Raw genomic sequence first — 453,991 nt, 5'->3', positions numbered from 1 at the left:
AGCGCCATCTCGGCCATCGACATCGCCGTGCATGACCTCGCCGCCCGGCTGGCCGGAGTCCCCCTCGTCCAATATCTCGGCGGCGCGCACGATACAGTTCCCGCGTACGGTAGTGGCGGCTTCACCGACTACACCGACCAGGAACTGACCGAGCAACTGAGTTCCTGGGCCGAGCATGGCCTGCGGGCCGTGAAAATGAAGGTCGGATCCGATCCCGGGGACGACCCGCGCCGCGTCGCCCTCGCACGGGACACCATCGGCCCGCACGTGGAATTGTTCGTGGACGCGAACGGCGCGTACGAGCGCAAACAGGCACTCCACCTCGCTAACAGATTCGCGGACCTCGGCGTCACATGGTTCGAAGAGCCGGTGTCAAGCGACGACCGTGCCGGTCTCACCCTGCTGCGCGACCGTATGCCCGCACCGCTCCGGCTGGCCGCCGGCGAGTACGCGTACACCCCGGCCGACTTCCGCGACCTCATCACCGACGACTGCGTCGACGTGCTGCAAGCAGACGCGACCCGCTGTGGCATCACCGGGTTCCGCATCGCCGCCTCACTCGCCCGAGCGCACGACATCCCCCTCAGCGCACACACCGCTCCCGCCTTACATGCCTCTGTAGCCGCCGCGTTTGACGGAACGATCAACGTGGAGTACTTCCACGACCACGCGCGCATCGCCGGCACCTTCTTCGACGGTGTCCCCGGGTTGCGTAACGGCGATCTGGTACCGGACCGCTCATCTCCCGGGCACGGACTCGAGCTCAAAGAGGCGGACGCCCGGCCGTATCGGGTTGCCTCCTTCACTCGCGTAACGGATAGCTTCGCCACGGCGACAGCGCCCGCTCGGATACACAACAATTAGGAGGGATGCAATGACATATCGGCTGGTTCGGCTTCCCAGCGGCCGAGAAGTAGGGATGACTGGCCTCGGCGACCCGGCCGGTGAGCGCCTGGCGGTCCTTCTCCACCCGACCCCGGGCGCGTCGGGTTTCGACCCCGCACCAGAGCTAACGGCACGTTCCGGCATACACCTGCTGACATTCGAACGCCCCGGCTACGGCGCCACCGAACAGGACATCACCACCGTCAGCGGCTGGGTGGACGATCTCGCCGGTTACTTGCGGGAGGCGGAGGCGGGCGCACGAGAATCGACGCGCACTACCTACGGTGGAATCGGTGTTGTTGGGTGGAGGGAGGGAGGAATCTACGCGGCCGCGCTAGCTGCCAGGCATCCGCACCTGGTGAGGCGGTTGGTATTGGTGGGAGCGCCTGCGCCATCACGCGCGGTCAACGGTGCCTCCTGGCAGCGTGAACTCACGACGCGAGCCGCTCATTACGGGTTGCTCGGGTACCCAGACCGTTTGCAGCGGATGCTTGAGACCGCATTCACTCAAGGAGACGCGGGAACCGTCGCCGACCGTCGCGCTTTCGAGGAGCCGGACCTAGTTGCCCCCCGTGTCCACGTCGAAACCTTGATTCTTTACGGCACGACCGACGCCTACGCAACTGTGCACGACGCACAGTGGTACGCACATGCAGCGCATGAGGCGCGTGTCGAACGCGTCGACGGAGGTGCGGACATCATAGGCAAGCACTGGCAACACGTGATCGATTTTCTCAATTAGTGACTAACGGGACCCAAGGAGGACCTCAGGACGGCCAAGGGCGCCGGCGCGAAAGGATCCGTGTTCCCAGCGCCTCACGTCGTCGAATGCGCCGGGCCTGACTTCGAGTCAGCGCCTGCCCCGGCTGGTAGGTTCGCGCGTAGAGTCTCCGCATGTCCGAAGAAGATCTTGGATCTCACGAATCCCACGCGGAACAGCTCCGCGCTCGTGTTTCGGTGTCAGGGCTGACGAGCCAGGAACTGCGCCTGGCCGCGCTCGGTGCCGCTATCGATGACCGCGACGCTCCCGAACCCTACGGCACGCTGGTTCGCCAGATCATCGCGGACTCCGCACGAGTCAGCGATGGCCAAGTGCTCGCTGTCCGCGAGGCCGCCGGCTCTGACAAGGCCGCATTCGAGGTAATCCTCACGGCCGCGATCGGGGCGGGATTGGCGCGGTGGGACGCGGCGCAGCGCGCGATCACAGAAGCCAAAGATGCGGCTCCCTGAGATCGACCGTGGCGACAGTCTGAGGCATCGGACGCTCATCGGGATGATCTCCCGCGTCTCCGGCATGCGGCTCCCTGATGCCGCGCGGGTCGCGTTCTACCACCAGGATTTCGCCGGCCCCATCCTGGGCGCATGGGTGCAGAAGGCGATGCGCGGGCCCAGTGCGTGGAGTGTGTCTGAGCGGGAATTGATGGCCGCGACTGTCGCGAGTTGGAATGCGTGCCCGTTCTGTGTGGGGGCGCACTCGGCCATTGCTGTCCGCGGCATTAACCAAGCAGTCACAGACGCTGTACTGCGGGACTACCGTTCAGCTCCGATCTCACCCCGGTTCAGGGCCGCGCTGGCATTCATCGAGAAGATAACGCTCACACCGAACGATCTCACCGCCAACGACGCACGAACCGCCCTCGCGGCGGGATTGAACGTCGACGAACTGCGTGACGCGGCCGCCGTGGCCGCCGTGTTCAACATCATCGCTCGCTACGCAAACGCACTCGACTTCGAAATCCCCAGCGGCGCCGAGTTCGACAAAGCCGCGGGCATGCTGTTGCGTCGCGGGTACTCCTGAAGGCCTTTGGGGGCGGACCCAGCCGCAGCCGAACCCGCCCTCCGGGCCGGTGGGCTCAACCTACGTTTAGCGCTCGATGTCATCAAGACTTTGCTGGCCCGGCACGGTTCGTACCTGCTGTTGCGAGCTGAGCATGTGTTCCGAGACCGTGTGCCGCGAGGTAGTGCTTGGCGTCAAGGGCGGCGGAGCAGCCGGTTCCGGCGGTCGATGACGGCTTGCCGGTACCGCCGGTCGACCAGGTCGCCGAGGCGAACACGCCGGGCCGGGGAAGCAGGCGAGGGCGTCAGACCGCTTTTATCGGAGCAATCCCTACCCTGCTGGTTTGACAACTATGTGTCAAACCTCTCGAGCGGAATCAGGGGTGACCTGTGCGGGTGGCAGCCAGCTGGTCACGTCGAGGATCTCGCGGACGGTCTCATCCACTGTGGCGGGATGGGTCACCACCTGGAAGTGGCGGATCCGCTCATGATCTGAGCGGGCATGGTAGACGTCGACCCAGGTGCGTAACGCTGCGGCCAGTTCTTCGGTGGGCTCTCGATCGGACACCCGCTTCTTCAAGATGGCGATGGGGGCAGTCGTCTCGCAAATCATCAGCCGGGCGCCGGGCAGCGCTGCGCGGATGAGTTCGACCTCTTCCTCGTCGTTGAACACCATCGGGATGATCAGTTTGATGTCCGGGACCGCGTCGACGTAGTTCGGCCAGATCGCCCGGAGATTCTCCCGCGGGAACCATCGGCCCGGGTAAGGGTGCACAAGGCTCAGCTCATCCATATCGATGACACCCCACGGCACGTTCGCTGCACCGAGCGCCAAACTGAGCGCCCGAGCGAGGGTGCTCTTCCCGGAGCCCGGAGAGCCATGCAGCACTAACACATCCGCCATAACCAACGATTATTTCGCGGCCGCACAGGGCCCCCGTCGCTTCGGACCGTGCCACTTATGACGCCCCTTGCCGCCCGTGTACTCTCGTCCCAAGCAACGGCCCCAGCCGGTTGCGGCCGGCCGCCCGCTCCCCCCAGTGGGCGGCCTTATCTGTCTCCGCATCGGCCGGAATCACTCTCTAGCCGTTGGCGTAGGGCGGGCTTAGAGTGCCGCCATGAACGCGTTTGGGGTGTTCGTTGCCGTGCTGCTGCACGAGGATTCGAACCGTGACTATGCGGTCGAGCTCCCCCGCAACGAGAATCTCCCTCCCCGCCGGATACTGATTCCAACGGACTTTCTCGGCGCGGCCGCCTTTGACGCGTACGACCTCATAGACGCTTCAGAGTGGCCGTCCCAAGCTGTCTTTTGCCACGTTGAAGTGATCCCCCGAACAGTGCAGGAGGTGGCCGTCACATGCACCCACCGCAATTAACACCGCGTAGCTGGTGCGTAGGTCTCGCAATCCAACGCGCGCAGAGGGTCGGCGCAGTCGGCTGTCGATAACGCAGTGTTCGCCGGGAAGGAGTTCCCTCAGCTCGGCACCCACCTCCATGGTGATCGTCCTGAGGGCTCCCACCGTGAGCTTCATCCCGTTGGCGGAGAGCACTCCGGTCCGTACGAGGATGACCTGTTTCGTCGGACGAGTTCCACGTACTCCTCGATGTCTGTCGCTTCAATCAGTGCTCTCGAGGGGTGAACAGTGGGGCGGTGTAGTCGCCGTTCTGAATGGCTTCGCTCGCGGCCGCGTCCCATGTGCGGGGTCGCGTGGTCGACGTGCGAGCGCCGGGTACGCCGCATGTCGATCGCTACCAGGACGAGGATCGCGAGGGCGAGAACGACCACCCGGAGAGGATCAGCATCCAGTCGGCAGACGGCCGCCACACGCATGTGCCCTCCAAGGTGCCGAAGAACACGGAGAACGGGTTCAGCGGCAGCCCGGGATTCGGGCCGTCGATCTTGGAGCCGGGCGCAACGGCCGCCGGCCAAGTACTTCTGAACGGCGGAAGCGAGAGGCAGGAGGAACCTACAAAGAGCGATCAATAAGGCAGCGAAAACCAGACGGAAGCGAAAAGCGCGACGGAAGGAGGCAAGGAAAGGAGGAAGGCAGGAGACGAGCAGCGATAACGACCGACAAAACGTAATGCACGCAGGCACTTAAGTGGAGAGCGCCCAGCTGAGCACTCTCTTCAGCGCCCGTCGACGACTCCAAAGGCCGATATCTTCGGTTGAGTGTCACCTGTTTTGGCGGGTTCGGGCGCCTCGTCCAGGTCGCTAGCCTCGCTGAGGGGGTGACGCATGGGCAAAGGGTTCGCAGTCGTTGATTTAGAGACGACGGGTCTGTTTCCTACGAAGCATGACCGCATCGTGGAGATCGGAATCGTGTTGGTGTCGCCGGAGGGCGAGATTGAGACCCGGCACGAGACACTGGTGAACCCGAACCGCGACATGGGTCCGCAACATATCCACGGCATCACGGCCGCGGCAGCAGCTCGGGCGCCACTGTTCGAACAGATCGCTCCGAACGTCGCCGACCTCCTGGATGACCGCGTCCCGGTCACACACAATGCATCATTCGACTCGAGGTTCCTCGGCTTTCAAATGGCTCAGGCAGGCCTGCGCGTCGCGGAGCCAGAGCGCTGGCTCTGCACGATGCGGATGAGCGAAAGGGTCTCCGGTTATCGCCGATTGGCTGAATGCTGCACGGCCGTGGGAGTGCAGCTGGCCAGTGCCCACAGCGCTGGCGGAGACGCACTCGCGACGGCGCAGCTCCTCAGCCTGTATATGCGGACCGTGTCGAATCGGCCTTACTGGGACTCCTGGCTTGCTTCGGCTGGACATTACGGTCCGTTCGCGGTCGACCCGACCGTTCGATGGACCGCTCGAACAGAGGCCTTCGAACAGGATCACTCCTTCGTGGACCGGCTCGTGGGCTCGCTCACTGCCACACGTCTCGGAGCGCAGCTCAACGTCGACTATCTCGCCCTCCTCGATCGAGTCCTCCTCGATCGAGTTGTCTCGGTGTCCGAAGCCTCAGCTCTCGAGGCGCTCGCACAGGGGCTCGGGCTCACCCCCGAGGATGTTCGACTCGCCCACCGCGCATACTTCGACGGCCTCGTGGCCACCGCATGGGAGGACGACGTCCTGACCGACGCCGAAGCCGCCGAAATCCGAAGCGTCAGCGAGCTCCTCTCCGTCGACGAAGATGTCGTCGCCAGCTCATTGGCCGCGGCCCCATCCACGCCTGCGCCGTTGTTGACCAGCGGCTTCCGACTCGAACCAGGGGACATCGTCGTCCTGACGGGCGAGATGTCAAAGCCTCGAGAAGCCTGGTCGGAAGTCCTCACCCGACTCGGACTCATCGTGAAGAGCAATGTTGTCAAGAAGACCAAGCTCCTCGTCGCCGCCGACCCCGACTCCCTCTCCGGAAAGGCCAAGACAGCGCGTGAATACGGGGTCACGATCGTCAATGAGGCGGGCCTCGAGAAACTCCTCGATGCGTAGCAACTGCTTGAGTTAGCCGACAGATGGCCAGACTACCGACCGACGTGAAACGCCACATCCACCGCGACACCAACGTCACACTTCCGCGAGTCCGAGACCTGAAACGCGAATCTCTCAGCGTCAGGCTTCAGGTCCAGGCAGAGTGCAACGTCGCGCAGCAGACGACTCATCCAACATCGAGCTCGCACTCGCGGGACTCGTGATCGCATTCCTGGCGCTTTTGGTCGCGCCGACGAGTCCGATACACCTTGAACAAGTTCCCTGGCCGGGCAATCTGCTCACCGGCATTGTGCTCGGAACCTTCGCGGCACTCGCGCTCACACCCTTCGCAGCACACGCGCTTGTAACCCAGGAACGACGCGTGCGAGCTAACGTGTGGTTGGCAGCGTACGCGGAGGAGCCCGGAGCGACAACGCACCTTGCTCGCCGTGGACGCGTACTCCGGCGCAATCAACAAAGAGTGCGCTAGCCCAGGAACCACGCGATCCGCTCGCAAGTCGTGGTCGCCTCGGGAGGCGCTGTCCCGCAGAGGTTTGAGAGCCTTTCCGTCGCCCGATCGTAGCTCCCTCGCAGTGCTCCGCGCCGGGCTTTCGCGGCGTATCCTCAGTCCGCTGCGCTCCCCTCCGGTACTCCACGGTCCCGGCACTCCACACCTTCCGCTCGCTCTCGATCACCCGCCGGAAAGGCACTCAGAACGATCGACCCAATGAGGGAGTGAGCGGGATGCGGGTATTCATCATCGACACCAGCGACATGGATCCGGAACTGCAAGGCGGACTCATCGGCGTGAAAGGGTCCATGAATCCGACCCGTGCTGAGAAGCAGGAGTGCGTGGAGACCGTCAGCCGCTACGTGATGGATGGGTGGGCGATCGCCGCCGACCCGAACACTCCGATCGGATGGCTCGCGGCGCTTACAGCCGAAACGGCGTGCGTCCCCTTCGTCAACCTCAACAGACTCTCTCCAGAGGAGCTCACGCCACAGCCGGCACGCGCCTAATCCATCGACCTCTTATCCGGCCAGACGGCCGGGTCAGTGGTGCGCCGGGTCGATGGCGGGAGCGATTCGCCTGGTCGAGTCGCCGTGGATATCCGACGAGTTATGGATTTGCGCGTCAGAACTGGCTTGGAAACACAACGTGTAGGTGTGAGGGCAATCGTTTCGGACACGGCACCGCGCTGCAGCTGGCTGGCCGGGCGGTCGGGTGGCTCTGTCGTGAGCTGCCGCCGCGGCGAGACGTACGAATCTGCAATCGATGTGCTCGCGAGAACCGTTGCGGGCCGCGAATTCACAGATGAGAGGGCATTGCCCGCTCAAACGCCTGGAAACACGCCAGATCCGGCCATTCACTGTCCGCCGGGGAGGGAGCAACCTCCGGGAGGAATGCGGGTGCGCGCCTCCTGCGCGCCAAAACGCCCGCCGAACCGGAAGTAATAAGTAGAGGAAGTCATTTTCGAAAGGACAAGACTGCCCAGTTTCGAGAAGACCGAGACGAAGTAAGCGGAGGTGAGTGCAGGTGCGAGGTGGAGTAGCCAGATGGAAGCGGGGACAACAATCCCACGGGGTCAAGCAAGCCGTCAACTACGCCTTCAGCGGCGTCTGTGACGCCACCCTCACGGCCAAAACTGCCGACGGAGTGATCGCCGCCGCCGGCTACGCCAATGCGCTCATGACCCGGTACATCGTCGAGAACGGTACGATCCGCGACGATCTCCTCACCCGCGACCAGCTCAAAGCCTGGGTTGACGGACTCGATCCCCTCACCGGGGAGCGCCGCGGACGAGATCTTGAGTCGCCCGTCGCTGACCTGATCTTGGATGCGACGATCAACGCACCGAAGTCGTTCTCGATCGGGGCCATGCTCGACCCTGACCTGGCCGCCGCCTATGAAGACCTGCAAGACCGCCTCCGCGATCGAATCGTGAAGATATGGCAGGCAGAGCTCAACGCGCGCCGTGGCAAAGGTGGCGCCATCCGCGAGGAACTGGCCCGGATCGAGGTCGTCGAACTCCGCCACGAACGCTCCCGCTCCCTGGATCCCCATAAACACCGCCACCTCTGGCTGAACGTGAAGGTCCAAGGCGTGGACGGCAAGTGGTCCAACATCGACACCCGCGTTGCCTTGCGGTTCCAAAACGTGATCAATGCCGAAGGCGACCTCGCCACCCGCACCGACCCGGCCTGGATCCGCGCTCTCGCCACCAAGGGCTTCACGCTCAACGAGGATGGCGAGGTCGCTCAACTGCAGCACTTGGTGCGGCCGCTGTCCAAGCGGTCCGCGCAGATCGAAGCCAATCGGGCCACCCGGATCGCCTGGTGGAAGGAACAGCACCCCGGGCAGGAGCCGTCCCACGATGTGCTGAATCAGATTGACCGGTGGGCGTGGGCTGCCGGCCGGCCGAACAAGCCGGGCGAGCTGGACGAAGCCGACTGGGCCGAGCTTATCCGTCAAGAGCTGAGGTACGCGGACCCGACGATCAGTCAAACACGCTCCCCCGCTCGTCTTGCTGCGGTCTTGATTGACGACCTGGATCTGGAGCTTCTCGCGGCCAGAGCAATCGTTGACGCGGATGCCCGATCGACTGGCACGGGCGGCCGATTCAGCGACATGGACATCCGGGCCGGCGCCATTCGCGCGATCGCGGCCTCTGGGATTCTGGCCGGACGCACTGAGCTTGCCGCAACTGTTGACGCGGTCTCTGAGGCTGCTGCGAGCACTTATACGGTGACGTTGCTGAACGAGCCTGATATGCCGAAGCACGTCAAGCATCGGATGGCCATCGCAACGGTTGTCGTGAAGACCACTCTCGCGAACCGGATCGACGCGATGGCAGCACCCGGAGATGCCGTCCCAACCCGCGAGATCACGGCGATCGCTCACGCGCTCGACCCGGAGCGCGTCCTCGATGGTGACCAGAGCGATGGTGCTGCCGCACTTGCCGGCACAGCCTCGATCGTCTCCGTCACCGGCGCAGCAGGGACGGGTAAGACCACCATGCTCAAGGTCGCCGGAGCCGCGCTTCGCCGGCACGGACACAACATGATCATCGTCGCTCCGACCAAGAAGGCCTCTACAGTCGCCGGGAGGGAAACCAACAGCTCCGCTTCCTCCCTCCACCAGCTCCTCCACGACTACGGATGGCGGTGGACAACGAGCACCTCTGGCAGCACGGAGTGGACGCGACTGCTCCCCGGAGCTATCGACCCAACGACCGGAGCGGAGTATCGAGGCCCGCGAATCGCGATCCGCCCGGGTGACCGGATCGTGGTCGATGAGGCCGGCATGCTCGACCTCGAAGCCGCAAACGCTCTTCTGGACGTCATCGAACGCACGCGAGCAACTATCGCGGTCGTCGGCGACGACTACCAAGCCCTCCCCGTCGGACACTCGGGCGCCATGGCCCTGTTCCGATCCGCAGCCTTCGGCCGGATCGAACTCACGAATATCCATCGGTTCCGTGATCCCGATTGGGCCGACCTCACGTTGCGACTCCGCGACGCCGACGGTGCCGAAGAAGGACAGCGGATCGCAGGCGAGCTAATCGAAAAGGGGCATGTCACGTCCGTCACCACGGAGGGCGACGCCCGGCAGATGATGGTCGACGGATGGTTCGATGCGACCCGACACGGGCAGACGATCGCCCTGGTGACCGCCACCCATGCCGAAGCGCAACAGATCAACGAAAGCATCCAAACTCAGCGCATCGCGTCCGGCGACCTCGCAACTGAACGTCAGGTACTCGCTCAGGCTGATCAGCCGTGCTTTGTGGGCGACGTCGTTCAGACTCGACGCAACGACAGCACTTCCGGGGTGGAGAACCGCCAGACCTGGACCATCAAGGCCATCACCAAAGACCACGTGCTTCTGACTAGCCTCACCGACTCGTCTCACCTGAAGAAGATCACACACGAGTACGCCGGATCCCACCTGCATCTCGCATATGCCAGCACCGTCTACGGAGTCCAAGGGGAAACCACGGAACGATCCATCGTCGGCCCCGGCGTCGACGCTGCCGGCCTCTACGTCGGTCTAACCCGCGGCCGAGGAAGAAACGAAGCCGTCGTCATCGCGGGAACCACCCGCACCGCACTCACCGAGCTGGCCGAGACCATGCAGCGCCAGCCCCGAGAAGAGACGCTCGAGAAGTCCCGGATCGCAGCCCGCCGTGAGCTCACACGAGCGTCCCGCACCGACCCGACACGAGCTTCGACCGCGAGCGAAGCTCCATCGCCTTCCTTGCGCCTCTGACTTGGACGATGGATTAGGCCGTCCTCAGCCCTGAGGCCACGACCGCAAGACCGGGTCGACTCGCGCCTGCCAGGGTTGCGTCGACAGCGTGGTACCAGAGGATCGCCACGCCCAGGGCATCGGCCTGTTGCTGCGCCACCGGTCGAATTCCCCCTCGCACGAAGATCAACGCCTGCCGGCCATCGGAGGTCGCTAGCCTCGCAGCATTCTCCACCGCATCGATATCCAGGTTCCCCCGTCCGTTATCGACCCAGGCGAGGTACCGGGAACTGTAGAGGTCACAGAGTTGGCGGGCGGGATCGTGCGTCGCGACGGTGTCCACCGCGCCCAGGTAGATCATCCATTCGCGGCACAACTCGACCGCTTCATCGGCGGAGACACCGAACGGCCTCGGCGCCGGAGGCTCACGTTCCACCCCACCAGTCTGCCCGACGCCACGGTCACCCTGGGATGAGGTCTACTTTGGCGACGGCGTACCAGGCCGCGTCGGACGGTTCCGCTAGCTTGTTGTGGATTGAAAGAACTCGGCCGCGCAGGGCTCAAGATCTCTTCAGCTTGTCCACAAATTGGGGGTTTACCTTTGCCTAAAGTAACTCGTACGGTTGTGGTAGACGGGGCTTACGCGGAGATCGCCTGTGCGGTGCGTTCAGACGGCACAGTTCCCGCGATGGTCCTCCTCGAGGAGTTGGAGCAAGGAGTATGGAATGATCCCCAGGCCGTCGAACTACCGGACGAACGACAGGTAGACGACCGCATACGTTTACTCGCGTTGATCGAGATGCTCGGAGAAGACGGCGAGATCCCTCGCGACACCATACAGGGCGGGTACAACCGCCTTGGTGATCAAGGAATGTGGGAGTTGAAGGTCGGTGCCATCCGTCTGACCTTTTACGACACGGACGGAGTCGGAGGTTTCGTGCGGAAGCTTGGCACGAAGGAAGACACATGGAACGGGTACTACTGGCAACTTCCCGACGACTTTGACGAGTTCATCCGACTGGGCTTCGCTTTCGGCAAGAGCGAGGCCAAAACGAAGCGCGACGACCTATACGAAGCACACTCAGTAAGAGCAGAGGACCTTGAACATGACACCCCGTGAGTTGAAGCGGCGCAGCATCATCGACAGCGTCGAATCAACCCAAACCGGTCGCCAAGAACTCGCCGCAGCACGGCTTGCCCTTCGAACGGCAGATTTGCTTGCTCGCGCTCGACGGGCGAGCAACTTGACCCAGCGTGAGCTCGCGGATCTTCTTCAGGTCAGCGAGGGCCGAGTATCTCAAGTGCTTTCGGGCGAGACAGACCTCAAGCTCTCCACAATCGCGAGGTACCTTCGCGCAATGGGATACCAAGCGACTATTGACGCTGTGCCCGCTGACCCTGACTTGCCGCCACTTGTTCGAGAGCGACGTTCACGCAGGGTCCCAATGCAACACACGTCTGTCTACGCTGACACCGTTTTGCACAACGGCGAGAACGCGAACAGGATCACGATCGTCCCGGTTGGCGTCCACCCCAACGCGGCCAGTTCAGGACCGTACTCTTTCGTAGGTCACACTGACTACTCAAGCAGCGTTCTCAACGTTGCGAGCGGCCGTATCAACGTGACTCGCGCCCTAGAGGAGAAGTAGTGCGGATTGCAATCGCGGTTCTCGCTGATGCCGCAAACGCTCGCGAAGGCCTTATTAACGTCCTAGCTGCGGGGATCAATCGACTGGCACGTCCTCAGTACCCGGCTCCAATGGCCGCGCAATTGGTGCTGCTGGCAGAGCTTAGTGTTGCAGACGTGGCCGGCTCTGACGGCTTCGAAGTCGACGTAAGGATTCAAGGGCCAGACGGCAGCGAAGTCGCCCGAGCAGAGGCACAAATCGGGTACGACAGCCAAGTGGCCCTGGAATCAGGCAAAGCTGTCCATGTTCCACTTGTTCTGGATCTGTCGAATGCCCTCATGCCCGAACCGGGGACGTACCAGATCTCCGCGCAGTTTGGCTCACTAGGCGGGACCTCCTTCGAGTTCTACATGGAGACAACTCCAGTCGCAGTCGAGGCTGTTGGCGCGTAGTCGGGCACAAAGGCTTCGAGAGCAGCAGCCAATTCGGTGTCACCCGATTCCACCCCCGCGCCGAACGCCGCACCCGCCCGAAAGGGCGGCCCGTGCAGCAGATTTCCGAAAGCGGTGAGTAAACGGTGAGTTTGGCCACAAACCATTGAGCGGGTAGTCTGGGCCGCAGCCCCACTTCCCAGTGTTTATCTGGGATTCCGGGCCGCGCGAGTGTAGTTCAATGGTAGCACTTCAGCTTCCCAAACTGCACTGAAAGCTTGGCTGGTCCCAGGCGATCAGCCCCGTCGCTTCTTGCTAACACGGCTCCTTTCGGTCCTTCTGGCACGGACATGGTGCTCGTCTGTGCGCGGCACTAAGCGCTGATCGTGGACGGGATCGGATGCTCGTGCCCGACCTGTTCACATCGAGCGTCACAGGCGGCCTCGACGCGCAATGCCTCCCAGCCAGGAAAGACTGGGTTTCGGAGTTCGGGCGAAGGTGGTTCGGTCGACCGCGATGAGCCCGAAGGTCGGCTCCCAGTGGCCCCACTCGAAGTTGTCGAGAGCGCTCCAGTGGAGGTAGCCGCGCACGTCGATCCCGTCGTCGACCGCGGTGAGGAGGTGGGTCAGCGCCTCGGTCGTGTAGGCGATCCGGCGCGCGTCGTCGGCAGTGGCGATGCCGTTCTCGGTCACGAGGATGGGGAGGCCCCCCGTCACGTCCCAGGTGTGCCTGATCGCGATGCCGAGCGCATCCGGGCGGTAGGGCGTGCCGACCAGCGTGTTGTCCGGGCTGGGCGGGTTCGGGACGAGGCCGCCGTCATCGACCCCCTGCGTGGAGTAGGCCTGCACGCCGATGAAGTCGTCGCCCCGGGCCGCGTCGAGGAAGACGTCCTCGCGAGTCCAGCGCTCCTCCTTCAGTCGAGACTCGAAGGCGGGATCGGTGGCGTAGAGCGCGAGGTTCGCCACCGTCCAGCCGACCGCCGCGCCGGTGCGCTCGCGCACGATGGCGCGGGCGGCGTGATGCGCTTCGATCAGACGCTGCGTCGCCTCCGGCGTGGGAAGAGGGAGCACGAAGCCGTTCTCGGGCTGAACCGTCGGGGTGTCCATCGGCGGCGCAGCATCGGTGTTGATGGAGGCGGCCATCAGCATCATGAAGGCGAACATGTTCGGCTCGTTGATGGTGCACACCCATTCGACGCCGTCGAGGAAGTCGCAGACGCGTTCGACATAGGCGGTGAAGCGGTCGATGGCCGTGTCGCCGAGCCAGCCGCCCTCCTCGATGAACCAGCGGGGGCTGGAGAAGTGGTGCAGCGTGACGACGGGGGCGAGTCCGAGGCTCAGCGCCGTGTCGATCATGCGCCGGTAGTGCGCGATCTCGGCGAGCGAGAATGCGCCGGGCAGCGGCTCCACGCGCGCCCACTCGATGCCGAACCGGTAGGCGGTCAGCCCCGCTTCGGCGAGCAGGCGCATGTCCTCCTCGTAGCGGTGGTAGCTATCGACGGCGTCGCCGCTGGGGCCGAAGTGCGGCATCCGCTGCTCGTAGACCCACCAGTCGCTGTTGAGGTTGTTGCCTTCGACCTGGTGGGGGGCGGTGGAGGCGCCCCAGAGGAAGCCTGTTGTCGGTTCGGTCGTCATCGCTGTTCCTTCGCGGTCGTGACTCGCAGAGTGGTGGTGAGTGGGATGGTCGAGTCGCCGCCGACGCCCAGGTCGATGAGGGTCGCGTCCTGGACGAAGCCGCGGGTGCCTGCGCTCCAGTAGCGCAGCTCTTCTGGTCCGAGACGGAACGCGAGGGTGCGCTCCTCGCCGGAGCTGAGCGAGATGCGCTGGAAACCCTTGAGTTCGCGGACGGGCCGTGTGGAGGTGCCGTGGCGCTGGTGGATGTAAAGCTGCACCACCTCGTCCGCCGGCCGGTCCGAGGTGTTCCGTACCGTGACCGAGATGGTCGCTGCCTCGCCGATAGCTATCTCCTCGCGGTCCAGCCGTGGCTCGCCGTACTCGAAGGTCGCATACGAGAGTCCGTGGCCGAACGGGTAGAGCGGTGTGCTCTCCTCCTCGAAGTACCGGGCGTGCTGGTTCTCGGGCTGGAAGGTCCGGTTGTGGGCGTAGATCATCGGCACCTGGCCGACGTGACGCGGCCAGGTGAACGGCAGCCGTCCCGCCGGCGAGACATCCCCGAGGAGGACGGACGCGACGGCGTCGCCACCCCGGGTGCCGGGGTACCAGGCCTGCACGATCGCCGGGATGTGCTCGTCCGGCCACCGGAGGTCGAGCGGGCGGCCCGACACCACCACGACAACGACCGGCGTGCCGGTGGCGGCGATCCGCTGCAACTGCTCCAGCTGACGACCCGGCAGGTCGAGCGTGGCGGTGGACGCCTTCTCGCCGGCCTGGTTCTGCCGCTGGCCGACCACCACGATGGCGACATCGGATGCGGCGGCCACGTCGACGGCACGGGCGATCTCGGCATCGTCGTCCCAGTCGGTCGGCGTCGCCACGACCGTGGGGTCGGCCCGATCGAACTCGGACGGGAACAGCCGCTCGGCGATGCCGGCGCCGCGCGCATACGACACGGTGGCGTCACCGAGTCGCGACCGCAGCGCCTCCAGGATGGTGACGGTCTCGTCGGTGACATGGTCGAAGACCCAGGGCCCGAGCAGGTCGCGCTTGCTGTCGGCGAGCTGACCGACGACCGCGACGGAGCCGACCGCTTCCGCGTCCAGCGGCAGGACACCGTCGGCGTTCTTCAGCAGCACGATCGAACGCTCGGCAGCGACGCGCGCCACCTCACGGTGCACGGCGGCGTCGAGCACTGATGCCGCGGCGGCTTCGTCGGCGAAGGGATGCTCGAACAGGCCGAGACGGAACTTCGCCGTGAGCACACGGCGCACTGCGGCGTCGATCGCGTCCTCGGCGACCAGCCCGTCGGCGACGGCGCGGGGCAGGTTCGCGAACGCCGCATCCGACATCGCCATCTCCATGTCGAGTCCGGCAGTGATGGCCCGTGCGGCGGCATCCGTTTGGTCGGCCGCGAAGTGCTGGATCTCGAGCGAGCGCACCGCGCTCGCATCCGAGACGACGAACCCCTCGAACCTGAGCTCGCCGCGCAGCACGTCGGTGAGCAGCCAGCGGTTGGCGGACGCGGGGACGCCGTTGAGGTCCATGTAGGCGCTCATCACGGTGACCGCTCCAGCGTCGAGGGCGGCCTGGAACGGCGGCAGGTAGACGTTCCACAGCTCCGAGTCGGAGACCTCGGCGTCGTCGTAGTCGCGGCCTCCGCGCGCGGCACCGTACCCGGCGAAGTGCTTGGGGCCGGCGAGGATGCGGTCGGCTCCGAGGTCGCCCTGGAAGCCACGGACCTGGGCCGCCGCGACCGCGGCGCCCAGGACCGGGTCTTCTCCCGCCCCTTCCAGGATGCGGCCCCACCTCGGGTCGCGTGCGATGTCCACCATCGGGGCGAAGGTCCAGTGGATGCCTGCGGCTCGGGCTTCGCGGGCGGCGACGGTCTGCGCCTGCTCGATCAGGTCGACATCCCAGCTGGCCGCGAGGGCGACCGGAACGGGCAGGATCGTACGGAGGCCGTGGATGACATCGAACCCGAACAGGAGCGGGATGCCCAGGCGGGTCTTCTCGACGGCCACCCGCTGCAGCCGGTTGATGGTGGCGGGGTCGGTGACGAACAGTGCGGACCCGAGCCGGCCCTCGGCCAGCGCGGCCTCCACTTGCCTTGGCTGGTCAACGAAGGCGCGATGCTCCGGCGGAAGCGAGTCCAGGTCGAAGCCCTCGGGGAGCTCCGGGAGCCCGAAGTAGAAGTATTGGGTCAGCTGCCCCGCCTTCTCCTCCAGTGTGAGCCGGGAGAGCAGGTCCGCGACGCGCTCCTCGACGGGAAGGGCGGGGTCTCTGTAGGGCGGTGTGGTCATGGGTTCCTCGAAGTGGTCGGGGTGTAGTGGATGTCGTGCACGTGGATGCTGCCGGCCAGAGCCTCGACGCCGAACACCCGTCCGGTGAAGCCGCCGGCGACCTCTGTGGAGAGATAGCGGCCGTCGACCGCGCCGAAGACATGCTCGGCGCCGTCGACGACGACGGCGAGCTCGATGAGGTCAGGCTCGAGGGCGACGCCGTGGGGCAAGACCGGTGCGTCGTTTGCGCTGACGCGGAGGGTGGGCACGGTTCCGGCCTTCACGTCGTAGCGACCGAGCGAGTGCTCGACCGGGCCGATGGTCACGGTGGCCTCCACAGTTCTACCGTTGTAGGTCAGTCCGTACCAGTTGCGGTCGTCGATGCGCACGAGCAGCCGCCCGAAGCCGCCCTCCGAGGAAGGCTCGAAGCGGGCGGTCGCCGACCAGGCCAGATCTGTGGCGCGAGACGCGAGCAGTGCGTGACCTCGCCCATCGGCCTCTACGACGATCCCACCCTCGGGTATCACGCTTGTGAACGAGGCGGGGAAGCGCCCGACGCCTAGCCAACGCGGGTGCAGGTCAGCGTCCGTGAAGCTCTCAGCGAATGCGTGCTCGGCCGGGGACTGTGTGAACCGGGACTCGTCCACCACCGGCCAGCCGTCCTCCCAGTCGACACCGACCAGGAACGTCTCGCGGCCGTTGGTGTGGAACCCCGGAGTCTGGCCGCGAGGGCGCACGCCGAGGTGCACGGCGGCCCACGTGCCGTCGGCGAGCTCGACGAGATCCGCGTGGCCGGTGTTCTGAACAGGATGCGCGAGGCTGCGGTGACTGAGGAACGGGTTGTGGGGTGCGCCCTCGAACGGACCGTCGAGCGTACGGGCGCGAGCGATCGTGGCGGCGTGGCCGCGCTCGGTCCCGCCCTCGGCGAGCAGCAGGTACCACCAGTCCCCGATCCGGTAGAGATGCGGACCCTCGGGAAACGCGAGCCCTGTCCCCTGCCACAGCTCTCGCACCGGACCGGCCATGGCACCCGTCGTCGTGTCGACTGGGGCGGAGAGGATCCCGGGCTGCTCAGGGTTCAGCGAGCACCAGCTGACGCGAGCGGTGCCCTCTTCGTCCCAGGCGATGTCCGGGTCAATGCCGATCGCACCGGCCACGTGCACCGGGTCGGACCACGGCCCCGCCGGGTCTTCAGCGTGGATCAGGAAGTGCCCGCGGCCCAGCGGGATCTCGTTGACGTTCGTCCCGATGATCCAGAACCGTCCATCGTGGTGACGGATCGTCGGAGCGAAGATGCCGGCGCTGGGGTACCCGTCGTGCTCCCCGATCTGGCTCGGGCGCGTGAGGGCGTTGCCGACGAGCTTCCAGGTGACGAGGTCGGTGCTCACGTGGATCGGGATACCCGGCAGGTACTCGAAGCTGGAGTTGATGAGGTAGTAGCTGTCGCCCACACGACAGATGGACGGGTCGGGGTAGAAGCCCGGAAGGATGGGTTCCATGGCGCTCATGACAGCTCCTGTGCGGTGACGGCGGCCGGGTTCGTCTCGGCGTTCGTCGAGGTCAGTGTGAGGGATGCGGAGCCGTGGCGGTTCGAGCGGACATGGATGGTGACGTCGCCGGGATCGCCGCAGCCTCGGATGATGGCGAGCGCCCGGCCGCGGAAGGTCGAGCGGACGCCATCCACGAAGGACTCCTCGGTCGAGGGCGCCGCGCTGCCGAGCGCGGCGAGGGTCGCCGGGCCGGAAACGGTCACGACGACGGTGTCGTCGGACCCCGCATCCACGACGCCCGCGTCGTCGGCCAATTCGACCCACACGTATGCCAGGTCGTCCGGGCCGCGAAGCGCACCGGACTCGCCACGCAACCGCAGTCGCGGCGCTCCGGCGGAGGGGAGGCTGCTGCGTCCGATCTCCACGCCGTGGCGGTACGCGACGGCGACCAGGTCCCCGCGCTCGTACGGGGCACGGAATCGTGCAACGTATCCCTTCCGGCTGCCGGCCTTCCGCCGTCCGAGGGAGCGTCCATTGAGCAGGAGTTCCACAGTGTCGGCGGCGGAGTACACCTCGACGTCCGCGATGCCGGTGCGATCGCCCCATGACCAGCTGGAGACGGCGTCCGTTGAGAGCCACGGCGTCTTGTTCGGCCGAAGTCCCGCACGGTCGAGGGGGCGGACGGCGATCCCAGGATCTTCCGTGATGCCCCACACCGCCTGGGCGAGGTGCAGCATCGCGGTCGGTTCGCCGGTTATGTCGAAGACGCCGCAACCGGCGAGGATACCGGGGTACGGTTTCGCGATCCCCCCGGGCTCCGAACCGTAGCTCCAGTAGCCGATGCCGACCTCGCCAAGGTAGTCCCAGCCGGTCCAGCCGAAGTCACCGATCACGCCGGGCACAGAGGTGACGCGCTTCCAGATCGCCGGCAGGTCGCCCGGCATCGACTCGGTCCCGACGATCACGCGGTCGAAGTAGCGGCGCCGAGCACCCGGATAGCCGGCGTAGGCGTAGTTGTAGCCCGCGATGTCGACGACCGAGAAGACGTCCCGCGTGGCCCGGTCGGCGGCGGGAAGGAGGGACGCCAGCACCATGAGCCGGCCGATCCGCGCAGTCAGCTGGTTCGCGGCGGTGCTCGTCGCGGGCTTGCGCTCGGGAGGCGTATCGGCGGCGGGACCCCGCGCGCTCCGGACGGACATCATCGCCAGTAGTGGATTGACGGCGATAGTGGTGGGCCGGGTGGGATCAGCCTCGGTGAAGAACCGCTGCAGCTCCTGAGCCGCTTCGACGCCCCCCGGAGTCGCGGACTCCGCGATCTCGTTCCCGAGGGAGTACAGAATGACCGACGGCCGGTTGCGGTCCTTCGCGACCATCGAGGCCGCATCGGCGCGCCACTGCTCGTGGAATCGCGGCGCCTCATCGTGCGGGGTCTTCCGCCGGAACCAGACGTCCGTCAGCTCGTCCATCACATACAGGCCCAGCGCGTCGCACGCGTCCAGGAAGGCGCGGGAGAGCGGGTTGTGGGCGCTCCGAATCGCGTTGTATCCGGCTTCCTTCAGCAGGCGCGCCCGACGATGCTCCGCCGCAGCGAATGTCGCGGCTCCGAGCGGTCCGTTGTCGTGATGCACCGCGGTGCCGCGCAGCAGCACCGCTTCGCCGTTGACGCGCAGACCACGGTGCGCGTCCACCTCGATAGTGCGGAGGCCGACGCGCTCGTGGCGCTCGTCGATAGTCCTTCCGCCCGAAGCGATGGCCACATGCACGTCGTAGAGGTAAGGGTGTTCGGCAGACCACGGCCGGGCATCGGGGACGGACAGCTCCAACGAGATGCGGGCGTCGGTCACCGGTGCGGTAGTGCGTGCTACGAGCTCACCGTCCGAGGCGAACTCCACGGTGACATCCGCGCCGCCCGGCACGGGTCCCGCGACGTGAACGGCGATGTCGACCGCCGCGTCGATGACTCCGGAACCCGCCTTCGACCGCAGCGCTCGGGTGAGGACACGGATACCGTCGTCCGCGATGGACGTGGCCGCGACCGACTCGAGCCAAACCGGGCGGTAGATGCCCGAGCCCGTGTACCAGCGGCTGTTGGGCACGGCACGGTTGTCCACCTCCACGACGATCTCTGCGGTTTCGCCCGGCGCCACGGCGGAGAGCGAGACGCTGAACTCCCGGTACGGGCTCGCGTTGCGGGCCGTCTCGGTGCCGCCCACCAGCACCCGCGTCTCGCCGTAGACGCCCTCAAACATCAAGCGGTAGGTGCGCTCAGCGGCGTCGGCCGGCGCCGTCCAGGTCGTGCGGTAGAGATAGAGGCCGCCGGCGAAGTATCCGCCGTGTCCGTCCGTTCCCCCATCTGCGGACCGAGGCTCCCCGATCATGGCATCGTGCGGGAGGCGCAGCGGGGTGCCGGTGTCCTGGGCGCCGCGATGGAAAGTCCAGCCGTCGGTGAAGAGCGTCCTCGTCATCAGCGCACGCCCCGTACCTTCCACTGAACGATGATCCCGGCGATGATCGTCAGCGCCGCCGCGACCAAGAACAGTAGGCCGTAGTTCTTCTCGTTGCCGCTGACGCCGATCAGAATCAGCGGTGCGGCGACCAGCGGAGCGACGGCCTGCGCAATCGAGGTGGAGTATCCGTTGATCCCGAGGAAGCGTCCGGCGTCTGTGTCCTTCTCAGGGAGCACGTTGAGCACCAGGGCTTGGTCGACGGAGGAAAACACGCCGAGGGCGAGGCCGGTGAGGCAGGAGCCAGCGATAAGTACCGCGAAGTTGCTCCCACCGAAGGCGAGGGTGATCGCTCCGACGGTGTAGACGATGCCGGAACCAAGGACGAACACCCTGCGGCGGCCCAGCTTGTCGGAGAGGAAGCCGCCGAGCAGCGCACCGGCACCGGTGACCGCAATGCTGATCAGGGAGAGGACGACGATGATGCCGCCGATCTCAGAGACCTGTCCGCTCTGGGTCAGGCGGGAGGCGAAGAACAGCGAGGTGAATGTCGTAGAGAACGTGACGCCAGTCATGAACAGCAGTCGAGCGAGCCAGTTCCAGGCGAAATCGGGGTAACGACGCGGGTTGAAGACCAGGCTCGCGAGCACTTTGCGGGCGCTCAGCGAGTCAGCGAACCGCGCGTCGCGGGTGTCGCGTTCCGACACGAAGAGAAACCAGCACCCGGCGGTGAGGAGGCCGACGGCGCCGGGCACCAGGAAGACCAGGAAGTTATTGCCGATGAAGGCGCTGGCGAGCCCCACGCCGGCGACCGGGGCGACCATCTGGACGAAGCCCGACATACCGGCCACGCGTCCGTACTGCGACTCGGGCAGCCGGTCCGCCTGGGATTGGATGAGCGAGTTCATCGTGCTGCTCCAACCGAACGAGGCTATGACCCATCCGACGAGAAGCACAGGGACGGAAGGAGCGGCCGCAATAACGGCAAGGCCGATCAGACCGACGACGGCACCGCCGAGGGCGAAGGGGCGTCGACGTCCAAAGCGGGAGCGGGTGCGGTCGCTCCACATACCGACGAGCGGTCCTGTGATGGTGTTCACGATGGCGGCTATGCCAATGATGTAGCCCAGCACTTCGACATGCGCAGGATCGAGCTGTTGGATGCGCAGCGAAAGCGACAGGCCGATCGGCGCTACCAGTGCGACGTACGCTCCGAACATCGCCAGCAGCAGGAAGACGATGTACTTGCGCTTCACCGGCGCACGGAATGATCCGGTGGGTGTGTGCTCGGCCTGCGTGTCGGCAGCCAGCGCCTGCTGTGCAGGGGAGGTTGCGCTGCCGGGCGCTGCCGGGGCGTTCGGGTTGTCCGACATGAGGACTCCTTTGTCATTCGGCCGTCTGCGGCCGATTTGTCGATGTGGACGGCAGGTGGTGGGTTACCACGTGATAAGAAGTACAACACAGCGCGTTATCACGTGTCAACAGCGGTCGTTCGTGAGAGAATCTCCCCACAGCACAGATCGAGGGGTATGGAATGACGGCTACCAGCGCGGACGTCGCTCGGCACGCCGGCCTGTCGCGAGCGACAGTGAGCCAGGTCCTCAACGGTCACTCCCACCGATTCGCCCCAGAGACCGCTGAGCGCGTCCTACGTGCGGCGCGGGAACTCGGCTACGAACCGTCGGCGGTCGGGAGGATGCTTCGCAAGGGCTCCAGCGACTTCATCATCGCTCTCGTCCCGAACACCACGTTCGGCGGCAACCTCCAGAACATCTTCGACACGACCACCGAGCTGCTGGCGCAGAAGGGCCTGACCCTCGTACTCCGCCTGTCCACGCAGTCCACCGCATCCCTCGACCGAATCCTCGCCGGCATGCAACCTCGAGCCGTCCTCTCGCTTCAGCCGTTCACCGACGCCGAGCGCGAGGTGCTGACCGAGCGCGGCGTCCCCGGATTCGACACCACGACAGGCGGGAACCTGAACTACCAGATCGGTCGCATCCAGGCCGAGCATCTGGTGGCCCGCGGCTACACGCGCCTCGCGTTCGCCCACCTTCGCGACGCCCGCCAGGATCCGTACGGCGACGACCGTGAGACCGCCGTCGCAGACGTGTGCGAGGAATCCGGCCTCCCTGCCCCGACGGTCGTCGGCCTGGGGATCGATCGAAACGACGCGGCGTCAGCCCTCGACCAGCTCGAGGTCGGATACGGTGTCGCCTGCTACAACGACGACGTCGCCATCACCCTGCTCACGGCGGCCAGGAAGCGTAGCTGGCGGGTGCCCGAGGATCTCGGACTGATCGGCATGGACAACACGCCCTTGTCCCAGGTGACCGATCCTCCACTGACGACCGTGGGGTACGACCTGGCCGCCGTCGCACAGATGAGCATGGCGACCGCCCTCAGCGCTCTGGGTGAGGAAAGCGTTCCATCCGTCTCCGACATCGACCTCCGGGTCATTCCAGGCGAGTCGACCTAGCGGCATCAGCGGAACCATTGTCGAGGCTCGAGCTGCTTGCTCTCGAGAGCGCGCTCGGTCCGCTAGGGAGCCCGGTGTCACGGGGCCCGCTTAGAGCCCGGCCGTAGCGAGCGCGCCAGCAACTCGCCCCGGGTCGTGGCGCGTGTGCCCGCTTGACTACATTTTGACTACAAGCGCCTGAGATTCAATGCGAATCAACGTGATGACAGAGCATTTACTTCCGCGGAAAATCAACGATCTGTCACCGAAACATGCTCTGGGAGATGCCCCAGTTTCGACTGAAAATCGAAAGGTCACCGGATCGACGCCGGTCGGAGCCACCACAGAAAACCCCCGGTCCCTTGCGGAATCCGGGGGTTTTTCGTTGGCGTGAGTGCCGTCGGTTCGGCCACCGTCAACACCGAACGGCACCACGCCTGCGTGCGTCAGTCACCGGCATGCATGGTTCCGCGTCGCCAGACCGCGCGGATGTTGAGCGTGTCACCGATGGTCTCCGTCGGATTTCCGTCAACCAGGAGCAGGTCCGCTCTCATGCCCACGGCGACGCGACCGCGGTCGCTGAGGCCGAAGCGTCTCGCCGGAGTCGAGGTCGCCGCCCTGAGCGCCGCGATCGGTTCGAGGCCGGCGCGCACGAACATCTGGAGTTCGTGGTGAACGCTCGCACCGTGTGCCAACCCGCCGAAGCTGGGGAACGGCACCGAAACATCCGTGCCGACCAAGAGATCGACGCCCGCCGCGTGAAGTGCCAGGACGGACGCGAGCACGGCATCGAGATCGCCCTCGTGGTATCGGTCGAAACTGCCACGTAACGTTGCACGCCACGCGTCATCGATTCGGCGATCCACGCGGGGGTCGGCTGCGAATTCGGCTGCGCTGATTCCCATCATCGATGCGTTCAGTACGACGCAGGGCACGACGAATGCGCCGCTTTCCGCGATGAGGTCGATGATTGCGGGAGTGTGCGGGCGATCCATGAAGAGATGGGCCAGTCCGTCGATGCCGCTCTCGACGGCGGTCTTCGTGGCGTCGATTGTGAGCGCGTGCGCAACGGTGAGCATCCCGAGCCTGTGCGCTTCGGCCACGCCGGCGGCTACGGTCGGAGCCGTGAGCATGGGCAAGCCGGGGTGCCCCTCGACCGAACCATCATCGATCATGAACTTGATGTAGTCGGACCCGGTCTCGACCAACAGAGGAATGGACGCCACCGCCTCCTCCGGGGTGGTGACGAAGGGCATCACGATGGATGCTGCCTCATCGTGGTCGGCCGCGTCGTCAACCGTGCTGCCGTCGTGATCGGGACGGCGGTCACCGAACAGTTCGCTGGGGTGCCCGCCGGGCGGGGTCAGACCGAAACCCGCCGAGCGGACGTCGGCAACCGAATCGTCCTCCGCGATCTCGGTGCGATCACGGTTGGACGCCCCCTGCATCTCGAGCTCCGTCGTCACGCCGAACTGCAACGCCATCGCGAGAGCTGATCTGGACGTGTGGACGTGACTGTCGATGAGCCCGGGCAGGAGCGTCTGTCCTTCAGCATCGATCACCTCTGCGCCAGGCGGGATGTCGCCACCGATGCTGGTGATGAGCGGACCGTCGATGACAACGAGGCGCTCGTCGAGAACCGCCTCGCCGTCGAAGATCCGCGCATTGCTGATAGCGGTGATCATGATGTCTCCTTCGTGTTCGTAGACGCAACTATATGCATTCATGAACATAGTTGCAAGTTGCACACGTTTGCGCCTATTGTGGCTCTATGGCCGCGCTCGAGAAGGACGACGACTCGCTGCTTGACGCCGTCGGCATCGCATTCTCGCGGTTGCGGCGCAGGACCCAGCAAGCCGCGGTCGAGCCGGCTGTGACGCCGAAGGACGGCACTCGGAACCTGGTGATCAACCTGATCGACGAGTCTCATGGCACTATCACGGTCGGGGAAGTCGCCGAGCAACTCGGTGTGAGTCCCTCCGTCGGAAGCAGGATGGTGTCCGACTGCATCGATGAGGGGCTCGTTCGCCGTGTGGCATCCCAAAGCGACGGTCGTCGCGTCTGCCTGACCCTGACCGACGCCGGGGAGGCGATGCGCGAAGTCTTCCGTCGGCAGTACCGCCAAGCATTCGAGCAAATCACCGCAGACTGGGATCCGCACGAGCGAGTCGAGCTCATCCGCCTGCTGCTGAAATACTCCGACTCGACCGACGCACTAACAGGTCATCGCGCCGGGGAAGACGGACGAACTGTTCTCCGGTAGTCGCTCTTCGCGCGAGTGAGTATGAGGTCCATGTCTTTTAGGCCTGCGTGGCGTCACGTGGTAGCGATTAAGTATGAGCCCCAGTTGCCGGGTCCACGTCCTGTGGAGTTATGCGATGGACATGCAGATGTCGTTTGGCGTCTATGAATGCCTTTCGGACGCGCGTTGCGCGTGGGAGGCCATTCGAGCTACGGGCCTGTTTACACACACCGACGGAGCGGTGGTGGCCTTGTCAGACGCTGAACTTGTGGGCGCTTGGACGATCGAGTCTTACGCCCCTGGAGAAGAGCCGCTCGAGATGACGCTTCAACACTGTGAGCGGGAACAGTTATGACGTGCGTTCCCGAGGTGACATCGCGCCCAGTTCTCGGTCACGCCTCAACATCCCGCTCGGAGAGGAGAGCCTGAGCTCATCGTCCTCTCCGCGAACAACTCGGTGGGCCAGCGGAGTCTCCACTGGCCCACCTCATCGTGTTTTCCGGTTACTCCGCAGCGCGGCGTCGTCGGATGATCAGAGCGCCGAATCCGCCGCCGAGCAGAGCCAGTGCCAGGAGCAGCCAGCCGGCGATGTCGCTACCGGTGGAGGCCAGCCCGGGAGCCGGCGGGTCGACGTGGTGGTTGGTGGTGCAGTCCGGGTTCTGATCGGCCGCAGGCACGCAGGCCGCGGTCTTGTCCGGGCTGGTGACGACATTGAGGATCTTCTTGTCCCCGTTGCCGTTCACGGTCACCGAGTAGGTGATCGTGACCACCTGCTTGACTCCGAGATCCCCGCTCCAGGTCAGCCTGTCGCCGTCGCGGACGACGGTGCCTGCCGTGGCCTTCTCGTTTCCGACCCACGATGCGTCATCGAGGACCTTGGAGAGGTCATCGACCACGGTGCCGTGGGTGGGGCCTTCACCGGTCTGGGTGACGGTGACGGTGTAGTCGATGCGGTCTCCGACCTTCACTTCCGTGTTGGTCTTCGGGTTCGACGTCTTCGAGTAGGTGTAGCCACCGTACTTGTGGATCGTTTCGCAGTTCGGCGTACCATCCGGTGCCGGCACGCACACACCGCCTCCGCCTGGTGAGGTGACGGCGTTGCGGATGGTGGTGTCACCACCGCCGACCACGGTCACCGAGTAGGTGATCGTCACCGTCTGGCCGACCCCCAGGTCACCGGTCCAGGTCAGCGAGTTGCCGTCCCGGACGACGGTGCCGGCCGTGGCCTGAGCGTCCTCGTTGTAGGTGGCGTCATCGAGCACACCGCTGAGGTCGTCGACCAGAGAGGCGCCAGGGAACGCGGCCGGCCCGAACTGGGTGGCGGTCACCGTGTAGGTGATGGTGTCACCGATCTTCACGCTCGACGGCGACTTCGGGTTCGACATCTTGGAGTACTCGAAGTCCCCGATCGGGTGCACGGTGCGGCAGTCCGGGTTCTGGTCCGGTGCCGGCACGCAGGTGCCGCCTGGGGACTCGACCTGGTTGTTCACCGTCAGGTTCCCGCTGCCGTGGATGACTTTCACCGAGTAGGTGATCGACACGGTCTGGCCGATCGCGAGGTCGCCATTCCAGGTCAGCGTGTTCCCGGAACGGGTCACGGTGCCGGAGTCGGCCTTCTCGTTGCCGACCCACGTGGAGTCGTCGAGCACGTCGGAGAGGTCATCGGTGACGGTGACATCCTTCTGCTCGACAGCGCCGACCTGGTTCACGTTCACCGTGTAGGTGATGATCTGGCCGACCGTGACCGCCGTCCCGGGAGCCGGGTCGGAGGTCTTCGAGTAGGTGTAGTCACCCACCGGGTGGGTGGTCTCGCAGTCGGACTGCAGCACACATCCCGGGGAGGTCACGACGTTGTCGAGCTTCGAATCTCCGAGCGCGGCCGCGTCCTTCACCGTGACGGAGTAGGTGATCTTCGCCACTCCCCCGACCGGAACCGTCCCCGACCAGTCGATGATGTCGCCGTTCAGCGTCGCCGTGCCGAGATCGGCAGCGAGGTCGTTGTTGTAGGTGGCATCGTCGGTCACACCGGCCAGCGCGTCGTGCAATTCAGCGTCGGCGGGAACCGTGCCCTTCTGCGTGACGGTGATCGTGTAGTTGATCACCTGGCCGGGCTTGACCGTGGAGCCGGAGGCCGGGTCGGACGACTTGACCACGCTGTAGTCCACGACGTCGACGCCAGCCGGGTCGCAGTTGATCGTGGGCGTGATCCCGGAATCGGCGGGGACGTCAGCGGCAGCACAGGCCGTGTTCACGCCCTCACCGCCGGTGGCGACGATCTGGTACTCGTGCGTCTGGGTCGCCCCGGGTGCCAGCGAGTCGATCGTGAAGGAGCCGAGCTGCGGCTGCTTGTCGTCGGAGACGACGATGTTCGTCAGCGTGCCCTGGCCGGTGTTCTCCACCACGATCCGGTACTTGATCGTGTCCCCGACCTTGAACGAGGGGTAGTCATCGACGGTGTTGGCGTCATGCCACGTCCCATCCAGGCCCTGCACGTACTTCTTCAGCGACGCCGAGTAGTAGTTGGCGACCGAGATCGGTGCCGAGGTGCGCATGACCAGTTCGGAGTGCTCAGCACGAGCCTGAGCCCGGTTGACCAGCAGGTCACCGCCCTTGACCCCGTCCGTGGCGATCTTCACCGTGAACTTCTGAGTAGCCCCAGGAGCCAGTGCCGGGCCGACGACGCGGACAGCGGTGGCGTTGGCGGTGAAGGTCGTGCTCCATCCCACACTGTTGCCGGCCGGGTCGCCGGCGGCGCCGTTGGAGGGATCGGCCGGGTCATCCGACAGGGTGGCCGGGTCGGCCGTGGTGTAGTACACCGTCGAGCCTGCGGCCGGGGTGACACCGGTCAGCGCGTAGCTGCCCGAGTAGCTGGTTCCCCGGTCATCGCCGTTGTACGGGAGGATGTCGATCGTGTCCGTGAAGGTCTGAGCCGTCGGATCGAAGGACCGGAGCGTGACCGTCCAGGAACCGTCGCCCTTGCCATCCCCATTGACGTTCGGGATGAAGGGCGTGTCCGCCGCCTTACCGATCGACGTGTAACCATTCGCCGCAACCGTCACCTGAGCCGTGGCCGGCCTGGACGTGGTCCCGGAGACCGTCGCCACTGCGGAGTTCTGCAGCACAGTGCCGGGCGCGACGGTGGGGGCCGCGACAGCCTGGTAGGTCAGCGCGTGCTCGACATTCGTCGTCACACCATCGATCACCCAGGTCAGCACCTGCTGGCCGGACCCGTTTGTCGACACCGCCGGGGCGGGAGTAGCCGACCCCTCGATATACGTCATCCCGACCGGAAGCGTGTCCACGATCTGGTACCCGTCGACCGAAGCCGGAAGGTTAGAGGGCACGTTCGCCGAGTAGGTGAGCGAGAATCCGGCGGCCTGTCCAGGGTTCACCGCCCCACGGTCTGCGGTCTTCTCGATGTACGGCGTCGCAGCGACGATACGTACCAGGTCACGGGCGGCCCCTACCGTGCACGGGTAGCGCAGGCCCGGGGTGGGCGTGGCGCACGAGCCGCTGCCGGTGTTCGACCAGGTGGTGCCGTCCGAAGTGGTGAGCATGAAGTCCCAGATGTCCTGACCGACCGGAACATCGTCCTTGACCACGGAGTGGACCTGCCAGCCGGCGTTGACGACGCCCCACGACTCGGCCTGACCCTGGGTCATGGTCACGCGAACGGCCTTGACCGTACTCGGATCAGCCGGAGGTGTGGTGGCCCACCCTGTCGTCCCGCCACAGTTCGGGAAGGCCTGCGGGTCGTAGGAAGCGCTTGCCGGGTTGACCGTGGGGTCGTTTCCGACGTAGTAGGAGATCACCGAACCCGGCCAAGCCCTCGGCGCGACGATGTCCTTGAACGTGAGGTACTTGGTGTCGATCGGGGCGCACATCCCGATGCCCAGAGTGTCGGCACGGTCGAAGCCGGGCAGCCCGGTCACCAGGCCCTGCTCGATGGTGGTGCCCGGCGAGACGACATAGGTGTTGTCGTAGTTGGTGCCGCCCGACCCGGTGTAAGCCCGGTTCCACGGGTCGGTGAACGTGCCCGGGTAGAACCACGTCTTGCTCACCGAGTTGTTGGACGGGTCGTCCTGAGCGGTGTCCGTACCTGCCGCAGACGTATACGTCGGCGCGGAGGACTGCAGGGTGATCGACCCGGCGGTGGTGGGGACAAGGTGCAGCCAGATCGAGCCGCTCGCCAGGGCAACCTGGTCCGCAGGAAGACCGCCTCCGGTCGAGTCCTTCGTCGCAGGGGTGGCCGGGTTGTAGTTGATGCCCGTCAGGGTCAGACGGAAGGTGTTCGCACTGAGCTTCTGAATGGTGCAGGTAGTGACCGGCTGGACCATCGAGTCCGCCGGGTGGCTTCCTCCCGACCAGGGGTGGCCGTTCGCAACCCCGGTAGTGAAGGGAGTGCAGCCCTGAGCGCCGACCGAGATGCTCGAGAAGGGTCCGCTGGTGGTCAGGTCGTACGTGACCGTCTGCGGGCCATCGGCGCTGCGCTTGTCCTTGCTCAGCGTCCACTCAAGGTCGAGGTCGACCGTCGGGCTCGCCGGGTAGCCCTGCAAGCTGTACGTGCTGGTGGCGACGCCCCAGCGGATGTCCATGCCGAAGGTGTTCTTGATGTCGATCGGCGGAAGGTCGGCGCTGTCACCCTGGATCGTGCCGGTTCCGGTGATCTGTGAACCGGTGTTGCCATCGGCACGGATCGGAGTCTGGATCACATGGGAGGTGCCCTCGTCCTTTGTGCCGAGGTTGCAGATCATGGTCTGCTTGTCGGCAGAGATGCTCGACACTGGGGTGACACCCGTGGTCAGACAGGAAGCCGGGAGTTCCTCGAACGTGCCGTTGGCGATCGTCAGAGTGAAGTTCACATTGTCGACCGGGTCGTTCGCCGGGGCGGCCGCGTCGTCGTTGACGTTCACTCGCCATTCGGCGGTGAGGACATCACCCGACTTCACCGTCGTCGGGGACCCATCTGCCCACTTGGCGGTGATCTCATACACCGGCGCTGCGAGAGCCGGTGCTGCGAAGGACAAGCCGGTCACGGCCAGCAGCACGCCGGAAAGGCCGGCGGTGAAGCGGTGCACCATGACACGGGTCCGCTTCCTGTGCCGCTTCAGACGTCGCCGGCGAGGCGACAGACCCGTGCCGATCTGTGCATCCATTTTGTGCGTCCCCACAGAGACCTCCCCGAATATCCAAAGGGGACAGCGCTCCCCAATTCAGAACTCAGCTAATCGGCCACGACACGCCGATGTCAGGACGAAGAGGGAAAGTCCACCCTGGAACCCGGGAAACTCCATCACTTACTACCCCCAAACGGGGTACGCTCGTGGAGCCGGGCGCAGGACAACCTGGGGGCCCGCGCCCCCCTCGATCGGGTGACACGGGTATGGAGTTGCCCCCTTCTATCGCAGGAAATCTGAGTCGTTGGTAAAGCTGGCAAGCTTGTTCCGGTGAGTGAACGATGACCTCTGACGAGCAGTCCGGAGACGCGAACCCGGCAACGGTCGACCCGCGGGTGCGGCCGTTCGATCTACCGGTGCTCGTAGCGGATACGGCCGCCCGTGACGGCTGGGAAGCGGCGAACTCGGTGATCGAAAGCCACTGGGACGCGTTCGCCAGTGTTGCCCCGAAGTATCTGCTTGCCGCTCTGAAAGCTCTTCCCGGGGAAGCGTTCGTCAACATGCCGAGCCTGAGCGTTGCCGCAAACTATCTGCAGCACGTCGTCATCGACGGGGAGCCGCGCAGATTCTTCCACGACGGCCGGCTCACGCCGAACCCTGACCCGGAAGCTTCAGCCAACCTCGACACCCTCATACTCCTTACAGGCAAAGCCGCCGGCGACCGGACCGCGGGCAGGCTTGAGGAGGCGCGGCGAACCGCGTTGGAGGCCAAAGCGGTCCTGGGCAAGATCTCGTCGGCTGACCGGGGCGAGTTCGTGGGATCGCTCCCCCACCTTCGCTTCCAGTGGGGTCGCACGCTGGACGCCGCCCAAGCATCCGGCGCTCTTGCTGAGTACGAGGAGGCCTACGATCTTGCCCGCCTCACCCGGCAGCCGGTGATAGCCCGCCGCGCCGCCGGCCATATCGCCTGGATGCACGCCGACCGCGGTCGCCTCAATGACGCAGACCTGTGGCTCGCTCGAGCGCAGGCCGAACCGGCGACCAACGGCCGCTACGACGTGATTCTGTTCCTCACCTCAGCCTTGCTCAAGCAGGACAGGCAAGATCCCACTGCACACGTCGACCTCGGCCGGGCGCTCGGCCTCCCCCTCGGTGAGCAATGGGCGGCCGCCCTCTGGGTGTCCGCGCTACTCGCGCACGGCAAACCCGGGGCGTCCTCCGTCGACGCCCGCCTCGAGCGCGAGCTCGAGCGGCACCCCGAAGTACACCTCGGCGGCGCCGACGCCCGCTACGTCAAAGCCGCGCGCGCCCGGCTCGCCCGGGCAAGGCCGCGACTGCGTGACGAGATCGCTCTCATCCCGACCGGGACAGCTCTTGACCCTCTGCTGGAGGCGTCGCATGCGTACTTTGAGGGCCGGTTCACCGATGCTCTCGCCAGCAGCGAAGAAGCCAGGAAACTGACCGCCGCTCCCCGAGTCGAGGCGCCCGCTCTATTGGTGGCATCGGCATCCCATCACGAGCTCGGACACTTCCCCACCGCGGCCGACTCGTTCCGCGCAGCGAACGTGATCATCCAGCAGGAGCGGATCTTCAGCGCGTACACCTTCGTCCCTGCGCGCACCCTCGCCACCATTGCCGAGCAAGCAGGAGAGCCGATCCACGGCAAACCGCTCACCGTCGGCGAGGACATTGCCGTGCCGAAACTGACCAACCGCGAACGCACCGTCCTCGAACTGCTCAGCAGCGGTCTCTCGATCCAACAGATCGCCGCTGAACTCTACATCAGCCCCAACACTCTAAAATCTGCGATGCAGGACCTCTACCGCAAGCTCGGCGTGAACTCCCGCGCAGCCGCGGTCCACTGGGCCAAACAGTCCGACATCTCTTTCAGAACCAAGAACTGAGGCCGGCGTACTCGACGGCCGGCTCTCCGCTCTGGCGCTGGCAGCGAATCCGTGAGCGATCTCTTGCGCGCGAGGCCGATCGCCCGCCCGCCACGCGGTACCGCGGTCAGGCGATGCCGCCGCCGTCGACCACCAGGGCCGCGCCGGTCACGTAAGAGGCCTCGTCGCTGGCCAGCCACACGACGGCCGCGGCGATCTCGCTCGGCTGGCCCATGCGGCTCAGCGGCCGGTCGGCGGCCTCCGCGAGGAACGAGCCTGTTTCCTGGCCGAGCTGGCGGGCCTCGTCGCGCAGCATCCCGGTGTCCACGTCGCCCGGGTTGACGGAGTTCACGCGGATGCCCTGCGGACCGTGGTCGATGGCGAGCGCTCGGGTCATGTTGACGACGGCGCCCTTCGACGCGCAGTACGAGATGGCCTGGCCGCCTCCCTTCAGGCCCCAGCCGCTTCCGGTGTTGATGATGGAGCCCTTGCCCGCCGCCGCCATCAGCGGCACGACGTGCTTGCACATCAGGAAGATGCCGCGCACGTTCACGCCGAACACGCGGTCCCACTCCTCGACCGTCGTCTCCACCGCGGTGGTGCGACGGATGATGCCCGCGTTGTTGAACGTGACATCGATGCCGCCGAAGGCCTTCACGACGGCGGCGACCGCGGCCTCGACCTCCGGCTCGGACGACACATCGGCACCGATGGCGATGGCCTCGCCGCCTGCCGCCCGGATCTCGGCGGCGACGGCCTCCGCCGCTTCCTGCTGCAGGTCGACGACCGCGACTCGTGCGCCCTCGGCGGCGAAGGCGAGGGAGGTGGCGCGACCGATGCCGCCCGCCCCTCCGGTGACGATGGCGGATTTGCCGGCTAGACGCATTCGGATGCTCCTTCGGTGGGGGCCGCCGCGGTCGCGACGGCACTGACAGGGTAGATGCTCGCCGTTGCGGGGCCGGTGACCACGGGGATGTGGCCGGCCAGCCGTGCGTCGAGCGCGGGGTCGCCGGTGTCGACCAGGAGAGGTCGGCCGGCGAGGTCGATCAGCTTCTGCTCGGTGGCGACGACGAGCAGGGGATGCTGCCCCAGCTGCGTCAGCACGCGCGCAGAAAGCTGTTGGTTGCCTCGTCCGAGCAGGAAGCCCTGCCCGCCGATGATGGTGACGACGGCCTGCGCCGGATGCCCGGCGACGGCGGCCAGGGCCTCCTGCTCGGTGACGTCGCGCTCGAGCAGCCGCCCATCCTGGATGACGTCGACGCCGAGCGGACTCGTGTCCAGGCACAGGCGACGGCCGACCTCGCGGGTCGTTCCGCCCGGGCCGAGCAGGTAGCGCACGCCGGGGAGCATGCGGGAGGCGGCGCCGGCGGCGGCGCGCTGAACGGCATCCCGTTCGCTCGCGGGTGTCGCGGCCTTGCGCGCCTGGGTCCGGCCGGCCGCGGCCGGAACCGGGACCAGCGCGAACAGGCGCGGCTCCGGACGGCCGGCGCGCAGCAGGGCCTCGTCGAGGTCGAGGACCTCGGCCTCGCCGGTGGACACGTTGCGACCGGCCTCCCAGTCTGCGACGAGCGCGCCGGCCGCGGCGGCACCGACGGCGAAGCATGCCGAGTACATCTTGACGCCCGCCGGGATACCGAGCACGGGTGTGCCGGCCGCCACGCCCCTGGCGATATCGCGAGCGGTGCCGTCGCCGCCGGCGAAGAGCACGAGCGAGGCGCCCGCCGCGCGGAGCTCCGCCGCGGCCCGGGCCGTGTCGTCGGGGCTGGACGGCGTGGCCGGCGCGTACACGACACGCGGGGTCAGGCCCGCGGCGGCGACGGCGTCCTCCCCCATCGGCCCTGCGGCCGTGAGCACCTCAGCCGCAGGATACGCGGCGGCCAGAACGCGAAGCGCCTCGGTCGCGCGTTCCCCCGCCCGGGCGCGGGAGCCCCGGCGGAGCGCTTCACGCTGCACGTCAAGCCCGTCGCTCCCGGCGAGGCCGGCCGGACCACCGACGCCCGCGAACGGGTTGACCACGAGCCCCAGCGTCACGAGACCAGCACTCCGCGAGCCGGGTGGTGAGTCGCTGCTCCCCTTTCGGCGGAGCGGCGGCAACTCGCCACCGCGCGACGGGTGGTGCGGGAGGTCACGCGGCTTCCTCGTCCGACGCGGAGGCCGCGGCCGTGGCGCCGAAATACTTGCGCTGGTAGGCGCGCCAGGTCACCGCCCAGCGATCGGGGTCGTCGAGGTCGTCGTGGTGGGTGTGGTGCACGGTCTGGTTGTGCGGCGCTGACCGCACGACCTCGGGCTGCTCCCGGGCCTCGCGCGCCACCTCGGCCAGTACGGACGCGTACTCGTCCAGCTCGGCCATCGAGTACGACTCGGTCGGCTCCAGCGTGAACGGCTGCGGCACCACGTACGGGTGGTGGCTGGTCCAGTAGTGCATCCCGAAGTCCGCCGCGCGGATGCCGATCTCTTCCGAACTGATGCCGGTCTCCTCGAACAGTTCCTGCCACGAGTAGCGCACTTGCTCGATGCGGCGGCGTCCTGTCGCATACGGCGCGCTCGCGCCGGGGATCTCCAGGATGCGTTTCATCAGGTAGTTGTTGTTCAGCACGGCGGTCTCGGCGACCGCCCGCAGCCCGGGGGCGCCGAGCGCGCGGATCCACGCGTAGGTGCGGACGATGTTCGGCACGACACCGTAGAACGGCGCGACGGAGCCGATCGACTGCGCCCGGTCGGCGTCGAGCACGTACCGGTCGTCGACCTTCTCGACCACCGGGCCCGGCAGGAAGGGCGCCAGCTCCTCCGACACCGCGTTCGCTCCGGAGCCCGGTCCGCCGCAGCCGTGCGGCGTGCCGAATGTCTTGTGCAGGTTGAAGTGGCACACGTCGAACCCGGCGTCGCGGGCACGGGTGATGCCGAGGATGCCGTTCGCGTTCGCCTGGTCGTACGACGCCAGCGCGCCGACCGAGTGCGCCAGATCCACCCACTCGCGGATGTGCGGGTTGTAGATGCCCGTATCTTCCGGATTCGTGACCATGATGGCCGCGGTGCGCGGCGAGATGGCCGCACGGAGGGCCTCTACGTCCGGGTAGCCGTCGGCGTCGGGGAAGATCGTGATGACCTTGTAGCCGGCCATCTTAGCGGCGGCCGCGTTCGATGGGTGAGAGAAGATCGTCGTGATCACCTCGTCGCGCTGCTCGCCCTCCCCGCGGGAGGCGTGGTACGCGCGGATCATCGAGATGTTGGCCCAGATCGCCTCCGAACCGCCCCCGGTCTGCAGCGATACGCGGCTCATGCCGGAGATCTCGGCGAGCATCCGCTCGGTACGCCAGATGATCTCCAGGACTCCCTGCGCCGACGCTTGGTCCTGCAGCGGGTGCAGCTCGGAGAGGTCGGGCGAGCGGACGATGGTCTCGTTGACCTTCGGCGCGTACTTCATGGTGCAGGTGCCCTGGCCCACGTCGACGTTGAGGTCGGCGCCCAGGTTCTCCTGGCTCAACCGCAGGAAATGCTTGAGCACGCGCATCTGGCCGATCTCGGGCAGCGCGGGCGGCTCGGGGCGGCGCAGGGAGGCGGGCAGCGCGGCGACGACGTCACCGACGGCCGCGCTCAGGCGCTCCTCGGCGCGCGACGGGAGCACGCCACGCTCGCCGGGGGCGTGCAACTCGAACACGATCGGCTCATCCCACCTGGCCTGGTGGAACCGCCGGAGTGCGGGCTTGGGGGCGATCGGCAGACTCACGCGGTCTTCTCCTTGTCAGCGTCCGCGAGCGCCGCGGCGAAGGCGGCGGCGAGCTCGTCGATGTCGGTCTGGGTGTTCTGCTCGGTGACGCACACGAGCAGACGGTCGTCGTCGAGCGCGAGGCCCGGCTCGAAGCCGGCGGCGCGCAGCTGGGTCACCAGCGCGGGCGCGGTGAGCGCGGCGGCCGAGAGGTCGAGCACGAACTCGCGGAAGTGGACGGCGTCATCCGCGTCCAGCACGCCGGGCAGCGCGGTCAGCACCTGCCGGGCGTACGCGGTGCGGGCGAGGAGGGTCTCTCCGAGCTCGACCATGCCCTGCGGTCCCATCAGAGAGAGGTAGACGCCTGCGGCGATGCCCCAGAGGGCCGCGGCCGTTCCCACCCACTCCTTGCCTTCCTCGCGCACAGCGAACGAGGTGCGGTCGTAGGCGACGTCACCGAAGCCGTACTCGCCGGGGACGTCGGTCGAGGCCAGGCCGAACAGCCGGGAGGGCATCTCCATCACGAGCCGCGGGTCGTCGTCGACGGCGATGAAGCCGGCGTGCGCTCCACCGAACCACGGGTGCAGGCCGAGCGACTGGATGTCGCCGTGCACGATGTCCGCGCCGAGGTCCGCGGGCGACGCGATGACACCGAGCGTGATCGGGTCCGTGCCGACCACCAGGAGCGCACCCACGCGGTGCGCCGCGTCCGCAAGCTGCGGGAGACGCGTCTCAAGCGCGCCGTGGAAGCTCGGCGATTCGACCCAGATGGCGGCCGTGTCCGGACCGATGTGCGTGAGTGCCGCATCCAGGTCGGCCTCCCCGCCGACGGTCGGAACGACGATCAGGTCGGCGATCGGGAGCACGTAGTCGCGCACCTTCGACAGCTTGTCCGGATGCGCGTCGCTCACCAGCACGACTCCGCGGCGGCCGGTCGCCCGGGTCGCCATCGCGAGCGAAGTGGAGGCGGCCTGGTAGCCGTCGTAGGTCGGCACGTTGACCACATCGAGGTTGAGCAGCTCGCCCATCAGCGACTGATACTCGAACAGGGCCTGGAAGCGGCCGTGGTCCTCGTACGGCTCGCCCGCGTATGCCGTGAGGAACTCGCTGCGGTTGATGACCTCGTCCACAACGGCGGGAACCGCGTGCAGGTACGTGCCGGCACCCAGGAACAGGCGGCCAGGGTCGGCCGCGCGGTTGCGGCGCAGCAGCCCGCCGACGTGCCGGACGAGGTCCTGCTCGGCGACGAGCGGCTCCGGCAGGTCGAGGTCGCGGCCGAGACGCAGGTCGGCGGGCACGTCGGCGTAGAACTCGTCCACGCTCGCGGCGCCCACCGCGTCCAGCATCGCCTGGCGCGACGCGGGCGCCGTGTTCGGGATGTAGGGGTGGATGAAGGGGTCGGTCATGCTTGCCTCTCGTTCGCGTGCTGTGCAGGATGCTCGATCACGGCGACGCCGAACGCGTCGAGCGGCAGCCCTGTGCCGGCGTCCGCGCCTGTCAGCAGGTCAGTGCCGCCGGGGATGCGCGGCGCGGTACGCGCGTCGCGGCCGTGGTTGAGCACGAAGGTGAAGTCGGTGGTGCCGTCGGTGCGGGTGACGACCTCGAGGGCGGTGTCGGGAGCGCGGGCCGGGAGGTCGGCAGCGGCGAAGACCGCGGAGAGCACCGCGCGCATCCCCTCCTCGTCCAGACCGGCCGCCAGATACCAAGCGGCGCCGCTGCCGAGGGCGCGCCGGGTGAGGGCGGGCATCCCGGCCAGCTCACCGTCGGCGAAGCGGGCCAGCACGTCCGTGCCCTCGTCTGCATCGATCCATTCGCCCCAGATCCGCGTGGAGTGGACCCGGCCGCCGAGTTCCACCGTGCGGTGTCCGCCGTCCGGCACGGGCCACCACTCGTCGACCTCCACACCGAGCAGGTCACGCAGGGGACCCGGCGCCCCGCCCGCGTGGATCTGCTCGCGGTGGTCGACGACGCCGGAGAACGGACCGACGACGAGCTGACCGCCGTCCGCCACGAAGGCGGTGAGCGCCTCCGCCTGCTCTCCGGTCGCCGCGTACAGGTTGGGGACGAGCACCACGCGGTGGTCGCCGAACGGCCCGCCCGCCCGAGCCACATCCACCGGCTGCCCGAGCGCGAACGCGGCGGCGTGCCACGCCCGTGCCTCGGTCAGCCAGTCGAGGCGTTGCGACGGCATCGACTCGGTCTGGGTGACGCCCCACCAGGCGTCCCAGTCGGCGACGAGCGCGACGGATGAGCGCACCCGCGTGCCGCGCACGGACTCCAGCCGCTTCAGCTCGGCACCGAGCGCCTTCGTCTCGCGGAACGTCCTGCTGCGCTCTCCGCGGTGGCCGAGCATCGCGGAGTGGAACTTCTCCGGGCCGAACTTCGCCTGGCGCCACTGGAAGAACATCACGCCGTCGGAACCGTGCGCGACCGCCTGCAGACTGCCGAGGCGCATCTGTCCCGGTGCTTTCGGGACGTTGACCTCCCGCCAGCTGACCGCGCTGGGCGCCTGCTCCAGCAGCAGCCACGGCCTCCCTTCCTTCAGGCTGCGCATCAGCCCGTAGTTGAGGGCGGCGCCGACGTGGGCGAGTGGATCGGCGGGGTCCGGGTAGGCGTCGTCTGTCACCAGATCCTCGGCCGCTGCGAAGTCCCAGTAGTCGAGCTCACGGAACAGGCTCATGAAGTTGGTGGTCACGGCGACCTCCGGCGTGATCTCGCGCAGCACATCCACCTCGGACTGGAACAGCTCGAGCAGGGCGTCGGAGGAGAAACGGTCGAAGTCGACGAGCTCGGCCGGGTTGATCGGACCCGTCGCACTGCGCGGGGGCTCGATCTGGTCGAAGCTCAGGTAGTTCTGGCCCCAGCAGCTGGTGCCCCAGGCCTCGTTGAGACCGGCGATGTCGCCATAGCGGGACTGCAGCCAGCGCCGGAAGTGCCGCGCCGACTCCGGGCACCAACAGCGGGAGACGTGGTCGCCGTACTCGTTGGAGACGTGCCAGAGCGCCAGCGCCGGATGCTCGCGATAGCGATCGGCCAGGGCCCTCGTCAGGCGCAGTGCCGCCTCCCGGAACACCGGGGAACTCGGGCAGTACGACTGCCGCGACCCGAACTCCAGCCGCACACCGGACGCGTTCCACGGCAGGACCTCGGGATGCGCGCGCACCAGCCAGGCGGGCGGCGTCGCCGTCGCCGTGGCCAGGTCGACTTTGATGCCGTTCTGCCAGAGCAGATCGATGATCCGATCGAGGCCCGCGAAGTCCCAGACGCCCGGCTCCGGCTCCAGTAGCGGCCAGGAGAACACTGGGAGCGTGACCAGATTGACGCCCGCCTCGACCATGAGGCGCACATCCTCCGCCCAGACCTCCTCGGGCCACTGGTCGGGGTTGTAGTCGCCGCCGTAGGCGAGTGCGTCGAGTCGGATGGCGCGCGGTGGCCGGATGCTGCGCGGCACGGGGATCGTCATCGGTCTCCTGGATCAGTCGGATTCGGGGGTCGACACGGTTGTCTTCCAGCTCGTGTCGACTGTATTCTGTATACAGTAACGCTATGGCGTTCGCCGCGACGGGTCAACCCCTAAGCTGGCGTGGCCCGGCAGGCTGGAGGGATCCGATATGACGATTGAGCGCAAGAACCTGCGTTCCCAGGTGCGCGAAGAACTGATCGCGCGCATGCGGGCCGGCGAAGTTCGTCCCGGCGAGAGCATCAACGAAGTGCAGCTCGCCGCCGAGCTCGGCGTCAGCCGCACGCCGCTCCGGGAGGCGCTGATCGCGCTCGAGAGCGAAGGCCAGATCGAGAGCGAGAACGGCAAGGGTTTCCGCTTCGTGCCGCTCAGCGCGCAGGAGTTCGAGGAGCTCTGCCCGATCATCGTCACCCTCGAAGGCCTCGGCCTCGACCTGACGCCGGTCGACGAGCTCGCCGTGATCGGCGAGCGTCTTGCGTCGCTCGCCGCGGCCTTCTCCGACGACGTGGCCGAGCACGCGGTCGTCAACCGCAAAGACGACGAGTGGCACAACCTCATGCTGAGCGCCTGCCCCAACCGCAAGCTGCTGGAGCAGATCACGCAGGTGCGCAGCGCCATCCACCGCTACGAGTCCCTTCTGGTCGGAGATGATGTGCTGGTGGAGCGCTCCGCCGAGGAGCACTCGGCGATCGCGCAGCACCTGATCCACCGGGACGTCGCCGCAGCGAAGGCCGCACTCGCCGAGAACTGGACCAACGGCATGCGCCGCCTGCTGGCCGATGCCGGTATCAAGTGGGAACGGCTGAGCTAGCAGCCGCTCCCCCACCCTCGGCAAGCGGGACGAGACCACTCAGCCCTTGACCGCGCCTCCGAGCAGGCCGGAGACGAACTGGCGCTGGAACACCAGGAACAGCAGCAGCAGGGGCAGCGTCGCAAGCAGCGAGCCCAGCATCAGGCCGGAGTAGTCGACGCGGGAGAGGCCGATCATGGTGTTGAGGGCGACCGGGATCGTGTACTTGTCCTCGGTGTTCAACATCAGGAGCGGCCAGATGAAGGCGTTCCACTGGCTGACGAACGTATAGATGAGGAGTGCCGCCAGCTGCGGGCGTGCGACCGGGAGCACGACACGGTAGAAGGTGCGGAGCTCGCCTGCTCCATCGATCCTTGCCGCCTCCACGATCGTGTCGGGGAAGTCGAGGAACGCTTGCCGCATCAGGAAGATCCCGAACGCGTTGGCGAGGAACGGGAGGATCACCGCCTGGTACGTGTCTATCCACCCGGCGCTCGCCATCATCTGGAACAGCGGCACCAGGAGCACCTGCATCGGGATCATCATGGTGCCGAGCACCACCGCGAGCATCACCCCGCGACCCCGGAACCGGAACTTGGCCAGCCCGTAGCCGGCGAGCACGCTGACCGCCGAACTGAACACCGTGTAGATCACGGCGATCAGGACGCTGTTGAGCATCACCTGGGCGAAGCCTGTCTGCTCCTGCAGCCGCCCGAGATTACGCCAGAACTCCCCTCCGGGCAGGATCGGCAACGGCCGCGCGAACAGGTCGGCAGTAGTGTGCGTCGACGCGGTGAGCATCCAGAGGAACGGCACGACGCTGATCACGGCGCCGGCGGCGAGGAGCACGTAAGCGGGGGCGTGGCGGAGAGCGCGCATCACTTCTTCTCCCGGAGCAGACGGAACTGGATGATCGAGATGACGCCGGTGAGCAGCACGAGCACCCAGGCGATGGCGGAGGCGTATCCCGGCTCGAACTGCTGGAAGCCGACCTTGTACAGGTAGAGCACGGGGGTCAGCGTGGCATTGTTGGGGCCGCCCCCGGTGAGGATCACGTTCTCGTCGAACAGCTGAAGCGCGCCGATCGTCGAGGTCACGGTGGTGAACACGATTGCCGGACGCAGCTGCGGGACGACGACACGGGCGAAGGTCGCCCAGCGACCGGCGCCATCGATGCGCGCAGCCTCGTATTGTTCGGCCGGGATGCTCTGCAGGCCCGCGAGCAGGATGACCATGTTGTAGCCGGTCCAGCGCCAGGTGATGGACGCGATGAGCGCGACCCGCGCCCACAGCTCGCTGTCGAGCCAGTCGACCGGCGCGACTCCGACCAGGCCGAGCAGCTGGTTGACCGCGCCGCCGTCCGTCGCCAGCAGCACCCGGAAGACGACGGAGTACGCGACCAGGGTGGTGACGGCGGGCAGGAAGTACAGCAGCCGGAAGCCGGAGCGGAACCGCAGCCAGGTCTGGTTGAGCACGTACGCGAGGCCCAGAGCGACGCCGATCATCACCGGCACCTGGATCACGAGGATGAGAAACGCGTTGCCGAGGCTGGTCGCGACCAGCGGATCCTGGAACAGCCGCAGGTACTGGTCGAGGCCCACCCACCGCAGCTCCCCGCCCCGGGTGCTGAAGAAGCTCTGCCACAGCGAGATGACAAGCGGATACGCGAAGAAGACGGCGAACAGCACGGCGGCGGGGAGCGCGAACCACGCGCCCGGTCGCTGCAGCCTGCGCTGCAGCGACCGGGCGCGGGTGGGCGCCCGTCGCGCCTCCCCACTCCGGGTGACGATGTCTACGGCAGCCATCTCAGCGCGCGATGTCGCGGCCGGTGGCCGTCGCGATCTGCTTCGCTGCATCCTGCAGCGCCGCTCGCGGGTCCTTGCCGCCGAGCACCGAGGCGGACACGGCGGCGCCGACGATGTCGGTGGCCTTCGCGTTGTCGGAGGTATAGGCGATCGGCGGGATCTTCGCCGTCTGGTCGGCGAAGAGCGCGTACACCTTCTGGCCGCCGAAGTACGGGTCCGGTGCGCGGAACAGCTGGTCCTTCAGCGCAGGGAGATACGACGGGAACAGGCCGTCCTTCTTCATCATCGAGACCTGGTTCGCCCTGTCCGCCAGCGCGAACGCGACGAACGACGCCGCGAGCTGCGGGTTCTTGGCCTGGGCCGGGACCGCCAGCTCCGACCCTCCGCTGTTGGAGGTGCGCGCGCTGCCCGCGCTGAACGCGGGCAGCTCCGCGACGCCGTACTTCCCGCTGAGCTCTGGCGCTTCGCCCGTGAGGGTGGCGATCCACCAGACGGCCTCCGGCGTGACAGCCGAGTCACCGTTCTTGGCGCTCGTCACCCGCGCGTCCCAGCCCTTCACGTTCTTCAGCAGGCCTCTGTCGTTGAGCTCCTTCTCGAGGCTCAGGGCGTCGACGGCTTCCGGGGAGGAGACAGTGATGCGTCCCTTGGCGTCGAAGAGGCCCTGCCCCTGCTGCTGGAGGAGCATCTGGAACAGGCCGCCGGTGGAGACATCCGTCGTGACCAGGGTGTGGCCGGTGGCTGCCTTGATGCGCTCGCCCGCCGAGACGAGCTTGTCCCACGTTCCAAGGTCGGCCGGATCGACGCCCGCCGCCTGCAGGTAGTCGGAGCGGTAGAACAGGCCGACCGTTCCGGAGTCCCACGGGACGGCGCGGATAGCGCCCGAGGCATCGACCGACGCCGCCCACTTCGACGGGTCGAAGTCGGCCTTGCGCGAGCCGACGACCGGCGTGAGGTCGGCGAACCCTTTGGGGAACTGGCTGAGGTAGCCGGGGGTGTGGTCGGTCTCCATCGTCACAACGTCCGGCAGCCCGGTTCCGGCCTGGAGGCCGACGGACAGCTTGTCGTATGCGTTGTCGTAGCCGACGTCGACGACCTTCACCGTGGTGCCGGGATGGGACGACTGGTATTGCGTGGCCAGGCGCTTGAGGGCGGTCGCCGCGGCGTCCCAGGACCAGACCGTGATGCTGCCGGACGGCTTCGCGGACGGGTCCAGGGTCGCCTGGGAGCCGCCCGCCGTGCCGGCCATGGCGCAGCCGGTGAGGGCGAGCACGGCGGCCGCGAGGGGCGCGAGGGTGCGCAGACGTTTCATGTGACTCCTTCGTCGATGGAACGGTGGGATAGAACGGGTGGATCAGCCGGACACCGCCACGGCCAGGTCGATGAACAGCGCGGCGGACCACCCGAATGCGGTGGTCGCGGTCTGCGCTTTCCGCCCGGTGGACGGGGTGAAGTATTCGTGTGGGCCGCCTGCGTCGATGACGAGGCGGAGCGTGCGCTCGGCCAGCGCGCGCCCGCGCGCCGGGTGACCGGAGACCGCGAGCCCCTCCACCAGGAGCGCGTTCACGTTGACCCAGACGGGCCCGCGCCACATCCGCTCGTCGGAGAACGACGGGTCGCGGCGTGCGACGGTCGGAACAGGCCACAGGGTCGCGAAGCGGTCCGGGTCGTCGAGGGCGTCGAGGATGCCGGAGACGTGGCCCCCGCGCAGACGTCCGGTGAGCAGGGGCAGCAGCGAGACCGCGGTCTCGGCCTCCACGGGCACACCGGCGCCGGACGAACGGAAGTAGCCGGCATCTTCGTCCCACATCGCCTCCAGCAGCGCGAGCGTCCGGGACGCGCGTTCCGCGTGCCGCGACGCCGCGGCCCCATCCCGGACCTCGCGCGCCCTGGCGGCGAGCAGGTCGTCCTGCAGGATCAGGTACGCAGCCAGGTCGGGCGACGCGACGGGCAACTCGGCGTCGAACACCGGACTGTCGTCGAGGCCGGACGAGTAGGGGTGGCCGTACTCGGGCATCCCGTCGCCGTCGAGGTCCGAATGCGCGAACCACCACTCCTGGCTGCGGGCGACCGTCGCCCACGCGGCATCGAACCACACCGGGTCGTCGACGAAGCCCTCCAGCCGGCGCAGCGCCCACGCGGCCAAAGGCGGCTTGGTGAGTGGGATGGGCGCGGAGGGGTCAGCGATGGACGAGCCTGCGCGGCGCAGGGTGTCGCGGTCGCCGGCCGGGAGGTCGTCGCTGGAGGCGAGGATCCCCTCGTCGTGCACCACGTCCGGCAGCTGGCCATCGGCGGTCGGGAATGCGAAGGCCAGGTCCAACTGCTCCTTCGCGAGCTCCGGGTCGCCATGGCGGAGGCCCGCCGCGATGAAGTACGCGTCCCACTGCCAGAGGCCGACATAGCCGATCTTCGACGGCACGACGGCGCGGGCGCCGCGACCCGGCAGGGAGACGATGTTGGCTCCGAGCACCCACCAGCAGAAGGCGGTCATGTCGGCGAGGTCGTCCCGCACGGCGGGCGTCCGGACGAACCAGTCGTCCCAGATCCGGGCGGTTGCCGCCAACGCGTCGTCGTGGACGATGCGCGGGATGCGCGAGATCCCCGTGGCGGAGATTCGCACTGCGCCCGCGGAAGAGGAGAAGCGCACAGCCCGCTCATCATCGGGAAGCACGATTTCGGCATCCCACTCGCCGCCGTCGCCGCCGAGGCTCAGCGCATCCGGCCCCTCGAACGTCAGCGTCACGCCGGCCGCGCCGAACTCGATGCGGTCGGGACGGACGCCGGAGACGCGTGCGACCGCTCCCTCGGCGTCGAAGACGCGCAGCGTGCGCACGAGCACGCAGTCGTCGAGCGGCTTCTCGTACTCGGCCAGGCGCACGGTCAGGGCCTCCGGCAACCCGTCGCGGTCGCGGAGCACGAGGATGCGCGAGCCGGGGAGCGTGAACGGCGCCGACACCAGGTCGAGGAACCGCGCGGCGCGGGAGGCGGCCGGGATCGCGACGCCCGTCACCGGCCGCCCAGCCCTGAGGCGGCCATGCTGCCGATGATGCGGCGCTGGCCGATGACGAACGCGATCAGCATCGGAATGGTCGCGATGGCCGATGCCGCCATGATCAGCCCGTAGTTAATCGATCCGAATTGGCCGCGGAAGCTCTGCAGCAGCAGCGGCACCGTGAACAGCTCCTGCGAGTTCAGGATGACGAGCGGGAGCAGGAAGTTGTTCCAGGTGCTCAGCGCGACGATGATCGCGAGTGCGCCAAGGCCCGGCCGGAGGTTCGGCAGGATGACGCTCCAGAAGACACGCCAGCGGCCGGCGCCGTCGACGATGGCCGCCTCCTCCAGCTCCTTCGGCAGCGAGAGCACGAACTGGCGCATCAGGAACACCGCGAACGGGTTGGCGAGCGCCGCAGGCACGATCAGCGCCAGATGCGAGTCGACCCAGCCCAGCTTCGCCATGAGGAAGTAGAACGGGATGAGGGTGACCTGCATCGGGATCATCTGCGTCGCGAGGAACAGCACGAACAGCACTCGGCTGCCGCGGAACGGGATGCGCGCGAACGCGTACCCCGCCATGGCCGCGGTGATCAGCGTGCCGACGACGACGAGCACCGCGATGTAGATGGTGTTCGCGTACGCACTGCCGAACGGCACGTCGCTCCAGGCGTCGGCGTAGTTCTGAAGCGTGAACGGCTGCGGCCACAGCCCGAGCGGGTCGTTCAGCAGCTGGGGCAGCGTCTTGAACGACGTGATCAGCATCCACAGGAACGGGAAGACCATGAGCACGCCACCGACGACGAGCGCCGCGTGCAGGACGGCCGTGCGCGTGCGGGTGACTGCGCGACCGGTGCGGGGTGCCTGAGCCCGGGCGGGGGCCGGGGCTGCGGATGCGGGGGCGGTCATGCGGCACCATCCTCGTAGTGAACGAACTTCTTCTGGGCCGTGAACTGGATCGCGGTGATGATCAGCGTGATCAGGAGCAGGATGATCGAGGCCGCACTGGCGGGCCCGAACTGGAACTTCCCGAAGCCGAGATCGTAGATGTGGTAGACGATCGTGCGGGTCGCGTTGTCGGGTCCCGCGTTCGCCGTGAGGATGAACACCGTGTCGAAGGTCTGCAGCGAGCTGATGAAGGCGATGACCGTGGAGAAGAAGATGATCGGCGAAAGCAGCGGCAGCCGGACACGGAAGAACAGGGTGAGGGCGCCCGCGCCGTCGAGCCGCGCCGCCTCGATGACGGACGGCGAGATGTTCTGCAGCCCCGCCAGGAAGATGATGACGTTGAGGCCGACCGACGACCAGATGGTGACGATGCACACGGCGATGAGCGCCAGGTGCGGGTCGCCCAGCCAGTCCGGCGGCGCCACATGGAACACAGTGGCGATGAAGCCGCTGATCACGCCGTCCTTGCGGAAGAGCTGCTGCCAGATCATGGCGACCGCGACCGACGAGGTCACGACTGGCGCGAAGAACAGGACGAGGTAGAGCGTGCGCGTCTTCAGCCGCTCCAGGGCGACAGCCAGGACGACGGCGAGACCCAGACCGATCGGCACGGTGATGAGCGCGATCAGCAGGGTGTTGACGACCGAGCGCCAGAACAGGGGGTCGGCGAACTCGGCCCGGAAGTTGTCGAAGCCGACCCAGCTGAGGTCGTTGAGCCCGTCCCAGTGGGCGAAGGCGAGCACCAGGCTCGCGACGAACGGCACGACGACGAACAGCGTCATGCCGAGCAGCTGCGGCCCGACGAACACATAACCCCAGCGGCGGTCGCGACGCCGCCAGGCGGACTCCTTACGGAGCCCGCCCGGCGTCGCGGGCACAACCTCGGCCTCGGCGGCCACGGCTGCTTCGCCCAGGGGCCGGTCACTCAGTGCAGTCACGGGCACGGCCTCACTTGCCGCCGGTCTTGTCGGCGATCATCTTCGCGACCTCGTTCAGCGTCTCCTTGGCGGTGGACTTGCCCTGATAGAGCGCAAGCATCTTGTCGCTGATATCGGAAGACAGGCCGGGGACGGAGGCCTCGGTCGCGTTGTCCTCGAAGCCGATGTCGCGCATGTCGAGCAGGGTCTGCGCGTGCTGCGGGTAGCCGTCGAGCACGACCTTGTCGGCGCCCTTGATGGACGGGACGGCGTTGCCACCGCCCTGCAGGCGCGCGGTCTGTCCCTGGGACGAGAGGAAGTTGGTCCAGAACTCGAACGCCGCGTCCTTGTTCTTCGTCTTGGCGTTGATGGCCAGGTAGCTCACCGCTACGCCGGTCGGGGCCGCCTTGCCGGACGGGGTCGGCCACGGGGCGACGTCGTAGTCCTGCGGGTCGCCTGCGGCCTTAACGGTGCCGATCGTGTAGCGGCCCTGGACGAAGAAGCCGGCCTTGTGAGTGACGAAGACGCTGTCCGCGCCCGCTCCCTCCGGCAGGGTGTCGGCGACGATGAACGTGCCGTCCTGGAAGTTCTTGGCGAGCACATCCACCGCTTTGACGCTCGTCTGGTCGGTATTGGCGACGAACTTCCCGGAGCCGTCGAATGCTTTTCCGCCCTGAGAAGAGATCCAGCTGTAGTGGGTGCTCCAGTAGTTCCAGAACATCGAGCCGGTGAGGCCCGCCTTGTGCAGCTTCTCGTTCATGTCGAGGAACGCGGCCGTCGTCCACTTGCCCTGGGAAGCGAGCGTCGCCGGGTCCTGCGTGATGCCGGCCTTCTTCAGCGCCACCTTGTCGTACCAGAAGGCGTCCGGGTTGGAGTCATTGGGCGCCGCGTAGTACTCGTCGCCCTTCTTCGTCGCACCGAACAGGCCCTGCGCGAAGTCGGCGGGTTTGGTCTTGCTGGCCGAGGACTCCATCAAGGAGGCCAGCGGCAGCAGAGCCTTCGAGTTGACGAACTGGCCGATCTTGTCGTCGCCGATGTAGAACACGTCGGGAGCGGTGCCCGAGGCCAGCTGTGCGAGCAGCTTGGTGTGATAATCGCCGTAGTCGGCGACGGGCTGGAGGACGACCTTGATGTCCGGGTGCTCCTTCATGAACTTCTGGTCGAAGTCCTTGTAGCGGGTGAGCTCCTCCGGGGTGCCCCAGGTGGACCAGACGACGGTCTTGGTACCGGAACCGCCTCCCGAGCCGGAGCAGGCCGCCATGCTGAGCGCGAGCGCGGCTGCGGCCGTGATAGCCAGGGCCCTTCTCACCGTTGAGTTGACGCGAGACATGAGTACCTCGTTCCTTGAAGTGTCTCTGCTGTGGGTGGGTCTGTATTCTGTATACAGTAGGCAGCCACGGAGTGCAACAGCCTCAGGGACCTGGGCAGAACGAAGCGGGCGGTCGCACGAGATGTGCTTCGCGCCATGGTGCAGCATTCGCGCCCGGCGGGAGAGGGTCGCTGCCCGCCCCGGCGGGATGCGATACCGTTCTGCTCACTGCACGTCGCCGGGGGGAGCGCTGTTCATGTCATCGTCACGTCGTGGTCCGACAGCCGCGTCCGCGCACGGGCGGGCCGAGTCGCTCGTCATGGGAGGAGCCCTCGGCTTCGCCTCCGGCATCATCGGCCTGCTCCCGTGGCTCCTGAAGGGCGGCCGCCTCCCGCTGCAGAACCTCTGGCAGACCGAGACGCCGCCGGACGCCATGCCCTTCGCCATGCTGCCGGTGAGCCAGTACTCCGCCACGACCCTCCTGGTCCTGCTCCTGGTGGGCGGCGTCCTGGCGGGCGGTGTGACCCGACTTCTTCGAGGCACGGGACGGGTGGAGGCGTGGAGCGTCTCCGCAGGACTGCTGCTCCTCCAGCTCGCGGCGCTGCTGCAGGCGTTCCTGGTGATCGCCGACGGACTGGGTATCGGCCGGCCCGGTGTCGACAGCCGCGCCGAGCTGTACTTCGGCGGCATGCTCGCGGGCACGATCGTCTCCGTCCTGCTCGCGCAGGGACTGTTCTGGCTGGTGTCCCGGCGCGCCGTCGGTCCCGCAGCACTGGGCCTGGTGTTGGCGGCGGTTCCTGTCACCTCCTGGATCGTGGGCGCCATCACGGCTTTGGTCGACCCGTACGGCGCTGCGCTCGCGCTCGGTTCGGTCTTCCGCTGGCTGCCCGCGGTCATCGTCGGCGCTGTCCTCGGCTGGTGCGGCGTCATGCCGCTGCGACGCCTCGGTGTGTGGGTCGCGGGACTGGCCGCACTCTGGGTGACGCCCGCCCTGTTCACCGCCGTCTCGAGCGCGCTCGGCATGCGTGTGCTCGACGGCGACCTCCGGGAGATGGCGCAGATCGCCGTCAAGATCTTCCCCGCCGCCCTCGGGATCGGCGTCGGCCCTGTCATCCTGGCGGCGGTTCTGGGCGCGGCCATCGTCCTCGTCCGCTGGGCCGTCGCTCGCGGCGCACGGGGACGTGAGACGCTCGCTCGCCCCGATGCGTGACACCGCAGGGGCCGGGACAGAAGGAGACAGGGTGACCGATCGGGTCGAAACGAGCGACTCGGGAACAGCCGAGAAGGACGGCGCAAGCCTTCAGCGCTTCCTCCGCTCGGCCGGCGCGCCGTTCCGCGCGGCGCTCACCTCGCGACGCGGACGATGGTGGCTGCTCGCGATCGTCACGGCGGCGGGTTGGCTCACCCTGGCGCTCTGGATGGCGTCCGCCGACGACACGGGCGACGACGATGCGCTCTGGGCGATGCTGCTGATCTGCGGCCTCGTCGGTGTCGGACAGCTGCTGGCGCTCCTTCCGCTCGGGACGGACGCGCCGCGGGCGAAGCGCGCCAAGGCCGGCAAGCCCGGCAAGCCCGGCACGTCACGTAAGCGGACCGTGGGCACCTGGCTTCTCCGCTGGTGGCAGGTGCTTGCGCTGGCCGCCGCGCACATCCTCATCGTCACGGCGCTCGCCTTCGCGCTGGTGCAGCCAGAAGAGTACGAGGACAACCGGCTCGGTACCGCGGCCCTCGTGCTGTTCATCGGTACGCTTGGCTGGTTCCTCGTCCCGCTCGTGCTGTTCGTCGCACTCATCGTCATCCTGGTCGTCGTCGGGCTGATCGTGGCCGGAGTCTCCCTGATCGCTTCGGGCTCCCGGGCTAACGGGCTCTCCCCGCTCTCCCGTGCCCGAACTGTGGCTCGCGGAATAGCGATGATCGGCGGCGGGGTGGCGCTCGCCTCCCTGATCACCGCCATCCCGTTCGTCTCGAGCGGCCACGCGGTCGGCAGCTACAAGGGCGCCGCCATCGCCGCCGCGATCGTCCTGCTGCTGCAGGCGATCGGGGTCGTCCCCTCCCCCGATGCGTGGTGGTACGCCATCCTCCGCTTCGGTTACCTGGTCGGCGTAGTGGCGGTGCTGCAGTACGCAGCCTTCCGCTGGTGGGGACCCCGGTTCTGGCGGGAGGGCGAGCAGAACGCGGCTGAGGAGCGGACCTGAGGGCCGACCTCGTGCAGTGCGTCGACTAACCGGCGTCCTGTCACGCGAAAGCGGGGGATCGGGGGTGCGCGCCCGCTGCTAGCATCTCGCCAGAGCATCACTGTGCTCCGTGTAGAAACGATCGGATCCAGCCATGCTCGTGAGCGCATCCACCCGACTTCTGCGTGTCTCCGCCACGGCTGCGGTGACCATCGCCCTGGTGTCGGCTGGGGCGATCGCCCCTGCCGAAGCCTCGACGCCGAGCACGATCAGTGGGTCCGCCTCCGCCCAGAGCGCGCCGGGGGCGAACGTCTCGTTTCTCGTGCGGCTATTGAACAGCACCGGTACGGAGATCAGCGAGGTCTCCGCCGCGGCCGACGGGTCATTCACGTTCGACCAGCTCTCGCCCGGCGATTACAAGATCGAATACGACCACCCGTACGGGGCGATCAATGCTCTGACGCCGTACTGGTCTGGAGCCGGATCGGCCGCTACGGCCCCGGTGGTGCACCTGGCCGCAGGTCAGACACTCGTACTCCCTCGGGTGGCCGTCCCTCCGGGCGCGTCGATCTCCGGCAGCATCGCCCAGACGGATGGCACGGCCGTGGCGAACCCTCGGCTGCGATTGCTGGCAACGAGTGGGACGGCTACGGTCGTGCCCGGCATGCCGAGCGATGACATCCCGGTTGCCCCGGGGGCGTGGACCGTGGCGGGTCTATGGCCGGGGACCTACACCGTCCAAGCGGTCTCCGATTCCGATGTCTTCCCGGTCTTCTGGAAGGACACTTACCAGCAGCCGGATGCGACTCCGATCCCGGTCGGTGCGGGGAAGGCGATCGCCGGCATCGACATCCGCATGCTGCCGAAGGCGTCGATACGCGGCACGGTCACGGGCACCGACGCGAATGGAGTGACCACGACGCTCCGGGGAGCATCGGTCGAACTGACCGACTCCACGCACAACCCGATCAATTGGGCGACCACGGACGACAATGGGAACTACCTCATCCGCGATGTGTTCCCCGGCGATTACACGATCCAATTCGCTGCCACCGGGTTCGGAAGCCAGTACCTCGGCGGCACCGCGTGGCCCTCCCAGCGTCTCACCATCACCGCAGGGCAGGAGGCAGTCGCCAGCGCCGCACTGTCTCCGGATTCGAGCATTTCGGGCACGCTGACCTATCTCGGTAAGCCGCTCCCGGACAAGATGGGTGCAGAAGTCGCCGCCTGGGTGCTCAACCCGGCGACCGGCGCCTACACGTGGGCCGCCGACGAGTTCACCGATGCCTCGGGACACTACGAGGTCGGCGGCCTCTCCGCCGCGACCTACCGTATCGAGTTCCTGCCGATGCCCGGCCTTCCCTTCGCCCAGCAGTATTGGCCAGGTGCACCGACCGCGTCCCAAGCGTCGCCCGTCCCGGTGGCTGCTCAGACCGTCGTCACCGGCATCGACGACGATTTGCGGTCATACACGGCGCTTTCCGTGCCGCACGACTACGCGACCGCCGCCCCGCCGGAGCTCCTCGCCCGCAACGCCTCGGGAGCACTGTTCGCGTACCGGCTCAACGGTCAGGGCAGCTGGAAGAGCCCGGCCGCAGTCCAGGTCGGGAGCGGCTGGAACGGGATGCGCGTCGTCGTCACGCCGGGTGACTTCACCGGCGACCGCAAACCCGACGTCATCGCTGCCGACGCGGGAGGATTGCTGTGGCTCTACCCGGGCAACGGCGCGAACGGATGGGGCGGCCGCTCCCTGATCGGGTCCGGCTGGGGCGGGATGAGGTCGATCCTCGGCGTCGGCGATTTCGACGGCGACGGTAACGCCGACCTTGCCGCGGTCGACGGCACGGGCGGTCTCTGGCTCTACCCGGGCGACGGGCACAGCGGCTTCAAGGCCCGCTCGCTCATCGGAAGCGGCTGGAACAGCATGACGGCGATCATCCCCGTCGGGGATTGGGACGGCGACCGCGAGCCCGATCTGCTCGCGCGGGATGCAGCGGGCAACCTGTGGTGGTACCAGCACTACTGGGGTCCCACCGCGAGGCAGTGGAACCCGCCCCGAAAGATCGGAACCGGCTGGAACATCATGACGTCGATCGTCAGCGTCGGCGACGCGACAGGCGACGGATACAACGACCTGCTCGCCCGTGACAGCACCGGGAACCTCTACGTGTACCCGCGAAAGGGCTTCACCGACTGGGGGTACGCGTACCGGGTCGGCACGGGCTGGAACGTTATGAATTGGTTGGGGTAAAGCGCTGACGGATGTCAACGGCGACGGATACCCGACGAGACCCGATCAGTTGACGGCCGAGGTGAGGCGGGCGACGCCGTCGAGGAAGGTCGCTTTCCCGGGTTCCCGCTTCCACTCCTCGAGGGTGAGCTGGCGGCCGGCATCCCGGTAGGCCTGCTCCACTTCGCGCATGTCGGCGACGAACGACTCGCCGAGGACCAGCAGCGACACCTCCATGTTGAGGCTGAACGAGCGGATGTCCATGTTGGACGATCCGATCACGGCGATGTTGTCGTCGATGGAGAAGTGCTTGGAGTGCAGGATGAACGGCGCCGGGTAGAGGAAGATCTTGACGCCGGCTTCGAGCAGCGCGTCGTAGTAGGAGCGCTGGGCGTGATACACCAGCCCCTGGTCGCCGATCTCCGACACGAAGAGCTGCACTTCGAGCCCTCGCTGACAGGCGGTGGTGATCGCGTAGACCATGGCTTCGTCGGGGACGAAGTACGGCGACGTGAGGATGATCCTCTCGGTGGCGCCGTAGATGAGCGACAGGAAAAGCCGCAGGTTGTTCTCGGTCTGATAGCCCGGGCCCGAGGGCACCACTTGGCAGACCACGGCGTCGGGCGAGGTGTCGACGGGAAGGTCCGACACTCGGACGTGCTCAACGTCGGCCAGGTCCTCGTCCGTCTCGATGAGCCAGTCCGACAGGAATACCGCGTTCACGGAGGCGACGACCGGCCCGGTGAGCCGCGTGACCAGCTCCTGCCATTTGAGCCCGCGCTTGATGTTCTTCTCGGAGTCGTAGTCGCGTGAGATGAGATTCTGCGAGCCCATGAACGCGACCCGGCCGTCGACGACGACGATCTTGCGGTGGTTGCGCAGGTCGGGGCGCTGGTATTTGCCCTTGAACGGCATGACGGGAAGCATCCACGCCCACTTCACGCCGATGCGGTCGAGCTCGGCGAACGTCTCCTTCGAGTGCGCGATCTTCTTCGACGAGACGTGGTCCGCCAGCAGCTTCACCTCAACGCCCCGTGCCACGGCGCGTTCCATGGCCGAGAAGAAGCCGCGGGTGGTGTCATCCCATCCCACGATGAAGAACTCGACATGCACCCACTGCTGCGCACGGTCGATCTCCGACGTCATCGCGTCGATGGAGGTCTGGTAGTCGTCGTAGAGGGTCGCGTTGTTGCCGGGCAGCGCCGGAAGCGCGGTCAGTCGCTCGTTCTGCTGCGCGATCCGCTGAAACCAGCGCGGCCAGTTGCTCTCGTCGGCCACCAGCTTCCCTGCTTTGGCTGCCCTGCCCTTGATGAGGGTGTCGATCCGCGCCTGCTCCTCGCGACGCTTCTTCGGCAGCGTGAAGTTGCCGATCAGCAGGTAGAGCACGATCCCGAAGAAGGGGAACAGGATGATCAGGAGCAGCCACGCCATGGCTGCCGTGGGCTTTCGGTCGCGCGGGATGTAGATCAGCGCCAGCACGATGACCACCAGGTGCACGGCAAGGCTCACGAGCCAGATCAGATTGGCGAGAAGTGAGCCGTCCATGCGAATGCCCGTCTGTTTACAAGGTGGGCATCGATCGCCGACCGTAGCCGACTGAAGCACAGGACGGTGGCCCGCGGCTAGCCACGCCTTCGCGACCATCGGCTGGACCCCTCCCACGCTGTCCGCTATTTGGCCTGCTTGCTGACTCTGAAAACTGTCGGAAGCGCCACCGGCCAGCGAGAACTGACTCAGCGCTCACCTGTGATGCGTCTTATTCTTCGTATCAATTCACGCCGAGCCTTCATGGAGAAGTAGCGTCTTCCAAAGATCGCGGGTGACCCTCTGCAAGCGATGCAGGACCTACCTCCCGAAGGAAGAGCGAATGAGAAAGCACATCGTGATGTGGATGGGTGGTGCCGCGCTTGCCGGTGCCGCAGCGACGGGTTTGATCGGCGCGGCACGGCCCGCGGTCTCGCATCCACCTCAGGCCGGCGCCGTGACGGTGGCTGATGACGTTGAGGGCACGAGTTCAGTCGTGGCGGCCTGCACCGTGATCTTCACGAACACGCCGGATGTCACCGATGTCGAGTCCTTCGCCCCGGCGCAGCAGGCTGCGACCGACGCCACGAAGGCCGGAGCTGCGTGGCGGCCGTTCGCCGATCATCTGGACGCGTATATCGCCCGGTATTCCGCCTTCCGGGACAGCGGCTGGACGGACGGCGATGTCGAGTTCGCTCAAGCACAGGATGCTCTTGCTGCGGACTGCGGCGCCGTGGGGGTCACTGCTGATGAGAAGTAGATCCGAAGCCATCAGCATCCTCGCGTTGTGGCGTGGATGGTGGCGCAGAGAGCGCTCACCGATGAAGGTGCGCCTCGCCATCGCAGGCGTGATCGCCCTCGCGGTGGGCGTCGCCGTCCCGGCAGGGAGTGCGTCTCCCGCCCGGGCAGATGCCGGATGCGGCGCAGCGTGTACCAACGTCTCATCCAACCCCAGTGTTCTTGCGACCGAGCTCATGCAAGCCCGCGGCGCCGGAAAGCTCACCGAGGCCACCATCACGCACGGCAGCATCTTCGACAACGAGATCGGCCGGATCGCGAACGGGAGCATCGGCAACTTCCCGGAGTGCAACATCGACACCCGAGTTCTCCAGACGCTTGTGGTCACCGTGCGGACCTATACAAAAGTCCAGCTCACGGACCTCAGTCGTTGGTGTGCGCACGACGGCAAGAACACGTGCACGAACGCGCATCCGAGCCCGTGGCACTGTAAACGGCCGGCCGTCGCGATCGATTTCGGGGCGATCAACGGGAACAGGCTGGACGGTTCGAATGCACAAACCTACGACCTTCTCCGCTTGCTTAATTCGTTCGAGCCCCCGAACATGCACGTCGGGCAGGTCCAGTGGCGCCATGCCTCGCTACCGTCGCAAGGACTCACGAACCTCAACAACGAATTCAGTGACTCCAACGACCACCTTCACGTCGACTTCGGGCTTGCCGGAAACGGCCAGCTCCGAGTGACCAACTCCGAAGCCGCTCCTGTCGGAGTCTTCGATTCGGCCTCCAGCCCCTCGGCCGGTGCCCTCGCGGTGACGGGATGGGCCTACGACCCGGACGCTCCGGCGGCGTCGATCCAGATCGAGGTTTGGGTCGATGGAACGCGGCTCGCTCTCGTCTCCGCCAACACGCCCCGACCTGACGTCAACGCCGCACGAGGCGTGCCAGGAAACCACGGCTTCAGTACGACGGTGACCACGACTCCTGGCGTTCACCAGGTGCGAATCAACGCTCTCGACTCGACGACAGGTGCAAGACAAGAACTTGGGGTGCGGTCTGTGACCGTCATCGGCGCCGCGATCGCATCCGGGCGGATCTATGGAGCAACTCGATACGACGGAGCTGCTGACGTATCGAAAGCCGCGTTCCCGACCGGCGCCCCCGTGGCGTACATCGTGAGCGCTGCCAGCCCAGTCGATGCCGGCTACACGGGCGCAGTCGCGGCGAAAGCCGGCGGACCGCTGCTTCTCACCGACGCCGGCGCACTTCCCGGAGCGACTCAGAACGAGCTCAAGCGGCTGAACCCACAACGAGTCGTCTTCGTCGGTGGAGTTACAGCCATCCCGGACGCTCGGCTCACGGATGCGAAGGGGATCCTGCCGACCGCCACCGTTTCCCGGGTGAATGGAGCAGACAGGTTCGAGACGGCACGCAATGCGATCCGGTCGACCTTTACGGCCGCTCCTGTCGTCTTCGTCGTCGATTCCAATTCGTGGACCGACGCAATCGCGGCTGGGAACACCGCTGCGTTCAACGGCGAGCCGGTGATGATCGTCAACGGTCCGACAACGACTGTCGATCCCGCAGATGCAACGCTCCTCCGCGATCTCAAGACGGCGACGATACGCGTGGTCGGCGGTCCCAACTCCGTCTCCGACGCCCTCGTGAGCAGGTTTGCCGCAATCGTGCCGAACACAGCGCGGATCTACGGGGCCGACCGATTCGGAACGGCAGAGATCGTCGCCAAGAACACGTACGGGACCGCTTCGACCGCGTACCTGGTTTCTGGGCTGAACTACCCGGATGGACTCACCGCCTCCGGATTCACCGGCAGAGGGAAGTCTCCGCTGCTTCTGGCCCGCCCGGAGTGCGTCCCCCAGAGCACGCTGCAAGCCATCTATGCCATGCGTGTGACAAAGGTGGTCCTCATCGGAGGGCCCGCGGTGCTCGGCACCGACGTGGCGGCGCTCAAACCCTGCGGTTTGTGATGTGAACCGTGGTCGCGGGGACGGTTCTCCGCGACCACGGCTACTCGAGGTTGGCCCGGTCGGCGCCGTCGTACGGCACGTCCGTGTCGTCGCGGCGGTCGTCGTGCTTGTCCGCGCTGTCCTTCACGTGCGCCTTCACGTCGGCGACCGTGTCCTTGACGCTGCCCTTCGCCTGCTCGGCTTTGCCCTTCACCACGCGCGACTCGTCGTCGGTGATCTTGCCGATGACCTCGTCGACCTTGCCCTTCAGCTTGTCGCCGGTCGCGTCGGCCTTGTCCTCGATACCCATGACGACCTCCTCATCGGTCCGCATCCATTGGTGTGTTCCGTCGCACGGTACCCGGGTCGGAACGGGCGGTTAACCGGTCAGAGCGTCGTGTTTCAGCGATGCAGGGGATGGTAGACCCGCCCGCTTCTCGGGCCGACCCTCGGTTCAGGGCCCGGCAGGGCCTCGAGGTTCGTCCCAATGGCCGCCCTGCTCCGGTTCCCCGGTCGCGGCGAGGATGGCCTCCTCGACCAGACGGGAGCTGGACCGACGGCGGTCGACGGCGAAGAGGTAGACGGCGTCCAGGACGCCGAGTGTGTTCGTCAGCAACAGCGCGACGAACCACGGCTTGCTGTCGTTCCTGGCCGCACGCCAGAGGGATGCGCCTTTCCAGGCGATGCTCCAGGCGATCGCTGCAACGAAGAGCGCGCGTCGGGCCGGAGGGATGTCCGGCATTCGCATTTCGAAGGGGCTTCTGTTGTTTCTCATGGGCCCCATTGGACTGCCGTCGCTCTCTGGCTGGCAAGGGGGCGGATGGTACGGCTGGAGGTTACCCGGCGCCCAGGAAGCCCATCAATGACTGCGCCGCCACGACGATGCCGATCACCAGGGCGCACCCTGCGACCGACGCACCGAAGGCGAACAGGCCGCGGCGGGATCGCCTGCCGGCCACCGTCCGCCCATCGAACGACAGGGCGGAGATCTTGTCGATGTTCGGAGCCACCGTCGCCACGAACGGCTCTTGCGGGTCTTCACGCAGCCCGTACGGCAGCGGCCTCCCGGGTCCGTCGGCTCGGAACATCCCGTCCTCGTCCCCGCGCAGCTCGATCATGATTCCCCTCTCACGGCCGGTAGTCGCGATTCCGGCGTTCGTACAATGCGCGCGCTTGCTGGTCTCCCGAGCGCGATCCGTTGAGCGAACCGCCGACGATCATGAGAACAGCCACCACCCGGCGCGCAACGACGCTCACTGCGTGAGCGATTCGCCTCACCACCTGATTGGACTGCGTCGCCATCGTCCATCTCCCCCGATTGAGTCTGACCATACTCGAACAGTTGGGCCGGAGGCGGTACCTCGACCCATCGTCCAGCGCGGTGTCAGACTGTGCGCATGACTGCCCCCGTACTCCTCATCACCGGCTCGTCGTCGGGCATCGGGCTGGCCTCCGCCGTCGCCGCAGCCCGCCGCGGTTTCCGGGTCGTCGCGACGATGCGCGATCCCGCCAAGTCCGGAGCACTTCTGGACGCCTGCCGCGAGGCCGGGGTCGAGCTCGACATCCAGCGCCTGGATGTGACCGATCGGGAGTCCGTCGCGGCCTGTTTCCGGCACATCCGCGACACCTACGGACGCCTCGACGCCCTCCTGAACAACGCGGGAGCTGGGCACGTGGGAACCGTGGAGCTCGAGAGTCTGGAGGAGATCCGGGCGGTGCTGGAGGTCAACTTCTTCGGGGTCGTGGCCGTGACGCAGTCGGCGCTGCCGCTCCTGCGCGAGAGCCAGGGGCGCCTCGTGACCGTGTCCAGCGTCGGCGGAGTGGTCGGCCAGCCGTTCAACGAGGCGTACTGCGCGGCGAAGTTCGCCGTCGAGGGCTTCCTAGAGTCGCTGACGCCTGTCGCCGCGTCGCTCGGGGTGCAGGTCACCATCGTTGAGCCGGGGGCTGTGAGCACGGAGTTCGTCGCGAACGTCGGGCTGGGCGAGACGCCGGCGGCGTTCGGCACACCCTACGAGGATGCGCTCCGCTCCTACCTCGCACGCACGGCGGGGGCGTTCGACCCCGGCGTGGCACAGGCACCGGAGAGCGTCGCCGAGGTGATCGTCGGTGTGCTGGAGGCGGCAGAACCGCCGGCGCGCATCCAGACCTCGGAGAACGCGTCGCGGTTCGCGGGTGTGAAGCTCGCCGACCTCGACGGGTCCCGGGTGCAGGCGGTCACCTCGGGCTGGGTGGCACCGGCAGGCGCGTAGCCGCAGGCGCGCAGCCGCGGACGCGTAGCCGCATGGCGGCGCCCCGGAATCGGGCACCGCCCGAGCCCGGTACTGTTGTGTTGCGTGAGCGAAAGTGTGTGGGCTGCGCGTGCTGGAGACCTTCTGGAGAGGACGGCGTCCGCAGATCCGACTCCCGGAGGCGGCTCCGTGGCAGCCGTGGTCGGCGCCTTCGGCGTCGGACTCCTGACGATGGCCGTCGCCATCACCGCCGACGGCGAGGGGGTCGGGCGACACCGACCGGCACTCGACGGTCTGCGCGACCGGGTCGCTCGTGCAGCGGATGCGGACACGCGCGACTTCGAAGCCGTGATGTCGGCGTACCGGATGCCCGCCGAGGATGACACGGAGCACGATGCGCGCACGAGGGCCATCGAGCAGGCGAGCATCCCCGCGACCGAGGGGCCGCTCGACCTCGCGGCAGGGCTCCTCGACGCGCTCACGCTGTCCCATGAACTGGAGCCCGGCGTGAAGCGGAACGTCGTCAGCGATGTGCTCGCCGGACGGGACGTGATCGCCGGCGCCGCCCGCGCGGCGCTCCGCACCGCCGACATCAACCTCGCCCAGCTCGAACGCCTCTCCTCCCCCGCAGCGCCCGGACTCCGGGCGCGCAGGGACGAGCTGGCGCAGTCCGTGGAGGATGCCGCATGACCGCAACCGTGCTCAACCCGTCTCCGATCGCGAAGGAGTACCTCGAGGAGGTGCGCCGGGACGTCACCGCCCTCGTGGAGGGCGGCCGCCGGCAGCCGCGCATCCTGGGCCTGCTCGGCCAGGAGGAGGGCCCCGCGGCCACCTACGCGCGCTACGCCCGGCGCGGGTGCGAGGCGGCCGGCATCCAACTCGATGTCGAGCACGTCGAGCCGTCGGAGGTCGAAGCGCGCATCGCCGCGGCGAACATCGATCCGGCCATCGACGGAATCTTCCTCTATTACCCGCTGATGGACCGCGCGAACGACCACTGGCTGCGCGAACTCGTCGACCCCCGCAAGGATGTGGAGGGCATGCACTCGTTCTGGGCGCGGCTGCTCTACGAGAACCAGCGGCACGTGGATGCAGGAGGCGAGCTTCGCGCCATCCTCCCGTGCACGCCGTTGGCGATCATCAAGCTCCTGCAGCACGCAGGCCTTCCGACCGAACGGGTCGGTGACGAGCCGCCGCTCGCGCGGATCACCGCCTGCGTCATCAACCGCAGCGAACTGGTCGGCCGGCCGCTCGCGGCGATGCTCGCGAACGACGGCGCGCTCGTGCACTCGCTCGATGTCGACGGGACGATGACGTTCGAGCCCGCGATCGGGCGACGCGCGTTCGACGTCAGGGACTCCGGACTCGATCGCGCCGCAGCCCTCCGGGATGCGGACGTCGTCATCTCCGCGGTGCCGTCACGGGACTTCGAACTGATCCGCGGCGACGAGATCCGCGAGAACGCGATCTGCGTCGACGTCGCCGAGTTCACGAACTTCGACCCGTCCGTGCTGGAGCGCGCGAGCGTCTTCGTGCCGCGGGTCGGGCCGCTGACCGTCGCGATGGCCGCGCGCAACCTGCCACGCCTGCTCCGGCTCCGCGGCGACCAGTCGTAGACCGAGGTCGACGACCGGGCGCTACGGGAACCGCAGTGCGAAGGAGGCTCAGGCGGCCTGGCGCTGGCGCGGAGCGAGGAGGTCGACCAGCTCGTGCTGGCTGCCGCCCGTGCACACGAAGAACGTGAACTCGGCCGGCGATTCCACCGTGATCGTCAGCGCGACGTTGTCCCAGGCGTGGGCCGGCACCTCGAGGAGGCGGCCCATCTCGAAGGATCGTCGCTCCGCATCCCGCGCCGAGCCCTGAACCGTGAAGAACGCGTCGAGGGCGTCATCGTCAGCGGCGTCGGCCAGCCAGCCGATGATCGGCTCGGCCTGCGCGCTCAGCGGGACGACCTGGAACAGCGCGGGCGCCATCCGGTCGAGGGGGGTGTCCACGTCGATCGTGGGAACGGCGGCCGGACCTCCGACGGAGGTGATCGCGATCCAGCGTCCCGGCTTCACCGCCTCGATGGCAGTCAAAAGGGGACCTTGAATAATGGGGTCGATGTTTCGCAGCATGGAAGCTTCGGGTACTTTCCATAAAAAGCGCAAACGTTGATGTGATGACGCACGGGCATCAGCGTCGACGGTATCGGATGATCGGGTTTTCCATCGCCGATTGCTCGACGACGGTGCATCCCCCCATTGGTTCGGGGCCGCTGGGGTTGGTACGACAATACCGTTCTGTCCACCAAAGTGCGGACCCCAACTCGGGGGTCAAAATGGGGGCGTTCAGGTGTCGGCGGGCGCCCCGGGCGCCACGATCGCGGCTTCCAGACGGCGGACGACTTCGAGGTAATCCGCCGTCCAGATGATGCGCACGGCGGTGGCGGTCGGCGTCATGTCACCCGCTTCGCCGAGCACGGCGGCCGCCAGCACGCCGTTGGCGGACGGGTCTGCGCCGGCAGGGCCCGGCAGGTCCTCGCGTGCGACGAGCGCGGTCGTCAGCCCGCTGTACCAGGACACGAGCCGTTCCACCCGGCCGTCGAGGGCCTCCCGAGCGGCGCTCCGGTCGCCGTCGCCGGCTGCCTGCCCGCGCCAGAGCTCCACGATGGCGTCGGCGGCGAGGCGCACGCCGGCGACCCCCGTGATCAGCGCCGACACCTCGGCGAGCGGACGCTGCTTCGACCCGCGCTCGGTCAGGTAGGTGCGGAACGCGTCATCGAGCCGACGGGAGGCCGCAGCGGCCCGCATCGACTGCTGCCTGGGCTCGGGACGGTCGGATGCCGTCTCGTCGCAGCGCGTCATCCCGTAGTCCACCGCGGCGCGCAGGTAGTCGACGCTGGCCAGGTAGGCGTCGCCGATCGCGGAGCGCAGCGACGCCGACGCGCCGCGCGGCCAGAACAGTGCGCCGACGCCCAGGCTCACCGCGCAGCCGAGCGCCACATCCTCGATCCGGATCAGGCCGACGGTCCAGCCGGTCGGCGCGATCACGTTGAACAGCAGGACGATGACGATGGTGAACGCCGCCTGGCCGGCCGCGAACGAGATCGCCGCGGGCGCGACACCGGCGACGAGGATCGCGAGCGGCAGCACCAGCCACAGCACGACAGGATGCGCCCCGATGACGAACAGCGCCGCAGCCCCGACGACCACACCTACCACCGTGCCCACGACACCGCGCAGAGCGGTCTGTCCGGTGCTCAGAGCACTCGACCGGAGCACCGACATCGTGCCCAGCACCACCCAGAAAGAGTGCTGGACGCCGGTGAGCTTCGCCACCAGGACGGCGATCCCGAGGCCGATGCCGCCGCGGATGCTGTTTCGCAGCCACACCGACGTCTTGCCGACGAAGCCGGTGGCCCGCTCGGTCGCGGCGGCGAGCGGGCCGCTCAGTCCGCCCGGCTGCCGACCCAGCATCCGCTGCCACCAGGTCCGGCGTTCCGCGCGGGCGGTGAGGACGATGTTGCCGGCGACGGTCGCCACGGCGTACGCGAGCTCCTGCGCCCGGAAGCCCGGGCCGAGGGCCGCCGCGAACTGCTCGGCGGCGCCGAGGCCGACGAGGCCAGAGGGCATGGGCGCCGGGGCGAGGGTCACGACCTCCACCCTGCTGCGCTCATCGGCGAGACGGCCGAGCGCGGCCTCCACCGCCGCCGGGTCGCCGCCGTGCTGCGCGAGGAGCGCGGCGCCCTCCTCCAGCACATCCGCCGCGGTGGCGCCCAGGCTCCAGGCGGCCGAATCCGCCGCAGACGGAGAGCCCGCCGCGGCGGGAGAGCCCGAGTCCGACGCTGCAGCCGCCCCGCGCCCGTGCCGGAGGAACTGGCCGATCACCGCATCCAGCCAAGTCAGCTCGTCGACCAGCCGGACGACGGTGCGCGCCGGAGCGCTCAGGCCGGTGGGACGGTAGGGCGTTGCGAGGAACACCCGCTGCAGCGCCGCTACGGCGGCATCGCCTCCGGGATCCGCCGCCGCCGGTTCAGCGGACGAGGCAGGGTCGACAGCGGTGCGGAGACGGGCGGCCAGCGCGCGGCACGCCTCCACCGCCGGACCGCGCAGCGGCTCCCGCACAGGCGCGGGCCAGAGCACGGAGATGGCCAGGACGCTGACCACCGTGGCGAGACCCCAGCCGAGCAGCCGCGGACCGATGGATGCGGCCGTGCCGGACAAGGTCACCGGGAGGATGAAGGCGAGCAGGAGGGACGTGGACGCCGACGCGATCACCGAACTGACCGACCCTGCGAAGAGCACACCGAACGCCACGACGGCCATCGCGACCGCCGACAGCCACACCGGCGAGGACGCCAACGTCCCCAGGGTGACGAGCGCGGCTCCTGCCACCGCGAGCGCCAGTTGGGCCTGGATGCGCTCCCTCAGCGGCCCGCTGAAGTCGACGAACAGCAACATGGCGAACGACCCGAAGGCCCCGAACAGCGCGACCTCGGGATTCCGCAGCACCTGGCTGCCGACCAGGAACAGCAATGGCACGACGATCGCCGCGCGTCCGGCCCGGCGCAGGGCGCTGAAACCGGGGTCGTGCCGGCCGAGCCAGGTCACCACCCGCACGCAGCCTCCTCCCCGTGAGCGCGGCATCGCGGGGATCCGACGCCGCGAGGCCCAGAGTACGCACGCCAGACTAGCTGTCCGCGGCCCGGCGCAGGAGGGGCGCTAGCCGGCCGGTCGCGGCTCCCGCTCGGACGCCCCGGTCTGGTTGAACAGGTAGTACAGGCTCAGCGCGGCGGCCGCGAGCAGCATCGCGGGAGCGCTCACCAGCCCGACGAGGGTGATCACCGGGTAGAGCACGGTGCCGGCGCCGAAGCGCAGCATCGAGCGCTTGCGCGCCGCCGCATCCATCTCCCCCGTCGTGACGAGCACAGCCGAGATGCGGCCGTACAGCAGGGTGAACATGACGGCCATCCCGGTCATCGCTCCGCCGTACAGGACGGCGGCGACGCGGATATCCGCTGCATCCCCGTCCGCGAGAGCCCCGGCGAGTGTGGCCGTCGTGAACGGGATGGTCGTGACGAACATGAGGAGCATCAGGTTCCAGAACAGCAGCATCCGGTCCACCACCTCCACCAGACGCACGACCGCGTGATGGTTGACCCAGATCACCCCGATCACCAGGAAGCTGACCACGTAGGCGGCGAACGACGGCCAGGCGGCCAGCAGCCGCGCGAGGAGTCCCCCGGGCTCCCCCGGTTCGACGCGGAGATCGAGGACCAGCAGCGTGATCGCGACCGCGAGGACGCCGTCGCTGAAAGCCTCGAGCCGCGTCTTGGACATCGTGGTCACCCCCTCATCAGCGGTCGAGGACTCCGATCTGCGTCCCGGCCGAGTCGTAGACGTTCAGGGTGTCGCCGTCCGTCCGGGCGCTCGCCGCCTTGCCGAGCCACGCATCCACGCCCTCACACGCCATCTGCGTGGTCGCCAGCTTGCTGAAGGTGATCGCGTTCTTCGACTCGGTCCAGGTGCCGGTCAGCGAGTTGCAGCCGTCGTTGCCGGAGAGCTGGCCGCCGTCCTTCAGATCGAGGGTGGTCCCGGACGGGTGGTCGGAGGTCCAGGTCCCGGTGAAGTTCGAGGGATTGGGCGACGAGCAGCCCGCCAACGCCGCGATCAGGAGGCCACCTGAGGCCATCGCCACCAGTCGACGGGCGGTGCGTCCGCGCCTGTCTGCCGTCATCGCATCCATCGACGACCCCCTCGTCTGCTCGCCGGCCGGACCGTGCTGCGGCCGATCTGGGCCACAGTATGGGCGCGGTCAGGGGATGCGCGCTAGCCCGTCCCTGCGGGGCTCAGGACGCGAGCGCCAGCTGCCGGAACCGGATGACGGACGAGTCTTCCCGTCCGTCCGCACGGTCGTAGGCGGCGCGGATCGGGTTCACCGCGCGGCCGTTGGGGAGCACGACCTCCAGCCCCGCGTCCTCCGGCGCGCCGCGGCGGTGGGCGGTGCGGGACCAGTGGCCGCCGTCCGTCCGCACCAGGATCTCGCCGATCAGGCAGCCCAGGCTCTGCAGCGTGAACTCGTCCCCGACGAAGCCGTCGTCGCCGGCGAGGTCGGTGAACAGACGCTCGACGTAGACCAGGTCCTCGGGGGCGTAGGTCACGGTGTGGCCGTAGATGTCGCGGATCCCGCCCGCCATGGCGCCCGCGAGCAGCGAACCGACAGCGGGGTCGGGCCGCCGCCGGCGCGTCGCTTCGCGAGTGAACGGGAACATGCCACCCACGGTAGGCCCACGCGTCAAGGCCGGGCTCGCCCCACTTCGAGTGGCCCCCGGAGCGGTCACCCCGCATCCCCACGCCGAGCCCGCACGAAGCCGAACGCGACCAGCGCACCGGCGGCGGCGGTGAGCGCGAGGCCGGCCACGGTGACGGCCGTACGGAACTCGCCGGTCTGCTGCGCCGACCACCCCGCGTGTGCGAGGTCACCCACGAACAGCGCGGCCAGGATGGTGCCGGCGACGGCGAGACCGACCCCGGAGGCGACCTCGGAAGCCGTGTCGGTGAGGGCCGCCCCCGTGGTGGTCCTGCTCTCCGGCAGTCCCCGCAGAACGTTGGTCCCGGCCACCACTCCGACCACCCGGATGCCCGCCGCCACGAGCGCGAGCGCGAGGGCGATCCAGACATAGCCGAGCCGGCCCAGCGTGGCGTAGACCGCGAGGCCCGCGACCACGGCGACAGCGCTCATCCCCGCCGCACGTTCGAGCCCCACCTTCCGCACGAAGGGGCCGATCACCGCTCCGCCCGCGATCAGCACGACGACCTGCGGCAGCATCCCGACGGCGGCGAGCGCAGGCGGCCACCCCCAGTCCACCTGGAGTTGCAGAGTGACCAGGTACGCGAGCCCGGCGGTTGCGAGAGAGGCGGCAGCCTTGAACGCCAGCCCGCTTGCGACGAGGGGATGCGCGAGCAGCGCGAGGTCGAGGAGCGGATGACGCGCCGATCGCTCGCGGAGCACGAACAGCACGCCCGACGCCAGCGCGAGGCAGACGACGACCCATGGCTCCCAGGAGAGAGCGCCGGCCTCCACGAACACCGTCGGGGCGATCAGCGCGAGCACGATCGTGACCGTGCCGAGCGCGGCGCCGGCGAAGTCGACCGGGTCGCGGTGGAGTCCGGACGGGTCGTCCGCCGGGATGCCGAAGCGCACGCCGACGATTGCCAGCGCCGCGATCGGTACGTTCACCAGCAGCAGCACCTGCCACGGCGCGACGGCGAGAACGAGGCCTCCGACGGTCGGTCCGATCGCCAGTCCGACCAGTCCGACCGTCGAGATGAGGGTCATCGCTTTCACCCGGAGCTCGTCGGCGGCGAACAACCGGAAGGCGAGGGCCATCGAGCCGGGAGTGGTCATCGCCGCGGCCACGCCCATGGCGACACGGACGGCGATGAGCTCCTCGGCGGTCGTCACGAAAGCCGTCGCAAGGCTCGCGAGCCCCAGCAGCACGAGGCCCACCAGCATCACGCGTCGACGGCCGTACCGGTCGGCGATCGCGCCGAAGGCCAGCATCGACCCGCCGAAGACGACGGCGTACGCACCGGTCACCCACTGCAGTCCCGTCGTCGACGCGTGCAACTCGCGGCCGATGGTCGGCAGCGCGACGTTGAGGATGGAGTTGTCGAGCATCTCGAAGAGGAAGACGGCGGAGAGCCCGGCGAGCGCGATCCACGCCTCCCCCAGGGAAGCCGGGGTGCGGCGCGCGGACGACGCCGTCGGGTCGGGGATGATGGGAGCGGTTCGTTCGGCGGACATGAATGTAGATTATGTCACTAAACTTAGTCGCACAACCCTTACGCGAGAGGGAATCGGGAGAGCATGCCCAGGACAAGTGAACGCGGCGGCCCGGAGACGCGCGCCCGCATCGCCGGGATCGCGTCAGGACTGTTCGTGCAGCACGGGTTCGACGCCGTGACGGTCGCCGATGTCGCCCGCGCAGCCGGCGTCTCCAGCGTCACCGTCTTCAAACACTTCCCCCGAAAAGAGGACCTCTACCTCGACCGCTCCGCCGATGCGGAAGAGCTGCTCCGCGCGGCCGTCCGCGACCGCCCAGACGGGATGGATGTGCTCGACTCGCTGCGGGTGACAGCGCTTCGCCTGCTAGAGGAGCGGCATCCCCTCTCCGGCATCGACGAACGCTCCATCCCCTTCTTCCGCACCGTCGCCGGTTCTCCCGCGCTCACGGCCCGCGCCCGGGAGCTCGGCGCCGAGCTGAGGGGGACGCTCAAAAGCGAGCTCGCGGACGACCCGGCGTTCGAGGGCGATGCCGCGCTGCTCGCCGCCCTCTTCACGGCCGGGTACGAGACCATGCTGGTGCACGCCGCGCGTCGCCTCGTCGCCGGCGATCCCGCGGAATCGCTCGAAGCCGACCAGCGAGCGCGGCTCGATGACCTGTTCGACGTGCTGCGCGGCGGTTTCGGGGCGGCCGGATCGGACAACCGGATCCGTCCACTGCGATAGTAAAGTTTCCCCAGGCCGCTCCGGCGGCCGACTGCACACGGCACGGATGAGGAGGCGCCGGTGGCGAAACGGACGCGGGCGACCGCCACGACGAGCACGCTCGCGCGCGTCAACCAGACGGCGATCATCGAGGCACTGCGCGAATCCGGCGCCCTCTCACGCCAGCAGCTCGGCGTGAAGACCGGCCTCAGCCCTGCCACCATCAACCGGCTCACCGCATCCCTCATCGAGGACGGCCTGGTGGTCGCCGCGGGGCAGGAGCCGTCGACCGGCGGCCGGCCCTCGGTGCTGCTGCGGTACGCCGGGAGTTCGCGCCTCGTCGCGGCGATCCAGCTGCGCGCCGAGACGGTCACCGGCATCCTCGTCGACTTCGACGGCAAGGTCGTCTTCCGGCGGTCGGTCCCCCTGGGGCCGCGGACCGCCGACGAGGGCACGACCGGCGCCGGTGGCGCTGCTGCGCAGCGCGCGCCCGACCAGGACCGCGAACTCCGCAAGGTGTTCCGGCTGTTCGACGACCTCATCGCGACGGCCGACTCGATGGGCACCCCCTGCCTCGCCGTCGGCATCGCCGTGCCCGGTGTCGTTCAGCAGCCGGAAGGCGTGGTCGGCACCATGCCCGAATTCGGCTGGACCGGTGTGCCGTTCGGGACGCTGCTCCGGGAGCGTACGCACCTTCCGGTGGTCGTCGAGAACGACGCCAACGCGCTCGCCTACGGCGAACTGCACACGGGTGCCGGCCGCGGGCTCTCGAGCCTCGTGGCGCTGTTCCTGGAGAACGGGCTCGGCGCCGGCATCGTCGCCAACGGCGAGCTGCACCGAGGCGCCCGGGCGGAGGCCGGGGAGATCGGCTACCTGCTGATGGAACGGTCGTCGCTGGAGCGCTCGTACGACGCGCGCGGCGACCTCGAGGACCGCATCGGCTCGCTCGCGTTGACGCAGCGAGCGCGAGAGCGGGGGATGCCCATCCCGGCTACCGGATCCCTCACGGCGGAGGATGTGTTCGAGCTGGCACGCGACGGCAACCCCGACGCCAAGGAGCTCGCCGACGAGATCCTCGACATGGTGGCGATCGCGGTCGCCGCGCTCGTGATCGTGCTCGATCCGGAGCTCGTCGTCGTCGGCAGCAGCTTCGTCGGCAGCTCCGACACGGTCATCCCCGGTATTCAGGAGCGGCTGCGCGGCCGCATCATCCGCGTCCCCCGCATCGAGCCGGCCACCCATCGTGAGGATGCGGTGCTGCTGGGCGCGGCGGAACTCGCCGCCGCCGAGGTCAACGGCTTCGCCTACCTCGCGTTCTGAGGCACTCATCCCCGCGTGGGGCGGTGCTCTTGACAGGTGCCGCGAGCGGGCTCTAGGTTTGGCGTACTTCTTCTCACTCCGATAGGAAAGAAGAAGCCTTCCCTACAGCGACGCAGAGGAGCAGACGTGATCGTCGGAATCGACATCGGCGGCACCAAGACGCACCTGTGCGTCGAGGACGACGCCGGCGCCGCGCTCCTCGACCGGTCGGTGAAGACCGCCGACTGGCAGCACGGCGGCGACCTCCACGCGGAGGACAACGTGCGCGGCCTCCTCGCCCTGCTCGCTGATGTGCCCGGCGCGGCCACCGCTCCCCTCGTCGTCGGCGCCCACGGCCTCGACAGCGAGGCGCAGACCCTCGCCTTCTCGGAGACCCTCGCGCAACTCCACGACGGCCCCGCCCTCGCGGTCAACGATGTCGAGCTGGTCGGCCCCGCCGCCGGCTTCGACGAAGCGATCGCGGTCATCGCCGGCACCGGCAGCAAGGTCGTCGGCCGCCGCGCTGACGGGACGCTGGTGAGCGCAGGCGGCTACGGCTACATCCTGAACGACCCGGGAAGTGCGCCGGCGCTGGTCCGCGACGCCGTCCGCACCCTCTTCGACGCGGTGGATGAGGACGAGCCGCGCGATGCCCTGGCCGACGCCCTGTACGCGCACTTCGGGGTACACGAGATCGTCGGCCTCTCGAACGCGCTCACGGTGCGGCCCCGGGTCACGGTGTGGGGCGCCGCCGCACCGCTCGTCTTCGCCGCCGCCGAGGCGGGAAGCGCCCGAGCGGCCCGGGTGATCGACGCCGCAGCGGACGAACTCGCGCGCAGCGTCGAACTCGTTTACCGGCGCGGGGCCGCAGGCACCGACGTCGTCTGCGCGGGCGGCGTGATCAGCCACCAGCCGCGGCTCTTCGACGCGCTCGGCGAGCGCCTCCGCGCCCGCGGGCTCACCCACTCCATCCACCTGCTGGACGTCCCGCCGGTACGCGGCGCGCTCGCGCTCGCCCGGCGGCTCACGGAGGCGGCCACCGCTGTCCCCTTCGCACCAACAACACCATCACGGAGGAAGTCATGAGAATCACATCCACCGGGCGCCGCCGCGGGCTCGCGGGCCTCGCGCTCGCGGCGACCGCTGCTCTCGCGCTCAGCGCGTGCAGCGTCACCGGCGCCGGCAGCTCGTCGGGAGGCGAGGGCGACGGCACCGGGACCATCAACGCCCTGTTCATGAAGCAGGCGGGCTACTCGGAGTCGGACGTCAACGCCATGATCAAGTCCTTCGAGGCGAAGAACCCGAAGATCACCGTCAAGCCGACCTTCGTCGCGTACGAGGCGCTGCACGACAAGATCGTCACCTCGGCCCCCGCCGGCACCTACGACGTGGTCCACCTCGACGTGATCTGGCCGGCCGAGTTCGCATCCAAGGGCATCATCACGGATGTGACCAAGCGCTTCCCCGACTCGTGGAAGAGCGACATGCTCGGCGGCGCGCTCTCCAGCGCCGAGTACAAGGGCAAGTACTACGGAGTGCCGTGGGGACCCTCCACGAAGCTGTTCTTCTACAACAAGGACATGCTCGCCAAGGTGGGCGCCTCGGCCGACGACGTGAAGACCTGGGACGGCGTCCTCGCCGTCGCGAAGAAGCTGAAGGATGCGGGCGTCGTGCAGTATCCGATCGCTTGGAGCTGGTCGCAGGCGGAAGCGCTGGTCTGCGACTACGCCGAACTGCTCGGCGCTTACGGTGGACAGTTCACCGACTCCAGCGGCAAGCTCGCCATCAACAAGGGCGCGGGCGTGCAGGCGCTCGAGTTCATGAAGAAGTCGCTGGATGAGGGGCTCACCGACCCGGCGTCGACCACCTTCCTCGAAGACGACACCGACAAGTCCATGGCCTCCGGCAAGACGGCGATGGAGCTGAACTGGGAGTCGACCTTCCGCGACCAGAACGACCCGTCGATCTCGAAGGTCGTCGGCCAGATCGCCGTCACCCCGCCACCGGCGGGACCGAACGGCGACAACCCGGGCGTCAACGGCTCGATGGCCCTCTCCATCGGAGCCAAGTCGAAGCACCAGCTGGCCGCGTGGAAGTTCGTCGAGTACATGACGAGCGAGGCCGTGCAGGACAAGTACGTGAAGAGCTCGATGACGAACTGGAAGTCGAGCTACACCAAGGAGGACATCACCAAGACCAACCCCGAGGTCTTCGCGGCCGCCGGCAAGGCGTACGACTCGATGATCCTGCGGCCGCCGGTTGCGAACTACAACTCGGTCTCGCAGGAGATCCAGGTGGAGCTGCAGAACGCGCTGCTCGGCAAGAAGTCCCCGCAGCAGGCCCTCGACGACGCGGTCAAGGCCGCGAACGAGACCCTCGGATGACCGGCGTGTCGGTCGCCGGAGTCGAGACGGAGCGACGCACCCCCACCACCGAGGGTCGCCGTAACCGCCGCAAGCGCGACAACCAGGGGAGGCTCGCCTTCTGGCTGCTGCTCCCGGCCGCGCTCGCGGTGTTCGGGGTGATCGTCTACCCCATCCTCCGCACCCTCCTCATCTCGTTCTTCGAGGTGAATTCGGCCCTGGCGACCGACACCCCGTTCGTCGGCCTGCAGAACTACGTCGACGTCCTCACCTCGTCCGGGTTCTGGGCGGCGATGGGACGGACGCTGTACTTCACGCTCGTCTCCACCGCCCTGGAGCTGGTCTTCGGCCTGATCGTCGCGGGGCTGCTGAACGCCAAGCTGCGGGCGCGCTGGCTGTTCCGCGCGATCGTCATCATCCCGTGGGCGATCCCCACCATCGTCAACGCGGCGATGTGGAAGGGCATCTTCAACGCGCAGTACGGGTCGCTCAACGCCGCGCTCACGCAACTCGGCATCATCGATCAGTACCAGGCGTGGCTCGGCGACCCGACGCTTGCCCTCAACATGGTGATCATCGCCGATGTGTGGAAGACCACCCCGCTGGTCGCGTTCTTCCTGCTCGCCGGACTCGCGTCCATCCCCACCGAGATGTACGAGGCGGCGAAAGTGGACCGGGCGAGCTGGCCGCGGATCTTCCGCTCGATCGTGCTGCCGATGCTGGTGCCGTCGATCTCGATCGTGCTGGTGCTGCGCACGGTGGAGGCGTTCAAGGTGTTCGACATCATCTACGCGATGACCCGCGGCGGGCCCGTGAACGGCACCCAGACAGTTGCGTACTACGCGTACACGACCGCCTTCTCCGACCAGAACTTCGGCGTCGGGGCTGCGCTGTCGTACATCATCGTGCTGGTCATCCTGGTGCTGACCTTCATCTACCTCCGCATGCTGCGCCGATCCGAGATGAGCCTGCTGTGAAACGGACCACCCGCAACTCGATCCTCATCCACGCGGCCGCGGTGGTCGTCTCGATCATCATCCTGCTGCCGTTCGGGTGGATGGTGGTCGCCAGCGTCACGCCGCAGCGCATCCTCATCTCCACACCGCTGCAGTGGATCCCGGACACGCTCGACTGGAGCCGGTACGAGCTGATCTTCCGCGGCGGCGGAGAGAGCGTCGGGGCGACCTTCCGCGCGGCGCTCGCCAACACCACCATCGTCGCCGTCGGGACCGTCGCCGTCTCGATGGTCGTCGGCATCCTGGGCGCGTACGCGTTCGCGCGGCTGCGGTTCCGCTTCCGTCAGGCGGTGCTCATCCTGTTCCTGGCCACGTACATGCTGCCGCAGATCGCACTGCTGATCCCGCTGTACCTCATCCTGAACTCGCTCGGCCTCCTCGACAGTGTGATCGGCCTCATCATCGTGGACTGCTCGCTGGTCGTGCCGTTCGTGCTGTGGATCCTCAGCAACTACTTCCTGACGATCCCGGAGGAGCTGGAGGAGGCCGCGCGCATCGACGGCGCCACCCGGCTCGGCGCGCTGTTCCGCGTCGTCCTCCCGGCCGCCCGGCCCGGCATCTTCGCGGCCATCATGTTCGCGTTCCTGCTGGCGTGGGACGAGTTCATGTACGCGCTGATCTTCACCTCGTCGAACGCGGCGAAGACGCTGCCGGTCGCGATCAGCGAGTTCGCCGGCCGATACACCACCGACTTCGGCCTCGTCGCGGCGGGCGGCATCCTCGCGGCAATCCCGCCGATCGTCGTCGCCCTGATCTTCCAGCGCTACGTCGTCAGCGGCATGGCCGCGGGCGCCGTCAAAGGCTGACCGACCACCCCTCCCCTCACAGAAGGATCTCCATGGAACCCACAGCCTCATTCGTCGACGCCATGCGCGCTCAGCCCGAGAACCTCGCCCTCGCCCACGAGACGCTGCTGCGCGACCTCGCCGCCGCCTCGCTGCCGCGCTGGGGCGCCGACGACAGCGTCGCGGTCGTCGCGATGGGGGCATCCCTGAACTCGTCGCACACACTGGTCGCCGCTCTCGGGGCCGCCGGTCGGCCGGCCGCCGCCTACGTCGCGTCGGACGTCGCCGACGGGCTGCAGCGGGTGCGCGCCGACCACAGCATCGTCGTCTCCGAGTCGGGTCGCAGCCCCGAGCCGCTCGCGGCAGCGCGCACGCTCGCTGAGGGCACGCGCATCGGACTCAGCAACTTCCCCGCCCAGCCGATCAAGGACGAGGTGGATGCGGTGCTCGGCTTCGGCGGCTTCCCCGACTCCCCCGTGTACACCAGCGGGTTCACCGCGACGATCCTGGCCTACGCGCTGCTGCTCGACCGTGTCGGTGCCCTCGATTCGGGCGCGGAGGGCGCGCGCATCCCGTCGCGGGCCGCCGACGCGCTGCGGGACTACGCCGACGCGGCGGAGACGGTCGGCCGCGTGCTCGCGGCGGCGAAGACCATCGACGTCGTCGGCCGGGGCGGCTCGCTGACCGCGGCGGCCGAGCTCTCGCTCATGGTGCGGGAGGGACTGCGCACGCCGAGTGCGGCGTTCGAGACGTTCCAGTACCTGCACGGGCCGATGGAGGTGCTGTCGGACGACGACGCCCTCGTGATCTTCGGGGACGGGCGCGAGCTCAGCATCCCCTCGTCGGTGCTGGATGCGGGAGTACCGGTCGTGCTCGTGACGGCCGCCGACGAGTCGACGGTCCCGGGAGCCGGCCACGCGAACCTCACGATCGTGCAACTCCCGGCGGGGCTGGGCGTCTTCGAGCGCGCGGTCGTCGAGACCGTGATCGGACAGTTGGCGATCGCCGCGGCCATCGAGCACAAGCCGTATCCGCTGGAGGTGTTCCTGTACCACCAGGACGACACCAAGCTGCCGGTGCGCTAGGCACGCCCGAGATGCCGAGCCTGTTGACGAGACGGCTCAGCGGGAGTCAGATGAAGGCATGATAGCTCTCATTGTGATTCTGCTGGTGATCTGGCTGGTCCTCGCCATCCTCGGCTTCGCCATCAAGGGGCTGCTGTGGCTCGCCATCATCGGCCTGGTGTTCTTCGTGATCACCGCGATCGTCGGCTGGATGAGGAGAGGCGCCAACCGGACCTGATCACTCCTTCGACCGCAGCGGCGGCCGTGCTCGTTTCGAGCGCGGCCGCCGCTGTCGTGTTCGGGGGCACGGAGGGGCGGACAACGCAGACGACCGGCGAGGTCGGTCAGGGCTGCTCTTCGTCGGCGAGCGCGTCCGTCTGCAGGGTGTCGGCGTTCTCCTCGTCGGCCGGGAGCTCCGGAGTGGGATCGAACGCTCCTCCCGAGGGCGCCTGGCCTGCGGCCGTCGGCTGGTCGTGCGCGGGGGTGTCGGACGGTGCGGGGGCGCCCTGCGGAGCGCCCGGCGCCGTGGAGTCGTCGCTGGGGGTCAGTTCGTCGGTCATGGCACCAGTCACGCCCCGACCGGCGGATGTAGCAAGGGGGTCGATGAATCCGATCACCCGCAGCGGTTGGACTTCCCACGGCGTTGGGACGAATGTGGAGACATGGCCTACGTTGCGAACCCCTCCCGCTATGACGACATGATCTACCGCCGCACCGGACGCAGCGGCCTCGACCTGCCCGCGCTGTCCCTGGGCCTCTGGCACAACTTCGGCGACGACCGGCCGTTCGAGACGCAGCGGGCGATCGTGCGGCGGGCGTTCGATCTGGGGATCACCCACTTCGACCTGGCCAACAACTACGGCCCGCCCTACGGCGCCGCCGAGATCAACTTCGGCCGCATCCTCACCGAAGACCTGGCGCCGTACCGCGACGAGATCATCGTGTCGAGCAAGGCCGGCTGGGACATGTGGCCGGGCCCGTACGGCCAGGGAGGCGGCGGCCGCAAGTACATGCTCGCCAGCCTCGACCAGTCGCTGAAGCGCCTCGGCCTCGACTACGTCGACATCTTCTACTCGCACCGGCCCGACCCCTCGACGCCGCTGGAGGAGACCATGCAGGCGCTCGACACCGCGGTCCGCTCAGGAAAGGCGCTCTACGTCGGCATCTCCTCCTACAGCCCGGAGGAGACCAGGCGAGTCGCCGAGATCCTGAAGGACCTCGGCACGCCGCTTCTCATCCATCAGCCGTCGTACTCGATGCTGAACCGCTGGATCGAGACGGAGGGACTGCTCGACACCGTGGACGAGCTCGGCGTCGGCGTCATCGGCTTCACTCCGCTGGCTCAGGGGATGCTGACCGACAAGTACCTCGAGGGCGTGCCCGAGGGGTCGCGGGCCAGCAGGGGCGACTCCTTCGACACCGGCTGGCTCACCGACGGGGCGATCGGGCACCTGCGGGCCCTGAACGACATCGCCGGCGCGCGAGGCCAGACGCTCGCGCAGCTCGCCCTGGCGTGGGCGCTGCGCGACGACCGCGTCACCTCCCTCGTCATCGGAGCGAGCAGCGTCGGCCAGCTGGAGCAGAACGTCGCCGCGCTGGGCGCGACGTCGTTCACGGATGCCGAGCTGGCTGCGATCGACGAGCACGCCGTCGACGCCGGCGTGGACTTGTGGGCCGGCGCCCGGCGCGGCGAGGTGTGAGCGGCCGCGGCTACCACTTCCGCTGACGGCCGTCATCCCCTGCCGCCTTTCGGTGCGCCCGCTTAGCGTTGAGAATGAGCACGCTGGATGTGACGACGGCGCCGCACGGCGCCGGAGTGTTCCCGGCGTGTGTGGGGCGGATCCCGGGCACCCGGCGTGAGCAGCAGGGCTGCCCGGGGTCCGGTTACCCGCCGCCTGTGAGTTTCGGTAGCGCTCGCCCATTCGTAGCCCAGGGTTTGCTGGTTGTCTCGACAGTGTTCCCGTCCGACGTCTAGAAGCTGAGATATGACCGTCCTCGTCGAGCCGGACACCCGAGCCGTCCGGCCGCCGCGCAGGCTCGGGCCGTGGACGATCGCGCTCGCATTCGGGCTGGCGGCGACGGTGCTGTCCGCCGCGTTCAGTTGGGTCCCGTCGCTGTGGGGCGACGAGGCGGCGACCCTCCTGTCGGCGAAACGCCCGGTCGGCAGCCTGCTCGGGATGCTGCTCCACGTGGATGCGGTGCACGGCCTCTACTACCTCGGCATGCACGGGTGGATCCGGTTGGCCGGGGAGAGCGCGTTCGCGCTGCGCCTGCCGAGCGCGCTGGCGGTCGGGGCGACTGTCGCAGCCGTGACGCTGATCGCCGGTCGTCGCGGCGGCAGGCGCGCGGCACTCGTGGCCGGGGTCGTCGCGTGCGTGCTCCCCCGTCTGACCTACGCCGGCGAGGAGGCGCGGTCGTATGCCTTCACCGCTGCCGCGGCCGCGTGGCTCACCCTCCTGCTGCTGTGGCTGATCGACGGAGGCGGCCGGCGGCTGACGCCGGGCGCACGCAGGCTCGCCTGGGTGCTGTACGGCGCGGGGATGGCGCTGACCTCGTACCTCTTTCTCTACACGGCGACACTGATCGTCGCCCATGGAGTCGCGTTGCTGGCCTCGCGGGCGTCGCGGGCGACCGTGCGCTGCTGGGCCCTGGCCTCGGGGGCCGCTGTGCTCACCCTGGTACCGCTCGCGGTTCTCGCCTATCTCGAGCGCAATCAGATCGCGTACCTGGGCGAGACACCGGACGACCCGTCCATCTGGTACTACTTCCTCTGGTTCGGGATGCCGTGGGTCGCCATCGCCGCCTGGGCGCTGATCGGTGTGGCGCTGTGGCCCGTGTGGCGGGCCTGGCGGCTTCGGACATCCCACCCGGTCGCTCCCGGTCCGCGTCCCGTGTCAACCGTGCTGATCGCCTCCACCTGGCTGTTCCTCCCGACGGGCGTGCTGCTGCTGGTCAATGCGGCGTTTCCGCTGTACACCGGCCGGTACTCGACGTTCGCGGCGCCGGCGGCGGCCCTCCTGGTCGCCGAGGGCATCTTGGTGCTCGGGCGGCGCCTCGGCCGCGATCCTCGACGCGTGGTCGGCGCGACCGTCACGGCGACCCTGGTCTTCGTCGCCCTGTGCGCGCCGGTCTACGTGCTGCAGCGGGGGCCCTACGCCAAGAACGACAGCGACTGGGCGGAGGTCAGCGCGGCCATGGCCGCCAATGCGGCTCCGGGCGACGCCGTGGTGTTCGACCAGTCGGCGAAGCCGTCGCAGCGCCCTCGCCTGGCGATGCGCACCTACCCGGCGGGGTTCGCCGGGCTGAAGGATCCGACGCTCCGCGTGCCGTACTACCGCAACGACGGCTGGGCGGACCGCCAGTACTCGGTCGCTCAGGCCGACCATCGCGGACGGTTCGACGGTATCGAGCGGGTCTGGCTGATCGAGTTGGACATCGAGGGCGTCGAAGACACGTGGGGCCTTCGCGACCTGCACACGCTCGGGTTCGCCGAGACGGGACGGCACATCGAGACCCACCGCAGCGACATCATCGAACTCACCCGGTGAGCGGGCTCACCCGGTGAGCGGGCTCAGGCGGCGTCGACCGGCTGGATGAGCTGCGGCCCGTCGTCGCTCGTCTTGAACGGAGCGACCTGGTCGAACTTCAGCGTCTGCGCCTCGGCGACGCCCGCGCGCACGGCTTCGTCGACGAGCGCCTGGTCGCCGACGATCGACGGGTCGATCCAGTGCTGCCACAGCTCCTCGGGCAGGATGACCGGGTTGCGGTCGTGGATGTCGGCGAGAGTCTGCACCGCATCCGAAGTGAGGATGGTCGCCGTCAGGACCCAGCGCTCCGGGTCGTCCTCTCCCTTGCTGTGGTCGCGCCACCACGAGTAGAGGCCTGCGAAACCCATCAGCCGGCCTTCGGGATAGCGGATGAAGTACGGCGTCTTGTGCCCCTTCGGACCCTGCCACTCGTAGTAGCCGCGGGCGAGCACGATCGCGCGGTGCGATTGGACCGGCTTCCGCCAGGTCGACTTCTCGGCGATCTCCTCCGCCCGCGCGTTGAAGGTGGGGAACTTCAGCTTTAAGGTGTCGGACCAGGAGGGCACCAGCGACCAGCGCGCGTGCTCGAACCGGAGTTCGCGGGTCTTCGCCGAGTCGATCAGCACGGGGATGTCGTCGGTCGGCGCGATGTTGTAATCGGCCTCCCAGTCGGCCGTCCACTCCTCGGGCCGACGCCCCGTCGCCTCGACGAATTCGGTGATCTCGGCGTTGACCCTGTCGTCCATCGCGAACCTGCCGCACATGGCCCCAGCATAGGCGCGACGACCGACACGGGCGTTGTCAGCACCTTCGCCGAGCGAAAATGAGCAATTTTCACCCCCGAAAGCGGGTGACGCGAACCTGTGAAAGCGATGTATTCTCACTTTTGTGCATTGGTGAGGAACAGTCACTTTAAGTCTCTCGACCACATCCGATCACACCACCCGATGCAACACCAACCCGACCCGCAGGTGACACCCGTGTACCCGATTCTGCCGCGCCGAGCGCTTCCCGCACTCAACCCCATCCGTTTGGGGAGCGCTCGGCGCGCGCAAAGCCACGGACGTCACCCCCTGAGCGGAGTCGGCGGCGGTGAAGCCGTTCGAGACCACGGTTTCCCCCCAGCCGCCGTCGGCTCCCCGGTGGCCCAGCAGACGGAGGCGGCCGCATGACCGTCATCCGCCCCCGCCTCCACGCACCCGTCGCCCCCGCCGAACTGGCCGGGCTGATCTCGGGACGCACCTGGGCCCGCCTGTACCGCTATCGTCTCCTCGCAACGGACACGGCCATCATCCTGGTGGCCACCATCGGGGCGGTGTTCGTCCGCTTCGGCTTCGACGACGCGGCCGCCCCGACGTCCGGCTTCCACATCGACTACCTCTACCTGTCGCTGCTCATCGCCGCGACCTGGCTGTTCACGCTCTCCGTCTACCACACCCGCGACCCGCGGGTCGTCGGCCTCGGCGTCTCCGAATACCGCCGGGTCGTCTCGGCGAGCGCCATCACGTTCGGCGTCCTCGCCATCTTCTTCCTGGTCGCAAAGGTCGACATCGCCCGCGGCTACTTCATCGTCGCGCTCCCGGTCGGGATGACCGGGGTGCTCTTCTCGCGCTGGCTGTGGCGGCACTGGCTGATTCGCCAGCGCACCTTCGACCACTACCTCTCGCGAGCGCTCGTGGTCGGCCGCTTCGACGACGTCGACTACGTCGTGAACCAGATCCACCAGAATTCGGGAGCGGCCTACAAGGTCGTGGGCGCTGCTCTCGATACCGGGAAGCGCAAGGGGGCGAAGAAGGACGCCGAAATGCGGCGCCACATCGCCGCCCCCGAGCGCGAGATCCCAATCGTCTCCGACCTGTCGGGGGTCGCGGACGCTGCGGCGCGGCTGGGCGCGGACACGGTGATCGTGGCCGGCCGCGCCCTCAGCAGCGGCGACTTCGTCCGCAAGCTGGCCTGGAAGCTCGAAGGCACGGCGACCGAACTGGTGCTCGCCTCGCCGCTGACCGACGTCGCGGGTCCCCGCATCCACTTCCGTCCGGTCGAAGGGCTCCCGCTCATCCACGTGGAGATCCCGCAGTTCGAGGGCGGCAAGCACGTGCTCAAACGGGCCTTCGACTTCTTCGCGTCGGGGCTCGCGCTCCTGATCCTCTCTCCCCTGTTCCTCGCCGTCGCGATCGCCGTGAAGCTCGACGACAACGGGCCGGTCATCTTCGCCCAGGAGCGCGTCGGCCGCAACGGCGAGCGCTTCACGATGTACAAGTTCCGGTCCATGGTCATCGACGCCGAGTCGCGGCTCGCCGCCCTCCGCGAGAACAACGACGGCCAGGGCCTCCTCTTCAAGATGAAGCACGACCCGCGCGTGACCCGCGTCGGTCGGACGCTGCGCAAGTTCTCGCTCGACGAGCTCCCGCAGCTGGTCAACGTCTTCCTCGGCGACATGAGCCTCGTCGGCCCGCGCCCGCCGCTCCCCTCCGAAGTGGAGGTGTACGAGAACCACGTCCACCGTCGCCTGTACATCAAGCCGGGCCTCACCGGCATGTGGCAGGTGAACGGCCGCTCCGACCTCTCATGGGAGGAGAGCGTCCGCCTCGACCTCTACTACGTGGAGAACTGGTCGCTCACCGGCGACCTCGTCATCATGTGGCGCACCGTCAAGGTTCTGACACATCCCGTGGGGGCGTACTGATGCGCCCCCGCCCCACCCCCGGCAACGAACCGCTCCACCAGCACCGCCCCGACCACCCCCTCCCCGACCACCGTCTTCCCGACCACACAGACACCGAGGTTGTCATGCGCACACCACACCGCCCTCGCTCTCGCTCGCTGGGCATCCTGACCGCCGCACTCGTGGGCGCAAGCCTCGTGTTCGGCGGCCTCGCCATTGCACAGCCCGCAGCTGCGGACACGGCGCCACCAGATCCCACCAACCCTGCGACGCCGGTGACCGTCAGCGACGACGTGCTCCCGACGCCGCAGGTCAACGGTGTGGTCTGGGCGCAGACCGTCGTCGGCAACACGGTCTACGTCGCCGGCAAGTTCACCTCCGCCCGCCCGGCAGGGTCGCCGGCAGGCACGAACGAGGTCGCGCGCAACAACCTCCTCGCCTACGACATCACCACGGGCACGCTGCTCCCGTTCGCGCCGAACCTGAACGCGCAGGCGCTCGGGATCACAGCGTCGCCGGACGGCACCCGCGTGTACGTGGTCGGTGACTTCACCTCCATCGACAGCAAGGGCTACTACCGGCTCGCGGCGTTCTCGACGGCGACGAACACCATCGTCAGCTCGTTCAAGCCGATCATGGAGTCGCAGACCCGCGCGGTCGCCGCATCCAACACGGTGGTCTACACCGGCGGCGACGCATCCACCATCAACGGCGTCGCACGCAAGTACGTCGGAGCGGTGAGCGCGACCGACGGCTCGACCCTCAACTGGCAGGCCGACGCGGACGCCGCAGTGGATGCGCTGACGCTGACCAAGGACGGCTCCAAGCTGATCGTCGGCGGCCGCTTCCAGAACATCGGCGGCGTCGCCAACTACGGCCTCGCCGCGGTCGACGCGAACACGGCGGCCATCCTGCCGTTCGCGGCTAACCAGACGGTGCGCAACGCGGGCACGCAGGCCAGCATCACCGCCCTGTACGCCACCAGCGACCGCATCTACGGCTCCGGCTACGTCTTCGGCGCCGGCGGCAACCTCGAGGGCAGCTTCTCGGCCGACCCGAACACGGGCGCGATCAACTGGGTCGAGGACTGCCACGGCGACACCTACTCGATCTACCCGCAGGGCGACAACGGCCCGCTGTACGTCGCCGGCCACCCGCACTACTGCGGCAACATCGGCGGCTTCCCGCAGACCAGCCCGACCTGGACGTTCTACAACTCCATCGCGTTCAGCAAGGCGGCGACCGGGACCATCACCAATGACCCGTACGGCTACTACAACTGGGCGGGCACCCCGTCCCCGTCGCTGCTCGACTGGTTCCCCAAGTGGACCGTCGGCACCTTCACCGGGCAGAGCCAGGCCACCTGGAGCGTCTCCGGCAACTCGAAGTACGTCGTCTACGGCGGCGAGTTCCCGACCGTGAACGGCATTGCGTCGCAGGGCCTCGCCCGGTTCGCGGTTCCGTCCTCCGCCCCCAACAAGGTCGGCCCGCAGGGCATCCCGCTCACCCCCACCGCGGCGTCGTTCAACGCCGGTGAGGTGCGCGTCAGCTTTGCAGCCACCTACGACATGGACAACGGCTACCTGACGTACAAGGTGTACCGCGACGCCGGCACCACGCCGGTGTACCAGACGACGGTGCGTTCCAACTTCTACACGCGGCCGATGCTCGGCTTCACGGACAAGGGCCTCACTCCCGGCAGCCACCCGATCTACCACGTGAAGGTCTTCGACCCGTTCAACAACACCACCTCGCGTGACACCAACGCGGTCACGGTCGCGGCCACCAGCAGCGGCGGACCCTACGCCGACTCGGTCAAGCAGGCGGGCGCAGCCTCCTACTGGCCGCTGGATGAGGCGAGCGGCACCAGCGCGTTCGACCACATCGGCTTCAACGACCTGCAGGAGACCGCGGTCACCCAGGGCGCGGCAGGACCGATCGCCGGAGTCACGGCGAGCACGTTCAACGGCAGCACCAGCCTCGCCGTCACGCCCACCGCGATCACCGGGCCCGACACGTTCACCGTCTCGGCGTGGTTCAACACCACGACCACCAGCGGCGGCAAGATCATCGGCTTCGGCAACGCCAACACCGGCACCTCGGGCAGCTACGACCGTCACGTCTACATGGACAACAACGGACGCATCTACTTCGGTGTCTACCCGGGATCGGTCCAGACGCTGAACAGCGCCGCCGGCCTCAACGACGGGCAGTGGCACCAGATGACCGCCTCCCTCGGCGCGAACGGCATGCGGCTGTACATCGACGGCAAGCAGGTCGGCTCCCGCACCGATGTCACCAGCGGCCAGGGCTACACCGGCTACTGGCGGGTCGGCGGAGACAACATCGGGGGCTGGACCAGCCAGCCGTCGAGCAACTTCTTCTCCGGCAGCATCGGGCAGGTCGCGATCTACCCGACGGTCCTCGACCGCACCACGGTCGTGAACCAGTACGTCGCCTCCGGACGCCCGTCCCCCCTCGCGCCGGCCCCGGCCGACGCCTACGGCGCCGCGGTGTACAACGGCAACCCGGACCTCTTCTGGCGTCTCGACGAGACCAGCGGATCGACGGCGAACAGCGCTGACGCCTACACGAACAACGGCACCTACTCGGGTACCGCGACCACGAAGAACCAGACCGGCGTGCTCCCGGGCACCGCTGACAAGGCGGTCCGGTTCAACACCAACATCAACGGTTCGAGTGGCGGCATCGTCACCAGCAACCAGCAGTTCGCCAACCCGAGCACCTACACGGAGGAGGTCTGGTTCAAGACCTCCACCACCCGAGGCGGCAAGCTGATCGGGTTCGGTGACGCCAAGACCGGCCTGTCGAGCAACTACGACCGTCACGTGTACATGCAGGACGACGGCCGCATCGTGTTCGGCACCTGGACCGGGCAGGCGAACACCATCACCACCCCGAACCCGCTGAACAACAACCAGTGGCACCAGGTGGTGGCCTCCCAGGGCGCCGACGGCATGAAGCTCTACATCGACGGCCAGCTCGTGGGTACCAACCCGCAGACCGGCGCCCAGGCCTACAACGGCTACTGGCGCATCGGCGGCGACAACACCTGGGGTTCCACCGGCCCGTACTTCAGCGGAACGCTGGATGAGGCCGCGGTGTACTCCACGGTGCTGTCGGCTCAGGATGTGGCCAACCACTACAGCCTGGCGACCACCGGCACCCTGCCGAACCAGACCCCGGTCGCCTCGTTCACCCAGAACACCTCGGTGCTCACGGTGAACGTGGACGCCTCGGCCTCCACGGACGGGGACGGCACCATCGCGTCCTACGCCTGGGACTTCGGAGACGGCACGACGGGGACCGGCGCGACCGCATCCCACACCTACGGCGGCACCGGCGTCTACGCCGTGACGCTGACGGTGACGGACAACCAGGGCGCGACGAACGCGACCACCCAGAACGTCGGGGTGACCGCACCGCCTCCGAACCAGCCCCCGGTGGCCGCATTCACCTCGAACGCGACCTTCCTGGATGCTTCGTTCGACGCCTCCGGCTCGTCCGACCCCGACGGCACCATCGCGTCCTACGCCTGGGACTTCGGAGACGGAGCGACGGGGACCGGCGTGACCGCGACCCACAGCTACGCAGCTGCAGGTCCGTACACGGTGAAGCTGACGGTGACCGACGACAAGGGCACCCCGGTGAGCATCACGCACGACATCACCGTGCAGGCTCCGCCGCCGAACCAGGCCCCGGTGGCCGCGTTCACCCCGTCGGTGACCAACCTGTCGGCCTCGTTCGACGGCACGGCCTCCAACGACCCGGACGGCACCATCGCCTCCTACGCCTGGGACTTCGGAGACGGAGCGACGGGAACGGGAGCGACCACGACCCACGCCTACGCCACCGGTGACACGTTCACCGTGACGCTGACCGTGACCGACAACAAGGGTCTGACCACCTCGGTCCAGCACCCGGTCACGACCACCGTCCCGCCGAACCAGTTGCCGACCGCGTCCTTCACGGCCACGGTCACCAACCTGGGAGTCGCAGTCAACGGAGGAGCGTCGTCCGACCCGGACGGCACCATCGCCTCCTACGCCTGGAACTTCGGTGACGGATCCACCGGCACCGGGGCAACGGCGAGCCACACCTACGCGGCGGCCGGTAACTACACGATCACGCTGACGGTGACGGACAACCGCGGCGGCACCGGGACGGCCACCAAGCCCGTCACCGCCACCGCACCGGCACCCAATGCGATCGCGCAGGACGGCTTCGAGCGGACCACCGCGAACGGCTGGGGCACCGCCGACATCGGCGGGGCGTGGACGCTCTCGGGCGGCGCGACCAGCTTCAACACCACCAACGGCCTCGGCCAGCAGGTGGCGGCGGCCGGCGCAACGAAGACGGCGACCCTCAACACGGTCACCTCGACCAGGTCGGATGTGACGGTGACGATCTCCGCGGACAAGGCGGCGACCGGCGGCGGCATCTACTACTCGGCGATCGGCCGCATGGTCGGCTCGGCCGACTACGAGGGCCGGGTCTGGGTGAAGGCGGGAGGCGCCGTGCAGCTCCAGTTGCTGCAGGGCTCCACCAGCCTCACCGCCGCCAACATCGCCGGGCTCACGGTCAACGCGGGTGACCAGCTGAAGGTGCGGGTCCAGGTGTTCGGCACCTCGCCCACCACCGTCCGCGCCAAGGTCTGGCTCGCCAGCGGCACGGAGCCGGCGAACTGGACGCTCAGCGCGACCGACAGCACCGCCGCCCTCCAGGTGGCCGGTACGACAGGCCTGCGGACGTACGTCTCCGGCACGGCGACCGACATCCCGGTCACCACCCGCTGGGACAACTTCGCGGTGGTCCCGGTACCGTGACCCAGGTGCGGAGGTCTCGCCGCACCATCCTCGTGGCGCACCCCGGTTCGGAGCTGTACGGCTCCGACCGGGTGCTCCTCGAGTCGGTGACCGGACTGCTCGACCACGGCTGGGACGTCCTCGTGGCCGTCCCGGCCGATGGCCCCCTCGTCGCCGAACTCCGGCGGCGGGGGGCCCGGGTCGAGCTGTGCGTCACCCCGGTGCTCCGCAAGAGCGTCCTGCGGCCGCGCGGCTTCGCCCGGTTCGCTGCGACGACCGCGCGGGGCATCATCGCAGGCGCCGCCCTGCTGCGCCGCGAACGCCCGGCTGCGGTGTACGTGAACACGGTCACCATCCCCCTGTGGATCGGACTGGCCAGGCTGGCGGGCGTGCCTGTCGTCGCCCACGTGCACGAGGGTGAGGCGACGGCCTCGCGGCTCGTCAAGCGCATCCTCTCGGCCCCGCTGCTGCTCGCGCAGGGCGTCATCGCCAACAGCCGCTTCAGCGTCGGTGTCCTGGAGAGCGCGTTCGCGTCGCTCGGCCGGCGCACCCAGATCGTCTACAACGCCGTCCCCGGACCCGAGAGCCGCAACCCGGCCCGTACGGAGCTCGACGGCGACCTGCGCGTCACCTACGTCGGCCGGCTGTCGCCCCGCAAGGGCGTCGACGTCGCGATCGACGCGATCGCCGAGCTCGAAGCGCGCGGCGTCCCGGCCCGCCTCGACCTAGTCGGCGCGGTCTTCCCCGGCTACGAATGGTACGAGCGCGACCTCCGCGACAAGGTGGAGGCGAAGCGCCTCCAGTCACGGGTGTCCTTCCGCGGGTTCCAGTCCTCGGTGTGGGACTACCTCAGCAAGGGGGATGTCGTGCTCGTCCCCTCGGTCGCCGACGAGCCGTTCGGCAACACGGCGGTGGAAGGCATCCTGAGCGGACGCCCGGTCATCGCGAGCGCCACCAGCGGGCTCCTGGAGGCGACGGACGGGTACCACACGGCCGTCACCGTCGAGCCGGGCGACGTCGCTTCTCTGGCGGACGCGCTCGAGCGCACCATCGCCGACTGGGACACCGCCGCCGCCCTCCTCGAGGAGGACGTGGAGCACGCCCAGCGCAAGCACAGCCCCGAGTCGTACCGGCAGCGCATCGCGGAGATCGTGGGCGGGGTCGCGCGTCGCAGCTGACGCTGCGTCGCACGCTCCGCTGGTGCTCGAGTGGTGACTCGTTGCTGCTTCGCCCGTCGAGTGGCGACATCCTGTCACCTCTCGATCGCTTGACCGACGGGCTCACGACGAAGGAGATCGGTGGCCAGTGCTCCTTCGAATGGCAGTACTGAAGGAGATTCGTCGCGTTCCCGTCCGAGTCTCCTCCGTTGCGAGGCCGTTCGGCGCGTAGGACGCTGCCGACGAGACCGCTCCCTTCCGATCCCGCTGAGTGGTGACTCGTTGCTGCTTCGCCCGTCGAGTGGCGACATCCTGTCACCACTCGATCGCCGCGGGTTCCGCCTCGTCCTGAATACAGGTCGGTCCTGAATACAGGTCGGTCCTGAATACAGGAGGGTGGGATGCGTTTCGGAGGAGATTCGGACGCTAGAGTGACGAATCTCCTTCCGCACCGCGGTTCGTAGGAGATTCGGGAGCCGATCTCCTTCGATGCGGCGCCGGTATTCAGGAGCGGGGGCGCGTCAGGGACGGTCGGGCGCCGCACCGGGCGGGCCGGCGGCGGCGGCCGCCGCCGGCTCCAGCCGCCGGTGCGGCCGGCCGAGCACGAGCAGACGGCTGGAGTCCGGCGCCAACTGCGTGGTCGCCGCAAGGCCCGCGATGAACCACACGAAGATCGAGTACTGGGTGATCAGCGCCACCGTCGCGAACGCCGGGATCTGCGCCACCAGCGCGATCGTCGCGGGCGACGCCTTGCCGCGGATGACGAGCAGGATGCCGAACGCCAGCGCGACGACGACGGCGATCAGCACGATCAGCCCGTTCGTCAGTCCGGTCAGGATGAGCTGGCTGTCGATCGAACGGAAGTTGCCGAAGTACAGCGACCCCGCCGAGTTCTTCTGCGCGGACTGAGCGACCCCCACCAGGTTCATCGTCCCGAACAGGGACGTCAGGTCGCCGCGGTAGTCCGCGCTCTCGGTGGCCTCCGAGCCGGCGTCGTCGAAGACCGCCGACACCAGCGGGAACAGCACGGCGGACACGATGACGACGGCGGTCGTGATCGCGATGCGTGCGCGGCGCGAGATCGCATCCCGCATGAACAGCACCGACAGCGCGACGCCCAGGAGGGCCGAGATCATGCCGATGCGGCTGAAGGTGTAGACGGTGGCCACGACCATGGTCAGCACCATCAGGCAGCGCACCCAGAGCCGGAACGGCGACGCCAGCGTGAGAGGCACGGCCATCGCGAGACTCGCACCGAGGGCGATGGAGTGGCCGAACGCACCCTCCGCGCGCGGAACGCCACCGCGCTCCTGGATGGTTCCCCAGATCGAGTAGAGGGAGTTGCCGGTCTTGAGAAGCACGAACGGGTTCCAGTGCGTCAGGCCTTCGATGATGGCGAGCACAGCGACGATGGTGAAGGTCACGGCGATCGCGCCGTGCACCCACGCCGGGTCGACGCGCAGCGGTGCCACCCGGCCGACGATGTAGCCGGCCACGAAGTAGGTGACCACAATGATCGCGGCGCCCAGCGCGATGCCCGCATTGCCGACGAGGATGGAGCACAGCGCGGCGACGACGACCAGCGTCATCAGCGCGTCCATCCAGCTCAGCCGGAAGCGGCGGATCGGCAGCAGCGCGGCGACCACCAGGAAGGCGGCCGCGGAGGCCGGCGGCAGGTAGTAGTTGCCGTTGAAGCCGATGCCGAAGCCGGCCCAGATCGGCGCGAAGCACAGCACGACGATCCAGGTGGCGACGGCGAGCTTCGGCGAGCGGCGGAGGACCAGGAACCCGAGCGCCGCGACGCCCACCGCCACCGCCAGCAGCAGCATCCGGTCGACGAGGGCGCCGCTCAGGAAGTCCATGAGGGTCAGGATGCGGAGTGCGTGTGGGCCGCGTCGCCCGCAGTACCGGTCTCGTCGGCGCCACTGGTCGCCTTGGCGGCACTGGTCTCTTTGGCCGTACCGGTCGCTTCGGCGCCCTCGGTGCCGGTCGAGGGCTTGTCGCCTTCCGCCGCACCCTTACGCCCTGGAAGCCCGAGCCGCCGCTGCGTCGGCTCGGCGACGTAGTACGCGTTGCGCTCCTTGCCCGCGGCGACGCGGTTGAGCACGATGCCCAGGACGGCCGCTCCCGACTTCTGCAGGGAGTCCACCGTCTGCGCCAGCTGCTGCTTGCGCACCCGGGTGCGGTCGACGACGACGAGCGCGCCGTCGACCTGGCGGGCGAGGATGGACGCGTCGGCGACCGAGCCGAGCGGCGCGGTGTCGATCACGATCACGTCGTACCGCGCGCGCAGCTTCTCCAGCAGGTCGCTCATCGCACGCGACGAGAGCAGCTCGCTCGGGTTGGGCGGGATGGGGCCGGCGGCCAGCACATCCAGGTCGCCCGCGCCCCAGCGCTGCACGACATCCTCGAAGTCCGCTCGGCCGGCGAGCACCGAGGTCAGACCCGCGTTGCCGGGCAGCGTCGTGTATGTCGCGATGGTCGGGCGCCGCAGGTCGGCGTCGATGAGGAGGACGCGCTGGCCTGTCTCGGACAGTGCCAGCGCCAGGTTGGAGGAGATCAGCGACTTGCCCTCGGAGGGGATCGACGACGTGATCACGAACGACCGCGTCGGAGAGCCGAGGGTCACGAACTCCAGGTTGGAGCGCAGCTGCCGGTAGGCCTCCGCGGCGTTGGAGAGCGGTGCGGAGACGAGCACGGGGACGCCGTCCTTGTTGCGCTCGCGCTGGATGGATCCGACCAGCGGGGCCTTCGCGACCTCTGTGGCCGTCTCGGCGTTGTGCACGCCGGTGTCGAAGGTCGCCCGGAGGACGACGATCAGCGCGCCTGCGATGAGCCCGAGCAGCAGACCGGAGAGGACGTTGAGGCGCGTGTTCGGCGACGACGCGAACTTCGGCGGCGACGCATGCTCGATCACGCGGACGGAGACAGTGGCAGCGCCCTGCGCGGTCTTTGGCGCGATCTGCTCCACCGTGCTCGACAGGCTCGCGGCCACCGCGTTCGCGATGTCGGCGGCTTTCTTAGGGTTCGTGTCCGTCACCGCGAGCTCGAGGATGACGGTGTTCTGCGGCGTACTCACCGAGATCGCGTCGGCGAGCTGGCCGGGCGAGATGGACAGGTCGAGCTGGTCGACGACGGGCTTCAGCACCACGGGCGATTCGGCCAGCTGCGCGAAGGACAGCATCTGGTTCTGCGTGTAGGTGGAGCCCTGGCTCAGGTCGTTGGCCGAGCCGCCGAAGTTGAGCGAGAAGTAGAGACCGGAGGTCGCCGTGTAGCTCTTGGTGGCGAGCTGCGACAGCCCGAACCCGAGGAGCGCCCCGGCGATCGTGGCGATGACGACGACGTACCAGAACCGGCGGAACGCCTGCGCGTACTGCTTCGAGTTCATCGTCTCTCCTCGCCGGTCGCCGGAGCGATCACTGGAACACCACGAGCTTTGCGCCCGCCTGATCGCTCAAGGTTACGGTGACCTTCGCATCCTGGTCCGCAGGAACGGTGAAGACGTACACAGCGGTCGTGGATGCGCCCGGCGCAAGTGATCCGGTGAACGGCTTCGCGGCCGGGTCGTTCGCGACAGGCGATGCGGGTGTCGTACCCGAACCGTAGTAGGCGTTCACGCCCGCCGTCGAGACGGGAAATGCGCCGCCGGTGCCGTTGGTGAGGCGCAGCGTCACCTTGACGGCGGGTCCGCTGACCTCGCCAGCGCGCTTCGCGGTGGCGGTGTACGACTCGACCGAGACGACGCTCGCGGTGAGCCCGGACGGCGTCTTGACGTCCTGCTTCACCTCGGCCGTCTGGGCGACGACGCCGCCGAAGCGCGCATCTATCTCGCCGGGTTTCGCCGGAGCAGGAGACGCGGGCGTGTCGGTCGCGCCGGCGGAGGGCGTTGCGCCAGGTGTGGCGCCGGCCGTTCCGCTGTCGCTGGGGTGCGGCAGTTGGGAGGCGGCCGGCTTCAGCGCGTTCGCGACGGGACCGCCGGCCGGGCGGGAGAACGTGTAGACGGACGCGATGACGATCGCGGCGATGATCGCGAGACCGCCGACAGTGGCGAGCGCGACGAGGCCGATGCGCTTGCGCGACCATCCGCTCTTCTTCTCCGGCGTCTCGTCCGGGGTGGGCAGCTTCTGGGTCTGGTCGTCGGATGTCATGGCCGGTCTCCTTCGGAGCGGAGTTCGCGGAACCAGCTGACTGCTGCGGCGAACAGGAAGAGCGTCGTCGCGAGGACGATGAGGGTGTAGAGGACGAGGAAACCGGGCAGCCAGCCCAGCAGGACGAAGGACAGGCACAGCACGCCGTAGTCCATCGGGAGGACGAGCACCGCGCGCATCCAGGACGGTCGCCCGGGGGCGTCGGTGGCGAGGGAGACCCGGCCGTGCTGCCGGCGGAGCTGCTCGGTCAGGATCATGCCGAAGAACAGCACCGACGAGACGATGGTCGAGATCAGCGGGACGATCAGCCACGCGACCGGGGTCGACGAGTGGAGGTAGAAGCCGAGACCGAGCGCCAGCGGCATGCTGACGACCTTGGTGGCATCCACCATGTGGTCGAGCCACTCCCCGGCGGGGCTGCTGCGCCCGGTCAGGCGGGAGAGCTGGCCGTCGGCGCTGTCGAAGGCGTAGCCGACGAGCAGCATGATCGCCACACCGATGCCGAGGATCCACGACGGTGGGAAGACGACGAGCAGGATGAGCGCAGCGAATGTCCACACCGCGCTGATGGCGGTGACGGCGTTGGGCGTGAGTCCGGCACGGAACGCCCACGCGGTGAGGTAGCGCCCGAGCCTCCTGTTGACGAACCGGGAGTACGCCGGCGCGCTGCGGGCGGCAGGCTTCTGGGCGGCGGCGAGCCGTCGCAGCACCGAGCCGTAGGATTCGCGGGCGGTCGCGCCGTCGACGGTGTCGCCGGTCATGACTCCACCGCCTCTCCGGTCAGCCGCGGTCGCTCGGCGCCGATACGCTGCGCGGTGAACGGGCGCCGGGAGCGGACCTGCACGCCGTCGGCGAGGTCTCGGCAGAGGGCTTCGTACTTGTCGGCGACGTCGTCCCAGTCGTAGGCGGCGGCGCGCTGCCGGGTGGCCTCGCGGCGGGCGGGATGCCCGGCCGGGTCGGCCTCGGACCTCTCGATCACACGCGCGGCGTCGTCCTCCGTGGTGAAGTAGCCGCCTGCGGCTCCCAGCACCTCGCGGTTGAAGACCACGTCGTAGGCGAGCGTCGGCGCTCCGGCCCCGATCGCGCGGAGGAGGGACGGGTTGGTGCCGCCGACCGAGTGGCCGTGCAGGTAGCTGAAGGCGTTCGCGTACAACTGGTCGAGCAGGCGCTGGTCCCACACTCCGCCGAGGAAGCGGACGCGGTCGTCGGCGAGCGCGTGCACCTGGGCGGTGTACGCGTCAGCGTAGGGCGCGGAACCGACGACGATGAGCGGACGGGTCGCGCCGCTGCGGCGGTATCCGTCGACGATGGTGTGCACGTGGTTCTCGGGTTCGAAGCGGGCGACCAGCAGGTGGTATCCCTGCGGCCGCAGTCCAAGGCCTTCGAGAAGGTCGGACTCGTCGGCGACCCGCGGAGCGCCGTAGGCGATCAGCCGGGTCTCCGCGTGGAACTCGTCGCGGTAGTAATCGGCGATGCCCTGGGCGTCGGCGATGAGGCCGTCGGACCAGCGCACGGCGGCCGACTCCGCGAGCCGGTAGTAGCGGCGACCGGTGCCCTTCCACTTGTCGCGCTTCCATTCGAGGCCGTCGACGTGAGTGGCGACCGGGATGCGCGCCGCGCGGATCAGCGGGAGGTACGGGGAGTTGGCGGCGTTGAAGACGAGGGCGGCGTCCGTCCGGTGACGCAGCAGGTGCGCGACGGAGAGGCCGGTGTGGCTGAGGGTCTCGAGCGACCGGCGGTGCAGGGCGCCCTTGTGGACGAGTTCCATCCCGCGGTACTCGGCGGGGCGATCACCGTCGTCGGCAGTCGGGCGGCAGTAGACGACGACGCGGTGTCCGCGTTCGGCGAGGCGGGAGCCCACTTCTTCGATGGCCGTCTCGAACCCGCCGTAGCGGGCGGGCACGCCCCGCGTCCCCACCATGGCGATGCTGAGCACATCCCCTGAGCGCTTCCCCCTGGTGTGCATCGGCTTCTCTCGTTCGCGTCGGTCGGTACGGCGATTCCCGACGACGGAAACGGAACCGTGGCAGCGGGCGAGTCTCCGCGTATCTCGGTTTCGGTGTGCACCAGGGTCGGGTCTCTGTTGCCCTCACAGTCTATGACGAGAAATCCTCAATTGTTGCTCCCCTTTTCGGGGGGCGTTCACCGGGATGTGCTGTTTCGCGCGGCCCGGAGACCGTCGCGGACCCCTCGGAACGCCGCCCACAACGGCGCCGGCGAGCGCAGGAACTGGCGCCTCCCGCCCTGCAGCAGCACCTCCCACGCGATCGGCAGCGAGGCACGCCTCCAGCGCTTCACCGCATCCCGGTCGAGGTTTCGGGATGCGAACACCAGCCGGTTGCGGATGTTGAAGTAGTAGTAGGTGCTCGACTTGGCCTCGCCGCTCGACGCATGGCCGTCGCCCTGCGTGCCGCCCTCGGCATGGACCGCCGTCGCCTCGGGCACCACCTCGACGCGTCCGCCGGCGCGGCGTGCCCGGTACGAGAGCTCGACATCCTCCCAGTACAGGAAGTAGCCGTCGCCGAAGCCGTCGATCGCTCGCCACAGCTCCGCGGTGACGAGCAGGCAGGCGCCGCTCAGCCACTGCTCGACGTCGGTCAGCCCCAGCTGCTCGCGCTTGCGGGACGCTGTGATGCGTCCATCCTTCAGGTGCAGGTCCGAGCCGTCGAACCAGACCGTACCGTCGGGGCGCAGGATGCGCGGCGCCAGTAGCGCGAACGGCTCGTCGCCTGCCGTAGCCCGCAGGGTCTCGACGTCGGCCGGTTCGATGGTGGCGTCCGGGTTGAGCAGGAGCAGGTGGGTGGCGCCTTGCGCCAGCGCGCGTTCGGCTCCCGCATTCATCCCGAGCCCGAAGCCGAGGTTACCGTCCGGCTCGACGAGCTCCCAGCCCTCCGCGGCGGAGAGGCGGCGCATCGCCTGACGCTCCTCGTCGGTCGTCCGGTTGTCGACGACGATGGTGCGCGCCCCGTCCAGCCGGCGGGTCAGCGGCGCGAGGTTCTGTTCGAGCAGCCGCGACGAGCCGTAGCCGACGACGATAACGGCGAGCCCGTCGAACGTCATCCTGCTCCCCTCGTCCGGCCGCCCCCGTCCCGGGCGCTGGCGTGAAGCCTATACCTGTGTGAGCATGGTGACTCCGCCACCCGACCCGAGGACCGGTACTCGATGACCGACCAGCGCCTGCCCGTGACGATCGCCGTGCCGACGTTCCACCGTCCCGACGAGCTGCGCGTCCTGCTGCCGATGCTGCGCGCCCAGGCGGACGAAGTGGATGCGACGGGCGCCACGGAGACCTCGGTCCTGGTGATCGACAACGACCCTGGTGCGAGCGGTCGAGTCGCCGCCGAGGAGGCGGGCGTCCGCTACGTCGTCGAGCCGCATCCCGGCATCGCCGCCGCCCGCAACCGTGCGCTCGACGAGAGCGCCGGCTCACGGCTGCTCGCCTTCATCGACGACGACGAGCACCCGCATCCCGGCTGGCTGCACGAGCTGATCCGCGTCTGGCGCATCTCGGAGCCGGCACTGGTCGCAGGCCGCGTCGTCGCCGAGTTCGAGCGTCCGCCCGGCCGGTGGATTGAGGAGGGCCGCTTCTTCGTGCGCCGCTCCCTGCCGACCGGCACCCCGCTGAGCGTCGCCGCCGCCGGCAACCTGCTCCTCGACCTCGACCAGGTGCGCGAGAGCGGTCTGCGGTTCGCGCTCGACCTCGGGCTGAGCGGCGGCGAGGACACCCTGTTCAGCAGGCAGCTCGCCCGCGCCGGCTACCGGATGGTCTGGTGCAACGAGTCCGTGATCACCGACCTCGTCCCGGCCGCGCGCATCAGCCGCCGCTGGGTGCTCCGCCGCGCCTGGAGCCACGGCAACTCGGCCGCCGTCGTCACTGTCCGGCTGGCATCCGGCCCGGTCGGCACCCTGCTCGCGCGGGTCCGCGCCGCGGTCGGGGGTGCCGGTCGCGTCGTGCTCGGCGTCGCCCGCACGGCCGTCGGACTCCTGCTGCGCTCCCCCGGCCATCAGGCTCGCGGCTCCCGTGCGGCGTACCGCGGCGCCGGGATGGTGTGGGCGGCGTTCGGCGGCGTCTACCAGGAGTACGCGCGCCCGACCGACGGGCCTCAGGCGTGAGCGCGAGAGACCGGGCGGTCGCCTTCGTCCGTCGCGTCGGCGGCCCGTTCGGTTCGGTGATGCGCGTCCGCACCGAGGAGCCGGTCGTCGTGGCGACGTTCGATGACGGGCCGTCCTTCCGCACGGCCGGCGTGCTTCAAGCGCTGGCGGATGCCGGAGCGACCGCGACCTTCTTCGTGCTGCTGACGCGGACCCGGCGCGACCCGGGACTCCTCGACGACATCCTGGGGGCGGGTCATGAGGTCGCCCTGCACGGACCCGATCATCGCCGGCTGACGACCGTGCCGCCGGAGACCCTCTCCGGCCGGATGCGCGACTCCCGAGCAGAGCTCGAAGACTTGACGGGGCGGCACATCCGCTGGTTCCGTCCGCCGTACGGCGCTCAGAGCCTCCGCTCCTGGCGCGCCGTGAAGGCAGCCGGGATGGAGCCGGTGCTGTGGGGACCGACCCTCGCCGACTGGCGCGACGCCCCGCATGACGAGCGGATGCGCCTGGCACTGGCCGCGGACCGGGGCGCGATCATCCTCGGCCACGACGGTCACGCCGACGCGGTAGACGGGGTCGACGACGGCCCGGCTCCGCGCCTGGACCACGGCGTCCTGCTGGCCCAGGTGACCGCGGGCTACGCGGCCCGCGGCCTGCGCTTCACTTCACTCGGAGAAGCGGCGGCGAACGGACGGCTCGTCCGGGAGGCGCGCTTCAGGAGCTGATCGGCTCGCGTGCCGCGGCCTGCGCAGCACCGCGACGGCGCCGCACCAGCGCGATCGCCCGCCGGTATGCGGCCTCGTGCTGCGGCCCGGTGTCGGACCACGAGCGGGCGCTCAGGTCCGGGTGCCCGTCGACGCCGGCCGCCCGCTCTACCGCATCCCGGAGCACCTCCGGCGTCAGCTCCGCATAGCGCTGCACCCACTGCTGTCCGACCTCGTCGGCGAGCGCGGCGGTCGTCTCGTTGTCCGGCACGAGCACCGGCCGGTCGAGCGAGAGCGCGGTCAGCACTCCGCCGGAGTTGTGCATGTCGCGGTACGGAAGCACGATCAGCTCGCTACGGCCGACCACGTCGGCGAGTTCCGCATCCTGCAGGAAGGCCAGCTGCACCCGCACCCGCGGATCGTGGTCGGCGAGCTCGCGGACGGTCGCCGCGAGCTCGTCGCTGGACGGCTTGCCCGCGACGGTCAGCCGCAGATCGTCCCCCGGCGTCTGCGCGAAGACCTCGAGCAGCTGCTCCACTCCCTTATACCGGCGGATGAGGCCGAAGTAGCCGAGACGGCCGCGCTCGCGTCCGGGCCTCGGATAGCGGCCGAACCACTCCCGGTAGTCGCCGTGCAGGATCGTCTCATAGGCCGCGTCCGCCGGGAACGGCGTCGTCGGGTTGAGCCGGATGCGCAGTGCCGTCCACCGGTCGAACCAGCGCAGGAGGGCACGCTCGCGGCGGGAGATGCCCTCGGGCAGGTGCAGGTTGTGCACGGTCCGGACGATCGGCGTGCGCGTCAGTCGCAGCTTGAGGAGGAGCACGGCCGTCAGCCCCTGCCGGACCAGGGCCTTCAGCGGGCTCTGCCCCGCGACCAGGATCTCGGGCCAGTGCGCGTGGAACACGTCGTACCGGCCCAGCAGCGCGCGCTTCCAGGAGAACGTGCGCACTTCGAGCCCGGGCGTCGCCGCGAGGGCGTCACGCAGCATCACGATGTACGGGTTGGTCGTGGGCCGTGGATCGGGGAAGGACTGCTGGACGACGATTCGCTCGGGCTCGGTCATGGTGCGACCAACTTTAGGGGCGGTACGCATCCAGAGCCAGCACTCACCCCCAAGACTGGGTGCATTTGTGAGAATGTCTCGTTATTTGACGCCGGGCTCCCTAAACTCGGCTCAAGAGGCCCGACACCCGACTCGACGGCCCCGAGCAGACCCGGAGCGGCCCGTGGCGACTGAAGCGCCAACCCTTCATCACCAGCACGTGCGACTGTACGACCAGGTGCGCAGCGTGCACCTCGAACGCGCGCACGAACTCGACCCCGCGGCCATCGTGTACCGCGTCAAGCGGTACGACTTCGACCCGCAGCTCGCGACCGGGATCGAGCTCGCTCAGGCGGGCACCCTCGGCGCCGCACGACTCGCCCTGCGCAGCCGGATCACCCGCGTCGAGGTGGACGAGCCGCTGTACCTGGACTCCCTCCCCCGCACGGCCGCGATGCTCGCCGCGCTCGGACTGAAGCGCCTCTTCGGAGCCCCGCGCGCCCAGGTCGCGACCTACGCGATCGAGAACCTCGACCCGTTCGCCGCCCGCCCGCCGCGCCTGCGCAGCCGCATCCGTCGCACCCTCGAGCGGATGCTCTCCTCCTACATCTGGCACCGGCTCGACACCGTGGTCTACGGCACTCCGGGCGCCCGCGACCTCTACGGCGAGCGGTTCGCCCGCCGCCCCCGGCGCCAGCTGACGGTCGAAGCGCTGCCCAGCCCGTGCCACTGCGACGAGGGACGGACGGTGCTGCGCGACCCCGACGGCGTCGTCTTCCTCGGCTCGTTCTCGCCGCGCAAGGGCTTCGGCGACGTGCTCGCCGCCTGGCCCGCGATCCGCTCGCGGCGTGAAGGCGCAACGCTGACCCTCATCGGGTCGGGCGGGATGCTGGAGCAGGCGGAGGCCGCCGCAGCGGAGGACCCGTCCATCCGGCTGATCGTCGACCCGCCCCGCGACGTCATCCACACCGAACTGTTGCGCGCGCACGTGCTCGTGCTGCCCTCCCGCCGCGTCGGCGGCTGGCGCGAGCAGATCGGCCTGCCGCTGGTGGAGGCGCTCGCCCACGGCTGCGAGGTGATCACCACCTCCGAGACCGGCATCGCCGAGTTCCTCATCGATGCCGGCCACCTCGTCCTCCCCGGCGACGCCGACGCCGCGCGGATCGCCGACGGGGTGGATGCCGCCCTCGGCCGTCACCGCAGCGCGGCGGACATCCGTTCGGCGCTGCCGCGGGTCGACGGTCGCATCGCCGCCGGCCGCGCGCTCTTCGACGACCGGCCGACCGCATGACCACAATCAAGGCTCCACGCAAGCACGGGATGGTGCGCGCCGTCGGCTCGACGGCCGTCATCAAGGTCGTCGTCATGGGCCTGTCGGGCCTGATCGGCATCGTGAACAGCCGGCTCATCATCCAGAACTTCGGCACCGACGCCTATGCGCAGTACGGCCTGCTGGCCGCACTGCCCGCGCTGCTGCCGTTCGCCGACCTCGGGATCGCGGCGGTCGTCATCAACGCCGTCGCGGGATCCGACAAGCCGGCATCCGACCGCCTGGTGCGGAGCACCATCGTGACGGCGTTCCGCATCCTGCTCACCTCCGCTGCCGCGATCGTCGGCGTCGGCATCGTGATCTCCGTCCTCGGCTGGTGGCCGGTCATCCTGGGCGGCGCCCTGCTGCCCGACGGCGGCAGCCTCGCGGCGTTCCTCTGCCTCGGGACGTTCGCGCTCGTCCTGCCCCTGACGGTCGGCTCGCGCGTGCTCGTCGGCCTCGGCCGCACCAGCATGCAGACCGCCAGCCAGGCGGTCGTCGCTCCAGCGATGTTCCTCGGCCTCGCCACCCTCGTCGCCCTGTCGGCGCCGGCCGGGAGCTTCCTCGCGGTGCTCTCCTACATCGCGAACGGACTGGCGTCGTTCATCTGCCTCCTGCTCGCAGCGCGCATGATCCGCCCGCAGATCGGGAAGGCGCTCCGCGAGGTGCCGTTCCCACGGCGCTATCCCGGAGTCCCGGCCATGGGCGTCGCCTGGCCGATGCTCGTGCAGATGGTCGCGCTCCCGATCGCGATGCAGACCGACCGGCTGCTGCTCAGCCACCTCACCACCGGCACCGAGCTCGCGCAGTACAACCTCGCATCCCAGCTCTTCGGCCTGGTCGTGCAGACGATCGCCGCGGCGGGCATCGCGCTCTGGCCGATCTACGCGAAGGCGCGCTCGGAGTCGCGCATCGAGTCGCCGATGAAGCCGACGCTGTGGTTCCTCGCCGGCGGCCTGGGCCTCGGCCTCGTGCTCGCGGCGATCTCGCCGTACCTCACCCACTTCATCGCGGGCGACCGCTTCACCCTCGACCCGTGGCTGGTCGGCGGGTTCGTCGTGTTCGTCGCCCTGCAGGCCGCGAAGTACCCGGCCGGCATGTACATGACAGACAAGCGCGGGCTCACGTTCCAGGTGTGGCCGATCCTTGCCAGCGTGCCGCTCAACCTCGTGCTGTCGTGGTGGCTGATCGGCGTCATCGGCGCGGGCGGTCCCATCGTCGGCTCCGCCATCAGCGTCGCCCTCTGCCAGGTGATCCCGAACCTCTGGTACGTCACACACGACCTCGGCCGCCGCCGGGCTGAAGTGCCCGGCGACGGCCGAGGGGACGTGCTGTAGAGACGACCGGAGATCCGGTCACCCGGTGATCAGCGAGTGATCACCAGGCGCCGACGTGGACGGATCCGGCCGGCTTGCCGATGAGCGACGCGAGGTCCGCCGGAAGTCCGGTGGCCGCGCCCGTCACCGACGCCAGCAGCTGGGACGGTGCGAGCGACGGTGCGTTCTCGTTGACCGTCGAGTGCGCCTCCTGACCGGTGGCCGCCGTGAACGCCGCGAAGGTCGTGTACACGGCCGGGTCGGCGGCGCCGCGGGACCAGATCACCGCCCAGTTGGGCGAGGATGCGGAGGTGCGGCGGTACACGTTGTAGTCGCTGGACACCTGCAGGCGCTCGGCCGAGTACTGGTGGGAGTAGTCCTCGACGCAGAGCAGGCAGTTGCCCGAGCCACCGGAGATGATGTTGTTCCGGATCGTGGTGGGACCGGTGATCCAGGTCATCGTCGGGTCCGGGAACGCCTGCCGCGGGTCGTGGCCGGCGTCCGACGCGTTGTTCCCGCGCCGCGAGTCCTGGGTGATGTCCAGGTTCCGGGCGTTGTCGCTCAGCGTGTTGTTCCAGACCTTGGCGTTGCTGATGTCATTCAGCTTGATGCCGGCGGAGGTGTTGCGCGACGACACGTTGTCCACGAGGGACGCGTTCGCCGAGATCTCCAGCACGATGCCGTTGCCGGCGTTGCCGATGGAGTCGTTGTGCGAGATGGTCATGCCGTACACGGACTCGTCCATCCACAGGCCGTGCGACTGGTTGCGCACGAACGCACTGTTGCGGACATCGATGATGCGCGACCGGGTGATCTTCACGCCGCCCGAGACGGGCGAGGTGTTGAAGTGCTCCGCGTTGTTCCCCGCGGCCAGCACGTGGTCGAGGGTCAGGTGGTCGGAGCCGTTGGCGTGCACACCGAGCAGACCGTTGCGGGCGGCCGTGACCGAACGCAGCGTGTTGCCGTCGCCGCCGAGCGAGACGCCGGTCGTGGCGTTGTCCGTGAACGCGACGTTCTCGAACAGCGCGCCGCCCTTGTACGCCGTCACCGTGCCCATGTCGGGCACCGAGGGAGCGTAGCGGCGGACGCCGACGCCCTTGAGCGTGAAGCCGGCGGATCCGACGCTGATGGCCTTCTGGAGGTCACTGGCGCGCACCTGCTGGCCGCCCGGGTTGGTGCCGAGCACGAGCTGCTTGGCGCCGGTGTCGTAGAAGAACGTGCCGGCGCGAACCTGCGAACGGCTCGCCACCTGCTGCTGCGCGGCCGAGCCGATCCACACCTGGTCGGGGTGGGCGGCCATCGGGTACGACGAGTTCAGCCACTGCCAGCCCGGGGTGGAGCTGTCGCCCGATCCCCGGTCGTACGTGGGGCTCGAGTCGAAGACGTGGTTCCAGTTGCCGGCGACCCAGGTCGAGCCGCTCTGCGCCCAGCCGCTCACGACGGAGCTGCCGTCGAGGTACGCGGCCTCCTTCGGGTACGACTGGATGGTCAGCTTCTTGTTACCAGGGACCGTCAACGACTCGTGGTAGTTCCCGGCACGGAGCACGATCGTGGCGCCGTTGGGCGCCGCGTCGATCGCGTGCTGGACGGTGCGGAACGGGGCCGATGCGTTGCCGGCCGCGCTATCCGAACCGTTCGGAGCGACCAGGATGGCGCCCGAGGGCACCGGGTACGAGGTCGTGCCGATGGCCGCAGCCCCGGTCGCGAACCGCGTACCGGAGGTGTCGATGCTCGGGTCGCCCGCCGGGGCCGGATCGGTCGGCGTCGGGTCGGTGACCGGCGGCGTCGGCTGAGTCGGCTCTGCCGGCTGGCTCGGCGTCGGGGTCGGCGTCGGCGTGGGCGTCTGCGTCGGCGGCGTCGTGGGGGTCGGCGTCGGGGTCGGCGTCTGGTCGACCGGCTTCAGCGTCGCCGCGGTCAGGGAGTCGAAGGCGACCGGCTCTGCGGCCGTCGACCCGGAGACGTACGACCACGCGGCAAGCGTGCCGGACGCGGTGAGACGCTTCGCGCTGGAGTCGTCGGCGACGGCCTGCCAGTTCGGAGTGCTCTGGCCGTCGAGCCAGGCACGCGCCTGCAGGTGGACGGGGTTGGACCCGGTCGCCTGGAACTCGAGGCGCACGGAGGCGCCCGCCTTCAGGCCGGTCGCGACGCGGATCTCCTTGCCGACCGTTGTCTGGTCGGCGGTGGAGCCGTTGATCCGGAGGATCGTCAGCGTCAGGACGCCGCCCGCGTTCACGCGGACGTTGGCCTGATAATACGAGCCGCCGGAGACGCGGGTCTGGACGCCTGCGAAGAGGCCGTTCCCGCCGGTGGGCAGGCGCGGAATGTCGATCGTCGCCGACGTCGTGACATCGGCGGCCGTGACCGACGGCAGAGCCGCGGTCAGCGAGGTGCCGGGACGCGGAAGCGCCATGCTGCCTGCGCTTCCGGTGGCCGAGAAGGCCGAAGCGCCGGACGTCTTGTAGGCGCCGCCGATCGGCGCGCTGCCCCATCCACTCGCCATGACGCGCGAGAAGTCGTCGGAGACCAGGGGGGTCCCGACAACGTAGTTGGAGGGTGCAGCAGACGCAGTGATCGCCGGCAGGCCGACGACCGCGAGACCGGCGATGGCCAGTGTCGAGGTCGAGGCGACCAGGATGTTGCGGGGTGAGATTCGGGGGGCGGGGGACTTTGCGGTGTTGGTGAGGCGGTGTCTGGCCTTGCGGACCATGGACTGTCTTCCAATACTGATAGTTCGCGAACAGAAAAACACAGAGGTGAGACCAGGCCTTCTGCGCGGATTGGAGAGACGCTAACACGAGGTTCGGCGGAATGGCGAACAAAATCACTGAGTTTACCTCACGTACCTGATCTTCTCCATGGATCCGACACCCCCCATTCGGGTGGCCCAGCGCCTCAGCGGCGAACTCCCGGATGAGGATGTGAGGTTTCCGGGAGAATGGTTCCATGCCCGAATCCGGCCCCTTCCGCATCCTCACCGTGTGCACCGGCAACATCTGCCGTTCACCCGCGATGGAGTTCCTGCTCGCTGACGCGCTCCGTCCCGACAGCCGGTTCGACGTCCGATCCGTCGGCACGCACGCCGAGGTCGGCTGGCCGGTGAACCCCCCGATGGACCTGCTGCTGGAAGAGCGCGGCATCGACGTCGCCGACTTCGCCGCTCGCCAGGCGAACAGAGGGATTCTGGCCGAAGCGGACCTCGTTCTGACGGCCACGCAGCAGCATCTGGCGTGGGTCACCGAGCACGAGCCGCGGGTGGTGCGGCGCGCGTTCACGATGACCGAGTTCGCGGACGCGATCGCCGGCGCACCGGCCGGTCTGGAACTCCGGGAGCTGGTGGCGTGGGCGGCGGCGCATCGGCCCGGGCTGCGGGTCCGCTCGCTCGGCGCAGCGACCCGGCGCGGCTACGACGAAGGCGACATCCTCGACCCGTACGGCCGGGGCAACGCGGCGTATCGCGCTGCGCTCGGTCAGATAGAACCCCTGGTGGGACGCATTGCGCCCCTTCTTTTGGGGGCGTCGCAGGCGGCCTGACAGGCCGCGCCGGGCGGTCCGCACGGCCCCGGAAACCTCGTGGTGACAAATCCTCACTAATCCGACAGAATAGGTGAGGATAACTCAACCCGAGGGGGGAAGCCCGTGACCCGACGTGTCGGCTACGCCGCAGGAGCGTTCGATCTGTTCCATATCGGACACCTGAACATCCTGAAGCACGCCAAGAGCCAGTGCGACTACCTGATCGCGGGCGTCGTCTCCGACGAGATGCTGGAGCTCACCAAGGGCATCAGCCCGGTGATCCCCCTGGCGGAGCGCCTGGAGATCGTGAGCAGCATCGAGTACGTCGACGAGGCGGTCGCCGAGACCGTCCCCGACAAGCTGGACACGTGGCGCGAGCTGCAGTTCGACGTCTTCTTCAAGGGCGACGACTGGCGCGGCACCGAGAAGGGTCTGCGCCTCGAGCGCGAGTTCGCGGCCGTGGGCGTCGAGGTCGTGTACTTCCCGTACACGATGACCACGTCATCCACGCAGCTGCGGAAGGCGCTCGCGGTCCTCGCGGGTTGACCCGCTAGCCGGCCGCACCCTCGGCGAACCGGTCCGTCGCCTCCACCAGCGCATCCAGAATGCCCGGCTCGTCGAACGCGTGCCCCGCATCGGGGATCATGCGCAGCTCCGCCTCCGGGAGCGCCCTGTGGAGGTCCCAGGCCGTCATCGGCGGCGTGCACACGTCGTAGCGACCCTGCACGATGACCGTCGGGATGCCGGCGAGCGTCGGCGCGTCACGGATCAGCTGCCCCTCCTCGAACCAGCCGCCGTTGATGAAGAAGTGGTTCTCGATGCGCGCGAACGCGACCGCGTACTGGCCTTGCGTGAACGTCTCTACCAGGTCGGGGCGCGGGAGCAGCGTGATCGTCGAGGACTCCCAGCGCGACCAGGCCACCGCGGCCGGCTCGTGCACCGCGGGGTCGGGGTCCGTCAGCAGCCGGTGGTACGCCCGCATCAGGTGCGAGCGCTCCTCCGCAGGGACCGGCTCGAGGAACCCCTCCCACAGGTCCGGGAACAGCGCCGCCGCGCCGCCTTCGTAGAACCAGTCGAGCTCCTGCGCCCGGAGCGTGAAGATGCCGCGGAGCACCAGCTCGGTCACCTGCTCCGGATGCGTCTCCGCATACGCGAGCGCCAGCGTGCTGCCCCACGAGCCGCCGAACACCTGCCAGCGCTCCACACCCAGGTGCTCGCGGAGGCGCTCGATGTCCTCCACCAGGTGCCACGTCGTATTCACCGACAGATCGGCGGCCGGCTCGCTGGCGTGCGGGAGGCTCCGGCCGCACATTCGCTGATCGAACAGCACGATGCGGTAGCGCTCGGGATCGAACAGCCGGCGGTGCGCAGGGGCGGTCGCGCCACCCGGGCCGCCGTGCAGGAAGACGACCGGTTTCCCGTCCGGATTGCCGCTGGTCTCCCAGTACAACTGCTGGCCGTCGCCCACATCCAGCATGCCGCTGTCGTAGGGCTCGATCTCGGGATACAGGGTCCGCATGGGTTGAGGCTAGCGTCAGACGGCGCCGGTCATCACAGGCGTGAGCCTTCGACCGAGAACGTGTCGCACGCGCCTGCGCCCTGACGGTACCCGGTCGTGAACCACCGTTGCCGCTGCTCGGCCGATCCGTGCGTCCATCCTTCGGGGTCGACGCGGCCGGTCGATGCCTGCTGGATGCGGTCGTCGCCCACCGCCGCAGCAGCGCTCAAAGCATCCTTGATCTGCGCGTCGGTGATCGGCTCCAGGAACGGCCGCCCGTTCTCGTCGGCGGTCGTTGATGCCGCCCCCGCCCAACTGCCGGCGAAGCAGTCGGCCTGCAGCTCGGTGCGCACGCTGTCGGAGGTCGGACCGGTCTCACGTCCCGAGTGCTGCTCCATGATGCCGCCGATGTTCTGGATGTGGTGCCCCCACTCGTGCGCCACCACGTACATCTCCGCGAGCGGACCGCCGCTCGCGCCAAACCGGGACCGCAGCTCGTCGAAGAAGCCGGTGTCGACGTACAGTGTGCGGTCGGGCGGGCAGTAGAACGGGCCGACCGCGCTGGTCGCCGAACCGCAGGCCGTGCCGGTCTGATCGGTGAACAGCACGAACTCCGGCGACGAGTAGTTTCCGCCGAGCTGTGGGAGCTCCTTCGACCAGTAGGTCTCCAGCGATGCCGCTGCCCCCTGCATCCGGCAGTCGACGCTGGCGTTCGCCTCGGCGCCTGTCTTGCAGTCGACGGCCTGGTCGCCGGTGCCGATCTGCTGGGTGCTGCTGCCCGCGTCCTGTCCTCCGACGAGGCCCGTGAGGTCCACTCCCAGCAACTGGGCGACCAGGAAGATGGCGATGGCGCCGAGCCCCACCCCACCGGTCGCGATTCCTGCGGTGCGGCCGCGGCGGCGCACCCGGCCGCCGCTGATGTCGGCATTCGGATCGAACGTCATGCCGCACACCGTACGCCGCGATCGGGGTGGCCCGCGGGCGGACGGCGCGGTCTAGGCTCGGCGGCGTGAGCGCATCCACCACCCCTGTGAACGTGACTGTGACCGGGGCGGGCGGGCAGATCGGCTACGCGCTGCTCTTCCGCATCGCCTCGGGGCAACTGCTCGGGCGGGACACCCCCGTCCACCTCCGGCTGCTGGAGATCCCCGCCGGCCTGCGGTCGGCCGAGGGCACCGCGCTAGAGCTCGAGGACGGCGCCTACCCGCTGCTCCACGGCATCGACGTGACCGACGACGCCCGCGTCGCGTTCGACGGCGTCAACGTCGCGCTGCTCGTGGGGGCGCGCCCGCGTGGACCGGGGATGGAACGCAGCGATCTGCTGGAGGCCAACGGCGCGATCTTCGGGCCGCAGGGCGAAGCGATCAACGCGGGTGCGGCATCCGATGTGCGCGTGCTCGTCGTGGGCAACCCGGCGAACACCAACGCGCTCATCGCCGCCGCGCACGCGCCCGACGTTCCGCCGCAACGGTTCACCGCGATGACCCGCCTCGACCACAACCGCGCCGTCGCGCAGCTCGCGCGTCACCTGCACGTGCGCGTGCGCTCGATCGACGGGGTCATCGTGTGGGGCAACCACTCGGCCAGCCAGTATCCCGACCTGACGCATGCGACGGTGGATGGGCGCCCGGCCACCGAGCTGGTGGACGAGCGCTGGCTCGCCGAGGAGTACATCCCCCGGGTCGCCAAGCGCGGGGCCGAGGTCATCGAGGTGCGCGGCTCGTCGTCTGCGGCCTCCGCGGCGAGCGCCGCCATCGACCACGTGCACGACTGGGTCACCGGCACCGGGGACCGCTGGACCAGCGCGGGCGTCGTCTCGGACGGCTCGTACGGCGTGCCCGAGGGGCTGGTGTCGTCGTTCCCCGTGCGTTCGGTAGACGGCTCGTGGGCAATCGTGCCGGACCTGCCGATCGACGCGTTCTCGCGCGAGCGCATCGACGCCTCCGTCGCCGAGCTCGTGGCCGAGCGCGACGCCGTCCGCGCCCTGGGCCTGATCTAGCGCCGCCAAGCCAACAGCTCCTGAGTTTTTCGCGCGGAACCGTGCGGAATGCGCGAAAAAGTCAGGAGCTGTTGGCTTGGACGGAGGAGGAAGCGGGCCTAGCGCTTCTTCTGGGACTTCTCCTGCTCGGGGAGGGTGCCGGCGGCGCGCCGCTCCGCGTAGTACGCGCGGGCCTCGGCCTGACGCTCCGCCTCCGCGCCGGACGCGATCTTCGCCCGCACGAGCTCCGGGCCGTAGCCGAACGCATCCACCAGGTCGACGGCGTGCGGACGGATGCGCGTGAGCAGCCGGTCGATGTACGCCTCGACGGCCTGCGCGCGCTGCGGCGAGAGGCGTCCGTTCATCAGGTACCAGGCGAGGTGCTTCTCGATCAGGCCGAAACCGAACAGGTCGCGCAGCCAGGTGAGCACCTGCTTCGTGCCGGCGTCGGGAGCCTGCTCCAGCACATCCGTGAACGCCTCCCACTGCAGCAGCTCGGCGTGGGCCCGTGCGGCCTCGATCAGCTCGTTCTGCTGCGAGTTGAACAGGTCGGCCGCTGCCTTCTTGCCCAGCTTCGAGGCGGGACGGAGGCGACCGGCGATCTGCGCGATCATCGTCGCGACCCGGTCGGTGAGCAGCTCGCGCTGCGTCGCCGGCTCCTGCAGCCAGTTGACCGCGCGTGCGGTCGACCCGAAGTCGCGGACCGTCTGGGCGACACTCCGCAGCCCCGACCCGTGGTACGCCTTCCCGGCCGCCTGGGTGACGACGTACCGGGCGAGGGCGCCCGCGTCCGCCTTGGCGAACTTGCGGCTGTAGTCGGTCAGCAGACGCTTCGCGACCAGCTGCAGCAGCACGTTGTTGTCGCCCTCGAAGGTGACCCAGATGTCGAGGTCCTGACGGAGCGACGTGAGCCGGTTCTCGGTGAGGAAGCCCGAGCCTCCGCACGCCTCGCGCGCCTCCTGCAGCGTGTCGAGCGCGTGCCAGGTGCTGAGCGGCTTGAGCGCCGCCGCGATGGTCTCGAGGTCCTGCCGGTCGGTGTCCGTGTCGGTCCTGCCGCTGAACACGTCGTCGAACTTGCGCAGGAACACCTCGTGGGCGAAGCTCGCCGCGTAGGTGGTGGCGAGCAGGGGCAGCAGCCTGCGCTGGTGCCGCTGGTAGTCGAGGATGACCTCCTCGTCGGTGGGGCTCCCCGCCGTGAACTGCCGGCGCTGGTCCGCGTACGTGATCGCGATCTTCAGGCCGATCTTGGAGGCGATGACCGCGGAGCCGTCGAGCGACACACGACCCTGCACCAGCGTGCCGAGCATCGTGAAGAAGCGGCGGCCGGGGCTCTCGATGGGCGAGGTGTAGGTGCCGTCCTCCGCGACATCCCCGTACTTGTTGAGCAGGTCGGTGCGCGGGATGCGGACGCCGGTGAAGTGCAGGCGGCCGTTGTCGATGCCGTTCAGCCCGCCCTTCTGGCCGTCGTCCTCGCCGCCGATGCCGGGCAGGAAGTCGCCGTTCGCATCCCGAATGGGGACGTAGAAGGCGTGGACGCCGTGGTTCACGTTCTTCGTGATCAGTTGGGCGAAGACGACGGCTGCCGTGGCGTCGACCGCAGCGTTGCCGAGGTAGTCCTTCCAGGCTCCGCGGAACGGAGTGTCGATGACGAACTCCTGCGTCTCCGGGTCGTACGTCGCGGTCGTACCGACGCTCGCGACGTCGGAACCGTGCCCCGTCTCCGTCATGGCGAAAGCGCCGGGGACCTCCAGCGACATGATCCCAGGGAGGTACTTCTGGTGGTGGCGCTCGGTGCCGAGGTGCATCACCGCGGAGCCGAACAGGCCCCACTGCACACCTGACTTGATCTGCACCGAGGGGTCGGCCGCCACCAGCTCCTCGAACGCGGCGATGTTGCCGCCGTTGTCCTCCTGGCCGCCCACCGACTTCGGGAAGGCGCGGTGCACCTGACCGTTGTCCACCAGCAGCTTCAGCTGCTCGAACACACGCGTGCGGTGGTCGGCGACGGACAGCCCCTCCTGCTTCTGCATCTCGGGACGCGAGGAGAGCTCCCGCGAGGCGAGGCGAGCCTCGGCCCAGTCGCCGAGCAGCTGTCGACCGAGGGCCTCCACATCGACACGCGGCGCGGCACCGGTCGGCGGAGTCGGGCGAGTGGATGCGGACGCGGGGGAAGCGGCGGAGGTGGATGCGGGGGTCGCGCTGGGGACGCGTTCGGCAGTGTCGACCATGACCTCTCCTAACGAAAATCGTGGAATGCCGCCACGCTACGTCCCGGCCCTGCGGAACCGGAAAACGTCGGTGCGCCGCCTACAAAGGTCGGGTCGGACGCCCGACCTTCTGTTTGTGGGAACCTCCAAATACGGTGCCGTCGGGCGTGACATCGCGCACAACGCCCGGTTTAGCCGCCGAACGCGAAAAAGCGCCGCCCCGGAGGTCGGGGCGACGCTTTCGGTTCGCTGGTGGCAGCGAGGCAGACGCTAGGCCGCGCGGCGCGAGGTCCGCGGAGCGCGGGTGTCGCGCTGCTGCGGGCGTGGCGGACGCAGCGGGGTGGTCAGGGCCGCGCGCGCGGCCGCCGCTCCGCGCAGCTCGATGACCGCACCGGCGGGCACCTGGGTGTCGCGCTCGACGCGCGCACCGTTGCCGACCATGGCGTTCTCGCCGAGCTTCACACCGCTGCCGATCTTCACGCCACTGCCGACGACGCATCCCGCGCCGACGTGGACGTTCGCGCCGACGAAGGCGCGGTCGCCCACCGTCGCGCGCTTGTCGATCCAGCTTCCGGCGCCGATGTACGCCTCCATGCCGACGCGCGCGTCGGCCTCCACGTACGCGGTCGGCTCGATGTAGGCCGACTCGGCCACTCGCGCGGTCGGCGAGACGAGTCCCCTGCCGTTCGCGTGACGCTTGTACTTGATGACGGCGCCGGTCTCATCCTCGAGCTCTTCGATCATTCGTGCCATCTACCGTTCCTCCTTCGAGATCGCCGCAGTAATCGTTCAATGTCATAACGCCGGGCGGCCGGAAAAGATTCCCTGGTCCCCCGCCGGAACGACGGACGATACGCCGCCGTTGCGCGCCTGCAAAGGGGGCACGGTATTCACGACCGCGGAACCGTCGCCCGCGGCAGATCACCTGCGCGTCGCCCGGCGTTCACCCCCGATTCGCACGAGTGCCGGATGCTGCGGCTGAGCCTCGTCTCGGTGTCCTCTGACAGAGCACCGGCGCATCCACCCGAAGGAGAACACGCTTGCGCATCCACTCGACCGCGCGTCCACGGATCTGGGCGGCCCTCGCGGCCGTCGGCCTGTGCGCCACCGCCGCCCTCGCCGCGGCCGTCCCCGCGACTGCCGCGACCGCCGACGCTGCCGCTGCCACCGCCGCCGTCACCGCGGCCGCCGACCCGTCGATCGTGATCAACGAGGTCGAGTCGAGCGCACCGAACGGCGGCCCGGACTGGGTGGAGCTGAAGAACACCGGCGCCACCGCTGCCGACCTGGCCGGCTGGTCGGTCCTCGACAACGACGACACCCACACGCGTGTTCCGCTACCGGCAGGGTCGATCATCCCCGCCGGTGGATACTTCGTCATCGACGAGAGCACGCTCGGCTTCGGCCTCGGCAGCGGCGACTCCGCCCGCCTGTACGATCCGGCCGCCACGCTCGTCGACACCTACTCGTGGACCTCGCACGCCGCCGTCACGTACGGCCGCTGCCCGGACGGCACCGGCGCGTTCCGCAACACGACCTCCTCCACGCAGGGAGCCGTCAACGACTGCAGCGTTCCGGCCGTCCAGGTGACGATCAACGAGGTGGAGTCGGACGGCGACGCCACCGACTGGATCGAGCTCATCAACAACGGGGGCGCGTCGGCCGACCTCGGCGGGTACATCCTGCGCGACGACAAGGATGCCGACGCGTTCGTCATCCCGGCCGGTACTTCGGTTGCCGCGGGCGGCTACTACACCGCCGATGTCTCGGCCTTGTTCGGGCTGGGGAGCGCCGACCAGGCGCGGCTGTTCGCGCCGGACGGCACCACACTGGTCGACTCCTACGCCTGGACGGCCCACGCGACCGCCACCTACGGCCGGTGCCCGAACGGCACCGGTGCCTTCGCGACCACCAGCGCTCCAACGAAGAACGCGCCGAATGCGTGCCCGGGCGACATCCAGCTGGGGACCTGGCCGGGCGGCACCGACATCCGCACCGTCGACGACGCGAACGTGCTCGGCGGCAACATGAGCGGCCTCTACTACGAGCCCTCCGGCACCGCCGCGACGGGCGTGCTGTGGGCCGTGAAGAACGGGCCGGGGACGCTGTACCGCCTGCTCTGGAACGGCACCGTGTGGACGCCGGACACCGCTAACGGCTGGGCCTCCGGCAAGGCGCTGCACTACACCGACGGGACGGGCGACCCCGACTCCGAGGGCGTCACCATCACGGGCGCCGGTCCGAGCGGCGGGATCTACGTCTCCACCGAGCGCAACAACTCCGCGAACACGGTCAGCCGCCCGGCCATCCTGCGCTTCGACCCCGCACAGCCCGGGACCTCGCTGACGGCTGCGGCCGACTGGAACCTCACCCCGGACCTTCCCGTGGTCGGCCCGAACCTCGGGCTCGAGGCGGTCACCTGGGTTCCCGACGCCTACCTCACCTCCCACGGCTTCGTGGACCAGAAGACGGGCCACGTCTACGACCCCGCCACCTACCCCGGGCACGGCGACGGACTGTTCTTCGCCGGGCTCGAGGCCAACGGGAACGTGTACGCCTACGCGCTCGGCGCATCCGGCTCGTACACCCGCGTCGCGACCATCTCGACCGGAATGCCCGGAGTGATGGACCTGCAGTTCGACCCGGAGCGCCAGGCGATCTGGGCCGTCTGCGACGACACCTGCCACGGACAGCACGAGCTCCTGACCGTCGCGGCCTCGGGCGCGAATGCCGGGACGTTCCAGGTCGCGCAGGCTTTCGCGCGGCCGAGCGGGATGCCCGACTACAACAATGAGGGCTTCGCGCTTGCGCCGCAGGCCGAGTGCGTGAACGGACTGAAGCCCGCGATCTGGGCGGATGACACCGCGGACGGCGGGCACGCGCTGCGCCAGGGGACGGTCGCGTGCACGGTGCTTCCCGGCGGTGGGAATGGTGGCGGCGGCACCGGTGGGGGAGGTAACGGTGGGGGCACCGGTGGCGGGGGTAACGGCGGCGGCGGCAACGGTGGGGGCACCGGTGGGGGCGGCTCGCCGGCGGCGCCGACCGCACAGGTATCGGCGAGTTCGGTCGGGATCGGTGGCAAGGTCACGGTCTCGGCGACCGGGTTCGCCGCCGGCGAGCAGGTGGAGATCTGGCTGCACTCCGACCCCGTCCTACTGGCCGTAGTGACGGCCGGCCCGACGGGCGCGGTGACCGCGACGGTCACCATCCCGTCGACGGTGCCCGCCGGTGCACACGCGCTGGTACTGCTCGGACGGACGTCCGGTGCCACGGTCACGGTCGCCCTCACGGTCACCGCGATCGCGGCCGCGAACGGGGAGACGGCCGGCCTCGCCTCGACGGGATCGGATGTGACCGTGCCGCTGGGTGCCGCGCTCCTCCTCGGAGCGGTCGGCAGCGGCCTCCTCCTGGCACGCGGCGTCGCCCGCCGTCGCTCGGCCTGAGTCCGACCAGGGGCCCGGTCGCCTGTGCGGCCGGGCCCCTTGCCATTTCGGGACGGCCTGCTTGCGTAGGAGAAACGGCTCCACATCTCCGACCCACCGCGGTGCGGATGGAGTTTCGGACGCCGACCCGCCGATTGTCCTTCACTAGCCTCTGAATCGCCGCCCGTCCGTCCGGCCGCCAGCGTCGGAGAAACAGTCCCGAATCTCCTTCGATTGGCAGTGCTGAAGGAGATCCGGGCGGTTCGAGGCCCGAATCTCCTTCGATAGCCGGAGGCCGACAGCAAGGCGGACGCGTCAGACGGCGGCGGTGGCGGAGGCCACGACGCCCAGGAGCGCTTCTCCGTAGGCCTCGCGCTTCTTCGCGCCGATCCCCGAGATGCCGTCGAGGTCGGCGAGCGAAGCCGGACGGGCGGAGGCGACGGCGCGCAGCGTCGCATCGCCGAAGACGATGTACGCGGGGACGCCCTGCTCCCGGGCCTGACCGGCTCGCCAGCTGCGCAGCGCCTCGAAGAGCGGCTGGTCGGCCGCGGCCAGATCGGCCGCCGCCGTGCTGCGCGTCGAGCGCAGACTCCGTTCCGGCCGGTCGGGCTCGCGCCGGAGCACCACCGTCCGGCCGCCCGTGAGCACCTCGGCGCTCGCGGGCGTGATCGTCAGCACGCCGTACTCGCCCTCCGGCTTCAGGAGCTCCTGCGCGATGAGCTGGCGCACCACCCCGCGCCACTGGCTCTCGCTCAGGTCGTCGCCGATGCCCCAGGTCGCAAGCCCGTCGTGGCCGTATTGCTCGACCCTCGGGGTGCGCTTGCCGCGCAGGATGTCGACCAGGTGCCCAGCACCGAACCGCTGATTGCGCTCGCGCTGGAGTCGGACCACCGTCGAGAGCAGCTTCTGTGCCGGAACGGTGCCATCCCAGCTCTCGGGCGGCGTGAGGCAGGTGTCGCAATTGCCGCACGGAGTGGATGCCTGACCGAAGTAGCCGAGCAGGTTGACCCGACGGCACTGGACGGTCTCGCAGAGCGCGAGCATCGCATCCAGGTGCTGCGTCAGACGCCGCCGGTGTGCCAGGTCGCCCGGGGAGTCGTCGATCATCCGCCGCTGCTGCACCACATCCTGCAGGCCATAGGCGAGCCACGCGGTCGACGGCAGACCGTCACGCCCCGCGCGGCCGGTCTCCTGGTAGTAGCCCTCGACCGACTTCGGGAGGTCGATGTGGGCGACGAAGCGCACATCCGGCTTGTCGATGCCCATGCCGAACGCGATGGTGGCGACGACGATCACGCCCTCCTCGCGCAGGAAGCGCGACTGCGTCGCCGCGCGCTGCGTCGCTTCGAGTCCGGCGTGGTACGGGAGCGCCGTGAGACCGCGGGCCGAGAGGAACTCCGCCGTCTTCTCCACCGACGCCCGCGAGAGGGCGTAGACGATTCCGGCGTCGCCCGGGTGCTCGCTGGTGATGAAGTCGAGCAGCTGCTTCCGCGGCTCGGCCTTCGGAACGATCCGGTACTGGATGTTGGGACGATCGAAGTCGGAGACGAAGTGCTCCGCGCCCTCCAACCGCAGCCGCGCAGTGAGCTCGCGGTGGGTCGCCTCCGTCGCGGTCGCCGTGAGCGCAATGCGCGGGACGTCGGGCCAGCGATCGGCCAGCTCGGACAAAGCGAGGTAGTCGGGACGGAAGTCGTGCCCCCATTGCGAGACGCAGTGCGCCTCGTCGATGGCGAAGAGTGCGACGCGCCCGCGCTCCAGGAAGCGCTTCGTCGCCTCCGACGACAGCCGCTCGGGTGCCACGTAGAGGATGTCGAGCTCGCCGCCGAGGTACGCACGCTCTACCGCGCTCCGCGCCGCGCCATCCTGCGTGGAGTTGAGGAACGCGGCGCGCACGCCGACCGCGGTCAGCGCATCCACCTGATCCTGCATCAGGGCGATCAGAGGTGACACGACGACCCCGGTGCCCTCGCGCAGCAGCGACGGGATCTGGTAGCAGAGGCTCTTGCCCGCTCCGGTCGGCATGAGCACGACCGCATCGCCCCCGGCCGCCACCCGCTCGATGACCGCCTGCTGCTGGCCGCGGAATTCGTCGTAGCCGAAGACCGTCTTCAGTGCCTCCGCAGCCGTGCCGAATCGCGCGGGCGTGACCGCAGGCTGTGCGGACGCCATCGGCCGTGCCTGCGCCGTCGAACCCACCGCAGGGCCGGCCGCCCGGGGTGACCCGGCGTACGGGTCGCCGAACTCGGGCAGCGGCGGCTCCTCGTCGAGAGGAGGCGCGTCCCGGTCGTCGGGGATCCAGCCGTCGGTGAAGCTCATTCCTCGATCGTATCGGCGGCCGCTGACCACCGGCCGGACGAGCGCGATCTGTGGATAAACCGCGCACCCGCGACGGCCCCTCCGGTACCATCGCCCACATGCGCCGGCTCATCGTGACAGAGTTCATGACCCTCGACGGCGTCGTCGAGGCGCCCGGCGGCGAGCCCACTCACCGGCACTCCGGCTGGACCATCCCGTTCAGCTCCGACGACCTCCGCGCCTTCAAGTTGAGCGAGGTGCTCGAGGCGGAGTCGCTGCTCCTCGGCCGGCGCACGTACGAGCAGTTCGCCGACGCCTGGCCTCCCCGCGAGGGGGAGTTCGCGGACGCGATGAACGGCATGGCGAAGCACGTCGCCACCTCGCGGCCACGCGAACTCGTCTGGAACGCCACCGCGCTCGAACCGCCCGTGCGCAGTTCTGTGCAGTCGCTGAAAGACGGCGACGGCGGGCCGATCCTCGTCGCGGGCAGCGCCTCCCTCGTCCGTTCGCTACTGGTCTGGGGCCTCGTCGACGAGCTGCGGCTGCTGGTCTACCCGGTGATGATCGGCGGCGGCTTGCGGATCTTCCCCGACGACCGCGAGAAGTGGACGTTCGAGCTCGCCCAACTGACACGGTTCGAGTCAGACGCGGTCCTTCATACGTATCGACTGGCCGGGAGCTGATGCCCGCCGCAGTCCTCGGGCTGCTGGGCGCCGTCGTCTACGGTTCCGCCGACTTCCTCGGCGGGGTGGCCGCCCGGCGCATCGGCCCGCTGCGAACAACGGCGGTCGGCGCGGTCAGCGGCCTTGTCCTTCTGCTCCTCTCCTATCCCCTGGTGGGAGGGGTGTGGTCGGCCGCCGCGCTCGGCTGGGGAGCCCTGTCCGGACTGGTCGGCACGGTGGCCGTCGCGCTCTTGTACGCCTGCCTCGCGATCGGCCCGATGAGCATCCTGTCGCCGCTGACCGCGGTGGTGTCCGCCCTCGTGCCGATGACGTGGGGGCTGCTCGGCGGCGACCGCTTCGGCACGGTCGGCTACCTGGCGCTGGGGCTGGCGCTCGTCGCGGTGGTGCTGGTCGGATTCGTGCCCGAGAAGGGCGCGGTGCGACCGAGCGGGCGTGCGCTGCTGATGGCGGTTGCCGCCGGTGCGATGATCGGCGTCTTCCTGATCGTGCTCGATCAGACTCCCGCCGATTCGGGCGTCGTCCCGCTCCTCGCCAACCGGACCGTGAACGGCGCGGTCATGTGGGCGCTCGTCGGGACGCTGGTCCTGTTGGGACGCCGCCAGGCCCGGGCAGAGGGAGGGATGCGGCTCGACGCGCGCGGGTCAGGGATCGCCGCCGCCGGTGGCGCGCTGGACGCATCGGCCAACCTCATCATCCTGATCGGGCTGCGGCTCGGCGACCTGACCACCATGTCGGTGCTCGTCGCGCTCTACCCGGCCGGCACCATCCTGCTCGCGGCGATCGTGCTGCGGGAGCGGGTCGCACCGGTTCAGTGGGTCGGCCTGGTGCTCGCGGTGCTCGCCGCGGCCCTGCTCGCCGTCAGCTGAGTCGCCCGCCCTCCGCCGCACGCCTGCCGTCGAAGTGCTCGTAGATGCGCGCACACGCGGCGTGTCGGGCGCAACTACGAGCACCTCGACGCGGAGGCGGTCCCGTATTCAGGACGAGCACCTCGGGGGAAAGGGCGGTCCTGTATTCAGGACGGGGACGGCGGCGCGACCTGCGCGACCTGCTCCAGCGCGGGCAGGGCGGCGCGCACCGCCTCAACCTGCTCGGGCGTCAGCTCGCCGAGGACCTCCGCGACCGCGCGGGCGCGGTCCGAGCGCGCCTCGAGCAACAGCTCGGTCCCCGCCTCCGTCCCGGAGACGAACAGCGAGCGGCGATCCTCCGGGTCGGGCATGCGCTCGACGAGGCCCCGGGATTCGAGCTCGGCGACGATCCGCGTGATCGTCGGCGCGGCCGCCACCTCGATGGCGGCGATCTCACTCGGCCGGATCGGCCCGCGGCGGACGATGGTGGAGAGGGCGGACAACTGTCCGTGACTGAGCCCCCCGGTGGACGAGCGGATGCGGCGGTTCAGGCGCCCGACGGCCAGGGCCAGGCGGCCGGGGACATCGTCGTCTCGTCCGGCCGCCGGCCGATCGTCAGCTTCATGCGCGCTGGGCACCGACTTCCTCGCCTTCCTCGCTGGCCTGCCGCTCGGGTGCGGCGGCCTCCTCATGAACATACTTTGCCCCGCCGAGGAACGAGGCAACAGCACCGATGACGCTCATGATGGCGGCGGCGATGAACACGACCACCAACCCGTCGTGGAAGGGACCGGAGATCAGCTGCGGGAAGAACTCCTTGCCCGTCAGCGTGGCCCCGTCGACGTGCGGGGCGGTGAGGATCCCGGTCGGACCGAGGAGGCTCTGGATGGGGTTGTAGCCGAGGAACGCGGCGAACAGACTCCCGACAGGCGGGGTGTTGCCCACCTGCGCCGCGATGTTCGTGGGGACGCCGTGCGAGGTGAGCCCGTTGGTCAGCGCGGACGGCAGCGCGACCGACAGCCCGGCGATCATCAAGGAGAAGAAGATGCCGATCGAGAGCGAGCTCCCGGCGTTGAGCGCGACGCCGGCCATACCGGAGGCGGCTCCGCGTTCGTTCGCGGGCACGCTGTTCATGATCGCCGTGCGGTTCGGCGACGAGAACAGACCGGATCCGATGCCGTTGAGCCCGGTGAGCACCGCGAACTGCCAGTACTCGAAGTTCACCGGGATGAGCAGCAGCCCGATGAAGGTTGCCGCGACGAGCAGCAGGCCGACGGTGGCGAACGCGCGCGAGCCGAATCGGTCGGAGAGCGCCCCTGAGATCGGGCCGGCGATCAGGAAGCCGATCGTGATCGGCAGCATGTAGATGCCGGCCCAGAGCGGCGTGGACTCGTAGCTGTAGCCGTGCAGCGGCAGCCAGATCCCCTGCAGCCAGATGATGAGCATGAACTGGAGGCCGCCGCGCCCGATGGCCGCGAGGAAGCCGGCGAAGATCCCGGAGGAGAACGCCCGGATGCGGAACAGCCGCATGTCGAACATGGGCGACGGCACCCGCTGCTCGACGAAGACGAAGGCGACGAGCAGCAGGATGCCCCCGATGATCGATCCGAGCACCCACGGGTTCCCCCAACCCTGCGAGGAGCCGCCGTAGGGCTGGATGCCGTACGTGATGCCGGTCAGCAGCGCGATCAGGCCGATGCCGAAGGTGGCGTTGCCGAGCCAGTCGATGCGCCCGGGGTTCTTCTGGCCGACCTCGTGCAGCGACTTGATGGACCAGATGGTGCCGATCACGCCGAACGGCACGGAGACGAAGAACACGGCGCGCCAGTCGATCTCGGCGAGGATGCCGCCGAGGATGAGGCCGATGAAGCTTCCCGCGATCGCCGCGACCTGGTTGAGGCCGAGTGCGAAGCCGCGCTTGTTCGCCGGGAACGCATCCGTGAGGATCGCCGTCGAGTTGGCGAACAGCATGGCTCCGCCGACGCCCTGGACGAACCGCCAGACGATCAGCCACAGCGCGCCGGGCCCGCCGCTGAACGGGTCGAGGCACAGCGCGATGGCGGCGAGGGTGAAGATGACGAAACCGAGGTTGTAGATGCGGACGCGGCCGAACTGGTCGCCCATCCGCCCGAACATCACAACGAGCACGGCGGTGACGAGCATGTAGCCCATCAGCATCCACAGCAGGTAGGAGACGTTGCCCGGCTCGAGCGGGTTGAGCTTGACGCCCGTGAAGATGGCGGGCAGGGAGATGATCACGATCGACGAGTTGATCGTCGCCATCAGCATGCCGAGGGTGGTGTTGGAGAGCGCCACCCAGCGGTAGTGCGGGTGGTCTTTGGTGAAGATGCCGGTGCGGGCCACGGGAGTCCTTGTCAGAGTGCGCGCGAGTACGTGGAAATGTAGTTGTTTATATGCGTCAACTATATAACCGCGTCGCGGCTCTTGCACGTGGGCGGCGGCCGCTACGGCCGATCGCGACGCGAGCCGGGTCGCAGCCGACGGAGGGCCAGCACCCCGGCGCCCGCGCACACGGCGACCAGGCCCATCCACCCCCAGCCGCCCACCTGGGAGCCGGTGCCCGCTAGCGGTCCGCCGGCGGCGTCGCCTCCCGCGCCACCTCCCCCGGTCACCGGAGGTGTCGGCCCGGGACCCGGCGCCACAGGAACTGCGGTGACGGTGAGAGAGACGGTCGCGTCTGCGCACAGGTCGGCGGCATTCACCGCGCAGATGCGGTAGGTGAAGGAGTCGGTTCCGGCGAAGCCCGGAGCCGGCACGTAAGTGAACGACCGGCCTGCCAACGTCACCGATCCGTGCGCCGGAGGGGCGACAACGCTTGGAACATCGACCGACCCGGTGTCGTTGGCCGTCACATCCACGGTGACCGCGGTGCCCGCCGACGTCGTCGCCACGTCGTCGACGGCCAGGGGCACGACCTCGACGGTGACGAGGCCCGTCGAGCAGAGTTCGGGGTCGGCCGCGTCGCAGGCGAACACGGAGTACTGGTCACGACCGGCGAAGACGCTCAGCGGCGTATACGTCGTCAGGCCGCTCGCATCCACGGTGGCGGTCCCGCTCCGCGGCGGAATGCCCCTCGCCACCACGAACGGATCCCCTTCGGGGTCGACGATCGACAACCGGTCCTGCACCGGGACGCGGACCGTGGTCCGCATGGTCAGATCCTGGATCACCGGCGGGAGGTTGAGGCGGAGGACCGTGATGGCGACGACGGCGTCGTCGCAGACGGTCGGCGCGGTGGGCGAGCACACCCGGTATCCGAAGGAGTCCGCTCCGAGGAAGCCGGGATCGGGCGTGTACAGAGCGGTCCCTGCGGCGGTGTCCAGCACGACGACGCCGTGGCCCGGGGGCGAGGACGGCGTGCCGACCAGGACGGCGCCCGGTGTGACGTTGTCGGGGACGAGCGGGATCAGGACCGCCTGGTTCTGGAAGGTCTGAGCCGCGGCATCGCTGGCGACCGGGAACACCGTGATCGTGATCGCACCCACATCGCACAACGACGGCGTCCCGTTGTCGCACACCCGGAACGTCGCGACGTCCACGCCGGTGAACGCCGAGCCGCTCCGATACTCGAAGGCGCCGGTCGGCAGCATCCTGAGCCGTCCGCTCGAGGGACCGGACACGACATCGAAGGTCAGGACCTGTCCGGGTTGCGGATCGGAGGCCGTCGCGGTTCCGAGAATGGATGCGCCGGTCACCCCCTGCACGGCGGTGTCGTCGGCGGTCGGTCCGGTGTTCGGCAGGACCACGGGCACGACGACCGTGCTCGCCCGGCTCGACTCGGACGTGCCGTCATTGTTCTCCGGGTCGGGGTCCGGCGTCGTGGAGGTCGCGCTGGCGATGTCCGTGAGCGTGGTGTCCGGGGCCGCGGCGGCGGTTCCGGTCACGGTGAGCGTCTGGCTGGATCCGGCCGCGAGAGTCCCGAGCGTCCAGGTCACCGTCGTGGCTCCCACGACGCCGCCCGCGGACGCGCTCACGCCGACGAGCCCGGGCGGCAGGGCGTCCGTGACCACGACTCCTTCGGCGGATGCGGGGCCGTTGTTGGCGACCGAGATCGCATACGTCAGAACAGAGTTCTCGGCGACCGTCGCCGGACCGGTCTTGCCGACCACGACATCCGCCGACGGCCGCGGCAACGCGCACTCCGGCGCCGGGTAGGAGAGTTCGGTGAACCGGGCGACGTTCCCGCGCACGACGTTGACGACAGTGCCGGTCTGCACGTCGAAGATCTGCCCGGGAGGCGCCGTACTGTCGACCACGATCGGCGAGGCGGCCGAGAGACCGGTGAAGGATCCCTGCACGCTGGTCGATCCACTGAAGCGGTACATCCCGAAGCCGGTGACCTGACCGTCGACGGTGAGGGTCGCGGCGTCGAGCATCCCGGACGCGGACTGGCTCCACGTGCCGTTGTTGCCGAACCGTCCGCCGACCAGCACGAGTCCCTGGTTGCTCGACGACGGCCCGTTGTTGCTCAGGTCGCCGGTCGTGGCCAGGGCGCAGTCGTTCTGCACCACGCCCGAACCGTTGACGATGAGGCTTCCGGCGATCCGGACGATGCCGGTGTTGACCAGTCGCCCGTTCACCGTGGCGGCGCCGTCGACGGTCATCGATCCTGAATTCAGGATGCTGAAGCCGCTGTTCTCGTTCATCACGCCGCCGACGTGCAGCGAGCCCGCGTTGCGCAGCTGGCCGACCGAGGGCGAGAACGACTGGGCGATGTCGAGCGCCCCGCCTGCCGCCACGTCGATCAGTGACGACCCGTTGATGTTCAGCCCCTCGGCGCTGGCCGTCCCTTCGACCGTCATCGCGAATCCCGTCCCCACGGAGACGAACGGGAGCGCGACCTGCGCGCCCGGGGCGATGAGGAGCGCTCCCTCCGCGTTGTTCAGGTACGGCGGCTGAAGGACCGCCCCGGTAGCGACGCAGAGCGTGCCGCCTGCCGGAAGCGCGTCGACACCGCCCAGGAAGGCCCCGCCCGTAAGGAGCACGGTCTCTCCCGGACGGACGGCGATGGTGGAGGAGGTCGGCGTCAGGGTGCGGTCGGGCGATGCGCACAGATCGGCGAACGCTGCAGCCGCGGGGTGCGGGGACGAGGAGAGGATGAGCGTCGCCGAGAGCGCGCAGACGCACGCCGCGAGTGCGGCCAGGTGTCGGAGAGCGCGCTTGTGTGCCGTATCGGCTCCTTCACATCGGCTCCAGTGTGCTCGTCGGCCGACCCGAAGAGAAGAGGGAGCCCAACCGACGCGACGGCGTGTTCGGCGGGACGATGGACTCGATAGATTGCTGATGCGGCTGGAGCGCGCCCGCGCCGGCCGTCCGTCATCCCGAGGAGCCCCCGAATGAATGAAGAGCGTCCGCTGCGCGTATCCGTCGTTCAATTCGAGGCAGCACCCTCCGATCCGGCCGCCAACCTGGACACGGTCCGGCGTCTGGCGTTCGCCGCCGCTGCGGACGGCAGCCGCCTGGTGATCTTCCCCGAGATGTGCCTGCTCGGGTACTGGCACCTGACGAAGCTGCCGGCCGAGGAGCTGCGTCGACTCGCCGAACCCGCCGACGGCCCTCTCGTCACGAGCCTGAGGGAGCTGTCGCAGGAGCTCGGGGTCGGCATCGGGGCCGGCTTCCTCGAATCCGCCGATGGAACGCTCTACAACTCCTACGCGGTCTGTTTCCCGGATGGCGCCACCCACATCCATCGCAAACTGCACGCGTTCGAGCACGAGGCCATCTCCAGCGGCGGGCAGTACACGGTCTTCGACTCCCCGTGGGGCGTGCGGATGGCCATCCTGATCTGCTGGGACAACAACCTCGTCGAGAACGTGCGCGCCACCGCACTGCTCGGGGCCACCGTGCTGATCGCGCCGCATCAGACCGGCGGGACCAACTCGCGCAGCCCGCACGGCATGAAGGTGATCCCCGCCGAGCTGTGGCACAACCGGCACCAGGACCCGGCAGCGCTGGAGGCCGCCGTCAACGGCCCGTCCGGCCGCGAGTGGCTGATGCGCTGGCTGCCGTCGCGCGCGCACGACAACGGGATCTTCGTGCTCTTCGCCAACGGCATCGGCCCCGACGACGACGAGATCCGCACCGGCAATGCCATGATCCTCGACCCGTACGGCCGGATCGTGGCCGAGACGCCCGCGCCGGGCGAAGCGGTGGTGACCGCCGACCTGGACCTCGAGCTGCTGCCCCTCGCCACCGGGAGGCGGTGGCTGCTGGGGCGGCGGCCGGAGCTGTACGGGGTGCTGACTCAGCGTTCGGGACTGGAGCGCGACGCACGCACCGCACGGCACTCCTCGGAGGAGGTGCCGGCATCCTTCCGCGTCGGTCCGCAGCCGGGCGAACCCGACGCGCGCTGACGGCGACAGGACAGGCGCCCGGCCGTTCCGGCGGCGAATACGGCTTTTCCAAAACTTTTGACACCCATCCGGGGGCCGAATTAGCTGGATGACGCAACAAATCCACGAGGACGCCGCAATGCCGCGACGCCCGACGCATACAAAGGAGTAGCAGCGTGTCGATTCGCCTTCGAGCCGGTCTCATCACCAGCGGTCTCATCACCACCGCGGTGATCGGGGCCGGAGCCGTCATCCTCGCCCAGGGAGCCGCCTTCGCGGCTCCGCCCGCAGCCCCGTCCCACCACAGTCCCGCTACGGCGGACTCCCTCCGCGCGCTCGCCTCGCAGTCCGGCCTCCGCATCGGCACCGCCGTCAACACCGACGTTCTTGCGCAGAACAGCGACTACCGGGCGATCGTCGCCTCGCAGTTCTCGACGGTCACGCCGGAGAACGTCATGAAGTGGGAGGTCGTCGAGCCCACGCAGGGCACGTACGACTGGTCGGCGGCCGACAAGCTCGTCGCCTTCGCGCAACAGAACGACCAGCTCGTGCGCGGGCACACGCTGGTCTGGCACAGCCAGCTTCCCGCCTGGCTGACCGCCGCCGCGCCGTCGATGACACCCGACCAGCTGCGCGCGATCCTCAAGAAGCATGTCACCGATGAGGTCAGCCACTTCAAGGGCAAGATCTGGCAGTGGGATGTCGTCAACGAGGCGTTCAACGACGACGGAACCCTGCGCGACAGCATCTGGCTGCAGAAGCTCGGCCCGAGCTACATCGCCGACGCCTTCCGCTGGGCGCACCAGGCCGACCCTCGGGCGCTGCTGTTCTACAACGACTACAACATCGAGTTCACCGGGCCCAAGAGCAACGCGGTCTACCAGCTCGTCCAGGACCTCAAGGCGCAGGGCGTCCCGATCGACGGCGTCGGCTTCCAGACGCACCTGGACACCCAGTACCCGCTGCCGGATCTGCAGAACAACCTCCAGCGGTTCGCGAAGCTGGGGCTGAAGGTGGCGGAGACCGAGGTGGATGTGCGCACCACCCTGCCGGTGACTCCCGTCGAGCAGAACGCGCAGATTGCGGGCTACACCACCACCCTCCAGGCGTGCCTCGCGGTGCGGGCGTGCCTGTCGTACACCGTGTGGGGCGTCGGCGACGCGTACTCGTGGGTGCCCGGCGTCTTCCCCGGTGAGGGCGCGGCGACCATCTACGACGAGAACCTCCAGCCGAAGCCGGAGTACACCGCGGTGCAGCAGACGCTCGCCCTCGGGGCGGGCACGCCCGGGCGCAACAATCCGCGGCGCTGAGCCGGCGCTGAGCCGCCGCACCTGATCGAGGGGCCGTACGACTGCGTTCGTGCGGCCCCTCGTGACGGGCGCGGACATGAACGCACAGGTTGCGCTGCTACGGTTCAGCAGCCGGTACTGTGCCGGCTTCAGGGAAGACGCCTCGTTGACAGAAGGATCCTTCGGATCCGGCCACGATCCCGTCGCCTCCTCTGTGCATACAAGAGGAGCGCCATGTCCGCGTCCGTGAAAGCCGTCGTCTACTGCGAAGGGCTGTTCGGAAGGCTCGATGGGAAGACCGCCAACGGTCTGGTCCGTCATTCCGAGAAGTACGACATCCTGAGCGTCATCGACAGCTCCTGCGCCGGTCAGGACGCGGGGATGGTCCTGGATGGGGTGCCCAACGGCATCCCGGTGCTCGCGAGCCTCGACGACTCCATCGGACGGGCCGGTTTCGTGCCGGACACGCTCATCTTCGGGATGGCCCCCACCGACGGCCTGCTCACCGCCGACCACCGGGCGGTGCTGCTCGACGGCATCGACCGCGGGATGAACCTGGTCAACGGGCTGCACGAGTACCTCAACGACGACGCCGAGTTCGTCGCCGCCGCTCTGGTGGCCGGGGTGACCATCGTCGACGTGCGCCGCCCCAAGGAGATCAAAGACCTGAAGCTGTTCAGCGGCCGTATCTTCGACGTGACGTGCCCGCGGATCGCGGTGCTCGGCACAGACGGATCGGTGGGCAAGCGCACGACAGCGACCCTGCTCACGCAGGCGCTCAACGCGGTCGGGATCCGGGCCGTCATGGTCGGAACCGGCCAGACGTCGCTGATCCAGGGCGCCCGGTACGCGGTCGCGCTGGATGCGACCATCCCGCAGTTCTGCTCCGGCGAGGTGGAGGCGCAGGTCGTCGCCGCGTTCGAGGAGGAGGACCCGGACGTGATCATCGTCGAAGGCCAGGGTGCGCTGAGTCATCCTGCTTACCTGAGCTCCGGCGCCATCCTGCGCGGAAGCCGGCCGGAGGGCGTCATCGTGCAGCACGCACCCGGGCGGGTGATGCTGGGCGACTTCCCGATGATGCCGGTCCCGACCGCGGCCAGCGAGATCGCCCTGATCCAGGCGTTCAGCGACACCCGCGTCATCGGCATCACCATCAACCACGAAGGCCTGACGGCGACCGAGCTCGACGACACCATCGCCGAGCACGAAGCGCAGCTGGGCCTGCCCGTGACCGACCCGCTGACCCGCCCGCAGGAGGAGCTGGTCGACATGGTCCTGCTCGCATTCCCGGAGCTGGGGCTCGGCGCCGGGGCAGCACTGGCTGGTGCCGCCGGGGCGGCCTCGCGCACGCGCTAGGGCCCTCTGTCGGAGGTCGTCGCTACGCTGTGGCCATGGCCGTCGAGGTACTCCCCGCCACCGGTCGTTTCGACGACTTCGCGACGTTCATGGTGCCGCGGAAGCCCGGCGGGGGCGGGTGCGTGTGCATGTCGTACCGCGACTCCCGCCTCGACATGCCCGCACGGATCGAGTACATGCACACGGAGTGCTCGACGCAGCCCGGCCCCGGCGTGCTCGCCTACCGCGACGGCGATGTCGCCGGCTGGTGCTCGGTAGCGCCTAAGTCGACGTACCGGCGGCTGATGAACTCCCGCACCATCCCGCACGTGGATGAGGACCGCGATCCGTGGTCGATCGTCTGCTTCGTGGTGCGCGGCGGCTTCCGCAAGCGCGGCCTGATGCACGATCTTCTGGATGGGGCCGTCGAGCACGCCAGCGCCTCCGGTGCCGCTCTGGTCGAGGGCTACCCCGTCGACACCGCCGGCGAGCGGGTGGATGTGATCAGCGGCTACGTCGGGACCGTCGAGCTGTTCGAGAAGCACGGCTTCTCCCGGGTGCTCGCGACCGACGCGCATTCCGGCGGCCAGGTCCGGTGGCTGATGCGGCGCGAACTGAACGTCTGAACGAGCGGGTCCTTCTCACCCCTCAAGCAGACGCGTGAAGTGGTGCGGGACTCCCGACCACACGGTGGTGACCTCCACAGGCCGGCCCTCCTCGGGCGCCTGGATGATCATCCCGTCGCCCAGGTAAAGGGCGATGTGCTCGTCGTCGTCGAACACCACCAGGTCGCCTGGCTCGGCGTCCGCCTGGTCGATCCTCCGCCCGGCGTCGTCCTGCAGGTGAACAAGGTGGCCGAGCGGGATGCCGACCGCTGCGTACGACACCATGACGAGACCCGAGCAGTCGATGCCCGAGTGGTCCGCCCCATCGAGGACGTACGGATCGCCGAGGTAGCTCAACGCCGTCGCCACGATCCGCTCGCGTGCGCCGCCGGCTGCGAGGGCCGAGACGATCGCACCGGCCGCCCGCTCCCCCGCCGCGCCGCCGTGGCCGGCGACGATCCCGGCGACCGCGGACGCGACCGGGTCGTCACGGTCGATCCGCGCCGCTGCGACGATCGCGGAGACAGTGAGATGCTGCGCGGCCGCATGGCCGGTGGCCGCCGCCGGCACGAGCTCGAGGGGTGCTGCGGACGCCGGCGGGGCCATCGCGATCCCGAGCAGAAGTGCGATCGTCGCGCCGGAGGCTCCGAGTGCCGCTCCACGCCGCCGTCGCCTCCGCGGGACACGTGAGGAGGCGGCGCGCTCGCGCTCCAGTGCCCGCCGTCGTTCGCCGCCTGACATGCAGACCTCGTCTGTCTCGCGACCCGCACCCCATCGCCCGATGCCCGTGCGACCGAAGACGAGCCTAGGGCGGGGACGCCGACGCAGACGGGGAGTCCTCTGTGTCGGCCTGATGCTCCTCTCAGGGACGGCGGATCCGTCCGGCCGACGCCTGCGCGCGGGGCGAGAATGAGGCGCCCGCCCTCGATCCGGAGCCGATCACGCCGCCCCTCGCCGTCTTCCTCACGACCTGGTCGTTCGACCCGGCCGCCGCCGCGCTGTTGCTCGCGGCCGTGGTGCTGTACCTCGGCGGTGTGCTCCGGCTGCGTCGGCGCGGGCACCTCTGGCCGCTCCGGCTGACGGCGGTCTACCTTCTGCTGGGGCTCGGCTCGTACGCCGTGGTCTCGTTCGGGTTCCTGGGCGCCGAGAGCACCGACCTGCGCTGGGCGTTCACCACCCGCATCGCGCTGCTGCTCTTCGTCGTGCCGGCCCTCGTCTCCCTCGGCCGTCCGATCGCTCTGGCACGCGTCGCCCTGAGCGCGGACGGACGTCGCCGCACCGAGCGGGCGATGCGCTCGTGGCCGGTGCGGGCCTTCGGCAACGCCATTGCCGCGCCGGTGATCGCGTGCGCGATCTTCCTGGTGTTCCTCACTCCGGTCGCGGCCATCCTGCGTGACTCGCCCTGGTCCGAGTGGACGATCTCGGTCGTGACCCCGTTGGCCGGCCTGGTGCTCGTGCTGCCGATCGCCGCGCACTCGGTCCTCCGCACGGGCTTCTTCGTCACGGTCGAGTTCCTCCTCGCCTTCGTGGAGCTGCTGCTGGACGCGATCCCGGGCCTGCTCCTGCGACTCAACGACGGCATCCTCGACCATGCGCCCGCGATCACGGCGCGCCTCCCGTTCTGGTTCCCGACGCCTCTGCACGACCAGCACCTCTCCGGCGACCTGCTGTGGTTCATCGCCGAGGTCGCCGACGTGCCTGTCCTCGTCCTCCTCTTCGTGCGGTGGATGCGCGTGGACCGGCGCGAAGGCAAGAGGCTCGACGAGCTGAGCGACGACGAGATGGCCGAGCTCACCCGGCAGCACCTCGGGCAGCGCGGCCCGTAAGCGTGCAGGTCGTTATGCAGGAGCAAGCGAGCCTGTGGCGATTTTCAGAATGACCCCTAGCCACCGAACGCGGATTGTTGGCCAGACTGTGCGCTGTACGAACAACACACGCCTGCTGCTGGGGAGGGCGATCATGGTGCAGGACGACAGCTACATCCACCCGCCTCATCAGCCGCGGGCCCGGGAACACATCGGACTGATCCACTGGAGCCTGACCGAGCAGGGAGAGTGGACGACGCAGATCGTCCGCGGGCAGTTCGTCAGCGGCGATGTGCACACCTGGCGGATCCGCCTCTACGACGACATCGAGCTCGAGTACGACATGGACGCGTGGGCGCACTTCCAGCCGTGACCAGCCGCGGCCAGCGCTCGTTACGCACCATGACGGCCCGCGTGCGGCGCCGGCGGGCTTCGCCCATCCTGGAGCCATGACCAGGCAGATCCGCCTCAACGCGTTCGACATGAACTGCGTCGCCCACCAGTCGTCCGGCATGTGGCGTCACCCGGAGGACCAGGCGTGGCGGTACAAGGACCTCACGTACTGGACGGAGCTGGCGAAGCTCCTCGAGCGCGGTACCTTCGACGGCATCTTCATCGCGGATGTCCTCGGCACCTACGACGTGTACGGCGGCAGCAACGAGGCCGCCATCCGTCACGGCGCCCAGGTTCCGGTCAACGACCCCGTCCTGCTGGTCTCCGCGATGGCGCTGGTGACCGAGAACCTGGGCTTCGGAATCACCGCGGGCACCGCCTACGAGCACCCGTACCCGTTCGCCCGCCGCATGTCGACGCTCGACCACCTCACGAACGGCCGGGTCGGCTGGAACGTCGTCACCGGCTACCTGCCCTCCGCCGCGCGCAACATGGGCCACGACGACCAGCTGCAGCACGACGACCGCTACGACCACGCCGACGAGTACCTCGAGGTGCTCTACAAGCTGTGGGAGGGGTCGTGGGAGGACGACGCGGTCATCCGCGACCGCGAGTCCGGTGTCTTCACGGATCCGTCGAAGGTGCACGAGATCGGCCACCAGGGCAAGCACTTCACCGTTCCGGGCATCCACCTCTCCGAGCCCAGCCCGCAGCGCACCCCCGTGATCTACCAGGCGGGCGCGTCGAAGCGCGGCATCTCCTTCGCGGCCGAGAACGCCGAGGCGATCTTCGTCGCCGCCTCCACCAAGGAGGGCCTGAAGGCGACGGTCGGCAAACTGCGCGACGCGCTGGAGGCGGCAGGACGCGACCGCTATTCGGCACGCATCTATACGCTGCTGACGATCATCACCGACGAGACCAGTGAGAAGGCGCAGGCCAAGTTCGAGGACTTCCTGCAGTACACCAGCGACGAGGGCGCACTCGTGTTCATGTCCGGCTGGATGGGCGTGGACCTGTCGAAGTACGACCTCGACGAGCCCATCGGCAACGTCGAGAGCAACGCCATCCAGTCGGCTGTGGCCAACTTCCAGCTGCCCAACGCGGACGGCGGCGAGTGGACGGTGCGCGACATCGGCAGGAACGGCGCGATCGGCGGCCTCGGGCCGTTCATCGTCGGCTCGGCGGTGGAGATCGCCGACCAGCTGCAGGAGTGGGTGGAGGACACCGACGTGGACGGGTTCAACCTCGCGTACGCCATCACCCCCGGCACGTTCGAGGATGTGGTCGAGTTCGTCATCCCCGAGCTGCGGAAGCGCGGCGCCTACCCGGAGGAGTACGAGACGGGCACCCTGCGCAACAAGTTGCACGGCGCCGGCGACCGCCTTCCCGACACGCACCGGGGCGCCCGGTACAAGGTGGGCGCATCCCGCTGATCGCGTGGCCCTCGGCGTCGTTTTCTAGCCAGGCTAGCGATATGCTGAGCCGGAGACCGGCGAGCGATTCACGCCGGCCGGAATGTGGAAGGCACGGCGAATGACGGACACGGCGACGATCCAGGCTCAGTTGCGCGCCCTTCTGGACGAAGAGCGCGGTCTCGCGGAGCTCTTGGACGGCGCGCCCGGCTGGTATCCGGCCCTGATGCGGCAGCTGGAGCTCGCCATCGGCGACGACCGGATCATCTACCTGGGCGCTGCGTCCGCATCCGCCCTCTCCACGGTCACCCTCCGAGTCGGTGTCTTCACCGACCACACGGTCGTCGCCGCAGAGGTCATCGACGACGGCGAGGCCGCAGCGCAGGTGATCACGCGGGTCGAGAGCCGCGCAGACCTGCTGCGGTTCGAGCTGTCCGGCGGCACCGACAACGACAACGGCGCCGAGACGTCCTGGCCCGGTGGATTCCGCGTCCGCGCGTTCTACCAGTCAGGACTGGTGGTGACCGTCCCAGCGAACGTGGTGGACACCGAGGCCAAGCGCGTCTCCGTCCACGCGGTGCTCGACGGCATCCGCGCAGACCTCCACGCGTCGCCATCGACGGACCCGGTTCCCGACTGAGGCGTGAGCCTCACGGCCGAGGAGGCGCCATGATCTCGTCAGCGATCTACCTGAGCTACCGCGACGCGGCAAGCGCGATCGCGTGGCTGGAGGCGCTCGGCTTCGAGACCCTTCAGCGCCAGGTCGGCCCGGATGGGTCGGTGCTCCATTCCGAACTGCGCTGGGCCGACACGGTCGTCATGCTCTCCTCGTACGACGCGGAGTACCGGATCGCGCCGCTCGTCGGCTCCTCCACCGGCGCCGGCGTCTACCTCGTCACGCAGGACGTCGACGGGATGTACTCCCGTGCCGTCTTCGCGGGCGGCACAGCAGTGCTCCCTCCCACCGACATCGGATGGGGCGGCAGGCGGGCACGCGTGCTCGACCCGGGCGGACGGGAGTGGAGCTTCGGCTCGTACCGTCCTGGCGAACAGTGGATGGCCTCCGACTGACGTCAGAGACCCAACGGAAGGCGCGGATGATGACGAAGACGTATCACGAGACGACCGTCGTGGAGTATGACCGCACGGGTGACGTGGATGTGCTGGAGCGGCGGGTCCGCCCGCTCCGGCCGCCGGGACCGGGCCAGGTCGTGGTCGAGGTGATCTCCACGGGCATCAGCCATATCGACGGTTTCATCCGGACGGGTCGTGAGACGGCGTGGGCGGACGAGGCGTTCCCCCGCGGCTCGGGCAGCGATTTCGCCGGCATCGTCGTGGTGGGCGACCCCGAGGGGCTGTTCCGCCGTGGCACCGAGGTGATCGGGCACGTCCGGAGCGGAGCCCACGCGCGGCATGTCGTCGTCAGCACGGCGGCCATCGTCGTCAAGCCGCCGCACGTGTCCTGGGAGGTCGCCGGCGGCTTGTACCTGGCGGGCGCGACCGCCCTCGACATGCTCGACGAGGTCCGGGTGGGAGCCGGCGACACCATCGTGATCTCTGCTGCGGCGGGCGCCGTCGGGAGTATCGAAGCGCAGGTCGCCAAGCACAGGGGCGCCGGGGTGATCGGAACCTGCGGTGACCGCAACTTCGACTATCTGCGTCAGCTGGGCATCAAGCCGGTCCGTTATGGCGACGGCATCGAGGAGCGCATCCGTGAGCTGGCGCCGGGAGGCGTTTCGGCCATGATCGACAACTTCGGGCAGGACGGCAAGGACCTCGCCGACCGGCTGGGCGTGCCACCGGCCCGCTATCGCTCGAGCGAAGACCGGAGGGACACCGAGCTGCGCCTGCTGCAGGACGACCCCGAATCGGTGGCGCACGGGACCGCGCAGCTTCAGCAGCTCGCGGAGCTGGCGGAGGCGCGGGCGTTCACGCTGCTCATCTCCGGCTTCTACCCGCTCGACGAGATCGCCTACGCCTACGACGACCTGCAGAACCTGCACTCCCGGGGAAAGATCGTGCTGGGGACGCATCCCGTCACCACGTACCGCACGCTCAAGGCGCGGGACGTTCACGAAGCGCAGGCGTGACGCCTGCGACGTCTTCGCTCGAGTCCGACTCGGTCTCCGACGGGCGCCGACCGCCCAGCGACAGGGTCGCGATGAGGCCCACCACGAGGAAGCCCGCCGCCGAGAACGCCGCCCAGCGGGTGCCGTCGCTGAACGCCTCCTTGGCGTCCGCGGCGATTGCTGCGGTGGCGGGATTGTCCTCCAGACCGGCGATGGCTGCCCCGGAACTATCGATCACGGCCGAGACGAGCTGATTCCGCGTGGCCGTCGGCACCCCACGCTCGTCGAGGCTGCTCTGGAAGACGGCGGTGGCGGTTGCGAACAGGACGGTCCCGAGGATGGCGATGCCCAGCGCCGAGCCGATCTGGCGGGCCGTGCTCTGGGTGCCCGAGCCCTGACCGCTCTGCTCGACAGGCACATCCCGGAGCACCACACCGGTGAGCTGCGCCGTCGCGAGCCCCACGCCGAACCCGTACACGAACAGGAACGGCAGAAGGATGCCCCACGGCGTCGTCGAGGAGATGACGAAGCCGAGGCCGGCCACGCCGACGATCTCGGCGGCGAGCCCCACGCGGACGATGGTCACGGGCGGGATCCGGTTGCCGAAGGCCCCCGCGAATCCGCTCGCGACGAAGGAGCCGATCGCGAGCGCCAGGAGGATCAGCCCGGTGTCGAGTGCGCTGTAGCCGAGCACGTTCTGCAGCCAGATGGGCAGCGCCAGGATGATGCCGAACTCTCCGAGCGACACGATCGTCGCAGCGATGTTGCCGTTCCGGAACGACGGGATGCTGAACAGGTCGAGGGCGAGCATCGTGCTCTTCCCGCCCCGGATGCGCGCGCGACCGCGAAGGACGAACAGGATGCCGCCGATGACCGCGACGGCGAAGGCGATCGGCACCGGCGACAGCGCGAACGGCCAGGTCCAGTCGCCGATCGCGGGACGGGTGTCCACCAGCCACCAGCCGTAGGTACGGCCCTCGATCAGCCCGAAGACCAGGCTCGCGCTCGTGATGACCGACAAGAGCGCGCCGATCCAGTCGATGCTTCCGGCATGGCGGGTGTCCCGCGACTCCGTGACGGTGGCGAGGACTCCGATGATGATCAGGATGCCGAGCGGGATGTTGATGCCGAACGCCCAGCGCCAGGAGAAAGCCGTGGTGAGCCAGCCGCCCAGTAGTGGGCCGAGGGCCGTCATCCCGCCGATCGTCGAGCCCCAGACCGCGAAGGCGATCGCGCGCTCCTTGCCGCGGAACGTCGCGTTGATGATCGACAGGGTCGTCGGCAGGATCATGGCTCCGCCGACTCCCTGGACCAGCCGGGCCCCGATGAGGAAGGCGCCCGTCGGAGCCAGCGCGGCCGCGACCGACGCGAGCGTGAAGATCGCGACGCCGACCAGCAGGATGCGCCGGCGGCCGAGCCGGTCCGCCAGCGTCCCGAAGACCAGCAGCAGGGCCGCGAAGACGAGCGTGTACGACTCCTGCACCCACTGCACGCCCGTCGACCCGATCTTCAGTTCCTCGACGATCGACGGGATGGCGACGTTGACGATCGTCGAGTCGACGATGATCAGCGCGACCGCGATGCTGATGAACACCAGCCCGGCCCAACGGGATCGTGCGGTCATGAAAACTCCCTCGCTTAGAAATTAGTCAGCAAGCTTATGGTCAGGTTACGCTATGAGGGTGAGCCGGTCCAGCAGAACCTTTCGACGCGTCCGAACCGCCGCCGTCGCGGTGCTCGTCGTTCTCGGGCTCGTGGTCGTCGGCTTCCTCGCCTGGGCGTCGACGCCGATGATGGGCGACCGGTCCGCCGCGCTCGACGCCTGGCGCGATCCCGCCGTCCGCATCCACGACACGGGTGACGCCGTGGTCATGGAGCCGACCGCAGAGCCGTCCGGCCAGGGCCTCGTCTTCGTGCCCGGCGCACTCGTCGACCCGTATGCGTACCTCTACAAGCTCTCGGGCGTCGTCGCAGACACGGGACTCACCGTGGTCATCACCAAGCCGACGCTCAATCTCGCGTTCTTCGACCAGCGGCCGGTCTCGACCTTCACCGAGCAGGCGCCCGGCGTCACCGAGTGGTACGTCGGCGGTCACTCCCTCGGTGGGGTCCGCGCCTGCCAGCTCGCCCGCGATCCGCACATCAGCGGACTCATCCTGTTCGGCTCCTACTGCGCCGACGACCTCAGCTCGACCGACCTACGCGTGCTCTCGATCGGCGGGAGCCGGGATGGGCTGAGCACTCCCGCGAAGATCGCCGGCGCCAGACACCTGCTTCCGGCGAGCGCACGACTCGTGCAGATCGAGGGGATGAACCACGGCCAGTTCGGAGATTACGGGCCGCAGTCGGGCGACGGTGTCGCGACGATCGATGACCGGACCGCCCGGAGCGAACTGACCGATGCGCTCACCGAGTTCCTGACGGACGGATCGGCGGCCGGCGGCTAGCTGGTAGTGGGTAGTGGGTAGTGGCCGGCGGCTAGCGGCCGGTCGGCGCCCACCGGCCGTCGACGACGCGTCCGGCCCTCAGCTCGGGGAAGTGCGCACCGACACCCTGCACGCGATCCGCGGCGAGGGACCGCCAGAGCTCCTGCCTGCTGCGTTCGGCGAGCGCCGCATCCACGTCGCCCATCGAATGCCAGCCCACCTCCGCCATCTGCTCGGGCGTCGTGATCGCATCTCCGAGAAGGATGAGGCGCTCGCCGTCCGACTCGGCCACCACGGCGAGGTGCCCGGGTGTGTGACCGGGGGAAAGGATGGCGCGGACACCCGACGCGACGTCCGCATCCGCGCGGAGCGGGCGCAGCCGGTCGGTGCCGTCGAGGGCGCGGAAGCCCGAGCGGATGTGCGGGGCCATCTCCCCCGGGCCCTCCACGAAATGCTCCCACTCGGCTGCACCGAACCAGAGGCGTGCGTTCGGGAACATCGGGCGGCCATCCTGGTCGAACAGCCAGCCGACGTGATCCATGTGGAAGTGCGTCACGACCACGTCGGTGATGTCGGTCGGGTGCAGGCCGAGCGCGCGGAGGCCGGTGAGCAGCTGTCCGCCGACGAGGAACATCCCGTCAGGCATCGGGTCGAGCGCTGGACCGAGCCCGGCATCGACGAGGACGACGGAGCCGATCGCTCCGGCCGCCGCGTCGCGGATCACAAAGCATCCGATCGGCAGCCAGGCGGCGCCGTCGCGGTCGAACAGGTCCGGACGGGCGGACGCCTGCACGTGTGGGCCGAAGTAGCCCGGACGGGCGACGAACGCGCCGTCGGAGATCGCATCCACCCGTAGTCCGCCGACTCGCATGGACGCAGCTTACGGGCGGAAACGCAGCCGGCGCGGCCACGCAGCGGATCGCTGCACGGCCGCGCCGGATCGGCGGTGCCTGGCTTACTTGGCCGGGGGCATCAGCACCGAGTCGATGAGGTACACGGTCGCGTTGGCCGTCTTGACGCCGCCGCAGATGACGCTGGCGTCGTTGACCTTCAGCGAGTCGCCGGAGCCGGTGACGGTGAGGTCAGAGCCCTCGACGGTCTTGTGCGTTCCGTCGATATCCGCCGGCGCGATCTGGCCGGGGACCACGTGGTAGGTGAGGACCGAGGTCAGCGTCGCAGCGCCCGCATCCGTCTTCAGGGTCTCGATGGTGGCCGGGTCGATCTTCTTGAAGGCGTCGTCGACCGGGGCGAACACGGTGAAGTCGCCGCCGTTCAGGGTGTCGACCAGGTTCACGTTCGGGTTGAGCTTGCCGGAGACGGCCGCGACCAGGGTCGTGAGGAGGGGGTTGTTGCTGGCGGCGGTGGCCACCGGGTCCTCCGCCATACCGGAGACCGAGCCGGCGCCGTCCGGAACCTGCTTGGCGTAGGCGGCGCAGCCGGGACCGACGAGGTCCGCGGCGGGATCCATCGACTTCGACGCCGACGGGCTGGACGAGCTCATCGACGAACCGGAGTCGGACGACGAGGCGGTGCCCGCGCCGGACGAACAGGCGGTGAGGGCGAGGGCTGCCGCGGCCAGGAGGCCGGCTGCTGCAAGACGAGCGGTGGATCGCATGATTCTCTTCTCCTTCGAGGGATGGTGACGATCGTTCGGCCGCTGCTGGGGCGGTCATGAGGGGTTCGGGCTCGGCGGCGAATCGGATTGGACCAATCCGCGGCGGCCCTCCGCGACGAACTCAGAGACGTGACAGCGAAGAAGAGAATCGGCACGGCCGCCTGGGCGGCGCTCGCGGGCGCCGTCAGTGGCGGAGTCTTCCTGGGTGCGGCGGAACTGGTCGCACTGCTGGTGGCGCGGGAGGCCGGTCCGATCATCGCGGTCGGATCCTTCGTCATCGATATCGTGCCGCGGTGGGCGAAGGAGTTCGCCATCCAGCTGTTCGGGTCGAACGACAAGCTGTTCCTGCTCGCCTCGTTGGGTGCAGCCGTGTTCGTCGCGGCGGCGGTCGCCGGGATGCTGGAACTGTGGCGTCGCTGGGTCGGCGTGGCGCTCTTCGCCGTCGCGGGCATCGCTGCAGTGGTCGCCACCGTGACCCGCACCGGGGCGAGCCCGCTCGCCTTCCTGCCCGCCACGGTGGGGGCGATCGCGGGTGCGGTCGTGCTGCGGCTGCTCATCGTGCGGCTCCGACGGTGGCGCGATGACTCGGTGGAGTCCGCGACAGCGGGGGTCGACCGTCGCCGCTTCCTGGTGCTCACCTCCATCGCCGCGGCCGGGGCTGTGGTCGCCGGCGTCGGTTCGCGGCTCGGCTCGGCGGCCACCTCCTCCATCGCGGCGGTCCGCTCCGCGCTGCGGCTGCCGGCGCCCGCATCCCGCGTCACCGTCCCCGCCGGCGCGGAACTCGACGTCCCGGGTATCAGCCCGCTGTTCACGCCCAACAAGGACTTCTATCGGGTGGACACGGCGCTCACCGTGCCCTCGGTCGACCCCTCCACCTGGCGGCTCACCATCGACGGCATGGTCGAGAAGCGGGTCGAACTCGACTTCCAGGACCTGCTCCGGATGGGCCTCGACGAGTACTCCGTCACGCTCACCTGCGTCTCCAACGAGGTGGGCGGCAACCTCGTCGGCAGCGCACGATGGCTCGGCGTCCCGGTCCGCGACATCCTCGCCCTCGCCCGTCCGCGGCGCGGAGCCGACATGGTGCTCTCCCGCAGCGTCGACGGGTTCACTGCCGGCACGCCGCTCGACGCCCTCACCGACGGCAAGCGTGACGCGATCCTCGCGGTCGGGATGAACGGCGAGCCGCTGCCGCTCGAACACGGCTTCCCGGTGCGGATGGTCGTGCCCGGACTGTACGGGTACGTCTCGGCGACGAAGTGGCTGACGGAGTTGAAGGTCACGACCTTCGCGGCAGATCAGGCGTACTGGACGCCGCGCGGGTACAGCGCGAAGGCGCCGATCAAGCTGTCCAGCCGGATCGACACCCCACGCGTCGACAAGGCGCTCGCGGCGGGTCGCACCATGATCGCGGGGGTCGCCTGGGCGCAGACGGTCGGCATCCGGCGCGTCGAGGTGCAGATCGACGGCGGCGCCTGGCGGGAGGCGAAACTCTCCAAGCCGATCAACGCCGACACCTGGGTGCAGTGGTCCCTCGACTGGGATGCGACACCCGGCACCCACACGCTGGGCGTGCGCGCGACCGACGCCGCCGGGCGGCTGCAGGAGCGGAAGCGCGCGCCGATCGCGCCGGACGGGTCGAGCGGGTGGCAGCAGACGCTGGTGCGGGTCGGCTGATCATCGCCTGCGACATCCACGGGGCTCCCAAGCGCCGCGGGTAGCGTCGATCGCATGACAGGACCGACGCTCGCCCTGCCCGCCCTCGCCGCACCCTCGGCGGCGACCGCCCCGGAGGATCTCGGAGGCATCGCCGGACTCGCGGCCCGCATCATGGTCGCCCTCGGGGAGTTCGGGGTCGGGGTGTGCGCGCTGGCCGAGGTGGTCTTCCCTCCCATCCCGAGCGAGGTGATCCTGCCGTTCGCCGGATTCCTCGCGTTCCAGGGGTCGCTGAACGTCGTGCTCGTCGTGCTCGCGGCGACGCTCGGCAGCTTCGCCGGGGCGGCCATCCTGTACCTGCTCGGTCGCCGTCTCGGCGAGGAGCGCGCCGTTCGGCTGCTCTCGCGGCTGCCGCTGGTGGACGCGGACGACTTCACGAAGTCCGCCGACTGGCTGAAGCGGCACGGGCGCGGCGCCGTGTTCTTCGGGAGGCTCGTCCCGCTGATGCGGAGCGTGATCTCGCTGCCTGCGGGAGCGACGCGGATGCCGTTCGGCCGGTTCGCTCTGTTCACCCTGGCCGGGACACTGCTCTGGAACGCGCTGCTGGTTGGCGCCGGATACGCGCTCGGCACGCAGTACCACGTGGTCGAGCGCTACACCGAGTACCTCGACATCGTCATCTACGTCGGAGTCGGGCTGGTGGTCGGTTGGCTGGTCGTCCGTCGCATCCTGCGGGGGCGAGCGTCCCGGAACGAGCCGGACGCGGAGTCGTGAGCCGCACGCGCGAGCCGGCGACGAGTGCGGGGGGAACGCCCCGACCCACAAGCGAGACGGGGCGCACTCCCCCCGGATGGCGACGCAGAGCGTCGCGGGTGTCCCCGCTTAAAACATACGGACTCACCGGTTTCGTCGCAAGTCCTCGCTAGCGGCCGCCCAAAGCGGCCCCGAGAACCGCCCAGAGGCGGGCGATGTCAGCGGGAAGCGCATCCAACCTCCCCAGCTCGTCGGCGATCAGGTAGGCGCCGAAGAACGTCTGCACCGCGACGACCGCGAGCGCCTGAGCATCCACACCCTCGAGGTGTCGATCCTCCGCCTCCTGAGCCAAGAGCCCGGCGATCACGGCGGCCCAGCGGTCGTACGGGTTGTCCTCGGCCGTCGGCGGCAGCACCGTCTGTGTGAGCTTCATCGCCGCGCGGACGCGGACATCCGCCGCGAACACCGCACCGACCCGCACAGTGATCTCCTCGGCCGCGGCGAGTCCCCGGAGTCCCGACGCGATCACGTCGTCGATGATCACCGGCCAATTGCCGTACTTCTCGGCGACCAGAGCTCGCGCGATGTCCAGCTTCGACCGGAAATGGAAGTACACGGCGCCCTTGGTCGCACCGGTGCGCTCGACGATCCGCTCCAGCCGGGCACCCTCGTAGCCGTGCTCGTCGAACTCCGCCGCCGCGGCGTCGAGAATGGCGAGCCGCGTGCGCTCGGCGCGTTCCTGTCTCGGCATCCGCGTCGCCCGTCTCCCGGAGTGGTGTTGTTGTCACGACGATATCGCGAGCGCCCCCAGCCGGGGCGGAAAGCGGTCATCCGGGCGTCGGGAAACGAACAGGGACTCAGCTCTGCGGCAGCTCCCGCACCTGCGTCGTCCGCTCGCCCGGGTTGTCGCCCGTGTTGACGGTGCCCTGCGGCTCGAACAGCACCGCGAGCACCTCCTCGTCGGCCCGCGGGCAGTGCTCGACCCCGCGCGGCACGACGAAGACGTCGTGCGGACCGAGCTCCACATCCCCGTCGCGCAGCTGGATGGTGAGCCGCCCCTCCAGCACCAGGAAGAGCTCGTCGGTGTCGGGATGCGCGTGCCAGACGAACTCGCCGCGCAGCCGGGCCACCTTCACGTCGTAGTCGTTGATGCTGGTCAGCCGGTGCGGCTGCCACGGCTCGGGGACGAGAGCGAAGGCGGCGTCGAGGTTATGGACGGTGTTCATCGCGCCAGCGTAACGTCGGGGGCCGGTGGTTGTATGGGGTCGTGCTCCTCGATGCGCTCGTGACCACGGCGGAGGCCGTGACGGCCACCCGATCCCGCTTGGCGAAGGTCGACGCGCTCGCCACGCTGCTTGGCAGTCTCGCGCCCGAGGAGATCGCCCCGGCCGTCGGGTTCCTCGTCGGGAAGGCGCGGCAGGGCCGTGTCGGCGTGGGCTGGCGCGGGCTGAGCGGCGCGATGGCCACTCCCGCGTCGGAGCCCTCGCTCACTGTGGACGATCTGGATGCGCTGCTCGACCGGATCGCCGCACTCTCGGGCTCCGGTTCCGCCGGCGAGCGCACCCGTGCGCTGCAGGAGTTCACGGCGCGCGCGACCGCCCGCGAACAGGACTTCGTGGCGCGCGTCCTGCTCGGCGAGATGCGCACCGGCGCCCTCGAGGGCGTGCTGACCGACGCGATCGCCCGGGCGTCCGATCGCACCGGCGAAGCGGTCCGGCGGGCTGCGATGCTGTCCGGCGACCTGGGCGAGACCGCACGGCTCGCCCTCACCGGCTCGGCGGAGGAGCTCGACGCGGTGGGACTCGTGGTGGGGCGCCCCGTGCTGCCGATGCTGGCCGCATCCGCGCCGACCGCGTCCGATGCGCTCGCCACGACGGGCACGGCCTCGGTCGAGTACAAGCTGGACGGCGCGCGCATCCAGGTGCACCGGCACGGCGACGAAGTGCGCGTCTTCACCCGCAACCTCGCCGACATCACCCACCGAGTGCCGGAGGTGGTCGAGGTGCTGCGGCGACTGCCCGTGCGCGATGTGATCCTCGACGGCGAGACGCTGTCGCTCGACGAGGACGGGGCGCCGAGGCCGTTCCAGGAGACGATGTCCCGTTTCGGCGCCGAGGCTGCGCGCGAGGCCGTATTGCATCCGTGGTTCTTCGACGTGCTCCACGTGGATGGGCGCGACCTCCTCGACGAGCCGCTGTCGACGCGGCTGGCCGAGTTGGAGCGCGTCGCCGGCGAGCACCGCATCCCCGGCGAGGTGACCTCCGATCCCGAGGTCGCCGAGCGGGTGTCGCGGGATGCCCTCGCGGCAGGGCAGGAGGGCGTGGTCGTCAAGGCGATCGAGTCGCCCTACGCGGCGGGCCGTCGCGGTTCCAGCTGGATCAAGGTCAAGCCGGTGCACACGTACGACCTCGTCGTGCTCGCGGTCGAGTGGGGATCGGGGCGGCGGCAGGGACTGCTGTCGAATATCCACCTCGGCGCCCGTGATCCCGAAGGTGCGTACGGTGAGCCGGGCGGCTTCGTCATGGTCGGCAAGACCTTCAAGGGCCTCACCGACAAGCTGCTTGCCTGGCAGACCGAGCACTACCAGGAGATCGAGGTGCGGCGCACGGCCGGGACGGTCTGGGTCGCCCCGACTACGGTCGTCGAGATCGCGATCGACGGCGTCCAGCGCTCCAGCCGCTACCCGGGTGGCATCGCGCTGCGCTTCGCCCGGGTGAAGCGCTACCGCGACGACAAGGATCCGGGCGAGGCCGACACGATCGAGACGCTGCGCGGGATGCTGCGGGAGTAGCGCCTCAGCGACGGTCACCGGCCCCGTCGCGTCGGTACGATGACCGCATGACGACCTCCTCGCCCGTATGGGGCATCCTCGGAACGGGCGGTATCGCCGCCGCCATGACGCGCGACCTTCAGCTCGACGGTCACGCCGTCGCCGCCGTCGGATCGCGCACACCGGAGGCCGCGGCGCGGTTCGCGGCTGCACATGGGCTGCCGCGGTCGCACGGCAGCTACGAGGAGCTCGTCGCGGACCCCGACATCGACGTGATCTACGTGGCGACGCCGCATCCGCAGCACGCCCCGAACGCGCTGCTCGCGCTCGCGGCCGGCAAGCACGTGCTCGTCGAGAAGCCGTTCACCATGAACCAGCGAGAGGCGCAGCAGATCGCCGACGCGGCGCAGGCGGGCGGTCTGGTCGCCCTCGAGGCGATGTGGACGCGCTGGCTGCCGCACATGGACCGCCTGCAGGAGATCATCAGCGACGGCACCCTCGGCGAGCTGCGCTCGGTCGTCGCGCACCACGCGCAGCTGACGAACCCCGACCCCGCCGGGCGGATGCTCGACCCGGCCCTGGGCGGCGGCGCCCTGCTCGACCTGGGCATCTACCCGGTGTCGTTCGCCTGGGATGTGCTGGGAGCGCCGAGCGAGGTGCTCGCCCTCTCGACGCCGACCGCGACCGGCGTCGACAGGCAGACGTCCATCCTGCTCGGCTACGACAGCGGCGCCCAGGCGGCCCTGACCACCGAACTGGATGCGGCCGGCGACAACAGCGCCACCATCGTCGGGACGGACGCGCGGGTGGAGCTCGACGCGACCTTCTTCGCGCCCACCTCGTTCCGCGTGGTCGACCCGAAGGGGCACGTCATCGAGACGTACGAGTCCCGCATCGACGGGCGCGGGATGCAGTACCAGGCGCGCGCGATCGAACGCCTCATCGCCGCGGGCGGCGCAGAGGATGTGCGACTGCCGCTGCCGCAGTCGGTCGCGATCATGGGGACGCTGGACACCATCCGGGAGCGCATAGGCCTCGTCTACGAATGACCCTGCCGCCCTTCCCCGGGCGGCGCGCCCGGCGTTAGAGTGCGGCGAGGGCCGCCGCAGGCCCGGCGGGAAGGAGCGTCGACGATGACCGATCTGACCGGGAGGCGCGCGCTGGTCACCGGCGGCGCCAGCGGTATCGGCCTGGCCTGCGCGGAGGCATTCGCCGCGGCCGGCGCGCGGGTCACGATCGCCGACCGCGACGGCGACGGTGCCCGCGCGGTCGCTGCCAGGCTCGGCGGCGACGCGTGGGAGGTCGACCTGTCGAAGACCGCGGAGCTGGCGGACGCCTCGGTCGAGACCGACATCCTGGTCAACAACGCGGGCATCCAGCACGTCAGGGCCATCCCCGAGTTCGAGCCGGAGACCTTCTCGCTCATGCTCCGAATCATGGTGGAGGCGCCGTTCCTCCTCATCCGCGCAGCGCTGCCTGGGATGTACGACCGCGGCTTCGGCCGGATCGTCAACATCTCCAGCGTCCACGGCCTGCGCGCTTCCGAGTTCAAGTCGGCCTACGTCACCGCCAAACACGCCCTCGAGGGGCTCTCGAAGACGACGGCGCTGGAGGGCGGACCGCACGGTGTGACCTCGAACTGCATCAACCCCGGCTACGTGCGCACACCTCTGGTGGAGAAGCAGATCGCCGACCAGGCCCGGCTGCACGGCATCCCGGAGGACGAGGTGGTCGAGAAGGTGATGCTGACCGAGGCATCGATCAAGCGGCTGGTCGAGCCGGCCGAGGTCGCCAGCCTCGCGCTGTGGCTCGCCGGCGACGACGCGGGCATGGTCACCGGCGCGAGTTACACGATGGACGGCGGGTGGAGCGCCCGGTGACGGCCTACGCGCGCGTCACGGCGCCGGTCGATGGCGGCGAGCTGGCTGTCGGCGTCTGGAGTCCCGACGCGGGCGGCACGCCCATCCTGGCCGTGCACGGCATCACCGCCAGCCATCGCGCGTGGCTCCTCGCCGCCGAAGCGCTGGGCGGCACGCGGATCATCGCGCCGGACCTCCGGGGGCGCGGCCGCAGCTCAGGACTCCCGGGGCCGTTCGGACTCGAACAGCACGCCGACGACCTCGAGCGGGTCCTGGATGCGCTGGGCGTTGAGCGCGCGGTCGTCGCCGGACACTCGATGGGCGCGTTCGTCGCCGTTCGGCTCGCTGAGCGGCATCCCGAGCGTGTCGACCGCCTGGTCCTCGTCGACGGCGGACTGCCGATCGCGCCGCCCGTGGGCGTTGCGGCGGAGGACGTACCCGCCGTCGTGCTCGGACCCGCGCTCGAACGGCTCGGGATGCGGTTCTCCTCCCCCGAAGAGTACGAGGCGTTCTGGCGGCGGCATCCCGCGATCGGGCCCTGGTGGAACCCGGCGATCGCGGACTACGTCGCGTACGACCTTGCGGGCGAGGCTCCCGCGCTGCGGTCGAGCGCCGACGCGGAGGCCGTCTCGGTCAACGCCTTGGAGCTGGACGGCTCGGCCGGGTACGCCGACGCGCTGACCGGGCTGGACGTGCCGATCGACTTCCTGCGCGCCCCACGTGGACTGCTGGACGGAGCCGCGCTCTACGAGCCCGCGGTCGTCGCCGAGTGGCGGGAACGGCTGCCCGGGATGCGCACGCACGAAGCGCACGACGTCAACCACTACACGATCGTCATGACCGACGCCGGAGTACGTCAGGTCGTGCCGTTGCTGAAACCGCTCGTCACCGACCCGAAGGAGACACCCGCATGAGTGGAACACTGCTGCCCGGTATCGAGGCCCGCGCCCTCCGCACCTCCCGCTACACCGCCAACGTGCTCGAACGGCCGGCCGAAGGGGAACCGACCCGGACCGTGCTGTTCGTGCACGGCAATGTCTCGTCGTCCCTGTTCTGGCAGCCGCTCATGCTGTCCCTTCCCGCTGGTGTGCGGGCGCTCGCGGTCGACCTCCGCGGCTTCGGCGACAGCGAGACGCTGCCCGTCGACGGCTCGCGCGGGGTGCGCGACTTCTCCGACGACGTCGCCGCCGTCGTGGACGAACTGGGCCTCGGCGCATCCCACATCGTCGGCTGGAGTCTCGGGGGAGGCGTCGTGATGCAGCTGCTGCTCGACCGACCGGACCTGGTCGCGAGCCTGACCCTGGTGTCCACGGTCTCGCCGTACGGCTTCGGCGGCACGGCGGCCGACGGGAGCCTTCTGAATGCGGACGCCTCCGGCACCGGCGGCGGAGGCGCGAACCCCGACTTCGTGGCGCGGCTCGCAGCCGGCGACACGAGCGAGGAGTCGCCGACCTCGCCGCGCGCGGTCTACCGCTCCTCGTATGTCGCCCCCGGTTTCGTCTCCGAGTACGAGGACCTCTGGGTGGAGTCGATGCTCTCCACCGCGACCGGACCGGACAACTACCCCGGAGACGCAGGGCCGTCCGAGCACTGGCCCGGGTTCGGCCCCGGGACGCGCGGCGTCCTGAACACGCTGGCGCCGACGTACTTCAACACGGCCGGGATCGTGGATGCGCCCGCCAAGCCGCCCATCCTCTGGATCCACGGGGCCGTCGACGCGATCGTCGGCGACGCCTCCTTCTTCGACCTCAACCAGCTCGGCGCCGCGGGCGTCATCCCGGGCTGGCCGGGTGAGGAGGTGGCACCGCCGCAGCCGATGCTCGCCCAGACGCGGGAGGTCCTGGCCCGCTACGCCGAGGCGGGCGGAGCGACGCGCGAGGTCGTCTTCGAGGACTGCGGCCACTCCCCGCACATCGAGAAGCCGGACGAGTTCCGCGCCGAGCTGCTCGCCTGGATCAGCTGAGGCCGGCCGAGTTGCGACATCCCGTCGCGACTCGGCGCGGATTCTCGCGATTACTCACGTCTCGGCGGCCGCCGTGGCGAGCGAGCCGCGCGGGAGGCCCAAGACGCCCTCGACGGCACGCGCGAGGACCGGGCCGCGGTCGCCGCCGGCGCCCCAGCGGACGAGGGCCTGGGCATTGAGGCCGTCGATCATCCCGAGCAGCTGCCAGGCCGCCTGCGCCGGGTCGTCGGCGTGGAAGGCGCCGCTGGCCACGCCTTCGTCGACCACCGAGAGGATGAGCGCCTGCCACGCATCCATCTGGTCGCGGACCGCGGAGGCGAGCGCCTCGTTGCGGCGGCCGAGCGCCCATGCCTCCACCCAGACGAGCGTGACGTCGTCCCGCGTGCCGTCGAGCAGCGTGCGCAGCAGGGCCGCGAGGCGCTCAAGCGGGCCGTCGGCCGCGGCGAGGAGGGTGCGCACCTCCTCCAGCTCGGCCGCGACGACCGAAGTGAACGCCGAGGCGACCAGTTCGTCCATCGCCGGGTGGTAGTGGGCGACGAGGGCGGGGGCGACTCCGGCGCGGCCGGCGACGGCGCGCAGCGTGACTGCGGCGAGCCCGTCGGCGAGCGCCACGTCGCGCGCCGCGAGCGCCAGTTCGGCGCGGCGTTCGGCGGGCGGGCGGCGGGCGGCTCTTGACATCGTCCGCCCAGTATAGGTACGTTCGCTCACATATTGATCATTCGATCAACAAACGTCGCCGACCGCGGAGGACACCGATGACCTGGCGCATGCCTGCCGAGACCGCACCCCATGAGCGCACCTGGATGGCGTTCCCGCGAGAGGGACTCACCCTCGGCGACGACGCAGCATCGGCCGAGGAGGCGTACGCCGCCTGGACCGCCGTCGCACACGCCGTCGCCGACTACGAGCCGCTGACGATGGTCGTCGACCCGAGCGAGCGCGAGCGTGCTGCCCGCATGCTGGGCAGCCACATCGAGCAGGTGGAGGCCCCCCTCGACGAATTCTGGATGCGCGACTTCGGCCCGACGTTCGTGGTCGACGACGAGCGCCCCGGCGTCCTGGGCGCGGTCGACTGGACCTTCAACGGCTGGGGCGACCCCGAGTGGGCCGAATGGCAGAAGTCGGCCGAGATCGCCCGCTTCGTCGCCGAGCGGACCGGAGCGGAGCTCATCAGCTCGCTGCTCGTGAACGAGGGCGGCGGCATCCACGTCGACGGCGAGGAGACGGTGCTCCTCACCGAGACCGTGCAGCTCGACCCGCGCCGCAACCGCTACGCCGACAAGGCACGCGTGGAGGCGGAACTCGCGCGCACGATCGGCGCCACCCACGCGGTCTGGCTGCCGCGCGGCCTCACCCGCGACTACGACGACTTCGGCACGAACGGGCACGTCGACATCGTCGCGACCATCCCCTCTCCCGGCACGCTCCTCCTCCACTCGCAGCGAAACCCGGAGCACCCCGATTTCGAGGTCTCGCGCGAACTGCACGCGCTGCTCTCCGAAACGACGGATGCGCGAGGCCGCGCGTGGGAGATCGTCGACCTGCCGGCTCCGGCGACGCTCCACGACGAGGAGGGCTTCGTCGACTGGAGCTACGTCAACCACCTGGTGGTCAACGACGGCATCGTCGCATGCGGTTTCGGCGAGGAGCGAGCGGACGCTGCAGCGACGGAGATACTGGAGGCCGTCTACCCGGGGCGGACGGTGACCATGGTGGATTCGCGGCCGATCTTCGCGCGCGGCGGCGGCATCCACTGCATCACCCAGCAGCAGCCGGCGGTGGAGGCGACAGCGACCGAGGCGACCCGATGACCGTGGATGTCGTCGAAGCATCCATCGCCGACCTCCGGCGAGCGCTGGAGTCCGGAGAGACAACGAGCGAAGAGCTCGTGAACGCCTACCTCGCGCGCATCGATGCCTTCGATGCGGCGGGTCCGCGGCTCAACGCGGTCGTCGTACGCAACCCGGACGCGCTGGCGGACGCCCGCGCCTCCGACGCACGGCGCCGACGGGGTGAGACGCTCGGACCGCTGGACGGCATCCCCTACACCGCCAAGGACAGTTACCTGGCCCGCGGGCTGACCGCTGCGGCCGGGTCCCCCGCGTTCGAGCACCTGGTCGCACAGCGGGACGCCTTCACGATCGAGCGCCTGCGAACGGGCGGGGCCATCCTGCTCGGCCTGACGAACATGCCCCCGATGGCGAACGGCGGCATGCAGCGCGGTGTCTACGGCCGGGCCGAGTCGCCCTACAACGGCGACTACCTGACGGCGGCGTTCGGGTCCGGGTCGTCCAACGGGTCCGGCACCGCGACCGCGGCGAGCTTCGCGGCGTTCGGACTCGGCGAGGAGACGTGGTCGTCGGGGCGAGCCCCCGCATCCAACAACGCCCTCTGTGCGTACACGCCGTCTCGCGGTGTCATCTCTGTGCGCGGCAACTGGCCGCTCGTGCCGACGATGGATGTGGTGGTGCCGCACACGCGCACGATGGCCGACCTGCTCGAGGTGCTCGATGTCATCGTCGCGGACGACCCGGAGACGCGCGGCGACTTCTGGCGCGCCCAGCCGTGGATCCGGCTGCCGCGCGCGTCGGAGGTGCGGCCGGAGTCGTACCCGGCACTCGCCAGCTCGGCGTCGCTGGAGGGCCGCCGGTTCGGTATACCCCGCATGTACATCAACGCCGATCCGGAGGCCGGGACGGCGGAGAACCCGGGGATCGGCGGACCGACCGGCCGGCGCATCGAGACACGCACGTCCGTGATCGCTCTGTGGGAGGCCGCTCGTCGCGACCTGGAGGCGGCCGGCGCCACAGTCATCGAGGTCGACTTCCCCGCGGTGTCGAACTACGAGGGCGACCGCCCGGGGGCTCCGACGATCGCGACGCGGGGGCTCGTCAGCCCCGCCTACCTGCGCCGCGAGATCGTCGACCTGTCGGCCTGGGCGTGGGACGACTTCCTAGCCGCCAACGGCGACCCCGCCCTCAGCACGCTAGCGAAGGTGGACGGCGCCCGCATCTTCCCGCAGCCGGACGGCGCGCTGCCGGACCGCTACGACGGGTTCGAGGACGACATCGCCGACTACCCCGCCTGGGTGCGCGCGCATCCCGGAGCGACGCTCGCGAGCATCCCCGAACTCGAGGAGGGTCTGCGCGGGCTGGAAGAGACGCGCCGCGTCGACCTGGAGGAGTGGATGGACGGGCTCGGCCTCGACGCCGTCGTCTTCCCGGCGGTGGCGGACGTCGGCCCGGCCGACATGGACGTGAACCCGGCCTCGGCGGACCTCGGCTGGCGGAACGGGGTGTGGGTCGCGAACGGCAACCTCGTGCCGCGGCACCTCGGCATCCCGACCGTCACGGTTCCGATGGGGACGATGCACGACATCGGGATGCCCGTCGGCCTCACGTTCGCCGGTCGCGCCTACGACGACACAGCGCTGCTGGCGCTGGCGGCCGCGTTCGAGTCGACGGGTCGCCGCCGCACCGAGCCGCCACGCACGCCGCGCCTCCCCTAGCGCCGCCTCAGCGGGGACCGGCGATGCCGACGGGGGCGCGGATCGTCTCGGGTCGCTGGAGGGACTCGAGCATCGCGGCGGCGAGGTCGGCGCGCGAGACCGTGAATCCGCGCGGCACCGCACCCCCGATCAGCGTGCGATACCGGCCGGTGGCGGGTCCCTCCGTCAGCATCGGCGGGCGGAAGGCCGTCCAGCCGCTGGATGATGCGGCGAGCGCCTCCTCCATGTCGCGGAGGTCGTCGTAGACCGGGCGCAGCATCCGCCCGACGAGCGGCAGCGCGATGCGCCTGCTCACGAAGCTGTCGTCGGCCGGGGGCGGCGCGACCGGCGCCGCGCTGATGACCACGATGCGGCGGGGACGCGCGGCAAGCAGGTGCCGCGTCGCGGGGGCGGCGACCGGTGCATCCTTGCGGCTGCGCGGTCCGATGGCGGAGAGGATCGCGTCGGACCCGTCGATGGCGGTGCTCAGCGCGGCCGTGTCGGCGAGGTCGGGGATCACCGTGACGGAGGCGCGGGGGTCGTGCTCGGACGGACGCCGCAGCACGATCCCGACCTCGTGTCCGCCGTCGAGCCCCTTCTCGACGATGCGCCGGCCGGTTCGACCGCTGGCCCCGAAAACAATGATCTTCATATCGTCATGGTAAGTGATCATCACAGTTACGTGCAATCACTTGCCGGTACAATCTTTCCATGGAGTCGTCCGCACCACGCCCGCTCGAGAGCCGGGCCGCCTTCCTGCTCTCCCAACTCGGGCTTGTCAGCGCGCGGCGTTTCACCGCGGCCCTCGCACCACTCGGCATCACCCCCAACCGCTTCGGCGTGCTGGCCGAGATCGCCCGCGCCGAAGGGCCCACCCAGCAGGAGCTGGCGACCGCCCTCGGCATGCACCGCAACTCGATGGTGGCGATGATCGACGACCTGGAGGAGCGCGGCCTGGTCGAGCGGCATCGCCATCCCGCGGACCGGCGCGCGTACGCCATCCGGCTGACCTCTGCCGCCCGGGAGGTGCTCGATGCAGGAGCGCGGATCGCCGACGAGCAGGAGGATGCGCTGCTGGAGCCGCTCGACCCCGCGGAGCGCGCAGCCCTCGTCGACACCCTCGCGCGGCTGGTCGCCGCCTCGGGCGCGCGCCAGGGCGTGCATCCCGGGGTCGGCAGCCGCCACTGACGCGAGACCGGCACGCGCCGCCGCGTCGAGCGCGCCGACCGGGTCGACCGCGTCCACCGCGTCCACCGCGTCCACCGGACGATGGATGCGGATGGGCCTCCCGGCCGACGCGGCGCCGGCACGGCCCCTGCGAGCGTGGAAGCATGCACGCACACCGCTCGCGCCTCGTCGGCGTCGCCCTGTCCGTCCTGCTCGCGGTCTCGCTCGCGGGCTGCTCCTCCGCCGGCGCGCTCGCTCAGGCCGTCGGAGCGCCGGGCCACGGACCGGGCACCACCCGCAGCAGCACCGGACTGACCGACGACGACGGGTACATCCCGGACGGCACCTCGCTCGCCCTCGACTCCGACCTCCCCGCCGTCACCCGGCTGAATCCCGACCTGCTGTCGGCGCTGCGCGACGCCCAGGACGCGATGGCGGCCGAGGGCGGCGGCTCCGCGATCACGATCGCCGACGGCTGGCGGTCGGAGCGCTACCAGGAGTACCTGTTCGCCCAGGCGATCTCGGAGTATGGCAGCGAAGAGGAGGCGGAGAAGTGGGTGAAGCGCGGCAGCGACTCCGAGCACGTGCGCGGCGGCGCCGTCGACATCGCCGACGCCGGCGCGATGGACTACCTCAACCGGTTCGGCAACGAGTGGGGCCTCTGCCAGGTGTACGCGAACGAGGCGTGGCACTTCGAGCTGCGCACCGATCCGGGCGGAATCTGCCCGCCACAGTCCGCCGACGGCCGCGGCTGATCCCGAATGTCGCAGCCGGCCGGCCCCAGTAAGCTGGGGGCGTGTCCAAGGTTCTGAGCAGTCTGCCCGTCGGTGAACGAGTCGGCATCGCGTTCTCGGGAGGTCTCGACACCTCCTGCGCGGTCGCCTGGATGCGCGAGAAGGGCGCGATCCCCTGCACGTACACCGCCGACATCGGCCAGTACGACGAGCCCGACATCGACGCCGTTCCCGGCCGCGCGCAGGAGTACGGCGCCGAGATCGCCCGGCTGGTGGATGCCAAGCGCGCCCTGGTCGAGGAGGGCCTGATCGCCCTGCAGTGCGGCGCGTTCCACATCCGCTCGGCCGGCAAGACCTACTTCAACACCACCCCCCTCGGCCGCGCCGTCACCGGCGTCATGCTGGTGCGCGCGATGATGGAGGACGGCGTCGAGATCTGGGGCGACGGGTCCACCTACAAGGGCAACGACATCGAGCGGTTCTACCGCTACGGCCTCATCGCCAACCCGCGGCTGCGCATCTACAAGCCGTGGCTCGACTCCGCGTTCGTGGAGGAGCTCGGCGGCCGCACCGAGATGAGCGAGTGGCTCGTCGCGCGCGGCTTCCCGTACCGCGACCCGAGCGAGAAGGCGTACTCGACCGACGCCAACATCTGGGGCGCGACCCATGAGGCGAAGCGGCTCGAAGAGCTGGATGCGGGGCTCGACATCGTCGACCCGATCATGGGCGTCGCCGCCTGGCGTGACGACGTCACGGTGACCCCCGAGACGGTTTCCGTGCGCTTCGACTCGGGTCGTCCGGTCGCGATCAACGGCGTCGAATTCGACGACCCGGTGGCGCTGGTGCTCGAGGCGAACGCGATCGGCGGCCGGCACGGCCTCGGCGCGTCCGACCAGATCGAGAACCGCATCATCGAGGCCAAGAGCCGTGGCATCTACGAGGCGCCGGGCATGGCCCTGCTGCACATCGCCTACGAGCGGCTGCTCAACGCCATCCACAATGAGGACACTGTCGCGAACTACCACAACGAGGGCCGCCGCCTCGGCCGGCTCATGTACGAGGGCCGCTGGCTCGACCCGCAGTCGCTGATGCTGCGCGAGTCGCTGCAGCGCTGGGTCGGGTCCGCGATCACCGGTGAGGTCACCGTTCGCCTGCGCCGCGGCGACGACTACACGATCCTCGACACGACGGGGCCGGCCCTCAGCTACCACCCAGAGAAGCTGTCGATGGAGCGCGTTGGCAACTCCGCGTTCGGCCCCGGCGACCGCATCGGCCAGCTCACCATGCGCAACCTCGACATCGCAGACTCCCGCTCGCGGCTCGAGCAGTACGCCGCGTCCGGCCTCATCGGCGGCCCGACCGGAGCCCTCGTCGGCGAGCTGGAGCCGGGCCACGCCCGGGCGATCCTCGAGGGCGTCGAGCCGGTGGATGCGGAACTCTCCCGCGACATCGACCTCAGCTCCGAGGGCGCCGCGTTCGACTCGGGCACCGACTGACGCCACGGCTCGGCGCGCGGGTCAGGCCGCACGTACGATGAGCTTATGGACAGGCATGCGGCGGAGGCGGACGAGCACCGCCCCGAGAACTGGCCGCTCGGCCGGCTGCTCGGGGCCGCATCCCGCGCCGTCGAGCGCGCCTGGGCGGATGCGCTGGAGCAGCGCGGACTGACGCACGCCGGCCTGATCGTCCTGCACCTCGTAGAACTGGGCTTCACCTCGCAGTCGGACCTGGCACGGATGGCGCAGGTCGAACCGCAGACCATGTCGCGCACCGTCGACCGGCTGGAACGGGAGGGGCTCGTCACCCGCGCCCCGGATCCCGCCGACCGCAGACGGCACGTCCTCGCGATCACCGAGGCCGGGCGTTCCGCGTTCGCCGGTGTGCGTGGGCTCGAGGACGAGGTGTTCCCGGACGTGGAGGATCCGGCCGCGTTGCGGACGGCGCTTCTGCAGATCGTCTCCTCCCGGTCGTGAGCGGCAACCACGTCGTCGCGGTGCTCGTGCTCGGGGGCGCGAAGCCGCTCGACGTCGGCATCCCGGCCCAGGTCTTCTCGAACCGTCCGAGCATGCCGTACGAGGTGCGCGTCTGCGGCGCAGCTCCCGGGCTCGTGACCGGCGGCGACGGCCTGTCGTATCACGTCGCCGAGGGGCTGGAGGCGCTGGCCGAGGCCGACACCGTCTTCGTCCCGGGCTACCGCACGCCGGCCACGACCGACCCGCCCCCGGCGGTGGTGGATGCCCTCCTCGCCGCCCACGACCGCGGCGCGCGCCTGGCCGCGATCTCGACCGGAGCGTTCGCCCTCGCCGCGACCGGCCTGCTCGACGGCAGACGCGCGACGACCCACTGGCACTACACGCGGGCCCTGGCGAAGCGCTACCCGCTGATCCGGGTGGACGAGAACGTGCTCTTCGTGGACGAGGGCGACATCCTCACCTCGGCGGGCGCCGCCTCCGGCATCGATCTGTGCCTGCACCTGGTGCGACGCGACCACGGCGTCGGGCTGTCGAACCACGTGGCGCGGCGCCTGGTGGCGGCGCCCTACCGGAGCGGCGGGCAGGCGCAGTTCGTTCCTCGCAGCGTTCCCGAGCCGCTGGGCGACCTCTTCGCGGACACCCGGGAATGGGCGCTCGCGCATCTCGCCGAGCCGCTGACGCTCGAGACCCTGGCCCGCAACGCGAAGGTATCGGCCCGGACCTTCTCGCGGCGGTTCGTGGAGGACACCGGCTACACACCGATGCAGTGGGTGCTGCGGGCGCGCGTCGACCTCGCTCGTGAACTGCTGGAACGCTCCGACCTCGGCGTCGAGCAGATCGCGGCCAGGGTCGGGCTCGGACGGCGGCCAACCTCCGGCTGCACTTCCAGCGCATCCTGGGCACCTCCCCGACTGAGTACCGGCACACGTTCTCGGCGTAACGGCGGCCCCCAGCGCTGCTGGCGTGATCCTTGCGCTCGGTGTCCCAGCGTCTGGCGTGATCCTTGCCCACCCTGTCGTCCACGCCACTGTCGAGCGGCGACGCGAGCACAGAACATAGATGCGGCACACGAAAGGAACCCCCATGACCCGCATCGCCATCAACGGCTTCGGCCGCATCGGCCGCAACACCCTCCGCGCCCTCCTCGAGCGCGGCTCCGACCTCGAGGTCGTCGCGATCAACGACCTCACCGCCCCGGCCACCCTCGCGCACCTCCTGAAGTACGACAGCTCGCTCGGCCGGCTCGGCCGCAGCGTCGAGGTCGACGGCGACGCGCTCGTGGTCGACGGCCACCGCATCCGCGTGCTCGCCGAACGCGAGCCCGCCGACCTGCCTTGGGCCGAGCTCGGTGTGGATGTCGTGCTCGAGTCCACCGGACGCTTCACCTCGGCAGACGCAGCCCGCGCCCACGTGACCGCCGGCGCGAAGCGTGTCCTGGTCAGCGCCCCCGCCGACGGGGCCGACGTCACGCTCGCCTACGGCGTAAACACCGACGCCTTCGACCCCGCGAACCACGTCATCGTCTCCAACGCGTCGTGCACGACGAACGCCCTCGCACCCCTGGCCGCCGTACTGGACGACCTGGCCGGCATCGAGCACGGGTTCATGACCACGGTCCACGCGTACACGCAGGAGCAGAACCTCCAGGACGGGCCGCACCGCGACCTCCGTCGCGCCCGGGCCGCCGCCGTGAACATCGTCCCGACCACGACCGGCGCCGCCAAGGCTATCGGCCTGGTGCTGCCCCAGCTCGACGGCAAGCTCTCGGGCGACTCCATCCGCGTCCCGGTCCCGGTCGGCTCCATCGTGGAGCTGAACACGACCGTCGAGCGCGAAGTGACCCGCGAGGAGGTGCTCGCCGCCTACCGCACGGCAGCCGACGGTGCGCTGCGTGGCATCCTCGACTACGCCGACGAGCCGCTGGTCTCCAGCGACATCACCGGCCAGCCCGCCTCGTCGATCTTCGACGCCGCCCTCACCCGGGTGGACGGCCGGCACGTCAAGGTCGTGGCCTGGTACGACAACGAGTGGGGCTTCTCCAACCGCGTCGTCGACACGCTGGAGCTGCTCGCCCGCGCGTAGGTCATGGGGCGTCCGTTACTCAGCCCTTGGCACCCGCACCTTGAGGCTCGACGGGTCGACCCACGTGCGGAGGGCGGACGCCCGGCCGAACAGGTCGCCGTCCAGGTCGACCTCCTGGGGGCGGCTCAGCCGCATGACGAACTCGCGGCCCTTGAGGTAGTTCATCGCCCGCACCTCCCGGTCGGCGCCCATCAGGCGCCGGCCGACGGTGGTGCGGCGGAGGACGCCGTTCTCCCAGAAGATCTTGACGGCGATCTGGATCCAGCCGATGAACCCCTCCGGCCGGAGGACCACGATGTCGAACTCGCCGTCGTCCACCGCCGCCTCCGGAAGGAGCAGGATGTTGGCCGGCAGCGAGCCGCAGTTGCCGATGAGGACAGTGTGGGCGCGTACCGAGCGCACGCCCTTCTGGTCCAGCTGGTAGCGGATGCGCAACTCGTTCTTGTCGCGCAGCACCGTTCCGATCGCCTTCACGTAGGCCAGCCATCCGTGACGCGCCTTCAGGTCGTCGTCGGTCGCGGCGATCATCTGGGCGTCGATTCCGACGCCCGCCATCACCAGGTACGAGTGCTTGCGGGCCGGCCCGGTGCCCTCCCGGAGCTCCACAACGCCGACGTCGATGGGGCGGTCCTCCCCGTCGAAGGCGGAGTCGAGCGCGTGGCCCACGTCGTCGAGGGTCAGGTTGAGGTTGCGCGCGAGCAGGTTGCCGGTGCCGGACGGCAGCAGGGCCAGCGGCACCCCGGTGCCCTGCAGCTTCTCGGCGACCGTGCGGACCGTTCCGTCGCCTCCGGCGGCGATCACCACATCCACGCCCTGGGCCAGGGCCTGCTCGGTCTGCCCGGACCCGGGGTCGTCCTCCGTGGTCTCGATCCAGAGCGTCTCCGCCCAGCCGTGCCGCTCCTCCGCGGCTCGCAGCGCTTCACGCAGGGCGGGCTCATCGACCTTCACCGGGTTCACGACGATCGCGGCGGTCCTCGTTTGCTCGGGCATCCCCCGACAGTACCGGCGGACCGGGGGCGGGGGAAGCGGGCTCAGGGCTTGCTTTTGTCCTTCCCGTTGCCCTTGTCCTTGCCCGACCCGGGCACGCCCTTGCCGGGTTTGTCCGCGGGCGGCCCGGGCTTCGTCTTCTCGCCAGGACCCGTCTGCGTGGTCGGCGCCGGCTCAGGGGCAGGGGTGTCGCTCGTCGTATCCGTCGAGGTATCGGCGGGTGCCACCGTCGCGGGAGGCGCGACGACGCTGGGCGTCGGCCGGGGCGTCGTCGGGACCGTCCGCGGCGTCTCTGCGGGCGCGAGCAGGCTTCCGAGCGTGAGCGCGGAGACGACGGCGACGACCGCCCCCGCCACCACGCCGGAGACCACGAGGCCGCGTCGGCGGCCGCGATTGGGGCTGCTGGTGCTGGTGCTGGGGCTGCGGGATGCACCCGCCGTGGGCAGCACCCGCGTCGGCGCGACGTCCTCCTGCGCAGCAGCAGGCGCCTCGGCCGCAGCCAACGGCACCGTCACGTCGTCCACCGCCGGGTCCGGCACCCAACCCGCGAGCTCCGGTGCGAGCTCCCGTGCCATCACCGCGACTTCGAGCGCGGTCGGGCGCAGCTCGGGATCGCGCGAGGTCATGGCCCCGAGGAGGCCGCGCCAGTCCTCCGGGAGGGACAACGGGATGCGCGGGTCCCGCGCGGCGCGTGCCGCCACGGCCTCGACGGCGGTGCCCGGATACTCCCGGACCCCGGTGAGCGTCTCCAGCACGACCAGCCCCAGGGAGTAGATGTCCGCAGCAGGCCCGGGCTCTCCGCCGAAGATCTGCTCGGGGCTGAGGTACCCCGCCGTCCCGATCACGGTGCCGATCGTGGTGATGCGCTCGGACCCCACCAGATGCGCGATGCCGAAGTCCGCCAGCTTCACGACCGGGCGACCGCCGGGGACGCTGGATTCGGAGAGCAGGATGTTGCCCGGCTTCAGATCCCGGTGCACCATCCCGGCGTCATGCACGACCACGAGCGCCTCGGCGATGCCGATCGCCACCTGCAGCACGTCCTCGACCGGCAACGGGCCGAGCTCGAGGCGCGACCGGAGGTCCTCGCCGTCCACCAGCTCCATCACGAGGAAGCTCGGCGTGGTGTCGCCGTCGGCCGCCAGGTGGGCGTCGTGGAGGGCGACCAGGTTGGGATGGCTGAGGCGCGCCAGCATCGTGGCCTCGGAACGCCTGCGGGCGTCGTCGACGGCCGTGCCCGCCGCGAAGACCTTCACCGCGACCTCCCGGTCGAGCCGCCGGTCGAGGGCGCGGAAGACCGTCGCCATGCCGCCGCGCCCCAGACGGTCCTGAAGCTCGTAGCGGTCGAGAAGCACTCGTTCGTCCACCGAGCGAGCATACGCGTCGATTCCGTGGCCGTGAATCCGCCGACAGTCGGGTACACCCCCGTTGCGAACATTCGAGACCAGGGCATGACTGGAGAAGGTGAAGGACGAATCGGAGATCCCGCAGCCGGACACGGCGGTCCTCGAAGCGTTGCAGGTCTATCGAGCCGCCGAAGCCGCCATGCGCAGGCGCACGGGCGCCGCAATGGGAATCGGCGAGAACGACCTGCTGGCCCTCCGCCTCATCCTCGACAACACCGCCGCCGGGCGGACCACCTTCGCCAAGGAGGTGAGCGCATACCTCGGCGTCTCCAGTGCCTCGACGACTCTGCTCGTCGACCGGCTGGTGCGCAGCGGCTTCGTCGAGCGCCGGCAGAGCCGCGCCGACAAGCGCTCCGTCGAGTTGGTCCCGACGCGGGCCGCGCTCGGCGACACCGGTCCTCTGCTGGCCGCCGCACAGGAGCAGCTGGCCGCGGCAACCGCCGAATTGAGCCCGGATGAGGCGGAGACGGTCACCAAATTCCTCGTCAAGATGCGCCAGACGGTCGATCGGATCGCGGCGGAGAGGGCAATTAGGCCGAAACGGACCTCAAGTCAAGGGGATTCCTAGGCATTTGAAGTAGTTGTTGGCTGGAGGGCGTCTAGGAAAGGACACTTCTCCATGAACATCCTGCTCATCATCATCGCCATCATCGCGATCATCCTGCTGCTCACCGGTGGGTTCGTGCAGTCGTTGAACTTCCTGCTGTGGGTGGGAATCATTCTGCTCGTCCTCGCCGTGATCGTCTGGCTGGTGCGACTGCTCACGGGGAGCCGACGGGTCTAGTCGGCCGGCCGAGGAGGCACACATGAGTCTCGGCGCAGGCATTTTCCTGGTCGTGGTGGGCGCGATCCTCGCGTTCGCCCTCAATGTCCAGGTTGCTTGGATCGATCTCCACCTGGTGGGTTACATCCTGATGTTCGCCGGTCTGATCGGCATCATCATCGGGATCGTACTGATCACCCGGCGTCGCACCTCCGTCGCCACCACCCGCACGGCCGTCGATCCTGCGACGGGCGAGCGTGTGACACGACGGACGGGCGAATCGGACGACATCGTCTGACACCATCCCCGTCTTGAACGACAGAAGGCCCCGTGCTTGCGGCACGGGGCCTTCTGTTCGTCTCCGGCAGGATCACTCCATCGTGTCGAGGATCCCGACCAGGTCGTCGAACGTCGTCAGCGGGTTCAGCACGGCGAACCGCGTGTTCGGACGGCCAGCGTGCGAGCTCGGCGTGACGAACGCACGCTGCTCCTCGAGCAGACGGGCCGACCACACGGCGTAGTCCTCCTTCGTCCAGCCCTCGCGCTCGTAGACGACGACGGAGAGCTGCGGCCGGCGCACCAGGCGGAACCCGTCGCGCCGCTCGATCTCCTCGGCGATCTGCTCGGCGAGCCGGATGGAGGCGGTGACCGCGTCGCGATAGGCCGCCGCGCCGTGGGACGCGAGGGAGAACCAGAACGGCAGTCCGCGCGCCCGCCGCGTCAGATGCGCGGCGTAGTCGGACGGGCTCCACTCGTTGCCCTCGGTGAGCGTGTCGAGGTACTCGGCGTGCTGCGTGTGGGCGCGCCGGCCCGCTTCAGGATCGCGGTAGATGAGCGCGCAGGCATCGAACGGCGCGAACAGCCACTTGTGCGGGTCGACGATCACCGAGTCGGCGTGCTCGACGCCCTGGAAGCGGTCGCGCGCGAGCGGCGACAGCATCCCGGCGAGCCCGTAGGCGCCGTCGACGTGCAGCCAGAACGAGAAGTCCGACTTCAGGGCCGCGACGGACGCGATGTCGTCGACGATCCCGAAGTTGGTCGAGCCGCCGGTGACGACGACCGCGAACACGGCATCCCCGTACTCCTCGAGGGCCGGCCGCACCGCCTCCCCCGTCAGCACGCCCGTCTCGCCCGGTGAGACCGCGACCACATCCACATCCATCACCCGGGCGGCGGACGAGACCGAGGAATGCGCTTCGGAGCTGCACACGATCACCCAGCGACCGGACGGGTTGCCCCGCTCGGTGCGCGCGGCATCGCGGGCCGCGACCAGGGCGGACAGGTTGCCGAGCGTCCCGCCCTGCACGAACACGCCGCCCGCCGTCGGCGGCAGCCCGAACTCGGCCGCCAACCACGACAGCACCTGGTTCTCGGCGTAGACGGCGCCCGAGCCCTCGAGCCAGGATCCGCCGTAGACGGCGCTGGCCGAGACCACCAGATCGAACGCCGTCGCGGCCTTCGTCGGGGCCGTGGGGATGAACGAGAGGTAGCGCGGGTGGTCGGTCGTGATGCAGGCGGGCGCGAGCACGTGCTCGAACAGGGCCAGGGCGCGCTCGGCGCCCATGCCGTTCTCTGAGACCGTCTGGCCCGCGAGACGGCGCAGCTCGAACTCCGGCAGCGGCTTGTCGAGCGGCGTGTCCTCGCTGAGGATGCGTCGGCGCGAGTAGTCGAGCACGAGGTCGACGAGTTCGCGGGTCTCCGGCGTCACGGCGTGCATCCGGTCGTGGGACGGGGTGGGCTTCTGGGTCATGGATCCTCCGTCGGACATGCTTTCACAAAGAACTCGCACGAGTTTGACGCCTCACGCACGGAAACTGCGCGTACGCGCGGGAAGTGCCATATTTGTGCGCGCGGCCGCGTGTCGCCGACCGGCCTGCTAGCGTCGAGCGGTGAGCGACACACCCCCCACGGACATCCGCACCGACACCGCTCTCGTCACCCGCATCCTCGCAGAGCAGCATCCCGACCTCCAGGGCGAGCTGCGTCTGGTCTCGGACGGCTGGGACAACCAGCTCTACCGTCTCGGCGACCGCCTCGCGGTGCGCGTGCCGCGACGGGAGGTGGCAGCACACCTCATCGAGCACGAGCAGCGGATGCTGCCGGCGATCGCCGCACGCGTCAGCGTCCGCGTGCCGGTGCCTGTGCGCGTCGGCGCGCCGTCGACCGCCTTCCCGTGGCCGTGGAGTGTGGTCGAGTGGTTCGACGGCATCGACGGCGCCTCGGTCGAGAGTGCCGATCGTGCCGGGCTCGCCGAACCGCTGGCCCGCTTCCTCGGCGAACTGGCGGTGCCCGCCCCGGACGCACCGCGGAACCCGGTCCGCGGCGTCCCCCTGGCGTCCCGCCACGACGTGGTCCAGACGCGCCTTCGTTCGCTGAGCGGCCGGATGGAGGTGGCCGACCTCGAGCAGGCCTGGCGTGAGGCGCTCGACGCGACCCCGTGGGAGGGCGAGCCGCTGCTCCTGCACGGCGACCTGCATCCCGGGAACCTGCTGCTCACGCCGGACGGGGGGCTGTCCGCGGTGGTCGACTTCGGGGATGTGACCTCGGGCGACCCGGCGACTGACCTGGCCACGGGGTGGCTGACCTTCGACGGGGACGCGCGCGAACGCTTCCACGACGCCCTCCCGGTGCGGCCCGACGCCGCGACCTGGCGCCGTGCTCGCGGGTGGGCGGTGGCGATGGCGTCCGCTCTGGCCACGGCGTCGGACGACAACCCGCGCATGGCCGGGCTGGCGCGACACGCACTGGCCCAGCTCCCCGACTGAGCGGGCGCTCTAGAGACCGCGTTCGTGCGTGGTGGCGGTCACCGGCTGCCCGTCCTCATCGATCGCGATGAGACCGGACGAACTCGCCGCGGCAGCCGCGAGGTGCTCGATCCACTCGCGGTCGAGCGTCGGCGGGCGTGACCCGCTGAACCGGAACCGCAGCGGGATGGACGGGTCGATCCAGACGGTCGTCCGGCCGTCACCGTTCTCTGGCGTCTCGCGCCAGCTGAGGGCGAACGACTCCTTGCGACGCAGCTTCGACACGATCACCACTTCCAGGTGCGCGAGGACGCGATCGTCGAAAGAGATCTGTGTGCTGCTGTCGTAGACCATGTATCCCATCGGGCACCTCCAGGATTACCGTACGCCAACGACGCGCAATCGCACCTGGCGATCAGCGGGTCGGCGGAACCGGTCAGGCTCGGCGGTACGTGCCGGCGACGGGGCAGTCGAACGGGTTGCGGGCGGCGAGGCCGACCCGGTTGAGGTAGCGGATGACGATCCCGTACGAGCGGACCAGCGTCGTCTCGGTGTACGGGACGTCGTGGGCGGCGCAGTGCGCCATGGTGAGCTTTCGGGCGCGAGCCAGGTGCGGTCGGGGCATGCTCGGGAAGAGGTGGTGCTCGACCTGGTGGTTCAGGCCGCCCATGAGGAGGTTCATCCACCAGCCGCCGGTGATGTTGCGGGAGGTGCGGACCTGCTTGTCGAGGAAGTCGACGCGCGATCCCTCGGGCAGCTGGGGCATGCCCTTGTGGTTGGGGGCGAACGACGCACCCATGTAGAGGCCGAAGACCGCGAGCTGAACGCCGAGGAACGCGAACCCGACACCGACGGGGAGGAGTAGGAAGATCGCGCCGACGTAGAGGGCGAAGCGGACGAAGATGGCCGTGAGCTCCTTCGCCCGGCCGGGGACCGGCTCCTTGGCGACCAGCGAACGGAGCGAGGTCACGTGGAGGTTGACGCCCTCGAGAAGGAGGAGCGGGAAGAACAGGTAGCCCTGCTTGCGGGTGATCGCGCCGAGGACGCCCGTCGCGCGCGCCGCATCCGCCTCGGTGAACGAGATGGTGTCGCGGGCGATGTCGGGGTCTTTGCCGATGGTGTTCGGGTTGGCGTGGTGACGCGTGTGCTTCGTCATCCACCACTGGTAGCTCATGCCGACCAGCCAGGTCGCGACGAAGCGGCCGGCCCGATCGTTCGCCGGACCGGAGGCGAACACCTGTCGGTGGGAGGCCTCATGGGCCAGGAAGGCGAACTGGGTGAAGATAATGCCCAGGGCCGCTGCGATCAGCAGCGAGAACCAGGAGTCGCCCAGCAGGATGAGGCCGGCGAATGCGCCGACCAAGGCGACGGCGATGCCGACGAACATGGCGATGTAGAAGCCACGGCGGCGCTCGAGCAGCCCTTCGGCCCGGACTTGACCCAGCAGATCGCTGTAGGTGCTCGTCATGGACGGCCGATTGGAGCGGGCTTTGGTGGGCCGGATCGGACCCAGAACAGTTGCGGTCATGCTTCCTCCGCTGTGTCAGACGACTTCCCAGCCGAGGAGTTGAGCATCACGCCCTAGATGATTTGAGCATATGCGCCATTCCTGGGCACCAGCACCGAGGTTGGTGGGCATTGCTCCGATGAGAGGGGGATGCGGGACCGGGATACCCGGTCCCGCATCAGGACCGGTCAGACCGGTCGGATGTTGGATGCCTGGAGGCCCTTCGGGCCGCGGGTCACCTCGTACTCGACCTTCTGATTCTCGGCCAGGTTGCGGAACTCGCCCTGCGACGCGATCTCGCTGAAGTGGGCGAAGACGTCGGCAGTGCCGTCATCCGGGGCGATGAACCCGTAACCCTTCTCCGTGCTGAACCATTTGACGGTACCTGTGGCCATCGTTTTTCTTCCTTCTTATTTGTATTGGAGGCCGCCGGAGCAGCCCCTGTTCGCCGCGCAGACAGCGCGGACGTTGTGGGACGCGACTCGGGTGGACCGGTCGCGGCGTATCGACGGTGAGGGAGTGTCCCTCGCCGGAGGTGTTGACGGCTTCAGATGCCGTACGGAGGGGGTGATATCGATCCTTTCGCGGCGGTGCCGCGGGTACTGGTGCGCTGTGCCAATTCTTCAGCGACGCGCTTTCATCACTCCGGGATCGGGCGCCATCGTCCGACCGGAGTCCCGCCAGACTACAGGACATCTGCCCTTCGTTCAGTTTCCGTGCAGAAATAGTGTCCAGGAGAGAACAAAGGAGTCCGTGGCCGAACCGGCCACGGACTCCTTTGTTCGATCCGGTCAGACCCGGATCACCAGTCGTTGCCGACCCGGATCAGCTTCTTGTTGACGAACTCGTCGGCGCCGAAGCGACCGAGCTCGCGGCCGGAACCGGAGCGCTTCACACCGCCGAACGGCAGCTCGGCGCCGTCGGCGAGGACGACGTTCACGAAGACCATGCCGGCCTCGATGCGGTCGGCGACGCGGGACGCCTGCTCCTTGTCGGTCGTGTAGAGGTACGAGCCGAGCCCGAAGGGGGTGTCGTTGGCGATGCGGACGGCCTCCTCCTCATCCGAGGCGCGGTACACCTGCGCGACCGGCCCGAAGAACTCCTCCTTCGAGGCCGGGTTGTCCGGGGTGACGTCGGTCAGCACCGTGGTGTCGAAGAAGGCGCCGTTGCGGCCGCCGCCACGGACCAAGGTGGCGCCGTTCTCGACGGCCCGCTTCACCTGCTCGTCCAGGTTCTCGGCTGCCTTCAGCGACGAGAGCGGGCCGAGCGCGGAGTCTTCCGCAGTCGGGTCGCTCGCCTCGACCTCGGACAGCTTCGCCGTGAACTTCGCCAGGAACGGCTCGTACAGCTCGTCGATCACGACGAAACGCTTGGCAGCGTTGCAGGACTGACCGCTGTTGTCGAGGCGCGCATCCACGGCGTTCTGCACCGCGGCATCCAGGTCGTCGGTGGAGAGCAGGATGAATGGGTCGGATCCGCCGAGCTCCAGCACGACCTTCTTCAGGTTGCGCCCGGCGATCTCGGCGACCTTCGCGCCGGCCCGCTCCGATCCGGTGAGCGAAACGCCCTGGACGCGCGGGTCGGCGATCACGGTCTCGATCTGCGGATGGCTGGCGTAGATGTTGACGTACGCGCCCTCCGGGAAGCCCGCGTCGAGGAAGATCTGCTGGATGGCGGCCGCCGACTCCGGGCACTGCTCGGCGTGTTTGAGCAGGATGGTGTTGCCGATCACGAGATTGGGCCCGGCGAAGCGGGCGACCTGGTAGTACGGGAAGTTCCACGGCATGATGCCGAGCAGCACGCCGAGCGCAGAGCGGCGGACGACCGCGGAGCCGTCGCCGTCGAGGAGCCGGATCGGCTCGTCCTTGAGGAACTCGTCCGCGTTGTCCGCGTAGTACTCATAGATCGCACCGGCGAAGTCGACCTCGGCGAGCGCCTGCTCGACCGGCTTGCCCATCTCCTGCACGATGATGTCCGCGAGCTGCTGGCGGCGCTCCACGTGGAGTTCGCCGACGCGCCGGATCAGCGCGGCCCGCTCCTGCGCGGTCGTCGAACGCGACCACGTCCGGAAGGCGTTGTCGGCCGAGGCGATCGCGGCCTCCAGGTCGGCATCGCTGATGGTGTCGAAGGTCTTGACCGTCTCGCCGGTGGCGGGATTGGTCACGGCGTAGTTCATGGCGCTCCTCTTCTTCACTGAAACGGGTCTAGCCCACGTTGAGAATACGTCCTCAGTGGCCCGGGTGACTCGCCACACCGTCCAGAGCGACCTCCTGCCCTCGACACGGCGTACAGGGAATTCATCACAAAGCGCCCCTGCCGCACCCGTTGCCTTTATGCGACGGCAGCGTTCAATGGGGACGATGACCGAACCGCACATCCTCATCCTGGGCGCCGGCTTCGCCGGTTTCACGCTCGCTCGCGCGCTGCGCCGCGACGCTGCGGCGGGGCGCGTGCGACTCACGGTGGTCGAGTCGCAGCCGTACCTCACCTACAAGCCGCTGCTGCCCGAGGTGGCCGGCGGCGAGACGCAGCCGCGCGACACCGTCGTGCCCCTGCACCGGCCGCTGAAGAACGCCGAGGTCATCGCCGGCGCGCTCGAATCGGTCGACACCGGCGCGAAGGTCGCCGTCGTCCGGTCCCTCGACGGGAGTGAGCGGCGGGTGCAGTACGACCACGTGGTCTTCGCACTGGGAGCGATCACCAAGACCCTGCCCATCCCTGGGCTCGCCGACAACGCCATCGGGTTCTCCAGCGTCGAAGAGGCCGCCTACCTGCGCGACCACGTGCTGGAACGCATCCGGTTCGCCGCCAGCACGTCGGACGCGGCAGAGCGCAAACGCGCTCTGACCTTCGTGTTCGTCGGTGGCGGCTACACCGGGGTGGAGGCGATCGCCGAACTGCAGCGGCTCGCGAGCAGCGAGATCGCCCGGTACCGCGAGCTCGACGGCGAGCGGATGGAGTGGCTGCTGATCGAGGTCGCCGGCCGGATCGCCGCCGAACTTCCCGAGCAGCTGTCCGCCTGGACCCTCCGCCTCCTCCGCCGCCGCGGCATCCGGGTTCTCCTGAAGACCGAAGTGAAGACCGTCGAGCACGGGGCCGTGGTGCTCAGCAACGGCGAGACGCATCCCGCCGACACCCTCGTCTGGGTCGCGGGGGTCACCCCCAACCCCGTCCTCGACCGGGCGGATGTGCCGCGCGGCCCGAAAGGCCACGTGCAGTGCAACGCTCGCCTGCAGGCGGTCCGCGACGACGGGTCGACCCTCGACGGCGTCTGGGCGCTGGGCGACGATGCACAAGTCCCCGATCTGACGGCCGAGAAGCAGCCGGCGTACTACCCGCCCAACGCGCAGAACGCGATCCGCGAGGCGCGGGTGCTGGCGGAGAACCTCCGCCGGGCGGCGTCCGGACGGGAGCTGATCGAGTACCGTCACCGCACGCTCGGCACGCTCGCCAGCTACGGCGGCATGAAGGGCGCGGCGGTCGTGCGCGGCATCCCGCTGCGTGGCCCAGCGGCCTGGGCGGTGGACAAGGTGTACCACGCGATCGCGCTGCCCAGCCTGTCCCGGCGCTTCCGGCTGGTGCTCGGTTGGGTGGGCAACGGACTCACGCCGAGGGATGCCGCACCCGTCGGCACGGTGCGGGAGCCGCGCGCACGATTCCGGGAAGCCGCAGAAGCGCAGTCGAAGGCAGCAGCACGAGGAGAGTGAGCATGGCGCAGACGGTGAGTGATTTCGTGGTCGGACGCCTCCAGGAGTGGGGCGTCCGACGCGTGTTCGGGTACCCGGGCGACGGCCTCGGGGAATTCGACGGAGCCCTCGGGCGGGCCGAGCGATCCGGCTCGGGGCTGGAGTACATCCGTCCCACCCACGAGGAGGTCGCCGCGCTGATGGCGACTGCGCACGCCAAGTTCACCGGAGAGGTGGGGGTCTGCGCCGCGACCTCGAGCCCGGGCGGCTTCCACATGATGAACGGGCTGTACGACGCCAAAATGGACAACCAGCCGGTCGTCGCCATCGTCGGACAGCAGGGCCTCGACTCCCTCGGTACCTTCAATCAGCAGGAGAGCAACCTCGAGCGCGCGTTCCAGGACGTCGCCGCCTACGTGCAGACGATCGTTTCCCCCGCACAAGCGCAGGCCGTCGTCGACACGGCGTTCCGGACGGCGATCACCCGCCTGCAGCCCTGCGTCATCATCGTCCCGCACGACATCCAGGGCCAGAAGATGGAGGAGCCGACGCCGGCGATGTGGATGTCGCGGTCCAGCGCCGTCGCACCCTCCACGGCGATCGCGCCCCCGCTCGAACAGCTGCAGGCCGCAGCGGACCTGATCAACGCCGGCGAGCGCGTCACCTTCCTGGTCGGCGCCGGGGCCACGGACGCGACCGAGGAGGTGATGGAGGCGGCCCGGTTGACGGGCGCGGGCATCATCACCACCCTTCGGGCGAAGGATGTGGTGTCCTCCGACGTGCCCTTCCACACGCAGCAGGTCGGCCTGCTGGGGTCGCGCCCCAGCTCCCGCCTGATGAAGGAGTGCGACACGCTCGTGCTCCTCGGCACCAATTACCCGTACGGGCAGTTCCTGCCCGACACCGGCCAGGCGCGCGCCGTGCAGATCGACCTACGGCCGGAGCAGCTGGGGATGCGGTATCCCACCGAGGTGAGCATCTGGGCGGACGTGAAGACGGCGCTGGCCGGTCTCATCCCCTTGCTGAAGCAGAAGAACGACCTCACCTGGCAGCAGAAGGCGGTCGACGGGATGCGGGAATGGGAGTCGGAGATGGCCGCCCAGGCCGAGCAGACCTACGACGATGGCGTCAACCCGCGCCGGGTCTTCCACGAGCTCAACAAGCGGCTCCCCGCCAGGGCGGTCGTGACCGCCGACGCGGGCACCACGGCTGACTGGTACGGCCAGCACATCCGGCTCCGTGACGGCATGCTCGGGGACCTCTCCGGGCGGCTCGCGACCATGCTCGCGGCCATGCCGTACGCGGAGGCGGCCAAGTTCGCGTTCCCGGAGCGGACGGTCGTTTGCACCATCGGCGACGGTGCCTTCCAGATGCTCGGCATGAACGAACTCATCACGCTCAAGAAGTACCTGTCACGCTGGGAGGACCCGTCGTTCATCGTCCTGGTGCTCCACAACGACGACCTCACGCAGGTGTCGTGGGAGATGCGCACCGAGGACGGCAACCCGGTGTGGCCGACGGCGCAGGATGTCGAGTCCGTCGACTACGCCGGCTGGGCACGGCTTCTGGGCTTCAACGGCATCACCGTGGAGAAGGACGAGGACGTCGCTGCGGCGTGGGATGCGGCCTTCGCGCACCGCGGAGTGACGCTGATCGACGCGCACACGAGCAAGAACGTGCCTCCCCTGCCGCCGCACATCACGGCGGAGTACGCCAAGAACACGGCGACTGCGCTCCTGAAGGGCGATCCGGAGGCGCTGGGCGTCATCAAGGACTCCGCGACCTCGCTGGTCACCGAGGGCGTCGAGCGCGTAAAGGGGGTGCTGCACCGGGACCACGACGACGATGGGTCGTGATCCCGGCGCCTGGCCTCACCTGCCGTGCTCTGCCTTGGGATAGTTGCCCGAGCGCTGGTGTGTGCTGCGGACCAGCGGCACCTCGCCGTCCCGTTCGGCCCCGATGTAGGTGCCGGACACGTCGGCGCTGGGGCCGAGGCCCTCCCGCTCGGTGTACTGCCCGTGAACGCCGCGCTGTTCGGGAGCCTCCGGGTCGGCTTGCGTGTAGCGGCCTTCGAGTCCGTCGCGTTCGTTCTCCTGGACCATGGTCACCGCCTCCTTGTTTGCGATAGCGCAATTATCTCACCGGTGACCGCGTCGCGCCATGCAGCCCGCAAAGGTTGCACGAACGCAACCGATCTGCGGTAGAAAAGACCTGTGAGCGACGACGAACAGGTGGAGGCGGCCCTCAGCGCGGCGGACGTGCTCATGGGCGTCGCCGCGCGCTCGGTCATGGAGGTCGACGATGTCGTCACGTCGCCGCAGCTCAGGGTCCTGGTCTTCATCGCGACGCGCGGCCCCCGGAACCCGGGCGACATCGCCGTCGAGCTCGGAGTTCACGCTTCGAATGCCACGCGCATCAGCGAGAAGCTGGTGCGGGCGGGTCTCATTGAGCGCAGCGAGGACCCGGCGGACCGGCGTTACGTGATGCTCAGCCTCACCGGGGAGGGTGAGCGGCTGGTCGAGCGGGTGATCGAGCACCGCCGGAAAGCCGTCGCCGCGGTGCTCGCCGCGATTCCCGCCGACGAGCGGGAGGCGGCTGCGCGCGGCTTCGCCGCCTTCGCCGCCGCGGCCGGCGTGGCCCCGACCGAGGACGGCCGCTTCACGCTGCTGCAGCCGCTGGCGCAGCCCGGTTAGGGGCGGGAGCGGTCGAAGCGGGCGCCCTGGGGCTTGGAGCGCTCGGCCGCCAGGCAAAGCAGGAGAAAGCCGCCGATGGACGGGATGAGGCCGAAGAGGAAGAACAGTCCAGAGTGGTTGCCGTCGTGAAGACGCCGCCACATCAGCGCCGCCTGGGGGACGATGGTGCCGACCTCCCAGAGGACGACGAACAGAGCTGGCAGCCAAGACAACGGCCCCGGGGTCGTAGTGCCGTCGTCGTTCACCGTCGCGCCGCCTCCGGTAAGAATGCCGATGACGATCATCCCCCCGCAGAGGACGACGGCATTGAAGAAATACCACCACCAGAACTCACTGCGGCTCGCACGGCCGGTGAAGTCCGCGTACTTCGTGAAGAAGCGCTGAATGGCCTGCGCCGGGGAAGCGCCGTACAGGGGAGCCCACAGCGGGGTGTCGCGGGGTGAAGGGTCAGCCGCGAAGGTAGGCGGGGCGGCCGGGTAGTGCGGAGACGTCACGGGGGTCCTTTCAGGACACGGATTGATTGGGGTGAAGCACGCCTCGTTCAGTGGGCGCGGGTGCGGTGGCCTGCACGCGAGGAGCGTCACTCAACGAGCAGTGCCTGGGTCTGCTGGCGCAATGGACAGCACCGTCACCACCGTCGTCTTGTCACTAGCCGGAAGGGGATCGAAGAGCGCGAAAAGGATGGCTGCCCCCGACAGCGAGGTGCCGACCTAGAGCACGATCTCCGGGAGCGACCCCAGTGCCTTCATTCGAGCCCGCTTCCAACGGAAACCGACAACGCCTCCGGAGACGTCAGCGCAGGATCGTCATCACTCTCGCTCGCATCTCGATAGCCCACGAAGACCAACGCGTACGGCGACGAGTCCTTGTGAACGACGTGGAAGAACGGGGAATTGATTTCTAGGCTGTTTGCTTCCAGGGTCGCCAGAAGTTCCGCGTAGACCCTTTCGGTCTGAGTCTCGAAGTTGCCTCTCACCACACCCGTCAGCAGGGGGAAGACCTCAAAGTAGGAATGGAACCGGAGCCCGTCTTCGGCAGCGAACGTCTCTTCTTGGACGGGCAGGAACATCTCAATATCGACTATCTCGTCCAACGGCACGTTGTTGAGGCTGTAGAACAACGGCCCCTTGGGGCTGTGGCCCTTCGCGGCGATCCTTGCGGCGAAACGGTCGAAGTGCTCACCCATCTCGGTGTAGTGGAACTTCAGCCGAGAACTGACCACGTTCTGATAGGCAAGTCTCTGCCCGAACGACACATCACGGAAAATGGTCTCCATCAGGATTTCTCCGCCTCGACATACAGGTCGAGCATTGTCTCGCCATGGACATCGAGGATCACATGATGGATGTTCCGCACCCTCGACCCGGCCTCAACGACCGCGCTCTGGATCTCTGCGTACGGCACCGGCTCCTCGATATCGCAGTGCCGGTAAAAGAAGTCCGTCTCCACCTCCAGATGCTGGTGGAACTCGAACCCGGTATCGTTTCCGCCGATAAGGTTCACCGGATTGCCCAGAGCGGTCAACATCGTGAACTCCCGCGAATCAGGAAGCCCCCGAAACACCATCGGGGCCGTGGTGTAGTAGCCGTTGTGGACGAGCACCTGCCGGAAGTAGTCCACCGTCTCGTCGATGACCTCGAACAGGCGATCGCCCTCACGCAGGTCTATTCGATAACTCACAACATTGTTCAGGCTCAGCGTGCGGCGCTTCAGCTTCATGGTCCGGGTTCCTCTCACCCTCGTGTTAAAGGTCTTCAACGTGGTTGGCCGCATGGCGAGGCGGACCCTCAGAGGCCCGACTCTTTGAGCTCCAATGAGGCTCCCAGTAGACACGATCCTTCGACTTCAAATAGGCCAGATACGCGAACTCGACCGGAAGACTTGTGGTGACGCACGCGAAGAAAACCAGCAAGGCGACACCGATGGTGTTGGGGAGATATTCACCCAACGTCAGCACGTTCGGCACCAACATCACCACACCAAGGGTGATCCAGAAGGTCTTCGACGTGTTTGATCCGGAAACCGCCACGATGTTCCCTAGTGTGCGACTCTGCGAATGCCCCAGCCGCAACCGGCGTCGCAACAAGAACACGTGCACCGCTGTTGCACCAGCCACCAGCACCACTGTGCTCAAGCCCGTGACGGTAAACAACGTCGCAGAGAATGCCTCGGCTCGCGTTTGAATCAGCGTCGCCATAGGGAGCGCAAGCAAACATACGCTGTAGACAAGCCCTACGGCCATGGCTGCCATGACCGCCGAGAAGAGCACCTGAAACCGGTAGATCAGCTTTTTGAACATTGACAGGATTAGGAATCCAGCACACACCCAGATGACCACCACGTTGGTGTCGCACACAAACGACAAGACCTCATTGCCCTTCAAGCCCGTGAACGGCCTCAACGGGCCAATGTTCACAACGCCCAAAAGAATCGCGATCAGGACTCCCATGATCGGAAGCCTGCCTAGGGATGCTCGTGTAGTGGCTAGGACCACGAAATAGGCGCGGTTCGCCTCAGCAACAGTTTGCTCGGCATTCTCATTCGTCTTCTTTGCCACGATGTCAGTGATACGCCTTCTTGATCGCCTCTTTCGCGGGATCCGCTGCAGCACTCAGACCCCAGCCCACGAGAAACCCGACACCCGCGCCGAGCACCGTACCGAGCGGGGGCAACAGGACCGACCCGACCGCAGCCCCTACGGCTGTCGCCGCCGCTGCGGTTGCAAGGTCGACGCCGGTATCCACTCCGAAGTCTTGCCAATCGTGTTCTTGTACACCGTCGTGGAAGTACTTGTCGGCGTTGGCGCCCACGGTGATCAGCGTGCCCGCGGCGCCGAGTCCCTTGCCCCATCTGCCGAGCTTGGAAGCGTCCTTCCATCCCGCGAAATCCCCCACCGGACTTGCGATCGCCGCCCGCACACCGGCCTTGATCGGATGCTTGTAGGTATTGATTTTGGTATTGGTAGCGTCGGTGAACTCTCTGCCCTTGTCCCACAGGCGGTTGGTCGCCGGCTTGTAGAGGGGGTCATTCCCCAATTTCACCCGGCCATACGGATCGACCGTCAGTTTCCCTCCCGCCAAGAAATCAAGGATTCCTTGCCTCTCGGCGATAGTCCCGACTCCGGCCTTGAGGACACCGGTATACGTGAGCCCGATCTTGGTGTCGTTTAGCTGCTTGAGCAAAGACACGGTGTCGCCCAGGGCAGCTCCGAGCTTGACAAGACTGTCGAGGAAGAGCTGCGAGGTTGCGGAGACGAATTCCTGCAGCGCCTTGATTTTGTCTTCCAGCTCAAGAAGATCCTTCTCTAGTTGCGCCAGCACCATTTCCAACTGGTCGTTCTTCACCTGCAACGCATCGCCAATCCGGGCACTGTCGCGGAGGCATTCGCGGCGCGCGTGTTGTTCGCGATCTGGCGTATGGTCGCGTCCCGCTGAGTTGTCGTCGCCGTGAGCTGCTTCTTCAGCTCGTCCTCTTTGAGCACCCCGTACTGGCTGACCTTGGAGTCCGCCCAGGTGTACTTTTCGAGCTCACCCTGAATGTTGCCGAGTTCGTTCTTCCCAGCCACGATGCACGGGGCAATGATCTGGGCGAACAACGCATCGACCGCCGAGTAGCCCTCCCCAGAGAGCTCTCCCGTGCCCAGGGCGGCGACAAGCCGGTTGGACGCGCTGTGTGCAGCATCGAGCACAGACGAAGCGGTAGCCAGGTTCGCGGTCAGGGCGGCCTTCATGCTGGCCGAGTCACCGGAATCGTAGATCAGTCCCAAGACGCACCAGCTCTCTCGTTCCGCAACCGGTCCAGTTCCGCCTCAGACTCCGACCGGATGCTCTGTGCCGTCTCAGCCAAGGACTCTTCTTGCTCGTAGGCGAGTCGGCCTACATAGCTGTCGAGCTCTTTCCGCGCCGCCAACTGCTTCTGCACGAAGTAGTTGTCCGAGCCGATCGCGATGCTCGCCTCTTCGAACCGGGCCGTGTTCTCCCGCATCACCTGCCGGTAGTCGTCCCACTCCTGCTCCAGCACCCGGATCGTGGACAGATCCTCCGCGACCTGGTCCTCGTGAGCACGGATCTGCCGATCGAGAGCGTGCCGCTGATCCTGTGCGTTCATCGCGCTTCGCACAGAGTCTGCGCGTCCTGGCGGTCGCGCTCCTCGATCTCCGTCGCCAGAGCCGTGACGTTCTTGGCCTGGGCCTTAACTCCGGAAACCAGCCCCGAGATGCACCCCAGAATCCCGTTCGCCACGTGTGCTCCACCCACCATGCCCGCGACGTTGCTCGACCCCAGGCTCACCCGCTGACCTTTCCCGCCAGAGTGGATCGGAGCAAACCCGGACACCGCATCCTGCGCGGCACCACTATTTGATGCGACCTTCACTACTCGTCCCTTCGATATTGCTGGTCAACTAATCTCTGAAGCTCGAAAAAAGGGTCCACACCCGCCGCAAGACCGTCGTCCTCCGGCGCAATCGCTTGCACTTCCGGAATGACAGTGAGCGATCCCTTGAACTGTTGCGCGGACGTTGTCGGACGTCGCCCGTTCTCCATCTGGTCGAGGAGATCCTCTAAGAACGCGGCGTCGGCCGCATCCGTGTACCCCTCGTGGACAACCTCCTGGACCTCCGCGGCGAGAATCGGAAACGTCTCTCTATCAGGCGTTTCACCGTAGGGATGCGGCCCCACCAGATAGCGGGGCACCACCTCGTTCCGGTCACCATCCGGCCGGAATGCTCCTCGCGCGAGCACGACGAAGAGACCAGTAGCGTCCTCGTTGTCCAGCCGGACCATCGAGCCCAAGCCGAGGACTGCGCCTTTCAGTTCGAGAGTCATCGCTCCTCCTCGCTCTCATCGACGGTGGGGATGACGATCTCGGAGAGTTCGTCATCCTTGAGCGAATGCAGCACGTTTTTACCCGGCGGCTGCTTCTTGACTCCGAGTGGCAGATTGTCGACGAAGCGTTGCGTGCCCAAGTCGCCACCGAAAAGGATCTGATCGAGGTTCTCTTTCATCGTGCCGGCCAGGCCGAAATTGCCGTTCACCTTCGAGACCTGATCCAGGACGATCATCTGGACGTTCTCGCCGCCGACACCAAGAAGCTCCGCAACCTGATCGTTAGGGAGCATGAGCTTCTCGAACACATCAGTCATGCCATTGATTACGATGCACCGCCGCGTCTGCGTGCCACCCTCCACCAGGCGCGCGAGGGCTCTCTTCACCGCCTCGACATGACCCTTCAGCGTGGTCTTGCCAATGTACAGAGACGCCGATCCGAGAAACGGCTTCAGCGTGTCATGAGCATCGATCACCACGAGGTCTTCGCGGGCGACCGCATCCAGAAGGCTGCTCATCAAGAAGGGATACATTGCCGCAGCCTGTTTCCCGGTTGCAGGGAAGATTGCGAGCGCCTTTCCGCGGAACAGTTCGAACCTTTCCGGTATAGCGCGGCTCTTGTTCGCACCCAAGAACAGCGTGTTGCGCGTTGCGTCACCGCATACGTAGCCCGCGAAACCTTCCAGCGTCAGCTTCTCTGGCACCATGGGTATCCTGGCCGGCCGGCCACCGGTCCAGGACGCGTCGATCCGCTTGACCTCCGCTTCCACGTTCGCGAGGATCTCCGTGTCGGTCTCGCCTGGGGCGGGCAGATAGAACTGGACCGCCGTCGGCGCGTCGAGCCTGAGCTGGCCCCTTCCCAGGATCTCGGCCTGCATGACCCGTTCACGGCCGAATACCGCGGTCAGATCGGCCTCATCGTTCAGATAGAGGGCGAACTTGGTCGGGATGTTGCTGCTCATGTTCATGCGGATGGAGTTCGCGCGGTTCGCGGTCATCACCAGGTACACACCGAGTGCGGCGCCCTCTCGGAGCAACTGGATGAGCCGGCCGTCGATCTCGTCCCTCCGCTTGTCCTGGGCGAGCGCGTCATAGCCGTCGAGCACGTTCACGATGAGCGGCAGCTCCGCTCCGGTCTTCGCGCTGTACTGGGAGAGTGAGGCGACCCCTGCAGCCCGGAGGAGACTCTTCCGCTCGGCGAGGACAGCGGCGATCCGCTCCAGCATCTTCCGGAACTTCTCCTCCTCTTCGAGCGTGACGATATCGGCCACATGCGGCAGTCCCGCGACCGGCAGCAGACCGTTGTTACCGAGGTCGAGAAGGTGGAACTGCACCTGCTCCGGCGTGCTCTTCCTGGCCAGATTGAGCACGATGGTCTGCAGCAGAGTCGACGCGCCGAAGCCCGGGCTCCCGAAGACCACCGTGTGCGAGGCGTCCTCGATGGTGAAGTGGTAGCTCTCCTGCGCCTGTCGGCTCGGAATGTCCATCAAACCGAGCGGAATACCACTATCCGATCCGACCGCGGGGGTCACGATTCGAGACTCGAGCGGAGGGAGCCAAGGCTTGTCCGGCAGGACCGCGCCCACGTTCTGCGCGATGGCGGCGATGTGGTCGACGACCGCGTCCAGCTCGCTCACCTTCTCCTTGCGGATCTCCTGGGCTGCCTCGTCTCCCGAGAGGTCTTGGGTCCACAGGTCGTACTGACCGAAGTCGTTGATCAGGTAGATCCGCTCGTCGACCGTGTGCTTCTCGGTCTTGGTGGGGTCGTAGTCGGCGCCGGACCACGCGGACTGGAACAGCTCGTAGATCTCGTTGTTGCCGACCTGCAGATACGCCCGGCCCGGCTCGACGATGCTCGCGGCATCCGGCGTCTTGATGATCTCGTTCGAGTCGGAGACGTCGGCGACCTTGAGCGCCAGCTTGAAGCGGCTGTTCGACCAGATCTGATCGTTGACGACACCGCTGGGCTTCTGCGTGGCCAGGATCAAGTGCACGCCGAGGGACCGGCCGATTCGCGCCGTCGAGACCAGCTCCTCCATGAACTCCGGCTGGTTGGCCTTCAGCTCCGCGAACTCGTCGGAGATCAGGAAGAGGTGCGGCATGGGCTTCGACGGATACTTCGCCTTCTCCGCCGGCTCGGCGATGTCCTTCCCGAGCTTGTAGAGACGGGTGTAGCCGTTGATGTGGTTCACATCGAACTGACCGAACAGGCGTTGCCGCTTCTGCAGCTCGGCGCGGATGGACGCCAGCGCTCGGGCAGACGCGGCACCGTCGAGGTTGGTGATCGACCCGAGCAGATGCGGGAGACCGGTGAAGAGGTTCGCCATGCCGCCTCCCTTGAAGTCGATCGGGAGGAAGCCGACGTCCTCCGGTGCGAAGTTCACGGCGAGAGACAGGATGTACGACTGGACGATCTCGGACTTGCCCGAGCCGGTCGTTCCTGCCACCAGGCCGTGGGGGCCGTGCGCCCGCTCGTGCAGGTTCAGGTCGACGAGATCGTCCTTACCGCGAAGCCCGAGCGGGACTGCGAGAGTCTTGGAGGTATCGGCAGCATCCCAGCGCTGCCCGATCTCCAGTTCCTCGACCGCCTTCACGTCATACATCTCCAGGAAGGTCACGGCTGAGGGGATGGCGTTCTTCTCCACCTCCACATGCTGCAGATTCGAGAGCCGACGTAGCGCCTGCTCGAGACCCGCCGGTGCCGCAGAGGGAGTGAAGTCCCGTGCGACGTGCACGCGATCGTCATTGACCACGGTCGCGGCGTTCCGGTTCGCGTACTCGATCAGAGCGGTCACCGTCTCGGGAAGCAGTTTCCGGTCTTCCTTGCACCACACGACCGTCACGCCCAGGTCGCTCATATCCTCCGCGAGGAACTCGTTGATCCCATGTCCGGCGAGATAGGCGTCGTCGAACACCGTGAAGATATAGTGCGGTGCGAAGACGGTCTTCTCGCGTCCTGCCCCCGAGAGAGCCTGGCGGCGCTTGGTGAGAATCTGGGTGAAGCTGGTCAGAATCATGTCGCGCGTCTTGGCGTTGTGCACCAGGCCGCGGACGTTAAGGCCCTGCATCGTGAAGTGGGGAAGGAACCGCCACGGGTACCAGTCGTCTCGGTACGACTTCTCCGGCACCAGCGCGATGAACTCGACGTCACGGTAGGAGTGGAATGCGGCAACTTGGAACAGCAGGTTCGCTGCTGCCGGGCCGACCACATCGTAGCTGCCCACCAGCCCCAGCGTCTGGGCGCGGACGTTGAGCCGGACCGGCGCCTGACGCTGCGTCGCGAATCTCGCGATGAGGTCGGTCACACGACGGGCATCCTCGTCGTCATCCCGTTCACTGATGTCGGAGGTGATGGTGAGGGAGGACGGCGTGTCGCCCGTCCCGAGGGAGACCTCCAGGAAGTCCTTGTTGTTCGGCATTCGCTCGTAAATCCGCGAGTCGTACCGACGCACCATCGCGGCCAGGACAGCCGGAGCAGGCAGCGCGTACTCCCGCACCTGCAGCTCCTTTTCGGAGAGGCGAGCGAGGGTGGCGGCGACACTCAAGAGGTAGCGCTCGTATTCGTCGTGCCGGGTGGCATCCTGCGCCCGCCGTCCACGTCGATCGCCGACGAATTGCGAAAGGGTGAAGGCCGCAGTCACGACACTCATCAGCGCCATGCCCAGCATCATCAGCGGGTTGCGTCCCGAGAGAATGGTGGTTGCGGCCCCGACCGCGACCATGCCCAGAGGCGGGAGCAGCGCCTTCAGGATGCTGTTCTTGTCCGGCTTCTCCGGGGCGCCGATCTTTTCGACTTTGATGGTGTCGGTCGGCACCTCCAGGGTGATCCGCGGGCTGCGCCGATACTCGGGGAAGTCTGGGGGGAACTCGGCGGTCTTCTCCTGCTCAAGGAATGTCGAATAGTCGAAGACGACGTCCTCGGCGAAGGTGGTGACCCTCCACTGCGAAGCGCGCTTCTCCAGCAGATACTCGGGCGTCAGCACGCGGTCGCCCGTTTGGAGGCCATCGATCAGACCGAGCTCCGTGATCCGCTTGTCGTTCAGATAAAGGAAGCCCCCGCCCGGATTCAGCGTCAACCCGTCACCGTGAACGAGGACCATGCTGTCGCCCTTCGTTCTCACGCCAGCGACGGGCGAGCTGCCGAGCACGAAATGCTGGTCGGCGTCGAACAGCATGTGTTTCGTCTGCGCGCGACGCGCATCCACGACGAAGAGGCTTCTGCCGTCGAATTCCTGGCGGCCCTGCGCCAGAGCGCTCCCGTTGACGAAGAGCGTGTCGTTGACGACGCCCAGCGTCAGGTCTTCGTAAACGGCGGACCGATGGTCCTCCGTCAGCGGGAGGGTGGTCAGCCGCTCCGCGAGCACATAGACCGTGAACAGCAGGGCCGCCGGAGCCAGCCGATCATCGACCAGTCGAGGAGACTCCTGTGCGGTGGAGGCGAGGCCGAAAGCGCTGTCCATCACCTGCCCGCTCACTTGGCCACGCCCAGCTGCGCCGTGAGTTCTTCGATCTTCTTGCCGTACTGATCGAGCAGCTCCTGCTTGCGAGCGCCGTCCATCGTGGTGTTCAGCTTGGTCGCCTGGTACAGGTCGGTGTACGCGAGAAGTGTCAGCTGCTCGTCGCCCAGGTTCTGTGCCAGGTTCAGCGCCCGGTCGAGATCACCCCTGGCGAGGTGGATCCAATAGCTCAGGGTGTTGTCATCGGTCTTGGTGGACATGGTGTCGAGCACGGCCTGCTTCTGCTCGCCGGTCAGATCGGTCAGCTTGACCGAGCTCACGGCCAGCACATAGCGAGCGGGCTTCGGGAGCTCGTCCGGGCTGTAGTCCGCAAGAGCGGACAACGTCTGGGCGTAGTCGTCCGTGACGAAGTGAGACTGGGCGGTGATGATCGCATCCTGTCGTGGCTGCGCCTGTGCATATGAGGTGTACGTGAACCACCCGAGCACCGCTGCCGCGACGGCGGTCAGCCCGGCCAGTACCGTCACCATCCGGTACCGCGCCTTCGGCACGGACAGCATCTCGCGTGCCGCTTTGACGGTGGCTGCGGCCAACTCGGCGTCGACGAAAGAAGCGACCTCCTCCGCCGTTGCCAGCTCGGCCAGACCCTGACTGTACGGGTCCCTGAGAACGGCAGACCCATCGACCAGCTTCTCGAACGGAAGGCGGGGGTGGAAGACACTCAGCACGAGTGCCTTGTAGCCCTTCACGAACAGCGCCTCGTCGAACTCCATCGGTGCGAGCATGCCGACGAGCCCGAAATGCGCAAGAGAGACTCCCCCGCCGCTGAGGGAGACGTTGTCGGGGTGCAGGAACGGCACGCGGAATTTGTTCGCGAGACCCCTCACGGACGAAAGCTTCTGCGCCAGCTCCAGCTTTGCGACCCGCGTCTTCGCCTCGAACGAGGCCCGGCGCAGCGTCCGCGAACCCGCGGCGACCGCATAAGTGATCGCCGCCTGGTATTCCTCGGGAGTCTCGTCGTCGATCGACGCATGCTGACGGATGACATCCATCGAGGCCATCCGGATCTGATTGCCGGTCAGGAGTACCCTCAGCTCCTCCCCCGTGCGCTCGAACTCCAGGGTCTCGCGACCATCAAAAACTCTCATACCAACACCGCTCCAAAATCGTTAGAAATGACCCTATCGACATCTGACATCTCACATCCTGATAAGGTCACCTTCTGGCCGTTCCGGTCCCGAACGGAAGCCGAAGCAACGCCGGTACCGTGCCGGCGGCAACACCCCGCAGGAGAGCAGCCATGTTGAAGAAGCTTCTGGTCGCGCTGGTGACGGTGGCTCTGGCCGCGCTGATGGTTGCCTCGACCAACCCATCAGGCGCAGCAACCGCCAGCCGCCCGTCGACGATGCCCACAATCGCGCTGGTGAACGAAGATCAGCCGTCAGCGTTCAACGGCGCGAATTACCTGTTCGGCAAGGACTTCGTCAGCCTGGTCTCGAACGACAGCACGTACGATTGGCAGGTCGTCTCACGTGCCGTCGCCGAGAACGCCTACGCCGACAAAACGGTCAGCGCGGTGATCGTCCTCCCGCAGTCGTTCTCCCGCGACATCCTGACGTTTCAGGACATCAATCCGGTCAAAGCCGCCATCGACTACAAGGTGGTGGCCGATGGCGAGCTGTCCCACCAGCGCCTGCAGAACGAGGTATTCTCGATTCTTCGCGATTTCAACACGCGCGTCGTGAAGATGTATTTCGCGAGCATCGCCGGCAACGTCTCCGGAGCACAGGTGAATATGAGCGCCGTCGTCGCAAGCGAATCCGCCCTTGTCGACAAACTGTCCGGCTCGCTCTACCCCGATCTCGAGACGACGGGCAAGCGCTACGAGAGCAGCGTGAGCCTCGCCGGCATCCTTCAGAAGCTGAACTCGGGCTGGATCTCCGCGCAGAACGGCTTCACCAACAGCACTACTGACACGCTGACCTCCATCGGCGACTCGCTCGGCCGCCAACAGCCCTCCCTCACCGAGTACTTCGCCCAGCAGGAGGACATCGCCCGCACGAACGTGACCAACGGGAACACGGCGATCTCCGATCAGGGAGCGTCCGACAAGGGCTTCTACGACAAGGAGTTCTCCGACCACGTCGACGGGCTGATCGCGGGCAATGGCGCCTGGAGCGGCTTCAACGGCTTCTCGTCCTACGACAAAGACGGCAACCGCACCGGTGTGCTCGCGACCCTCGTCAAGAAGGTAGACGAATACAACGAGCTCGCCGTCGACTACAACGCACGCGCCGCAAGCGTGAGCGGTGTCTTGCTGAACCAGCAGAACGCCACCATCGAGGCCATGAGCCAGCTGGAGCAGTTGGAGACCGCTCTTCTCAAGGAATACTTCGGCATCGAGATGCCCGTCGATGACTCGAACTACAACGTCGACACCGGTTCCGCACTGACGGAAACCCTGGCGAGGCAGGCGCTGGCCCAGAAGGTGGCCAGCAGCTTCGACACCGACTCGACCGCCACGGCTGTGAGCGCCTACGAAGAGAGGATCAGGAACCTCGTCGACACCATCCCGACCGACCCCGCGCAATACTCGGAACTCCTGGCTGAGTTGCAGAGTAATACCGCCTTTGACACGGCCGCGTTCCTCCGCCGCCTCGATCTCATCCGAAAGTATGGAGAAGCGCCCGGCACCAGCTCACCGAGCCTGCACCTTGTGTATCCAGCTGCGAGCTCCCCTGCCCCATCCGTCACGAAGAGCCTCCCTGTGACAGTGCCCGCCGGTGCGCGGTACGCGGTGAACGTCGCGGTGCCCCCCACTCTCCACCTCACCGAGGTGACGGTGGATCTCGGCTCACCCGCCGACGTCTGTCCAGCCATCGCTCCTGATTGCGTCAGTATCGACCGCGAGGCAGGGACGACCACCGTCGACAACACCGTCGGCACCGACCCGCTGACGGTCACGGTCACGTATGACATCGACCTGGGAGGCCTCACAGGGAGCGCAACCGTCGCCTACACGGCTCAGGACATCGCGCCGGCAACTCCACCCGCACCGGAAAGCCTGGGAGCCGACGTCTATCTGCTCGATCCTTCGAGCCCGACCAAGGAGAAGATCGGCGGGGAGGACTTCGCCGCCATCACCGCCTACCTCGGAAACGTCCAGTCGGCGGCCGATCTGCTGCACTTCCTGTACGGAGGCCCTGAAGAATCGTTCGAAGAGTTCAGCGCGACTCTCGTCGCCACGGGCCAGTTCCGTACACACAGCACCGAGTCTGTGTTCAACCGATACGGCAGCATCGACGCGTCGAAGATCGCCGAACGATTGAGCGACGGAGATGTCGCCGCCTTCAAGACCCTCGGGGAGCAGCACATCGCTGCGATAGTCGCGCAGATCATGGCGGCGGAGGAACAGCTCCACGGTATTTCCGCCAATATTCACACACTTACCGTCCCGCCCTTGCCCGAGACCTACTTTTCGGATTCAGTCGCTCAGCTGAATTCCTGGTACACAAAGGCCATGGCGAGCATCAGTGCGGCGCCTTCCCAGTGGGAGCAGAACTCCAATTCTGTCATCCAGCTGAGCACCATCCCGTGGAGCGGGCAGGAGTCGGGCAAGGCGGAGCTCTACCTCGACGAGCGGACGGGTCCCGCCCTCTACGAGAGCTTGTCGAGCCTGGTTGCCGCGACTAGTCAGAGCGCCAAGAGCGTCGCTGCCAGCGCTGAGATCATCACCGACAACTCGGCCGAGTTCGACGAGCTGGTCGCCGGCGTGACGAAGACGAAGGCCGACACACAGGCCGTCCTGGACGCGATGAAGGGTACGGTCGCTACCGGAACCGGTGACCTGGCGGTCAGCAGCGAATACAGCAAACGCTTCGCCACGGTGTTCTCCAACACCCGCGCGACGGGTGCGGACCCCGCGACGATCTACGACGCCTTCGCCAGCCCGGTGACGACTACGGACCGGACTCCTGTGGCCGAGCCCACTGCCGCAGCGTGGTTCGACTACAGGTGGCTCGTGCTCTTCGCCGCTGGCTCTCTCATTGGTGCTCTCGTCTGCTGGCTCGCACTTCGGCGGAAGAAGAACGAGCCCGCGACTGGGACGACGCCGTGAGGTCGCTTGCACTCGTGACCCGTCGTTCCGCGTTGTCGTTCGGTGGATGTCAGAGTCGGGATGGTGACGCTCGACGCGGTTGGTCACGTTCGCAGCCCTAAGGTTGGTGGTGTGTCAGGGCTCGGTATTGAGCTGTGCGCGCGGAGATCGACGCTTTGGACGGCGAGATCGTTCGTTTGATCGCGCAGCGGCAGCGTTGGGTCGTCGAGGCCGGAGCGTTGAAGCAGGACCGTGGCGCCGTCAGCGCTCCTGATCGAGTGGCGAAAGACCTGAGCGAGCTGATCCAGGCGCGCAGCGAGCGTTTGCCGGGGGCAGATAGGCCCGGCGCAGTGATTCAACGGTGATTCTCGGGGCGTATTCGCCCCGGGCGAGTAGTTGCGTTCGGTCGGCGATGGAGGGGCGTAGGTCTCCACTCAAGCGCCATGGTCATGGGAGCTGCGGCGAGGAGCGTCTTAGGCTGTGACGACGGTGAACACGTCCCCCTCGCCGACGGGGAAGTCGCCGATGACGTCGAAGTCGCCAAGCGCGATCGGCTTGTCTTTGAGCCGCAGGTGCCAGTCTGGCGGCATGGCGATGTTGTGCTCCTGGAGCACGCGAGCGATCAGCTCGCTCAGCCTCGCAAGGGTGACGGCGACAGGCACGCGAAGGTCGAGTTGTTGCTTGTTCAGCTCGATGCTGACGTTAACGTGTCGCTCTGGCATGTTTGCTCATTCTTCTCGCGGCGTTCTTTCGCCCCAGGAGCACGGCCAGAACGATGATCAGCAACGCAGCCACCACCATGATGGTCATCCAGAGATCGCTGCTCCGGGCAGCGCTGTCGACGCCGGTGCTGGGGAGGGCTTGGGGTGTGTAATCGGTGAAGAGGTGACGTCGCACTTCCGCGTTGTCGCGGGCGAAGAGCGGGTTCAGGTGGGGAGTGAAGCTGACGGTGTGGATTGGTGCGGTGATCGCCGCTGCGGCCGTCTCGCGATTCTTGGCCCGTTGATCCATGGCCGGCAAGAACAGTTCGGCCTTCACAGGGAACTCGTTCGAGCCTCCGGCGCTCACGCCTGAGTTGGTGATGACGTCAGGGATCAGCTGAAGGCTACCGTCACCCCCCGAGCCGACGCCGGTATCAGCCTCGGCTCGGGGGGCAGCGGAAGCGAACGAAACGAGACCAACCGCAAGAAGCAGGGTCATCGCAGCCGTACGCACCCGTCGCAAGACGCGGCTGAGCTCAGAAACCGAAGCTCTGGGCATCCTGCTTATCGCGATCTGCCACCGTGTCCGCGTACTTGTTCAGCTGCTGGTTGATGCTCGCGAGGAGCTCCTCGAACTGCTGGACGTTCTTGTACAGCTGCTCGTACTGAACGAGGTATGCCTCGAACGCAGCACCCTTCCACTCTTCGGCGATCGTGCTGTTCATGCTGCTCACCTTCTGAACAGCAGACTCGATCTCGTCCTTGGCGTGGAGATAGACCGCGGCCTGGGTCTTCAGCTCTTCGGGGGTAACACTAATAACAGCCATAGGAGGCCACCTTTCATCCAGAACTCATGTTCTTACCAAAAATATCGTATCGAGCATGGGCTGTTTTTGCTTGACCGCAGAGTGTCCGTTGCCGTGCGCCGTTAACGACGTCCGCCCGCCCGCGAGCTGGAGACTCGCGGGCGGGCGGAAGACGTACGACGGGATTACTGCCCGAAGGTCAGCAGGATGTCGTCGCCGGGAGCGGTGGGCACGAAGTCGGCCTCGATCTCGGCGCGGCCGAGCAGCTCGGACATGCGACGCTGACGCTGACGCGGGATAAGGGTGATGACGGTGCCCTGCTTGCCGGCGCGGCCGGTGCGGCCGGAGCGGTGCAGGTACGTCTTGTACTCGTCCGGGGCGTCGGCCTGGATGACCAGGTCGATGTCGTCCACGTGGATGCCGCGGGCGGCGACATCCGTTGCCACCAGCACGTTCACGCGGCCGCTGGTCAGCTGGGCCAGGTTGCGGGTACGGCGCGACTGGTTGAGGTCGCCGTGGAGGCTGACGGCCGGGATACCGGCGTCGTCCAGCTGTTCGGCGAGCATCTCGGCGAACGCACGGGTGCGGGCGAAGACCAGGGTCTTCCCCTCGCGGTCGGCGAGCTGTTCGATGATGGCGCCCTTGTCGCGGTGCTCGATCACGAGCACGCGGTGGTCGATGGTCGAGGACGCCTGGTCCTCGCCCGCCACCTCGTGCACGGCCGGGTCGACGAGGAACTCGTCCACCAGCTGCGCCACACCCGAGTCGAGGGTCGCCGAGAACAGCAGCTTCTGGCCACCCTCGGAGGTCTGGCGCAGGATGCGCTGCACCGGCTCGAGGAAGCCGAGGTCGCACATGTGGTCGGCCTCGTCGAGGACGGTGACCATGACCTCGCTGAGGTCGAGACGGCCCTGCTCGACGAGGTCCTCGATGCGGCCCGGGGTGCCGATCACGATGTCCACGCCGCGCTGCAGAGCGCCGACCTGGCGGCCCTGCGGAACACCGCCGTAGATCTGCGTGGTGAAGAGGCCGACGCTGCGGGCGATGGGCTGGACGGTGCGGTCGATCTGCAGCGCCAGCTCGCGGGTCGGAGCGAGGATGAGCGCACGCGGCGCACGCCCGAACTGGCGCTTGCCGCCGGCCTTGCCCTGTTCGGCCCACTGCTGCATGAGGCGCTCCACGAGGGGGGCGCCGAAGGCGATGGTCTTGCCGGAGCCGGTGCGGCCGCGGCCGAGCACATCCTTGCCGGCGAGAACGTCGGGGAGGGTGGCCGCCTGGATCGGGAACGGCTTCTCGGCACCGAGCTCGGCGAGCGCGCGGACGATGTTGCCGCCGAGTCCGAGGTCGGCGAAGCTCACACCCTCGACGTCCTCCGCTTGGATGGCGTCGGCCTGGAGGCGCTCGAGCACGACGTCGTCGGTCGGCTGGAAGGCCGGCTTCTCGTCACGCGACGGGTAGAACGAGGACTCGCGACGCGGACGCTCGTCGGCGTCGCGACGGGGGCGCTCCGTGCGGTCACCGAAGTCACGACGGGGACGCTCGGCACGGTCGTCGAACTGACGGCGCGGGCGGTCGTCGTACTCGCGACGCGGACGCTCGGCGAAGTCACGGCGAGGACGCTCGGCACGGTCGTCGAAGGAACGGCGCGGTCGCTCGTCGGCGTCACGACGGGGACGCTCGGTGCGGTCACCGAAGTCACGACGCGGACGGTCGGCACGGTCATCGAACGAACGACGCGGACGCTCGTCGGCGTCACGGCGCGGACGCTCGGTGCGGTCACCGAAGTCACGACGCGGACGCTGGGCACGGTCATCGAACGAACGACGCGGACGCTCGTCGGCGTCACGGCGCGGACGCTCCGTCCGGTCACCGAAGTCACGACGCGGACGCTCAGCGCGGTCGTCGAACTGACGACGCGGGCGGTCGTCGGCGTCACGGCGCGGACGGTCCTGGCGCGGCGCGCGCTCTTCCCACACGCGCTCGGTGCGGCGGGCATCCTTGCCGCGGGGCTCCCAGTTGGGGCGCTCGCCGCGGGCGCGGCCGGCGTTGTCGTCGCGCGAGCCGTAGACGGTACGGCCGCGAGCGGCGCGGTCCTCCGCGCTCCAGCGGGCCTTCTTGCCGTCCGCGGGCTCCTCGGCGCGGTAGCCGCGGTGCTTGGGGCTGCGGCTGCCGTTCTTGGGCGCTCCGCCTCTGGACGGCTGCTGCGATCGTCGGTCGTTGTTATATCCGGGCATGGATGTTCTTCCTGGGTTCATGTCGAGTGCGCGGCGGCACGCCGAAGCGCACCGTATGAATCCCGGGCGAACACTGTCCGGGGCCGTTCACGATTGTGTGATCTGCACCGCTGATCGGGTGCAGAACCGGCCCACTTGACTTACAAACCCATCTACGCAGATCGCGCAGTGTCAAGAGCCGACCTTTCAACGATACTGCATGGATGCTGAGAACGGGCTGCCCATCGCCCTCGGCGGGGATGCGGCGACGGGGTATACAGGGGGTATGACGTCCTCCTCGGCGAATCGGCTCGACGCCGTCGTGATCGGCTCGGGCCCGAACGGGCTCTCCGCTGCTGTGACGCTCGCTCGCGCCGGGCTGTCCGTTCGGGTACACGAGCGCAACGCCACGATCGGCGGCGGCCTCCGCACCGAGGAGCTGACCCTGCCAGGGTTCCGGCACGACATCTGCTCCGCCGTGCATCCACTGGCCTTCGCATCCGGCTTCTTCCGCCGCTTCGGCCTCGACAAGCGCGTGCGCTTCGTGGTTCCGACGGCCTCGTACGGCAATCCGCTCGAGGGCGGCCGCGTGGCCATGGCCTACCTCGATCTCGAGCGGACGGTCGACGGGTTGGGCGTGGACGGGCCCGCGTGGCGGGCCCTGCTGGGTCCGCTGGTCCGCGAGGCGGACGCGGTCGCCCAGTTCACCGGGTCGGCGCTGCTCCAGGTGCCCCGGCATCCTCTCGTCGCTGCCCGGTTCGGGCTGAGCGCGTTCGCTCTGGGCGGCCCCTGGTGGGACATCCCGTTCCGCACCGAAGCTCCCGGCGCCCTGCTCGCGGGAGTCTTCGCGCACACGACCCTCCCGCTGCCGAGCGTCGCGGGCGCGGCCGCCGGGCTGACCCTCGCGACGTACGCGCATGCCCGCGGCTGGCCCATCCCGGTCGGCGGCAGCCAGTCGATCGCGAATGCCATGGTGGCCGACATCGAGGCCCACGGGGGCGAGATCGTGACGGATACGCCGGTCGACTCGCTGGCGGAGCTGCCGGAATCCCGCATCGTCGTGTTCGACACGCACGTCAAGGCGGCGGCCCGCCTCGGCGAGGATCGGCTCGCGGCCGGGTACCTGGCGAAGGTGTCCCGGTTCCGAGACGGCAACGGCGTCTTCAAGGCCGACTTCGCGCTCTCCGGCCCGGTGCCGTGGACGAACCCGGAACTGTTCGAGACCGGCACCGTCCACCTCGGCGGCTCTCAGGGGGAGGTCGCTCGGGCCGAGCGGGAGGTCGCGGCCGGCCGCCACAGCAACCCGCCCTATGTGCTCGTCTCGCAGCCCTCGCTGTTCGACCCCACCCGCGCTCCGGCGGGCAAGCACGTGCTGTGGACCTACACCCACGTTCCCCGCGGCTCCACGGAGGACCAGACCGAGGCGATCATCCGCCGCATCGAGCAGTTCGCCCCGGGCTTCCGCGACCTGATCATCGGGACGTCGACCATGAACGCCGTCCAGATGGAGCAGCACAACCCGAACTACATCGGGGGCGACATCTCGGCGGGGGCACCCGACTTCGGGCAGCTGATCGCGCGCCCCGTCCTCTCCCCTGATCCCTGGCGGATGCCGGGTCGTGGCCTCTACCTGGCCTCCGCATCCGCGGCGCCGGGCCCCGGCGTGCACGGACTCGGCGGCTACTACGCCGCACGCAGCGCGCTGCGCCACGAGTTCGGTATCAGCCGGATGCCCGACCTTGCACCAGCCCCGGATCAGACCTTCTCCTCCGCCGCGCCGCCGCTCGTCCCCGATTCCCTCCATCCGCCCATCAGCCGGGAGCAGTGATCAGATGTCCGTCAACGTCCGCCGTATGGCCTGCACGCCAGAGCAGGTCTTCGCCGTCCTCGCCGACCCCTGGGTGTACCCGACGTGGGTGGTCGGGGCGTCCCGCCTACGCGCCGCGGACAGCCGCTACCCGGCTGTCGGCTCCCGCCTGCACCACTCCATCGGGGTCTGGCCGCTCGTCCTCAACGACGCGACCCGCATCGACGAGTGGGATCCGCCCCGCCGGATGGTGCTCGAGGCGAAGACCCGGCCGTTCGGCTCCGAACGCGTGATCGTCGACGTCAAGCCGCGCGCCGGCGGCTGCATCGTGCGCATGGAGGAGTACCCGCACACCGGGCTCGTCACGCTCATCCCGAAGCCCATCGCCGACGCCTTGCTGCACGTTCGCAACGCCGAGACGCTGCGGCGGCTGGAGTGGGTGGCGCGAGGGCGCGCCGCCGCCTGACGACGCGCCCTCGTGCGCTGGTCCGGTTGGTTGCGATCAGCCGGCGGGGACCTCAGCCGGCTGAGACCGCCTTAGCACCGCTGTCGTGCGACGACTCCACCGCGATCTTGCGCGGCTTGGCCCGCTCGGCGACCGGGATGATCACGCTGAGCACGCCGTTGTCGTACGAGGCGGTGATGCCGTCCGGGTCGACGTCGTCGCCGATGGTGAACTGCCGCATGTATGCACCGTACGGGCGCTCCTGGGCGAGCCAGCGCGCCCCGTCGCGGTCGGCCGCGCTGCGCACCGCACGAATGGTGAGCAGGTGGCCGTCGACGTCGATGTCGACCGACGCCGGGTCCGCGCCCGGCAGGTCGGCGTTCAGGACGTAGCGATCCCCCTCACGGAAGAGGTCGACCGGCATCAGACGCGGCTGGCGGCTGGTGTCGAAGACGCTCTGTGCGATCCGGTCCAGCTGGGAGAAAGGATCAAACGACATGGCCATTGGATGTACCCCTTTCTTCTCGAGTAACTGCTGGTGAGAGCACCTTTGCGCTCTCTTTGCGACCACAGATATTAGCACTCTCGACTAGAGAGTGCCAAGGGTTTTCCGACACTGTCAACCCGGTTCCGCAAGCGCCGTCCCCGGCCTATCGTCTGCGGTGTCCATCGAACAGAAGGGACCCATCGTGGCCACCAGCCAGACCAAGACGAGCACCAAGAAGGCCGCGCCGAAGGGCGCACCGAAGACCGCCGCCGTGCGCCGCACTGCCGCCGTCGGCGTGGCACCGACCCGCCGTGAGCACGCCGAGCACGGCTTCGTCGCCTCCACCGAACTCGCCCAGAATCTCCAGCGCGTGCATGTCGACCTGATCGAGCTGCACCTGCAGGGCAAGCAGGCGCACTGGAACGTGGTGGGACGCAACTTCCGCGACCTCCACCTGCAGCTGGATGAGATAGTCGAGGCCGCCCGCGAGTTCAGCGACGACGTCGCCGAGCGTCTCCGTGCGCTCCACGCGACCCCGGACGGGCGCAGCGCGACGGTCGCCGAGCAGACGAGTCTGCCGGAGTTCCCCAACGGCGAGGTGGACACCACCGAGACGGTCGATCTGATCACCGAGCGCCTCGAAGCGGTGGTGCGGACGATGCGCGACGTCCACGACGACGTCGACGAGGAGGACCCGACCTCGGCCGACCTCCTGCACGCGATCATCGAGCGGCTCGAGCAGTTCGCGTGGATGGTCAGCGCCGAGAATCGCACGCCTGCGCGGGCGTGATTTCACCGAAACATCGCGCGGATACGATCGATGCATGTCGATCCAGATCCGACCGGAGCCTCCCCGTCAGCCTGAGGTGGAGGAGCTCCTGCGGCTGAGCGACGAGTTCGCGTTCGCGTTGTATCCGGCCGACAGCTGCTACCTCCTCGACGTCTCCGAGCTCGAGAAGCCCGGAGTCACGGTGTTCGTCGCGCGCGTGGATGGGCGGGCACTGGGGATGGCCGGCTTGGTCGTGAGCGCGGCCGACGGCGAGCCGAACGCCGAGCTCAAGCGGATGTTCGTCCACGAGGATGCTCGCGGTCGCGGGCTCGCGCGCTCGCTGCTGGGGGCGCTGGAGGCTGCCGCAGCGGATGCCGGCGTGCCGGAAATCCGCCTGGAGACCGGCCCGCTGCAGCACGCCGCGATCGCGCTGTACGAGCGGGCCGGCTACGCGCGCATCCCCAACTTCGGCCCGTACGTCGGCGACGAGTTCTCGGTCTGCTACGCGAAGGCGCTCTCGGTCGCGACCCACTGACGGGGTGGGCCGTCAGCTACCCCGGATGCGCCGGGAGAGCTCGGCGGCCGCCTCACGCACGCGGACGGCCAGCGCATCCCATCCCCCGGGCGGCACGTTGTCGCGCGGGAACGTGACGGCGATCCCCGCGGCAGGCCACCCCGCATGGTCGCGCACGGACACCGCGACCGAGGCGAAGCCCGGTGTGACGTCGCCGTCCTCGGTCGCGTAGCCGCGCTCCCGCGCCTCGGTGACGACGCGGCGGAGCTCGGCGTATGAGTGCGGGCCGGAGCCGGTGCGGTCCTCGAACGCGTCCGAATCCGGGTACAGCGCGCGCAACTGCTCCCGCGGGAGCGTAGCGAGGAGCGCCCGTCCACTCGCAGTGAGGTGCGCCGGGAGCCGCACGCCGACATCCGTCACCAGCCGCGGCCGCCGGGGCGCGCGCTCCTCGACGATGTAGACGACGTCCCGGCCGTGCAGCACGGCGACGTGGCCGGACTCGCCGATGGCGTCGACCAGGGCCGCAACGATCGGCCGGCCGAGCCGGCTGAGGGGCTGCTGGCGGGAGAAGGCGCTCGACAGCTCGTAGGCGGCGACGCCCAGGCCGTACCGCCGGGCTTCGGGAAAGTGCAGCACGAAGCCGTGCTCGGTCAGGACGGCGAGCAGGTGGTAGACCGTCGAGCGCGGGAGCCCGAGAGCGGTGGCGATGGCGGCGGCAGGAGCGGGCCCCCGCTGCGCGCCCAGGTACGCGAGCACCCGGAGGGTGTTCTCGGCGGCGGGCACCTTGCTCATCGCATCCCCTCTCCACTCGTTCGTCTGGGATACCGGACACCGAGGAGCCTACAGCGGAGGCGCACCAGAACGCCCGGCGCGAGTATCGGAACATGCTCCAGACCCAGACCTCCGTCACCGTCGGCGCCGGACCCCTCACCATCGCCGACGTCGTCGCCGTCGCCCGGCATGACGCCCGCGTCGAGCTCGACCCTGCCGCGCTCGACGGCGTCGCCGCCTCCCGCGCCATCGTCGAGGCCCTGGCCGACGACACCGAACCGCATTACGGCATCTCGACGGGGTTCGGCGCTCTCGCCACCACGTTCATCCCGGCCGACCGCCGCGCGCAGCTGCAGGCGAGCCTCGTGCGCTCGCACGCCGCCGGGTCCGGGCCCGAGGTCGAGCGGGAGGTCGTCCGTGCGCTCATGCTGCTGCGACTCTCCACCCTCATGACCGGACGCACCGGAGCCCGGCCGGAGACGGTCGAGACCTACGCCGCCCTCCTCAACGCCGGCATCACCCCGATCGTGCACGAATACGGATCGCTCGGCTGCTCGGGCGACCTCGCGCCGCTCGCCCACTGCGCACTCGCCGCGATGGGAGAGGGCACGGTCCGCGTCGACGGCGAGCTGGTGGATGCGGCCGACGCGCTGGCCGCCGCGGGCATCCGACCCGTCGTGCTCGCCGAGAAGGAGGGACTCGCCCTCATCAATGGCACCGACGGGATGCTCGGGATGCTCACGCTCGCCATCCACGACCTCAACGGACTGCTCACCGACGCCGACATCGCCGCCGCGATGAGCGTGGAGGCGCTGCTCGGCACCGACGCCGTCTTCGCCGACGACCTGCAGCGGCTGCGGCCCCAGGCGGGGCAGGCGATCTCGGCCGCCAACCTGCGTGCGCTGCTCGCCGCATCCCCCCTCGTCGCCAGCCACAAGGGACCGCAGTGCACCCGCGTGCAGGATGCCTACTCGCTGCGCTGCTCGCCGCAGGTGCACGGGGCCGCCCGCGACACCGTCGCGCACGCGGAGCTCGTCGCCGGTCGCGAGCTTGCCTCCGCCGTCGACAACCCCGTCCTCACTCTGGATGGCAGGGTCGAGTCGAACGGCAACTTCCACGGGGCGCCCGTCGCGTATGTGCTCGACTTCCTGGCCATCGTCGCTGCGGACGTCGCCAGCATGTCGGAGCGCCGCACCGACCGCTTCCTCGACCCGGCCCGCAACCAGGGGCTGCCGCCGTTCCTGGCGCACGAGGTGGGCGTGGACTCCGGACTCATGATCGCCCAGTACACCGCCGCCGGCATCGTCTCGGAGCTCAAGCGGCTGGCCGCACCCGCGTCAGTGGACAGCATCCCGTCGTCCGCCATGCAGGAGGACCACGTGTCGATGGGATGGGCGGCCGCCCGCAAGCTCCGCCGTGCGGTCGACGGCCTCGCCCGCGTCATTGCGATCGAGGTCATGACCGCCGCCCGCGGCGCCGACCTGCGCGCACCACTGCAGCCCGGACCCGCGACCGGCGCCGTGATCGCCGCCCTGCGCGAGACCGTGCCCGGCCCCGGACCCGACCGTCACCTCGCCCCGGAGATCGAGGCCGCGTACGCCCTCGTCACCTCCGGCGCCCTGCGGGCCGCCGCCCGCCTCCCCTAACCCCTCACCCTTCCGACCCCCAACACGGCCCCACGCCAACAGCTCCTGATTTTTTCGGCCGAATCGCCGCTGATAGCCGGAAAAACTCAGGAGCGGATGGCTGAGCGACAGAGAGGAACCACCGATGGATGGAGCACGACCGGTCCGCGCCGCACGCGGCACCGAGCTCAGCGCCAAGAGCTGGCAGACGGAGGCCCCGCTGCGCATGCTCATGAACAACCTCGACCCCGACGTCGCCGAGCGACCCGACGACCTGGTCGTCTACGGCGGCACTGGCCGCGCCGCACGCAGCTGGGAGGCGTTCGACGCGATCGTCCGCACCCTGCGCGACCTGGAGTCCGACGAGACCCTGCTGGTGCAGTCCGGCAAGCCCGTCGGCGTCTTCCGCACGCACGAGTGGGCGCCGCGCGTCCTGATCGCCAACTCGAACCTCGTCGGCGACTGGGCGACCTGGCCCGAGTTCCGCCGCCTGGAGGCGCTCGGGCTGACGATGTACGGCCAGATGACCGCAGGATCCTGGATCTACATCGGCTCGCAGGGCATCCTGCAGGGCACGTACGAGACCTTCGGCGCGGTCGCCCGCAAGCGATTCGGCGGCACCCTCGCCGGAACCCTCACGCTCACCGGCGGCTGCGGCGGCATGGGAGGCGCGCAGCCCCTCGCCGTCACGATGAATGGCGGCGCGGTACTGATCGTGGATGTGGACCGCTCGCGACTGCAGCGCCGCCTCGACCACGGCTACCTGGATGTGCTCGCCGACGACCTGGACGACGCCATCGCGCAGTCCCTCGCCGCCAAGGACCAGCGTCGTGCCGTATCGGTGGGCGTGGTCGGCAACGCCGCCGAGGTGTTCCCCGAGCTGCTGCGCCGCGGCGTCCCGATCGACATCGTCACCGACCAGACGAGCGCCCACGACCCGCTCAGCTACCTGCCGATCGGATACGGGGTGGACGAGTGGCGCGAGCGCGCCGCAGCCGACCCCGAAGCCTTCACCGACGACGCCCGCCGCTCGATGGCCGCGCAGGTGGAGGCGATGGTCGGTTTCCAGGATGCGGGGGCCGAGGTGTTCGACTACGGCAACTCCATCCGCACCGAAGCGCAGCTCGGCGGCTACGACCGCGCGTTCGATTTCCCGGGGTTCGTCCCGGCCTACATCCGTCCACTCTTCGCCGAGGGCAAGGGACCGTTCCGCTGGGCGGCCCTCTCCGGCGACCCGGCCGACATCGCCGCCACCGACCGCGCCGTGCTGGAGCTCTTCCCGGAGGACGAGCACCTGCGTCGCTGGATCACCCAGGCGGGCGAGAAGGTGAACTTCGAGGGGCTGCCCGCACGGATCTGCTGGCTGGGATACAAGGAGCGGCACCTCGCGGGACTCAAGTTCAACGAGATGGTCGCCTCCGGCGAGCTCTCTGCTCCGGTGGTCATCGGGCGCGACCACCTGGATTCCGGCTCGGTCGCCTCGCCCTACCGGGAGACCGAGTCCATGGCGGACGGTTCGGACGCGATCGCCGACTGGCCGCTGCTGAACGCCCTACTGAACACCGCATCCGGAGCGACCTGGGTCTCGCTGCACCACGGTGGCGGCGTCGGGATCGGGCGCAGCATCCACGCCGGACAGGTCGTCGTCGCCGACGGCACACCGCTCGCGGCCGAAAAGATCGAACGTGTGCTGATCAACGACCCGGGCACCGGCGTGATGCGACACGTGGATGCGGGCTACCCCCGCGCGGTCGAGGTCGCGGAGGAGCGCGGGCTCCGCATCCCGATGCGCGAGAACGCCGCTGCGCAGGCGGCCGCCGACCGATGACTGCCACCCTGATCACCGGGATCGGTGAGCTCGTCACGTTCGACCCCGCGCATCCCGGGCCGCTCGGGATCGTCCGGGATGCCGCGGTGCTGACGGTGGACGGGCGCGTGACCTGGACCGGTCCGGCGTCCTCGGCACCACGCGAGGATGCGGACGAGATCGTCGAGGTCGACGGCGCGGCGGTGATCCCCGGTTTCGTCGACTCGCACACACACCTTGTGTTCGGTGGCGACCGAGCTTCGGAGTTCGAGGCGCGCATGGCGGGGCGACCGTATACCGCGGGCGGCATACGGTCCACGGTGGCGGCGACCCGGGCTGCGACAGACGCCGAGCTGCGTAGCCGTCTGGCGCGGTTCGTCGCAGAGTTGCACGCGCAGGGGACCACGACGTTCGAGGTGAAGAGCGGCTACGGATTGACGGTCGCCGATGAGGATCGGCTGCTGCGACTGGCGCGCGAGGTGACGGAGGAGACGACCTACCTGGGGGCGCATGTGGTCCCGGCCGAGTACGCCGACGATCCCGAGGCGTACGTGAACCTCGTCACCGGCCCGATGCTGGACGCCTGCGCGCCGCACTCCCGCTGGATCGACGCGTTCTGCGAGACCGGCGCCTTCACCGTCGAGCAGTCGCGGCGCATCCTCACCGCCGGCGCCGCGCGCGGACTGGGTGTGCGGCTGCACGCCGCCCAGCTCGGGCCCGGCGAGGGCGTGGCCCTGGCGGTCGAGTTGGATGCGGCCAGCGTCGACCACTGCACCTACCTGAGCGACGGCGACGTGGAGCAGCTGGCCGCCTCGCGGACGGTCGCGACGCTGCTACCAGGGGTCGAGTTCTCGACGCGGCATCCGTATCCGTCCGGGCGGCGGCTGCTGGAGGCCGGTGCCACGGTCGCACTGGCGAGCGACTGCAACCCCGGCTCGTCGTTCACCTCATCGATGCCGTTCTGCATCGCGCTGGCCGTGCGGGAGATGGGACTGACGCCGGGCGAGGCGCTACAGGCCGCGACGCTCGGCGGCGCGGCGGCCCTGCGGCGTGACGACGTCGGCCACCTGCGCCAGGGCGCCCGCGCCGACCTCGTCGTGCTCGACGCGCCCAGTCATATCCACCTCGCGTACCGCCCCGGCGTCCCGCTGGTCTCACGCACCCTGCGCGCCTAGCCCCCCGTCTGCTCCGCGCCGTCGAGTCCGCAGAGATTGCACGCGACGCGCCCGGGCGGCGTGCAATCTCTGCGGACTCGACGGAGGGGGCGGGGGTCAGCGCAGGGCGAGGCCGGCGGCGGACTCGAGGATGAGCAGGGCCGCGAGGCGGACCGTGCGTGCGTCGGGGGCGTCGGCGGTCGCATCCACCTCGGCGATGTCGATCGAGCGGACCAGCGGGGATGCACCGGCCAGCCGCGCGAAGCGGCGCAGCTCCCAGGCTGCGAGACCGCCGGGGATGGATGCGGGGCAGCCGGGCGCCACGGAGCGGTCGCAGACGTCGACGTCCAGGTCCACGTGGACCGGGCCTCCCCCAGCTCCCGCGAGCTCGAGCGCCTCCACCATGACGTCGTCGAGCGGTCGCGTGTGCAATGCATCCCGTGTGATCACGGTGATGCCGAGCTCGGCGGCACGGCGTGTGTACGCGGCGGAGTTGGCGAAGTCGGCGATCCCGATCTGGACCACCCGGTGGCCGTCGAGGCCCGCCTCGATCAGCTCACGGACCGGGGACCCGTTCGACGACCCGTCCCGCAGATCGTGGTGCGCGTCGAGCGTGATGAGTCCCGCCCGACCGAGGTCGTCACCGTACGCGCCGAGTGCCGCGGGAACCGTCAGCGAGTTGTCGCCGCCGACCGCAACGGTCAGGCGCGAGCGCCCCACGGCATCCGCCATGGCGGCCCGCGCGCGCTCGCGTCCCGCGGGGCCGTCGGGTGTGGCCACGTCGCCCGCGTCGGCGAACCGCAGCGCCTCCACGTCGAGCCCTGCAGCGAACGCGGAGTATCGCCGGAGCGCATCCCGAACGGCGGCCGGAGTCTCCTGGGCGCCAGTGGGCGACAGGGACGTCTCGTGCGTCGGGATGCCGATCAGCGTCAGGTCGGCGCCGTCCGGTCCAAGAGACGGCCACCCGCCCGCTCGCGGCCACAACGGATCGGCGGAGAGGGTCTGGGCGTTCATACCCGCGACACTAGCGAGGTCATGCCCGGGAGCGACCCGGTCCACGGGCGTCCGCCGTCTGGGATCCCGGACGGCGGACGCTCCAGTCTGCGCCTAGACCTGCGAACCGCCCGCCGGCCGGGTGAACACCGGCGGCTCGAGCACCTCCCGCGGAGGAACCTCGCCGGCAGAGCCGTCCCCGCGAGGACCATCGCCTCGCGGACCATCGCCGCCGCCCGGCCCACCGGCACCCGGGCCACCCGCGTCGGGCCCGTCTCCGCCCGCAGCCGCCGCCTTCGCGGCCCTCCGCAGCGCCCGGCGCTCCCGCCAGCCCTCGACGAGGTTGTAGAGCGTCGGAAGTACGACGAGGGTCAGCACCGTCGACGAGATCAGGCCGCCGATGACCACGATCGCCAGCGGCTGCGAGATGAACCCGCCGTGCCCGGTCAGCCCGATCGCCATCGGCGTCAGCGCCGCGATCGTCGCCAGCGCCGTCATCAGGATGGGCCGCAGACGACGGGAGGCGCCGTGGGCGACCGCGTCCGCCACCTTCAGCCCACGCCTGCGGTACTGGTTGACGAGGTCGATGAGCACGATCGCGTTGGTGACCACGATTCCGACGAGCATGAGCAGTCCGATGAGGGATGCGACGCCGAGCGGGATACCCGACGCGATCTGCAGCAGGATGGCGCCCGTCGCCGCGAACGGCACGGACGACAGCAGCAGCACCGGCTGGAGCAGCGAGCGGAACGTCGCCACCATCACGATGTACACGATCAGGATGGCCGCGAGCAGCGCGATGAGCAGTTGGCTGAACGCATCCGACTGGCTGGAGGTGACGCCGCCGACCTTGGCCGTCGCGCCCGCCGGAAGCTCCGCGGCCTTGAGCGAGGCGGTGACGTCCGCGTTGGCAGTGGCGAGGTTGTCGGTCGCAGGAGTCGCCGTGACGCTCGCCGTCCGCAGCCCGCGCTCCGTCGTGACTGTCGCCGGACCCTTGACCTCCTTCACCGAGGCCAACGTGTCGAGCGGGACGATGCCGGCGGCGGTCGGGATGGGCAGCACCGAGAGCCCGGCCACGGTCGTGGGCGGGTTGTCGCTCTGGAGGTAGATCTTCAGCGTCGTGTCCTCGATCGCGACGGAGCCCGCCTGCGTCGGCTGCATGGCCTGCGACACGAGGGTGCCCACCGCGACCTCGCTGAGCCCAGCGGCCGCTGCCTTGCTGCGGTCAACATCCACGGCGACATAGGGCAGCGACGCACTCAGGTTGTCGGTGACCTGCTTGAGCGACGACTTCTTCCGCAGCTGCTCGACCACGGCATCCGTCGCCTTCTGCAGGTCGGCGTTGCTCGTCGCCGTGACGTTGACTTGGATGTCGGTGGAGCCGCCGAAGCCGCTGGAGGCGGAGAGTGTGATCTCGCCCTGGTCCTTGATGCCAGCGAGCTCGTCCTCGATGGTGTTCTGCAGCTTCTCCTGGTTCGCGTCCGGGTCGGTGGTGATCGAGAACGTCGTACCGCCGCTGCCGCCGGTGAAGGCGTCACGGAGCGACGACCCGCTCGAGCCGATCGAGACCTGAACCGTCTTGATGCCCTTCGTGTCGAGCAGCTTCTGCTCCACCACCTTCGCGGCGTCGTCCTTCGCCTGCAGGCTGGCGCCCGGGTCGAGGGTCTGGGTGACGGTGAGCGAGTTCTGTCCGCTGGAACCGAGGAAGTTGGTCTTCACGAACGGGAGGGCGAAAGCGGTGAGGACGAGGACGATCGCCGCGGCCACCACGGTCAGCCAGGAGTGCTTGAGGGTCCAGCGGATGATCGGCAGGTAGCCCGCCTGCAGGCGCGACGGGTGCTCCAGCTCGTCGACGCCCGCCGCGGCCGCCTCCTCGACGGAGAGGTGCGCCGTCTCGGTCTCCTGGCCGCCTTCGTGCTTGTGCGCCTTGGGCGCACGGAGGAACCAGTAGGCCAGCACCGGCACGATGGTCAGCGCGACGAGCAGCGACGAGAGCAGCGCGATCGTCACGGTCAGGGCGAACGGCCGGAACAGCTCTCCCGTCACATCCCCGACGAACGCCAGCGGCAGGAACACAGCCACCGTCGTGATGGTGGATGCGGTGATCGCGCCCGCGACCTCCCGCACGGCACGCACGATGGTGACGGCGCGGTCGGAGCCCGCGACCAGTTGGCGCTTGATGTTCTCGATCACGACGATGGAGTCGTCCACCACGCGCCCGATCGCGATCGTGAGCGCGCCGAGCGTGATGATGTTGAGCGTGTAGCCGGTCGCCCACATCACGATGAACGTGATGAGCACGCTGGTCGGGATGGACACGACCGTGACGAGGGTCGATCGGATCGACATCAGGAACACCAGGATGACGATCACCGCCATCGCGAGGCCCAGCAGCCCCTCCTCGGCGAGCGCGTTGATCGACTGGGTGATGAAGGGCGCCTGGTCGAAGACCACCGTGATCGTGGTGTCCGATCCCAGCTTCTTCTTGAGGTCCGGGATGAGGTCGGTCACCGCGTGCGAGACCTCGACGGTGTTCGCCGAGGGCAGCTTGGTGACGGCGACCGTCAGGGCCGGCTTGCCGTCCACGCGCGAGAGGGAGGTGGTCGGGTCGTCCGTCTCCGCGACAGCGGCGACCTCGCCGATCGTGGGCGGCGTCGCGGCGGCGGCAGGAACCGCGGCAGCAGCGCCCGCGCCAGCAGCAGCACCCGCACCCGCAGCAGCACCCGCGCCGGCAGCAGCACCCGCGCCAACAGCAGCACCCGCACCGGCAGCAGCACCGGAGCCTCCCGCCGACCGCACCAGTGGCAGCGCTGCGATGCCCTCAACCGACGACAGCTGCGTGCCCGACTGGATGGACAGCGTCTTCCCGTTCTCGGTGATCGCACCGCCGGGGATGAGCACGCCGCTCTGCTGCAGCGCATCCTTGATCGCCGACGAGGAGACGCCCGCGGCCGCCAGCTTCGCCGGGTCCGGCGTGATCGTGATGCGCTGGCCGATCTCGCCGACCAGCTGGGCGTCGTTGACGCCCTTCAGGTTCTTGATATCGGGCAGCACGAGCTTGGTGATGTCGTCGCCGAGCGCTCGCTGGTCGCCCCCGCCGCTTACGGCGAGCTGAATGACGGGAAGATCGTCGATGCTGCCGGAGAGCACCTGCGGCTCGACCCCGGACGGGAGCGTCGACTTGATGCGGTTGATCGCCTGGTCGATCTTCTGCTCGGCGGTGGCGAGGTCGGTCCCGTACGTGAACTTCGCGGTGATGATCGACTGGTTCGTGCTGCTGACCGCGCTGGTGCTGTCGAGATCCGGGACCCCCTGGATCGCCGCCTCCACAGGGGTGCTGACGTCGTTGTTGACGACCTCGGGAGAGGCGCCCGGGTAGCTGGAGAGCACCACCAGCTGCGGGAAGGAGATCGACGGGACGAGCTCCTGCTTGAGGTTGGTGAGCGCGAGTCCGCCGAAGACTGCTGCGACAATCGTGACGAGCGCGATCAGAGCGCGGTTCTTCATGCTCAGGACGGCGAGGAAGTGCACAGGGTTCCCCTCGGGAAAGGCGGGTTGCAGGACAACGCCGACGCTGGCGCAGGGGAAGTATCCCATTCCGGAGTGGGCGGCAGCTTCATGCCTGGGTACGACATCGCACTACTCCCGAGGGAGTGCGCCTGTGGACGGTTTTGCTCAGACCACGCTCGGCAGGGCACCCGCATCGAAGTACGGCACCGGCTCGTTCGCGGCGACCGCCCAGGCCCGCGACAGCGCATCGAACGCCCGCGCGTACTCCTCCGGCGTGTACGTGATCGGGATGCGGAGGAAGCGCTCGAAGGCGCCGTCGATCCCGAATCGCGGGCCCGCAGCGATCAGTAGCCCGTGACTGCGCGCAGCAAGGGCCAGCGCCGAGCTGACCGGGGCGCCGACCCCCACCCACGCCGTGAGGCCGCCGTGCTGCACGGGCACGGTCCAGTCCGGGAACGTCTCGCTCACGAGCCTCCGAACGGTGTCGCGGCCCTGCCGCAACTGCTCGCGGCGTTCCTCCATGATCTCTTCCAGCTGCGGCAGCATCCGCGCCACCACCAGCTGCTCGAGCACCGGGGTGCCGAGGTCAGTGGCCGGCTTCGCGGCGATCAGGCGCTGGATGTGCGACCGCTCGGCGCGGATCCACCCGATGCGCAGGCCGCCCCACAGCGTCTTGCTGGCCGATCCGATCATGATGAGCGGTGCCCCGGCGGAGGCGGTGTCGGCGTAGCGCGGCAGGGGCAGGTACTCCCCGACCCTGTCGATGTCGAGCTCGGCGGTGGTCTCGTCCGCCACGACGATCGCCCCGTGTCCGGCCGCGGCGGCGAGCACGCGCTCGCGCGTCTGGGGCGACATGGAGGCGCCGGTCGGGTTGTGGAAGTCGGGGATCAGGTACGCAAGAGCAGGATTCGTCCGGCGGAACGTCTGCTCGATCGCCTCGGCGTCCCAGCCGTCGGTCTCCTCGCCCAGCCGGTGCGGCCCCTCCTCGGGCGCGGTCACCGTGATCGGGACGAGTCGCGCACCCGCCAGCCGGATCGCCTCGATGGCGTGCGGGTAGGTCGGCACCTCGATGACGACCCGGTCGCCGCGGCTGAGGAACGTCCGCGCGATCAGTGCGATCGCCTGCTGGGCGCCCACGGTCACGAGGATCTGGTCGGCCGTCGTCGGCAGGCCGCGGCGGGTGTAGCGCTCCGCGATCTCGGCCCGCAGGTGCGGCAGCCCGACCGGGTCGTAGCCGGGGTCGGGGAGGAAGCGCGGGAGGTCCTCCGCGGCGGCACGCGCGGCCGCCGGCAGCGTGGAAGCCGCGGGGAGGGACGCCTTGGTGAAGTCGAGCATCCCCTCGCCGGCCACGGCCGGCAACGGAAGGGCACGACCGGGGAGACGCGTGACGCTTCCGGAACCGCGGATGCTGTCGATGAAGCCGGCCCCGCGCAGCTGGCGGTAGGCGGCCGCGACCGTCGTGCGGCTGAGCTCCAGCCGCGCGGCCAGGTCGCGTTCGGCGGGCAGCCGGGTGCCGATCGGGATGCGGCCGTCCAGCACGAGAAGCCGGATGCGGTCGGCGAGCGCCTGGTAGCTCGCGCCGGCGTTCCGCCAGGTGCCGAGGAGGTGCTCCAGTGAGCGGGCGGTGAGTTGCGCATCCGACATGCAGTCCACTTTAGTCAGATTGGTATCTTGATGCGAGTCCAATCGACGCGATTGGATTGGGCTATGGCCGCTCCACTTCTCCTCACCCGCCGCCTCGTGCAGCTGCTGATCGGGCTCTTCCTCTACGGGATCGCGATTGCACTCATGGTGCGCGGCGGCATCGGCCTGTCGCCGTGGGATGTCCTGGCACAGGGCGTCTCGCTGAAGACCGGCATCCCGTTCGGCTTCGTCACCAACCTCATCGGGCTGGTCGTGCTGGCGTTCTGGATCCCGCTCCGGCAGCGCCCGGGGCTGGGCACCATCCTGAACGTGCTGCTGGTCGGCCCCAGCGCCCAACTCGGTCTCGACCTGCTCCCGCAGCAGACGGAGCTGTGGGCGCAGGTGCTGTTCTTCGCGGCCGGCCTCGCGCTGCTCGCGGTGGCCACGGGCCTGTACATCGGCCCGCGGCTCGGGCCGGGCCCGCGCGACGGGCTCATGACGGGCCTCCACGCACGCACCGGCCGGCCGATCTGGATGGTGCGCACGGGCATCGAGGTCACCGTTCTGATCATCGGGTGGGCACTCGGTGGAAACGTCGGAGTGGGAACGCTCGCGTTCGCGCTGCTCGTCGGTCCGCTGTGCAGCCTCACCCTCCCCTTCTTCGCGATCCGCCTGCCGCAGGACGCTGCAACGGCTGCGGCGGGAGTGGAGAGCGAACTCGAGGGAACGGCCGAGCAGTCGGCCGGCCTCGAGGGCGAGCAGGATGCCGTCCGTTTCGACGTGCGCGACGGCATCCTGCTCGAATCCGACCGTTCGGCGCACGACCGTGGCGCACGGGTCGACTCCCCCTTCGTGCGCGGTCCGCAGCCCGATCGGGCTCCGCGCTCGCCGGTCCCGGACCGTGCAGAGCGCCCGTCGCGGCAGATCGCCGCCCACTGGCTCGACGACCGCATCACCCGCCGCCCGCGCCACCCCTGACCAGCGAGTCCCGCCACACACACCGACAGCTCCTGAGTTTTTCGGGCGAATCGTGCGATTCGGACGGAAAAACTCAGGAGCTGTCGGCTTGGATCGAGAGGCGCGCGGGACGGGGGGGTTAGGCGAGGTGTGCCGCGGCGTAGGTGCGGAGGGCGTCGCGCACGAAGGCGGCGCCGGAGGTGCCGCCGTAGTTCGCGGCGAACCGGTCGTCGGCGACGTACATCTCGCCGAGACCGGTCAGGTAGGCGGCGCTCGGCGCGCCCGTCCCGTATCCCGGCGTCCCCGGGATGCCGGCCAGCCAGTCGGCGTGACGCCGGGCGAGCGCCTGCGCCTCCTCCGAATCGGGGGCGACGCCGCTCGCGGCGGCGGCCTGCCAGTCGGAGGCGAGCTGCGCCTGCCGCTGCTGCCACTCCGTCCGCTCCTCCGGGGTCTTGCTGCGCCACCAGCGGTCGGACGCCGCATAGGCGTCCTTCCCCCAGCGCTGCTCGACCTCGTCCTTGTACTGGGTGTGATCGAATCCGTCGAACATCTGCTCGGCCACGATCTCCTCTCCTTTCTCCACTGCGTGGATCGTCGACTCGACCGACGCGATCTGCCGCGCCAGCCGTTCCCGCTCCGCCCGCAGCCACTCGAGGTGGTCGCGCAGGGCGGGTGCCGCATCCGTGCGGTCGTCGAGCACCCGGCCGACGGCGTCGAGGCCGAGGCCGAGCTCCCGGAGAAGCAGGATGCGCTGCAGCCGCACGAGGGAGTCGCGGTCGTAGTACCGGTAGCCGTTACCGCCGACGCGGCTCGGCTTCAGCAGCCCGATGGCGTCGTAGTGGCGGAGCGTGCGGCTGGTGGTGCCGGCGATCCGCGCGATGTCCTGGATGCCCCAGTCCATGCTTTCCTCCTTCCGTGCGGTGCGTCATCCACGCTAGGAGTTGACGTTACGTCAAGGTCAAGCGGGGAGGCTACAGTGACCTCGTGCGCAGCATACGGTCCACCACCCGCGTCGCCCCCGGCATCCTCTTCGTCGAGGGTCCGCTCTCGAACTGGACGGTGTTCCACGGGAACGGCGCCGTCGAGCTCGTCGACTGCGGCTACCCGGCCGACCGGCCGCTCGTCGAGGAGTCGATCCGCCTCGCCGGAGCCGACCCCGCCGACCTGAAGCGCATTCTGATCACTCACGGTCACTCGGACCACCTGGGCGCGAGCGCGCAGTTCGCCGCCGAGCGCGGCGTGGTGGTCGCGACGGCGCCTGAGGAGCTGCCGAACGTCCGCAGGCAGGTCACCGAGCAGGTGACCGTGGCCGAGCTGCTGCCCTCCGCCTTGAAGCGCGGCACGGTGCGCTGGGCCGCGGCGGCGATCCGCGCAGGGGGCCTCGGGGATGTCGGGGTCCCGGCGGCCGTCGCGCTGGAGGGCGACGAGGTGCTCCTCAGCACCGGTCACACGCTCACGATGGTGCCGGCCCCGGGGCACACCTCGGGCAGCGTGTGCTTCCTGGAACCCGAGTCGCGGGCGCTGCTCACCGGCGACGCGATCGTCACCGGCCACCCGCTGCTGCGCGAGAGCGGCGAACTGCAGCAGCTACCCGCGTTCTTCCAGCACGACCCCGACGAGGCCGCACTCAGCGCTCGGCGGCTGGTGCTGTGCGACGCCGCGCTCGTGCTGCCGGGCCACGGACCGCTGGTCGTGTTCCCGGAGAGCGCGCGCCCGTAACGCCCGAGGCGCTCGGCGGGATGACGGCGGCGCCCTAGCGCTTCGCCCGGGCGGGCACCTTCTTCTGCGGCGTCCCGGTCGCTGCGGGCGGGCTGCCCTGGGGTGCCGACCCCGGCGCAGTCCCCTGCGGCTGCGGCTCCGGGATCGTCGCGGCCACCGACTCCGCGCTCTCCTGCGGGTCGCCGATCGTGATCGGGACCTCGTGGATGTGGATACGCGTGTGCATCCGTGACGCCGGCACCAGCGGCCGCCGCGCGACCGGGCGCACGGGCTCGCCGCGTCGGTCCTGTCCGGGCAGCGGACGGGAGCGGCGCCCGTAGATGAGAGACGACGAGTCGAGTAGCCACGGAACCAGCGCCACGGTCACGCCGTGGCACAGCATCAGCTGCTTGCTGATGCGGCGGGCGCGGTGGTTGTGCAGGATGCCCTCCCACCAGTGGCCGACGATGTACTGGGGCAGGTAGACGGTGACGACCTCGGAGCCGTGCTCCTCGCGCCGGTGCTTCAGGTACTTGACCAGCGGGATGCCGAAGTCGCGGTAGGGCGACTCGATGATGGTGAGCGGCACGTGGATGTTCTGCTCCACCCACTGTCGCTGCAGCTTCTGCGTCGCCTCCTCGTCGATGGAGACGTGCACCGCCTCGATGGAGTCGTGCCGGGCCGCGATCGCATAGTCCAGCGCCTTCAGCGCGGGCTTCTGCATCTTGCCGATGAGGACGACGGCGTGGTCGCCGACGCTGCCGAAGGTGGTGACCGGGTCGACCTCGACCTCTTTCTCCACATCCCGGTAGTACCGGTTCACGCCCAGCATCAGGAACCAGAGGATCGGCATGAAGATGAAGACCAGGTACGCGCCGTGCGTGAATTTGGTGATCGTGACGACGATCAGCACGATCGCGGTCAGGCAGGCGCCGAACGCGTTGATGCAGAGCGAACGGACGATGCCGCTGCGTTCCCGGCCGGTCTGCCCGCCGGTGCGCAGCAGGCTGATCCAGTGCTTCACCATCCCGGACTGGCCGAGGGTGAACGAGACGAAGACGCCGATGATGTAGAGCTGGATGAGCTGGGTCAGGTTGGCCTGGTACACGACCAGCAGCACGGTGGCCGCGAGGGCCAGCACGATCATGCCGTTGGAGTACACGAGGCGGTCGCCGCGGGTGTTCAGCGCCTTGGGCGCGTACGAGTCGCGGGCGAGCACCGAGCCGAGCAGTGGGAATCCGTTGAACGCGGTGTTGGCCGCGAGCAGCAGGACGATCGCGGTCGCGGCCTGGATCAGGAAGAAGAGGATCGTGTTGTTGCCGAAGGTGGCGGCCGCGATCTGCGCGATGAGGCTGCGCTGCGGGTCTGTCGCACACTGCGCCCATCCCTGCAGATCGCACGGGTTCTCGGCGTAGTGGACGCCGCTGATCAGCGCCGTCGCCGTGAGTCCGGCGAACAGGGTGATCGCGATACCGCCCATCATGCCGAGGGTCGCGCGGGCGTTACGGATCTTGGGGGTGCGGAATGCGGGGACGCCGTTGGCGACGGCCTCCACACCGGTCAGCGCCGAACATCCACTCGAGAACGCCCGCAGCAGCAGGAGGACCACGGCGGCCTGGGTGAGAGAGCCTGTCGTCTGCACCTGGTAGCCGGCAGACTCGGCCACGGGTGCGTCGCCGAACGCGGTGCGGATGAGTGCCGTCACAATCATCAGCAGGATGCTGCCGATGAAGATGTAGGTCGGCAGCGCGAACGCCTTCGACGACTCGCGCACGCCGCGGAGGTTGACCGCAGCCAGGATGATGACGCAGAGGACGGCGAGTTCGACGCGCCAGGGCGCGAGGAAGGGCAGCGCCGAGATGATGTTGTCGACGCCCGAGGCGACCGAGACGGCGACGGTGAGGACGTAGTCGACCAGCAGGGCTGAGGCCACGATGAGGCCGGCCTTCTCGCCGAGGTTCTTATGGGCGACCTCGTAGTCACCGCCGCCGGACGGGTACGCCTTGACGAGCTGGCGGTAGCTGAGGACGACCGTGACGAGCAGCACGACGACGGCCGCCGCGACCCACGGGGCGAAGCTGAGGAACGCCAGGCCGCCGAGCAGCAGGATCATCAGGAGTTCCTGCGGAGCGTACGCGACACTCGACAGCGCGTCGGAAGCGAAAATGGGTAGGGCGAGGTGCTTCGGGAGCAGTTGTCCCTCGAGCTTTTCGCTCGGAAGCGGGTCGCCGATCAACCAGCGCTTCGGGGATCTCCCCTCAGTTGTCACGAGGTGCGAGCATACTCGCTGGCAATGCACTGTCAAGTCGGCGCGTCGGGCGCGGGTCCGGCGCGTCTTCTGCAAACACTGGGGGTCGCACCGCCGGTGACGCCTCCGCCGCGGATTCGCGCGGCGGGGCGACCAGTAGCGGTCTCACTGGGAGCGAGATGAGCATTCGCTTACTCTTTCCAAAAGCCTTCCCCGAGCCGACGGCGTGCGTCAGCGGCGGGCAGTTGCCTCCACGATCACCCGGCGCACCCTCTCCAGCTCATTCCTGAGAAGCGGGACGACGTCGGTCGAGAGGATGCCGCGAGCGGCCAGCTGGCGGAGGTCCGTCCGGAGGTCCTGACGGAACTCGTTCAGCACCGCCTCCGCGTCGCGGGCGGCCGAGTTGGCGGTGGCGCGGGCATCCCGTCCGGCGTCCCGCGCCTGCTGGCGCGGGTCGACCCGCGACGAGTTGCGCTTCGCCTCACGGGCCGCCGAGGCGAGCTCCGCGCGGAGGGTGCGCATGGCGTCGTCGACGCCCGCCCGCACCTCGTCGGCGAGCCGGCGCACCGAGTCCGTCACCTCGTCCTCGATCGCGTCGAGTTCCGGCCGCCGTGCGGCCAGTTCCGCACGGCCGGTGTCGGTGATGGCGTACACCGTCTTGCGGCCGTCGGCGCTCTTGGTGACGAGCCCCTCCTCCTCCAGCTTCGCCAGCCGGGGGTAGATGGTGCCGGCGCTCGGGCTGTATGTGCCGCCGAAGCGCTCGGTGAGCGCCTGGATCAGCTCGTATCCGTGCCGAGGCGACTCATCGAGCAGGCTGAGGAGGTACAGCCGGAGGCTGCCGTGGGAGAAAACGGGAGTCACGCGGATGCCTCCGCATTCCGCTCTGCGGCGGCGCTGCGGAGCACGGACGCGTCGCCGGATACCGAGTTCACACTGATCTCGACCCAGCGGCCGTCGAGCGAACCGGAGGTGCCGGTGTAGCCCTTGCCCATCCCTCCGACGATCGTCATGTTGTCCAGCTGCACGCGGCCCGAGACCGTGTTGACGCGGTAGCGCGCGCCGATGGCCTCCGGGATGCGGATGGTGGTGTCGCCCGAGACGGTGTTGATGGCGATCTCGTCGGGCGTGCCCGCGACGTCGATCATGACGGCGGCCGACACCCCGTCGGCGGAGAAGCGATCCAGGGCGCCGGAGGCGGTCACATCCCCGGAGACGGTGTGCGCGACGATGCGGCCGGTGTGGTCGCGGACCGACAGCTCGCCAGTGACCGAGTTCAGCTCGATGTCCCCGGTCAGGCCGTCGGCGACCACATCCCCGTTGACGGTGCTGAGGCGCGCATCCGTGTGCAGACCCGAGATGAGGGCGGTCGCCGAGATGACGCCGAGCTTCAGTTCGACGTCGCGCGGGACGAGCACGCTGACGTCGGCGCGGGCGCTCGAACGCATCGACTTGAACACCTCGATGAAGTTGTCCCAGCGCAGCTGCGGGTGGTCGATTTCGAGGCGGTCGCCGTCGATGACGATCTTGAGGTCGCGGCCGGCGACCGAGTGCACCTCGATCCGCGCGCCCGGCTCGTCGTGACCGACGATGTCGATCTGGCCGCCGATGAAGCCAACCTTGAGCGCTCGGACGACCTCGAGATCGATCGTGCGGCTCTCACCGGGCTGGATCAGCCACTTCTCCTGTGCCATGCTTCCTGCTCCTCACTCTTCCGGCTGTGCCGGGACCTGCGATGACTCGCGTTATATCGCGACTGTTGACGAAGATCACGATATATCGCGAGTGTGACGGATGCAACCCGTTTCGGAGGAGATCGAGGAAGTTCAGGGTCGCCTCAGGGAGAACCCTGAAGAGCGGCGATTCAGCGGCGCATTCAGCGGCGCAGCCAGGGCTGCAGCACGCGCGTCACGAACGGGAGCAGCAGGTACGTCATCGTCGGTGTCAGGCACAGGGTCGTGATGAGAACCGTGGCGAGCGGCCAGAGCTGGTGCCACGCGGGCACGAACGTCGTCACCAGATACGTGAAGGCGAGCGACAGCGGGAAGAAGCCCAGCCAGATCGTCACGGCCTGCTTCCAGCGGGGCGGCGCGGCCGGCACGCCGGGTTGCGGCTGGTCGAACCAGCCCTCGATGCCCGTCCGCTTCTCCACGCGCGACACCTCCACCAGTTCCCGGCCCTCGTACAGCCAGTCCGCGCGGTCGTCCGACGCCTCCCAGGCCTCGAGGGTGTCCGCGTCGGCGAAGCGGTACAGCATGTGCCACTCCTCCGAGTCGGCGTGCGCACGCACCCATCCCGAGCCGAGGAACCCCTCGTACGTGTTCGCCAGATTCACACCGGCCTGGACCCAGTGGGTCACCTCCGGGAGGCGGTCGCCGACGACGCGGCGCGTGATGGAGACGGTGACCGGGAGGCGACGCGCTCGTGACGCGTCCAGCAGGGACTCTTGTGGAGACATGCTCCTATTTTCTCCGAGGCGCGTTACGTGCGGATTTCGCATGCTCCGCATTCTCGCCAGGACGCCGGGTCAGCGCGCCGCCGGGTCAGCGGGCCCAGATCAGCGGCGGTCCGTCGCGCACCACCAGCCGCGGAGCGACCAGCCGGTGGCGGGGATCGGAGACGTCGCCTCCGGGCTGCACCCGGCCGCCGTGGACCCCGGTCAGCAGTTCGAGCACGCCCGCCGCGACCTCGTCGAGCGGCTGGGCCACGCTGGAGAAGCCGAGCGACGCGGCGACCGGGGTGTCGTCGTAGCCGACCACCGGGATGCGGCCGCCGGTCGCCGTCAACACGCCCAACGCGAGCGAATCGGAGGTGCAGACGACGCCGTCGAGCCCGCCGGCCTGGGACTCCAGCCGACGGATCGCGTCCGCGCCGAACGTCACGCCGTCCTCGGCCGCCACCTCCAGGCGTTGGAGCTCGGCGTCGGCGAGTCCGCTGTCGCGCATGGCCTCGAGCCACCCCTCACGACGGTCATCGCCCGTGCCGGATCCGGCGGGCCAGCCGAGGAAGCCGATCCGGTTGCCGACCGTCGACAGCAGGTGCTCGGTCGCATCGCGGAGACCCGAGCGGCCATCCACGTCGACCCACAGGTGTTCCGGGTCGGTCATGTCGTCGATGCCCCACGGGCGGCCGAAGGTGACGAACGACTGGCCGTGGTCGATCAGCCACTCGGTGCGGGGGTCGCCGTGGAACGTGGAGGTCAGGACGAACGCATCCACATCGGCGCCGTCCGAGAGCCGGCGGAACTGCTCGATCTCGCCCTCCGGATCATCGGCCGTGAACAGCAGGACGCGCAGGCCCTGACGGTCGGCCAGCTCGGTGAGCGCGTGGAGGAAGCGGTCGAGGATGCTGCCGGAGATGCCGTCCTGGGTGATGGGATCGAGCCGGATGCCGATGGTGGAGCTCTTTTGCGTGCGCAGCCGGCGGGCGGAGGCGTGCGGCCGGTAGCCGAGCGTGCGGATCGCCGCCTGCACGCGCTCCCGCGTCTCGGGGCGGACGACCTCGGGGGCGTTGAGCACATTGGAGACGGTCTGGCGTGACACCCCGGCGGCGCCGGCGACGTCGGTGACGGTCGGCTGAGCGCCCATCGCATCTCCTCACCCTCGACTGGATATGACCCTACTGGTGCGCTTGACACCCACGTAACCGCGTGGCTACTGTGGCAGGCATCCCGGTTTGATCGTTCAAATGTAGCGTAGTGGTTGTCGATTTGATCGATCAAACGGGAGTGACGCACCACGTTGGAGACCAGAGGAGGTCGGATGCACGCATCGCCGCGCAGCATCAGCACCGCTCCTCGCTCTGCCCTGAAGTCGCTCACCGTCCGCACCACCACACGGGTTATCCACGACCAGCCCGACCCTGCACGCGTGCGCCCCTCCACCGGGCACACTCACACCAAGGAGAGACACGAATGCGCAAGATCACACACCGTTGGCTCGCAGGCGGCGCCGTCGCCGCTGCGACCGCCCTCACCCTCACGGCCTGCGGCTCCGGCTTCAACAGCGGCAGCAGCGGCGACGACACCGGCAAACTGACGTCATCGGACAAGGCCCTCACGGTCATGATCGGTTCCTCGGGCGAGGCAGAGACCGCCGCGGTGAAGTCGGCCGTCTCCGACTGGGCGTCGAGTTCCGGCACCAAGGCGAGCGTCGTGGCGGCGAGCGACCTCAACCAGCAGCTCTCACAAGGCTTCGCCGCCAAGAAGCCGGCCGATGTGTTCTACCTGTCGACCGACGCCCTCGCCGGGTACGCGTCCAATGGCTCCCTGCTGGCCTACGGCGACCAGCTGAGCAACAAGAGCGACTTCTACCCGAGCCTGGTGAAGTCCTTCACCTACGACGGCAAGTTCTACTGCGCTCCCAAAGACTTCTCGACCCTGCAGCTGATCATCAACACCGACGCCTGGAAGGCCGCCGGCCTCACCGACGCCGACATCCCGAAGACCTGGGACCAGCTCGAAGCGGTCTCCAAGAAGCTCACTACCGGGAGCCAGGTCGGCCTCGGCATCTCCGGCGAGTATGCGCGCATCGGCTCCTTCATGGTGCAGGCCGGCGGCAACCTCATGAACGACGACAGCACTAAGGCCACCGCGAACAGCGACGCAAATGTGCAGGCGCTCGACTTCGTCAAGAAGATGCTCAACGGCGGCGAGCTCAAGTACGCGAAAGACCTCGGCGCCGGCTGGGGCGGCGAGGCGTTCGGCAAGGGCCTCGCCGCGATGACCATCGAGGGCAACTGGATCACCGGTGCCCTGAAGTCCGACTTCCCGAACATCAAGTACAAGGTCGCCGAGCTGCCGAAGGGCCCGGCCGGCCAGGGCACCCTGCAGTTCACCAACTGCTGGGGGATCGCCGCCGACAGCCCGAACCAAGCCGCAGCGCTCAAGCTCGTCGAGAAGCTGACGAGCAAGAGCGACCAGCTCGAGTTCTCGAAGGCGTTCGGTCCGATGCCGTCGATCAAGTCGGCCGCCGACGAGTGGAAGTCGGCCAATCCCGACCTCGTGCCCTTCCTCGCCGCGGCGGACTACGCGAAGGGCGTCCCGACCGCGAAGGGCTCCGCCGACGTGGTCACCGACCTCAACAGCAAGCTCGAGTCGCTGGCCACCGGTGACCCGAAGACGATCCTCGACGCCACGCAGAAGAACCTCGAAGCGCTGCTGAAGTAGCAAGCGCCGGAGAAGAGGAAGGCACCCGCCATGTCTGCAACCACGAGTCGGTCTCGTCGCACCGGAATCCGGCGCGGCGAGACCGCCTCGGGGTGGTTGTTCACCGCCCCGGTCATCCTTCTGCTCGGCGTCTTCCTCGTCGTTCCGGTGCTGATGGCACTCTGGGTCAGCTTCTCCGACTGGGGCGGGCGTGGGAGCCCCTTCGCCTCCGACGTGAACTTCGTCGGTCTCGACAACTACTCGAAGCTCCTCACCGGGGGCGGGCTCGCCGAGCAGGACTTCGGTATGTCGCTGAAGAACAACGCCTGGTATGTGGTGCTCGTCGTGCCCATCCAAACGGCCGTATCGCTCGGCCTGGCGGTACTCGTCAACCGGGCGATCCTCCGCGGGCGCGGCTTCTTCCGCACGGCCTTCTACTTCCCGTCCGTGACGAGCTCGGTGGCCATCACCGTGCTGTGGCTGTTCCTCTTCAGCACGAGCGGCGCTGTCAACAAGGTGCTCTCGTGGGTCGGCATCCACGGCCCGAACTGGTTCAACGACCCGTCCGGCATCATCCACGACCTCCTCGCCGCCTTCGGCGTGACGCAAGGGCCGGCCGCGCTGACGCAGAACACGGCGCTCGGCGTCTCGTGGTGGGACTGGCTGGGCGGCCCCTCGGTCGCCATGACGGCGTACATCATCATGGCCGTGTTCACCACGAGCGGCACGTTCATGCTGCTCTTCCTCGCGGCCCTGCAGAACCTGGGCGGCGATGTCACCGAGGCCGCGATGATGGATGGCGCCAGCGGCTGGCAGCGCTTCTGGCGGGTCACCCTCCCGCAGCTGCGGCCGACGCTCTTCACCGTGCTCACCCTCGGCCTGATCGGCTGCTGGCAGGTGTTCGACCAGATCTACACGGGCACGCGCGGCGCGCCGGGCAAGACCACGCTGACGCCCGCGTACCTGTCGTACCAGACCTCGTTCGTCAACCAGGAGTGGGGGCAGGGCGCGGCCATCGCCTTCATCCTCTTCGTGATCATCGTCGTGTTCACGCTGTTCCAGCGGTGGGTGCTCCGGGAACGCCCGGTCTCCCAGCGCCGGATGCGGCTGTACCAGCCGGCCCTGGCCGCCGGTACGGGCGCGGGCGGGGCGCCCAGCAGCGTCCCGGCGAACGGGAACGACGACTCCGGCAAGAGCGACGACCCCGACAAGAGCGACGACTCCGACAAGAAGGGAGCGCTCCGATGACCTCGACCGCCGTGGAAACCCACGAGTCCCGCGCCACCCAGGAGCCGGCGACCCGCACCAGCCGCCCCCGCCGTCGACAGCGGTCGACGCGGACCATCGTGGCGACCTCGATCACCTACGCGATCCTGATCGCCATCGCCGTCGTCTATATCATGCCGTTCCTGATCCAGCTGGCGACGTCGTTCAAGACCGACGCCGAGGCGACGGCGAACCCCATTGCGCTCATCCCGCAGACCTTCACGACGGCTGCGTACACGAAGCTGTTCGTGAACTCCGATTTCCCCATCTGGTTCGCCAACTCCGTCGTCGTCACGGTGCTCGTCACGCTCGGCCGCGTGTTCTTCGATTCGCTCGCGGGTTACGCGCTCGCGCGACTGCACTTCCGCGGGCGAACGGTGGTCTTCGCCGCACTGATCGCCGTGATGTCGGTTCCGATGGTGGTGCTGCTCATCCCGAAGTTCCTCGTCATCAACCAGCTCGGCATCTACGACTCGTACACCGGCATGATCCTGCCGTTGCTGACGGACGCCGCAGGCGTCTTCATCATGAAGAACTTCTTCGAGTCCATTCCGGCGAGCGTGGAGGAACAGGCGCGGATCGACGGCGCGGGTACGTTCCGGGTGTTCTGGTCGATCGTGCTTCCCATGGCCCGGCCGGCGCTCATCACCATCATCATCCTGTCGTTCCAGGGCTCGTGGAACGAGCTCGCGCACTTCATCGTGTCGACGCAGAGCCCCTCGCTGACCACGCTCACCAAGGGTGTCGCGGGGCTGGCCAGCGGACAGCTCAGCCAGGGCAGCCAGTATCCGCTGAAGCTGGCTGCGGCAGCGATCATGACCATCCCGGTGGCCGTGCTCTTCTTCGTGTTCCAGCGACGGATCATGAACTCGAGCGAAGGAGCGGTGAAGGAATGACCGGCCCCGAACGCTCCCTCGATCCCGATCACTCCCTCCGCCCCGATCGCTCCAGCACCCTGTCCCGGACCCGCACCACCGACGAACACGAAGGCACGACCCTCACGATGACCCAGCCCCTCCAGCCGCTCCTCCACGACAGCGTCGTGGTGCTGACTGCTCCCTCCCAGGCCTGGTCGGCCCCCGACGGGCGGATCGACGGGCACGGCATCCACGGGTTCTATCACTCCGATGTCCGCGTGCTCGATCGGGCGCTCCTGAGCGTTGGCGGCGCCGTGCCCGAGCACATCGCGACCGCGGGCCCCGATGCGGCGACGGCCGTGTTCACGGCTCTCGCCCGCGGACTCGACGACGCGACGGCCGACCCGCGGGTGCGTGTAGACCAGACGCGGACGGTCGTCGCCGGGTGCTTGGCAGAGCGGATCCTGCTACGGAACGCGCTGGGGACGGCGATCCGCACCACCGTCGAGGTGGAACTCCGCGCCGACTTCACGCCCATGCAGGTGATCAAAGCCGGCCTCGCGGGTCCGGAGCATCCCGTCACCGCGACGTCTCCCTCTGCGAGCGAGGCGGACCTGCGAAGCGGACCGGTGTCCGCGCGGGTCACGGCCGAGGGGGCCGACGTCGAGGTGACGGACGAGACCGTGTTCCTCCGCTGGGAGGTCGAGGTGCCTGCGCACGACGAGCTCGCGCTGACGTGGCAGGTGGAGGTCTCCGATCCGACCGCGGTCGTCGCTGGTGCCGCCCCGTCGGAGACATGGTCGGAGTTCCGTGCGACCACCGGCGACTCGCGACTCGCCTCCTGGCTGGGCCGAGCGGTGAGCGACCTGCAGGCGTTGCGCATGTCGACGGTCGAGCATCCCGACGAGGTCTTCCTCGCCGCGGGGGCGCCGTGGTTCTTCACACTCTTCGGGCGCGACTCGATCTGGGCCGCCCGGATGCTGCTGCCGCTCGGTCACGAGCTCGCCGCCTCCACGCTGCGGGTGCTCGCCCACTACCAGGGCACGGGAACCGTCGCGGCCACGGCCGAGCAGCCGGGGAAGATCATGCACGAGCTGCGACCGGCTGCCCTCACCATCCCGGGCGAAGGTGTGGTACTGCCACCCCTCTACTACGGGACCGTGGACGCGACCGCGCTCTGGATCTGCCTGCTGCACGATGCCTGGAAGTGGGGCATGCCCCGCGACGAGGTCGAACCGCTGCTCCCTCACCTCGAAGCAGCGCTGGCGTGGATGCGCGACAGCGGCGACAGCGACGGTGACGGCTTCCTCGAGTACATCGACACGACCGGCCACGGGCTCGCCAACCAGGGATGGAAGGACTCGGGCGACTCCATCCAGTGGCGCGACGGCACGCTCGCCGACGGCCCGATCGCGCTCTGCGAGGTGCAGGGGTACGCCTACGAGGCGGCGATCGGCGGAGCGGCGCTCCTGGAGGCGTTCGGCCGTCCGGGCGCCGAAGAGTGGCGGTCCTGGGCGGCGGAACTGAAGGCGCGGTTCGCCGCCGAGTTCTGGATCGAGGACCCGGCAGGGGCATACCCGGCCGTCGCGCTCGACGCTGCGAAGCGCAAGGTCGACACGGTCACCAGCAACATCGGGCACCTGCTGGGCACGGGGATCCTCGACCAGGAGCAGGCCGAACTCGTCGCACGCCGGCTCATCTCCGCCGAGTTGTCATCCGGCTTCGGCCTCCGCACCATGTCGACGGACTCGACCGGCTACTGGCCGCTCAGCTACCACGGCGGCAGCGTCTGGGCGCACGACACCGCCATCGCCATCGGTGGTCTGGCGCGGGAAGGGTTCCGAGAGGAGGCCGGTCAGCTCGCCGACGGTCTCCTCGCTGCCGCCGAGGGCTTCGGGTATCGCATGCCCGAGTTGCATTCGGGCGATAGCGCACTGGACACGTCCTCGCCCGTGCCGTATCCGGCGGCGTGCCGCCCACAGGCCTGGTCGGCAGCAGCCGCGGTGGCCGTGCTCAGTGCCCGGCTCGGTCTGCGCGCCGACGCCCCGGATGGCATCTTCACGACGGACCCGGAGCCTGGCACCGGCAGCATCCACGTCTCGGGCCTCCGCTTCGCGGGCGAACCCCGCGACGTCACCGTCTGAGGTGTGCCGGCACGCCCGGCGGGGCGGACCTAGAGCTGGGCCATGATCTGGCGCGCGATGATGCGGCCCGCACGGTTGGCTCCGATCGTCGACGCCTGCGGGCCATACCCGGCCAGGAATATGCGCGGATCGTGCCAGGATGCTCCCGCCCCGACCGCAAGACCGCCCGTCTTCTCGCGCAGCCGGAGCGGCGCGAGGTGCCGCAGCTCCGGGCGGAAGCCCGTCGCCCAGATGATGGCGTCGGCCCGGGTGAACGAGCCGTCCGGCCAGCGGACGCCGTGCTCCTCGATGCGCGTGAACATGGGCCGTTCGGTCAGCACTCCGCGCTCGATGCCCGCCGCGATCCGTCGCGTGCGGGGCACACCCGTCCCGCTGACGATCGACGGGAGCGCTTCGCCTGCGCGAGCGGCGGCATCCTGCATGGCGACGGCCGCCACACCGCCCTCGATGGTGAGCTCCGATTCGTCACGGAAGTCCACCGGCCGCCGGGTGGCCCAGGTGAGTGCCTCGGCGACGCCCTCCAGCTCGAGGAGGAAACCGATCGCGCTCGTGCCGCCTCCGACCACGACCACCGACTGGCCCGCGAACTCGGCCGCCGACTGGTAGGTCGACGTGTGGACATGCCGACCGGCGAATGCGTTCATCCCCGGGTAGTAGGGGATGAACGGCGAACCCCAGGTGCCGGACGCGTTCACGACGATGCGCGTGGCCGTCTCACCCGCGCTGTGCTCGACGATGAGGTCGGCGCCGCGGTCACGGACGGCGTGCACCGACACCGGGCGCTGCACCTGGAGACCGAAGTGCTCCTCGTACCGCCGGTAGTACCCGGCGACGATGTCGCGCGCGGGGAGGGAGCGATCGGCCGTGTCGAAGCTCAAGCCGAGCTCCGCCATCCCCGGGAGGTCGTTGACGTGATGGGCGCTGCCGAGCTTGAGCGCGTCCCACCGGTGCTGCCAGGCTCCGCCGGTCAGCGGACCCCGGTCGTAGACGATGAAATCGGCGCCGGGAGTCAGCTCGAACCGCCGAAGATAGTAGGCGACGGCGAGGCCCGCTTGGCCCGCGCCGATCACCACCACCTGGGTGTCGGTCCTACTCGCGCTCACACGCTCATCCCATCACTCATCGCTGTGCGGGAACTCGGGGGTCGGTGATGTCCGCATGCTAAACTCCATGCTAGTTTTCACCGTTCTTATTCGATCCCCGGGGAGCCTCCCTCGCCCGGGCTGGGACCAAAAGGGGGTCACGCATGGGGCGCGGCCGTCAGAAGGCAAAACACACCAAGATCGCGCGGCAGTTGAAGTCGTTCAGTCCCAATGTGAACTACGACGCCCTGGAGCGTGAGCTGACCGGTCACTCCCATGGCGAAGACGAGCAATACGCCAAGTGGGCCGAGTACGACGCGGACGGCGAGAGCGAGTCGGAAGACACGTACGAGTACGAGGATGAGGACGAGGAGACGGGCACTCCGAAGCGCGCGTAGCGCTGCCCGCACAGTTCAGAGCCAGCCCTGGCGGGTGGCGATCGACACTGCCTCCGAACGGTTCCGCGCGCCGGTCTTACCGATCGCGCTCGAGAGATGGTTCCGCACCGTCCCTTCGCTGAGGTGCAGCCGGCGTGCGATATCGGAGATGGATCCGCCGGTGCCGGCCACCTCGAGCACCTCCGCCTCCCGGACCGTGAGCGGCGACGCTCCGGACGCCAGCGACTCCGCGGCCAATGCGGGATCGACCACCCGCAGTCCCGAAGCGATCCGGCGGACGACGTCGGCCAGTTCACTCGACGGTGTGTCCTTCACGACGAACCCGGAAGCGCCCGCCTCCATCGCCCGTCGCAGGTAGCCGGGACGCCCGAACGTGGTGACGATCAGCGATCGGCAGTGCGGAACGGCCGTCCGCAGGGCCGCCGCCGCCTCGATGCCGTCCGCGCCCGGCATCTCCACGTCGAGGAGCGCGACATCGGCCCTCGACGACTGGGCCGCTGCGACGACCTCGTCGCCGCGCCCCACCTGCGCGACCACCTCGAGGTCCGGTTCGAGGTCGAGCAGGGCCGCGAGCGCCCCGCGCACCAGTGCCTGGTCGTCTGCCAGCAAGAGCCGGATGGTGCCCGTCACGCCGACCTCCGCACGCTCAGGAGCGTGCCACCGCGTGGCCCCGCTCCAATGGTCACCTGTGCGCCGACAGTGGCGGCACGGGCGGTGAGTCCCGCGAGCCCGGACCCTCCGGCGGCGGCCATGGCGCCAGCGCCGACGGGCGAACCGACCGGGGCCGGGACGAGGCCGCTCGTCGTCGCCGTACTGTCCCCGGCGAGGCCCGCGATACGCCCGTCGTCCTCGATCTCCAACCGGTCGCGGCCGACCGTGACCCAGCAGTTGCGCGACCCGGAGTGCCGGATCACGTTCGTGACCCCTTCCCGCAGCACCCATCCGAACAGCTCGCGCAGTTCCGGGTCGACGTCTTCGCCGTTCCGCGGGAGATGGGCCTGGATGTCCGCCGCCGCCAGGCTCGCCTGTGCGGATGCCAGCTCGGTCGACAGGCTCATCTCGCGATACCCGGCCACCGCCGCGCGCAAGTCGGCGAGAGCCGACCTGCTCAGCCGTTCGATGTCGGCGATCTCGTCCGCCGCACGCCCGGGGTCGACCGGCACGAGTCGCCGAGCCAGCTCCGACTTGACGGTGACGACGGTGAGCGTGTGGCCGAGCACGTCGTGCATGTCGCGCGAGAAGCGAGCGCGCTCCTCGATGACGGCGAGCCGCGCGATCTCGCTCTGCGCGTTCCGCAGCCGGCGCAGGGTGTCGATCTGTCGGGCGAAGGCGCTCATCATGACGCCGATGGAGACGGTGACCAGCGCGATGAACCAGTAGTCCGCGACCGTGCCGTCGATCGTGAAGACGACGAGCTGGAGCCCGCCGAGCGCGCAGATGATCACGACGGCGATCGCAGGGCGTGCCACCACCATCCCGGCGACACAGGCGACGTAGACCCAGGTCCAGCAGGCGATGGTGCCGATCAGCGGGAAGAGTGTCAGCGTGAGGGCGAAGTAGAGGATGACCCCGATCAGCCGGGCGCGGTCGTCCATCCACCACAGCAGCGGCGGGAGCACCAGGAAGCCGACATAGACCACGGCGAGCAGAGCCGTGGCGAGCAGTTTCCCCGGAAGCGGGATGGTCGAGGTCCACAGTCCGACGAGCACCGATATCTGGTAGAGCAGCCCGATCGCGGCACCCGGGTACCAGCGGAACGCCGACGGATGTGTGAGCCGGGCCCACCCTCCGATCGGGCGGGCGTCCGGCACCTGGCTCGAGAACACGTTGCTACCTTAGGTCAGGGCGGCCGGGCCGCTCAGCCGCGGGCGGCGTCGCGTCGGTACCGCCAGACGATGAGGGCTCCCAGCGCCAGCGCCCAGGCCGCGAGGACGATGGCGGGGGTGACCGCGTCGCCGCTCTGCAGCGCGCCGAGCTGACCCACCCGGTTCAGCCAATACGACGGCACCGCCTTGGCGACATCCGCCACCCACGCGGGGAACACCTGCAGAGGAATCCACAAGCCGCCCAGCACCGCCATGCCCATGAACACCGCCATGAACATGGGCTGCGCGAACTCCGGCTTGGCGAATTGGCCGATCAGGATGCCGAGCAGAGCGAACGGGATGACGCCGCACCAGATCGCGAGCCCAGCCAGCACCCAGCTGCCGGCCGCGAGGTCGGGGTGGTACAGGGCGATGGACACGCCCACGATGACGAGGATGCTCAGCAGCGCGAGCGCGAGCGCCGCGATCAGCTTGGAGACGAGGTAGCCGGTGCCGCTCAGCGGCGTGATGCGCAGCTGACGGTTCCAGCCGATCGACCGCTCGGTGACGATCTGGAACGCCTGAGACAGCGCGGACATCATGCCGCCGTACGCCGCGACCTGGACGGTCGTGACGACGATCCAGGGCAGGTGCGTCACCGCATCCACTTGCCCGGCGCCGCCGAACGTGCCGCCGAATGCGATGAGCATGACGAGCGGCACGGCGAGGGTGAAGACCATGGAGCGCATGTTCTTCAGCTGGCGGAGGGACTCGCGCCCCAGGTAGGCGATGCTCATGAGCGGGCTCCTTCGGTTTCGCGCGCTTCGGTGAGGGCGAGGAACGCCTCATCCATGGTGTGCGCGGTGACTTCGATGTCGTGGATGTCGTGGTGCGCCGCGAGGAGCGCACGCAGGGTGGCGTCGGAGTCGTCCGAGACGAGGGTGAGCTGGTCTCCGCGGCGGTCGGCCGAGCGCACGCCCGGGAGGTTCGCCAGGGCGTTCTGGCTCTCGCTGGTGGCGGCGAACGCGGCCGTGGCGCGGATCCGCCGGCCGGAGACGACCGCCTTGACCTCGGTCGGCGTGCCGTCGGCGACGACCCGTCCGCGCGCCATCATCACGATGCGATCGGCGTACTCGTCGGCTTCATCGAGGTAGTGGGTTGCGAAGACGACGGTCCGGCCGGCCTCGGTGAACTCGCGCATCGACTGCCAGAACGTGCGGCGAGCTTCCACATCCATGGCGGCGGTCGGCTCGTCGAGGAAGAGGAGGTCCGGGTCGGAGACGACGGCGACGGCGAAACGCGCCCGCTGGAGCTGACCGCCGGACAGCTTCGCGACCCGCTGACGGGCGATCTCGGTGCACCGGGCACGTTCGAGCGCCTCGGCGACGGAGAGCGGGTGACGATGCGCCGCTGCGACGAGGGCGACGGACTCGGCGACGGTGAGCGTCGGCAGCAGCGCACCGCCCTGCAACATCGCGCCGACGCGGCCGTCGCGGATGGCGTCGCGCGGCAGTCCGCCGAAGAGCTCCGCGGTGCCCGACGTGGGCCGCGCAAGTCCGAGGGCGAGGTCGATGGTGGTCGACTTGCCCGCGCCGTTGGGGCCCAGCAGGGCGACGACCTCTCCCGCGCGGATGTCCAGGTCGACGCCGTCGACGGCGGTGAGCGCGCTGAAGCTCTTGCGGAGGGCGGTGAGGCGGATGGCTGGTGTCTCGTTCACCTTTTCAGGATGGCGAGGCGCGCGGTTCCGCACCCAGAGCGGGTGTCAGGTTCCGAGTGTGACGTTTGTCATGCCTCGGCGAGGGTGCCCTCGGCGACGGTGCCCTCGGCGACGGTGCCCTCGATGTCAGGCACGGACCGCGCGCCCGCCTGCGGCTCGCACCAGTCCGACGACGCCGACGATGCCGCCGCCGGTGAGCAGGATGCCGCCGAGCATCATGGCGAGGTCCGCGCCGGCGAGAGCCGACGCGGGGTTCGCTGCGGTCGGGTCGCCCGCCGGCAGGGCGGAGGCGAGCGCGACGCCGCCCGCGCCTCCGTGCGTGGAGGGGCCGGCCGGTGCTACGGCTGCAGCGGAGACGGCGGGAACGGCCGGCAGCGTGATCGTGGCCGACGCGGAGCTCACGGCGGTGGATGCGCGCTGCAGCAGCACGAAGAACGTCGACGCCGGCGAACCCGGCGGCCGCGCGGGAAGTGCGACGCGGAGAGTGGCGGTGCTCTGTCCGTCGCCCAGTCGCACGGTGGTGGCAAGCGCGGTGTAGTCGGTCCCTGCCCGCGCGGTGCCGTCCGCGGTGACGACGTCGACGGTGGCGACGCCCTCCGCTGACGGGCGCGCCACGGCGATGGACACGCTGGTGCTGCCGGCGACGACCGAGTCGGCGGCGATGCTGAGCGGTGCGCTCGGCGCGCTGGAGCCGAAGATCGCCGTGCCGGCAGCGGGCAGCAGCCCCGATCCCGAGACCGGTTGGTAGGTGGCCGTGACGGTGTGCGGGCCGGCGTTCGGGACAGGGAGGTCGGCCCGGGCGACGCCCGCCGCGGAGACGGGAACCACGACGGGCTCGCCACCGTCGAGCGTGAAGGACACCGCGCCGGTGCTGGGCGCCGCGAGGAGCATGCGGCTGACGGTCGCCGTCAATGCGGCCGTGGCGCCCGCGGCCACCGTCGCCGGAGCGCTGACCGTGACAGCCGTCGCCGCCGTGCACGCGGGTGCGGCGTCGAAGCGAGCCTCCGCGCTGCCGAGACGCCACGCGAGGTCCGGCTCGGCCGCCGCGTCGACCGTCAGCAGCCACACGCCATGGTGCTCGCCCGGCTCGAACGATGACGGCTGTCCGCGTTCCGGCACGCCCGCGGTGAGGTCGTTGACGCCGGATCCGGGCGCGACGGAGATCGGAGCGGATGCCGACGAGCGGTAGCCCAGCACGACCGTGCGGGAGGAGACGGCGCCGAGCGGCGCATCCTGAACGCAGTCGACCAGGGGCGTGAGGGCGTCCGCCGGGGTGGTGACCGTGGACACCGGCACGGCGGCAGCCACGGAAGCCGCGGCCACGGCAGGAGCGGCGGAAAGAGCGGCAGCGAGAGCCGCGAACCCCGCAAGGGTGACCGCGAACGCCAGGCGAAGGCGGGCGTTCGGTCGGCTCACACGCGTCACTCTAGCCGGGCGAAGGCCTTCTCCGCTCCGACCAAAACGGGTGACGTGGGCTCAGCCCGCGTACGACCCGACAAGACGCACGGCGCCGCCGTCGACACCCTTCGCGCCCTGCTCGAAGCCGGTCAACTCGCGGGATGCGGTCGACACCGTCCCGGCGCGCCAGGTGGGGATGCCGTCGGCCGTGATCGCCGCGGCCACCGCATCCGCGGCCTCCGGAGCCACGACCGCGAACATCCCGATGCCCAGGTTCCAGGTGCCCTCACTCGACTCGAGCGACGTGCCGGCCAGGTCGCTCAGGACGCGGAACACCGGCGTCGGCGACCAGGTCGAGCGGTCGACCTCGACCCATGAGCCGACGGGCAGGACGCGGGCGAGGTTGGCCGCGATGCCACCGCCGGTCACGTGGCTGAGCGAGTGGATGGCGCCGGCAAGGGACGCATCCTGAAGCACCCGCAGCAGCGGGGCCGTGTAGAGCCGGGTCGGTTCGAGCAGCGCCTCGCCGACGACCCCGCCGAACTCCTCCGAGTGGTCGGTGAACCCGATGCCGCGGGCCGCGAGGATGTGGCGGACCAGCGAGAAGCCGTTCGAGTGCAGCCCGGAGGAGGCCATCGCGAGCACCACATCGCCGTCGCGCACGCGCTCCGCGCCGAGCACCGCATCCGCCTCGACGGCGCCGACCGCTGCACCGGCGACGTCGTAGTCGTCCGGGCCCAGGAGACCCGGATGCTCGGCCGTCTCGCCGCCGACCAGGGCCGTGCCCGTCTGCTCGCAGGCCCGCGCGATGCCCTCGACGATCGCGGCGATCCGCTCCGGGACGACCCGACCGCAGGCGATGTAGTCGGTCATGAAGAGCGGGCGCGCGCCGACCACGACGATGTCGTCGACGACCATTCCCACAAGGTCCTGTCCGATGGTGTCGTGCTTGTCGAGCGCCTGGGCGATGGCGACCTTCGTGCCGACGCCGTCAGTGGAGGTCGCCAACAGCGGCCGGTCGAAGTCTTTCAGGAAGGACACGTCGAACAGGCCGGCGAAGCCGCCGACTCCGCCGAGCACCTGCGGACCGTGCGTGCGACCGACGGCGGCTTTCATCAGCTCCACGGCCCGGTCGCCCGCTGCGGTGTCGACGCCGGCTGCGGCGTAGGAGGCGGACGAGGAGGCGGTGGAGTCGGTCACGGCTCCATCGTATCGGCGCGTCGCGGGCAGGCGAAAAGCACCCCCACCGGCGAAGGCGGTTACTCCTGGCGGCCGGGGTCGCCGAAGCTCAGCAGCGGCTCCAGCTCGGAGTCGGGGCCCGGCTCACAGCCGTCGGAGGTCGCATCCGATCCGTCGTCGGTGGGGGCGACGACCGGGCGCTCCAGCAGGTTCTTGCCGAGGTGGTGGGCGTCGGGGAGCTCGATCGGGTAGACACCGGTGAAGCACGCCGTGCACAGGCGCTCGCGCGGCTGCTCGGTCGCTTCGATCATCCCGTCCTCCGACAGGTAGCCGAGGCTGTCCGCGCCGATCGACTGGCGCACCTCGTCCACGCCGAGGCCCGTTGCGATGAGCTCGGCGCGCGAGGCGAAGTCGATGCCGTAGAAGCAGGGCCAGGTGATGGGCGGGCTGGAGATCCGCACGTGCACCTCGGCAGCGCCGGCCTCACGCAGCATCGACACCAGGGCGCGCTGCGTGTTGCCCCGGACGATCGAGTCATCGACGACGATCAGGCGCTTGCCCTTGATGACCTCCTTCAGCGGGTTCAGCTTCAGCTTGATACCGCGCTGGCGGATGGTCTGCGACGGCTGGATGAACGTCCGGCCGACGTACGAGTTCTTCACCAGTCCCTGACCGAACGGGATGCCGGACGCCTGCGCGTAGCCGATGGCGGCGGGCGTGCCGGACTCCGGCGTCGGGATGACCAGGTCGGCCTCGACCTCGTGCTCCTGGGCCAGCCGGCGACCCATCTCGACGCGGGCCTCGTAGACGCCGCGACCGGCGATGGTGGTGTCGGGACGCGCCAGGTAGACGTACTCGAAGACGCAGCCGGCGCGCTTCTCGGCCGCGAAACGCTGGCTGCGGAGGCCGTTCTCGTCGATGGCGATCAGCTCGCCCGGCTCGACCTCGCGGACGAAACTTGCGCCGACGATGTCGAGGGCGGCGGTCTCGGAGGCGACGACCCAGCCGCGCTCCAGGCGGCCGAGCACCAGCGGGCGCACGCCCTGCGGGTCCCGGGCCGCGTACAGCGTGTGCTCGTCCATGAAGACCAGGCAGTAGGCGCCGCGCAGACGCGGGAGCACCTCCAGCGCGGTCGCCTCGAGGGTGTGGTCGAGGTCGCCGGTGAGCAGTGCGGTCACGACGGCGGTGTCCGTGGTGTTTCCGCGCGAGAGTTCGCCGTCGTGCTGCGGGTAGCGCTCGTGGACGAGCTGCATCAGCTCGGCCGTGTTGGTCAGGTTGCCGTTGTGGCCGAGGGCGACCGTGCCGCTCGCGGTGGAGCCGAGAGTCGGCTGCGCGTTCTGCCAGCTGGAGGCGCCCGTCGTGGAGTAGCGCGTGTGTCCGACGGCGATGTGGCCGGGAAGCGAGTTCAGCGCGTTCTCGTTGAAGACCTGTGAGACGAGTCCCATGTCTTTGTAGATGAGGATCTTGTCCCCGTCGCTCGTCGCGATGCCTGCCGACTCCTGGCCGCGGTGCTGGAGCGCGTAGAGCCCGAAGTAGCTGAGCTTGGCGACCTCCTCACCGGGTGCCCAGACGCCGAAGACGCCGCAGGCGTCCTGCGGCCCCTTCTCGCCGGGAAGCAGATCGTGACTGAGAAGACCGTCGCCTCCGGCCACAGCGGACCCCTTTCAGAAGTCGGGATGTTCAGCTCTGGGTGTCGCTCGTGCTGTCGTTCTGCGTGCCGGGCTCCGGCTTCGAACCCTCACGCCGCGCGGGCGACGAACCGGGTTCGGGGGTGCGCACGTCGATTCTATCCGCCTGCACGCTCCGCGCTCGACGGGCCGTCGCTCGGTCGACCAGGAGGGCAACGACGGCGCCGACGGCCACGCCGATCGTCGCGCAGATCGCCAGCAGGAAGCCGAAGACGGATCCGCGGTCGTAGGTCGGGTTCTCCGGGAAGGCGAAGGTGAGGATGAGCGCGATGATCGCGAACAGGACGGCGCCGGTGATCATGAAGCGGAAGTAGCGCGGCGAGCGCCGCACCCGGACCTCCGCGGGCGTGACGGTCTCCTCGGGAGGGGTGTCATCGGCCGGAGTGTCGCTCATGCGTTCATTCTCCCAGACGGAAGCTGAGGGGCCGTCGGGCGTCAGGAGGGCGTCAGTAGCGAAGCGGCACGAGCCCTTCGAGGGATGCGCGCTGCCCGGACGCGTGCACCGAGCCGGAGGCCAGGGCGTCGTCCCACGAGAGGCTGCCGGACGCGAGCGCCAGCCAGGTCTCGGCATCCGTCTCGATGACGTTCGGCGGCGTCCCGCGCGTATGGCGGGGGCCCGGGATGCACTGGACGGCCCCGAAGGGCGGCACGCGCACCTCGACGGTGTTGCCCGGCGCCCGCTCCGCCAGCAGCTGCAGGAGGTAGCGCACGGCCGTCGCGGTGGTGTTCCGGTCCGTTCCGCCGGCGACCGCGGCCCGAGTCGCCGGTCCGCCTACCTCGTCGGGGATCTTCGCTCTCGCCATGCCTCTATCCTTCCCCCTCTAGCATTGGGGGCGTGAAGATTCTCGTCCTCGGTTCCGGTGCCCGCGAGCACGCCATCATCACCGCGCTCCTCGCCGAGGAGGAGCGGCACGATATCGTCGCCGCTCCCGGAAACGCCGGCATCGCGCAGGATGTCCGGGTCGAGCTCGGCCTCGATCCGCTCGACGGCGAGGCGGTCACCGAGTACGCGATCGAGAACGGCATCGAACTCGTCGTGATCGGACCGGAGGCTCCGCTGGTCGCGGGCGTCGCCGATCCACTGCGCACCCGGGGCATCGCCGTGTTCGGCCCCGGTAAGGCGGCGGCCCAGCTCGAGGGCTCGAAAGCCTTCGCCAAGCGGATCATGGAGCTGGCCGGCGTCCCGACGGGCCGTGCCGTCCGCGCCGAGACGCTCGCCGAGGCCGAGAAGGCGCTCGACGACTTCGGAGCGCCGTACGTCGTGAAGGCCGACGGCCTGGCGGCGGGCAAGGGCGTGCTGGTGACGGAGGACCGCGCGGCGGCCGGCGAGCACGCCACCCACTGGCTGCACCACGGCGGTGTGCTGATCGAGGAGTTCCTCGACGGCCAGGAAGTTTCCCTGTTCCTCCTCAGTGACGGGCACGATGTGCTGCCCCTCTCGCCCGCGCAGGACTACAAACGGCTGCTGGACGGCGACGCCGGCCCGAACACCGGCGGGATGGGCGCCTACTCGCCGCTCCCCTGGCTGCCGGACGGATTCGTCGACGAGGTCATCGAGACCGTGGCTCTGCCGACGGTGCGCACGATGGCGCGCGAGCAGACGCCCTTCATCGGCCTGCTCTACTGCGGCCTCATCCTCACCGCGCGCGGCATCCGGGTGATCGAGTTCAACGCACGCTTCGGCGACCCCGAGACGCAGGTCGTGCTCCCCCGGCTCGTGACCCCTCTCTCGTCCCTGCTCTTCGCCGCCGCGACGGGTGGGCTGGGCCGCCTGCCGCGTCCCGAGTTCGCGCTCGACACGGCCGTGACCGTCGTCCTCGCCAGCGAGGGATACCCCGAGGCGCCTCAGACCGGGCGGCCCATCACCGGGCTGGCGGAGGCCGCGGGCGTACCCGAGGTGACCATCGCCCACGCGGCGACCGCCCGCGACGAGGCGACCGGGGAGCTGCTCGCGACCGGGGGCCGGGTTCTCTCCATCGTCGCGCGCGGCACCGGGTTCGCCGAGGCGCGCGACCGCGCTTATGAGGCGCTCGGTCACATCCACCTCGACGGAGCCCAGTACCGCACCGACATCGCCGCGCGCGTCGTCTGACGCGCGGGCGACGCGGCCGGCTCAGCCGAGCAGGCGGGTGAGGAACGGGTTGCGGAAGCGGCCCTCGGGGTCGAACCGGGACGCGAGCGCGCTGAAGTCGGCGAACTGCGGATACAGCGCGGGCACCACACCGTCGCGGTCGACGTACAGCTTGCCCCAGTGGGGCCGGGCGCCGAGCGGGAAGAGCACCGCCTCCAGCTGAGGAAGCACCGCCTCCACCCCGGCCTGGTCGCGGAACCAGGTGAAGTGCAGCCCGACCGCGTCCGTCCCGTACGCGCCGGACAACCACAGGCCGTCCGCCGCCATCGTGCGGATCTCGGAGACCTGCAGCAGCGGGGCGACCACGGGCGCGAGCGCCCGCACCGCCTCGATGGCTTCGACGGCGCGCGCCCGCGGAACCAGGTACTCGGACTGGATCTCGGCACCGTTCGACGGGGTGAACTCGAACCGGAAGTGCGCCAGCCGCTCGCTCCAGGGGCCCACCACCCCCAGTTGCTCGGTGGTGTTGCGCACATCCATCGTCGGGATCATGTGGCGCGCCTCGGTCAGGGCCGGGGCTCCGAAGAAGTCGTCCTGGATGAGCGACTCGACCCCGTCGAGCTCCTTCAGCCAGGCGAGCGAAACAGCTTCCTCATCCCAGGTGGTGAAGAGGCTGACGCTGTACGCGGCAGAGGTCACCTCGTCGAACCGGCCGAGCACCGCATCCCACGGGACACCGCCGAAGAGACGCTGCCGAGCATCGTACGTGGGACGGATGTCGAGGGTGACCTCGGTCACCACGCCCAGGGCGCCGAGGTTCACGACGGCTCCCTCGAACCCGTCGTCGCCGCGGTGGAGGTCGACCAGCTCGCCGGAGCCGTTCAGGATGCGCAGGCCCGCGACGGCGGTGGCCAGGTTGCCGTTGCGGTCGCCCGAACCGTGCGTCGCCGTGGCGATGGCGCCCGCGACCGAGATGTGCGGGAGCGAGGCGAGATTGTGCAGCGCCCAACCGGCATCCTGCAACTCGCGGGCGAGGTCACCGTAGCGAACGCCGCCGCCGACCGTGACGGTCCGTGCGGCCTCATCGATCCGCACTGGTCCGGGAAGATCCGCAGTACTGACGAGCAGTCCCGGAGTGTCCGCGAGGTCGTTGAAGGAGTGCCTGCTTCCGAGAGCCCGTACCGCCGGAGAGGCCACGACCAGGTCGCGCAGCTCGTCCACCGACGTCGGACGGGCGATGCGTTCCGCCCGGTACTCGTAGTTGCCTGCCCAGTTCTTCTCGCCCATGCCGGTGCTCCTTCGGTCGGCCTCCGAGAGCGGCGTTCCGCTTCGGTCGATAGTCCCATTCTAAGAATGTGACCGGACACATCCTGCCAGCGACGGAGGCGCCGAAATGATGCATTGCCGGGCCGCGACGCCGCGCAGTATGGTGCGCGTGAACGCGGGGTGGACCGCGGGAAAGGGGCTGACATGGCCGAATTCGAGTTTGGTCCAGCGGAGTTCATCGTCGCGCAGTTCGACACCGACCGGCCGTCTCCGGGGGTGGTCGAGGCGATCCTCGACCTCGTGGACAACGGAACCGTCCGGCTGCTCGATCTGGTCTTCGTGGAACGGCATGACGACGGGAGCGTCGACATCATCGAGCTGGAGGAGATCGGCGACGAGATCGGGATCACCGACATCAACCTGGAAGCCAGTGGAATCGCCGGCGACGAGGATGTGGAGCAGATCGCCGAGGCGATCGAACCCGGATCGACCGGCGCTGTCCTCGTGATCGAGCACCTGTGGGCGAAGACCCTGGCGAGCCGGTTCTTCGAGTCGGGCGGAGTCGTGGTGCACAGCGAGCGCATCCCCGCGCCGATCGTGAACGCGGTGGCTGCGGAAGCGTACGAAGAAGAAGCAGAAGAGATCGCGGAGAGCTGAGGAGAACACCATGCCGCTGAGACGAATGGGACGCCCGGGACTGATCGGGATGGCGGCGCGCACGGCGGTCGTCGCCGGGACCGCCACGGCGGTCTCCGGGAATGTGCAACGCAGGCAGGCGGAGAAGGCGCAGGGGCAGTACGAGCAGCAGCAGTACGAGCAGCAGCAGGCAGCCGCCCAGCAGGCCGCGGCCCAGCCGGCCGCAGCGCCTCAGGCGGCTCCTCCGGCCGAAGACGACATGATGGCGAAGCTGCAGCAGCTCGCCACCCTGCACTCGCAGGGTGTGCTCACCGACGAGGAGTTCGCGGGCGCGAAGGCCAAAATCCTCGGCTGATCGAGCATCGGTCGTGCCCGTCGCCCCGGCGAGGAGCACGACCGATGCCGTCAGAGCACGCCGTCGTAAATCGGCTGCGACCCGAGAGTGACCGTGACGTGGTCGCCGTGCACGGCTCCGCCGTCGAGGGTCGTCAGGTGAGCGCCGTCGCCGCCCACGTAGCCTTCCATGTAGTAGGCCGAGCCGAAGGACGTCGATCCGCGGTAGGCGCCGTTGACGGTGACCGTCACTGCGCCGCTCGATCGGAACAGCGCCGTAGCGAGGTGCACCGCGACGCGACCGTCACCCGTCAGAGTGGCGCCGTACACGGAGTCGATCTGCGTGTCGACGAGCTGGTAGACCGGGTCGGACGACGGAGTGGTCGGCTGAGTGCCCGGGGTCCCAGGAACGATCGCTACCTGCACCCGGTCACCCGTCTTCACGGTCACCCCGGGGAAGACGTTGATAGCAGTGGGCGTGATGTCGACGCCGGAGTAATACGACGACCCGCGATACGTCTCGCCGACGTACGCGCCGTTGACCCAGAACATGACCCGAGTCGCCGACGCATAGAGGAACGGCGTCAGGGACACGGTGAGCCGTCCGTTCGAGGCCGACACCTGGGCCGGGAGCTTCGGGGCAGTCAGCAGAGCCGCGATGCGTGCGTGCCCAGCGGCATTGATGTGCATCCACCCGGACGGCACACCCTCACCCACATTGTTGATCCACGGCGTCGTGGAGCAGACCCCGTGCCCCGAGAAATCCTTGCGCACGTCGCGGTAGGTGAACCCCGCGGCGGACGCCCGCGCCGTGATCGTGTCGGACAGCCTGTCGGCCATGGTGTTCAGCGCCTGACGCTTGGTGACGGACCACCCGCAGTCAGCCGACCCGGTCTCCTCCATCAGCCGGGGATAGCCGACGATTTCCACGGCGGCGTGCGGCGCCCGTGCCTTCAGCGTGGTGTACAAGGAGTCGAGCTTGGCCGACAACGCACCGATCGCCGGGGTCACGGTGTTCTGCAGGTAGTTCGTGCATTCGGCATCGGCGCCGAACACGCACGTGGTGATCGCGTTGGTGAAGCCGACGTCATTGCCGCCGACCGTCAGCGTCACTTTCGTCGCGGTCGACAGCGCCGCATTCACCTGGGCGGGTGGCCCTCCCGCCGTCAGGACGTTCTCGGTCGTCGCGCCCCCGCACGCGAACGATGCGCTGGCCAGGGTCGGGTATGCCCTCGACCAGACGGACCAATACGCGTTCGTGCTGCGGTAGCACTCACCGCTCGATTCGATGTAGGCGCCCGCGCCGTTGCCCGAGGCGTACGAATCTCCCAGTGCCACATACGAGCCGGTGAGCTGCCCGGACGACAGGGCGGAAGAGGGAGCGGCAGCCACTACTCCACCCGCAACCAGTGCTACGGCCGCGAATGCGGTCGCCATGATTCTGATGCACTTCACAGTGCCTCCATCCGTTGTCCATAATCCATTCGTTATGAAAGACGGACGTGATGAGGAGTCATGACGGCATCCCTCTACGATGGACCGGGTGAGCGAACTTCCGGGATGGTCCCACGTCTACTCGGGCAAGGTGCGCGACCTGTTCGTGCCCGCCGGGGCTGACGGCCTCGACGACACCGATAGCGTGCTGGTGGTCGCGAGCGACCGCGTCAGCGCCTTCGATCACGCCCTCGAACCGGGCATCCCGGGCAAAGGGGAATTGCTCACCACCCTGAGCCTGTGGTGGTTCGACCAGCTCGACGATGTTCCGAACCATCTCATCCCCGACCACACGCTCGCCGGTGAGCGCGTGGTGGAGCGCATCCCCCGCGACGTCGCCGGGCGGTCGATGCTCGTGAAGCCGCTCGACATGTTCCCGATCGAGTGCGTCGTCCGCGGCTATCTCACGGGCAGCGGCTGGGCCGAGTACCGCGAATCGCAGAGCGTGTGCGGCATCCCCCTGCCGTCGGGACTCCGTAACGGCGACCGCCTGCCTGAGCCCATCTACACCCCCGCGTGGAAGGCCCCGCTGGGTCGGCACGACGAGAACATCAGCTTCGAGCGCACGGTGGAGCTCGTGGGCGCCGACGTCGCCGAGGAGCTGCGGCGCGCCTCCCTGCACGTGTACGAGCGCGGATCGGCCATCGCCGAAGCCCGCGGCGTCATCATCGCCGACACGAAGTTCGAGTTCGGCGCCGACCGCACCACCGGCGAGATCACACTGGCTGACGAAGTGCTGACCAGCGATTCCAGCAGGTACTGGGATGCGGCCGCCTACGCAGCGGGCAGCACACCGGAGGAGCGGATGGCGAGCTTCGACAAGCAGATCGTGCGCGACTGGCTCGCGGCGAACTGGGACAAGACGGGCACGCCGCCCGCACTGCCGGCCGACATCGTCGAGCGGACCGCCGATCGCTACCGCGAACTCCTGGAGCGCCTGACCGGCGAGTAGGTCGCATTCGCCTTGGCGCATGCGCCGTGGCGCATGCGCCGTGGCGCATGGCCCGCGGTATAGCGTCGGCTCATGGACGCCACACCCCCTCCCGCCACCGCCGCGATCGCGGACGCCGCCGTGCGCTTGGGCGTCGCGGTCCATACGGCTCCGGTCGACCTCGTCGCCGTGCTTCCCGGGCGCCCGTTCGCAGGCCCGGCCGCGCCGGTGACGCATCTCGGCAGCGTGGATGTGCTGCTCGAGACCATCGACGACGCGCCTCCGGGCGCCGTCCTCGTGGTCGACAACGGCGGCCGCGACGACGAGGCCTGCGTCGGGGACCTCATGCTGCTGGAGGCGGCGACGGCCGGAATGTCCGGCGCAGTCATCTGGGGGCGGCACCGGGACACTGCACAGCTGCGCGAGATCGGGCTGCCGGTGTTCAGCCGGGGTGCGCATCCCTTCGGTCCGCGGCGCGTCCCGCCGGCGGGCACGGCGATGCGCTCGGCGTTCCTGGACGGCGTCGCGGTCAGCCCGGCGCACTGGATCGTCGCGGACGACGACGGCGTCCTGGTGCTGGACGCGACCGACCGCGCGGCCCTGTTCGCCGAGGCGGCGCGCATCCAATCGGTGGAGGGCGCCCAGGCCGAGCGGATGCGCGCCGGCGCGTCCCTCCGCGATCAGCTCGACTTCGCCCGGTACCGCCGGATGCAGGCAGAAGACCCCGCCCTCACCCTGCGCCGCTACCTCGCCGAGACCGGCGGGGCGATCGAGACCTGATTAGCCGCGACCTCGTCGTCCTCGCGTACGAGACCGGGCTGGTGCAGCCGGGGTGCAGTGGGGCTCGGTCCTGTTTTCAGGACCGTTGCCCGCTCCTGTATTCAGGAGATCGCGGCTCTTGCGTGCCGCCATGTCCTGAATAGGAGGGAAAGTGCGCTCCCCCAACGTCGATGTCCTGAATACAGGACTGCGTCGGTCGCGTGGGCCGCACGACCCGACCCCGGGGTGGGGATGCGGCCGGGGCCCTGTATTCAGGAGATCACGGGCTCTGCGTGCAGCCATGTCCTGAAAAGGGGGAGAAATCGGGGTCGCGGAGCTCGGATGTCCTGAAAACAGGACGCCCCTGTCGCGCCACCACACGCCGGCCCCGAAATATCGGGGCGAGCTCGCCGGTTGATGTATGTATGGACCAACTGCTCCCCGCCGCTTCGACGATGGGTGCCGTGACCCTCCGCGTCGCCGATCTCGACCGGATGACGGCGTACTACCGAGACGCGGTCACGCTGCGCGTCCTCGCCTCGGAGGGCGGCCGGGTGGTGCTCGGCCGTGGGTCCACACCGGCGGTCGTGCTGGAGCACGCACCGGAGCTGAAGCACGCCGGGCCCGGGGAGGCCGGGCTGTTCCACACCGCGATCCTCTTCGACAGCGAAGAAGCACTCGCGGCGGCCGTGTACTCCGTTGCCCGTCGCGCGCCCGGCACGTTCACCGGGAGCGCGGATCACCTGGTCAGCAAGGCGTTCTACTTCACCGACCCGGAGGGCAACGGCGTCGAGCTGTACTGGGACCGCGACCGGACGCTGTGGAGCTGGACGCACGGTCAGGTGGAGATGGCCACACTCTTCCTCGACCCGCAGACGTTCCTGTCCGAGCACCTCACCGAGCGCGGGGCCGCTCTCGCCGAGTCCACGACAGACGCCACGGCCGTCTTCGGCGACGCCGCCGTCGGGCACGTCCACCTCTCCGTCGGCGACGTCGCCACGGCCCGCGAGTTCTACGTCGACCGCCTCGGTTTCGAGGCGACGGCGGCGCTCGGCGGTTCCGCCCTCTTCGTCAGCGCAGGCGGCTACCACCACCACATGGCGATGAACACCTGGAACAGCGGGGGCGCGGGCCGCCGCCGCCTCGCCCTGGGCCTCGGTGAGGTAGAGATCCGGCTCCCCTCTACGGACGACATAGGGGCCCTGGAAGAGCGGATGCGGCACTACGGCGTGCAGACCCGCGACGACGGACGGACGCTCGCCTTCGACGACCCGTGGGCGAACGCCGTGCGCGTGGTCGCCTGAGCCCTCCCGGAGGCGCGATGTCGGAGGTGCCCGCCAGGCTGGTCGAGACAGACATCCCCAGCCGCTCAGGAGGAGCCCATGCGCTTCGCATCCATCCGCATCGTCACATCCGACGTCGACCGTCTCGCACGGTTCTATGAGGACGTGACGGGCGTCGCGCCACTCCGCCCCGCGCCGGTCTTCGCGCAGTTCGAGCTGTCGGGCGGCACCATCGCCATCGGCGCCGTCGAGACGGTCGCCATGCTGGGCGCGGCGGCCCCGCAGCCGGCGTCGAACGCGTCCGTGATCGTCGAATTCGAGGTGGACGACGTGGATGCGGAATTCGCGCGCGTGAGCCCCGCGGACGTCGTGCTCGAGCCGACGGTCATGCCGTGGGGCAATCGCTCTGCGCTCTTCCGCGACCCGGACGGCAACCTGGTCAACCTGTTCAGTCGCCCTGCCGGCTGAGGCCGAGTCGGCGCAGCGAGATGCCCCCGGGCCCTGTTCGGGCGGCCGGGGGCGTCTCGGGCATTCAGACGCGCGGGATGCGTCAGTCGGTGACGGGCGCAGCGTGGACGCCGTGCGGCGGTTCCTCGCCCGGGGCGGCATCCGTCGCGGGCGGCAGGTCGGCCGCGTGCGAGCCGTGCACGGTGGCATCCACCGGGACCGGAGCAGCGTGGGCGCCATGCGTGGCGGCGGAGGCGCTGGCACCGGCCGCCACGGCGGCGCCCTCCGGCGCACCCGCGCCTTCCGGCGCACCCTGGGCGGCGCCGGCCTGGCGGGCCCACGCGGGCGGCTTGGGCCGCTCCCACCAGACGACGATCAGGGCGCCGAGGAAGGCGACGATCGCGGGCAGCAGCAGCGACTCCGACATGGCCTGGGTGAATCCGGCGTGCAGGAACTCCGGCAGCTCGGTGCCCGAGGTGGCGCCGGCGGCGTTCGCGGCCCCGCCCGGCGCCTTCGGCAGGTCGGCGGCGAGCCGGCCCGAGATCAGTGCGGCGATCGAGGCGCTGCCGAGCACCGCGCCGATCTGACGCGTGGTGTTGAACACGCCGGAGCCGGCGCCCGCCTGGTTCATCGGCAGGTTGCGCGTGGTCGTGGTGGAGATCGGACCCCACACGCCCGACATCGCGATGCCCATGAGCGCGCTCGGGATGAGCAGCAGGAAGATGTTGACGTCCGGCGACAGCATCCGCGAGTAGAGGAACAGGGAGAAGGCGAACAGCACGAGCGCCGGGGTGGCGATGTTGCGCGGGTTCACCCGGTCGATCAGGCGGCCGACGAACGGCGCGAGCACGCCCGAGAAGACGGCGGTCGGCGCGAGCATCAGGGCGGACTGGGTCGGGGTGAGCCCGCGCACGGTCTGGAAATAGAACACCAGCGGCAGCGCCATGCAGGTCACCGCGAAGCCGACCGTGGTGATAGCGGCGTTCGAGAGCGAGAAGTTGCGGTCGCGGAACAGCGGGAGCGGCAGCAGCGGCTCCTTCTTGTTGACGGCCTGCCAGACGACGAACGCGGCGAGCACCACGATGCCGGCGATGATGAGTCCCCAGACGGAGATCGGGCCCCAGATGACGCCCCAGTCGTAGGTGCCGCCCTCCTGGATGCCGAACACCAGCAGGAACATGCCCACGGCCGACAGGATCACGCCGAGGATGTCGAAGCTGTGCGAGTGCGTCGGGAGCTTCGGCACCAGACGCATCGCGAGGATGAACGCCACGATGCCGACGGGCACGTTGATGAAGAAGATCCACTCCCAGCCGAGGCTGTCGACGAGCACGCCGCCCAGCAGCGGGCCGATCAGCGTGGCGACACCGGCGACGGCGCCCCAGAGGCCCATGGCCGCACCGCGGCGCTCCGGCGGGAAGATGCGGGTGATGACGGCCATCGTCTGCGGCGTCATCAGCGCAGCGCCGAGTCCCTGCACGACACGGGCGGCGATGAGGAAGCCGATCGAGCCGGCGAACCCGCACCAGGCGGATGCCAGAGTGAAGATGACCAAGCCGATGAGGTACAGGTTCTTCGGTCCGAAGCGGTCACCGAGCCGGCCGGTGATCAGCAGCGGCACCGCGTAGGCGAGCAGGTAGGCGCTCGTCACCCAAATGACGGCGTTGTAGTCGGTGCCGAGGTTCAGGCCCTCCATGATCGACGGGTTGGCGACCGACACGATGGTGGTGTCGATCAGGATCATGAAGAATCCGATGACCAGCGCCCACAGGGCGGGCCACGGCTTCAGTTGGCGTTCCATAAGGTCTTCTCTCAGTGCTTGTCCTCGGACCAGGACACTACGCCGGTCTCGAGGTCTGCGATCAGGGATTCGAGCAGTGCCGCGTCGGCCGCGGCGAGGGCTCGTTGGTAGCGCACATCCAGCCAGTACTTGGCGGGAACTCCGCGCTCGGTCAGCTGCGTGACGGCGTCATCCAGAACCGTCGTGTCGGCGCGGATGAGGGACACGCGTTTGCGGAGCAGCGCGATCACCGTCTCGATCGGCAGGTTGTGCGCCTCGCCGAGCCCGAGTGGGAACTCGGGGTACTCGTTGATGGGCGTGCCGATGATGTCGGTGATGCGCTCACCGAGCACGCGCGTGCCCGCGTCGGTGATCTCGTAGGTGGTGCGCTCGGGTCGGTTGCCCTCGCGCTCGGTGCCGGTGGCGCGCACGAATCCGTGCGCCTCCAGCCGGTCGACGGTGTGATAGAGCGACCCCGGCCGCACCTTGACGAGCCGGTCCTCGGAGCGCTGCATGAGCGTCTGGTACATCTCGTACGGATGCGACGGACGCTCGGCGAGCAGCGCGAGCGCGGCCACGGCGAGTGGGGTGAGGGTGCGGGGTTCGGACATACCTTTTCGTGCTTCCGTGTTGATTATTCCATGAGGAATATACGGCACGGGCCAATCCGCGTCAAGTAGCGTGAGGTCGTCGAAAGGAAGGACCGGCCATGCTCTACGCCCTCCCGGGGAACCGCTCGCCCAAGGTGGCCGACGACGCCTGGGTGGCGCCGGGCGCGACCGTCATCGGGGAGGTCGAACTCCGAGCCGGCGCGAGCGTCTGGTACGGAGCGGTGGTGCGAGCGGACAACGCCCCGATCGTCATCTGCCGGGACTCCAATCTGCAGGACAACGTGTCCGCCCACGCCGACCCCGCCTTCCCGCTCACCGTCGGCGAACGGGTCTCGGTCGGCCACAACGCGGTCCTGCACGGCTGCACCATCGAGGATGACGTGCTGATCGGGATGAGCGCCACCGTCCTGAACGGCGCCCGCATCGGCGCAGGCTCGCTCGTCGCCGCCGGGGCGGTCGTCACCCAGGGCGCCGTCATCCCGCCGCGCTCGCTCGTGGCCGGGGTTCCGGCGAAGGTTCGCAGAGAGCTGACCGACGAGGAGCTGCGCGGCATCGCCGAGAACGCGGCCGTCTACCTGGAGAAGACGGCTCAGCATCGCGCCGCGGTGGCGATCGACTGACGCCGCGCCCCGCTCACCCGTCAGCGGCGGGGCTTCGACATCCTGTCGATAAAGGCGAGCGCGACAGCGGACAGGATGAAGATCGTGTGGATGACGACCTGCCAGAACACGCCCTCGGAGGTGTAGCGCTCCGACCCGAGAGCCCCGCCTCCCGCGATCCCGAGGTCGCCGACAGCGATGAACGTCTTCAGGAGGTGGATGGACGAGATCCCGATGATCGCCATCGCCAGCTTCACCTTGAGCACGTTCGCGTTGACGTGGGAGAGCCACTCGGGCTGGTCGGGATGGCCCTCCACCTTGACGCGGGACACGAAGGTCTCGTAGCCGCCGATGATCACCATGATCAGCAGGTTGGCGATCATGACGACGTCGATGAGGCCGAGGACGGCCAGCATCACGTCCGCCTCTTTGATGGATCCGGGATGTGCGATCACATCCTCGGCGAGATGCCACAACTCGATCATGAACACCCAGACGTAGATCAGCTGCGCGGCGATCAAGCCTAGGTAGAGCGGCGCCTGCAGCCACCGGCTCGCGAAGATCAGCGCGGCGATCCCGTTGCGGACCGGGCGCGGCCCGGCGGGTGCACTCGGCGTCGGATGGGTGGCGGAAGGAGGGGCTGGTGCGTCGACGAGCTCGGTCACGGTGTCCTCAGCGTTGTGGGGGCAAGGGGCCACCACAGCCTAGAGAGATATTCTTGAGAGAACGCTCAGGCGTCGAGCATCGCCCGGTTCAGGGCGATCAGCTGCTCGGCGAACATCCGCGCACCGCCCTGAGCCGGATGCCGCACCGCCGGTGCCTCGATGCCCGCTTCGGCGAGCGCGCCCTGCGCTTTCCGCCCTACCGCCACGATCGTCTCGACGCCCAGAGCGCGGATGAGTTCGAGCGCGACCGGGGCGCCCTGCCGCACCTCCGACGACCGCGGCGTGCGGTTGGTCTGCGGACGCCCTGCGAGGAAGGGATGGTGCGGGTAGATCGGCCACGACAGCGGCAGCGGACCTCGCCAGTCGCGCATCGTGTCCCACACCACGCGGCTGGATGCCTCCCACGGCGCCTGCGGCTGCGGCGGGAGCTCCAGTCCGGGCAGCACCCCGGCCTCCACCTCGCGCACCGACGTGAACGGCACCCCGGTGATCGTCATGCCGCGCCATCCCGGAGCCTCGCCGAGCAGCAGGATGGGCGCGTGCTCGATCTCGAGGTAGCGGCGGAGGTTGCGTTCGCGGAGCCGGCTCAGCTCGTCGTCGCCGTAGAGCAGTTCCGCGTCGTCGGGCACCGGAACCGCCCGGATCATTCCGAAGAAGTCGTCCAACACCCGACCAGGCTACGGCCGAACGCCGACACGGGGGTGCCCGGTTGCGGCGAGCGCCCGATCCACCTCCCCGAGCGGGAAGGTCTCGCCCACCTGCTCGGCGAAGGGATAGCGCTGCCACGCATCGACCAGGAAGTGGACCGCCTGCTCGAGGTGGCGGGGCGCGTAGTTGTGGACGCCCCGGATGGTGAGCAGCCGCCGGACCAGCTGCTCCGGCGCGATGTCGAGCTCCGGACCGGGCGACACCGACCCGACGAGCACGAGGACGCCGCCGACATCCACGGCGCTGAACAGCGAGCGGACCGCCGCGGGATTACCCGAGAGTTCGAGGGCGATGGTCGGAGCCGGGGAGCGGCCGCCCGTCTTCGCGAGCACGGCAGCGAGCCCGGCCGGTGAGCCGGGGGCAGCACGGGGGTCTGCGACAGCGGAGGCGCCGAACGCCCGGGCCGCCTCACGCCGCTCGGGCACGGGGTCGCTGACGACGACGCGCGCGCCCGCCTCCACCGCCATCGCCGAAGCGGTGAGGCCGAGCATCCCGGCGCCGGCGATGAGCACGAGCGCGCCCTCGAGGGGGACGATCACCGAGGCTGCGTCCACCGCGGCGGCGACTGTGGCTGTCGCGCAGGACGCCGGCGCGAGCACCTCGGCCGGGATGTCATCGGGAACACGGACGAGCGGCGTGCCGTCGAGGATGTGCGCGTGCGTCGCGAAGCCGCCCGACAGCTCCCAGCCGCGGCGCATCCGCTCGTGGCCGTACTTCTGGAGGCTCAGGCACTTCTGCGGGAGCCCGCGCCGACAGCGCACGCACCGGCCGCACGGCACGGCGACGGACCACACGATCCGCTCGCCCAGCGCCACCCGGTGACCGTCGGTCGTCTTCGCCCCGCCCCGTCCGAGCGCGACGACGCGGCCCACCTGCTCGTGGCCGAGTACCAGCGGCGCGGGAGCCTGCCGGTGACCGAGGACTGTGTGGATGTCGGACCCGCACACCGTCGCGAGCTCCACTTCCACGAGCACATCGCCGGGTGCCAGCCGGACGCCAGGCACCGCGACCGCCTCGTGCGCGTGGCCCTCGCCCGGCCACACCATCGCCGTGGCCGACGGGAACACGCTGACCCCCATCCCGAGGCGCGCCGGTGGTTCGACGACGCGCGGGGTGACCGCCTTGATGGTCATCGGATCCTCTCGTGGCGGGGTCTGCAGCGTGCCGTCAGGCTAGGAGACGGTTGCGACGGCGCGCGCAACTGACGGTTAAGCGGGAGTGAACGACGGGAGACCGGACGGGTGTATTGCACTTCGTCGCCGATCGGCGCAGAATTGCAGCATGGCCGAAGGCGACAACACCCGCGAGTTCGATCCCGACATCGTCACCGACTTCCGCGAGCGGATGTCGTACGGCTCCTACCTGGACCTCGAGACGCTGCTCAGCGCTCAGCGCCCCGTGAGCCGGCCCGCGCACCACGACGAACTGCTGTTCATCATCCAGCACCAGACGACCGAACTCTGGCTCAAGTTGGTCCTCCACGAACTGGAGTCCGCGCGAGACCTCCTCCGCGCGGACGACCTCTCGCCGGCACTCAAGCGGATCGCCCGCGTCAAGCACATCCAGCGCACCCTGACCGAGCAGTGGTCGGTGCTCGCGACCCTCACTCCGACCGAGTACGCCGAGTTCCGCGGGTTCCTCGGCAACTCGTCGGGCTTCCAGTCGTACCAGTACCGCGCGGTCGAGTTCGTGCTCGGAAACAAGAACCGCCGCATGCTCAGCGTGTTCGAGAGCGACCCGGCCGCCCACGCCCTGCTCGCCCAACTCCTGGAGGCGCCCAGCATCTACGACGAGTTCTTGCGCTACCTGGCGCGCGCCGGCTTCGCGGTGCCCTCCGCTCTGCTGGAGCGGGACGTGACGCAGGCCCACACCTTCACCCCGGAACTGGTGCCCGTCTTCCGGGACATCTACGAGCACGCGAACGACCACTGGCGCGAGTACGAGGCGTGCGAGGAGTTCGTCGATCTGGAGGACAACTTCCAGCTCTGGCGCTTCCGCCACCTCAAGACCGTCCAGCGCACCATCGGCATGAAGACCGGTACCGGTGGATCGAGCGGCTCGGCCTTCCTCCAGAGGGCGCTCGACCTCACGTTCTTCCCCGAGCTCTACGCCGTCCGCACCGAGATCGGCTCGCCCGCATGAGCGACGCGCATCCCGCCCCCGCCGACGCCTACCTCACGGTCGACGCCGTCTGGAACGGGCACCGCTTCCTTGGTCCGACCACCTTCCGAAGCGACGGCGAGCGCCTGCACCCTGCCGACGACATCCCGGCGCGCGCGCCTCATCGCCACCTCGGCGGGACACTCTTCCCCCGCCTCACCGACCACCATACGCATCTCGGACTGACCGACCAGCCTGCCGTCTTCGCCGGTGGCATCACGCACGCGATCGATCTCGGCTGGGTGCCGGCCATCGCTGCGGGCTGGCTCACCGACGATCTCGCCCGGCCCTCCGTCTCCATCGTGGGCACGCTCATCACGTGCCGGGGCGGCTACCCGGTCAATGCCGGGTGGGGGCCGCCGGGCTCCTCGACGGAGGTCGGCGGCGAACGCGAGGCGCGGCTGGCGGTGCGGGAGAACATCATGTTGGGAGCCTCCCGCATCAAGGTCACCCTCAATACGGAGGCGGGCGAAACGGTGGACGACCGCACCCTCCACGGAATTGTGAGCGAATCCCACGCGCACGGCGTTCCCGTCACCGTCCATGTCGAGGGCGACGGCCAGACCGCTCGCGCCGTCCACGCAGGCGCGGACCAGCTCGCCCACACCCCGTTCACCGAGCGGGTGGACGACGACCTGATCGCCGAGAGCGTCCGCCGAGGGATCGGCTGGGTCAGCACCCTCGACATCCACGGCTGGGGGGACCCGACGGAGCAGCACGGCATCGCCTCCGACAACCTGGGCCGGTTCGCGAGCGCGGGCGGCCGTATCTTGTACGGAACCGACCTCGGCAACGGCCCCCTGGCCGTCGGCGTCAACGCCCGCGAGCTGCGCGGGATGCTCGAGGCAGGCGTCCATCCCGACGCGGTGCTGCGCTCGATCGGCGGGCTCCGCCGCCCCGACGACGGACGTGCACCGACGATCGGCCCCCGGCTGGCGTGGGTCGAGGGAACCGCCCCGAGCGATCCCGCTGCCCTTCCGGACTGGCTCGCCTCCGCGCACGGCCTCACCGTACGAGCGCTGACCACGCCGCCCGAGCACGTCGACGGCCCCGGCGCCGCCGCCCCGGCCCACCCCGCTCCCGCTTCCGCTCCCGCTCCCCCCAAGGACCTCGCATGACCGACTTCGACACCGCCCCTCCGCGCTCCCTCGCGCCCGACGCTCTCACCGTGGCGCGCGAGCGGGACGCCGCCGACCCGCTCGCCGCCTTCCGCAGCCGATTCGTCGGAATCGACGACGGCAGCAACGCCGTCACCGCCTACTTCGACGGCAACTCGCTCGGCCGCCCGACGCGCGCGAGCGTCGACGGCATCCAGCGTTTCCTGGTCGACGGATGGTCCGACCGCCTGATCCGCGGCTGGGACGAGGAGTGGATGGAGCTCCCGTTCACGATCGGCGACCACCTCGGCCGGGTCGCCCTCGGGGCGGCGCCCGGCCAGACGTTCATCGGCGACTCCACGACGGTCCTCCTCTACAAGCTGGCGCGTGCCGCGGTGGACAGCCTCCCCGAGCGCAGCGAGATCGTGCTCGACACCGACAACTTCCCCACCGATCGCTACCTCCTCGACGGCATCGCGCGTGAGCGCGGCCTGACGCTGGTGTGGATCGAGGCGGACACGGAAGCGGGCGTCACGCCCGAGCAGGTCGCTGCGGCCGTCGGCACCCGGACCGCGCTGGTCGTGCTCAGCCACGTGGCCTACCGGTCCGGCTTCCTGGCCGACCTGCACACGATCACGCGGATCGTGCACGACGCGGGCGCCCTCGTTCTGTGGGACCTCTGCCACTCCGCCGGCTCCGTCCCGGTCGAGCTTGATACGGCCGACGTCGACCTCGCGGTCGGCTGCACCTACAAGTACCTGAACGGCGGCCCCGGCTCCCCGGCCTTCGGCTACGTGAACGCCCGGCTCATCCCGCACCTGACCCAGCCCATTCAGGGATGGATGGGAGCGAGCGACGTCTTCCTGATGGGACCGGACTACCGCCCGGCGGAGGGCATCCGGCGCTTCCTCAGCGGCACGCCGCCCATCGTCGGCATGCTCGCGATGCGCGACACCATCGCGATGATCGAGGAGGCCGGCATCGAGGCCGTCCGCGCCAAGTCCGTGGCGCTGACGGACTTCGCCATCGCTCTCGCCGACGAGTGGCTCACCCCGCTGGGTGCCACGCTCGCCACTCCGCGGGAGCCGGAGCGCCGCGGCGGCCACATCACGCTCCGCCACCCGGCCATGCGCGACGTCACGGCGCTGCTGTGGGAGCGGGACGTCATCCCGGACTACCGCGACCCCGGCGGTCTGCGCGTCGGCCTCTCGCCGCTGAGCACCTCGTTCGAGGAGGTCTGCGCCGGGATGGCCGCCGTGCGCGACGCGCTCGGCGAGCTCACGCATGACTGAGGCCGCCGCCCGCGACGACCTCGAGGCCACGAGCGGCAGCGCGACGGCGCTGCTGCGCACGGTCGTGGGTAGCGTCCTCCGCCCGATCGGAGGGTGGATGAGCGCGGCAGGCGCTGTGCGGCTCATGGACGACCTGGGCATCCCATCCACGACCACGCGGTCGAGCCTGGCGCGACTGTGTTCCCGGGGCGTTCTCTGCCGTGAGCCCCGGGATGGGATCGCCGGGTACGCACTCGAGCCGGCCGCCGTCCCGATGCTGGAGAGCGGGGATGCGCGCATCTTCAGCGAACGCACGGAGGCCTCCTCCTGGTGCCTGTTGTCGTTCTCCTTTCCCGAGCGTCGGCGCACGAGCCGTGACCGGCTGCGCCGCCGGCTCGCGGCGCTCGGCTGCGGCAGCGTCGCCGACGGTCTGTGGATCGCGCCCGCCGCGCTGGAGGACGAGGTCGCAGCGGCCGTCGGCATCCCTTCCGACGACCATGGCGTCGTCGCGCTGTTCGCCGACACCGTGCCCCGCGGCGACCTCGCCGCCGGCCTCGCGCGCTGGTACGACCTTCCCGCGATCCGCGCCGTCCACGAGTCGTTCCTGGGGCACTTCTCTGGGGTTGCCGCGCCCATGAACGACGGCCAGGCCTTCGCCCTGTGGATGCGCGCGCTCGACGAGTGGCGCGTCATCCCGTACCGCGACCCCGGCCTGCCCTCGGCGGCCCTCCCCGCCGACTGGCCGGGAGCCGCGTCTGCGGCGCTCTTCCAGAGGCTGCGGACCGACCTCGAGAGCCGTGCCGTCGCCTATGCAGCCGCCGTCGCAGCCTCGGACCGCACTGTCGGCGCCGCACGGTAGAATCGTCAGCGAAACCCCACCCCGACGCCCGAGTGAGCGGAGTATCCCCGTGCCGACGATCGTTGTTGAAGTGATGCCCAAGGCCGAGCTGCTCGACCCCCAGGGCAAGGCGGTCGCCCGGGCGCTCGCCCGCACCGGCCGAGGCGGCGTCACCGGCGTCCGCGTCGGCAAGCGCTTCGAGCTGACCGTCGACGGCCCGATCGACGACGACGTGCGCGCGATCGTGCAGGAGATCGCCGGCGAAATCCTCTCGAACTCCGTGATCGAAGACGTGGTGGGCATCCACTACCCGGCGGAGGTCGACGCCTGATGCGCATCGGCGTCATCACCTTCCCCGGCTCCCTCGACGACCGCGACGCGCTCCGCGCCGTCCGCCTCGCCGGTGCGGAGCCGGTCGCGCTCTGGCACGGCGAGCACGACCTGCAGGGCGTCGACGCCCTCGTGCTCCCCGGCGGCTTCAGCTACGGCGACTACCTGCGCTGCGGCGCCATCGCCTCCCTCTCGCCGATCATGACCGAGGTCGTGGACGCCGCCGCCAAGGGCATGCCCGTGCTCGGCATCTGCAACGGCTTCCAGATGCTCGCGGAGGCGCACCTCGTCGCCGGCGGCCTCATCCGCAACGACCACGGCACGTTCATCCGCCGCGACCAGCACCTGACGGTCGAGAACGCCGAGACGCCGTGGACCAGCGGCTTCGAGCAGGGCCAGGAGATCGTCATTCCGCTCAAGAACGGCGAGGGCGGCTTCATCGCGTCGGCCGACGAGCTGGCACGGCTTGAGGGCGAGGGGATGGTCGTCTTCCGTTACGCGGGCGTCAACCCCAACGGCTCCCTCAACGACATCGCGGGCGTCCGCAATGAGCGCGGCAACGTCGTCGGCCTGATGCCGCACCCCGAGCACGCGGTCGAGCCCGGCTTCGGGCCGGACACCCACGACGCCATGCGCTCGGGCACCGACGGCCTGACGTTCTTCACGTCCGTCATCCGCTCGGCGCTCGTCGAGGCTTAAGGGGCCCTTACTTCGCGGTCGACTTCCGCGGCTTCTTGACCTTCGGCGGCATCCGGCCGACCTGTTCCAGAGCCACGCCGATCCACTCGCGCAACCGGTCCGGGTCGTCCTTCCACGCCTCGGGCAGGGCGACGTAGGCGACCATTCCGCGGGCCCGAGGGCCGTACGGTCCGGTGCCCTCGATTCCGAGCAGTCGGGCGCGCACGTCCGCGTCGGGCAGGCGAACCCCCAGTTGGTCGCCGAACAGCCCGGCGAACATGTTGCCGTTCACGAAGGCGCAGAGGTTGCCGAACATCGGCTTGACCTGCACGCCGGGCGCCTCGGGCACAACCGACCGGAACAGCTCCTCGGTCTCCTTCGACGGGCGCGGGACGTGCATGGCGGGCCTCCTCGCGCTCACCCTAGCCCCGTGCTGTGCGACTCACCCCGAACGAGTTCGGGAACCGCGACGCCCGTCCCGGACACTTCATAGATGTGAGGGGAATCCAACTCGACGAGCCGGCTGTGCTCGAACGCGTGAACGCGGGTGACGCCGACGCGTTCGGGGCGCTGTTCGATCTGCACCACGACCGCGTCTTCCGTCAGGCGATGCGGCTGACGTCGTCCATCCACGACGCCGAGGACGTGACCGCCGTCGTCTTCCTGGAGGCGTGGCGCCGTCGCGACGCGATGCGGATCGTGAACGGTTCGGTCGTCGGCTGGCTGCTCGTGATGACGAACTTCGTCTTCCGCAACTATGCGCGGTCCTCCCGTCGCTACCGCGAAGGCCTGCAGCAACTCCCACCGCCGGAGAATTCTCCCGATCACGCTGCCGCCGTGGACGACCGAATCGACCGGGATGCTCGCCGCAGCGCCCTGAGGACGGCGCTTGCCACGCTGCCCACACGCGACCAGGACATCCTGACCCTTTGCGTGCTGGAGGAGCTCAGCACCGCCGAGGCCGCCGAAGCGCTCGGGATCGCCCCTGGCACCGTGAAATCGCGGCTTTCCCGGGCGAAGACCCGGCTGGCCGCACTGCTGAACGACGACGCACTTCAGACGAACGGAGGAGAGCGATGAACGACGAGCCCACCTTCGACCCGCGTCGCAAGGCGGCGATCCGCGACCTGGTGGTCGCCAACGCGGCCGCGCATCCCGGACGCGCCGGAGGGCGAAAGCGCACGGCACTCGTCGCCACGCTGGTGGTCCTCGCGGTCAGCATCTCGGGCGGCACCGTCGCCTACGCGTTGGGGACTGGCCTCCTCGACCCCAAGCCGGTCGTGACGCAGACGCCGACATCGACGCCGACAGTCACGCCGACGCCGACGCCCACGCCGACCCCGACTCCGACCCCCACGCCGACCGCGATGGCCCCCACGCAGGACCCGGCCGATCCCTCGACGTGGGTGATCGGATTCGATGGGGTCGGACCCGTCTCTCTGGGGACGCCGTTCCGCTCGCAACACGACGTGGTGCCCACCTTCGCCGACGAGACGGATTCGATCTGCGTGGACGTACAGGCCGTCTTGAAGTCCCCCTCGGGATTGTGGTTCTACGCCATCGGCGCCCAGGGCGAATCCGGCCAGACGGCGACGATCGAGTTCGGCAATCTGGGAGTCCCCGACCGGAACGATCGCGCTATCACTCCGAAGACGGCGGAAGGCATCGGCATCAGCTCCACTCGGGCGGAACTGCTGGCGGCATACCCCGGAATCGAGAGGACCGGCGGATACAGCGACAAGGTCGACTATTACGGCCTGACCGACGGTCACGGGGGATGGATCGTCTTCGCGGTCATGAACGATGTCGTGTGGAGCATCCAGATCGGCAATGAGGCGGTCCTTCCGTATGGGATGAACTCTGTTCGGGCGATGCCCTCGGAGCACTGCCCGGCGTGACCGTCTCCGACGCCCGGTAGACTGGACGCATCCCCGCCCAGCCCCGCCCCGACTGGAGTGCCCGCGTGACCGACACCACCACCACGCACGTCGTCGACACTGTCGCGAACGCGTCCGAGACCCCGGAGCGGGAGCAGCCGTTCGCGGCGCTCGGGCTCAAGGAGGACGAGTACGCCCGCATCCGCGAGATCCTCGGCCGCCGGCCCACCAGCGGCGAGCTGGCCATGTACTCGGTGATGTGGTCGGAGCACTGCTCCTACAAGTCGTCGAAGATCTACCTGCGGCAGTTCGGCCAGAAGGTCAGCCCGGCGATGAAGAAGAACCTCATGGTCGGCATCGGCGAGAACGCCGGCGTCGTGGACGTCGGCGAGGGCTGGGCCGTCACCTTCAAGGTGGAGTCGCACAACCACCCCTCCTACATCGAGCCGTTCCAGGGCGCCGCGACCGGCGTCGGCGGCATCGTCCGCGACATCATCTCGATGGGCGCACGTCCGGTCGCCGTGATGGACCAGCTGCGTTTCGGCGCCATCGACAACCCCGACACGGCGCGCGTCGTGCACGGCGTCGTCTCCGGCATCTCCTTCTACGGCAACTGCCTTGGCCTGCCGAACATCGGCGGCGAGACGTACTTCGACTCCGTCTACCAGGGCAACCCGCTGGTCAACGCGCTGTCCGTCGGCGTCCTCCGGCATGAGGACCTGCACCTCGCCAACGCGTCCGGCGCCGGCAACAAGGTGGTCCTGTTCGGTGCGCGCACCGGCGGCGACGGGATCGGCGGGGCCAGCATCCTCGCGTCCGACACCTTCTCCGCGGGCGGCCCGACGAAGCGTCCTGCTGTTCAGGTGGGCGACCCGTTCGCCGAGAAGGTGCTCATCGAGTGCTGCCTGGAGCTGTTCCGCGACAAGCTCGTGGAGGGCATCCAGGACCTCGGCGCCGCCGGCATCTCGTGCGCGACCAGCGAGCTTGCCTCGAACGGCGACGGCGGGATGTTCATCGAGCTCGACAAGGTGCTGCTGCGCGATCCGAGCCTCACGGCGGAGGAGATCCTCATGTCGGAGAGCCAGGAGCGCATGATGGCCGTCGTCAAGCCCGAGCTGCTCGACGCGTTCCTCGCCGTGACTGCCAAGTGGGATGTGGAGACCAGCGTCCTGGGCGAGGTCACCGAGACCGGCCGCCTGGTTATCAACTGGAACGGCGAGGAGATCGTCAACGTCGACCCGCGCACGGTCGCGGTCGACGGTCCGGTGTACGAGCGCCCGGTCGCCTACCCCACGTGGATCGACGCCCTCCAGGACGACTCGGCTTCCGTGCTCGCCCGCCCGACCTCCGGCGACGGGCTGCGCGAGCAGACGTTGGCCCTGCTCGGCAGCGCCAACCTGGCCGACAAGGGCTGGATCACCGACCAGTACGACTACTTCGTCGGCGGCAACACGGCCCTCGCCTTCCCGGACGACGCCGGCATGATCCGCGTCGACGAGGAGTCGGGCCTCGGCTTCGCCATCGCGACCGACGCCAACGGCCGCTACTGCCAGCTCGACCCGAAGCAGGGCGCCAAGCTCGCCCTCGCCGAGGCGTACCGCAACGTCGCCGCCTCTGGCGCCACCCCGGTCGCCGTCACCGACTGCCTCAACTTCGGCAGCCCGGAGAACCCCGAGGTCATGTGGCAGTTCTCGCAGGCCGTCGAGGGTCTGTCGGACGCCTGCCTGGAGCTGGAGATCCCTGTCACCGGCGGCAACGTCTCCTTCTACAACCAGACCGGCGACACCCCGATCTTCCCGACCCCGGTCGTCGGTGTCCTCGGCGTGATCGACGACGTCGCCCGGCGCATCCCGAGCGGCTGGCAGGACGAGGGCGAGAACATCTACCTCCTCGGCACCACCCGCGAGGAGCTCGACGGCTCGGCCTGGGCGGGGACCATCCACGGCCACCTGGGCGGTCACCCGCCGGCGGTCGACCTGGCCGCGGAGCGTTCGCTCGCCGAGGCACTGCACGCGGCGTCGGTGGAGGGGCTCATCTCGTCGGCGCACGACCTCGCCGACGGAGGTCTCGCGCAGGCCCTCGCCGAGAGCGTCATGCGCTTCGGCGTCGGCGCCCGCGTCTGGCTGACCGAGATCGAGGAGCGCGACGGCGTGGATGCGGCGACCGCGCTCTTCTCGGAGTCGACCGCCCGTGTGCTCGTGACGGTCCCACGCGAGGACGACGTGAAGTTCCGCGGCCTGTGCGAGGGCCGCGGCATCCCGAACCTGCGCATCGGGGTCACCGACGCCGAGGTCGGCGCCCAGCCCGTGCTCGAGGTGCAGGACCTCTTCACGATCGGCCTGGAGGAGCTCCACGGCGTGCACCGCTCCACCCTCCCTGAGCACTTCGGCCCGACGGTCGCCTGACCCGGTCCCCCTCTCCGCCCAGCCAACAGCTCCTCACTTTCTCCGCCCGACACGCCGTCGGAGGGCGGAAAAACTGAGGAGGCGTTGGGCCCCGACGATACGGTGAGCGCATGACCCGTGCGCGCGCCGACGAGCTGCCAGTGCGTCCGATCCTCTCCCGGCGCGCACGTCGCGTCGTCTCCGTCACCGCTCTCGTGCTGCTGTGCGTGCTCATCCTCGCCAGCCTGGCGTCGGCGTCGCCGTGGCCGTCGGCGCTGGTGATCCGCAGCGTCTTCGAGAAGGGCGCCGCCGAGACGGTCGCCGAGATGAAGCCGTTCGTGCCGACGAGCGGCATCCGCGCGCAGACCGGTCTGCGGTACGCGCCGGGATCGCCGGACACGACCTTCGACATCTTCCGCCCGGACACCGCCGATGGGCCGCTGCCCACGGTGGTGTGGATCCACGGGGGCGCCTGGATCTCGGGCGCGAGCGAGAACGTCGACCCGTACCTGCAGATCCTCGCCGCCGACGGCTTCACGACGGTCGGGCTCAACTACACCGTCGGGCCGGAGGCGACCTATCCGACCGCCGTCCGCCAGCTCAACGAGGCGCTCGCGTACCTGACCGCCCACTCCGACAGTCTCGGCATCGACCCCGACCGGATCGTCCTGGCCGGCGACTCCGCGGGTTCCCAGCTCGCCAGCCAGCTCGCGGTGATGACGACGAACCCGGAGTATGCCAACCTGCTGGGCATCGCCCCCGCGCTGCAGCCCGGCCAGCTCTCGGGCGTCATCCTGAACTGCGGTGTGTACGACCTGGGTGCGCTGGCGAGCCTGACGGGCATCGACGGCTGGGGGTTCAAGACGGCGCTCTGGTCGTACAGCGGCACCAAGGAGTGGTCGCAGACCTACGTCGGGGAGTCGATGTCGACCATCCAGCACGTGACGCCCGACTTCCCGCCCACCTACATCTCGGGCGGGAACGGCGACGGTCTGACCTGGACGCAGTCGGTCCCGATGGCGGCGGCCCTGCGCTCGAAGGGGGTGGACGTGACCGAGCTGTTCTGGCCGGCCGAACACCAGCCGGCCCTCCCGCACGAGTACCAGTTCCACCTGAAGTTCGCCGAGGCGCACCAGGCGCTGGAGGCGACGCTCCGGTTCCTCCGCACGCACACCTAGCGGGCGGCTGCCTCCGCGGCGGCGAGTTCCGCCTGGCGCCGCGTGAACAGACGCACGCGCTGCTGCGTGAGCAGGATGCCGGCGATCACGACGAGCGCGCCGACCGGCTCGTTCCAGGTGAGGTGCTCGCCGAGGATGAGGATGCCGAGGGCGACACCGACGACGGGCGTGACGTACGTGACGCCCGAGGTGAGGGTCGGTCCCCACGCGCGGAGCACGTTCATGTTCCAGATGTAGACGACACCGGTTCCGAGTGCCCCGAGTGCGAGCAGCGACAGCAGCACCGGCCAGCTGAACGTGATCGGATGCCAGGCGATCACCGGGGTCAGGATGATCATGATCACGGCCGCCAGCCCGATGTTGAGGAACGCGCTCGTCGTCGCCGACACCTCCCGCGGGCTGATGAAACGGCGGATGTAGCCGAAGCTGAACCCGTAGCACGTGACGGCGCCGAGGCAGGCGAGCTGGCCCCAGAGACTGCCGGCGAGCGCATCCACTGCCCACGGGCCCACCACGATGACGACGCCGACGATGCCGACGAGGACTCCGAGCACCTGGTCGCGGTTCAGCTTCTCGACCCGGAAGGCCGCGGTCGCGAGGATCGCCGTGGTGATCGGCGTGACCGCGTTGTAGATGCTCGCGAGACTCGACGAGACGTACTGCTCGGCCCAGGCGAAGAGGAGGAACGGAATGACGCAGTACGTCACCGCGACCACCGAGAAGTGCACCCACACGATCGGCTCGCGCGGCAGCCGGACGCGCATGATCAGGGCGATGATGCCCAAGGTCACCGCGCCGAAGACGAGTCGCGCCCAGGCGACCTGCCCGAAGCTCACCCCGGTGAGGGCGACTTTCATGAAGAGGAAGCTGGCGCCCCAGATGAGCCCCATGGCGATGAACTGAACGGCAACCTTCACCATCTGACGCTATCGGTCGCCACCGACGCGGACCAGCGGGAATCGGACGAGGATGCATCAGATCCGGCCAGCGTCGCCGGCGCTCTCACGAGATGGTTGAAAACCGGTCGCTCTGTATTGATAACCTTCCGGTCGGGGGGACAATGACTCGTCAGACTACTCACCGCCGCATCGTGACGCTCGCGGGCGCCGCCGTCGCGCTCGGCGCCATGCTCACCGGGTGCGCACTCTTCGCGGGGGCAGCGCCCCGCCCGGTGTCGGCGCACACGCATCATTCGACGCCGAAGCCGCACGCGACGCCGAGTGCGACGCGCACGCCGGCCTCGCCCACGCCGTCACCGGTCGCCGCGCCTCCGCCGCCGCCTCCAACACTGACGCCCGTCCCCCAGGGGACCGTTGTGGCCGAGGGCAACGTCGCGTCGCCCAAGGGCAGCATCCACTTCCATTACCGGATGGTGTCGAACGGCGACAACACCTACTCCGCGGTGTACACGGACTTCACGTCGACCGTCCCCGTTCCCGTCTCCGTCACGCTGTTGGAACTTCCGCCGAGCGTGGGCGACGGGCTGACCTACCACGGGATCGGCGATCACCAGCTCGGCGGACCCACCACGTCCGCCGCCCCGGCCTCGTCGGCGCCTCTCGGCTATGTCGGGAACGCGTCCTTCCTCGGAACACTGGTGACGTACTCGTCGGTCGCCTCACCCGACGGCGTACCGCTCGAGCTCGGCCCCGACAAAATCCTCGCAGTGAACACCATCCACTGGTCGATCCCGCCCCGGCAGACGAACGTTCATCCTGTCGACGGGGGCACTCGGCCGCACGCGTCGGGAGCCGTCACGGCGACCACCGCCTCCGGCGCGCCCGCGGGCTACGTGGTCGGGAGCGACGACACCTTCGACATAGTGGCGGAGCGCTTCGGCATCACGTCACAGGCACTGCTCTGGCTCAACGCGAACGGGCAGCAGTTCGACGGCCGGCTGAACCTCTACCAGGGCACCACCCTGAACCTGGATCCGGAAGCGCTCTGAGCCGCTCTACCCGCTGACCGTCGCCCGCGGCAGGATGGGAATACCTCACCGCCTGTCGCGTTGTATGCATTTGCATAGAAACGGCGAGAACAACCAGAGGAGCCAGACATGCAGTACGGAATCTTCTCCGTCAGCGACATCACCCGGGACCCGGTCTCCGGTGAGACGCCGAGCGAGGCGGAGCGCATCGACGCGATCGTGAAGATCGCGACCCACGCGGAGGAGGTCGGCCTGGACGTCTTCGCGATCGGCGAGCACCACAACCCGCCGTTCTTCTCCTCGTCCCCCACCACCCTGCTGGCCCACATCGCCGCCCTCACCGAGAAGCTGACGGTCACCACCTCGACCACGCTGATCACGACCAACGACCCGGTGCGCATCGCCGAAGAGTACGCGATGCTCCAGCACCTGTCGAAGGGCCGCATGGATCTGATGGTCGGCCGCGGCAACACCGGCCCCGTCTACCCGTGGTTCGGTCAGGACATCCGGCAGAGCCTGCCCCTGGCGCTCGAGAACTACAACCTCCTGCACCGCCTGTGGCGTGAGGACGTCGTGGACTGGGAGGGACGCTTCCGCACCCCGCTGCAGGGCTTCACCTCCACCCCGCGGCCCCTCGACGACGTTCCGCCGTTCGTGTGGCACGCCAGCATCCGCACGCCGGAGGTCGCCGAGCAGGCCGCCTTCTACGGCAACGGCTTCTTCGCCAACAACATCTTCTGGCCGAAGGAGCACTTCCAGCGGCTGATCGCGTTCTACCGCGAGCGCTTCGAGCACTACGGCCACGGCACAGCGAAGGAGGCGATCGTCGGACTCGGCGGCCAGGCCTTCATCGCGAAGAACTCGCAGGACGCCAAGAACCAGTTCCGCCCCTACTTCAACGAGGCGCCTGTCTACGGCAACGGCCCGACGATGGAGGAGTTCACCGACGCCACGCCGCTCAGCGTCGGCAGCCCGCAGGAGATCATCGACAAGACCCTCACGTTCCGCGAGTGGGCCGGCGACTACCAGCGCCAGCTCTTCCTCATGGACCACGCGGGCCTGCCCCTGAAGACGGTGCTCGAGCAGCTCGACCTGCTGGGCGAGCACGTCATCCCGGTGCTGCGCAAGGAGACCGAGGCCCGCAAGGACCCGGAGACGCCGGATGCGCCCACCCACGAGTCGCTCGTGAAGGCCAAGTACGGCGACGCCGACCCGCGCCAGCCGCGTCCCAACGCCAACCGTGGCGACAACGTGACCGGCGGATCCCCGTACCAGGACACCGAGGCCGAGGTCGAGGCGAGCTACCCGGCGCTCTGACGTCGACGCTCACCGAGACTCGACACTCGATCCGAGAGAAGGACAGACCATGACCACAACCGCCCAGCGACCGTTCCGCGTCGTCGTGGTGAACGCGGGCGTCAGCGACCCGTCGTCCACCAAGATGCTCGCCGACCGGCTCGCCCTCCGCACGGAGGCGGCCGCCCAGCGCGACGGCCGCACGGTGGAGACGCTCAACCTCGACCTCCGCGAGCTGCTGCCGGAGCTCGGCGCGGCGCTTGCGTCCGGGCACCTCGGCCCGAAGTTCACGAAGGCGGTGGAGGCGCTGAAGTCGTCCGACGGGATCATCGCGGCGGCCCCGGTGTACAAGGCCGGCGCGAGCGGGCTGTTCACCTCGTTCTTCCAGGTGCTCGACAACGACCTCCTCATCGCCAAGCCGGTCGTGCTCGCCGCGACCGCCGGCACCGCGCGCCACGCGCTCGTGGTCGACGGCGAGATGCGGTCGCTGTTCGCGTTCCTCCGCACGATGACCACGCCGACCTCCGTGTTCGCCTCCACCGAGGACTGGCAGGACAAGGCGCTCGGCAAGCGCATCGACCGGGCGGCGCGGGAGCTGGTCGTGCTCATGGAGTCCGAGGTCGAGTCGAAGATCACCGACAGCTCCTGGGACAGCTACCAGCACGAGTTCGGTTCGGCCGGCGGCAACGAGCTGGGCATCGACCTCGGCTCGGACCTCATGCGGCTCGCCGCGGGCGGGACGTTGCCGGGGGCGCGCACGTAGACGCAGCCCGCAGGGCACTGCGCCACGCCTTCCATCCGCGAACAGGCCCCGGGTCTCCCGGGGCCTGTTCGCGCGTTCGGGCGCCGTGCCACGCGGTAGGGTGCAGGGTAGAACAGGGAGGTCTTGGGGTTGGACGTTCTCACCGTGCTGCAGTGGATCGGCGTCGTCGTGTGCCTGATCCTCGCGCTCTCCGGTCTCATCCCGGTGGTCGCTGCTGCCGCGACCTTCGTGGTCATCCCGTTCCACGCGTGGATCAACCACTACAAGAAGGCCGCCCCGTACCTCCCGCGCGTCGCCATCGTCGTTCCCGCCTGGAACGAGGGCGCGGTGATCGGCGCCTCCATCGACCGGCTCATGAAGCTCGACTATCCGCGTGAGGCGCTGCGCATCTACGTCGTCGACGACGCGAGCACCGATGACACCCCGGACGTCGTCACCGACCGCGCCGCCCGGTACCCGGGAAACGTGCACTTGCTGCGCCGCGAGCAGGGCGGCCAGGGCAAGGCGCATACGCTCAACCACGGCATCGAGAAGGTGCTCGAGGACGACTGGATGGAAGCGCTCCTCATCATGGACGCCGACGTCATCTACACCCCCAACTCGCTGCGCCGCATGACCCGCCACCTGGCCGACCCGGAGGTGGGCGCGGTCTCGGCGTACATCCACGAGGGCAGCGAGGACCGCAACTGGCTGACCAAGTTCATCAGCACCGAATACGTGCTGTCGCAGCCCGCCGCGCGCCGGGCGCAGAACGTGCTCGGGGCGCAGGCGTGCCTGGCAGGGGGCGCGCAGCTGCACACCCGCGAGAACCTGCTCGCGATCGGCGGCCGGATCGACACGACGACGCTGGCCGAGGACACCATCACGACGTTCGAGACGCAACTGCAGGGCCGGAAGGTCGTGTTCGAGCCTCACGCGCACGTGCTGGCGGAGGAGCCGCGGGCGATCGACGGACTGTGGAAGCAGCGGCTGCGCTGGGCGCGCGGAAACGTCTCGGTGACCGCGCGGTACGCCAAGGTCTGGTTCCGCCCGTCGCGGCGTCACAATCTGGGCGGGATCAGTTTCGGGATCGTCTGGTTCAGCCTGTGGCTGCTCCCTCTGATCATGATCATATCCTCGATCGGACTGGCCGGCCTGCTGTTCCTGCAGAACGAGCTCGCCACGGGCATCTTCCGGGCGCTGTGGATCTCGGCCTCGCTCGCCTACCTTTTCGTCTTGATCCTCGGTTCGCTGACGGACGCCAGAACGACAAAGCGCGAGCTGGGCCATGTCCTGCTGTTCCCCGGCATCATCAACATGATCGTGATGATCACGGCCCTCTTCCCGCCGGTGACCCTGGTCTGGTTGCCCGGCCTCTTCGGGGTGACGCTCGACAGCACCGCGCTGTTCGCCCTCACCCTCGCCATCTACATCTGGATCCCGTTCTCGATGGTCTTCGCGTGGCTTGCGCGGAAGTCCGAGAAGACGCGCGCCGGCCGCTGGCTTGCCCCGACGCTCATCTACCTTGCGGGCTACGGGTCGCTGCTCTGCGCGATCACGTTCGACTCCTACCTCAAGGAGCTCGCCGGCGCCGAAGCGCGGTGGGACAAGACGGAGAAGGTCGGCCGGGTCGCCGCCGGCTGATCCCTCATACCTCGGGACCACATCCTGAGGATGACGCGGGTGCGCTGGGATGCCTCTGGCGACCGATGCCCTCCGTCCGGCGCTGCGCCAGCCTGAGGGCATGACAACTGCACCGCCTCCTTCTGCCGCCCCGGCCCCGGCTCCCACCTCGGCCCTCACCGCCTCCCGGCTCGTCAAGACCTACGGCCCCTCGACCGCGCTCGCCGGAGTCGACTTCCGGGTCGACCCCGGGGAGTCCGTCGCCATCATGGGCGCGTCCGGCTCGGGGAAGACGACTCTGCTGCACTGTCTCGCCGGGATCGTCCGACCGGACAGCGGCTCCGTGATGCTCACCACCGCGCGCGGACCCCTGGAGGTGACCGCGCTCGACGAGAGGGGTCGCTCGCGGCTGCGGCGGGAGTCGTTCGGTTTCGTCTTCCAGCAGGGGCTGCTGCTGCCCGAGCTGACCGCAGTGGAGAACGTCGCCCTCCCGCTGATGCTCACCGGAACCGACCGGCGCGCGGCCGAGCAGACGGCCGCCATGTGGCTCGCCGCCCTCGGTCTCGCCGGTTTCGAAGCACGGCGCATCGGCCAGCTCTCCGGCGGTCAGGCGCAGCGCGTGGCCATCGCCCGCGCGCAGACCACTGGGGCATCCGTCGTGTTCGCCGACGAGCCGACGGGCGCGCTCGACTCCGCCACGTCCGCGGAGGTGATGGATGCGCTCATCCGCTCGACCACCGACCGCGGCCGCTCCCTCGTGGTCGTCACGCACGACGAGTCCGTCGCGGCGCGCTGCTCGCGCGTCCTGCGGCTGGCCGACGGACGGATCGTCGACGAGGTGACCGCGCGATGACCACCCTTCGTCTGGCGTGGCTGTTCGCCCGCCGCAGCTTCTCCGCCCGCTCCACCGTCGTGCTCCCGGTGACCGCCTTCGCCGTGGTCACCGCGCTGCTGCTGATCGTCGCGGGCGGCGCCCAGGCCTTCTTCTCCTGGACCGACGACATGGCCGGGATGTACCAAGCGCTCGCCGTGATCGCTCTCGCTCTCCTCGTGGTGCCCCTTCTCGCCCTCGGCGGCTCGGCCGCGCGACTATCGGCGCGGCGACGCGACGACCGGTTGGCGAGCCTGCGGCTGCTCGGCGCGACCCCACGGATGGTCACCGGCCTCACCGTCATCGAGTCGACCGTCCTGGCGCTCGCCGGCGCCCTCGCCGGCGTCATCCTGTCCCTCCTGGCCTCTCCGTTGGTCGGGCTCATCCCCTTCCGTGGCGAAGCCCTCGGGATGTCGGTACTTCTCAGCCCCGGATGGATGGCCGTCGCGGTCGCGGGGATCGGCGCACTGGCTGCCCTCAGCGCGGTCGTCGGCCTGCGCGGTGTCATCCTGTCGCCCCTCGGCGTCCGCACCCGGGAGCAGGCGCCGCGCATCCACTGGGTTCGTGCGGTGGTGAGCGTTGCGGTGATCGCAAGCGTCTTCGCCGTGCTCATGGCGCTGCAGGCCGTCGCCGACGTGGGCGTCGTGCTGGCGGTCCTCGCTGTCGGGTTCGGGGGAAGCGTCGCCGTGCTGAACCTGATCGGTCCGTGGGTGCTCCGCCTGGTCGCCACCGGACAGGCCCGGCGTGCCCGGACCGTCCGGCGACTGCTCGCGGCGCGCAGCATCCTGGAGTCGCCGAAGGCAGCCTGGCGGCAGGTGTCCGGTGTCGCCATGACGAGCTTCATGGCCGTGTTCGCCGGGGTCGGCGTCTCGCTGATGGATGCGGCGGGCGATTCAGCGGATCCGACGTCCCGCCTCCTCGTCGCCGACATCCGCACCGGAGTCATCATCACGGTCGTCGCCTCGTTCCTCATGGTCGCGTGCTCCGCGGGCGTCAACCAGGCGGCCGGCGTCCTCGACCGCCGTGACCTCTATGTCAGCCTCGACCGGATCGGGATGCCCGTCTCCGAGATGAACGCGGCCCGCAGCCGCGCGGTGCTGTCGCCGCTGCGCATCGTGGGGATCGGCTCCGCCGTCACCGCTGCCGTGGTCGTCTTCCCGCTCACCGGGATGAGCCTGCTGCTGTCACCGCTGACCCTGATGGTGGTGGCCGCATGCCTGGCGGCGGGCGTCCTGCTGGTCTGGGCTGCGCTGCGTGCGACCCGGCCGGTGCTCGACCGCGTGCTCGCGGAGCCGTCGCCGAGCCTGTGAGCGGGCGCGCGCTACGCGTCCAGTAGGGTCGAGGCATGGGTGAGAACCGGGAGCGGGAGGATGCGCTGGCTGAGCTGCACAGCATCCGGCAGAGCATCGACAACATCGACGCGGCGGTCATCCACATGCTTGCCGAACGGTTCAAGTTCACTCAGCAGGTGGGTGCCCTGAAGGCGGAGCACGGGCTGCCGCCCGCGGATCCGGAGCGCGAGAAGGAGCAGATCCAGCGCCTGCGCGCTCTCGCGGAGGAGAGCCACCTCGACCCGGCCTTCGCCGAGAAGTTCCTCACCTTCATCGTCGCCGAGGTCATCCACCACCACGAGCGCATCGCCGGCGAGAACGGTCGCTAGGGGTGTCCTGGGATCCGTCGGCGCTGCCGGACGCCCACGGGCGCACGGTCGTGGTCACCGGCGCCAACGCCGGGGTCGGCTACTGGACCTCGGAGCAGCTGGCCCGCGCCGGCGCCCACGTGGTCCTCGCCTGCCGCGACCCCGAGCGGGCCGAGGCGGCCCTCTCGGCGATCCGCCGCCGGGTGCCGCGTGCGAGCGTCGAGGCGATGCCGTTGGATGTCACCGACCGGCGCTCGATCGATGCGACGGCTGACGCCCTGCTCGGACGCGGCCGAGTGGATGCGCTGGTGCTGAACGCGGGAATCGTGCACCCGCCGGGCGAGCGGCAGACCGACGCGTACGGCAACGAGCTCGTGCTCTCGACGAACATCCTCGGGCATTTCCGTCTGGTGGCGCGCACGCTTCCGGCGCTCGTCGCCGCGACGGATGCACGCGTCGTCACGCTCGGCTCCCTGGCGTCCCGCCTCGGCCGGCTGCGCCTCGACGACCTGCAGCTCGAGAGCGGCTACACGTCCTGGCGCGCCTACGCCGGCTCCAAGATCGCCGCGCAGGTGTTCGGCTTCGAGCTCGACCGCCGGCTGCGTGCCGCCGGATCGTCGGTGCAGAGCGTCGTCGTGCATCCCGGCTATTCGACCTCGGGCAGGACGCCGGGTATCCGCGGCGTCAACCATCCGTCGCGCCTGAAGCGCTTCGCCGACAACCTGCAAGCGGCGTGGACTCAGGGCAAGGACTCAGGAGCGCACGCTCCGGTGCGCGCGGTCCTCGACCCAGCGGTCTCCGGCGGGGACTATCTCGGACCGGCCGGCTGGACGAAGGGGCCGCCCATCCACACGCCGGCGACCCGCGCCTCCCGATCGCCGCGGCTCGGGGCCGCCCTGTGGCCGCTCCTCGAAGACGCGGCCGCGCAGCCGTTCCCGCTTCCTTAAATCCCGTATATCTGCTTCTGCGGGCGCACCCAGCCGTCATGAACCGCCGTGGGGTGCCGTCTAAACAGACGAGGCCGACGGACACACCGCGGCCGCGCTACAGAAGGATTTGCACGTGATCACGTTGGATCGATTGTCGAAACGCTACGGGGACCGGTTGGCGGTGGACACCGTCTCAGCAACCATCGAGCCGGGCCGGGTCACCGGCTTCCTCGGCCCGAATGGGGCAGGAAAGTCCACCACCATGAGGATGATCATGGGATTCGATCGACCGGACAGCGGGACCGCTCTCGTCGCCGGCGGCCGGTACGCCGAGCTGCGGTCGCCGCTGCGCACCGTCGGAGCCCTGCTCGACGCCAAGGCCGCCCACCCGGGCCGCACCGCCCGACAGCATCTCCGGGCGCTCGCGGCCACCAACCGCATCCCACGTCGTCGCGTCGACGAGGTGCTCGGCCTCGCGGGCCTCGACTCCGTCGCCGACAAGCACGTCGGCGGTTTCTCGCTCGGGATGGGGCAGCGCCTCGGAATCGCGACAGCGATGCTCGGCGACCCGGAGATCCTCATCCTCGACGAGCCGGTCAACGGCCTCGATCCCGAGGGTGTGCGCTGGGTGCGCGAGTTCACCCGGTCGCTGGCCGACGAGGGCCGCACGGTGCTGCTGTCGTCCCACCTGATGAGTGAGATGGCACAGACCGCCCACCACGTCATCGTGCTCGGGCAGGGCCGCCTGCTGGCGGACGCTCCCATCGCGGACCTCGTCGCCGGCGCGACCACCGATTTCGTCCGCGTCCGTGCTGAGCGGATCGGGGCACTGGCAGACGCGTTGGCCTCTCCCGACGTGACCGTCACGCGCGCGACCGACGGCGCCCTCGAGGTGCGCGGTCTCGGCGCAAGCCAGGTCGGCCGGTCCGCAGCCTCGGCCGGCATCGCGCTCGAGGAGCTCCGCGTCGTCCGAGCCTCACTGGAGGACGCCTACCTCGAGCTGACCAGGGATTCCGTCGAGTACCGGACGGGGGCGACCCGATGACCGCGATCCGCACTACTCCGCCCACTCGCCGGATGTCGGGCTCCGCGGTCACGTTCGGCGGCATCCTCGCCTCCGAGTGGATCAAGCTCCGCTCGCTTCGCTCGACGTGGTGGATCCTGATCTCCGTGGTCGCCGTCGAGCTCACGATCGGCTTCCTGGTGGCCTTGCTCGCCCCCGGCGACTACCTCACGCAACTCCGCGGCGCTGCGGCCCTTCCGGGCCTCTCCTTCCTCGTCGGCATCAGCCTGCTCTTCGTGCAGTTGATCGTCGTCGTCCTCGGATCCCTCAGCATCACGTCGGAGTTCGGCACCGGCATGATCCGTGCATCGTTCGCCGCTGTCCCCAACCGGGCGTCACTTCTGGCGGGCAAGGCTGTCGTCGCCGCCCTCGTCTCCTTCGTCACCGGGACCGTCGCCGCGGCCGCGTCGTGGGCCGTCGTCTACTCCGTGCTCGTCGCGCAGGGAGCATCCATTCCCCTCGACGATCTCTCCCCCGTCTTCTGGTGCGTCTTCGGGACGGGGGCAGCACTCGCGTGCACCGCGGTGTTCAGTCTCGGCATCGGGTCGCTCGTGCGTTCCTCGGCTGCGGCGATCGCGATCTCGGTCGGCGTGCTCTTCATCCTGACGGTGGTCCTCCAGACCGTGATCGGCCTGGCGTCGATCACGTGGCTGACTCCGGTGCAGAACTACCTCCTCGGCCCGGCTGCCAGCGGTGTCGTCACCGGCATGAACGGCTCCCTGAGCCAATGGCAGAGCCTGCTCGTCGTCCTCGCGTGGGCGGCGGTGCCGTTCTTCAGCGGCGTCATCGCGGTACGTCGACGCGACGCGTGACCTGCACGACCGGCGGTCGCCTCACAGGTGACCGCCAGTTCTCGTCGCTGCCCGCCTCGGGCTACTCCGCGACGACGATGGTCAGGAGGCGATGGTCGCCGGGGACCTTCGCACGGAGGGCCTCACGCGCGGAGGCGTAGTCGGCTCCCTCAGCCTCGATCTCGGCGACGGCGGACTCGCGGATGATCGCCTTCGCGATCACCCGGCCCCCTCGCGGCATCGCATTGTGCACCTGCAGCAGGTCGTATCCCTCCGGCACCTGCTCCACGATGAGCGCCCGTGCCGACTCCGCGTCATCGGCCTCCGCGGTGAGCTCCTGCGTGAGGCTGCTCTGGATGAGACCGTGCACCTTCATGCTTCAACGCTAGCGGAACCCGCGGGCCTCCCGTCGCCGGAGCCCGCCCGATACGGTGAGGGGATGGACTTCCTCACCCAGCCCATCGACCCCACTTCTGAATGCGACCTCGCCGCCGGGAGCTTGCGCCTGACACTGGTCGACACGACCGACGCGGCCGCCTTCGACGGCTGGATCCGCGCCGACTTCCGCGGCTTCCACAGTGAACGGCCGAAGGAGGAGGTGCTGGAGGAGGCGCGCGGGTACCTCGGTGGACGACGCACCACCGGGGTCTACGACGATGCGATTCCGGCCCACGAACCGGTGGGCACGGTGAACTCCTGGGTAGCGCCTCTGACCGTCCCGGGCGGCGAGCGGGTCGACGCGTGGGCGATCAGCTCCGTGACCGTCGCGCCGACGCACCGCCGTCGTGGCATCGCCCGGGCACTCCTCGGCGGTGAGCTGCGCACGGCGCATGAGCTCGGCATCCCGCTCGCGATCCTCACGGTCTCCGAGTCAGTGATCTACGGACGCTGGGGCTTCGGCCCGGCGACGTATGCGACGGCGTGGTCCGTCGACACGAAGCGGGTGCGCTGGGCGGGCTCGGAGACGACCGGGCGGCTGTCGTTCGCCGAGCCCGAGGAGTACCGGGAGACCGGGGAGCGCGTACTCGAGAACGTCATGGCCGGCCGAGCCGGCGAGATCGGACTCGAGCCGTACCTGGCGCACCGCCTGATCGGCCCGCTGAAGGGCAACTCGGAGGCGGACAAGTACCGCCTCGTGCGCTACGACTCCGTCGACGGCGAGCCGGAGGGCTTCGTCTCGTACACCGTGAAAGGCGACGACGACTTCACCCGCCACACGGTCGAGGTGAACTACCTCGCGGCGGCGACCGACGAGGCTCTCGCCGCGCTCTGGCGGTTCCTGCTCGAGCTCGACCTGGTGGCCTCCGTGAAGATCTGGACGCGCGGGGTCGACGAGCCGCTCCCGGCTCTCGTGTCAGACATCCGCGGCGCCACGGTGACGGCCGTCGAGGATCACCTGTGGGTGCGCATCCTCGACGTCCGGGCCGCCCTGGAAGCGCGGACCTACGAGCGCGACGGCTCTCTGGTGCTGGAGGTGGCGGACGACCTCGGTCTCGCGGCGGGCCGGTTCCGGCTCACCGTGACCGACGGACGCGCGTCCGTCGTCGCGACCGACGACCCGGCCGACGTCACGCTGCCCGTGAACGCTCTCGGCAGCGTCTACCTCGGCCACGACGTCGCGCGCGGCCTGGCCGTCGCCGGGCGCATCCACGGCGACGCCGCCGCCCTCGACCGCCTGTTCCGCACGCAGGTTCCCCCGCGCCTCAGCACCTGGTTCTGACGCCTAGTTGACACGACACGCCGTCGCGCCAGGCGGCGTGACGGCGTGTCGTGTCAACTGGATGGGCTGGGATCAGTCGATCAGGTCGTGGCGGACGATGATCTGGTCGCGGGCAGGGCCGACGCCGATCGCCGAGATGCGCGCGCCGGAGAGGCGCTCCAGGGCGAGCACATAGTCCTGCGCGTTCTGCGGGAGATCCTCGAAGGCGCGGGCGCCGCTGATGTCCTCGGTCCAGCCAGGGAACTCCTCGTAGATCGGCGTCGCGTGGTGGAAGTCGCTCTGCGACGCGGGCACCTCGTCGTGGCGCACGCCGTCGACGTCGTAGGCGACGGCCACCGGGATGCGCTCGATGCCGGTCAGCGTGTCGAGCTTCGTGAGCACGAAGTCGGTCACCCCATTCACACGGGCGGTGTAGCGGGAGACCGGCGAGTCGTACCAACCGGTGCGGCGCGGACGGCCGGTGGTGGTGCCGAACTCGAAGCCGCGCTCGCGCAGGAACTCGCCCCACTCGTCGAACAGCTCGGTCGGGAACGGGCCGGCGCCGACGCGCGTCGTGTAGGCCTTCACGATGCCGATGACGCGGTCGATGCGGTTCGGCCCGATGCCGGAGCCGGTCGCCGCGCCGCCGGCGGTGGAGTTGGAGGACGTGACGAACGGATACGTGCCGTGGTCCACATCCAGCATCGTCGCCTGGCCGCCCTCGAACAGGACGTACTTGCCGTCCTCCAGGGCGGTGTTGAGCAGCAGCGAGCTGTCGACCACCATCGGGCGCAGGCGCTCGGCGTACTCGAGCAGCTGCTCCACGACCTCGTCGACCGTGATCGCGCGGCGGTTGTAGACCTTCACCAGCAGGTGGTTCTTCTGGTCGAGTGCGCCCTCAACCTTCTGGCGCAGGATGTTCTCGTCGAAGAGGTCCTGGATGCGGATGCCGACGCGGTTGATCTTGTCGGCGTAGGTCGGGCCGATGCCACGGCCGGTGGTGCCGATCTGGCGCTTGCCGAGGAAGCGCTCGGTGACCTTGTCGATGGTGCGGTGGTACGAGGTGATCACGTGCGCGTTCGAGCTGACCTTGAGGCGTGAGACGTCGACGCCGCGCGCGATGAGCGCATCCAGCTCTTCGAAGAGCACCTCGATGTCGACGACGACGCCGTTCGCGATGACCGGCGTGACGCCCTCGGTGAGGATGCCAGACGGCAGCAGGTGCAGGGCGTACTTCTCGTCGCCGATGACGACCGTGTGGCCGGCGTTGTTGCCGCCGTTGAACTTGACGACGTAGTCGATACGGCTACCCAGGACGTCGGTCGCCTTGCCTTTGCCTTCGTCGCCCCACTGGGCGCCGATGATCACGATCGCGGGCACGTTGGAGTCCTCTCGATGGATGGAACGCGTCGGCGCCACGCGGACGACCGTCGCACTCGATCCTATCGTGACGGCCATTTTCGGCCGGACACCCGCTATTGTCGCGGGGCCCGGTGCGGTCCTACATTGAGCGCGATGTCGTCCCTGCTGTACCGCCTGGGTCGGTACGCGTACCGCGCGCGCCGGCGGGTGGTAGCGGGCTGGCTCATCCTGCTGGCCCTGCTGATCGTCTCGGCGGGCCTGCTGAGCCACGGCACGGACAACACGTTCACGATCCCCGGCACGGAGTCGCAGAACGCGCTGGATGCCCTGGCTCGCACGTTCCCGGAGGTGAGCGGGGCGTCGGCGCAGTTGGTCGCCGTCGCACCGAAGGGCGGGAGCGTAGAGGAGGCCGGATTCGAGTCCGCCGTCGAGCACACGGTCACCGAGCTGGCGGCCATTCCGCAGGTCACGGCGGCTTCGTCCCCGTACTCCGGACCGTCGACGGGCAACGTCAGCGCCGATGCCTCCGCGGTGCTGGTGCCCATCCAGCTGTCGGTGCCGACGACGCAGGTGCTCCCGAGCACGAGCGCGGCGCTGCAGGCGGCGGGTTCGTCGCTGGAGAAGTCGCTTCCGCCGGGGTCGCAGGTGGCCGTCGGCGGTCAGGTGTTCTCCTCGTCCGTTGCAGGCATCAGCGTGACGGAGCTGCTGGGTCTCGCGGTCGCCTTCGTGGTCCTGGTGCTGACGTTCGTCTCGTTCGTGGCCGCCGGGATGCCGCTGCTGACCGCGGTCCTCGGCGCAGCCCTGTCGCTGTCGGCGATCTTCATCTCGACCCACTGGCTCACGGTCGCCTCGACCACCCCGCTGCTCGCGCTGATGCTGGGGCTGGCGGTCGGGATCGACTACGCCCTCTTCATCATCTCCAGACACCAGGAGCAGGTGAAGGAGGGGCTGGATGCGGAGGAGTCCGCCGCCCGCTCGACCGCCACTGCGGGCTCGGCGGTGGTGTTCGCGGCGGTGACCGTCATCATCGCGCTGCTCGGGCTGGCCGTGGCGCGCATCCCGTTCCTGACGACGATGGGCGTGGCGGCGGCGCTGGCGGTCGCCGTCGCGGTGCTCGTCGCGCTCACGCTGACGCCGGCGCTGCTCGGGTTCGCGGGGGTGCGGATCGTGGCGAAGCGGTTCCGGCCGGGGGCTGCGGAGGGGGCGCCCCCGCATGGTCGGCGCCGGCCGGCGCGTCCACGGCGGCCCCGTTCCGAGCATCCCGTCGCCCGCGGCTGGGTGCGCCTGGTGACGCGCATCCCCGTGCTCACCATCGTCGTGGTGATCGCGGCCCTGGGCGCCCTCGCGCTGCCCGCCGCCCAACTCCGGCTCTCCCTTCCGGACGCCGGATCTCTCGGCGAGGACGAGCCGGCCCGCATCACCTACGACCTGGTGGCGGAGCATTTCGGGCCGGGATACAACGGGCCGCTCGTCGTCACCGGCTCCGTCATCGGCAGCACCGACCCCGTGGGGCTCATCACCGACGTGGCCGACGAGCTGAGGTCCGTGCCGGGCGTGGCGGCGGTGCCGTTAGCGACCCCCAATCCGGACGGCGACACCGGGATCGTGCAGGTCATCCCGGACGGCGCTCCGGACTCCGAACGCACGCAGGAGCTCGTGGCGACCCTGCGCTCGCTGCACGACCACTTCGAGCGCGAGTACGGCATCGACCTCTCGGTGACCGGCTACACCGCCGCGGGCATCGACATCTCGGCGCGGCTGGCCGGCGCACTCCTCCCGTTCGCCCTGCTCGTGGTCGGCCTGTCGCTCGTGCTGCTCGCGATGGTGTTCCGCTCCATCGTCGTGCCGGTCACCGCGGCGCTCGGCTACCTGCTGAGCATCGGGGCGGCGTTCGGAATCACGAGCCTGGTGTTCATGAACGGGTTCCTCGCCGGTCCGCTGCACGTCGCCCACCTCGGTTCGATCATCAGCTTCATGCCGATCATCCTGATGGGCGTGCTGTTCGGCCTGGCCATGGACTACGAGGTGTTCCTGGCCAGCAGGATGCGCGAGCGCCACATCCTCGGCGATGCGCCGCGCGATGCCATCCACAACGGCTTCGTCGGGTCCGCCCGTGTCGTGACGGCCGCCGCGATCATCATGTTCGCCGTGTTCGCGGCGTTCATCCCCGAGGGCGACGCCTCGATCCAGCCGATCGCTTTGGGCCTCGCGGTGGGCGTCGCGATCGACGCCTTCGTCGTGCGCATGACGCTCATCCCCGCTGTTCTTGTGCTCTTCGGCGGGGCGGCATGGTGGATGCCGCGCTGGCTGGACCGCGCTCTGCCGCACTTCGACATCGAGGGCGAGGGGCTGCGCTCCGAGCTGGAGGCCGCCGATTGGCCCGTGCCCGACGAAGCGTTCGCCGTCGCCGCCGAGGGCGTCCGCGCCGGTGGCTCCGGGCCAGTGGATGCGCTGCTCATGCCGGGCGAGGCGCTGATCGTCGCCGACCGCGAGCACACGGCGCTGTGCCTGGCGATCGCTGGACGCATCCCCCTCGCGGCCGGGCGGCTCAAAGTCGCGGGTCTTCTCCTTCCGGCGCGGCGTGCCGACGTGCGCGGGCGGGTGGGGGTCGTGCTGCTCGACCGCACCACGGACGCCGCGGACGCGGTGCGGGTCGCGCTCCGCGGGCCGCCCGCCGTCCTCGTCGTCGACGGGGCGCAGACGGTCACCGGCGAGGAGCGGGAACGGCTCGCCGCACTGCTTCAGGGGGCGCTGCTCGACAGGGTCGCCGTCGTGCTCGGCGCGAGCAGGAAGGCCGCCGTGGCCGACCTGCTGTCGGCAGACCCGGAACCGCTGGACGAACCGAACGAACGGGAGCGCATCCCATGACCCACACGCCCTTCGACGCCCACGCCGGGAGCGAGAGGACGCGCGCGCTGACCCTCGTCGGACTCGCCCTGGCGCCCCTGCTCGTGACGGCCGCGCTCACCTGGGGGCTGCTCGCGCCCGGCCAGCACCTCGATCGCGTGACGGCGGCCGTGGTCAACGACGACACACCCGTCACGGTCAACGGGAAGACCGTTCCGCTCGGGCGACAGTTCGCGGGCGCCCTCATCTCGGGCGGCTCGATCTCGGTGACGGATTCCTCTGGCTCCTCCTCAACCGCAGCTGAGGCGCCGCCGGCGAACGGCTCCTCGAACTTCACGTGGGTCCTCACCAACGACGACGACGCGACCAGCGGGCTCGCCAGCGGAGCGTACGCGGCTGTGCTCACCATCCCGGCTTCGTTCTCGGCTGACGCGACCTCGATCGGCGGCCCAGCTGCGAGCGCGGAGCACGCGACGGTCACCGTGCGGACGAGCCCGGCCGCGTCCCTGATCGACCCGGCGCTGACCGCGGCCGTCACCCAGGCGGCCACCGCCTCCCTCGACCGGCAGCTGACCGTCCAGTACCTGCAGAACGTGTACGCGGGCTTCAACACGATCGACCAGCAGATCGGGCAAGCGGCGACCGGAGCCGAGAGCCTGTCTTCCGGCGCGGCCTCGCTCGCGAGCGGGACGCAGACGCTCGCGACCGGCGCGGCCTCCCTGAATTCAGGAGCGCAAGCCCTGTCTGCCGGAGCGCAGTCCCTGTCTTCAGGACTGGACGTCCTGAGTTCAGGCACACAGGCCCTTCCGAGCCAGACCGCCGACCTGGCCGCGGGGTCGGCCGCCCTCGCCTCCGTCGCCGACCAGGCCGCCGCCGGGGCCGCGGACGCGACGACCCGGTTCACGCAAGTGGTGGCCGAACTCTGCGCGACAGGGCCCGCCGCGCTGTGCTCCCGGGCCAACGCGGCGCTCGCCCGCCTGCAGACCGCGAACGGGGATGCCGCTGCCCTGGCGGGCGCGACGGATCAGCTCGCCGCCGGCAACGCGGCCCTCGCCACGGCAACCCCGCAGATCGTCGACGGCATCGACGCGTCGGCTTCGGGCGCCACGCAGGTGGCCGCGGGTGCCGCGCAGACCGCCGCCGGGGCCGCGCAGGTGAGCGACGGAGCCGCCTCCGCCGCGTCCGGCGCCGCGCAGACCGCGTCGGGGGCTGCACAGCTCTCCTCGGGACTGCAGCAGGCGGCCGGATCGATCCCCACCTATTCGGACAGCGACATCACCACGCTCTCGGCAGTGGCCGCCCAGCCGGTGCTGACCCAGCAGAAGCCGCCGCCCGCGGGCATCGCGTCCCTTCCGCTGTTCGTGGTGCTCGCGCTGTGGCTGGGCGGGCTCATCACCGCGCTCGCTCGCCGGGCCGTGCCGTCGCGACTCCTGATGACGACCGCTCCCTCCGCGGAGATCGCGCTCCGGTCGGCGGGAATCGTCGCACTGATCGGGGCCGGGCAGGGCGTGATCGTCGCGGGTGCCGCGCAATTCGCTCTCGGGCTTCGCCCCGACCTGTGGCTCGCGTTCGCGCTCGCGGCGGCGTTCGTCGGGGCCGTGTTCGGCATCCTCAATCAGGCTCTGGCGGCGGCGTTCGGTGGCGTCGGGCGGCTGATCGCGCTCGCCATCGGGCTCATCGCCCTGGTCGCCGGGTTCTCGTCGACCGTCCCACCGGCGCTGTCCGGACTCGCCGGAGTGCTGCCGACCGCGCCCGCCCTGCAACTGGTGCGGTCGGCCGCGGTGGGCGATGCGCCGGCGGCGTGGGGCGCGGTCGGCCTGCTCCTCGTCTGGGCTGTCGGCGGCCTCGCGCTGACCTTCGCCGCCGTGGCCGCGCGGCGGAACGTCCCGCTGAGGGAGCTCATGCCCAGCGTGACCCGCGCATCCACCGTTCGATGACGGAGTGGGGCCGGACGATGGATACGGGGATGCGGCGTTCCACGCGACCCTGAGGACATGACCAACACGTTCCCCCCGCCAGGCGTGGCCGAAGCCGCGCCGACGGCCGCCGCGGCGCGCCGCTCCGCCTTCCGTCCGATCCTCGCCCTCCTTGCCGGCTTCGGCGTGGTCAGCCTGGTGATGATCGCCGCACTCATCACCCTGTCGATGCTGGGCAACTCGATCGACACCGCCGTCTGGGTCCGCTGCTCCCTGGTGCTCGGCAGCGCGATCGTCCTCTACGCCATCGCGGTCAGTGCGTCCCGTGGCTCGCGCCCGGCCTGGCTGCGCCTGCGAATCATCAGCGTGGTCGTGGTGGCGGCCGTCGTCGTGATCGTGTCGATTCCGGGCTTCCTCCCCGGCTGGGTGCGCGTCGAGCAGGCCGTCTGCGGTGTGCTCGTGCTGCCCGCCGCCGTCCTGATGAACCTTCCCAGGATGCGTGCCCACTTCCCACGGCGCGCGTAGGGTCTGCCTATGGTCGATCCGCGCTGGCGGGCCGTGCTCGCGGTCGCGCCCTACGTCGTGCTCGGGATCCTGGTCGCCTTCGTGCTCGGCGTGCAATGGGGCGACCAGGCCGAGCTGGTCCCGGAACTGCTGCTCTGCGCCGGCTACGCACTGTTGCTGATCGTGCTGCGCGACGTCCCGACCCCGTGGCGAGGCCGCCCCGTCACGATCGGGATTCTGATGACCGGGCTCATCGGCATCAACTTCGCGCTCGTGCTGCTCCAGCCCTCCTTCGCGTTCCTCACCATCGCGACGTTCTCGGTCGCCTACTCGCTGGTGCCGTGGCCGTGGGAGTTGCTCTCGGTCGGCGCGACCGCTGTGGTCGCCGGGCTGGCGCAGGGATCGGGGTTCGGCTCCGGGGTCGCGGGGACCCTCGGGCGCCTGCTCGTGGTGACGGTCAACGTTGTCGCGATGTGCGGCCTGGCCTGGGGTCTCCGGCTCTCCCACCAGCAGCTGATGGTGACCACCACGGAGGCGGAACGGGCACGGCTGGCGCGCGAGATCCACGACACGCTCGCCCAGGGTTTCGCGGGGATCGTCGCGCAACTGCAGGCGGCCGAGCACGCTCCGGACGATGCGGCGCGCAGCCATCACACCGACGCCGCCCTCGCCCTGGCCCGCGACGGCCTCGCCGAGGCCCGGCGGTCGGTGCGGGCCCTTCGCCCCGCCGCCCTGGATGCGGTCGGACTGCCCGAGGCCATCGCCGAGACCGCGCGCCGCTGGTCCGGCCGCACCGGCATCCCGGTCGATGTGCGGGTGAGTGCCGACGCCCGGCTGCTGACGACGGAGGCGGAGGTCGCGCTGCTGCGCACCGCCCAGGAGGCGCTCGCCAATGTGGAACGCCACGCCCACGCCGAGCGCGTCGCCGTCACCCTGCGGCACGACCCGCGCGCCGTGCGACTCGAAGTGCGCGACGACGGCCGCGGATTCGAGTCGGCGAAGGACGTAGTCGCCTCGGCCGGCTACGGAGGCGGCGGCTTCGGCCTGATCGCGATGCGCGAGCGGATCGCCGCCCTGGCCGGCGACCTCGTCGTCGATTCGGCTCCGGGACGCGGAACCACGATCCGGGCGGAGGTGCCGCGGTGAGCCCGGCCGATGGCGTCACTCCGCCGGTGCGGCTGCTCGTCGCCGACGACCATCCCGTGGTGCGCGACGGCATCGTCGGCATGGTCTCCTCGGACCCGGGGATCGAGGTGGTCGGCGAAGCGTCCGACGGCGCGGAAGCGGTGCGTCTCGCGCGTGCGCTGGAGCCGGATGTGGTGCTCATGGACCTGCGGATGCCGGGAACCGACGGGGTCACCGCGATCCGCGAACTGCATCGCCTCAGGGTCGCGGCCCGCGTCGTGGTGCTGACGACCTACGACTCGGAGGCCGACGTGCTTCCCGCCATCGAGGCCGGCGCAACCGGATACCTCCTCAAGGACGTCCCCCGCGACGAACTCCTCCGCGCCGTCCACGCGGCGGTCGCCGGCCACTCCTCGCTCGCCCCCTCCGTCGCCTCCCGTCTCGTCGATCGGGTGCGGACCCCGGAGTCGAGCCTGCTCAGCCCCCGCGAATTGCAAGTGCTCGCCCTGGTCGCCGACGGCGCCACCAACCGCGACGCGGGCGCACGGCTGCATCTCAGCGAGGCCACCGTGAAGACCCACCTGCTCAGCGTCTACACGAAGCTCGGCGTCGGCGACCGTGCTGCTGCGGTCGCCGAGGGCTTCAGGAGGGGGCTGCTCGACACGGGCGAGCGCGCTGGGCGGTAGCGACGGCCGACCTCGGTCGCTGCCGCAGCACTCGTCGCTAAGTTGCACACCGATGTGCAAGAAGCGTACGATGGAGTCATGCCCACCCCGACAACACGCGCTCCACGGCGCGACGCGACCGCCAACCGCGAGGCCATCCTCCAGGCCGCCGCCGTCGCCCTGAACGAGGACATCGACGCGTCCCTCGAGAGCATCGCCGCGCGCGCCGGCCTCAGTCGCCGCGCGGTCTACGGGCACTTCGCCACCCGAGACGAACTGCTCGTCGAAGTCTTCACGCGCGGCGCCCGTCGCCTCGCCGTCCTGCTCGACCCGGTGTCGCATCCCGACCCCCTGGTCGAGATCGCCCTGTTCGGTGCCACGCTGTGGGCCGAAGTCGAGCATGTGCGGGTGAGCGCGGCGCTCGCCGTCCGCGGACCGCACCGCGAGATGGTCGGCACTGCGCTCGACCCGGCGCGCGAGCGGCTGCGCGAGACCGTGGGCCGGGGCAGGGAGTCGGGCCGCATCCGCACCGACCTCGACCGCGAGACCGTCACCCGCCTCATCGAGAACGCCGCGGTTTCGGTGCTCGACGAGGCCACGCGCGCACGACTCAGCCCTTCGGCCGGCCATCGGCTGGTCATGCTGGCCGGGCTCAGCGCCGCCGGGATGGGCTGGCGCGAGGCGGGCGACCTGATCGCATCCAGCCCCGAACTGGCGTTCCGAGCGGCGGAGCACACCGACGAGACCGGAGGACAGGCCCGATGAAGGTCGAACTGCAGAAGGTCGCCAAGGGGCCGAAGAGCGCCGCTCTGCCGCCCACCTCCGCGAGTTTTGAGACCGGCCGCGCCTCCCTCGCGCGCGCCGAGACGGAGCAGCGACCCACCGTGCTCGGGCTGATCGCCTCCGGGAGGATGCGTCCCGACGCCGGCACCGTCACGATCGACGGCACGACCGACTACGCGGCTATGCGCCGCCGGATCGCCCTCATCGACGCGCCGGACGTCTCCGAGCCCGCCCCTGACGTCACGGTCGCCGGGATCGTCGCGGAAGAACTGATGTTCGCGGGCCGCCCGTCGCATCCCGTCGCTGTCAACCGCTGCCTGCGCGACCTCGGCGCCTCCGAGTGGGCGCGATACTCCATCGGCACCGTGCCGCCGACCGTCCGCATCCGCCTCCTCGCCGAGCTCGCGCTCCTCCGCAAGGGCGTGGATGCGCTGGTCATCGTCTCGCCCGACCGGCACGGCGGCGACCCGGTCGACTGGTGGCGGTTCGCCCGCGAGGTCGCCGGGCGCGACAAGGCCGTGCTGGTCGTCGCCGGCGACGCCTCCGCTGCGGCCATCGCGGCCGCCTCCCTGGTCGAGCGCTTCGGCGAGACCGGGCCAGACACTTTCGACGAAGACCCCGGCCGGGACGACACTGACGAGCTCCCGGACCTGATCGTGACCGAGCCCCTCGAGGAGGGCGTGTGAAGATCCCGCAGATGATCGCGGCGGAGTTCCGCCGCCTCACGGCGAACCCCATGTCCATCGTGGCGCTCGTCGCCCTGATGTGCGTCCCTGTGCTCTACGGAGGCCTCTACCTGTGGGCGAACCAGAACCCGTACGCGAACCTCGACCGCATCCCCGCGGCCATCGTCGTGGACGACGCGGGCACGACCGTCGACGGGAAGACCGTGAACTACGGGGATGACGTCGCCGACCAGCTCATCGAGGACGGCTCGTTCCAGTGGCACCGCGTGCAGAAGAGCTCTGCGGCACGTGGCGTGGACGACTCGAAGTACGACTTCAGCATCACCTTCCCGAAAGACTTCTCGTCGGCCCTCGCCTCGGCGTCCAGCACGAGCCCGCACCGCGCCGTCGTCACCCTGACGACCAACGACACCAACAGCTACCTCGCCTCGACCATCGGCACGCAGGCCGCGGAGAAGATCCGCACGTCGATCGTCAAGCAGGTCAACGAGCAGGCGGCGAAGCAGTTCCTCATCGGCCTCGCGGACATCCGCTCCAACCTCGTCACCGCGGTGGATGGCGCGAACAAGCTGGTCGACGGGAGTGCCAGCGCCCAGACGGGAGCGGCACAACTGGCGGACGGGACATCGCAGCTCGCGTCCGGCTCGCAGGAGCTGGCGGGCAAGCTCGGCGAGCTGGCCTCCGGCGCACAGCAGGTCAGCGACGGGGCGGCGCAGGTCGCCGCAGGCAATCAACAGCTCGCCGCGAAGGCGGATGAAGCGGGAGCCGCAGCAGCCCAGATCGCCGCAGCCGCACCCGCGGCACAGCAGGACCTGCTGAATCGGCTGGCCGCGGCCGGAGCCACCGAAGCCCAGCTCGCCGAGGTGAAGACAGTGCTCGGCGACCTCGACACGAAGGTGCAGTCCGGCAACAGCCAGATCCAGGGCGCCGTCGGCCAGATCAACCAGCTCTCCGCGGGCGCCGACCAGGTGGCGGGCGGCGCTTCGCAGGTCGCGTCAGGCTCTCAGCAGGCCGCGACAGGCGCGTCCCAGCTCGCGTCCGGCGCCTCCACGGCGGCGACCGGAGCGGCGCAACTGCGTGACGGGCTCACCACCCTGCACGACGGCACCGCTCAGCTGCGGGACGGGCTGAAGGAGGGTGTCGACCGCATCCCGGACAACTCCCCCAGCCTGCAGAGCAAGCAGGCGTCGACCATCGCCGACCCGGTGAACCTCAAGAACGACTCGATCACCTCCGCCGGCACCTACGGCGCGGGCCTCGCCCCGTTCTTCGTGTCGCTTGCGGCCTGGATCGGCATCTACGCTCTGTTCCTCATCGTGAAGCCGGTGTCCCGCCGCGCCATCACGGCACTGCACTCGCCCGTGAAGATCACCCTCGCGGGCTGGCTCACCCCAGGGCTCCTGGGCGCTGTGCAGATGATCGGGCTATTCGCGATCGTGGCGGGCGCGCTCGGCTTCCGGATCGACAATCCGCTCGGGATGTACGGGCTGATGGGGCTCGCATCCATCACCTTCGCGGCCATCATCCTGGCGCTGAACGTGTGGCTGGGAAGCGTCGGGCAGTTCCTCGGCCTGGTACTGATGGTGCTGCAACTGGTCACCGCGGGCGGCACGTTCCCGTGGCAGACGCTGCCCGGTCCGCTCGCCGCGCTGCACCACGCGCTGCCGATGTCGTACGCGGTGGACGGCATCCGTCAGCTGATGTACGGCGGCAACCCGGCAACCGCCTGGGCGGACGCGGGGGTGCTCGCCCTGTGGATGCTCATCGCCCTGCTGGTCTCGGCGATCGGTGTCACGCGGATGACCCACTTCCGGACCCTGCGCGACCTGCGTCCGTCGCTCATCGGGTAGCCGCAGCGCACCCCTGGTGGGCGGGCCGCCACCGGCGCTAGGGTGACGCCACCAGCAGACGACCCTCAGGAGGACGACCATGGCCGATCTCGAAGTGCAGGCGGCGCTCGCGCAGGCGCGCCAGGCGGCGAGCGCCGCGAGCTACGACATCCAGAAGCTGTCCGAGGACTCCATCGAACGGCAGGCGCTGCACAACCTCATCACCGCGGTGGACGCCATCATTCAGGCGCTCGACACCGAGTGAGCGACGGTGGCCGGCGCTAGGGTGGCGGCGTGACAGAAACGCTGCGCATCCTGCACCTCTCCGACACGCACCTCTACGGAGACGGCCGGCTGCAGTACGGGATCGTGGACACGCTGGCCGCACTCGATCGGGTCCTCGCCCGCGCGGCCTCGCTGCCCCGCGTCGACCTCGTCGCCGTCTCGGGCGACCTGTCGGACGACGGGAGCGCCGAGTCGTACCGCAAGCTCGCGGCCACGCTCGAGCCGTGGGCGGCCAAACGCGGCGCCGCACTGGTCTACGCGATGGGCAACCACGACGCGCCTGAAGCCTTCGAAGAGGTGCTCGGCGCACGAGAGACGGAGACGACCGTGCGCGGGTTCCGCGTCGTCACGGTCGACACGAGCGTGCCGCAGGCTGGCTATGGGCAGGTCGACGAGAGCCAGCTCGACCGGCTGCGCGACCTGCTGGCGACGCCGTCCGAGCGCGGCACCGTCGTCGTGCTCCACCACCCGCCGGTGAGTCCGACGACCGTGCTGTTCGAGCCGCTGCGACTGGTCGACCCGCAGCCGCTCCTCGACGTGTGCAGCGACGGGGATGTGGATGTGCGCCTCATCCTGGCCGGGCACTACCACCACGGCCTCGTGACGGAAGCGGGACCTGCGGGCATCCCGGTCGTCGTCGCGCCGGCGGTCGCCAACACGACCGACGTGCTGTGGCCGGCACCGCACGAACGGGCCGTCCGCGGGGCGGGTTTCGCATGGATCCAGCTGCCGGAGGACGGACCGATGCGGGCACACATGGTGACCGCGCCGGCTCCGGACGACGGCGAACTCGTCTACGACCTTGACGCCGAGGCGATCCAGCGCATCGCCGACGACGCCGGGTGGCATGGATGACGCCCACCGCAACCGGGTCGTCCGGCATGGCCGGATACTCGGGCACCCCGCTCTGGAAGAAGCTCGGCCTGAAGCCCGGGATGCGGGCAACGGTGCTCCACGCCGATGAGGGCTGGCGCATCCCCCTGGAGGACGGCCCGGAGGTCGTCTGGGCCGACGAGGGCGCACGGGGACTCATCCTCGCGTTCTACCGGAGCGCCGGCGAGATCCTGGCCGAACTCGACGCCCTCGGGGAGGACATCCGGCCCGACGGGATGCTCTGGGTGTCCTGGCCGCGCAAGGCCGGAGGACACGTCAGCGACATCGACGAGAACTTCATCCGCGACGCCGCACTCGCCCGCGGACTCGTCGACGTGAAGGTCGCCGCTCTCGACACGGACTGGTCGGCGCTGAAACTCGTCTGGCGGCGCATCAACCGGTAGCGCGCCAGCGCATCCCGCTAGGAGAACTGCACGTGCCGGCGCACCCACGCGTGCATGGCGATCGCCGCCGCCGCCGAGGCGTTGATCGACCGGGTCGAGCCGAATTGCGAGATCTCGACGACCGCATCCGCCGCCTCCAGCGCCCGCTCCGACAGCCCGGGCCCCTCCTGCCCGAACAGCAGCACGCAGTGGAGAGGCAGCGCGAAGGTCTCGAGTCGCACGGACCCGGGCACGTTGTCGATCGCGATCACCGGCAGCTTCTCGCTGCGCGCCCACGCGACGAAGCCGTCGACGTCGTCGTGGTGCACCACGTGCTGGTAGCGGTCGGTCACCATGGCGCCGCGCTTGTTCCAGCGCCGCCGGCCGATGATGTGGACGGTGTCGGCCGCGAACGCGTTGGCGCTGCGGACGATCGAGCCGATGTTCATGTCGTGCTGCCAGTTCTCGATGGCGACGTGGAACGGGTGGCGGTGCTGGTCGAGGTCGGCGACGATCGCCTCCATGGTCCAGTAGCGGTAGCGGTCGACCACGTTGCGGGTGTCGCCGTGCCGGAGCAGCTCGTGGTCGTATCGCGGGTCGTCCGGCCACTCCCCCGGCCACGGCCCCACGCCGTACGTCGTCAGCTCGTGCGTCGGGTTCGGCGTCTCATCCACTCGTTCAGCGTATCCACCAGCGCCCGTCGCCTCACTGCGTCCGGGGGACGGCCCCTAAGCTGGACGCATCCGCTTCCTGGTGAAAGGGGTCCACGTGACGCGTCGCGACGAGATCGAATGCTGGCTCACCGACATGGACGGCGTCCTCGTGCACGAGAACCAGGCGCTGCCCGGTTCGTCCGAGCTGATCCAGCAGTGGCGCGACCAGGGGACTCCGTTCCTGGTGCTGACCAACAACTCGATCTTCACGCCGCGCGACCTGGCGGCGCGCCTGCGCACCTCCGGGCTCGATGTGCCGGAGGAGTCGATCTGGACTTCCGCCCTCGCCACCGCCGACTTCCTCAAGTCGCAGATGCCCGGCGGCAGCGCCTACGTGATCGGCGAGGCGGGCCTGACGACAGCGCTCCACGAGGCGGGCTTCATCATGACCGACACGAACCCTGACTACGTGGTCGTCGGCGAGACCCGCAGCTACTCGTTCGACGCGATCACGAAGGCCATCCGGCTGATCGGCAAGGGCGCGCGGTTCATCTCCACCAATCCCGACGCCACCGGCCCGAGCGCCGAGGGACCGCTGCCGGCAACGGGCGCAGTCACCGCGATGATCACGAAGGCGACCGGGCGCGACCCGTACGTCGTCGGCAAGCCGAACCCGATGATGTTCCGCTCGGCGATGAACCGCATCGGCGCCCACTCCGAGAACACGGCCATGATCGGCGACCGGATGGACACCGACGTCGTCGCCGGGATCGAGGCGGGGCTGCACACCATCCTCGTCCTCACCGGCATCAGCGACCCGGCCGAGATCGAGCGGTACCCGTTCCGGCCCGACGAGGTGCTGCGCGGCGTCGACGAGTTGGTCGTCCGCGACCCGTTCGAGACCGAGCTCTGACGCGCGCCGCGGCGCACGGGGGACATGGTGGACGACATCGCGCGCATCCGCTCGGCCCTCCGGGATGCCGCGCGACAGGCCTGGTCCTCCCTGCGTGAGGAGCGGCCGGCGGAGGCGTTCTACTATTTCGGGCTGTGGACGACCTCGCTCGCTCACCGGCCGGTTCCGACCGCGTGCTCGTACGAAGGGTTGCAACAGGCGGTGGAGGCGGCGCGCGCCGAGGGCCTGGACGTGGAGGAGGATACCCTCCGGTGGTCGGTGAACGACTCGCCGTACGACCTGTACGGCGACGAGCTCTTCGCCCGGCTGGAGCCGCTCTTCGACGCGTTCGGGGGTCCGTACGACCGCCCGCGGGCGGTCAACGAGGAGTTGCTCGAAGCGATGATCGGTGCGCTGGCCGACCTGGACGCCGAGGGATTCTTCGGCGTCGGGGCGGCCCGTGAGGCCGTCGTCGTGAATGTCACGCTGCCGGAACGGGACAGCGTGACGGGCGTCCTGGAGTCCGCCCGTCGACTCAATCCGCCCCGAGCCCTCGCGCGGTATGCGAGGGAGCTGGGCTCCGCCGCGGACGCCTGACCCGCGGTCTGGCTACCCCGGACCGGGACCGGCGACCGACGACGTGAGCGGCTGCCCGCTGACCCGCGACGCGAAGCAGTAGTACGACCGCTGGCCGTCCTTCCACTGCTGCTCGGTCGCCGGGAACGAGCCGGTCACCTGCACGTCCGGGTAGGCACCGGCCGCCCCCAGATCGATCACGCCGCCCGCAGTGCAGAGGCCGGGGACCTGCTGTGCCAGAGCGTCCGGTCCCGGGTACGGGGCGGCCGGATCGGCGGAGAGCAGGTTCGTGTAGACCAGCTGTGCCGTGTGCGGAGTGGCGCAGTCGACGACGGTGAAGTCCTCGGCCCACACGGACGTGAAGGGCTGGATGCACTCCCCTCCGCCGAGGCTGTCCCACGGATGCGTGCCCGCGCCGACAGCAGCGGCGGGCTTCGGTGTGACGGTCGGGACGGGGGTCGGCGTGGGGCTCGGCGTGGTCTTGGCGCTCGGAGTGGCGGATGCGGCCGGCTGTGCAGCGGGTTTCGCTGCGCCGAACCAGGAGGGGATGCGCGTCCCGAGCGCGAAGAGGCCGATCAGCACGAGCACGACGGCCAGGGCGGCGACGACGGTGAAGAGGATGCGGTTGTTGCGCGACTCCCAGAGGCCGGGTGCCGAGGGAGGTGCCGGCGGCGTGGTGGCGGAGCCGTCGGCGCTGGTGGAGGCGGAGGTGGAGGCGGTGATCGGGGCGCTCGTCGCGTCGACGTCATGAGCCGCGCGAGCGGCGTGCACGTCTGCGGGCGGCACCGTGAACGGCGTCGTGGCCACGAGCTGCGGTCCTTCGGCCTCGGCCGCCGGTTCGGGCTCCGCCTCGGGCTCCGGCTCGACCTCGGGTACCGGTTCGAGCTCTGGTTCCGGCTCCCCCGCGAGCTCTGCCTCACCGAGGCCGTCGCCAGCGAACGTGTCGTCGCGTTCCGGCTCTTCTGCCGCGTCCCCGAACAGCCGCGCGAGCCCATCCGGCTCGGAAGCGACAGCGATGCTCTCGGCGTCGATCGGGCTGGTCGCCGGCGACGGGATGCCGCCCAGCGCGACCTCCGCCTCGGCCGCCGGGATGTCGGGCTCGGACGGCAGGACGCTCGGCGGCTCGACGGGCGGCGGCTCGGCGGGCGGCGGCTCGGCGGGCGGCGACTCGACGCTCGGCGACTCGGCGCTCGGCGACTCGGCGCTCGACGGCTCGGCGGGCGGTGGCTCGGCGGGCGGTGGCGGGGTCGCCTCCGGCATCCGGAAGTCCGGGTCGAGCGGGATGACGCTCGTCGTGTCTCCGATCACCGAGCGGCCCGACGGCTCATCCGTCGCGGAACCGCCGAATCCCAGCAGGGCCGCCAGACCGTGGCTCTGCTCCCCGTCGTCGCCGGATTCCGATTCATCCTCTGGCGCGGGCGCGTCGAAGATGCTCCGGGGTTGCTCCGGCTCCTCGGGCGCGGCAGGCGTCGGCTGCTCGGGCTCGATGACCCACGAGCCGGCCGCGGTGGGCTCAGTGGGCTCAGCGGGCTCGACGGGCGGCGTGGGCTCCAGCGTGGGAACCGTGGAGGCGGGCCCTGTCACGGGCTCGATGTAGTTGGAGCGTCGCACCGGCGGTGTGAACGGCTCGCCATCATCGGGCTCGGGCTCGGGCTCAGGCACCTCGGGAACGACCGGTTCGAACAGCGCAGGCGTGTGCTCGACCGGGCGCGTCACGGGTGCGGCTGCCTCCGTCGCCGGCTCAGACTCCTCGACGGGTTCCGGCTCAGACTCCTCGGCGGGTACCGGCTCGGACTCGACCAGCGGGTCCCCGCCGGCACCCGGCGTCAGGTTCCAATTGAAAGCGACCGGGAACTCCGCGGCAGGTTCTTCCTCACGGACCGGCTCCTGCGTGGGGCGGCCGAGCAGCTCGTCGAAGGGCGCAGGCTCTGCGTCAGCGTCAGCGTCAGCGTCGGCGTCCACGTGGGCCTCGGCCTCGGCCGTGTCCGCGCCCTCCGCATCCTGTGTCCGCTCCTCCGCCAACTGCTGGAACAGCCAGTCGGCGCTGCCGAATTCCGGCTCGTCCGGCTGCGACTCGTCCGGGTCTCGCGGAGGTCCCCCGTCCTCCCCACGCCGCCCGCGCTCGTCGGACACTAGGCCAGCCCCAGATCCTTCAGCCCGATGGCGGCGTAGTACGGGTAGCCGGCGCCTTCGATGACCTCCCGCGCTCCCGTGTCACGGTCGACGACGACGGCCACGGCGGCGATCTCAGCTCCGACCTTCTTCAGGGCTTCCACGGCCTTGAGCGGCGAACCGCCGGTCGTGGAGGTGTCTTCCAGCACGATTACGCGCTTGCCTTCGAGGTCCGGCCCCTCGACCTGCTTGCCACGACCGTGGTCCTTCGGCTCCTTGCGGACGACGAAGGCGTCGTAGGAGACGCCCTGCGCGCCGCCCTGGTGGAGGATGGCGGCGGCAACGGGGTCGGCGCCCATCGTCATCCCGCCGACGGCGACGACGTCCGGGATGTCGCGGATGAGCTCGATCATGACCTGCCCGATCAGCGGCGCGACGCGGTGATCGAGGCTCACCTTGCGGAGGTCGACGTAGTAGGTCGCCTTCTTGCCGCTCGTCAGCGTGAAGTCGCCGTGGAAAACGGCCTCGGCGGCGATGTAGTCGATGAGCTGCTGTCGTGCGTCGGTCACATCCCCGATTCTAGAGGGGAACGCCATTTCGTCCGGGAGTTCTCCACAGGTTGTCTGCTCTCCACGCACTCGCGCCGGTCCCTGGAGGGCCGGGGCGGCGTCGGCGGCGGCCGATACGATCGAGGCATGCGCGTCGCCACCTGGAATGTGAACTCGATCCGCACCCGTGTGGGCCGGGTGGTCGACTGGATGGTGCGTGAGGATGTCGACGTCCTCGCCATGCAGGAGATCAAGTGCAAGCCCGAACAGTTCCCCTATGCGGCGTTCGAGGAGGCCGGCTACGAAGTCGTGCTTCACGGGCTCAACCAGTGGAACGGCGTCGCGATCGCCAGCAGGCTCCCCATCGAGGACGTCACGATCGGCTTCCCCGACATGCCGGGCTTCCTGAAGGACCACGACGGCCCCGACCTCCCCAAGGAGGCGCGCGCCATCGGTGCGACGGTGGAGGGGGTGCGGCTGTGGAGCCTGTACGTGCCGAACGGCCGGGCGCTCACCGACCCGCACTACGTCTACAAACTCGACTGGCTGGCCGCCCTCGCCGCCGACACCGAACGCTGGCTCGCGGACGACCCGAACCTCCAGCTGGCCCTGATGGGCGACTGGAACGTGGCGCCGCTCGACTCCGACGTGGGCGACCCGGCCCTCGTCCCGGGCCTCTCGACCCACATCTCGCCGCCCGAGCGCACCGCGTTCGCGGCGTTCGAGAAGGCGGGACTGAGCGACGTCGTCCGCCCGATCGTCCCCGACGGCTTCACCTACTGGGACTACAAGCAGTTGCGCTTCCCCCGCAATGAGGGGCTGCGGATCGACTTCATCCTGGGCTCCCGCGCGTTCGCCGATCGGGTGGTCGGCGCGAGCATCCACCGCAACGAGCGCAAGGGCACGGCGCCCAGCGACCATGTCCCCGTCCTCGTCGAGCTCGCTCCCGTCGCCACCGCCGAGGAAGACGACGACGACCGCCCGATGATCTTCGGCTGACCGGCGAGCGCCCGACGATGACTGCCATGCCGCCGGCCGCCTACCCGGCTCCACCGGGCGCGCAGCGTCGACCGGTGATCGTGTGGGACCTGGTGACCTCGATCGTCCTCCAGGTCCTCGCGGTCGTCATCGCCGGTGTGCTCACCTTCGCCGCGTTCTTCCTGGTGTTCGCCAGCGACCCCTGCGGCGGAGCGACCGCTTGCGACACCGACCGCATGGGCGCCGGCTTCCTGGTGGCCCTCCTCGGCCCTGCGGCGGTCACCCTCGTGGCCGTGATCGTTGCGATAGTGCTGGTGGTCCGCCGCCGCATCAGTTTCTGGGTGCCGATCGTCGGCATCCTGCTCGCCATCGGCGTCTGGGTGGGCGGGGCTGCTCTCGTCATCTCCGGGGTCCCGGGCGCCACTTTCTGACCACCGCCCGAGCGGGGGCCCGGCAACTTCCGTTACGTCGCGTTTCAGCGGGCCAGCGGGGTCGCGCCCAGCGTCGATAGCGTCGAAGCACGATGACCTCTTCGTCCACCGCCTTCCCCGTCGAGTTCTCGGGCGTCACGCGCACCTTCGCGACACCGAACCGGCGTGGCGGTCGCGGGTCGGCCGCCCCCGAACTGCGACCGGTGCTGCGGGACGTCTCCCTCCGCGTCCGCGCGGGCGAGGTGGTCGCGATCCTGGGCCCGAGCGGCTGCGGCAAGTCCACCCTGCTGCGCATCGCCGGGGGCCTCGACGCCCCGTCCGGGGGAACCGCCCTCATCAACGGGACAGCCGTGGCCGGGGTGGATGCGCGGTGCGCGGTCGGCTTCCAGGAGCCACGCCTACTGCCGTGGCGTTCTCTCGCGGACAACGTCGCCCTGGGCCTGCCGCGCGGCCTCGACCGGGCGGCCGGGCGGGAGCGGGTCGCACAGCTTCTGGAGCTGGTCGGGCTTACCGCGTCCGCCACCCTCCGACCGCGCGAGGTCTCCGGCGGGATGGCCCAGCGCGCTTCGCTGGCCCGGGCGCTCGCTCGCAATCCGGGCGTCCTGCTGCTGGACGAGCCGTTCGGCGCCCTCGACGCGCTCACCCGGATGCGGATGCAGGACCTCCTGCTCGACATCCACGCCGCAGCGCCCACCACCATCCTGCTGGTCACCCACGACGTGGATGAGGCGCTGCAGCTCGCCGACCGCATCGTTCTGCTCGGCGGCGAGCCGGACCGCGCGGGGTCGACCATCGTCAGCGTCACGACCGTGCCGGGCGACCGGCCGCGCGACCGCGGGTCCGCCGAGCTTGCCGAGCTTCGCGCAGACCTGCTCGACGGCCTCGGCATCGACCGCCACGGCCGCGCCCACGACGACCGGCACGCCGCGGCCGTCCCGGCTTTCCCATACTGACCGCACCACACAGCACCGTCCGCAGCACCCACACCAGACACAGCACCCCACACCCCGAGAGAGGCCACCCATGCGCCGCAGATCCACCGCCCTGACCGCCGCCGCCGGCATCGTCGCTGCCGCCAGCCTGCTGCTGACCGGCTGCGTGGCCGGCGAGGGCTCCGCCGCCGGCGCGACCAGCAGCGCCGGAGTCACGAAGGGCGGCACGCTCAACATCGACTTCGCGACGTACAACCCGCTGAGCCTCGTCATCAAGAAGGAGGGCTGGCTCGAGAAGGCGCTGAAGAAGCAGGACATCACGGTCAACTGGGTGCAGTCCGCCGGCTCCAACAAGGCCAACGAAGCACTCCGCTCCGGCGCGATCGACGTCGGTTCGACCGCCGGCTCCGCCGCGCTGCTGGCCCGCTCGAACGGCTCCGCGATCAAGACCATCGACATCTTCTCGCAGCCCGAGTGGTCGGCGATCGTGGTCGGCCCGAATTCCTCCATCACCTCGGTGAAGGACCTCAAGGGCAAGCAGATCGCCGCCACCAAGGGCACCGACCCGTACTTCTTCCTGCTGCAGTCGCTGGAGGCGAACGGTCTCTCGGCGAGCGATGTGACCATCCAGAACCTGCAGCACGCCGACGGCTGGGCCGCGCTGCAGAACGGCTCGGTGGACGCGTGGAGCGGCCTCGACCCGATCATGGCGAACGCCGAGAAGTCGGGCGCGAAGCTCATCTACCGCAACGTGAAGTTCAACACCTACGGCTTCCTGAACGCGACCGAGTCGTTCCTGGACTCCAAGCCGGATGTGGCGCAGACCGTCGTGAATACGTACGAGTACGCCCGCGGCTGGGCGCTGAAGCACAAGGACGAGACGGCGAAGATCCTCTCGGATGTCGCCGGCATCGACCCTGCGGTCGCCACGACGGTGATCACCGAGCGCACCAACCTGGACGTGTCGAACATCCCCGGGAAGGCCCAGCTCACGGTCCTGAAGAAGGTCGGCCCGATCTTCGTCCAGTCGAACGACGTGAAGTCGCAGTCCGACATCGACGAGGCGCTCGACACACTGCTCGACCCGTCCTTCGCGAAGAAGGCCGACCCGAGCGCCATCGGAGGTTGACGGGCGGATGACCGTTCAGAGCGCATCGGAGGCCGTCGCCGCGGCGAACGTCCGCACGCCCCTGCTGGCCCGCCGGGGGGTGCGGATCGCGGCAGGGTTTTTCATCCCCGTCGTCGTCTTCGTGGTGTGGCAGCTGGCGTCGACCTCCGGTGCGTTCACGTCGTCGCAGCTCCCCTCGCCCGCGATGGTGTGGGAGGCCGCGGTCGACCTCGCGCAGCGGGGTCTGCTCGGTCAATACGTCGCGATCTCGACGCAGCGCGTCCTGATCGGGTTCGCGTGTGGGGCTGCGCTCGGTCTCCTGCTCGGTGCCCTGGTGGGACTGTCGCGGTGGTCCGACGCGCTGTTCAGTCCGACTCTCGCGGCGATCCGCGCCGTGCCGTCGCTCGCGTGGGTGCCGCTACTGATCCTGTGGTTCAAGATCGGTGAGGATTCCAAGATCATCCTGATCACGATCGGTGCGTTCTTCCCCGTCTATACGACCGTGTCGGCGGCGCTCAAGCACGTCGACCGGCATCTGGTCGAGGCGGGCCGCGCGTTCGGGCTGAACGGCGTCCGGCTGTTCACCACCGTCCAACTCCCAGCGGTGCTGCCGTCGGTGATCTCCGGGCTGCGACTGGCGATGGCTCAGGCCTGGCTGTTCCTGGTCGCCGCCGAACTGATCGCCTCGTCGATGGGGCTCGGCTTCCTGCTCACCGACTCGCAGAACAACGGCCGCACGGATCGCCTGTTCCTGGCGATCATCCTGCTGGCGATCCTGGGGATCATCACCGACTCGCTGCTCGGCCTGTTCGAGCGCTGGTCGGCCCGGCGCTGGGGCTGAGCGCCGGGCCGTACCCGCTCAGCTGCCGCTGATGCCCTCGGTGACCTGCACCGGGCTCTCGAACTGCCGGTCGGGCAGTCCTTCGAGCGCGTCGATGACCTCCTTCGGGGCGCCCTGACCCTGCGCTGTGCCGACGAGGTCGGCCTTGCCTGCGGGGTAGTCGACCCCGCTCAGGTACTTCTGCACGTCGATCTGGATGGGCCGGTCGGCCATGTCCTTCTCCTTCCATTCCGGGCGGATGAGTCCACGCCTACCCCCATCTCGCCGGGTGGCAAGACCTTGCAGGGGCTTCTGTGCGGTGGTTCTTTCTGTGACGTTCCCGGCTTATCGAGCCGACGACGCGGAAGGAGTTCTCATGGCCGAACGCGGAAACACCAAGCACGGGCCCATCCAGGATGAGGAGCTCAAGCACGAAGCGCAGTCTTTCGTGCAGGGTCACGGACCGAGCCATGTCGAGGAGTGGCGGCAGACCGAGCCGATGCCCGACGACACGGACGACCCCGAAGTGGTCACCGCCTCGGGGATCGACGGGGTCGAGGCCCCGGCGGGCGACGGAGTGGTGGATGCGGAGGGCGGGGGCGACCCGGGCGCAACCGGCCCCGACACGCTCGCCTACACGACGGAGACGCCGACGGACGGATCGACGGACGACTCGCCGGATTCATCGACGGCCGGGGAGGAGGGCCGATGAGCGCCCGCGACATCCTCGGCGGGCTGCTGGCCGAGCCCGGCCCGTGGACGACCGTGCTGGCCGACATCTCGCGCGACATGCACGACCCGCAGCGAACGGTCGACCTGCGCCACCGCTCGCTCCTGCAGTCGCTGGAGCAGCAGGGTGCTCCACGCGCGGACATCGACGCCGTTGAGGGCGCGCTCCTGACGGACTACCGCACCCCGAGCCCGAGTGCCCGGTTCATCGCAGTGCGGGGAGGCCAGGTGGAGGTCGACGAGGTGATCCTCGGCGCCATCCCGCGTGACGGCTGGGCCTGGCACGCGCCGGTCATCGACCCGCTCCCTCTGCTCGCGCGCGACGCCTTCGGCTTCGACGCACTGCTCGTGGAGGCCTCCCGGGACGGCGCGACGATCTGGCACCGGCGCCCCGACCTCCAGCACGATGCGGACGCCCCCGCCATCGGCGAGGAAGCGCAGCAGACCGACGAGCCCGAGCGCGTGGACGGCACCTCGCACGGCATCGTGCACAAGGTCCCCTCGGGCGGCTGGGCCCAGCTGCGCTATCAGCACTACGTCGAGGACACGTGGCGGGACAACGAGCGCGCTGTCGCGGAGCGGATCGGCGAGCTGGTCGAGCGCTTCCGGCCCCGGCTGATCATGGTGGCGGGCGACCTCCGGGCCGTCGAGCTCCTCACGGAAGAACTGCCTCAGGCCGCGAAGGATGTGCTCTTCACCGAGCAGCTGGAGGCGACGCAGGGCGACGATCAGGAGGAACTGTTCCGGCGCTTCGAGGCGGCTGTGGCCCGCGTGGCAGCAGAGGAGGAGACGGCGGCTCTCGAGCGGATCTTCACGCGCTCCGAGGGCGAGGGCCGCAGCGAAGCCTTCGGTATCGGCGAGGTGGTCGACGCGCTGGGGCAGAGCCAGGCGGACACCGTGCTGGTGACCGTTCCTCGGGAGGCGGAGCGCACCCACGACCAGGAGCGGAGGGCCATCGCGCTCGACGCCCAGCCGTGGATCGCCTCCGCGCCCGAGCAGGACTACGGAGCGGGCGAGCTCGGCATCGTGCCGGCGTCCGTGGCGATCGCCCGCGCCGCCGTGCTGACCGACGCACGCGTGATGGTCGTCTCCCCCGGAGAGCTGCCGGACGACGCGCCGGCGGCCGCGCTGCTGCGCTGGCCGGTAGGGCCCCCTCAGTCGGTCTGAGAAGCGCATCCCGTCGCACGATCCACCTGTGAAATCCAGGCCCTATAGCCCGTCCGTCGCCCGGCCTACCGTCGGCGCGGAAACGAGAAGACAGCGAAAGGAGCAGCAATGGCTGCAGTGACCCAGTCCATCGACGTGAACGTCCCCGTCACCACGGCGTACAACCAGTGGACCCAGTTCGAGTCGTTCCCCCACTTCCTCGACGAGGTCGAGGAGATCACCCAGGTGGATGACACCACCAACCACTGGCGCGTGAAGATCGGCGGCGCGGAGCGTCAGTTCGACACCGTCATCACGGAGCAGCTCCCGGACGAGCGCGTGGCGTGGAAGTCCGTGGCCGGTGACACCGAGCACGCGGGCGTCGTCACGTTCCACCGGCTTTCCGACGCCGAGACGAAGGTGACCGTGCAGCTGGAGTGGGCGCCGTCCGACGCGCTCGAGAAGATCGGCTCCGTGTTCGGCCTCGACGACCACGCGGTGAAGAAGGACCTCGAGAACTTCAAGAAGTTCATCGAGTCGCAGGGCACCGAGACCGGCGCCTGGCGCGGCGAGGTGGACCGCGGCGAGACGGTCTGACCCGTCCTACGACACGACGACGGCGCCGGTGGAGTTCCACCGGCGCCGTCGTTTCGTGTGTGGTTTCTGCGGGCTACAGGATGGGCCGGCCTCCCGTGACCGCGATCCTCGCGCCCGAGATGTACGACCCTTCGTCGGAGGCGAGCAGGACGTAGACCGGCGCCAGTTCCGCAGGCTGCCCGGCGCGGCCGAGCGGGGTGTCGCTGCCGAACTGGCTCACCTTCTCCTCCGGCATGGTGGAGGGGATGAGCGGCGTCCAGATCGGACCGGGCGCCACACTGTTGGCGCGGATGCCCTTCTCGCCGAGCAGCTGCGCGAGCGACGCCGTCATGTTGGCGATGGCCGCCTTCGTCGCCGCGTACGGCAGGAGCGTCGGGGAGGGCATGTCGGAGTTGACCGACGACGACCCGATGATGCTCGCGCCGGGCTTCATGTGCGGCACCGACGCCTTCGCGAGGTGGAAGAACGCGGACAGGTTGGTCGCGATCGTGAAGTCCCACTCGTCGTCTGGGATCTCATCCAGCGATTCGTGGTTCATCTGGAAGGCGGCGTTGTTGACCAGCACGTCGATGCCGCCGAGCTCCTCGACCGTCTTCGCGACAATGTCGCGGCAGTGCTGCGGGTCGGACACGTCGCCGGGCAGCAGGAGGGCCGTGCGGCCCGCCTCGCGCACCCACTTCGCGGTGTCCTCGGCGTCGTCGTGCTCGTTCAGGTACGAGATCGCGACGTCGGCGCCCTCACGGGCGTAGGCGATGGCGACCGCCTTGCCGATTCCGCTGTCGGCGCCGGTGATGAGCGCGACCTTGCCGGTCAGCTTGCCGCTGCCCCGGTAGCTCTCCTCGCCGTGGTCGGGCCGCGGTTCCATCGCCTCGGTGCTTCCGGGCGGTTGCTGCTGTTGTTCAGGGAAAGACATCCATTGACCTCCGTTCGTGTGTCCCCAGGCAACACCCCGCACCAGCGCACGTCAGGGGCTTGGGTGGTCCCGGATGTGCGCGTACCGTCCCTCCAATGAACGCGACACCGGACGCACCCGACGAACACCAGAGCGACGCCGCCCAGACGGCAAAGGACCGCTCGTACAGCCCGTCGAGCGAACGCGAGACCGAGGTGAAGCAGGATGAGTCCGGCGGCACCGCGGTACGCCCCGGCACCGGCGGTCCCGACGACGTGGGCGACATCCCGATGCCGCCCGAGGACGACCTCGACCCGGCGACCATCGTCGAGCGCGGCGACCCAGGGCACCGGGCCGGCGACGCCTGACGCGCGCTACGAGCGGCGCGACTCCGCCTCCACGCGAGAACCGGCGCGGCGGGCCGCGGTGCGCGAGTAGATGCGCTCCGCGATCCACAGCAGGATTCCGATCGCGAGAAGCCCCAGGGCGATCGTGTACTGACCCGCCGGGCGGCCCGACGTCCACGGGAACACCAGGTAAAGGCAGGTGATCGCGCCGACGATCGGCAGCGCGGTCGGCGTCCGGAAGTGCTTGTGGTCGACCGGCTGCTTTCGCAGCACGAGTACCGCGACGTTGACGACCGCGAACACCGCCAGGAGCAGCAGGGAGGTCGTGCCTCCGAGCAGCGCCACGATCGAGCCCTTCGGGTCGAGCGAGACGTAGCCGATCAGGGCGACGGCGAGCGCCGACGTGAAGAGGATGGCCGTCCACGGCGTCCGGCGCTTCACCGACACCCTCGCGAGGAACGGCGGCAGCACCTTCTGCCGGCTCATGCCGTAGAGCAGGCGGCTCGCCATCATCATGTTGATCAGTGCCGTGTTGGCGACCGCGAACATCGAGATGAACGGCAGCAGGTCGTTGATCGGGAAGCCCGGCGCGGCCGCCTCGACCGCGGTGACCAGCGGCGTCTCACTGCCGGCGAGCTGTCCGATCGGGACGAGGGCTACGACCGTGATCGACACGAGCACGTAGATGATCGCGGCGATCCCGAGGCCGCTGAGCATCATCTTCGGGAAGATGCGGCTGGGTTCCTTCGTCTCCTCCGCCATGTTGACCGAGTCCTCGAAGCCGACCATGGCGAAGAACGCGAGCGAGGTGGCGGTGCTGACCGCCAGGATGACTCCCTTGTCCTCCGGCGTCTCGAACGCGACGACGCGCGACCAGTCCGCGTTGCCGCCGACGATCGCCCACAGGCCGATGAAGATCACCAGCAGGAGGCCGGAGAGCTCGACGAGGGTGAGGACGACGTTGAGCCAGACGCTCTCCGCCACCCCGCGCAGGTTCACCAGCATGATGAGCACGATGAACGCGAGCGCGATCAGCAGCGTCGAGACGTTGTCGCCGGGCAGGCCGAACCCGACCGAGAGGTTCACCGCGAAGGCGCGGGACGCCGTCGACGCCGAGGTGATCCCGGAGGTCATCACGATGAAGCACACGATGAACGTGAAGAAGTGGATGCCGAACGCCTTGTGCGTGTACAGCGCCGCCCCCGCCGCCTGCGGGTACTTGGTGACCAGCTCGAGGTAGGAGAAGGCAGTGACCGTCGCCACGGCGAATGCTAGAAGGAACGGCAGCCATGCCGCCCCGCCGACCTCAGCGGCGACCTGACCGGTCAAGGCGTAGATGCCCGTTCCGAGGATGTCGCCGACGATGAACAGGAGCAGGAGGCCTGGCCCGAGAGCCCGCTTCAGCTCCGGCTGCTCCGGCTCGACGGTCTTGACCACCTGGGTCCATGACGGATCGCTCACGATCGGCTCCCTTCGACATTGCTCGGGGAGTCACTGTATGTGAGTTCTCACAGAAATGGGAGCCCCACGCGGCGGCTATTGCCTGCCGGTGAACTCGTCCATCGAGTCGTACACGCCGAACACGCGGCCTGCAACCACGTCCCAGGCCCGGGTGGGCAGGATGCCGCGCAGCGTCCGCGCGAGCCCGACCGTCCACGGGAGCATCAGCATCGGCCGGCCCGCGAGCATCGCGCGCCACACGCGGTCGACGACGTACTCGGGGGTCATCACGGGCGTGAGCAGCGGGCCGCGCGCCCCCTCGAACATGCCCGTGTCGATGTAGCTCGGGGCGACGGTCGTCACCTTCACGTGCCCGAAGCCCTGCCGTTCGAGTTCCAGCCGGACGCTGTCGCTCCAGCCGATCAGCGCCCACTTGCTGGCCGCGTAGACGCTCATGCGGGGATTAGAGAGCGTGCCGGCGGCCGAGGCGATGTTGACGATCCGGGCCTCGCGGGGGCTCTCCAGCATCCCGGACACGAACTCGCGCGTCACGTACATCGGCGCGAGCGCGTTCACTTGCATAGTGGTGCGCGTGTCCTCGCCGTTGTCGTGCTCCCAGAAGAACTTGCCGCGCACGATCCCTGCGTTGTTGATCAGCACGTCGATGCCGCCGAGCTCCTTGCGGACGGCCTGCGCGCTCTGGGCGATCGCGCCCAGTTCCGACAGGTCGACGACGTAGGGATGCACGCTCGTCGAGGGCCGTCCGACCGACGAACTGGGCGAGCGCGGCGGCGCCCCCCAGGCGGCAGCCGTGCGGCCGGCGAGGATCTCGTGCCGCAGCCGGTGGGTCAGCTCGCTGAGCGCCGCCTCATCCCGATCCCAGAGCACGACCGCTCGCGCGCCCTCCAGAACCGCACGTTCGGCGTACAGCCGCCCCATCCCCGAAGCCGCGCCGGTGATGAGCACGCGCGCACCGCGAACCGTTCTCGCCATACCCCCATCATCGCAGGCCGGGGTGAACGAGCGGCTTCAGGGCTTGCGGAGCTCCAGGAGGTGGCGGCTGGAGTAGGTGACGAAGACGCCGTCCCGGCGGAGCTGGGCGTCGAGGTCCCGCAGCCGGTCGCGGTAGGCCTCGACAGTGAAGCCGGGAACCCACCAGATCACCCTGCGCAGGAGGTAGACCACCGCCGCGATGTCGAAGATCTCGATCCGGGTGCGTGTGGTCCGGAGGTCGACGAGTTCGAAGCCGGCCCGCTCAGCCGCCGCGACCTCGTCGTCGTGATGGCGGCCCTTCCGCGCCTCCGGAAGCGGGCCGAGAAAGAACTCGATCAGCTCGAATGCGCTCGCAGGTCCGACGTGCTGCGCGAAGTACGTGCCGCCGGGGCGGAGCACGCGGAACAGCTCGTCCCACCAGATCGTCGCCGGATGACGGCTCGTCACCAGGTCGAAGGCGCCGTCGGCGAACGGAAGCGGCGGCTCGTCCGGGTCGGCAACGACGACCACACCGCGCGGGTGCAGGAGCTGCGTGGCCTTCGCGACATTGGGCGGCCAGGATTCGGTGGCCACCGCGGTGGGAGGGAACACCTCCGCCTGGGCGAGCACTTCACCGCCGCCGGTCTGGACATCGAGCGACGCCTGCGTGACAGCCAGTCGCGCCGCGAGCTGCCGCGCGTAACCCCACGGCGGGCGCTCCTCGGTGGCGCGGCCGTTCAGCCAGGAGAAGTCCCAGCCGGACACATCCACCTGCTCGCCGAGCGCGATCAGTTCCTCGAACGGGGGCAGCGCGGCCCGCTGTGCGTCAGCATCCACGCGGGCCAGGCTATCGCGGCGTACGCTGCGACCGATGAGCGTCGTCCACACCATCGGCCACTCGACCCGCAGTCTCGACGACGTGGTCGGGATGCTGCGCCAGAACGGAGTGGACGTGCTGGCGGACATCCGCCACTTCCCCTCGTCCCGGCGCCTGCCGCAGTGGAATCAGGACGCCATCGTGGAGGCGCTGCCGCCCGACATCGGCTACCAGTGGCTGCCACAGCTCGGCGGCCGCCGCCACACACCGGCGGCTGTCGTCAGCGTCAACGACTACTGGCAGGTCGCGGCGTTCCGGGCGTACGCCGACTACATGGCCACGGAGGAGTTCGCCGGCGGGCTGGGCGAGCTGCTCGCGCTCGCCGACCGGTCGCGGCCCGCCATCATGTGCAGCGAGGCCGTGCCGTGGCGCTGTCACCGCCGGCTCGTGACGGATGCGCTGATCGTGGCCGGGGTGGAGGTGTACGACATCCTCTCCGAGCACTCCGTACGCCGGGCGGAGCTCAATCCGCACGCCCGCGTGCAGGACGGCCACCTCGTCTACCCGGCGGCCCTCTAGCGATTCGCTGCGTCCCGCGGGCATCCCGCGCGCTTTTCCGTCGGAACGGACAACAAAACGCACGCGATCCCCGGATAGGCTCGTCTCATCCACAAAGCTGCCGCGTGCGAGCGGCCGACCAACGACGGGAGGTTCGTCATGTCTCAATTCGTCCAGAACTTCACTTCAGACGCCATTGTCGGGGAGCCCGAGGTCGTTGAGGACGGCCGCCCGGTCCGTGAGGTCGCGAACGACCCGGCCTGGCTCCGGCTCAAGGACGCGGCCGTCGCCCTGCAGGCGCTGCAGGTCAAGGACGGCTCGATCGAGCAGGAGTCCGATCGTCCGGCAGCCGCCGAGCACGTCCGCACCATCGTCGACTCGATCGCCGCACTCGCACCGGCGTTCCCGCACGACGCGTCCTACCTGGCCGCTCTGCAGCGCGACTTCGCCCGCTGGGCGGACGAGGGCTTCGGCGTTCCCGACTTCCTCGACGCCCTGAACGAGTTCCAGCCGCAGCAGCACCGCGTGGATGGGCTCGGTCACCTGGTCGTCTTCCCGATGTACACGCAGAACGGCAGCTCGAACCGCTTCGTCGAGGCGGTGCTGGTCGAGGTCATCTGGCCGGAGTTCATCGCGGAGTTGGAGGCCGGCGACTACGGCAACAAGCTGTTCGTCGCGCTCCGATTCGTCGACTTCACCCCCGGGTACGACACCAACTCGGCGGTGCTGTTTCCCGAGACCGTCGCGATGCGCGAGATCCCGTCCTTCACCTGGGGCGCGATCTTCCAGGACCGCGAGGCCGCGCGCTACCGGCGCGTCGTCCGGGCGGCCGCGGAGATCACCAAGCTGGAGCTGCCGGCGGACGCCGCCGCGATGCTCGACGACCAGCACCTCACGGAGGAGACCTTCGTGATGTGGGACATCATCCACGACCGCAGCCACATGCGCGGCGACCTGCCGTTCGACCCGTTCATGATCAAGCAGCGGATGCCGTTCTTCCTCTACTCGTTGGAGGAGCTGCGGTGCGATCTGACCGCGTTCCGCGAGTCGGTGAAGCTCGAGCGTGAGCTGAGCGCTCTGCCGGATGCGGAACTCTCGGAGGCGCAGCGCGCCATCCGCGACCACGCGCACCTGGTGCAGTACGCGGTGATCTTCGACCGGATCTTCCGGTTCGCGATCACCGGCAGCCGCGTGCGCAACTACGACGGACTCGGCGGCCAGCTGCTGTTCGCGTGGATGCACCAGCACGACGTTCTGCACTGGACGGACACGCAGCTCACCATCGACTGGGAGAACGTGCCCGAGGTGGTCATCGCTCTCAGCGACCAGATCAACGACCTGTACTGGCGTTCGATCGACCGGCCGAAGGTGGCGCACTGGCTGGCCGCCTACGAGATGCTCACCCGCACACTGACCCCGCACCCGGCCTCCAACTGGGCGCGCGGACTGTCGGACGAGGTGCTCTCCGGCGCGCCGAAGGGCTACACCGACCAGGTGCTGGACGACGAGTTCCCGCTGTCGATGTTCTACGAGGCGCTGAACAAGAAGATGACCGCCGTCATCGAGTCGACGGCCGGCATCACGGGCACCACGGACGCGGCGCCCGCGGGCGCGGCATGACCGACGCCTCCACGGCGCACTCGGCGGCCCGGACCTCTTCGGAGTCCGGGCCGTCGGGCGCGGCCGGACGACTCGTGCTCATCGCCGGTGCGACCAGCGCCGCAGGCGAGGCCGTCGCGCGCGCCCTCGTCGCGGCCGGGGCGACGGTGCTGGCCGTCGGCACCCGCCAGGAGGCGCTCGACGCGCTCGCTACGGCGGTCCCCGGCGTCGAGACCCGCATCTGCGACCTGGCGGACCGGGATGCGGTGACCGAGCTGGCGATGCGCATCCACGTCACCTTCGGGCACGTCGACGGCCTCATCCACCTCGTCGGAGGATGGCGGGGCGGCGGCGGGATCGCCGGCCAGAGCGACGAGGACTGGGAGTTCCTCGAACGCGGCTTCCGCACCCTCCGCAACACCAGCCGGATCTTCTACGACGACCTGGTCGCCTCCCCCGCCGGCCGTCTGGCGATCGTCTCCTCCACCGCAGTGGACCGGCCCTACCCGGGCGGCGCGAACTACGCGGCGGCGAAGGCCGCGGCCGACGCCTGGGTGCGCGCGATCGCACAGGGCTTCACGAAGCAGGCTCCGCAATCGGCGGCGACCGTGTTCGTGGTGAAGTCCCTGGAGGGCCTCGAGTCGCGGCTCGGGGAAGAGGTCGTGCGCCTGTGGGAGCAGGACGCCGCCGAGATCGACGGCCGACGCATCCCGCTTGCTCCAAAGGAGGGCCTGGCGCCTGAGAGGATGGACGGGTGACGCTTCAACTCCACGACTTGAACCTCCGCGGCTTCGCCTCCGACAACTACGCGGGTGTGCATCCCGAGATCCTCGACGCCATCGCGGCCGCGAACAGTGGCCACCAGATCGCCTACGGCGAGGACGTGTACACCGCTCGCCTGCACGAGGTGTTCGCCGAGCACTTCGGCGAGGGCGTCGAGGTCTACCCGGTGTTCAACGGGACGGGCGCCAACGTGGTCGGACTGCAGTCGATGCTCCCGCGCTGGGGTGCCGTCGTCTGTGCCAAGACCGCGCACATCAACACCGACGAGGCCGGTGCGCCCGAGAAGGTCGCCGGCATCAAGCTGCTGCAGGTGGAGACGCCGGACGGCAAGCTGACGCCCGAGCTGATCGACCGCGAGGCGTGGGGCTGGGGCGACGAGCACCGGGCACAGCCGCTCGTGGTCTCGATCACGCAGACCACCGAGCTCGGTACCGCGTACACCGTGGAGGAGATCCGCGCGATCGCCGACCACGTGCACGCCCGGGGCATGAAGCTCCACATGGACGGCTCGCGCATCTCGAACGCCGCCGCGACCCTCGGTGTGCCGCTGCGTGCCTTCACCACGGACGCCGGCGTCGACGTGCTCAGCTTCGGCGGCACGAAGAACGGGATGCTCTACGGCGAGGCGGTCGTGGTCCTGAACCCGGAGGCGTCGGAGGGGCTGGTGTTCCTGCGGAAGCTGAACATGCAGCTCGCCTCGAAGATGCGCTTCATCTCGGCGCAGCTCATCGCGCTGCTGACGGACGACCTGTACCTGCGGTCGGCGTCGCACGCGAACGCGATGGCCACGCGCCTCCGCACGGCGCTCGAGCAGCGGATCGCCGACGGCAGCATCCAGGGCGTCGGATTCAGCCAGAAGACCCAGGCGAACGGTGTCTTCGCGACGCTCCCGTCGGGCGTCGCCGACCGGCTGCGGCAGCACTTCCGCTTCTACGACTGGGATGCCGCGAACAATGAGGTGCGCTGGATGTGCGCCTTCGACACCACGGAGGACGACATCGACGCCTTCGTGGCCGCGCTCGTGCAGGAACTGAACGCCTGACGGACGCCGTACCCCGCATGCCCCTCAAACTGGGGGCAGACCGGGGTACAAAAATGTCCTCCAAATGACCTACACGAAAGCACTTCTTCGTGTAGTCTCAAAGAGCGGTGGAGGAACCCGAATATCCATCTACCGTAACCCCGAAACGTATGCCGGGCCGTAGGAAGAAACCCTAGTCTTCCCACAGCCCGGCATCGTGGTTTAACGGCGAACGCACGGCCGATGGCGACGCCGTGACTTCTAGCTGGTCTTCGGTGGCGAGTAGCGGCCGTGCCTTCGACGTCGATCCCGCGTAGCCACCACGAGCATCGACGCCCCGAATACTGCCGACATGACAGCCAGAACGAACGGCCAGGCACCAGCCGGTCCACTCAGCCCCATGACAACGCCGTATCCAGCCCAAACAACGGCGACGACGCACCATACGACGCCGTTCCAAATACGAGGCTTGCCCACAGCGAAACGGACCCAACGGGGGTAATCAGGAGCGGTGCTCATTTGGCTATCTTCCCGCCTCTGGGCAGATGATCACTGATCGACATTCAGCCCCTACACGCGGTGATATTCGGCAGGCCCGAAGAGATAACGTAACCGATAGTCCCAGCCAGCGCCCGCACGATCACACCTGGTCCGTAGATAGATGTAGCGGCGTAACCGATCGCAATGTAGCAGTCAAGAGTTCCGAAGGCCTTTGGATTCGCCGGGTATCCGTAGCCGGTCAGCGGGATTGACTGGACCACCGCCCCGTTGATGTACTTCTTCAGGTAGCTGCCTTTGCAGTTGTTGAGCGGCGTACCGGCGGCAATTACGTAGCTGCTTCCGTTCTGAAGGATACAGATGTACGAGTAGACACCGGTGGACGGGTCGGCAACCACAGGGAAAGCGGTCGTCTGGCTGAATTCCACCACCTGGGTCAGCGTGTTTCCGTGCACCTCGTAGTGCGTGGGTACGGCCTTCCCGTTGGCATCCTTCGCCCACGCCTCGCCAAAGACGCTCAGCGGCGAACCGTCCGCTGTAACCACGGCAACGGTCCCGTTTGCGTCCTGCGTGAGCGATGCTCCCTCGGGCACGCTCATCGGGTAGTCGTACCGCTTGGGAGCGCTCGCGTTCTCGATCACCGTGCTGATCTGCAGCGTTCCGTCAGTGTGCGTCACCGGCACGGTCGAGGAACCGTTGTTGTTGTCGTACACGAGAACGCCGGTCTTCTGAGAGTCGGCCGCAGTGCTTGCCTGGTCTGCGAACGGAAGCCCGATCGTCAACTCTGCCCCACCCGATACCTGGACACCGTCGGATGCGTCCTTCGGCACCGACACCTCCACACCCGACACGGAAGCCTGCGCCGCGGTATCCGTGTCCGAGGTCGTCTTCGCGAGATCCGATATCGCCTCCGGCGCGACCCGCTGCACCGCAGCGACAGCGTCGGTGGCGTTTACCGTCTCCGCGTCGGCAGAGAATCCCGTCAACGTTCCACCGATAACGCACATGCCGACGACCGCCGCGCACACCGAGACGGCCCTCAACTTCTTCGTTGCTTTCACGGCAGCCCTTCCTGTTGCATGAACGCCGCAAGCAAGCGACGCTCTGCTTAGGTAGACGCTGCCTTCTACGGGTTATGACGCGAATTGGCGGGCGGAATACCTCCCGCCATTCGAGGGCTGCGTTTGACTACAGACTCGCAACTGGACGGTAAAGAGTCGCCCTACGCGTCGCCCATCATGAGGCCCTCGATGGTGTGCTTCTGCGTGATCGGGGTCAGTTCATCCACGACCGGGCAGACCAGGTGGCGCTTCACGCGCTCCGGCAGGGTGTCGTAGAACTCGTGGGTCACCGCCATGTCGTGGTGCTCGGCGTTTCCGGCGCCGGGCGCATCCACTCCGAGCACCAGGACGGGACGCGACTTCTGCGACGTGTTCTGCGTGCCGTGGTGCACCGTCAGGGCCGACCGCACCGAGATGTCGCCGCGCTGCGGGTACTTCCGTTGCGCCCGCTCGATGAACCGGGGGTAGAGGGAGGCGTCCGGGAACATCTCGTGCTCGAACCCGACAGGCAGGTCCCACTGGGTGCCCGGCGCGATTTCGAACGGACCCATGTCCTCCTCGGTGTCCACCGCGGTCAGGTTGAACGCGAGCGAGGTGAGCCGGCCGGTCTGCTTCGTCTCCTCCGGCATCGGGAAGTCGCGGTGCCACGGCTGGTCCTTCGCGCCGGGTCCGGGCACATCGAAGCCGAGTTCGATGATCTGGTATTCGGGACCGAGCACGGCCTCGCAGACGCCGCGCACCCAGGGATGGTCGACGAGCTCCAGCCAGCCACGCATCTGCTCGGGGTGGATCTCGACGTAGTAGCGCTTGGTGCCGCGACCGACGGCGCCTCCTGGACGCTGCAGCGCCTCATCGAACGCGACCTCGATGTCCTCGCGGAGCCGGTCGGCCCACTCAGGGCTGAAGGCCGCCTTCTTGCCGAGGGTGCCGTCGGTGTAGAGGGCGGTCACGGCATCCCGGATCTCGGGGTCGAGCCCGGTGGTGTCCGGCATCGCCGGGGTGACCCGGGGAACGTCGTCGTTCATGCTCATTCCTTTCAAGGGATGCATTCAGGGCTGATGGATGCGCAGCGAACCCAGGTGCAGCTGCCGCGCCGTCGCGTCGGCGTTCCAGGAGTGGAACGCGATGATGTCGGTGCCGTCCGGCGCCACGGTGAGGGAATTGTGGCCGGGACCGCGCAGGTCCCCGCCGCTGCGGAGGAGGGCCGGCTGCTCGAGGTGTGACCACGGGCCGAGCACGTGCTCTGCGGTCGCGACGCCCACCGCATACCCGGGGCCCGTCCATGCGCCGCCGGAGTAGGTCAGCCAGTAGCGCCCGTCACGCAGCACCACCGCGGGACCCTCCAGCGTGTGCCAGTCGAAGCGGCGCCCGTGGATGAGGCGGTCGCGCTCGTACAGCTGCCAGTCGGCGTTCGGCGCGAGCACCGGGACGGGCGGTCCGGCGAGCGAGGCCATTCCCGGGTCGAGCGGAGCGACGGCCAGGTGGGTTCCCGGCCGCTCATGGTCGAGGACGTCGCGGGCGAAGAAGAGGTACCAGCGGCCGTCCGCATCCCGGAACGGATGCGCGTCGATGGCGAACAGCTCGTCGGGCGTCAGGTCGACGCCGAGGTCGCGGAACGGCCCGGTCGGCGAGTCCGAGCGGGCGACCCGCAAGTGGTGGCCCTCGATGCCCCGGCCGACCGAGTAGTACATCCAGAACGCCCCGGCGGCCTCCGCCACCTCGGGCGCCCAGTAGTCGTCGCCGAGGGTGTCCGCGACGCGCTCGAGCACTGGGCCGGCGCTCGTCCACTCGGTCAGGTCGGGCGACACCAGCGCCTCGAAGACGCGGTCGCCCTCGCTCCCGGGGTGCGTGCCGTAGGCGACGTACCCGCCGTCGGAGAGACGCAGAACGAACGGGTCGGCGAAGTAGCCCGGCCACACCGGGCCCCAGTGCCGGGTCACGCGCACCGCGGCATCGGTCACGGCGGTGTCCGTCACGACGACAGCTCCGGGAGGCCGTTGCGCCAGGTCACGGGGACGGCGTGCATGCCGCGGTATGCGAACGCCTCGTCCCAGGAGTGGAACAGCATCCAGTCCTTGCCGTGGAAGCTGACCAGATCCTCGCCGCCGGGGCCGAGGTACTTCCCCTTCGAACCGGGCGTGGAGAGCAGCGGCTTCTTCGCCTTCGTATACGGACCGAGCAGGCTCTTCGCCGTGGCGACGCCGGTCACGTAGGAGGAGTTCGCGTAGTCGTTCGCCGAGTACAGGAGTACGAACTCGTCGTCGTGGCGGACGATCACGGGCGCCTCGACGAGGTGACCCTCCCACGACTCGGTCTGCTTGATGAGCCGGGTCGGCTCTCCACTGAGGGAGGCGCCGTCGGCCGCCAGAGGCTGCGTGTAGATCCAGGTGTCGTAGCCGCAGCAGTTGCCGTCGTTCTTCCAGACGAGATACGGCTGGCCCTTCTCATCCGTTGTCACGCTCGCGTCGATCGCGCCGCCCTGGTCCACCGGGCAGACCAGCGGCTTGTCGGCGGAGGAAACGAACGGCCCCTCCGGCTTGTCCGCGAACGCGACGCCGATGCACTGGTACTTGCTGGCGGTGTCCGACGCGGTGAAGTACAGCGCGAACCGGCCGTCGGCGAGCTTCGCCGGTCCGGGCGCCCAGGTCTTGCCCGGCGCAGCCCACGACGGGAGCTCGGGAAGCGCATCCTTATCGCTCAGCTTCCACGTCTTCATGTCGTCGGTCGTCGCGACCTGGACGTTGACCGACGGAGTGTTCGTCCCGTAGGCGAAGACGCGGTCGCCGACCACGAGGGCGCCGGGATCGGGGAAGTCGCCGTCGATCTGGAACGGGGCGATTGAGGGCGACGACTCCGTGCTCGACGGCGAGCCCTGCGAGCATCCGCTGAGGCCGGCGGCGAGCACGAACGCGACCGCCGCGACGGCGGCTCGGCGCATCCTCACCCCTTGACCCCGCTGGTGGCCACGCTCTCGACGATCTGCTTCTGCGCGAAGAAGAACAGGATGAGGACGGGGATCGACGCGATCACAGCGCCGGCCATCACGATCGCGTAGTGGGTGGAGTACGCGCCCTGCAGCTGCGACAGACCGGGCTGCAGCGTCAGGTTCTCCGGGCTGAGCAGCACGTACACCGGCCAGAGGAAATCGTTCCAGTTCGCGAGGAAGCTCAGGACGGCGAGGGTGGCCAGCGCCGGCCGCGCCAGTGGCAGGACGAGCTGCAGGAAGATCCGCCAGTCCCCCGCGCCGTCGATCCGCGCCGCCTCCTCGATCTCCGGAGGGAGCCCGATGAAGAACTGGCGCAGGAAGAACACGCCGAACGCGCTCGCAGCCCCAGGGATGGTGATCGCCCAGATGGTGTCGAGCCAGCCGAGGTTCTGCACGATCAGGTAGTTCGGGATGAGGAAGATCACCGGCGGGACGAGGAGGGTAGCCACGATCAGGCCGAAGACGATCCGCTTGCCCCAGAACTCCAGGCGCGCGAGGGCGTACGCCGCCATCGAGGCGGTGACCAGGATGAGCACCGTCTGCAGCGCCGCAGCCGCCAGGCTGTTCAGGAACCAGCGGAACACCGGCTGCTGCCCGCTCGACAGCGTGGTGTACGCCTCGATCGAGAACGGGTTGGGGATCGCCGAGTACGGGTTGCGGATCGCGTCGCCGTCGGTCTTGAACGACGTCATCAGGATCCACAGCAGCGGCAGGATGACGACCAGCGCCAGCACGATCAGCACGGCGTACAGCACGCTCTTGCGCAGTGCCGCCTGCGGTGTCTGCTTGCGCCGGGCGCGGACAGGCGCGGGCTGCGTCGTGTCGGTCTTCTCGGGGACGGTCGTCGTCATGAGGAGCTCTTCTCTGCCCGCTCCCGCTGGAGCCGGAAGTTGATGATGCTGATGATCGCCAGGAACGCGAAGAGCACGTAACTCATCGCCGACGCCGCGGCCATGTTGTTCTGCGAGAGACCCTGATCGGCGATGTACATGATCGCCGTGCGCGTCTGGTTGCCCGGCCCGCCCTTCGTGATGATGAAGGACTGCCCGAACATGTTGGCGCTCGCCAAGATCGTGATGGTGATGACGAAGGTCATGACCTGACGCAGCCCCGGCAGCGTGACGCTGATGAACTGGCGGACCGCGCCGGCGCCGTCGAGCGCCGCCGCCTCGTACAGGTCGGTGCTGATGCCCTTGAGGCCGGCGAGGATGATCACGGTGTTGAAGCCCATGGTCCACCAGACGGTCACGCCGGCGAGGGTGACCCACGCCCACGGCACGTCGACGGTCCACGGGATGTTGTCCGGCAGGCCGAACATCCCGAGCACGTGGTTCACGATGCCCGACTGCGTGTCGAGCAGGTACTTCCAGATCACGCCGATGACGGCGACGCCGAGCACGTACGGCGCGAAGAAGACGCCGCGGAAGAACGATCCAGCACGGATCCGCTGGTTCAGGAGCACGGCGATCAGCAGCGGGATGATCAGCAGGAACGGCACGCTCGCAAGGGTGAAGATGCCGGTCGCGGCCATCGACTGCCAGAAGTCGCCGGAGGTGGCGGAGCCGGGCGTGAAGAGGTCGATGTAGTTCTTCAGGCCGATGAAGGACTGGTTGACCCGGAACGGGCTCCAGTTGGTCAGGCTGATCCACAGGCCGAAGATGGCCGGGCCCAGCACGAAGACCAGGAAGAGCACCAGGAACGGCGCCAGGAAGATGTAGGCGGTCCCGGTGCGGCGGCGCCCGCCCGGCCGCTTGGTGGAGCGCCCGGAACGAAGCGGGCGTGGTGCCCCGGCTTCCCGGGGCACCACGATCGAAGCGGTTTCAGTCACCGTACTTCTCTTTGTTCTGCTTCAGCAGGGTGTCGGCCTTCGCTGCTGCGTCGTCCAGCGCCTGCTTCGGCGTCTTCTTGCCGGTGATGGCTTCGTTCACCGCAGTGGTGATGGTGGCCTCCACCGTGGTGATGCCCGCCGCGATCGGCTCGTAGTGGGCGTACTTCAGCTCGTCGAGGAACGGCTTCAGGTTCGGGTAGTCCTGCACCAGCTTCGGGTCGTTGCGAACCGAGTTCTTGGCAGGGAGCTCACCGGTCTGCGGCCAGTCGGCCGAGTTGTCGTTCATCCACTTCACGAACGTGGCCGCAGCGGCGGTCTTGTTCTTGTCCTGGCCCTTGTTGTTCATGAACATCCAGTGGGTGGAGCTCGACCAGACGGCCTTCTGGTCGCCGATCTGCGGCACGGCCACGGCCTGCCACTTCAGCTTGTCGAAGGCGGTGTTCGTGGTCTGCCAGACACCGTTCCAGTTGAACGCCGTCTTGCCTGCGATCAGGGCGTTGATGTTGCCGTCCTGGGCGACGTCGGCCGGGCTGTAGCCCTTCTTGATCAGGTCCGTCATCCAGGTCAGCGCCTTCACGCCGGCGTCGGAGTTGAAGGTCGCCTTGCTGACGTCCTTGTTGAAGAGGTCGCCGCCGTACTGCCAGAGCAGGCTCTCGAACTCGAAGGTGCCGGTGAAGACGTAGCCGTCGACCCATTCGCCCTGGACGCCCGCGGCCTTCAGCTTGTCGAGCGCGGCCAGGTAGGACTCCTTGTCCTGCGGGATGGAGCTGGGGTCGACGCCCGCCGCCTGCAGCACGTCCTTGTTGACGTACAGGCCGAGCGGGGTGACGCTCCACGGCACGGCGTACTGGCCGCCGTTGTACTTGCCGGCGTCGAGCAGCCCCTCCGGGAAGTCGCTGGCCTTGTAGCCGAGCGACTTCACGATGCTGTCCGCCTTGAGCACGAGGCCCTGGGCTGCGTAGGTGGCGATGTCGTCGCCGTGTCCGACCGCGACATCTGGTCCCTTGCCGGCCTTGACCGCGAGCGGCATCTTGCGGGCGATGTCTGCCCACTCCATCGGCACGTCCTTGACGACGATGTTCTTGTGCTCGGCGTTGAACTTGTCGACGAGCTTCGGCACGAGCACGGGGGCGGCGCCGCCCGTCCAGCCGTTCCAGAAGCTGATGTTGACCTTCGGTCCGGTGTAGTCGCCGGAGGAGACTTCCGCCCCTCCCGACCCGGCGCTGCTTCCGCAGGCCGTCAGAGCGAGCCCGAGGCCCGCGGTGACCGCCACGGCGATCGCGCGTGCTGCGAATCGCTTCTTCATGTGATCTCTCCCTTGAGTGAGCCTTTCACGCAGCCCTTCCGTCGGGGCGGCAGCGTGATCGGTGGTGCTAGAGCCGGTACACTCGGCGTGCTTGGCGAATTTACAGCGCTGAACAAGGTGTGTCAACCTCACAATGTCTTCATTGGATCGCTCGCTGTAGAGTGACCCAGCGAGCAACGACCCGATGACGCGGAAGGAGGCACGATGGCTGTCAGGCTCCAGGATGTGGCGGAGCACGCCGGCGTGTCGATGAAGACCGTCTCGAACGTCGTCCGCAATTACGCCCACGTCAGCCCGGCGATGCGCGAGCGTGTGCAGCGCGCGATCGACGAACTCGGCTACCGCCCGAACGTGATGGGCCGCCGCCTGGCGACCGGTCGCACCGGCCTCCTCGCGCTGGCCTTCGCCGACGTGACCCTGCCGTACTTCGCGGAACTCGCCCGGGTGGTCGCCGACGAGGCCGAGCGCCGCGGCTACCGCGTGCTGCTGGAGCAGACCGAGGGCACCATCGAGGGCGAGCGGGCGGTCGTCTCCGCCGGTGAGTCGGGGCTCGTCGACGGCATGATCTTCCAGCCGAGCGTCATGAACTCGTCCGAGTTGGCGCAGACACGCACCGACATCCCTCTCGTCGTGCTGGGTGAGAACGCTGCGCCGCTCACGGTCGACCGCATCATGATCGACAACGTGGAGGCGGCGCGCACCGCGACCGAGCACCTCCTGGCCCAGGGCCGCCGCCGCATCGCGTTCGCCGGGCACGAGACGTCGCGGCCGACCCGCACCTCGAAGCTGCGCATCGCCGGCTACCAGCAGGCGCTGGAGGACGCGGGCCTCACCCCGGAGCCCGAGCTGATGATCTCGAGCGTCGCCGTCTCGGCCGGCAACGCGGTGCGTGCCGTCGGCGCCGCCCTCGACGCGGGCTTGCGCTTCGACGGCCTCGTCTGCCGCGACGACCTGGCCGCGATCGGCGCGCTGCGGGCGCTGCAGGAGCGCGGCATCCACGTGCCGGACGACGTGGCGGTGACGGGATGGGACAACACGCCGATGACGGCGGTCACTTACCCGTCGCTCACCTCGGTCGCTCCGGACATGCGCGGCCTCGCGTCTCGAGCCGTCGAGATGCTGCTCGAGCGCATCGCCGGCTTCGACGGGATGGGCCGGCACGAGTTCGCGCCGTTCTCACTGGTCGCGCGGGAGAGCGCACCCGCCATTTCCTGAGCGCCGAACTGACTTTACAGCGCTGCACGGATCGTGCATGCTAAGTGGATGCTCACCGAGGAACGCCGCGTGGATGCGGCCACCGCCCAGGAGGGTCGCTACCCGCGACCGCAGCTCGTCCGGGCCGACTGGCTCGACCTGTCCGGTCCATGGTCGTTCGCGTTCGACGACGACGACCGCGGCCGCCGCGAGCACTGGGAGCGGTCCGCGTCGCTGACCGGTGTCATCCACGTGCCGTTCCCGTTCGAGTCGGAGGCCTCCGGCGTCGGCGACACGGGCTTCCATTCCGTCGTCTGGTACCAGCGCACCGTCCTCCGTGACGAGGTGCCCGGCGGCGAGCGCCTGGTCCTCAACTTCGGCGCCGTCGACCACTCCTGCGAGGTGTGGATCGACGGGCGCTCGGCCGGAACACACGAGGGCGGCTCGACGCCCTTCTCCCTCGACATCACCGACCTCGCCGGCGACGGCGACTTCTCGATCACGGTCCGCGCCGAGGACGACCCGGCCGACGTCGCCCAGCCGCGCGGCAAGCAGGACTGGCGGCACCACCCGCACTCGATCTGGTACCACCGGACGACCGGCATCTGGCAGCCGGTGTGGCTGGAGGCCGTCGCCGACGTCCGGATCGTCCAGCTCCACTGGCTCACCGACGTCCCCGCCGGCGAGGTCACCGCACTGCTCCGGCTGAGCCGCCCGGCTCCGGCCGGGACGACGGTGCGCGTCACGGTCGCGCTCGGAGCGGACACGCTCGCGAGCGTCGAGACGATGGTCGCCGGGCGCGAGCTCGAGGTGCCCTTCCGCATCCACCGCCAGACGAACGGGCAGGCCTACGAGGAATTGCTCTGGTCGCCGGCGCACCCCACGCTGCTGGATGCGACGGTCACGCTCTCCCGGCCCGAGGGCGCCGACGACGTGGTCGCGTCGTACTTCGGCCTCCGCTCCGCAGCGGTCGAAGGGGGCCGCTTCCTGCTCAACGACCGCCCCCTCTACCTCCGCTCGGTGCTGAACCAGGGCTACTGGCCGGAGTCGCACTCTGCCGCCCCCGGGCCGGACGCCCTTCGCGCCGAGGCGCAGCTCATCCTCGACCTGGGCTTCAACGCGACGCGGCTGCACCAGAAATATGAGGACCCGCGCTTCCTGTTCTGGGCCGACAAGCTGGGCCTCCTGGTCTGGGGCGAGGCGCCAGCCGCCTACGCCTTCAGCCCCGAGGCGGTGCGGCGCAGCATGGCAGAGTGGTCGGCCATCCTCGACCGCGACCGGTCGCATCCCTCGATCGTCACCTGGGTGCCACTCAACGAGAGCTGGGGCGTGCAGCACCTCGCGCACGACCCGCGCATGGTGTCGTACGCGAAGGCGCTCGTGCACCTGACGAAGACGGTGGACCCGAGCCGGCCCGTGATCTCGAACGACGGGTGGGAGCACGCGGCGTCCGACATCCTCTCGATCCACGACTACGACCACGACCCGGAGCGGGTGCGCGAGCGGTACGCGACGCGCGAAGGGATCCTCGGCGCCCCCTTCACCCTGCCCGGCCGACGGCTCATCGTCGATGCGGAGCAGCGGGTGGATGCGCCCATCATGCTGACGGAATTCGGCGGCATCTCCTACACCGAGAACGGGCCGGCGGACGCGTGGGGCTACTCGACCGCAACCAGCCAGGAGGACCTGGTGGAGCGGCTGCGCGCCCTGGTCGGCGCAGTGCGCTCCTCCGCTCCCCTCGCCGGCTACTGCTACACGCAGCTGGCCGACACGGGGCAGGAGACCAACGGGCTCGTCTTCGAGGACCGGCGCCCGAAGGCGCCCATCGAGCAGTTGCGGGCCATCTTCGGGGAGTGAACGGGACTGTTGCAGCGGAGTGCGAACGGGCAGACTGACGCCCACGTACTAGCCGTCTCTCCTCGAGGAGCGCTCATGTCTGCACCCGCCGCCGCGGTGAGTCCCGCCGCGAACCTCCGACGCCGATCCCGGGAGGCGCTGGCCGCACTCGCCGTTCAGTATCTGCTCGGTATGGCAGCCAACCTCATCGGCGAGCCGGAGAGCACCTTCGTCATCGTCGTCGACACCATCATCGTGATCCTGCACATCCTGATCGCGATCGGTCTGGTCGTCGTCAGCATCCGCGTGCTGCTGGCCGCGCGCGCGGCCGACGTCGGCCAGCGGCTGGCGCTCTGGGGCCTGATCGTGATCGTGGTCACGTTCCTCGCGGGCGTGCTCACGATCAGCTTCGGCAGCGACTGGGCGTCGTACGTCATGGCCGCGGGCTTCCTGGTAGCGGCCGCGCTGTACGCGGGGACGTTCCTGGCGTCCTACCGCCCGGAGACGGCGGCACCTCAGACCTAGAGGGACCAGTACGCGTAGCGCGAGGCCGGGCGGAAGCCGAGGGACGCGTAGAGCGCGTGCGCCGGGGCGTTGCCGGCGAGCACCTGCAGCCACAGGCCGCGGATGCCGTGCTCGCCGGATGCGGCGGTCAGTGCCTGAACGAGCGCGCGGGCGAGGCCGCGCCGCCGGGCCGCCGGGCGCGTGGCGACGGCGAACAGGCCTCCCCACTCGTCCACCAGGGCCAGCCGGGCCACCGCGTCCGGAGCCGCGGGGTCGCCGTGAGCGGCGTAGAGCGCCGGCCCGCCGGTGAGGATGCGCGCGGCGACGGTGCGCTCGACGGCTCCGCCGCGACCGTCGACGGACCACCAGGTGTCGAGCCAGCCGTCGTCCAACTGGTCCGTGATCCGCACGGCCGGCGACTCCTTCACCTGAGACTCCGCCGCGACGGTCGAGCGGTCGGCCACCAGGACGTCCGTGAGCGAGTGATCACGGTAGCCGCGCTGCCGGAGCACCTCGGGGAGGGCGGGAGGGGACGCGGACGTCACCTGGAACACCGCGGGCAGCGACCGCGCTGCGTACCAGCGCTCAGCGACATCCACTGCCGTCTCCACGTCGTCGACGGGACCGGACGCGAGCACCGAGTTGGCGCGGTTCGTGACGCCGGACGAGGCGCGCAGCGTCCAGCCCTGCAAGGGTTCGCGCTCGAGGGCCACCCAGCCGCGGTCCGCGAGGCGGTCGAGGGTGGCGGCGTCAGGCAGATGCACCTGTCGACGCTAGCGCAGGCGGCGTACCGTGCGTTCCATGACCGACACCCGAACCACCGGCGCGCCGAGCGCGGAGGCGATCCCCGAATCGGAGGTCGCCGGGCTCAGCGCGAAGACCCTCGCCCACGTCATCCACTACCGCCGCAAGACGTACGTGACCAAGCCGTCCGAGGGCTACGCCCTGCTCAAGCGCGTGCGAACGCTGCTCCGCGACGGGACGACCGACCTGGTGCCCCTGGTGCACCGCGACGGCTTCGTGTGGCTGGCCGTCGGGCCGAGCATCCCGATCGCCATCGACGAGGTCGAGAGCGACGCCGGCCACGACGACAAGCACACGCTGAAACGTCTCGGCCTGGACTGACGCCATACGTCTAGTGGTCCCAACACGCCGTTACGGGGGTCGGAGTAACGGCGTGTCGGGACCACCAGAGCTTGGGGCGGGGCGGGTCAGGCGCCTGCGGTGGGGAGCAGCTCGCGGGCGGGCGGCTCCGCGAGCGCCGGGGCGGGCTTGGCTGGGCCGGGCTTCGCCGGCTCGGATTTCGCCGGCTTGGACTTCGCCGCGGGGGCGACCGGCTGAGGTGTGACCGTCGGCAGCGCCGGGAACGTCGGGATGGGCGCGGTCTCCGCCGGGCCAGCGGTCGTCGCGAACTCCTTCAGCCAGGGCAGCAGCTCGGGGCCGAGGTCCTCCCGGGCGACCGCCATCTGCACGATCGCCTTCAGGTAGTCCAGCCGGTCTCCGGTGTCATAGCGCCGGCCGCGGAAGATCACGCCGTGCACGCCACCGGTCCACGCCGGCGCCGTTGCGAGGCCCTCCAGCGCATCCGTCAACTGGATCTCGCCGCCCTTGCCCGGCTCCGTCTTCTCCAGGATGTCGAAGATCTCCGGCCGCAGCACGTACCGGCCGATGACCGCATAGTTCGACGGCGCGTTCTCGCGGTTCGGCTTCTCGACGAGGCCGGTGATCCGCACCACGTCGTCATCGTCGGTCTCCACCACCGCGGCGGCGCCATAGAGGTGGATGGACTCCGGCGGCACCTCCATCAGGGCGACGACCGTGGTGTTGAGCGCGTGCTGCACCTCCAGCATCCTGGACAGCAGCGGGTCGCGGGCGTCGATGATGTCGTCGCCGAGGAGCACCGCGAACGGCTCGTGCCCGATGTGCATCTTGGCGCGGAGCACCGCATGGCCGAGACCCTTCGGGTCGCCCTGCCGGACGTAGTGCATGTCCGCGAGCGACGTGGAATAGCTCACCTTGAGCAGGCGGTCCATGTCGCCCTTCTTGGCGAGGGCGTCCTCCAGCTCGGCGTTCCGGTCGAAGTGGTTCTCGAGCGCGTTCTTGTTGCGGCCGGTGATCAGCAGCACGTCGTGCAGGCCGGAGGTGACGGCCTCCTCGACGACGTACTGGATGGCCGGCTTGTCGACGACGGGCAGCATCTCCTTGGGCATGGCCTTGGTGGCCGGAAGGAACCGGGTCCCGAGCCCTGCCGCCGGGATGACGGCCTTGGTCACATAACTGGTCACGTTCTTCTCCTCTTTTCAGGATGCCGAGGTGCTCGTAGTGGTCGCCGACACGCCGTGCGGCGGCGCAACTACGAGCACCTCGGCGGAGGGGGATGGAGCTAGCGGACCGCGGCGAGCGCCGCGAGGTCGTCGGCGAGCGGGGCGACCTCTGGCACGGTGCCCATGGCGAGGACGCTCCAGCCCGCGCGGTTCCACGCGCCTGCGTCGAGGCAGTTACGGCCGTCGATCACGGTGCGACCGCGGACGATGGCGCCGACGGCGGCCGGGTCGGCCGTGGTGAACTCGTCCCACTCGGTGAGCACGACCGTGAGGTCTGCGCCGGTGAGCGCCTCCTCCATCGAGTCCGCGTAGCCGAGGGTCGGGAAGAGCTTCTGGGCGGTCGCGCGGGCCTGCGGGTCGTAGACCACGACCTGCGCTCCGCGTAGGTGCAGCGCGGCGGCCACGTTCAGCGCCGGCGAGTCACGGACGTCGTCCGTGTGCGGCTTGAACGCTGCGCCCAGCACGCCGATCCTGCGGTTGAGCACGGAGCCGCCGAGCGCCTGCAGGGCCAGGTCGATCACGCGCTGGCGACGGCCCATGTTGATCTCGTCCACCTGCTGGAGCAGGCCGACCGCCGCGTGCGCCCCGAGCTCGTTCGAGCGGTGCATGAGCGCCCGGATGTCCTTCGGGAGGCAGCCGCCGCCGAAGCCGAGTCCTGCATTCAGGAACTGGCGGCCGATGCGCACGTCGTGCCCGAGGGCGTCCGCGAGCAGCGAGACGTCCGCTCCCGCCGCGTCGCACACCTCGGCGATTGCGTTGATGAACGAGATCTTCGTGGCGAGGAACGCGTTGGCGCTGACCTTCACGAGCTCCGCGGTCGGCAGGTCGGCGACGAGCACCGGAGTGCCCTCGGCGATCGGCTTCTCGTAAATGCGGCGAAGGGTCGCCTCCGCCGCAGGAGAGGTTCCGCCGAAGACCAGACGGTCGGGCGAGAGGGTGTCATCCACCGCCTTGCCCTCGCGCAGGAACTCGGGGTTCCAGACGAGCTCCACGCCGATCCCCTCGGGGGCGGCGTCCGCGATGATCGCACGCAGGTGCGCTCCCGTCCCGACCGGGACCGTGGACTTGCCGACGATGAGGCCGTCGTGGGTGAGGTTCTCGGCGATCCCCCGCGCCGCCGCCTCCACGTAGGAGAGGTTTGCGGCGAACGAGCCGGACTGCTGCGGCGTCCCGACGCAGATGAAGTGCACGTCGGAGACGGCCACCGCCTCGGCCAGGTCGGTCGTGAAGGTCAACCGGCCCGCGGCGACGTTCCGGCGGATGAGTTCCGGCAGGCCGGGCTCGAAGAAGGGAGCGCGTCCCTCCTTCAGTTCCTCGACCTTGTGCGGGTCGGTGTCGACGCCGACGACGTCGAATCCGAGTTCGGCCATGGCGGCCGCGTGCGTGGCGCCGAGGTAGCCGGTGCCGATCACGCTGATACGGGGAGCGGGCTGGTCCTTGGACTTCTTTGGAGCGGTCATGTCGATCGTCCTTTCAGTGGCTCAGTGAGCGGGGGTGAGGGCGAAGTCGTCCTCAGGTCTGGTGATGCCCGCGATGAACGCGGAGAGCGAGTCGGAGCGGGAGTCGATGCGCCAGTCGTTGGTGGCGCGTTCACCCCCGACGTAGCTCGTGATGGCGAGGTTGAACCAGCTGAACCCGATGATGTCGGAGTTCTCGGGCCGGCCCAGCGACTCGAAGAACGACGTGACCCACGCCGCCTTGTGGCCCTCGATCTCCGAGGCGCCGACCTCGGAAAGCAGGATGGGCTTGCTTGTGATGTTCCGGAGCATGTCGAGGCTCGGCTTGAAGGTGTAGTCGAACGTGTACTGCTGGTCCGCCTTGTACGGCGGGCGCAGGTAGCCGGACAGTCCCACCCAGTCGACGTATGCATCCCCCGGGTAGAGCGAGCGGAGGTACGCCTCCGACCGGAGCGACGGCGACAGCTTGTTGACGATGTTCGGGGACCAGTCCCAGATCACCAGGTTGTTGGCGCCCTCCTGCTGGAAGATGTCGTGGACGTGCTGCCACATCTTCACGTAGTCGCCGGGATTGTTGCCGTTGATGGTCCCGCCGTTGCCGTCGCTCTCCGACCACGGGTACCAGTTGCCGTTCATCTCGTGGTCGAGGCGGATCGCCAGCGGCAGTCCGGTGGCCACGATGTCCTTCGCGTACTGGTGCAGGTAGGTGTCGAACTTCCCGCCGATGATGTTCGGGAGAGAGTACTCCGGGGAGTTCACCACGTTGTTGTCGTCGCCGATCGGGCGCGACTCCCAGGTCAGCAGCGGCATCCGGCCCTGTTGCCAGGAGCGGGTGACGGCGTTGACGCGGAAGTTCTCATCCCAGCCGCTGAAGTAGCCGACCATGTTGGGCGAGACGCCGATCTTCGCGCTGGTGGCGTCGAGGGTGGCCCAGTTGAAGGGAGCCTGCTCGGTGTACATGCCGAAGTAGCGCTTGGACGGGTTGAGCAGCTCGGCGCGGGCCGGCGCGGTGATCGGCGTGGCCGAAGACCCGCCGGACGACCCGGAGCCCGAGCCGTGCGTTCCCGACGCGGTCGAGCCGGAGGCGGTCGAGCCGGAGCTCCCCTTCGCCTGAGCGGCGGCGAGCTGCGCCTTGACGCTCGCGAGCTGGCTCTCCGCCGCCACGGCCTTCTGCTGCGCGGTGGCGAGCTGCTTCGCGGTGGCCGCCTGGGAGGCCAGGCTCGCCTTCTGCATCGCCGTGAGCTTGCCCTTCTGGGAAGCGATGGTCTCCGTGGCGCGGTCGAGGTTGCGCTTGAGTTCGGCGTTCTGGGCGGCGAACGGTGTCACGGTCTCGGCGGCCTGGCCGACGGCCTTCCGGAGCGGCGCTCCGGTGGGGGACACCCAGACATAGGCGGAGATGCCGAAGAGCACGGCGGTGAGGAGGATCGCGGCCGCGGCGGTCGCCTGCGAACGGGATTTGGACTGGGACCACCACACGGCGGCCCGGGCGGGGGCGGTCTGGTCAGACAAGGAAGAGAGCCTCCAGGGTCAGGATCGCGATACCGATCAGGTACGGGATGGCGGCGAGCGGGTTGAGTCGGCGTCGCGCCTTCTTGGTCTTGGTCTTGGTCGCCGACGGAATGGATGCGGCAGCGGCCTTGGCTTCAGCGCGCGTGGCGACCTCGGTGCGGGTGGCGAGCTGCGTGCGGGTGGCGAGCGCCGTCGCGGTGGTCATGCCGCCGACGGAGTCCGGCAGGGCGGGACGCGACGGTGCCGTGTCCTCGACGCCCGACGCGTGCGCCGCGATCTCGGCCTCGGAGCTGATTTCGGCGGGGCCGCCGGCGTAGGCACCGGCGCGGGTGCCCCATCCACTCGCGTGAGCCATGCGGAAGAACCCGATGAGCCGGATCGGCATGAGGAAGAACGTCGAGACGATGATGAAGACCGGCAGCCGGAAGAAGTCGCTCGGCTTCTCCGACAGGTGGCGGACCTGCCGGATCGACATGCTGATCACGGACGAGGCGACCATCAGGGCGACGATCGTGAGGATGCCTCCCTCGATCCCGTAGGACTTCAGGAAGCCCTCGTAGAAGTTGTAGCCACCGCCCGTGATCGAGCGGTACACCCAGCCGCCGATCACTCCGGCGAGCATGAACGGCAGCAGGATGTCCATCACGAAGAAGAAGGCCAGCAGCGGCGCGTGGCCGAGCATCCACGGGAGCATCCGGAAGGTGTTGTACTGGCTGCCGCGCGCCCAGCGGAGCTGCTGCTTGAAGAGCTTCTTCACCTTCAGCGGGGCGTCCGTGTAGACCAGGCTCGTGTGCTGGTAGACGGTGCGGTAGCCCTCCTTGAGCGTGAGGTTCGTCAGCGTGCGGTCGTCGGAGACCTCGAGGAAGACGCCCAGGAACTTCTCGGTCATGAACTTGTCCATGACCCGCATCAGGATCGACCGGCGGAAGGCGATCGTGCGACCCGGGAGGCAGCCGATCTGCCCGACGACGCTCTGCGCAGGCATCGAGTACAGGGCTCGCGAGTTCTCCAGCCAATCCGCCCAGCGGGTGATCCAGCTGCGGGTCGGCTCCAGGATGCGCTGCTTCGTCGTCACGCCGCCGACGCGGTCGTCGGCGAACGGCTTGACCAGCTCGGGGAGGGTCCCCTCGGTCCAGATCGTGTCCGAGTCGACGAGCACCGTGATCTCACCAGTGGACATCTTGGTGCCGATCATGACGGCGTTGCGCTTGCCGGGGATGGGCGTGTGCACCCAGCGCACGAGCGGCGCGAACTCCTCGCATACTTCGGCGAGCTCGGGGTTGGGGGCGCCGTTGATGACGACGATGATCTCGCCCGGCTTCTGCTCGACCATCCGCCCGAGCACGTCCCGGAACAGGTCGAGGGGTTCGTCCACGACGGGGACGACGACGCTGGTCGTGCCGTGGAACTCGCCGGTGTAGGCGCGGTAGCGGCGGGACATGAGGACTTTGACGATCCAGATGACCCAGATCAGGGCGGAGTAGATGGCGAAGAGGTAGAACTCGGGGTGGCCGCCGAGCATGTGGCGGAGCTGTAACAGGAAGATGAACACGGCGGGACCTCTCACGTTGGGGGTGGGTGGCATCCGCAGCGCTGGGGATCTGGTCGGGTTCGGGTGGTGACAGTTCTACGTGGCATCGGGACGACCCCGCAAGTGGGGGTCGAACGGGTCGCTTCCGCGTGTCGCGTCGTCCCCCGCCGACCCCTGTCCGCAGACACGCGGACAGCCGCGGAGGGCCGTGGACCGGCATCCGCGTTCGGCTTGCGCTGAGGAAGATGTGCTGGTCGGAAGGAAAATCTGGGGAAACTGCCAGCGAGCCGCCCCGGGCGTGGCGACGCGCCCGGGATGCCCAAAACATGTACCCCGATCGAGGGCCAGCCAGAGGCCGGGCGAATGTTACGAACTTTTACACGGGCGACATGTGCCGTTCACACCGGAGGCCGTCGCGGCACGCGCGCGGGCGTCACGAAAGAGGGAGAAGTCCGTCTGAGGTAGTGATGGCTGCGCCCCGCGTGCGCTCCCATGAAAGGCTTTGCATGCATTCCCGCACCCCTCTTCGCGCCCTCGGCACCCTCGTCGTCGCCCTGTCGGCGACGGCAGCGATCTCCGGGTGCGCCAGTGCCGCGAACGCCGCCGGAGAGACCGTCGTCGCACGCGGCCATGCCGAGGTCGTCGCGCCCGGCGGCGCATCCATCGTGACGGCTGGCGCCACCGTCATCGCCGAGAGGAAGACCCGGACCAGCATCCGTGCGAACACGGCGAAGCTCACCATCCACTGCGAGGACGACACCGCGGCCGTCGTGATCGAGGGGCGGTTCGGCGACGTGACGGTCGACAGCGACTGCGGCACGACCGTGGTGCGGGGCGCGCACAATTTCGTCACCCTGCAGAACGTCCGAGGGCTCCAGGTAGCCGGCACCGCCAACTTCGTCGACTACCTGGGAACGGGCACGACGACACCGAAGATCGGCGGCGTCGACAACACCATCGCCCAGCGGTGAGTGCGGTCGCCCTCAGGGAATAGAGCGCGGTCCTATGCGTTCACATGGTTATAGCCAGGCAATGGAGCCGAATCATCCGTCATTCACCTTGAAGGAGCCCCATGTCCCTCGCCGAATCCACCCTCCGCAGCGCTGACACGTCGGCACCCCTGCTGCCCGCTCTCGCCGACCGCTGGAGCCCTCGTGCGTTCGACCCCAGCATCGGGATCGACGACCTCACGCTGCGCTCGGCGCTGGAAGCGGCCCGCTGGTCGCCCTCCGCCGGCAACACGCAGCCGTGGCGGTTCATCGTCGCGCGCCGCGGGAGCGAAGCGTTCAACACGATCGTGGAGCGCCTGGCCGGCTTCAACACGGTCTGGGCGGCATCCGCCGCGGTCCTCATCGTGGCCGCCGCCGAGGTCGTCGACGAAGAGGGCAAGGAACTCCGCTGGGCCACCTACGACCTGGGTCAGGCGGTGGCGCACCTCACCATCCAGGCGCACCACGACGGCCTGCACGCCCACCAGATGGGTGGCTTCGACGCCGAGGCGCTGCGCGAGGCGTTCGACCTCGGACGCTACGTTCCGGTCTCCGTCACCGCTCTCGGAACGCTCGGCGACGCGGATGCGCTTCCCGAGCCGCTCCGTACCCGCGAGTCCGCGCCGCGCACCCGTCGCCCGCTGGACGAGATCGCGGTCGTCCACGCCTGACGCCCGCTATCGAAGGAGAATCGGGCCCGAATCTCCTTCGATTGGCAGTACTGAAGGAGATTCGAACGAAAACCGTTCGAATCTCCTTCAGTCGTTAGCGGGCCTCGGAACCTGTCAGGGGCGAACGAGCGTCTTGATCGCGCGGCGCTCATCCATCGCGGCGTAGGCCTCGGCGATGTCCGTCAGCGGCACCTCCAGGTCGAACACCCGGCCGGGCTCGATCGCTCCGGACCACACGTCCTGCAGCAGGTCCTCGACGTAGTTGCGCACGGGGGCGACCCCGCCGTTCACGCCGATGTTGCTCTGGAACAGGGGCCGGACGGGGAGCTCCGGGCCGCCGTTCGGCACACCGACGTAGCCGACCATGCCGCCCGGTCGAGCGGAGCGGATCGCCTGGTCCATCGACTCCTTGGTGCCGACGGCTTCGAGCACGCAGTCGGCTCCGATCCCGTCGAGCAGCTCTTTGACGGCGGCCACGCCCGCATCCCCGCGCTCGGCGACGATGTCGGTGGCACCGAACTCGCGGGCGAGCGCCTGCCGGGTCTCGTGGCGCGACATCGCGACGATGCGTGACGCCCCCAGCCGCGCCGAGGCGAGCACCGCGCAGAGGCCGACCGCGCCGTCACCGACGACGACGACCGTGCTGCCCTGAGTGACGCCGGCCGAGACGGCGGCGTGGTGACCGGTGCCCATCACATCCGACAGCGTCAGCAGGCTCGGGATGAGCTCGGCATGCGGGTACTCGGGCGTCGCCACGAGCGATCCGTCGGCGTGCGGCACGCGCACGAACTCGCCCTGACCGCCGTCGGCGAAGCCGCCGATGCGGTCGTCCGCACCCCACCAGCCGCCGTGCAGGCACGACGTGCTGACGCCGTTGCGGCAGTTCACACACGTCATGTCGCAGTCGTAGAACGGCGCGATGACGAAGTCGCCGGGCTTGATGGTCGTGACGTTGGCACCGACCTCCTCGACCACGCCGACGAACTCGTGGCCGATCCGGCGCGGCTCGTTCGTCGGGGTCACTCCCCGGTACGGCCACAGATCGCTGCCGCAGACGCAGGCGGCGACCACGCGGACGACCGCATCGAGACCATCGGCGCCGGAGCCGGTGTAGAGGGTGGGGGTGGGGACGTCTTCGAGGCGCACATCGCGCTCTCCGTGGATGACAGCAGCACGCATAATCCGAGCCTACGCGCACGAAGGGCGCCCTCCGTCACGGAGGGCGCCCTTCCGCCCCAGGTGAGCGCAGCTATCGTCGGACATGTGCCGCGGAATCTCCGATGCACCGCGGTACGGATGGAGATCCGCACGAAATACGGCCGCATCTCCGACGACGGGATGCGGATCTCCGACGATGGGATGCGGATCTCCGACGATGGGCTGCGCCCACGCGTACAGAGGGCGCCCTCCGTCCGCGGAGGGCGCCCTCCGTCACGGAGGGCGCCCTTCGCGGTGCTGTCGCCAGTCGCGCGTCAGTCGCGCACGGGCTCCACGGTGAGGTGGTCGGCCTCGCGGTCGAGGTCGACACGCACCAGGTCGCCGTCGCGCACCTCGCCGGCGAGCAGTTCCGTCGCCAGCCGGTCCTCGATCTCGCGCTGCATGAGCCGGCGCAGGGGCCGGGCGCCGTAGATCGGGTCGTACCCGCGCTCCGCGAGCCAGGCCCGCGCATCCGGGGTGACCGCCAGCTCCAGCCGCCGCTCGGTGAGCCGCTGCATCAACCGGTCGATGCCCAGCTCGACGATCTCGCCCAGCTCCTCCTGGGTCAGCGTCGAGAAGACGACGATGTCATCCAGCCGGTTCACGAACTCCGGCTTGAACGCCTGTCGCACCTGCTGCAGCACCGCCTCCTCGCGCTCGGCCGGGTTCAGCGTCGGGTCGACGAGGAACTGGCTGCCGAGGTTCGAGGTGAGGATGAGGATCGCGTTGCGGAAGTCGACCGTCCGGCCCTGGCCGTCGGTCAGGCGTCCGTCGTCGAGCACCTGAAGCAGCACGTCGAACACCTCCGGGTGCGCCTTCTCGACCTCGTCGAGGAGGATCACCGAGTACGGACGCCGGCGCACGGCCTCGGTCAGCTGGCCGCCCTGCTCGTAGCCGACGTAGCCGGGAGGCGCACCGACCAGTCGTGAGACGGAGAACTTCTCGCCGTACTCGCTCATGTCGATGCGGACCATGGCCTTCTCGTCGTCGAACAGGAACCCGGCGAGTGCCTTCGCGAGCTCCGTCTTGCCGACACCGGTCGGGCCGAGGAACAGGAACGAGCCCGTCGGACGACCGGGGTCGGAGATGCCCGCGCGAGTGCGCCGAACCGCATCCGACACCGCCTGCACGGCCTTCTTCTGGCCGATGATGCGGCGCCCGAGCTCCTGCTCGAGGTGCAGCAGCTTCTCGGTCTCGCCCTGGGTGAGGCGGTCGACGGGGATGCCCGTCCACGCCGCCACCACCGCCGCGATGTCGTCGGCCGTGACCTGCTCGTTCACCATGCGCGGATGCGTGGTCTCGGCCTGCTCGGCCTCCGCCAGCTCCCGCTCGATGCCTGGGATGGTCTCGTACTCGATCCGGGAGGCCTCCTGGTACCGGCCGTCGCGCAGCGCGACATCGCGCCGGGTCTTGGCCTCCTCCAGCTGCGAGCGCAGTGCGCCGACGCGGTTCAGGGATGCCTTCTCGGCACGCCATCGCTCCTGCAGCTCCTCGAGGATCCCCTCCTGCTCGTGCAGCCGCTGGCGCAGCTCTTCGAGACGCTGCTTGCTGGCCTCGTCCTTCTCCTTCTTGAGGGCGAACTCCTCCAGCTTCATCCGCTCGACCTGACGCTGCAGCGTGTCGATCTCGACCGGCGCCGAGTCGATCTCCATCTTGAGACGCGAAGCGGCTTCGTCGATGAGGTCGATGGCCTTGTCCGGAAGCTGACGCGCGGTGATGTAGCGGTTCGAGAGGGATGCCGCGGCGACCAGCGCCGAGTCCTCGATGGTCACACCGTGGTGCGCCTCGTAGCGGCCCTTCAGCCCGCGGAGGATCGCCACGGTGTCCTCGACCGACGGCTCGCCGACGTAGACCTGCTGGAAGCGGCGCTCGAGGGCCGCATCCTTCTCGATGAACTCGCGGTACTCATTGAGCGTCGTCGCGCCGATCAGCCGCAGCTCTCCACGCGCGAGCATGGGCTTCAGCATGTTGGAGGCCGCAACCGAGCCTTCGCCGCCGCCTGCCCCCATCAGGATGTGGAGCTCGTCCACGAAGGTGATGATCTGGCCCTCAGCGTCGTTGATCTCCTTGAGGACGGCCTTCAGCCGCTCCTCGAACTGACCGCGGTACATGGCACCGGCGACCAGGGCGGACAGGTCGAGGGCGACCAGCTGCTTCCCCTTGAGGGAGTCGGCCACGTCCCCCGCGACGATGCGCTGGGCGAGGCCCTCGACGACCGCTGTCTTGCCGACGCCGGGCTCGCCGATGAGCACGGGGTTGTTCTTGGTACGACGGGTCAGCACCTGGCTGACGCGCCGGATCTCGGCATCCCGCCCGATGACCGGGTCGAGCTTGCCGCTCTTGGCGATCTCCGTGAGGTTCACGCCGTATTGTTCGAGAGCGCTCTTCGCCTCCTCCTGCGTGGAGGGTGCGCCCTGCATGTTCGCCATGTGGTTCCCTTCCCATTTCTCTGTGGGCAAACTTGAGTCTACTAGGCTCAACTTTGAAAAGGGAGAGGTAATTCCCGGATCCTCGGCGGAATTCGTGGACGCGGTAGCCTGTGGCCATGGTGGATCCGGCCGACGTGCGCGTGGTGCTCATGGACAGCCAGACGGCCGCGACGCTCGCCCAGGTGCTCCCGCTGCTGCTGCTGACCCTGATGGTCGAGCTCCGCCGCGTGGAGGTGCACCGGCGCGGGCGGAATATCCGAACGACTCGCCTGCTGCTCGGCCTGTTCTTCATCGCGTTCGGAGTGGTGGAGACGGTGTTCGTCCTCTCGATCGACGGCGAGCTCATCCCGTTCAGTTGGAGCGATCTGATCGGGGCGTTGAGCATCTTCGCCCTGCTCGCCCTGCTGTTCATCCTCTCGCTGCTCGACTCGCCGTCGAGGCGCAGGCACGAGGAGATGTAGGCACTGGTAGTGGCGCTACCGGTAGTGCTACTATCAGCGCGTGCTCATCACTGAACTCGCCGAACGCTCCGACACACCGACCGCCACGATCAAGTACTACGTGCGCGAAGGGCTGCTGCCCGCGGGCGAGCGCGTCGGCGGCAACCGGACCCTGTACGGCGAGGAGCACGAGCGCCGGCTGCGGCTGATCCGGGCGATGCTCGAGATCGGCAAGCTGTCGATCGCGACCGTCAAGAACGTGCTCGATGCGCTCGACGAGCCAGGAGCGCCGATCGCGCACACGTTCGACGTCGCGCAGCAGGCGCTCTCCCGGTCCGCCGTTCCCCTCGCGGACCCGACCGCCGCATCCCTCGACCGTGTGGATGCGGTCGCCGCCCGAGCCGGATGGACCGGCTGCGAGGACAACATCGGTCGTGAGATCGCGGCGCGCGTCGTCGACGCCTTCGCCAACTCGGGCTTCCCGCTCCCCGACGACTACCTCGACCGCTACGCGGCCGCTGCGCGCATCCACGCCGAAGCGGACCTCGGTGCGGTCGCGGTGCTCCCGGACCCCTCCCGGATGACCGAGCTCATGGTGATCGGCACCGTGCTCGGCGACTCCCTCGCGCTCGGCCTGCGGCGTATGGCGCAGGCCGTCGTCACCGAAGAAAGAAGAAGCTCATGAAGACCGTCTTCGCCTGGCACCGTCCGCTGATGACGGTGGCCGCCCTCATGCTCGTCAGCACGATCGTCTGCCTCGTCGGGCTGCTGGTCGACCCGCGGCAGGTCACGGGACTCGACGTCTGGGCCAAACCGCTCAAGTTCTCGCTGTCGATCCTGCTCTACAGCGTCACCTGGGCGTGGCTGATCGCGCACCTCCCCCGCTGGCGTAGCCTGGCGCACGCTGCAGGAACGGTGGTCGCCGTCGCCCTCATCGTGGAGCAGGTGCTCATCGTCGGCGCCGCTGCGGCCGGGACGACGAGCCACTTCAACGTGTCCACGCCCGCCGCGAGCGTCATCTGGGGCGTCATGGCGGTGTCCATCACGACGCTCTACGTGTGCACCTTCCTCACGACGTTCGCGGTGTTCTTCCTCCGCCTCGGCACGCGCTCGACGTCTCTCGCCGTCCGGGCCGGCGCGGTCATCGCGCTCGTCGGGATGGGGCTCGCCTACCTCATGACCGGACCGACGGCCGCGCAGCTGGCCGACTTCCGCGGCATCGCCGGCGCACACACGGTCGGCCTGGCCGACGGCGGACCGGGGCTGCCGGTCCTCGGCTGGAGTACCGTCGGGGGCGACCTGCGCATCCCGCACTTCATCGGGATGCACGCCCTGCAGCTCCTGCCGCTGTTCGCGGTGCTGCTGGGGTGGCTGGGGCGCCACTGGCGTCCGCTCGCCGATGACCGGGTGCGCACGCGGCTCGTCGTGATCGCCACCGCCGCGTATGCCGCGGTCGTCGGGCTCGTCACCGCGCAAGCGCTGGCCGGTCAGTCGATCGTGCGGCCCGACGGCGTGTTCCTCGCCGCAGGCTGGACGATCGCGGCCGCAGGTCTCGTGGCGGCCGTCCTCGTCCTCGTTATCCGTCCGCGCTCCCGCGCCGCCCTCGCCCCCGCCTGACCCCACCGTCGAGTACAGCAAGATTGCACGCTCGCGGGGCTGCGAGCGTGCAATCTGTGCGGACTCGACGGTGGGAGATGCGGTCAGCGGGCGGACGGGTCGCGGTCGTCGATGTTCGCCGGGGCCTCGGCGTCGAGTTCCTCGGGCAGTTCCAGCGGGCGACGCGTGTAGTAGCCGCGCGCCTTGCGGTAGAAGAGGGCGATCGGCACGATGCCCAGCACGATCAGGCCGAGCCCGAGCACGTTGACCACGATGGCGTCGTCCTGGAAGTTCTGCACGATGCCGACCACGAAGATCACGCCCATGAAGATCGCCCCGACGGCGGGCCACAGCCCGATCAGGATGAAGTTCTTGACCGACTTCAGCAGCACCCGGCGGTAGGCGACCACGACGGCGAGCCCGGCGAGCGTGTAGTAGAACGCGATCTGGATGCCGATCGACGCGATGGCGTTGCCCATGATGTCGCCGACGTTGCCGATGAAGTTCGAGCCGACGAACAGCACGATCGAGACGCCCACGACGACGAGCGTGGCGAACGCCGGCGTCTTCCACTTCGGGTGGATGCGTCCGAACGCCTTCGGGATGGTGTTGTCGCGTCCCATCGAGAACAACGTCCGGGTGACCTGGATGAGCGTCGTCTCCAGCGTGGCGATCGTCGACAGCGCGACCGCCACCACCAGGATCTTGCCGCCGATACCGGGCCAGACGGCATCACCGAGGACCGAGAGCACGTTGGCGCTGTTCGCCTCGATGGTCTTCGCCGGCAGGATGACGAGCGTCGCGATGGTGAAGATCTCGAACAGCAGGAAGACGATGATCACGCCGATGATGCCGGCTGAGCCCGCATTCTTGTGGCCGTCCTTGGTCTCCTCGTTGAGGTTCGCCGCGACATCCCAGCCCCAGAAGTAGAAGGCGGCGATGAGGGCGGCCGAGACGAAGACGCCTTGCCCGGTGAGATGCTGGAAGCCCAGCCATTCCCACGAGAACGACGGACCGGCGTGGGCGGACGTGGCGGCCCGGACGATCATCAGCACGGCGAAGAGAATCAGGATGCCGACCTCGATCACCGACATGATCCACTGCGCGCGGGCGGTCACGTGCACACCGAAGAGCACGCAGGCCGCCATCACTAGGAACCAGAGCGCGCCGACGCCGGTGATCAGCGGCACGTTGTCCGCCTGCTCCGGCGCGAACAGGGTGACCGTCATCGCGCCGGCGGGCAGCGCTCCCGCCACCATGAAGATCGTCGCGGAGATGACGAGCGCCCAGCCGGAGAGGAATCCGAGGATGGGGTGCAGCGCCCTCGCGACCCACGAGTAGGCGGCACCGGCGTTCACATCGAGCCGCCCGAGGTACAGGAACGCCCACGCGATGCCCAGCATCGGGATGCCGCACCAGAGCAGCGCTGCGGGGGCGCCGAGGGCGGCCGCACCCACGAGCGTCGCCGTGGTCGCGGCGATCGAGTACGCGGGCGCACTGCCCGCGACGGCCATCACGATGGATCCGGCGGCGCTCACGCCGTCGGCCGCGAGCGCGTGGTCGCGCTCTCCCCGGGGGTGCTCGGCGCCGGCTCCGCGCGGAGCGTCCGGCCGGGAACTTGTCTGCGTCATTGCTCTCCTGGCTTCGAGGGTCGCGGCTCGGCGGCGCGAGGCGCGACGTCGATGTGCAACAGGGGGACGTTAGCAACATCCGGCCCAGAGAACAAGCACGTTACGACGGATTCGGTTGCGGTTTCGCCCATCCAGCCCTGGAAAGCGTTGCGCAATGGCGAGTCCGCGGCGGAAGAGGTCGGTTGTGAGGGACGGCACCATCCCGTCCACCCCCCGACCGGGTCGCTTGAAAGAACGCGGTCCGGATGCCTAGGGTTGCCCATGCCCGAGCCCCAGGACACCGCCGCGCCCGGCGGCCGCCGCATCTCCCGGCGTGCGCTCATCGGCGGCATCGCCGGCGGCGTCCTCGGCGCCGCGGCCATCGCGGGAGGCGGCGCCTACCTGATCCCGCGCCTGCTGGACGGGCCCGAGGACGGACTGCTCGTCGACCGGCTGCTGAAGCGTCCCGGGTTCACCGTCGCCCACCGCGGCGGCTCGCGCGACTGGCCCGAGATGTCTCTGGAGGCGTACCGCAACTCGGTCGCCCTCGGCGTGAACGCCCTCGAGATCTCGCTGGCCCGCACTTCCGACGGCGTCTGGTTCGGGCTGCACGACGAGACGCTGGACCGCACGTCCGGGACGTCCGGGTTCGTCGCGGCCGACCACACCTGGAAGGAGGTGCAGCGGTACCGCATCACCGCCGCCGAGACCGATGACCCCCGGCAGCCGCCGCAGCCCTACCTCCGCTTCGAGCAGCTCGTCGCCGCGTACGGACGCAGCCACACCATTTTCGTCGACCCCAAGGTCGTGCCCACCGAGCACCTCGGGGAGCTGTTCGCGCTCATGGCGAAGGTCGAGCATCCCACCAACACGTTCGTCGCCAAGGGCTACTGCACCGCGCAGGCCTGGCCGGTGGATGCGCGCGGCCGCGGCTACGCCACCTGGGGGTACTACTACGGGAGCGAGGTGGGGGCGGACCCGACGCTGTTCCCCTCGACTCAGGACCGCTGGACCTGGCTCGGGCTCGACTACAACGGCGGCGAGGATGCCTGGCGCACCTTCACGAGCAGCGGCAAGCCGGTGCTGGCGCACATCGTGCCCTCGCGGGCGGCGGCGGACAAGTCCCTGCGACTCGGAGCAGACGGGATGGTCGTCTCGGGCGTGCAACAGGTGCTCGGGACATGAGGGGACGCGGTCAGGCCGATCGCGGTCAGGCCGATCGCGGTCAGGCCGATCGCGGTCAGGCCGATCGCTTCCGCGACGCCGTGACCGTGAACTTCGGGTTCCGCGCGATCTGACGGGTCGGGCCGACGGCCCGCTCGAGGGCCGCGCGGTAGCCGAGGTGCGAGTTCCACACCGTCCACAGTTCACCCCCGGGTGCCAGCACCCGCCCCGCGTCGGCGAACAGCCGGTGGGCGATGCCCGTGTGCACCGCGCTCCCGATATGGAAGGGCGGGTTGAGCACGATGAGCTCGGCCGACGCGTCGGGCTGGGAGGCGAGGCCGTCGTCGCGGACGACGGTCACCCGGTCGACGACGCCGTTCGCGGAAGCCGTCGCCGCCGCGGACGCCACCGCCGCAGCCGACTGGTCGGTCGCTGTGACACGGAGGTTTCGGCGGGCGACAGCGAGCGCCGACGCGAGCACACCCGTCCCGCAGCCGAGGTCGACAGCGGTGCGCGCATCCGGAACCGCCTCTCCGAGCACGCTGAGCAGAAAGCGCGTGCCGATGTCGATAGAGGTGCCCGCGAACGCGGCGCCGTGCGCGCACACCCACAGCCCCGTCTCGGCGTCCTGCGCGCGCTCCGGCCAGCGGTCGAGGACCGTCGCCGCGGCGGGATGCGGTTCCCGGGCGACGAGGACGCGGGCCTTCTGCCGCGCGAGGGACGCCTCCACTGAGCCGAACACCTCACCGAGCACGGCGTTCATGGCGGTCGTCATGTGCTTCAGCATCCCGCCGGCGTAGACCACGACGTCCGGGCGGGCGTGCTCGGCGATCAGGATCGCGATCTCGGCCAGGGCGTCGAGGCTCCGGGGCAGCCGGAGGAGGACGGTGTGCGCGTTGCGGACGAGGGAGTCGTCGAGAGGGTGGTGGGTGAAGGTGCGGGGGGTGGTCTGGTCGGCGGCGGCCTGGTCGGGGATGGTCTGGTCGGGGGCGGCGAGCGCGGCCGCGTTGGCGTCGAGCGCGCGCTCGGCCGTGAGCGGATCCTGATGGACGCGGATGCCCCGCGCTCCGCGGTCCGCCGCGGCGAGGGTCAGCGCACCGTACGCATCCCCGATGACGACGAGTCCCGGTGTCCGCACCGCGTCGCCGGCGAGGTCGGCGATGAGCCGGTCTGCGGCATCGGAGGCGAACAGATTCGGCGCTTCGACGTCCGGCCACCGACGCAGCCGCTCATACGGAAAGCCGGGCGCTGCGGAGGACACGCCTCCAGTCAACCAGAGGGCGCGCCCGGCAGCATCCACAGACCTGGTCCTGAAAACAGGATGCGGCTCGGCTCCTGTATTCAGGAGATCGCGGCCCCGACGTGCAGCTATGTCCTGAATACAGGGCATGGCTGCACGCAACACCGCCAAAGTCCTGAAAACAGGACGCGAGCCGACCGCGCGCGCACGTCCTGAAAACAGGACGCGAGCCGACCGCGCGCGCACGTCCTGAAAACAGGACGCGCGCGCGGCGACGTCGACCTAGATCCACCCTTTGCGCTTGAACACGAAGTAGAGCCCCACGCCCATCGCGACCATCAGCAGCAACGCGAAGGGGTAGCCGAACGCCCAGTGCAGCTCGGGCATCACCCGGAAGTTCATGCCGTAGATGGTGCCGACGAGCGTCGGCGCGAAGAGGATCGCCGCCCATCCTGAGATCTTCTTCACCTCGTCGTTCTGCTGCTGACCGACCAGGGTGCTGTGCACCGTGAGGGCGTTCTGCAGGATCTGCCGGAACCCGTCCGCCCGCTCGGTGACGCGGATGACGTGGTCCTCGACATCGCGGAAGGCGTCGCGCAGATCCTCGTCGGCGTCCTTCGAGAGCAGCCCTTGGCGGAGGCTGCTCATCACCTCCCGGAGGGGGTCGACCGCGCGCTGGAACTGCATGACCTCGGTCGACAGCTCGAAGATGCGCCGCGAGACGCCCCGGTCGCCGGAGAACAGCTGGTCCTCGATCTCATCGATGTCGTTCTCGAGGCCGGCGACCACCGGCGCGTACTCATCGACGATCTCATCCAGGACGCCGTAGAGCGCCGCCACGGGGCCGTGAGCGAGCAGCGCGGAGTCGGCCTCCAGGCGGTGCCGGACGCGGGCGAGGTCCGGCGTCTCGAAGTGCCGGACCGTGATGACGAAGTCCTCGCCGAGGAACAGGTGGACCTCGCCGAATTCGACCTTCTCGGTCTCATCCAGGTAGCTCGCCGGGCGCAGCACCACGAACAGCATCGAGCCGTATCTCTCGACCTTTGGACGCTGATGGCCCGCGAGCGCGTCCTCGACCGCCAGCGACGGGAGCTCGAACTCCTTCGCGACGGCGCTCAGTTCCTCCCGGGTCGGGCGGTACAGACCGATCCACGCGAATCCTCCGCGGTCGCGCACCGTCTCGCTGGTCTCCTCCAGCGACGGCGGTTCGGTGCGGATGCCGTCCACGTACACGGCGTTGTCGACGATCATCGCGCCTCCCTCACGCGAAACACGCTAGTCCACCTGACTGCGTGCTCCACGCGGGCCGTCCGTAGACTGAACGACGATGCCCGCGCTCACCTGGCTCGCCGCCGCCCTCGTGCTGGTGGGCGCGTACCCCGCGTACCGGTTCGTTCGGCGCGCCTGGAGGTTCCGCGCGGGGCCGACCGTGGTCGCGGTGATCACCGGCCAGGTCGTCGGTCTCGCTGTCGTCGTGGCCGGCGTCGCCGTGCTCCCGCGCCCGGACCTGATCGGCCCGGGATGGTTCGTGCTGGTCCTCGCCGCGACCGTGCTGTCGCTCGCGATCGGTGACGTGTTGCAGTCGAGCGGCCGCAGGTTCCCCCGCCTCGCGGTCGCCGCGGTGGCAGCCGTGCTGACGATTGCCGCCGCCGTGGTCGGGCTCCTCCCGGGATTCGCTCAGGCGACCATTGCGGGCCGCAGCATCCCGGTCACCGAGAAGACCCTGGCCGAGGGCTACCAGTTGGCCGTGCACATCCCGCCGACCGCCTCCGGATTCGAGGCGCGCGACGCCCACCTGTTCGTGCCCCCGGGATGGCTGCGCGATCCGTCGGGGACGCGTCCCGTCGTCGAGATGATGATGGGCCAGCCCGGCAACCCGACTCTCGGGGCCACACTAGATGCGCTGTACAGCCTCGGCGACGACCGCCTCAACCAGGCGCCGTTCGTGCTCGTCGTCGACCAGCTCGGGGCGAACGACAAGAACCCGCCCTGCGCCGACACCTCCGCCGGGAGACTCGACACCTACCTGTCGCAGGATGTGTCCGCCTGGATCGACGCCTCCCTCCCCGCACCGCGCGACCGGGTGCAGCGCGTCATCGCCGGCTTCTCGCACGGCGGCGAGTGCGCCGCGTATCTCGGCGCGGAGCATCCCGAGACGTGGGGTGCGGTGATCGACGTGTCGGGACCGGACAAACCCGGCGAGTACCGGCCGGCCGTGACCCGCGACCGGTATTTCGGCGGCGACCAGGTGGCGTACGAGAAGACCTGGCCCGCGAATGTTCTGGCCTCGCGCGGCTACCCGCAGCGGACCGTGGGGATCTTCATCGCTGGGCAGGAGGACGCGAAGTTCCGTCCGCAGGTCGAGGACACGGCCACCGCCGCCGAGAACGCCGGCTGGAAGGTGACGTACTGGGCGGTGCCGGGTGAAGGGCACTCGGGACCGACCCTGGTGAAGGGGCTGGCGACGGGATACAACCAGCTGATCGGCTCCTGGTTGCGCTCGGGCGCGACCGGAGCGGGCGACCGCTTCCTCTGCGCGCCGGATCAGTCGGCGCGGGCCTGCGGGGCGACGCAGGCGGCGGTCGTCGCCGGGACCGTCGCGATCATCGACCTGTCCGCGCTCGCGGTGTTCCTGCTGATCGCGCTGGGCCTCTTCTTCGCCCGGCGCGGCGCTTCGGCCCGCCGGGCCGCATCCCTCACCGAGTAGCAGCGCTAGGCGGCGACGGCCTCGCGCGACGCGACGAACGCGTCCACGCAGCGACGGATCTCCTCCTCCGTGTGCGCCGCCGACAGCTGGACGCGGATGCGCGCGCCGCCCTTCGGCACCACCGGGTATGAGAACGCCGTCACGTAGACGCCCTGGCGCTGCATCTCGTCCGCCATGCGGGCGGTGAGCGCGGCATCCCCGAACATGACCGGCACGATGGGATGCGCGCCCGGCAGCAGCTCGAAGCCCGCCTCGGTCATGAGGCGGCGGAAGAGCTCCGCGTTGGCGACGAGCTGCGCCCGCAGGTGGTCCGACTGCTCCAGCAGATCCAGTGCGGCGAGCGTCCCCGCGACGATCGAGGGCGCGAGCGTGTTCGAGAACAGGTACGGCCGCGAGCGCTGGCGCAGCAGGTCGACCACCTCGCGGTGGCTGGAGACGTACCCGCCGGAGGCGCCGCCGAGCGCCTTGCCGAAGGTGCCGGTGTAGATGTCGACGCGGTCGGCGACGCCGCAGAACTCGGGCGTGCCGCGCCCGTGCTCGCCCACGAACCCGACGGCGTGGGAGTCGTCGACGAACACGAGGGCACCGAACTCGTCGGCGAGGTCGCAGATCTCGGCGAGCGGGGCGATGTACCCGTCCATGGAGAAGACGCCGTCGGTGACGATGACCGCGAAACGTGCCCCCGCATCCCGTGCGGCCTCCAGCTGTGCGCGCAGATCGGCCATGTCGCGGTTCTTGTAGCGGTAGCGCTGCGCCTTCGACAGCCGGATCCCGTCGATGATGGAGGCGTGGTTCAGCGCGTCGGAGATGATCGCGTCCTCCGCGGTGAACAGCGTCTCGAAGACGCCGCCGTTGGCGTCGAAGCACGACGAGAACAGGATGGTCGACTCGGTGCCGAGGAAGCGCGACACCCGGCGCTCGAGCTCCAGGTGCTGCTCCTGCGTGCCGCAGATGAACCGCACCGACGCCATCCCGTAGCCCCAGTCGTCGAGCGCGGTCTTCGCCGCGTCGCGCAGTGCCGGGTGGTCGGCAAGCCCGAGGTAGTTGTTGGCGCAGAAGTTGAGCACCTCGCGCCCGTCGGCGGTGATCAGCGCCGACTGCGGACCGTGGATGCTGCGCTCGCGCTTGGTGAGCCCGGCCGCATCGATCTCGTCCAGCTGCGTCGCGAGCGTGTCGCGGAATTCTCCGTACATGTCTAGACCTCCGTCCAGTCGAGGATGACCTTGCCACCGCCGGCGGCGGCCGCCGCGGCGAACCCCTTCTCCCACTCCCGCGCGGGGAAGCGGTCGGAGACGATCGACGCGATTGCGTCATGCAACGCGGCGGAGGTCTGCAGCATGGCGCCCATCGCGTTCCACGTCTCGAACATCTCGCGCCCGTAGATGCCTTTGAGGGTGAGCATGTGGGTGACGACGATGCCCCAGTCCACCGCGATCTGCGACGAGGGCAGCCCCAGCATGGCGATCCGGCCGCCGTGGTTCATGTTCTCGATCATCGACGGCAGGGCGGTCGGTGCGCCGCTCATCTCGAAGCCGACGTCGAAGCCCTCGCGCATCCCGAGCGCCTTCTGCGCCTCGTGGATGTCGTGCGTCGAGACGTCGACGGTGAAGTCGGCGCCCATCCCGCGGGCGAGCTCCAGCCGCTGCGCACTGATGTCGGTGCCGACGATGAACCGCGCGCCGACGTGGCGGGCGACGGCGATCGCCATGAGGCCGATGGGTCCGCAGCCGGTGACGAGCACGTCCTCGCCGACGACCGGGAACGCGAGAGCGGTGTGCACGGCGTTGCCGAGCGGGTCGAACAGCGCGCCGACCTCGGGCTCGATCGCGCTGTGGTGCACCCAGACGTTGGTGGCGGGGAGGACGAGCTGCTCGGCGAAGGCGCCGTCGCGCTGCACCCCGACGCCCTTCGTGCGAATGCACATCTGGCGGCGGCCGGCGCGGCAGTTGCGGCAGGTGCCGCAGACGATGTGCCCCTCGCCGGAGACCAGGTCGCCGACCTCGACGTCGTGCACCAGCGGGCCGACCTCGACGACCTCGCCGAAGAATTCGTGGCCGGGGATGAGCGGGGCCTTCACGGCCGACGCCGCCCAGTCGTCCCAGCGCTGGATGTGCAGGTCGGTGCCGCAGATACCGGTGCGGAGGACGCGGATCCGGACATCCTCGGGGCCCATCTCGGGCTCGGGTACGTCGACCAACTGGAGGCCGGGTGCGGCCTCGCTCTTGAACAGGGCTCTCATCGTCGCTTCCTCGTGGGACTCGGTGTGCTTCATCGCGCGGCCGCTGCTCGCCTTGTGGGCGGTTCGGCCGAGATAGAGCCTAGACCGTCCTCGCGGGGGTGACGCCGATCAGCTCGCGAGGGGTCGCGACAGGCAGGGTCACCGACACCTCGAACCCGGACGCCGAGTGCTCTGCCCGCGCCGTTCCGCCGTGGGCTTCGGCGATGGCGCGGACGATGGCGAGGCCCAGACCCGCTCCCGTCCACGCGTCGGCCTGCGCCCGCGGCGACCGCGCGACGTCGCCTCGCCAGCCCACCTCGAACATCCGCTCGAGATCCTCCGGCGGAACACCGCAGCCCTCGTCGCGGACACTCAGCCGGAGCAGCGAATCGTCCCTCGTCGCCGACACGACCACCGCAGACCCCTGCGGCGCATGACGGACGGCGTTGGCCACCAGGTTCACGACCACACGGCTGAGGAGATGCGGGTCGACCCAGGCTTCACCGTCGGCGACCTCGCCGTGGATGACGCTGACGCCGGCCGGCGCGGTCGGACGCACTTCGGACACGGCATCGGACACGAGGTCCATCACCGCGACGGCCTCTCGCCGCGGCCGCAAGCCGCCGCCCTGCAGACTGGAGAGCTCGAACAGGTCGTTCACCAGGCGGGACATGGAGTGCGCCTCCTGGCGGATCCGCCGGATGTAGTCGGCCGGGTCCGGCGCCAGACCATCGTCCAGCGCCTCCGCCAGCGCCTGCACGCCGGTGAGCGGCGTCCGCAGGTCGTGGGAGATCCACGCGAAGAACGAGCGGCGGCTCGCATCCAGCCGTTCGAGCTCCGAGCGCGTGGCCGCCAGCCGCTCGGACGCCTCCGCGAGACGCAGGGAGACCTCCGTCAGTTCGCGCCCTGCGTGGACGCCGGCCTCGATCACCTCGCCGTCGCCGACCCGGCGAGCCGAGTCGCCGAGAAGACGTGCCGAGTGCCGGAGCTGGCGTCCGACGATCCAGGCGGCCAGCAGGCTGAGGACCGACGAGACGCTCACGACCCACAGCAGCACGGTCAGGTCGTGGTGCGAGAAGTACATCTCCGCGGCGATCGCGATCGTCGATCCCGCAATCGCGGCGACGGCGGCCACGACGACCACCGCGAACCGTGAGGCGATGGATGCGCCACGCCACTTCCGCAGGACGACGATCGCTACCAGGTTCGCGATGGCCGTGCATGACAGGGTCGTGAGCGCGATGAGCTGCAGATCGGCGAAGGTCAGCATGGCTCCACCGCCCCGGCGGCAAAACGGTAGCCGGCGCCCCACTCCGTCAGGAGGAACAACGGAGAGTTCGGGTCCTCCTCGATCTTCTCGCGGAGCCGGCGCACGTGGACGGTGACCGTCGACGCTTCGCCGGCGCTCCAGTCCCACACTTCGCGGAGAACCTCCTCGCGGCTGATGATCCGGTCGGGGTTGCGGACGAAATAGAGCAGCAGGTCGTACTCTCGCGGGGCGAGAACCAGCTCTTGCGCGCCCGACCACGCCCGGCGGCGAGCGGGATCGAGCCGGAACGGCCCGCGCACCACCGAGGCTGCGGCTACGCTACCGCCGCGACTGCGCCGGATCAGCGCGTTCACCCGCAGCACGAGTTCCCGCAGTGCGAACGGCTTGGAGAGGTAGTCGTCGGCGCCCCGCTCCAAGCCGTCGATCCGGTCGTCGGTGCCGCCGAGTGCGGTCAGCATGATGATCGGGAGCGCCGGCGCGACCGCACGCGCTTCGCGGCAGACCTCGTCGCCGCTGTAGCCGGGCAGCATGCGATCGAGCACCAGCACATCGGGAAGGGACGCTCGGAGCGCCCGGATCGCGTTCGCGCCGTCGGCGTGCGCGACGACCGTGAAGCCGTCCGCCCGCAGGTAGTCACCGACCACGCCGAGGACGTTCGGGTCGTCCTCGACGATCATCGCCACCGGCGCACGCTCTTCGATCACTCCATGACCCTCTCCTGCGATGCCCGCCGGGCGGGCGTTTCTTACGGGCTGGAAAGAATCGCCTCGCCGCGCGCCGGGCCCTCGATAGCTTCAGTCTCGCCGACGTGACCGTGAGTCCCCTCGGCGTCCATCGAAATACCAAGGAGTGAACCACCCATGCGCAAAACGTTCTTCGCCGGCGCGGCCATCGTCGCCCTGTCCCTCTCGCTGACCGCCTGCAGCGCACCCTCCACGGCCGACACGAGTTCGCCATCGTCGACCACGTCGTCGAGCGCTCCGGCCGCGACCTCCACCGACGACCGGACGGGCACGTTCGCCGGGCTCAACGGGAAGAAGGTCGCCGGCACCGTCAGCTTCCAGGACGGCAACCTGGTGCTGAGCGGATTCTCGTCGGACGAAGGCCCCGACCTGCACGTCTACCTCGCGAACGGCACGGATGAGGCGACCGTCACGGCCGGCAAGGAGATCAAGGGCGTGTCGTTCGACACCGCATCGCAGAAGATCTCGCTCGGCGGCGTCGACACCGCAGGCTTCGCCTACGTGGTCATCCACTGCGACAAGGCGAAGGCGGTCTTCGGCGCCGCGCCCCTGTCATGACCGCTCGCGAACTCGCCGCGCCGATCCTGGTCGGTGCGGCGAGGGTCGCGCTCGGCGGCCTGTGGCTGAATGAGGCGGCGATCAAGGTGCGCTCGGGATTCGGCGGTGCGGACATCCTGCTGGTCGCGAACGGCGCGGCCACCAACTCGCGTGTCCCCGGCTACTTCCACTGGTTCGCATCGAACGTGATGCAACCGGCCTCCGGATTCTTCGGTTTCGCGATCCCCCTCCTGGAGGCGGGACTCGGCGTGGCACTCATCCTCGGCATCCTCACCCGGGCGGCAGCAGTGATGTCCGTCCTCACCTTGCTGCTCTACTGGTCGTCGGACCAACTGATCTGGGAGTACCCGGTGATGGTCGCCCTGTCCGTCGTCGTGGTCGCCTTCCCCGACTCCGCCCGCCGCTTCTCCCTGTCAGCGCTCCTCGAGTGGATGTTCGCCCGAGGACGTCCGGAGAGGCCGCCTCTGCCGCGGTCGCTGGTCGTCTGGCTCTGAAGGCGATCCTTGACCCGATCCCCGAGTGGTGACCAGGTGTCACCACTCGACCGGCGAAACGACATCCACTCACCGTTCGATGGCTAGAGTTCAGCCATGAAGCGCGCGTTGGTCGTCGTCGACCTGCAGAACGAGTACGTTACCGGGAACCTGAAGATCTGCTTCCCGGACCTGATGACCTCCATCCCGAACATCGAGGTGGCGTGGGATGCGGCCGACGATCACGGCGTGCCTATCGTCGTCGTGCAGCACATCGAGGACGAGGACGCTCCGGTCTTCGCCCGCGGGTCCGAGGGCGCGGCGCTGCACTCCTCGATCGCCGACCGGACGCCCGCGCACGTGATCAGCAAGACCAGCGTGTCGGCGTTCCCCGGCACCGACCTGGAGCAGTGGCTGCGCTCGGCGGGCGTCGACACCGTGACCATCGCCGGCTACATGACGCAGCACTGCTGCGCTGGAACAGCACGGGATGCGGCCGAGCTCGGGTTCACCGTCGAGTTCCTGTCCGACGCGACCGGGACGCTCGACCTGGTCAACGAGGCAGGTGCCATCTCCGCCGACGCGCTGCACCGCAGCGTGCTGGTGACGATGCAGTCGGAGTTCGCCGCGGTCGCCACCACCGAGGAGTGGACGCTCGCGGTCGAGGCCGTCGACACCCTCCCGGTCTCGAATCTGTGGGACAGCACCGGCCACGCCCGGCTGCCCGAGAAGCACGCCGAACTGCACAAGCTGATGCGGGAGGTGCGCTCAGGGATCGACAGCGACATCGCCGCGGAGGAGGCGCACAACATCCAGAACACCCTCTACGTCGGCCAGGGAGTCTCCTCCCTCTAGCGCTCCAGCGGGCGCCAGACCACGAGCTGGTTGCTGCGGCGGATGCGGGTTCCGGCCCGCATCGACACGACCTCGCCCTCGGAGCCGGCCGCGAAGACGCGACGGCCCGGGCGGTTGAGGAGCTCGTCGGCGAGCGCCGACTCCAGCTCGCGGACGCGACCGCGCAGTTCGCCCACCTGGTCTTCGAGCTCCAGGATGCGGCGGATCCCCTCCAGGCTGACGCCCTCGGAGCCGAGGCGGGCGATCTCCTGCAGCTTCTCGATGTCGCGCATCGAGTAGCGGCGGGACTTGCCGGCGGTCCGGCTGGGGCTGACGAGTCCGAGCCGGTCGTACTGGCGGAGCGTCTGCGGGTGCATACCCGCGAGCTCCGCCGCGATCGAGATCACGAAGACCTGGCTGTGCTCGTCCATGTCAGCTCCGGGCCTTGGCCAGGATGTCGTCGCGCGGGTTCTCGTCGGGCAGCTTCGCGGCGAACGCCTCGAGCGCCTCCTTGGCCTCGCCGGACAGGTGCGACGGCACCGCGACCTGCACAACGGCGAGGAGGTCGCCGGTGCCCTTGCTGGTCTCGACGCCGCGGCCCTTCACGCGCAGGACCCGGCCGCTCGGGGTTCCGGGGGCGACCCGCAGCTTGACGGGGTCTCCGCCGAGGGTAGGCACCTCGATGGTCGCGCCGAGCGCTGCCTCTGCGAAGGTGACGGGGACGTTGACTCGGAGGTTGAGGCCGTCGCGCTCAAAGACGGGGTGCTTGCGCACGGTGACGGTCAGGACGATGTCGCCGGGCTCACCGCCGTCGGGGCTGGGCTGTCCTTTGCCGCGCAGCTTGATCTTCTGGCCGTCTGAGACGCCCGCGGGGATCTTCACCTTGATCGGCTTGCCGTCGGACGCCTGCAGGGTGATCGTCTCGCCGCGGGTCGCCGTGACGAAGTCGATGGTCGTGTGAGCGGTCACGTCGCGTCCGCGCGACGGGCCGCCGTAGCCTCGGTAGCCGCCGGTCGTGGTGCCGAACCGGCCGTTGCCGAACAGGCCGCCGAAGACGTCGTCGAACTCGCCGCCCTGCTGGAACGTGTAGCGCTGGCCGCCCGGTGCGCCGCCCTGGCCGAACATCCCGCCGAAGACATCGTCGAAGCCGCCCTGCGCACCCGAGCCGGGCGCGGTGAAGCGTGCGCCGGTTCCCATGGCGCGGATCTGGTCGTACTCCTTGCGCTCCTCGGCGTCGCTGAGCACCGAGTACGCCTCGCTGATCTCCTTGAACTTCGCCTCCGCGGCGGCGTCGCCGGGGTTGGAGTCCGGGTGATACTTGCGTGCCAGCTTGCGGTACGTCTTCTTGAGGTCCGCGTCGCTGACATCCTTGGAGACGCCAAGCACCTTGTAGAAGTCCTTGTCGAACCAGTCCTGGCTAGCCACGGGCGCCTCCTCTCAATGTGTGTAGATCGTGACTGAAGTCTGCATGAAATCTGCGGGTGCGGGCCGAACGGAGCGGCGGGAATGCTCCCCGCCGCTCCGTTCCGTGTCCTGCGCCGTTTCGCCGGATCAGGCCGGCACCGCGACGACGACCTTCGCCACCCGCACGGTGGTGGAGCCCAGCCGGTAGCCGGTCTCGACCACCTCGGCGACGGTGTCCGCCGTCACGCCGGGGGTGGGCTGCTGGAAGATCGCCTCGTGGATCTGCGGGTCGAAGGGCTCGCCCTTCTCGCCGTACGGGATGAGGCCCAGACGCTCGACGGCCGCGCGGAGCTTCGCCGCGATGGTCGTGAACGCGCTGCCCTCGCCCAGGTCGCCGTGCTTCTCCGCGCGCTCGAGGTCGTCGAGCACGGGGATGAGACCCTTCACCGCGTCGCCGACGGCGCGCTCCCGCTCGATCTCGCGGTTCGCCTCGGTGCGCTTGCGGTAGTTCGCGTACTCCGCGGTCACCCGCTGCAGGTCGGCGAGCCGTTCGGCAGCGAGTGCCTCCCCGGTCGTCTGGCCCGAGAGGATGTCGAGGTCGTCGTCGCTGAGGACGGTCCCGTCGTCATCGCTCTCGGCGGGGCCGACGTCGACGAGCTCCTCGTGCGCGAGGTCGTGCTCGTCGCCGTGCTCGTCGTCGCCGGCCGCCGGCTCGGGGTCGGGCTGCCGGACCTTCCCGGTCTCGGGGTCGATCCTCCGCTCCGTCCTTTCATCAGGTACAGGGCGGATGATCGGTTCCTCGCGTTCTGGCTCCTGGGAGCCGCCGTTCTGGTCCGACATGGTTACTTCTTCTCCTCGTCCTCGACGACCTCGGCGTCGATGACGTCCTCGTCGTCGGAGGACGACTCGCCCGAGGGCTGGCCCTCGCTCGCGTCAGCGGCCGGAGCCTCCGACGCCTGCGCGGAGGAGTAGATCGCCTCGCCGAGCTTGCCCTGGCTGGCGTTCAGCTTCTCGAAGGCCGACTTCACGGCCTCGTCGTCGTCGCCCGCGAGCGCCGCCTTCAGGCCGTCCACGTCGCCCTGGACCTCGTTCTTGACGTCCTCGGGGAGCTTGTCCTCGTTGTCCTTGATCAGCTTCTCGATCGAGTAGACGAGCTGCTCGGCCTGGTTGCGGGTCTCGGCGGACTCGCGGCGCTTCTTGTCCTCCGCCGCGTGCTCCTCGGCCTCGCGCACCATCCGGTCGATGTCGTCCTTCGGCAGGCTGGACCCGCCGGTGATCGTCATCGACTGCTCCTTGCCGGTGCCCTTGTCCTTCGCGGACACGTGCACGATGCCGTTGGCGTCGATGTCGAAGGTGACCTCGATCTGCGGGATGCCGCGGGGGGCCGGGGCGATACCGGTCAGCTCGAAGGTGCCGAGCGGCTTGTTGTCGCGGGTGAACTCGCGCTCGCCCTGGAAGACCTGGATCGCGACGGACGGCTGGTTGTCGTCGGCCGTGGTGAAGGTCTCGCTGCGCTTGGTGGGGATGGCCGTGTTGCGCTCGATGAGCTTGGTCATGATCCCACCCTTGGTCTCGATGCCGAGGGACAGCGGCGTGACGTCGATGAGGAGGACGTCCTTGCGCTCGCCCTTGAGGACACCGGCCTGGAGGGCTGCGCCGACGGCGACGACCTCGTCCGGGTTTACGCCCTTGTTGGGCTCCTTGCCGCCGGTCTCCTGCTTCACGAGCTCGGAGACGGCCGGCATACGGGTCGAACCACCGACCAGCACGACGTGAGCGATGTCGGACACCTTGATCCCGGCCTCACGGATGACGTCCTGGAAGGGCTTCTTGGTGCGGTCGAGGAGGTCACTGGTCATCTGCTCGAACTGGGCGCGGGTGAGCGACTCGTCGAGGTTGGCCGGGCCGTTCTCGGTCAGCGAGAGGTAGGGCAGCTGGATGCTGGTCGACATGCTCGACGACAGCTCCTTCTTGGCCTGCTCCGCAGCCTCCTTGAGGCGCTGGAGGGCGATCTTGTCCTTCGAGACGTCGACGCCCGTGCTGTCCTTGAAGCGCTTGATCAGCCAGTCGACGATGCGCTGGTCCCAGTCGTCGCCGCCGAGGCGGTTGTCGCCGGCGGTCGAACGTACCTGGATGGTCGAGAAGTCGTCGTCCTTGCCCACCTCGAGCAGGGAGACGTCGAACGTTCCGCCACCGAGGTCGAAGACGAGGATGAGCTCGTCCTCCTTGCCCTTGTCGAGGCCGTACGCGAGGGCCGCGGCGGTGGGCTCGTTGATGATGCGGAGCACGTTGAGGCCCGCGATCTCACCGGCCTCCTTGGTGGCCTGACGCTCGGCGTCGTTAAAGTACGCCGGCACGGTGATGACGGCGTCGGTGACGGTGTCGCCGAGGTACTGCTCCGCGTCGCGCTTGAGCTTCTGCAGGATGCGGGCCGAGATCTCCTGGGCCGTGTACTTCTTGCCGTCGATGTCGGTGGTCCACGTGGTGCCCATGTGGCGCTTCACCGACGAGATGGTGCGGTCGACGTTGGTCACCGCCTGGCGCTTGGCGGTCTCGCCGACGAGGACCTCGCCATCCTTGGTGAAGGCGACCACCGACGGGGTGGTGCGGAAGCCTTCCGCGTTCGCGATGACCGTGGGCTCTCCACCCTCGAGCACCGAGACGACGGAGTTGGTGGTTCCGAGGTCGATACCTACTGCACGTGACATGTGTGCTTCTCTCCTTTGTTGCTGGCTTATGGCCGTAAAAGTCTGTGGTCAAGACTTGAGCCTCGACGACTCAAGACTGTCATCCACGAGTGGATGCTGTCAAGACGTCGAACCCAAAACTTGAGTACACAAGACTCAACTTTGGAGAGAAGTCTGCTATTCCCGGGATCAGCCCGAGAGGGTGCCTTCCGCCGCGGCGCTCGGCGCGGGATCGGGGAGCCGGCGCATCCGGAACGCGTTGCCGACGCCGAGGAGCCCGGCCAGCAGCGGCACCAGGAGCGCGACCTGCAGGGAGATCGGCCGCGACTCGGTGTTGATGCGGATGACCTCCGCGCGCACTTCGGGCGACTCGGTGGCGAGCAGCTCGGCGAGTTTCGTGTTCGACATGACCTCGGCATCCGTTTCCAGCACCTGCGAGATCTGCGCCTTGTCGTCCGGCGGCAGCACGACGCTCGCGTCGGTCTTCGCCGCGAAGGTCGACGCCAGTGTCGCCAGCATGATCGCGCCCGCGAACGCCAGGCCGAAGGAGAGCCCGAACGACCCTGCCGCGGAGTTGACGCCCGCCGCCTCGCTCACGCGCTCGTCGGACACCGGCGAGAGGGTGTAGTTGTTCAGTTGCGAGACCAGCAGTCCGAGCCCACAGCCGGCGACGATGAGCGGCAGCGTCAAGTACCAGCCGGAGGTGGCGATCGGCACGATCGGGATGAGCGCCCCGATCCCGACGACCACCAGCACGAAGCCCCACAGGATCAGCGACGCCGGCCTGCGCTTCGCCGCACGCCCGGCGATCAGGGCCACCGCGAACATGCTCAGAGACAGCGGCGCGATCGACAATCCGGACCACAACGCGTTGTACTCGAGCACCATCTGCAGGTAGATCGGCAGCGCGATCATCGTCCCGCCCAACGCGATCTGCTGCAGCAGCTGACCGGAGACGCCCGACTGGAACAGTTTCGAGCGGAACAGCCCCGGATCGAGCAGCGTCGGCTTCGACCGGCGCGCGCGGGAGCGCAGCCAGATGATCAGGGAGAGGAGCCCGGCGACGCCGACGAGGATGATCAGCAGCACCCGCTCCCCGCCCTCCTGCCACACGAGAATGCCGGTGACGATGCCGCCCATCCCGATCACGGAGAACAGTGCCCCGACCAGGTCGATCGAGCGTTCGCCTGTGTACGGGACGTCCTTCACCAGGCCGATCCCGGCCAGCACGACCGCGATGATCACCGCCTCCAGCAGGAAGCCGACCCGCCACGACAGGAACGTCGTGATGACGCCGCCGAGCAGCGGCCCGACGGCGGCGGCGATCGCGGCCGACGCCCCGACCAGCGCGTAGACGCGCTTCTGCTGGGCGCCCTCGAAGTTGCCGTGGATGAGCGACTGCATCGCGGGCAGCAGCAGCGAGGCCCCGATGCCGCCGATCACCGCCCAGAAGATGATGATCGCAGTGAGGCTCTGGGCCAGCGTCATCGCGATCGCCCCGACCGCATAGCCGAGGAGGCCCAGGATGTACGCGAGCTTCCGGCCGATCAGGTCGCCGGTCTTGCCTCCGATGAGGATGAACGCCGCCGAGACCAGCGCCTCCAGGGCGATCGCGCTCTGCACCCCGCTCACGGTCGTGTGCAGGTCGTGCACCACGGCGGAGATGGACACGTTCATGAGAGAGGTGTCGACGACGAGGACGAACATGGCCATCGCCAGCAGCAGCGCCAGGCGCACGTTGAACTTGACCGGCACCGCCCCTGTACCCGCGTCTGCACTCGCGCCTGCACCTGCACCCGACATGGCGTCAGGTAAGCACATCCGGCTCGTTCCGGGGCCTCCCCAGTTCTTGGTGCGGACGACTTATCCACCACCGCGGATTCTCACACCGACCGCACAACAGCCGTCGATAGCGTCGGAAGCATGGAAACGGACCCCGCCGCCGCCCCGCTCCTCTCGTCCCGCGCGATCGAGGCGCTGCAGAGCATCGACCCCGCGACGCTCAGCGAGGTCCAGGCGTTCCGGGACGACTTCGCGCGGTTCATCATGCCGTACAAGTTCGGTATCGACGAGATCGCGACCAAGGTGGGCATCCTTCGCGAGGAGTTCTCCGAGCTCCACGACTACAACCCGATCGAGCACATCTCCAGCCGGCTCAAGTCGCCGGAGAGCATCGAGCAGAAGGTCATCCGCAAGAACTGCGAGCCCAGCTTCGACGCGATCCGCGAAGCGATCACCGACATCGCGGGCATCCGGATCGTGTGCAGCTTCGTCTCCGACGTCTACCGTGTGTTCGATCTGCTCACGGCACAGCAGGATGTGCGGGTGCTGCGGGTGAAGGACTACATCGCGCACCCGAAGCCCAACGGCTACAAGAGCCTGCACGTGATCGTGGAGGTGCCTGTGTTCCTCAGCGAGGGGCCCGTGATGGTGCCGGTCGAGGTGCAGCTGCGGACGGTCGCGATGGACTTCTGGGCGAGCCTCGAGCACAAGATCTACTACAAGTACGACGGCGAGGTGCCGGAGGGGCTGCTTCGCGACCTGACCGCCGCGGCCGGCACCGCCAATCAGCTCGACGTCACCATGGAGAACCTGCACCGCCAGGTGCGCGGCGACGACCGCGGGACGGTGTACAGCCTCCCCGCATCGATCTAGGCGTCAGCGGGCGAGGCGTCAGTAGCCGGCGACGCCCGTGAAATCTGGGGTGCCGTCCGCGCGGGCGGGGAGCGGCTGGCCGTTGATGTAGCGCGGCCACTCCAGGCGCAGGCCGCCGGCCGGGTCGAGGCGCGGGTAGGCCGTTGCCGGAGCGGCGGCCGCGGGCGCGGGCGCGGGGCCGGTGGCAGGTGCGAAGAGCGTCCCGGCCGCGGGGCCGGCGGCGGGAGCGGGCGCGAAAGGCGCCCCGGGCGTGGAAGGCGCCCCGGGCGCGAAAGGCGTCCCAGGGGCGAACGCCGCAGGCGCCGACGCCTGGTGCGCCGCCTTCGGCCCGAACAGGGAGTACGTGAGCGGGATGAGCACGGTGCCGAGCGCATCCAGAATCGCCACCACCGCCACCAGTCGCCAGTAGGTGTCGCCGAAGTCCGTGCGCGTGAAGATCAGCGGCAGCGACAGTCCCGCGATCAACAGCCCGACCATCACGAGGGTCGCGACGGTGACCTTGCTCATGACCGGCCCGGTGAACCGTCGCTGCGTGTTCAGGACGAGGTGGATGTGCAGCAGTCCGACCCGCGTGACCAGCACCAGCAGGAACCAGGAGAACGGCGTCCACCACGGGTTGTAGACGTCGTAGCCGGCGATGCCGTCGGCGGGACGCACGTCCGGCATCCACACCTTCCACAGTCCGATGCCGAAGAGGTACACGGAGGTGATGACGCTGACCGCGCCGAACCACGCGGCCCGGCGCGCGGACACGTCGGCGTCGTACCAGGAGATCAGCGCGAAGAAGACGAAGAGGGCGATGGTGCCCATCAGTCGCCAGCAGGTCTCGTCGAAGCGGCCCAGCACGACGGCGTAGACCCCCACCAGCGCGGCGGCGATCAGCGCGCCGATCACGACGCGCGGCAGCAGGTGGCGCACCCAGCCGTACGGGTTCGAAGTGGACGGGATGGTGCTCACGATGGGCCTCCACGGAGTCGGGTGCTCGCCACGATACCGGCCACCCGGGATGGGCCTGAATCCGTGCGGACACCGAATCCTCGACCGTGACCGCGCGGAGCAGTCGCGCCGTTCACCGGCCGTTCTCCGCCAGCCCCTACGCTGAGCGTATGACAGGTGCCGAGCCCACCGGCGGCGTCGACGGCGACGCCCTGGTGACCACCGCGAGTCCGCTTTTCGCCGACAGCGCGACCGACCGCCGCATCCCCCGCCGCTGGGTTGTCTCCTGGGCGTCGTGGGACTGGGGTGGCGCGGCCTTCAACGCCGTCATCACCACGTTCGTGTTCACGGTCTATCTGACCAGCAGCCTGTTCATCTCCCCCTCCGTCGTTGCCGCTCGGGATGCGGAGAGCGGCACGACCGGCCCGGCGCACACCGCTTACGACGCCGCCGTGGCGGTGCTGTCGAGCGGGCTCGCCTGGGGCGTGGGCATCGCCGGCGTGATCGTCGCCCTCCTCGCTCCCGTGCTGGGCCAGCGGACCGACGGCTCGGGTCGGCGCAAGCTGTGGCTGGGCGTCAATACCGGTGTCGTCGTGATCGTGACGGCTCTGATGTTCTTCGTCGTCGGTGAGCCGTCGTACTTCCTGCTCGGCGTCGCGCTCGTCGCCGTCGGGACTGTGTTCTACGAGATCGCGACCGTCAACTACAACGCGATGCTGGTGCAGGTGTCGACGCCGAAGACTGTCGGCCGTGTGAGCGGCTTCGGCTGGGGCGCCGGATACCTCGGCGGGATCGTCCTCCTGCTGATCGTCTACTTCGGCATGGTGGTCGGCGACGGCGGGACGCTCCACGTGCCGACAGAGGACGGCCTCAACATCCGGATCATCGCGCTCATCGCCGCCGCGTGGACACTGATCTTCTCGCTGCCGGTCCTCTTCGTGGTGCCGGAGATCCCGCCGAACGCACGGACGCCGCGCGTCGGGTTCTTCGCCTCCTACGCCGTGCTGGTGCGCGACGTCGGCCGGCTCTGGAAGGAGAGCAGGAACACGGTACTGTTCCTGATCGCGTCGGCGCTGTTCCGGGACGGCCTGGTGGGCGTGTTCACCTTCGGCGGCATCCTCGCGCAGGGCACCTTCGGCTTCACCGGCGGCCAGGTCATCATCTTCGCCATCGCGGCGAACGTGGTCGCCGGCGTGAGCACGCTACTCTCTGGCCGGCTGGATGACCGCTTCGGTCCGAAGGCGGTCATCGTGACCTCACTGATCGGGCTGATCATCGCGGGGCTCGCGGTCTTCTTCACCCACGACCTGGGCGCCGCGGCGTTCTGGGTCGGCGGACTCGTTCTCTGCCTCTTCGTCGGTCCGGCGCAGTCGGCCAGCCGCACCTTCCTGGCCCGCGTGACCCCGGCCGGCCGCGAGGGCGAGGTGTTCGGGCTCTACGCGACGACGGGTCGCGCGGTCTCGTTCCTGGCGCCCACCCTCTTCGCGGTCTTCGTGGCGGTCGGCGGGGCGCAGTACTGGGGCATCCTGGCGATCGTGCTGGTGCTGGCGATCGGGCTGGGCCTGCTGCTGCCGGTGCGTGCCCCGCGCCGCGCCCCCGCATCCTGAGCTGCCGTACGTGCGCGAGGGTCAGGGCTCGGGGTCGGGAGTGGGGCGCGGCCAGGAGCGGACGAAACGGTCGAAGAGTTCGGCGAAGGTGCGAGCCTCCTCGGGCGTGAAGCCCGCCAGCGCGGTCTCTACCGCCGAGCGGCGGTGCGTGCGTAGTTCCTCCAGCTGTGAGCGTCCGGCGGAAGTGAGCTGGATGAGCGCCCTCCGCGCGTCGGACGGGTCGGGCACGCGGCGCACCTGGCCGCGCTCCACGCCCTCCTGCACGAGGCGGCTCGCCCGCGGCTGATCGACGCCGATCGCCTCCGCGACTCCGCTCACCGACAGGCTGCGACCCTCCCGGTCGGCGGCCTCCAGCGCCTCCAGCATCCGCACCCGCGCGATGCGCCCGAGTGAGCCGTCACGCCCGCGGCGGCCGGGACCCGGCCGGGCGGAATCGCCGAAGGGCGCCCCCTCGAAGGGTCCAGCCCCGAACGGGCCGGCGCCGAATTGGCCCGGACCGAACTGGCCGCCACCCCAGTGACCGCCGTGGTGGCCGTGCGCGTGACCGCCCTCGTGCCCGTGCGTCCCCTCCGCCCACGGCGGGCGCCGCCGGGACTGGTCGCGGCGAACCGCCAGCAGCGCGTGCTCGATCATCGCGACGATGTCCGCTTCTGGCGGAATCGGCTGATCTTCTTGACGTCCGTCGTTCATGCATGTAACTATACATTCACTTGTAACAGTACATACATCGAAAGGAGAGTCCACGATGACGAACATCGACGACTCCGCACACACCCCAGCACAGACGCCGCCCGGCTATTGGTTCGGCGTGATCGAAGCACGACTCCACGAGCGGATGCGCGAAGCGCTGTCCGACCTCGGCCTGCGCCGCGGAAGCTGGCGCATCCTCCACACCCTCGCGGACAGGCCGGCGACCGCCGCCGAGCTCGCCGACCGCCTCCCGCACGGCGGCCGTCCGGACCACGACCGCCACGCCGGTCACGACCGCTTCGGCCGACCCGAGGAGCAGAACCGCGGCGACGGGCGCGAATTCCGACCCGGCTTCCGGCCGGGCTGGCGCGGGCAGGAACCGCGCGACGAACGACCCGCCGAGCCCCGCAAGGAGCAGCCTCACACGGGTGGCGAGCACCACGACCACGGTCCCCACCACGGCTTCGAGCACGCCTTCGAGCGCGGCTACGAGCGCGGTTTCGACCGCGGCTTCGGACTCGGCGCCGTACGCGGCGGCCTCCCGTTCGCTCCGCCGTTCGCCCCCGGATTCGGCGGCCACCCCTTCGGCGGCCACCCGTACGGCGGTCATCCCTACGGCGGCCACAGCGGCCACCCGCACTACGGCCCGTACCCCGGCGGCGCACCCTTCGGCGCACCGCTCCCCGGCGGCTCGCCCTTCGGTGATCGCGGTCGCGGCCGGCACCCGTTCGGACGCGACGGCCGTCGTGGGCACCGCATCCACCGCATCCTCGGCGACTTCGTCGAGCGCGGCTGGGTCTGGTTCGACGGCGACCGCGCCACCCTTACGGACGAGGGACGCGCCGCACACGACGCCGCCTTCGAGCGCGTCGAGTCCGTGCGCGCCGAGCTCGCACAGGGCATCTCCGAGGACGACTACGCCACCACTATGACGACCCTCGAGACCATGGCGCGCAACCTCGGCTGGCGCCCCACCGCTCCCACGGACACCTCAGACGACGCGCCTAATATGGACGCATGACGCCACCCCGCGAAGAGGTCGTGCTGCTCGCCGAGGACGGCACGCCCATCGGCACGGCGGACAAGGCGACGGTGCACACGACATCCACCCCGCTGCACCTCGCCTTCTCCTGCCACCTCTTCGACGGCGAGGGGCGCATCCTGGTCACCCGCCGTGCTCTCGGCAAGGCGACCTGGCCGGGCGTCTGGACCAACTCGTTCTGCGGGCACCCCGCTCCGGGCGAGGCGATCGAGGATGCAGTGCGCCGCCGCGCCGCGCACGAACTCGGCCTCGAGGTGGACAACCTCACGCCCGCCCTGCCGGACTTCCGGTACCGCGCCGTCGATGCTTCCGGCATCGTCGAGTACGAGGTGTGCCCCGTTTTCACCGCCACGATCGTCGGCGAGCTGGACCCCGCGCCGAGCGAGGTGGCCGAGTGGGCGTGGGCGGACCCGCGCTCACTACTGGGCGCCGTCGAAGCGACGCCGTGGGCCTTCAGCCCGTGGCTGACACTGCAGCTTCCGGCGCTCTACGCCGATCACAGCGTCGAAGCTTCGGGTCAGCTGTGAGTCGAACTCATTATTTTCCACCTGTGAAATGAACTGTGGATAACTCCCTCCGCGTATGCCGAAGTGAGTATCTGTCAGTGGCCGAATCAGGTCACCCACACTCGGTCGACCGAGAGAGTGGGAACGAATGCAGTGCTCCGTGCCTGGTCATCCGGCCATTCCGGGAAGTCGAACACCGCCAGCATGAGTTGAAGCGGGTACTGCGGCGGCGCACCGAGGATGCGGAGGACCCGGCCGTCGACGCGGAACGTCGCCTCGTCGCCATCCCAGTGCGCCTCGTAGGCGTGCGGCTCGGTGACGTCGATGGGCAGCGGGACGCGCTCGAAATCCTCCGCCAGCCGGGGATCGCGGAACGCGTGGAAGCCCATCCCTACCAGGGCCCCGTCCTCGTGAACGTCGCGGCCGAACACTTCCATCACGCACAGTTCGCCGGACCGCTCCGGCTGGTCCTCGAATCCGACCAGCCAAAGGGAGGCCATCGACCGCGGACTCAGGTAGAGGGAGGCGCGCATCCCCACCGTGCCGTGGTCGACGAGGCAGCCCCGGAACTCCTGCTGCGCCTCCCGCACGACCAACCCGTCGCGGAAGGGCTGCTGCCCGATTCTCGACCCGGCCGGCCCGGAGAAGTTGCCGGTCTGCAACCCCGAGACGCGCAGCGGTGGCTGGTGCTCGCCCGGACACCAGAGGCCCTGGTCGGGCGGGATGCTCAGCTCCAGGCGGGAGTCGTGGATGAGGTAGCTCGCGCGCGTCTCGGCCAGCGAACTCCACGCGGGCAGGTAGTGCGGTAGCCAGACCGTGCGGTCGAGCTGCGGCGCATCGAAGTCGTCGAACACCGCAGTGCCCTCATCCCGTGCGGACGGCGTCGATGTGCTGCTCGAGCCACCAGGTGCGGCCTTCGTCGTCGGACACCCAGCCATCCCACTCGAAGGAGTCATCGGTGATGCTGGAGAAGTTCCAGCGGATGGGCCGGCCGTCGGTCTGCGTGCCGTCCTGGCGGATCCCGTCGCGCCGGTGCGGTGTCGCGACCAGCGTGCAGAAGTCGCCCTTCGCGGCCCCGAACCAGCTGACCCGCCAGGCGCCGAGCGTGCTGTCGTAGACCCGCACCGTCGAACCGCGGCCGCGGACCCCCTCCGGGTCGCTGTCATCGCGGATGATCAGCACATCCTGAACCGCACGGCCGCCGAGCGTGTAGGCGAAGATCCACTCGTTCACCGACTCGCTCCACACGCCCGTCGCTTCGTCGAGCAGGCGGACGTCGGCCGTCCAGCTGCCGACCAGCCGGCCGAACAGGTGCATCCGTTGCGGGTTCTCCGGCATCGGGCCCGAACTGATCAGGGCCCGCGCGAAGGCCGCGTCGGTGGTCTCGCTCATGGTGCCCCTCTCGGTCAGGGTCGACGGGGTGCGGTCAGGAGGGCCTGCCCGCCTCGGTGGTGGAGACGTCGGTGCGGTGGAAGTTCAGGTACGAGCGGGATGCCGTCGGGCCGCGCTGCCCCTGGTACCGCGACGAGTACTCCGCCGACCCGTACGGCCGCTCCGCCGGGGACGAGAGTCGGAAGAAGCACATCTGGCCGATCTTCATGCCCGGCCACAGCTTGATCGGAAGGGTCGCGACGTTGCTCAGCTCAAGGGTCACGTGCCCCGAGAAGCCGGGATCGATGAAGCCGGCGGTGGAGTGCGTGAGCAGCCCCAGCCGCCCCAGCGAGCTCTTGCCCTCGAGCCGTGCCGCCACATCGTCGGGAAGGCTGACCAGCTCGAACGTGGACCCGAGGACGAACTCGCCCGGGTGCAGGATGAACGGCTGACTCGCGTCCACCTCGACGAACCTCGTCAGCTCTGGCTGGTCTTCAGCCGGATCGATGAACGGGTACTTGTGGTTGTCGAACAGCCGGAAGAAGCGGTCGAGCCGCACATCGATGCTCGACGGCTGGACCATCTCCGGCTGGTACGGCTCCAGGGCGATCCGCCCGGCACCCAGCTCGGCCTTGATGTCGCGATCGGAGAGAAGCACGAGCCCAGCCTATCGGGGGTTCGGGGCGTCAGGAGGGTTTCTCCACAGGGGACCAGCCAGCCCTACCAATGGGGAACGGTCCCCGCTAGCGTCTGACCATGAGCCAGCCGACCGATGTCCGCACCATCGCCCGTGACGCGTACACCTTCGGGTACGCGATGATCGAGAACTACCGCACGCTGTACGAGCAGGCGGTCGACGCGTCCGATCCGCGCTACACAGGAGGGTTCGGGCACTACCGGCACTATTCGGAACCGTTCACGCCTGCCAACACCGACATCGTCACGCCTAACAACGACACTCCGTACTCATGGGGATGGTTCGACCTGCGCGCGGAGCCCTGGGTCATCACCGTCCCCGAGATCGACCGGTTCTACATTCTCCCGTTCCACGACCTTTACACCGTGTACGCCGGCTACATCAGCGCGGCCACGACCGGCACCGGCCCGGGCCGTTACCTGCTGGCGGGACCGTCGTGGACGGGCGGCACGCCGGACGGCTTCGACGGTGTCATCACGGCATCCACCGATTTCGTCGGGTGCCTCGGGCGAACCGCGTTCACCGACGGGGATGTCGCGGAGCTGCGGCGCATCCAGGAGTCGTACGAGGCGGTCCCTTTCCACACCTATGCAGGTACGGCCGCGCCCTCCGTCGAGCCGGTGGATTGGCCGGCGTGGGACGAAGCGGCAGCCACCGACCTGCGCTTCTTCGACACCCTCGACGCACTCCTCCGGTTCGCGCCGGTGCTCGACGAAGACCGCGAGGTGCGGGAGCGGATGGCGTCCGTCGGTCTCGAGGGAAGCGGCTCGTTCAGCACCGCAGCACTGAGTGACGACGACCGCTCCGCCTTCGAAGCCGGGCTCGCCGACGGGATCGCCCATCTTGACGACGTCGCGTCGCAGACCGCCAGCTCCACAGGACTGTTCGGCACCCGGGAGGAGATGTCCGGGCGCTACGACAGCCGGAACGTCGGCGCAAAGAAAGGCCTCTACGGGTTGCCGCCGGCCATCGCCTGGTACGGCGGCTGGCTCGTGGACTCCGCGGGCCAGCACATCACGGGAGCCACCGACTACACGATCACGTTCACCGCGGAGCAGCTCCCGAAAGCGCGGTTCTTCTGGTCGGCCACGCTGTACACCCTCCCCGCGCGCCTCCTGAGCGCGAACGAGATCGACCGGTACTCGATCGGCGATCGCACGCCCGGCATCCAATACGCCGACGACGGCTCGCTCACGCTGTACGTGCAGCATCGGCCGCCGACGGATCCGGACGAGCGAGCGAACTGGCTCCCCTCCCCCGAAGGACCGTTCACCGTCATCATCCGCGCCTACGGCGGCGACGAGTCCATCGCCTCCGGCACGTACCGCCTTCCCGCGATCACGCCGCGAAGCTGAGCCGACTCGGGGGCGGCGTTGCGTCGGCTTTCCCGCCGCTATCGAAGGAGATTCGAACCGATACCGTGCGCATCTCCTTCACTACCGCTTTGCGAAGGAGATTCGGGCCCGATTCTCCTTCGGTGGCGGGCCGGTTTGGCCAAAGACCATCGACCGGGTACTCTGGGCTGCAGCCTCACATCCCAGTGTTTTACTGGGAAACGGGGCCGCGCGAGTGTAGTTCAATGGTAGAACTTCAGCTTCCCAAGCTGATAGCGCGGGTTCGATTCCCGTCACTCGCTCCACGTTGGATGCCGCCCGATGCCTGGCCCGGACCGCCGCGCTTGTCGTGGCGACGGGCTCGCCTCAGGCCGTGCGCGGTCGGGTGACCAGGACCGCGGCCCACACCATCAGAACGGCCACTCCGAGCGCGACCAGCGCGGAACCTGTCCACAGCCCCGACTGGTCGGGGACCGCGAGGCGCTGCGTGTACTGGGCGTAGGTGTGGACCGGCAGAGTCGGCATGCCGGAAGAACCGGCGATCACGACGTTGGCTGCCGCATTCGCTGAGGCCACCGAGATGGTGCCTGCGATGACGGCCAGCGAGCCGAGGGTGAGCAGGAGACCGAGAAGCAGCGTCCGGCGAGGGGCAGCTGAAGCCGTCACGGCAGAGCCGTCATCCGAGCTCGCTGTATCCATGAGCTGATGATACGGTCACCGCTTCTGCCATCCTCCTTCTTCTCGGATCGCCCCGAGGATCTGTCGGGAGATTTCGCCCAGCTGGCGCTGCTGGGTTCGCGTCAGACGGTCGAAGACGAGCCGCTGCACGTTGCGTTCGTGACCGGGTGTGGCGGCGCGAAAGACGTCCCGACCCGCGTCGAGCAGGGCCGCCAGGGTGTACCGCCCGTCTGTGGGATCGGGTCGACGCAACACCCATCCCCGCTTTTCCAGTCTCGCGACGGCACGCGACAGTCGGGTCAGGGAACTGTTCGCGTAGGCGGCCAGCTCACTCATCCGCAGGGTCGAATCGGGGGCATCCGCCAGCGCGTAGAGGATGCCGTACTCGAAGTGGGTCAGGCCGGCGTCGCGCAGGAGTGGGGCATCGAGCGCGGGCGGGAGCCACTCCAGCAGGGTCGCCAGGGAGGCCCAGGTCGCCAACGTCTCGCCGGTCAACCCCTCAGCACGGTCTCCGTCAGTCATGCCGTTCAGTATCGCTGACTTGACTGAGCAACTCAATCGGCTAGCCTTGCATGACTTGACTAAGCAAGTGATAGGAGTGGTCATGGACTTGGAACTGACAGGCAAGCGGGCGTTCATCAGCGGTTCGACTCAGGGCATCGGCTACGCGATCGCCGAGGGCCTTCTGGCGGAAGGAGTGTCGGTCGTCATCAACGGCCGGCGTGCGGAGTCGGTGGACGCAGCAGTCAGCAGCCTGGAGAACGCGATCCCCGGTTCGACGGTTTCGGGGATCGCGGCCGACTTCGAGCGCTCGGAAGAAGTGGCACGGCTCCTGGAAGACCTTGGCGAGATCGACATCCTCGTGAACAACGTCGGCCTGTTCGATGTCACCGCGTTCGGCGACATCCCTGATTCCGAATGGCAGCGCTACTTCGAGGTCAACGTGATGAGCGGGGTCCGCTTGGCCCGACAGGTGCTCGACGGGATGCTGTCGCGGAGCTGGGGACGCATCCTGTTCATCGGCAGCGAATCGGGCGTGAACGTACCGTCCGACATGGTGCATTACGGGATGACGAAGGCCGCCATGATCGCCGTCAGCAACGGGCTGGCGAAGCTCACCCGTGGCACGGACGTCACGGTCAACACGGTTCTCGGAGGACCGACGTATTCGGACGGCGTCGCTCGCACCGTCGAGCAGATCGCCCAGTCGCAGGGGATTCCGGCAAGCGACCTGAAGGACGCCATCATCGGCGCGAATCAGACCTCGCTGCTGCAGCGTTTCATCCGGCCCGAAGAGATCGCGCGCCTTGTCGTCTATCTGGCGAGCCCGGTCGCGTCGGCGACGAACGGCGCCGCGGTACGTGCCGACGGCGGCGTGTTGACGACGACCTTGTGAGTCAGAGCGAACCCGCCATTTTCGCGCGCCCTCACCTGCCGGAGGATGGCGGTGGAGGGGGACGAGGAGGAGTGAGATGAGCAGTGGGACGAAGGACGACCCGTGGGTCCTGACCACGGCACCGGGAACGTCCGAGTATCGGATGTGGCGCGATGACGCCGCCGAGCCGCCGGCTCTGGTCTGCCAGGTCGGCTCGACGCGCCTCAGCTATGACGCGCGCGCGATCGACGACCTCGCTGCGTGGCTGGCGACGCAGCCCGACTGGGTGCCGCTCGGGGCCGCCGACGAGAACAAGACGGCGCCCGAGGGGAGCATCGAGGCGTGGGGCCGCGACCCGGGTAACCCGGTGGGCGGCTGGTACGGGCAGCGGAAAGGCTACCGGGGGCGCTTCGGGATGTACCTTCCACCGCTGCTGGAGCAGCTCGGCCTGATCGAGCTCACCCACGATCCGCGCAACAACAAGGCGCGCGCGAAGGCGTGACCGCCACCCTCTATAGCTGAGCCGGGCCGGCCACATCCGGCGAGGCGACCGTGAGCTGGAAGCGCGGCGCCGCCGGTTCTCCGTGCAGCGCGAGCCGGGCGAGGATGTCGCCGACGGCCGGTCCGAATTTGAAGCCGTGGCCGGAGAAGCCGGTGGCGACCACGACCGGGCCGACGCGGTCGAGGACGAAATCCTCCTGCTCGGTGCTGTCGTAGAGGCAGCTGATTCCTGTCGGACGGGAGGCGTCGACTCCGGGTACCCAGCGGGCCACGTAGTCCTGCAGGTGGCGCAGGCGCTCCGGGTCGATCGTGCGGTCGCGGTCGTCGGGGTCGACGACCGGGCCGGAGCCGTGGAAACCGACCTTCACGCCCTCACCCGGAGTCAGCAGGCCATAAGCGCTCGGCCGCTCCTCATCGGTCGGATAGTGGACGAAGCTGGGCCACAGGCTCGCGTCATCCGCGGCGCCCGCAAGGAGAGGGAAGTGCGCCGGCTGCTCCTCGGTCACGGTGACCGGCGGGAGGATGGCGCCGTGGGCCTGGAGGTAGGGGCCGGCCAGGGCGGGGGTCCACGACCCGGCCGCGACGATCACCCGGTCGGCGGTGTGCGTGCCGTCGGAGGCGGTGACGGTCACGCCCGCACCATTCCGAGCCTCCTCGATCGCGGTCACCCGCACTCCAAAATGGAGCTCGGCTCCGGCAGCCTCCGCCGCATCCAGCAGCGCATCCACGGCGGTGTCGGCAAGCAGCCTCCCACCACCGGGGCTGAACAGCACATGCTCCTCGAACCGCAGGCCCGGCCACCGGCCCGTCGCCTCGGATGAGGTCAGCCATTCGTACGGCAGATCGGCCGCATCCTGTGCCTGAGCGATCGCTTTCAGCATCGCGAGGTCGCCGTGGTCAACGGCGCCGGTGCCGTCGAAGAGCTTCCGGCCGCTCACCCGTTCCAGGTGCTTCCAGCCCTGCATCGCCCGGACGGACAGCTCCACGTAGTCGGCCTCGGCGTAGCCGTGGCGGAAGATCCGCGTGGCGCCATGGGACGACCCGCGGTCGTGACCGCGCTCGAACGCTTCGAGGAGGAGAACGTCCGCGCCCTCGCGGGCCAGCGACCACGCGGCTGCAGCACCGACAGCGCCCGCACCGATGACGATCGCGCTCCCAGCCATGCCGCCACCCTAGCCGGGAAGACGAGCGTTCTCCGGCGCGTGACGCCGGGGTAGCCTCTGACCGTGGATGACGATGCCACGCGGTTCTCGGGATCGATTCCCGAACACTACGACTCCGGCCTCGGGCCGGTGCTCTTCCGTCACTATGCCGACGTGCTCGGGCGGCTGGTGGCCCTCGGCGAGCCGCGCCGCATCCTCGAAGTGGCTGCCGGTACCGGTATCTCGTCGGCCGCGATCGTGGAGCGCAACCCGGACGCCGACCTGACGGTCACCGACCTCAACGAGGCGATGCTGCAGCGCTCACGCACCAAGCTGCCGGCCGGGACGCGCATCCAGATCGCCGACGCTCAGGCGCTGCCCTTCGGCGACGGGAGCTTCGACGCCGTCGCCTGCCAGTTCGGCATCATGTTCCTCCCCGACCTCGAGGCCAGCTTCCGGGAGGCACGCCGCATGCTCGCGCCTGGCGGCGTCTACGTGTTCAGCGTGTGGGACAGCCATGCGAAGAACCGGTTCGCCTCGGTCACCGACGGTCTGCTCGCGGAGGCCTTCCCCGACGACCCGCCGCCGTTCTACCGCGTCCCGTTCGGGAAGAGCGCCGTCGATCCGCTCCGCGACCTCGCGCAGTCGACCGGCTTCGGCGCTCTGAGCATCGACGTCGTCCCGTACGACTCTCCCGTCGAGTCGTGGGCCGCGTTCGGCGACGGCCTGATCGCCGGCAACCCGGTCTCGGACCAGGTGCGCGCACGCGGCGGAGACGTGGATGCGCTCGCGCGGGAGGTCGCCACGCGCCTGGAGGCGGAGTACGGGCCCGAGCCCGCGAGCATCCCGCTCCAGACGATCTTCTACCGCGCCAGCGCGCGGTGACGGTTCAGTCCGCGCGTTCCAGCCGGTAGCCCGCCTCGCGAAGAGTCGTCGCCATGTGCTGTGCGTACCACTCCGGCCATTGCTCGTCGCGGACCCCGCTCAGGTCCACCGTTTCGTGGATGCCGTGCGCCTCGGCCGCCTGCTTCAGGTGGTCGAGGATCACGGCCGCGAACTCGTCGCGCGCGCCTGTCGTGTCGCTCATCGGCCCGGCAGCCGCTTCTTGATCTCCTGCAGGATCCAGCCGTTTCCGTCCGGGTCCTCGAAGGAGGCGAACGTGGAGTAGTCGGCGCGCTCCGGATGCGGGCCCGCGACGCGTTGCCTCGTTCCCGCATGACGGAAGACGCCCGTCGCGTCGTGGAACAGTTCCGACACCGTCACTCCCGCCGCGATGAGAGCGGCGCGCGCCTCGTCGATGTCGTACACGGTCAGCTGGAGGCCCTGCGTGGATCCGGGTGCGGCGTCCGTGAGGCCGGTGCCGAAGATGATCGAGGCCTCCGACTCCGGCGGCGTGAACTGGACGATGCGGTACCCGTCGTCGACGGCGAAGTCCGCGTCCTCGCGCCAGCCGAGGGATTGATAGAACGCCTTGGCGCGGTCCACGTCGGAGACCGGCAGGACCACCACCTCGAGTTTCATGTACATCTCTCGCCCCCTTCGTCGGATGCCGAGCGCGCGCCAGTCTAGGGCGGGCCCGGGACCGCGGCAACGGTCCTCATGGCACCGAGCGCACCGAGCGCACCGAGCGCACCGGGCGCAGCGACGCGGCCGGCGCTGTGCCAGCCGCGTCACCGCCCCTCTTCTACGCTTCGCTGTTGCGACGGCGGCGAATCAGCATCAGCGCTCCGCCGACAGCGAGCAGCACCGCGGCGAGGCCGGTGGTGCCCCAGCCGATGGCCGAGCCGGTCGAGGCGAGGGCCGCGACGGCGGCCGGGTCGACCGTGTGACTCGTTGCGCAGCCCGGGTTCTTGTCGGGCGCCGGGACGCAGGTTGCGACGGCATCCGGGCTGGTGACCGCATTCGCGATCGTCTGGTCTCCGGCGCCGGTCACGACGACCGAGTAGGTGATGGTCACCACCTGCCCGACGGCCAGGACGCCGGTCCACGTCAAGTGGTTGCCCTCCCGCTTCACGGTTCCGGCAGTCGCCTTCTCGTCGCCCGCCCAGTTGGCGTCGTCCAGCACCTTCGACAGGTCGTCGGTGAGGTGACCGGTGACCGCGGTGCCGCCGGCCTGCGCCACCCGGACGGTGTAGTGGATGCGGTCGCCGGGCTTCACCGTGGCGCCCGAGACCGGGTCAGACGTCTTGGAGAAGCTGTAGCGGCCCGCCGTGTGGTGGCTGGTCGTGCAGTCCGTCACGTCGTCGCAGCCCTCAGACGTCACCACGTTGACCAGGGAGCCGTCCCCCGCCTGCGTGCCGTTCACCGTCACCGAATAGGTGATGTGCGCGACCGACCCGACCGGGAGGGTCCCCGTCCAGTCCAGCTTGTCACCTGTCACGGTCGCTGCTCCGATGTCGGAGGCGACGTCGCCGTTGTAGGCGGCATCGTCGGTCACCTTGGACAGGTCGTCGCTGAAGGCGGCGTCCGCCGGTGCGCTGCCACGCTGGGTGACGGTCACCGTGTACGTGATCGTGTCGCCGGCCTTCACCTCCGTGCCGCTCGCCGGGTTGGAGGTCTTGACGACGTCGTACGCCACCAGGTCGATTCCGGCCGGGTCGCACGGGATCGTCGGGGCGACGCCCGAGTCGGCCGGAGTGTCGGCGGAGGCGCAGGCCGTGTTGACGAACGATCCGCCGGGCAGGGTGTCGTCCAGCGTGAGCGTGTACGCGTGCGACTGCTTCTCACCCGGTGCCAGCGAGGCGATCTGGAACGCGCCGGCGGTCGGGTTCTTGTCGTCGGTCACGTTCAGGTTGGTCAGCGTCCCCTGGCCGGTGTTCGTCACGGTGATGCGGTAGTTGACCGTGTCGCCGTAGTGGAACACAGGGTAGTCGACGGCGCTGTTCGCGTCGTGCCAGGTGCCGTCGGCCGCCTGGACCTCCTTGAGCAGTTCCGCGGAGTAGTACGCCGCCACGGTCAGCTCTGCGGACGTGCGCATGACCAGCGCGGTGTGGCCCGCGATGGACTGCGCTCGGTTGACGAGCGTGTCGCCGCCCTTCACGCCGTCCGTGGTGATGTGGACGCCGAACGCCTGCGTGGCGCCCGGTGCCAGGGACCCGCCGATCACGCGGACCGCGGTCGGGTTGGCGGGCTTGGTGGTCGTCCAGCCGGCGGTGTTCCCAGTCGGGTCGCCCGGTGCTGCGCCGTTCTGTGCGTTCGACGGGTCGTCGGAAAGTGTGGTCGGGTCGGCGGTCGTGTAGTACACGGTCGCGCCGAGCGGGGCGTTGACCGAGCTCAGTGCGTACGAGCCCGAATACGCGGTGCCGCGCTTGTCGCCGACGAACGGGAGGATGTCGATGGTATCCGTGAACGGCTGCGTGATCGGGTCGTACGACTTGACCGTCACGGTCCAGGACCCGGTGCCCGTGCCGTCGCCGTTCACGTTCGGGATGAACGGAGCGTCTGCCGTCTTGACCACGGTGGTGTAGCCGTCGGTGGCGACGGTCACCTGCGCGGCGGCGGACTTGGAGAGACCGCCGTAGCTCGCCGTGACCGAGTTGGTCAGCGCCGAGCCGGGCGTTACGGTGCTGTCGGCCACGGCCTGGTAGGTCAGTGCGTGGTCGGCGTTCGTGGTGACGCCGTTCAGGGTCCAGGTCAGCACCTGCTGCCCCGAGCCGTTGGTGGAGAGAGCCGGCTCAGGAGATGCGGAACCCGCGACGTACGTGACGCCGGCCGGGAGGGTGTCGACCAGCTGGTAGCCGTCGACGGTGGCCGGGACGGCGCCAGCGCCGTTCGCCGAGTACGTCAGCGTGTAGACGGCCGGGTCGCCGGGGCTGACGACCGCGCGGTCGACGCTCTTCGCGATCGAGGGCGTGGCGGTGACGATGCGCAGCACGTCACGGAAACCGGTGGTGCACGGGTAGCGGGAGCCGGCGGTCGGCGTGATGCAGCTCTGGCCGTTGAACCATCCGTCGGTCGTGGCGGAGAAGTCGACGATTCCGGAGAAGAAGGACCAGACGTCCGTCCCCGCCGGTACGGCCGGCTTGATGTTCTGATTGACGACGGCGGTGATGTTGGACTGCGCCGACAGCCGCTCGAACTCGCCCTGCGTACCGATGATGCGCATCGCCTTCACCGTGGTGAGGTCCGCCGGCTGCGTGGCGGTCCATCCCGTGGTGGAGGCGCAGTCGAAGGCGCCCGGGTCGTAACCGGCGCTGGCGGGGTCGACGGTGGCGTCGTTGCCGACGTAGTACTCGGCCGTGACGGCGAGCGTGTTGTCCAAGGGCTGCGCCCACGCCCAGCCGCCGAAGGTCACGTACTTCGTGTCGAGCGCCGTGCACATCCCGACACGGTGATCGTCCGCGCGATCCGTGTGCAGCTGGTACGCGGTGTCCATGTACTGGCCGACGGTGGTGCCTGCGGATACGCGGTAGGTGTCGTCCCACGTCGTTCCGCCGCTGTTCGTGTAGCCACGGCCCCAGCCAGAAGAATAGAGACCAGGCGTGGTCCACGCCTTCGACTCAGCGTTGTTGGAGGCGCCGTCCTGCGCCGTCTGGCCGGAGACCGACGTGTAGGTGGGGGCGTTCGAGTTCAGCACGGCTGAGCCTGCCGACGCCGTGTTCACGCGGATCCAGATGGAACCGGACGCGAGGGCCACCTGGTCGACGGGCAGACGGTTGCCGGCCGAGTCGAGCGTCGGCGGGTTGGCGGGCGCGTAGTCGATGCCGGTGAGGGTCAGCTGGAACGTGTTCGCCCCGGTCTGTGTAATGACGCAGGTTCCCGCGGGCGCGGTCAGCTGGGTGGCCGGGTGGCTGCCACCCGACCACGGGTGACCGTTCGCGGCGGCGGGGCCGGTGAACGGGGTGCAGCCCTGCGGGTCCACCGACACGCCGGCACCCTGTGGGGAGGCGATGTTGAGGGCGTAGGTGATCGACTGCGGACCTGCTTCGCTCCCGAGTGCTTTGCTCAGCGTCCACTCGTAGTCGACCAGGAATCCGCCGTTGCCGAACGAGTAGGTGGGAGTCCCGACACCCCAGCGGATGTCCATCCCGAACGGGTTCGTGACGGCGATCGGGCTGAGGTCGGCCGTCTGGCCGCCGATCTCACCGCTCGCGGTGAGCTGGCTGCCGGTGGCGCCGTCGGCGACGATCGGCGCCTGGAGAGTCACGGCGGTGCCCTCGTCGCGCGTCCCGAGGTTGCAGACCAGGGTGTGGCCGTCGGCGGAGATGCTGGAGGCCGGGGTGACGCCCGTGGTGAGACACAGCGACGGCGTCGTGGCGAACCGGCCGTTCTGCGCAGCGATGGTCACGGTGACGTTGTCGACCGGGTCGTTGGAGGGTGCTGGAGCGTCGTCGTTGACGTTGATGCGCCACACGCCGGTGACGACATCGCCGCTCTTCACCGTGGTGGGAGTCCCGGGAGCCCAGGAGGCCTCGATCTGGTAGACCGGCGCGGCCATGGCGGGCGCGCCCACGAGGGCCGCGGCGAGGGCCAGTGTCCCGGCGACGAGAGCCGCCAGCCAGCGCCAGGGCGAGCCCACGGTCAGTCGTCCATCGCGGCGGCGCGCACGCCCGTGCTGGTATGCAGACACAGCAGTATCCCCTTCATCCTGCGTCATGAGTCGCGGGACCAGAGGTCGAGACCGGCCCCGCTGGGCTCACCGTATCGGGACGGATTCCGCGGCCCGGCGGTTTTAACCCCCGGTTCACCCTGAGGAGGCCCTCACGCCCCTCGAATGGGTGTCAGCGGCGGCAGCGGCGGACCCGTCGCCTAGCGGCCCAGCGGGGGCAGCGGGTGCAGACCGTGCAGCGGGGATCCGAGCAGGGATGCGCCCCACAGCGCGACGGCCACGGTCACGACGAACGAGACCCACAGCAGGACGGGCACAGCCCGGCCGCGCGACGCCGCGCGCATCCACGACAGTGCGATGAACCCGCAGACGGCTCCGGCCGTGTTGACGATGACGTCGGTCACGTCGCTGCTGCCCACGGCGAGCACGTACTGGGTCGCCTCGAGCGCGCAACTGGCGAGCGCTGCAACGGCGGCGACGGTCCAGACCCGCCAGCGGGGCGCCAGCACGGCGAGGTGGATGCCGAACGGCACGAAGAGCAGCAGGTTCGCCAGCATCTCGGAGGGACGGCTGCCGCCGAACCCCTCGCTCGCGACGAAGGGCACCAGCTTGACCGCGCGAACGCCCTCCCCGCTCAGGTCGGGAACGTGGAACTTCCACAGCACGGCCCACCCCAGCAGCGCGAGGTACACGACGAACAGAACGGCCGGGACCGACCGCGAGGCGGCGGGGGCACGGGTGGAGCGGCGGAGGGAGAGGGATGCGGTCACGCTTTCGACGCTAGGTCGCGGGGCGACCCGCCCGAATCGTCCGCAGGTCGCGACCGCCTACGCCTCGAGGCGGATCAGCGGATCAGCGGATCAGCCGACGGCCGCCGTCTCGTCGAGCCCCAGCAGCCGCATACTGCTTCGCCACAGGCTGTCGAGCTGGCCGGGATCGTTGTAGAGCTTCGCGAAGAGCACCAGACCTTCGATCTGTGCGACGACGGCCTTCGCCGACTCGCGGGTGTCCGAGACGGTCAGCTCGCCGGCCTCCCGCGCCTCCCGCAGCGCGTCTTCGACGATGTCGATCTGCTCCTCGAAGATCTGCTGGAGGCGGGCGCGTACGGGGTCGTCCTGCTCGCTGACCTCGAGGGCGAGGTTTCCGAAGAGGCAGCCGACCACCGCGCCGGTGCCCTTGAGTGCCTCGTTCTGCATCTCCGCCGTCGCCACGAACAGATCGCGCAGCCGCTGGACGATCGGGGCGGGCGCGGTCAGGATGCCGAGCCACTCCCCGCGCTGCCACTCCCAGTGCCGGTCGACGACCTCGAGGGCGAGCGCCTGCTTGGAGGGGAAGAAGTAGTAGAAGCTGCCCTTCGGCACGCCGGCCGCCGCACAGATCTCGGCGACGCCGATGCTCGCGTACGAGCGGCGGCCCAATAACTCGGCCCCTGCCGCCAGAATGCGCTCCCGCGCGTCGGATGTCCGTCCCATGGTTGCAATTATACGACCAGTCGTCTATAACTGTCCATGTCGGATAGTAGACCGACCATCTAGTAAGGATCAGAACATGGAATCACGCAAGGTCGCCGTCATCACCGGCGCATCGCAGGGCATCGGAGCCGGCCTCGTCCGGGCCTACCTCGACCTCGGGTACGCCGTCGTCGCCAACTCCCGCTCGATCGCCCCCAGCACGGAGGACGGCCTCGTCACCGTGGCCGGCGACATCTCCGACCCGGAGGTCGCCGAGCGCGTCATCGCCACTGCCACCTCCACCTTCGGACGAGTGGATGCGCTCGTGAACAACGCGGGCGTCTTCATCGCCAAGCCCTTCACCGACTACACGCAGGAGGACTTCGACACCGCCCTGCGCGTCAACCTCGGAGGGTTCTTCCACGTCACGCAAAGGGCCGTGGCCGACATGCTGACGCGAGGATCCGGCCACATCGTGAACATCACGACGACTCTGGTCGAGAACGCGGATGCGAACGTCCCGTCGGCGCTGGCCTCGCTCACCAAGGGCGGCACCGCCTCCGTGGCGAAGTCGCTCGCGATCGAGTACGCGAGCCGCGGCATCCGCGTCAACGCCGTCTCCCCCGGCATCATCAAGACCCCGATGCATGCGGCCGAGACGCACGACACGTACGCGGCCCTGCACCCGATGCGGAGCATGGGCACGATGGACGACATCGTCCACGGCGTCATGTACCTCGAGCAGGCACCCTTCGTGACGGGCGAGTTCCTGCACGTCGACGGCGGCCAGAGTGCGGGGAACGGACGATGACGGATCGGATCGCAGTCCTGGAAGAGATCCTCCACGACTGGGCGGAAAGCATCCGCACCCACCACGCAGACGTCGTCGCAGCGGCGTTCACGACCGACGCCGTCTTCCAGGGCTTCGACCGCACCCACGCCGTGGGGCGCGCCGGCATCGCCGCCTACTACGAGAAGCAGCCGCTCGGACTCACGGCGGCCTACCGGGTCCTCGAGACGCGGGCGATCGGCGAGGAGGCGTTCGTCGCGTTCGTCGACGTCGACTTCACCCGGCCGGACGGCGAGGTCATCCCGACCCACCTCACGCTGGTGGTCGTGCGCGACCAGGGTGAGTGGCTCATCCAGCAGTACCACGTGTCGAAGATCGCGGCGTAAGGTTCAGCCGACCCGCTCGAAGCGGTGCTCGCCTCGATGCCACTGCGCGTGTGGCGCCACGACACGGTGACGCCGGGACACCGCATCCCGACGATCCAGGCCGGGGCCGCCCCAGCTAGCGCGGGAACGGCACGATTCCCGCCGCGACGGCGACCTCGCGGTAGGCCGCGGCCAGGTCGTCGAGCGAACTGTGCGCGTTCAGGCCGCTCGGGTTGGGCGCCACCCAGACCTGGGCGTCGTCCCAGTCGACGGGCTGGCGCCCGACCCGCGCCTGCGGCTCGTTGAACGCGACGCGGTACGCCGTGATGCCGAGGAACGCGACGACGGCAGGCTGCACCTCCCGCACCCGCTCGCGGAGCGCGATCCCGCCCTCCTTCAGCTGCTGCGGCGTGAGCTCGTCCGCCCGGGCTGTCGCCTGCCGGACGATGCCGGTGATCCCGATCCCGCGATCCTCCAGGTGCCGGACATCGGCCGGGTCGAATCCGCCCGAGGCGTCGATGACGTGGTCGGTGATCCCCGCCAGGAAGAGGGCCTTGTAGAAGCGGTTGCCGCGGCGGGCGAAGTGCGCCTGCACGGCGACGGTGAGAAGGCCCGGGTTGATGCCGACGAACAGCAGCCGCGTCGGGCTGGGGGTGAGGTCCGGCAGCGTCTGCCCGGTGAACGCGAGGAGCTGGGCGCGGGTGAAGGTCATCCCACCCACTGTCGCAGGAACCGGCCCGCCCGGTCCACCGCTTCGGCGGCCTCCGGCGTGCCGCTGTTGAGCTGGTAGACGTGCGGCAGGCCTTCGCCCACCTCCAGCTGCACGTCGACACCGGCAGTGGATGCGGCTTGCGCCAGCCGCTCGGCGTCGCTCAGGAGCAGGTCGGCCGTGCCCACCTGGATCAGGAGCGGGGGCAGGCCGGCGAGCGGAGCGAACAGCGGGGAGGCCAAGGGCGAGCGCGGGTCCGCGCCGGCCAGATAGTCGGAGGCCAGGCTGCGGAGCAGTTCCGGCGTCGAGATCGGGTCCTGCTCCACCCGCTCGGTCATCGAGTCGCCGGAGCTGGTCAGGTCGACGGTGGGCGACATCAGCAGCGCGGCCGCGGGCAGCGGGACGGATGCGTCGCGGGAGGCGACCAGCAGCGATACTGCGAGGCCGCCGCCGGCGGAGTCGCCCGCCAGGGCAAGGGAGGACGGCGCGACGTGTTCCTCCGAGAGCAGCCAGCTGTACGCGGCGCGCACGTCGTCAAGCGCTGCTGGGAAGGGGTGCTCGGGGGCGAGACGGTACACGAGGAAGAGCACACGCATCCCGCTGGCCCGCCCGATCCGTGCCGCCAGCTCGCCGTCGCTCGCCAGCGACCCCAGTTGGAAACCGCCGCCGTGGAGGAAGAGCAGGATGCGCCCAGCGTCCACCTCCGGCGCCTCCAGCCAGTACGCCGTCACTCCGCCGGCGCTGACCTCGGTCACGCGCACGTCGTCCGGGATCGGGTGGCGGGCGTCGGCCGGGGTGAACCCGGCGCGGACCTCGGCGAGCGACTGCTCCGGGGCGTAGGCGGCCGCCGCCTGCCGGCGCCTCAGCTCGGCGAGCACCGCATCCATTTGGCTGCTGGGCATCGGGCGCCTCGTCAGAGCGTCGCAGCGGCCGACTCGATCGGCTGCACCTCGCTGAGGCGGCCGGTGCCCACGTCGAAGAGGAAGCCGCGAACCGGGATGTCGGAGGCGATCCACGGGTGCGAACGCACCTTCAGCATCTGCTCACGCGTGTTCTGCTCGGCGTCGGTGAAGGTGAAGAAGGTGACCGGCGCGATCGGGGCTGAGCCGGTCTCCGTGCGGAGCCGCTCGGCCAGATCGTCGCCGGAGAACCGGGAGAGCCCGCAGTCGTTGTGGTTGATGATCATGATCTCCCGCGTCCCCAGCATCTTGGTGGACACGATCAGCGACCGGATGGCGTCCTCGTCGATGACGGTTCCGACGTTGCGGATCAGGTCGACGTCGGCATCCGGTAGCCCCATCAACTGCACGACGGCCGTGAGCCGGGGATCGGCACAGGTCACGACCGCGATGCGCGGCGCCGGTGGCTTGCCGCGGTCGGAGTCGTAGCCGTCCGCCAGTGTGGCGTTGGCGCTGAGGGCGTCGTCGATGATGCTCATGGTGCATCTCCTCATCCGTGCCGGTCGCCGGGTGCCGACCGTGCAGGGCCGACACTACGGTCCGCGGCGAGCCGTGACGCCGGGGGTTCCCGCCAACAACGCGCATCCGACCGTCGCGGTTGAGGGGTATTGCCCACTGGGGAGCTGCCGCGGCTGCCAGTTCGCTCCGGCTACACCGCGACGCCGTGCCGAAGCGGAACCGGGTGGAGGCGCACCCACACGACGCTGATGAGGTGCCCGGTCAGGTCGACGGCGATCGCCGCCGTCGGCCGGCCGTCGCGGCTGACGACCAGCCCCGGGCGGTCGTTGACCGGACGCTCGGCGACGTCCTGGCCACGACGGGCCGAGAGCGCGTGGGTCAGCAGGGCCGAGGCATCGTCGACGCCACGCACCACCCGCACCTTCGCGCGATCGGGTTCGCCCGCATCGACGACGACGGCGACCTCCGGATCCAGCAGGCTTCGCAATCCGGCGAGGTCACGCGCGGCGGCCGACCGGCGCAGCGCGGCGACCGTCCGGCGACGGCTCGTGCGAACGGCCGGCAGCCAGTCCGTCATCGACATGGGCGTCCTCTCCTTCTTCCGTCGCGACCCGGCCGGGCCGAACGATCAGCGGCTCGCGCCGACCTGCGCATCCGACCACTGGTCGAAGGTCGTCGGGAAGACCTCCGCGTCGGGCCCGGGAACGAGCTCGCGGTCGGTCAGGTGCGCACCGAAGTAGCGCGCGTCCGGGTCCTCGACCACGGTGCGGGTGTCGCCCCTGGCCTGCAGCCCACGGGCGATCAGCTCGGTGAGGCGGAACTCCTCGGGCCCGCTCACCTCGTGGACAGCGCCGAGCGGCGTTCCGGCGGCTGCCCGGGCGACCGCCGTCGAGACATCCTCGGCGGCCATGGGCTTGATGAAGACCGGGGCGAGCCGGACGGTCTCGCCATCGGTGGCGGCGTCGGCGATCGACTTCACGAACTCATAGAACTGGGTGGCGTGCACGATCGTGAACGGGATGCCGGACTCGCGGATCAGGTGCTCCTGCGCGAGCTTGGCGCGCATGTACCCGCTGTCCGTCATCCGCTCGCTGCCGACGACCGAGAGAGCCAGATGGTGGCGGACGCCCGCTTTCCGCTCCGCCTCGATCAGCGTGCCGGTCGAGGTGATGAAGAAGTCCATGACGGCTTTGTCCTCGAACGACGGCGAGTTGGACACGTCGACCACCACGTCGGCCCCGGCGAGCGCCGCGTCCACGCCTTCCCCGGTCAGGGTGTTCACGCCCGAGTTCGGCGATGCGGCGACGGCCTCGTGGCCGTGTGCGCCCAGCTTCGCGACCGCTTTGGAGCCGATGAGGCCCGTTCCCCCGATGACGACGATCTTCATGTGCTGACTCCTTCAGCTCGTGGACGACCGCCCGCTGCGGTGCCTCACCAGCTATGACCAGACGGGCGGGCTGGATGTGACATCTGACCTGATTCGAGTCGAAGTCTCCAGCCGCCCGTAGACTGCTTCGTCTGGGTCCCGGAGTAGCTAGGTCGGTGAATGGCGCGCGTGCGGGGGGCTTGCCGGTGTTGCGGTTCTCCCACGCTCACGGCGCGTCAAGTTGAAGTGCTCCTGCTGCTCGGACGCGGTGATGCATTAGCCGAAATCGCAAACGAGTTGTTCGTGTCACCGCACACGGTCGCCCATCACATAACAGCGATGCAAGTCACGTTCGGTGTGCGGAACCGTGTGGCGCTGGCTGTAATCGCAATAGCGGCCGGAATTGTCTCCGCGGACGCGTGGCCTCCCGCATGGTCGGGGTTGCTGTGCACAGCTCTACCGGAACGCCAATGCGCGAAACGGATCGCGGGGAACGGCGACTAGCGCCCTCTCCGCGATCCGTCCGACCGACTACCTGGCGCGTCGCGCGAACAAGAAGTTCGCGCCGCCCGCGATCAAGCCCACAACGATGGCCAAGATGACTCCCTGCCAGAGCGGCCATCCGAACGAAGTGTAGAGCCAGAGCAGAGCAAGGCAGGTGACTACGAACAGCAAGATGCTCGTAGTCACGATTCCCGCGATTCGCTTTGTGTTGGTTGGCATTTGTGTACTCCTCAGCTCAACCTAGTTGATGATACAGACGATGAACGTACCTGCCGCGGCCCCTGCGATCGCAATGGCAGCTCCACCCGCCGTGACTGCGTCGACGCCGGGAATCCAGACGGTAGCCAATGCCACTGCCCCGGCACCTGCGCCTGTAATGAGTCCCGCAGCGCTGCCCTGGTGGATGCAGTCGGCGACCTTTTGTCCAGCGGCGTTCTTATTGCTCGTTGAGACAGCGCCGCGAGTGCCGTCGTAGAACACCTTTAGGTCAGTTGTCGCGGTCGATGTCCAACCCCCACCTATCGCCTGAATGCTGAATCGATACGCCTTACCCGAGCCATCCCGGTACGGGAAGTTTGCATAAGAGAGCTGTATTGAGGTCGACGTGGTGGTGTACCCCTGGTATGGCCCGGAGTAGCCATCTTTGGAAACGATCACCTTGTATGACGTTGCTCCTGGAGCCGCGCTCCAGCCGACTACGGCGTAAGACTTGTACAGACTCACGTGAGCGTTTGATGGAGCGGCACCCGCCGCATTGGCCGGCGCTCCTGCGCCAAAGGACAATCCGAGGGCCAGGATGAACGCAGCGAGGATTGGTTTCAACAGTTTCACTTACTTTCCTTTCTGACCAGGCGTGTTGTGGCCTGGTCATACTTGGAGCCTTTCGTGCGCGCCACCTCGCTCGCATGGTACGAATCCGCCGTCTTGTTCCAGAGATTCAGTGCCCGGAGCCGATGTCTCGATCTCGATCGACGCAGCGTAGCGATGCGCTTATCGGATACCGGTCGCGCGGCCGGCCTCCGTCACAAACGGGCGTGCCATCCGGTCAGAGCCGGGGCCGGGAATCCCCGGAACGAACCCGGAGAACGGACGGACACCCCATGAGCAGATGGTCCACACCCCAGCAACGCACGGTCTTGACGGTCGCGGTGCTCGCGACCTTCATCGCCTTCCTCGACGGCAGCGTCGTCACGGTCGCCCTCCCGGCGATCGGGCGGGAGCTCGGTGGCGGACTCGCGGCCCAGCAGTGGGTCGTGGATGCGTACCTGCTGACCCTCGGGGCGGTCATCCTGCTCGCCGGGTCGCTCTCCGACCTGTATGGCCGCCGCCGGGTGCTGTTCTGGGGGCTGCTCGGTTTCGCGGTGGCCTCGGCGCTGTGCGCGCTCGCGCCGACCGCCGGAGTGCTTATCGTCGCGCGGGGACTGCAGGGGGTCGCCGGTGCGCTCCTCGTCCCCAGTTCGCTCGCGCTCATCCTGAGCACGTTCAGCGGTGCGCAGCAGGGCAGGGCCATCGGGACGTGGACCGCGATCACGTCCTTGGCGAGCATCGCCGGGCCCGTGCTCGGCGGGGTCCTCGTGGACACCCTGTCGTGGCGGTGGGTGTTCGGCATCAACCTGCTTCCGATCGCCGTCACGCTGCTCCTTCTCCGCGGGCTGCCCGCCGATCCGCCGCGCGCCGCGGGCGCCCGGGTCGACGGGGTCGGCGCTGGGCTCGCGGTCGTCGGGCTCGGGTTGCCGGTGTTCGCCCTGATCGAGCACCCGCGGTACGGCTGGGGCTCGCCGCTGATCGCGGGATCCCTGGCGCTCGGCCTGGTCGCGCTGGTCGCGTTCGTGCTGTGGGAGCGCCGGAGTCCGCAGCCGATGCTGCCCCTCCGCATCTTCCGGGCGCGCGACTTCTCGGTCGGCAATGTCGCGACGGCCTTCATCTACGGCGGAGTGGCCGTCGGCACGTTCGCTCTCGCACTCTTCCTGCAGCAGGGCGCCGGCTACAGCGCGACGCTTGCGGGCTTCGCTATGGTGCCGTCGAGCATTCTGCTCATCGCGCTCTCCGCGTTCTTCGGCCGGCTCAGCGGACGGATCGGTCCCCGCGTCATGATGACGGTCGGGCCGCTGGTCGCGGCCGGCGGGTTCGCGCTCATGCTCCGCATCGGCGAGCAGGCCGACTACCTGACCGAGGTCCTGCCCGCGGTGTCGGTCTTCGGTCTCGGCATGTCCATCACGGTCGCACCGCTCACCGCGACGATCCTCGGAGCCGTCGACGCCGCCCGTTCAGGGATCGCGTCGGCCGTGAACAACGCGGTCTCCCGGGTCGCCGGGCTCGTCGCCGTCGCGCTGGCCGGCTCCGCGGGCGGCGCGATGTCGGCCGTGGCCGGGTTCCACGAGCTGGCGGCCGCGGCCGCTATCGCCGTGGCTATCGGAGCCGTCGTCTCGGGCGTCGGCATCCGCAACCCGCGGGCCACAGCGTCGACCACGGCGTCCACCACGGTGGCTGCGGATGCGGTCTCCGGCCACCACACGCTGCTCCGCTGACCGGAGCTTGTCACAACGGCGCCTCCTGCCCGGTCAGAGTTGCTGAGCCCGCGGACGGACCGCGCGTTCAGACAAGGAGAACCTCATGAGGATCGTCGTCATCGGCGGAACCGGCCTGGTCGGCCGGAAGGTCGTCGAGCTGCTGCAGGAGCGCGGGCACGACGCGGTCGCCGCATCCCCGTCGACGGGTGTGGATGCGGTGACCGGCGCGGGATTGGAGGCGGCGCTCGCGGGTGCTGACGTCGTCGTGGACACCCCCAACGCGCCGTCCTTCGAGGACGGCCCCGTGCTCGAGTTCTTCGAGCGGTCGACCACCAACCTGGTCGCCGCCGAGAAGCAGGCCGGCGTCCGCCACCATGTCGTGCTCTCCATCGTCGGCACCGACCGCCTGCCCGACATCGGCTACATGCGCGCGAAGGACGCGCAGGAGCGCATCGTTCGCGAGAGCGGCATCCCCTTCACGATCGTGCGCGCGACGCAGTTCTTCCAGTTCATCCAGACGCTGGCGGACGCGGCGAGCCAAGGCGACACGACGATCCTGTCGGACGTGCTCATGCAGCCGATCGCCGCGGCGGACGTCTCAGCAGCGCTCGCGGAGGTCGCCGTCGCCGAAGCCGTGAACGGTGTCATCGAGATCGCCGGACCAGAACCGCTCCGGCTGGACGACCTCGCCCGGCGGCTGCTCGCGGTTCGAGGCGACTCGCGCACCGTCGTCACGGAACCTGCCGCCGGGTACTTCGGCGGGAAAGTCGACGACCGTTCGCTCACCCCCGGCAACGACCCTGCGATCACCGACCAGCGTTTTGGCGGGACGACCTACTCCCGCTGGCTGGAGGACGCTCGCTAGCATCTGACCATGCCCGGGGAGACAGCACAGCACGACGATCTGGATGCGGCCGCGGCGACCTTCGCGGCCGTACGACCGCGCCTGTTCGGCATCGCCTACCGGATGCTCGGCACGGTCGCGGACGCGGAAGACATCGTGCAGGACACCTGGGAGCGCTGGCAGCAGACCGACCGCACGGTGGTCCGCGAGCCGGCCGCCTTCCTGGCGACCACCGCCACGCGCCTGGCGATCAACCAGGCGCAGTCGGCGCGCGTCCGGCGCGAGACGTACGTCGGTCCGTGGCTGCCCGAGCCGGTGGACACGAGCGCCGACCCCCTGCTGGGAGCGGAACGCGGGGAGGCGCTCGAGTTCGCGGTGCTCGTGCTGCTCGAAAAACTGACGCCGACGGAGCGCGCCGCCTACGTGCTGCGGGAGGCCTTCGACTACCCGTACGGACAGATCGCCGAGATCATCCAGGGGTCGGAGGCCTCCGCCCGTCAGCTCGTCAGCCGCGCACGCAAGCACCTCGCCGAGGAGCGCGACGTGCGCGAGGTCGACCGTGCACAGCAGAAGCGGGTGCTGGAGGCCTTCCTCGAGGCGGCGCAGTCGGGCGATATCGGCGCCCTCGAGCGGATCTTCACCGCCGACATCGTCAGCTACTCCGACGGCGGCGGCCTGGCGCGCGCGTCGCGCATCCCCGTCTTCACCCGGGAGACGGTGGCGAAGTACGTGCACGCGTTCCACACCCGGTTCTGGGAGGGGACCGTGCACCTCGTCGAGGCGAACGGCGGCCCGGCCGCGGTGCTCGTCCGCGACGGTGCCGTGGTCGCGTTCGTCGCCCTGGATGTGACGGCCGACGGCATCCGGCGGCTCCAGTGGGTGCTCAACCCGGAGAAGCTGGAGCGGATGCCCGTCCCCGCCTGAACGGCGCTGTCACAAAACGGCGGCCTGTCTTGTCATAGCTGGTGAAGGCACCAGCCAGGCGAGACAGGAGAAGATGATGCGCCGGATCCTCGTGGTGGGCGGCGGTTACGCCGGTTTCTACACCGCATGGAAGCTGGAGAAGAAGCTCCGGCAGGATGAAGCCGAGATCGTCGTCGTCGACCCGCGGCCGTACATGACGTATCAGCCGTTCCTTCCGGAGGTCGCGGCAGGGTCGATCGAGGCACGCCACGCGGCGATCTCGCTGCGCAGCCATCTGCGTCGCGCCCGGCTCATCCACGCGTCGGTCACCCGCATCGACCATGCGTCGAAGACGGTGACCGTGCAGCCGGAGGACGGCGAGGCGTTCGCGCTCGGCTACGACATCATCGTCGTGACGGCCGGCGCGGTGACCCGCACCTTCCCCATCCCGGGCGTGCTCGAGCACGCGATCGGCATGAAGCATGTGGAGGAGGCGGTCGCCATCCGCGACCGGCTGCTCGACGCCTTCGACCGGGCGTCCGTCCTCCCGCCCGGGCCGCAGCGGTCGCGACTGCTGACCGTCGCATTCGTCGGCGGCGGGTTCTCGGGCGTCGAAGGATTCGGCGAGCTGCTGTCGCTCGCCACCGCGCTGCTGAAGTCGTACCCCGAGCTGCACTTCTCCGACCTGTCGTTCCACCTGGTGGAGGCGCGGGACCGCATCCTGCCGGAAGTGACGGATGCGCCGGGGCGCTGGGTCGTGCGGTCGCTGGAGCAACGCGGGGCGCACATCCACCTCGGCACACAGCTGGTCTCGGCCGACGCCGGCCACCTGGTGCTCTCCTCGGGCGAGGAGTTCGACGCGCACACCGTCGTGTGGACGGCCGGCAACGGCGCCACCCCGGTGGTCGCCAACAACACCGACCTGCCGGTGACGGCGCGCGGCTCGGTGATGGTCCGTGCCGACCTGCGGGTGGCCAGCCCCGAGGGGGTCGTCCCCGATGCGTGGGCGGCGGGCGACGACGCCGCGGTCCCGGATCTGGCATCCCCGATCGAGGGCGCGGTCACCGTGCCGAACGCGCAGCACGCGGTGCGCCAGGCGAAGCGCCTCGCGAAGAACATCGCCGCGACCCTGCGCGGCGAGCAGCCGAAGGACTACGTGCACCACAGCCTCGGCGTCGTAGCGACCCTGGGACTCGGGAAGGGCATCTTCCAGTGGCGCGGCATCGTGATCACCGGCTTCCTCGCCTGGGTGATGCACCGCGGGTACCACGTGCTCGCCATCCCCACGTGGGAGCGCAAGGTGCGCGTCCTGCTGGTGTGGGCGAGCGCCGTCGTCTTCGGGCGGGACATCATCTCGCTGCTGTCGGTGCAGCATCCACGCCGCGCCTTCCTCGGTGAGGATCAGCGGGATGCGGTCGGCGCGGGGAGCTCGCGATGAGCGTCGACCGGAGGCCGCGAACCTCGTTCACCACGCGCGCCTCGCGGGTGCTGTCCGGCACGTCGGCCGGCCGCCGTGCCTCGACGTTCGCGGAGGAGCTGCGCGGCCGGCGCGTTCCGCTGCACTGGACCAACATGTTCGGTGTCGTCGCCCTGGCGTGCATCCTCGTGGTGTTCGTCACCGGATTCGTGCTCATGTTCGTGTACACGCCCTCCAGCACGCGCGTCACCTACGACGGACCGTACCTGCCGCTCGCCGGTGCCGAGATGTCGAAGGCCATGCGCTCGACGCTCAGGATCTCGTTCGAGTTCCCGGGCGGGCTGCTGCTCCGGCAGGCGCACCACTGGGCCGGGCTGCTGCTGCCGGCCGCGATCATGCTGCAGCTGGCCGTGACGTTCTTCACGGGTGCGTTCCGGCGTCCGCGCCGGCTCTCCTGGCTGCTGCTGTTCGGCCTCCTGATCACGGCGCTGCTCGGCGGGTGGAGCGGCTACGCGCTGCCCGACGACATGCTGTCGGGCACCGGGCTGCGGATCGTGGAGGGCATCGTCCTCGGCATCCCGGTCGTCGGAACCTGGCTGTCGGCGCTGCTGTTCGGCGGCGAGTTCCCCGGTCGGATCATCGAGAACCTCTACCCCATCCACGTCGCCGTGGTCCCCGTGCTGCTCGTTGTGCTGCTGGCGGCGCGATGGCGCAGTGCGTATGTCACGAAGCCCGCGCAGTTCGCCGGGCCCGGCCGCACGGAGGACCGCATCGTCGGCGTGCCCGTGCTGCCGGACCTCGCTGCTCGCGCTGGGGGCCTGCTCGCCATCGCGACGGGGGCGATCGTGCTCCTCGCCGCGACCGTCACCATCAGCCCGATCTGGCTGTACGGCCCGTCGTCGCCCGGCGACGCCTCCGCCGGAAGCCAGCCGGACTGGTACACCGGTTTCCTCGACGGCGCCCTGCGGCTGGTCCCGCCCGGGTGGGAGTTCGAGTGGCTCGGCCGCACCTGGACCCTTGCCATCCTCATCCCTCTCGCCGTCGTCGGGCTGTTCCTGCTCGCCATCGCCGTGTACCCGTTCGTGGAGGAATGGGTGACCGGCGACCACCGCGACCACCACCTGCTCGACCGGCCCCGCAACGAGCCGACCCGCACCGGGATCGGCGTGGCCGGCATCCTCTTCTACGCCTCGCTGTGGGGCGCGGGCAGCGCGGACCTCGTTGCCACGCACTTCCACCTCACTGTCGAATCCGTCGTCGCCGCCTACCAGGTGCTCGTCGTGCTCGGCCCGATTGTGGCGTTCGTCGTCACCCGTCGGGTGTGCCTGGCGCTGCAGAAGCGCGACCGCGACATCCTGCTTCACGGGTACGAGTCCGGCCGTATCGTGCGCCTGCCCGGCGGCGAGTACGTGGAGGTGCACGGCTCTGTGGATGCGGACGAGCTGCCGCGTCTCGCCGGCCCCGCCGCCGCGTACAGCTATCAAGCACGGCCCGACGAGAACGGCCGGCTGCGGTTGACCGAGCGGCTCCGCTCTGCGCTGTCGCGGGTGTACTTCGAGGACCGGTTGGAGCCTGTGTCGCCGGCGGGCGCTCTGACCGGCGGCGAGGGTGATGGCGCCGGCGGCGCTGGGGACGACGACAGCGACGACGCTGGAGGACGAGCGGATGAGGCGATGGCGCGCTCCGGGACGACGCGGGCGGCGGGTGCGGCGTGACCGCGGCCGCGCAGCGCTGGCGGCGGGGTTCCGCGACGCCTACCTGGCGGACGACGCAGTGCTGCTCGCTCGGCTGCTCGGGTCGGGCGTGTGTGTCGTCGTCGACAGCGGAGAGGCGGAGTGCGGCCCGGCCGCGTCTGGCGGGGGAATCGCAGCCGCGCTGACACTGCTCCGTCGCGCCCTCGGCGATCCCTCCTCCCTCCGGTTCGAGGTTCGCTCCGTCAACGGCGGCCCGGGCCTCGTGGCGTCGCGCTCGCGCGTGACCGTTGCGGTCATCGTCCTCGCTGGCCGCCCCGGCGCAGTCGACCAGCTCTGGGTGGTCTCCAACCCGGACAAGCTCGACGGCTGGAGCTGAGAACCGCCGACTCTGTCACGGCTGAGCTGCCCATCCGGTCATAGCTGTGTGCGCCGCGAACGGCTCACCCATCCTGAAAGGACACCATCATGACCGATCCGAAACCCACCGTCGTGCTCGTCCACGGCGCCTTCGCCGACTCTTCCAGCTGGAACGGCGTCATCGAGCGGCTGCGCGAGCAGTCCGTCCCCGTCGTCGCGGCCGCGAACCCGCTGCGCAGCCTGGCCGGCGACGCCGCGTACGTGCGCGACGTGATCGCCGCCGTCGGCGGACCCGTCGTCCTCGTCGGCCATTCGTACGGCGGGCTCGTCATCTCCGAGGCCGCGGCGGGCAACGACGCGGTCGTGGGGCTCGTCTACGTGAACGCCTTCGTGCCGGAGCACGGGCAGACGGCGTTCGGCCTGTCGACCGAGTTCCCCGGCAGCACCCTCGCGGATGCCCTGGACGCGCATCCCCTCTCGAACGGCGGCGTGGACCTCGTCATCCGGCCGGACGCTTTCCACCACCAGTTCGCCGCCGACGTGGACGAGCGGACCGCTGCGCTCATGGCGGCCACACAGCGACCGGTGACGCAGGCGGCCCTCACCGAGCCGCTGGGCGCCGAGACGCCGGCGTGGAAGACGACGCCGACGTGGTGCGTCTTCAGCGACGCCGACCTCAACATCCCGGTCGCAGAGCACCGTGCCGGCGCCGAGCGCGCGGGCGCACGGGGAGTGCGGGAGGTCGCGGGCGGGTCGCACGCGCTGAGCGTCTCCCAGCCGGGGCCGGTCGCCGAGACGATCCTCGAAGCGGTGGAGGCGGTGGCCGGGGTGGTCGTACGGTGAAGTGAAACGGGAGGAGCGGACATGGCGAGGATCCTGGTGACCGGCGCAGGAAGCGGGCTCGGCTTCGGCGCGGCCCGCGAACTGGCCGAGGACGGCCACACGGTCATCGGTCACGTCCGGAGCCTGGACCGAGCGGGCGAACTCCGTGAGGTGCTGGGCGATGCCGCGGTGCTCATCCCGGCGGAGTTGTCCGACGAGTCGGAGGTGCGGGAGCTCGCTGCGCGGGTGGCCGAGGCCGGCGGTGTGGATGCGGTCATCCACAACGCCGGCGTGATCGACGGGCCGGGCATCCTGCCCGTCAACGTCGTCGCGCCCTACGTGCTGACGGCGCTGGTGCCCGCCGCGCGCCACGTGTACCTGAGCAGCGGGATGCACCGGGGCGGGCATCCCCGGCTCGACGGCCTCGACTGGTCCGGGCGCAGGGCGACCGCGTCGTACTCGGACAGCAAGCTGATGGTCACGGCGCTCGCGGCGGCTGTTCCGCGGCTGCGGCCGGGCGTCTTCAGCAACGCGGTCGACCCCGGGTGGGTGCCCACGCGGATGGGCGGCCGCAGCGCGCCGGACGACCTCGAACTCGGCCACCGCACCCAGGTGTGGCTGGCCGAGGGCGAGGACCCGGCGACCCGCACCTCCGGGTACTGGCACCACCAGCGGCAGCAGCGGCCGCATCCCGCGGCTGCCGACGTCGCGTTTCAGGATGCGCTGGTCGCGGCGCTCCGCGAGCACACCGGCCTCGCGCTCTAACGCCTCCTGCGTCCTGTTTTCAGGACTCCAGCGGTGCTCGCGTCCTGTTTTCAGGAGTTTGGCGACCTTCGGTGCAGCTATGCCCTGTACTCAGGACATAGTTGCACGTCAGTGCCGCGATCACCTGAAAACAGGAGCCGCGGGTGCTGGTCGTGCGGTGAGGCCAGGTCGCGTCCTGTTTTCAGGAGTTTGGGGATGATCCGTGCAGCTATGTCCTGAATACGGTACATGGCGGCACCTCAGTGCCGCGATCTCCTGAGAACAGGACCCGGCACAGCGACGCAAGCGCGCTCGCCCGAACCCAGGACTCCCAGCGCTTCACCAGCCCCGCCGCCGATAGGATCGAAGCAGACAAGGGGAGTACTCCCGTCCGCAGTGGTTTCGTCATTACGGGTGCGCCATCGCATCCCGGGCCACTGGTTCCGATCACGGTCGGAGTGGAGGAGACCTTGGGCGTCGTTCCGCCTACCCCTTGGAGTCTCCGGTGCAGGTCACCCCGCTCAGCTGGATCATCACGATCGCCGTCACGATCGCGTTCTTCGTCTACGAGTTCTTCGCGCACGTCCGCAAACCCCACGAGCCGACCATCGGCGAGTCGGCGCGCTGGTCGGCGTTCTACATCGGCCTCGCGCTGCTGTTCGGCGTCGGGATCGGCATGGTCTCCGGCTGGACCTACGGCGGCGAGTACTTCGCCGGCTACCTCACCGAAAAGGTGCTGTCCGTCGACAACCTGTTCGTCTTCCTGCTGCTGATGTCGGCGTTCGCCGTGCCGAAGGCGTACCAGCAGAAGGTACTGATGATCGGCATCATCATCGCGCTCGTGCTGCGCGGCGCGTTCATCGCCATCGGCGCCGGGCTCATCGAGAACTACTCGTGGGTGTTCTACCTGTTCGGCGCGCTCCTGCTGTTCCTGGCGTGGCGGCAGGCTTTCGGCTCGCACGACTCGAACCCGGCCGACAACCGTTTCATGCGGTTCATCCGCCGGCACCTGCCGGTGACCGACGAGTACAACCGCGACCGCCTGACGGTGAAGAAGGACGGCCGCCGGTTCGTCACCCCGATGCTGCTGACGATCATCGCGATCAGCCTGATCGACGTCGTCTTCGCCGTGGACTCGATCCCCGCGATCTACGGCCTGACCAGCGAGGCGTACATCGTCTTCACGGCGAACGCCTTCGCCCTGATGGGACTCCGCCAGCTGTTCTTCCTCATCGGCGGCCTGCTCGAGCGCCTCGTCTACCTCTCGCAGGGCTTGGCGGTGATCCTCGGCTTCATCGGCGTCAAGCTGGTGTTCCACGCGCTCCACGTCAATGAGCTGCCCTTCATCAACGGCGGGAAGCACGTCGAGTGGATCCCGGAGATCCCCACCTGGTTCTCGCTCGTCTTCATCGGGGCCACCATCGCGGTCGCCGCGACCGCTAGCCTGCTGAAGGTGCGCAGCCAGGACCGCCACGAGTCAGGAGCCGGAGGCGCCGTCCCCGTCGGCGAGACGCGGCCCGGCACCGACTGACCCGGCCTGAAGCGCCGCGCCCGCCCGCCACGCACGGAGCGTGTGCCCGTATCCCACCAGCTCGTGGCCGACCACCTCGATGACGGCGCCTGCAGCCACCAGCCCGATCACCACGCTGAGCGTCGTCAGCGACCCTGGCTGCTCCAGGTCCACCGCCTCTCCGGGATGCGTCACCGCGCCGACGACGACAGCCGCCGCCAGCGGCGCCAGGGTGACGAGCAGCAGCGGCAGGTGCGTGCGATCGAACGACCGCAGGAGCACACTCCATGTGAGGAAGATCAGCACGATGGTGATGGCCAGCGGAACCGCGAGCGCCAGCGCGATGCCGAGCAGCGACACTCCGCCGTGCTCCATGGCGATGGTGGTCAGGTGCAGCCCGGCGCCGATCGCGGCGATGGAGCCGAACAGCGCCAGGTGGGCGTACCGCCAGGGGAAGGCCCGCTCCGGCCGTCGCTCCAGTACGAGTCGTGACGGCACGAGGAAGTAGGTCCACCAGACGGCGGCTGCCATCACCAGCCCTGAGGAGGCGATGAGCACGGCTTCGGGCGACCATCCCGCCTCCTGCGTCAGCGCCGCGACGGCGGCGGTCGTCCCGGCGATCACCTCACCGATCGTGATCAGCGTCAGCAGCGCGAAGCGCTCCGCGAGATGCCCCGCGTTCCACGGCGAGTAGCCGTAGCTCCGGGTGGCGACCACGGGCGCGATCATCTCGAAGAGAGCCAGGACGACCAGCGCGGTCACCGTCACCCCGACCGGCAGCGGGACGATCGCGGTCAGCAGCCAGCCGACCTGCGCGATCGAGATGATGAGCACGTACGAGTACGCGTTCTTCCGGTGCGACGGATCCTCCCGCGCGGCCCGCAGCCACAGGAGGATCTGCGGCACGCGCATGATGATGTATCCGATCACCATGAGCATGTTGTTGGGGCTCTCGCCGTGCGCCGCTCGCTCGAAGCTCACCGGGAGCCCGTAGGTGAGCACGATCACGCCGATCATCTGCACGATCGTCGCGATGCGGAACAGCAGGTCGTCGTTGCCGTACGCGGAGGCGAACCAGGTGAAGTTCAGCCACGCCCAGCTGACGGCCCACACGGCGAAGACGTACGCTCCGAGCGCCGGCCAGATGTCACCGTGGCTCAGCTGCTGGGCGAGCAGATCGGATGCGGCGGCGAAGGCGACGACATAGGTCAGGTCGTAGAGCAGCTCCAGCGGGGTGGTCGTGCGCCCTCGCTCGCGCGGATTCCGGCCGCGCATGGGCCTGATCCGGTGCCGCAGTTCCTGCCGCAGCTCGTCCGTGATGTCCGGTTCGCCGCTCATCCGTCCTCCCGGCCAGAGTCTGGCGCATCCCGGCGACGCGGGGAAGTGTCCCCGGCGCGTTCGCTCAGGCGGCGTGGATGCGCTCGGCCAGCAGCGCGAGCAGCGCCTCGGCCGCTCGCCCCGGCCGCGGACGGGCGATCGCGCTCAGCCGCCAGTCGACCGGCTCCCGGAGCGGACGCACGACGGCGCCGTCCGCGGGGATCACCGTGAGTTCCGGCAGCGCGGCGACACCGAGCCCCGACGCGACGAACCGGGGGATCTCGCCCAGGTCGGCCAGCTCGGTCGGGATGCGGCGGGTGAGCCCGAGCGCCGCGAACGCGCGGTCGAGGGTCACGCGGTTGCCGAAGCCGGTGCGCGAATCCACCCACGGATCGTCGGCCAGGTCCGCCAGCGACACCGACCGGTCGCGAGCGAGCGGATGCCCCTCCGGCAGCACCGCCAGGAAGGGCGAGTCGACGAGATGCCGGGTCAGCAGGTCGGGAACGGCGTCGGGCAGCCCGTGGAATGCGATGTCGAGCCGGCCCTGACGGACGTCCTCCACCAGTCCGGTCGAGCCCCCGGGCGAGGGGCCGAGACGGAGGTCGACGTGCGGGTGGCGGCGGTGGAACTCGCCCATGATGCCCGGAAGGTCGACGCTCCGGAGGTTCGTGAAGATGCCGACCCGCACCGTGCCCCGCAGCGGGCCCTGGTCGTCGGCCAGCTCGCGCATCCTCTCGACCGCCTGGATGCCCGCCCGCGCTTCGGTGAGGACCGCCTCTCCCGCCTCGGTCAGGCGCACGCCGTGTGCATCCCGCTCGAACAGCGCGGCACCGAGCTCGCGTTCGAGGCTCTGGATGCCGGCGGACACGGTGGACTGTGCGGCGAAGACGCGCTCGGCCGCGCGCGTGAAGCTGCGTTCGTCGGCGACGGCGACGAAGTACTCAAGTTGGCGGGTATCCACGGGCACAGCGTAATCGACTATCGATTGGAATGATGATCAGCATCGTCTATTTCCGTTGGACTCGATGGAGCCGACGGCGCATCATCGAAGCATGACCAGCACGCTCGACTCCGACTCCGCCACCGGCTCGATGCGCCGCATCCGCGACGCCCGCGCCGACCGGCCATTCCGCTTCCGGCACGGCGCCGGCTTCTGGGTCATCGCGGCGGCATTCCTCGCCGTGATGGCCTTCTCGACCATCCCCACTCCCCTCTACGCGCTCTACCAGGCGCGCGACGGCTTCCCGACCTGGGTGGTCACCGTGATCTTCGCGGCCTACGCCGTCGGCGTCATCGCGAGCCTCTTCCTCATCGGTCACCTGAGCGACGTCGCCGGGCGTCGCCGCATGGTCCTCATCGCAGTGCTTGTCGAGATCGTCGCGGCCGCCCTGTTCCTAGTCTGGAACGACGTGGCCGGACTCATCGTCGCGCGCACCCTGTCCGGGATCGGCGTGGGCGCGCTCACGGCGAGCGCCACGGCGCACCTGAGCGAACTGCGCGCCGTCGCCCGGCCGGCCGAGGGACCGCGCCTCGCCGGAACCGTGTCCACGGTCGTCAACACCGGCGGTCTCGCGCTCGGCCCGCTGATCGCCGGGGCGTTCGCGCAGTTCCTTCCGCAGCCGCTGCTGCTCCCCTACGTCGTGTTCCTCGTGACCCTCGCGGTCGCCGCCGTGGCCGTCGCGCTCGTGCCGGAGACCGTGGAGCGCGCCGAGGAGCGACCGGCCTACCGGCCGCAGCGGATCTCGTTGCCGGCTGAGTCGCGCGGCGCCTTCTCGGCCGCAGCCGTCGCGGCTTTCGCCGGGTTCGCGGTTTTCGGACTGTTCACGTCCCTCGCGCCGAGCGTGCTCGCCGAGACACTGCACCAGAGCTCGCACCTGCTCGCCGGCTTCGTCCCGTTCGCGGTCTTCGCCGCGTCCGCAGTCTCCCAGATCGTGTTCGCACGCCTCTCGACCCGGACCCAGCTCATCCTGGCCCTCGTGCTCATGCTCGTCGGCCTCGGCGGGCTGGCCGCGAGCGTGCTGGTCGCGTCGCTCCCCGCGTTCATCGTCAGCGGGGTGGTCGCGGGCGCCGGCGTCGGGCTTCAGTTCCGGTCGGCCATTGCCGTGACTGCGTCGCTCGCAGCTCCGGAGCGCCGGGGCGAGGTGCTCGCAGCGATCTTCCTGATCGCGTACATCGGGCTCGCGCTCCCTGTTCTGCTGGTCGGGGTCGCGCTTATCCTGTGGCCGCTGGTGCCGGTGCTCGTCGTCTTCGTGGCGGCCGTCGCGGTTCTCTCCGTGCCTGCCGGCCTCGGGATGCTGCGCCGCGCCTGACGCGCTCCCCCCGCTCCGGTCGTCCCCCCAACGAGTCCGCAGAGTTTGCACGTTCTCGGCGCGAGAGCGTGCAAAGAGTGCGGACTCGACGGGGGACGGGCGGGTCTTCGAAACGTCAGATCCCGCGGGCGAGCCGGTAGTACGCGGCGTTGCCTTCGAGGTCGCGACGGAACTGCCGCAGCGTCGTGTCGTCATCGATGATGAGGAGCTCGGTGCGCGCCATGCGGGCGAAGTCCTCGAACACCTCCACACCGACCGCCGTGCTCATGACGGTGTGGTGCGCGGCGCCGGCCTCCAGCCACGCCGTCGCGGAGGTCGTGAAGTCCGGAGCCGGCTTCCACACCGCACGTCCGACCGGGAGGTGCGGCAGCGGCGCCGACGGCTCGACGACCTCCACCACGTTGGCGACCAGGCGGAACCGGTCGCGCACGTCGGAGAGCGCCACGACGACCGCGGGCCCGGGGTCGGCGGTGAACACCAGGCGAACCGGGTCGTCCTTCCCGCCGATCCCGAGCGGGTGCACCTCGAGCGTCGGAGTGGCCGACGAGAGCGACGGGCTCACCTCGAGCATGTGCGCACCCAGGATGCGCTCGTCGCCGGGCGTCAGGTCGTAGGTGTAGTCCTCCATGAGGGATGCGCCACCCGGCAGCCCTGCACCCATGACGTTGGCCGCGCGCACCAGGATCGCGGTCTTCCAGTCGCCTTCCGCGCCGAACCCGTAGCCCTCGGCCATGAGCCGCTGCACGGCGAGTCCGGGGAGCTGCTTCAGTGCGCCGAGGTCCTCGAAGCTGGTGGTGAAGGCGCCGAAGCCGCCCTCCTCCAGGAACGAGCGCAGGCCCAGCTCGATCGCAGCGCCGTCGCGCAGGGACTGGTGACGGTCGCCGCCGCGGCGGAGCTCCGGCGCGACGTCGTACAGTTCCTCGTACTCGGCGACCAGGGCGTCCACCACGTCGTCGGAGGCCGCGGCCACCGCATCCGCCAGGTCGTTCACGCCCCAGGTGTTCACCTGCACGCCGAAGACGTGCTCGGCCTCGGTCTTGTCGCCCTCCGTCACCGCGACGAAACGCATGTTGTCGCCGAAGCGGGCGAGCTTCAGGGTGCGGGTCGCGGCGTGACCGGCGGCGGCGCGCATCCACGTGCCGACGCGTGCGGCGACGACCGGGTTGGAGACGTGGCCGGCGACGGTGGTCCGCGGTACGCCGAGGCGCGTGAGGATGTACCCGAACTCGCGGTCGCCGTGTGCGGCCTGGTTGAGGTTCATGAAGTCGAAGTCGATCTCGGCCCACGGCAACTCCACGTTGGCCTGCGTGTGGAGGTGGAGCAGCGGCTTCTGCAGGGCGTCGAGGCCCGCGATCCACATCTTCGCCGGGCTGAAGGTGTGCATCCACGCGATCAGGCCGATCACGTTGTCGTCTGCGTTCGCCTCGAGCATGGTGCGGCGGATGGCGTCGGCATCGGTCAGGACCGGCTTCCAGACGATCCGCACCGGCACATCGGGGGATGCGCCCAGCTCGTCGGCGATGGCCCGCGACTGGTCGGCGACCTGGGCGAGCGTCTCCGGCCCGTACAGGTGCTGGCTGCCGGTGAGGAACCAGACCTCATAGCCGTCGAGGGAGGTGGTGAGTTTCGGCATCAGGAGTCGGTTCCTTCCGGGTTCTGTCCGTAGACGTTCTGGTAGCGGTCGAAGAGGCGGTCGATGGCCTCCTGCGGGATGGGGACGACGTCGCCGCCCTGGCGTGCGATGTGCATGGTGCGTGCGACGTCCTCCGCCATGACGGCGGCCTTCACCGCGTCGCGGGCGTCGCTGCCGATGGTGAAGACGCCGTGGTTCTGCATGAGCACGGCGCGGCTGCGGTGGCCGGTCAGCGTCTGAACGATGCCGCGGCCGATGGAGTCGTCGCCGATGATCGCGAACGGTCCGACCGGGATGTCGCCGCCGAACTCATCCGCCATGGCCGTGATGGCGCACGGGATGGGCTCGGCGCGTGCCGCCCAGGCGGTTGCGTACGTGGAGTGCGTGTGCACGACGCCGCCGACCTCCGGCATGTTCCGGTACACGAAGGCGTGCGCGGCGGTGTCGGAGGAGGGGGACCGCTCGGAGCCGAGGGAGCCGGGAACGACGTCGCCGTCGAGCGTGCACAGGATCATGTTGTCCGGCGCCAGGTCGTCGTAGTCGACGCCGCTGGGCTTGATGACGAAGAGGTCCTCGCCCGGGACACGGCCGGAGACGTTGCCGCCGGTCCAGACGACGAGGCCGTAGCGGACGAGTTCCGCGTGCAGGGCGGAGACGCGCTCGCGGACGGCGCGGACGGCCGGGGATTCGGTGGTCACTGGGCGGATCCTTCCGGGGAGGTGCTGGACGCGGTGGGTTCGGGCAGGGCTTCGACCGCCGCGCGCTCTACGGCGAGCCCGGCGTCGTAGCGGGAGAGGTAGGCGGCGAATCCGGCCACATCGCGGGGATCCGGCTCGGCGGTCTCGAACTCGACGTCGCGGAAGACGCGGTCACGCAGGTACGCGTCGAGGTCGTGCTCCGCCGCCCCGCGGGAGCGGAGGTAGGCGGCGAGCACCGCGATCCCCCAGGCTCCGCCCTCGGACGCGGTCGCGGCGACCGACACCGGCGCGTCCAGCGCCCCGGCCAGGAAGCGCTGCGCGACCCCGGCCGTGCGGAACACGCCGCCGTGGGCGAGCATCCGGTCGAGGGCCACACCTTCGTCGTCGAGGACGCGCATCCCGAGCGCCAGGGTCGCAAAGACCCCGTACACCTCGGCGCGCATCAGGTTGCCGAGCGTGAAGCGGCTGCCCGGCGAGCGGACCAGGAGCGGACGCCCCTCGGTGAGCCCGGCGATCGGCTCGCCGGCCAGGTGGTTGTACGCGAGCAGGCCGCCCGCGTCGTCCTCACCCGTCAGCGCTTCGCGGAGCAGGGTGTCGAACACCGCATCCGGATCGGTGACGGCTCCGGAGGCTGCGGCGAACCGGCCGAACAGCCCGGCCCACTCGGCCAGCTCGCTGGCGCCGTTGTTGCAGTGCACCATCGCGACCGGGTCGCCCGCGGGCGTCGTCACGATGTCGAGCTCGTCGTGCACCTCGGCGAGGGGATGCTCCAGCACGACCATCGCGAAGATGCTGGTTCCGGCGCTCACGTTTCCGGTGCGGGGCGCCACGGCGGCGGTGGCGACCATCCCGGTGCCGGCGTCGCCCTCCGGCGGGCACAGCGGCGCGCCGGCCTGAAGAGCACCGGACGGGTCGAGCAGGGATGCTCCCTCGGCGGTCAGCTCGCCAGCCGGCTCTCCGGCCACGAGCACCTGGGGCAGCAGGTCGCGGAGCGGCGGGATGCGTCCGGCGGCCAGTGCGTCGTAGCGGCCGACGAGGTCGGCGTCGTAGTCGGCGGTCTGCGGGTCGATGGGGAACATGCCCGACGCGTCCCCGACGCCGAGGATCTTGCGCCCGGTCAGCCGCCAGTGCACGTAGCCGGCGAGCGTCGTGACGAAGCGGACCCGCGGCACGTGCGGCTCTGCATCGACCACGGCCTGGTGCAGGTGGGCGATCGACCACCGCAGCGGGATGTTCACCCCGAGCAGTTCGGTCAGCTCGCGTGCGGCCGCACCGGTGTTGGTGTTGCGCCAGGTGCGGAACGGGACGAGGAGCTCGCCGGTCTCGTCGAAGGCGAGGTAGCCGTGCATCATCGCCGAGACGCCGAGCGCCCCGACGGTCGTGGGCGCGACGCCGTGCCGCGCTTCGGCGTCGGCGACGAGGGCGGCGTAGGCGGCCTGGAGTCCGCTCCAGACGTCGTCGATGGCGTAGGTCCAGAGCCGGTCGACGTAGGCGTTCTCCCACTCATGGGAGCCGACCGCGAGCACGACCGAGGGGTCGTCCGCGTCGACGAGGCAGGCTTTGATGCGGGTCGAGCCGAACTCGATGCCGAGCGCTGTGCGGCCGCCGGCGATTGCGTCGCGTGCGGCGGCGGCTGGCTCATCGGCGGCGGCCGAGTCGCCCGTGGGGGCTGGCAGCATGAGGGCATCCAATCCTTTGTGACCGGTCACATTGACGCTGCGAGCATACGTCACGGCGCGGCGTGCGCGCCAGTCCGAGCCGCAGAGACCGCATGAAACTGCCCATCGCCAGGACCCGCGAAGTGAGCCATATTGAGCGCATGCGTGAAGTAATCAGCACCCCGGACGCACCCAGCTCGCCCTTCTACAGCCAAGGCATCAAGTCGGGGAACCATATACACATCTCGGGCCTGGTGGGCGTCGACGTGTACACGGGGAAACCGGCCGGCCCGACCATCCAGGAGCAGACGCGGCAGGCGCTGGCCAACTGTCGCGCCGTTCTCGAGGCGGCGGGCGCCACGCTGGACGACGTCGTCGAAGTCGGGATCCTCCTCAGCGACCCGGCCGACTTCGCCGGCATGAACGAGGAGTACCGGACCTGGTTTCCGAGCGACCCTCCCGCCCGCTATGCCGCGAAGCTCGGAGCCGTCATCCCGGACGTGCTCATCTCCATCCGCATGACCGCGTACGTCGGCGAAGGGGACTGACGGCGGTTCAGTCCGCCGCGTTGAGCTCGACCATGGCGTCGTAGAGCTGCTCGTCCGTCATCGGCGGCTCGGGCAGGGGATGCGCCGCTGCGGCCCTGTAGGCGTCGAGCGTCAGGTAGAGCTGCCGTCGCCACGAGTTGGGGGCCGTCGTCCTGGTGGCGTCGATCATCCGGCCATTGGACCAGATGAGGTTGACGATGTCGGCCAGGGCGATGTCCGGCCGCACCGCCCCGGCCTCTTGGGCTCGAGTGAGAACGTCTTCGATCTGCCGACACATCTGGTCGTGGATGCGCTCGGTGTCCGGGCTGCCCGGGAAGCGGCGGGAGAGGAAGTCGTTGAATCCCCGGTCTCCGGCCTGCACGCGGAACAGGTTCTCCAGGTAGGAGACGAACCCGTCCCAGGGATCGTCGATGGCCATGGCGTTCTCGGACCCGTCGAGGAACTCCCGAAGCCGGGGCTCGAGGGCCGCCAGCAGGAGGTCCATCCGGGTCGGGAAGTGGCGATAGAGAGTGCCGATCGCGACTCCGGCGTCGCGGGCGATCCTTTCGAGGGACGCATCCACGCCTCGGACGGCGAACTCGCTGCGCGCCGCGGTGAGCAGCCGGTCGTGACGCTCCACGGCGTCACGGCGCCGAGGCTTCGGTGCGCGTTCGACTTCGCTGATGCTCACGGTGCCAACTTACCGCGCTTTTTTTCGTGATCGCGGAATAGGTGAGGTACCCCTCCGGTTCGAGCAAGGACCGGAGGGGTGCCTCACCTTGAGGCTTCTCCGCCGACACGCACACCACGAAGGAGCACACGTCATGAGCATCATCACCATCATCGGCGCGGGGAACATGGCCACGGCCATCGGTTCCCGGGCCGCCGAGCACGGCCACACGGTCGAGATCATGAGCCGCGACACGGTCAAAGCCCAAGCAGCGGCCGACCGGATCGGTCACGGAACGACCGTCGGCACGTTCGGCGCGCGTCCGGCGGGTGACATCGTCTTCCTCGCCGTCCTCTACGCCGGCGCGGTGGACGTGGTCGAGCAGTACGGCGACGCGCTGGCCGGCAAGATCATCGTCGAGACCACCAACCCGTTCAACGCCGACGCGACCGGCGTCGTCACCACCCCGGGCAACTCGGTTACGCAGCAGATCGCGGCCGCGGCTCCCGCGAGCACGCAGGTCCTCAAGGCGTTCAACACCGTCTTCCGCGGCGTGCTCGCTGCCGAGGGTCCGCTGGACGTCTTCTTCGCCGGCGGCGACGCCGACGCGAGGGCGCGCTTCGCCGCGTTCCTGACGAGCCTGGGGATGCGTCCACTCGACGCGGGAGGGCTGGAGACGACCCACGCCTTGGAGTGGGTGGGCATCCTCCTCATGGGCCTGGCGCGCAACGGCGGCGGCTTCGACGTCGCCTTCGGGGCCAAGTGATGGCGGGCAGGCTCGAGGGCAAGGTCGCGGTGATCACCGGCGCGACGAGCGGTATGGCGCTGGCCGGTGCCCGGTTGTTCGTGGAGGAAGGAGCCCACGTCTTCATCACCGGCCGACGGCAGGACGCACTGGATGAGGCCGTGAAGCTGATCGGCCGGAACGTCACCGGCGTGCAGGCCGATTCGACCGACCTGGACGACCTGGACCGGCTGTTCGAGACGGTCCGGCAGGAGAAGGGCGCCATCGACGTGCTCTGGGCGAGCTCCGGCGGTGGCGAGCAGGGGACGCTCGGTGCGATCACCGAGGAGCACTTCGATGCCGCCTTCTCGCTGAATGCGCGGGGCACGCTGTTCACCGTCCAGAAGGCGCTGCCCCTGTTCAACGACGGCGGCTCGATCCTGCTCACCGGGTCGAACGCATCCCTCCGAGGGTTCCCCGACTGGAGCGTGTACGCCGCGAGCAAGGCTGTGCTTCCCGCCTACGCACGGGTGTGGGTGTCGGAGCTGCGGGATCGGGGGATCCGGGTGAACGTCCTCACCCCCGGCCAGGTCGCCACGCCCATGATGCTCGACGTGATGGATGCGGACCAGAAGGCGGCCTTCGAGTCCCTGATCCCGCGTCGGGAGATGGGCCGCCCCGAGGAGATCGCGTCCGTCGCACTGTTCCTCGCCTCCGACGACTCGAGTTATGTCAACGGCCTCGAGCTGGTGGCGGACGGCGGCGCGACCGTGATCTGACGCCTCCAGCCTTCGACCGATTTCCTCTTGAACAACGAACCGAACAACCGAACACCTAAGGAAAACCATGACCCTCTTCCGCCTCGACGCGAGCATCTTCCCCGACCGATCCGTGAGCCGCGAGCTCGCCGACATCGTCGAAGCCGAATGGACCGCCGAACACCCGGACGAGCACGTGATCCGCCGCCACCTCGGCACGAACCCCCTCCCGTCGACCGCCTGGGCCGACGCCGTCGTGGGGCAGCAGCTCCCCGAGGATGCACGCACGCCGGCGCAGCAGGCCGCCGTCGAACTCGCCGCCACACTGGCCGACGAGCTGATCGCCGCTGACGCCCTCGTCTTCGCGGTGCCGCTCTACAACTACGGCGTCTCGCAGCACATCAAGACCTGGTTCGACCTCGTGTACACGGACCCCCGCATCAGCGAGGCTGGCCCCGAGCTGCGCGACCGTCCCGCTCTGCTGGTCACCGTCACCGGCGGCAACTACGGGCCGGGAACGCCGAAAGAGGGATGGGACCACTCAACCCCCTGGCTGCAGCGCATCCTCGTCGACGTGCTCGGGCTCGACCTCACCACCGTCGAGCGGCGGTTCACACTGGTCGGGGTCAATCCGGCGCTCGACCGGTTCACCGACATGGCGGACGCCATGCGCGTCGAGGCCGTGCGCGCAGCCGAACTGGAGGGACGCAGACTCGCCGAGCGGGGCGCCCGCAAGGCGGCCTAGGCACGACGCTCTGGGTCACGGCCGACAACTACGCGCCGACGGCGCAGAGCATCACGACCGCCTGGACCGTCATGTGGATGCGCCCATCACGCCGACTCGCGCACGACCAGTACGGGCGCGACCGGCTCCTCGAACGCGAGGTCGCCGCCCTCGAGCAGCGCGATCAGGCGCGCCACGCAGCGGCGGCCGAGCTCGTCGAACTCCTGCCGCACGGTCGTCAGCGGCGGGGCGAAGAAGGCGGCCTCGGGGATGTCGTCGAACCCGACCACCGCGAGGTCGGCCGGCACGGCACGACCGGCACGCCTGGCCGCGTGCAGCACGCCCAGCGCCATCTGGTCGTTGGAGGCGAAGACGGCCGTGATCGTCGGATCGGCCAGCAGCTCCGCGCCGACCTCAGCGCCGGAGGCGGCCGTCCAGTCGCCCTCACGCGAGACGACGGGGTCGGCGCCCGCCGCATCCAGCTCGGCCAGGAAGCCGTCGCGGCGGGCGCGCGCCTCCGTCCAGTCGCCGGGGCCGCTCAGGTGGGCGATGCGCCGGTGGCCGGTGTCGAGCAGGTGGCGGGCGGCGAGCCGGGCGCCGAGCACCTGATCCACGAACACGCCCTCGTCCCCGGCTGCGCCAGCGCCGTGCAGCGTCACCGACGGTACGGACAGCGAGAACTGTGCCATGGCATCCTGCACCCGCTGCTGAGGAGCGATCACCACCACACCCTCGACCGCCTGCGCCCGCAAGTGGTCGAGGGCCGCCTCGACGTCGGCGGGCTCCAGGGACGCGGCGTGCGCGACCGTCACCGTGTAGCCGGCGTCGCGACCGGCGTTCTCGACGGCGTCAATGCTGGACGCCGGGCCGAACAGGGTGGATGCGGAGGCGGCAAGCACCCCGATGGTCCGCGAGCGCGCCGTTGTCAGCATCCGGGCGGCGCGGTTCGGCCGGAAGTCGAGCTCCGCCATCGCCGCGAGCACACGCTCCCGCGTCTCGGCGCGGATGCTCGGATGGTCATTGAGCACCCGTGAGACGGTCTGGCGCGAGACGCCGGCGGCGGCCGCGACCTCGCGCACGCCGGGCGGGCGCCCGCCCTCGCTCACGTCCACACCTCCGGCACATCCACACCCTAGGGGAGCCGCGATGCCAGGGCGAACCGCCGTAGGGTCGAAGGCATGGCTGACACGGATGCATCCCTGACCCCCGCGAACACCGCCGCGCGCGCGGACCGGCCGGTCGCCCTCGTCACCGGCGCCTCCCGCGGGATCGGGCGGGCGATCGCCGTCGAGCTCGGTCGCACGCACCACATCCTGGTCGGCGGACGGGATGCGGATGCCGTGGATGCGGTCGTCGCCGAACTCCCGTCGGCCGAGGGGTACACGGCAGACCTGGTCGCCGACCTGTCCGGCGCTTCACTGCCGGCGCTACCGGGGCGACTGGATGTGCTCGTGCACTCGGCGGGCGTCGAAGACGGCGGAACCGTCGAAGAGACGGACGCGGAGACCTGGCGTCGCGTCTTCGACGTGAACGTGTTCGCCGTCGCCGCGCTCACCCGCCATGCGCTGCCCGCACTCCGGGCGGCGGGCGGGCTCGTCGTCGCGATCAACAGCGGGTCCGGGTTCGCCAGCGGTGCCGGCGGAGGGGTCTACGCGGGGTCGAAGTTCGCCCTGCGCGCGCTGACGGACGCCCTCCGCGAGGAGGAACGGTCGCACGGGGTGCGCGTGAGCAGCATCCACCCGGGGCGCGTGGACACCGACATGCAGCGTGCGCTCGTCGCCCGGGAAGGGCTGGCGTACGACGCGACGTACACGATCACTCCCGAGATGGTGGCGGCAACGGTCCGGGCGGCCGTCGACCTGCCGCCCACGGGGACCGTCGAGTCGCTCAGCGTCCGGCCGTTCCACCGGCGCTGAGCGACTCGACGTCGCACTCCGTGGGCTCGTCGCTACGAGCGCTCGCGGCTACTTGTGCTCGTCCGGTCCGCCGCCCGAGACGGTGTCCTCACCGGGTTCGGGCTCGCTGCCGTCGGATCCGGAGCCGTCGGGCAGCTCGTCCGCGTCAGGCCTGTCCTTCTCGTCGCTCATGGCGTCATCCTTCCGTTGATGGCTTCCGTTCTGGTCGGTCCCGGCGACGGTACGCCGTCGTGCCCGCGAGGTCCATGTCTCTGCGCCGCGCCCTCGAACTGCGCTGACGACGCAGCGCCCGCCCTGCTACTCTGTCCGACGAACCGTACGGAAGACAGAGGAGGTGGTACCCGTGAACGAATCGACGTGGGCGCCCCTTCTCGGGGTCACGGTCGGGCGATAGGTCGTCCGGGGGCGCTCTGACAGAGCACTCCCGAAAGGCACGACCATGCACTTCACCTCAGAAACACTCCTCGACGACGGTGTCGTCGAACGCGAATTCACCCTCGGCGAGATTCCCGGCATCCTCTGGACGCCAGCATCCGCATCCGCCTCCGCTCCGGCCCCGCTGATCCTGATGGGTCATCCCGGCGGGCTGCGGTACATGCGCTCCCGGCTGACGGGCCGCGCGCTGCGCTCCGCCGCGGACGGCTTCGCCACGGCCACGATCGAACTGCCCGGCAGCGGTGATCGGCCCCCCTCGGCGCAGGCCGAGCAGGCCCGCGCCGACCTGCGGCGCACGATCACGGCCGGCGAGCCGGTGGACGACGAGCTCGTCGACCGGCTGGTCCTGCCGCTGGTCGAGGCGTCCGTCCCCGAATGGCAGGCCGCCCTCAACGCGCTGCTGGCGCTTCCGGAGATCGACGGCCCTGTCGGCTTCTCCGGCGGTTTCATCTCCATCGGTATCCGGCTCGCGACGGTCGAACCGCGGATCGCCGCGGCCGGGCTGTTCGCCGGCAGCTATGTCCCCCGGCGCATGTTCGAGGAGGCGCGCCGGGTCAGCATCCCGCTCCACGTCCTGCTGCAATGGGATGACGAGGGCAACGACCGTCAGGCGGCACTCGACCTGTTCGACGCGTTCGGTTCGCAGGAGAAGACCCTGCAGGCGAATCTCGGCGGGCACACCGGCGTCCCGGCTTTTGCCGGGGAGGACGCAGCGCGATTCTTCGCGCGGCACCTGAGCCGCGCGGCGGTTCCGGCGGGGAACGGCTAGGAGGCGAACGGCTAGGAGAGGACCGCCAGCAGCCCGGCCGCCAGCAGCGGAACGCCGATGAGGATGGCGGTCACCGTCGCGAAGCGGCGTGCCCACACGTCGAGCGGGTTGTCGCGGGCGGTGTCGTCGCCGGAGAAGAGGAGGTGGCGGTCGGCGGTCATGGTGGGCTCCTGGCTTACGTGGATGACGTGAATCGAGCATCCGCCCGCACGAGCGTTCGAGGGAGGGCTTGACACTCTCCCTCGAACGCACCGCACCGCGACGCCCAGGGAGGGCGCTTCCGATCCGGAGGCGCCCTCCGACAGGCCTAGACTGGCGTCGCAGAAATCGAGCCCGGTCGACGGAGGCACCACGAACAGCCAGCAGAACCATCCCGAGGGAGCGCCCCCGCGTCGCGCGCTGGTGACCGGCGGCTCGCGCGGCATCGGCCGGCGGATCGCCGAAACGCTCGCCGCCGACGGCATGGATGTGGTGCTGACGTTCCGCCGGGAGGCCGACGCTGCCGCCGAGGTCGTCGACGCGATCACTGCGGCCGGCGGCTCTGCCCGCGCCCACCGGCTGGAGCTGGAGAACGAAGAGGACATCGACCGGCTGTTCGCGGACGAGTTCCCCGAGGGGTCGCGGTTGGATGTGCTGGTCGCCAGCGCGGCCGCTTCTGTGTTCCGCCCCGCCGTCGAGCTCACCTCGCGCCACCTGGAACGGTCGTGGGCGACGAACGTCCGCTCCTTCGTGCTGCTCTCCCAGCGCGCCGCACAGCGGATGCGCGAGCGCGCACCAGGCGAGCGCCCACCAGGCGGCCGGATCATCGCCGTCACCAGCTACGGCAGCCACCGCGCCTTCCCCCTGTACGGCGCGATCGGCTCCGACAAGGCCGCGGTCGAGTCGTGGGTGCGTCACCTCGCCGCCGAGCTCGGCCGGGACGGGATCACCGTCAACGCGGTCAACGGCGGCCTGATCGACACCGACTCCCTGAGCTACTTCTACGGCAACGACGGCATCCCCGACCTCACGGTGATGACCTCGCGCATCCCGTTGGGCCGGCTCGGCACCGCCGACGATGTCGCGGAGTCCGTCCGCTTCCTCGCCTCCCCCGGTGCCGGGTACATCACCGGCCACACCCTCGTCGTCGACGGCGGGCTGACCGTCGTCGCGCCGCCGTTCTGGTCGGAGCTCGATCAGAACGTTCCCCCCACCGATCCGAGACGGAGTCGACGCCCGCTGGACGCCTGAACCTCCCTGCCCCCAGGAGAACGATGACCCTCACCGACCCGAACCCGAACGCGCAGCCGAACACCGAGTACGACCCGAGCACCCTGAAGGCCGTGTTCGAGCAGCACTTCACCTACGCGTCCGCCGTCGAACGGAACACCCACCGCTACGCGTCGCGCGTCGCCCTCACCGATCCCCCGTCGGGGCGCAGCTGGACGTACGCGGAGCTCGGCGAGGTGACCGGCGCCCTGGTGGCCGGCCTGGCCCAGCGCGGCGTAGGCGTCGGCGACATCGTCGCGTACCAGCTGATGAACACTCCGGAGTTCGCGTTCCTGTACGTCGCCGCTCAGGGCCTCCGCGCCGTCAGCTCGCCGATGAACTTCCGGTTGGCACCGGGCGAGACCGCGCACATCCTCGACGACTCCCGGCCGGCGGTGTTCGTCTACGACGCGGCCTCGGCCGAGCAGGTCGCGACCGCCCTGGAACTGGCGGGGCACCGGCCCAGCGTGCTGGTGGCCGTCGGCGAGGGGCCGCTCCTGGAGGGTGCCATCCCGTTCGACGACCTGCTCGTCGCCGGTGCCCCGTCCTTCCGCGCCCCGGAAGGCGCGAGCGTCTGGGACGAGACCTCGCGGCTGTACACGAGCGGGACAACGGGGATGCCGAAGGCCGTCCCGCTGACCAGCCTGAACGAGGTGCTCACCGCGCACGACGTCATCATGCACTTCCCGCTGGCGCCGACCGACCGCACCATGAACATGTCGCCGTGGTTCCACCGCGGAGGCAACTACTGCGCCGGACCGAACACGGCCTTCTACGTGGGAGCCGAGGTCGTCACCCTCCCACGGTTCGACGCGGACGTGGTGCTCGACAGCATCCAGGAGCACGCCCTCACCTACGTCATCGGCGCACCCACCAACCTGGAGCGCCTGGCCGACGCGCAGGAGGCGAGCCCGCGTGACCTGTCGTCGCTGCACGGCATCGTCACCATGGGCGCACCGCTCGACCGCGCCGCCGCCCTGCGCTACCAGCGCGTGCTCACCCCGCGGATCGCCAACGGCTACGGCACGACCGAGGCGTTCTGGAACACCTACCTGCGGCCGGAGGACCTGCCCGACGCCGCAGGCGCCGCGGGCCGCGCGTGCCTGGACGACGACGTGGCCGTCGTGAAGGTCTACGGCGACGAGCGCGTCGCCGCCCCCGACGACCTGGTGGCCAAGAACGGTCACGAGATCGGCGAGGTCATCATGCGGAGCGTGAAGAGCGGCTACGCCTACATGCACAACCCGGAGGAGCAGGGGCGCAAGTTCCGCGACGGCTGGATGTACCCGGGCGACCTGGCGAGCTGGGACGAGAACGAGATCGTCACCATCATCGGCCGCAAGGACGACATGATCATCTCGGGAGGGGAGAACGTGCATCCCGTACAGGTGGAGGAGGCGCTCGCCGCGCACCCGGACGTGGCCGACAGCATCGTGGTCGGCCTGCCGGACGACGAGTGGGGCGAGGTCGTTGTCGCGTACGTCCAGCCTCGGACCGGCCGGCTGGAGGACGCGCAGCAGGCGGCCCGCGAATTGGATGCGCACTGCCGCGCGAGCGTTGTACTCGCCGACTACAAGCGCCCCCGCCGGTACACCTTCGTCAGCGAGCTGCCATACACGGCGACCGGCAAGAAGCAGCATTTCGTGCTGCGCGAGCAGTCGACCCGGGATGCGGCGGAAGGCCGGTTCGTGACCCCGTGACCGCCGCATCCACCCCATCGCCAGCACCCGAAGGAGAACCGATGACCGTCCGCGTCGAACTGATCGGCGGCCCGACCGCGCTGATTGAACTCGGCGGCCTCCGCATCCTCACCGATCCCACCTTCGACCCACCTGGCGACCATGCGTCCGGTCAGCGGGTGCTGGTGAAGACGACCGGGCCGAGCCGTTCGCCCGAGGAGGTCGGACCCGTCGATCTGGTGCTGCTGTCGCACGACCAGCATCCCGACAACCTCGACGACCGCGGCCGAGCGTTCGTTCGGGATGCGCCGCTCACCGTCAGCACCACGGCGGCGGCGGAGCGGGTGGAGGGCGAGGTGCGTGGCCTCGGGCCCTGGACGCACCTGACTGTGCCCCGGCCGGACGGTTCCGAGCTGAGGGTCCACGCCGTCCCCGCGCAGCACGGCCCGGACGGCATGGAGGCCTCCTCGGGCCCGGTGCTCGGGTTCGTGCTCGCCGGGGACGGCCTGCCGACCGTCTACGTCAGCGGCGACAACGCCTCCCTGCGCGTCGTCGAGGAGGTCGCCGAGAACCTCGGGCCGATCGACATCGCCCTGCTGTTCGCGGGCGCTGCGCGGACGGCGCGGCTCGACGCGTTCCTCACGCTGACGGCCGACAAGGCGGCGCGTGCCGCCGCCCTCCTCGGCGACGCGGTCATCGTCCCGGTCCACTCCGAGGGCTGGGCGCACTTCACGCAAGGGCAGGACGAGGTCAGGGCCGCGTTCGCGGCGCACGGGCTGACCGACCGGCTCAGGATGCTGCGGCCCGGCGAATCCGCCGAGCTGGACGAATCGGAAGGACACCTTTGATGAGCGACCACGGCAACAGCAGCATCGACACGAGCGTGCCGCCCTCTGGCACCGGCTGCCTCGAATGCGGGGAGACCGGCAGCTGGTGGGTGCACTTGCGGCGGTGCACCGAATGCGGGCACATCGGATGCTGCGACGACTCCCTCAACACGCACGCCAGCAAGCACGCCGAGGCGACCGGCCATCCGATCATCCGCTCGTTCGAGCCGGGCGAGGCGTGGTTCTGGAACTATCGCACCCAGACCTTCACCAACGGCCCCGAGCTCGCGCCGCCCCTGGCCCACCCGGTCGACCAGACCGTCCCCGGCCCGGCCGAGCGGGTGCCGGACGACTGGCGCGAGCAGCTCGCCGCCCGGCGCTGACGCGCGAAATCCCTCAGAACGATGCGGCGTGGGCGAACTGCAGCTGCAGCGGCTCGACGGGCACGTCGAGGTTCGCGCCGCCGCGGTAGCGCGTGCCGATGTGCTGCTCGGGGAGGCGGCTGTGGCCCTCTCCGAAGAGCCGCTCGCGCAGGGTGCCGAACCGGGCGCCCTCCTCGGGCAGCCGGCCGCGGCGCCGCAGCTCCGGGACGACGAGCTCGGCGAAGTCGCGGGCCGTGTCGAACGAGTGGTACTGGCGCAGGTTGATGCCGTCCAGGCCGTCCTCGTCGAGCCAGCGCTCGATCGCGTCGGCGACCGTCTTCGGATCCCCGACCACCAGGAACCGCTCGTCGCGGCCGACCTTGATGAAGTCGAGCGCCTGACCGACCGTCGAGTCGAGCGGCAGGTACGGCACCTTGGAGGCGGGGAAGTCGGCCCGGGCGAGCGCCTCGCGCACGGTGATGTCGCGCGGGAAGGCGGTCAGGTCGATCGGCAGGCTGCTGTGCGCGAGGATGCCGTCGAGGCTGGACCGCTCACGGTAGAGCCGCCACTTGTCCTCCGCCTCCTCCTGCGTGCGCCCGACGATCACGCCGGCCATCGCGATGAAGCGGATGTCGTCGCGCTGCCGGTCGTGGCGCTCGGCCGCATCCCGCATCCCGTCGGCGTTGCTGCGGAACTCCTCGCTGGTGCGGCCACCGGTGAAGACGACCTCGGCGTGCCGGCCGGCGAACTCGATGCCCGCGGGTGACCCGGTCGCCTGGAACAGCGTGGGCGTGCGCTGCAGCGACGGGTGGACGATGTGCGGACCTGCGACACGGAACCGCTCGCCGACGTGGTTGATGTACCGCACCTTCGACGGGTCGGTGAACACCCCGGCCTCACGGTCGGCGATCACCGCGTCGTCGTCCCAGGAGCCCTCCCACAGCTTGTAGAGCACGTCGAGGTACTCGTCCGCGTAGCGGTAGCGCTCGTCGTGCGGGACTTCGCCGTCGAGGCCGAAGTTGCGGGCGGCGTTCGGAAGGTACGAGGTGACGATGTTCCAGCCGATGCGCCCCTTCGTGAGGTGGTCGAGGGTCGACATGCGCCGGGCGAAGGCGAACGGCGGCTCGTAGGTCGTCGAGAAGGTGACGCCGAAGCCTAGGCGTTCCGTGACCGCGGCCATCGCCGGGACGAGCAGCAGCGGGTCGAGGTTCGGGCTCTGCAGGCCCTCGCGCAGGGCCGTCTCCGGGCCGCCGCGGAAAACGTCGTACGCGCCGATCACGTCGGCGAGGAAGATCCCGTCGAAGCCGCCGTGCTCGAGCAGCTGGGCGAGCTCGAGCCAGTAGCTGAGATCGTCGAACCGCTCGCGGTTGTTGCCCGGAAGCGTCCACAGGCCGTGCGTGATGTGGCTCACGCAGGCCATCTCGAACAGGTTGACGAAGAGCTGCTTGGGCTCGCTCATGCGGCGGTCTCGCTTTCGGGGGTGGTGACGGTTCTGGCGCCCTGCGGGTCGAACTCGGGGATGGCGGCGATCAGGGCTCGCGTGTACGGATGCGCAGGGCGTTCGAAGACATCCTCCGGCGTCCCCTCCTCCACCACCACCCCATCCTTCATCACCAGCACACGATCGCTGAGGTGGCTGATGACGCCGAGGTCGTGCGAGATGAAGAGGTAGGCGACGCCCGACTCCCGCTGCAGGGCGGCGAGGAGGTCGAGGATCTGCGCCTGGATGGTGACATCGAGCGCTGACACCGCCTCGTCGAGGACGATGATGTCGGGACGCGGCGCGAGGGCACGGGCGATCGCGACGCGCTGCCGCTGCCCGCCGGACAGCTTCAGCGGGAACCGCGGCAGCACGGCGTCCGTGAGCCCGACCTGGTCGAGCAGCTGAAGAACGCGGGCTCGGCGGTCGTCGGCCGAGGCGAACGATTCGCCGCGGAGGGCGTCGAGCAGGATGCGCTCCACGTTCCAGCGCGGATCGAACGAGCTCAGCGGATCCTGGTACACCACGGCGATCCGGCTGCGCAGACCGCGGCGGCGGCTCTCGGCGAGCGGCGCCCACGGCTGGCCCAGAAGGCGCACCTCGCCGCCGTCCACCGGTTCGAGTCCGAGGGCGAGTCGCGCGGTCGTGCTCTTGCCGGAGCCGGACTCGCCGACGATGCCGAGGGTCTCGCCCGCACGCAGCGCGAAGGAGACGCTGTCGACGGCCGTGGTCACCGTCCCGTCGGAGGTGTGGAACCGCTTCACGAGGTCCGTCGTCTCCAGTACGACCTCCCCCACCGGCGGTTTGGCCGGCACGGCGGCCGCGCCCGGCGTGAGCGCATGCCCGCGGGTCGCCTCGCCCGGCACGGCCGCGATCAGCGCACGCGTGTAGTCGTGCTGCGGGTCGCCGAGCACCTGAGCGGCGTCGCCTTGTTCGAGCACGTCGCCGCCGCGCATGACGAGGATGTGGTCGGCCAGCCGGGCGACGACGGACAGGTCGTGGCTGATCAGGATGACGGACGCTCCGCGCTCCTTCATCCGCTCCAGCTGGTCGAGCACCTGGGCCTGCACCGTGACGTCGAGGGCGGTTGTCGGCTCGTCGGCGATCACGATGTCCGGGTCGAGTGCGATCGCGGAGGCGATCAGCGCACGCTGGCGCAGGCCGCCGGAGAGCTGGTCGGGACGCTGCTTCGCGCGCACGGCAGGGACGGGCACGCCCACCCGGGTCAGCAGGTCGAGCACGCGCTCGCGGCGGGCCTTCCGGTCCCCCCAGCCGTGCAGCCGCAGCGCCTCGTCGATCTCGCGCCCGACGGGGCGGAGCGGGTCGAGCGAGACCAGCGCATCCTGCAGCACGAAGCCGATGTCGCGGCCGCGGATGCGCTGCCACTGCCGCGGCGTGAAGCTGCGGACGTCTTCGTGGTGGATGCTCAGCTCGTCCGCTTCGACGGTCGCCGAGCGTCCGGCGAGCCCGACGAGCGAGCGTGCCGTCACCGACTTCCCCGAACCGGACTCGCCGACGATGGCGACGCACTCCCCCGGACGCAGGTCGAAACTGACGCCGCGGACGACCGGACGGAGGACGCCGTCGACCCGGAAAGCCGTTCGCAGGTTGCGGACCCGCAACCGGGTCACCGGCCAGTCCAGCTCATCCACGACATCCTCGTTCTCGCGTTCGATGATGCTCATGACCGCTCTCCCTTCTCCAGGCGGGCCTGGATGTGGCGCCCGATGGTGGTCGCGGCGAGCGCCACCGAGACGATCACCAGGCCCGGGATGACGACGAGCCACCACGCCGTCGTCAGGTACTGACGCCCGGCGTCCAGCAGCGCGCCCCACTCGGAGGCGGGCGGCGCGACGCCGAGTCCGAGGAACGACAGGCTCGACGCCCACACGATCGACTGCCCGATGGACAGCGCGAACACCGCGACCAGCGGACGGAGCGCGTTCGGGAGGATGTGCGCGCGCAGGATGCGCCAGCGCGAGTGCCCGAGGGCGGTCGCCGCCTCGACGTATCCGGAATCGCGCGCCCCGAGGATCTGGCCGCGGATCATGCGCGCGTAGCCGGGCGCTGTGCCGATCCCGACCGCGAACACCTGCGTCGCGGCGCTCGGGCCTGCGATGGCGATCAGGAGCAGCGCCAGCAGCAGCGCCGGGAAGGCGAACATGATCTCCACGAACCGGTCGATCACGACGGCGATCGGCTTGACGCCGAGCGCGGCCAGCGTGCCGAGGATCAGCGCGAGGCTGATGCTCACCGCCGCGGCCCCCAGCCCGATCGTGAGCGAGTCGCGCGCGCCCCAGACCACCCGCGTGTACAGGTCGCGGCCCGACTCGTCGGTGCCGAAGGGATGCGCGAGGCTCGGCGGCTGCAGCGCCGCCTGGTAGTCGATCGCGGTGGGGAGGTGGGTGGTGAGCACCTGCGGCGCCACCACGGCCACCAGGAGCAGCACGGCGAACGCCACCGCGAGGTAGAGACCCCAGGGTGCTCGCGCCAGACGCGTCCCGAGCCCGGAGCGGGCGGGGGCGGACGCTGTGGCGGCAGATGCCGGAGGGGTGCCGAGGGCGGTCATGTCAGCTCCAGGCGGGGATCGATGACGGTGTAGACGACGTCCACGATGAGGTTGGCGGCCACATACACGACGGCCACGAGGGTGACGATCCCGGTGACCACCGGGAGGTCCTGCGAGTTCACGGCGCTGACGAGCACCGAGCCGATGCCGGGCCGCGAGAAGATCGACTCGACGATCACGGCTCCGGACAGGGTCGCGCCGAGGGCCCATCCCGACAGCGTCACCGCGGGGATGACCGCGTGCCGGAGGACGTGCCGCAACCGGACGCCCCACTCGCCCATGCCGCGCATCCGGGCCGAGAGCACGAACGGCTGTTCGAGCGACCGCTCGAACTCGGTGCGGACGCTCTGCGCCATGAACCCGGCGAGCGGGATGGCGAGCGTCAGCGCGGGCAGCACGATGCCGGCGGGCGAGGTTCCGCTGATGATCGGGAACCAGTGCAGACCGAGGCCGAAGACGAGCAGCAGGATGATGCCCAGCCAGTAGGCGGGGAGGCCGGCGGTGACCACATCCACCGTCGAACCGACCCCGTTCAGGCGCGGGCCGCGTCCCGCCGTCAGGGTGACCCAGACGACCATGATCAGCCAGGCGAACGCGATCGCGACGAGCGACAGCGTGAGCGTGCTCCCCAGCTGCTCGCCGATGATCGCCGTCACCGGCCGGTACTGCTGGTACGAGGTGCCGAAGTCGCCGGAGACGAGGCCGCGCAGGTAGTCGAAGTACTGCAGGATCACGGGCTTCGTCAGCCCGTACTGCTGGTTGATCTGCGCCAGCTCCTCCGGGGTGCGCGCCTGCGCCTGGCCCGCCCGGATGTTCAGGATGGTCGTCGCCCGGTCGCCGGGCAGTGCCAACTGGGCGAAGAACGCGACCGTCGCAGCTCCCCACAGCACGACCAGCGCGGCGCCGACCTTGCGGAGGAGGGTGAAGCCGACGGCGCGGGCCCGCCGGGGCCGGATCGCGTTCTGCGCGATCGGCCCCGGGGCCGCCGAACCGCCGGGTGCGGCGGTCAGCTCACTTGACGAAGTAGGCGTCATAGAACGTCGGTCCTCCCTGCGCGTGCTCCTGCCAGACGTCCTTGAGCTTGGTGGAGACGGCGAGCGTGCTCAGCCGGTCGTAGACGCCGATCGAGAGCGCGTGCTCGGCGATGTAGTCCTGTGCCTTCTTGTAGGCCGCGTTCTGCGCTTCTACGGTCGCCGCCGAGTTGCCGTCGAGGATGTACTGCTCCAGCGTCGGGTCGTTGTAGAACGCCGAGTTCGCGTAGTTGGGGTGGTCGGGCGTCGAGGGCCGCCAGTTGATGTACAGGATGCCCGCGGTGACGGCCGTCCAGTAGCCGGCGGCCAGGTCGTGCGTGTCAGGTCCGGAGTACTTGCCGGAGAAGAACTCGCTCTGCGGCACCGGCTCGAGCTTCACATCGAAGCCCGCCTTGTCCGCCTGCTCCTTGATGCCCTGCAGGATCGCGGCGCCGTCCGCGTTGATGATGGAGCCCGCGCCGTACGGCAGCGAGACGGTCAGCTTCGTGCCGCCCTTCTCCCGCACCCCCGTGCTGCCGCTGCGGGTCCATCCGGCCGCATCCAGCAGCGCATCCGCCTTCTTCAGGTCCTGGCTGTACCAGCCGGCCGCCTTCTCGCTGTAGCCGGGGGTGGCCTGGCTGACGCCGCCGTTGCCCTCGAACGGGATGACGCCCCGCCCGATCGTGTCGACGATCTGCTTGCGGTCGAGGCTGTAGGCGAACGCCTGGCGCACCTTCTCGTCGGTGAACGGACCCTGCTCGGTGTTGAACGCGATCTGCTGCGGGCGACCAGGGGTGACGTACTTCTCGAGCTGGTAGCCGCCGCTCTTCAGGGTGTTCCACTGCACTGCCGGCACGTCGTAGATCGCATCCACCTGGCCGCCCTGCAGCGCCGCGACGCGGGTGGTCGGGTCGGCCACGAACTTCCAGTCGATGGTGTCGACGTACGCCGGTCCCGTGTGCTTCGCGTTCGCGGGCGGGGACGTGTAGTTCTTGTTCTTCTTCAGGATGATGTCCTGGCCGCGGTTCCACTTGTCGACCACGAAGGCACCGGAGCCGATCGGCTGCTCGCAGTTCTGCTCCTTGGAGCGCGTCTGAAGCGCGTGCTGCGACTGGATGCCGAAGTAGCCCTGCGACAGGTTGTCGGCGAGGCGCGGGTACGGCCGGGAGAGGTCGATCTGCACGGTCGTGTCGTCGATCGCCTTGGCGTCCTTGTAGTAGCCGTCGAGCCAGACGAGGGCCGTGCTGTTGCCGCCGTTCAGCCAGTAGTCGAAGTTGTAGGCGACGGCCTCAGCGGTGAGCGGCGTGCCGTCGGTGAACTTCACACCCTTCTTCAGGTCGAAGGTCCACGTCAGGCCGTCGTCGGACTGCTTCCACGACGTCGCCAGCCACGGGACCACCTTGTGGTCCGCATCCAGCGAGGTCAGGTTGTCGAGCACCTGGTACGAGAGGTAGGCCTGCTCGATCCAGCCGCCGAAGACGCAGGCCGGCTCCTGCTGGTGGGCGTACACGATGGTGCCACCGGTGACCTTCTGGCCGCCACCGCTCGCGGCGTCGGAGCCGCCGGCGCAGGCCGAGAGCGCGAGCACGCCGGTCAGGACGACGGCTGCGGTGCCGAGTGAACGTGAAGTACGGGAACGCATGCAGACTCCTAGGGGCAATGTGGGGGTGCGCATCAGGATGTCCGAGACCGCAAGTGCCGTCGAGGCTGCGTGTCCTTCTGTTTCGCCGTCGTCACATGCCGTCATCCGCGCTTCCCCGCTGGGCCGCCGCGCGCTATGTACGCCGCGCTGTCAAGCCCTGACGCCGCCCGACGACGGGTGATTGTGTGCGTTGTGCACCATGAACAGGAGGCACGGCGATGCTGACGAGCTTCGAAGGGATACCGGTCGACCCCGCACTCGAGATCATTGCTCTGACGGACACCTCATGGCGCATCTGCGACACGACCGTCGCACCGACGGACCCCGGCGGCCTGCTCGCCTACATCGAGCGCGACCCGGAGGGGTTCGACGTGATCATGCTGCGCCCCGGCGTCACCGAGTCGGCCCACACCGACTGCCTGGCGGCCGCACTGTCGCTGATCAACTCCCGCCGCGCGGGCGCGCCGCGCGCCTGATCCGCGGCGACCGATCCGCGGCGCCCGCTCCCCAGCGCGGCGATCAGCTCCGCGACGCCACGAGCTCGATCTCCACCCGCGCGCCCAGCGGCAGGCCCGCTACCGCCACCGTCGTGCGCGCCGGAAACGGCGGGCTGAACGTCTCGGCGTAGACCGAGTTGACGGCGGCGAAGTCGCCCATGTCGGTGAGGTAGACGTTGACCTTGACCACGTCATCCAGGCCCAGGCCGGTCGCGTCCAGGACCGCCCGCAGATTCCGGAAGACCTGCGCCGCCTGAACGTCGACCCCGCCTTCGACGAGCCGCCCGGTGCCCGGATCGATCGGCGTCTGGCCGGACAGGTAGACCAGGCCCCCGCCGGCTGCCGCATGCGAATAGGGCCCGACCGGCTCGGGGGCGGACGGTGCGTCGAAGGTCTCTCGTGACATGCGCCCATCCTGCCGTGCGCCGCGGGTCATCGCTCCTCGCCCCGCTGGACCTTTCGCACCCAGGGAGAGACCTGCAGCTCACCCTTTCGGGGCGTATCCAGGAAGCCATTGAGGTTCGCCTCGAACTCCGAGCCGTCGGAGAGGGCGACGCGTACCCAGGTGCCGCCCGAGCATCCCGAGCCGGCATGTTCCGGGGTGCCGTCCGTGTAGGCGATGCAGACGCCGTAGGGCTCGTCGCCGCGCATCAGATAGAGGTCCCAGGCCCCGACCCGGCCCTGGTAGCGCGACGTCGCCAGATCCGCCCCCTCCGCGTACTGCGCGACCGCATCCGGCAGCCGATCTTCGGTCGCCTGCTTCCCGTCGAACGGTGACGGCTGGCTCACGCACCCGCACATCCCCACCGCAGCCACCACCGCGATCGCACTCGCGAGCATCCACCGCCGCATTGCTCACCCCCCGACCGCACGCTAGCAGGGTCAGCCCTGGCCGAGCGGGCGGACCGCGGTTAGCGTGGCGGGCATGAGCCCGTCGTCGAAGTCCGAGACGTTCCTGGAGGTTGCGGGGCAGGAGGTGCGGATCTCCAGCCCCGAGAAGGTGGTCTTCCGCGAACCCGGCCTGACCAAGCTCGACCTCGCGCGGTACTATCTGGCCGTGGCCGATGGCGCGCTGCGTGGCGCGGGAGGCCGGCCCATGGTGCTCAAGCGCTTCGTGAAGGGGCTGTCGCAGGAGCCGTTCTTCCAGAAGCGGGTGCCCGAAGGCCACCCGCCGTACATCGACACCGCGACCCTGCACTACGCCAGCGGGACCTCGGCCGAGGAGGCCGTGATCCGGGATGCGGCGGGTCTCGCCTGGGTCTCCAACCTCGGCTGTCTCGACCTGAACCCGCACGCCGTCCGGGCGGAAGACCTGGAGCATCCGGATGAGCTCCGCGTCGACCTCGATCCCATGCCGGGCGTCGACTGGTCGCAGATCGTGGATGTGGCCTTCGTCGCCCGCGAGGTGCTCGACGACAACGGCCTGGTCGGGTGGCCGAAGACGAGCGGATCGCGCGGCCTGCACATCCTGGTCCGCATCTCGCCGCAATGGGGTTTCGCCGACGTGCGCCTCGCCGCCGAGACTCTCGCGCGGGAGGTCGAGAACCGTGCGCCGGGCCTCGCCACCGCCCGCTGGTGGAAGGAGGAGCGCGGCGAGAGCGTCTTCGTCGACTTCAACCAGAACGCCAAGGATCGCACGGTGGCCTCCGCCTACTCCATCCGTCCCCTGCCCGACGCACGGGTCTCCACACCGCTCGACTGGGACGAGGTGCGTTCGCGTCGCCCCGAGGAGTTCACGGTGCCGACCGTGCTGACCCGGTTCGCGGAACGCGGAGACCCGCACGAGGGCATCGACGACGCGGTCGGGTCGCTCGACGGACTGCTCGCGCTGGCCCGCGAGCTGGGGCCCGCCGAGAAGCCGCCGCGCGGCGGCGACGGCGACGGCCGTCGCGTCTCGCAGATGCCGCTCATCGAGGTCGCCCGCACGAAGACCAAGCCCGAAGCGGTGGAAGCGCTCGAGCAGTGGAAGGCGGCGCATCCCGAGGCTGCGCGCAAGCTGCATCCCGCGGACGAACTGGTCGATGGGATGCGCGGCTCCAGCTCGCTCTGGTACCGCGTCCGCATCAACCTGCAGCACATCCCGGAGCCCGACCGGCCGGAGCAGGAACCGCTGATCGCCGACTACGACCCGTGGGCCGGACGGGACTGGCCAGGACGCGGCTGACGGCCCGACGGAACACCCGTGTCCATCGCGAGAGCGGCCCGGTTCTGCCGGGCGAACGCCGGACTCACCGGGCGTGCGAGGACGGACAGGACGCGCAAGGCCGGCCGCGGCACGTGACGCACCGAACCGTGCCACCCGCGCGACGCCTGGAGCTCGTGCGCCAACCCCGTCATGGTCATCGGCGTGCCGGGCACCTCGATCACGCGGCCGCGGGCCGTTGGGTCATCGATGGCGGCGACGACGACGGCCGCGACATCGGCGACCGAGACGAAGGGGATCGGGCGGTCACCGACCCCGAAGATCAGGGGCCGCTCCCCGCTGCCTGCGGTCGCGGCCAGGATGCCGAGCCAGGTCTCGCGGTACGCGGGCGCGCGCACGATCGTCCACGGCACGCCGGCGCCGCGCAGGTGCTGCTCGGCGGCGTACTTCGCCCGGAACAGGTCCACCGGGTGGGTCGGGGATGCGCCGGACACCGACATCAGCACGACGCCCGCGCCGACCTCGCCCGCCGCGTCGATCAGGTTCCCGTTTCCACGATCGTCCACCTCCGCGGGTCCGGCCCCGCGTCCGCCGAGGAAGCCGTGCACCGCCGAGACGACCAGCTCGGCACCGGCGACCGCCGCGCGGACCTCCTCCGGTTGTCTCACGTCGGCGGCGACGACCTCCACGGCGTCTCCGAAGAGGTCGCGCGCCCGCGCGGGGTCGCGGACGAGGACGCGCACCTGACGGCCCTCGGCCAGAAGATCGCCGACGAGCAGCCGGCCGAGCAGGCCGCTTCCCCCGGCGACGACGATCATCGGGGGCCGTCCGCGTGCACCTGGGCCCGGACGGCGTCAGCGACACCGGTTCCGCCGTCCTCGACGGGTTCCAGGTAGAACCGCGCCCAGGCGGCGCGGTCGCCGTCCAGCCCGAACACGATCACTCCGCGCATCAGGTGCCGGGTGCCGTCGACGCGGGTGCCGCTCAGCTCCCACTCCGACCACACGTCGGCCCCGCTGACGGCGTAACCCGCGACTCGAGAGGTGATGTCCGGGACGAAGGCGAAGATCTGCTCCCAGTTGGCACGGACGCGGTCGGTGCCCTCGAACGATCGGCCGGGATGCGCGGGCGTCTCGTTGCGGTACCCGGGCGCGAAGCACGCGACGAGAGCATCGAGGTCGTGATCGTCGGTCGCTTGCCGAAGCCGGTCGAGGAAGGGATGTGTCGAAGTGGACATGGTGTCCTCTATTTCATTACACTTCACTGTATCTATTAACGAGTATGGGGCGTGCAGTGGCAGCGGTCAAGAGGAACTACGACGCATCCGGCCGCCGCGCCCGTGCCGAGAAGATCCGGGAGGAGCTGGTCGAGACCGCTCGCCGGATGCTGCTCGCCGACGGGTACGCCTCGCTGACCATCCCGAACGTGGCCAAGGCCTGCGGCGTTTCGGCTGAATCGGTGTACAAGCGGTTCCCCGGCAAGCCGGCCCTGGTCCGCGCGGTCGTCCGACGGGCCCTGGAGGGCATCGGTCCCGTCGCCGCGGAAACGCGCTCCGACGCGCTCGACGCGGCCGACCTGGCGGCTCTGGCTCAGGGATGGGGACGGCTGACCGCCGAGGTCGCGCCCCAGGTGGCGCCCATCCTGCTGCTGCTCGAAGCCGCGGCCGGTCACGATCCGGAGCTGGCGGCACTCGCCCGCGAACTGGACCACGATCGACGATCCCGTATGGCGGCCAACGCCGCCCGCCTCGCCGACGCCGGGCAGCTGCCGTCGAGCCTCGGGATCGAAGCCGCCACCGACATCCTGCTGACCTACAGCTCCCCGCAGCTCTACGACCTCCTCGTGCTCCGCAGCGGCTGGGACCTGCAGAAGTACGCAGACTTCGTCTCGGTCGGGATCACCGCGCACCTCGTCGCGTAAGCTCGGCCTCGATCCTGAGGATGCGTTCGCTAGCTAGGCGTACTATCGACGGAACTGAGGAGAATCCCCACGTCGAAATCACGGCAGGAACCTTCATGACCCGATACATGTTGCGCGTGAATGGCCAGCGCCCCATCCCGATCGCCGAAGAGATCGGCGAGGTGAAGGAGCGTATCGTCGCGGCCGTCCGCTCCGGGGGAGACTTTGTCACTGTCACGTCGCCCTCTGGCGATGTGGAACTCCTGATCAGCCCGGGCTTGCCGGTCACCATCGATGCAGCACCCCAGGCGGACGATGAGCTCGCCGATGCGTCGGCGGCGGGGGCGAGCGGCGCAGCGCCCGCGTTCCCTGCGTTCGACGACTTCGACGACTGGGGCATCTGAGCGCTCAGCCCTCGTAGACCTCCTTGTAGACCGGGATGGTGTGCTGCAAGCGGATCGCATTGGCGCGCGGCTGCCCGAACTGGCTCTTCTTGACCTCGCGGTGGAAGGCCCACACCGGCAGCGACGGGATGGTGCCGTCCGGGTCCGGATTCTGGCTCATGTTCCGGGTGCGGAACTTCTTGAACGATTCCGGCGGCATGTTCCAGTTGAGGTAGGTGAGTCCCTCCAGGTCGAGCGCCGTCGGCGACGTGGCGGCGATGCCGGGGGCGCCCGCGGCGCCCGCCCGCAGCTCTCGCCAGAACGCGTCGACCAGCATCAGCGAGAGCACGAAGAACCGCGAGGTGGGCGTCACGCTGAACGTTCCAGCCGCCCCCGCAGTCACGGCGAGCTCCGCGTCGATCTCGGCAGTGACGTCGCGGGGCAGGCGCCCGGCCTTCACGTGCGCGCGGACCGCATCCCGGAACACCGCGTCATGGCGGACGCCGCTGCCGGGACCCCCGTCGAGGAGGTTGTCCTGTCCGGGCTGCTTGGGCAGCTTCGCGACGTAGTGATCGATGCCCATGTTCACGTAGTAGTACGACGACCTCCAGATGGAGCGGGCGTCCGCGGCGTTCACCCCCGAGACGGCAGGCCCGATCTGAGCGGTCGTGAGCCCCTCCTTGACCCAGATCGCCATCAGGAGCCAGGGCTCGATCGATTGCGCGGGATTCTCCGCCCACGCCCGGTACGCCTGCTCGAACCGGTCGTCGGTCACGTTCCCTGCGAACGGATTGGGCTCGAGGAACGGGAAGTCGCCGCCCTTCTTCCCCACCCCGGTCTCGACGGTGATCCTGGCCCGCGAGAGGGAGGTCTGGCTGGTCGAGCGGGCCACATCCTTCCGCGCCTGCTTCACGTGCGTCGCGGCGAACGCGAGGCCGCGCTGCAGCAGGGTGGTGCGCAGGGCCGGGTCGGCGGTCGCAAGGAACGCGGGCTTGATCACCGAGAACCGAGCATCGACGGTGGGGATCGGCTGCGGTTGCGGGCCGGGTTTCGGCTGCGGTTGGGGTTGCGGTTGGGTTTGCGGCTTCTTCTTCCCCTTCTTGGCGACGTGGTGCGCCAGCACGACCTGCTTCGCGGCGTGCCCGGCCGCCCCGGGGATGTACGTCCAGAGCTTCCAGCTGCCGCGCACATCCACGTGGATGTAGTTGCTGCCGATGCCGATCGCGAGGTCGTCGTCGACGGCGTCGATGGCGGCTTGCGCCAGCTGCTGGCCGGTCAGACCGATCACGCGGATGTCGGCGGCCTGTCCGGAGGCGTGCCGGGTGTTCCGCGGATGCCCGCCACGCGCTTCGGCGACGGCCAAGGCCTGCGCCCAGCGGCGGTAGCCCGAGTCGACGTAGACAGGTCGACCGAGGCGGGACCGGATCGCCTGCAGCACCCGCACCAGGTCGGGCGAGATCCGCGAATAGGGCGAGGACTTTCCGCCGGTGGACGCGAGCTCGCGCACGACGAAGTTCGTGGACAGGGGAAGGCGGTGCGTGGACGGCGGTGTGGCGAGGAGCGGCACCCCCGTGTTGTTGGGATCGGCGTAGCCGGGCTGAGAGGCGATCGACGGGGGCGCCGCCGCCAGCGTGAGTCCCGACGGGAAGGTGACGCCGCCGGCCGTCTCGCTCTGCTCGGCCTCGCCGCTCCAGGCGCCGGCCTCTTCGTCCTCGAACTCCTCCGCCACCAGCTCCGCGAGGGATACCACCTCCGTATCGAGCGCTTCCGGCGCGAACCGTTGTGCCGGATCCTCGGCCTCGGACGATTCCGTGTCGAAGGTCTCGGTGTCGTAGTACTCGGTGTCGAGATACTCCGCCTCCGGCGTCTCCGTGTCGAGAGCCTCGGTGTCGTAGTACTCGGTGTCGTAATACTCGGTGTCGAGATACTCCGCCTCCGGGGACTCTGTGTCGTAGTACTCCGCTTCGGGCGACTCGGTATCGAGATACTCCGGCTCGAACGCCTCACCCTCCTCGTCGAGGGTTTCACCCGTGTCGAATCCCTCTGCGTACGCCTCGCCGGCGTCGTACGCCTCGCCCGCGCCGTAGCTCTCGCCCATCCACGGCAGCTCGGACTCGTACGCATCCCAGGCGAGCGACTCCGGTTCGGCGAGCGACTCCGGTTCGGCGAACGACTCGGAAACGGTGAACTGCTCCCCTTCGAGCTCCAGCTGCATGCCGGGCGCCGGGGTCGTGCCCGACAGGTTCGCCCCCGCGTCACCGAGCAGGGTGCTGCCGTAGCGCTTCGGGATCGTGCCGTGATTCTCGCTGGTCCGTTCGACCCTGAACCGCGCGCCGAGCACGGACGCGGCCGGCACCGACAGCACCGCCCCCATCCGCCGCGCCAGCGATTCACTCGACGGCTGAGTGGACTTCTTCCCGCCCGCCCGATAGATCACACGCAACGCGGGAGGCGGATCCGACGGGGACGTGAGCTGGCGCGCGACGCGTCGCTCCATCCACTCGCCGAGCGGTGCCGACGACTGATAGAGGGCGTCGAACACGAACACCTCGTCGGGATCGCTGCTGCCGAGGATCGCGAGCATGGCCTTGCCGCCGCCCGAATGAGCGGTGAGGATGAGCCGCCCGCGCGGTGCGCTGATGCCCGTTCTCGCGGTGAAGGCTGCCATCGCGGAGGCGATCAGGGCGTCGATCCGTCCGGGCGCCGTCAGTGCCGGGAAGTCGTATCCGCGCCCCGACTCCCCACCGTAGAAGTCGCCGCGGGGCAGGATCGTGAGGGTGGGACGCGACCGGGCGCCCAGTCCGAGTCCACTGATGGGCACCATCTCGGTGTCGAGCCGCATCGCGGCGCCACTGGCCGAGTGGCCGTGCAGGTGCACCACCACATCGATCGCGGCGGGCGAGCTCATCGCGTTCCAGCCGACGATGAGATCGGGGTGGGTGCCGCGATGCGACGCGAGCAGCGGTAAGCGGGGGACGATGAGCGAACCTCCGCCGGTCGTCCCGGGGATGACGGGCATGGGCGGGATGGGTACGGGCAGCGGATCGGGCGGCTTCGGCGCCGACTTCTTGGCCCTGCGGTAGGCGTCGATCTCCGCGATCGCACGACGGCTGGCGTCTCCGCTGAGGTAGGTCCACCGGCCCCAGGTCGGGCGCACGTCGACGTGCGCGTAGTTGCCGCCGATGCCCACGCCGATCCGCGAACCCCAGACGTCGATGGCGAGTTTCGCGATCTGCATCCCCGTGTAGCCGGGGATGCTGATGTCGGCCGCCTGTCCGGAGCAGTGCCGGCTCAGCGTCGGCGGCTTGCCGTAGCCCTTGTAGACCACGCCGTTTCGCTTCCACGATCGGTAGCCCGAGCTGATCTTCACCGGCTTGCCGGCTCGCTCGCGCATGCGCTGCAGCAGCTCGACGAGCCGGGGCGAGATGCGCGCGGGGTCGGCGTAGACGCCGCCGCTGCGCACCAGCTCGCCGACGGTGTAGTTCGGTGAGACCTTCTGCGAACGCACGGATGGCCCCGTCGACAGCAGCGGGAGCCCGGTGTTGTTCGGGTCCCAGTGCTCCTGGCCGGCGCCGGTCGCTCCCGTCGTCTCCGTCAGGACGAGGCCGGAGGGGAACACCTCGCTCTCCATCGCCGGGCCCTCTGGATCGAAACCCTGCTCGAGGCCCTGCTCGAACTCCCCCTCGAAGCCCTCGCCGACCGTGAAGCCCTCATCCGCCGCAAGACCTTTGCCGACGGTGAACCCCTCCCCGAGCGTGACCTGCTCCCCCGGCGTCACCTCGAACGGCGACTCGAACCCTCCCGGTACCGGCGGCTCGCCGAATGTCTGAGCCGGCATGATCGTGCCTCCTTCTCAGCGGGCGAGCGCCGGGCGCCGCTGCTGCGTGTCGACGGGCACCTTGCGCGCCTTCAGGTCGCGTCCGGCGGCCGACGACCACTCGGTGATCACGCGGCGCGTGTACGACCCAAGGGGCTGCACCGTTGACGGCGGCGGCGCCACCGTGTCGTAGAGCACCCAGGCGAACTCGGGTCCGGTGACGATGTCCGCCTCGATCGTGCGCATCAGGATGGACAGGTCCTGCGCCATCGTGATCAGCGACGTGGACTTGGAGTGGGCCGGCAGCCCGACGCGCTCGCCGACCAACCGCAGGCGGTCGCCCGCACTGGTGGCCTGCGCCTTCACGTCGACGACCACGGACGTGTTGGAGTCGAGCGTCAGGTTGAGCCAGCCGAGGACGGTCGCCGCCGCCAGCTCCTCCCGCGCAAGGACCGCGTTCTGCCGCCGGGAGCGGAGCACGTACTTGAGCTCCTGGGTGATCGCGTAGATGCGGTCGTTGTCGGCGGAGTTGACGCCGGCGACGTTTCGCAGGTTGACCATCGCCTGCCACACCTCGTAGAGCAGCTCCTCGAACAGCCGGACGAAGGTGGTGTTCGCCGCGGTCGCCCGGGTGAACCCCGCCGGCCGGTTGTCGTCCATCCCGAAGGAGAGGTCCATCCCGAACATCCGCCAGTAGGCGTTGCGCCTGACGGCTTCGGCATCCGGTCGCACCGCGCTCGTGCTGAGCCACAGCGGCACCGGGTTCCAGGCTCCGAGGAGGAGGGCCTCGGTGGTGTCGAGCCAGCGCTGAGTGGCGACCGACGGGACGCCGAGGCTCTCTCCGGTGCGGTACTCCTTCACCACCCGGGCGAAGATCTGCACCATCCGGGTGTTCTCGAGCGCATAGGAGGCGAGGAAGTGGTCCCACGCCGGCCCCGGCACCGGCACATAGCCGGAGAAGAGCCCGGTGCCGAACAGGGCGGCACGAGCGGGCCCGGCGCGCATCCCGTTCGGAGCCCACACGTCGGCGCTGTCCCAGACCTCCTCCATGTAGAGCACGAGGTCGAGCGGGTCGGCTTTGAGAACGGCAGCAGCCGCGTCGGCGGCGTTCCCGATCGGGAGCACCGTTCCCCCGGTCGGCGGCGTGAGCAGTCGGTTCGTGAGCTGCGGGATCATGATGGCATTCCCTCCTGGGTGAACCCGGCCGCGCCGGTGGTGTCGGGCCCGCCGCGCGGGTCGTTGAGGAAGCCGACGTCGTACTCGCCGAGCGGCACCTGGTAGGAGTCGGCCGGGATGCGCTCCTGCGTGGCCTGCAGGGTGACGAGCCGGTACTCGGTCGGGATGGGCAGTGGGATGTCGCCGTTCGGCGGGCGGAACTCGTTCAGCGGTTCGAGCTGGCCGATCACGCGCTCGAAGCCGTTCTCGAGCACCGTGCTGATCGCATCCAGCCCGCTGACCAGATAGAGGTCGCGCTGGCGGTCCTCGTAGTCGCGCCGGAGCTGGGACTGCTCGCCGCGCAGTTGCTCGTACTGCTGGCGCAGGGATTCGCGTTCCTCGGCGAGCCTTTCGGCTTCGACCGCGATCAACGCCTCCATCGCCTCCAGCCGCTGCGCCGTGTTCTGGCGTCCGGACGAGCCTCCCTGGGGAGTTGACTGGCTCATCTCTTCTCCGATCTCTCGTGTGCTTCTCGCACCGTCGTCGTGCTGTCGTGTCGTCGCATCGTCATGCCGCCAGCGGCGTTGCCGTCATCCACTCGCGCGCCCGGGCGATCCACGCCGAGGCCTCGTCCGGTCGTTCCGCTTCGCGCAGCCCAGCCAGTGCCACGATCCGGATGCCCTCCACGCGTCGCCAGTGCGGCGACGTCCAGAGGGCGGTCCCCGCCGAGCGCTCCAGCTCGGCCAGCGCCGCGGGCGACACCCGCGCGGGATCGACGGCTCGGCTGATCGGTCGGCCGCCGAGCCCGGGGATGGGGGCGCCGAGGCAGGCTCCCGCGATCGCGGGTATCCGGCGCCGGGAGCGGTCGAGCAGCTCGCGGACGGTCGGGTCGGCCCGACGCGACGGGAAGCTCGTGATCACCGCCTCCTCCAGGTCGTCCCACGGCCCATGGCCGTAGACGCCGCGGCAGAGGGCGCAGCCGAGAAGTGTGCGCAGCCAGCCCACCGGGTGGGGATCCCCGATGGGCCAGCGCAGAATGGTGCGGGCGTCGCCCACGACGTCGTACAGAGCCGTGACCGACGCGAACCCCGTGTGGGCGAAGGCGAACACATCGGCCGCGATCTCCGACGCCCACGGAGTCCACATCGCACGCAGTGCCGGATCGTCCGAAAGGGCTCGGGTGAGTGAGCCCTCCAATGCGGGCACCCATCCGGTGACCGCCGCCACCTGGTGCCCCACTTCGTGGAACAGGGACGTCGGCCGGTACAGGTTGTGCCGCACGATCTTGATGGCCGCCACCGGGTTGATGCTGCCGGGCGCCCACAGGCGGATGTCAGCGCGCAGGATCGAGGCGCCCATCCCCTTGTCCACATAACTCAGCACCGGGATGGGCGCGTGGCCCGCCTGGGCGAGGACGGTTCCCATGCTCGCCGTGGCGAGGGCGTCGAGCGCCTGCAGGGCCGCGCGCAGCTGAGGGCTGGTGCGGGAGGAGACGGCGTCGCCGAAGAAATCGAGTGTCGTCTCCACCTGGCTGTAGCGGCGGCGCAGGTTCTGGACGGCCCGCATGGCCTCCGGCAGGGCGAGCGCGTCGCGTCTGGCAGCCCGGGCCATCGCGATGGTGGCTCGCCCGATGTCGATCAGCTCGTCGACGATGAGCTTGAGGTGGCGGCGCAGCGGAATGCCGACATAGGTCTCGACGGATCGCCAGGCCGGCTCGGAGGCGAACTCCTCCGCGTCGAGGAAGGTGGTCGCCGCCGCGACCCAGTGCGCGCTCTGACGCTCGAGGTCGGCGGCGACCGCCCGCGTCGCTGCGTCGGCGATCATGGCTGTCGCCTCCCGGGCTTCGCGGTGATCGTCACCGTGGGGGCGGCGCGGAAGGCGCTGCCCGACGCGAGGGACGCCAGCGACGTCGCGCTCAGGGGGCCCGCTGCGGCCTGCCGGAGCAGGTCGAGCCCGGGGGCCGAGCGGATGGTCGCGGTCACGGTCACGCCGTTCCGCGGATCCGCCGAGGCCCGGGCGAACTCGGCGCCGGCGTCTCGCGACCACCTCGCGAACGCGGGCAGCAGCCACCGTCGCAGCGCGACGGTGAGCCCCGAGATCACCGCGGGAGGGATGCGGTCGAGCACGCGCGGCATCCGCGCGGTCATCTCGGTCTGTTCGAGCTCGGCGCGGATCCGCAGCCGTCCCGTGCGGTGCGCGAACCGGCGGGCGACGCCGTCGTAGGCCGCCGTCAGGGCTGGGAGGAGGACGGCTTCCGAGCGTCCCTCCCGGATCGCCGCCGCGATCTTCTGCGTCTCGGATTCCGCGAAGAACAGCCCGACGACGATCCGCGACGACCGCGTGTCGACGACGACCCAGCCCTGGGACGCCGCACCGGCGCCTCGGACGAGCGCACCCCCGACAGCGCCGTACTGCCCGTACCGGTTGCCGGATGCGGCCGTTCCCGGGGCGGGGAGAACCTGCTGGTCGAGGGGTTCGAGCCAGTAGAAGCGCTGACCGGCGGCCACCCGGGCGCGGCTCCGCAGGAACGCCGCAGGCACGGCCACGCCCATCCCGGGATCCTTGAGCAGCAGTCCCGCCGCCCTCGGCGTCAGCGGATGGAGCTGGGTGCTCGAGAGACGCACGCCGTTGCGGGTGCGCTCGATCGCCGCGATCCTCCGGAGCGAGGTGCCGATGGTGGCCTGGAACACATGGATGCGCACGCGAGCCGGCAGCGTCAGCCCGGAGGCCCGGAGGCTCGCCCCGAGGCTGACCCCGCCGAAGGTGTCGATCCCGTCCGCGATCGCTGCCGTGACCTCGACCTCGGGCGAGCGGCTGTAGCGACGGTAGGGGCGCGGCGAGCGCGCCTTCCGCGTGACGAACCGGCCGCCGTACTGGGCGCCGCGCTGCAATCCGGACCGCAGCAGGGTCGGCGGGAAGTTCGCGCCGACGGAGCGGTCGAACGCACGGGCTGTCGCCGCCTTCATCAGCGACTCGTCCTCGAGCTCGTACTCCGACGTCTCCGCGAGTTGCCGCACGGTGTCCTCGATGGTGCTGGCGAGCATGGCGGGCACGGCCTCCGACTCGAGCTCCGGCTCCAGCTGTTCGAGGCTGATGAGCCGCAGGCCGGTGTCGACGATCGCCGTCGAGAGGGGCCCGGAGAGCTGCGGGCCGACCCACTTGCCGATGAGCCTCCCGAGGAATTTGGCCAGGAAGCCGACCACCCGCGGACGCCCCACCAGATTGATGCCGATGCGCAGCGCACCCAGCAGGGCCGGGATGAACTGCTCGACGGCCGGTGTCACCTCGTCGGCGCTGTGCGCGTTCGCGAGCGTGTCGATGAGCCGGCCTCGCGCCTCGGCGAGCGCCTCCAGCTCGGTACTGCCCTGTTCGGCTTCGCTCTCGCCTTCGCCTTCACCCTCGGAGGCGAACGCCGTTTCACCTTCGTTGCCCGCGTCGCCTGCCACCAGGGCTTCGGCGAGTGCCGCATCGAACGACTCCGTGAGTGCCTCGGTGTCGTGGGAGACGGCCGGTGAGATCGCGAACGATTCGCCCTCGCTCTCGGCCTCGAAGGCTTCGGCCTCCGCCACCGTCTCGGCCTCGCCGAAGAGCTTGTTGGCCAACAGCTGCGCCGGTGCGCGGAGCGGCGCGGGCAGCCGCCCGATCGCAAAGCCCAGCACGCGCTTGAGCAACGGACGCACCAGCTTGACCAGGCCCTTGAGGCCCGCGGTGAGCAGACCGCCCGCGGCCTTCCCGACCGTCTTCGCCGCGTTGGCGACGAAACGGACGGCGCTGCGCGCCTTCTTGATGAGGCTGCCGATGAACTGCTCTCCCGCCGGCGACACCTCGGAAAGCTCCGGCTCGACGCGATCCATCAGCTCGTCGAGCTGTTCGTCGGTGAGCGCCTCCACATCCTGACCGGCGAGCGTCTCGTTGAGTCGTTCGAGGTACTGCTCCGCAGCGAACTGCGTCGGCGCCAGGTGCGCGGCGGCGATCCGCTCGCGTTCACCGGCCGACGCTCCCGACTCGTCGGAGAACCTCTGCCCGATCGCATCCTCGGTCTCTGCGAGCAGTTCCGACACGGCCTCGTCGAACGACTCGTCGCGGAGGGCCTCGAAGGCGCTCTCCAGCAGCGCCTCCTGCTCCCCGATCGGCGATTCCGACTCCGCGAACGGCGTCAGCCCCTCCGCCCACGGCGAGAACGAGGCCAGAGCGGCAGCCGACGCCTCCTGTGTCTCCGCCTCGCTGCTGCTCTCGCCGACGGCTTCGCTCTCAGTCGTCGCCTCGGCGAACGGCTGGCTCTCCAGGGTGAACTGCTCCTGGTCCCTGATGATCGTCATCGCGAACGCTCCCTCCGAACCCGCATCGTGCCGGTCGTCCCACTGCACCAGAGCGTCCGTCCTCCGCCGTGTCGCGCGACGCTCCCCGCACGTCGGGCTGGTGTTCGCCCGACGGGATGCGGCTGGGCCGCCAGCATCCGGATCGCGTCGCGGGGGCGTCCGCCGAGCGTCCGATGGGCGTTCCGCAGGCGTCCGAGGCGTCGGGGCGGGCAGGCCGCGGCCGTCAGGCGGGATGCACCACGACGGCCGCGTTCACGGCGCGCGCCAGCCGCGGGTCCGGTTCCACGCCGAGCTCCTCCTCCAACGTCCGGGCGAACGCCCGGAACCGAACCGCCGCCGCGTTCCGGTTGCCCTCGCGCAGGTGCGCGCGGATCAGCGCGTACGCCGCCGACTCCCGCAGCGGATCGGCGGCGAGCGCCGCGGTTCCCGCCTGCGTGGCGAGGGCGTGCATCCCGCGCTCGGTCATCGTGACGCAGGCGGCCTCGAGCGCCTGAACGCGCAGCAGGTGGAACGACGCCTGTGCTGGGATGACCCACTCCTCGTTCCAGCCGGGCAGCAGGTCGACCGAGAGCCGCTCGATCTCATCCATCGTCAGCGTCCCGCCATCGATCGCTGCGCAGGCCGCCGCGTGGATGCGCGCAAGGTCCACCTCTGCGTCGAGCCGGAGTTCGTCCCCTTCTGCGCGGATCCACTCCGCCGGAGTCTGCCAGATCGCTCGGCGCAGGTTCGCGCGTGCCTGCGCCTCCGGAACGTCCGCCCACAGCGTCCCGGCGACGAGCGAGCGCGACGCCACCGTGCCGTGAACGGCGAGGAAGGCCAGAAGCCTCCTCGAGGGCAGCGAGAGACGCGCGGGCGGAAAAACGCCCAGTCCTCCGACGACAGACACCCTTCGAGTCGGCTCCGTCATGTCAGGCAGCCCCCTGCCGACGCGCCGCGCCTCGGGCCGGCGCCAGTTTCCGCGACGCGAGCCGCTCCCCCGCCGCACGCTAAGAGTGGACCTGCCGCTCCACCCGCGTCAAGACAACGGTGACCCCGACGTCATTCTGCGCGGACGACGACCCGGTCGGGAGCCAGCCGGCCCACCTCCTGGAACCCGGCCTCCAGGAACGTGGGCAGAACACCCGGGAATCGGTTCTTCGTGGCTCCCGGTGCATCGGGGTCGACCGGATACGCCTCCACCGGCCTGCCGTGCTTCCGTGCCTCCCGCTTCGCTCCCGCGATCAGCGCGGCCATGACGCCCGCACCTCGGGCGTCCCGACGGATGAAGAAGCACGTGAGCGACAACGGATCGCCCTCGGGGAAGTCGAAGCGCGCGAAGCGATCGGTCAGGTACGCCAACTCCGACCGCGGGGTCAGACGAGCCCAGCCCACGGGTTCATCGCCGCGCAGAGCCAACAGGCCTGCGCGATCGCTGCGGACCTGCGCCTCGAGGTCCTCCGCGTTCCGGCTGCGGTCGCGGCGATGGTACTCGGGACCGAGCAGCCAGTACTGGCACCAGCAGCCGTTTTCGGCTCCGGCGCGCCCGAAAAGCCTGCGCACCTCATCCCACTGGAATGCGTCCGCGCGCACGATTCTGACGGGGACGGAACCGGTCATGTGTCCCATGATGCGCCGGACCTTGTGCCTCGGGCACCCGAACCAGCAGACTTCGGCCCAGCACCGTATTCGGTCAGCTGACCGGTCACTCAACCCGAAGGAGTCGCACCATGCCCCTGACCACCGCCGAACGTGACGAGATCGACGCCGCCAACGCTTCCGGACGCACGCCTGTGGTGTTCGTCCACGGCCTGTGGCTGCTGTCGAGCAGCTGGCAGCCGTGGCGTGCACTCTTCGAGGACCAGGGCTTTGCGACCCTCGCGCCCGGCTGGCCCGACGACCCGGAGACGGTGGAGCAGGCCAAGGCCGACCCGGACGCCTTCGCCGGCAAGATGGTGCGCCAGGTCACCGACCACTATGCGGAGGCGATCGACGCGCTCGACCAGGCGCCCGTGGTGATCGGGCACAGCTTCGGCGGCCTCATCGCCCAGAAGCTCGCCGGGGAGGCGAAGAACGCGGTGACTGTCGCCATCGACCCCGCTCAGTTCAAGGGCGTGACGGCGTTGCCCGCGACGGCTCTCAAGGCCGCGGCGCCCGCGCTGCTGACCTTCACCCACGCCAAGCATGGCGTCACCCTGACCTACGAGCAGTTCGCCTACGGCTGGACGAACGCGCTGCCGGAGGAGGAGGGCAGGGCCCTGTACGAGAAGTACCACGTCCCCGCCTCCGGGGTGCCGATCTTCCAGGCGGCCACCGCCAACTTCAACCCGTTCGCCGAGACCAAGGTGATCACCGACAATCACGACCGCGGGCCGCTGCTGCTGATCGCGGGGGCGGAGGACCACACGGTTCCGCAGGCTGTGGTCGAGAACGAGTACCGCATCCAGCTGAAGAACCCCGGCGTCACGGAACTGGTTGTCATCCCCGACCGAGGCCACTCCCTGATCATCGACTCGGGATGGCGCGAAGTCGCCGACGAGTCGCTGGAGTTCATCCAACGGCACGCCGCATAGGTCACCGGACGAAGAATCGGCCCCTCAGCGCTTGTCGAGGGTGCCGATCTTCGTGCCCCCGGACCGGTAGACGACGAGGGTGTCCCCATCGACCTTGGCCGTGTCGGCGAGGTTGAGCCAGGGCGTGACACCCTCGCAGGCCTTCAGCGTGGAGGCGAACGGCCCGAACGTGAAGGTGTCTCCCGAGACGGTGCCCTTTCCCTTGAGCGGGTTGCAGCCGTCCGTGCCGGAGAACGACCCGTCGGACTCGATGGTCAGCGACGGCTTACCGGTGGCCACTTCACCCCAGTCGCCGGTGAAGGAGGAGCCGGACGACGAGCAACCGGCCAGGAAGGTCAACGCCGTGGCGACGGTGACGGCGAACACAACTCGAGCGAATCGCGTGGTCATGGCTGAAACCTAGCGGGCCGGAGCGTTTCGCGGAATGACTCTTACGCCGCGAGGTCGAGGACGTAGGTCTGCAACTCGAGCTCCCTGCCGTCGGGCAGCACGATGACGCCTTCACGCTCGGACCGCCGGCTGAACCCCAGCTTGCGGTAGAGCGCGTGGGCGCCCAGCATGTCCGGCCCGCTGTTCAGGACCACAGCCCGGTCGCCCCGGCGCGCTGCCTCCTCCATCGCGAAGCGCGTCAGCGCCGCCCCGACGCCGCGTCCCCGGGCGGACGGATGCGTGGCCAGCAGCCGGAAGTAGAGCTCACCCGGGTGGATGTGACCGTCGAAGTCATGACCGGGCTTGAGCAACGCGATGGTGCCGACGAGCTCGCCCGAGTCGGCGTCCTCCGCCACGAACACGTCGAAGTCGTCGAGCAGTGCCTCCGGATGCTTCAGCTCCTCGCGGTAGTGCGCGGGCAGGTCGTCGTAGTCGTGGGTGTAGGCGGCGTGCGTCAGCTCGCCGATCCGGGCGTACTCGGTCGCGGCGGCTGGGCGGATTCGGATCGTGGATGCACGGACGGTGTCAGTCATGGTGGTTCCATTCTCTTCGACGAATGGCCTTGCTCCGCTAGAGTCTGACTGTCCGAGGCAAGGAGGGGGGATCGATGCGCTCGTCGCTTCCGTCCGCGCCCGACTCCCCGGTCCGTCCCTCTCACTCCCTCCTGCGTGCGGCGCTCCTCGGTCTCGCCGGAGCCGGCATCCTGACCGTCCTTGCGCTGCTGATGCAGTCTCCGGCGGCGTCGGCCCAGGAACGGCCGGCCGCCGATTCGACCTCAGGTCACGGCGCTGCCGGCGGCGGTGGCCTGCTCGGTTCCGTGCTCGCGCCCGTGACCTCGAGTGTCGACACACTCGTGAAGTCCGTCCCGGTGGTGGGCGGCACTGTCGACTCGCTTCTCGGTTCCACACCCACGAGTTCGATCACGACGCCCGTGGTCGGAGCGGTCGACCACATCGTGGACGGTGTTGTCGGGGTGGTGACGGCTCCCGGTGGCGGCTCCTCGGCTCCCGGGACACCGGCGCCGCCCGGTGGCGACGGGTCCGCTCCGCCGGCGGAACCAGGCGGCGACGACACGTCGACCGCTCCTGCGCCCTCCCACGTCACGGCACCCCAGGCGACGACGCCAGCGGCGGCCTCTGCGCCGTCCGTCGCTCCATCGGTCGGAGCCCGCCCCGAATCCTCCGCCGCCACGGGATCCCCCTACGCAGCACCTGTCGGTGCAGGCACAGCGGCATCCACCAGCGGGTCCGCCGGGAACGGTGCGCCGGCTGTCGATCCGCCCGCCCAGCGCCACTTCCCCGGCGAGGCGGCCGCGGCGGGCGGCGTCCCCATTTCCTCCGGTTCGTCCTCTTCGGCTCCTGCTGCTGAGCTGAACGGCGCGTGGCTTCCGCCCGCCGTGCCGGGCGCGAAATCCTTCCCTTCGTCGTCAGATCGCCCTCCGACAGCACCGCCGGGCGAACACGACGTCAGTCCTGGCTGATCCCTCCCCTCCGGTCGGAGGCGCTTCGCCTCCCCTTCCGGTAGCGGCCCGAACACGGTGCTGCGCCGGCTCGATGGGCGCCCACTCGGGGCGCGGAGCCGACGCGCCGACATGCACTGCGGGGCCGGAGCGAGCGCGTTCGCCTCCTCGGACATCGTCGCGCCGTTCCGCCCTGCCGCGTGAACGCGCGTCCAGATTGTCGGAGGACGGCTCGTGGAACGAGCGAATGACACGACCAGCCGCACGAGCGGCTGGTCCCAACTGAATGAAGCACTGCGGTCGAGCACGACCGCTCAGGCCGCCGAGGTCGCCCGGGAGCACTGGTTCGACCTTCTCGCCTGGCCCGTACACGGCGCGGACCCTGTCGGGCGCCATCCCGACAGTGCGGCGGACGAGCCGGTGCTCGCCGCACTGTTCGCGCTGATGGCGCTCGACGACCGCTCGGGCGGATGGAGCGCGTTCCGGCGGTGGAAGGCGGCGATTCCCGCGCTCGACGACCCGGCTGAGATGCTGCCGACGATCGACCGCGCGATCATCCTGGCGACGAAGGCCGAGCTGCACCGACGGGAGGGGCGGCCCGAATGGGCCGCCACAGCGGCGCGCGCCGGGATCGCCGAACTCGACGCCCTCCCCGTAGTGGGTGCGGACCACGCCGACACCGTGAGCGGGCTGTACGCCCGGTTCGGCGCATCCCTCCTCGACACGTCCCCGCTCGACGGGGCAGCGACAGGAGAGGCCCTCGACACCTTCGTCAAAGGCCTCGAGTCCGCGCGTGACCAGGCTCTGTCGTCTGCATCAGCGAACCTCGCAATGCTCGCGTCCGTTCACGCGCGTCAGGGCGACACGCGCCGGGCACGGAACATACTGGCGGCGGCCGCGGACACCGCACCCATCCGGCCGGACGATGCCGCGATGTTCCGCACGGCGGAGGCGATCCTTGCCGTCGACCGGCTGGATGCGCCGACCGCCACCGGACTGCTGGCGCGCGTGGCCCCCGCCACCGGACGCGCCGGACACTGGATGCCGTACGTCCTGGCCACCGCGATGGCTGAACTCCTGAACGGCTACCCCGGCCGCGCGCTGGCGTTCCTCGACCAGTCCGTCCGGGAGGGCGGCCCGGAGGGACGCACGGAGGCCGGGAGAGGCGCCCTAGCGCCGGCCCGTGCCGTTCTGCAGCTGTCTCTCGGTCATCCCGATGCAGCCTCGGCCGTTCTCCGCAGGGAGCCGGTCGGGGATGTCGGCCGCCGGATCGGCACCGCCCGCGTCGAGTTGGTGCTCGGCCGCCACGGCGCCGCCCTGCAGCAACTCCGGCCCCTCTCGGCGATGACGATGTCGATCCGCGAGAGCGCCGAGGCGTCTGCGCTGGAGGTGGCCGCTCTGCTCCGTTTCTCTACCGAGAAGCGGGCGGCTCCGGTGCTGGACCACCTGGGTGCGCTCCTCTCGAACAGCAGGGAGCTGCTCCTCCCGCTGGCACTTCTGCCGCCGCAGGATCTGACGAAAGTGGCGCGGGCGCTGGGCTCCCTCGGCTTCCAGGAGATCGCGTCCGCCCCGGGGCTGCGCTCAGTGCTGCCCGATGCCGGACCCGGAGTCTTCCTGACGCGCCGGGAGACGGCGGTGCTCACCGCCCTCCTGGTCCATTCGTCGCACACGGCCATCGCATCGCAGCTGAGCGTGTCAGTGAACACGGTCAAGTCGCAGCTTCGGAGCGTGTACCGGAAACTCGACGTCTCGACGCGCGATCAGGCCATCGCCGTCGCACTGGAGCGTCACCTGCTGGTCGAGAAGGAGTGAGGCCGCATGACGCCGGCCTTCAGCACCCGCGTCCCGATCGCCCACGCCACCGCCACCGCGGCGAGCTGTCCGGCCAGCCGCCCCAGCAACGTGAGCAGGAGGATCGGCACGGCCAGATCGTCGGGCGACATGACCGGCAGCGAGACCAGGAACAGCAGCACAGCCGTGACGACCGCCGCAACGATGTGGTGCCACGGCCGCACCTGTCCGCGACGACCGAGCAGCAGCAGGGTCAGGTCGAAACCCAGGCCGGTGATCACCAAAGGGACGAGGATGAGCACCCCCAGCGGCGTGAGCCCGATTGTCAGGATCCCGACGAGAGCGCAGGTGACCGTCGTCGCCCACGCGAACCCGACCAGCCTCCTGGCCAGGAACGGCAGCACGCTGTGCACCCCGGCCACCAGCGCGTACGCCGGCGGGAACAGTGCGGCGAGCATCGCGGTCACCGGCGCGAGGAGGATGAGCAGCAGCGCGCCCAGGGCGGCGAACGCCGCGATGATCAGCAGCGACCGCGTGCTGATGCGGCGTGCTGCGGGGCGGGGTGACCTCTGGGTCAAGCAAACCTCCGTCGAGAGTGCGGGAGTTACCATCCTGCACGCTCGACCGGCCGGTCCAGCGTGTGGACACGGCATGACGGTTGCGGCGGGGAGGTTCCCGTCCTCCCCGCCGCTCGACGGAGAGGGCTTACCCTTCCCCTCCTTCGGCCGGTCGCCGACCAGATTCCGTCTGGTTCATCGCTTCCGGAGTCGTGGCCGCCGACGCAGCAGCATCAGCCCGGCGCCGGCGATCAACGCCGCCAGCGCGGTCATCGCCCACCCGAGCGAGCCGAACAGGTCGCTGCCGGTGCTGGCGAGTCCGTGCACAGCCGGATCGGTGACCGTGGCGCACGCCGCCGCCCCGTCGCCGCACTGACCGTCACCCGTCGAGGGATCCCACGGTCCGTCCTGCGGGTCCAGCGTGGCCTTGTTGGTCGTGTCCTGCGGCGCGATGAGTGTCGCGACCACCCGGATGCTCGCGGACGCGCCCTTCGCGATGCCCGGGATCACCCAGTGCAGTCCGCTGCTCGTCGTCGTCGCGCTCGGCGTCGTGCTGACCGTTCGGAGCCCACCGGGCATGACATCCGTCACTCCGACATCCTTGGCGTCGATCTGTCCGTCGTTGGTGACGGTGATCGTGTAGACGATCGTGTCTCCGACGGCCGCGGTCGAGCGGTCCGCCGTCTTCGCGATGCGGAGGTGACCCACGTCGAAGCGGTTGGTCACGGTGACCGTCACGGGTGCCCCTGCTCCGATCGCCACGGTGCCGTCCTTCGGGTCCATCGTCGTGGCCGTCGCGAGGCCCGCGTCGGTCTCCTCGACCGCGCAGGATGCGCCGACGATGAGGCCGTCGATGGTGGCGGTGTAGCCGTTGTCCTTCGACAGGACGACCTTCCCGCCATCGGCCAGCGCGATCGGGGTGACCACGCCATCCACGTCGTAGCTGCAGGTGACCTGCATGGTGAAGGGGCCGGCGCCGAACTTCGCCACGCCGTCGCCGATGCGCTTCTTGTCGATGACGAGCGAGCCGGTGTCGAACGTGTTGGTGATCGTCACCTGGGCCGGGGCGCCGACCGGCACCGTGACGCCGGCCGCCGGAGCGATGGCCACAGCGGTGGCTCCGCCGGCGCCTGTCTCAGTGGTGTCGCAGTGAGCGCCCTGGATGAGGCCGGTGACGCTCGCGGTGTAGCCGTTGGCGTCATCCAGCGTGACGACGCCGGCATCGGGCAACGGGATGGTCAGCGTCTGGCCGTCCTTCTGCCAGGTGCAGACGAGCTGCGCGGTGAAGGGGCCAGAGCCGTACCGGGCGACGCCGTCTCCGGTGCGCTCCTTGACGATGCTGACGCTGCCGGCCGAGAACGTGTTGGTCACGCTCACCGTCACGGTCGGGACCGAGCCGTCGGCCGCTCCCGGGATGGTGACGGTCGGCGTGTCCACCGTGCTGCCCGTCGCGCCGCCGTTCGTGGTCTCCACCACCGAGCACGCGGTGCCTGCGGGGTAGAGGCCCGGAACGGTCAGCGTCTCGCCGCCGACGATGCTGAGATCGCCATCGAACAGGGTCTGGTCACCGTCGTAGACGCAGGTGACGTGCACCGTGAACGGGCCGTCTCCGTAGCCCGCCGCCGCGTCCCCGTCCACGATCTTGGTGATCGCGAGGGCGCCGGCCGCGTAGTGGTTGACGATCTCCGCGTCGGTCGGCTGAGCGCCGTCGCCGAGCGTCACCGTCGCCTGCGAGCCGTCGGTCGCTGCCGCGCCGTCGATCGAGAACCCGACATGGTTCGGGGTGGCTGCGGCGCCATCCGCATCCGTCTCGGTCACGACGCACTTCGCGTGCGCCGGCAGGCCGGCGATGGTGTGCGACCCACCGTCCTGCAGCGTGAAGGCGGCGTCAGCGGCGACGAGCGGGATGCTCTGGCCGAGCGGCGCCGTGCAGACCACGCCGACCCCGAAGGGCCCGAACGAGCCCGCCGTCGCGGCGGTGTCGACGTGCTTCGTCACCACGAGGTCCGTGGTGGGGTAGTCGTTCACGATCGCGACCTTCTGCGCATCCGACACCGGCGCAGTGGCATCCGCTGCGGCGATCGTCACCGTGCCCGGCGTCACGCTGCGGCTCGCCTCGCCGTACGAGCCGTCGGCGCCGTGCTCCACGATGGCGCACTGGGCGCCGGTCGGGATGCCGTCGATCCGGGCCGTGTACTGGTTCGCCGCGCTCAGCGTGACGGCAGCCTTGGCGCCGAGGCCGACGGCGACGCCGCCCACCGTGCAGGAGACGTCGGCCTGGAAGCTGGTCGGCGCATACTGCGCCGCCGCACCGGTGACGGTCTTCGTGATCTGCAGCGGGCCCCCGGTCAGGATGACTCCTGCCTTGATCGGCTCCTGCGGACCGGCCGGCTGCGAGCCCGACACGTAGGTCGGGTAGAAGCCGAACGAGTTCCAGGCGCGCACGCCGGTGACGGGTGCGCCGACCGGTGCGCGGTGGTCGTTCGCCGTCGTGGTGGGCACGTTGGTGCTGGTGTACGTCACCTTCACCGCCGCGCCTGCCGCCAGGGTGCCGGTCGCGGTACCGGTGAAGTCGAACACCATCTTCACGCCGGTCACATCCGCCGCCTGGATGGTCGAGCCGACCTGGCTCGACGGCAGCCACGAACCCGCGGCGCAGGACTTGCCCGGCGTGATGTCATCGGCGCACGGCTTCGCCGCGGTGGTGACGTACCAGGTCATGATCGCCCCGGCGGCATCCGCCGACGGCACGAAGGTCAGATCGCCGTTGAACCGCGGGGTGTAGACCGATCCGCGCGCGGAGGAGTCGACCACGCCGACGTCACCCGGGTACGGGAACACGTCGATGGCCGTCAGCGCCTTGGCGGCGACGTTTCCGCCGTTCACCATGTCGAGCTTCCAGTCGTCGACCGCGCCGATCGCGCTGACCGCCGCGCAGGGGTAGCGGTAGTAGCCGTCGGTGTCCGCGGTGCAGGGGATGGCCGGGTTGACGATGTTCTGCGCCAGACCGGTCGACGACTTCACGCCCTTGGAGGCGGTGAACGATCCCTGCGAGAGGGTGGTCACGACGTTGTTGGTCGCGCACGTGTTCGCGGTGAAGCTCACCGGGCGTCCGTTGCTCGGGTTCAGAGCGGTGCAGTCGGCGGAGGTCAGCTGGCGGTCCGTCGTCACCCCGAAACCGTTGAGCGCGGTCGAGGCGGGGGCGAGCCCCGGCTTGATCTGCAAGCCGATGGTGATGCTGTAGGTCTCACCCGGCGCGAGCTGCGATCCGGCTGGCCAGGCGAACCGAATCGTTCCGGAGGCCGCGTCGTAGGTGCGGACGATCGCCGCGCCGTCCACCGGCAGCGTTCCTCCGGTGGACGTGCTGTACGTCGGGACGTTGGTGGGCACGAAGAGCAGCGAACCGTCGGCCGGCAGGGTGTCGGTCACGACCGGGTTCGGCAGGATGCCCGTTCCCGTGTTCTTGAACCGGAGCGTCCAGTTGACCTCGCGGCCCGATGCCGCCTGTCCGGGGCTCGTCTTCTCGACGGCCAGCTTGGCCGTTCCCGGGTCTACGCTGAAGGTCGCGGTGGCCGTGGCCTGCGGAGCGACGACGCCGTTGTACGAGGCGTCGGCCGTCACGGTGTCGGAGATGATCCCCGGCACGGTCTCGCCCGGCATCGGCTGGGTGACGACGGTCGAGGTGACCGGTCCGCTGCCGTCGCGGAGCGTGGTGCGCAGCGACAGGTTCAGTTGCACGTTGTCGACGTTGTTCGATGCGGCGAAGGAGGCTCCGTCGGCACGGGTGTACGTGAACCGGAGCCCGGTGACGTCGCTCGCCGACACACCGGCCGGGAGCGCTGCGGACCCGATGGCCGTCGGCGTCCCCGCCTGCCACTGTGCCGAGGCGCCCCAGCCGGTGCGCGCATCCACCTGCACCCGGTCGGCGCCCGTCGGCGTGTTCGGCAGCGTGAACGACTTCAGGGTGAAGGCGTTCCAGAACGTGTCAGCCGCATCCTGGATCACCAGCACCTTCGGCGCGAGCGTCCCGGTCGAGCGGGCGCGCAGGTTGACCTGGATCGGGTCGGCCGGCTTCGCCTGCAGCGTGCTCGTCGGGTTGAACGACTTGCCCGTCGTGACCTGCAGGTTGCCGTTCTGCAGGGTCAGAGTGGTGCCCTGCTGGTCGGCCGCCTGCACGCCGGGGTAGACGTCGTCGTGCAGCGTCGCGTGGGCGGTGTTGTCGATCATGCCCGGGATGGGAGCCGTCCCTCCGGTGCGCGTCGTCTTCCGCAGCTGCGCGGTCAGCGTGAGGACGACCTTCTGCTGCGGCGCGATGGTGCCGCCGGTGCCGTCCGGCCCCTGGGCGTTGGTACCGCGGAACAGCGAGCTGACGCCGACGACATCGCTCAACTGGGCCGGCGGAAGAGCCATGGCAGCCGCGATGCTCAGCGTCTGGGTCGTCTCGGTCCCATCTGCCGCGCGATGCAGCAGCGAGACGCTGCTCTGCGAGGTCTGCACGCCAGCGGCCTGGCTCAGGTCGACGACGATCTTGGTCAGGGTGAGCTGCTCGAACGGATTGGCGGCGGCGTCATACGGCGCGAACACGCACGGATTCGTGGTCGTCGCGTTGGTGCACTCCGCCGGGTCCGACAGACGCAGCTGCCAGGTGCTGCTGTTCGACGTGTTCACGGCCGAGGTCGTGTACGTCGTCGTCGGGTAGTTGGCCGCGGGCACATCCGGCTGCGGGATGACCAGCGTCTGCGGCGACGCGGTCTTGGTCACCTTGGTGGTGAAGGTCGGGTCGACGATCGTGACGTGGTCGTTCGCGTCGCGGCTGGTGGGCGCGCCCGTGAACGGCTGGGCGCCGACCCGGACGGTGTTGTCCACGGCACCGGGCGAGCCCGCCAGGTTGTACGTGCGCGTCCCGGTCACCCAGTCCGTCGGGGTGCTGCCACGGACGCTGTTGCGGATGGTGAGGTCGAGGTGCATGGTCCGGCCGCCCGGCTGGGTGCTGGCGCTCATGCTGGCCACGCCGCTGCCGACGGCCGGCGCTGTCGGGTCACCGGTCGAGGAGATGCGCGCGGCCCGGTTCGGGCTCTCGATCACCGTCAGGCGCACGCCCTGGGTGGAGGCCCGCTCGGCGGACGTCAACGTGTAGCCGGGGAAGATGCCGTCACAGGTGTTGGCGGAGACGCAGGCCTCCGACGTGATGTCGTTCCACTGCGTGCCGTCGAAGAGCTCCACCTTCGAGACCTTGTCCCAGCGGATGAGCGGGTCGAAGGCGGCGCCCTGCGTCACCGTGGGGGTGATCGCGTCGATGCGCGCGAGGTCGAAGGCCTGGAAGACGCTGCCGTCGACCGGGCTCGGCACGGCCGGGTCCTGGATGGTCATCGACTGCATCCCGCTGACCTGGCTGCCCCAGCCCAGCGTCACGCCGGTCGTGGTTCCGGACTGGGCCTGCAGCACCTTCGTGCCGTCCCAGCTCTTGGAGGCGAGCAGCGAGCCGGGGCCGCCCTGGGTGGCCTGGACGTCGACCGTTGCGCAGTCGACGGCCGGCTGGCTGATGACCGTCGTCCCGCCGGCGACCTTCCCGCTCGCCAGGCTCTGTGCGCAGTTCTGGTAGGGCGTGGTGGCCGGGTAGGCGCCGGGGTTCGTGGGTCCGGAGCCGTCGCGCAGGTCAGCGCGGGCGGTGAAGCCGATGGCGGGCTTGACGTTGGTCGCCTGGCCGAAGCCGTCGCTGTCGGTGAAGGTGAAGCGCAGGCCGCGGAGGTCCGCGTGGGTGGTCCCGGTGGGAAGCACGCTGTCGAGCACCGCGGAGTAGGTCTTGGAGGCAGCGGTCGCATCCACGACCGTCAGCGTCTTCCAGGTGGTGCCGTCGGTCGTGTACTCGATCGTCAGGGTCGACCCGGACGGCACGGCCGTCGAAGCGATCGAGGTGGCGTCGAACGCGTTCCAGTACGGCGCGTTCGCGGTGTCCTGCGGCTCGCTGACGACGATGGTGTTCGGTCGCACCGAGCTGGTGCCCGTCGGCGTCTGGGCCGAGAGCTGCACCAGGGTGGTGCCGCCGGGGATGACCGTGCTCGGCGTCACGGTCTTGTCAAGCGTCAGCTTCACCTCGGGGAAGTAGACGTCGAGGTTCGCCGTGGCGTCATCCGTCGCCGTGCCGGCCGGGTTGGCGCCGGTGACGGTGACGGTGTTCGGGTAGCTGACGAAGCCGGAGCCGGTCGGGCCGGAATCCGTCGTGGTGTTCACGGTGAAGGGGATGGTGGCGGAGGCGCCGGTGGCGATCGTGCCCGTGTAGACGACCTGGAAACCGGTCAGGTACTGACCGCCGGTGAGCGTCGGGGCGGCGGGCAGGCCGGAGGCTGCATCGAAGGACGAGTCGGCCGGAGCGGTACCCGTGTTGACGAACCACTGCACGGTCGCGCCGGTCGCGCCTTGCGGCCAGGCCGCACCCGTCGCGAAACCGCCGAAGGTGACCTTGTCGGTGAAGAAGCTGCCGGTTCCGGGCTCACGGACGGTGAGACTCATGAGCGGACCGGTGGAGGTGTTGCGCGCGACGAGGGTTCCGACGGAGGACTCGCCCGCCGGGATCTGCCGCTCGACGAACGACTTGTCGGCCGCGACGCTCACGGTCAGCGGGGCCACGACCTGCTGTGCCGAGGCCGGAGGCGCCTGGCCGTCGCCATTCGGCGTGCTGACGCTCGCGCCGACCTGGTTGGTGCGGGTGCCGCCGGTCACGAGGCTGGCGGCGGTGGTGCGGTCGGTGGCGCGCTGGGCGAGGGTGAGAGCGACCGAGCCGGCCGCGCCTCCCGCCGCGATGGTGTCACCGGTGCTGGAGGAGAACACGAACTGGAGTCCGGTCACGTCGCCCGGCTGCACGCCGGCGGCCAGCTGCGGCGTCGCGCCGACGGGGCCGGCGGCCGGGCCGCCCGCGGTGAGGGCGATCACCTGCACCTGGTCCGAACCTTCCGGGAACGTCACGGCGCCGAATCCTGCCAGGTCGTAGTACGAGAAGGTGCTGCTGGGCGCCGCCGGATCGGTGGGCTCGGCGATGGTGAGGCTGGTGGCCGGGATGTTGGACGTGTTCGTCACGGACAGCGCGACCTGCGAGGTCTCGCCCGGGTTGTACTGCGTCGAACCGGGCGTCCAGGTCTTCGAGACGCTCGCCTGGATCACGTCCGGCACGTGGACGGTGACCGGCACGGCGCCGCTGACCGTCGAGGCATTGGTGGCCTGGAACGTGGCCGTGTTGGTCAACTGGACCCCGTCGAAGCTCTTGTCCACATCCGCCGGCATCGTCACCTGGATCTGCACCGACCCGGTGGTGCCCGCGGCGAGGCCCGTGCTGGCCGGGACCGTGTTGGGCACGTTGTCCGCGAACGCGACCGTCACGGTGTTGCCGTTCACGGTCGTGGTCACGCTGCCCGCGCCCACCACGTTCGGCTTGCCGACGATCTGCAGCGGCGCCGGGACCGGATCGGTCAGCGTCGCGTTCACGCAACCGGTGGTCGTCGACGAGCAGCCGTAGTTGAGCGTGTAGAGGAAGCTCTGGCCCGGCTCCACCTCGGTGACATTCGCCGTCTTGGAGAGGTTCAGCACACCGGAGCCGAGGTCGTCGGCGTTGGCCGCGGGGACCCCGAGGGCGACGGCGCCGATCAGCGCCAGCACGATGCCGGCGGCGACACTCGCCGGAGCGCGAAGCGTGCGGCGGCTGTGGCGGCCGGGGGAAAGGAGCAGGAGGGAACGCAGACGGGTAAGCAAAGCGGTGTCCTTCGGGCAGAACGGGGCGGGCGCGCGGGAACACGACCGGAATCGGGATTTACACAGAGTGTGTCGATATCCCGGGCCCGAACGGTCGGATTTCACCCTCGATTCACCCTGGGCGGGCCGGAATCACCCCCGGGTGGGGGCGGTTTCCGGGTCGTTCAGACCAGAACCAGCACGCCTGCCGTCACGACCCAACCCGTGACCACGAACCCCGTGTCGACCGTGCGCCACCGCACCGGCCGTCGTTCCGTCCGCCGCGGATGCGCGCCGAACGCCCGCGACTCCATCGCCAGCGCGACGCGATCGGCGTGCCGGATGCTCGACACGAGAAGCGGCACCACCGTCGCGGCAGCCCGCCGCACCGCAGCGATCGGGCCGCGGCCGGGGAACACCCCGCGCACCCTCAACGCCTGCCGGATGAGGGTGAGTTCCGCAGCAGACCGCGGCACGAACCGGAACGCCGCGACCGCCGTCTGGCTGAAGCGATACGGAATGCGCAGCTGCGCCGTGAGCGCCCGCGCGAAGTCGGGACCGCTGGTCGTGAGCCCGCCCACCAGACCGAGGGCGACGAGCGCTCCCAACCGCACACCCGTCGCGAGCCCGGCGCCGAACGAGGGCGCCCACAGCGCGAACCCGAGGGACGTCACGAGGACGCCGGCCGGGAAGGCGACCAGCAGAAGCAGGAGCGCCCCTCCCCGCGGCCGCGCCCCGACGAGCACGAGCAGGAGGGCGGCGAGCGCGAGCGCGAGCGATACGCCGATGTCTCGCGCGACGAGCAAGCCGATCCACGCCGGCACGACCGCCGCGAGCTTGGCCAACGGGTTGAGTCGGTACAGGAACGCGCTGGGCGGCGCCACAGTAAGGAGGAGGGCCGGTGCCGTCATGGCGCCCCCGGCAGGTCGGTCAGCCGCGTCAGGCCGCGAAGCCCGGCAGGGATGCGGGGTCCGGCCAGAGCCCGCGCGAGCGGCGGCTGCCGCAGCGCGTGCTCCTCGAGCAGGCGCCGGTCGCCCAGGATGCGGGCGGTCTCGCCCTGAGCGACCACCCGCCCGCCGTCGAGGATCACCATGCGGGTCGCGTATTCGCCGATCAGCCCGAGATCGTGCGTGACCACGATGACGGTCGTGCCCTCGTCGTTCAACCGCGCGAGGAGGTCGAGCAGCTCGTTCGCGCGCGCGTGGTCCTGGCCGAACGTCGGCTCGTCGAGCACCAGGATGGGCGCATCCTCGATGAGAGCCGTGCCGACCGAGAGACGGCGCTTCTGCCCACCGGAGAGCAGGAAGGGATGGGCCGTGCGCTGAGCGCCCAGGTCGAGCCGGGTCAGCATCCGCTCGACCCGATCCCCGATCTCGTCGTCTGTGAGCCGCCGCCGCCGCAGTCCGAAGGCGAGCTCCGCCTCCACGGTATCGGCGATGAACTGGTGCTCCGGGTTCTGAAAGACGAACCCCACCGCCTGCCGGACCGACCGTCCGGCCCTGCGGGACGGATCCATCCCGAGCACGTCCACCGACCCGCGCGGCGCGCGGCGCACCCCCGCGAGCAGCTGGACGAGCGTCGACTTCCCGGCGCCGTTCGGCCCGACGATGGCGACGAACTCGCCCCGATCCACCTGCAGCGAGACGTCGTCCAGGATGCGGCGGTCGCCGACGGCCACCGTGAGGTCGCGGACGGCCACCGCGGGGTCCGGTGACGAGGGCACCACGGCCGCAGGCCCCTCCTGACCGCTGATGTCCGATCCGGCCAGCGCCTCCGACAACTCCACCGCCGTCAACGGCAGAACGTCGATCCGAACGCCCGCCCGCCTCAGCCGCAGAGCCGCCGACGTCGGAGCGGGAAGCCAGACGCCGAGCTCGTCCAGCTCCTCCGCGCGAGCCCGCAGCACTTCCCGCACCGGCCCTCTCGCGAACGGTCGCCCGCCGGCATCCAATACGAGCACCGTGTCCGCCACCGTCAACGCCAGGTCGATGTCGTGCTCGACCAGCACGATCGACCGGCTCGGGTCAGAGGCGATCAGTTCGCCGAGCAGACGATAGACCTCCTCCGCGCCCGCCGGGTCGAGGTTGGAGGTCGGCTCGTCGAGCACCAGGAGCGACGGCTGCATGGCGAGCGCGCACGCGATCGCGAGCCGCTGCTTGCCGCCGCCGGAGAGGATGTCCGGGGCGTCATCGCGCCGGTCCCAGAGCCCCACCGCACGGAGCGCCGCCTCGGCGCGGCGTTCGACGTCGGCTGCCGGCACGAGCAGATTCTCCGGACCGAAGCACACCTCGTCGAACACCGTGCGGGTCACGAGCTGCGCCTCCGGATCCTGGAACACCATCCCGACCCGAACGCTCAATTCAGCGATGCCCACCTCGGTCGTCGGCACACCGTCGATGGTCAGGGTCCCCTCCAGCTCCGCCGGGACGGCGTGCGGGACCAGCCCGTTGAAGGCCTGGGCGAAGGTCGACTTGCCGCAGCCACTGGGGCCGAGGACGAGCAGCACCTCGCCCGGGGAGACCTCGACGTCGACGCCGTCCGGTGTCCACGCGGATGCGCCGTCGTGGCGTACACGCACGGAGCTGGCCGCGGCGATCGGTTGCGGTGTCGTGGCTCTCCCCCTTCAGCAGCACAACGCTACGGCACGAATGTGCGACTGACTCGGACTCGGCGGAACATTCCGACCGGCCGTCCAGCACAATGGGATGCGGAGGGCAAGTGAGCGAGAACGCGAATCGTGGAATTGCATCGGAGCACACCTCCTCGGGACGGGACTCCCTCGACGCGCTGAAGGCAGCGGTCGATCGGACCGACTGGGAGGCGGCCTCGGCAGCCGTCCGGTCGGGGTGGTTCCCGTTGGTCAGTGAGCACGGCGAGGCGACACGGGTCCTCCTGGAGCGGGCTCCCGTCCCCGCGCTGCGATCGCAGCCGCTGTTGGCGATGATGCTCGGGCTGATCTACAACACGATGGGGTATCACCGCGTCCGGGCCCTGCGGTACTTCGTGATCGCCGTCCGCGCCGCGCGTGCCCCGCGCAACCTGACGTTGAACCCTGTCGACCGCGCCCTGATCCGGTCCGCAGAGGCAGCGGCCTATCGCCTGCTGGGACGGCTGGGGATGGCAGCGAAAGCGGCTCAGGCCGCGGTCGAAGCGCTGGATCGCCTCAGCGATGAGGAGCGCTCCGGGGTCCGGGATCTGCCCAGGATGTACGCGCAGGTCGGCATCTCCCTCTACTACAGCGGCGACACGGATCGCGCCCTGGAGACCTTCGCCAAGGGGCTGGCTGAGACGCCCACCACACCGCCCTCGTCAGGGTTCGGCAACCTGGCGATGACCGCCGGCATCCATGCGTTCCAGGGCGAGCTTCCCGAGGCCCGCGCCGCTGTCGAGTATGCGCGGATCGGCCCCTGGAACGATCGACAGCGCAGCATGTACACCGGAACCTTCTACCGGCTGGCGGAGGCCGTGCTCGCCCTGGAAGCCTTCGATGCAGCGGCAGCGCGGGCGCACCTGGACGCCCTGGTCCACGACCGCAAGACGATCGAGCATTGGATCGCCGAGGCCGAGGTGGAGGCCGCCGTCGGCCTGGTGGAAGGGCAGCCGGGGAAGGCCCTCGCCGGTCTGGAGGCCTACGTGTCGTTGCGAGGCGCGGAGGGCCGGTCCGCGACGGCGCGCGGCCGCCTCGCCCGAACCCGTTCACTCCTGCAGCTGGCGCTCGGAAACCCGGATGCGGCGGCGGCGATCGTCGAGCGGGACGCCCCTCCCGGTCCCCTTCGGCACATCGAGCAGGCGCGGGTGGACCTCTCACTGGAGCGGACAGGATCGGCCCTGAACCAGCTCAAGCTGGCGACAGCGCAGCACCTGACGCCCCGGGCTGCGGCCGAGGCCGCGGCGCTCGAGGCGGCCATCCTGACCCGGTTTCCTCCCACTGCCCGCAGCCGCGGGGTCGTCGACCACCTGGGTGCGCTGCTCGAGCGCACCGAGCAGCGCTTGGCTGTCACCCTGCTTCCGAGCAGCGACTTCACCAGGGTCACGGATGCGCTTCGCCACGCCGGTTACTCCGACCTGGTGGAGTCCGCGCCGCTCCGCGCGCTTCTCACGTCACGGGGGCCGGATCTGCTGCTCAGCAGCCGCGAACTCGCGGTGCTCGCTCGACTGCTGGAGACCGGATCCATCGCCGAGATCGCCTCGGCGTTGGTCGTCTCGTCCAACACCGTGAAGACGCAGCTGCGCAGCATCTACCGCAAGCTCGGGGTTACCAACCGGGAGGACGCGATCGCCGTGGCGCTCGATCGTCACCTCCTGGTGGAGCGCGACTGACCACGACCGGCCGGGTCAGCGCACCAGCCCACGCAGACTGTCGATGGGTCGCTCGTCCCACGTCGTGAAGGGGTCGTTGCCGACCTCGTCCATCAGCGCCCCTCGGGCTGCAGCCGCCGCATCAGCCGATTCCCACACCGCGATCCCCACGAACCGTCCGCTGTCGTCATCCACGACACCCGTCCACACCAGGCCCGGCTGGGATCGGGCTACGTGGCCGTAGCGCTGCATCGAGTCGAGCACCGCCGCGGGGTGTTCCGGCAGCGGTGTATGAACGGATACGACGGCGTAGGTCATCCTTCATTCGAGCACTTCACGCGCAACTCGTCCACCCCGCAGCTCCGGCCCGTGGGATGTGCCTTAATCGTTGTCACAAACCGACCACGGAAGTGGTCTGAGCTTGCGACACGTCCGGTCGAGCCGTGAGGTAAGAGCGGGAGCACCGGGTTTCAGGCGGCCCCACGGTAGCGCCAAGCAGAGCACGGCTGGTCCCTCCCGCCGCCGGACGTGCTCGCAATTGTGGGCGACTCGTGCGGCCCGGTGTTGTAGCCGCGGGTGAATAAATCACGGTCCTCCGTTGTTATTGAGAATAGGTTTCAACAAGGGAGGTCCGTCATGAAGGTACGCAACTCATTGAGCTCGCTCAAGGCGATGCCCGGCGCTCAGGTAGTGCGCCGCCGGGGCCGCACGTTCATCATCAACAAGAAGAACCCGCGGATGAAGGCCCGTCAGGGCTGAGCAGCACGCGGAAGGAAGGGCGCAGGGTCATCGACCCTGCGCCCTTCGTCGTCGCTCCGCTGCTCAGGACCGGTATTCGGGATTGGGGAAGTCGAAGCGCGTTCCGGCGTCCCACTCCCGGCGCTGGTTGCCGTAGGCGGGGAAGCCGCCCGCGTCCTTCAGCAGACGAGCGAGGTGGAGGAGGTTCCAGGTGAGGAAGGTCGTGTTCCTGTTGGTGAAGTCGTTGTCGAAGCCCACGCGACCGCCGTCGCCGAGGTCGTCGCCGTAGCTCGGGCCGGGGCCGGCCTCGCCGATCCATCCGGCGTCCGCCTGCGGCGGCACCGCGTAGCCGATGTGCTGCAGGCTGTACAGGATGTTGGACGCGCAATGCTTGATGCCGTCCTCATTGCCGGTGATCAGGCAGCCGCCCGTCCGGCCGTAGTAGAGCCATTGGCCCTTCTCGTTCAACTCGCTCGAGTGCGCATACAGCCGCTCGATCACCTTCTTGGTCTCGCTGCTGTTGTCGCCGAGCCAGATAGGGCCGGCGATCACGAGGATGTCCGCGGCGAGCACTCGGGGAAAGAGCTCGGGCCACGCATCCACCTCCCAGCCGTGCTCGCGCATGTCGGGGTAGACGCCGGAAGCGATCGGGTGGTCGACGGAGCGGAACTGATCGACCTCCACCCCGTTCTCGACCATGATCGACGCACTGGCGTCGATCAGCGACTGCGTGTGGCTGCGGCCCGGCGACCGGGTCAGCGTCGTGTTGATGAACAGTGCGCGCAGATCGCTGTAGTCGGTGTCCCGGGAGCTCATGGGTCACACGGTAGACAGCGTGCGGCAACCCTGGCTACAGAGTCATCGACCGTCGATCGCTCTCCTGAGGCGCTCGAGGGATGTGTCGAGATCGCCATCGACGGGCGTGACTCGAAGGATGTGCTGGCGACGGTCGACGAACCCTCGGTGACGCCGAACCAATTCGCAACACCACCTCGACGAACCGTGCACCCGATTTCACCGCCGCATCCTCGAGCTGATCGATGAACGTGGCGTTGACAAGGAACTGCGGGACGATGACGTCACTCCCGTGCGCCAGATGGTCCGCGATCATCGTGAGCGCGAGTTCACGCGCGCGAAGGCCCGCATCGACGGGGTGGGATTCCCAGTCGGCGATCATCGCCCTGAGGACATCCACGTCCAGCGACAGGGCCAGGGGGCGTTCGCGAGCCCAGAGGTGCGCGAGAGTGCTCTTCCCGGAAGCAGGGCCACCATTGAGGAGGACGAGGAGGGGCATCCGGACATTGTCCCTCCAACCGGTCATACGGGGCCTTCTCCGAGTTCCGCCCACAACTCTTCTGGAATCGGCGCGTCCCTCAATCGGGCGTTGGCCGAGACCTGGTCGGGTGTGTCGGCGCCGAGCACCACGGTCGAGACGGCCGGGTGGCGGAGGGGGAACTGCGCGGCCAGCTGCGGGACGGTCACACCGTACGGGGCCGCTATGTCGGCGATGCGGTTCGTCCGCGCGACGAGGTGGGCGGGCGGCTCCCCGTAGTCGAAGCGCGCGTGAGCGAGTGGCCGCTCTGTCGCAAGAAGGCCCGAGTTGAACACGGCGGCGACCACGACCTGAACGCCGCGCTCCTGTGCCGCAGGGAGCAGGTCTCCGGCGGCCGAGCGGTCGAGCAGCGTGTAACGACCGGCGCACATCACCACGTCGAGGTCCGTCTCGCGGACGAAGCGGGTCAGCATCGCCGACTGGTTCATCCCTGCTCCGTATGCACGGATGACACCCTGCGACCGCAGCTCGTCGAGCGCCGGGAAGGCGGCGTCGAGGGCCTCCCGCTCGTGCTCGTCCGGGTCGTGGACCAGCAGGAGGTCGATGCTGTCCACGCCCAGCCGCGCGAGTGAGTCCTCGACCGAACGCAGGACGCCGTCGCGGGAGTAGTCGACGCGTCGGCGCTCGGTGGCGGGAACGTTGAACAGGTTCGCGACGTCGGTGTCTCCCGGGCGGTAGTCCGGGTTCGGCTCGATGAGGCGGCCGACCTTCGTCGAGAGCACGTAGTGGTCGCGGGGAAGGCCGCGCAGCGACTCCCCTAGGCGCCTCTCGGAGAGTCCGAGGCCGTAGTGCGGCGCGGTGTCGAAGTAGCGGATTCCCGCGTCCCACGCCGCGGGCACGATGCCGCGCCAGACGTCGTCCGGGCGGGCACCGTAGAGGTTGCCGAGCGCCGCGGCGCCGTACCCGATCGGGCCGAGGGGGAGCGGGAGACGACTGTCGCGGTCAGCCCGCGGCGCGGAGGAAGGAGTCGGCATCCAGCGTCACCTCCTCGCCGGGCTCGAGGGTCAGCACCAAGCGCGCATCCCCGTGTCGGATGACGACCTCGCCGGTGCCCGCGAGCCGCGTTAGGGTCGCGCGCGCCAGTGATCCGTGCTCCCACGTCAGCTCGACGGCGACGCCGCCGCGCGCCCGGAGCCCGGCCGCAGAGCCCGCGGACCAGCTCGGGGGAAGCGCCGGTAGCAGCACGACCTCGCCGGCGTGGCTCTGCAGCAGCAGTTCGGCGATCGCAGCGGGGACGCCGAGGCTCACATCGACCTGGAACGGCCAGTGAGCCCGCAGGAATGTCGGGACGAGTCCGCCCCATGCCCACCGCGCCGCACCGCGCAGCTCCGGGTCGCCCTCTGGGGGCAGGAACGTACTGCGCAGCACCGCCTCGGCCGCGGCTCCATCGCGCAGCCGGGCGCGAAGCGCGATCGACCAGGTCCAGGGCCAGCCCTCAGCGGGATGCGACCTTCCGGAGACGAAAGCGGCGGCGGCTTCCGCGAGCTCGGGGTCGCGGTCGGCATCGATACGGCCGAGCGGGTACAGGCTCACCAGCGCCGAGAAATGGCCGTGCGCGGGGTTCGGATCGTCGCGACCGACGTGCCACTCGCGGATGCGGCCGTCGGCGCCGATGGCGTCCGGTTCGATCCGCGGCGAGGCAGCACGGGCGCGGACGACCAGCTCATCGTCGTCGCGTCCCAGCACGGCCGCGGCCTCGACGAGATCGCCGAGGATCTGCGAGATCAGCGCGCGGTCGATCGCCGTCGCCCGGTCGATCGCCGCGACGCCGTCGCCGTCGCCGTGCACGAAGTGGTTCTCCGGAGAGGTGGACGGGTTCGTCACGAGCCACCGTCCGCCCTCATCGACCAGCCAGTCCAGAGCGAAGGCTGCCGCCCCGTGGAGGATGGGCCACGCACGCTCCTCCAGCCACGCCCGATCGAGAGTGAAGCGGAAGTGCTCCATCAGGTGCGTCGTCAGCCAGGTGCCGCCGGTCATCCAGATGGCCCACGCGGGGTCGGCCTGACCGCGGCCGACGGGCAGCGGCCAGCCCCAGAGGTCCGTGTTGTGGTGGCCGACCCATCCTCGAGCGCCGTAGAGGGCGTCCGCGGTGACGGCGCCGGTCTCGGCCATGATCTCGAGCAGGTGCACCAACGGCTCGACGGTGTCCGCCAGTCCGGTCGTCTCGGCGGCCCAGTAGTGCATGGGGACGTTGATGTTCGTCGTGTAGTTCGACGACCACGGCGGCCGGATGTCGTCGTTCCACAGCCCTTGCAGGTTCACCGCCGGCCCGCCCGCTCTGGACGAGGAGACGAGCAGGTAGCGGCCGTACTGGAAGAGCGCAGGGGCGATGGAGGCCTGGTCGTCGTCGGCCGGCAGACGGTCGACGACCACCTCGTCCGGTGTCCCGGCCAGCCGGAAGGAGGCGGCGGTGAGGAGGGGGCGCACGTCGGCGATGTGCCGGAGCAGGGCCTGGTCGGCCGGCGTCCGGAGGGCGTCGCGCGCTCTCGCGGTCGCTCGGGTCAGGTGCCGGTCGAGTCCGGGGGCGTAGCTGCGATCGCGGAACCAGTCCTCCGCGGCCGTCGAGGAGGCGAGCGCGATCCGCACGGTCGAGGCGTCGCGGATCTCCAGGACCTCACCGACGACCGTCTGCTCGCCGTCGCTGGTGATCGCCGCCACCGCCGCCGCCAGGTTCTCCCAGCCGTCCATGACGCCGTCCGCGGGGTGGCCGGGACGAACCGGGTCACCCGCCCAGCGGAAGGCGTCGACATCCGTCTCGTGGAGCGGCGCGCCGTCCACGGGGACCTCGACGCCGACCTTCAGGATGCCGGGGGCGATCTGCAGCGACCGCTGCCGCAGTCGCGTGGTCAGCTGGAGCGAGACGTCGAATCGCCCGCGCTCCGTGGTGAGCTCGACGTGGATCGCATCGTCAGGCCGGCTCGCCCAGGATCGGCGCACGACGGACACAAGATCGTTGCGGATGCGGTCGGCGTAGACGGCGTCCTCCAGGTCGAGTGTGCGCTGCTCGAAGGCGAGGGATGCGCCCGCCGCGCTGAACCGCGCCCGCAGGTCGACGTACGGCAGAAACTCCTGGCTGTAGGTGCCTTCGAACGCCATCAGCTTGCGCTCGGCGTCCTGCAGGCGATCCTCCCGGACGGCCTTCCGCACCTCTTCGAGCGCCTCCGGGCCCGCTCCGCCGCGCACCAGCGCATCGAGCTCGGCGCGCCACGCATCGGGCGCTCCCGACCACACGGTGCCGTCGTTGACCTGCAGGTGGAAGCCGTCCGTCCCGCCGAGGATCATCGCACCGAGCCGGCCGTTGCCGATGGGGCACCCGTCGATCCACCGGCTGGGGGGTCCCTCCCAACGCAGCCGCCGCGTCATGCGTCGCTCCCGGTTCCGCCGGCCGTGCCGATCCCGAACCGTTCGCGAAGGACGGCCAGAGCACCCTGGCGGTCGGCCGTTCCGCCGGCCTCATGCCCGGCCCCGGGCCACTCTCTGAAGGTGACGGAGGCCGCGTAGGCGTCGGCCGCCGCGCGCGCCGTCTCCGGCGGGCAGATGTCGTCGTCGAGTCCGTCGCTGATCCAGCCGGGCGCGACGGCGTGCCGGGCGGAGGTCACCCCGTCCACGTACGAGAGCGTGCGGGCGACGACCTCGGCGCGATCGGGATGTTCGCTGAGGTACTCGCGCACCTCGAGCCACGGTCCCTGAGCCGCCAGCCGGATGCCGTCCGGCGCGTCGGTGAGGAACGGCGCCTGGGCGAGCACGGCGACGAGGTCCGGCACCAGTGCGCCGACGCCGAGGGCGATACCGCCGCCCTGGCTGTTTCCGATCGCCGCGACGCGCGACCCGTCCACTTCGGCGAGCGAGCGCAGGGCGTCGACCGCACGCGCGGCATCCACGAAGACGCCCCGGTAATACGAGGTGCGGGGGTCCTCGATGCCCTCCAGGAGGTGCCCGGTGCTGCCACCGCCCTGCCGGTGGGTGTCGAGGAGCAGCTGCGCGAACCCGGCCGCCGGCCAGGTGAGGTCGTCGATCGGCGAGAGGCGGCCTGCGCCGTAACCGTTCGCGTGCACCACGGCCGGCACAGGGCCCGTGCGGTGATGCGGCAGCCGCAGCCAGCCGCGCACCCGCCGGCCGTCGTGACCGGCGAACGAGACGTCGAACACGTCGATGGCGGAAAGGCCAGTGTCGACCGGCTCACGGCGGAGGTCGAGCGGGTGCCGGCGGGCGCCATCCAGCGCCTCCGCCCAGAACTCGTCGTAGTCGTCGGGCGTCGGCAGCGGCTCGCGACCGAGCAGGGCCGGGAACTCGGGACGGCTCATGCGGCGAACCGTTCCAGGCCGGCCGGGTGGTCGAGCCCTGCGGGGAGGGCGATGCCGGGAGCGGTCGGGGCGCGCAGCATCCCGTCGTCGTCGACCGCCGGCTCACGGCGAACCGGATTCGAGGTGACGAGCGACTCGTAATAGGTCGTGTTCGAGATCGCCATGCAGAGATGATGCGTCGGGATGTCGGAGCCGTGCACCTCGGCCCGGAGCAGGAAGGCGTCGGCGAGGTGCGCGGTGCGCATGGCGCCGGTGATGCCGCCGCGCAGGTTCGAGCTCGTGCGGACACCGAACGTCGCGGCGCCTGCACGGATGAAGTCGGCGGAGTTCATGTGAGCGCCGTCGGAGGTCTCGCCCACCAGCAGGGGGATGCGAACGGACCGGGCCAGCTGCGCGTACGCGGTCACGCTGAACTCGCGCATCGGCTCCTCGTACCAGAGGTACCCGGCGTCTGCGAGTGCGTCGCCGAGGTAGAGCGCGTCGGGCAGATCGAACCCGGCGGATCCGTCGTACATGAGGGGGATCCCGTCGCCTACGTGCTCGCGCAGCGCGAGGGACAGCTCGGCATCCCGGCGGGCGTCACCCCAGGCGTGCAGCTTCACGCCCCGGTAACCGAGTGCGAGGGCTTGGTCGGCCACGTCGAGGAACTCGGCGATGTCGGCAAACGTGCTCGTCGACGCGTACGCGGGGATCTCCGTGCGGAAGCCTCCGAGCAGCCGCCAGACCGGGAGGTCGTGCAGGCGCGCGGCGAGGTCCCAGAGGGCGGTGTCGACCAGCCCGAGGACGAAGAGGGGCAGCTCGTGAATGCGGTCGAGCTCCCACACCCGGTGCCACAGCCACTCCCGCTGCAGCGGATCCGCTCCGATCAGCTCCGGCCGGAAGACACTCTCGGTGAGGTACGAGAGCATCGCCCACGCGCCCGGGCGCGACAGGAACGCGACACCCTCTGCACCGGTGTCGGTGCCGATGCGGAGGACGGCGCCGTCCCCGCTCGCCGGGCTGCCGCTCAGCCCCGTCCGCCAGCGGAAGGGCGGGTCGGCGGGCGGGACGGGGACGCGAAATGCGTCCACGTGCGTGATCTTCATTGCGGTGCTCCAGAGCAAGGGGTGGGCCGGGCACTGTGCCCGGCCCACCCGGTGGATCAGCGGACGGTGTAGCGGACGGCGTCCGTGCGCATCACGTCGCCCGACTCCTTCACGGCCATGAAGGTGTGCTTGCCGTTGCGCAGCCCCGAAGTGCTGAACAGCGTCTGCTGCGTGCGACGGGTATCGCTGTGCGTGTCGACGCGCTTCACGAGCTTGCCGTCGATGTACACGTCGACGACCCCCTGGTCGGGACCGCTCGGACCGACCCAGTCGACACCTGTCCCGGTGAAGGCGTACGACACCGAAGCGCCGGCATCCTTCGTCGAGTGGATGTCGTCCAGGTAATCGCCCCGGAAGCCGACATTCACCGTGGTGGCGCCGACGGGGAGCGTCTCGAGGTACTTCGTGCTCAGCGTGACGGTGGACCCGGACACGGTGTAGTCGGTGCCCTTCGCGAGCGCTTTCCCGTTCGCTGTGATCCCGGTGAACTCGTCGGGGTCGCGGAGGACCGAGAAGGTCGCCGGGGCCGGCGCCTTGGTGTCGAAGGACACCGAGGACGGGTCGATCAGGTTCGGCTGGATCACATCCAGCCGGTCGATCAGCATGAACTGGCCGGACTTCATCACCACGCGCAGCGTGTGCTGCCCGTTGGTGAGGGCGTTCGTCGTGAAGACCGTCTGCTGCGCGGTGTGCGAAGCGGTCGGGATGTGAGCGCTGATCGTCTTCACCAGCTGCCCGTCGATGTACACGTCCGCGTCGCCCTCCGAGGAGTCGAGCTCGGTCACGTACGAGACACCGGTGCCGGTGAACGTGTACGAGAACGAGTCGCTGCCGGGATGTTCGGCGTAGTGCACGTCATCCTGGTAGTCCCCGAAGTTGCGGCCGTTGCTGTAGCCCCACTGGCCGGAGTAGACGATCCCCGGGTCGGAGTCGTTGACGCTCGTGGTGCGCGTCGGCCCGGTGGAGGTGGATGGCGCGGGCGTGCCCGTGTCCGTCACGTTCACCGTGAGCGGCTGCGAGGTCGCGGCGACCTCGGCCCCGCCGTTGCGGGTCCACGTGCCGCCGTACTTCATCCCGAGTGCGTCGTCGTTGACCGTCGCGGTCGCGCCCTTGCCCGGCGTCACCTTCAGCAGCCGGACGCCGTGGATCGGTACGTCGGAGGCGGTGAAGCCGGTGGCGGCGCGGCCCAGGTCCTTGCGGGCCCACAGGTCGCGGACCGTCGCCGGGCCGGTGAGTCCGATGTCGGACCACTTCGCGGTCACATCCGACTCGGCGCGGCCGAGGTTGAACAGCGCGACGGTGTAGCTGCCGTCGGCGTTCAGGGCGTACCAGACCTGCTGCTTCGAGGTCGTGGCGACGGGACGGGCGGGCACGCCGGCCTGATCGACGGCGACGACCTCGGGGTTGGTGAGCAGGTCGACGCCCAGCTTGTCAAGGTTCGTCAGGTCGTTGCCGGTGTACATCGGCACGGCCGAGATCGCCCACAGCGTGGTGGCCGTGCGCCGCTCATCCGGGGTGAGGCCGTCCATCTTGCCGTTGCCGACATCGAGGGAGTCGAAGTCGTTCCAGCCTCCTGGACCTGCGTGCCGCCACCAGTCGGCCGCTCGCGGGAAGAGCCGGTTGATGTTGTCCCACTGGGTGAGGGCCTCGCCGCTGCAGTAGCACTCGACGTCCCAGTCCACGCGCCAGCCGTTCGCGTACTGCTTCCAGTAGTCGGCGTAGTTGATGTCGAGCGCCCAGGACAGCTCGAACCAGATGTTGTGCGCCTTCAGCGCCTTCGACCACGCGGCGACGTCGTCGCGCGCATCCACCGAGCCGTCGCTGATGCCCGAACCGGGGGTGACGCTGTCGAACTTGACGAAGTTCACGCCCCAGGCCGCCAACTCGTCGACGATGGAGTCGATGTACTTCTGCGAACACGGGTTCGAGAAGTCGATTCGGTAGCCGATCTTCCAGTAGTCGGCCTGCTGGAGCGGCTGCTTCAGGATGTCGTGCGTGGTGCATCCCGGCGCGTTCGCGATCGGGTACGCCTTGTCAGCCAGCTCCAGCGAGATGCCGGGGATCAGGTAGACGCCGAACTTCTGGCCGTTGGCGTGCACGTGGTCGATGACCTTCTTCAGCCCCTGCGGGTAGAGGGTCGCGCTCGGAGTGGGCCGGCCGTTGGCGTCGACCCCGTCGTTCCAGCCGGCGTCGACGTTGATGCGGTCGTAGCCGGCCTTGCCCAGCTTGGCCTTCATCGCGTCGGATTGGGCGATGATCTGGTCGGCGGTGATCCACTTGGAGTTGCCCGAGTAGACCTGCATGCTGTAGCTGCTCCAGCCCAGGTACGGCTTCTGGGCCCACGGGTCGGCGGTGGAGGCCGCGGGTGGGATGGGCCTGGGGACGTCGGCCGTCTTGGATGTGGCGGTCGCCTTCGGCGCGGCCGTCGGCTTCGGCGTGGTGCTCGGCTTCGGCGTGGTGCTCGGCTTCGGCGTGGCGCTCGTCGTCGGCGTCTCGGTCGGCGTCGGAGTGGCGCTTGGCGTGGCGCTCGGCGTGGAGGTCGGCTCGGGCGTGGTCGCGGGTGTCGCTGTGGCGGGCAGCGCAGCACCCGCCATCAGTCCCAGCGCCGCGACCATCACGGTCGCGGCCTGCAGGCCGCGACGCGCGCGTGGTGTCATGCGGGTCATGCGTTCTTCCTCTCTGAAGAGCCCGGCGCGTCGGCGCGTCGAGCGGTGATGCGGTGGGCCGTCTGTGGGTGGGGAGCGAACGCGTCGCCCGGGTCAGTGGCGGATCAGGTCGAACAGCATCCCCTGCTGCGGATTGAGGGTGGGCATGGGCACACCGGCCACGGCGAGAACGGAGCCGGGCAGCGTCACACCCTGTGGGGCGTGGGCGGCGGCGATCCAGGAGGGATCCGCGCTCTGGTGCCGGCTGGCCTCCCCGAACTCGTGCCGGATGCGGACCGTGTACCGGGCGTCCGCGTCGAGCCCCGGGAACCGGACCCGCCCGGACTGCCCCGGCGCCGAGGTTGCCAGGCGCGCCCAGGTGTAGAGCGCGCGGCCGCCGTCCTGGGCCACAATGCCGGTCAGTGCGGTGGCGTCATCGGCCAGGTCGGCGTTGACCACCCGGCCGGAGTGGATGAGGTCACGCAGTTCGCGGTAGACCGCGCTCCAGCGGGCGATCGCCTCCAGCTCGTCGTCGTCCGCCTCCTGCAGGTCCCACTCGATGCCGGCGTGCGCGGTGAGCGCGACGACCAGCCGGAAGGACAGATCCGTTCGCCGGGAGGTGGTGTGCGAGCGGGCCGCGCCCAAGTGCGAGCCGATGAGCTCCGGCGGGACCAGCATCCGCGTCCAGCGCTCGATCTGCAGGCGTTCGACCGGGTCGTTGCAATCGGAGGCCCAGACACGATCGGTGCGCTGCAGGATCCCGAGGTCGACGCGTCCGCCACCGCCCGAGCAGGTCTCGATCTCGAGGTGCGGGTGCCGAGCGCGGAGCGTGTCCAGCATCCGGTACAGGGCGAGCGTCTGCTCGTGCACCGCGGGGCGGTCGATGCCCGCGTAGCCGCTGACCGCCTCGGACAGGTCGCGGTTGTGATCCCACTTGATGTAGTCGACGGCGTACTCGTCGACGATCGCGCTGATCTGGCCGAGGACGTGCTCGTAAGCGTCGGGGCGGGTGAGGTCGAGCACGTACTGATCGCGCGCCGGCGCCCCGAGCTCGCGCGGTCCGAGCACCCACTCGGGATGCGCGCGCGCCAGGTCCGAGTCCAGGTTGACCATCTCCGGCTCGAACCAGATGCCGAACTGCATCCCGTTCTCCCGGACGCGGTCGACCAGCGGCGTGAGGCCGTCGGGCCAGACCGTGCGGTCGACGACCCAGTCGCCGAGGCCGGCGTTCGCGTCACGACGGTCGTGGAACCATCCATCGTCGAGTACGAACCGTTCGACCCCGACCCGCGCCGCGCGCTCCACCAGCGCGGTGAGGCGGTCGAGGTCGTGATCGAAGTACACCGCCTCCCACGAGTTGAGCGTGAGCGGGCGCGGAGAACGGGGATGCGACGGGCGCGCACGCAGGCGACGGTGCAGCCGGTCGGCGATCCCATCCAGCCCGGCGCCGGACCACACGAAGAGCGCGGTCGGTGCGACGTACCGGTCGCCGTCCCGGAGGGCGATCTCGCCCGGGCGCAGCCCCTCGCCGACACCGAGCGTGGCCGAGAACGCCCCGGCGCCCTCGGTGAAGCGCTCGACGACGTATTCTCCGTCTCCGCTCCAGGCCAGATGGGTCGCCCACGCCTCTCCCCGGGTGAAGCCGAGGTCCTGGGTTCCGGCCACGACCAGGAACGGCGCGTCGTGGCCCGGCTTGCCGCGGTGGGCGCGTCGCACGTGGCTGCCGAAGAACAGCGGGCCGCGCTGCGGCGCCCGTTCCCGGCACCACTTGCCGGTGAAGTCGAGCACGTCGACGGCCCGCTCCGGCACCGGCAGCAGAACGCGCAGGGCGTCGAGCGTGTAGGGCGTCTCCGCACCGTCGCGCGCCAGCGCGCCGTCGCGGATCACGGCCACGTCGACGGACAGCACCCCGAAGCGATCGAGGACTAGCGTCATGGTCGACCGCAGGCCGGTCATCTCGTCGGCGAGCTCGATCTCGATGGCACCGCCCTGTTCGCCCTCGTCGCGATAGCGCACGGCCTCGGTCCGCGGACGCGGCGTGGTGGCCGTTCCGGCCGCGTGACCCTCCTGCGCGGGCGTGCCCGCCCATCCCTCGTACTCGGTGGGCCACAGGCTGAACGCGCGCGGGATGTCCGGCGAGTTGTTGAGGACGGCCGGGCCGGCCGTCTCGCGAAGGGCCTCCGCCGACGCGTCATCGAGCACCCCGACGTCGGACCCCCAGTGCAGGACGCGCGGCACACGTCCCGCCGTGTCGAGGACGAGGGAGGTGCCTGCGGCACGCAGGGCCAGAACGGCGCCATAGCCGTCGAGCATGAAGGGGCTCCTAGAGGATGTCGGTTATTTGACAGTGTCAATTAACCATGCCTAATGTGTCAACTGCAACCCCGACAAGGAAGACCGATGATGATCTCCGACACACCGGCCATGCCGCTTTCCGGCGACGAAGAGACCCTTCGACTCGCCTGGCGCGAGCCTGCCACGCACTGGGAAGAAGCCATCCCGATCGGCGACGGGCACCTCGGTGCGATGGTCTTCGGCGGTGCGACCGGTCGCTATCAGGTGAACGACTCCACGGTCTGGTCGGGCACACCCAGCACACCCGCCGAGGAACTCCGGCGCGTGGTCGCCGAGGGCGCGGGGCCGGACCGGCTCCGCGAGGTCCGAGCAGCGCTCGCACGCGGCGACCTCGACCGGGCGGAGGATCTGCTGATGACCTTCGAGGGACGCTACAGCCAGGAATTCCTCCCGTTCGTGGACGTGTCCGTGGAGCTGCCAGAGGCTACGGTCCAGGAGGGCTCTCCTGCGCGTGTGCTGGACCTCGACCGCGACGTCGTCGAGGAGTCGCTGCAAATCGGTGCTGTCCGGGTTCACAGGACATCCCGCGTCGTGGACAGGACCCTGCTCATCGAGCTCATCGCGGATGCGCCGATCCCGGAGGTCCGCATCGCCCTGAGCACACCGCTCCGCGAGCTCACGCGCACCGTGGCCGACGGGACGCTGTCGCTGGACATCGCCGTCCCCATCGACGGCGCACCGCTTCACGAACAGTCCGTCGTCCCGCCGCTGCGCTACGCAGAGCCGGACGACGGAACGTATGACGGCTTCGCCGCCGCGATCCTCGCGGTGCGAAGTGACGGCACGACGGACACGGGAGATTCGGGTCTCACCGTCCGTCATGCCCGTCGCCTGCTGATCGCCCTCTCGTCGTCGACCCGCGCTGAGTCGTGGTGGGCCGGCGCGGACGACGAGTGGCGGACCGTCTCCACGGAGACGATCCGGGACCGCGCCAGGTCCCGCGTCCTCGGCGCTCTCGCCGGGGCCTCGGAACCACTCTCGGATGACGAACCGCGTCATCCGAGGGCGGCGCGGTTCGCGATCGGCGGCAGGCGCGAGGGACGGTGGGATGTGGAGTCCGATATCCTTCGCGGGAGTGACGACGGCCTGAAGGCGACCATCGCCGCCGAGTGGGGCCGGTACCTCCTCACGTCGTCGTCGCGGGCCGGCGGCCCCGCCGCGAACCTGCAGGGAATCTGGAACGGCGAGCTGCGTCCCGCGTGGTCCTCGAACTACACGATCAACATCAACACCCAGATGAACTACTGGGCGGCCGGCCCGCTGGGGGTGACCGAGAACGCCGAGCCCCTGATCGCGCTCGTCGAGCGCCTCGCCGCTACCGGCCGCGACGTCGCCCGCGAGCTCTACGGCTGCCGCGGCTGGGTCGCGCACCACAACAGCGACCTGTGGGGCTGGAGCCTGCCCGTCGGGATGGGACACGGAGCGCCGAGCTGGGCGATCTGGATGATGGGTGGCGTCTGGCTCACCCACTCGCTCTGGGACCACTACGAGTTCGCCGCCGACGATGAGCTGCTGCGCGAGCGGATCTGGCCGCTGCTGCGCGGGGCCGCGGAGTTCTGCCTCGACTGGCTGCAGGTGGGCGAGGACGGCGTCGCCTTCCTCGCTCCCTCCACCTCCCCGGAGAACTCCTATGTCGATGCAGACGGGACGCCCCGCGCGCTCGGCCTCACGGCGACGATGGATCGCGAGCTGATCCAATCCCTCTTCCAGCGCACGCTCCGAGCGCTCGACGTGCTCGGCGCGGAAGACCCGCTGCGCCCCGAGATCGAGGCGGCGCTCGCCGCCCTGCCCGAACCCGGCATCGGCGGCGACGGACGACTGCTCGAATGGTCCGAGGAGGTCACGGAGCACGAGCCCGCCCACCGCCACCTGTCGGCGCTGGTCGGTCTCTACCCCCTGGACCTCATCACTCCGCAGGACACGCCGGCCCTCACCGAGGCTGCGCGGCGGTTCCTCGATGCCCGCGGGCCCGGAGCGATGGGATGGTCGTGGGCGTGGAAGATCGCGCTCCGCGCCCGCCTGGGCGACGGCGACGCGGCGCACGACCTGCTGGATCAGGCGCTCACGCCCTACGACGGCGACGCGCGCCGCCACGGACCGGTCGACGGCTCCGAGTGGGGCGGTCTCCTTCCGAACCTCTTCAGCACGCATCCCCCGTTCCAGATCGACGGCAACCTCGGGTTCCCGGCGGCGATCGCAGAACTGCTGCTGCAGAGCCACGCGGGGATCGTCCAGCTGCTGCCCGCGCTCCCCACGGCGTGGCCCGACGGCCACGTGAGGGGTCTCGGCGCGCGCGGCGGCCTGACCGTCGACCTCGTCTGGTCCGGCGGACGCCTCGAGTCGGCGGTGCTGCACAACGTGCGCCCAGCGCCGCGCGAGGTCCGGGTGCGCTACGGGACCACCCAGATCGACCTCGATATCCCCGGCGGGGGCGAATGTGAGGCATCCTTCAGGTGATGCACGGAGAACCCATGAACGACGAGACGCAGACGCGGACCGCGCTGCTCGGATCGTCGTCGGATGCGGCAACCCGCGTCTTCACCACCATCCTCACCCGCAGTCCGATCAGCCGCATCGACGTCTCCCGGCTCACCGGGTTGTCGCAGGCCGCCGTGACCAAGGCGGTCACCCCGCTCGTCGCCGCGGGCCTCGTCAACGACTCCCTCGAGGCGACGCCGACCGGTCTCCCCGGCCGGCCCGTGAATCCGGTCGCGGTCGTGCCGGACGCCGTCGTCGCCCTGGGTGTGAAGGTCAACGTCGACGAACTGGTCGGCGTCGCGACCGACCTCACCACCCGCATCATCAGCTCCGACCGGCTGCCGCTCACCTCGCACGATCCGGTCGCGGTCGCCGACGCCATCGTGGAGCTGTATGGACGCCTCCATGAGGGGCTCGGCGGCCTGAAGTCCCGACTGGCGTGCATCGGCGTCGCCGTGTCGGGCGACGTCGACAGCGAGACCGGTGTGGTCAGAGACTCAGCCCAGATGGGCTGGCGGGGCGTCGACCTCGGCGCGTCCCTGCGTGAGCGCCTCAGCCCGAGCATCGTGGTCGTGAACGATGTCAGCGCCCTCACCATCGGCGAGCACTGGTTCGGGGTGGGACTCGGCACCAGTTCGTTCGCGATCGTCACCATCGGCCGCGGAATCGGGAGCGGCCTGCACCTGAACGGCGAGGTCGTCGAGGGTGCTTACGGCGTGGCCGGCGAGATCGGCCACCTTCCCCTCACGTCGCGGGACCGCATCTGCGCGTGCGGGCGGCGCGGGTGCGTGGAGGCGGTCGCCGCGAGCAGCGCGATCGTCGCCGCCGTCTCCGCCGCACACGACAGCCCCGTCTCCCTCGAGGAGGCGGTCGACCTGGCCCGCGCGGGCGACACCGCGGCCGTCCAGGCGTTCGGTGAAGCGGGCGCCGTCATCGGCGCCGCCATCGCCAGCCTGGTGAACATGGTCGGCCCCGAACTCGTCATCATCGGCGGGGAGGGCGTCGCCAACTTCGACCTGTTCGAGGAGACGCTTCGCCGCACCTACGCCGAGCACGTGTTCGGATCAGCCGACCGCTGCCGTATCGTCGTCCGGCCCCACACCTTCGAGGATTGGGCGCGCGGCGCCGCCGCGACCGCCATCCGCTCCCTCGTCGTCTGAAAGGAACCCCATGCATTTCCTGCGCCTCGGTGAACCCGGTGTCGAGATTCCCGCCGTCAGCGACGGCACCACCACCTGGGATCTCCGCCCGCTCACGGCAGACATCGACGGCCCCTTCCTCGCCGCGGACGGCCTCGCGCGGGCCGAGGCGGCAGCGGCCGCCGGCGAGCTGCCCGAGCTCGACCCGACCGGGCTCCGCATCGGCGCCCCGATCGCCCGGCCCCAAGCCGTCATCTGCATCGGGATGAACTACGCCGCCCATGCGCGCGAGTCCGGATCCGAGCCGCCCAGCGACATCGTGGTCTTCTACAAGCACCCCAACACCGTCGTCGGCCCGTACGACGACATCCTCTTGCCGCCCGGCTCGACGACCACCGACTGGGAGGTCGAGCTGGCCGCGGTCATCGGAACCCGCGCCCGCTACCTCGACTCGCCCGAGGAGGCGCTGGCGCATGTCGCCGGCTTCGCCGTGGCCAACGACGTGTCGGAGCGCGAGTACCAGCTCCAGCGGTCGCTCGGGCAGTGGAGCAAGGGCAAGAGCTTCGAGACGTTCAACCCGCTCGGGCCGTGGCTCGTGCCGACCGCGCAGGTCGGCGACGGATCCGGCCTGTCCATCCGCTCCCGCGTCAACGGCGAGCGCCGGCAGGAGTCGTCCACGAGCGACCTCATCTTCGGCGTCGCCGAGATCGTGCACCGCCTCAGCCGCTTCATGGTGCTGGAGCCCGGAGACCTCATCAACACCGGGACCCCGGAGGGTGTCGGATTGTCCGGCCGCTTCCCCTACCTCGCAGCCGGCGACATCGTCGAACTCGGCATCGAGGGAATGGGCGAGCACCGCTCCGTCGTCCGTCCCGCGTCCTGAGCCTGCCCTCGACCTGCAAGGAGAACCCATGTCCCACTTCGACGGACTCGTCGCCGCCGTCACCGGCGGCGCCTCCGGCCTCGGCCGGGCGATCGCGGACGAACTCGCCTCGCACGGCGCCCGCGTCTTCGCGCTCGACCTCAACCCCGACGCGGTGGAAGCGCCGCACACGGGAGTGCTCTGCGACATCGGCGACGACGCCAGCGTCCGCGACGCCATCGGCCGGGTGGTCGGGGAGGCCGGACGCCTCGACATCGTGATCGCCAACGCCGGCATCGGCGCGCAGGGCGACATCGAGGCGAACGACGACGACGAGTGGATGCGCGTGCTGAACGTCAACGTCATCGGCTCGGCCCGCACGGTCCGTCACGCGCTGCCGCACCTGCGCAAGTCGCCTTCGCCTGCGGTCGTGCTCACGAGCTCCATCGTCGCCTGGGCGGGCCTGCCCCAGCGTGTGCTGTACGCCGCGTCGAAGGGCGCCATCTCGGCGATGACGCTGGCCATCGCCGCCGACTGCTTGCCGCTCGGCATCCGGGTCAACGCGGTGGCTCCTGGCACCGCCGACACACCCTGGGTGGGACGACTGCTCGACTCGGCGGCGGACCCGGACGCGGAGCGTGCAGCCCTCGAGGCGAGGCAGCCCAGCGGGCGCCTGGTCCGGCCGCAGGAGGTCGCGGAGGCGGTCGCCTACCTCGCGTCGCCGACCTCCGGATCGAGCAACGGCGTCATCCTGCCGGTCGACGGCGGGATGTACTCGCTCCGGCCCCGCACCTGACGATCAGCGCAGGCGGTAGGCCCTTTCGGCAGTGCCGCCGAGCACCTCGCGTCGCTGATCCTCATCGAGGCCGGAGAGCAGCGCGAGGGTGCTGCGCATGGTCTCGGCGTAGGTCGACGCGAGCGTGGACACCGGCCAGTCGCCGCCGAACAGGAGGCGGCCGGGGCCGAACGTCTCCAGCGCCATGTCGCTGAACGGCCGCAGCTCGTCGATCGACGCCCGGGCCGCCGGACCCAACGTGGTCAGCCCGGAGAGCTTCACAAAGACGTTCGGCCGCGCCGCGAGTTCGGTCATCAGGTCGCTCCAGCGGGACGCGCGGGGCGCGCCGTCACCGACGGGCGGCGTCCCGAGATGGTCGATCACCAGCCGGAACCCGGGCAGCTCGTCGGCCAGTCCGATCGCATGCTCGAGGTGGCGCGGGAGCACGCCGACCACGTCGTACGTGAGATCGCGGGAGGCGAGCTGCGCGAGCGACGCGCGCACCTGCGGCTGCCCCAGCCAGTCCGGATCCGGCTCGTCGTGGATCAGGTGGCGCAAGCCGACCAGCGGGCCCGACGCCGCGTAGTCATCCAGCGTCGCGGCGAGCCCGTCGGGATCGAGCAGGTCCGCCCAGCCGACCACGCCCGCGACGACCGGCGCGTCTGCGGCGACAGCGAGCATCGCCGCTGTGTCCTCGGCCGTGTTCGCGGCCTGCACCAGCACCGCGCGGTCGACGCCGGACGCGCGCAACTGTGGCTCGACCTCGCCGATGCCGAACGTGCGGTTGATCTTCTCCGGTGCCTGTGCGAGCCAGGCATAGTGGCCGTGCTCGAGATCCCAGAGGTGGAGATGCGCATCGATGGTCACTGCAATATCCTATAGGCAATAGCATTCCAGCCCTTAGAGAGACCGGAGTCCCATGACCGACGGAACGATCGTCAGCGCCGAAGCCTGGCTCAGCGACCTGGCGGTGGAGACCGTCCGCACCGACGCGGTCCAGTCGTTCCTGAAACAGGAAACGATCTTCGTCCGGCTGCGCACCGCCGGCGGGGTGGACGGACTCGGCTACAGCTACACGATCGGCACCGGCGGCCGTGCCGTCCTCAGCGTCCTCCGCGAGACACTGCTGGAGGTGGTCCTCGGGATGGACGTCAACCGCCCGGAGGAGATCTGGCGCACGCTCCACTCGGCCACCCGCGCCACGACCGTCGGGGTGATCACCTCCCTCGCCCTCGCGGCGGTCGACACGGCGGTGTGGGACGCTCGGTGCCGGTCGGCCGGGATGCCCCTATGGGTCGCAGCGGGCGGCGCGCAGCCCGACATTCCGCTCTACGACACCGAGGGCGGCTGGCTGCACTTCACCACCGACGAGCTGGTCACGCAGGCGCTGGAGTCGCAGCGCCGGGGACTCAGCGGTGTCAAGATCAAGGTCGGGAAACCCCGGGCCCGCGAAGACCACGAGAGGCTCGCCGCCGTCCGTGCGGCCGTCGGCGACACGATGGACATCATGGTCGACGCCAACCAGTCGCTCACCGCCGCCGAGGCGATCCGCCGGGCCGCGCTGTTCGAGCAGCTCGACATCTTCTGGTTCGAGGAGCCGCTCCCGGCCGACGACATCTCCGGTCACCGGCGCCTGGCCGCCTCGACCAGCGTGCCGATCGCGGTCGGCGAGTCGATGTACTCGGTCGGGCACTTCCGCGAGTACCTGCAGTCGGAGGCGGCGTCGATCGTGCAGGTCGACGTCGCCAGGGTCGGCGGCATCACGCCGTGGTTGAAAGTCGCCCACCTGGCCGAGGCGTTCAACGTGTCCGTCGCGCCGCATTTCCTCATGGAGCTGCACGTCTCCCTGTGCTGCGCCGTTCCGAATGCGCTGTACCTGGAGCACATCCCGCAGTTGCGCGCCATCACGCAGTCCGAGCTGACCGTGAAGGACGGACGAGCGATTGCGCCGTCCGCTCCGGGGCTCGGCATCGAGTGGGACCTCGAGGCCGTCGACGCCGCCCGGGTCGCATGAGCCGCGGAGGGCCGACCTAGGATGTGCCCATGACCATCCCATCCGGTGAGCACTTCCTGCCCGCGCGCAGGGCGCTGGCCGATGACGTCTACGACGCGGTGCTCGGCCTGCTGATGGACCAGGTCATCGAGCCGGGCAGCCGGGCCAGCATCGACGGCATCGCCAGGCAGCTCAACGTCTCGCCCACCCCGGTGCGGGAGGCGCTCGCGCGACTCGAATCGGAGGGTCTCGTCGTCAAGAAGGCGCTGAAGGGGTACACCGCGACTCCCCTGCTCGACGCCGCCGGACTGGAGCAGCTCTTCGAGATGCGGCGGCTGCTGGAGCCGTACGCCGCGCACCGCGCCGCGACCGAGCTCGACGACGGCACGCTCGGCCGGCTGGAGCAGTTGTGCGACGGGATGCGACGCAGCGGCCGCGCCACGCAGAGCGGCGACGACCGCTTCGAGGACTACAAGGAGTTCGCCGAGCAGGATGCGGAGTTCCACCGCCTCATCGCGGAGCATGCCGGCAACGCGCTCCTCGGTGACGCGATCGGACGGCTCCGCGCCCACACGCACCAGTACCGGATCTACTTCCGTCACGGGGTCGTCGACGAGACGTCGGAGGAGCACCGTGCCGTGCTGCGGGCGCTCAGCGCCCACGACCCCGACGGTGCCGAGCGGGCGATGCGCGAGCACATCGACCGGTCGCACGCCCGCATCTCGGCGAGCCTTTCGGAGAAGGCGGACTGATCGCTGCGCCTTTCGGCACCCTTGTCGTTGCCTCGCTTGTCCCTATATCCAATAGGATATTGGAAAGCCGAAGGAGGCCACCCCTGTGAGTACCGTCACCGCGTTCGAAACCGTCGATGTGCGCTTCGAGACATCCGCCATGCTGGACGGCTCGGACGCCATGAACCCCGACCCCGACTACTCCGCCGCCTACCTGCGGTTGACGACGGACGCCGCCGACGGGCACGAGGGCCACGCGTTCGTGTTCACGATCGGTCGAGGCAACGACATCCAGGTGGCCGCCATCGACACGGTCGCCCGACGCATGATCGGCCGGGATGTCGAAGACACCCTGGACGACCTCGGAGGCCTCTGGCGTGAGTTGGTGCACGACTCGCAGCTGCGCTGGCTGGGGCCCGAGAAGGGCGTCATGCACATGGCGATCGGCGCGGTCGTCAACGCCCTATGGGATCTCAAGGCGAAGCGCGCAGGCCTGCCGCTCTGGCAGCTGCTCGCGCGCATGACGCCGGAGGAGTTGGTCTCGCTCGTCGACTTCCGCTACCTCTCCGACGCCCTGACACCGGAGGAGGCGCTCGCCCTGCTGCGCACAGCCCAGCCCGGACGGGCGCAACGGGAGGCGGAGCTGCTCGCGACCGGCTACCCCGGCTACACCACGACACCCGGCTGGCTGGGGTACTCGGACGACAAGCTCCGCAGGCTCGCACGGGAGGCCGTCGACGACGGCTTCACGCAGATCAAGCTGAAGGTGGGAGACCGGCTCGAGGACGACCTCCGCAGGCTCGCCATCGCTCGGGACGAAGTCGGCCCCGGCATCCGCATCGCCATCGACGCCAACCAGCGCTGGGATCGCGACCAGGCGATCGAGTGGATCCGCGCACTCCAGCCCTTCGACCTGGCGTGGGTGGAGGAGCCGACGAGTCCGGACGACATCCTGGCCCACGCGGCCATCGCACGCGCAGTCGCGCCCGTGCCGATCGCGACCGGAGAGCACGGGATGAACCGGGTGCTGTTCAAGCAACTGCTGCAGGCCGGCGCCACCGCCATCGTCCAGATCGACGCGACGCGGGTCGCGGGCGTGAACGAGAACATCGCCATCCTGCTGCTCGCCGCGAAGTTCGGCGTGCCGGTGTGCCCGCACGCGGGCGGCGTCGGCCTGTGCGAGGCGGTGCAGCACTTCTCGATGTTCGACTTCGTCGCGCTCTCGGGCAGCCAGGAGGGCCGCATGATCGAGTACACGACCCACTTGCACGAGCACTTCGTCGCACCGGTCCGCCTCGAACGCGGACGCTATCTGGCCCCGCTCACCCCCGGCAACGGCATGGAGATGCGGGCAGAGTCGCTCCGCGACCACCGGATGACCGCATGGTGACCCGTCAGTTCCCTCGTCCGGCGGAGTTGCTGGAGTTGATGCAGTTCCGGACGCCGGAGCTGAATCTGAAGAAGCGGCGGTTGTCGTCGGCGTTGACGATCGAGGATTTGGCGCGGATCGCGAAGCGGCGGACGCCGAAGGCGGCGTTCGATTACACCGAGGGTGCGGCGGAGGGCGAGTTGTCGTTGGCGCGGGCGCGGCAGGCGTTTCAGGATGTGGAGTTCCATCCCTCGATCCTTCGGGATGTGTCGATGGTGGATACGTCGTGTGAGATTTGGGGTGGCCGGTCGGCGTTGCCGTTCGGGATCGCGCCGACCGGGTTCACCCGGTTGATGCAGACCGAGGGGGAGACCGCCGGGGCGGGGGCTGCTGCGGCGGCGGGGATCCCGTTCACCCTGTCCACGTTGGGCACGACCTCGATCGAGAATGTGAAAGCGGCGAACCCGCACGGGCGGAACTGGTTCCAGTTGTATGTGATGCGGCAGCGGGAGATCAGTTACAGCCTGGTGGAGCGGGCTGCGGCGGCGGGGTTCGACACGTTGTTCTTCACGGTGGACACCCCGATCGCCGGGGCCCGGTTGCGGGACAAACGGAACGGGTT

General features: G+C 69.4%; 418 protein-coding genes, 1 tRNA gene and 2 pseudogenes (1 of these 421 cut by a window edge). 214 read left to right on the top strand and 207 right to left on the bottom strand.

The features are described from left to right. The 4 genes from AB4Z18_RS02105 to AB4Z18_RS02090 form a co-directional block, all read left to right on the top strand. Positions 1–864 carry the 3' portion of an enolase C-terminal domain-like protein gene (locus AB4Z18_RS02105; protein WP_441781052.1) on the top strand. The gene continues 315 nt to the left of window position 1, outside the view, so 864 of the gene's 1,179 nt are visible here — the last part of the coding sequence; the start codon falls outside the window, past its left edge; it ends in the stop codon at positions 862–864. Positions 865–919: 55 nt separating this feature from the next. Beyond that, the gene (locus AB4Z18_RS02100; RefSeq protein ID WP_441781051.1) at positions 920–1,627 is read left to right on the top strand and encodes an alpha/beta fold hydrolase; all 708 of its coding nucleotides are present in this window, start codon (positions 920–922) and stop codon (positions 1,625–1,627) included. A gap of 152 nt (positions 1,628–1,779) precedes the next feature. Further along, positions 1,780–2,115, top strand: a complete 336-nt coding sequence (locus AB4Z18_RS02095) for a hypothetical protein (protein ID WP_441781050.1) — start codon at positions 1,780–1,782, stop codon at positions 2,113–2,115. Between the two features lie 43 nt (positions 2,116–2,158). Beyond that, the gene (locus AB4Z18_RS02090) at positions 2,159–2,683 is read left to right on the top strand and encodes a carboxymuconolactone decarboxylase family protein (RefSeq protein ID WP_441781049.1); all 525 of its coding nucleotides are present in this window, start codon (positions 2,159–2,161) and stop codon (positions 2,681–2,683) included. A gap of 82 nt (positions 2,684–2,765) precedes the next feature. Here the strand turns inward: AB4Z18_RS02090 and AB4Z18_RS02085 are convergent. Continuing rightward, positions 2,766–2,945: pseudogene (locus AB4Z18_RS02085) on the bottom strand (hypothetical protein); the annotation flags it as partial. A 74-nt stretch (positions 2,946–3,019) separates the two neighbouring features. Beyond that, positions 3,020–3,454, bottom strand: a complete 435-nt coding sequence (locus AB4Z18_RS02080; protein WP_441781048.1) for a hypothetical protein — start codon at positions 3,452–3,454, stop codon at positions 3,020–3,022. Between the two features lie 325 nt (positions 3,455–3,779). Between AB4Z18_RS02080 and AB4Z18_RS02075 the strand changes: the two genes are divergently transcribed. From AB4Z18_RS02075 to AB4Z18_RS02055, 5 genes are all read left to right on the top strand, one after another. Continuing rightward, positions 3,780–4,037, top strand: a complete 258-nt coding sequence (locus tag AB4Z18_RS02075) for a hypothetical protein (RefSeq protein WP_441781047.1) — start codon at positions 3,780–3,782, stop codon at positions 4,035–4,037. Positions 4,038–4,369: 332 nt separating this feature from the next. Beyond that, positions 4,370–4,648 carry a hypothetical protein gene (locus AB4Z18_RS02070; protein ID WP_441781046.1) on the top strand — a complete coding sequence of 93 codons (279 nt, stop codon included), beginning with the start codon at positions 4,370–4,372 and terminating at the stop codon, positions 4,646–4,648. Between the two features lie 252 nt (positions 4,649–4,900). Then, positions 4,901–6,106 carry an exonuclease domain-containing protein gene (locus tag AB4Z18_RS02065; RefSeq protein WP_441781045.1) on the top strand — a complete coding sequence of 402 codons (1,206 nt, stop codon included), beginning with the start codon at positions 4,901–4,903 and terminating at the stop codon, positions 6,104–6,106. 723 nt (positions 6,107–6,829) lie between these two features. After that, positions 6,830–7,105 (top strand): hypothetical protein, encoded by a 276-nt coding sequence (locus AB4Z18_RS02060; protein ID WP_441781044.1) that lies wholly within the window; start codon positions 6,830–6,832, stop codon positions 7,103–7,105. A gap of 637 nt (positions 7,106–7,742) precedes the next feature. After that, positions 7,743–10,355 carry an AAA family ATPase gene (locus AB4Z18_RS02055; protein WP_441781043.1) on the top strand — a complete coding sequence of 871 codons (2,613 nt, stop codon included), beginning with the start codon at positions 7,743–7,745 and terminating at the stop codon, positions 10,353–10,355. Positions 10,356–10,368: 13 nt separating this feature from the next. On the opposite strand, the gene AB4Z18_RS02050 is transcribed toward AB4Z18_RS02055, so the two are convergent. Beyond that, positions 10,369–10,770: a hypothetical protein gene (locus AB4Z18_RS02050; protein ID WP_441781042.1), complete on the bottom strand. Its 402-nt coding sequence runs from the start codon at positions 10,768–10,770 to the stop codon at positions 10,369–10,371. A gap of 252 nt (positions 10,771–11,022) precedes the next feature. Between AB4Z18_RS02050 and AB4Z18_RS02045 the strand changes: the two genes are divergently transcribed. From AB4Z18_RS02045 to AB4Z18_RS02035, 3 genes are read left to right on the top strand one after another with little or no spacing between them, the layout of a single operon-like run. Beyond that, the gene (locus tag AB4Z18_RS02045) at positions 11,023–11,454 is read left to right on the top strand and encodes a hypothetical protein (RefSeq protein WP_441781041.1); all 432 of its coding nucleotides are present in this window, start codon (positions 11,023–11,025) and stop codon (positions 11,452–11,454) included. Further along, the gene (locus tag AB4Z18_RS02040; RefSeq protein WP_441781040.1) at positions 11,441–11,983 is read left to right on the top strand and encodes a helix-turn-helix domain-containing protein; all 543 of its coding nucleotides are present in this window, start codon (positions 11,441–11,443) and stop codon (positions 11,981–11,983) included. The genes AB4Z18_RS02045 and AB4Z18_RS02040 overlap by 14 nt, the downstream gene beginning before the upstream one ends. After that, on the top strand, positions 11,983–12,414 hold the full coding sequence (locus AB4Z18_RS02035) for a DUF6941 family protein (protein WP_441781039.1): 432 nt from the start codon (positions 11,983–11,985) through the stop codon (positions 12,412–12,414). The genes AB4Z18_RS02040 and AB4Z18_RS02035 overlap by 1 nt, the downstream gene beginning before the upstream one ends. A gap of 410 nt (positions 12,415–12,824) precedes the next feature. On the opposite strand, the gene AB4Z18_RS02030 is transcribed toward AB4Z18_RS02035, so the two are convergent. Genes AB4Z18_RS02030 through AB4Z18_RS02010 form a run of 5 tightly spaced genes read right to left on the bottom strand, consistent with a single transcriptional unit; the run spans position 12,825 to position 21,595 of the window. After that, a complete protein-coding gene (locus AB4Z18_RS02030; RefSeq protein WP_441781038.1) occupies positions 12,825–14,027 on the bottom strand; it encodes a family 1 glycosylhydrolase in 1,203 nt (400 codons plus the stop codon). Continuing rightward, positions 14,024–16,309, bottom strand: coding sequence for a glycoside hydrolase family 3 N-terminal domain-containing protein (locus tag AB4Z18_RS02025; RefSeq protein WP_441781037.1), 2,286 nt, complete (start codon positions 16,307–16,309; stop codon positions 14,024–14,026). The genes AB4Z18_RS02030 and AB4Z18_RS02025 overlap by 4 nt, the downstream gene beginning before the upstream one ends. Beyond that, on the bottom strand, positions 16,306–17,796 hold the full coding sequence (locus tag AB4Z18_RS02020; RefSeq protein ID WP_441781036.1) for a family 43 glycosylhydrolase: 1,491 nt from the start codon (positions 17,794–17,796) through the stop codon (positions 16,306–16,308). The genes AB4Z18_RS02025 and AB4Z18_RS02020 overlap by 4 nt, the downstream gene beginning before the upstream one ends. Continuing rightward, complete coding sequence (locus tag AB4Z18_RS02015; RefSeq protein ID WP_441781035.1) at positions 17,793–20,243, bottom strand: glycoside hydrolase family 2 TIM barrel-domain containing protein; 2,451 nt, start codon at positions 20,241–20,243, stop codon at positions 17,793–17,795. Before AB4Z18_RS02015 ends, AB4Z18_RS02020 begins: the two co-directional genes overlap by 4 nt. After that, on the bottom strand, positions 20,243–21,595 hold the full coding sequence (locus AB4Z18_RS02010) for an MFS transporter (protein ID WP_441781034.1): 1,353 nt from the start codon (positions 21,593–21,595) through the stop codon (positions 20,243–20,245). Before AB4Z18_RS02010 ends, AB4Z18_RS02015 begins: the two co-directional genes overlap by 1 nt. Positions 21,596–21,756: 161 nt before the next feature. Between AB4Z18_RS02010 and AB4Z18_RS02005 the strand changes: the two genes are divergently transcribed. Next, entirely contained in the window at positions 21,757–22,701 is a 945-nt protein-coding gene (locus AB4Z18_RS02005) for a LacI family DNA-binding transcriptional regulator (RefSeq protein ID WP_441781033.1), read from the top strand. Positions 22,702–23,126: 425 nt separating this feature from the next. On the opposite strand, the gene AB4Z18_RS02000 is transcribed toward AB4Z18_RS02005, so the two are convergent. Beyond that, entirely contained in the window at positions 23,127–24,413 is a 1,287-nt protein-coding gene (locus tag AB4Z18_RS02000; RefSeq protein ID WP_441781032.1) for an amidohydrolase family protein, read from the bottom strand. Positions 24,414–24,451: 38 nt separating this feature from the next. Between AB4Z18_RS02000 and AB4Z18_RS01995 the strand changes: the two genes are divergently transcribed. Then, positions 24,452–24,943 carry a MarR family winged helix-turn-helix transcriptional regulator gene (locus AB4Z18_RS01995; protein ID WP_441781031.1) on the top strand — a complete coding sequence of 164 codons (492 nt, stop codon included), beginning with the start codon at positions 24,452–24,454 and terminating at the stop codon, positions 24,941–24,943. A gap of 482 nt (positions 24,944–25,425) precedes the next feature. Here the strand turns inward: AB4Z18_RS01995 and AB4Z18_RS01990 are convergent, their stop codons facing one another. After that, on the bottom strand, positions 25,426–30,078 hold the full coding sequence (locus tag AB4Z18_RS01990) for a DUF7927 domain-containing protein (protein WP_441781030.1): 4,653 nt from the start codon (positions 30,076–30,078) through the stop codon (positions 25,426–25,428). Between the two features lie 302 nt (positions 30,079–30,380). Here AB4Z18_RS01990 and AB4Z18_RS01985 point away from each other — a divergent pair, with 302 nt between their 5' ends. Further along, complete coding sequence (locus AB4Z18_RS01985) at positions 30,381–31,943, top strand: response regulator transcription factor (RefSeq protein ID WP_441781029.1); 1,563 nt, start codon at positions 30,381–30,383, stop codon at positions 31,941–31,943. Positions 31,944–32,049: 106 nt separating this feature from the next. Here the strand turns inward: AB4Z18_RS01985 and AB4Z18_RS01980 are convergent, their stop codons facing one another. From AB4Z18_RS01980 to AB4Z18_RS01960, 5 genes are all read right to left on the bottom strand, one after another. Continuing rightward, positions 32,050–32,808: an SDR family NAD(P)-dependent oxidoreductase gene (locus AB4Z18_RS01980; RefSeq protein ID WP_441781028.1), complete on the bottom strand. Its 759-nt coding sequence runs from the start codon at positions 32,806–32,808 to the stop codon at positions 32,050–32,052. Next, positions 32,799–33,953 (bottom strand): ATP-NAD kinase family protein, encoded by a 1,155-nt coding sequence (locus AB4Z18_RS01975; RefSeq protein ID WP_441781027.1) that lies wholly within the window; start codon positions 33,951–33,953, stop codon positions 32,799–32,801. The genes AB4Z18_RS01980 and AB4Z18_RS01975 overlap by 10 nt, the downstream gene beginning before the upstream one ends. Positions 33,954–34,047: 94 nt before the next feature. After that, positions 34,048–35,649, bottom strand: coding sequence for an aminomethyl-transferring glycine dehydrogenase subunit GcvPB (gcvPB, locus tag AB4Z18_RS01970; protein ID WP_441781026.1), 1,602 nt, complete (start codon positions 35,647–35,649; stop codon positions 34,048–34,050). Next, positions 35,646–37,034, bottom strand: a complete 1,389-nt coding sequence (gene gcvPA / locus AB4Z18_RS01965) for an aminomethyl-transferring glycine dehydrogenase subunit GcvPA (protein WP_441781025.1) — start codon at positions 37,032–37,034, stop codon at positions 35,646–35,648. Before gcvPA ends, gcvPB begins: the two co-directional genes overlap by 4 nt. After that, positions 37,031–39,091 carry a beta-galactosidase gene (locus AB4Z18_RS01960; RefSeq protein WP_441781024.1) on the bottom strand — a complete coding sequence of 687 codons (2,061 nt, stop codon included), beginning with the start codon at positions 39,089–39,091 and terminating at the stop codon, positions 37,031–37,033. The genes gcvPA and AB4Z18_RS01960 overlap by 4 nt, the downstream gene beginning before the upstream one ends. 148 nt (positions 39,092–39,239) lie before the next feature. Here AB4Z18_RS01960 and AB4Z18_RS01955 point away from each other — a divergent pair, with 148 nt between their 5' ends. Then, positions 39,240–39,899: a GntR family transcriptional regulator gene (locus AB4Z18_RS01955; protein WP_441781023.1), complete on the top strand. Its 660-nt coding sequence runs from the start codon at positions 39,240–39,242 to the stop codon at positions 39,897–39,899. A gap of 39 nt (positions 39,900–39,938) precedes the next feature. Here the strand turns inward: AB4Z18_RS01955 and AB4Z18_RS01950 are convergent, their stop codons facing one another. From AB4Z18_RS01950 to AB4Z18_RS01920, 7 genes are read right to left on the bottom strand one after another with little or no spacing between them, the layout of a single operon-like run. Beyond that, on the bottom strand, positions 39,939–40,757 hold the full coding sequence (locus AB4Z18_RS01950) for a carbohydrate ABC transporter permease (RefSeq protein WP_441781022.1): 819 nt from the start codon (positions 40,755–40,757) through the stop codon (positions 39,939–39,941). Continuing rightward, positions 40,757–41,683 carry a carbohydrate ABC transporter permease gene (locus tag AB4Z18_RS01945; protein ID WP_441781021.1) on the bottom strand — a complete coding sequence of 309 codons (927 nt, stop codon included), beginning with the start codon at positions 41,681–41,683 and terminating at the stop codon, positions 40,757–40,759. Before AB4Z18_RS01945 ends, AB4Z18_RS01950 begins: the two co-directional genes overlap by 1 nt. A gap of 1 nt (position 41,684) precedes the next feature. Then, positions 41,685–42,992, bottom strand: coding sequence for an ABC transporter substrate-binding protein (locus AB4Z18_RS01940; protein WP_441781020.1), 1,308 nt, complete (start codon positions 42,990–42,992; stop codon positions 41,685–41,687). Positions 42,993–43,034: 42 nt separating this feature from the next. After that, positions 43,035–44,690: an amylo-alpha-1,6-glucosidase gene (locus tag AB4Z18_RS01935; protein ID WP_441781019.1), complete on the bottom strand. Its 1,656-nt coding sequence runs from the start codon at positions 44,688–44,690 to the stop codon at positions 43,035–43,037. Then, complete coding sequence (locus AB4Z18_RS01930) at positions 44,687–45,580, bottom strand: carbohydrate ABC transporter permease (protein ID WP_441781018.1); 894 nt, start codon at positions 45,578–45,580, stop codon at positions 44,687–44,689. The genes AB4Z18_RS01935 and AB4Z18_RS01930 overlap by 4 nt, the downstream gene beginning before the upstream one ends. Then, positions 45,577–46,557 (bottom strand): carbohydrate ABC transporter permease, encoded by a 981-nt coding sequence (locus tag AB4Z18_RS01925; protein WP_441781017.1) that lies wholly within the window; start codon positions 46,555–46,557, stop codon positions 45,577–45,579. The genes AB4Z18_RS01930 and AB4Z18_RS01925 overlap by 4 nt, the downstream gene beginning before the upstream one ends. Before the next feature lie 10 nt (positions 46,558–46,567). Further along, positions 46,568–47,866, bottom strand: a complete 1,299-nt coding sequence (locus tag AB4Z18_RS01920) for an ABC transporter substrate-binding protein (protein WP_441781016.1) — start codon at positions 47,864–47,866, stop codon at positions 46,568–46,570. Positions 47,867–48,101: 235 nt separating this feature from the next. Here AB4Z18_RS01920 and AB4Z18_RS01915 point away from each other — a divergent pair, with 235 nt between their 5' ends. The 3 genes from AB4Z18_RS01915 (at position 48,102) to AB4Z18_RS01905 (ending at position 52,270) form a co-directional block, all read left to right on the top strand. Beyond that, a complete protein-coding gene (locus AB4Z18_RS01915) occupies positions 48,102–49,055 on the top strand; it encodes a hypothetical protein (protein ID WP_441781015.1) in 954 nt (317 codons plus the stop codon). Positions 49,056–49,086: 31 nt separating this feature from the next. Further along, complete coding sequence (locus tag AB4Z18_RS01910; RefSeq protein ID WP_441781014.1) at positions 49,087–50,040, top strand: hypothetical protein; 954 nt, start codon at positions 49,087–49,089, stop codon at positions 50,038–50,040. 133 nt (positions 50,041–50,173) lie between these two features. Beyond that, on the top strand, positions 50,174–52,270 hold the full coding sequence (locus AB4Z18_RS01905) for an FG-GAP-like repeat-containing protein (RefSeq protein WP_441781013.1): 2,097 nt from the start codon (positions 50,174–50,176) through the stop codon (positions 52,268–52,270). 45 nt (positions 52,271–52,315) lie between these two features. On the opposite strand, the gene cls is transcribed toward AB4Z18_RS01905, so the two are convergent. Then, complete coding sequence (gene cls, locus AB4Z18_RS01900; RefSeq protein ID WP_441781012.1) at positions 52,316–53,794, bottom strand: cardiolipin synthase; 1,479 nt, start codon at positions 53,792–53,794, stop codon at positions 52,316–52,318. Positions 53,795–54,116: 322 nt separating this feature from the next. Between cls and AB4Z18_RS01895 the strand changes: the two genes are divergently transcribed. After that, positions 54,117–54,533, top strand: coding sequence for a hypothetical protein (locus AB4Z18_RS01895; RefSeq protein ID WP_441781011.1), 417 nt, complete (start codon positions 54,117–54,119; stop codon positions 54,531–54,533). 103 nt (positions 54,534–54,636) lie between these two features. Beyond that, positions 54,637–56,499: a cell wall-binding repeat-containing protein gene (locus AB4Z18_RS01890; RefSeq protein WP_441781010.1), complete on the top strand. Its 1,863-nt coding sequence runs from the start codon at positions 54,637–54,639 to the stop codon at positions 56,497–56,499. Positions 56,500–56,539: 40 nt separating this feature from the next. Here the strand turns inward: AB4Z18_RS01890 and AB4Z18_RS01885 are convergent, their stop codons facing one another. The 3 genes from AB4Z18_RS01885 to AB4Z18_RS01875 form a co-directional block, all read right to left on the bottom strand. Continuing rightward, positions 56,540–56,812: a CsbD family protein gene (locus AB4Z18_RS01885; protein ID WP_441781009.1), complete on the bottom strand. Its 273-nt coding sequence runs from the start codon at positions 56,810–56,812 to the stop codon at positions 56,540–56,542. A gap of 120 nt (positions 56,813–56,932) precedes the next feature. Continuing rightward, complete coding sequence (locus tag AB4Z18_RS01880) at positions 56,933–57,220, bottom strand: DUF5652 family protein (protein ID WP_441781008.1); 288 nt, start codon at positions 57,218–57,220, stop codon at positions 56,933–56,935. A gap of 94 nt (positions 57,221–57,314) precedes the next feature. Continuing rightward, positions 57,315–57,596, bottom strand: a complete 282-nt coding sequence (locus tag AB4Z18_RS01875; RefSeq protein ID WP_441781007.1) for a hypothetical protein — start codon at positions 57,594–57,596, stop codon at positions 57,315–57,317. Positions 57,597–57,875: 279 nt separating this feature from the next. On the opposite strand from AB4Z18_RS01875, the gene AB4Z18_RS01870 reads away from it, so the two are divergent. The 3 genes from AB4Z18_RS01870 to AB4Z18_RS01860 all read left to right on the top strand — a co-directional run bounded on the left by AB4Z18_RS01870 (position 57,876) and on the right by AB4Z18_RS01860 (position 60,322). After that, positions 57,876–58,727, top strand: a complete 852-nt coding sequence (locus AB4Z18_RS01870; protein WP_441781006.1) for an SDR family NAD(P)-dependent oxidoreductase — start codon at positions 57,876–57,878, stop codon at positions 58,725–58,727. An 84-nt stretch (positions 58,728–58,811) separates the two neighbouring features. After that, the gene (locus AB4Z18_RS01865; protein WP_441781005.1) at positions 58,812–59,396 is read left to right on the top strand and encodes a cyclodeaminase/cyclohydrolase family protein; all 585 of its coding nucleotides are present in this window, start codon (positions 58,812–58,814) and stop codon (positions 59,394–59,396) included. Then, positions 59,393–60,322, top strand: coding sequence for a bifunctional methylenetetrahydrofolate dehydrogenase/methenyltetrahydrofolate cyclohydrolase (locus AB4Z18_RS01860; protein WP_441781004.1), 930 nt, complete (start codon positions 59,393–59,395; stop codon positions 60,320–60,322). Before AB4Z18_RS01865 ends, AB4Z18_RS01860 begins: the two co-directional genes overlap by 4 nt. 48 nt (positions 60,323–60,370) lie before the next feature. Here AB4Z18_RS01860 and AB4Z18_RS01855 read toward each other — a convergent pair whose 3' ends face one another. The 6 genes from AB4Z18_RS01855 to AB4Z18_RS01830 all read right to left on the bottom strand — a co-directional run bounded on the left by AB4Z18_RS01855 (position 60,371) and on the right by AB4Z18_RS01830 (position 66,494). Beyond that, positions 60,371–60,784 (bottom strand): hypothetical protein, encoded by a 414-nt coding sequence (locus AB4Z18_RS01855; RefSeq protein ID WP_441781003.1) that lies wholly within the window; start codon positions 60,782–60,784, stop codon positions 60,371–60,373. Positions 60,785–61,036: 252 nt separating this feature from the next. Next, complete coding sequence (locus tag AB4Z18_RS01850; RefSeq protein WP_441781002.1) at positions 61,037–63,307, bottom strand: FUSC family protein; 2,271 nt, start codon at positions 63,305–63,307, stop codon at positions 61,037–61,039. A 102-nt stretch (positions 63,308–63,409) separates the two neighbouring features. Further along, positions 63,410–64,027 (bottom strand): TMEM175 family protein, encoded by a 618-nt coding sequence (locus AB4Z18_RS01845; RefSeq protein ID WP_441781001.1) that lies wholly within the window; start codon positions 64,025–64,027, stop codon positions 63,410–63,412. Between the two features lie 16 nt (positions 64,028–64,043). Continuing rightward, positions 64,044–64,433, bottom strand: coding sequence for an META domain-containing protein (locus AB4Z18_RS01840; RefSeq protein WP_441781000.1), 390 nt, complete (start codon positions 64,431–64,433; stop codon positions 64,044–64,046). Positions 64,434–64,536: 103 nt separating this feature from the next. Continuing rightward, the gene (locus AB4Z18_RS01835; protein WP_441780999.1) at positions 64,537–64,959 is read right to left on the bottom strand and encodes a hypothetical protein; all 423 of its coding nucleotides are present in this window, start codon (positions 64,957–64,959) and stop codon (positions 64,537–64,539) included. A gap of 65 nt (positions 64,960–65,024) precedes the next feature. Next, a complete protein-coding gene (locus AB4Z18_RS01830) occupies positions 65,025–66,494 on the bottom strand; it encodes an MFS transporter (RefSeq protein ID WP_441780998.1) in 1,470 nt (489 codons plus the stop codon). 63 nt (positions 66,495–66,557) lie between these two features. Between AB4Z18_RS01830 and AB4Z18_RS01825 the strand changes: the two genes are divergently transcribed. The 8 genes from AB4Z18_RS01825 to AB4Z18_RS01790 all read left to right on the top strand — a co-directional run bounded on the left by AB4Z18_RS01825 (position 66,558) and on the right by AB4Z18_RS01790 (position 73,943). Beyond that, positions 66,558–67,199 carry a TetR/AcrR family transcriptional regulator gene (locus AB4Z18_RS01825; protein WP_441780997.1) on the top strand — a complete coding sequence of 214 codons (642 nt, stop codon included), beginning with the start codon at positions 66,558–66,560 and terminating at the stop codon, positions 67,197–67,199. Between the two features lie 60 nt (positions 67,200–67,259). After that, complete coding sequence (locus AB4Z18_RS01820) at positions 67,260–68,498, top strand: ROK family protein (protein WP_441780996.1); 1,239 nt, start codon at positions 67,260–67,262, stop codon at positions 68,496–68,498. 126 nt (positions 68,499–68,624) lie between these two features. Beyond that, positions 68,625–69,563, top strand: coding sequence for an N-acetylglucosamine kinase (locus tag AB4Z18_RS01815; RefSeq protein WP_441780995.1), 939 nt, complete (start codon positions 68,625–68,627; stop codon positions 69,561–69,563). Next, positions 69,560–70,861 carry an extracellular solute-binding protein gene (locus AB4Z18_RS01810; RefSeq protein ID WP_441780994.1) on the top strand — a complete coding sequence of 434 codons (1,302 nt, stop codon included), beginning with the start codon at positions 69,560–69,562 and terminating at the stop codon, positions 70,859–70,861. The genes AB4Z18_RS01815 and AB4Z18_RS01810 overlap by 4 nt, the downstream gene beginning before the upstream one ends. Beyond that, complete coding sequence (locus AB4Z18_RS01805) at positions 70,858–71,817, top strand: carbohydrate ABC transporter permease (RefSeq protein ID WP_441780993.1); 960 nt, start codon at positions 70,858–70,860, stop codon at positions 71,815–71,817. The genes AB4Z18_RS01810 and AB4Z18_RS01805 overlap by 4 nt, the downstream gene beginning before the upstream one ends. After that, positions 71,814–72,662 (top strand): carbohydrate ABC transporter permease, encoded by an 849-nt coding sequence (locus tag AB4Z18_RS01800; RefSeq protein WP_441780992.1) that lies wholly within the window; start codon positions 71,814–71,816, stop codon positions 72,660–72,662. The genes AB4Z18_RS01805 and AB4Z18_RS01800 overlap by 4 nt, the downstream gene beginning before the upstream one ends. Before the next feature lie 32 nt (positions 72,663–72,694). Continuing rightward, a complete protein-coding gene (locus AB4Z18_RS01795; RefSeq protein ID WP_441780991.1) occupies positions 72,695–73,726 on the top strand; it encodes an SIS domain-containing protein in 1,032 nt (343 codons plus the stop codon). Positions 73,727–73,784: 58 nt separating this feature from the next. Beyond that, entirely contained in the window at positions 73,785–73,943 is a 159-nt protein-coding gene (locus AB4Z18_RS01790) for a hypothetical protein (protein WP_441780990.1), read from the top strand. 106 nt (positions 73,944–74,049) lie between these two features. Here the strand turns inward: AB4Z18_RS01790 and AB4Z18_RS01785 are convergent, their stop codons facing one another. Further along, the gene (locus AB4Z18_RS01785) at positions 74,050–74,265 is read right to left on the bottom strand and encodes a hypothetical protein (RefSeq protein ID WP_441780989.1); all 216 of its coding nucleotides are present in this window, start codon (positions 74,263–74,265) and stop codon (positions 74,050–74,052) included. Between the two features lie 102 nt (positions 74,266–74,367). On the opposite strand from AB4Z18_RS01785, the gene mgrA reads away from it, so the two are divergent. Together mgrA and AB4Z18_RS01775 are read left to right on the top strand one after the other, a co-directional pair. Continuing rightward, positions 74,368–75,405, top strand: a complete 1,038-nt coding sequence (gene mgrA, locus AB4Z18_RS01780; protein WP_441780988.1) for an L-glyceraldehyde 3-phosphate reductase — start codon at positions 74,368–74,370, stop codon at positions 75,403–75,405. Positions 75,406–75,690: 285 nt separating this feature from the next. Then, the gene (locus AB4Z18_RS01775; RefSeq protein ID WP_441780987.1) at positions 75,691–77,253 is read left to right on the top strand and encodes a glycosyltransferase family 39 protein; all 1,563 of its coding nucleotides are present in this window, start codon (positions 75,691–75,693) and stop codon (positions 77,251–77,253) included. A 23-nt stretch (positions 77,254–77,276) separates the two neighbouring features. On the opposite strand, the gene AB4Z18_RS01770 is transcribed toward AB4Z18_RS01775, so the two are convergent. Then, positions 77,277–77,996 (bottom strand): SOS response-associated peptidase, encoded by a 720-nt coding sequence (locus tag AB4Z18_RS01770; protein ID WP_441780986.1) that lies wholly within the window; start codon positions 77,994–77,996, stop codon positions 77,277–77,279. A 404-nt stretch (positions 77,997–78,400) separates the two neighbouring features. On the opposite strand from AB4Z18_RS01770, the gene AB4Z18_RS01765 reads away from it, so the two are divergent. From AB4Z18_RS01765 to AB4Z18_RS01755, 3 genes are all read left to right on the top strand, one after another. Next, positions 78,401–79,918 carry a sugar transferase gene (locus tag AB4Z18_RS01765; protein WP_441780985.1) on the top strand — a complete coding sequence of 506 codons (1,518 nt, stop codon included), beginning with the start codon at positions 78,401–78,403 and terminating at the stop codon, positions 79,916–79,918. Between the two features lie 104 nt (positions 79,919–80,022). Then, positions 80,023–84,744: a PKD domain-containing protein gene (locus AB4Z18_RS01760; RefSeq protein WP_441780984.1), complete on the top strand. Its 4,722-nt coding sequence runs from the start codon at positions 80,023–80,025 to the stop codon at positions 84,742–84,744. 5 nt (positions 84,745–84,749) lie between these two features. After that, positions 84,750–85,901, top strand: a complete 1,152-nt coding sequence (locus AB4Z18_RS01755; RefSeq protein ID WP_441780983.1) for a glycosyltransferase — start codon at positions 84,750–84,752, stop codon at positions 85,899–85,901. Positions 85,902–86,401: 500 nt separating this feature from the next. On the opposite strand, the gene AB4Z18_RS01750 is transcribed toward AB4Z18_RS01755, so the two are convergent. From AB4Z18_RS01750 to AB4Z18_RS01725, 6 genes are all read right to left on the bottom strand, one after another. Beyond that, entirely contained in the window at positions 86,402–87,742 is a 1,341-nt protein-coding gene (locus tag AB4Z18_RS01750) for a hypothetical protein (RefSeq protein ID WP_441780982.1), read from the bottom strand. Positions 87,743–87,747: 5 nt separating this feature from the next. Continuing rightward, the gene (locus AB4Z18_RS01745) at positions 87,748–89,268 is read right to left on the bottom strand and encodes a polysaccharide biosynthesis tyrosine autokinase (RefSeq protein ID WP_441780981.1); all 1,521 of its coding nucleotides are present in this window, start codon (positions 89,266–89,268) and stop codon (positions 87,748–87,750) included. 28 nt (positions 89,269–89,296) lie between these two features. Further along, entirely contained in the window at positions 89,297–90,028 is a 732-nt protein-coding gene (locus AB4Z18_RS01740; RefSeq protein WP_441780980.1) for a hypothetical protein, read from the bottom strand. Next, entirely contained in the window at positions 90,025–90,789 is a 765-nt protein-coding gene (locus AB4Z18_RS01735; protein WP_441780979.1) for a CDP-alcohol phosphatidyltransferase family protein, read from the bottom strand. Before AB4Z18_RS01735 ends, AB4Z18_RS01740 begins: the two co-directional genes overlap by 4 nt. After that, positions 90,786–91,994 (bottom strand): DUF1972 domain-containing protein, encoded by a 1,209-nt coding sequence (locus AB4Z18_RS01730; RefSeq protein ID WP_441780978.1) that lies wholly within the window; start codon positions 91,992–91,994, stop codon positions 90,786–90,788. Before AB4Z18_RS01730 ends, AB4Z18_RS01735 begins: the two co-directional genes overlap by 4 nt. Positions 91,995–92,170: 176 nt before the next feature. Further along, entirely contained in the window at positions 92,171–93,088 is a 918-nt protein-coding gene (locus AB4Z18_RS01725) for a glycosyltransferase (protein WP_441780977.1), read from the bottom strand. Positions 93,089–93,190: 102 nt separating this feature from the next. On the opposite strand from AB4Z18_RS01725, the gene AB4Z18_RS01720 reads away from it, so the two are divergent. Together AB4Z18_RS01720 and AB4Z18_RS01715 are read left to right on the top strand one after the other, a co-directional pair. Continuing rightward, positions 93,191–94,141, top strand: a complete 951-nt coding sequence (locus tag AB4Z18_RS01720; RefSeq protein WP_441780976.1) for a glycosyltransferase family 2 protein — start codon at positions 93,191–93,193, stop codon at positions 94,139–94,141. After that, complete coding sequence (locus AB4Z18_RS01715) at positions 94,138–94,851, top strand: polysaccharide deacetylase family protein (protein WP_441780975.1); 714 nt, start codon at positions 94,138–94,140, stop codon at positions 94,849–94,851. The genes AB4Z18_RS01720 and AB4Z18_RS01715 overlap by 4 nt, the downstream gene beginning before the upstream one ends. Here AB4Z18_RS01715 and AB4Z18_RS01710 read toward each other — a convergent pair. Continuing rightward, positions 94,841–95,893 carry a glycosyltransferase gene (locus tag AB4Z18_RS01710; RefSeq protein ID WP_441780974.1) on the bottom strand — a complete coding sequence of 351 codons (1,053 nt, stop codon included), beginning with the start codon at positions 95,891–95,893 and terminating at the stop codon, positions 94,841–94,843. The two genes, AB4Z18_RS01715 and AB4Z18_RS01710, sit on opposite strands and share 11 nt — an antisense overlap. Positions 95,894–96,092: 199 nt before the next feature. On the opposite strand from AB4Z18_RS01710, the gene AB4Z18_RS01705 reads away from it, so the two are divergent. Together AB4Z18_RS01705 and AB4Z18_RS01700 are read left to right on the top strand one after the other, a co-directional pair. Then, entirely contained in the window at positions 96,093–97,163 is a 1,071-nt protein-coding gene (locus AB4Z18_RS01705; RefSeq protein WP_441780973.1) for a glycosyltransferase family 4 protein, read from the top strand. After that, entirely contained in the window at positions 97,160–98,518 is a 1,359-nt protein-coding gene (locus AB4Z18_RS01700) for a lipopolysaccharide biosynthesis protein (RefSeq protein WP_441780972.1), read from the top strand. The genes AB4Z18_RS01705 and AB4Z18_RS01700 overlap by 4 nt, the downstream gene beginning before the upstream one ends. Positions 98,519–98,558: 40 nt before the next feature. Here the strand turns inward: AB4Z18_RS01700 and AB4Z18_RS01695 are convergent, their stop codons facing one another. Beyond that, entirely contained in the window at positions 98,559–101,204 is a 2,646-nt protein-coding gene (locus AB4Z18_RS01695) for a right-handed parallel beta-helix repeat-containing protein (protein ID WP_441780971.1), read from the bottom strand. Between the two features lie 236 nt (positions 101,205–101,440). On the opposite strand from AB4Z18_RS01695, the gene AB4Z18_RS01690 reads away from it, so the two are divergent. Then, positions 101,441–102,028 carry an arsenate reductase/protein-tyrosine-phosphatase family protein gene (locus tag AB4Z18_RS01690; RefSeq protein WP_441780970.1) on the top strand — a complete coding sequence of 196 codons (588 nt, stop codon included), beginning with the start codon at positions 101,441–101,443 and terminating at the stop codon, positions 102,026–102,028. A 105-nt stretch (positions 102,029–102,133) separates the two neighbouring features. Beyond that, positions 102,134–102,556 carry an adenylyltransferase/cytidyltransferase family protein gene (locus AB4Z18_RS01685; RefSeq protein ID WP_441780969.1) on the top strand — a complete coding sequence of 141 codons (423 nt, stop codon included), beginning with the start codon at positions 102,134–102,136 and terminating at the stop codon, positions 102,554–102,556. Positions 102,557–102,560: 4 nt separating this feature from the next. Here AB4Z18_RS01685 and pip read toward each other — a convergent pair whose 3' ends face one another. Then, positions 102,561–103,529: a prolyl aminopeptidase gene (pip, locus tag AB4Z18_RS01680; protein WP_441780968.1), complete on the bottom strand. Its 969-nt coding sequence runs from the start codon at positions 103,527–103,529 to the stop codon at positions 102,561–102,563. Positions 103,530–103,561: 32 nt separating this feature from the next. Then, positions 103,562–104,452, bottom strand: a complete 891-nt coding sequence (ypfJ, locus tag AB4Z18_RS01675; RefSeq protein WP_441780967.1) for a KPN_02809 family neutral zinc metallopeptidase — start codon at positions 104,450–104,452, stop codon at positions 103,562–103,564. A gap of 65 nt (positions 104,453–104,517) precedes the next feature. Between ypfJ and AB4Z18_RS01670 the strand changes: the two genes are divergently transcribed. Continuing rightward, complete coding sequence (locus AB4Z18_RS01670; protein WP_441780966.1) at positions 104,518–105,507, top strand: malate dehydrogenase; 990 nt, start codon at positions 104,518–104,520, stop codon at positions 105,505–105,507. Positions 105,508–105,605: 98 nt separating this feature from the next. Here AB4Z18_RS01670 and AB4Z18_RS01665 read toward each other — a convergent pair whose 3' ends face one another. Both AB4Z18_RS01665 and AB4Z18_RS01660 read right to left on the bottom strand, forming a co-directional pair. After that, the gene (locus AB4Z18_RS01665; RefSeq protein WP_441780965.1) at positions 105,606–107,714 is read right to left on the bottom strand and encodes an acyl-CoA dehydrogenase family protein; all 2,109 of its coding nucleotides are present in this window, start codon (positions 107,712–107,714) and stop codon (positions 105,606–105,608) included. Positions 107,715–107,963: 249 nt separating this feature from the next. Further along, positions 107,964–108,446, bottom strand: a complete 483-nt coding sequence (locus tag AB4Z18_RS01660) for a DapH/DapD/GlmU-related protein (protein WP_441780964.1) — start codon at positions 108,444–108,446, stop codon at positions 107,964–107,966. A gap of 287 nt (positions 108,447–108,733) precedes the next feature. Between AB4Z18_RS01660 and AB4Z18_RS01655 the strand changes: the two genes are divergently transcribed. Further along, on the top strand, positions 108,734–111,136 hold the full coding sequence (locus AB4Z18_RS01655) for a lamin tail domain-containing protein (protein ID WP_441780963.1): 2,403 nt from the start codon (positions 108,734–108,736) through the stop codon (positions 111,134–111,136). 294 nt (positions 111,137–111,430) lie between these two features. Here AB4Z18_RS01655 and recQ read toward each other — a convergent pair whose 3' ends face one another. Continuing rightward, entirely contained in the window at positions 111,431–113,431 is a 2,001-nt protein-coding gene (gene recQ / locus AB4Z18_RS01650) for a DNA helicase RecQ (protein ID WP_441780962.1), read from the bottom strand. 98 nt (positions 113,432–113,529) lie between these two features. Between recQ and AB4Z18_RS01645 the strand changes: the two genes are divergently transcribed. Next, positions 113,530–114,093: a dihydrofolate reductase family protein gene (locus AB4Z18_RS01645; protein ID WP_441780961.1), complete on the top strand. Its 564-nt coding sequence runs from the start codon at positions 113,530–113,532 to the stop codon at positions 114,091–114,093. After that, a complete protein-coding gene (locus AB4Z18_RS01640) occupies positions 114,093–114,959 on the top strand; it encodes an EamA family transporter (RefSeq protein ID WP_441780960.1) in 867 nt (288 codons plus the stop codon). Before AB4Z18_RS01645 ends, AB4Z18_RS01640 begins: the two co-directional genes overlap by 1 nt. 146 nt (positions 114,960–115,105) lie before the next feature. Here AB4Z18_RS01640 and AB4Z18_RS01635 read toward each other — a convergent pair whose 3' ends face one another. The 3 genes from AB4Z18_RS01635 to AB4Z18_RS01625 form a co-directional block, all read right to left on the bottom strand. After that, on the bottom strand, positions 115,106–115,576 hold the full coding sequence (locus AB4Z18_RS01635; protein WP_441780959.1) for a MarR family winged helix-turn-helix transcriptional regulator: 471 nt from the start codon (positions 115,574–115,576) through the stop codon (positions 115,106–115,108). Next, entirely contained in the window at positions 115,560–117,302 is a 1,743-nt protein-coding gene (locus AB4Z18_RS01630; RefSeq protein ID WP_441780958.1) for an MFS transporter, read from the bottom strand. Before AB4Z18_RS01630 ends, AB4Z18_RS01635 begins: the two co-directional genes overlap by 17 nt. A gap of 101 nt (positions 117,303–117,403) precedes the next feature. Further along, positions 117,404–119,944 carry an Ig-like domain-containing protein gene (locus AB4Z18_RS01625; protein ID WP_441780957.1) on the bottom strand — a complete coding sequence of 847 codons (2,541 nt, stop codon included), beginning with the start codon at positions 119,942–119,944 and terminating at the stop codon, positions 117,404–117,406. 351 nt (positions 119,945–120,295) lie between these two features. Between AB4Z18_RS01625 and AB4Z18_RS01620 the strand changes: the two genes are divergently transcribed. The 4 genes from AB4Z18_RS01620 (at position 120,296) to AB4Z18_RS01605 (ending at position 124,541) form a co-directional block, all read left to right on the top strand. Further along, positions 120,296–121,312, top strand: coding sequence for a nitrilase family protein (locus AB4Z18_RS01620; RefSeq protein WP_441780956.1), 1,017 nt, complete (start codon positions 120,296–120,298; stop codon positions 121,310–121,312). Positions 121,313–121,467: 155 nt separating this feature from the next. Then, complete coding sequence (locus AB4Z18_RS01615) at positions 121,468–122,601, top strand: endo-1,4-beta-xylanase (protein WP_441780955.1); 1,134 nt, start codon at positions 121,468–121,470, stop codon at positions 122,599–122,601. Between the two features lie 213 nt (positions 122,602–122,814). Then, complete coding sequence (locus tag AB4Z18_RS01610; protein WP_441780954.1) at positions 122,815–123,936, top strand: DUF1611 domain-containing protein; 1,122 nt, start codon at positions 122,815–122,817, stop codon at positions 123,934–123,936. Between the two features lie 35 nt (positions 123,937–123,971). Then, positions 123,972–124,541: a GNAT family N-acetyltransferase gene (locus tag AB4Z18_RS01605; protein WP_441780953.1), complete on the top strand. Its 570-nt coding sequence runs from the start codon at positions 123,972–123,974 to the stop codon at positions 124,539–124,541. Between the two features lie 15 nt (positions 124,542–124,556). Here the strand turns inward: AB4Z18_RS01605 and AB4Z18_RS01600 are convergent, their stop codons facing one another. Further along, positions 124,557–125,261, bottom strand: coding sequence for a C40 family peptidase (locus tag AB4Z18_RS01600; RefSeq protein ID WP_441780952.1), 705 nt, complete (start codon positions 125,259–125,261; stop codon positions 124,557–124,559). A 272-nt stretch (positions 125,262–125,533) separates the two neighbouring features. Here AB4Z18_RS01600 and AB4Z18_RS01595 point away from each other — a divergent pair, with 272 nt between their 5' ends. The 6 genes from AB4Z18_RS01595 to AB4Z18_RS01570 all read left to right on the top strand — a co-directional run bounded on the left by AB4Z18_RS01595 (position 125,534) and on the right by AB4Z18_RS01570 (position 130,220). Then, positions 125,534–126,346, top strand: a complete 813-nt coding sequence (locus AB4Z18_RS01595) for a cytochrome c oxidase assembly protein (RefSeq protein WP_441780951.1) — start codon at positions 125,534–125,536, stop codon at positions 126,344–126,346. 133 nt (positions 126,347–126,479) lie between these two features. Next, a complete protein-coding gene (locus tag AB4Z18_RS01590) occupies positions 126,480–126,698 on the top strand; it encodes a hypothetical protein (RefSeq protein WP_441780950.1) in 219 nt (72 codons plus the stop codon). 76 nt (positions 126,699–126,774) lie between these two features. Continuing rightward, positions 126,775–128,151, top strand: a complete 1,377-nt coding sequence (locus tag AB4Z18_RS01585) for an LLM class flavin-dependent oxidoreductase (RefSeq protein WP_441780949.1) — start codon at positions 126,775–126,777, stop codon at positions 128,149–128,151. Between the two features lie 100 nt (positions 128,152–128,251). Next, on the top strand, positions 128,252–128,770 hold the full coding sequence (locus AB4Z18_RS01580) for a hypothetical protein (RefSeq protein WP_441780948.1): 519 nt from the start codon (positions 128,252–128,254) through the stop codon (positions 128,768–128,770). A gap of 29 nt (positions 128,771–128,799) precedes the next feature. Beyond that, a complete protein-coding gene (locus tag AB4Z18_RS01575) occupies positions 128,800–129,201 on the top strand; it encodes a VOC family protein (protein WP_441780947.1) in 402 nt (133 codons plus the stop codon). Between the two features lie 29 nt (positions 129,202–129,230). Continuing rightward, positions 129,231–130,220: an NADP-dependent oxidoreductase gene (locus AB4Z18_RS01570; RefSeq protein ID WP_441780946.1), complete on the top strand. Its 990-nt coding sequence runs from the start codon at positions 129,231–129,233 to the stop codon at positions 130,218–130,220. Here the strand turns inward: AB4Z18_RS01570 and AB4Z18_RS01565 are convergent. After that, the gene (locus AB4Z18_RS01565; protein WP_441780945.1) at positions 130,186–131,823 is read right to left on the bottom strand and encodes an MFS transporter; all 1,638 of its coding nucleotides are present in this window, start codon (positions 131,821–131,823) and stop codon (positions 130,186–130,188) included. The two genes, AB4Z18_RS01570 and AB4Z18_RS01565, sit on opposite strands and share 35 nt — an antisense overlap. A gap of 52 nt (positions 131,824–131,875) precedes the next feature. Here AB4Z18_RS01565 and AB4Z18_RS01560 point away from each other — a divergent pair, with 52 nt between their 5' ends. After that, the gene (locus AB4Z18_RS01560; RefSeq protein ID WP_441780944.1) at positions 131,876–132,646 is read left to right on the top strand and encodes an alpha/beta hydrolase; all 771 of its coding nucleotides are present in this window, start codon (positions 131,876–131,878) and stop codon (positions 132,644–132,646) included. A 31-nt stretch (positions 132,647–132,677) separates the two neighbouring features. Here AB4Z18_RS01560 and AB4Z18_RS01555 read toward each other — a convergent pair whose 3' ends face one another. Beyond that, the gene (locus AB4Z18_RS01555) at positions 132,678–133,496 is read right to left on the bottom strand and encodes an MBL fold metallo-hydrolase (RefSeq protein WP_441780943.1); all 819 of its coding nucleotides are present in this window, start codon (positions 133,494–133,496) and stop codon (positions 132,678–132,680) included. Between the two features lie 84 nt (positions 133,497–133,580). Beyond that, positions 133,581–134,240: a fasciclin domain-containing protein gene (locus AB4Z18_RS01550; protein ID WP_441780942.1), complete on the bottom strand. Its 660-nt coding sequence runs from the start codon at positions 134,238–134,240 to the stop codon at positions 133,581–133,583. 129 nt (positions 134,241–134,369) lie between these two features. Here AB4Z18_RS01550 and AB4Z18_RS01545 point away from each other — a divergent pair, with 129 nt between their 5' ends. Then, entirely contained in the window at positions 134,370–135,917 is a 1,548-nt protein-coding gene (locus tag AB4Z18_RS01545; protein ID WP_441780941.1) for a molybdopterin-dependent oxidoreductase, read from the top strand. 54 nt (positions 135,918–135,971) lie between these two features. Continuing rightward, complete coding sequence (locus AB4Z18_RS01540) at positions 135,972–136,670, top strand: DedA family protein (RefSeq protein ID WP_441780940.1); 699 nt, start codon at positions 135,972–135,974, stop codon at positions 136,668–136,670. Positions 136,671–136,818: 148 nt separating this feature from the next. On the opposite strand, the gene AB4Z18_RS01535 is transcribed toward AB4Z18_RS01540, so the two are convergent. Both AB4Z18_RS01535 and AB4Z18_RS01530 read right to left on the bottom strand, forming a co-directional pair. Further along, positions 136,819–137,400, bottom strand: coding sequence for a TetR family transcriptional regulator (locus AB4Z18_RS01535; RefSeq protein WP_441780939.1), 582 nt, complete (start codon positions 137,398–137,400; stop codon positions 136,819–136,821). A gap of 106 nt (positions 137,401–137,506) precedes the next feature. Next, on the bottom strand, positions 137,507–137,875 hold the full coding sequence (locus AB4Z18_RS01530) for a cupin domain-containing protein (RefSeq protein WP_441780938.1): 369 nt from the start codon (positions 137,873–137,875) through the stop codon (positions 137,507–137,509). A 41-nt stretch (positions 137,876–137,916) separates the two neighbouring features. Between AB4Z18_RS01530 and AB4Z18_RS01525 the strand changes: the two genes are divergently transcribed. The 5 genes from AB4Z18_RS01525 (at position 137,917) to AB4Z18_RS01505 (ending at position 143,241) form a co-directional block, all read left to right on the top strand. Beyond that, positions 137,917–139,440 carry an ATP-dependent DNA ligase gene (locus AB4Z18_RS01525; protein WP_441780937.1) on the top strand — a complete coding sequence of 508 codons (1,524 nt, stop codon included), beginning with the start codon at positions 137,917–137,919 and terminating at the stop codon, positions 139,438–139,440. Between the two features lie 47 nt (positions 139,441–139,487). Then, positions 139,488–140,468, top strand: a complete 981-nt coding sequence (locus AB4Z18_RS01520; RefSeq protein ID WP_441780936.1) for a Gfo/Idh/MocA family protein — start codon at positions 139,488–139,490, stop codon at positions 140,466–140,468. Between the two features lie 84 nt (positions 140,469–140,552). Then, positions 140,553–141,299 carry a 3-hydroxybutyrate dehydrogenase gene (locus AB4Z18_RS01515; RefSeq protein ID WP_441780935.1) on the top strand — a complete coding sequence of 249 codons (747 nt, stop codon included), beginning with the start codon at positions 140,553–140,555 and terminating at the stop codon, positions 141,297–141,299. Next, positions 141,296–142,192: an alpha/beta fold hydrolase gene (locus AB4Z18_RS01510; RefSeq protein ID WP_441780934.1), complete on the top strand. Its 897-nt coding sequence runs from the start codon at positions 141,296–141,298 to the stop codon at positions 142,190–142,192. The genes AB4Z18_RS01515 and AB4Z18_RS01510 overlap by 4 nt, the downstream gene beginning before the upstream one ends. Next, the gene (locus tag AB4Z18_RS01505; RefSeq protein WP_441780933.1) at positions 142,189–143,241 is read left to right on the top strand and encodes an alpha/beta fold hydrolase; all 1,053 of its coding nucleotides are present in this window, start codon (positions 142,189–142,191) and stop codon (positions 143,239–143,241) included. The genes AB4Z18_RS01510 and AB4Z18_RS01505 overlap by 4 nt, the downstream gene beginning before the upstream one ends. Positions 143,242–143,295: 54 nt before the next feature. On the opposite strand, the gene AB4Z18_RS01500 is transcribed toward AB4Z18_RS01505, so the two are convergent. Continuing rightward, positions 143,296–143,919: a TetR/AcrR family transcriptional regulator gene (locus tag AB4Z18_RS01500; protein WP_441780932.1), complete on the bottom strand. Its 624-nt coding sequence runs from the start codon at positions 143,917–143,919 to the stop codon at positions 143,296–143,298. A gap of 77 nt (positions 143,920–143,996) precedes the next feature. On the opposite strand from AB4Z18_RS01500, the gene AB4Z18_RS01495 reads away from it, so the two are divergent. Both AB4Z18_RS01495 and AB4Z18_RS01490 read left to right on the top strand, forming a co-directional pair. Next, positions 143,997–145,052: an agmatine deiminase family protein gene (locus AB4Z18_RS01495; RefSeq protein WP_441780931.1), complete on the top strand. Its 1,056-nt coding sequence runs from the start codon at positions 143,997–143,999 to the stop codon at positions 145,050–145,052. Beyond that, positions 145,049–146,749, top strand: a complete 1,701-nt coding sequence (locus AB4Z18_RS01490) for an amidase (RefSeq protein ID WP_441780930.1) — start codon at positions 145,049–145,051, stop codon at positions 146,747–146,749. Before AB4Z18_RS01495 ends, AB4Z18_RS01490 begins: the two co-directional genes overlap by 4 nt. A 7-nt stretch (positions 146,750–146,756) precedes the next feature. On the opposite strand, the gene AB4Z18_RS01485 is transcribed toward AB4Z18_RS01490, so the two are convergent. Further along, positions 146,757–147,380, bottom strand: a complete 624-nt coding sequence (locus AB4Z18_RS01485) for an NAD(P)-dependent oxidoreductase (protein ID WP_441780929.1) — start codon at positions 147,378–147,380, stop codon at positions 146,757–146,759. 59 nt (positions 147,381–147,439) lie between these two features. Here AB4Z18_RS01485 and AB4Z18_RS01480 point away from each other — a divergent pair, with 59 nt between their 5' ends. From AB4Z18_RS01480 to gap, 6 genes and pseudogenes are all read left to right on the top strand, one after another. Next, positions 147,440–147,916, top strand: a complete 477-nt coding sequence (locus tag AB4Z18_RS01480; RefSeq protein WP_441780928.1) for a MarR family winged helix-turn-helix transcriptional regulator — start codon at positions 147,440–147,442, stop codon at positions 147,914–147,916. Positions 147,917–148,059: 143 nt separating this feature from the next. Next, positions 148,060–148,650 (top strand): M15 family metallopeptidase, encoded by a 591-nt coding sequence (locus AB4Z18_RS01475; RefSeq protein WP_441780927.1) that lies wholly within the window; start codon positions 148,060–148,062, stop codon positions 148,648–148,650. Positions 148,651–148,691: 41 nt separating this feature from the next. Then, on the top strand, positions 148,692–150,125 hold the full coding sequence (argG, locus tag AB4Z18_RS01470; RefSeq protein WP_441780926.1) for an argininosuccinate synthase: 1,434 nt from the start codon (positions 148,692–148,694) through the stop codon (positions 150,123–150,125). Between the two features lie 45 nt (positions 150,126–150,170). Next, a complete protein-coding gene (locus tag AB4Z18_RS01465; protein WP_441780925.1) occupies positions 150,171–150,602 on the top strand; it encodes a MarR family winged helix-turn-helix transcriptional regulator in 432 nt (143 codons plus the stop codon). Next, positions 150,599–151,542, top strand: a pseudogene (locus AB4Z18_RS01460) (GlxA family transcriptional regulator). Before AB4Z18_RS01465 ends, AB4Z18_RS01460 begins: the two are co-directional and overlap by 4 nt. A gap of 143 nt (positions 151,543–151,685) precedes the next feature. Continuing rightward, entirely contained in the window at positions 151,686–152,684 is a 999-nt protein-coding gene (gene gap, locus AB4Z18_RS01455) for a type I glyceraldehyde-3-phosphate dehydrogenase (protein WP_441780924.1), read from the top strand. A 15-nt stretch (positions 152,685–152,699) separates the two neighbouring features. On the opposite strand, the gene AB4Z18_RS01450 is transcribed toward gap, so the two are convergent. Both AB4Z18_RS01450 and AB4Z18_RS01445 read right to left on the bottom strand, forming a co-directional pair. Then, the gene (locus tag AB4Z18_RS01450) at positions 152,700–153,641 is read right to left on the bottom strand and encodes a diacylglycerol/lipid kinase family protein (protein WP_441782957.1); all 942 of its coding nucleotides are present in this window, start codon (positions 153,639–153,641) and stop codon (positions 152,700–152,702) included. A gap of 74 nt (positions 153,642–153,715) precedes the next feature. Next, entirely contained in the window at positions 153,716–155,038 is a 1,323-nt protein-coding gene (locus AB4Z18_RS01445) for a serine/threonine-protein kinase (protein WP_441780923.1), read from the bottom strand. A gap of 97 nt (positions 155,039–155,135) precedes the next feature. Here AB4Z18_RS01445 and AB4Z18_RS01440 point away from each other — a divergent pair, with 97 nt between their 5' ends. The 3 genes from AB4Z18_RS01440 to AB4Z18_RS01430 are packed head-to-tail and all read left to right on the top strand — an operon-like array spanning position 155,136 to position 156,138. Next, positions 155,136–155,645 carry a MarR family winged helix-turn-helix transcriptional regulator gene (locus AB4Z18_RS01440; protein WP_441780922.1) on the top strand — a complete coding sequence of 170 codons (510 nt, stop codon included), beginning with the start codon at positions 155,136–155,138 and terminating at the stop codon, positions 155,643–155,645. A gap of 51 nt (positions 155,646–155,696) precedes the next feature. Next, entirely contained in the window at positions 155,697–155,861 is a 165-nt protein-coding gene (locus tag AB4Z18_RS01435) for a hypothetical protein (RefSeq protein WP_167552371.1), read from the top strand. A gap of 22 nt (positions 155,862–155,883) precedes the next feature. Beyond that, positions 155,884–156,138: a DUF6458 family protein gene (locus AB4Z18_RS01430; RefSeq protein WP_441780921.1), complete on the top strand. Its 255-nt coding sequence runs from the start codon at positions 155,884–155,886 to the stop codon at positions 156,136–156,138. Positions 156,139–156,210: 72 nt separating this feature from the next. On the opposite strand, the gene AB4Z18_RS01425 is transcribed toward AB4Z18_RS01430, so the two are convergent. Then, positions 156,211–157,608: a pyridoxal phosphate-dependent decarboxylase family protein gene (locus AB4Z18_RS01425; RefSeq protein WP_441780920.1), complete on the bottom strand. Its 1,398-nt coding sequence runs from the start codon at positions 157,606–157,608 to the stop codon at positions 156,211–156,213. A 121-nt stretch (positions 157,609–157,729) separates the two neighbouring features. On the opposite strand from AB4Z18_RS01425, the gene AB4Z18_RS01420 reads away from it, so the two are divergent. Further along, a complete protein-coding gene (locus AB4Z18_RS01420; protein ID WP_441780919.1) occupies positions 157,730–158,605 on the top strand; it encodes an aminoglycoside phosphotransferase family protein in 876 nt (291 codons plus the stop codon). A 9-nt stretch (positions 158,606–158,614) separates the two neighbouring features. On the opposite strand, the gene AB4Z18_RS01415 is transcribed toward AB4Z18_RS01420, so the two are convergent. The 4 genes from AB4Z18_RS01415 to AB4Z18_RS01400 form a co-directional block, all read right to left on the bottom strand. Further along, a complete protein-coding gene (locus tag AB4Z18_RS01415; protein ID WP_441780918.1) occupies positions 158,615–158,947 on the bottom strand; it encodes a DUF7882 family protein in 333 nt (110 codons plus the stop codon). A 73-nt stretch (positions 158,948–159,020) separates the two neighbouring features. Next, on the bottom strand, positions 159,021–160,112 hold the full coding sequence (locus tag AB4Z18_RS01410; RefSeq protein ID WP_441780917.1) for a fatty acid desaturase family protein: 1,092 nt from the start codon (positions 160,110–160,112) through the stop codon (positions 159,021–159,023). Positions 160,113–160,279: 167 nt separating this feature from the next. Next, positions 160,280–160,486 (bottom strand): cold-shock protein, encoded by a 207-nt coding sequence (locus tag AB4Z18_RS01405; protein WP_018192289.1) that lies wholly within the window; start codon positions 160,484–160,486, stop codon positions 160,280–160,282. 407 nt (positions 160,487–160,893) lie between these two features. Beyond that, on the bottom strand, positions 160,894–162,267 hold the full coding sequence (locus tag AB4Z18_RS01400) for an NAD-dependent succinate-semialdehyde dehydrogenase (protein ID WP_441780916.1): 1,374 nt from the start codon (positions 162,265–162,267) through the stop codon (positions 160,894–160,896). Positions 162,268–162,451: 184 nt separating this feature from the next. On the opposite strand from AB4Z18_RS01400, the gene AB4Z18_RS01395 reads away from it, so the two are divergent. Next, the gene (locus AB4Z18_RS01395) at positions 162,452–163,798 is read left to right on the top strand and encodes an NAD(P)/FAD-dependent oxidoreductase (protein WP_441780915.1); all 1,347 of its coding nucleotides are present in this window, start codon (positions 162,452–162,454) and stop codon (positions 163,796–163,798) included. 2 nt (positions 163,799–163,800) lie between these two features. Continuing rightward, positions 163,801–165,633 carry a thiamine pyrophosphate-requiring protein gene (locus tag AB4Z18_RS01390; RefSeq protein ID WP_441780914.1) on the top strand — a complete coding sequence of 611 codons (1,833 nt, stop codon included), beginning with the start codon at positions 163,801–163,803 and terminating at the stop codon, positions 165,631–165,633. A 15-nt stretch (positions 165,634–165,648) separates the two neighbouring features. Here AB4Z18_RS01390 and AB4Z18_RS01385 read toward each other — a convergent pair whose 3' ends face one another. Then, positions 165,649–165,879 carry a hypothetical protein gene (locus tag AB4Z18_RS01385; RefSeq protein ID WP_441780913.1) on the bottom strand — a complete coding sequence of 77 codons (231 nt, stop codon included), beginning with the start codon at positions 165,877–165,879 and terminating at the stop codon, positions 165,649–165,651. Between the two features lie 111 nt (positions 165,880–165,990). On the opposite strand from AB4Z18_RS01385, the gene AB4Z18_RS01380 reads away from it, so the two are divergent. Then, positions 165,991–166,470 carry a MarR family transcriptional regulator gene (locus AB4Z18_RS01380; RefSeq protein WP_441780912.1) on the top strand — a complete coding sequence of 160 codons (480 nt, stop codon included), beginning with the start codon at positions 165,991–165,993 and terminating at the stop codon, positions 166,468–166,470. Here the strand turns inward: AB4Z18_RS01380 and AB4Z18_RS01375 are convergent. The 11 genes from AB4Z18_RS01375 to essB form a co-directional block, all read right to left on the bottom strand. Continuing rightward, positions 166,467–166,964, bottom strand: a complete 498-nt coding sequence (locus AB4Z18_RS01375; RefSeq protein WP_441780911.1) for a DUF805 domain-containing protein — start codon at positions 166,962–166,964, stop codon at positions 166,467–166,469. The genes AB4Z18_RS01380 and AB4Z18_RS01375 overlap by 4 nt on opposite strands. A 251-nt stretch (positions 166,965–167,215) precedes the next feature. Beyond that, positions 167,216–167,746, bottom strand: a complete 531-nt coding sequence (locus AB4Z18_RS01370) for a DUF5085 family protein (protein ID WP_441780910.1) — start codon at positions 167,744–167,746, stop codon at positions 167,216–167,218. Next, positions 167,746–168,189: a hypothetical protein gene (locus AB4Z18_RS01365; RefSeq protein WP_441780909.1), complete on the bottom strand. Its 444-nt coding sequence runs from the start codon at positions 168,187–168,189 to the stop codon at positions 167,746–167,748. The genes AB4Z18_RS01370 and AB4Z18_RS01365 overlap by 1 nt, the downstream gene beginning before the upstream one ends. A 25-nt stretch (positions 168,190–168,214) precedes the next feature. Further along, on the bottom strand, positions 168,215–169,027 hold the full coding sequence (locus tag AB4Z18_RS01360) for a hypothetical protein (RefSeq protein ID WP_441780908.1): 813 nt from the start codon (positions 169,025–169,027) through the stop codon (positions 168,215–168,217). 4 nt (positions 169,028–169,031) lie between these two features. Beyond that, the gene (locus AB4Z18_RS01355) at positions 169,032–169,814 is read right to left on the bottom strand and encodes a hypothetical protein (protein ID WP_441780907.1); all 783 of its coding nucleotides are present in this window, start codon (positions 169,812–169,814) and stop codon (positions 169,032–169,034) included. Beyond that, positions 169,811–170,236: a hypothetical protein gene (locus AB4Z18_RS01350; RefSeq protein ID WP_441780906.1), complete on the bottom strand. Its 426-nt coding sequence runs from the start codon at positions 170,234–170,236 to the stop codon at positions 169,811–169,813. The genes AB4Z18_RS01355 and AB4Z18_RS01350 overlap by 4 nt, the downstream gene beginning before the upstream one ends. Beyond that, positions 170,227–170,577, bottom strand: coding sequence for a hypothetical protein (locus AB4Z18_RS01345; RefSeq protein ID WP_441780905.1), 351 nt, complete (start codon positions 170,575–170,577; stop codon positions 170,227–170,229). The genes AB4Z18_RS01350 and AB4Z18_RS01345 overlap by 10 nt, the downstream gene beginning before the upstream one ends. After that, positions 170,574–170,843, bottom strand: a complete 270-nt coding sequence (locus AB4Z18_RS01340; RefSeq protein ID WP_441780904.1) for a hypothetical protein — start codon at positions 170,841–170,843, stop codon at positions 170,574–170,576. Before AB4Z18_RS01340 ends, AB4Z18_RS01345 begins: the two co-directional genes overlap by 4 nt. Further along, positions 170,843–171,295: a DUF4176 domain-containing protein gene (locus tag AB4Z18_RS01335; protein WP_441780903.1), complete on the bottom strand. Its 453-nt coding sequence runs from the start codon at positions 171,293–171,295 to the stop codon at positions 170,843–170,845. Before AB4Z18_RS01335 ends, AB4Z18_RS01340 begins: the two co-directional genes overlap by 1 nt. Then, positions 171,292–175,755: a type VII secretion protein EssC gene (essC, locus tag AB4Z18_RS01330; RefSeq protein WP_441780902.1), complete on the bottom strand. Its 4,464-nt coding sequence runs from the start codon at positions 175,753–175,755 to the stop codon at positions 171,292–171,294. The genes AB4Z18_RS01335 and essC overlap by 4 nt, the downstream gene beginning before the upstream one ends. An 11-nt stretch (positions 175,756–175,766) precedes the next feature. Next, positions 175,767–176,900, bottom strand: a complete 1,134-nt coding sequence (gene essB / locus AB4Z18_RS01325) for a type VII secretion protein EssB (protein ID WP_441780901.1) — start codon at positions 176,898–176,900, stop codon at positions 175,767–175,769. A gap of 152 nt (positions 176,901–177,052) precedes the next feature. On the opposite strand from essB, the gene esaA reads away from it, so the two are divergent. Beyond that, the gene (gene esaA / locus AB4Z18_RS01320; protein WP_441780900.1) at positions 177,053–179,869 is read left to right on the top strand and encodes a type VII secretion protein EsaA; all 2,817 of its coding nucleotides are present in this window, start codon (positions 177,053–177,055) and stop codon (positions 179,867–179,869) included. Between the two features lie 134 nt (positions 179,870–180,003). Further along, entirely contained in the window at positions 180,004–180,213 is a 210-nt protein-coding gene (locus AB4Z18_RS01315; protein ID WP_441780899.1) for a chorismate mutase, read from the top strand. 108 nt (positions 180,214–180,321) lie between these two features. Here AB4Z18_RS01315 and AB4Z18_RS01310 read toward each other — a convergent pair whose 3' ends face one another. The 4 genes from AB4Z18_RS01310 to AB4Z18_RS01295 form a co-directional block, all read right to left on the bottom strand. Beyond that, positions 180,322–180,570, bottom strand: a complete 249-nt coding sequence (locus AB4Z18_RS01310; RefSeq protein ID WP_441780898.1) for an EsaB/YukD family protein — start codon at positions 180,568–180,570, stop codon at positions 180,322–180,324. Next, positions 180,551–181,048 (bottom strand): hypothetical protein, encoded by a 498-nt coding sequence (locus AB4Z18_RS01305; RefSeq protein WP_441780897.1) that lies wholly within the window; start codon positions 181,046–181,048, stop codon positions 180,551–180,553. The genes AB4Z18_RS01310 and AB4Z18_RS01305 overlap by 20 nt, the downstream gene beginning before the upstream one ends. Positions 181,049–181,085: 37 nt before the next feature. Next, a complete protein-coding gene (locus tag AB4Z18_RS01300) occupies positions 181,086–181,376 on the bottom strand; it encodes a WXG100 family type VII secretion target (protein ID WP_441780896.1) in 291 nt (96 codons plus the stop codon). A gap of 164 nt (positions 181,377–181,540) precedes the next feature. Next, positions 181,541–183,589, bottom strand: a complete 2,049-nt coding sequence (locus AB4Z18_RS01295) for a DEAD/DEAH box helicase (protein WP_441780895.1) — start codon at positions 183,587–183,589, stop codon at positions 181,541–181,543. Between the two features lie 265 nt (positions 183,590–183,854). On the opposite strand from AB4Z18_RS01295, the gene AB4Z18_RS01290 reads away from it, so the two are divergent. Together AB4Z18_RS01290 and AB4Z18_RS01285 are read left to right on the top strand one after the other, a co-directional pair. Beyond that, positions 183,855–185,396, top strand: a complete 1,542-nt coding sequence (locus AB4Z18_RS01290) for a phytoene desaturase family protein (protein WP_441782956.1) — start codon at positions 183,855–183,857, stop codon at positions 185,394–185,396. A 4-nt stretch (positions 185,397–185,400) separates the two neighbouring features. Beyond that, positions 185,401–185,841 (top strand): SRPBCC family protein, encoded by a 441-nt coding sequence (locus AB4Z18_RS01285; protein ID WP_441780894.1) that lies wholly within the window; start codon positions 185,401–185,403, stop codon positions 185,839–185,841. A gap of 52 nt (positions 185,842–185,893) precedes the next feature. Here the strand turns inward: AB4Z18_RS01285 and AB4Z18_RS01280 are convergent, their stop codons facing one another. Then, positions 185,894–186,325, bottom strand: coding sequence for an Hsp20/alpha crystallin family protein (locus AB4Z18_RS01280; protein WP_441780893.1), 432 nt, complete (start codon positions 186,323–186,325; stop codon positions 185,894–185,896). A gap of 253 nt (positions 186,326–186,578) precedes the next feature. On the opposite strand from AB4Z18_RS01280, the gene AB4Z18_RS01275 reads away from it, so the two are divergent. Next, a complete protein-coding gene (locus AB4Z18_RS01275) occupies positions 186,579–187,097 on the top strand; it encodes a Dps family protein (protein WP_441782955.1) in 519 nt (172 codons plus the stop codon). A 34-nt stretch (positions 187,098–187,131) separates the two neighbouring features. Further along, the gene (locus tag AB4Z18_RS01270; protein WP_441780892.1) at positions 187,132–187,611 is read left to right on the top strand and encodes a GNAT family N-acetyltransferase; all 480 of its coding nucleotides are present in this window, start codon (positions 187,132–187,134) and stop codon (positions 187,609–187,611) included. 12 nt (positions 187,612–187,623) lie between these two features. Here AB4Z18_RS01270 and AB4Z18_RS01265 read toward each other — a convergent pair whose 3' ends face one another. Beyond that, the gene (locus AB4Z18_RS01265) at positions 187,624–188,382 is read right to left on the bottom strand and encodes an IclR family transcriptional regulator (RefSeq protein ID WP_441780891.1); all 759 of its coding nucleotides are present in this window, start codon (positions 188,380–188,382) and stop codon (positions 187,624–187,626) included. Positions 188,383–188,474: 92 nt separating this feature from the next. On the opposite strand from AB4Z18_RS01265, the gene hutH reads away from it, so the two are divergent. The 3 genes from hutH (at position 188,475) to hutI (ending at position 192,968) form a co-directional block, all read left to right on the top strand. After that, positions 188,475–190,007 carry a histidine ammonia-lyase gene (gene hutH, locus AB4Z18_RS01260; RefSeq protein WP_441780890.1) on the top strand — a complete coding sequence of 511 codons (1,533 nt, stop codon included), beginning with the start codon at positions 188,475–188,477 and terminating at the stop codon, positions 190,005–190,007. A 124-nt stretch (positions 190,008–190,131) separates the two neighbouring features. After that, positions 190,132–191,814 (top strand): urocanate hydratase, encoded by a 1,683-nt coding sequence (hutU, locus tag AB4Z18_RS01255; RefSeq protein ID WP_441780889.1) that lies wholly within the window; start codon positions 190,132–190,134, stop codon positions 191,812–191,814. Further along, complete coding sequence (gene hutI / locus AB4Z18_RS01250; RefSeq protein WP_441780888.1) at positions 191,811–192,968, top strand: imidazolonepropionase; 1,158 nt, start codon at positions 191,811–191,813, stop codon at positions 192,966–192,968. Before hutU ends, hutI begins: the two co-directional genes overlap by 4 nt. A gap of 96 nt (positions 192,969–193,064) precedes the next feature. Here the strand turns inward: hutI and AB4Z18_RS01245 are convergent, their stop codons facing one another. The 3 genes from AB4Z18_RS01245 to yczR form a co-directional block, all read right to left on the bottom strand. Further along, positions 193,065–193,961: an arginase family protein gene (locus AB4Z18_RS01245; protein ID WP_441780887.1), complete on the bottom strand. Its 897-nt coding sequence runs from the start codon at positions 193,959–193,961 to the stop codon at positions 193,065–193,067. 93 nt (positions 193,962–194,054) lie between these two features. Beyond that, on the bottom strand, positions 194,055–197,471 hold the full coding sequence (locus AB4Z18_RS01240; protein ID WP_441780886.1) for an efflux RND transporter permease subunit: 3,417 nt from the start codon (positions 197,469–197,471) through the stop codon (positions 194,055–194,057). 144 nt (positions 197,472–197,615) lie between these two features. Then, positions 197,616–199,094 (bottom strand): MocR-like transcription factor YczR, encoded by a 1,479-nt coding sequence (gene yczR, locus AB4Z18_RS01235; protein ID WP_441780885.1) that lies wholly within the window; start codon positions 199,092–199,094, stop codon positions 197,616–197,618. A 63-nt stretch (positions 199,095–199,157) separates the two neighbouring features. On the opposite strand from yczR, the gene yczE reads away from it, so the two are divergent. After that, positions 199,158–200,051 (top strand): membrane protein YczE, encoded by an 894-nt coding sequence (gene yczE / locus AB4Z18_RS01230; RefSeq protein WP_441780884.1) that lies wholly within the window; start codon positions 199,158–199,160, stop codon positions 200,049–200,051. A 118-nt stretch (positions 200,052–200,169) separates the two neighbouring features. Here yczE and AB4Z18_RS01225 read toward each other — a convergent pair whose 3' ends face one another. Next, complete coding sequence (locus tag AB4Z18_RS01225; RefSeq protein ID WP_441780883.1) at positions 200,170–200,931, bottom strand: MerR family transcriptional regulator; 762 nt, start codon at positions 200,929–200,931, stop codon at positions 200,170–200,172. Positions 200,932–201,014: 83 nt separating this feature from the next. Between AB4Z18_RS01225 and AB4Z18_RS01220 the strand changes: the two genes are divergently transcribed. After that, a complete protein-coding gene (locus AB4Z18_RS01220) occupies positions 201,015–201,749 on the top strand; it encodes an MBL fold metallo-hydrolase (RefSeq protein ID WP_441780882.1) in 735 nt (244 codons plus the stop codon). Between the two features lie 34 nt (positions 201,750–201,783). Here AB4Z18_RS01220 and AB4Z18_RS01215 read toward each other — a convergent pair whose 3' ends face one another. The 5 genes from AB4Z18_RS01215 to AB4Z18_RS01195 all read right to left on the bottom strand — a co-directional run bounded on the left by AB4Z18_RS01215 (position 201,784) and on the right by AB4Z18_RS01195 (position 207,560). Continuing rightward, positions 201,784–203,964 (bottom strand): APC family permease, encoded by a 2,181-nt coding sequence (locus tag AB4Z18_RS01215; protein ID WP_441782954.1) that lies wholly within the window; start codon positions 203,962–203,964, stop codon positions 201,784–201,786. Between the two features lie 243 nt (positions 203,965–204,207). Next, complete coding sequence (locus AB4Z18_RS01210; RefSeq protein WP_441780881.1) at positions 204,208–204,837, bottom strand: helix-turn-helix transcriptional regulator; 630 nt, start codon at positions 204,835–204,837, stop codon at positions 204,208–204,210. Next, the gene (locus tag AB4Z18_RS01205; RefSeq protein ID WP_441780880.1) at positions 204,834–205,667 is read right to left on the bottom strand and encodes a DUF4097 family beta strand repeat-containing protein; all 834 of its coding nucleotides are present in this window, start codon (positions 205,665–205,667) and stop codon (positions 204,834–204,836) included. Before AB4Z18_RS01205 ends, AB4Z18_RS01210 begins: the two co-directional genes overlap by 4 nt. Positions 205,668–205,849: 182 nt before the next feature. After that, positions 205,850–206,431, bottom strand: a complete 582-nt coding sequence (locus tag AB4Z18_RS01200; protein WP_441780879.1) for an antibiotic biosynthesis monooxygenase — start codon at positions 206,429–206,431, stop codon at positions 205,850–205,852. A gap of 85 nt (positions 206,432–206,516) precedes the next feature. Further along, positions 206,517–207,560 (bottom strand): LacI family DNA-binding transcriptional regulator, encoded by a 1,044-nt coding sequence (locus AB4Z18_RS01195; protein ID WP_441780878.1) that lies wholly within the window; start codon positions 207,558–207,560, stop codon positions 206,517–206,519. A gap of 326 nt (positions 207,561–207,886) precedes the next feature. Here AB4Z18_RS01195 and AB4Z18_RS01190 point away from each other — a divergent pair, with 326 nt between their 5' ends. The 4 genes from AB4Z18_RS01190 to AB4Z18_RS01175 are packed head-to-tail and all read left to right on the top strand — an operon-like array spanning position 207,887 to position 213,386. Then, entirely contained in the window at positions 207,887–209,140 is a 1,254-nt protein-coding gene (locus AB4Z18_RS01190; RefSeq protein ID WP_441780877.1) for a sugar ABC transporter substrate-binding protein, read from the top strand. A gap of 30 nt (positions 209,141–209,170) precedes the next feature. Further along, the gene (locus AB4Z18_RS01185; RefSeq protein WP_441780876.1) at positions 209,171–210,367 is read left to right on the top strand and encodes a carbohydrate ABC transporter permease; all 1,197 of its coding nucleotides are present in this window, start codon (positions 209,171–209,173) and stop codon (positions 210,365–210,367) included. Then, positions 210,364–211,281 carry a carbohydrate ABC transporter permease gene (locus AB4Z18_RS01180; protein WP_441780875.1) on the top strand — a complete coding sequence of 306 codons (918 nt, stop codon included), beginning with the start codon at positions 210,364–210,366 and terminating at the stop codon, positions 211,279–211,281. The genes AB4Z18_RS01185 and AB4Z18_RS01180 overlap by 4 nt, the downstream gene beginning before the upstream one ends. Next, positions 211,278–213,386: a glycogen debranching N-terminal domain-containing protein gene (locus AB4Z18_RS01175; RefSeq protein WP_441780874.1), complete on the top strand. Its 2,109-nt coding sequence runs from the start codon at positions 211,278–211,280 to the stop codon at positions 213,384–213,386. The genes AB4Z18_RS01180 and AB4Z18_RS01175 overlap by 4 nt, the downstream gene beginning before the upstream one ends. 29 nt (positions 213,387–213,415) lie before the next feature. Here the strand turns inward: AB4Z18_RS01175 and AB4Z18_RS01170 are convergent, their stop codons facing one another. Continuing rightward, positions 213,416–214,489 carry an NAD(P)-binding domain-containing protein gene (locus AB4Z18_RS01170; protein WP_441780873.1) on the bottom strand — a complete coding sequence of 358 codons (1,074 nt, stop codon included), beginning with the start codon at positions 214,487–214,489 and terminating at the stop codon, positions 213,416–213,418. Positions 214,490–214,632: 143 nt separating this feature from the next. Between AB4Z18_RS01170 and AB4Z18_RS01165 the strand changes: the two genes are divergently transcribed. Then, the gene (locus AB4Z18_RS01165; protein ID WP_441780872.1) at positions 214,633–214,866 is read left to right on the top strand and encodes a DUF3073 domain-containing protein; all 234 of its coding nucleotides are present in this window, start codon (positions 214,633–214,635) and stop codon (positions 214,864–214,866) included. 15 nt (positions 214,867–214,881) lie between these two features. Here the strand turns inward: AB4Z18_RS01165 and AB4Z18_RS01160 are convergent, their stop codons facing one another. The 9 genes from AB4Z18_RS01160 to AB4Z18_RS01120 all read right to left on the bottom strand — a co-directional run bounded on the left by AB4Z18_RS01160 (position 214,882) and on the right by AB4Z18_RS01120 (position 223,456). Beyond that, positions 214,882–215,496, bottom strand: coding sequence for a response regulator (locus AB4Z18_RS01160; protein ID WP_441780871.1), 615 nt, complete (start codon positions 215,494–215,496; stop codon positions 214,882–214,884). Then, positions 215,493–216,692, bottom strand: coding sequence for a sensor histidine kinase (locus tag AB4Z18_RS01155; protein ID WP_441780870.1), 1,200 nt, complete (start codon positions 216,690–216,692; stop codon positions 215,493–215,495). Before AB4Z18_RS01155 ends, AB4Z18_RS01160 begins: the two co-directional genes overlap by 4 nt. Positions 216,693–216,724: 32 nt before the next feature. Beyond that, positions 216,725–217,468, bottom strand: a complete 744-nt coding sequence (locus AB4Z18_RS01150; RefSeq protein WP_441780869.1) for an ABC transporter permease — start codon at positions 217,466–217,468, stop codon at positions 216,725–216,727. Beyond that, positions 217,465–218,388, bottom strand: a complete 924-nt coding sequence (locus AB4Z18_RS01145) for an ABC transporter ATP-binding protein (protein ID WP_441780868.1) — start codon at positions 218,386–218,388, stop codon at positions 217,465–217,467. Before AB4Z18_RS01145 ends, AB4Z18_RS01150 begins: the two co-directional genes overlap by 4 nt. Positions 218,389–218,514: 126 nt before the next feature. Then, entirely contained in the window at positions 218,515–219,804 is a 1,290-nt protein-coding gene (locus AB4Z18_RS01140) for a Calx-beta domain-containing protein (protein WP_441780867.1), read from the bottom strand. A gap of 60 nt (positions 219,805–219,864) precedes the next feature. After that, positions 219,865–220,986 carry a phosphoribosylformylglycinamidine cyclo-ligase gene (purM, locus tag AB4Z18_RS01135; RefSeq protein WP_441780866.1) on the bottom strand — a complete coding sequence of 374 codons (1,122 nt, stop codon included), beginning with the start codon at positions 220,984–220,986 and terminating at the stop codon, positions 219,865–219,867. Positions 220,987–221,045: 59 nt separating this feature from the next. Beyond that, positions 221,046–222,617: an amidophosphoribosyltransferase gene (purF, locus tag AB4Z18_RS01130; RefSeq protein ID WP_441780865.1), complete on the bottom strand. Its 1,572-nt coding sequence runs from the start codon at positions 222,615–222,617 to the stop codon at positions 221,046–221,048. 28 nt (positions 222,618–222,645) lie between these two features. Beyond that, positions 222,646–223,047, bottom strand: a complete 402-nt coding sequence (locus tag AB4Z18_RS01125; protein WP_441780864.1) for a hypothetical protein — start codon at positions 223,045–223,047, stop codon at positions 222,646–222,648. A 52-nt stretch (positions 223,048–223,099) separates the two neighbouring features. Further along, positions 223,100–223,456, bottom strand: a complete 357-nt coding sequence (locus AB4Z18_RS01120) for a sterol carrier family protein (protein WP_441780863.1) — start codon at positions 223,454–223,456, stop codon at positions 223,100–223,102. 32 nt (positions 223,457–223,488) lie between these two features. Between AB4Z18_RS01120 and purD the strand changes: the two genes are divergently transcribed. Further along, positions 223,489–224,745: a phosphoribosylamine--glycine ligase gene (gene purD / locus AB4Z18_RS01115; protein ID WP_441780862.1), complete on the top strand. Its 1,257-nt coding sequence runs from the start codon at positions 223,489–223,491 to the stop codon at positions 224,743–224,745. A gap of 21 nt (positions 224,746–224,766) precedes the next feature. Here purD and AB4Z18_RS01110 read toward each other — a convergent pair whose 3' ends face one another. Then, positions 224,767–226,011: an FAD-binding protein gene (locus tag AB4Z18_RS01110; RefSeq protein WP_441780861.1), complete on the bottom strand. Its 1,245-nt coding sequence runs from the start codon at positions 226,009–226,011 to the stop codon at positions 224,767–224,769. Positions 226,012–226,194: 183 nt separating this feature from the next. On the opposite strand from AB4Z18_RS01110, the gene AB4Z18_RS01105 reads away from it, so the two are divergent. Both AB4Z18_RS01105 and AB4Z18_RS01100 read left to right on the top strand, forming a co-directional pair. Next, positions 226,195–226,647 carry a DUF6325 family protein gene (locus AB4Z18_RS01105; RefSeq protein ID WP_441780860.1) on the top strand — a complete coding sequence of 151 codons (453 nt, stop codon included), beginning with the start codon at positions 226,195–226,197 and terminating at the stop codon, positions 226,645–226,647. Between the two features lie 25 nt (positions 226,648–226,672). Then, positions 226,673–226,981: an SHOCT domain-containing protein gene (locus AB4Z18_RS01100; RefSeq protein WP_441782953.1), complete on the top strand. Its 309-nt coding sequence runs from the start codon at positions 226,673–226,675 to the stop codon at positions 226,979–226,981. Between the two features lie 50 nt (positions 226,982–227,031). Here AB4Z18_RS01100 and AB4Z18_RS01095 read toward each other — a convergent pair whose 3' ends face one another. Continuing rightward, the gene (locus AB4Z18_RS01095) at positions 227,032–228,396 is read right to left on the bottom strand and encodes an SGNH/GDSL hydrolase family protein (RefSeq protein ID WP_441780859.1); all 1,365 of its coding nucleotides are present in this window, start codon (positions 228,394–228,396) and stop codon (positions 227,032–227,034) included. A 97-nt stretch (positions 228,397–228,493) separates the two neighbouring features. Between AB4Z18_RS01095 and AB4Z18_RS01090 the strand changes: the two genes are divergently transcribed. The 4 genes from AB4Z18_RS01090 (at position 228,494) to AB4Z18_RS01075 (ending at position 231,894) form a co-directional block, all read left to right on the top strand. Beyond that, positions 228,494–229,405: a phosphoribosylaminoimidazolesuccinocarboxamide synthase gene (locus AB4Z18_RS01090; protein ID WP_441780858.1), complete on the top strand. Its 912-nt coding sequence runs from the start codon at positions 228,494–228,496 to the stop codon at positions 229,403–229,405. A 72-nt stretch (positions 229,406–229,477) separates the two neighbouring features. Continuing rightward, a complete protein-coding gene (locus AB4Z18_RS01085; protein WP_441780857.1) occupies positions 229,478–230,164 on the top strand; it encodes an RraA family protein in 687 nt (228 codons plus the stop codon). Positions 230,165–230,568: 404 nt separating this feature from the next. Then, positions 230,569–231,447 (top strand): VOC family protein, encoded by an 879-nt coding sequence (locus AB4Z18_RS01080; protein ID WP_441780856.1) that lies wholly within the window; start codon positions 230,569–230,571, stop codon positions 231,445–231,447. Positions 231,448–231,525: 78 nt separating this feature from the next. After that, on the top strand, positions 231,526–231,894 hold the full coding sequence (locus AB4Z18_RS01075; RefSeq protein WP_441780855.1) for a VOC family protein: 369 nt from the start codon (positions 231,526–231,528) through the stop codon (positions 231,892–231,894). An 82-nt stretch (positions 231,895–231,976) separates the two neighbouring features. Here AB4Z18_RS01075 and AB4Z18_RS01070 read toward each other — a convergent pair whose 3' ends face one another. Both AB4Z18_RS01070 and AB4Z18_RS01065 read right to left on the bottom strand, forming a co-directional pair. After that, complete coding sequence (locus AB4Z18_RS01070) at positions 231,977–233,674, bottom strand: DHA2 family efflux MFS transporter permease subunit (RefSeq protein ID WP_441780854.1); 1,698 nt, start codon at positions 233,672–233,674, stop codon at positions 231,977–231,979. A gap of 11 nt (positions 233,675–233,685) precedes the next feature. Further along, entirely contained in the window at positions 233,686–234,264 is a 579-nt protein-coding gene (locus AB4Z18_RS01065; RefSeq protein ID WP_441780853.1) for a PadR family transcriptional regulator, read from the bottom strand. A gap of 98 nt (positions 234,265–234,362) precedes the next feature. Between AB4Z18_RS01065 and AB4Z18_RS01060 the strand changes: the two genes are divergently transcribed. After that, positions 234,363–234,884, top strand: coding sequence for a gamma carbonic anhydrase family protein (locus AB4Z18_RS01060; RefSeq protein WP_441780852.1), 522 nt, complete (start codon positions 234,363–234,365; stop codon positions 234,882–234,884). 20 nt (positions 234,885–234,904) lie between these two features. Here the strand turns inward: AB4Z18_RS01060 and AB4Z18_RS01055 are convergent, their stop codons facing one another. The 3 genes from AB4Z18_RS01055 to AB4Z18_RS01045 form a co-directional block, all read right to left on the bottom strand. Beyond that, a complete protein-coding gene (locus AB4Z18_RS01055; protein WP_441780851.1) occupies positions 234,905–235,528 on the bottom strand; it encodes a TIGR00645 family protein in 624 nt (207 codons plus the stop codon). Between the two features lie 65 nt (positions 235,529–235,593). Beyond that, positions 235,594–236,196, bottom strand: coding sequence for a uracil-DNA glycosylase (locus AB4Z18_RS01050; protein ID WP_441780850.1), 603 nt, complete (start codon positions 236,194–236,196; stop codon positions 235,594–235,596). Positions 236,197–236,205: 9 nt separating this feature from the next. Further along, positions 236,206–237,369, bottom strand: a complete 1,164-nt coding sequence (locus AB4Z18_RS01045) for a zinc-binding dehydrogenase (RefSeq protein WP_441780849.1) — start codon at positions 237,367–237,369, stop codon at positions 236,206–236,208. Positions 237,370–237,517: 148 nt separating this feature from the next. On the opposite strand from AB4Z18_RS01045, the gene kynA reads away from it, so the two are divergent. Genes kynA through purQ form a run of 6 tightly spaced genes read left to right on the top strand, consistent with a single transcriptional unit; the run spans position 237,518 to position 242,631 of the window. After that, positions 237,518–238,378, top strand: coding sequence for a tryptophan 2,3-dioxygenase (gene kynA / locus AB4Z18_RS01040; RefSeq protein WP_441780848.1), 861 nt, complete (start codon positions 237,518–237,520; stop codon positions 238,376–238,378). After that, on the top strand, positions 238,375–239,514 hold the full coding sequence (locus tag AB4Z18_RS01035; RefSeq protein WP_441780847.1) for a hypothetical protein: 1,140 nt from the start codon (positions 238,375–238,377) through the stop codon (positions 239,512–239,514). Before kynA ends, AB4Z18_RS01035 begins: the two co-directional genes overlap by 4 nt. After that, complete coding sequence (locus tag AB4Z18_RS01030) at positions 239,511–240,785, top strand: kynureninase (RefSeq protein ID WP_441780846.1); 1,275 nt, start codon at positions 239,511–239,513, stop codon at positions 240,783–240,785. The genes AB4Z18_RS01035 and AB4Z18_RS01030 overlap by 4 nt, the downstream gene beginning before the upstream one ends. Beyond that, on the top strand, positions 240,778–241,623 hold the full coding sequence (locus AB4Z18_RS01025; RefSeq protein WP_441780845.1) for a PaaX family transcriptional regulator: 846 nt from the start codon (positions 240,778–240,780) through the stop codon (positions 241,621–241,623). Before AB4Z18_RS01030 ends, AB4Z18_RS01025 begins: the two co-directional genes overlap by 8 nt. Positions 241,624–241,672: 49 nt before the next feature. Beyond that, complete coding sequence (gene purS, locus AB4Z18_RS01020; protein WP_441780844.1) at positions 241,673–241,933, top strand: phosphoribosylformylglycinamidine synthase subunit PurS; 261 nt, start codon at positions 241,673–241,675, stop codon at positions 241,931–241,933. Further along, entirely contained in the window at positions 241,933–242,631 is a 699-nt protein-coding gene (gene purQ, locus AB4Z18_RS01015) for a phosphoribosylformylglycinamidine synthase subunit PurQ (protein ID WP_441780843.1), read from the top strand. Before purS ends, purQ begins: the two co-directional genes overlap by 1 nt. 7 nt (positions 242,632–242,638) lie before the next feature. Here purQ and AB4Z18_RS01010 read toward each other — a convergent pair whose 3' ends face one another. Further along, the gene (locus AB4Z18_RS01010; RefSeq protein ID WP_441780842.1) at positions 242,639–243,010 is read right to left on the bottom strand and encodes a TfoX/Sxy family protein; all 372 of its coding nucleotides are present in this window, start codon (positions 243,008–243,010) and stop codon (positions 242,639–242,641) included. A 95-nt stretch (positions 243,011–243,105) separates the two neighbouring features. Between AB4Z18_RS01010 and AB4Z18_RS01005 the strand changes: the two genes are divergently transcribed. The 4 genes from AB4Z18_RS01005 to AB4Z18_RS00990 all read left to right on the top strand — a co-directional run bounded on the left by AB4Z18_RS01005 (position 243,106) and on the right by AB4Z18_RS00990 (position 248,049). Then, positions 243,106–243,690 carry an RNA polymerase sigma factor gene (locus tag AB4Z18_RS01005; RefSeq protein ID WP_441780841.1) on the top strand — a complete coding sequence of 195 codons (585 nt, stop codon included), beginning with the start codon at positions 243,106–243,108 and terminating at the stop codon, positions 243,688–243,690. Further along, positions 243,687–244,508 (top strand): hypothetical protein, encoded by an 822-nt coding sequence (locus AB4Z18_RS01000; protein WP_441780840.1) that lies wholly within the window; start codon positions 243,687–243,689, stop codon positions 244,506–244,508. The genes AB4Z18_RS01005 and AB4Z18_RS01000 overlap by 4 nt, the downstream gene beginning before the upstream one ends. Positions 244,509–244,573: 65 nt before the next feature. Then, entirely contained in the window at positions 244,574–246,892 is a 2,319-nt protein-coding gene (gene purL / locus AB4Z18_RS00995; RefSeq protein ID WP_441780839.1) for a phosphoribosylformylglycinamidine synthase subunit PurL, read from the top strand. Positions 246,893–247,002: 110 nt separating this feature from the next. Further along, positions 247,003–248,049, top strand: a complete 1,047-nt coding sequence (locus tag AB4Z18_RS00990; protein ID WP_441780838.1) for an alpha/beta hydrolase — start codon at positions 247,003–247,005, stop codon at positions 248,047–248,049. On the opposite strand, the gene AB4Z18_RS00985 is transcribed toward AB4Z18_RS00990, so the two are convergent. Then, on the bottom strand, positions 248,046–248,966 hold the full coding sequence (locus AB4Z18_RS00985; RefSeq protein ID WP_441780837.1) for a DMT family transporter: 921 nt from the start codon (positions 248,964–248,966) through the stop codon (positions 248,046–248,048). The two genes, AB4Z18_RS00990 and AB4Z18_RS00985, sit on opposite strands and share 4 nt — an antisense overlap. A 143-nt stretch (positions 248,967–249,109) precedes the next feature. Between AB4Z18_RS00985 and AB4Z18_RS00980 the strand changes: the two genes are divergently transcribed. The 10 genes from AB4Z18_RS00980 to AB4Z18_RS00935 all read left to right on the top strand — a co-directional run bounded on the left by AB4Z18_RS00980 (position 249,110) and on the right by AB4Z18_RS00935 (position 258,951). Beyond that, positions 249,110–249,997, top strand: a complete 888-nt coding sequence (locus tag AB4Z18_RS00980; protein WP_441780836.1) for a LysM peptidoglycan-binding domain-containing protein — start codon at positions 249,110–249,112, stop codon at positions 249,995–249,997. A gap of 108 nt (positions 249,998–250,105) precedes the next feature. Further along, complete coding sequence (locus AB4Z18_RS00975) at positions 250,106–251,293, top strand: LLM class flavin-dependent oxidoreductase (protein WP_441780835.1); 1,188 nt, start codon at positions 250,106–250,108, stop codon at positions 251,291–251,293. A gap of 49 nt (positions 251,294–251,342) precedes the next feature. Continuing rightward, the gene (locus tag AB4Z18_RS00970) at positions 251,343–252,035 is read left to right on the top strand and encodes a CE1759 family FMN reductase (RefSeq protein WP_441780834.1); all 693 of its coding nucleotides are present in this window, start codon (positions 251,343–251,345) and stop codon (positions 252,033–252,035) included. Between the two features lie 144 nt (positions 252,036–252,179). After that, positions 252,180–253,658, top strand: a complete 1,479-nt coding sequence (locus tag AB4Z18_RS00965; RefSeq protein WP_441782952.1) for a glycosyltransferase — start codon at positions 252,180–252,182, stop codon at positions 253,656–253,658. A gap of 100 nt (positions 253,659–253,758) precedes the next feature. Further along, positions 253,759–254,490, top strand: coding sequence for an ABC transporter ATP-binding protein (locus tag AB4Z18_RS00960; RefSeq protein ID WP_441780833.1), 732 nt, complete (start codon positions 253,759–253,761; stop codon positions 254,488–254,490). Then, entirely contained in the window at positions 254,487–255,818 is a 1,332-nt protein-coding gene (locus AB4Z18_RS00955; RefSeq protein WP_441780832.1) for an FtsX-like permease family protein, read from the top strand. The genes AB4Z18_RS00960 and AB4Z18_RS00955 overlap by 4 nt, the downstream gene beginning before the upstream one ends. Before the next feature lie 35 nt (positions 255,819–255,853). Continuing rightward, a complete protein-coding gene (locus AB4Z18_RS00950; protein ID WP_441780831.1) occupies positions 255,854–256,168 on the top strand; it encodes a chorismate mutase in 315 nt (104 codons plus the stop codon). A 2-nt stretch (positions 256,169–256,170) separates the two neighbouring features. Then, complete coding sequence (locus AB4Z18_RS00945; protein ID WP_441780830.1) at positions 256,171–257,094, top strand: SDR family NAD(P)-dependent oxidoreductase; 924 nt, start codon at positions 256,171–256,173, stop codon at positions 257,092–257,094. A gap of 115 nt (positions 257,095–257,209) precedes the next feature. Next, positions 257,210–258,121 (top strand): ATP-binding cassette domain-containing protein, encoded by a 912-nt coding sequence (locus tag AB4Z18_RS00940; protein WP_441780829.1) that lies wholly within the window; start codon positions 257,210–257,212, stop codon positions 258,119–258,121. Then, positions 258,118–258,951 carry an ABC transporter permease subunit gene (locus AB4Z18_RS00935; protein ID WP_441780828.1) on the top strand — a complete coding sequence of 278 codons (834 nt, stop codon included), beginning with the start codon at positions 258,118–258,120 and terminating at the stop codon, positions 258,949–258,951. The genes AB4Z18_RS00940 and AB4Z18_RS00935 overlap by 4 nt, the downstream gene beginning before the upstream one ends. Positions 258,952–259,012: 61 nt before the next feature. Here the strand turns inward: AB4Z18_RS00935 and AB4Z18_RS00930 are convergent, their stop codons facing one another. Next, positions 259,013–259,306 (bottom strand): hypothetical protein, encoded by a 294-nt coding sequence (locus AB4Z18_RS00930; RefSeq protein ID WP_441780827.1) that lies wholly within the window; start codon positions 259,304–259,306, stop codon positions 259,013–259,015. A 63-nt stretch (positions 259,307–259,369) separates the two neighbouring features. Between AB4Z18_RS00930 and AB4Z18_RS00925 the strand changes: the two genes are divergently transcribed. Continuing rightward, positions 259,370–260,650 (top strand): GNAT family N-acetyltransferase, encoded by a 1,281-nt coding sequence (locus AB4Z18_RS00925; protein ID WP_441780826.1) that lies wholly within the window; start codon positions 259,370–259,372, stop codon positions 260,648–260,650. A gap of 72 nt (positions 260,651–260,722) precedes the next feature. Here AB4Z18_RS00925 and AB4Z18_RS00920 read toward each other — a convergent pair whose 3' ends face one another. Further along, positions 260,723–262,009, bottom strand: coding sequence for an adenylosuccinate synthase (locus tag AB4Z18_RS00920; RefSeq protein WP_441780825.1), 1,287 nt, complete (start codon positions 262,007–262,009; stop codon positions 260,723–260,725). A 135-nt stretch (positions 262,010–262,144) separates the two neighbouring features. Between AB4Z18_RS00920 and AB4Z18_RS00915 the strand changes: the two genes are divergently transcribed. The 11 genes from AB4Z18_RS00915 to AB4Z18_RS00865 all read left to right on the top strand — a co-directional run bounded on the left by AB4Z18_RS00915 (position 262,145) and on the right by AB4Z18_RS00865 (position 273,908). Next, positions 262,145–264,859 (top strand): MMPL family transporter, encoded by a 2,715-nt coding sequence (locus AB4Z18_RS00915; RefSeq protein ID WP_441780824.1) that lies wholly within the window; start codon positions 262,145–262,147, stop codon positions 264,857–264,859. After that, a complete protein-coding gene (locus AB4Z18_RS00910; protein WP_441780823.1) occupies positions 264,856–266,775 on the top strand; it encodes a YhgE/Pip domain-containing protein in 1,920 nt (639 codons plus the stop codon). Before AB4Z18_RS00915 ends, AB4Z18_RS00910 begins: the two co-directional genes overlap by 4 nt. A gap of 57 nt (positions 266,776–266,832) precedes the next feature. Beyond that, on the top strand, positions 266,833–267,279 hold the full coding sequence (locus AB4Z18_RS00905; protein ID WP_441780822.1) for a hypothetical protein: 447 nt from the start codon (positions 266,833–266,835) through the stop codon (positions 267,277–267,279). A gap of 9 nt (positions 267,280–267,288) precedes the next feature. Then, on the top strand, positions 267,289–268,404 hold the full coding sequence (locus AB4Z18_RS00900; protein WP_441780821.1) for a sensor histidine kinase: 1,116 nt from the start codon (positions 267,289–267,291) through the stop codon (positions 268,402–268,404). After that, entirely contained in the window at positions 268,401–269,069 is a 669-nt protein-coding gene (locus AB4Z18_RS00895; protein ID WP_441780820.1) for a response regulator, read from the top strand. Before AB4Z18_RS00900 ends, AB4Z18_RS00895 begins: the two co-directional genes overlap by 4 nt. A 78-nt stretch (positions 269,070–269,147) precedes the next feature. Further along, positions 269,148–269,813 (top strand): TetR/AcrR family transcriptional regulator, encoded by a 666-nt coding sequence (locus tag AB4Z18_RS00890; protein ID WP_441780819.1) that lies wholly within the window; start codon positions 269,148–269,150, stop codon positions 269,811–269,813. Beyond that, complete coding sequence (locus AB4Z18_RS00885; RefSeq protein ID WP_441780818.1) at positions 269,810–270,517, top strand: hypothetical protein; 708 nt, start codon at positions 269,810–269,812, stop codon at positions 270,515–270,517. The genes AB4Z18_RS00890 and AB4Z18_RS00885 overlap by 4 nt, the downstream gene beginning before the upstream one ends. Next, positions 270,514–272,367, top strand: a complete 1,854-nt coding sequence (locus AB4Z18_RS00880; RefSeq protein ID WP_441780817.1) for a YhgE/Pip family protein — start codon at positions 270,514–270,516, stop codon at positions 272,365–272,367. The genes AB4Z18_RS00885 and AB4Z18_RS00880 overlap by 4 nt, the downstream gene beginning before the upstream one ends. A gap of 79 nt (positions 272,368–272,446) precedes the next feature. Next, positions 272,447–272,611 (top strand): hypothetical protein, encoded by a 165-nt coding sequence (locus AB4Z18_RS00875; RefSeq protein WP_441780816.1) that lies wholly within the window; start codon positions 272,447–272,449, stop codon positions 272,609–272,611. A 29-nt stretch (positions 272,612–272,640) separates the two neighbouring features. Then, positions 272,641–273,486 carry a metallophosphoesterase gene (locus tag AB4Z18_RS00870; protein WP_441780815.1) on the top strand — a complete coding sequence of 282 codons (846 nt, stop codon included), beginning with the start codon at positions 272,641–272,643 and terminating at the stop codon, positions 273,484–273,486. After that, entirely contained in the window at positions 273,483–273,908 is a 426-nt protein-coding gene (locus AB4Z18_RS00865) for a DUF3052 family protein (protein WP_441780814.1), read from the top strand. Before AB4Z18_RS00870 ends, AB4Z18_RS00865 begins: the two co-directional genes overlap by 4 nt. A 17-nt stretch (positions 273,909–273,925) precedes the next feature. Here AB4Z18_RS00865 and AB4Z18_RS00860 read toward each other — a convergent pair whose 3' ends face one another. Then, positions 273,926–274,561, bottom strand: a complete 636-nt coding sequence (locus tag AB4Z18_RS00860) for a TrmH family RNA methyltransferase (RefSeq protein ID WP_441780813.1) — start codon at positions 274,559–274,561, stop codon at positions 273,926–273,928. 94 nt (positions 274,562–274,655) lie between these two features. Between AB4Z18_RS00860 and AB4Z18_RS00855 the strand changes: the two genes are divergently transcribed. Next, positions 274,656–275,453: an HAD-IIA family hydrolase gene (locus tag AB4Z18_RS00855; protein ID WP_441780812.1), complete on the top strand. Its 798-nt coding sequence runs from the start codon at positions 274,656–274,658 to the stop codon at positions 275,451–275,453. 24 nt (positions 275,454–275,477) lie between these two features. Further along, positions 275,478–276,029 (top strand): DUF4303 domain-containing protein, encoded by a 552-nt coding sequence (locus AB4Z18_RS00850; RefSeq protein ID WP_441780811.1) that lies wholly within the window; start codon positions 275,478–275,480, stop codon positions 276,027–276,029. Positions 276,030–276,041: 12 nt separating this feature from the next. On the opposite strand, the gene AB4Z18_RS00845 is transcribed toward AB4Z18_RS00850, so the two are convergent. Together AB4Z18_RS00845 and pyrE are read right to left on the bottom strand one after the other, a co-directional pair. Beyond that, entirely contained in the window at positions 276,042–278,141 is a 2,100-nt protein-coding gene (locus AB4Z18_RS00845) for a hypothetical protein (protein WP_441780810.1), read from the bottom strand. After that, entirely contained in the window at positions 278,141–278,689 is a 549-nt protein-coding gene (gene pyrE / locus AB4Z18_RS00840; protein ID WP_441780809.1) for an orotate phosphoribosyltransferase, read from the bottom strand. Before pyrE ends, AB4Z18_RS00845 begins: the two co-directional genes overlap by 1 nt. Positions 278,690–278,815: 126 nt before the next feature. Between pyrE and AB4Z18_RS00835 the strand changes: the two genes are divergently transcribed. From AB4Z18_RS00835 to AB4Z18_RS00815, 5 genes are all read left to right on the top strand, one after another. Next, on the top strand, positions 278,816–279,667 hold the full coding sequence (locus AB4Z18_RS00835; protein WP_441780808.1) for an exodeoxyribonuclease III: 852 nt from the start codon (positions 278,816–278,818) through the stop codon (positions 279,665–279,667). A gap of 26 nt (positions 279,668–279,693) precedes the next feature. Further along, on the top strand, positions 279,694–280,077 hold the full coding sequence (locus tag AB4Z18_RS00830) for a hypothetical protein (protein ID WP_441780807.1): 384 nt from the start codon (positions 279,694–279,696) through the stop codon (positions 280,075–280,077). Positions 280,078–280,169: 92 nt separating this feature from the next. Next, complete coding sequence (locus AB4Z18_RS00825) at positions 280,170–281,030, top strand: ABC transporter ATP-binding protein (RefSeq protein WP_441780806.1); 861 nt, start codon at positions 280,170–280,172, stop codon at positions 281,028–281,030. Between the two features lie 70 nt (positions 281,031–281,100). Then, the gene (locus AB4Z18_RS00820; protein WP_441780805.1) at positions 281,101–282,138 is read left to right on the top strand and encodes an aliphatic sulfonate ABC transporter substrate-binding protein; all 1,038 of its coding nucleotides are present in this window, start codon (positions 281,101–281,103) and stop codon (positions 282,136–282,138) included. A 7-nt stretch (positions 282,139–282,145) separates the two neighbouring features. After that, positions 282,146–282,958: an ABC transporter permease gene (locus tag AB4Z18_RS00815; RefSeq protein ID WP_441780804.1), complete on the top strand. Its 813-nt coding sequence runs from the start codon at positions 282,146–282,148 to the stop codon at positions 282,956–282,958. An 18-nt stretch (positions 282,959–282,976) separates the two neighbouring features. Here AB4Z18_RS00815 and AB4Z18_RS00810 read toward each other — a convergent pair whose 3' ends face one another. Next, positions 282,977–283,171: a DUF2795 domain-containing protein gene (locus AB4Z18_RS00810; protein WP_441780803.1), complete on the bottom strand. Its 195-nt coding sequence runs from the start codon at positions 283,169–283,171 to the stop codon at positions 282,977–282,979. 142 nt (positions 283,172–283,313) lie between these two features. On the opposite strand from AB4Z18_RS00810, the gene AB4Z18_RS00805 reads away from it, so the two are divergent. From AB4Z18_RS00805 to AB4Z18_RS00795, 3 genes are all read left to right on the top strand, one after another. Beyond that, positions 283,314–283,649 carry a hypothetical protein gene (locus tag AB4Z18_RS00805; RefSeq protein WP_441780802.1) on the top strand — a complete coding sequence of 112 codons (336 nt, stop codon included), beginning with the start codon at positions 283,314–283,316 and terminating at the stop codon, positions 283,647–283,649. Next, entirely contained in the window at positions 283,646–284,833 is a 1,188-nt protein-coding gene (locus AB4Z18_RS00800) for a baeRF2 domain-containing protein (protein WP_441780801.1), read from the top strand. Before AB4Z18_RS00805 ends, AB4Z18_RS00800 begins: the two co-directional genes overlap by 4 nt. Before the next feature lie 108 nt (positions 284,834–284,941). Continuing rightward, entirely contained in the window at positions 284,942–285,409 is a 468-nt protein-coding gene (locus AB4Z18_RS00795; protein ID WP_440741059.1) for an SRPBCC family protein, read from the top strand. Positions 285,410–285,482: 73 nt separating this feature from the next. Here AB4Z18_RS00795 and AB4Z18_RS00790 read toward each other — a convergent pair whose 3' ends face one another. Then, positions 285,483–286,274 carry an SDR family oxidoreductase gene (locus tag AB4Z18_RS00790; RefSeq protein WP_441780800.1) on the bottom strand — a complete coding sequence of 264 codons (792 nt, stop codon included), beginning with the start codon at positions 286,272–286,274 and terminating at the stop codon, positions 285,483–285,485. A gap of 143 nt (positions 286,275–286,417) precedes the next feature. Between AB4Z18_RS00790 and AB4Z18_RS00785 the strand changes: the two genes are divergently transcribed. Then, a complete protein-coding gene (locus tag AB4Z18_RS00785) occupies positions 286,418–286,669 on the top strand; it encodes a hypothetical protein (RefSeq protein WP_441780799.1) in 252 nt (83 codons plus the stop codon). A gap of 6 nt (positions 286,670–286,675) precedes the next feature. Here AB4Z18_RS00785 and AB4Z18_RS00780 read toward each other — a convergent pair whose 3' ends face one another. From AB4Z18_RS00780 to AB4Z18_RS00770, 3 genes are all read right to left on the bottom strand, one after another. Next, on the bottom strand, positions 286,676–288,109 hold the full coding sequence (locus AB4Z18_RS00780) for an APC family permease (protein WP_441780798.1): 1,434 nt from the start codon (positions 288,107–288,109) through the stop codon (positions 286,676–286,678). A 75-nt stretch (positions 288,110–288,184) separates the two neighbouring features. Further along, a complete protein-coding gene (locus tag AB4Z18_RS00775) occupies positions 288,185–289,081 on the bottom strand; it encodes an SDR family NAD(P)-dependent oxidoreductase (protein WP_441780797.1) in 897 nt (298 codons plus the stop codon). A gap of 36 nt (positions 289,082–289,117) precedes the next feature. Continuing rightward, the gene (locus AB4Z18_RS00770) at positions 289,118–289,897 is read right to left on the bottom strand and encodes a class I SAM-dependent methyltransferase (RefSeq protein ID WP_441780796.1); all 780 of its coding nucleotides are present in this window, start codon (positions 289,895–289,897) and stop codon (positions 289,118–289,120) included. 34 nt (positions 289,898–289,931) lie between these two features. On the opposite strand from AB4Z18_RS00770, the gene AB4Z18_RS00765 reads away from it, so the two are divergent. From AB4Z18_RS00765 to AB4Z18_RS00750, 4 genes are all read left to right on the top strand, one after another. Then, a complete protein-coding gene (locus AB4Z18_RS00765; protein ID WP_441780795.1) occupies positions 289,932–290,456 on the top strand; it encodes a DUF488 domain-containing protein in 525 nt (174 codons plus the stop codon). Between the two features lie 138 nt (positions 290,457–290,594). Continuing rightward, positions 290,595–292,055 (top strand): DUF6421 family protein, encoded by a 1,461-nt coding sequence (locus AB4Z18_RS00760; protein ID WP_441780794.1) that lies wholly within the window; start codon positions 290,595–290,597, stop codon positions 292,053–292,055. Beyond that, a complete protein-coding gene (locus AB4Z18_RS00755) occupies positions 292,052–292,792 on the top strand; it encodes an SDR family oxidoreductase (RefSeq protein WP_441780793.1) in 741 nt (246 codons plus the stop codon). Before AB4Z18_RS00760 ends, AB4Z18_RS00755 begins: the two co-directional genes overlap by 4 nt. After that, the gene (locus AB4Z18_RS00750) at positions 292,789–293,859 is read left to right on the top strand and encodes a threonine aldolase family protein (RefSeq protein WP_441780792.1); all 1,071 of its coding nucleotides are present in this window, start codon (positions 292,789–292,791) and stop codon (positions 293,857–293,859) included. Before AB4Z18_RS00755 ends, AB4Z18_RS00750 begins: the two co-directional genes overlap by 4 nt. Positions 293,860–294,401: 542 nt before the next feature. On the opposite strand, the gene AB4Z18_RS00745 is transcribed toward AB4Z18_RS00750, so the two are convergent. The 7 genes from AB4Z18_RS00745 to AB4Z18_RS00715 form a co-directional block, all read right to left on the bottom strand. Continuing rightward, positions 294,402–295,397 (bottom strand): hypothetical protein, encoded by a 996-nt coding sequence (locus tag AB4Z18_RS00745; protein ID WP_441780791.1) that lies wholly within the window; start codon positions 295,395–295,397, stop codon positions 294,402–294,404. A 161-nt stretch (positions 295,398–295,558) separates the two neighbouring features. After that, on the bottom strand, positions 295,559–296,422 hold the full coding sequence (locus AB4Z18_RS00740) for a phytanoyl-CoA dioxygenase family protein (RefSeq protein ID WP_441780790.1): 864 nt from the start codon (positions 296,420–296,422) through the stop codon (positions 295,559–295,561). Positions 296,423–296,446: 24 nt separating this feature from the next. Continuing rightward, positions 296,447–297,373: a glycoside hydrolase family 43 protein gene (locus tag AB4Z18_RS00735; RefSeq protein ID WP_441780789.1), complete on the bottom strand. Its 927-nt coding sequence runs from the start codon at positions 297,371–297,373 to the stop codon at positions 296,447–296,449. Continuing rightward, a complete protein-coding gene (locus tag AB4Z18_RS00730; RefSeq protein WP_441780788.1) occupies positions 297,370–298,335 on the bottom strand; it encodes a glycoside hydrolase family 43 protein in 966 nt (321 codons plus the stop codon). The genes AB4Z18_RS00735 and AB4Z18_RS00730 overlap by 4 nt, the downstream gene beginning before the upstream one ends. 2 nt (positions 298,336–298,337) lie before the next feature. Further along, on the bottom strand, positions 298,338–299,234 hold the full coding sequence (locus AB4Z18_RS00725) for a carbohydrate ABC transporter permease (RefSeq protein ID WP_441780787.1): 897 nt from the start codon (positions 299,232–299,234) through the stop codon (positions 298,338–298,340). After that, entirely contained in the window at positions 299,231–300,211 is a 981-nt protein-coding gene (locus AB4Z18_RS00720; RefSeq protein WP_441780786.1) for a carbohydrate ABC transporter permease, read from the bottom strand. The genes AB4Z18_RS00725 and AB4Z18_RS00720 overlap by 4 nt, the downstream gene beginning before the upstream one ends. After that, positions 300,204–301,517, bottom strand: a complete 1,314-nt coding sequence (locus tag AB4Z18_RS00715) for an ABC transporter substrate-binding protein (protein WP_441780785.1) — start codon at positions 301,515–301,517, stop codon at positions 300,204–300,206. Before AB4Z18_RS00715 ends, AB4Z18_RS00720 begins: the two co-directional genes overlap by 8 nt. 204 nt (positions 301,518–301,721) lie before the next feature. Here AB4Z18_RS00715 and AB4Z18_RS00710 point away from each other — a divergent pair, with 204 nt between their 5' ends. From AB4Z18_RS00710 to AB4Z18_RS00700, 3 genes are all read left to right on the top strand, one after another. Beyond that, on the top strand, positions 301,722–302,732 hold the full coding sequence (locus AB4Z18_RS00710) for a LacI family DNA-binding transcriptional regulator (protein ID WP_441780784.1): 1,011 nt from the start codon (positions 301,722–301,724) through the stop codon (positions 302,730–302,732). Positions 302,733–302,780: 48 nt separating this feature from the next. After that, entirely contained in the window at positions 302,781–304,568 is a 1,788-nt protein-coding gene (locus AB4Z18_RS00705; protein ID WP_441780783.1) for a glycoside hydrolase family 2 protein, read from the top strand. A 75-nt stretch (positions 304,569–304,643) separates the two neighbouring features. Further along, the gene (locus AB4Z18_RS00700) at positions 304,644–305,072 is read left to right on the top strand and encodes a hypothetical protein (protein WP_441780782.1); all 429 of its coding nucleotides are present in this window, start codon (positions 304,644–304,646) and stop codon (positions 305,070–305,072) included. Here the strand turns inward: AB4Z18_RS00700 and AB4Z18_RS00695 are convergent. Then, positions 305,069–305,815 carry a GNAT family N-acetyltransferase gene (locus AB4Z18_RS00695; RefSeq protein ID WP_441780781.1) on the bottom strand — a complete coding sequence of 249 codons (747 nt, stop codon included), beginning with the start codon at positions 305,813–305,815 and terminating at the stop codon, positions 305,069–305,071. The two genes, AB4Z18_RS00700 and AB4Z18_RS00695, sit on opposite strands and share 4 nt — an antisense overlap. 37 nt (positions 305,816–305,852) lie before the next feature. Between AB4Z18_RS00695 and AB4Z18_RS00690 the strand changes: the two genes are divergently transcribed. Then, entirely contained in the window at positions 305,853–306,176 is a 324-nt protein-coding gene (locus AB4Z18_RS00690; RefSeq protein WP_441780780.1) for a hypothetical protein, read from the top strand. Positions 306,177–306,262: 86 nt separating this feature from the next. On the opposite strand, the gene galU is transcribed toward AB4Z18_RS00690, so the two are convergent. The 4 genes from galU to AB4Z18_RS00670 all read right to left on the bottom strand — a co-directional run bounded on the left by galU (position 306,263) and on the right by AB4Z18_RS00670 (position 311,893). Continuing rightward, the gene (gene galU, locus AB4Z18_RS00685; RefSeq protein ID WP_441780779.1) at positions 306,263–307,336 is read right to left on the bottom strand and encodes a UTP--glucose-1-phosphate uridylyltransferase GalU; all 1,074 of its coding nucleotides are present in this window, start codon (positions 307,334–307,336) and stop codon (positions 306,263–306,265) included. A 98-nt stretch (positions 307,337–307,434) separates the two neighbouring features. Then, on the bottom strand, positions 307,435–308,835 hold the full coding sequence (locus AB4Z18_RS00680) for a UDP-glucose dehydrogenase family protein (RefSeq protein WP_441780778.1): 1,401 nt from the start codon (positions 308,833–308,835) through the stop codon (positions 307,435–307,437). A 21-nt stretch (positions 308,836–308,856) separates the two neighbouring features. Next, positions 308,857–310,341 carry a glycoside hydrolase family 26 protein gene (locus AB4Z18_RS00675; protein WP_441780777.1) on the bottom strand — a complete coding sequence of 495 codons (1,485 nt, stop codon included), beginning with the start codon at positions 310,339–310,341 and terminating at the stop codon, positions 308,857–308,859. Beyond that, the gene (locus tag AB4Z18_RS00670; RefSeq protein WP_441780776.1) at positions 310,334–311,893 is read right to left on the bottom strand and encodes a glycosyltransferase family 2 protein; all 1,560 of its coding nucleotides are present in this window, start codon (positions 311,891–311,893) and stop codon (positions 310,334–310,336) included. Before AB4Z18_RS00670 ends, AB4Z18_RS00675 begins: the two co-directional genes overlap by 8 nt. A 485-nt stretch (positions 311,894–312,378) precedes the next feature. Between AB4Z18_RS00670 and AB4Z18_RS00665 the strand changes: the two genes are divergently transcribed. Together AB4Z18_RS00665 and AB4Z18_RS00660 are read left to right on the top strand one after the other, a co-directional pair. Continuing rightward, positions 312,379–312,843: a DUF3060 domain-containing protein gene (locus tag AB4Z18_RS00665; RefSeq protein WP_441780775.1), complete on the top strand. Its 465-nt coding sequence runs from the start codon at positions 312,379–312,381 to the stop codon at positions 312,841–312,843. 101 nt (positions 312,844–312,944) lie between these two features. Further along, the gene (locus tag AB4Z18_RS00660) at positions 312,945–313,532 is read left to right on the top strand and encodes a nitroreductase family protein (RefSeq protein WP_441780774.1); all 588 of its coding nucleotides are present in this window, start codon (positions 312,945–312,947) and stop codon (positions 313,530–313,532) included. Between the two features lie 114 nt (positions 313,533–313,646). Here the strand turns inward: AB4Z18_RS00660 and AB4Z18_RS00655 are convergent, their stop codons facing one another. Then, positions 313,647–314,711, bottom strand: a complete 1,065-nt coding sequence (locus AB4Z18_RS00655; protein ID WP_441780773.1) for a zinc-dependent alcohol dehydrogenase family protein — start codon at positions 314,709–314,711, stop codon at positions 313,647–313,649. 293 nt (positions 314,712–315,004) lie between these two features. Then, a complete protein-coding gene (locus AB4Z18_RS00650; RefSeq protein ID WP_441780772.1) occupies positions 315,005–317,158 on the bottom strand; it encodes an ATP-dependent Clp protease ATP-binding subunit in 2,154 nt (717 codons plus the stop codon). Between the two features lie 116 nt (positions 317,159–317,274). Here AB4Z18_RS00650 and AB4Z18_RS00645 point away from each other — a divergent pair, with 116 nt between their 5' ends. From AB4Z18_RS00645 to AB4Z18_RS00635, 3 genes are read left to right on the top strand one after another with little or no spacing between them, the layout of a single operon-like run. After that, a complete protein-coding gene (locus tag AB4Z18_RS00645) occupies positions 317,275–317,619 on the top strand; it encodes a hypothetical protein (protein WP_441780771.1) in 345 nt (114 codons plus the stop codon). 40 nt (positions 317,620–317,659) lie between these two features. Next, the gene (locus AB4Z18_RS00640) at positions 317,660–318,283 is read left to right on the top strand and encodes a MerR family transcriptional regulator (RefSeq protein ID WP_441780770.1); all 624 of its coding nucleotides are present in this window, start codon (positions 317,660–317,662) and stop codon (positions 318,281–318,283) included. After that, positions 318,280–319,215, top strand: a complete 936-nt coding sequence (locus AB4Z18_RS00635) for a hypothetical protein (protein WP_441780769.1) — start codon at positions 318,280–318,282, stop codon at positions 319,213–319,215. The genes AB4Z18_RS00640 and AB4Z18_RS00635 overlap by 4 nt, the downstream gene beginning before the upstream one ends. A gap of 83 nt (positions 319,216–319,298) precedes the next feature. Here AB4Z18_RS00635 and AB4Z18_RS00630 read toward each other — a convergent pair whose 3' ends face one another. After that, complete coding sequence (locus AB4Z18_RS00630; RefSeq protein WP_441780768.1) at positions 319,299–320,825, bottom strand: APC family permease; 1,527 nt, start codon at positions 320,823–320,825, stop codon at positions 319,299–319,301. Between the two features lie 261 nt (positions 320,826–321,086). Here AB4Z18_RS00630 and AB4Z18_RS00625 point away from each other — a divergent pair, with 261 nt between their 5' ends. Beyond that, entirely contained in the window at positions 321,087–321,989 is a 903-nt protein-coding gene (locus AB4Z18_RS00625; RefSeq protein ID WP_441780767.1) for a glycerophosphodiester phosphodiesterase, read from the top strand. A gap of 55 nt (positions 321,990–322,044) precedes the next feature. Here the strand turns inward: AB4Z18_RS00625 and AB4Z18_RS00620 are convergent, their stop codons facing one another. Both AB4Z18_RS00620 and corA read right to left on the bottom strand, forming a co-directional pair. Then, positions 322,045–323,229 carry a class I SAM-dependent methyltransferase gene (locus AB4Z18_RS00620; protein ID WP_441780766.1) on the bottom strand — a complete coding sequence of 395 codons (1,185 nt, stop codon included), beginning with the start codon at positions 323,227–323,229 and terminating at the stop codon, positions 322,045–322,047. 261 nt (positions 323,230–323,490) lie between these two features. Next, positions 323,491–324,459 carry a magnesium/cobalt transporter CorA gene (corA, locus tag AB4Z18_RS00615; RefSeq protein ID WP_441780765.1) on the bottom strand — a complete coding sequence of 323 codons (969 nt, stop codon included), beginning with the start codon at positions 324,457–324,459 and terminating at the stop codon, positions 323,491–323,493. A gap of 76 nt (positions 324,460–324,535) precedes the next feature. Between corA and AB4Z18_RS00610 the strand changes: the two genes are divergently transcribed. Further along, positions 324,536–325,915: an alpha/beta hydrolase gene (locus AB4Z18_RS00610; protein WP_441780764.1), complete on the top strand. Its 1,380-nt coding sequence runs from the start codon at positions 324,536–324,538 to the stop codon at positions 325,913–325,915. Positions 325,916–325,920: 5 nt separating this feature from the next. On the opposite strand, the gene AB4Z18_RS00605 is transcribed toward AB4Z18_RS00610, so the two are convergent. The 4 genes from AB4Z18_RS00605 to AB4Z18_RS00590 all read right to left on the bottom strand — a co-directional run bounded on the left by AB4Z18_RS00605 (position 325,921) and on the right by AB4Z18_RS00590 (position 330,107). Further along, complete coding sequence (locus AB4Z18_RS00605) at positions 325,921–327,108, bottom strand: glycine C-acetyltransferase (RefSeq protein ID WP_441780763.1); 1,188 nt, start codon at positions 327,106–327,108, stop codon at positions 325,921–325,923. A 2-nt stretch (positions 327,109–327,110) separates the two neighbouring features. Further along, entirely contained in the window at positions 327,111–328,154 is a 1,044-nt protein-coding gene (tdh, locus tag AB4Z18_RS00600; protein WP_441780762.1) for an L-threonine 3-dehydrogenase, read from the bottom strand. A gap of 79 nt (positions 328,155–328,233) precedes the next feature. Further along, the gene (locus AB4Z18_RS00595; RefSeq protein WP_441780761.1) at positions 328,234–329,403 is read right to left on the bottom strand and encodes a sensor histidine kinase; all 1,170 of its coding nucleotides are present in this window, start codon (positions 329,401–329,403) and stop codon (positions 328,234–328,236) included. Beyond that, the gene (locus AB4Z18_RS00590) at positions 329,397–330,107 is read right to left on the bottom strand and encodes a response regulator transcription factor (RefSeq protein WP_441780760.1); all 711 of its coding nucleotides are present in this window, start codon (positions 330,105–330,107) and stop codon (positions 329,397–329,399) included. Before AB4Z18_RS00590 ends, AB4Z18_RS00595 begins: the two co-directional genes overlap by 7 nt. 156 nt (positions 330,108–330,263) lie before the next feature. Here AB4Z18_RS00590 and AB4Z18_RS00585 point away from each other — a divergent pair, with 156 nt between their 5' ends. The 3 genes from AB4Z18_RS00585 to AB4Z18_RS00575 all read left to right on the top strand — a co-directional run bounded on the left by AB4Z18_RS00585 (position 330,264) and on the right by AB4Z18_RS00575 (position 332,032). Continuing rightward, positions 330,264–330,704 (top strand): DM13 domain-containing protein, encoded by a 441-nt coding sequence (locus AB4Z18_RS00585; protein ID WP_441780759.1) that lies wholly within the window; start codon positions 330,264–330,266, stop codon positions 330,702–330,704. Next, on the top strand, positions 330,701–331,198 hold the full coding sequence (locus tag AB4Z18_RS00580; RefSeq protein WP_441780758.1) for a DoxX family membrane protein: 498 nt from the start codon (positions 330,701–330,703) through the stop codon (positions 331,196–331,198). Before AB4Z18_RS00585 ends, AB4Z18_RS00580 begins: the two co-directional genes overlap by 4 nt. Before the next feature lie 96 nt (positions 331,199–331,294). After that, on the top strand, positions 331,295–332,032 hold the full coding sequence (locus AB4Z18_RS00575) for a cysteine hydrolase family protein (protein WP_441780757.1): 738 nt from the start codon (positions 331,295–331,297) through the stop codon (positions 332,030–332,032). On the opposite strand, the gene AB4Z18_RS00570 is transcribed toward AB4Z18_RS00575, so the two are convergent. From AB4Z18_RS00570 to AB4Z18_RS00550, 5 genes are all read right to left on the bottom strand, one after another. Next, positions 332,029–332,442, bottom strand: a complete 414-nt coding sequence (locus AB4Z18_RS00570) for a heat shock protein transcriptional repressor HspR (RefSeq protein ID WP_441780756.1) — start codon at positions 332,440–332,442, stop codon at positions 332,029–332,031. The two genes, AB4Z18_RS00575 and AB4Z18_RS00570, sit on opposite strands and share 4 nt — an antisense overlap. Before the next feature lies 1 nt (position 332,443). Further along, positions 332,444–333,436: a DnaJ C-terminal domain-containing protein gene (locus AB4Z18_RS00565; protein ID WP_441780755.1), complete on the bottom strand. Its 993-nt coding sequence runs from the start codon at positions 333,434–333,436 to the stop codon at positions 332,444–332,446. Between the two features lie 126 nt (positions 333,437–333,562). Then, positions 333,563–334,255, bottom strand: coding sequence for a nucleotide exchange factor GrpE (gene grpE / locus AB4Z18_RS00560; RefSeq protein ID WP_441780754.1), 693 nt, complete (start codon positions 334,253–334,255; stop codon positions 333,563–333,565). A gap of 2 nt (positions 334,256–334,257) precedes the next feature. Then, positions 334,258–336,123, bottom strand: coding sequence for a molecular chaperone DnaK (gene dnaK, locus AB4Z18_RS00555; protein WP_441780753.1), 1,866 nt, complete (start codon positions 336,121–336,123; stop codon positions 334,258–334,260). A gap of 168 nt (positions 336,124–336,291) precedes the next feature. Further along, the gene (locus tag AB4Z18_RS00550; protein WP_441780752.1) at positions 336,292–337,905 is read right to left on the bottom strand and encodes an MFS transporter; all 1,614 of its coding nucleotides are present in this window, start codon (positions 337,903–337,905) and stop codon (positions 336,292–336,294) included. A 120-nt stretch (positions 337,906–338,025) separates the two neighbouring features. On the opposite strand from AB4Z18_RS00550, the gene AB4Z18_RS00545 reads away from it, so the two are divergent. Continuing rightward, positions 338,026–338,757, top strand: a complete 732-nt coding sequence (locus AB4Z18_RS00545; RefSeq protein WP_441780751.1) for a GTP pyrophosphokinase — start codon at positions 338,026–338,028, stop codon at positions 338,755–338,757. 18 nt (positions 338,758–338,775) lie between these two features. Here AB4Z18_RS00545 and AB4Z18_RS00540 read toward each other — a convergent pair whose 3' ends face one another. Beyond that, complete coding sequence (locus tag AB4Z18_RS00540; protein ID WP_441780750.1) at positions 338,776–339,714, bottom strand: hypothetical protein; 939 nt, start codon at positions 339,712–339,714, stop codon at positions 338,776–338,778. Positions 339,715–339,863: 149 nt separating this feature from the next. Here AB4Z18_RS00540 and AB4Z18_RS00535 point away from each other — a divergent pair, with 149 nt between their 5' ends. Next, the gene (locus AB4Z18_RS00535) at positions 339,864–341,300 is read left to right on the top strand and encodes an MFS transporter (protein WP_441780749.1); all 1,437 of its coding nucleotides are present in this window, start codon (positions 339,864–339,866) and stop codon (positions 341,298–341,300) included. A gap of 21 nt (positions 341,301–341,321) precedes the next feature. On the opposite strand, the gene AB4Z18_RS00530 is transcribed toward AB4Z18_RS00535, so the two are convergent. Further along, on the bottom strand, positions 341,322–341,990 hold the full coding sequence (locus AB4Z18_RS00530; protein ID WP_441780748.1) for a MarR family winged helix-turn-helix transcriptional regulator: 669 nt from the start codon (positions 341,988–341,990) through the stop codon (positions 341,322–341,324). Between the two features lie 55 nt (positions 341,991–342,045). Here AB4Z18_RS00530 and AB4Z18_RS00525 point away from each other — a divergent pair, with 55 nt between their 5' ends. After that, complete coding sequence (locus AB4Z18_RS00525) at positions 342,046–343,011, top strand: hypothetical protein (protein ID WP_441780747.1); 966 nt, start codon at positions 342,046–342,048, stop codon at positions 343,009–343,011. Continuing rightward, positions 343,008–343,559 (top strand): isopentenyl-diphosphate Delta-isomerase, encoded by a 552-nt coding sequence (idi, locus tag AB4Z18_RS00520; RefSeq protein WP_441780746.1) that lies wholly within the window; start codon positions 343,008–343,010, stop codon positions 343,557–343,559. Before AB4Z18_RS00525 ends, idi begins: the two co-directional genes overlap by 4 nt. Before the next feature lie 86 nt (positions 343,560–343,645). Here the strand turns inward: idi and AB4Z18_RS00515 are convergent, their stop codons facing one another. From AB4Z18_RS00515 to dcd, 3 genes are read right to left on the bottom strand one after another with little or no spacing between them, the layout of a single operon-like run. Further along, complete coding sequence (locus AB4Z18_RS00515) at positions 343,646–344,392, bottom strand: glycoside hydrolase family 16 protein (RefSeq protein ID WP_441780745.1); 747 nt, start codon at positions 344,390–344,392, stop codon at positions 343,646–343,648. Between the two features lie 10 nt (positions 344,393–344,402). Beyond that, positions 344,403–344,930, bottom strand: coding sequence for a hypothetical protein (locus AB4Z18_RS00510; protein WP_441780744.1), 528 nt, complete (start codon positions 344,928–344,930; stop codon positions 344,403–344,405). A 34-nt stretch (positions 344,931–344,964) separates the two neighbouring features. Beyond that, on the bottom strand, positions 344,965–345,567 hold the full coding sequence (gene dcd / locus AB4Z18_RS00505; RefSeq protein WP_441780743.1) for a dCTP deaminase: 603 nt from the start codon (positions 345,565–345,567) through the stop codon (positions 344,965–344,967). 98 nt (positions 345,568–345,665) lie between these two features. Between dcd and AB4Z18_RS00500 the strand changes: the two genes are divergently transcribed. Both AB4Z18_RS00500 and AB4Z18_RS00495 read left to right on the top strand, forming a co-directional pair. Next, complete coding sequence (locus AB4Z18_RS00500; protein WP_441780742.1) at positions 345,666–346,961, top strand: DUF1254 domain-containing protein; 1,296 nt, start codon at positions 345,666–345,668, stop codon at positions 346,959–346,961. Between the two features lie 210 nt (positions 346,962–347,171). Beyond that, a tRNA-Gly gene (locus AB4Z18_RS00495) sits at positions 347,172–347,245 on the top strand. A gap of 61 nt (positions 347,246–347,306) precedes the next feature. Here AB4Z18_RS00495 and AB4Z18_RS00490 read toward each other — a convergent pair. Together AB4Z18_RS00490 and AB4Z18_RS00485 are read right to left on the bottom strand one after the other, a co-directional pair. Continuing rightward, the gene (locus AB4Z18_RS00490; RefSeq protein WP_441780741.1) at positions 347,307–347,639 is read right to left on the bottom strand and encodes a hypothetical protein; all 333 of its coding nucleotides are present in this window, start codon (positions 347,637–347,639) and stop codon (positions 347,307–347,309) included. Between the two features lie 15 nt (positions 347,640–347,654). Continuing rightward, positions 347,655–348,140: a MarR family winged helix-turn-helix transcriptional regulator gene (locus AB4Z18_RS00485; RefSeq protein ID WP_441780740.1), complete on the bottom strand. Its 486-nt coding sequence runs from the start codon at positions 348,138–348,140 to the stop codon at positions 347,655–347,657. Between AB4Z18_RS00485 and AB4Z18_RS00480 the strand changes: the two genes are divergently transcribed. Together AB4Z18_RS00480 and AB4Z18_RS00475 are read left to right on the top strand one after the other, a co-directional pair. Continuing rightward, entirely contained in the window at positions 348,139–349,014 is an 876-nt protein-coding gene (locus AB4Z18_RS00480; protein ID WP_441780739.1) for an SDR family NAD(P)-dependent oxidoreductase, read from the top strand. The genes AB4Z18_RS00485 and AB4Z18_RS00480 overlap by 2 nt on opposite strands. Positions 349,015–349,090: 76 nt before the next feature. Continuing rightward, entirely contained in the window at positions 349,091–349,495 is a 405-nt protein-coding gene (locus AB4Z18_RS00475; protein WP_441780738.1) for a DUF6855 family protein, read from the top strand. Between the two features lie 10 nt (positions 349,496–349,505). Here AB4Z18_RS00475 and solA read toward each other — a convergent pair whose 3' ends face one another. Beyond that, positions 349,506–350,657, bottom strand: coding sequence for an N-methyl-L-tryptophan oxidase (gene solA / locus AB4Z18_RS00470; RefSeq protein ID WP_441780737.1), 1,152 nt, complete (start codon positions 350,655–350,657; stop codon positions 349,506–349,508). Positions 350,658–350,720: 63 nt separating this feature from the next. Here solA and AB4Z18_RS00465 point away from each other — a divergent pair, with 63 nt between their 5' ends. Then, complete coding sequence (locus AB4Z18_RS00465) at positions 350,721–351,521, top strand: class I SAM-dependent methyltransferase (RefSeq protein ID WP_441780736.1); 801 nt, start codon at positions 350,721–350,723, stop codon at positions 351,519–351,521. Positions 351,522–351,525: 4 nt separating this feature from the next. Here the strand turns inward: AB4Z18_RS00465 and AB4Z18_RS00460 are convergent, their stop codons facing one another. From AB4Z18_RS00460 to AB4Z18_RS00440, 5 genes are all read right to left on the bottom strand, one after another. Then, entirely contained in the window at positions 351,526–351,723 is a 198-nt protein-coding gene (locus tag AB4Z18_RS00460) for a hypothetical protein (RefSeq protein WP_441780735.1), read from the bottom strand. After that, positions 351,720–352,163: a VOC family protein gene (locus AB4Z18_RS00455; RefSeq protein WP_441780734.1), complete on the bottom strand. Its 444-nt coding sequence runs from the start codon at positions 352,161–352,163 to the stop codon at positions 351,720–351,722. Before AB4Z18_RS00455 ends, AB4Z18_RS00460 begins: the two co-directional genes overlap by 4 nt. A 157-nt stretch (positions 352,164–352,320) precedes the next feature. After that, positions 352,321–356,205: a DUF7927 domain-containing protein gene (locus AB4Z18_RS00450; protein WP_441780733.1), complete on the bottom strand. Its 3,885-nt coding sequence runs from the start codon at positions 356,203–356,205 to the stop codon at positions 352,321–352,323. Between the two features lie 179 nt (positions 356,206–356,384). Then, positions 356,385–356,954 (bottom strand): VanZ family protein, encoded by a 570-nt coding sequence (locus AB4Z18_RS00445; protein WP_441780732.1) that lies wholly within the window; start codon positions 356,952–356,954, stop codon positions 356,385–356,387. A 90-nt stretch (positions 356,955–357,044) separates the two neighbouring features. Next, entirely contained in the window at positions 357,045–357,656 is a 612-nt protein-coding gene (locus tag AB4Z18_RS00440) for a TetR/AcrR family transcriptional regulator (RefSeq protein WP_441780731.1), read from the bottom strand. 76 nt (positions 357,657–357,732) lie between these two features. Here AB4Z18_RS00440 and AB4Z18_RS00435 point away from each other — a divergent pair, with 76 nt between their 5' ends. Next, a complete protein-coding gene (locus tag AB4Z18_RS00435; RefSeq protein WP_441780730.1) occupies positions 357,733–358,446 on the top strand; it encodes an SDR family NAD(P)-dependent oxidoreductase in 714 nt (237 codons plus the stop codon). Further along, positions 358,443–358,811: a YybH family protein gene (locus tag AB4Z18_RS00430; protein ID WP_441780729.1), complete on the top strand. Its 369-nt coding sequence runs from the start codon at positions 358,443–358,445 to the stop codon at positions 358,809–358,811. Before AB4Z18_RS00435 ends, AB4Z18_RS00430 begins: the two co-directional genes overlap by 4 nt. 115 nt (positions 358,812–358,926) lie before the next feature. Here the strand turns inward: AB4Z18_RS00430 and AB4Z18_RS00425 are convergent, their stop codons facing one another. From AB4Z18_RS00425 to AB4Z18_RS00405, 5 genes are all read right to left on the bottom strand, one after another. Then, positions 358,927–359,502, bottom strand: a complete 576-nt coding sequence (locus AB4Z18_RS00425) for a mismatch-specific DNA-glycosylase (RefSeq protein ID WP_441780728.1) — start codon at positions 359,500–359,502, stop codon at positions 358,927–358,929. Then, a complete protein-coding gene (locus AB4Z18_RS00420; protein ID WP_441780727.1) occupies positions 359,499–360,401 on the bottom strand; it encodes an alpha/beta hydrolase in 903 nt (300 codons plus the stop codon). Before AB4Z18_RS00420 ends, AB4Z18_RS00425 begins: the two co-directional genes overlap by 4 nt. 11 nt (positions 360,402–360,412) lie before the next feature. Further along, positions 360,413–360,937 carry a beta-class carbonic anhydrase gene (locus AB4Z18_RS00415; protein WP_441780726.1) on the bottom strand — a complete coding sequence of 175 codons (525 nt, stop codon included), beginning with the start codon at positions 360,935–360,937 and terminating at the stop codon, positions 360,413–360,415. A gap of 170 nt (positions 360,938–361,107) precedes the next feature. Next, positions 361,108–361,500: a hypothetical protein gene (locus AB4Z18_RS00410; RefSeq protein ID WP_441780725.1), complete on the bottom strand. Its 393-nt coding sequence runs from the start codon at positions 361,498–361,500 to the stop codon at positions 361,108–361,110. 45 nt (positions 361,501–361,545) lie between these two features. Continuing rightward, positions 361,546–362,304 (bottom strand): SDR family oxidoreductase, encoded by a 759-nt coding sequence (locus AB4Z18_RS00405; RefSeq protein ID WP_441780724.1) that lies wholly within the window; start codon positions 362,302–362,304, stop codon positions 361,546–361,548. A 159-nt stretch (positions 362,305–362,463) separates the two neighbouring features. On the opposite strand from AB4Z18_RS00405, the gene AB4Z18_RS00400 reads away from it, so the two are divergent. Beyond that, a complete protein-coding gene (locus AB4Z18_RS00400; RefSeq protein WP_441780723.1) occupies positions 362,464–362,787 on the top strand; it encodes a response regulator transcription factor in 324 nt (107 codons plus the stop codon). 240 nt (positions 362,788–363,027) lie between these two features. On the opposite strand, the gene AB4Z18_RS00395 is transcribed toward AB4Z18_RS00400, so the two are convergent. Continuing rightward, positions 363,028–363,618 (bottom strand): hypothetical protein, encoded by a 591-nt coding sequence (locus AB4Z18_RS00395; RefSeq protein ID WP_441780722.1) that lies wholly within the window; start codon positions 363,616–363,618, stop codon positions 363,028–363,030. A gap of 269 nt (positions 363,619–363,887) precedes the next feature. Between AB4Z18_RS00395 and AB4Z18_RS00390 the strand changes: the two genes are divergently transcribed. The 9 genes from AB4Z18_RS00390 to AB4Z18_RS00350 all read left to right on the top strand — a co-directional run bounded on the left by AB4Z18_RS00390 (position 363,888) and on the right by AB4Z18_RS00350 (position 373,609). Further along, positions 363,888–365,315, top strand: a complete 1,428-nt coding sequence (locus AB4Z18_RS00390) for a DHA2 family efflux MFS transporter permease subunit (RefSeq protein ID WP_441780721.1) — start codon at positions 363,888–363,890, stop codon at positions 365,313–365,315. An 85-nt stretch (positions 365,316–365,400) separates the two neighbouring features. Further along, positions 365,401–366,162: an SDR family oxidoreductase gene (locus AB4Z18_RS00385; RefSeq protein WP_441780720.1), complete on the top strand. Its 762-nt coding sequence runs from the start codon at positions 365,401–365,403 to the stop codon at positions 366,160–366,162. A 9-nt stretch (positions 366,163–366,171) separates the two neighbouring features. Continuing rightward, positions 366,172–367,065 carry an RNA polymerase sigma-70 factor gene (locus AB4Z18_RS00380; RefSeq protein ID WP_441780719.1) on the top strand — a complete coding sequence of 298 codons (894 nt, stop codon included), beginning with the start codon at positions 366,172–366,174 and terminating at the stop codon, positions 367,063–367,065. A gap of 76 nt (positions 367,066–367,141) precedes the next feature. Next, the gene (locus AB4Z18_RS00375; protein WP_441780718.1) at positions 367,142–368,482 is read left to right on the top strand and encodes an NAD(P)/FAD-dependent oxidoreductase; all 1,341 of its coding nucleotides are present in this window, start codon (positions 367,142–367,144) and stop codon (positions 368,480–368,482) included. Then, on the top strand, positions 368,479–370,176 hold the full coding sequence (qcrB, locus tag AB4Z18_RS00370; protein WP_441780717.1) for a cytochrome bc1 complex cytochrome b subunit: 1,698 nt from the start codon (positions 368,479–368,481) through the stop codon (positions 370,174–370,176). Before AB4Z18_RS00375 ends, qcrB begins: the two co-directional genes overlap by 4 nt. Then, positions 370,166–370,531 (top strand): hypothetical protein, encoded by a 366-nt coding sequence (locus tag AB4Z18_RS00365; RefSeq protein WP_441780716.1) that lies wholly within the window; start codon positions 370,166–370,168, stop codon positions 370,529–370,531. The genes qcrB and AB4Z18_RS00365 overlap by 11 nt, the downstream gene beginning before the upstream one ends. A gap of 89 nt (positions 370,532–370,620) precedes the next feature. Continuing rightward, positions 370,621–371,355 carry an alpha/beta fold hydrolase gene (locus AB4Z18_RS00360; protein ID WP_441780715.1) on the top strand — a complete coding sequence of 245 codons (735 nt, stop codon included), beginning with the start codon at positions 370,621–370,623 and terminating at the stop codon, positions 371,353–371,355. Between the two features lie 21 nt (positions 371,356–371,376). Further along, positions 371,377–372,099 (top strand): SDR family NAD(P)-dependent oxidoreductase, encoded by a 723-nt coding sequence (locus AB4Z18_RS00355; protein ID WP_441780714.1) that lies wholly within the window; start codon positions 371,377–371,379, stop codon positions 372,097–372,099. A 484-nt stretch (positions 372,100–372,583) separates the two neighbouring features. Then, a complete protein-coding gene (locus AB4Z18_RS00350) occupies positions 372,584–373,609 on the top strand; it encodes a TerC family protein (protein ID WP_441780713.1) in 1,026 nt (341 codons plus the stop codon). Here the strand turns inward: AB4Z18_RS00350 and AB4Z18_RS00345 are convergent. Together AB4Z18_RS00345 and AB4Z18_RS00340 are read right to left on the bottom strand one after the other, a co-directional pair. Beyond that, complete coding sequence (locus tag AB4Z18_RS00345; RefSeq protein WP_441780712.1) at positions 373,556–374,926, bottom strand: low temperature requirement protein A; 1,371 nt, start codon at positions 374,924–374,926, stop codon at positions 373,556–373,558. The two genes, AB4Z18_RS00350 and AB4Z18_RS00345, sit on opposite strands and share 54 nt — an antisense overlap. Before the next feature lie 64 nt (positions 374,927–374,990). Beyond that, entirely contained in the window at positions 374,991–375,866 is an 876-nt protein-coding gene (locus AB4Z18_RS00340; RefSeq protein WP_441780711.1) for a LysR family transcriptional regulator, read from the bottom strand. 91 nt (positions 375,867–375,957) lie between these two features. On the opposite strand from AB4Z18_RS00340, the gene AB4Z18_RS00335 reads away from it, so the two are divergent. Then, positions 375,958–377,214 (top strand): MFS transporter, encoded by a 1,257-nt coding sequence (locus tag AB4Z18_RS00335; RefSeq protein ID WP_441780710.1) that lies wholly within the window; start codon positions 375,958–375,960, stop codon positions 377,212–377,214. Positions 377,215–377,329: 115 nt separating this feature from the next. On the opposite strand, the gene araA is transcribed toward AB4Z18_RS00335, so the two are convergent. The 3 genes from araA to AB4Z18_RS00320 are packed head-to-tail and all read right to left on the bottom strand — an operon-like array spanning position 377,330 to position 381,224. Continuing rightward, complete coding sequence (araA, locus tag AB4Z18_RS00330) at positions 377,330–378,847, bottom strand: L-arabinose isomerase (RefSeq protein WP_441780709.1); 1,518 nt, start codon at positions 378,845–378,847, stop codon at positions 377,330–377,332. Further along, the gene (locus AB4Z18_RS00325) at positions 378,847–379,545 is read right to left on the bottom strand and encodes an L-ribulose-5-phosphate 4-epimerase (RefSeq protein ID WP_441780708.1); all 699 of its coding nucleotides are present in this window, start codon (positions 379,543–379,545) and stop codon (positions 378,847–378,849) included. The genes araA and AB4Z18_RS00325 overlap by 1 nt, the downstream gene beginning before the upstream one ends. After that, positions 379,542–381,224 (bottom strand): xylulokinase, encoded by a 1,683-nt coding sequence (locus AB4Z18_RS00320; RefSeq protein ID WP_441780707.1) that lies wholly within the window; start codon positions 381,222–381,224, stop codon positions 379,542–379,544. The genes AB4Z18_RS00325 and AB4Z18_RS00320 overlap by 4 nt, the downstream gene beginning before the upstream one ends. A 140-nt stretch (positions 381,225–381,364) precedes the next feature. Here AB4Z18_RS00320 and AB4Z18_RS00315 point away from each other — a divergent pair, with 140 nt between their 5' ends. Then, positions 381,365–381,751, top strand: coding sequence for a RidA family protein (locus AB4Z18_RS00315; protein ID WP_441780706.1), 387 nt, complete (start codon positions 381,365–381,367; stop codon positions 381,749–381,751). 7 nt (positions 381,752–381,758) lie between these two features. Here the strand turns inward: AB4Z18_RS00315 and AB4Z18_RS00310 are convergent, their stop codons facing one another. After that, complete coding sequence (locus AB4Z18_RS00310) at positions 381,759–382,421, bottom strand: TetR/AcrR family transcriptional regulator (protein WP_441780705.1); 663 nt, start codon at positions 382,419–382,421, stop codon at positions 381,759–381,761. Positions 382,422–382,554: 133 nt separating this feature from the next. Here AB4Z18_RS00310 and AB4Z18_RS00305 point away from each other — a divergent pair, with 133 nt between their 5' ends. The 3 genes from AB4Z18_RS00305 (at position 382,555) to AB4Z18_RS00295 (ending at position 384,627) form a co-directional block, all read left to right on the top strand. Next, the gene (locus AB4Z18_RS00305; protein ID WP_441780704.1) at positions 382,555–383,166 is read left to right on the top strand and encodes an NADPH-dependent F420 reductase; all 612 of its coding nucleotides are present in this window, start codon (positions 382,555–382,557) and stop codon (positions 383,164–383,166) included. Next, positions 383,166–383,903 (top strand): SDR family NAD(P)-dependent oxidoreductase, encoded by a 738-nt coding sequence (locus AB4Z18_RS00300; RefSeq protein WP_441780703.1) that lies wholly within the window; start codon positions 383,166–383,168, stop codon positions 383,901–383,903. The genes AB4Z18_RS00305 and AB4Z18_RS00300 overlap by 1 nt, the downstream gene beginning before the upstream one ends. 67 nt (positions 383,904–383,970) lie before the next feature. After that, complete coding sequence (locus tag AB4Z18_RS00295; RefSeq protein WP_441780702.1) at positions 383,971–384,627, top strand: FMN-dependent NADH-azoreductase; 657 nt, start codon at positions 383,971–383,973, stop codon at positions 384,625–384,627. A gap of 86 nt (positions 384,628–384,713) precedes the next feature. Here the strand turns inward: AB4Z18_RS00295 and AB4Z18_RS00290 are convergent, their stop codons facing one another. Beyond that, positions 384,714–385,712, bottom strand: a complete 999-nt coding sequence (locus AB4Z18_RS00290; RefSeq protein ID WP_441780701.1) for a LacI family DNA-binding transcriptional regulator — start codon at positions 385,710–385,712, stop codon at positions 384,714–384,716. Positions 385,713–385,784: 72 nt separating this feature from the next. On the opposite strand from AB4Z18_RS00290, the gene AB4Z18_RS00285 reads away from it, so the two are divergent. Beyond that, entirely contained in the window at positions 385,785–386,522 is a 738-nt protein-coding gene (locus AB4Z18_RS00285) for an SDR family oxidoreductase (protein ID WP_441780700.1), read from the top strand. Between the two features lie 48 nt (positions 386,523–386,570). Here AB4Z18_RS00285 and AB4Z18_RS00280 read toward each other — a convergent pair whose 3' ends face one another. Beyond that, positions 386,571–386,693, bottom strand: a complete 123-nt coding sequence (locus AB4Z18_RS00280) for a hypothetical protein (protein WP_441780699.1) — start codon at positions 386,691–386,693, stop codon at positions 386,571–386,573. A 268-nt stretch (positions 386,694–386,961) separates the two neighbouring features. Here AB4Z18_RS00280 and AB4Z18_RS00275 point away from each other — a divergent pair, with 268 nt between their 5' ends. Beyond that, a complete protein-coding gene (locus tag AB4Z18_RS00275) occupies positions 386,962–387,726 on the top strand; it encodes an alpha/beta hydrolase (RefSeq protein WP_441780698.1) in 765 nt (254 codons plus the stop codon). 11 nt (positions 387,727–387,737) lie between these two features. Here AB4Z18_RS00275 and AB4Z18_RS00270 read toward each other — a convergent pair whose 3' ends face one another. After that, positions 387,738–387,887, bottom strand: coding sequence for a hypothetical protein (locus tag AB4Z18_RS00270; protein WP_441780697.1), 150 nt, complete (start codon positions 387,885–387,887; stop codon positions 387,738–387,740). A gap of 241 nt (positions 387,888–388,128) precedes the next feature. Here AB4Z18_RS00270 and AB4Z18_RS00265 point away from each other — a divergent pair, with 241 nt between their 5' ends. Genes AB4Z18_RS00265 through AB4Z18_RS00250 form a run of 4 tightly spaced genes read left to right on the top strand, consistent with a single transcriptional unit; the run spans position 388,129 to position 391,863 of the window. Then, on the top strand, positions 388,129–388,956 hold the full coding sequence (locus AB4Z18_RS00265; RefSeq protein ID WP_441780696.1) for an SDR family oxidoreductase: 828 nt from the start codon (positions 388,129–388,131) through the stop codon (positions 388,954–388,956). Between the two features lie 23 nt (positions 388,957–388,979). Continuing rightward, on the top strand, positions 388,980–390,674 hold the full coding sequence (locus AB4Z18_RS00260; protein ID WP_441780695.1) for a class I adenylate-forming enzyme family protein: 1,695 nt from the start codon (positions 388,980–388,982) through the stop codon (positions 390,672–390,674). A 41-nt stretch (positions 390,675–390,715) separates the two neighbouring features. Continuing rightward, positions 390,716–391,501 (top strand): MBL fold metallo-hydrolase, encoded by a 786-nt coding sequence (locus tag AB4Z18_RS00255; RefSeq protein ID WP_441780694.1) that lies wholly within the window; start codon positions 390,716–390,718, stop codon positions 391,499–391,501. Then, positions 391,501–391,863 (top strand): UBP-type zinc finger domain-containing protein, encoded by a 363-nt coding sequence (locus AB4Z18_RS00250; protein WP_441780693.1) that lies wholly within the window; start codon positions 391,501–391,503, stop codon positions 391,861–391,863. Before AB4Z18_RS00255 ends, AB4Z18_RS00250 begins: the two co-directional genes overlap by 1 nt. A gap of 13 nt (positions 391,864–391,876) precedes the next feature. On the opposite strand, the gene AB4Z18_RS00245 is transcribed toward AB4Z18_RS00250, so the two are convergent. Genes AB4Z18_RS00245 through AB4Z18_RS00225 form a run of 5 tightly spaced genes read right to left on the bottom strand, consistent with a single transcriptional unit; the run spans position 391,877 to position 398,543 of the window. Beyond that, entirely contained in the window at positions 391,877–393,301 is a 1,425-nt protein-coding gene (locus tag AB4Z18_RS00245) for an NtaA/DmoA family FMN-dependent monooxygenase (RefSeq protein ID WP_441780692.1), read from the bottom strand. Next, positions 393,298–395,007 (bottom strand): dipeptide ABC transporter ATP-binding protein, encoded by a 1,710-nt coding sequence (locus AB4Z18_RS00240; RefSeq protein ID WP_441780691.1) that lies wholly within the window; start codon positions 395,005–395,007, stop codon positions 393,298–393,300. Before AB4Z18_RS00240 ends, AB4Z18_RS00245 begins: the two co-directional genes overlap by 4 nt. Next, the gene (locus tag AB4Z18_RS00235) at positions 395,004–395,891 is read right to left on the bottom strand and encodes an ABC transporter permease (protein WP_441780690.1); all 888 of its coding nucleotides are present in this window, start codon (positions 395,889–395,891) and stop codon (positions 395,004–395,006) included. The genes AB4Z18_RS00240 and AB4Z18_RS00235 overlap by 4 nt, the downstream gene beginning before the upstream one ends. Further along, the gene (locus AB4Z18_RS00230; RefSeq protein ID WP_441780689.1) at positions 395,888–396,925 is read right to left on the bottom strand and encodes an ABC transporter permease; all 1,038 of its coding nucleotides are present in this window, start codon (positions 396,923–396,925) and stop codon (positions 395,888–395,890) included. The genes AB4Z18_RS00235 and AB4Z18_RS00230 overlap by 4 nt, the downstream gene beginning before the upstream one ends. Beyond that, positions 396,903–398,543 (bottom strand): ABC transporter substrate-binding protein, encoded by a 1,641-nt coding sequence (locus AB4Z18_RS00225; RefSeq protein WP_441780688.1) that lies wholly within the window; start codon positions 398,541–398,543, stop codon positions 396,903–396,905. Before AB4Z18_RS00225 ends, AB4Z18_RS00230 begins: the two co-directional genes overlap by 23 nt. A gap of 218 nt (positions 398,544–398,761) precedes the next feature. On the opposite strand from AB4Z18_RS00225, the gene AB4Z18_RS00220 reads away from it, so the two are divergent. Beyond that, entirely contained in the window at positions 398,762–399,019 is a 258-nt protein-coding gene (locus AB4Z18_RS00220) for a hypothetical protein (RefSeq protein ID WP_441780687.1), read from the top strand. Positions 399,020–399,062: 43 nt separating this feature from the next. Here the strand turns inward: AB4Z18_RS00220 and AB4Z18_RS00215 are convergent, their stop codons facing one another. Both AB4Z18_RS00215 and AB4Z18_RS00210 read right to left on the bottom strand, forming a co-directional pair. Further along, a complete protein-coding gene (locus tag AB4Z18_RS00215; protein ID WP_441780686.1) occupies positions 399,063–399,446 on the bottom strand; it encodes a Rid family detoxifying hydrolase in 384 nt (127 codons plus the stop codon). 26 nt (positions 399,447–399,472) lie between these two features. Continuing rightward, positions 399,473–399,880: a hypothetical protein gene (locus AB4Z18_RS00210; protein ID WP_441780685.1), complete on the bottom strand. Its 408-nt coding sequence runs from the start codon at positions 399,878–399,880 to the stop codon at positions 399,473–399,475. Positions 399,881–399,965: 85 nt separating this feature from the next. Between AB4Z18_RS00210 and AB4Z18_RS00205 the strand changes: the two genes are divergently transcribed. Next, on the top strand, positions 399,966–401,204 hold the full coding sequence (locus tag AB4Z18_RS00205) for a DNA polymerase domain-containing protein (RefSeq protein ID WP_441780684.1): 1,239 nt from the start codon (positions 399,966–399,968) through the stop codon (positions 401,202–401,204). On the opposite strand, the gene AB4Z18_RS00200 is transcribed toward AB4Z18_RS00205, so the two are convergent. Both AB4Z18_RS00200 and AB4Z18_RS00195 read right to left on the bottom strand, forming a co-directional pair. Then, positions 401,162–402,001, bottom strand: a complete 840-nt coding sequence (locus tag AB4Z18_RS00200) for an SDR family oxidoreductase (protein WP_441780683.1) — start codon at positions 401,999–402,001, stop codon at positions 401,162–401,164. The two genes, AB4Z18_RS00205 and AB4Z18_RS00200, sit on opposite strands and share 43 nt — an antisense overlap. Then, positions 401,998–402,420, bottom strand: coding sequence for a nuclear transport factor 2 family protein (locus AB4Z18_RS00195; RefSeq protein ID WP_441780682.1), 423 nt, complete (start codon positions 402,418–402,420; stop codon positions 401,998–402,000). The genes AB4Z18_RS00200 and AB4Z18_RS00195 overlap by 4 nt, the downstream gene beginning before the upstream one ends. A 56-nt stretch (positions 402,421–402,476) precedes the next feature. On the opposite strand from AB4Z18_RS00195, the gene AB4Z18_RS00190 reads away from it, so the two are divergent. Then, positions 402,477–403,103 (top strand): TetR/AcrR family transcriptional regulator, encoded by a 627-nt coding sequence (locus AB4Z18_RS00190; protein WP_441780681.1) that lies wholly within the window; start codon positions 402,477–402,479, stop codon positions 403,101–403,103. 95 nt (positions 403,104–403,198) lie between these two features. Further along, entirely contained in the window at positions 403,199–403,486 is a 288-nt protein-coding gene (locus tag AB4Z18_RS00185) for a hypothetical protein (protein WP_441780680.1), read from the top strand. A 4-nt stretch (positions 403,487–403,490) separates the two neighbouring features. Here the strand turns inward: AB4Z18_RS00185 and AB4Z18_RS00180 are convergent, their stop codons facing one another. The 7 genes from AB4Z18_RS00180 to AB4Z18_RS00150 form a co-directional block, all read right to left on the bottom strand. Beyond that, complete coding sequence (locus tag AB4Z18_RS00180) at positions 403,491–407,303, bottom strand: D-Ala-D-Ala carboxypeptidase family metallohydrolase (protein ID WP_441780679.1); 3,813 nt, start codon at positions 407,301–407,303, stop codon at positions 403,491–403,493. Positions 407,304–407,318: 15 nt separating this feature from the next. Next, a complete protein-coding gene (locus AB4Z18_RS00175; RefSeq protein WP_441780678.1) occupies positions 407,319–408,458 on the bottom strand; it encodes a hypothetical protein in 1,140 nt (379 codons plus the stop codon). After that, entirely contained in the window at positions 408,455–408,943 is a 489-nt protein-coding gene (locus AB4Z18_RS00170) for a hypothetical protein (RefSeq protein ID WP_441780677.1), read from the bottom strand. Before AB4Z18_RS00170 ends, AB4Z18_RS00175 begins: the two co-directional genes overlap by 4 nt. A gap of 61 nt (positions 408,944–409,004) precedes the next feature. Then, a complete protein-coding gene (locus AB4Z18_RS00165) occupies positions 409,005–410,261 on the bottom strand; it encodes a hypothetical protein (protein WP_441780676.1) in 1,257 nt (418 codons plus the stop codon). Then, positions 410,258–412,756 (bottom strand): hypothetical protein, encoded by a 2,499-nt coding sequence (locus AB4Z18_RS00160; protein WP_441780675.1) that lies wholly within the window; start codon positions 412,754–412,756, stop codon positions 410,258–410,260. The genes AB4Z18_RS00165 and AB4Z18_RS00160 overlap by 4 nt, the downstream gene beginning before the upstream one ends. Before the next feature lie 223 nt (positions 412,757–412,979). After that, the gene (locus tag AB4Z18_RS00155; protein ID WP_441780674.1) at positions 412,980–413,642 is read right to left on the bottom strand and encodes an AfsR/SARP family transcriptional regulator; all 663 of its coding nucleotides are present in this window, start codon (positions 413,640–413,642) and stop codon (positions 412,980–412,982) included. Positions 413,643–413,794: 152 nt separating this feature from the next. Next, positions 413,795–414,352, bottom strand: a complete 558-nt coding sequence (locus AB4Z18_RS00150; protein ID WP_441780673.1) for a GNAT family N-acetyltransferase — start codon at positions 414,350–414,352, stop codon at positions 413,795–413,797. A 110-nt stretch (positions 414,353–414,462) separates the two neighbouring features. Between AB4Z18_RS00150 and AB4Z18_RS00145 the strand changes: the two genes are divergently transcribed. Continuing rightward, positions 414,463–415,305 (top strand): alpha/beta hydrolase, encoded by an 843-nt coding sequence (locus tag AB4Z18_RS00145; RefSeq protein WP_441780672.1) that lies wholly within the window; start codon positions 414,463–414,465, stop codon positions 415,303–415,305. 24 nt (positions 415,306–415,329) lie between these two features. Here the strand turns inward: AB4Z18_RS00145 and AB4Z18_RS00140 are convergent, their stop codons facing one another. Both AB4Z18_RS00140 and AB4Z18_RS00135 read right to left on the bottom strand, forming a co-directional pair. Then, complete coding sequence (locus AB4Z18_RS00140) at positions 415,330–415,695, bottom strand: META domain-containing protein (protein ID WP_441780671.1); 366 nt, start codon at positions 415,693–415,695, stop codon at positions 415,330–415,332. Positions 415,696–415,736: 41 nt separating this feature from the next. Further along, on the bottom strand, positions 415,737–416,267 hold the full coding sequence (locus tag AB4Z18_RS00135) for a GNAT family N-acetyltransferase (protein WP_441780670.1): 531 nt from the start codon (positions 416,265–416,267) through the stop codon (positions 415,737–415,739). A gap of 74 nt (positions 416,268–416,341) precedes the next feature. Between AB4Z18_RS00135 and AB4Z18_RS00130 the strand changes: the two genes are divergently transcribed. After that, a complete protein-coding gene (locus tag AB4Z18_RS00130; protein ID WP_441780669.1) occupies positions 416,342–417,214 on the top strand; it encodes a hypothetical protein in 873 nt (290 codons plus the stop codon). A 213-nt stretch (positions 417,215–417,427) separates the two neighbouring features. Next, positions 417,428–419,005 carry a response regulator transcription factor gene (locus AB4Z18_RS00125; RefSeq protein WP_441780668.1) on the top strand — a complete coding sequence of 526 codons (1,578 nt, stop codon included), beginning with the start codon at positions 417,428–417,430 and terminating at the stop codon, positions 419,003–419,005. Here the strand turns inward: AB4Z18_RS00125 and AB4Z18_RS00120 are convergent. The 4 genes from AB4Z18_RS00120 to AB4Z18_RS00105 form a co-directional block, all read right to left on the bottom strand. Next, positions 418,981–419,562 carry a hypothetical protein gene (locus tag AB4Z18_RS00120; RefSeq protein ID WP_441780667.1) on the bottom strand — a complete coding sequence of 194 codons (582 nt, stop codon included), beginning with the start codon at positions 419,560–419,562 and terminating at the stop codon, positions 418,981–418,983. The genes AB4Z18_RS00125 and AB4Z18_RS00120 overlap by 25 nt on opposite strands. Before the next feature lie 174 nt (positions 419,563–419,736). Beyond that, the gene (locus AB4Z18_RS00115; protein ID WP_441780666.1) at positions 419,737–427,284 is read right to left on the bottom strand and encodes a DUF5979 domain-containing protein; all 7,548 of its coding nucleotides are present in this window, start codon (positions 427,282–427,284) and stop codon (positions 419,737–419,739) included. Positions 427,285–427,448: 164 nt separating this feature from the next. Then, entirely contained in the window at positions 427,449–428,174 is a 726-nt protein-coding gene (locus AB4Z18_RS00110; RefSeq protein ID WP_441780665.1) for an energy-coupling factor transporter transmembrane component T, read from the bottom strand. Beyond that, entirely contained in the window at positions 428,171–429,841 is a 1,671-nt protein-coding gene (locus AB4Z18_RS00105) for an ABC transporter ATP-binding protein (RefSeq protein ID WP_441780664.1), read from the bottom strand. Before AB4Z18_RS00105 ends, AB4Z18_RS00110 begins: the two co-directional genes overlap by 4 nt. Positions 429,842–429,981: 140 nt before the next feature. Here AB4Z18_RS00105 and AB4Z18_RS00100 point away from each other — a divergent pair, with 140 nt between their 5' ends. Next, complete coding sequence (locus AB4Z18_RS00100; protein ID WP_441780663.1) at positions 429,982–431,583, top strand: response regulator transcription factor; 1,602 nt, start codon at positions 429,982–429,984, stop codon at positions 431,581–431,583. A 15-nt stretch (positions 431,584–431,598) separates the two neighbouring features. Here the strand turns inward: AB4Z18_RS00100 and AB4Z18_RS00095 are convergent, their stop codons facing one another. Further along, complete coding sequence (locus tag AB4Z18_RS00095; protein ID WP_441780662.1) at positions 431,599–431,880, bottom strand: antibiotic biosynthesis monooxygenase; 282 nt, start codon at positions 431,878–431,880, stop codon at positions 431,599–431,601. A gap of 318 nt (positions 431,881–432,198) precedes the next feature. On the opposite strand from AB4Z18_RS00095, the gene ykgO reads away from it, so the two are divergent. After that, positions 432,199–432,321: a type B 50S ribosomal protein L36 gene (ykgO, locus tag AB4Z18_RS00090; protein ID WP_089907341.1), complete on the top strand. Its 123-nt coding sequence runs from the start codon at positions 432,199–432,201 to the stop codon at positions 432,319–432,321. A 63-nt stretch (positions 432,322–432,384) separates the two neighbouring features. On the opposite strand, the gene AB4Z18_RS00085 is transcribed toward ykgO, so the two are convergent. The 8 genes from AB4Z18_RS00085 to AB4Z18_RS00050 all read right to left on the bottom strand — a co-directional run bounded on the left by AB4Z18_RS00085 (position 432,385) and on the right by AB4Z18_RS00050 (position 443,980). Then, positions 432,385–433,116 (bottom strand): flavodoxin family protein, encoded by a 732-nt coding sequence (locus AB4Z18_RS00085; RefSeq protein WP_441780661.1) that lies wholly within the window; start codon positions 433,114–433,116, stop codon positions 432,385–432,387. 34 nt (positions 433,117–433,150) lie between these two features. Continuing rightward, positions 433,151–433,594 (bottom strand): AAA family ATPase, encoded by a 444-nt coding sequence (locus AB4Z18_RS00080; RefSeq protein WP_441780660.1) that lies wholly within the window; start codon positions 433,592–433,594, stop codon positions 433,151–433,153. A gap of 23 nt (positions 433,595–433,617) precedes the next feature. Next, on the bottom strand, positions 433,618–434,607 hold the full coding sequence (locus tag AB4Z18_RS00075; RefSeq protein ID WP_441780659.1) for an aldo/keto reductase: 990 nt from the start codon (positions 434,605–434,607) through the stop codon (positions 433,618–433,620). Further along, positions 434,576–436,996: a glycosyl hydrolase family 95 catalytic domain-containing protein gene (locus AB4Z18_RS00070; RefSeq protein ID WP_441780658.1), complete on the bottom strand. Its 2,421-nt coding sequence runs from the start codon at positions 436,994–436,996 to the stop codon at positions 434,576–434,578. The genes AB4Z18_RS00075 and AB4Z18_RS00070 overlap by 32 nt, the downstream gene beginning before the upstream one ends. Further along, positions 436,993–437,937: an acetylxylan esterase gene (locus AB4Z18_RS00065; RefSeq protein WP_441780657.1), complete on the bottom strand. Its 945-nt coding sequence runs from the start codon at positions 437,935–437,937 to the stop codon at positions 436,993–436,995. The genes AB4Z18_RS00070 and AB4Z18_RS00065 overlap by 4 nt, the downstream gene beginning before the upstream one ends. After that, positions 437,934–439,007 (bottom strand): enolase C-terminal domain-like protein, encoded by a 1,074-nt coding sequence (locus AB4Z18_RS00060; RefSeq protein WP_441780656.1) that lies wholly within the window; start codon positions 439,005–439,007, stop codon positions 437,934–437,936. Before AB4Z18_RS00060 ends, AB4Z18_RS00065 begins: the two co-directional genes overlap by 4 nt. A gap of 71 nt (positions 439,008–439,078) precedes the next feature. Further along, entirely contained in the window at positions 439,079–441,688 is a 2,610-nt protein-coding gene (locus AB4Z18_RS00055; protein WP_441780655.1) for a X2-like carbohydrate binding domain-containing protein, read from the bottom strand. 93 nt (positions 441,689–441,781) lie between these two features. Continuing rightward, positions 441,782–443,980, bottom strand: coding sequence for an alpha-galactosidase (locus tag AB4Z18_RS00050; RefSeq protein ID WP_441780654.1), 2,199 nt, complete (start codon positions 443,978–443,980; stop codon positions 441,782–441,784). Positions 443,981–444,067: 87 nt separating this feature from the next. Here AB4Z18_RS00050 and AB4Z18_RS00045 point away from each other — a divergent pair, with 87 nt between their 5' ends. The 4 genes from AB4Z18_RS00045 to AB4Z18_RS00030 are packed head-to-tail and all read left to right on the top strand — an operon-like array spanning position 444,068 to position 449,297. Beyond that, positions 444,068–446,479, top strand: a complete 2,412-nt coding sequence (locus tag AB4Z18_RS00045; protein WP_441780653.1) for a glycosyl hydrolase family 95 catalytic domain-containing protein — start codon at positions 444,068–444,070, stop codon at positions 446,477–446,479. Between the two features lie 14 nt (positions 446,480–446,493). Beyond that, the gene (locus AB4Z18_RS00040) at positions 446,494–447,660 is read left to right on the top strand and encodes an ROK family protein (protein ID WP_441780652.1); all 1,167 of its coding nucleotides are present in this window, start codon (positions 446,494–446,496) and stop codon (positions 447,658–447,660) included. A gap of 10 nt (positions 447,661–447,670) precedes the next feature. Further along, positions 447,671–448,522 carry a fumarylacetoacetate hydrolase family protein gene (locus tag AB4Z18_RS00035; RefSeq protein WP_441780651.1) on the top strand — a complete coding sequence of 284 codons (852 nt, stop codon included), beginning with the start codon at positions 447,671–447,673 and terminating at the stop codon, positions 448,520–448,522. A 28-nt stretch (positions 448,523–448,550) separates the two neighbouring features. After that, entirely contained in the window at positions 448,551–449,297 is a 747-nt protein-coding gene (locus tag AB4Z18_RS00030; protein ID WP_441780650.1) for an SDR family NAD(P)-dependent oxidoreductase, read from the top strand. Positions 449,298–449,300: 3 nt separating this feature from the next. Here AB4Z18_RS00030 and AB4Z18_RS00025 read toward each other — a convergent pair whose 3' ends face one another. Beyond that, a complete protein-coding gene (locus AB4Z18_RS00025) occupies positions 449,301–450,143 on the bottom strand; it encodes an amidohydrolase family protein (RefSeq protein ID WP_441780649.1) in 843 nt (280 codons plus the stop codon). Positions 450,144–450,195: 52 nt separating this feature from the next. Between AB4Z18_RS00025 and AB4Z18_RS00020 the strand changes: the two genes are divergently transcribed. The 4 genes from AB4Z18_RS00020 to AB4Z18_RS00005 all read left to right on the top strand — a co-directional run. Next, positions 450,196–451,290, top strand: a complete 1,095-nt coding sequence (locus AB4Z18_RS00020; protein WP_441780648.1) for a mandelate racemase/muconate lactonizing enzyme family protein — start codon at positions 450,196–450,198, stop codon at positions 451,288–451,290. 29 nt (positions 451,291–451,319) lie between these two features. Next, positions 451,320–452,021, top strand: a complete 702-nt coding sequence (locus AB4Z18_RS00015; RefSeq protein WP_441780647.1) for a GntR family transcriptional regulator — start codon at positions 451,320–451,322, stop codon at positions 452,019–452,021. Positions 452,022–452,106: 85 nt separating this feature from the next. Further along, positions 452,107–453,390 (top strand): enolase C-terminal domain-like protein, encoded by a 1,284-nt coding sequence (locus AB4Z18_RS00010; protein WP_441780646.1) that lies wholly within the window; start codon positions 452,107–452,109, stop codon positions 453,388–453,390. Next, on the top strand, positions 453,384–453,991 hold a 608-nt coding region (locus AB4Z18_RS00005), incomplete at its 3' end, for an alpha-hydroxy acid oxidase (RefSeq protein WP_441780645.1). The genes AB4Z18_RS00010 and AB4Z18_RS00005, both read left to right, overlap by 7 nt.

The organism is Leifsonia sp. 2TAF2, assembly GCF_052115085.1.
Lineage (GTDB): Bacteria > Actinomycetota > Actinomycetes > Actinomycetales > Microbacteriaceae > Leifsonia.
Note: the sequence above shows the minus strand (reverse complement) of the source record. Positions and strands in the feature narration are given on the sequence as shown.

Excerpts from the sequence above, each read along its gene's own strand:
- AB4Z18_RS02100 (WP_441781051.1), top strand. The coding sequence starts at position 920 with ATGACTGGCCTCGGCGACCCGGCCGGTGAGCGCCTGGCGGTCCTTCTC.
- AB4Z18_RS02095 (WP_441781050.1), top strand. The coding sequence starts at position 1,780 with ATGTCCGAAGAAGATCTTGGATCTCACGAATCCCACGCGGAACAGCTC.
- AB4Z18_RS02090 (WP_441781049.1), top strand. The coding sequence starts at position 2,159 with ATGATCTCCCGCGTCTCCGGCATGCGGCTCCCTGATGCCGCGCGGGTC.
- AB4Z18_RS02080 (WP_441781048.1), bottom strand. The coding sequence starts at position 3,454 with ATGGATGAGCTGAGCCTTGTGCACCCTTACCCGGGCCGATGGTTCCCG.
- AB4Z18_RS02075 (WP_441781047.1), top strand. The coding sequence starts at position 3,780 with ATGAACGCGTTTGGGGTGTTCGTTGCCGTGCTGCTGCACGAGGATTCG.
- AB4Z18_RS02065 (WP_441781045.1), top strand. The coding sequence starts at position 4,901 with ATGGGCAAAGGGTTCGCAGTCGTTGATTTAGAGACGACGGGTCTGTTT.
- AB4Z18_RS02060 (WP_441781044.1), top strand. The coding sequence starts at position 6,830 with ATGCGGGTATTCATCATCGACACCAGCGACATGGATCCGGAACTGCAA.
- AB4Z18_RS02045 (WP_441781041.1), top strand. The coding sequence starts at position 11,023 with ATGGTCCTCCTCGAGGAGTTGGAGCAAGGAGTATGGAATGATCCCCAG.
- AB4Z18_RS02040 (WP_441781040.1), top strand. The coding sequence starts at position 11,441 with ATGACACCCCGTGAGTTGAAGCGGCGCAGCATCATCGACAGCGTCGAA.
- AB4Z18_RS02030 (WP_441781038.1), bottom strand. The coding sequence starts at position 14,027 with ATGACGACCGAACCGACAACAGGCTTCCTCTGGGGCGCCTCCACCGCC.
- AB4Z18_RS02025 (WP_441781037.1), bottom strand. The coding sequence starts at position 16,309 with ATGACCACACCGCCCTACAGAGACCCCGCCCTTCCCGTCGAGGAGCGC.
- AB4Z18_RS02020 (WP_441781036.1), bottom strand. The coding sequence starts at position 17,796 with ATGAGCGCCATGGAACCCATCCTTCCGGGCTTCTACCCCGACCCGTCC.
- AB4Z18_RS02015 (WP_441781035.1), bottom strand. The coding sequence starts at position 20,243 with ATGACGAGGACGCTCTTCACCGACGGCTGGACTTTCCATCGCGGCGCC.
- AB4Z18_RS02010 (WP_441781034.1), bottom strand. The coding sequence starts at position 21,595 with ATGTCGGACAACCCGAACGCCCCGGCAGCGCCCGGCAGCGCAACCTCC.
- AB4Z18_RS02005 (WP_441781033.1), top strand. The coding sequence starts at position 21,757 with ATGACGGCTACCAGCGCGGACGTCGCTCGGCACGCCGGCCTGTCGCGA.
- AB4Z18_RS02000 (WP_441781032.1), bottom strand. The coding sequence starts at position 24,413 with ATGTTCATGAATGCATATAGTTGCGTCTACGAACACGAAGGAGACATC.
- AB4Z18_RS01995 (WP_441781031.1), top strand. The coding sequence starts at position 24,452 with ATGGCCGCGCTCGAGAAGGACGACGACTCGCTGCTTGACGCCGTCGGC.
- AB4Z18_RS01990 (WP_441781030.1), bottom strand. The coding sequence starts at position 30,078 with ATGGATGCACAGATCGGCACGGGTCTGTCGCCTCGCCGGCGACGTCTG.
- AB4Z18_RS01985 (WP_441781029.1), top strand. The coding sequence starts at position 30,381 with ATGACCTCTGACGAGCAGTCCGGAGACGCGAACCCGGCAACGGTCGAC.
- AB4Z18_RS01980 (WP_441781028.1), bottom strand. The coding sequence starts at position 32,808 with ATGCGTCTAGCCGGCAAATCCGCCATCGTCACCGGAGGGGCGGGCGGC.
- gcvPA (WP_441781025.1), bottom strand. The coding sequence starts at position 37,034 with ATGACCGACCCCTTCATCCACCCCTACATCCCGAACACGGCGCCCGCG.
- AB4Z18_RS01960 (WP_441781024.1), bottom strand. The coding sequence starts at position 39,091 with ATGACGATCCCCGTGCCGCGCAGCATCCGGCCACCGCGCGCCATCCGA.
- AB4Z18_RS01955 (WP_441781023.1), top strand. The coding sequence starts at position 39,240 with ATGACGATTGAGCGCAAGAACCTGCGTTCCCAGGTGCGCGAAGAACTG.
- AB4Z18_RS01950 (WP_441781022.1), bottom strand. The coding sequence starts at position 40,757 with ATGCGCGCTCTCCGCCACGCCCCCGCTTACGTGCTCCTCGCCGCCGGC.
- AB4Z18_RS01945 (WP_441781021.1), bottom strand. The coding sequence starts at position 41,683 with ATGGCTGCCGTAGACATCGTCACCCGGAGTGGGGAGGCGCGACGGGCG.
- AB4Z18_RS01940 (WP_441781020.1), bottom strand. The coding sequence starts at position 42,992 with ATGAAACGTCTGCGCACCCTCGCGCCCCTCGCGGCCGCCGTGCTCGCC.
- AB4Z18_RS01930 (WP_441781018.1), bottom strand. The coding sequence starts at position 45,580 with ATGACCGCCCCCGCATCCGCAGCCCCGGCCCCCGCCCGGGCTCAGGCA.
- AB4Z18_RS01920 (WP_441781016.1), bottom strand. The coding sequence starts at position 47,866 with ATGTCTCGCGTCAACTCAACGGTGAGAAGGGCCCTGGCTATCACGGCC.
- AB4Z18_RS01915 (WP_441781015.1), top strand. The coding sequence starts at position 48,102 with ATGTCATCGTCACGTCGTGGTCCGACAGCCGCGTCCGCGCACGGGCGG.
- AB4Z18_RS01905 (WP_441781013.1), top strand. The coding sequence starts at position 50,174 with ATGCTCGTGAGCGCATCCACCCGACTTCTGCGTGTCTCCGCCACGGCT.
- cls (WP_441781012.1), bottom strand. The coding sequence starts at position 53,794 with ATGGACGGCTCACTTCTCGCCAATCTGATCTGGCTCGTGAGCCTTGCC.
- AB4Z18_RS01895 (WP_441781011.1), top strand. The coding sequence starts at position 54,117 with ATGAGAAAGCACATCGTGATGTGGATGGGTGGTGCCGCGCTTGCCGGT.
- AB4Z18_RS01885 (WP_441781009.1), bottom strand. The coding sequence starts at position 56,812 with ATGCGGACCGATGAGGAGGTCGTCATGGGTATCGAGGACAAGGCCGAC.
- AB4Z18_RS01880 (WP_441781008.1), bottom strand. The coding sequence starts at position 57,220 with ATGCCGGACATCCCTCCGGCCCGACGCGCGCTCTTCGTTGCAGCGATC.
- AB4Z18_RS01875 (WP_441781007.1), bottom strand. The coding sequence starts at position 57,596 with ATGATCGAGCTGCGCGGGGACGAGGACGGGATGTTCCGAGCCGACGGA.
- AB4Z18_RS01870 (WP_441781006.1), top strand. The coding sequence starts at position 57,876 with ATGACTGCCCCCGTACTCCTCATCACCGGCTCGTCGTCGGGCATCGGG.
- AB4Z18_RS01860 (WP_441781004.1), top strand. The coding sequence starts at position 59,393 with ATGACCGCAACCGTGCTCAACCCGTCTCCGATCGCGAAGGAGTACCTC.
- AB4Z18_RS01845 (WP_441781001.1), bottom strand. The coding sequence starts at position 64,027 with ATGTCCAAGACGCGGCTCGAGGCTTTCAGCGACGGCGTCCTCGCGGTC.
- AB4Z18_RS01840 (WP_441781000.1), bottom strand. The coding sequence starts at position 64,433 with ATGGATGCGATGACGGCAGACAGGCGCGGACGCACCGCCCGTCGACTG.
- AB4Z18_RS01835 (WP_441780999.1), bottom strand. The coding sequence starts at position 64,959 with ATGTTCCCGTTCACTCGCGAAGCGACGCGCCGGCGGCGGCCCGACCCC.
- AB4Z18_RS01830 (WP_441780998.1), bottom strand. The coding sequence starts at position 66,494 with ATGTCCGCCGAACGAACCGCTCCCATCATCCCCGACCCGACGGCGTCG.
- AB4Z18_RS01825 (WP_441780997.1), top strand. The coding sequence starts at position 66,558 with ATGCCCAGGACAAGTGAACGCGGCGGCCCGGAGACGCGCGCCCGCATC.
- AB4Z18_RS01810 (WP_441780994.1), top strand. The coding sequence starts at position 69,560 with ATGAGAATCACATCCACCGGGCGCCGCCGCGGGCTCGCGGGCCTCGCG.
- AB4Z18_RS01805 (WP_441780993.1), top strand. The coding sequence starts at position 70,858 with ATGACCGGCGTGTCGGTCGCCGGAGTCGAGACGGAGCGACGCACCCCC.
- AB4Z18_RS01795 (WP_441780991.1), top strand. The coding sequence starts at position 72,695 with ATGGAACCCACAGCCTCATTCGTCGACGCCATGCGCGCTCAGCCCGAG.
- AB4Z18_RS01790 (WP_441780990.1), top strand. The coding sequence starts at position 73,785 with ATGATAGCTCTCATTGTGATTCTGCTGGTGATCTGGCTGGTCCTCGCC.
- AB4Z18_RS01785 (WP_441780989.1), bottom strand. The coding sequence starts at position 74,265 with ATGACCGACGAACTGACCCCCAGCGACGACTCCACGGCGCCGGGCGCT.
- mgrA (WP_441780988.1), top strand. The coding sequence starts at position 74,368 with ATGGCCTACGTTGCGAACCCCTCCCGCTATGACGACATGATCTACCGC.
- AB4Z18_RS01775 (WP_441780987.1), top strand. The coding sequence starts at position 75,691 with ATGACCGTCCTCGTCGAGCCGGACACCCGAGCCGTCCGGCCGCCGCGC.
- AB4Z18_RS01770 (WP_441780986.1), bottom strand. The coding sequence starts at position 77,996 with ATGTGCGGCAGGTTCGCGATGGACGACAGGGTCAACGCCGAGATCACC.
- AB4Z18_RS01765 (WP_441780985.1), top strand. The coding sequence starts at position 78,401 with ATGACCGTCATCCGCCCCCGCCTCCACGCACCCGTCGCCCCCGCCGAA.
- AB4Z18_RS01760 (WP_441780984.1), top strand. The coding sequence starts at position 80,023 with ATGCGCACACCACACCGCCCTCGCTCTCGCTCGCTGGGCATCCTGACC.
- AB4Z18_RS01750 (WP_441780982.1), bottom strand. The coding sequence starts at position 87,742 with ATGGACTTCCTGAGCGGCGCCCTCGTCGACCGGATGCTGCTGCTGGCG.
- AB4Z18_RS01745 (WP_441780981.1), bottom strand. The coding sequence starts at position 89,268 with ATGAACTCGAAGCAGTACGCGCAGGCGTTCCGCCGGTTCTGGTACGTC.
- AB4Z18_RS01740 (WP_441780980.1), bottom strand. The coding sequence starts at position 90,028 with ATGACATCCGACGACCAGACCCAGAAGCTGCCCACCCCGGACGAGACG.
- AB4Z18_RS01735 (WP_441780979.1), bottom strand. The coding sequence starts at position 90,789 with ATGACCGGCGACACCGTCGACGGCGCGACCGCCCGCGAATCCTACGGC.
- AB4Z18_RS01730 (WP_441780978.1), bottom strand. The coding sequence starts at position 91,994 with ATGCACACCAGGGGGAAGCGCTCAGGGGATGTGCTCAGCATCGCCATG.
- AB4Z18_RS01725 (WP_441780977.1), bottom strand. The coding sequence starts at position 93,088 with ATGACGTTCGACGGGCTCGCCGTTATCGTCGTCGGCTACGGCTCGTCG.
- AB4Z18_RS01720 (WP_441780976.1), top strand. The coding sequence starts at position 93,191 with ATGACCGACCAGCGCCTGCCCGTGACGATCGCCGTGCCGACGTTCCAC.
- AB4Z18_RS01710 (WP_441780974.1), bottom strand. The coding sequence starts at position 95,893 with ATGACCGAGCCCGAGCGAATCGTCGTCCAGCAGTCCTTCCCCGATCCA.
- AB4Z18_RS01700 (WP_441780972.1), top strand. The coding sequence starts at position 97,160 with ATGACCACAATCAAGGCTCCACGCAAGCACGGGATGGTGCGCGCCGTC.
- AB4Z18_RS01695 (WP_441780971.1), bottom strand. The coding sequence starts at position 101,204 with ATGGTCCGCAAGGCCAGACACCGCCTCACCAACACCGCAAAGTCCCCC.
- AB4Z18_RS01690 (WP_441780970.1), top strand. The coding sequence starts at position 101,441 with ATGCCCGAATCCGGCCCCTTCCGCATCCTCACCGTGTGCACCGGCAAC.
- pip (WP_441780968.1), bottom strand. The coding sequence starts at position 103,529 with ATGCGGACCCTGTATCCCGAGATCGAGCCCTACGACAGCGGCATGCTG.
- ypfJ (WP_441780967.1), bottom strand. The coding sequence starts at position 104,452 with ATGACGTTCGATCCGAATGCCGACATCAGCGGCGGCCGGGTGCGCCGC.
- AB4Z18_RS01665 (WP_441780965.1), bottom strand. The coding sequence starts at position 107,714 with ATGGTCGACACTGCCGAACGCGTCCCCAGCGCGACCCCCGCATCCACC.
- AB4Z18_RS01660 (WP_441780964.1), bottom strand. The coding sequence starts at position 108,446 with ATGGCACGAATGATCGAAGAGCTCGAGGATGAGACCGGCGCCGTCATC.
- recQ (WP_441780962.1), bottom strand. The coding sequence starts at position 113,431 with ATGAGCTTCACCGACGGCTGGATCCCCGACGACCGGGACGCGCCTCCT.
- AB4Z18_RS01645 (WP_441780961.1), top strand. The coding sequence starts at position 113,530 with ATGCGCCGGCTCATCGTGACAGAGTTCATGACCCTCGACGGCGTCGTC.
- AB4Z18_RS01640 (WP_441780960.1), top strand. The coding sequence starts at position 114,093 with ATGCCCGCCGCAGTCCTCGGGCTGCTGGGCGCCGTCGTCTACGGTTCC.
- AB4Z18_RS01620 (WP_441780956.1), top strand. The coding sequence starts at position 120,296 with ATGAATGAAGAGCGTCCGCTGCGCGTATCCGTCGTTCAATTCGAGGCA.
- AB4Z18_RS01610 (WP_441780954.1), top strand. The coding sequence starts at position 122,815 with ATGTCCGCGTCCGTGAAAGCCGTCGTCTACTGCGAAGGGCTGTTCGGA.
- AB4Z18_RS01605 (WP_441780953.1), top strand. The coding sequence starts at position 123,972 with ATGGCCGTCGAGGTACTCCCCGCCACCGGTCGTTTCGACGACTTCGCG.
- AB4Z18_RS01600 (WP_441780952.1), bottom strand. The coding sequence starts at position 125,261 with ATGTCAGGCGGCGAACGACGGCGGGCACTGGAGCGCGAGCGCGCCGCC.
- AB4Z18_RS01590 (WP_441780950.1), top strand. The coding sequence starts at position 126,480 with ATGGTGCAGGACGACAGCTACATCCACCCGCCTCATCAGCCGCGGGCC.
- AB4Z18_RS01585 (WP_441780949.1), top strand. The coding sequence starts at position 126,775 with ATGACCAGGCAGATCCGCCTCAACGCGTTCGACATGAACTGCGTCGCC.
- AB4Z18_RS01580 (WP_441780948.1), top strand. The coding sequence starts at position 128,252 with ATGACGGACACGGCGACGATCCAGGCTCAGTTGCGCGCCCTTCTGGAC.
- AB4Z18_RS01575 (WP_441780947.1), top strand. The coding sequence starts at position 128,800 with ATGATCTCGTCAGCGATCTACCTGAGCTACCGCGACGCGGCAAGCGCG.
- AB4Z18_RS01570 (WP_441780946.1), top strand. The coding sequence starts at position 129,231 with ATGACGAAGACGTATCACGAGACGACCGTCGTGGAGTATGACCGCACG.
- AB4Z18_RS01565 (WP_441780945.1), bottom strand. The coding sequence starts at position 131,823 with ATGACCGCACGATCCCGTTGGGCCGGGCTGGTGTTCATCAGCATCGCG.
- AB4Z18_RS01560 (WP_441780944.1), top strand. The coding sequence starts at position 131,876 with ATGAGGGTGAGCCGGTCCAGCAGAACCTTTCGACGCGTCCGAACCGCC.
- AB4Z18_RS01555 (WP_441780943.1), bottom strand. The coding sequence starts at position 133,496 with ATGCGAGTCGGCGGACTACGGGTGGATGCGATCTCCGACGGCGCGTTC.
- AB4Z18_RS01550 (WP_441780942.1), bottom strand. The coding sequence starts at position 134,240 with ATGCGATCCACCGCTCGTCTTGCAGCAGCCGGCCTCCTGGCCGCGGCA.
- AB4Z18_RS01540 (WP_441780940.1), top strand. The coding sequence starts at position 135,972 with ATGACAGGACCGACGCTCGCCCTGCCCGCCCTCGCCGCACCCTCGGCG.
- AB4Z18_RS01535 (WP_441780939.1), bottom strand. The coding sequence starts at position 137,400 with ATGCCGAGACAGGAACGCGCCGAGCGCACGCGGCTCGCCATTCTCGAC.
- AB4Z18_RS01530 (WP_441780938.1), bottom strand. The coding sequence starts at position 137,875 with ATGAACACCGTCCATAACCTCGACGCCGCCTTCGCTCTCGTCCCCGAG.
- AB4Z18_RS01520 (WP_441780936.1), top strand. The coding sequence starts at position 139,488 with ATGACGACCTCCTCGCCCGTATGGGGCATCCTCGGAACGGGCGGTATC.
- AB4Z18_RS01515 (WP_441780935.1), top strand. The coding sequence starts at position 140,553 with ATGACCGATCTGACCGGGAGGCGCGCGCTGGTCACCGGCGGCGCCAGC.
- AB4Z18_RS01505 (WP_441780933.1), top strand. The coding sequence starts at position 142,189 with ATGAGTGGAACACTGCTGCCCGGTATCGAGGCCCGCGCCCTCCGCACC.
- AB4Z18_RS01500 (WP_441780932.1), bottom strand. The coding sequence starts at position 143,919 with ATGTCAAGAGCCGCCCGCCGCCCGCCCGCCGAACGCCGCGCCGAACTG.
- AB4Z18_RS01495 (WP_441780931.1), top strand. The coding sequence starts at position 143,997 with ATGACCTGGCGCATGCCTGCCGAGACCGCACCCCATGAGCGCACCTGG.
- AB4Z18_RS01490 (WP_441780930.1), top strand. The coding sequence starts at position 145,049 with ATGACCGTGGATGTCGTCGAAGCATCCATCGCCGACCTCCGGCGAGCG.
- AB4Z18_RS01485 (WP_441780929.1), bottom strand. The coding sequence starts at position 147,380 with ATGAAGATCATTGTTTTCGGGGCCAGCGGTCGAACCGGCCGGCGCATC.
- AB4Z18_RS01480 (WP_441780928.1), top strand. The coding sequence starts at position 147,440 with ATGGAGTCGTCCGCACCACGCCCGCTCGAGAGCCGGGCCGCCTTCCTG.
- AB4Z18_RS01475 (WP_441780927.1), top strand. The coding sequence starts at position 148,060 with ATGCACGCACACCGCTCGCGCCTCGTCGGCGTCGCCCTGTCCGTCCTG.
- AB4Z18_RS01465 (WP_441780925.1), top strand. The coding sequence starts at position 150,171 with ATGGACAGGCATGCGGCGGAGGCGGACGAGCACCGCCCCGAGAACTGG.
- gap (WP_441780924.1), top strand. The coding sequence starts at position 151,686 with ATGACCCGCATCGCCATCAACGGCTTCGGCCGCATCGGCCGCAACACC.
- AB4Z18_RS01435 (WP_167552371.1), top strand. The coding sequence starts at position 155,697 with ATGAACATCCTGCTCATCATCATCGCCATCATCGCGATCATCCTGCTG.
- AB4Z18_RS01430 (WP_441780921.1), top strand. The coding sequence starts at position 155,884 with ATGAGTCTCGGCGCAGGCATTTTCCTGGTCGTGGTGGGCGCGATCCTC.
- AB4Z18_RS01425 (WP_441780920.1), bottom strand. The coding sequence starts at position 157,608 with ATGTCCGACGGAGGATCCATGACCCAGAAGCCCACCCCGTCCCACGAC.
- AB4Z18_RS01415 (WP_441780918.1), bottom strand. The coding sequence starts at position 158,947 with ATGGGATACATGGTCTACGACAGCAGCACACAGATCTCTTTCGACGAT.
- AB4Z18_RS01410 (WP_441780917.1), bottom strand. The coding sequence starts at position 160,112 with ATGACCGCAACTGTTCTGGGTCCGATCCGGCCCACCAAAGCCCGCTCC.
- AB4Z18_RS01405 (WP_018192289.1), bottom strand. The coding sequence starts at position 160,486 with ATGGCCACAGGTACCGTCAAATGGTTCAGCACGGAGAAGGGTTACGGG.
- AB4Z18_RS01400 (WP_441780916.1), bottom strand. The coding sequence starts at position 162,267 with ATGAACTACGCCGTGACCAATCCCGCCACCGGCGAGACGGTCAAGACC.
- AB4Z18_RS01395 (WP_441780915.1), top strand. The coding sequence starts at position 162,452 with ATGACCGAACCGCACATCCTCATCCTGGGCGCCGGCTTCGCCGGTTTC.
- AB4Z18_RS01390 (WP_441780914.1), top strand. The coding sequence starts at position 163,801 with ATGGCGCAGACGGTGAGTGATTTCGTGGTCGGACGCCTCCAGGAGTGG.
- AB4Z18_RS01385 (WP_441780913.1), bottom strand. The coding sequence starts at position 165,879 with ATGGTCCAGGAGAACGAACGCGACGGACTCGAAGGCCGCTACACGCAA.
- AB4Z18_RS01370 (WP_441780910.1), bottom strand. The coding sequence starts at position 167,746 with ATGGAGACCATTTTCCGTGATGTGTCGTTCGGGCAGAGACTTGCCTAT.
- AB4Z18_RS01365 (WP_441780909.1), bottom strand. The coding sequence starts at position 168,189 with ATGAAGCTGAAGCGCCGCACGCTGAGCCTGAACAATGTTGTGAGTTAT.
- AB4Z18_RS01345 (WP_441780905.1), bottom strand. The coding sequence starts at position 170,577 with ATGAACGCACAGGATCAGCGGCACGCTCTCGATCGGCAGATCCGTGCT.
- AB4Z18_RS01335 (WP_441780903.1), bottom strand. The coding sequence starts at position 171,295 with ATGACTCTCGAACTGAAAGGCGCAGTCCTCGGCTTGGGCTCGATGGTC.
- essC (WP_441780902.1), bottom strand. The coding sequence starts at position 175,755 with ATGGACAGCGCTTTCGGCCTCGCCTCCACCGCACAGGAGTCTCCTCGA.
- essB (WP_441780901.1), bottom strand. The coding sequence starts at position 176,900 with ATGAGAGTTTTTGATGGTCGCGAGACCCTGGAGTTCGAGCGCACGGGG.
- esaA (WP_441780900.1), top strand. The coding sequence starts at position 177,053 with ATGTTGAAGAAGCTTCTGGTCGCGCTGGTGACGGTGGCTCTGGCCGCG.
- AB4Z18_RS01310 (WP_441780898.1), bottom strand. The coding sequence starts at position 180,570 with ATGCCAGAGCGACACGTTAACGTCAGCATCGAGCTGAACAAGCAACAA.
- AB4Z18_RS01305 (WP_441780897.1), bottom strand. The coding sequence starts at position 181,048 with ATGACCCTGCTTCTTGCGGTTGGTCTCGTTTCGTTCGCTTCCGCTGCC.
- AB4Z18_RS01300 (WP_441780896.1), bottom strand. The coding sequence starts at position 181,376 with ATGGCTGTTATTAGTGTTACCCCCGAAGAGCTGAAGACCCAGGCCGCG.
- AB4Z18_RS01295 (WP_441780895.1), bottom strand. The coding sequence starts at position 183,589 with ATGCCCGGATATAACAACGACCGACGATCGCAGCAGCCGTCCAGAGGC.
- AB4Z18_RS01290 (WP_441782956.1), top strand. The coding sequence starts at position 183,855 with ATGACGTCCTCCTCGGCGAATCGGCTCGACGCCGTCGTGATCGGCTCG.
- AB4Z18_RS01285 (WP_441780894.1), top strand. The coding sequence starts at position 185,401 with ATGTCCGTCAACGTCCGCCGTATGGCCTGCACGCCAGAGCAGGTCTTC.
- AB4Z18_RS01280 (WP_441780893.1), bottom strand. The coding sequence starts at position 186,325 with ATGGCCATGTCGTTTGATCCTTTCTCCCAGCTGGACCGGATCGCACAG.
- AB4Z18_RS01270 (WP_441780892.1), top strand. The coding sequence starts at position 187,132 with ATGTCGATCCAGATCCGACCGGAGCCTCCCCGTCAGCCTGAGGTGGAG.
- AB4Z18_RS01265 (WP_441780891.1), bottom strand. The coding sequence starts at position 188,382 with ATGAGCAAGGTGCCCGCCGCCGAGAACACCCTCCGGGTGCTCGCGTAC.
- hutH (WP_441780890.1), top strand. The coding sequence starts at position 188,475 with ATGCTCCAGACCCAGACCTCCGTCACCGTCGGCGCCGGACCCCTCACC.
- hutU (WP_441780889.1), top strand. The coding sequence starts at position 190,132 with ATGGATGGAGCACGACCGGTCCGCGCCGCACGCGGCACCGAGCTCAGC.
- hutI (WP_441780888.1), top strand. The coding sequence starts at position 191,811 with ATGACTGCCACCCTGATCACCGGGATCGGTGAGCTCGTCACGTTCGAC.
- AB4Z18_RS01245 (WP_441780887.1), bottom strand. The coding sequence starts at position 193,961 with ATGAACGCCCAGACCCTCTCCGCCGATCCGTTGTGGCCGCGAGCGGGC.
- yczR (WP_441780885.1), bottom strand. The coding sequence starts at position 199,094 with ATGTCGGATGCGCAACTCACCGCCCGCTCACTGGAGCACCTCCTCGGC.
- yczE (WP_441780884.1), top strand. The coding sequence starts at position 199,158 with ATGGCCGCTCCACTTCTCCTCACCCGCCGCCTCGTGCAGCTGCTGATC.
- AB4Z18_RS01225 (WP_441780883.1), bottom strand. The coding sequence starts at position 200,931 with ATGGACTGGGGCATCCAGGACATCGCGCGGATCGCCGGCACCACCAGC.
- AB4Z18_RS01205 (WP_441780880.1), bottom strand. The coding sequence starts at position 205,667 with ATGGCACAGGAGAAGTGGCTGATCCAGCCCGGTGAGAGCCGCACGATC.
- AB4Z18_RS01200 (WP_441780879.1), bottom strand. The coding sequence starts at position 206,431 with ATGTCTCCACAAGAGTCCCTGCTGGACGCGTCACGAGCGCGTCGCCTC.
- AB4Z18_RS01195 (WP_441780878.1), bottom strand. The coding sequence starts at position 207,560 with ATGGGCGCTCAGCCGACCGTCACCGACGTCGCCGGCGCCGCCGGGGTG.
- AB4Z18_RS01190 (WP_441780877.1), top strand. The coding sequence starts at position 207,887 with ATGCGCAAGATCACACACCGTTGGCTCGCAGGCGGCGCCGTCGCCGCT.
- AB4Z18_RS01185 (WP_441780876.1), top strand. The coding sequence starts at position 209,171 with ATGTCTGCAACCACGAGTCGGTCTCGTCGCACCGGAATCCGGCGCGGC.
- AB4Z18_RS01180 (WP_441780875.1), top strand. The coding sequence starts at position 210,364 with ATGACCTCGACCGCCGTGGAAACCCACGAGTCCCGCGCCACCCAGGAG.
- AB4Z18_RS01175 (WP_441780874.1), top strand. The coding sequence starts at position 211,278 with ATGACCGGCCCCGAACGCTCCCTCGATCCCGATCACTCCCTCCGCCCC.
- AB4Z18_RS01165 (WP_441780872.1), top strand. The coding sequence starts at position 214,633 with ATGGGGCGCGGCCGTCAGAAGGCAAAACACACCAAGATCGCGCGGCAG.
- AB4Z18_RS01150 (WP_441780869.1), bottom strand. The coding sequence starts at position 217,468 with ATGAGCATCGCCTACCTGGGGCGCGAGTCCCTCCGCCAGCTGAAGAAC.
- AB4Z18_RS01125 (WP_441780864.1), bottom strand. The coding sequence starts at position 223,047 with ATGAGCGACACTCCGGCCGATGACACCCCTCCCGAGGAGACCGTCACG.
- AB4Z18_RS01120 (WP_441780863.1), bottom strand. The coding sequence starts at position 223,456 with ATGGCGAGAGCGAAGATCCCCGACGAGGTAGGCGGACCGGCGACTCGG.
- AB4Z18_RS01110 (WP_441780861.1), bottom strand. The coding sequence starts at position 226,011 with ATGGGCGAGAAGAACTGGGCAGGCAACTACGAGTACCGGGCGGAACGC.
- AB4Z18_RS01105 (WP_441780860.1), top strand. The coding sequence starts at position 226,195 with ATGGCCGAATTCGAGTTTGGTCCAGCGGAGTTCATCGTCGCGCAGTTC.
- AB4Z18_RS01100 (WP_441782953.1), top strand. The coding sequence starts at position 226,673 with ATGGGACGCCCGGGACTGATCGGGATGGCGGCGCGCACGGCGGTCGTC.
- AB4Z18_RS01095 (WP_441780859.1), bottom strand. The coding sequence starts at position 228,396 with ATGGCGACCGCATTCGCGGCCGTAGCACTGGTTGCGGGTGGAGTAGTG.
- AB4Z18_RS01090 (WP_441780858.1), top strand. The coding sequence starts at position 228,494 with ATGGACCGGGTGAGCGAACTTCCGGGATGGTCCCACGTCTACTCGGGC.
- AB4Z18_RS01085 (WP_441780857.1), top strand. The coding sequence starts at position 229,478 with ATGGACGCCACACCCCCTCCCGCCACCGCCGCGATCGCGGACGCCGCC.
- AB4Z18_RS01080 (WP_441780856.1), top strand. The coding sequence starts at position 230,569 with ATGGACCAACTGCTCCCCGCCGCTTCGACGATGGGTGCCGTGACCCTC.
- AB4Z18_RS01075 (WP_441780855.1), top strand. The coding sequence starts at position 231,526 with ATGCGCTTCGCATCCATCCGCATCGTCACATCCGACGTCGACCGTCTC.
- AB4Z18_RS01070 (WP_441780854.1), bottom strand. The coding sequence starts at position 233,674 with ATGGAACGCCAACTGAAGCCGTGGCCCGCCCTGTGGGCGCTGGTCATC.
- AB4Z18_RS01065 (WP_441780853.1), bottom strand. The coding sequence starts at position 234,264 with ATGTCCGAACCCCGCACCCTCACCCCACTCGCCGTGGCCGCGCTCGCG.
- AB4Z18_RS01060 (WP_441780852.1), top strand. The coding sequence starts at position 234,363 with ATGCTCTACGCCCTCCCGGGGAACCGCTCGCCCAAGGTGGCCGACGAC.
- AB4Z18_RS01045 (WP_441780849.1), bottom strand. The coding sequence starts at position 237,369 with ATGACCATCAAGGCGGTCACCCCGCGCGTCGTCGAACCACCGGCGCGC.
- kynA (WP_441780848.1), top strand. The coding sequence starts at position 237,518 with ATGGCCGAAGGCGACAACACCCGCGAGTTCGATCCCGACATCGTCACC.
- AB4Z18_RS01035 (WP_441780847.1), top strand. The coding sequence starts at position 238,375 with ATGAGCGACGCGCATCCCGCCCCCGCCGACGCCTACCTCACGGTCGAC.
- AB4Z18_RS01030 (WP_441780846.1), top strand. The coding sequence starts at position 239,511 with ATGACCGACTTCGACACCGCCCCTCCGCGCTCCCTCGCGCCCGACGCT.
- AB4Z18_RS01025 (WP_441780845.1), top strand. The coding sequence starts at position 240,778 with ATGACTGAGGCCGCCGCCCGCGACGACCTCGAGGCCACGAGCGGCAGC.
- purQ (WP_441780843.1), top strand. The coding sequence starts at position 241,933 with ATGCGCATCGGCGTCATCACCTTCCCCGGCTCCCTCGACGACCGCGAC.
- AB4Z18_RS01010 (WP_441780842.1), bottom strand. The coding sequence starts at position 243,010 with ATGCACGTCCCGCGCCCGTCGAAGGAGACCGAGGAGCTGTTCCGGTCG.
- AB4Z18_RS01000 (WP_441780840.1), top strand. The coding sequence starts at position 243,687 with ATGAACGACGAGCCCACCTTCGACCCGCGTCGCAAGGCGGCGATCCGC.
- AB4Z18_RS00990 (WP_441780838.1), top strand. The coding sequence starts at position 247,003 with ATGACCCGTGCGCGCGCCGACGAGCTGCCAGTGCGTCCGATCCTCTCC.
- AB4Z18_RS00980 (WP_441780836.1), top strand. The coding sequence starts at position 249,110 with ATGACTCGTCAGACTACTCACCGCCGCATCGTGACGCTCGCGGGCGCC.
- AB4Z18_RS00975 (WP_441780835.1), top strand. The coding sequence starts at position 250,106 with ATGCAGTACGGAATCTTCTCCGTCAGCGACATCACCCGGGACCCGGTC.
- AB4Z18_RS00970 (WP_441780834.1), top strand. The coding sequence starts at position 251,343 with ATGACCACAACCGCCCAGCGACCGTTCCGCGTCGTCGTGGTGAACGCG.
- AB4Z18_RS00960 (WP_441780833.1), top strand. The coding sequence starts at position 253,759 with ATGACAACTGCACCGCCTCCTTCTGCCGCCCCGGCCCCGGCTCCCACC.
- AB4Z18_RS00955 (WP_441780832.1), top strand. The coding sequence starts at position 254,487 with ATGACCACCCTTCGTCTGGCGTGGCTGTTCGCCCGCCGCAGCTTCTCC.
- AB4Z18_RS00950 (WP_441780831.1), top strand. The coding sequence starts at position 255,854 with ATGGGTGAGAACCGGGAGCGGGAGGATGCGCTGGCTGAGCTGCACAGC.
- AB4Z18_RS00935 (WP_441780828.1), top strand. The coding sequence starts at position 258,118 with ATGACCGCGATCCGCACTACTCCGCCCACTCGCCGGATGTCGGGCTCC.
- AB4Z18_RS00930 (WP_441780827.1), bottom strand. The coding sequence starts at position 259,306 with ATGAAGGTGCACGGTCTCATCCAGAGCAGCCTCACGCAGGAGCTCACC.
- AB4Z18_RS00925 (WP_441780826.1), top strand. The coding sequence starts at position 259,370 with ATGGACTTCCTCACCCAGCCCATCGACCCCACTTCTGAATGCGACCTC.
- AB4Z18_RS00915 (WP_441780824.1), top strand. The coding sequence starts at position 262,145 with ATGTCGTCCCTGCTGTACCGCCTGGGTCGGTACGCGTACCGCGCGCGC.
- AB4Z18_RS00910 (WP_441780823.1), top strand. The coding sequence starts at position 264,856 with ATGACCCACACGCCCTTCGACGCCCACGCCGGGAGCGAGAGGACGCGC.
- AB4Z18_RS00905 (WP_441780822.1), top strand. The coding sequence starts at position 266,833 with ATGACCAACACGTTCCCCCCGCCAGGCGTGGCCGAAGCCGCGCCGACG.
- AB4Z18_RS00900 (WP_441780821.1), top strand. The coding sequence starts at position 267,289 with ATGGTCGATCCGCGCTGGCGGGCCGTGCTCGCGGTCGCGCCCTACGTC.
- AB4Z18_RS00890 (WP_441780819.1), top strand. The coding sequence starts at position 269,148 with ATGCCCACCCCGACAACACGCGCTCCACGGCGCGACGCGACCGCCAAC.
- AB4Z18_RS00885 (WP_441780818.1), top strand. The coding sequence starts at position 269,810 with ATGAAGGTCGAACTGCAGAAGGTCGCCAAGGGGCCGAAGAGCGCCGCT.
- AB4Z18_RS00875 (WP_441780816.1), top strand. The coding sequence starts at position 272,447 with ATGGCCGATCTCGAAGTGCAGGCGGCGCTCGCGCAGGCGCGCCAGGCG.
- AB4Z18_RS00865 (WP_441780814.1), top strand. The coding sequence starts at position 273,483 with ATGACGCCCACCGCAACCGGGTCGTCCGGCATGGCCGGATACTCGGGC.
- AB4Z18_RS00850 (WP_441780811.1), top strand. The coding sequence starts at position 275,478 with ATGGTGGACGACATCGCGCGCATCCGCTCGGCCCTCCGGGATGCCGCG.
- AB4Z18_RS00835 (WP_441780808.1), top strand. The coding sequence starts at position 278,816 with ATGCGCGTCGCCACCTGGAATGTGAACTCGATCCGCACCCGTGTGGGC.
- AB4Z18_RS00830 (WP_441780807.1), top strand. The coding sequence starts at position 279,694 with ATGCCGCCGGCCGCCTACCCGGCTCCACCGGGCGCGCAGCGTCGACCG.
- AB4Z18_RS00825 (WP_441780806.1), top strand. The coding sequence starts at position 280,170 with ATGACCTCTTCGTCCACCGCCTTCCCCGTCGAGTTCTCGGGCGTCACG.
- AB4Z18_RS00820 (WP_441780805.1), top strand. The coding sequence starts at position 281,101 with ATGCGCCGCAGATCCACCGCCCTGACCGCCGCCGCCGGCATCGTCGCT.
- AB4Z18_RS00815 (WP_441780804.1), top strand. The coding sequence starts at position 282,146 with ATGACCGTTCAGAGCGCATCGGAGGCCGTCGCCGCGGCGAACGTCCGC.
- AB4Z18_RS00810 (WP_441780803.1), bottom strand. The coding sequence starts at position 283,171 with ATGGCCGACCGGCCCATCCAGATCGACGTGCAGAAGTACCTGAGCGGG.
- AB4Z18_RS00805 (WP_441780802.1), top strand. The coding sequence starts at position 283,314 with ATGGCCGAACGCGGAAACACCAAGCACGGGCCCATCCAGGATGAGGAG.
- AB4Z18_RS00800 (WP_441780801.1), top strand. The coding sequence starts at position 283,646 with ATGAGCGCCCGCGACATCCTCGGCGGGCTGCTGGCCGAGCCCGGCCCG.
- AB4Z18_RS00795 (WP_440741059.1), top strand. The coding sequence starts at position 284,942 with ATGGCTGCAGTGACCCAGTCCATCGACGTGAACGTCCCCGTCACCACG.
- AB4Z18_RS00790 (WP_441780800.1), bottom strand. The coding sequence starts at position 286,274 with ATGGAACCGCGGCCCGACCACGGCGAGGAGAGCTACCGGGGCAGCGGC.
- AB4Z18_RS00785 (WP_441780799.1), top strand. The coding sequence starts at position 286,418 with ATGAACGCGACACCGGACGCACCCGACGAACACCAGAGCGACGCCGCC.
- AB4Z18_RS00775 (WP_441780797.1), bottom strand. The coding sequence starts at position 289,081 with ATGGCGAGAACGGTTCGCGGTGCGCGCGTGCTCATCACCGGCGCGGCT.
- AB4Z18_RS00765 (WP_441780795.1), top strand. The coding sequence starts at position 289,932 with ATGAGCGTCGTCCACACCATCGGCCACTCGACCCGCAGTCTCGACGAC.
- AB4Z18_RS00760 (WP_441780794.1), top strand. The coding sequence starts at position 290,595 with ATGTCTCAATTCGTCCAGAACTTCACTTCAGACGCCATTGTCGGGGAG.
- AB4Z18_RS00755 (WP_441780793.1), top strand. The coding sequence starts at position 292,052 with ATGACCGACGCCTCCACGGCGCACTCGGCGGCCCGGACCTCTTCGGAG.
- AB4Z18_RS00740 (WP_441780790.1), bottom strand. The coding sequence starts at position 296,422 with ATGAACGACGACGTTCCCCGGGTCACCCCGGCGATGCCGGACACCACC.
- AB4Z18_RS00730 (WP_441780788.1), bottom strand. The coding sequence starts at position 298,335 with ATGCGCCGAGCCGCCGTCGCGGCGGTCGCGTTCGTGCTCGCCGCCGGC.
- AB4Z18_RS00725 (WP_441780787.1), bottom strand. The coding sequence starts at position 299,234 with ATGACGACGACCGTCCCCGAGAAGACCGACACGACGCAGCCCGCGCCT.
- AB4Z18_RS00715 (WP_441780785.1), bottom strand. The coding sequence starts at position 301,517 with ATGAAGAAGCGATTCGCAGCACGCGCGATCGCCGTGGCGGTCACCGCG.
- AB4Z18_RS00710 (WP_441780784.1), top strand. The coding sequence starts at position 301,722 with ATGGCTGTCAGGCTCCAGGATGTGGCGGAGCACGCCGGCGTGTCGATG.
- AB4Z18_RS00705 (WP_441780783.1), top strand. The coding sequence starts at position 302,781 with ATGCTCACCGAGGAACGCCGCGTGGATGCGGCCACCGCCCAGGAGGGT.
- AB4Z18_RS00700 (WP_441780782.1), top strand. The coding sequence starts at position 304,644 with ATGTCTGCACCCGCCGCCGCGGTGAGTCCCGCCGCGAACCTCCGACGC.
- AB4Z18_RS00690 (WP_441780780.1), top strand. The coding sequence starts at position 305,853 with ATGACCGACACCCGAACCACCGGCGCGCCGAGCGCGGAGGCGATCCCC.
- AB4Z18_RS00680 (WP_441780778.1), bottom strand. The coding sequence starts at position 308,835 with ATGACCGCTCCAAAGAAGTCCAAGGACCAGCCCGCTCCCCGTATCAGC.
- AB4Z18_RS00665 (WP_441780775.1), top strand. The coding sequence starts at position 312,379 with ATGCATTCCCGCACCCCTCTTCGCGCCCTCGGCACCCTCGTCGTCGCC.
- AB4Z18_RS00660 (WP_441780774.1), top strand. The coding sequence starts at position 312,945 with ATGTCCCTCGCCGAATCCACCCTCCGCAGCGCTGACACGTCGGCACCC.
- AB4Z18_RS00655 (WP_441780773.1), bottom strand. The coding sequence starts at position 314,711 with ATGCGTGCTGCTGTCATCCACGGAGAGCGCGATGTGCGCCTCGAAGAC.
- AB4Z18_RS00650 (WP_441780772.1), bottom strand. The coding sequence starts at position 317,158 with ATGGCGAACATGCAGGGCGCACCCTCCACGCAGGAGGAGGCGAAGAGC.
- AB4Z18_RS00645 (WP_441780771.1), top strand. The coding sequence starts at position 317,275 with ATGGTGGATCCGGCCGACGTGCGCGTGGTGCTCATGGACAGCCAGACG.
- AB4Z18_RS00635 (WP_441780769.1), top strand. The coding sequence starts at position 318,280 with ATGAAGACCGTCTTCGCCTGGCACCGTCCGCTGATGACGGTGGCCGCC.
- AB4Z18_RS00630 (WP_441780768.1), bottom strand. The coding sequence starts at position 320,825 with ATGACGCAGACAAGTTCCCGGCCGGACGCTCCGCGCGGAGCCGGCGCC.
- AB4Z18_RS00625 (WP_441780767.1), top strand. The coding sequence starts at position 321,087 with ATGCCCGAGCCCCAGGACACCGCCGCGCCCGGCGGCCGCCGCATCTCC.
- corA (WP_441780765.1), bottom strand. The coding sequence starts at position 324,459 with ATGATCGTCGACAACGCCGTGTACGTGGACGGCATCCGCACCGAACCG.
- AB4Z18_RS00610 (WP_441780764.1), top strand. The coding sequence starts at position 324,536 with ATGCCCGCGCTCACCTGGCTCGCCGCCGCCCTCGTGCTGGTGGGCGCG.
- AB4Z18_RS00605 (WP_441780763.1), bottom strand. The coding sequence starts at position 327,108 with ATGTACGGAGAATTCCGCGACACGCTCGCGACGCAGCTGGACGAGATC.
- tdh (WP_441780762.1), bottom strand. The coding sequence starts at position 328,154 with ATGAGAGCCCTGTTCAAGAGCGAGGCCGCACCCGGCCTCCAGTTGGTC.
- AB4Z18_RS00595 (WP_441780761.1), bottom strand. The coding sequence starts at position 329,403 with ATGCTGACCTTCGCCGATCTGCAGCTCATCGCGCTCACGACCCTGTCA.
- AB4Z18_RS00585 (WP_441780759.1), top strand. The coding sequence starts at position 330,264 with ATGCGCAAAACGTTCTTCGCCGGCGCGGCCATCGTCGCCCTGTCCCTC.
- AB4Z18_RS00580 (WP_441780758.1), top strand. The coding sequence starts at position 330,701 with ATGACCGCTCGCGAACTCGCCGCGCCGATCCTGGTCGGTGCGGCGAGG.
- AB4Z18_RS00575 (WP_441780757.1), top strand. The coding sequence starts at position 331,295 with ATGAAGCGCGCGTTGGTCGTCGTCGACCTGCAGAACGAGTACGTTACC.
- AB4Z18_RS00570 (WP_441780756.1), bottom strand. The coding sequence starts at position 332,442 with ATGGACGAGCACAGCCAGGTCTTCGTGATCTCGATCGCGGCGGAGCTC.
- grpE (WP_441780754.1), bottom strand. The coding sequence starts at position 334,255 with ATGTCGGACCAGAACGGCGGCTCCCAGGAGCCAGAACGCGAGGAACCG.
- dnaK (WP_441780753.1), bottom strand. The coding sequence starts at position 336,123 with ATGTCACGTGCAGTAGGTATCGACCTCGGAACCACCAACTCCGTCGTC.
- AB4Z18_RS00550 (WP_441780752.1), bottom strand. The coding sequence starts at position 337,905 with ATGTCGGGTGCAGGTGCAGGCGCGAGTGCAGACGCGGGTACAGGGGCG.
- AB4Z18_RS00545 (WP_441780751.1), top strand. The coding sequence starts at position 338,026 with ATGGAAACGGACCCCGCCGCCGCCCCGCTCCTCTCGTCCCGCGCGATC.
- AB4Z18_RS00535 (WP_441780749.1), top strand. The coding sequence starts at position 339,864 with ATGACAGGTGCCGAGCCCACCGGCGGCGTCGACGGCGACGCCCTGGTG.
- AB4Z18_RS00530 (WP_441780748.1), bottom strand. The coding sequence starts at position 341,990 with ATGAACGACGGACGTCAAGAAGATCAGCCGATTCCGCCAGAAGCGGAC.
- AB4Z18_RS00525 (WP_441780747.1), top strand. The coding sequence starts at position 342,046 with ATGACGAACATCGACGACTCCGCACACACCCCAGCACAGACGCCGCCC.
- idi (WP_441780746.1), top strand. The coding sequence starts at position 343,008 with ATGACGCCACCCCGCGAAGAGGTCGTGCTGCTCGCCGAGGACGGCACG.
- AB4Z18_RS00510 (WP_441780744.1), bottom strand. The coding sequence starts at position 344,930 with ATGAGCGAGACCACCGACGCGGCCTTCGCGCGGGCCCTGATCAGTTCG.
- AB4Z18_RS00500 (WP_441780742.1), top strand. The coding sequence starts at position 345,666 with ATGAGCCAGCCGACCGATGTCCGCACCATCGCCCGTGACGCGTACACC.
- AB4Z18_RS00490 (WP_441780741.1), bottom strand. The coding sequence starts at position 347,639 with ATGGATACAGCGAGCTCGGATGACGGCTCTGCCGTGACGGCTTCAGCT.
- AB4Z18_RS00480 (WP_441780739.1), top strand. The coding sequence starts at position 348,139 with ATGCCGTTCAGTATCGCTGACTTGACTGAGCAACTCAATCGGCTAGCC.
- AB4Z18_RS00485 (WP_441780740.1), bottom strand. The coding sequence starts at position 348,140 with ATGACTGACGGAGACCGTGCTGAGGGGTTGACCGGCGAGACGTTGGCG.
- AB4Z18_RS00475 (WP_441780738.1), top strand. The coding sequence starts at position 349,091 with ATGAGCAGTGGGACGAAGGACGACCCGTGGGTCCTGACCACGGCACCG.
- solA (WP_441780737.1), bottom strand. The coding sequence starts at position 350,657 with ATGGCTGGGAGCGCGATCGTCATCGGTGCGGGCGCTGTCGGTGCTGCA.
- AB4Z18_RS00460 (WP_441780735.1), bottom strand. The coding sequence starts at position 351,723 with ATGAGCGACACGACAGGCGCGCGCGACGAGTTCGCGGCCGTGATCCTC.
- AB4Z18_RS00455 (WP_441780734.1), bottom strand. The coding sequence starts at position 352,163 with ATGTACATGAAACTCGAGGTGGTGGTCCTGCCGGTCTCCGACGTGGAC.
- AB4Z18_RS00440 (WP_441780731.1), bottom strand. The coding sequence starts at position 357,656 with ATGGGACGGACATCCGACGCGCGGGAGCGCATTCTGGCGGCAGGGGCC.
- AB4Z18_RS00435 (WP_441780730.1), top strand. The coding sequence starts at position 357,733 with ATGGAATCACGCAAGGTCGCCGTCATCACCGGCGCATCGCAGGGCATC.
- AB4Z18_RS00430 (WP_441780729.1), top strand. The coding sequence starts at position 358,443 with ATGACGGATCGGATCGCAGTCCTGGAAGAGATCCTCCACGACTGGGCG.
- AB4Z18_RS00425 (WP_441780728.1), bottom strand. The coding sequence starts at position 359,502 with ATGACCTTCACCCGCGCCCAGCTCCTCGCGTTCACCGGGCAGACGCTG.
- AB4Z18_RS00420 (WP_441780727.1), bottom strand. The coding sequence starts at position 360,401 with ATGCCCAGCAGCCAAATGGATGCGGTGCTCGCCGAGCTGAGGCGCCGG.
- AB4Z18_RS00415 (WP_441780726.1), bottom strand. The coding sequence starts at position 360,937 with ATGAGCATCATCGACGACGCCCTCAGCGCCAACGCCACACTGGCGGAC.
- AB4Z18_RS00410 (WP_441780725.1), bottom strand. The coding sequence starts at position 361,500 with ATGTCGATGACGGACTGGCTGCCGGCCGTTCGCACGAGCCGTCGCCGG.
- AB4Z18_RS00405 (WP_441780724.1), bottom strand. The coding sequence starts at position 362,304 with ATGAAGATCGTCGTCATCGGGGGAACGGGCCTCATCGGCTCCAAAGCG.
- AB4Z18_RS00400 (WP_441780723.1), top strand. The coding sequence starts at position 362,464 with ATGGCGCGCGTGCGGGGGGCTTGCCGGTGTTGCGGTTCTCCCACGCTC.
- AB4Z18_RS00390 (WP_441780721.1), top strand. The coding sequence starts at position 363,888 with ATGAGCAGATGGTCCACACCCCAGCAACGCACGGTCTTGACGGTCGCG.
- AB4Z18_RS00385 (WP_441780720.1), top strand. The coding sequence starts at position 365,401 with ATGAGGATCGTCGTCATCGGCGGAACCGGCCTGGTCGGCCGGAAGGTC.
- AB4Z18_RS00380 (WP_441780719.1), top strand. The coding sequence starts at position 366,172 with ATGCCCGGGGAGACAGCACAGCACGACGATCTGGATGCGGCCGCGGCG.
- AB4Z18_RS00375 (WP_441780718.1), top strand. The coding sequence starts at position 367,142 with ATGCGCCGGATCCTCGTGGTGGGCGGCGGTTACGCCGGTTTCTACACC.
- qcrB (WP_441780717.1), top strand. The coding sequence starts at position 368,479 with ATGAGCGTCGACCGGAGGCCGCGAACCTCGTTCACCACGCGCGCCTCG.
- AB4Z18_RS00360 (WP_441780715.1), top strand. The coding sequence starts at position 370,621 with ATGACCGATCCGAAACCCACCGTCGTGCTCGTCCACGGCGCCTTCGCC.
- AB4Z18_RS00355 (WP_441780714.1), top strand. The coding sequence starts at position 371,377 with ATGGCGAGGATCCTGGTGACCGGCGCAGGAAGCGGGCTCGGCTTCGGC.
- AB4Z18_RS00345 (WP_441780712.1), bottom strand. The coding sequence starts at position 374,926 with ATGAGCGGCGAACCGGACATCACGGACGAGCTGCGGCAGGAACTGCGG.
- AB4Z18_RS00335 (WP_441780710.1), top strand. The coding sequence starts at position 375,958 with ATGACCAGCACGCTCGACTCCGACTCCGCCACCGGCTCGATGCGCCGC.
- araA (WP_441780709.1), bottom strand. The coding sequence starts at position 378,847 with ATGCCGAAACTCACCACCTCCCTCGACGGCTATGAGGTCTGGTTCCTC.
- AB4Z18_RS00320 (WP_441780707.1), bottom strand. The coding sequence starts at position 381,224 with ATGCTGCCAGCCCCCACGGGCGACTCGGCCGCCGCCGATGAGCCAGCC.
- AB4Z18_RS00315 (WP_441780706.1), top strand. The coding sequence starts at position 381,365 with ATGCGTGAAGTAATCAGCACCCCGGACGCACCCAGCTCGCCCTTCTAC.
- AB4Z18_RS00305 (WP_441780704.1), top strand. The coding sequence starts at position 382,555 with ATGAGCATCATCACCATCATCGGCGCGGGGAACATGGCCACGGCCATC.
- AB4Z18_RS00300 (WP_441780703.1), top strand. The coding sequence starts at position 383,166 with ATGGCGGGCAGGCTCGAGGGCAAGGTCGCGGTGATCACCGGCGCGACG.
- AB4Z18_RS00295 (WP_441780702.1), top strand. The coding sequence starts at position 383,971 with ATGACCCTCTTCCGCCTCGACGCGAGCATCTTCCCCGACCGATCCGTG.
- AB4Z18_RS00285 (WP_441780700.1), top strand. The coding sequence starts at position 385,785 with ATGGCTGACACGGATGCATCCCTGACCCCCGCGAACACCGCCGCGCGC.
- AB4Z18_RS00280 (WP_441780699.1), bottom strand. The coding sequence starts at position 386,693 with ATGAGCGACGAGAAGGACAGGCCTGACGCGGACGAGCTGCCCGACGGC.
- AB4Z18_RS00275 (WP_441780698.1), top strand. The coding sequence starts at position 386,962 with ATGCACTTCACCTCAGAAACACTCCTCGACGACGGTGTCGTCGAACGC.
- AB4Z18_RS00270 (WP_441780697.1), bottom strand. The coding sequence starts at position 387,887 with ATGACCGCCGACCGCCACCTCCTCTTCTCCGGCGACGACACCGCCCGC.
- AB4Z18_RS00260 (WP_441780695.1), top strand. The coding sequence starts at position 388,980 with ATGACCCTCACCGACCCGAACCCGAACGCGCAGCCGAACACCGAGTAC.
- AB4Z18_RS00255 (WP_441780694.1), top strand. The coding sequence starts at position 390,716 with ATGACCGTCCGCGTCGAACTGATCGGCGGCCCGACCGCGCTGATTGAA.
- AB4Z18_RS00250 (WP_441780693.1), top strand. The coding sequence starts at position 391,501 with ATGAGCGACCACGGCAACAGCAGCATCGACACGAGCGTGCCGCCCTCT.
- AB4Z18_RS00245 (WP_441780692.1), bottom strand. The coding sequence starts at position 393,301 with ATGAGCGAGCCCAAGCAGCTCTTCGTCAACCTGTTCGAGATGGCCTGC.
- AB4Z18_RS00240 (WP_441780691.1), bottom strand. The coding sequence starts at position 395,007 with ATGAGCATCATCGAACGCGAGAACGAGGATGTCGTGGATGAGCTGGAC.
- AB4Z18_RS00235 (WP_441780690.1), bottom strand. The coding sequence starts at position 395,891 with ATGACCGCCCTCGGCACCCCTCCGGCATCTGCCGCCACAGCGTCCGCC.
- AB4Z18_RS00230 (WP_441780689.1), bottom strand. The coding sequence starts at position 396,925 with ATGACGCCTACTTCGTCAAGTGAGCTGACCGCCGCACCCGGCGGTTCG.
- AB4Z18_RS00225 (WP_441780688.1), bottom strand. The coding sequence starts at position 398,543 with ATGCGTTCCCGTACTTCACGTTCACTCGGCACCGCAGCCGTCGTCCTG.
- AB4Z18_RS00220 (WP_441780687.1), top strand. The coding sequence starts at position 398,762 with ATGCTGACGAGCTTCGAAGGGATACCGGTCGACCCCGCACTCGAGATC.
- AB4Z18_RS00215 (WP_441780686.1), bottom strand. The coding sequence starts at position 399,446 with ATGTCACGAGAGACCTTCGACGCACCGTCCGCCCCCGAGCCGGTCGGG.
- AB4Z18_RS00210 (WP_441780685.1), bottom strand. The coding sequence starts at position 399,880 with ATGCTCGCGAGTGCGATCGCGGTGGTGGCTGCGGTGGGGATGTGCGGG.
- AB4Z18_RS00205 (WP_441780684.1), top strand. The coding sequence starts at position 399,966 with ATGAGCCCGTCGTCGAAGTCCGAGACGTTCCTGGAGGTTGCGGGGCAG.
- AB4Z18_RS00200 (WP_441780683.1), bottom strand. The coding sequence starts at position 402,001 with ATGATCGTCGTCGCCGGGGGAAGCGGCCTGCTCGGCCGGCTGCTCGTC.
- AB4Z18_RS00195 (WP_441780682.1), bottom strand. The coding sequence starts at position 402,420 with ATGTCCACTTCGACACATCCCTTCCTCGACCGGCTTCGGCAAGCGACC.
- AB4Z18_RS00185 (WP_441780680.1), top strand. The coding sequence starts at position 403,199 with ATGACCCGATACATGTTGCGCGTGAATGGCCAGCGCCCCATCCCGATC.
- AB4Z18_RS00180 (WP_441780679.1), bottom strand. The coding sequence starts at position 407,303 with ATGCCGGCTCAGACATTCGGCGAGCCGCCGGTACCGGGAGGGTTCGAG.
- AB4Z18_RS00175 (WP_441780678.1), bottom strand. The coding sequence starts at position 408,458 with ATGATCCCGCAGCTCACGAACCGACTGCTCACGCCGCCGACCGGGGGA.
- AB4Z18_RS00170 (WP_441780677.1), bottom strand. The coding sequence starts at position 408,943 with ATGAGCCAGTCAACTCCCCAGGGAGGCTCGTCCGGACGCCAGAACACG.
- AB4Z18_RS00165 (WP_441780676.1), bottom strand. The coding sequence starts at position 410,261 with ATGATCGCCGACGCAGCGACGCGGGCGGTCGCCGCCGACCTCGAGCGT.
- AB4Z18_RS00160 (WP_441780675.1), bottom strand. The coding sequence starts at position 412,756 with ATGACGATCATCAGGGACCAGGAGCAGTTCACCCTGGAGAGCCAGCCG.
- AB4Z18_RS00150 (WP_441780673.1), bottom strand. The coding sequence starts at position 414,352 with ATGACCGGTTCCGTCCCCGTCAGAATCGTGCGCGCGGACGCATTCCAG.
- AB4Z18_RS00145 (WP_441780672.1), top strand. The coding sequence starts at position 414,463 with ATGCCCCTGACCACCGCCGAACGTGACGAGATCGACGCCGCCAACGCT.
- AB4Z18_RS00140 (WP_441780671.1), bottom strand. The coding sequence starts at position 415,695 with ATGACCACGCGATTCGCTCGAGTTGTGTTCGCCGTCACCGTCGCCACG.
- AB4Z18_RS00135 (WP_441780670.1), bottom strand. The coding sequence starts at position 416,267 with ATGACTGACACCGTCCGTGCATCCACGATCCGAATCCGCCCAGCCGCC.
- AB4Z18_RS00130 (WP_441780669.1), top strand. The coding sequence starts at position 416,342 with ATGCGCTCGTCGCTTCCGTCCGCGCCCGACTCCCCGGTCCGTCCCTCT.
- AB4Z18_RS00110 (WP_441780665.1), bottom strand. The coding sequence starts at position 428,174 with ATGACGGCACCGGCCCTCCTCCTTACTGTGGCGCCGCCCAGCGCGTTC.
- AB4Z18_RS00095 (WP_441780662.1), bottom strand. The coding sequence starts at position 431,880 with ATGACCTACGCCGTCGTATCCGTTCATACACCGCTGCCGGAACACCCC.
- ykgO (WP_089907341.1), top strand. The coding sequence starts at position 432,199 with ATGAAGGTACGCAACTCATTGAGCTCGCTCAAGGCGATGCCCGGCGCT.
- AB4Z18_RS00085 (WP_441780661.1), bottom strand. The coding sequence starts at position 433,116 with ATGAGCTCCCGGGACACCGACTACAGCGATCTGCGCGCACTGTTCATC.
- AB4Z18_RS00080 (WP_441780660.1), bottom strand. The coding sequence starts at position 433,594 with ATGCCCCTCCTCGTCCTCCTCAATGGTGGCCCTGCTTCCGGGAAGAGC.
- AB4Z18_RS00075 (WP_441780659.1), bottom strand. The coding sequence starts at position 434,607 with ATGCCGACTCCTTCCTCCGCGCCGCGGGCTGACCGCGACAGTCGTCTC.
- AB4Z18_RS00070 (WP_441780658.1), bottom strand. The coding sequence starts at position 436,996 with ATGACGCGGCGGCTGCGTTGGGAGGGACCCCCCAGCCGGTGGATCGAC.
- AB4Z18_RS00065 (WP_441780657.1), bottom strand. The coding sequence starts at position 437,937 with ATGAGCCGTCCCGAGTTCCCGGCCCTGCTCGGTCGCGAGCCGCTGCCG.
- AB4Z18_RS00055 (WP_441780655.1), bottom strand. The coding sequence starts at position 441,688 with ATGACCCGCATGACACCACGCGCGCGTCGCGGCCTGCAGGCCGCGACC.
- AB4Z18_RS00050 (WP_441780654.1), bottom strand. The coding sequence starts at position 443,980 with ATGCTCGACGGCTATGGCGCCGTTCTGGCCCTGCGTGCCGCAGGCACC.
- AB4Z18_RS00045 (WP_441780653.1), top strand. The coding sequence starts at position 444,068 with ATGATGATCTCCGACACACCGGCCATGCCGCTTTCCGGCGACGAAGAG.
- AB4Z18_RS00040 (WP_441780652.1), top strand. The coding sequence starts at position 446,494 with ATGAACGACGAGACGCAGACGCGGACCGCGCTGCTCGGATCGTCGTCG.
- AB4Z18_RS00035 (WP_441780651.1), top strand. The coding sequence starts at position 447,671 with ATGCATTTCCTGCGCCTCGGTGAACCCGGTGTCGAGATTCCCGCCGTC.
- AB4Z18_RS00030 (WP_441780650.1), top strand. The coding sequence starts at position 448,551 with ATGTCCCACTTCGACGGACTCGTCGCCGCCGTCACCGGCGGCGCCTCC.
- AB4Z18_RS00020 (WP_441780648.1), top strand. The coding sequence starts at position 450,196 with ATGACCGACGGAACGATCGTCAGCGCCGAAGCCTGGCTCAGCGACCTG.
- AB4Z18_RS00015 (WP_441780647.1), top strand. The coding sequence starts at position 451,320 with ATGACCATCCCATCCGGTGAGCACTTCCTGCCCGCGCGCAGGGCGCTG.